A 341,342-nucleotide genomic window follows, 5' to 3' on the forward strand; every position below is an offset into this window, starting at 1 on the left:
ACGGCCGGCGAATCCACGGCCTTGCGTGCCTCCCATATAGGTGCAGCCGGCACAAAAGTGAAAGCCCGTCGTCTCCATCGAAGACGTTGTCCGCAACCGCGCGATTCTCGCCCGACGGCAGGCCGTCCAACGCTATTTTCATTTACCGAATGTGAGGCAACACTTAAAAGAGATATCGCTCAATCGTGGGCTGAACGGATGACAAAAATGTCAAAATCGAAACTGATCGCAATCTCTTCCGCGGCACTGTTCCTGGTTGCCGGCGCTGCCTCTGCCGAAGATCTCGTCTTCAACCTGAAGAACGGCACGAATTCCGTGCTCACCCGCTTCCACACCTCACCGGTCGGCGTCGACAAATGGGAAGAGGATGTGTTCGGACAGGACGTGCTCAATCCCGGTGAAACGATCGAAATCACCATCGCAGACGGCCGCGACGTCTGCGAATACGATATGCGCTTCGAATTCTCTGAAGATTCCGACCTCGACACGACCACCGACACGCAGAACCTCTGCGAACTCGGCGAGTACACGATCCACGAATAGGCCGATCCGGACCGCCATGCCTGGCGACGGAATGAAAAAGGCGGCCCAGGGCCGCCTTTTTTGTCTTACTGCTGCGGCTGTTGCGCGCCGCCCTCGGCGGGAGCGGCAGCACCGATCGTGGCGTCCAGCTTCTTGCCGCTTTCCGTCTGCAGGTCGCGGCTGACGCCGGCGGCCCAGATTTCGGCGGCCTTCATGACTTCGCGCGTCGCGATCGGGCCATCCGACAGGAGCTTCTTGCCGACAGGCGAGGAATAGAAATCAGCGATGGCCTTCAGTTCGTCCTGCGTGAACGTCTTGGCGTAAATCGTGGCCGCTTCCTTTTCGAGATCGGCGCGGCGCGGAGCAAGGGCAATCGCCTGCTCGTCGACGACGGTGTTGATCTCGGCCTCGAAGTTGGGCGACGCCTGCACGAAGGTCGCCTTCACGCGAGCGGCAAGGCTCGGAAGGATGTTGTCGAAACCGCTCGTCGCGCCGATAGCGTCGATGGCGGCGCGGGCGGCCTTGATCTGGTCGTCCGTGACGTCCTGCGCCTTGGCGGCGCCGGCAAGGCTGGCCGAAACGATAAGGGTCACTGCGAGGGTGCGGCCGAAACCAGCAAATTTGGACATGTGGTCTTTGCTCCTGTCTATTCTTTCGCCGTCAGCGTGCGTGCTCCCGCGGGTCCCGCGATGACGGCCAGCGACGCTATATTGATGAAGAGGCCGTGTTCGACGACTCCGGGTATGTCGTTGAGGTTTCTTGCGAGCGCATCTGCATCAGGAATGCGGCCAAAAGATGCGTCGAGAATGTAGTGACCGCCGTCCGTGGTGAAGGTGCCGTCGCCGGACGCGCGAAGATCGATTGCGCCGGAAAGGCCCAGGCGCGTCGCGAGTTTTTCGATGGCGATACGCGTGGCGACGAGGCCGAACGGATTGACCTCGATCGGCAGCTTGAAGGCGCCGAGCGTCTCGACGACCTTGCTTTCGTCGGCAATGACGATCATGCGCCGGGAGGCGCAGGCGACGATCTTCTCGCGCAGCAGCGCGCCGCCGCCGCCCTTGATCAGGCGCAGCCGGCCGTCGACTTCATCGGCGCCGTCGATGGTCAGATCCAGTTCCGGCAGTTCGTCGAGCGACTTCAACGGCACGCCGAGCTCCAGGCAGAGCCGCGCGGTGCGCTCGGATGTGGGAACGCCCTCGACGCGCAGGCCGCCCGCGACCTTCTCGGCCAGCAGCCGCACGAACTCCTCGGCGGTCGACCCCGTGCCGATGCCCAGGCGCATGCCGTCTTCCACATGCGCCAGTGCGGCTTCCGCCGCCTTGATCTTCATTTCACGGGCGTCCATGCCCCCCAACTCCCTGAACGTTGCACGCCGGCGCGCGCGCGGCACCGGAATTCCGGTGAGACACTTACACGCCCCGCCCGGCAAACGAAAGTCAAAAACGCCGCAAGTCCCGGACCGAAAAGGCGATTGCAAAAGCGCCTCCCCTCGCTTACCGGAAAGACCTCGTCCGCTCTGTCCCGCAAGGCTTGCCATGACCTCTTCTCTCGTTGTCTTCGATCTCGACGGTACGCTCATCCACACCGCGCACGACCTCGTGGCGAGCCTCAACCACACGATCGGCCTGAGGGGGCTCGATCCCGTCACCTATGACGACCTGACCCATCTCGTCGGCCATGGCGGCGTGGTGATGATCAAACGCGCCTTCGCGCTTCGCGGACGAGCCGTTTCCGATGACGAGTTGCAGGAGATGCTTGGCGTCTTCGTCGATCATTACGGCAATGCCATGCCGGGCGTCTCCGCGCCCTATCCCGGTCTGGTCGAGGCAATGGATCGCCTGGCGGATGCCGGCCACCGGCTCGCCGTCTGCACGAACAAGATGGAAGGCCTTGCGCGCCGCCTGCTCGACGGCCTCGGCCTCACGGACCGCTTCGCGGCCATCACCGGCGGCGACACGTTTGCCGTGCGCAAGCCGGAAGCCGAGCACCTGCTGGGCACGGTGCGCCAGGCCGGCGGCGATCCGGCGCGCACCGTCATGATCGGCGACAGCCTCAACGACATCCTCGTCGCCCGCAATGCCGGCGTGCCATCCATCGGCGTGCCCTTCGGCTATTCCGATGTGCCGGTGGCCACGCTTGAGCCGACCCATGTCATCGCCCATTTCGACGAGCTGACGCCCGCGCTCGTGGAACAGCTTCTGGCGCGCTGAGCCCGCAGAAGCCATCCAGTTCAACGAAAAAGGCGCCCTTGCGGGCGCCTTTCTGTTTCGATCGAGGCGTGACGCTCAGGCGCCGGCCTGACGCGCCTTCTGCGTCGCCGCGAAGGCCTTGCGCATGTAGTCGTCGCGCCCGTAGACGTCGTCGAAATACTCGACCACGCCGTCCTTGTTCGGCCAGGCGGTGAAGTAGGCGATGTAGATCGGGATGTCCGCCTTGACGTTGAGCGCCTTGTTGCGGCCGGCGGCGATCTCCTTGCCAACCTCTTCCTCGCTCACGCCCAGCACGGCGGCCGCCATCTTGCGGGGCTCGGCAAGGCGCACGCAGCCATGGCTCAACGCACGCATGTCCTTCTTGAAGAAGCTCTTCGACGGTGTGTCGTGCATGTAGATGGCGTGGCTGTTCGGGAACAGGATTTTCAGTTCGCCGAGCGCATTGTCACCGCTCGGCGGCTGGCGAACGGAAATGCCCGACGTCGAGCCGTACCAGTTGACCGATGACGAAGGAACCGCCCGCCCGCCGACGGCCACTTCATAGCCCATGCGGTCGAGATAGTTCGGGTCGTTGCGCAGCTTCGGCAGCATCTCGTTGATGATGATCGACTGCGGCACGCCCCAATAGGGATTGACCTCGACGGTCTGCACCTTGTCTTCGAAGAAGTAGGTCTGGTTCGACTTGGAGCCGACGACCGTGCGCATCGAGAACTTTTCCGAACCGCCTTCGTAGTAATAGACCTGGAAAGCCGGCTGGTTGATGAAGACATGCCGCGCGCCGAGATCGACCGGCAGCCAGCGCGCCTGCTCCAGCGCAACCTCCACCTTGGCGATCTTGTCGGCAACCGAATCACCGCCGGTCAGCAGACGGATGGACGCCTTGCCGACGATGCCGTCGGGCTTGAGGCCATGCTCCTTCTGGAAGGCCTCGACGAGCGACACCAGTTCCGGCGTGTATTCGGGCGTGCCGGCATAGGTGGCGATCGTCACGGAATGGTCGGTCTTCAGCGCGTCGGACCCGTGCTTGACGATGCCCTTCACGATATTGGCGAGTTCCGGATTGCTCTGGCCAGGCTTCAGCAAAGTACCGTCGGCGATGACGACGCGGTCTTCACCGCCCGTCTCGGCCTTGAGACGGGCAAGCTCGTCCTTCAGCGCCTGGAAGTCGGCGCTCTGCGGCGAGCGGCTTTCGAGATATCCCTTGACGTTGCTGCTCATCGAGACGTTCTTCAGCGCCGCGACGAGATTGACGTCCTTGCGCTTGAAGTCGTGATAGCCGGAGATGCGATTGGGATCGATGCGGCCGCGCACGGCGTCCTGCACGTAGCTGGCGACGGCCGAGGACAGCGCGATCTCGAAGGTGGCGAGCTCGGCATAGCGCGCGTTCATGTCGGCGCTGTCGAAAGTCTCGGCCGGGATCTTCACGGCATAATCCCACGGATCGAGCCCGACGGATGCGGCATCCGCCAGCACCGCGATCGCGGCCTTCGCCTTGTCGTTGATGCCGGTGCCGTCGATCCAGACGAATTTGTGGTAATCGCCATAGAAGGTCTCGACAGCCTTCGCGGCATCCGGATTGGTGCGCACGTCGACATTCGCGAAGGCCGCACGGATGCCCGCATCGCCTGCCGGCGCGATATCGGCCGAAATCGAGCTCGTGACGACCGGATCGGCCAGCTTGTCGACGCCGACACGCTTCAGGGCGTCGGCCTTGTAGGTGTAGTAGCGCGGGCCGGTGACGCGCGGCAGCGGCTTGGCTTCCTGCTTCACCTCGGCGGCGGCGCCCGGCAGCGCGGAGGTCGTCTTGACGCCGGGCAATCCGGCGGCCTCGGCCTGCTTCTTTTCCTTGCGCTTCTGCAGCCACTCCATGAATGTCATTGCATTGGCGGGCGCTGCGTGGAGCGTGACGGTGGCACAGGAAAGGGCCAGCGCGGCTGCCAGCACGGCGGTTTTCGTAAGCTTCATGTGTTTTCCATTCCCCGTCTTAAACCGCGCTTCGCGGCCTCTGGTGGCGCCCGAACCAGCAGGCCGGTAAGTTATAGGAAAGGATGGTGAATGAAAAGGAAACGCCCTTACCCCATATGCCCTTACCGCCCTCACAAAACCGTTATGCCGATCGTTTGCGCAGGGAACGGTTGGGACGGCATAAAAATTTGAACCGGCTCGCATTTTTGCGTTCGCAGCCCTGCACGGGACACGGCGGCGCACGGCGGGCAAAAAAAATCGCTGGCGGGTTGTGATGCAAAAGGCACAGCCGAAACGCGCCTCAAGCGGCGCTTCACCGTCGCAACGCGGCCTAATCGATTTTAGCCGAAAGTCTTCCACCGCGGGAGCCGGCCGCCCCTTGCAACTGGGTCGCAGATGGGCCAGAGATTTGCGCGATTTTTTCGCGCCAGCGCGCCCGCCGTTCCCGGCCCGCGCTCGCCCGGCCTGCCGCGCCCCATGCGGCGGCAACGCCGGCGGCAGACCTCATCGCATGGGCTCGGAGAAGCGGGAAGCACTATGACATCGACGCGCACGGAAACGGATACATTCGGCCCCATCGAAGTGGACAACAGCCGCTATTGGGGCGCGCAGGCCCAGCGCTCGCTCGGCAACTTCAAGATCGGCTGGGAAAAGCAGCCGCTCTCCGTCGTTCGTGCGCTCGGCATCGTCAAGCAGGCGGCCGCCCGCGCCAACATGGAGCTGGATCGTCTCGATCCGGCCATCGGCAAGGCAATCGTCGAAGCCGCGCAGGAAGTCATCGACGGCAAGCTCAACGATCACTTCCCGCTCGTCGTCTGGCAGACCGGCTCGGGCACCCAGTCCAACATGAACGCCAATGAGGTCATCTCCAACCGGGCCATCGAAATGCTCGGCGGCGTCATGGGCTCCAAGAAGCCGGTGCACCCCAACGACCACGTCAACATGAGCCAGTCGTCCAACGACACCTATCCGACGGCCATGCACATCGCCTGCGCCGAGCGCATCGTGCACGACCTGCTGCCGGCGCTGAAGCACCTGCATGCGGCGCTGGAAGCCAAGGTCAAGGCGTTCGACCACATCATCAAGATCGGCCGCACGCACACGCAGGACGCCACCCCGCTGACGCTCGGCCAGGAATTCTCCGGCTACGCCGCGCAGGTCGCCTCCTCCATCAAGCGCATCGAACTGACGCTGCCGGGCCTGTGCGAACTCGCCCAGGGCGGCACCGCCGTCGGCACCGGCCTCAACGCGCCGATCGGTTTCGCCGAGAAGGTCGCCGATCATATCGCCGAGATCACCGGCATCGCCTTCAAGACCGCGCCGAACAAGTTCGAGGCGCTCGCCGCCCATGATTCCATGGTCTTCTCGCATGGCGCGATCAATGCGGCCGCCGCCGCGCTCTTCAAGATCGCCAACGACATCCGCTTCCTCGGCTCCGGCCCGCGCTCGGGCCTCGGCGAACTCGCCCTGCCGGAAAACGAGCCCGGCTCGTCGATCATGCCGGGCAAGGTCAACCCCACGCAGTGCGAAGCCCTCACCCAGGTCTGTGCCCAGGTTTTCGGCAACCATGCCTCGCTGACCTTCGCCGGCAGCCAGGGCCATTTCGAGCTGAACGTCTTCAATCCGCTGATGGCCTACAACTTCCTGCAGTCCGTGCAGCTGCTGTCGGATGCGGCGATCTCGTTTACCGACAATTGCGTCGTCGGCATCGAGGCGCGCGAGGACAACATCAAGGCCGCACTCGACCGCTCGCTGATGCTCGTGACCGCGCTCGCCCCGAAGATCGGCTATGATAATGCCGCCAAGATCGCCAAGACGGCCCACAAGAACGGCACCACGCTGCGTGAGGAAGCCGTCGGCGGCGGTTACGTCACCAACGAGGAATTCGACGCGGTCGTTCGCCCCGAAAAGATGATCATGCCCGGCTGACGCCAAACGGCACGCTCCGACAAAAGGCCGCAGATTCAACGATCTGCGGCCTTTTTTTATCTGCCTCCCCGAGCGGAAAACGAAAAACGTTAATCATTCCCAAAGCATTTTCCCTTTATTTTACGGGCCTGTATCAAACCGCTCGGGGGCAGGTGCCATGAACACGGCAGTCGCGCAGAAGGTCCAGGTGCCGGACATCGCGGCGCAGGTCACCTATGCCATGCGCATTATGGGCATCTCGCCCATTCCACGAAATTACGAGCTGTTCTACGAGGCCTATATCGGCTCGAATCCGAAGCTGACCCGCGAACTTGCGGCCCTCGGCAGCAAGGCCACGCAGGAAGAGCTGGACGAGATCGGCGCGCAGTATTTCGGCCATCACCACGGCGTCACCGCCATGGACGGCGTGCATACGCGCATTGTCGGCGAACTCGAAGGGCTGCTCCGCCTGCTCAGGCAGGAGCAGACATCGCTGGAAAGCTACAACCGGCTCCTCGACGAGACGGTCGTGCGCATCACCGGCAAGAACGCCACCAGCATGGACCTCATCAGAAGCGTCATCGGCGTGCTGACCGAGGCGACCGGCGACACCATCAGCCAGGGCAAGGTGATGGTGGAGAATGTCGCGCAGAAATCGCTCGAAATGGAGAGCGTGCGCAAGGAACTCGACGAGTACAAGCGCATCGCCTCCACCGACTCGCTGACCCAGCTCGCCAATCGCCGCGCCTTCGACGACAAGCTGTCCGCCATCTACAACTCCACGATGGCGCACAATGTCACCGGGCTCATCCTCGCCGATATCGATCATTTCAAGAAGATCAACGATACCTACGGCCATCCCGTCGGCGACAAGATCCTCGCCTCCGTCGGCAGCGTGATCCGCGCGAATGTCCGCAAGGACATCCTGGTCGCGCGCACGGGCGGCGAGGAATTCGCCATGATTATCGAGGGCAACAACGAGGAAGAGGTGATCGCGATCGCCGAGCGCGTCCGCGTCGCGCTGGAGCACACGCCCTTCAAGAACTCCAAGACCGGCGTCAATTACGGTCCCATCACCATATCGCTCGGCCTGTGCATGGCCTCATCGGCGGAAGGCCCCGGCGAACTCTATTCGAAGGCCGACATCGCGCTCTATTGCGCCAAGAACGGCGGCCGCAACCGCACGCTCCCCTTCGAGGACGGCATGAAGAAGGATTTCGCCAAGAACTGGCTGATCTACAGGCGATAGCGCCGCCCCCGGTTCGAAACGGCGCCCTTGCGGCGCCGTTTTTACGTTTCGGCAAGGAATTTTTCGGCGCGCCGCATATCCGGCGGAACCGGGACGGAAATCGTGCGTTTGTGTGGCAAGCAAGGAGACAAGCGCCATGCAAACCGGATTTTTCGAAATGACGATGATCGCCGCCCTGATGCTGAGCAGCCTGGTCTGGATACAGCCCTTCTGATCGGCCGCGAATGCGGCTCTGTTCCGCGAGAAACAGCGCGGGCGGTGCCGCGATCCTAGAACAGTCCCATCGAAAAGCCGGCGAGGCCGGATGCTCTTAAAGGGACAGGATCATGAAAACGCTCGCTATCGCCCTCATCGCAGGGCTTGTTTCCACCTCCGGCGCCTTCGCCGCCGGTCAATCCACAGATCCGATCGAGGTATCCTCGCTCTCGTCCGCAACACATAAGGCCGGCTGGCTTCAGGTGCTGTCGAGCGGCAAGCCGATCGCCTCGGACAAGAAGATCGCCGCGGTCTCGCGTGCTCCCATCGCCCGCGAACTCGTCGCTTTCAACGAGAAGGTCGCGCCCGGCACCATCATCGTCGTCAACTCGGAACGTCGCCTCTATCACGTCCTCGGCTCCGGCCTTGCGATGAAATATGCCGTCAGCGTCGGTCGTGCGGGTTTCATCTGGACCGGGACGGAAAAGGTGACGCGCAAGGCCGAATGGCCGACCTGGACACCGCCGCAAGAGATGCGCGACCGTGAAGCCAGGAAGGGCAAGGTCCTGCCCGTCTCGATGAAGGGCGGCCTCGACAATCCGCTCGGCTCGCGCGCCATCTATCTCGGCTCGACCATCTACCGCATCCACGGCACCAACCAGCCGTCATCGCTCGGCAAGGCGCAATCCTCGGGCTGCATCCGCATGGCAAACGAGGATGTCGAGCACCTCTACGCGCAGGTCTCCGCCGGCGCCACCGTCATCGTGCGCGATTGAGCCAAACTCAGCGACAGGCTGAAGCGCCCGCCGCTTTTGCGATGGCGATCAGTTCGGGCCGGTACTCGAAATGCATCGTGTCGTAGTGATACCAGCGGCCACCCCAGATAAAGCCGTGCTGTTCGAAAATCTCCACGATCTCCAGCGGATACTTGTTGGCATATGTCGGCACCCTGCCCGGCTTTCCGCCGGACCAGATCCAGTAATCCGCAAATTTCGTGTTGAGATCGATTGCGGCGCCGAAACTGTGCACCGACATGTTCTTCGCGCCGGAGACCTTGCGCCAGTTGAACACGCCCGCCGAAGGCGACAGATACCGCTTCAGCTCGGGTTTTGCCGCAAGCGCATCGCGCACCTTCTCCAGCGCCGCCGCCGCGCCCTGCCGCTTCGTCACGCGCAACGTCTCGCCGAACCACGCGACCGGCACGAGATCAGCCCCGACCGCCTCGGCCGATGCACCGAAGAGCCGCATCATCAGCGCATCGCTGCGGATGCGGCCGGGATCGAAATCGACCTCCGGCTTCCGCTCGCAGGGCCCGGGCGGATAGATCTGCTGCAGGCTGTCCTCGACATCGCCGGAGGCAAGCATCGTCGGATGATCCTTGACCTTGCCGTCGTCTATCTCGAGCGGCGGGCCGCCGTCCTTGAAGATGAGCGTGTTGCCCTCCACGCCGGAGAGGCTTTCCGGGTAGGCTTCCACCAGAAGCTTGAGACGGGCCGCGATATCCGGTTCAGCCGCCCCCGCCGCCGGGCAGGCGGCAAGGAAAACGGCAGCCACGCCCGCAAGAAGGCGCTTAGTCGACATTGATGTTGATGTAGTCGCCGTGGGCGCCGCGCCAGATCTGGACATTGATGCGCACATCGCCTTCCAGCAGCAGACGCGCGGCACCGCTGTCGATGCGGCCGTGGCTGAGCATGCGCTCGGCCAGTTCCCGGTTGCGTGCCGAGGCGAAGAAGCCGTCCGTCTCATCGCCCGGCTGGCGGATGCCGAAGCGGTGCACGTTCGCCCGGTCCTGGCGGATCACCTGCCAGGGCAGCGTCAGGCGCTCATTGCTGGAATTGTAGAGATCGTCCTGGCCGATATAGGCATTGTAGCTCTCGATCAGTTCATCCGCCCGGGCAACCCCCATCGAGGCCACAAACATGCCGGCAAGTGCTGCCGCAAAAAGTCCTGTCCGCATTTCCAACTCCGGATTTCGGCTAAAGCCATTCACGATCAGGGATAAGACGGTTCTGCATGGCGCCATATTCTCCGGCGCCTACCACATCGTCTTCGCGGCCCTGCCCGGCCATTCGCGATCATAGGCTTCGCCGTCGAACCCCTTCTTGGCGGAAGCAAGCATCTGCCCGACGGTCGGCAGTTGCGCCGTGTCGCGGAATTTGTCGGGGTTCCAGAGGTCGGCCCGCAAAACCGCGCGGGCGCACTGGGAGTAGACCTCCTCGACCGCAATCACCACGACCGAACGCGGATGGCGCCCGTCCATCACGAACCGTTGCGTGATCGCCTCGTCGATGCGCACCACCGCGCGGCCGTTCACGCGCATCGTGGTGTTGGAGCCGGGAATAAGAAACAGCAATGCGACACGCGGATCGCGCACGATGTTGGAGAGCGAATCGATCCGGTTGTTGCCGCGCCAGTCCGGCAGCATCAGCGTGCGGTCGTCCTCGATATGGATGACGGCGTCGGCATCGCCGCGCGGCGAGCAATCGAGCCCTTCCGGCCCGACCGTTGCCAGCGCCATGAACGGCGAGGCCTCGATCATGGTGCGATGTTCCGGCAGGACATGGTCCGTGACCTTGACGAGCGATGACTCGCCCGGCGCTCCATAAAGGGCGTTCAACTGTTCGACTGACGTCACGACGGTCATGTGCTTCTCCATGCTCTGTCCAAACCGGGCGGATCGCACCTTTCCATGACAGTGGCGTGACGAAAAGCCCCTCAGGCGGCTATCCGCTGCCGATCCTCCGCAAAGAAGCCGACAATGCGCTCGATGACGGGCGCGGCCGAAACGATGCGCCGGTGGCCGAAGCCGTTCGCCCATTCCAGCGTGACGTTGGGTCCGGCGGCGGCGTAGCGGCGCGCATGGTGGGCGGGAACCTCCTTGTCGTCTTCGGCATGCAGCACGAGCATGGGCGTGTCCAGCCCGCCCGCCGCGCTTGCCGCATCGAAGGCCGACAGCGGCGCGCCGGCAATGCTTTCGACATGGCTTTCCAGCGCGGTCTGCGCCCGCGGCCCGAGCTTCAGGTAGCGCCCGAGATCCTTGAAAAGCCAGGTCATCTCGCTCGGCGAACCGATGGTCACGAGCCGGCGCGGCCGGTGCGCCGGAACGGCGGGCACGAGGCCGCTCGCCGCGCAGGCAAGGGCCGCACCGCCGAAGGAATGGCCGCAGAAATAGTCGAAGCCGCCGAAGCGCTGCCAGGCCGCATCGATCGCCCGCACCGCCATCGGCAGGGTGAGCGTGCGCCCGCGCGCGGCACCGTGCCCCGGCAGGTCGAGCGCCACGACCTCATGGCCGGCCGCGACCAGTTCCTCCGTCAGCGCGGAAAGATAGGCCGCCCGCGAACCCCATCCATGCACGACCAGAACTCGCCCGGCGAAGGCCACGCATGGCCGGGCGGCGAAACGGTGGGCGACCGCCACACGTCCGTCGAATGCGAGCGTCACGCGCTGTGCCTGCCGCATCCAGCCTTCGGAGCGCGCGAAAAGCTCCTTTTCCTTGGCGGTGCGCGGCCGGCGTCCCGGCGTCGTGGCAAAAATCCGGAAAGCCGCGCGGCCGGCCGCATCGGGTGAGACGGCGGCCACGCCCGACAGTGCGAGCCGGATGACCTTCAAGCCAAAGGATGCCATAGTGGGAAACCATAAAAATGTTCAATGCTGAACAATAAAGTACAACGATGAACGAAAATCAAGCCTTTCCCTGGGATCATCCGCGCTTTCGCAGCTGGATCGGCGTGGCGCGGGCCTGCCAGCTCATGCAGCAGGCGATGACGCGCGCGATCGCGGACCTCGATATCAAGACGCCGCATCTCGACATCCTGATCAACCTCTATCGCTTCGACGGCATCTCGCAGCAGGAGCTTGCCCGCAAGCTCTTGGTCGGCCGTTCGAACATGAGCATGCTTCTGCCGCAGCTTGAAAAGCGCGGCCTCATCGAGCGCCGGCCCGATGCGAAGGACAAGCGCGTCCTGCGTCTTTCGCTGACAGGGAGCGGCCGAGACCTGACGATGCAGGCCATGGCGATCCAGACCGGCCTCATCGAGCGCACCCTGTCCCGCACGCCGGAGGATCGCTGCCTGCAGGTCGCCGACGCCATGGAGGACATCATCCGCATCCTCCAGACGATGGAGCCCGCGGACGATGCCGATGACGGTTAGGCCTGCGTGAGCGCGTCCGCCGGGGTGGATTTCAGCGAGAAGAATTCCCAAAGCGCCACGCCGAAGAGCACGATCCCTGCCGCCATGAACAATTGGTAGGGCTCCACGAACGGCACGATGACGGAAAGCGCTAGGAGCGCGGCGACGCCGACGATGTGCGAGAGCGGCGAGCGCCGGCGGATCGTCGCCTTGAACCAGATATTGCCGAGCAGGAAGACCACGGGTCCGCCGATGATGGCGCTTGCCGTCTTCGCATCGAGGTGGCCCAGCGGATGGGCGAGCGCGAATTCCTCGGCCACCGCCGACAGGATGATCCCCGCGACGATCGGAATATGCGCATAGGTGAAGGCCATGCGGGCGATGCGGCCGGGCGTCGGCGAATGCTCGATCAGATGCGCCGCCTCGCCATGGCCGAACCGGAAGTAGATCCACCACATGGTCGCCGTCGAGACGAAGGCGATGAGCAGCAGGAAGATGGTGAAGCCGTCGAGCAGTTCCATGCCCGCGACCGTGCGCCCCGTGACGAGGATGGTCTCGCCAAGGCAGATGATGACGAAGAGCGCGCAGCGTTCCGCCATGTGCTCGCCGGAGACCTGCCAGTCGCTGACGGACGAGCGGCCAAGTCCCGGCACGGCGAAACCGAGCGCCGGCGACGCATATTCGATGGCAAGCGCAACGAGCCAGAGCGCCAGCCGCGCCTCATGCTCGACGAGGGCGCCGGCAATCCAGAACACCGCCGAGAAGATCGTCCAGACGGTGATGCGTGTGAAGTTCCGGCTGTTCTCCGGCCAATCGCGGCGCATGGCGTGGGCGGTGAAGGCGGAGCGCCCGACCTGCATGGCGACATAGGTCAGCGCGAAGAGCAGCCCGCCGGACCCGAAGGCCGTGGGAATCGCAATGGAAAGCAGAAGCCCCAGGAACATCAGCACGAACAGCAGCAGGCGCACCGGCGACTTGTCCGGATCCAGCCAGTTCGTCGCCCAGGTCGTGTAGATCCACACCCACCAGATCGCCAGCATCAGCAGCGCCGCCTCGACGAGACCGAGCGGTGAATAGTGCGCGGCCAGCGAATGGGAGAGCTGGATAATCGTCAGGACGAAGACGAGATCGAAGAAGAGCTCGGCGAAGGCGACCTTGCCCTCGCTCGCCGTGCCGCGGACACGCAGGCAGGCGGAATGGATGAAACGCTGGTCCTCGCTTGCCGTCATGGCGCGTCCTTCTGATAGAGCTGTTCGAGGCGGCGGTCGGGCACGATCCACAGGAGCGCGACCGCCGCATAGAGCACGTGGGAAATCACGGGTGAGACAAAGGCCAGCACGATGGCGGCAAAATAGAACACGGGCGAAAACCGCCCCTTGAAATCACGCCCCAGCGCGCTGCGTATGCGCGACTTGTCGGGATGGACGGCCACGATCCGTATCTGCAGGATCTCGTAGGCGACGGCCGTCAGAAGCAGGATGACGCCGTAAAGGGCCGTCGGGATCGGCGCCGACGGATTGTTGCCCATCCAGGCCGTGACGAAGGGAATGAGCGACATCCAGAACAACAGGTGCATGTTCGCCCACAGAACACCGCCGCTGGCGTTTCCGCAGACGGTGAGCAGGTGGTGATGATTGTTCCAGTAGATCGCCACATAGACGAAGCTCAGGAGGTAGCCGAGGAATATCGGCACCATCGGCACGAGAGCCGCCAATGTCGGCTCTTTCGGCACGGCCAGCTGAAGAACCATGATGGTGATGATGATGGCGATGACGCCATCGCTGAATGCCTCGAGCCTACCCTTGTTCATGAGCGCCTCATGTCGATTTTAATTAGACATGACGCATATTTTGGTGAGTCGCTAGAGACGTTTTCGAAACGTCAATTTTCCTGTTCTTCCTCGTGGCGATGCCGCTCCTCTTCCGCGGCTGCGCGTGCACGGCCGGTACGCGCCGCGATGATGTCGGCGGGCTGCGCATTGCCGCGAATGAGTTGGCGGCCGGCATAGATGCCGCCGACCGTCTCCATCGCGAAGCGTTCGCGGTCCACGTCGCGAAAGTCTTCCACCACATCCTCGGCGACGTCGTCGTCTTCACCGAGCGCCTTCAGCGTTTCGCGGCTGAAGGCCACCGCCGATTCGAAGGTCTCCCGGATCTGGAAGTCGACGCCGGCATGCACGAGGTCCAGCGCATGGCCGCGGTCGAAGGCGCGCGCCAGGAGCGGCACGAGCGGAAACTCCCCCTTCACCACCTCGGCGATCTTGAGCGCGGCCTCCTTGTCGTCCACGCAGATCAGGATCGCCTTGGCGGTTCCGGCGCCGGCCGCGTGCAGGATATCGATGCGCGCCCCGTCGCCGTAATAGACCTTGAAGCCGAACTCGGAGGCATCGCGCACGAATTCGGCATCCTTGTCGATCAGCGACAGCGTGTAGCCGCGTGCCAGCAGCGGCTGGCTGACGATCTGGCCGAACCGGCCGAAGCCGATGATGAGGACCGTGCCCTCGACATTCTCCGGCAGCGTCAATCCTTCGGTCGACGGCGCCTTTTTCGGCACCAGCCGGTCGTGGGCGATCACCATCAGCGGCGTCAGGATCATCGAGATGATGATCGTCGCCGTCAGGATCGCGTTGGACCGCACGTCGAAAATGCCGGCCGACACGGCCGCCGCATAGAGGACGAAGGCGAATTCGCCGCCCTGCGCCATCAGCACCGCGCGCTCGAGGCTTTCGGCGTGACAGGTGCCGAGCAACCGGGCCACAACGTAGATCAGCAGCATCTTGGCGACCATGTAGCCGACGACGCTGGCCGCGACGAGCTGCCAGTTGGCCGCGATGACAGAGAGATCGATCGCCATGCCGACGCCCAGGAAGAACAGGCCGAGCAGGATGCCGCGGAACGGCTCGATATCGGCCTCCAACTGATGGCGGAAGGCGGATTCGGAGAGCAGCACGCCGGCGAGGAACGCCCCCATGGCCATGGAGAGGCCCGATACCTGCATGGCGAGCGCCGAGCCGAGCACGACGAGCAGCGCCGCAGCGGTCATCACCTCGCGCGCGCCTGACGATGCCAGCACCCGGAACAGCGGATTGAGCAGATAACGCCCCGCCAGCACCAGCGCGACGACGGCGCCGATGGCGATGCCGACGGAAATCCAGCGGTCGGACGCATCGGCCGCCGAAGCCCCCGTGCCCAGGAGGGCGACGATGGCGAGCAGCGGCACGATGGCGAGATCCTCGAAGAGCAGGATGGCGATGATGCGCTGCCCCTTGAGCGTGGACATCGTTCCCCGTTCCTGCAACATCTGCATGACGATGGCAGTCGAGGTCATCACGAAGCCGGTGCCGGCCACGAAGGAGGGAATGAGCGGAAAGCCGAAGGACAGGCCGATACAGGTCAGCGCGGCGATCGCGCCGATCACCTGAATCGCCCCGAGCCCGAAGATATCCTTGCGCATGCCCCACAATCGCGACGGCTGCATCTCCAGGCCGATGATGAAGAGGAACATCACCACGCCGAGTTCGGCGACATGGATGATCGCCTGCGGATCGGCAAAGAAGCCGAAGCCGAACGGTCCGACCACGAGGCCGGCTGCGAGATAGCCGAGCACCGAGCCGAGGCCGATCTTCTTGAAGATGGGAACCGCCGCGACGCCCGCCGCAAGGAGGACGACGACCTGCGTCAGATCGTTTGCATTCGCTTCTGCGGCCAAGGGCATCTCCCGTCCGGGCTGGCTGGACACCGCCCCCGACGGGCTGTCCGGTTATCGCGGCTTTTCCGATATATCGCGGCTCATGCCCTTCTCCGCAAGCTCGCGCTCGTAGTCGGCGAAGAGATCGGCCCCCTTTTCCCCGAGTTCCCGCAGATAGGACCAGGTGTAGATGCCGGTATCGTGACGGTCGTCGAAACCGATGCGCACGGCATAATTGCCCGTCGGCGTCATCGACAGGATGGCGACATTGCGCTTGCCCGGGACCGTCACCTTCTGGCCCGGTCCATGGCCCTGCACCTCGGCCGAGGGCGAAAGCACGCGCAGCAGCTCGGCGGAAAGGTCGAAGCTTGCGCCGTCGTTGAAGGTGACGACAAGGCGCTGGCGGTCCTTGGAGACACGCAGTTCGGTCGGCCAGAGATCGCCCATGTCCATTCCTTTCTTCACGCTTTCGCGAAGGACTATGCCGCAAGCCGGGGATGCGCAAGGCGCAAAATGCTGTCATAATCGCCGCACCGGCTTGACGATGCGGCCGTCGCGCACGACATGACGGTCATGGAGAACGTGTCTTGAATTCGCATATTGGCCCCTGGAACGGCGCCGACCCCGTCGCGCAATCCGCCGCCCCGATGATCGATCCCTTCGGCCGGGCCGTCACCTATCTGCGCGTCTCGGTCACCGACCGCTGCGATTTCCGCTGCACCTATTGCATGGCGGAGAACATGACCTTCCTGCCCAAGAAGGACCTCCTCACGCTGGAAGAGCTGAACCGGCTCTGTTGCGCCTTCATCGCAAAGGGTGTGCGCAAACTGCGGCTGACCGGCGGCGAGCCGCTGGTGCGCAAGAACATCATGCATCTGGTGCGCGAACTCGGCCGCCACGTCCACGCCGGCACCCTCGACGAACTCACGCTGACCACGAACGGCTCGCAACTCGCCAAACATGCGGCGGAGCTTGCCGATTGCGGCGTGCGCCGCATCAATGTCTCGCTCGACACGCTCGATGCGGAGAAATTCAAGACCATCACCCGCTGGGGCGATCTCTCCAAGGTCACGGAGGGCATCGATGCCGCCCAGGCCGCCGGCCTCAAGATCAAGATCAACGCAGTGGCGCTGAACGGCTTCAACGACCGCGAAATCCCCGACCTGATGCGCTGGGCCCATGGTCGCGGCATGGACCTCACCCTCATCGAGACCATGCCGATGGGCGAGATCGAGGAAGACCGCACCGACCGTTACCTGCCCCTGTCGGAGATGCGTGCCCGCCTCGCCGAGGAATTCACGCTTACCGAGAATGCCTACCGCACCGGCGGCCCGGCGCGATACGTGACGGTCGAGGAGACCGGTGGACGTCTCGGCTTCATCACGCCGATGACGCACAATTTCTGCGAAAGCTGCAATCGCGTGCGCCTCACCTGCACCGGCACGCTCTATATGTGCCTCGGCCAGAACGACGCCGCCGACCTGCGCCTGCCGCTGCGCGCCTCCGACGACGACGCCCTGCTCTCGCAGGCCATCGACGAGGCCATCGGGCGCAAGCCCAAAGGCCACGATTTCATCATCGACCGTCGTAACCGCCCCGCCGTCGCCCGCCACATGAGCGTCACCGGCGGCTGAGGCCGTCAGCCGTCGAGGCCCGTCACCGCCACCACGAAATCCGCGATCGTCTTCGTGTCGTCGAGGTCGAAGACCCGCAGCGCCGTATCCGCCACGGCATGGTCGGCCGCGATGGCCACGATATGCGGATCGGTGGGCGCAAGCGGTTCGCGGTTGGCCGATTCCAGCCGCCGCGCCTCGATCTTCGGGATCGGCTCGCGCTTGTAGCCTTCGATCAGCACCAGATCGCACGGCGCCAGCCGGCCGAGGATTTCCTCGAACGAGGGCTCGGGCGTGCCGCGCAACTCGTGCATGATGGCGTAGCGCGTGCCCGAAACGATCGTCACCTCATGCGCGCCCGCCTGCCGGTGCCGGTAGCTGTCGGCGCCCACCTTGTCGATATCGAAGTCGTGATGGGCGTGCTTGATGGTCGAGACCCGGTAGCCGCGCCCGACCAGTTCCGTCACGAGGCGCACCGCAAGCCCCGTCTTGCCGGAGTTCTTCCAGCCGGCAATGCCGAAGATCTTCGGTCGTGTCATCGTTTCAGCACCTCAAGCCAACGTTCCGCCGCGTCGAGATCGTCCGGCGTGTTGATGTTGAAGAAGGGGTCGAGCGGCCCCGCAGGAGTCTCGACCGGTTGGAAGGTCATTTCCCGCGCGTCGTGGCGATCGAGGAAGCTGCGCACCCGCAGGACGGCACCGCTTGCGAGCCATGCGGAGAGGTCGTCGACAACAGCGACGGGCCAGAGCGCGAAGACCGGATGCAGGCCATGCGCCGACCGGGCAACGACGATCCGGTCCGGCGCATCGGCCGCGTCATGCAGGCGCGCGACGAGATCGGCGGGAAAGAACGGGCTGTCCGTCGGCACCGTCGCGACATGGCGGGCGTCCGGATGATGGCGGCGCGCGTAGTCGAGCGCCGCAGCCACACCACCGAGCGGACCGGAGCGCGCGGCATCGAGATCGGGAAAGACCGCCAGCCCCTCGCCTTCCGCGCTCACGACCGGCCCGTTCGCGTTGATGGCGATGGTGGAAACCTGCGGCCGCAGTTGCCGGATCGCGTGATCGAGCAGCGAAATCCCGCCAAGCCGGATGCCGGCCTTGTCCCGCCCCATGCGCGACGACAGGCCGCCGGCAAGCACGATACCGGGTATCATATCCGCCATAGCCCCCGCTCCTCCTTTGCTCCCGTCATGGCGATTCAGGCTTCGATTGCTGCGCGAGCGGCACCTGCTTGCGGATATTCTCGCGCGAGAAGGCATAGAGCCCCGACGCCACGATGATCGCCACGCCGACGGCCATCCAGAAATCCGGGACCTCGCCGAAGGCCAGGAAGCCGATGGTCATCGCCCAGATCAGCGACGTGTAGCGGAACGGCGCGATGAACGAGATTTCCCCGATGCGCATGGCGTTGACGATGGTCTGGTAGCCGACGAGAAGCAGCACGCTTGCCCCCGCCAGGCGTGCGAGCGTCTCCAGCGTCATCGGCTGCCAGCCGCCGAGCGGCACGACCAGCGCGCCGCCGACCAGGGTGATGGCGATCGCGGTCGCCGCACTGATGAAGATCGACGGCACGTCGCTGCTTATCCGGCGGGTGGAAAGATCGCGCGCGGCCGCCCCGATGACCGACGCGACGACATAGATCGCGGCCAGCGAAAATCCTTCCGGCCCCGGCCGGATGACGATCAGCACGCCGACGAAGCCGGCAAGGATCGCCGCCCAGCGCCGCCATCCCACGGTTTCTCCAAGGAAAAGGGCCGCCCCGAGCGTCACCGCAAGCGGCAGCGACTGGAGGATGGCCGACGTGTTGGCAAGCGGCATGGCCCCGAGCGCCGAGACATAGGCGAGCGAAGCGACGATCTCCGCCACCAGACGCAGCAGCACCGCTGGCTGCACGAGCACGCGCCAGGAACAGATCGCTCCCATCCAGGCCGCGATGCCCACAACGAGCACGCTCGTCATCAGCCCGCGTATGAACAGGATCTGCCCCGCATTCATGCTGTGGGTGACGGATTTGACGAGCGCGTCGTTACAGGTGAAGCCGGCCATGGCGACGACCATGAAGAGCGCCCCCCTGGTATTTGCGGTAAGGCTCATGAAGAATGATTCCATGCATATCCGCGTCAGTCATAAGCCGGATACTCGCCGCTTGCATCCCCGATTCCGCTCAATGAAGCATTGCTTTGACCAAAGAACGGGCTTTTGCTGCCGTCTTGGGCACGGAACCGGTACAATTGTCTGGAAAAGCCTGAATTTCAGCCGCTTGCGGGAAGTATTTCATTAAACTTCCGCGCCTATCGTTACCGCACCCCAATGAACGATCGCATGATGCGACGGGTGAAGGCATGCCGGCGGATGAACGACCGGTAATGCCACGGAACGACGGAAGGCAGGCCGCGCCCACGCAAGGGCATGAGTGGCCCTTTCCGTTTTTTGTGATCACCCCCGGGAATGTTGATCGTCATAAACATGCCGGGGAAGCCATGTCCTTCATCGATCGCCTGCTGCAACAGCGCCGCATCGTCACCAAGGTGCTGCTGTTCGTTATCCCTCTCATCGCGCTGATCGCGGGTATCGGCCTCGTGGGATATTTCACTGCGAGCACGCTGAACGGCCACATGACGGTCACGCGCGAGACGATCAACAGCCTGTCGCACTTCCAGAACCTGCGCACCGCCCTGCAGGACTTTTCCGACAGGCCGAGCCAGGCGACGCGCGATGCGCTCGCCGCGCGCATCGACGAGCAGGAGGCCGGCATCCAGGATCTCCAAGCCCTCCTTCCCGACGAAGCGGAGAAGGCCAAGATCGCCTCGGTCGTCGCGCTCGCCACCACCATGCGCGGCCAGACCGAAAACCTCTGGGCCATCGACCAGGAACGCAACGCCGTGACGGCCGACCTCGAGGGCGCGCTGGCAGCGATGACCAAGGACGGCGAGTTCGCCGAAAAGCAGATCGACGTCATCCGCGGCGAATCGGGCGAAAAGGAAGCCTTCGCCAAGGCCCTGCTGTTCGACGCCGCGGCCTATCAGGGCCTTGCCGAACGCATCGGCAAGTTCCGCAAGCCCGTCGCGCTGGCGATGAAGGCCGAGGACAAGGTAAAGGCCGCCGAGACCTACCTGCCGCAGCTCGTCAAGCAGCTGGGCGAGTCCAAGGCGATCGCCTCGGAGAAGGCGCTTGGCCAGATCAAGCCGTTCGAGGCCGAAATCGAGGCCGTGAAGGCGATCCTCGCCGGCAGCGACGATGCCGAAGGCAAGAAGCTGAAATTCGTGCCCGTCCTCGGCAAGCTCGCCAAGTACGAGGCGGACTTCACCAAGGCCGCCGGCGCCAATTCCGACACCGCCGCCAAGCGCTTCGTCGGCATGGATGCCGAAATCGCGACGCTGAAGACGCTGATCTCCCTGATGAACGATACGTTCAAGGCGATCGGCGAGACCCGCCTGCATATCAGCGAACTCCACCGCAAGCTCGATCAGACGAGCCGCGACGCGGTGCTGGCCGACGTGAAGAACGTGTCCGCCAGCGCGGCCGAACTCGCCAAGCTCGGCGCCAAGAACGCCGCCCTGCGCGATCTCTCCCAGAAGCTCGCACCGTCGCTGGAGCGCGTCGAGAAAGGCACGCAGAACCTGATTGCCGTCGGCGAGACCTGGCAGGCCGCCCGCGCCAGCGCCTATGTCTCCGTCGCCGACGCCAGCCAGACGCTCGAGCAGTTCGTCTCCAGCGCGCAGGAAGCCGGCAAGCAGGACAGCCAGCGTTCGGCCAATGTCTCGATCATCGCCATGGTCGCCGGCACGCTCCTGGCCATCATCGGCGGCCTGATGCTCGTGGAAACGCTGCGCGGCCCGCTCAAGCGCGTGACGGAAGCCATGTCGCGCCTCGCCTCCGGCGACCTCGACATCTCCATCGACGGCCGCAACCGCGGCGACGAGATCGGCGACATGGTGCGCTCGGTCGCCGTCTTCCGCGACGCCGCGCTCGAAAACATCCGCCTTGAGCAGGAAGCCGAAGCCCAGCGCCAGCTGACGGCCGAGGAACAGGCCCGCCGCGCCAGCGAGCGTGCCCGCATCGAGGCGGAGCAGACCGAGGCGCTGACGGCGCTTTCCAACGTGCTCGGCCAGCTCGCCGCCGGCAACCTTGAGGAAAGCATGACGGAGGCGCTTGCTGCCGAATATGTCGCCATGGCGCGCACCTACAACAATGCCGTGGAGGCGCTGCGCGTCACGCTGTCGGACGTTCGCGCCACGACGGTGGAGATCAACAGCGGCACCGGCAACCTCGCCACCTCCGCCGACGACCTCGCCCGCCGCACGGAGCAGCAGGCCGCCGCCCTTGAGGAAAGCTCGCGGGCGCTGCGTCAGCTCACCGATATCGTCCGCTCGACGGCCGAAAGCGCGCAGCAGACCGCCGTCTCCGTCGATGAGACCCAGAACTACGCCCGCCGCTCCGGCGACGTCGTGGCCAAGGCCGTCGACGCCATGGACCAGATCAACAAGTCCTCGGAGAAGATCAGCACCATCATCAGCGTCATCGACGAGATCGCCTTCCAGACGAACCTTCTGGCGCTCAATGCCGGCGTCGAGGCGGCCCGCGCCGGCGAGGCCGGCCGCGGTTTCGCGGTCGTGGCGCAGGAGGTGCGTGAACTCGCCCAGCGTTGCGCAGGTGCCGCCCGGGAGATCAAGGGCCTTATCTCCGACAGCTCCGCACAGGTGCGCAACGGCGTGTCCCTCGTCACCGAGACGGGCGAGGCCCTGACCGTCATCAACCAGCACATCTCGTCCATCCACTCGCTGGTGAGCAAGATCGAGCATGCCGCCGCCGCCCAGTACGAGGGCATCAACGAGGTGAACCAGGCCGTGCATCAGGTCGAGCTGATCACGCAGCAGAACGCGACCATGGTCGAGGAGAACACCGCCGAAATCCACGGCCTGCGCCGCCGCGTGCAGATCCTCAACGAGAAGATCGATCACTTCAAGACGCGTGATCTCGACCTGATCCGCGAGGACGGCCTCGGCCGGCATCACGCCGCCTGACGCAACGCGGCCCCGCATGGCCTGAACAACTCGAAGGACCAAAGAAAAACCCGCCGGCTTCCACCGGCGGGTTTTTCGTTTTGCAAAGCGGCGTGAGGCCGGATCAGTTGGCGCTGGCGACCGGGCGGACCAGCGTGGTCACGCGGCGGATGGTCACGCGGCGGTTCTGCTGTTCGGCAGACTGCGTGCGCACCTTCAGGAAGCGCTCGCCGTAACCCTGCGTCTGGAGGTTTTCCGGCGGAATGCCGTAGACCTCGGTGAGCAGGCTGGCGACGGAGTCGGCGCGGCGGTCCGACAGGACGAGGTTCGACTTGTCCGAGCCGACGGCGTCCGTATGGCCTTCGATGAGGAAGGTCTCGCCCGGATCCTTGTCGAGGATCTTCGACATCGCCTCTGCGACCTTGCGCAGCGTGCGTGCCTGCGACATCGGCACTTCCGCGCTGCCGGTGGCAAAGGTCACGGTATCCAGGTCGATACGGCGGACCTTGTCACGCAGGCGGGCAGACTGCTTTACCTCGTTGATCGTGTAGACGCGCTCCACCCGCTCCACCGGCGGCTCGGAGAGGAACTCGTAGTAGTCGCGGTCCGGGTCGCTCGATGTGTCGACGATATAGTCGCGCAGCGGAATGCGCAGGCGCATCGGCGGCAGCTCGTAGCCGACGTCCACGAGGTCGGGGCGCGGTGCATCATCTTCCAGTTCCGGCGCATAGACGAGGATATACTCGCGGCCGTCGCGGCCGATGCGCGAGCGCTGGATGACGTCGCCATAGCGGTTGTAGATCGTGATGATCTGCACGCCGCCGGGACGAACGATCGTTTCGCGCGTGCGGCCCCGGGCGAGCTCGTCGTAATAGACTTCCTCGGAATCCCGGCGCAGGCGCGGACGGTCGTCGCCACGCACGATCAGCTGGTTGCCGACCGACAGAACGGTGCGGTTGTCGATCGTCTCGACCACGTTCACCTGCGTCACGTTGTTGTTCACCGTGTTGTTGTTCACGGTGTTGTTGTTGATGACCGTGTTGTTGATCACGGTGTTGTTGACGATGTTGGTCGTCTCCGGCACCGCGAAGACCGGCGCGGCGTCGACACGCTGGCCCTCTTCCTTGATGGCGGCCTCGATCTTCTGCGGAACGGCCTCGCGGACCTCCTGCGGAATTTCGGCCTGCGCCGAATCGTCGGAAACCGGCAGCGGAACCTCTTCCTGGGCCCGCAGCTCCTCGCGCTGCTTGCGGCGCTCCTCGCGGCTCATGCGGCCACCGGTATTGTCGGCGTCCTTGTCGCTGTCGAGCACGGCAGCACCGTTTTCGACCGGCAGCACGACCGTTTCGTCCGTCTTGCCCGGGTCTTCCGCGATGGCCTGCTTCTCTTCCGTGGAAAGCGTATCGACGACTTCCGGAACGGGCTCTGCGGCGGGCGTCTCACCGGTTTCAGCCGTTGCCGGCTGCTCGGTGCCGCCTTCAGCGGGCTGCTCCGCCGTGCTGCCGTCGGCAGGCTGCTGCTGCTCGTCGGTCACGATAGCCGGCTGCTGCTCGACGGGCTGTTCTTCCGCCGGCTGCTGCTGCTCGGTCTGCTGCTGCTGTTCCTCGGCGGCCTTCCGCTGTTCTTCAGCCTGACGCTGGGCTTCCTCATCGGCGGCCTTCTGCTGCTCGGCGGCCGCACGCTGGGCTTCCTCGTCGGCGGCCTTCTGCTGTTCCTCGGCCTGACGCTGCGCCTCCTCGTCGGCAGCCTTCTGCTGCTCGGCGGCCGCGCGCTGGGCTTCCTCGTCGGCGGCCTTCTGCTGCTCCTCGGCCGCGCGCTGAGCTTCTTCCTCGGCGGCACGCTGCTGTTCCTCGGCCTGGCGCTGAGCTTCTTCCTCAGCGGCCTTCTGCTGTTCCTCGGCCTGGCGCTGAGCTTCTTCCTCAGCGGCCTTCTGCTGTTCCTCAGCCTGGCGCTGGGCTTCCTGCTCGGCAGCCTTCTGCTGCTCCTCCGCCGCACGCTGGGCTTCTTCCTCGGCGGCGCGCTGCTGCTCCTCGGCCTGGCGCTGCGCCTCTTCCTCGGCGGCGCGCTGTTCTTCGGCCTGGCGCTGCTGCAGCAGCTCTTCTTCGGACGGCTGGGCCTGCTCGCCGCTGTCCTGGGCGACTTCGAACGGCTTCATGAGGGCATCGGCGAGTGCCGGCGTCGCGATCAGCGACGCGGAAAGCACCGGGAACGCCACGGTTGCGAAAAGTTTTGAGCGGAAAGTCATCGTTTTGTCCTCACGGTGTCCCGTCTTGTTAGTGTCGGGAGCCTGCCGCCGGCATTCTTTGTTGCCGATCGGCGAGTCGCCCGTCTTCCTCTAAAGGCCTAGTCATGCCTGCCTGAACCGTGGCTGAACGGCCAGCGGTGAGCGACGAGATAGGTCGCGCCGCCGCCAAGACCAGAGGTGCGCGGAAATTGTCGTTGAAAGGGGGCGGAATGACGGCGCAAAAGGAGTTGATTTTTACGCGCAAACAGGCCGATTATCCATCCAAGCGGGCACCCCGCCTGCTTTACATCAAGGCCCGGACAACAAGAAAAACCCGAGAGCCTTCAACAGAGAGGATCAACATGCGTATTTCCAAACGTTTCACGCTCGCAGCCTCGGCTGCGGTCATCGCCCTCTTCGCCTCCTCCGCGATGGCTGAGGGCGAGAAGATCGTGATCGGCACGGAAGGCGCCTACCCGCCCTTCAACAACCTCGAGTCGGACGGCACGCTGACCGGCTTCGACATCGACATCGCCAAGGCGCTCTGCGAGGAAATGAAGGCCGAGTGCACCTTCGTCACGCAGGACTGGGACGGCATCATTCCCGCCCTGATCGCCAAGAAGTTCGACGCCATCGTCGCGTCCATGTCGATCACCGCCGAGCGCAAGCAGCAGGTGGACTTCTCCAAGAAGTACTACAACACGCCGCCGGCCATCGTCGTGCCGAAGGATTCCGACATCAAGGAAGCGACGGCCGAAGCGCTGGCCGGCAAGACGCTCGGCGCCCAGGGTTCCACGACCCATTCCAACTATGCCGAAGCGCATATGAAGGACAGCGAGGTCAAGCTCTACCCGACGGCCGACGAATACAAGCTCGACATCGCCAACGGCCGTATCGACGCCGTCATCGACGACGTGGTGGTGCTGTCGGAATGGCTGAAGACGGCTGACGGCGCCTGCTGCAAGCTGCTCGGCACCCTGCCGCTGGACCCGGTCATCAACGGCGAAGGCGCCGGCATTGCGGTGCGCAAGGGCGATCCGCTCGCCGACAAGTTCACCGCGGCGATCGCGGCCATCCGCAAGAGCGGCAAATACCAGGAAATCAACGCCAAGTACTTCCCGTTCGACGTCTACGGCGACTGAGACCCGGACGTATCGGGTTGATGCCGGTTTTTTCTGACCCCATCACCGGATTGCAGAAGCGGGAGGGCTTGCCCTCCCGCTTCTTTTGCTTGAGAACTTGACGACAAAATGAAAGGCGCGCACAGCGTCTGACAACAAGCGCGAAACGCGCATCGGGGGTTTGGCATGAGCGGGTTCTTTACCGCCATCGTCGAGGCGGTAACCGCAGCACTGGGGATCGTGGATCCGCTCTGCGGGCCGGTCGGCATCTTCACGCTGTTTGCAGGCGACACGCTTCTGGCCTGCGGCGATACCGGTTGGGGCGACGAGATCGCGCTCGGCTTCCTGGTCACGGGCAGCCTGGCGCTCGCGACGCTGCCGGTCGGCCTGCTGTTCGGCTTCTTCATCGCGCTGGCCAAGCAGTCCGAGGAACGGTCGCTGCGCCTGTCGGCCAATATCTACACGACGCTGTTCCGGGGCCTGCCCGAACTGCTGACGCTCTTCATCGTCTATTACGGCCTGCAGATCCTGGTGCAGAATGCCGCGACCGCCATCGGCTACCAGGGCACCGTCGAGATCAACGCCTTCTTCGCCGGCATGATCGCGCTCGGCGTCGTCTTCTCGGCCTATTGTTCCGAAGTGCTGCTGTCGGCCTTCAAGGCCATTCCCCGCGGCCAGTACGAGGCCGGCCATGCGCTCGGCCTGCACCGCGGCCGCACGATGCAGCGCATCATCCTGCCGCAGCTCGTTCGCATCGCCCTGCCGGGCCTCGGCAACCTCTGGATGGCGCTGCTCAAGGATACCGCCTTGGTCTCGGTCATCGGCCTGCCGGATATCCTGCGCCAGACGGGCGTGGCTGCCCGCGTCACCAAGCAGGCCTTCGAATTCTACGCCATCGCCTGTCTGCTGTTCCTCATCCTCGCCTTCCTCTCCTCGCTGATCTTCTCCAGCATCGAGCGCTGGGCCAAGCGTTCGGAGGCGGCACGATGAGCCACGTTTCCACCAGCCTCATTCCGCCGCAGGAGCCACCGCCGGCCCCGCCCCGCCCCTTTACCGCCGGCCGGTTCTTCGGAAACGTCTTCATGGGCGTCTGGCTCGCGCTGACCATCGGCATCTTCCTGATGCTGGTCGAGGGCTGGGATCCGGAAAAGTTCACCCGCTACGGGCCGAACTACCTCTCCGGCCTCGGCGTGACCCTCACGCTCGTCGGCCTCTCGGTCGTGCTGGGCGCCGTCCTGTCGCTGCCGCTTGCCTTTGCCCGCATGTCGAAGAACCCGGTCTTCTCGTGGTTTTCCTACGGCTACGTCTACTTCTTCCGCGGCACGCCGCTGCTGACCCAGCTCTTCCTCATCTATTACGGTCTCGGCAGCTTCTCCGCAGAACTGAAAGCCTGGGGCCTGTGGTGGTTCTTCCGCGATGCGTGGAACTGCGCCCTCCTGACCTTCACGCTCAACACCGCCGCCTACCAGGCCGAAATCCTGCGCGGCGCGATCGAGAGCGTGCCGCGCGGCCAGCACGAGGGTGCCGCGGCCCTCGGCCTGCCGAAGAAGATCGCCTTCTTCAAGGTCATCCTGCCGCAGGCACTGATCGTGGCCCTTCGCCCCTATGGCAACGAGATCATCCTGATGATCAAGGGCTCGGCCATCGTCGCCATCATCACCGTCTTCGACCTGATGGGCGAAACCCGCCGCGCCTTCTCGCGCACCTTCGATTACCAGGCCTATCTGTGGGCAGCGCTGCTCTACCTCATCATCGTGGAGCTGCTGCGCAATGTCTGGGCCTGGCTGGAAGCGCGCCTCACCCGTCACCTGAAACGGTGAGACGGTTGGCAGCACTCGCCTATCGATGCTGCCAACAATTTGAATCCAAAGGATTATTTGTTTTCACGGGCAAAAATCAACACTTGCTTAACCATGGCGGCGCTTCAATCATAAGGACCATCATTCCTGTGAAATGAGAGGTCCCGATGACGAACGACATGGCAATGCAGCTCAAGGGCTACGGCATGACGACGGCCCAGATTCTCTATCGCATGCCCGACCATCCGACATTCCTGCAGACCTATATCTGGCAGCATTACGATCTCGCGCCGGACTTTCCGGAAATGAAGCGCTTCCTGAAGTTCTGGCAGGAGAAACTCGACGGCCCGCTGCACTCGATCCGCTACGTGCACCGCCACCTGATTTCGGCCAGCGAGTGGCGCGCGCTGAAGGGCGAGTTCATCATCAACTGACGTCCTGCGGCCTGCTTGCCAAGCCCGGCGGGCGGGCCTAAGAGACGCGGCATGAAGAAGATCGACGAAGACGCGCTCGCGGAAGCCTATAACCGCGCCCTCTCGCTGGAGAAGTCCGGCGATTTCGATGCCGCCGCCAAGGCCTATGCCGACGTGCTGGCGCTCGATCCGGAGGACCATGGCGGTGCGGCCGTGCGCCTTGCCTCCATGGGCCGCGGCGAGACCCCTGAGAAGGCGCCCGACGCCTATGTGACCACGCTGTTCGACCAGCACGCCGAAGTCTTCGACAACGTGCTCGTCGACCAGCTCGGCTACTGCGTGCCGCTTCTGGTGCGCCAGCGCTTCCAGGCGCTGGAACTCGGCCCGTTCGACCGCGTGCTCGATCTCGGCTGCGGCACGGGCCTTACCGGCGGCGCGCTGCGCGACATGGCCGAGGACATCACCGGCGTCGATCTCTCCGAAAACATGGTCGAGATTGCGCATGAGAAGGATCTCTACGAGACCCTCTATGTCGCCGAGGCGGTCGATTTCCTCGATGACAACGACGACGAGCCCTTCGACCTCATCGCCGCAACCGATGTGCTGCCCTATCTCGGTGCGCTCGAGGCGCTGTTCTTCGGCGCGGCCGAAAATCTCGTGCCCGGCGGCCTGTTTGCCTTCTCATCAGAAACGCTGCCGGACGACAGCTTTGCCGGCCGTCCCTTCATGGTCGGCCCGCACCAGCGTTTCGCGCACGCCGAATCCTATGTCCGTCAGCGGCTCGATGAGACCGGCTTCGACGTCGTGGAGATGTCCGACATCACCGTGCGCATGGAAGAAGGCGAACCGATTGCCGGCCATCTGGTCATTGCCCGGTATCGCGGCTGACGCGAAAGACTTTCGCCCCGGCCCGTGATCCGCTAAACGTCCTGCCAGCGATTGCAGGAGAAGACGGCATGGCAAAGGTTGCGTTCATCGGTCTCGGCGTCATGGGCTATCCCATGGCCGGCCACCTCAAGGTCAAGGGCGGTCACGAGGTCGCGGTCTATAACCGCACCTTCGCCAAGGCGGAAAAATGGGCGGCCGAATTCGGCGGCGCGGCCTTCCGCACCCCGGCCGAGGCCGCGAAGGATGCCGATTTCGTCTTCACCTGCGTCGGCAATGACGACGACCTGCGCGCCGTCACGACCGGCAAGGACGGCGTGTTCGACGGCATGAAGCCCGGCGCCATCCTCATCGACAATACCACCGCGTCCGCCGAAGTCGCCCGCGAACTCGACGCGGCCGCCAGGGAGCGCGGCTTCGCCTTCATCGACGCGCCGGTGTCCGGCGGACAGGCCGGTGCCGAGAACGGCGTGCTCACCGTCATGTGCGGCGGCGACGAGGCGACCTTCGCGACGGCAAAGCCTGTTATCGACGCCTATGCCCGCATGGTCGGCCTGATGGGCCCGGCGGGTGCCGGTCAGCTGACCAAGATGGTCAACCAGATCTGCATCGCCGGCCTCGTGCAGGGCCTCGCCGAAGGCGTGCATTTCGGCAAGAAGGCGGGGCTCGACATGGAAGCCGTCATCGACGTCATCTCCAAGGGGGCTGCCGGCTCCTGGCAGATGGAGAACCGCCACAAGACGATGATCGCAGGCAAGTACGATTTCGGCTTCGCCATCGACTGGATGCGCAAGGACCTTGATATCGTGCTGTCGGAAGCCCGCCGCAACGGCGCCAAACTGCCTGTCACCGCGCTGGTCGACCAGTTCTACGGCGACGTGCAGGAAATGGGCGGCAACCGCTGGGACACGTCCTCGCTGCTTGCCCGGCTGGAGCGCAAGTAGATGATCCTTCGCGCCGCCGCCGTCGCCCTCCTCCTCGTGTCATCCACCGCAAGGGCTGACGCGGACGACGATGCGGCGAGGCAGGCGCTTCTCGCCGGGCTGCACGCGAAGATCGCGAGCTGCTGGGCGGTCCCGCCGGACCTTCCCGACACCGTCAAGCCGGTTCGCGTGAAGTTTTCGCTGACACGGTCGGGCGAACTGGACGGATCACCATCGATAGACGGTCCCGTCGCCGGCGATCCCGCGACGAAGGCTTTCGCCGCAAGTGCCGTTCGTGCAGTCGTCCGCTGCGCCCCGTATGCGGAGTTGGCGGGGCGCGCATCCTATGACGCGTGGAAGACGATCGTCGTCACGTTCAATGCGCCGGAGCTCTGAAGGCGCTCAGTCCTCGCCGCTCTTCTGGTTGTCCACGACCATGTAGTCGAGCGGAAGCTCGGTCGTGTACTTGATCTGCTCCATCGCGAAGGCCGACGACACGTCGCGGATCTCGATACGGGCGATCATGCGCTTGTAGAAGGCGTCATAGGCGGCGATATCGGGCACGACCACGCGCAGGAGGTAGTCCACCTCCCCGCTCATGCGGTAGAATTCGACGACTTCAGGGAACTCGACGATCACCTCGGAGAAGCGCTTCAGCCATTCGGTCGAATGGGAATTGGTGCGGATCGAGACGAAGACCGTGACCTTGGTGTTGATCTTGACCGGATCGAGCAGCGCGACACGCTTGCGGATCACGCCGTCTTCTTCCATCTTCTGGATGCGGCGCCAGCAGGGTGTTGTCGACAAGCCCACCTTCTTTGCGAGATCGGCAACTGCAAGCGTGGAATCCTCCTGCAAGAGGCGAAGGATTTTGCGATCCAGACGGTCCATTGATTTCCCCTACGAAAATTAATTCCCCTGTATACCGATTTTGCGGCGAATAGGAAGAATTATATTTCAGCCGTTAGACGTTTCACCCGGCTTCGCAGTTCCGGCAGAATCTCGGCCTCAAACCACGGATTGCGCTTCAGCCAGCCGGTGTTGCGCCAGGACGGGTGCGGCAGCGGCAGCACGGCCGGCGCTTCATTGCGGCCGAGATGGCGGCGCCAGTCGCGAACCGTATCGGTCATGCTCGCCGCCTTCGCGGCACCCAGATGCCATGCCTGCGCATATTGCCCGATCGCCAGCACCAGCTCGACCTGCGGCATCGTCGCCATGATGCGTGCGCGCCAGAACGGCGCGCATTCACGGCGCGGCGGCAGGTCGCTGCCATGAGCGTCGTAGCCGGGAAAACACAGGCCCATGGGAACGATGGCGAAACGGTTTGGATCGTAGAACGCGGCGCGATCGACGCCGAGCCACGTACGAAGCCTGTCGCCCGATGCATCGTTGAACGGAAGTCCGCTTTCGTGCACTCGCAACCCCGGCGCCTGCCCGGCAATCAGGATACGCGCCGTGGAGGAAATGACGGCCACGGGGCGCGGTTCGTGCGGCAGCACGTCACCCGCCTTCGCCGGCGCCTCGCGACAGAGCCGGCAGGCGGCGATCGCAACGCGCAGGGCAGTCAGATCGTCGTGGTTTGCGGCCTTGTCCATTGCCCGTTCCGTCAATCCAGCCCCAGCAAACCCAGAATGCGCCCCACAAGGCCGGGTTCCGCCGTGTGAACGCCGTCCGGCTGGCGCCCGTTCATCCGCCGCCAGTCCTGCGGCCGATCGAACGTGCTGCCCCACAGTCCCTTGCGCTCGGCCTTGGCCAGCTGCTCTTCGTGCTCGTAGTCGCCATAGGCGACAGCAAGCCCCTCGCGCACCATGCGCTCGCCAAGGTCGATGCCGTTGGCCTCGCAGCGCGACAGCAGCCGGTCGTACTTGTCCTTGCCCTGGACGCGGCATGTCACGGGGCCCGCGCGCATCAGCTCGGCCAGCCGCGAGCGCGCCGCCACGCCGCAGCGCCATTCCTCGTCGTCCCTCTTGCAGATCTGCGACATTTCCGGTGCGTCCATGCCGATGAGCCGGACGCGGCGTCCGTCCAGCGTGATGGAATCGCCGTCCTTCGCCCGCGCCGCGCCGCCGATCGTCTCGACGCTGCCGTCGCTAAGACGCACGATGATCAGCACGATCAGCACCATCATGGCGACCGCCACGCCGACATCGCGCATGCGCCTGGAAAAACTCATGGAACTCATTTCCCGATTTCGAATCTGCCCAAGCGTCATAAGACGAATGGCACCGCATTTCACGTCACGAAAAATGCCGGAATGGTTCGCAAATGGTTTATGCGCGGCAGCATCTTCTTAAGGATTGCCACCTAGACTGCAACGCTGTCCGTAACAGTTGCAGTCATCATGAGTACCGGCGTCAGCACCTCGACCGACAAGATCATTGTCGACAAGTCGCGCAGCCATCGAAACAAGGCTGTTTCGCGGACCGTTCGCGCGACTCGTGATCGCCTGCAGATCGCCACGGGCGTCTCGCCGGGTTTCGAACGCGAGATGATGCAGCTGCATGTCGGCTCGGTGGCGCAGAGCGCGCTCGCCATTCCCGTCGTCGTCATGCTGATTGCCGCCGGCGGCGTCTATCTCACGCAGGAAATCGGCCTCGTTGCCTGGGCGGTGCTGGCGCTCACCATGCATGCCATCGGCATGATCGTCGCGCATCGCGCGCGCGCGCGCGAGATCACGGCCGAGAACGTGCGGCGCTGGCAACGCGGCTTCCTCGTCGCGCAGGTCTTCATGGGGCTCGCCTGGGTCGCCTTCTCGCTGCAGACCTGCGGCAGCTGCACCGGCGTGACCTTCGACTTCTACAAGGGCTCCGCGCTGCTCGTCGCGCTCGCCGTGACGGCGATGAGCACGCTGATGCTGCGCCACGCCATTCTCTGCGCCTTCCTGCCCACCGTGGCCGTGCTCATCGTCCTGGCCGTGCTCGCGCCGGCACCCGGCACCGTCGGCATGGCGGCGATCATCACGGCGGCCATGCTCTTCCTCGTCTTCATGACGCACCGCCTGCGTTACACGAGCGCCCAGCTCCTCTCCTCGCAATCGGAAAAGGACGACCTGATCGCCGAGCTGGAAGTCGCAAAGTCGATGTCCGACGAGGCCCGCCGCCGGGCGGAAGAGGCCAATCTCGCCAAATCGCGTTTCCTCGCCTCCATGTCGCATGAGCTGCGCACGCCGCTCAACGCCATCCTCGGCTTCTCCGAGGTCATGTCGACGGAAGTGCTCGGGCCGCTGAACAACCCGATCTACAAGGAATATACCTCCGACATCCACCGTTCGGGCCAGCATCTCCTCAATCTCATCAACGAAATCCTCGACCTGTCGCGCATCGAGGCCGGCAAATACGATCTGGCGGAAGATTCCGTGCATCTCGTCGATATCGCCGAGGATTGCATCGGCATGGTGCAGCTGCGCGCCCGCGCCAAGAACATCACCATTTCCGAGCAGGTGGAAAGCGGCATGCCGGCGGTCTGGGCGGATGAGAAGGCGCTGCGTCAGGTCATCCTCAATCTGCTCTCCAACGCCGTGAAATTCACGCCCCAGGGCGGCGAGGTCGTCGTCAAGGCCGGCTGGACGGCCGGCGGCGGGCAGTATGTCTCCATCAAGGACAACGGCCCCGGCATTCCCGAAGAGGAAATCCCCGTCGTGCTCTCGGCCTTCGGACAGGGATCGATCGCCATCAAGAGCGCCGAACAGGGCACCGGGCTCGGCCTGCCGATCGTCCAGGCGATCCTCGCCAAGCACAACGGCGAATTCATCCTGAAATCCAAGCTGCGCGAAGGCACCGAAGCCATCGCCATCCTGCCGGCCAAGCGCGTGCTGGAAAGCCTGCCCGCCGTCAGCGAGACCCATGCGGTCGCCCCGCGCCGCAAGAGCTTCGCGTGATCCTCAGATAAGTTTCGATATCACCACATAGCCCGCACAGGCGGCATTGGCGATGATGAGGCAGAAGACGGCGAAGGAACCGAGGTCCTTCGAGTGCTTGCCCATTTCGGAGATTTCCGGCGACACGCGATCGACGATCTCCTCGATTGCGGTGTTCAGCGCCTCGAAAGCGATCATCAGCAGGAAGAGGATGGTCATCGCCACGAATTCGAACAGCGTCGCGCCGACGAAGACGAACAGCACCATGGCGACGACGAAGGCGATCAGCTCGTGGCGGAAGGCGGATTCGCCGAGCAGGCGGCGCGCGCCGTCGGCCGAATAGGTCGCGGCCGCCAGGAGGTGGCTGAAGCCCGTCTTTTTGGTGATTGGTCCCTGACCCATGTGTCATCCCCTGCTGCCGGACCCGTCGAGCGACGCCCCACGGGTCCAATCCACGTCATTTTGGCTTTTGCCGACCATGCCGCTACGAACGGTTGCTGACACCCGCCTGAACGAAGGTCGCCATGCCGGAATGGCACGCCGCCGCCGCCTTGACGATGCCGGCCGCGAGCGCCGCGCCGGTGCCTTCGCCAAGCCGCATGCCGAGCGCCAGAAGCGGCGTCTTGCCGAGCTTCTCGATGGACTTCATGTGCCCCGGCTCGGCCGAGACGTGGCCGATCAGGCAATGGTCGAGCGCGGCCGGGTTCGCAGCGCGCAGGATGGCGCCGGCCGCTGTCGCGACATAGCCGTCGAGGATGACCGGGATCTTCTGCATACGCGCGGCAAGGATGGCGCCCGCCATCGCCGCGATCTCGCGGCCGCCGAGGCGGCGCAGCACCTCCAGCGGATCGTTGAGATGCGCGCGGTGCAGGTCGACCGCCTTCTTGACGGCCGCGACCTTGCGCTGCAGCACCTCGCCCTCGGACCCGGTGCCCGGCCCGACCCACTCCTCTGCCGTGCCACCATAGAGCGCCATGTTGATCGCCGCCGCGATCGTGGTGTTGCCGATGCCCATCTCGCCGATGCACAGGAGATCGGTGCCGCCGGCAACGGCTTCCATGCCGAAGGCCATGGTCGCGGCGCAATCGCGCTCGGAAAGGGCGGCCTCCTCGGTGATGTCGGCGGTCGGATAGTCGAGCGCCAGGTCGAAGACCTTGAGGCCGAGGTCGTGCGTCACGCAGATCTGGTTGATCGCCGCGCCGCCGGCTGCGAAATTCTCCACCATCTGCGCCGTGACCGACGACGGATAGGGCGTGATGCCCTGCTTCGTCACGCCGTGATTGCCGGCGAAGATGGCGACGAGCGGCCGCGTGACGGCAGGCGGACGTCCCGTCCAGGCGGCAAGCCAGAAGGCGATCTCCTCCAGCCGGCCCAGCGCACCCGGCGGCTTGGTCAGCTGCGAATCCCGCGTGCGTGCGGCCACCAGCGCGGCCGAATCGGGACCGGGCAGATTGCGCAGCAATTCACGGAAATCATCGAACGGCAGGCCGCTGGCACTCATCTTGGGGAATTCCTTGCTTTGGGCTTTCAAAGGCGGGGTTTTGGTGTCTCCTAATAGAGGCCGGGCGCGAATCCGACAACCGCATTTGCGGCTGTTGCCATCGCGCTTTCGCCGGGAGGGGCTTTTCCACATGAACATCCGCGACTTCATCGACGACACCGCACGCTCCGTCGCCTTCCTGTCGCGCGTGCCGGTGCCGCAGCGTCATTTCACGGATCATGACGGCCGCCTGTCGCGCGCCGTGCAGGCCTTTCCGCTGGCCGGCGTGCTGATCGTGCTGCCGGCCGCCGCACTCGCGGCCGTCCTTTCGGCCCTGCACGCCCCGCCGCTCCTGCTCGCCTTCGCCGTGCTCGGCCTTCAGGTGCTGGTGACGGGCGCGCTGCATGAGGACGGCCTGTCCGACAGCGCCGACGGCATCGGCGGCGGGCGTGACCGCGACAGTGCGCTCGCCATCATGAAGGACAGCCGCGTCGGCTCCTACGGCGTCGTCGCCCTCGTCCTCTCCTTCGGCCTGCGCGCGGCCGCCATCGCCGCGCTCGCGACCGTCCTCACGCCCTCCGGCCTCGGCATGGCGTTGCTCGCCGTCGCGGCCGCCAGCCGCACCGCCATGGTCTGGCACTGGTCGCTCCTGCCGCCCGCCCGCCGCGATGGCGTCGCCGCTTCGGTCGGCGAGCCGGACCAGGGCGCCACCACGGTCGCGCTCGTCTCCGGCGTCCTGCTTGCGGCACTGCTCCTGCTGCCGCACGGCACCGTCCTGTCCTGGCTTCTGTCGCTTGCCGCCGCAGCGCTCTGCGTCCTCGTCTTCAACCGCATCGCCCTGCGCAAGATCGGCGGCCACACCGGCGATACGATCGGCGCCACCCAACAGCTCGCGGAAATGTCAGTGCTTTTCGCCCTTGCCTTGGCGCTTTGAGCTGCCGATATAGGAGCGGACATATCTGGAGTTTCGATGGAATCGCCCTGCATACTCGTCTGTTCGATCGACATGGTGACCGGCTACTGCTTCGGTTGCGGTCGCACGCGCGAGGAAATCGGCGCCTGGACGCTCTATACGTCCGACGAGCGCCGCGCGATCATGGCCGCCCTTCCGGCGCGGCTTGAGACCGTCGAGCGCAAGCCGCGGCGCGAGACCCGCCGCGCCCGCATGGCAAGGGAGCGTGGCGACGCATGAGATTTTATGTCCTTCTGGCCATTCTCGCTGGCGGCCTTGCGCTTCTGATCCTCAACCATGACAGCGGCCGCACGCTCGGCATCGCCAATGACGATTTCGGTCGCCTCGTGACGCTCTCGGCGATCGGCACGATGATGGCGGCCGGCATTCTGGCCGGGCGTCGCCAATGGGGAGAGAGCCTGCGCCAGGCCGCCATCTGGCTCGTGCTCATTCTGGCGCTCGCGACGGCCTATCTCTACCGCTTCGACCTGCAGGACGTCGGCAACCGTCTGACGGCGGGCCTCATTCCCGGCCGCGCGGTCGTCACGACCAATGCCAGCGGCGAACAGATCCTCGTCATCCAGAAGGGCCTGTCGGGCCATTTCGAAACCGATGTCACCATCGATGGCACGCCGCTGCGCATGATGGTCGATACCGGCGCAAGCTCGGTCGTGCTGTCCTATGCGGATGCCATGCGCCTCGGCATCAACCCGGACAACCTCGTCTTCTCCATCGACGTGTCGACCGCCAACGGCCGCGCGCTCGCCGCCCCCGTCACGCTGCGCCAGGTCGCCATCGGCCCCATCCAGCGCGGCACGATCCGCGGCATGGTCGCCCAGGAAGGCCGTCTGGAACAGAGCCTGCTCGGCATGAGCTTCCTCGAAACGCTGGGTTCCATCGAGATCACCCGCGACGAGCTGCGGCTGAAGGACTGATCTTCAGCCAAGCGACAACGGGGCAGACATCGCCCGCCCCGTTTCCATTTTTGTCAGATCGGCTGCCCGACATCGATGCGGTTGCCGTCCGGATCCTCGAAAACAAAGGCACGCAGGCCGTAGTCCTTGTCCTGGAGGCGCTTGATGATGCGCAGGCCGTGTTCCTGGCAAAGCGCATGCAGTGCGTCCACATCATCCACCATCAGATGCGCCACATTGAAGGCGGGCGCCTTGTGGTTAGGCTGTAGGGTGAGATGTACCTCGCCCGCATCCCGCTTCATGATCATGAAGCCGACGGGATCCCCGTTCTCGAAGACTTTTCTGAAACCGAGGACATTGGTATAGAACGCCTCTGCCCTGGCCATGTCCCTGACCGGCAGCATGGCCGCTATTCGTCCGAACCGGACACCGTGATCGGCGATGTCATTCATCGCAGAACCTCCGCTTGCAACGGTGCGCGTCCCGCCGGACGGTGCCGGCCGAAAGTTTGCCCGTTGTTGTTTGGCTGAGCAGGACGGTGCCTACGGCGCGGACCTTAGCCCGCCCACAGGCGAAAGGAAACAGCTCATTTGCACGTGTGTTTGACCCGCATCAGCATGGGCGCGGCGAGGAGGATCGTTGCTGCCGAAAGCACGGCACCGGTCAGGAAGGTCGCCCCGGAGCCGTGATTGTCCCAGATCCAGCCGGCGGCGACATTGCCGAAGAGCACGACGATGCCGGTCATGAGGTTGAAGACGCCGAAGGCGGTTCCCTTGAGGTGTTTCGGCGCGGTATCGGCGATCAACGTGGCGAGCAGTCCCTGCGACAGCCCCATATGCAGGCCCCACAGCACGATGCCGGCGATGAACAGCGGCACCGTCGCGGCATAGGCAAGCGTTCCATAAGCGAAGACGAGCACGAACAGGCTGGCGACCAGCAGACCCGAGCGTCCGACACGGTCCGACAGGCGGCCGACCGGATAGGCCGTCAGGCCGTAGACCGCGTGCATGATCACCATGGTGAGGGGAATCCAGGCCGGTGCGAAGCCCGCCTCCTGCGACTTGAGAAGCAGGAAGGCCTCGCTGAAACGGGCCAGCGTCAGCAGTGCGGCCGCGCCGATGACCATCCATACCGCCCCGTTCAGCCGCACGATATCGGCAAGGCGCGGCAGCCCGCCGCCCTTTGCCTCGAATGGAGCCTTCGGCTCGCGCACGCCGACGATCAGCAACAGGACGGCCAGAAACGCCGGGATGACGGCGATCCAGTAGATCGTGAGAACGTCGCCGGCAAACAGGATCATAAGTCCGATGGCCACCAGCGGCCCGACGAACCCGCCCACCGTATCCAGTGATTTCCGCAACCCGAAGCTCGCCCCGCGCAGTTCCGGCGGCGTGACATCGGCGATCAGGGCATCGCGCGGCGTGCCGCGAATGCCCTTGCCGACACGGTCGACGGCCTTGGCCGCGACGATCCAGCCCGTGGAGGTGGCGAGCGGAAACAGCAGCTTGGAAACCGCGCCGAGCCCGTAACCGAGAACGGCGAGCGGCTTTCGCTGCGCCATGCGGTCGGCGAGAATGCCGGAGAACAGCTTGGTGACGGTGGCGATCGCGACCGACAGGCCCTCGACGAAGCCGACGAAGACCGCCGAGGCGCCCAGTCCGCTGACGAGGTAGAAGGGCAGCAGCGTCTGCACCATCTCCGAGGAAACATCCATCAGCAGGCTGACGATACCCAAGATCCAGACTGTTCTGGGGATGGCGTTTACCGGTCTGGACGTCATGGGGCGCTCGCGCTGCGGAAAATGCTGGCGAAAGCGATAGGGATGCGCCGCGATCCGGTCAACCGGTCGCGGCGCATTCTGCATGGCTCAGTTCTTCAGCTTGTAGCCCGTCTTGAAGATCCAGGCCGTGATCGAAAGGCACACGATCAGGAATCCCAGCACCGTCACGAGGCTGACGAGCGGGCTGACATCGGCGATCTCGTAGAAGCTCCAGCGGAAGCCGGAGACGAGGTAGAGCACCGGATTGAAGTGGCTGACCGTCTGCCAGAAGGGCGGCAGCATGTCGATCGAATAGAAGCTGCCGCCGAGGAAGACGAGCGGCGGCACGATCAGCATGGGGAAAAGGTTCAGCTGCTCGAAATCCTTCGCCCAGATGCCGATCATGAAGCCGAACAGGCTGAACGTGACCGCCGTCAGCACGAAGAACAGCACCATCATGAACGGATGCCGTATCGAGATATCGACGAAGAACGAGGCGGTGACGAGAATGATCGTACCGACGATCAGCCCCTTCGTCGCCGCGGCGCCGACATAACCGATGACGATCTCGATCATCGAGATCGGCGAGGACAGGATCTCGTAGATCGTGCCGGTGAACTTCGGGAAGTAGATGCCGAAGGAGCCGTTGCCGATGCACTGGTTGAGCAGCGTCAGCATGATGAGGCCGGGCGCGATGAAGGCGCCGTAGGACACGCCCTGCACTTCCTGCATGCGCGAGCCGATCGCCGCGCCGAACACGATGAAGTAGAGCGACGTGGTGATGACGGGCGAGACGATGCTCTGGAGCAGCGTGCGGCGCGTGCGCGCCATCTCGAACGCATAGATGGACTTGATCGCCTCGAAGTTCATTTGCCCTCTCCCACCAGCTCCACGAAGATGTCTTCCAGCGAACTCTGCTCGGTGGAGATGTCCTTGACCCTCAGCCCGCAATGCGAGAGGGCCGACAGCAGCGAGGAAATGCCGGTCCGCTCGCCGGCGGAATCGAATTCATAGACGAGGCGCGTGCCCTCGCCCGCAAGCGTCAGCCCGAACGGCGACAGCGCGTCGGGAATGGCGGTGACCGGTTCGGCGAGCTCCACCGTCATCTGCTTGCGGCCGAGCTTGGCCATCAGCGCCTTCTTCTCCTCCACGAGCAGGATCTGGCCGTGATTGATCACGCCGATGCGGTCGGCGATCTCCTCGGCCTCCTCGATATAGTGCGTCGTCAGGATGATGGTGACGCCGGAGGCGCGCAGCCGTTCGACGAGGTGCCACATGTCCTTGCGCAGGGACACGTCGACGCCGGCGGTGGGCTCGTCGAGGAACAGCACCTTCGGCTCGTAGGACAGCGCCTTGGCGATCAGCACGCGCCGCCGCATGCCGCCCGAGAGGTGGCGCAGCATCGTGTCCTTCTTGTCGTAGAGCGAGAGGTCCTTCAGGATGCGCTCGATCAACGCCGGGTCGGGTTTGCACCCGTGCAGGCCGCGCGAGAAGGCGACCGTGTTCCAGACCGTCTCGAAGGAATCGAGCGTCAGTTCCTGCGGCACCAGGCCGATGATGGAGCGCGTCTGGCGGAAATCGCGCAGGATGTCGTGGCCCCCGACCGTGACGGTGCCGCCGCTCGGCGTGACGATGCCGCAGATGATCGAGATCATCGTCGTCTTGCCCGCGCCGTTCGGCCCGAGCAGCGCGAGGATCTCGCCTTCCTCGATGTCGAGATCGACGCCTTTCAGCGCCTGGAACCCCGAAGCATAGCTCTTGGTGAGATTGCGAATGGAAACGATGGGCGCCATGGGATGGTCCGGAGAAGGGAAAATTCATGCGGAAGGACACCCTATATGGCGTATCCCTTGCCGGTTTTCACCCGGCCTGGCGAAAAAAATCTCTCAGCCGTAGATGCTGTAGAGGAAGCGCAGCGCCACGAGGATGAGGAAGATGCCGAAGCCGATCTCCAACTGCCGCTTGCTCATGGCATGCGCCAGCCGCACGCCCCATGGCGTGACGACGAGCGCGATGGGCACGATCAGCGCGACGGCGATCCAGTTGATGAAGCCGGTCGATCCGGGCGGCAGGCCGGGCTCGCCCCAGCCGGCCCAGATATAGCCGAAGATGCCGGGGATGGAGATGAGCACGCCGACGCCCGAGGAGGTCGCGACCGCCTGATGGATCGGCCGGCCGAAGGAGGTCATGTAGGTGTTGTTGAGCACGCCGCCGCCAATGCCCATCAGGCCCGACAGCGTGCCGATGACGACGCCGGCGATCTGCCGGGAGATGCCGCCGGGCAGCGTGTCGCCGATCCGCCAGGTCTCGCGGTTGAACAGCATGCGCAGCGCAACGAGCAGCGCGATGCCGACGAAGACCAGCCGCAGGCCGGCGCTGGAGATGAAGGCGGCGATGACGGATGCGAGGATCGCGCCGAGCGGCAGCGCCACGATCCAGCTCTTCAGCAGGTCCATGTCGACGGCGCTGCGCTTGCGATGCGCCGTAAACGACCTCAGTGACGTCGGCACGATGATGGCGATCGAGGTCCCGACGGACAGGTGCATGCGCACCGCTTCCGGCACATCGAGATAGCCGAACACCTGATAGAAGACCGGCACCAGGATCGCCCCGCCGCCAATGCCGAAAATGCCGGCGAGCAGGCCGGACACGACGCCCGCCGCGGCAAGCGCCAGCGCGAACAGGGCAAGATCGGCGATGGGGGGCATGCAATTCTCCCGGCGGGATAAAAGGGACGACTCGCGAAACAATCGCGACGGAGATGCGCCAACTGTCATCAAACCGTGACCGATTTCAACCATGGTCTGCACGAGGCCACGGGAACGGTCCGCACCCCGCACCCCCACCGCTCCCACTGTCAGACAGAGGCCTCGCTCCCGACCCTGAGGGAGCTTTCGGCGGTCCGGCCGCCCGCTTCCCCTGTGGAAGCCCGCATGCGCCCTCGCCGCTCCCGGCGCTGGCGATTAAAATGTGACATTCCTTTCAGACCGGCGCCCCGCCGGTCTTTTTTGTGCGTTTCAGGCTTTAGCCCCGCTTCAAAAGCGCTTCTACCCGTACCCGCAGGCAATCCGTCACCGCGCGCACGGCCTGCGGGCGGTCCCACCAGGCGTCCTCGCCGCGGCCCAGATAGGCGTCGCGCGCCTCCAGCAGGGTCTTCGACTCGGGCTCGGGCATTCTTGCCGCCGCCCATGTCGCGGCCTCATCCTTCGACACGAAGTCTCCCCTGGCAGCCGTCCGCCACATGCGTGCCAGCGTCAGCATGCCGTTGCGCTCATCACCCTCAAGACCGGCGACGAGTGACGGCAGCAGGTCGGCCATCGCGCACCGTATCTGATCGGACGGAATGGCAGGGAGAACATCTTCCGGCTGAGAGCCAGCGAGTGCGATCGCCGCCTGCCGTGCCTGCGCCAGCACCAGCGTGATCTCGGGGTCGCAAACCGGCATCGGCAGCTCGCCGTCGTCGAAGGCGTCGCGCAGCCATTCGCCGTAAAGAAATTCGGCCCGGGCCGGATAGGCCGGCACAACGAGATCGGCCCGCTGCAGCACCATCACCTCCAAGCAGCGCGGCCCGCCAACCGGCGCCGGGTAACGGGCGGAAATGCGCAGCAGAGCCGACAGCAGCGCGCCGCGCTGCTGCGTGTCCATGGCGCCGTCCACCACAGTCATCAGGTCGATGTCACTCTGCGGCTGCAAGCCGCCGCTTACCGCCGAGCCGTGCAGATACACCGCCAGCAGTCCGTCGCCGAAGACGCCGCGCAGCGCTTCGATCGCCGTTTCCGCCTGCTGTGCGCCTACAGGCTGCAATGCCTGTAGCCCGATTTGCGCACCCTCAGGTCGAAGTGGAAATGGTCCTTGTGATAGCGGTCGCTGCCGGGTCCGAGCACGGTGGAGAAATACTTGCAGCTGTCGCCGCGCACCGACTTCAGCAGTCCCTTCTCGCGGAAGGCGAAGAAGCCCTTCGGCTCGATGGCGATGGACTTGCCGCTCTTCAGCACGATCCTGCCGACATCGATGGCATTGCCGCGCGCGTGTTCCGACATGGCGGCGCCGCGACGCGAATTCATCGTGCGGCAGGAATAGGACGACATCTGGTGGATCGCCGAGACGCCCGAGAGGTAGCGCATGCGCGCCGACGGCACGAGCTCGGCCTTCACCCACCGCGCGAAGGCTTCGGTGATCTGGCAGTTGACCTGCGCGGCCGGCTTGATCTGGATGCCGCCGGAAAGGCCCGACAGTTCGACCGGCCATTCGATGCCGCAGGAGCGCCCGCGCGAGATGCGCGGCACGTCGCGGAATTTGACGCCGAGCTTCTGGAGGCGCTGCCGGCAGGCCCTTTCGGAGGCCGGCATGCCGCCCATCGTCTCGGGGACCTGCATGGGATTGTTGAGCCGCGGCAGGAAGGCGACCTGTTCGCCCTGTATGGACTGTTGCTGGGACTGGCGCTGGCGCGTCGTCGCCTTGTCGGGCACGCGCAGATAGCCGTCGCTTTCGGCCTCCATGCCGGCGTCCGACATCGGGATCACCTCGGGCTCGCCCATCTGCTGCGGGGTATCCGTGCCGATGCCGCCGACGACGACCTGGCTGGCATTGCCCTCCGCGATCTCGTTGGCCTGCGCCTCGGCGAGCCCCTCGACGCGGCCCACACCCAGCCCCTCGTCCATGCTCACCCCGCCCTCGGGCACGGTCAGCATGCCCGACGAAGCCTGCACCGGCTCGCCGATGCCCATGGCCTCGTCGCTGTCGATCTTCGGCAGATGCCGCGTCTGGCGCGCGGGCGCGGCCATGGCCGTGTCAGGCGTTTCCATGCCGTAGGAAGATGAACCACCGCCGCTGTCGCCGATCTCCGCGGCAGGCGTGATGGCGCCGACGCTGTCGACATCGTCGGGCGGCGTCAGTCCGCCAGAACAGGCGGCGAGAAACGCCGGGATCAGAAGCAGCCCCACCGGCCTGCGGAAACGAGATACGAACGCAATACCCATTGTCACTTCCGCCCGGCGTCCGGCGTCGCAGGATGCGGTCCCGGTTACGCACATTCTTGTCCGGCGATGGTGCAGGCGGCGTTTGTCCACATTCGGACACCGTCCCCGCAAAACCGGCTTGCAAGCCGACGAGCCTGCATTTCCAAGGGATTTTCGCGCAACATGGTAAAGGAAAGCTTGTCGACGCAAGGTTGCGTTGCGCGCGATGTCCGGCAGGCCCGCCCCCTCTTTCGGACACGCGCGCAATGGGTTAGACCGGAAGGCAGACGCAGAGGAGCCCGTATGACCGACACGCAGACCCCGAACGGCCAGCTCACCCTTCGCACGCTCGCCATGCCTGGCGATGCCAACGCGGCCGGCGACATCTTCGGCGGCTGGGTCATGGCGCAGATGGACCTTGCCTGCGGCATCCGCGCCGCCGAGCGCGCCCGCGGCCGCGTCGTCACCGCGGCGGTCAGGGAGATGGCCTTCGAACTGCCGGTCAAGATCGGCGACACGCTCAGCATCTACACGGATATCGCCCGCGTCGGACGCACCTCCATCACCCTGTCGGTCGAAGCCTGGGCGCAGCGTTATCTCACCACGCGGCTGGAAAAGGTGACGGCCGCGACCTTCGTCATGGTCGCGCTCGACAGCCAGGGCCAGCCGACGCCGGTTCCCGGCGACTAAACAAGCCTTGGGAGGGGCAGGATGGACCATAACATGCCGCCGGATCCCACCGTGTTCACGCATGTCCGCGTGGTCATCGGCATGGTCGTCAGTCTCAGCCTCGCGCGCGTCCTGAGCGGCATCGCCATCTTCATTCAGCATCCCGGCAAGACGAAGGTCTATCCGGTCCACCTCGCATGGGCGGGCTTCCTGATCCTCTACCTGCTGCATTTCTGGTGGTGGGAGTTCCGTCTTCAGGTGCTGACGCCCATCGATTTCGGCGTCTACCTCTTCGTCGTCAGCTATTGCTGCCTGTTCTTCATGCTGGCGGTGCTGCTGTTTCCGACGACGCTCGACGACTACAAAGACTACGAGGATTATTTCTTCTCGCGGCGCAAATGGTTCTTCGGCGTGTTCACGATGGTCTTCGCGGTCGATCTGCTCGACACGGCGCTGAAGGGGATCGATTACTTCGAGTCCTTCGGATACGAATATCCCATCCGCAACGTCACTTTCATCACGCTGTGCCTGATCGCGGCCTGGACGGCGAACCGCCGCTTCCATGCCGTCTTCGTCACCGCCGCCATCGCCTATCAGCTGAGCTGGATCTTCCGCGCCTTCGACCTGATCGACTGAGACACCACTTGCTGATTTTGACGGTCTGGCGTTAAGACAATCTTATGGGGCGAGCCGCACCATCCCGGCGCGACGAAGTGCCTGTTGGCCGGGACCGAGAATGACGCATGCGAGCCGGCCGACGCCGATCGACGAACCCACGAGACACCAGATTCTGTCCGCACAGGCCGTGTCCGTGCTGGACGGCATCGTCCTGACCCTGCCGGCCAGTTGCTTCATCGCCGTCACGATCGTCGCCGTCCTGTGGCTCGATGCGCCGAATACGAGCGTGCTCTACTGGCTGGCCGCGATCTTCGCCGTCAACCTCGCCCGCTACATCACGGTACGGGTCGTCAGGCGCCAGAACATCGCGATCGAGAGGCCGAAGCGAGCGCTCAGGATCCTGTCGCTCGGCGCGCTCGCCGGCGGCCTGACATGGGCCCTGACGCCATTTCTCGGCACGGTGATCGGCGAAGGCGGGCTCAACCCCTACGTGGTGTTCATCATCTGCGGCATCTGCGCCGGCGCCATGATGCAGAGTGCGGCCTACAGCCAGACGACGATGATGTTCGCCGTCCCGCCCATCCTCGCGACCTTTGTAACCCTGTTGGCGATCGGCACGCCCTCTTCGCTGGTCATCGCCGCCGATACGGCGCTGTTCGGCCTCGTGATGTTCCGCACGAGCCAGGTCAACGAAAGGGAGTTCGTCCGCAGCCAGATGGACCGCCTGAATGCCATTGCGCTCGCCGCATCGCTGTCGGATGCCAACGCGGAAATCAACCAGTCCAATCAGCAGCTTTCCGCTCTCGTGAACACGGACCCGCTGACGGGCCTCGCCAACCGCACCCTCTTCAACAACCGGCTGCGCGACGCCTTCGCCGCCAGCCGTTCGGCCGATACGCTGGCCCTGCTGACAATCGACCTCGATCGCTTCAAGGCGATCAACGATACGATGGGCCATGGCGTAGGCGATGCGGTCCTCACCGAAATCGCCGGCCGTCTCACCGGCCTGACCGGCGAGAAAGACATGGTGGCGCGGCTCGGCGGCGATGAGTTCGCCGTGATCATAGAAGGCACCGGCGCGGAGGCGCGCGCCCGCCTGATCGGCAAGGAAATCATCCGGATTGCCGGCGAGCCCATCATCGTGGGCGAGCGTTCGGTCACCGTCGGCGCCAGCGCGGGCCTGGCGCTCTATCCCGCCCACGGCGAGAGCGCCGAGGCGCTCTTCGCCAGCGCCGACATCGCGCTTTATGCCGCCAAGGCCGGCGGCCGCCGCAAGCTCAGCCTCTTCAACCCCCTGCTGAAAGCGCGCATCGAACGCCAGCGCCTCATCGAGGCGACGCTGGCCGAAGCCCTTGAGAAGCAGATGTTGCAGGTGTTCTTCCAGCCGCAGGTGGAACTGGACGGCGGCCGCGTGACGGGCTTCGAGGCGCTGTTGCGCTGGCCCCATGACACCCTTGGTGCGGTGAGCCCGCCGGATATCGTGCGCGCCGCGCAGGCCCTGCACATGTCGACGGCCCTCACCGCCTATGTCGCGACGCGCGCCGCGCGCCTGCTCCAGGCATTGCCTGGCTACGGCCTGCCGGATGCCGCCGTCGCCATCAACGTCTCGCCCCGTGAGTTTTCCGGCGACACGCTCTCGCGTCTCCTCATCGACATCACGCAGCAGCACGACGTCCCGCCGTCGCGCATGGAGATCGAGATCACCGAGGAAGCGACGCTCGACACGGAGGCCGCCGGCGCCGAGCTTGCCCGGCTGGAAGCCGCCGGTTTCCGCCTCGCCGTCGACGATTTCGGCATGGGGCATTCTTCCCTCGCCTACATCGTCAGCCTGCATATCGACCGGCTGAAGATCGACCGCAGCTTCGTGCGCGGCATCGAGACGAGCCGGCAGAACCAGACCCTCATCTCCGCCCTCATCGGCATCGGCAAAGCCCTGTCCATCGACATCGTCGTCGAGGGTGTGGAAAACGAAGCCGAGGCGCGCATGCTGCAAAGCCTCGGTTGCCGCCAGGCCCAGGGCTATCACTACGCCCGCCCGATGGAAGCGGCCGACATTCCCGGCTGGCTCGCACAGCACGCCGAACGGTTCGCCCGCCAGCCGGCGACGGACGCAAGCTGACGGCAATGTCGGCGCCTGCTTACCGGCCGCTCCCCACGAGAGGCGCGCACGGCGCCATGGCTCAGCCCCAGGCTTCCGCGAGATAGCGGCGCTCGTCGTCCCTGCGCCACGTTTCGATGCGTGCGGCATAATCCCTGGCTGCGCCATGCAGCGCCAGATCGTCCAGCCTGTCTGCCCGGAACAGCAGGAACGGCGGCTGCCATGGCAGGCCGCAGCGGTGCGCGGTCGCCTCCAGCGGGCGCAGCAGCTCGGCCATGGTGAACCGGTTGGCGCCGGCAGGCGCATAGGCCTCCGGCACATTGCCGGCCGTCGCCGCGACCAGAAGCGGCTTGCCCTCCAGCAACCGCCCCTCGGTCTCGTACGCCATGTAGACCATGCGCGTCAGCACGGCGTCCTGCCAGGCCTTGAGCAGCGGCGGCGTCGAATACCACTGGATGGGGAACTGCAGCACGATCCGGTCGGCGGCAAGCAGCCGGGCAACCTCCCGGTCGGCATCGATCCGCCCATCCGCGTAGACGGCATGCATGTCCACGACCTCGACATCGGGCAGGCGCGCCGCCGCGGTCGCGAGCGCGGCATTGGCGCGGGAACGGCTAAGATCGGGGTGAAAGAGAAGGATCAAGGTCTTGCTCATGGCATCGTCTCCTGTGTTGACAGGCAGACAATGCCGGGACGAATGAAATCACTCCAATGGATGATTTGTATATGCTATTATCGATCTGATGAATTTAAGATCCATTGACCTCAACCTCCTCGTGATCCTCGATGCCCTGCTTGACGAGGCCCACGTGTCGCGCGCCGCCGCCCGGCTGAACCTGTCGCAGCCGGCGACATCGAGCGCGCTCGACCGCTGCCGCCACCTTTTCGGCGATCCCCTGCTGGAACGCGGCAAGGGCGGCATGCGGCTGACCGCGCGGGCGCAGGCGCTGCGCGATCCCTTGAAGAATCTGCTCGCCGGCATCGCCGCCGTGGTCGACGCGCCCGAGGAGCCCCTGGCCGCGATCCGCCAGACCGTGCGCATCATCACGGCCGACCATCCCGGCATCCTCATCGCCGGCCCGCTGCAACGCGCGCTGGCCCGCTCCGCGCCCGGCATCGACCTCGTCATCCAGCCGTGGCAGAGCGCATCGGCGGCGCTCGAATCCCTCGCGCGCGGCACGGGCGACATCGCGATCTCCGTCTTTCCCGCCATCGACGAGACGGCCTTCCATCGCGAGACGCTGCTGCACGAGCACTATGTGGTGGCCATGCGGCGCGACCATCCGGCCGCCGCCGATTTCACGCTGGAGCGCTGGCTCGCCTACCCGCATGTCCTCGTCTCCGGGCGCGGCGATACGCGCAGCGGCCTCGACGACCAGCTCGCCGTGCTGGGCCGGTCGCGCCGCATCGGCATCGTCGTGCCGAGCTTCCTGATGGTCCCGCCGTTGCTGGAGGACAGCGACCTCCTGGCCATGATGCCGGCCCATACGGTGCCCGCCGGCGCCGCCGGCAACTTGCACATCGCCGCGCCGCCGCTGCCGGTGGAGGGCTTTCCGCTCCACCTCGCCTGGCATCGCCGCCGCGACACGGACCGCGCCGTGCGCCACGTCGCGGATATCGTGCGTGCCGTCTTCGCCGGCCATCCGGCCTGACCCGCCGCCGGCGGGAACGGCGCAAATTCGTTTTCCTTTTGTACTCGCCGCCCCTTTCTTTTCGCGATGACTCTCTCCATATTCCCCGCATGGCCAGAACCCCGAAAAAATCCCCGCCCTCGAACCCCGGTTTCGAGGAAGCCCCGCAGTCGCCTTTCGAGGGCGAACCCCTGTCCGGCAGCGTCTCCGACTGGGTGAAGCAGCTCGAGGCGGAAGCCGAGGCGGGCAGCGTCGAAAGCCGCCGCGAGGTGGCGTCGAAGGCCGGCAAGCACCGCAAGTCGGTGGAGAACGCCGCCCGCCGCCACACGGAAAACGTCACCGCCAGCAAGACCTCCCGCGGCGTCTCGATCGGCGGCTCGTCCGACCCCAGGACGCGCGCCGCCGCCGGCCTCAACCCGGTGTCGGGCATGGATGTCTCGCTGGAGGATGCCGCGTCGCTCAATGCCGGCACGGCGGTCACGGCCACGGTGGAGGCGCTGTCGGCGCTCATCGAGAGCGGCAACCCGCTGTTCAAGGACGGCAAGCTGTGGACGCCGCACCGCCCGGCCCGGCCGGCGAAGTCGGAGGGCGGCATCCCGATCCGCATGATCAGCGAATACCAGCCGGCCGGCGACCAGCCGACCGCCATCCGCGACCTCGTGGAGGGCCTGTCCGCGGGCGAGCGCAGCCAGGTGCTGCTCGGCGTCACCGGCTCGGGCAAGACCTTCACCATGGCCAAGGTGATCGAGGAGACGCAGCGCCCCGCCGTCATCCTCGCGCCGAACAAGACACTCGCCGCCCAGCTCTACAGCGAGTTCAAGAACTTCTTCCCGGAAAACGCCGTCGAGTACTTCGTCTCCTACTACGATTATTACCAGCCGGAAGCCTATGTGCCGCGCTCCGACACCTTCATCGAGAAGGAATCGTCGATCAACGAGCAGATCGACCGCATGCGCCACTCCGCCACCCGCTCGCTTCTGGAGCGCGACGACTGCATCATCGTCGCCTCGGTCTCCTGCATCTACGGTATCGGCTCCGTCGAGACCTACACCGCCATGACCTTCCAGATGGAAGTCGGCGAGAGGCTCGACCAGCGCCAGCTGCTCGCCGACCTCGTCGCCCAGCAATACAAGCGCCGCGAGATGGATTTCCAGCGCGGCAGTTTCCGGGTTCGCGGCGACACGATCGAGATCTTCCCCGCCCACCTTGAAGATGCCGCCTGGCGCATCTCGATGTTCGGCGACGAGATCGACGCGATCACCGAGTTCGACCCGCTGACCGGCCAGAAGACCGGCGACCTGAAATCGGTGAAAATCTACGCCAACAGCCACTACGTCACCCCGCGCCCCACGCTGAACGGCGCCATCAAGGCGATCAAGGAGGAGCTGAAGCTGCGCCTCGCCGAGCTGGAAAAGGCAGGCCGCCTCTTGGAAGCGCAGCGCCTGGAGCAGCGCACGCGCTACGATATCGAGATGCTGGAAGCCACCGGCTCCTGCGCCGGCATCGAGAACTATTCGCGCTATCTCACGGGCCGCAAGCCCGGCGAGCCGCCGCCGACCCTGTTCGAATACATTCCCGACAACGCGCTGATCTTCATCGACGAGAGCCATGTCACGATCCCGCAGATCGGCGGCATGTATCGCGGCGACTTCCGCCGCAAGGCGACGCTGGCCGAATACGGCTTCCGCCTGCCCTCCTGCATGGACAACCGCCCGCTGCGCTTCGAGGAATGGGATGCCATGCGGCCGGACACGATCGCCGTCTCGGCCACGCCCGGCGCCTGGGAGATGGAGCAGTCCGGCGGCGTCTTCGCCGAGCAGGTCATCCGCCCGACCGGCCTGATCGACCCGCCCGTCGAGGTGCGCCCGGCGAAAAGCCAGGTGGACGACGTGCTGGGCGAAATCCGCGAGACCACGCAGGCCGGCTATCGCACGCTCGTCACCGTGCTCACCAAGCGCATGGCCGAAGACCTCACCGAATACCTGCACGAACAGGGCATTCGCGTGCGCTATATGCACTCGGACATCGACACGCTGGAGCGCATCGAGATCATCCGCGACCTGCGTCTCGGCGCCTTCGACGTGCTCGTCGGCATCAACCTGCTGCGCGAAGGCCTCGACATTCCCGAATGCGGCTTCGTCGCCATCCTCGATGCCGACAAGGAAGGCTTTTTGCGCTCGGAGACGTCCCTCGTGCAGACCATCGGTCGCGCGGCGCGAAACGTCGATGGCAAAGTCATCCTCTATGCCGACCAGATCACCGGCTCCATGCAGCGCGCCATGGACGAGACGACCCGCCGCCGCGAAAAGCAGGTCGCCTATAACGAGGCGCACGGCATCACCCCGGAATCGGTGAAGGCCAGGATTTCCGACATCCTCGACTCGGTCTACGAGCGCGACCACGTCCGCGCCGACATTTCCGGCGTCGCCGGCAAGGGCTTCGCGGACGGCGGCAACCTCGTGGGCAACAACCTCCAGGCCCATCTCAACGCGCTGGAAAAAGCCATGCGCGACGCCGCCGCCGATCTCGACTTCGAAAAAGCCGCCCGCCTGCGCGACGAGATCAAGCGCCTCAAAGCCGCCGAACTCGCCGTCATGGACGACCCGATGGCGCGGCAGGAGGCGAGAAGCGCCGAAGGCGCGACCGGGAATGCAAAAGGCTCGGCGAAAAGTCAGGAAGGCGGCAAGAGCGGAAAGGCTGGCGCGTCCGGCACCCCGTCGAAATCCGCCTCGGCAAAGGCCGGCGGCGACGCAGGCGCGACCTCCGGCACCACCTCTCCGACGTCATCCTCGGGCTTGACCCGAGGATCCACAGCGGCGGACGCGGACACCGCGAAATCCCTCTTCCAGAAACCCTCGCTCGACGACATGGGCCCGGGCACCGACATCGAACGCCCCCTCTTCCGCAAGCCGAAGCTGGACGAGATGGGCCGCGACGTCGCCACGCCATCAGGCAAGTCGCTGTTCCGCAAGAACAGCCTCGACGAAATGACCGTCGGCCGGACCGAAAAACCCGTCACCGGCGACCTGCCCCAACGCCCGCCGGAAACCCTCTCCACCAAGAAACGCCATTCCCCCCTGCTGGAAGGCCAGCCCGAACGCGCCACCGGCGCCGACGACGCGAAGCCGGTCCGCCGGGGGAAGATCGGCGTCGGAAGCTATGAGGACCCGGCGGAGGCGAAGCGCAAGGGGCGGACAAAGGGGAAGACGGGGCGGCCGGGGCGTTGACACAGCAGTCAACTCAACTTGACAAGAACACAATCTCAGTTAGAAAATCGTAGAAGCTTGACCCTCTAATTGGTACCGGTGAATCCACGGTAGCTCGCTATAATGTCAGTACACATTCCCGCGCGCCGGCCGAATAAGCCGTGCGATCGGCGATGAAAGGTAAAGATCGAGGGTCAAGCATTTTGCTTCCAGAAAATCCCTTCAGCGATCCGATTTTTCGACTAAAAATCGCGCATTCCGTGCAAGATGTCGCATCGGCGTTGGGTTTAGATTCAGCGAAACTCTTCTATGTAATAAGACATTGCGATGATGGGCGTTATTACAAAAAATTCAAAATACCAAAAAAATCAGGTGGATTTCGAGATATATCTCGTCCTATCCGTGGCTTGGCAATGGCGCAAGATCGGCTGGCGACAATTCTAACAGCACATTACAAACCAAAATCTTTTGTAAAGGGCTACGTGAAAGGTGAATCATTTTTATCCAATGCGCAGTACCACGAGAGACAAAAATGGGTGATGAATATAGATATCGAGGATTTTTTTCCGTCTATCGGATTTGCCCGAGTTAGAGGGCTTTTCCTATCCTCATATTTTGGCTTCAACAGCAACGTTTCAACAATACTAGCTAGAATAACGACTTTTAATAATCAGCTCCCCCAAGGAGCATCGACATCACCCATTTTAGCGAACATCTTAGCTAACAACCTAGACAAGGGTATTCTTTCAACGGCGATAAGAGGAAGATTGCGATACTCCCGATATGCCGACGATATTACAATCTCATCGTCCCAGCGACATGTTCCCTCGTTAATCGTGAAAAATTGGGAGCCGGACAAAGGCAAAAGGGAAATTCGCGTTGGAAACGATATCGTTGATGCTTTCAAAAAGGCACACTTCAAGATCAATGAAAAGAAGACGAGAATCCAGTTCACATATGAACGACAGGAGGTAACTGGCCTCGTTGTAAATAAAAAAGCGAACGTTTGGCGAAAAGACGTTTCAAAAATAAGAATGAAATTGCATTCTGCGAAGAAATATGGCGCCGAAAATGCTGCAAAACTCTGGCTTGGGAAAGATAAATCAGGAAAAGATTTTTGGATCCACATTGAAGGATGGCTCGCCTACATCAGACAAGTTCGCGGCGTTGATGATCCAGTTCTTGCTAAACTTTGCAAACAAGCGATCCTGTCCGGATTAAAGGCTTCTAAATGGATACAAAGGTGCTCCGATATGGTGCGTGAATTCGATGTTTTCCTTTCCCACGCCAGTGAAGACAAAGAAAAAGTAAGAATCCTTAAGAACGCGCTAGAGATCAGAGGAATAAAGGTCTTCTTTGACGAGGATAGCATAGAATGGGGAGATTCCATCGTCGAGAAAATAAATCACGGCCTTCTAAAATCATCTTTTTTCATTCCAATTCTTTCCGATAAATTTTCAAAAAAAGGATGGACAAACAAAGAGCTAAACTCAGCAATACATATTAACATAAACCGAAAGGGAAGAATTCTACCGATCGCAATTAACGGATTTTCCATTGCAGAAAACTACCCTCTCCTCAACGAAACACTTTATAAAGTTTGGCCAAATAACGAAATTGAACAAAATATATTCATAGAAGAAGTTTCCGATCAACTTTTGCTTAAGATTCAAAAGACGCACTCGGAATCGGCGGGGCTGGGCTAACGTCAATTTATAAAGAGCGACTGAGTTGCTGTCAGCGAGGGCGCTCTTGTTTGGCGTTATACGGATCCAGATTTAATGATGTTAGGCCGCCATCAATTTTCCCCGCCCTCCGCACCCATGCGATAATCCCCTCATCCCGTCGCGGATACACCGCAAGGCGTTGCGGCGAGGCGGGGTCGGCGCTTGGGGTGTGGGACGGACGTAAGCCTGCATCTTGAGGGTCCGCGGAAAATGGTCTCCCTCCGGCGACACGGGGGAAGCGGCGGAGCGTCGGACCGGCTCCCCCGTTTCAGCCCCGGACGGCGCGTCGGGCGTGCCTGTGCGGCACACAAGGGGAGCGGGGCCGGAGGGTGCGTCGGCATCGTCCGCCGGAGTGATGTCTTGCCGGGAAAGGCGGCGACGCCTTTCCGCCCGGACGGTGCTCGAAGGTGAGCCCTGTCAGGCGCGAAAAACCCCGGCGGGGCCCGCCCCGGAAACCGACGGCAAACGCCGCCGGACCCGTTCCTTGCAGAGAGACCGGAGTCGCGGGCAAAAACCGCCGAACGGGGCGCTGAAAGGTGCCATTCATACTATCTGATGCGGCAGCTTTCAGCGCCCCGTCCGATACCGATGCCCCAAAACCCGGCGTGATCTCACGCGCGGCGATGCGGGCGGCTGCCTGCCTTGCGAAACCCGCCGCCCCGTCCTCTGCCGCCGCCGGCAACGGACTTGGTCCGCCAGCCCGTCGCGGCCCGGCGCCGCGCAGCCCGCGCCCTTCCCAACCGACAGGAGCCCTCATGTTCGACCGCAGCAAGCTTCCCCCGTTATCGCCCTTCCTGCTCGCCCGCATCGCCGAGATGCTGGCGCTGCCCTGGCGCGCCTGCCGCCTGCGCAGCTGCCGTCGCCGCGGGCGGTGCTGCCGGGTCTCGCGCGAAACGCAGCAACCCTTCTGCCTGCGCAACCTCGATGCCGGGCAGCGCGCGCAGTTCGACGCGGTGGCGGAGGAGGTGCGCGACATCGTCGATTACAGCTGGTTCTTCAGCCGGCTCACCTTTGCCTCGCCCTATCGCGACACGCGCGCGCTTCAGGATGCCGGCATGGCGGTGGCGCGCACGGTCCGGTCGGGCGCGTCGTTGCGGGAGTTCCGGGCCTTCGCCGCCATGCGCGCGGCGCAGCCGCCGGCCGAACATGACGGCGAGGAACCGCCGCTGCCGAAGGGCTGGTAGGGAATTGCGGATGACGGCGGCGGCGCGGCCTATTCGGCCGCCTCGCCCTTCACGTCGAGCGCGGCGGTGTCGAGGGCGGCGGCCAGTTCGTAGGAATAGCCCTCCAGCATCGTATAGGCCTGCTCGATCGCCTGGATCTGTCCCTCGGCATTGCGGATGGCCTCGGTGATCGACTGCGAGCGGGCGCGCAGCATGGAGCCGAGGAAATCCGTGCCGCCCTTGCGGCCGAGGCGGTCGATGTGCTGGCGCACCCGGTTGCGGTGGCGTTCGAGCTCCAGGATGTGGAAGCGGCTCTTGACGATGTCGTCGGAGAGTTTCCGGCGCATCGCCGCCAGCGGATCGAAGCTGCCCGGCTCGCGCTCGTCGAGGATGACGTCGTTGACCAGCGGTTCCAGCAGCATCAGGCCCTTGAGGTCGCGCGGGTCGGCGAGCTGCGGGTCGAAGCCGGTGTCGTCGAAGACCTTGCGGCGCACCGGGTCGCGCAGCAGGTCGTAGCAGGCCTGCAGGCGGGCGAACTGGTCGGCATCGCCGCCCGAATCGGGATGCATGCCCTTGGCGGCCTTGCGGTAGGCGGCCTTGACCGCGTTGTCGTCTGCATCGCGCTCCAGTCCGAGCATGGCGTAGGGATCGATCACGCGGGCACCTGTTCGTCTCTCATTGCGTCGTCGGTTCTTTTACGCCGTTTTCCGACCCCGAGGGGACGAAATTGTGGTCATGCCGGGGCCGATGCACAGAAAGCGCTACTCCGCCGCATCCTGCGCAGCACCCCGTGCCGACAGCACCGCCGCGAAGGCATCGGCGATCACCTGCGGCCCCGCCCCCGGCTTGGTGGCGTCGGTGGAGAGGATCTGCCGATAACGGCGCACGCCCGCAAAGCCCTGGAACAGGCCGACCATATGCCGCGTGACATGCGCCACCCGCCCGCCGCGCGCGATCACCTCGCCGGCATAGGCGACCATCGCATCGCGCACCGCCTCCCAGTCCTCGCCCGACAGGTCCTGCGGACCGGAGAAGACACCGGAAAGCTGGCCCTCCGACAGGGGATGCGGGAAAAACCGGTCCACGCCCGTGAGAACACCGCTATCCTGGTAGGCAGCCCGTCCGAGCATGACCCCATCCAGCCCGTCCATCGCCTCGACGGCCTGACTCAAAGTGTGAAGCCCGCCGTTGAGACCGATGAAAAGGTTCGGGTTTTCGGCCTTCAGCCGGTACACGAGGCCGTAGTCGAGCGGCGGGATGTCCCGGTTCTCCTTCGGCGACAGGCCCTGCAGCCAGGCCTTTCGCGCATGGACCCAGACCGCATCCGTGCCGGCCGCCGTCACGCGGGAGACGAGGTCGCGCAGCGCCACCTCCGGGTCCTGGTCGTCGACGCCGATGCGGCATTTGACGGTGACCGGGATCGACACCGCCGCCCGCATCGCCGCCACGCACTCGGCCACCAGATCCGGCTCGCGCATCAGGCAGGCGCCGAAGGTGCCGGATTGCACCCGGTCCGACGGACAGCCGACATTGAGGTTGATTTCGGCATAGCCGAAACCCTCGCCGATCCGCGCGGCCTCCGCAAGCTTTTCCGGGCTGTTGCCGCCCAGCTGCAAGGCCACGGGATGTTCGATCGCGTCGAAGCCGAGCAGCCGCTCGCGATTGCCGCGCAGGATGGCGTCGGCGACGATCATTTCGGTAAACAGCAGCGCGTTGCGGGTGAGTTGGCGCGCGAACACGCGAAAATGCCGGTCGCTCCAGTCGATCATCGGCGCGGTGGCGAAAATCTTCGTCCCCGTCTCCACGGCCCGGCTGTAGAATGTCGCTCTGTTCGTCATGGCCGGGCTCATACTCCATATGATCAGCAAAAACCACCCTCGCCCTTTCCCCCGGTCGCCGGGCCGGTGCTAGACTGTCACCGGAATCAGACCGCCGGAGGAAACCATGCCGCTTTATGCCCTCGACGACCGCGCGCCCACACTCCCCGCCGACGACCGCTACTGGGTGGCGCCGGATGCCAATGTCATCGGCAAGGTCATCCTCGGCGAGGATGTCGGCATCTGGTTCGGCGCCACGCTGCGCGGCGACAACGAGCCGATCATCGTCGGCGCAAGGTCGAATATCCAGGAAGGCGTCGTGGTGCATACCGATCCCGGCAAGCCCGTCATCATCGGCGAGGGCTGCACCATCGGCCACGGCGCCATCATCCATGGCTGCACCATCGGCCACAATTCGCTGGTCGGCATGGGCGCCACGGTGCTGAACGGCGCGGTCATCGGCAACAATTGCCTCGTCGGCGCCAATGCGCTGGTGACGGAAGGCAAGGTCTTTCCGGACAATTCGCTGATCGTCGGCGCCCCCGCCAAGGCCGTGCGCACGCTCGATGCCGAGGCGATCGAAGGCCTGAAACGCTCGGCGGAGGGCTATGTGCGCAACTGGCAGCGCTTCAGGAAGGGCTTGAAACCCGTCGGCTAGGGGATCTACGCGCAACCGGCGCAGGTGCCGCGGATCTCGATCGTCGTCTTGCCGGTCTTGAAGTTGCGGCCCTTGGCAAAGGCTTTCAGCCGGTCCTCGATCACGTGGTCGTGGAACTCCGTCACCTGGCCGCAGGTCTCGCAGATCGTGAAGGCGGTGATGCCGTGGTTGTGACAGCCCTCATGCGGATGGGCGCAGGCCACGAAGGCATTGATGCTCTCCAGCCGGTGCACGAGGCCGAACTCCAGGAGCTTGTCCAGCGCACGATAGACTTGGAGCGGCGCGCGAAACCCGTTGTCGCGCAGCTTGTCGAGGATGGTGTAGGCGCTGAGCGGGCTGTCGGAATGCGACAGCACGTCGAAGACGAGGCCCTGGTTCTTCGTCAATTGTTGCGTGGTCATGCCCGACCTCCCTGATTTGCCGCCGAATGTTCCACGACGCTCGTCCTCGGTTTCGTGATGAGGCTTAGAATGAACAGGCCAAGCGCTGCAACCACGATCGAGGGACCGGAGGGCGTGTCGAACTTCAGCGATCCGAACAATCCGCCAACCACAGCCAGCGCGCCGATCAGCGAGGCAAGCACCGCCATGATCTCCGGGCTGGTGGAAAAGCGCCGCGCCGTCGCCGCGGGGATGATGAGAAGCGAGGTGATCAGCAGGATGCCGACGATCTTCATGGCGATGGCGATGACGAGCGCCATCAAGAGCATGAAGGCCAGGCGCGTCTTCTCCGGCTGCATGCCTTCGGCCTCGGCCAGTTCCGGATTGACCGTCGACGCGATCAGCGGACGCCACATCCACACGATGGCGAAAACGACGAGAATGCCGCCACCCCATACGAGGTCCACATCGGCGCGCGACACGGCGAGGATATCGCCGAACAGGAAGCCGACGAGATCGATGCGCACCCACGTCATGAAGGACACCATGACGAGGCCGATCGCCAGCGTCGCATGGGAGAGGATGCCGAGCAGCGCATCCGTCGAGAGCGTGCCGCGCTTCTGGAGCAGCAGCAGAAGAAGCGAGACGGTCGCCGCGACGACGAAGACGCTGAGGAGCAGGTTGAAGTTCATCAGCAGCGACAGCGCCACGCCGAGCAGCGCCGAATGGGCCATCGTATCGCCGAAATACGCCATGCGCCGCCAGACGACGAAACAGCCGAGCGGGCCCGCGGTGAGCGCCAGGCCGATGCCGGCGACGAGCGCGCGCATGAAGAAATCGTCAAGCATCGCGCTTCTCCTGCTGTCCGGCGCCGTCAGGCACCACGCCGTGGTCGTGGCCGCAGCCGCAATCGGGCCCGTGCGTGTGCACGATGCGCATCGGCCCGGCGCGGCCGGTGGGCACGATCGGCGTATGATGGCCGTCGTTCGGGCGGCAATCGTTTGTGATCGAGCCGTCGGCATGCAGCACGCGGCCGTCGGGCAGATGCGTGTGGTCGTGATCGTGATTGTAGAAGGCCAGCGTCTGCCCGGCGCGCGCGCCGAAAAGACGCTGGTATTCCGCGCTCTGGCTCACCACCTCGGGCGTGCCGCGGCAACAGACATGGCCGTTGAGGCAGATGACGGTGTCGGTCTCGGCCATCACCACATGCAGGTCGTGCGAGATCAGCAGGATGCCGCAGCCGGTCGTGTTGCGGATCGTCTTGATGAGATCGTAAAGCGCGATCTCGCCGGAGAAATCCACGCCCTGCACCGGCTCGTCGAGCACCAGAAGATCGGGCTTGCGGGCAATGGCGCGGGCCAGCAGCGCGCGCTGGAACTCGCCGCCGGAGAGATGCTGCACCTCAGCGCGGGCGAGATGACGGATGCCGGTAGCGTCCAGCGCCGCCTCGATCTCCGCGCCCTTCAGCGGCGAGGTCAGCGTCATCAGCCGTTCCACGGTCAGCGGCATGGTCCAGTCGACGGAGAGTTTTTGCGGGACATAGCCGACCTTGAGGCCCGCCTTGCGCTCCACCCTGCCCTCGTCGGCCTTCAGCACGCCGATGGCCGCCTTGGCGGTGGTGGATTTGCCCGAGCCGTTCGGGCCGATCAGCGTGACGATCTCGTCGGGCGCAATCGAGAATTCCACGCCGCGCACGAGCCAGCGACCTTGGCGGCGCACACCGACGCCGGCAAGCGACACGAGCGGCGAAGCGGTCCTGGTTGGGGTCTGCAGCATCATTTTTTCCAAAAGCCTGTTGCCTCAGCATATGGCACACGTTATAGCATAACGCAATTGATGTAATAACATTACATTTACATTCAAGCGGAGTATCCCATGCAAAAGGCCGTTCGCGCCCTCCTCCTTTCCACCGCCCTTCTCGTTGCCGGCGTCGGTGCCGCGCGCGCCGAGGCGCCCGATGTCGTCGTGTCGATCAAGCCGATCCATTCGCTGGTCGCCGCCATCATGCAGGGCGTCGGCGAGCCGGGCCTCATCGTGGAGGGTGCCGCCTCGCCGCACACCTATTCGTTGAAGCCGTCCAATGCGGCCGCTCTCCAGAACGCCGATGTGGTCTTCTGGGTCGGCCATGGCCTAGAAGCCTTCCTTGAAAAGCCGCTGGAATCGCTCGGCGGCAAGGCGACCGTGGTGGAACTGGACGACGCGCCGGGCCTCGAAAAACTGCCCTTCCGCGAAGGCGGCCCGTTCGAGGCCCATACGCATGAAGGCGAAGGCCATGACCATGCGCATGAGGGCCACGCGCATGAGGGCGAGGAAGGCCATGACCATGAGAAGGAAGGTCACGACCACGGCAAGGAAGCGCATGCCCATGGTGAAGAGGCACACGACCATGGCAAGGAGGCGGACGGCCACGACCATGCCCATGGCGAGGAAGTCGGCCATGAAGGCCACGAGCACGGCGAATTCGACATGCATCTGTGGCTGAGCCCGCAGAATGCGCGCGCCATTGCCGCCGAAGCCGCCAAGGTCCTCGCCGAGAAGGACCCGGCCAATGCCGAGACCTACAGGAAGAACCTCGCCGGTCTCGAAGAAAGGCTCGATGCGCTCGACAAGGAGGTTGCCGAGACGGTCGCGCCCGTGAAGGATAAGCCCTTCATCGTCTTCCACGATGCCTACCAGTATTTCGAACATCACTACGGCATGCACGCCGCCGGCTCCATCACCGTGAGCCCGGAAACCCTGCCCGGTGCGGAACGCCTGACGCAGATCCGCGACAAGGTGAAGACGCTGGGCGCAACCTGCGTCTTCGCCGAGCCGCAGTTCGAGCCGAAGCTGGTCAATGTGGTGATCGAGGGCACGCCTGCGAAATCCGGGGTTCTCGACCCCGAGGCCGCCACGCTTGAGCCCGGCCCGGATCTCTATTTCACCCTGATGAAGAGCATCGCCACGTCGCTGCGCGATTGCCTCGGACAGGCCAGCTGAGGAGCGCTTGCGGCCGGCTCCGGCCTGAGCGCAACGCCCGCTCCATTCTCCACGCCGTCAACAGCATGGCGTGGAGACCTGGGTGGGTCCTATGGGGCCGGGCAGCCGCACTTCGAGAATGCGTGGCGGGATCATCCCGCCATTTTTTGGCCCCGCGAATGTAATACTATAACGTAAGGGTAGATCGCATGGACAACCGCCTCCCCGTTACCGTCCTCTCCGGTTTCCTCGGCGCCGGAAAGACGACGCTCATGAACCACGTGCTCAACAACCGCAGCGGTTTGCGCGTCGCCGTCATCGTCAACGACATGAGCGAGGTGAACATCGACGCCGCACTCATCCGCGATGGCGGGGCGGACCTGTCACGCACCGGCGAGCAGCTGGTGGAAATGACGAATGGCTGCATCTGTTGCACGCTGCGCGACGACCTCCTCAAGGAGGTGCGCCGTCTCGCCGAAATGAAGCGCTTCGACTATCTGCTGATCGAATCCAGCGGCATTTCGGAGCCGCTGCCGGTCGCCACCACCTTCGACTTCCGCGACGAGGACGGCTGGAGCCTGTCGGATGTCGCCCGCCTCGACACGATGGTCACGGTGGTCGATGCCGCCAACCTTCTCAAGGATTACGGCTCGCAGGATTTCCTGGCAGAGCGCGGCGAAACGGCCGGCGAGGACGACAACCGCACGCTGGTGGAACTGCTGGTCGAGCAGATCGAGTTCGCGGACGTGGTCGTGCTCAACAAGACGGGTGCGGCGAGCCCCGCGGACCTGCTCGCCGCCCGCCAGATCATCGGCGGCCTGAACGGCGCGGCCCGCGTCATCGAGACCGATTTCGGCAGGGTCGCGCTGGCGGATATCCTCGGCACCGGCCTGTTCGATTTCCAGAAGGCGAGCGAACATCCGCTGTGGTTCAAGGAGCTGCACGGCTTCAAGGACCACGTTCCCGAAACCGGGGAATACGGCATCCGCTCCTTCGTCTACCGGGCGAAACGCCCGTTTCACCCCGCCCGCTTCAAGGCCTTCCTTGATGAGAGCTGGCCAGGCGTCATCCGCGCCAAGGGCTTCTTCTGGATCGCCACGCGGCCGCATCATGTCGGCGAGATGAGTCAGGCGGGCGCTCTGGTGCGCAGCGGCCGGCTCGGCCTGTGGTGGGCCTCGGTTCCTCAACAGCATTGGCCGCAGGACGAGGCGGCGCGGGAGGCCATCGCCCGCTCTTCCGATCCCGTCTGGGGCGACCGGCGGCAGGAACTCGTCTTCATCGGCGCGGACCCGATGGACGAGCACGACATCCGCCGCCGGCTCGACGCCTGCCTCGTCGCCGAAGAGACGTTCGAACCGGCGCGCTGGGCAAACCTGCCCGACCCCTTCCCGCTCTGGATGCGCCAGGCGGGGTGAGGGATGTAAGGTGCTAGCGAAGCAGCGCGCGCGCCTCCTCGATGCCGAAGGCTTGCGGCTGGGTGCAGGTCGTGACGATATCGACCGCCCGGCCCTCCTCGGCGGAGCGCAGGATCGCCGTCAGCACGTCGATCGTGTGCAGCGAGCGGTCGAGCGAGCAGCGATAGTCGCGGCCCGTCGTCACGGCGTCCATCATGTCGGCAAGGCCGATGCCGCGGTAATTGGCCTGTTTGCCCCAGTCGAACTGGTAGTTCTGGGCCGTCAGAGGATGATCCCAGACCGCGACCGCCTTCGGCTCCTTGTCGTTGCCGGCGACCTCGACGGTGCCGCCGAAGAAATTCGGATCCGGCACGAAGACCGCGCCGTCGGTGCCGTAGAGCTCCATGTTCTGGTGGCGATGCGCCCACACGTCCCAGCTCGCCATCAGCGCGACCTGCGCGCCGCTGACGAATTCGAGCACGGCATGGATGTTCGTCAGCACCGCGACCGGCACGGCCTCGCCGAGCCGCGGGCCATTGGCGATGATGCGCTCCTCGCGCGCCCGGTTGCCGAGCGCCACGACGCGCTTCACCGGGCCGACCAGGTTGACGAGGTTGTTGACGTAATAGGGCCCCATGTCGAGGATCGGCCCGCCGCCCGGCGCGAAGAAGAAGTCCGGGTTCGGATGCCAGCTCTCCATGCCCGGACCCAGCACATGCGCCGTGCCGGACATGATCTTGCCCACCCTGCCGCTGTCGATGAGGTGGCGCACGAACTGGTGCGATCCGCCGAGATAGGTGTCCGGCGCCGAGCCGACCTTCAGGCCGCTGGCATCGGCGATGCGGCGCAGATCCTCGCCCTGTTCGAGCGACAGCACGAAGGGCTTTTCCGAATAGACATGCTTGCCCGCCTCCAGCGCCTGCTTCGACACCGGGTAATGCGCTTCGGGGATGGTGAGGTTCACCACGACATCGACGTCGGGATTGGCCAGCAGCGCGCCGATCTCCTGCGCCGGCACGCCGAATTCCTCCGATCGCGCCGTCGAGGCCGCAGGGTTGATATCGGCGCAGGCGACGAGCTTCAGGTTCCTGAAGGTCGGGATCAGCCTGAAATAGGCGCCCGAGATATTGCCGCAGCCGATGATGCCGACTCCGTATTCCTTGCTCATGATGGCGGTCCTCAGAATGTCTTGACGGTCGCGATCGAGCGGGTGGCAAGCCGGGTGATGTCGCTCGGATTGTCATGCTCGACGATGAAATGTCTGGCCGGCGTGCCCGCGAGCGCCTTGGCGAGATCGCCCCACGGCACCGTGCCATGGCCGACATCCGCCCAGCCGTCCTCGTCGGCGTTCTCGCCCGCCGGCGCGATGTCCTTGACGTGGACGGTGGTGATGCGGCTGCCGTATTTCTGGATCCAGGCGAAGGGGTCGGCCCCGCCGCGGATGATCCACGCGATATCCGCCTCCCAGGTCAGATCCGGGCCGCCGGCGAAAAGATGATCCAGCGGCACGGTGCCGTCGGGCAGCGCGAAGAACTCGAAGTCGTGATTGTGCCAGCCGAACACGAGGCCCGCTTCGCGGATCGGCGCCCCGGCCTTCTGCAACCGCGCGCCCAGCGCATGCCAGCCCGCTGCATCGGTCGGGCGATGCTCCGGCAGCAGATAGGGGCAATAGACCGCCGTGATGCCGAGCGTGCGGCAGATGTCGAGCACACGCTGCGGCTGCGTCTCCAGCGTTTCGAGGCTGAAATGGGCGGTTGGCATGGTGAGGCCGTTGTTATCGAGGTCGGCCTTCACCTGCTGGATCGCCGCGTCGTCGAGCGTATCGTAAAGGGCGCTGTAGCCCTCGACCTCGCTGTAGCCGGCATCCGAGAGGATGCGGAACACTTCGGCGAAGGGCTGGAAATTGCGGGCGCTGTAAAGCTGGAAGCTGACGGTCTGCATGGCGGTTTCCTTGGTTCAGTCTTGGTGGGTCTGGCACGCGTGAAGGTCGAGCCAGTGGAATGTCGGTTCCGCGCCGCGCTCGGACGGCGTGAAGACGAGTGTCTTTTGGGCGCCTGCCGTGAGGTCAAACGCGTTGTCCGACCAGCGGCCGGGCACGTCGGCCTCCAGCATGACGTGAAGCGCCAGGCCGTGTGCCGTGGCGGTGACAGTAAAACGGCCGTCGTCGCGCGGCGCGACGTCGAGCGTCAGGCCGGAGGCCTGGAGATCGAGCGCCTTGTAGGTGCCGGAGACATGGTGCCCCTCGCCCGCCATGCCGTTCGAGGCCTTGAAGGACCAGAACAGCAGCGCATCCTCGGGGAGATCCGCGGAAACGACGGAAAACAGCATTTCCGCCCTGTCCGGCCCGCAAGCGCCCTCGATGCTGCGATAGGGCCGGCGCTCGCCGGATAGCGAGACGAGCCATGTGTCGAGCGTGACGGTGACAGGTTCCGCCGTATCGTTGACCACCGAGAAACCGATCGTTTCGCCGTCCTTCGACGGAATGGCGGCGACGGCGACGGGCTGGAAGAAGCGGCGCACCATGTAGTGCATGGCCTTCCAGCTGCCGCCGTAATCGAGGCTCGACCAGGAGGCGACGGGCCAGGTGTCGTTGAGCTGCCAGTAGAGCGTGCCCATGCAATGGGGCTTCAGCGAGCGCCAGTATTCCACGGCGGTGCGGATCGCGAGGCCCTGCTGGATTTGGCTGAGATAGACGAAGCTCGGAAAGTCCTTCGGGAAACGGAAGTAGCGGAACATCGTGCCGGCGATGCGCTCGTTGCCGCCGGCATTCTTCTGGTGGCTCTCCATCACGGGCGACGCGATGTTCATGTCCTCGGGGTCTGCGAAGCTCTGCATGACCGGCATGGACGTGTAGGACTGGAAGCCGAATTCCGAGCAGAAGCGGGGGCTGACGGTCCGGTAATTGTCGAAGGACTTGTTCTCGTGCCAGACCGACCAGTAGTGCATGTCGCCGGAACCGTCGGCATGCCAGGCATCGGCGAAATCGAGATAGCCCGACGTCGGGCTCGACGGCCACCAGATCGCGCCGGGCGCCGCCTTCTTCATCGCCACTTCGATGGTACGGTTGAGGCGATCGTAGGAGACGAGGTAGCGGTCGCGATCCCGGCGGCTTTCCTCGAACCAGGTGAGCGCGCCAACCAGCTCGTTGTCGCCACACCACAGCACGATGGAGGGATGCGAGGCGAGCCGCCTGACCTGGTAGTCCACCTCCGCCGTCACATTGTCGAGGAAATCGACGGTCGAGGGATAGAGGTTGCAGGCGAACATGAAGTCCTGCCAGACCATCAGGCCGAGCTCGTCGCAGAGATCGTAGAACCAGTCCGGCTCGTAGAAGCCGCCGCCCCAGACACGCAGCATGTTCATGTTGGCGTCGACGGCCGATTGCAGCAGGTCGCGCACGGCGACCGGGTTGATGCGCGAGGGCAAGGCATCTGCGGGAATCCAATTTGCCCCACGGCAGAAGATTTCCCGGTCGTTGACCTTCAGCGCAAAACGGCTGCCCGCCTCGTCCTTGTCCGTGATCAGCTCCACCCGGCGCAGGCCGACGCGGCGCACGACGGTCTCCGTCGGCGTCTCGACGCGCACCGCATAGATCGCCTGCTCGCCGTGGCCGGCCGGCCACCAGAGCGCAGGCTTTTCGATGCTGAACATGTGGGTGAGCTGGGTCTCGCCGGCGGCGACACCGATATCGAGCCGCACGCGCTCCTCGCCGAGCGCGAAATGCACCGGCAGGATGCCCGGCTCCTCGGCGTGGAAGGTCGCGGTGACATAGAGATCGACCGCGCCATCGGCATGATGGAACTGCCGGGTCGTGACATGCTCGATGCGCGCCACCTCAAGCCGGCGCAGCACGATTTCGCCATAGATGCCGAGCGGCGCGATGGCGATGTTCCAGTCCCAGCCGAAATGGCACTGCGGCTTGCGCAGCATGTTGCCGTTCGCGATCGGCGAATTGCTCGTCGACCACGGGATGAAGAACGGCTGTTCGGCTTGCCGCCGCGCGCCGGCTGCGATGCTGGAATGGATCAGCACCTTCAGCGTGTTTTCCCCCGCCTTCAGCGCCTCGGTCACGGCCGGCCGGTAGCGGCGGAAGCAATTGTCGGCATCGAGCATCAGAACGCCGTTGAGATAGACCGACGCCACCGTGTCGATGCTGCCGATATCGAGATACCAGTCACCTTCCAGCGTTTCCGGCGGGAGGTCGAACGTGCGCTCGATCGCCCAGTCCTTCCCGGCCACCCACCGCACGTCGCGCTCGTTGCGGCCGGCATAGGGATCGGGAATGAGGCCGGCGGCGATCAGCGCGCTGTGCACGTCGCCGGGCACGCGCATGGAGGCGGTGTGCATGGCGTCGGTGCTGGTGACGGTCCAGGTGCCGGAAAGGTCGATGGCGGTGATGTCGGATGCTTGGGTCATGGTTGTGTCTCTGACTTGCGATGTGCGGCGCCTCGTAGCGAGTTGCGGCGTCGCTTCTCCCCCTTCTCTCCTACGGGGAGAAGGTGCCGGCAGGCGGATGAGGGGGAGGCCACCAACTGAAAGAGCCGGAATATCGGCGTGTCCCCCCTCATCCGACCCTTCGGGCCACCTTCTCCCCGTGGGGGAGAAGGAAGGACGGCAAGTGCAATCTCCACCATCCTAAATCCGCTCCTCCGTGCCCGCATCGAACAGCGAGGCCAGCCCCATGTCGAAGGAGAGCGACACGGCCGTGCCGGGCGCAAAACGCCTGTTGCCGGCAACGCGGACGGCGAGCGTGTGGCCGGCATGTTCGAGCCACAGCAGGTTGTCGGCGCCCATCGGCTCCTCGATATCGACGCTCGCCTGGTGCGCCTTAGCACCGGCGCCATCCTCGTCGACCTTCACATGCTCCGGGCGCACGCCCAGCACGACCTTGCGGCCGGCCGGAAGCGCTTCGCCGGCGGCATAGCCATCGAGCGGGAAATCCACGCCGTTCGTGCTGAACACCGGCTTTCCACCCTTCTCCACGATCTCGCCGCGCAGGAAATTCATCGACGGCGAGCCGATGAAGCCGGCGACGAACATGTTCTTCGGCGCATTGTAGATCGTGTTGGGATCGGCGAGCTGCTGGATGACGCCGCTCTTCATGATGGCGATGCGGTCGGCGAGCGTCAGCGCCTCGATCTGGTCGTGCGTGACATAGATCATCGTGTTCTTCAGCGACTGGTGCAGCCGCTTGATCTCCACGCGCAGCTCCGACCGCAGCTTGGCATCGAGGTTTGAGAGCGGCTCGTCGAACAGGAAGACATCGACATCGCGCACCAGCGCCCGGCCGATCGCCACGCGCTGGCGCTGTCCGCCCGACAGTTCCGAGGGCTTGCGCTTCAAAAGCGGGCCGATCTGCAGGATTTCGGAGGCGCGGGCGACCCGCTTGTCGATCTCCGCGCGTGGCATGCGGGCGACCTGCAGGCCGAAGGAAAGGTTCTTCTCCACCGTCATCTGCGGATAGAGCGCATAGGACTGGAACACCATGCCGATGCCGCGGTCCTTGGGCTCCTCCCAGGTGACGTTCCTGTCCTTGATGAAGATCTGCCCGCCGGTCGGCTCGAGCAGGCCGGCAATGCAGTTGAGCAGGGTCGACTTGCCGCAGCCGGATGAGCCGAGCAGCACGAGAAACTCGCCCTCGCCGATATCCAGATTGAGGTTTTCCAGCACGTTGACCGCGCCGAAGCTCAACGAAAGGTCCTTGATGGAGACGGATTTCTGCATGGCTTAACCCTTGACTGCGCCGGCGGCGATGCCGCGGACGAACAGGCGTCCCGACACGAAATAGACGATGAGCGGAACAGCCCCGGTGAGCAGTGTCGCGGCCATGTTGACGTTGTATTCCTTCACCCCCTGGACGGAGTTGACGATGTTGTTGAGCTGCACGGTCATCGGGTAATATTCCGGCCGCGTGAACACGACGCCGAACAGGAAGTCGTTCCAGATGCCGGTGATCTGCAGGATCATTGCCACGACGAAAATTGGCAGCGACATGGGCAGCATGATGCGGAAATAGATCTGCCAGAACCCTGCCCCGTCGATGCGCGCCGCCTTGAACAGCTCCTCCGGCAGGGAGGAGAAATAGTTTCGGAAGAGCAGCGTCAGGATCGGCATGCCGAAGATGGTGTGCACGATGACAAGGCCGGTCAGCGTGCCGTAGATGCCCATTTCCCGGAGCACGATGACGATCGGATAGATCATGACCTGATAGGGTATGAAGGCGCCGATGATGAGGATGGTGAAGAACAGGTCCGCCCCCTTGAACTTCCAGTTGGCCAGCGCATAGCCGTTGACGGAGGCGACGAGGATCGAGATCAGCGTCGAGGGCACGGTGATGCGCACCGAATTCCAGAAGCCGCGCGACAGGCCGTCGCAGTTGAGGCCGGTGCAGGCGGTGGCCCAGGCCTTGGCCCAGGGCTCGAAGGTCACCTCCACCGGCGGCGAGAAGATGTTGCCGAGCCGGATTTCCGGCATGCCCTTCAGCGAGGTCACGACCATCACGTAGAGCGGCAGCAGATAGTAGAGCGCCGCCACGAGAAGCGTGCCGTATAGCATGATGTTGCGGCGGGACAGCGTGCGGCGGGGCTTCCTGCCCCAGGGCTCGCTTGGCGGTCCGGCGGTCGCGGCGAGCGCCGCGCCGGGCTTGAGGGAGACGGTCTCAGCCACGCTTGCGTCCTCCGAATTCGAGATAGGCCCAGGGGATGATGATGATCGCGACGGTGACGAGCATCATGGTGGAGGCGGCGAAGCCTTGGCCGAGGTTCTGGGCCTGGAACATGTAGTCGTAGACGTATTTCGCCGGGACCTCCGAGGCGATGCCGGGGCCGCCGCTCGTCTGCGCCACGACAAGGTCGTAGACCTTGACGATGCCGCTCGCGATGATGACCAGCGTCGTGATGAAGACGGGACGCATCATGGGAATGACGATGAAGAGATAGGTCTTCCACATCGGTATGCCGTCGACGCGCGCGGCCTTCCAGATGTCCTCGTCGATGCCGCGAAGCCCGGCGAGCAGCAGGCACATGACGAGCCCCGTGCCCTGCCACAGCCCCGCGATCAACACGCCGTAGATGACGATGTCGGCATTGTAGAGCGGATCGAAGGTGAAGCTTGTCCAGCCCAGCGCGCGCACCACCGACTGCACCCCGAATTCCGGGTTGAGGATCCATTGCCAGACGAGGCCCGTCACGATGAAGGACAGCGCGAAGGGATAGAGGAAGATGGTGCGGAAGGTGTTTTCGAAGCGGATCTTCTGGTCCATCAGCGCCGCCAGCAGGAAGCCGACCACGAGGCTGAAGACCAGCGTGAAGAAGCCGTAGATGGCCAGGTTCTGGATCGAGACGATCCAGCGCGGCGCATCCCACAGGCGCTCGTACTGGTCGAGCCCGACGAACTTGGCCCGCGGCAGGAGCCGGGAATTGGTGAACGAATAGACGACCGTCCAGATCGTGCCGCCGAGAAAGATGACGACGGCGGTGAGCATCATCGGAATGGACGCAATCTTGGAACTGAGATTGCGCAGCAGTCTACTGGGGCGACCGGTGTGTGCCTGGCCCGTCATGGGTCACTCCTCCTTGGTCTCGATCACACGGCAGGCGCAAGCGCTCGCCTTCGGTGTACGGCAGAGCTCCGCCCCTCCTCCGTCATCCTCGGCCTGTGCCGAGGATCTGCCGACGCATCGAAAATCGAGACGCTGGCAGATGCCCGGGACAGGCCAGAGCATGACGGACGGGAGGTTTCCGGGCTTTGCCGACGGCCGGCGGCAAGCGCCGACCGTCCGCTGATCACTCCGCCGAGGCGATGATGCCGGCAAAACGCTTCTGGGCGTCTTCCGGCGTCATCGAGGGATTGGCGAAGAACTCGGAGAAGAGGTCCTCCTTCTGCTTCTGGCTGTCGGCCGAAAGCATCTGGTCCGGCGCCTCGATCACGTTGCCCTTGGCAAGGATTTCGAGGCCCTTCTTCATGCAGTCGTTGGCGGCGGCGAGATCGACGTCGCCGCGCACCGGCAGCGAGCCCTTCTTCAGGTTGAAGGCGACCTGCGTGGCGGGCGCGATGAGCGTCGACGCCAGCACTTCCTGCGCCTTGGACTTTTCCTCGTCTTTGAGCAGCGGGAAGTAGAAGGCGTCGCCGCTGGTCGAGATGATGTCGTTCACGCCCAGCCCCGGAAGGCAGGTATAGTCCTTGCCGGCGACCTGCCCGGCGAGCGCGAATTCGCCCTGCGCCCAGTCGCCCATGATCTGACCGCCGGCCTTGCCGGTGATGACCATGTTGGTGGCCTGGTTCCAGTCCTGCACATTCGTGCCCTTGGACATGCGGCGCGCATCGTCGGCGGCCTTGAACACCTTGGCGATGTCAGGCCCGCCCGCAACCTCGGCGTCGCGGTCCTTGAAGACCTTGTAGAACGTATCCTTGCCGGCAATGGCGACCATCAGCACGTCGAAGGCGCCGGCCGCCTGCCAGGGCTGGCCGCCCACAGCGAGCGGCACGATGCCGGCCTTTTCCAGCGCCGGAGCGGCCGCGACGAACTCGTCCCAGTTCTTGGGCACGGCCACACCCGCCTTCTCGAAGGCGCCGTTGGACAGCCACAGCCACTGCCAGGAGTGGATGTTGACGGGCGCGCAATAGATCTTGCCGTCGATCGTGCAGCTGTCGAGCAGGCTCGCCGGCTTGATGATGTCCTTCCAGTTTTCCCGCGTCGCGACATCCGTGAGGTCGCGCATCAGGCCGGACTCCACCAGTTCCTCGGCCTGGCGGCCGTGGTTGAACTGCGTGGCGCCCATCGGATCGCCACCGGTGATGCGGCTGATCATGATCGGCCGCGCCGTGCCGCCGGCGCCGGCGATCGCGCCGTCCACCCACTTGTTGCCCGTCGCGTCGAATGCCTTCGCCAGTTCGGCGACCGCCGCGGCCTCCCCGCCGGACGTCCACCAATGGGTCACCTCCAGATCGGCCGCATGGGCTGCGGCGAACGGCAGGGCCACGGTCACCGCCAAGGCAGCGGCCATCGAACGAATTTTCATGAGTCTCCTCCCTCACTGAAACGTTGCAGTAAAAAAGTAGACGAACAGGAGCGAACGCGCAACCTGCAAGCGCGACAAAGGGACGTTTTCCTCAAAGCTCCCGATTTGAGAGACGCGCAAAGGATGCTTTCATTCGGCAAAATCCAGCAGAACAATAATCTCAAGTAATTATTTTTATTATTTATTTAAGTTTATTCAGCTGCACTCCGTCACGTGCGATCATCACCGACTTGTGCAATGCGTAAAGGGTCGCCGAGGCATCGGAAAAAGCCGTTTTCGGAATTTTAGGCTCGACAAAATCACTATATCGTTACAGTTTTCCCATGCATCTGCGCGCCCATGTGGCGGTGCCGGGCAGAACATGTATAACCGCTCGCTAATGCGGAGAGGTTGGGGCCGGAATGAAGAACAGGCTGAGCGAGGGCGCACGAGCCGCGCCCGCGGGCACGAATGAGCGGCCGACACTGAAGACGATCGCCTTCATGACGGGCCTCGGCATCACGACCGTCTCGCGCGCACTCAAGGATGCCCCCGACATCGGCACCGAGACGAAGGAGCGCGTGCGCCTCGTCGCCGCCCAGATCGGCTACCAGCCCAACCGCGCGGGCGTGCGCCTGCGCACCGGCAAGACGAATGTCATCAGTCTCATCCTCAGCCTCGAGGAAGAGATCATGGGCCTGACGAGCCCCATGGTGATCGGCATCTCGGAGGTGCTCGCAACGACGCAGTATCACCTCGTCGTCACGCCCTACCGCGCCCAGGGCAATGCGCTCGATCCGGTGCGATACGTGCTGGAAACCGGCGCGGCCGACGGCGTGATCATCTCGCGCACCGAGCCGAAGGATCCGCGCGTGGCGCTGATGATGGAGCGCAATTTTCCCTTCGCCACCCATGGCCGCACGGAGATGGGGCTCACACATCCCTATCACGACTTCGACAACGAGCGCTTCGCCTACGAGGCTGTGCGCAAGCTTGTCGAACAGGGCCGCAAGCGGCTCGTCCTGCTCCAGCCGCCGCCGTACCTGACCTTCTACCTGCACATGCGGGCGGGCTTCGAGCGCGGCATCCGCGACTTCGGCGCGACGGCCGTGCCCTTCAACGAAGTGAACCTCGACAGCAGCCTCGTCGACATACGCCGGGCGGCGGAAAACCTCCTGCGCGCGCCGAATGCCCCCGACGGCATCGTCTCGGGCAGCGGTTCGGGCGCCGTGGCGCTCGTCGCGGCGCTGGAGGCGGACGGGCTGAAACTCGGCGAGCATATCGACCTCGTCTCCAAGGAATCGCAGATGCTGCTGCAATGGCTGCGTCCGGAGGTCATGACCATGCGCGAGGATATTCGCCTCGCCGGACGCGAACTCGCCAAGGCCGTCATCGCCCGCATCGAAGGACGCGCACCGGAAGAGTTGCAGACGCTGAGCTATCCGATCCCGACGGGCGAAACCTGACACGTTCCCGGTGTGATGATAGGGCTGTTGCGGGCTGTCCGTTTTTGCGGCATCGAACAGGTCACGAGAGAAGCGGACTGCGGCGGAGCGACATCGCAATGGACCATGAAAAGCAGAGATTGAACTACGTGTTGTTCCTCGTCGCCGGGGCAGGTCTTGTGAATGTCGCAAGAGCGATGACCCTGTCGTTCCTCGCCATCAAGCTACAGCAGAGTTTTGGCCTCGGGCCTGCCATGATCGGCGTTCTGCTCGGTATCGGCCCCCTGGTGGGCGCGGTCGCCGCGCCGCTTGCGGGCTCGCTGTCCGACAAGGTGGGACGCAAGACCGTCCTGACGCTCACGCTGCTTTCCATGGCGCTTGCCATGGTCGGCATGGGCATTGCCGAAACGGTGCTTGCCTTCTGCCTCGCCCAGATCGTCGCGGCCGTCGCCATCGCGATCAACGAACCGGTCTCACGCGCGCTGATGAGCGATGTATGCCCTGAGCCGATGCGCCTCAAATATTTCTCCTGGCGCTACACCGCTATCAATTTCGGCTTTGCCGTCGGCCCGTTGATCGGGATTGCGGCGGGCGCAGCATCCACGACGCTTTTCATCGTTTCGGGCATCGTCTACGCGCTCTTCGCATTGGCCCTGCATCTCCTGAAGGTTCCGCTCCACCGTCCTGCCGCGGTAACGATCGGCGCGCCCAAAATATCGGTGCTTCAGAGCATCAGGACAGCGATCCGCGATCCCCGTCTGGCCTTCTTCGTCGGCGGCGGCACCCTGCTGGTCGCCGTCCACGGCCAATGGTCGGCGACGCTTGCGCCCTATCTTGCCGGCAACATTGCCGGCGGCGTGGAAATCTTCGCCTATATCGTCTCCATCAACGGCGTGGTCGTGCTGCTCGGAAATCCGTTCGCCCGCCGCTTCATCGAGCGCGCCGGCGCGCTGAACGCACTCGTGATCGGCTGCCTGCTGTTTCTTGCCGGCGAACTCGGTTTCCTGGCATCCGGCGGCCTCTGGGGACTTGCGATCTCGATGGCGGTTTTCACCATCGGCGAAATCCTTGTCGTCCCGTCGGAATACATGCTGGTCGACGGCATCGCGAACGACGATAACCGCGGCAGCTATTTCGGCGCCCATTCCTTCTCGACCGTCGGCAATTTCATCGGGCCGACGCTCGGCGGCCTCATGCTGGGGGCGTTCGGCGGCCCGGGCATGTTCCTGCTTTTTGCCGCCTTTGCGGCCGCCAGCGCCATCCTCTTTGCGATCGGCACCAGAATGCCGCCACCCAGGGCATCGGCGGCACTCACGCCGGCGACCGCATCGGGAGATATGGCCGGCCCTCACCTGCGCGGCCTCTACGCCTGAGGCTTTCACAAATGCCCATAAGCAAAAGGCCCGGTCTCTCGACCGGGCCCTTTGTGTTCTCAGCCGTTCAGGCCGGAGCCCCACGGACCGTGGTGGCTGTCGGCGCCGTCGAGGCGGTCGAAGCCGTGGGCGCCGAAGAAGTCGCGCTGGGCCTGGATAACGTTGGCCGTGCCGCGGCCGCGGCGGTAGCTGTCGAAATAGCCGAGCGCGGAGGCGAGTGCGGGAACCGGCAGGCCGTGCAGCGCAGCGGCCGAAACGACGCGGCGCAGCGCGCCGTCGGTTTCCTTGACCATGGCGGCGAAGGCCGGCGTGACGATGAGGTTTGCCGCATCCGGGGCCTTGGTGAAGGCGCTGGTGATCTCGTCGAGGAACTGCGAGCGGATGATGCAGCCGGCGCGCCAGATCTTGGCGATCGTCGGCATCGGCAGGTTCCAGTTATATTCCTTCGAGGCGGCGGCCATGACGGCGAAGCCCTGCGCATAGGCGCCGATCTTGCCGGCCAGAAGCGCGCTTTCGAGATCCTTGATGAAGGCGGCCTTGTCGGCGACCGAGAGTGCCGGCACATCCGGCAGGCCGAGGATCTTTTCGGCGGCTTCACGCTCTGCCTTGAACGACGAGATGGAGCGGGCGGCAACGGCGGCTTCGATGCCGGTCGCCGGCACACCCATGTTCTGGGCTTCGATGGCGGACCACTTGCCCGTGCCCTTCTGGCCGGCCTTGTCGAGGATCATGTCGACCATCGGGCCACCAGCGATCGGGTCCTTGGCGGCGAGAACCTTTTCGGTGATCTCGATGAGGTAGGATTCCAGGCGGCCCTTGTTCCACTGGCCGAAGACCTCGCCGATCTCGGCGGCGCTCATCTTCAGGCCGTCGCGCAGGATGCCGTAGATTTCGGCGATCATCTGCATGTCGGCATATTCGATGCCGTTGTGGATGGTCTTGACGAAGTGGCCGGCGCCGTTCTCGCCGAGCCAGGCAACACACGGATCGTCGTTGTACTTGGCGGCAATCGAGGTCAGAACCTTCTCGACGCGCTTCCAACTATCTTCCGTGCCGCCGACCATGATGGACGGGCCATGGCGCGCACCCTCCTCGCCGCCGGAAACGCCCATGCCGATGAAGGTGAGGCCGGAATCCTTGAGCGCATCGAAGCGGCGCATCGTGTCGCGGAAATTCGCGTTGCCGGCATCGATCATGATGTCGTTCTTTTCGAGGTAGGGACGCAGCAGATCCATCTGCTGGTCGACCGCCGCACCGGCCTGGATCATGATGATGATCGGACGCGGCGGGCGGATGGCGGCGACGAATTCCTCGATGGTCTCGCAAGGTACGATCTGGCCCTTGAGATCGCCGGCCTCCTCGTAGAACTCCTTCGTGCGCGCAACGGTGCGGTTGAACACCGCGATCTTGTTGCCCTTCTCGGCGATGTTAAGCGCAAGGTTGGACCCCATCACGCCGAGACCGATAAGACCGATTTCCGCCTGTGCCACGATAGTACCTCCGTAGGTATGGCGCGGCGGGGATGAATTTCGGAACCGTGCCGAAAACGCCGCGCGAAAAGAGAGAGTGGAGCATCGCTCCAGCGCGCGTGTTTTGGCATTCAAATCGATTTACGACAAGGGATTGTTTGAATTCCCCGCCATTTTAGAACCCCTCGAAACTACCTGTCCGGCCGGTCGTCGCCATCGTCGAGGACACGCCAGGCGGCACCCTCCACATCGTCGTACTGCCCGCTCTTGAGCGACCAGAGAAAGGCCGCAAGCCCGAGCGCGCCGAGGAAGAGCGCGATGGGGATGAGGAAGATGAGCGTGTTCATGCCGCCTTCACCAGGGTGTTGACCGGACGCGCCGCATCCGCTGCGCGTGTCGCAAAGGCCGGCAGGCGTCCGCGCAGGCGCAGCGAATTGACGACGACCGTAATCGACGATGTGGACATTGCTATGGCCGCAATCAGCGGCGTCGCGTGCCCGAGAATGGCGATGGGAATGGCGACGACATTGTAGCCGATGGCGAGCGCGAAGTTCTGGCGGATCAGGCGTCCGGCCTTTCGCGCGGTCTCGATGGCGAAGGGCACGGCCTCGAGGCTTTCATGCAGGAAGACCAGGTCCGCCGCCTGGCGGCCGACATCGGCAGCACTGGCCGGCGCCATGGAGACATGCGCCGCCGCCAGTGCCGGCGCATCGTTGATGCCGTCGCCCACCATGAGGACACGATGACCGCTTGCGGCACGTTCGGCGACCGCCTCGGTCTTCTCACGCGGCGAAAGACCGGCCTGCCAGCGCTGGATGCCGAGCAGGCCGGCAATGCGCGAGACCGCCGCAGGCCGGTCGCCCGACAGGATCGCCATAGCGATGCCGTCCTCGCGCAGCGCGCCGACCGCCTCGCCGGCCCCGGCGCGCAGGGCGTCCTCGAAGCGGAAGGTCTCCAGCACGACGCCGTCCCGCGACAGCACGACCTCTGAAAGCCCGTGCATCTCCTCGCCGCCAACGGCCCTGCCGGCCGCAAAGGCGCGGCTGCCGAGGCGAAGCAGGCCCTGCGGCGTTTCGGTCTCAAGCCCGCCGCCCGCGATTTCCCGGACCTCGGTGAGGACGGGCATGGGACCGGGCACCGCACCGGCAAGCGCCACGGAAAGCGGATGGCGCGAATGGGCCGCCAGCGCCGCCGCAAGCGCAAGATGGGCGCGATTGACGCTATCCCGGTCGACAAGGCGCGGCTTGCCGAGCGTCAGCGTGCCGGTCTTGTCGAAGACGGCGGTGTCGATCTCGGCCAGGCGCTCCATGGCCGAACCATCCTTCACCATGACGCCGCCGGCAAACAGGCGGCCGGCCGCCACCACCTGCACCACCGGCACCGCAAGCGCGAGCGCGCAGGGGCAGGTGATGATCAGCACCGCTATGGAGACCATGAGGGCATGTTTCCAGTCGCCGTCATAAAGACCCCAGCTGAGGAACGAGCCCAGCGCCATGACATGCACGACGGGCGCATAGATCTGCGACGCACGATCGGCGATGCGGCGATACCGCGCCCTGCCGCCTTCTGCCGCTTCCATCAGGCCGATGACCTCCGACAGGAAGGAATCGCGGGCGGTCGCGACGGCTTCGACCAGAAGCGAGCCGGTGAGGTTCATCGCGCCCGCCTCGAGGCGGGTGCCGGGCCCGGCGGCAAGCGGATCGCTCTCGCCGTTGACGATGGAACGGTCGACATCGCTTGCCCCCGTCAGCACGCGGCAATCGACGGGAATACGCTCGCCCGCGGCGATGGCGAGATGATCGCCGACAGCGATCTCCTCGACCGGCCGATAGTCGCGCGACCCGTCGGGCAGCATCACCATCGCGCCGCGCGGCGAGAGGCGGGCAAGGCCGGTGATGGCCGAGCGGGCGCGATCGCGCATGACATGGTCGAGCGTGCGGCCGATGAGCAGGAAGAACAGCAGGCTGACGGTGGCGTCGAACCAGGCATGCTCGGCGCTGTGCAGCGTCTCCCACAACGAGAAGACATAGGAAAGCGTGATCGCGATGGCGATCGGCACATCCATGTTGGTGCGGCCGTGGCGCAGCGCGTTCCAGGCCGAGCGGTAGAAGAAGCGGCCGGCATAGATCAGCGTCGGGCCGGCGATGAAGGCGGAAATCCAGTGGAACAGGTCGCGCGTCGCGGCCTCGGCGCCCGACCAGACGGAAACCGAAAGCAGCATGATGTTGGTGGCCGCGAAGCCGGAAACGGCGACGGCGCGGATCAGCTGGTTGCGCAGGAGGTCGTCGCCTTCCGCGGCAAGCGAGAAGAGATGCGTCTCGTAGCCCGTGGCGGCGATCGCCGCCGCCATGGCCTGCGGATCGGTCGGCGCGCCGCCCACCTCCTCCTTCCACACCACCGAGACCCGGCGGGTGGAAAGGTTGACGCGCGCCCGCTCGACCTCCGGCAGGGCTTCGAGTGCAGTCTCGATGGTGGTGATGCACGCGCCGCAATGCACGCCGGGAACGCTCAGGTCGCTCTGGCGCAGTCCCGGCCCAACCGGGCGGCTGGCGAGCAGCAGTTCCTCCGACGACGGCAAGGCATGGCGGGCGCGCTCGGCCTCCATCGCGCCTTCCGTTCCGGGTGCGCAGCAGCTCATTGGCGGCCTCCTGCGACGACGGTGCGCAGCGTCTGGTGGAACACCTTCGCACCCTGATGCCGCGTGGCGATATCGATCACCCACTGGCCGGCGGGCACATCGCGCTCGGCAACGAACCGCCCCGCACCCGAGGGCACGAGCGACAGGGTGAAATCCTCCCGCTCGTCCACCGGACGCTTGAAGGTGGCCGAGACCTCGTCGGCGACGACGGGCTGGCCACCGGCATCGACCACATGGTAGACGACGCGGCCGTCCTTGATGACGATATCGCCCTCGATGCCGCTCGCGGCAAGCCGCTTGGCCTCCTCCACCTTGCCGTTGAACTGCTGACTGGCGACATAGGTGTTCGGCACGACCAGCCCGCTCCAGGTCCGCACCGCGTTCCACGCCATGAAGACGTTGACCGCGATGATGGTGCCGAAGAACAGCACCATGACGAGGAGCATATGCCAGCCCGTGAAGACGAAACCGCGTTGTTTGCTTTCGGCGACCATTATCGTGCTCCCGGCATGTTGAATTTGGCGGAATAGGCCCTGCTCTCGTGACCCTGGCGATCTTCCGCCACGATCCGGAAGCCGTCGGCCGCTTCCGCCAGCTTGTCCTTGGGCAGGGTGACGAAGACCCTGAGCGCCGTCACCTTGTCCGGATCGGCCGGCACGTCGACGCTGCGGCCATCCGTGTTGTCATGGCCGGCGATCTTCATGACGGCCCCCGGCATGCCCTCGATCGACACGGTGATGACGCGCGGTTCGGGGATCATGTTGAGCAGCTTCACGGCGTAGCCGTTGCGGATCGAGCCATCCGATTCCACGACGAACTGGGGATTGCGGTCATGGATGACGTTGAGGTCCAGCCGCTCGCGCGCCAGAAGTGCGTAGACCAGCGCAAGCCCCGCCAGCGACCAGACGCCGAAATAGAGCAGCGTGCGCGGACGGAAGATGACCCGCCAGTCGAAATGCCTGACACGATCGTTGAACGTGCCGTCGGCATTGCGGACGCGTGCCGGCGCGATCGGCTGCGTGCCGCCTGCGGTAGCGAGCGCCATGTTCGCCGCATAATCCGACAGGGTGGCATAGGCGATCAGGCCGCGCTCCTTGCCGACCTTGTCCATGACATTGTCGCAGGCATCGATGCAGAGCGCGCAGGTGATACACTCCATCTGCTGGCCGTCGCGGATATCGATGCCCATGGGACAGACCACGACACAGGCGTTGCAATCCACGCAATCGCCGACGCTCTCCCCGGCTGCGATGGCCTTCTTGGCATGGCGGGTGCGCGGCTCGCCGCGCCAGTCGTTATAGGTCACGACCAGCGAGCTTTCATCGAGCATCGCCGCCTGGATGCGCGGCCACGGGCACATATAGGTGCAGACCTGCTCACGCATCAGCCCGCCCAGAACGTATGTCGTCGCCGTCAGGACCGCGACGGTGATATAGGCGACCGGCGGCGCCTGCAGCGTGCCGAAATTGACGAGCAAGGACGGTGCGTCGGCGAAATAGAAGATCCAGGCACCGCCCGTAGCGACGGCAATAACGAGCCAGATGGCATGCTTGCTGACGCGCTTCCAGACCTTGGAGAGCGTCCACGGCCCGGCATCGAGCTTCATGCGCGCATTGCGATCGCCTTCGATGGCGCGCTCCACGACAAGGAAGAGATCGACCCAGACCGTCTGCGGACAGGCATAGCCGCACCAGGCGCGCCCGACCGCCGAGGTCACGAGGAACAGGCCGAAGCCCGCCATGACGAGCAGGCCGGCCACGAAGAAGAATTCCTGCGGCCAGATCTCAATGAAGAAGAAGTAGAAGCGACGGCCGGCGAGATCGATGAGCACCGCCTGATCTGGCGCATAGGGACCGCGATCCCAGCGAATCCACGGCGTCAGGTAATAGATGCCGAGCGTCACGAGCATGATCAGCCACTTGAACTGGCGAAAACGACCCTGGGCGCGCTTGGGAAAAATCTTCCTGCGCTTCTCGTAGAGCGGCTTGCGCACCTTGGCCGAGTTGACGGGCTCGGCCTCGTGGCGCTCGATGGTCGTGTCTGCGGTGTAGACGGTCGTCATGATATGCGGATGTCCCGGAATCTTCTGCCTGTGCCGGGGACAATGACGCCAACGGGGCGCCGCATCGTTGATCTACGTCAAGTTTGGTGGGCGTTACGGCCGCCATGGGCGTGGCGCGTTGCCGCACGAATGCGTCGCACATACCCTATGCCGCTGTCGAAAAGACTGACATGTTCACTTTTCGTTCGACAAATAAGCCTGTTCCAACGTATCCTGCGTCGATGAGGAGAGCGCCCATGACCACCCTGACCGCCCGCATCATCCACCGCAGCATCGATCGCGATTGGCGCGCCGTTTACGCCTTCGCAGCAAAGCCGGAGAACATGCCGCTCTGGGCTTCGGGCCTCGCCTCGGGGCTGACGCGTGACGGTGACGACTGGATCGCCGACGGCGGGCCGATCGGCAATGTGCGTGTCCGGTTCGCGCCGGCCAACGATTTCGGCGTCATCGATCATACCGTCATCCTGCCGGACGGCCGGGTCGTCGAAAACGCCCTGCGCATCGTTCCGAACGGTGATGGCGCGGAGGTGATGTTCACGCTGCTGCGGCAACCGGATATGGATGACGCGGCCTTCGAGTCGGATGCGGCGCATGTGGCCCGCGATCTCGACGCGTTGGCCAAACTGATGGAAGACAGGGAGTTGCCGCGATGAGCAGCAGAGGCGCCGATCGCAAGATCGACTATATCGAGTTCAACGTCGCGGATATCGCCCGCAGCAAGGCCTTCTATGGCAGCGCCTTCGGCTGGACCTTCACGGATTACGGGCCGCAATATTGCGAGTTTCAGGACGGCCGCCTGACCGGCGGCTTTACCACTACGGCCCCGGTTCGCGCTGAGGGTGGCCCGCTGATCATCCTTTTTGCCGACGCGCTTGAAGAGACATTGGCCCGCATCGAGGCGGCAGGCGGAACGGTGGTGCAGCCGATCTTCGACTTTCCCGGTGGACGCCGCTTCCACTTCACCGATCCAGACGGATACGAGCTGGCGGTCTGGTCCGACCGTTGACCGGCTCGACTGGCGTCAATCTGACGGCGTGAAGCATTTTTACCCTTGGAATTCAGGGATTTTCAACGATCGCCTCCTAGTGACGAGTCCAGCGGTTAAATCAGCGTGGGCTCGTCGATGTACGCAATTCTGGGCAGGACCTTACTGGTCGCGGTGCTGTCGACGGTCGCATCGCTCGTGATCAGCTTCGCCTTCGTACCGATGATGGGCGGCCGCGTGGCTGGCGCAGGCCTGATCATGACCATCGTCTGCCCGATCGCCATCTCCATCCCCGCCTCGCTCGTGCACTTCTATCAGGCCGACCGTCTGCGCCGCGCCAATACGGCGCTCGCCGAGGCGCGCGATGCGCTGGAAAAGGCCTATGCCCGCCTGCAATACCAGGCCCGGCGCGATGCCCTGACCGGCCTGCTCAACCGGGCAGCCTTCATGGACGAGATTGCCGCATCCAGCAACGACGGCGCGAATGGCGGCCTGCTCTTTCTCGATGTCGATCATTTCAAGTCGGTCAACGACCGGTTCGGCCATGCGGCGGGCGACGAGGCCCTGCATCTCATCGGCGCCGCCCTCCAGGGCCTGTCTCAGGAGAACGACATCGTCGGCCGCCTCGGCGGCGAGGAGTTCGCGATTTTCCTGCACGGCGCGTCGGCCGAGCGCATGCTCGATCATTCGCAGGCGGTGCGCGAGGCGGTCGCCGCCATCGATCTTCGCCACCCATCCGGCATCCGCATACCCCTCGGCGTCAGCATCGGCGCCTTCCATTGCGCGCCCCGGTTCGATCCGGCCGAGGCGCTCGCCGCCGCCGACCGCAATCTCTACCGGGCGAAATCGGCAGGCCGCAACACGGTCGTCGCATGAAAAAGGCCGCGTTCGACGCGGCCTCTTCCTGTGTCATGTCTGGTCTCGGCGATTATTCGCCGCCGCCCAGCGAGTGGACGAAGATCGCAAGCTGCTTGACCGAAGCATCGCCCAGGCGCGGCAGCCAGCTCGGCATCACGCCATGCTTGGGCGCGCGGACCTGCGTGGCGATGGCCGCCTCGCCCTCGCCCTTCAGCCAGATGGCGTCCGCGAGGTTCGGCGCGCCGAACTCGCGGTTGCCCTTGGCGTCATCGCCGTGGCAGGCGGCGCAGTTGTCGGCGAAGATCTGCCTGCCCGGCTCGACGAAGCTGGCATCCGACGGCGTCCCCGTCAGGCTGACGACATAGGCCGCCACCTGCTTGATCTGCACGGGCTCCAGGATTTCGCCATAGGCCGGCATTTCCGAAATACGGGTCTCGTCGTCGCCGGGGTTGCGGATACCGTGCGCGATGGTCTGGTAGATGTCATCCACCGAGCCGCCCCAGATCCAGTCGTCGTCGTTGAGGTTCGGGAAGCCGGCGCCGCCGGCAGCGCCGGAACCATGGCACTGCGCACAGTTGACCTTGAAGGCCGATGCGCCGCCCGCGATTGCGAACTGCGAAAGCTGCGGATCGGCCATGATCTCCTGAAGCGAGGAATTGGCGATGCGGTCGACGAAGGCGGACTGCGCCTGCTTGGCCTCCGCCAGCTCGGTCGCGATATTGGCGCGGCTCGACCAGCCGAGAACGCCCCTTGTGGCGTCGCTGACCAGCGGCCATGCCGGAAAGGCGATGGTGTAGCCGATCGCCCAGAGGATCGTCGCATAGAACGTCCAGACCCACCAGCGCGGCATCGGGTTGTTCAGTTCGCGGATGCCATCCCATTCGTGGCCGGTGGTTTCGACGCCCGAGATTTCGTCAATATGTTTCTCGGCCATGATCAGTCCTCCTTGAGAGGGATTTCAGCGGCCCGTTCGGCGGCCTTGCGGGCGCCGGGGCGGAGTGTGAAGCCGACGACGGCGAGGAAGAACAGCGTCATGGCGAGCAGGCCCCAGCTGTCGGCGAAGTGGCGCATGGCGGTATAGGTTTCCATGATCCACCTCCTCAGCGGTAACCGCTGGCATCGTCATAGGTGGAGAAGTCCACCAGCGTGCCGAGCATTTGCAGATAGGCGACAAGCGCATCCATTTCGGTGAGCTTCGCGGGATCGCCGTCGAAGTCGCCGAGCTTGGCCTTCGGATAGCGGGCCTCCAGGCCGGACGTGTCCGCGTTCGGATCCGCCTGCGCCTTGATATCGGCTGCCGCGTTCTCGATCATCTCGTCCGTATAGGGCACGCCGACCTTGCGGTTTGCTTCGAGATGCAGGGTGATGTTCTTCACCTCCAGCGGCGTCTCCTTGAGGAAGGCGTAGCTCGGCATCACCGATTCCGGCACGACCGAGCGCGGCTCGATCAGGTGCTGGACATGCCACTCGTTCGAATAGCGGTCGCCGACGCGGGCGAGATCCGGCCCCGTGCGCTTCGAGCCCCACTGGAACGGATGGTCGTACATCGACTCCGCAGCCAGCGAGTAGTGCCCGTAGCGTTCCACCTCGTCGCGGAACGGGCGGATCATCTGGCTGTGACAGACGTAGCAGCCTTCACGGACATAGATGTCGCGGCCCGCCAGTTCGAGCGGCGAATAAGGCCGCATGCCCTCCACCTTCTCGATGGTGTTTTCGAGGTAGAACAGCGGGGCGATCTCGACGATGCCGCCGATGGTGACGACCAGGAGCGAGCCGACGAGGAGAAGCGTCGCGTTGCGTTCGAGGATCGCGTGTTTGTCAAGAATGGACATGGTGTCCCCTCCTATTCGGCCGGCTGGAGCGCAGGTGCGGCACCCGGGATCGGGGCTTCGTCACGCTGGTAGCCGAGGATTGTCATGGTCACGTTGTAGGCCATGATGAGCGCCCCCAAGAGGAACAGCCCGCCGCCGACGGCGCGCAGCACGTAATAGGGGAACATCGCGGCGACGGTTTCGGCGAACGAATAGACCAGGAAGCCCTGCTCGTCGTATTCGCGCCACATCAGGCCCTGCTGGATGCCGGCGACCCACATGACCGCCGCGTAGACGACGATGCCGAGCGTGGCGAGCCAGAAGTGCCAGTTGACCATGCGGATCGAGTAGAGCCGTTCGCGCTTCCACAGCTTCGGAACGAGGAAGTAGACCGCGCCGAAGGTGATGAGGCCGTTCCAGCCGAGCGCGCCCGAATGCACGTGGCCGATGGTCCAGTCCGTGTAGTGGCTGAGCGAGTTGACCGACTTGATCGACATCATCGGGCCTTCGAAGGTCGCCATGCCGTAGAAGGCGACGGCCATGACCATCATGCGCACGATCGGATCGGTGCGGATCTTGTCCCAGGCGCCCGAGAGCGTCATCAGGCCGTTGATCATGCCGCCCCACGAGGGCATCCACAGCATGATCGAGAAGACCATGCCCAGCGTCTGCGCCCAGTCGGGCAGCGCCGTGTAGTGCAGGTGGTGCGGGCCGGCCCAGATATACATGAAGATCAGGGCCCAGAAGTGGATGATCGACAGGCGGTAGGAATAGACCGGACGGTTCACCTGCTTGGGAATGAAGTAGTACATCATGCCCAGGAAACCGGCCGTCAGGAAGAAGCCCACGGCGTTATGGCCATACCACCATTGCGTCAGCGCATCCTGCACGCCCGAGAAGGCCGAGTAGCTCTTGACACCCAGGAACGACACCGGGATCGCCAGGTTGTTGACGATATGCAGCATCGCCACCGTCACGATGAACGACAGGAAGAACCAGTTCGCCACGTAGATATGGGGTTCCTTGCGGGTCATGATCGTGCCGAGGAAGGCGACGAGGTAGGCGACCCAGACGACGGTGAGCCACAGGTCGACATACCATTCCGGCTCGGCATATTCCCTGCCCTGCGTGATGCCGAGCAGATAGCCGGTGGCGGCCATGACGATGAAGAGCTGGTAGCCCCAGAACACGAACCAGCCGAGATTGCCGCCGAAGAGGCGCGCGCGCGAGGTGCGCTGCACCACATAGAACGACGTCGCGATCAGCGCATTGCCGCCAAAGGCGAAGATCACCGCCGAGGTGTGCAGCGGGCGCGTGCGGCCGAAGTTCAGCCAGGGCTCGATGTTGAGATCGGGAAAGGCCAGTTGCAGCGCGACCACGACGCCGACCAGGAAGCCGACGACGCCCCAGAAGACGGTTGCGATGACGCCGTATTTCACGACCTCGTCGAAGTAACTGCCATCGTCGGACGAGGCCGCGACCTTGGCCGGGGCGAAGGAAATGCGCCGGATCATGAAGACCGTGCCCGTCAGGAGCACGAAGAAGAGGACCCACATATGGGCCCCGAAAAGCTTGTCCTGGGCAAACGCCGCGCCGAGCAGCGCGAGGAATGCGCCCACGGCAAGGACGATTGTTTCCGTTGTATATTTCATCGTTGGCATCCCCCAACTCTCGAATGTCCCGCATAAGCCGTTCCCACGCGGAATCGGCCTTTGCGCTCGAATGAGCCTTCGCAGATGCGCACGCCAGCATCCTTGACATGGATCAAGGCGCAGATCGGAAGCCGGGGTCATCAAGGGGACAGGTTGACGCAGCCCGCCATGCGACGCGCAGCATCCAGAAAACGAGGACATATGAGATGACGGACCACACTGGTATTGCCCGGCTGCTTTCGGACCGCCCGATGGATGCCGTTTCGCTCGACTGGTTGAAGAAGGCCCATGATGCGCAGCTCGCGCTGTGCGAAGCGCTGGAAGACATCGCCGACAGCCTGCCGGCCAACATCAACCGGCAAAAATGCATGTACGCCGCCAAATTATTGATTCCGCTGGTCAACGGCGTGCATCGTTACGAGGAGGAAACGCTGTTTCCCCTGCTGGAGAAACAGCGCGCACATGACGGCGAACTGACGGAAGCCATCGCGCGACTGAAGTTCGAGCATGTCGAAGACGAGTGTTTCGCCGAGGAGCTGACCGACACGCTGACGCGGCTCGGCAGCGGTGACGCCGGGGTCAACGCGGAAGCGGCGGGCTACATGCTCCGCGGCTTCTTCGAATCGATCCGGCGCCATATCGCCTTCGAGCAGCAGTTCATGCTGCGCGGGCCGCTCGTTTCATGAGGGGGCTCACGCCGCCATCGGGTCGCGCGACAACTCCTGGCAATCCTGGAGAACGAGGATGGCGCCGATCACGTCGCCGGCCGCCGACAGGCAGGGCGTCATGCGGCAACGGGTGACGGCGCTGCCGCGCCCGCTGGATATGTAATCGTATTCCACCAGCTCGCCGGCAAAACATCGGTCGAGATGCCGCTTCACGCGTGCCTCGAAGCGCTGAAGGCCGATGAATTCCACGATATGCCGACCGACGAGATCGATGGGCTTCTGGCTGAAGCGGCTGGCATTGAGCGCGTTCGAATAGATGTAGCGGTAATCCGTAGTAACGACAGCAACGCGATCGGGCAGGCTGTCGAGGATCGCTTCGTTCAGAAGGCCGTCCTCCGTGACACGCGACACGCCGCTCGGGCGTATGGCATCGATCGCCGGAACGGAGAAGGGACCTGCCGCCTCCTGCGTGCCAAAATACCTGTCGAGCAAAATCTTGAGGCTTTGCGCCTGCCGAAGCACGCAGGCCCTGTCGTCGGCATCCTCCCGCAGAAGATCCAGCGCGAACTGGAACTGGCAGCGAAGGTCGCCGACATTCTGCGCCTCCTGCTGGAGCACGGCGGCGAGCGCCGGCTCTATTTCCCTGTCCAGCATGGAGATGAGCTTCTCATCCCCCGTTCTTACAGCATACTGTAGTTGCGAATACTTAAACCAGAATAACTCTATAAGAGCTTTCAATGCATGCTCCCCAAAATTGCTGACAACTACAGCAATCAGCCATCCATATTATTCATATTATTGAGAACAGGATTCCTCTCCCCCCTGACACCTCCCTGAAACCGCCGTCCAAAGCGCTTACATTAGCAAAATGGTAACAGCGTCGGAAAAGATGTCAAACGACAAATTGAAAGAAAAAGGCTGAAGTACGTACGTAAAAGCAAAGTTCCAATAAAAAATGATAAGCCTTCAAGTAATAAGGCTGTGCTTGATATTCCAGCGATCATGATACCAGAGCCATTGGCCCGGATATTCGCGCACCCACTGCTCCACCTTGTCGTTCAGCATCTGCGCCGTGGCATCGACGTCGACGGCGCCGTTCGGCTTGCGCGGAATGCTCATCGCCGGCTCGATCTCCAGGCGGTAACGATTACCGGGAAGCCGGATGGAGCGGGCCGGATAGACCTCGCAGTCGAACTGGCGGACCAGCTTGGCGAGCAAAGGGTTGGTCTGCACCGGGCGACCGAAGAACCGCGTCGGCAGGCCCCGGGTGAACTTCTGGTCCACGAGCACGCCCACCGGCTGGCCGGCTTCCAGCTTGCGCGCCAGCGTGAAGGACGAACCGGCGTGGGACGGCACCAGACCGCCCATGCGCGCGCGGCGGAATTCAAACACCTTGTCGGCGACGTAGGGGTTGTTCGGCGGCCTGAACAGCACCGTCACGTCAAGCCCGAAGGCCGCGCCCGCGACCGGCAGCAGCTCGAAATTGCCGGTATGGGCGGTGAAGACGATGAACGGGCGCGGATTGTCCCGAAGGTCGACGAAGATCGGAATGCCGGACACTTCGACACGGCCGGGCGTCGAGCGCGCCGGATCGAAATCGAACAGCTTGTCGAGGAAGACATATTCGGCGGCGAGGCGCCCCATATTGCCCCAGGCGTCGAGCGCGATCGCCTGGATATCCTCATCCGTTTTTTCCGGAAAGGCATTGCGCAGATTGGTCAGGGTCAGCCTGTGGCGCTTCGTCCTGGGACCGATCCAGCGCGCGACCCGGTCGGCGAAGTTGATCGCACCATCCGCCGGCAGCAGCTTCAGGAGGTTGAGCAGGCCGAAGGCGAATTGCGCCTCCAGCCATTGCTTCGTGTTCCTGAGCGCCAGAACAAGGCGGGTGATGATCATCTTCACGGCAATCAGTCCAGCTTGAGGACGATCTTGCCGAAGATCTGGCGCGATTCCATGCGCTCCAGCGCCGTCGCGATGCCGTCGAAGGTGACTTCCGTGTCGATGACCGGATGCACGATGCCGCGGGCCATCTTCTGCATGGCGTCCGCCATGTTTTCCATGCGGCAGCCGAAGGAGCCGAGCAGCTTCAATTGCTGCTGGAAGAGCATCATCAGGTTCATGTCGGTCGAAACACCCGACGTGGAGCCGCAGGTGACGAGGCGGCCGCCGCGCTTCATGGAGAGCATCGAGCCGGCCCAGGTATCCTTGCCGACATGTTCGAAGACGACGTCGACGCCCTTTTTCTTCGTCAGCTTGCGCACCACGCCCTCGAAGCGATCCTCGCGGTAATTGATCACGTGATCGGCGCCAAGCGCCTTGGCCTTCTCGATCTTGTCGTTCGAGCCGACGGTGGTGATGACGGTGCAACCGGTCTTCTTGGCGAGCTGGATCGCGGCCGTGCCGATGCCCGAGCCGCCGGCGTGAACGAGGATCGTCTCGCCGGGCTGAAGCTTGGCATTGTCGAACAGCATGTGCTCGACCGTGCCGAAGGTGACGGGCGCAAGCGCTGCCGCAACCGCATCGATGCCGGGCGGTGCCGGCACGAGCAGGCGGGCGGGAAGGTTGACCTTTTCCTGCGCGAAGCCGTCGAGATGGAAGCCATGCACGCCGCCGACATGTTCGCAGAGATTGTCGCGCTTCTCGCGGCAGGGCTTGCAGAGGCCGCAGGTGCGCGCGCCGTAGATGGAGACGAGCTGGCCGGGCAGCACGTTGGAGACGCCCGGACCGAGCGTTTCGACGACGCCGGCGGCTTCCGCGCCGATGACAAGCGGCATCTTGCGCTTGGCGAAGGCCATGCCGCGCCAGCCCCAGACATCGATATGGTTGAGGGCGACGGCCTTGACGCGCAAGGTCACCTCGCCCGGGCCGGGCGCTTCCGGTTCCGGGATGTCGGTGATTTCGAGCTTGCGGTCGTCGAGAAGCTGCAGGGCACGCATAGTCAATTTCCTATCAGGCCGGCTCGGCCGTCATCACGAGGCTGGCGTTCTGGCCGCCGAAGCCGAAGGAGTTGGAGAGAACCGCCGTGACCTGCGCATCGCGCTTCACGTTCGGCACGACGTCCAGCTGGATGGTCGGGTCGGGATTCGTGTAGTTGATGGTGGGCGGAAGCGTCCCGGTCAGCATGGTCTGGATCGAGAAGACGGCCTCGACCGCACCGGCCGCCGTCAGCGTGTGGCCGATCATCGACTTGTTGGACGAAACCGCAATGCCCGCCAGCCGGTCGCCGAAGACGGTCGACATGGAAAGATACTCCATCTTGTCGTTTTCGGGCGTCGACGTGCCATGGGCGTTGATATAGCCGATGCCGCTTTCATCGATGCCGGCATCTTCCAGCGCCGCGCGGATGGTCGCGATGGCGGGGCCGCCGTCGGGCGACGAGCGCGTGCGGTGGAAATGATCGGCCTTCTCGCCGCAACCCTTGAGGATGCCGAGCACCTTGGCGCCGCGGGCAATGGCCGATTCCAGCGATTCCAGCACGAGCGTCGCCGCGCCTTCTGCGATGACGAAACCGTCGCGGTCCTTGCTGAACGGCTTGGAAGCCTTGGTCGGCGGGTCGTTCTGCGTCGACAGCGCGGACAGAAGCGCAAAGCGGATGAGCGCCTCGGCGGTCACCGAGCCATCGGTGCCGACGGTCAGCGCGCGCTCCGTGCGGCCCTGGCGGATCGCCTCGACGCCGAGCTGGATCGCGGTCGCACCCGACGCGCAGGCGGTCGAGAGCGTCACCGGCAGGCCGCGCGTGCCGTAGCGGTCGGACAGGCGTTCGGAGATCGAACCGAAGGACCATGCCTCGTGCAGCGCCGGGCTCGGCTGTTCGCGCAGCACGGACAGGAAGCGGTCATAGGCGTCGCCCGGGCGCTGCGAGGCCGGCGCCCGGTCGGCGAGCGCGAAGCGGTCGCGCCAGTCGGGCTCGATGGGCGGTGCTGCCAGAAAGAGCGGACCACCGAAATCGCCGGAAATGCCGGCCTGCGCCAGCGCCTCGTCGGTCGTCTCCCGGGCATAGGCATAGGAGCGCTCGACCGGGTTTTCGACCGGCACTTCGATGAAATCGACCGTGCCGGAAATGCGGGTGTTGAGCCCGTCCACCGGGAAACGCGTGATGGCGTGGATACCGGAGACGCCGCCGGTCAGCGCGGCCCAGTTGTCCTTGAGGCCCTGCCCGAGCGAGGTGACGACACCCATGCCGGTCACGGCGACGATGGGGCGACCGAGATGATCCCTGTAAGCGGCTTTGGTCATGGCCCTACCCTCACTTCTCTGCGGAAAGGATTGCGACGCCCTCGCCGCGCGAATGACCGACCGTGGTGACGACGGCGGTTGCGGCGGGTGCGCTCATGGCGGTCTCGGCGGCCGTGTCGAAGGGCGCGACCGTGATGCCCGCACCGAGCGTCAGCGCGGCGAGCGCCAAGCCCAGCGGGAACTGCGCCTCGAGCGACTGCCCGATGACGCCGCTATAGCCGCGCACGGCGCTGCCTTCGAAACGGGTGCCGAGCCAGGCCTTCTCACGGGCCGTAACGTCATGCGCACCGGAGGCGCCGGAGAAGACGATAGTCTCCGCACCGGCCTTTGCCCCGTCGGCCAGTTGCTCAAGGCGCGCTTCCAGGCGGCCCGCGTCGCGCGAGCCGCGGTCGCCGCCGATGGCGTCGATGGTCGCATAGATGCGCGCCCCGCGCGCCTGGGCATGCGCGCGCGATTCCAGAATGAGGAAGGCTGCGGCCGAGCCGGTGATGATGCCGCCGCCGGCCGTCTCGTCACGCGACCACAGGGGCGTCCAGCCGCCCGTGGCATGCGCGCCGAGCGCCTCGTAAAGCAGGATGACGTCCTGCCGCTCGGCCACCAGCGCACTGCCGACCAGCGTGTGCGTCGACTGGCCGGACCGGATGCGGTGGAAGGCCGTCTCGACGGCGCTGATGCCGGCCGCTTCCTCGCCCATGAAGGTGCGCGAGGAGCCCGTAACCTTGTGCACGATGGAAATGTTGCCGGCGAGCAGGTTGGAAAGCTGCGCCAGGAAAAGCGTCGGCCGCAGCTCGGTCGTCAGCTTCTCGTTGAGCAGGTGTTCGCGGTCGTTGCGCTTCAGGCCCTCGTCGACGATGAGCGAATCGACCGTGATGTCGCGCTCCCCGCCGCCGGCCGCCACGATCATGTCCATGGTGCCGCAGGCGTCCGCATCGTCCTTGAAACCGGCATCGTCAAGCGCGAGGCCGGCGGCGAAGACGCCGAGGCGCTGCCAGTTTTCCATCTGGCGCTGGTCGCCACGCTTGGGAATCTGCTGGTTCCAGTCGATTTCCGGCATGGGATGCACGGGATAGGGCGAAAAACGCTCCGTCTCGATCTTCAGCCCGGGCGCTGCGGCCGCGCCGAGGATCTGCACATGCGCCTCGGCGCCGACACCGTGACAGGTGACGATACCCACGCCGGTGATGACAACATCGTTGTTCGCCTTGGCCATACTCACTTCCCTTCAGCAGACGCGGCTAGCGCCTCCAACAAACCCACCTCTTCGGCGCGCTTGCGCACGATATCGGCAAGCGGCACCTCGGCAAACGGCATGGTGCGCAGCTTCAGCTGCGTGTCGCATACCTTCTTGCCGGCCGACGAAATCTTCGCCTTCGTCACGGCGTAGCCGGATCCCTCATGCTCCAGCACGACCTCGATGTCGAGCACCGCATCGGGCTCGACGAAGGTGCGCATCTTCGCGCCGTCCACGCTCATCAGAAAGGGCATGGCGGCGAAATCCGATGCGCCCAGCACGAGAAAGCCGGATGCCTGCGCCATGGTCTCGATGAGGAGCACGCCCGGAACGAGCGGCATGCCGGGGAAATGACCTTCAAAGACCGGGCTCTTGGACGGAACGACGGAGCGGGCCTTCAGGGTGCGGCGCGCGGCATCGACGGCTTCCACCCGGTCGATCATCTGGAAATATTCTAGCAGCATCGGATTAGCCTTTGCCGAAAATCGAAAGGCCTGCCGAAGACGGCAGGCCGATAGCCCTCTGCGCCGGGTTCGTCCGGAACATCGCCGCCCGAAAGGCGGCCGGGCGCCGCGTATCAGGCCTTGGCGGCCCGCAGTTCGTCGATCTTCGCGCAGAGGTTCTTCAGGACGAAGTATTCTTCCGTCGCAACCTTGCCTTCATTGACTTCCTGCGTCCACTGTTCCAGCGGGATCTTGATGCCGAATTCCTTGTCGATCGCAAAGACGATGTCGAGGAAATCGAGGCTGTCGATGCCGAGATCGTCGATCGTGTGGCTTTCCGGCGTGATCGTCTCGCGATCGATCTCGCTGGTTTCAGCAATGATGTCGGCAACCTTGTCGAATGTAGCAGTCACGCCCATACCTCATGAATCTATAGTCGCGCGATCCTATATGGAAAACCGACGCGATTGCCAATGGGGTTGATGAGGGACCTGCATTCCCCGCAAGGCTGTGTTGCCGCGGCAACAGCCCTCACACGGCAATGGAGTGCCGGCCCCGGCCGCTGGCAAGATGCGCATCGAAGGTGGCGGCCACCGTGCGGGCAAAAGGCCGGCCGGCCGGCGTCAGCACGAAGCGCTCGCTCTCAAGCGTCGCCAGCCCGTCCCGATCCGTCGCGACGAACCGCCCCGCCTCCCCGCGAATGACGGCGGAAAATGCCGGATGCCGCTTCGCGAGATCGGCCAGCGAAAAGCCGAAATCGCACATGACGCGTTCGATGACCCAGGCGCGGGCGCGATCCTCCTCGGTCAGAGCGTAGCCGCGCACCACCGCAAGGCCGCCCTCCTCAACGCGACGCAGATATTCGCCCGTCGCCGGCATGTTCTGGATATAGCCCTGCGGCAATTGCCCAATGGACGATGCGCCGAGCCCGATCAGGGCATCCGCCCGGTCGTCCGTATAACCCTGGAAATTGCGGCGCAACGTGCCCTCCCGCGCGGACACGGCGAGCCGGTCGGCCGGCAGCGCGAAATGGTCGATACCGATCGCCTCGTAACCGGCCGAAACCAGCATCTCCGCCGCCATCGACATCTGCTCGAAGCGCGCCACGATGCCGGGCAGCGCAGCCTCGGCGATCATCGACTGGTGCTTCTTCATCCAAGGCACATGCGCATAGCCGAACAGCGCGATGCGATCAGGCGCAAGCGAGATGACGGCGCGCACGGTCTCGGCCATCGTCTCCAGCGTCTGGTAAGGCAGCCCGTACAGGACGTCGCAGTTGACGGAGCGCACGCCCCGCGCCCGTGCGGCCTCCACAACGCCCCGCGTCTGCTCGAAGGTCTGGATGCGGTTGATCGCCTTCTGGACCTTGGGGTCGAAATCCTGGATGCCAAGGCTGGCGCGCGTCATGCCGATGGCCGCGAGCGCATCGTGCCTGGCATCGTCGAGATCGTTGGGGTCCATCTCCACCGAGATCTCGGACTCCGGGGAAAAAGCGAAATGATGCGCAAGACAGTCCTTCAGCGCCACGAGGTCATCGGGCCGCAGCATGGTGGGTGAGCCGCCGCCGAAATGCAGCGCCGTCACCGACGCCGCGCGCGAGACCCGCGCGCCGACGGACGCGATCTCCGCATGCAACCCCTTCAGATAGGCCTCCACCGGCTCGTAGCGCAGCGTGTGCTTGGTGTGGCAGGCACAGAACCAGCAGAGCCGGTCGCAATAGGGAATGTGGGCGTAGAGCGACAGCCAATTGGCAGAACCCAGCGCCGCGAGCCACCCGGCATAGGCATCCGGCCCCACGCTCTCGTCGAAATGCGGCGCGGTCGGATAACTCGTGTAGCGGGGAACCGGCGCGGAAAGGCGTTCTACGAGTGCGTCCTGCATGATCATCTCCTTGCTGATCAGCCAAATAAACCCGAAACGCCGCGCGCCATTTGATTTTGATCAAGTGAAAAGCCGATTGGATGGGCTAGGATTTGACAATAGTCAGAAAGCGCTATTTTGCCGCTGCGCGACACTCTTTATGTTGGCGGCACCTTGCGATAGCACGGCAGCGTTGTGCCATCGGGCCAAAGGAAACCGACATGGAAGTTCGTCGCCAAGATATCCACAATTCCGATATCCCGGTGGTCTGCCGCGCCTGCGAGGCACGCCACGGCGGCGTCTGCGGCGTGCTGACGCCCGAGCAGCTCGGCGAACTCAACAAGCACTCCTCCCGCCATCGCCTGGACACGGGCGCCGAAGTGATCGGCCAGGGCGAGACGGTGGTGAACTATTCCAACATCATCCGCGGCGTGGTGAAGCTGACCAAGGTCATGGCCGATGGCCGCCAGCAGATCGTCGGCCTGCAATTCGCACCCGATTTCCTCGGCCGTCCCTTCCTGGAAGAAAGCGCCATCACCGCGGAGGCCGCGACCGAAAGCGAGGTCTGCAACTTCCCGCGCCAGGTGCTCGACCGCCTCGTCAGGCGGACACCGGAGCTGGAGCACAAGCTGCACCGCCAGGCGCTCAAGGAGCTGGACGAGGCCCGCGACTGGATGCTGACGCTCGGCCGCAAGACGGCGCAGGAGAAGGTCGCAAGCTTCCTCCACCTGATCGCCACCCATGTCGACCCGGAAAACATCGAGACCACCGTCTTCGACCTGCCGCTCTCGCGCGCCGACATCGCCGATTTCCTCGGCCTGACCATCGAGACGGTCAGCCGCCAGTTTACCAAGCTGCGCAAGGAAAACGTCATCCGCATCGAAAACAACCGCCATGTCAGCGTGCCCGACATGGACCGCCTCATGCGCTATGCCGGCAATGACTGAGGATACTAGCGCATTATCCGACGCCGAAGCGACTTCGCTTCGGCTGGAAATGCTCTAGCGCGTGATGACGATGCGGGTGTTCGGCAGGCCGTGGCGGTTGGCCAGTTGGTAGAACGTCGCCGCATCGCTCGGCGAAAGCCGCACGCAGCCATGCGACGCCGGGCGACCGAGCCGCCGCGTCTCATAGGTCGCATGCACGGCATAACCGCCCTTGAAGAAGATCGCATAGGGCATCGGCGCGTTGTTGTACTTGCGCGAACGGTGGTTGCGCGACGCCCACTTGGCCGACCAGCTGCCCGTCGGCGTGTTGAAGCCCTTGCGCCCCGTGGAAACACGCCAGCGATGCTTCACGACGCCGTTCTGAGTAACGGTCATGGTCTGCGAAGAAAGATTGACCTGCGCTACCAGATTGGCGGCAAGCACCGTCTCCGCCTGGAACAGCACAAGAAGAAATACGACGGCAGTCGCAAGAAAACTACGCATGATTTCCCTCTCTATCGATTTCTGAAATGCTGAACGCCATGTCTCCCGATGGCACAGAATATAGCCGTTTCATCCTTCCGCAATATTGACGGGGATGGCGAAAACAAAACGAAGTTAAGGTATAAAAATTTAGCGAATACCAGATGCGGGCGCAGGAGATTTACTATCACGCGTTCACAAAACGACGGCGCAGAGTGCCAGAACAAGTATCGTGAAGGACAGTGCAGCGCAGGCTGCCGAGAAGATGCGCAGCGCGAGATCCATATCGGCGGGGGTGGCCGTGGTGCGGCCGCTGGCGTTCATCATGGGTTCGTCGACGCGCTGGCCGCCATAGATGCGGGGGCCGGCGAGACCAATGCCGAGCGCGCCGGCCATGGCCGCTTCCGGCCAGCCGGAATTGGGCGAACGGTGCAGGCCGGCGTCCCGCAGCGCGGTGCCGACGGCGAGCCGCGCAGAGGCCGTGCCCTTTGCGAGCCAGGCGCCGGCGGCGATGAAGAGGACCGACAGCCGCGCCGCCGGCCAGTTGGCGAGATCGTCCAGCCGGGCGGAGGCCCAGCCGAAGTCCAGATATTTCGCGTTCCTGTGGCCGATCATCGAATCGGCGGTGTTCAGCATCTTGTAGGCGAACAGGCCCGGCAGGCCGAACAGCACATACCAGAAGGCCGGTGCGACGACGCCGTCGGAGAAATTCTCCGCAAGGCTTTCGATGCCGGCGCGGCAGACGGCGGGCTCATCGAGCGTTGCCGGATCGCGACCGACGATCATCGACACCGCGCGCCGCCCGCCTTCAAGTCCGCCCTGTTTCAAGCCCTCCGACACGGCGCGGACGTGATCCAGCAGGCTTTTCTGGGCGAGGAAGACCGCGACCACGACGACCTCCGCGAGCACACCGAGCGGCCCGATTGCGGCAAGAAGACGGTGCATCACGAAGCCGAGCAGCACGCTCGCGGCCAGCAGGACGGCGATGCAGGCCGCACCGTTGAAGCGCCGCGTTTCGGCGGACAGGCGCTTGCCGTTGAACAGCCGGTCCATCAGGCCGATGACCTGGCCGAACAGCACGACCGGATGCGGCACGCGCCGCCAGATCGCATCGGGATCGCCGATCAGCCGATCCAGCACGAGCGCGAAAAAGAGGATGAAGAGCGTCTGCGTCATCGGTCAGCCCGCAAAATCACGAAGCGCCGCCGCCAGCCGGGTGTCGGACGTCCCATCCGGCGTGAGACCGAAGCGCAGCCAGCGCGGATGATAGTCGAAGGGACGCACGAGGATATGGTGGCGGCAGAGATGCAGGTGCAGGTCCACGGCCGAGGCGTGTTCGACCAGCGAAAACAGGCCGGTGCCGCCGGCCGACACCAACCCGGCCCCGGCAAGGACACGATCGAGCGCCGCCTTGCGCTGCTGGATGGCATGCCGGATGGGCGTCGTATCGGACGCCATCAGCGTTGCCGCAATGGTCAGCGCCGGGCCTGACACGGCCCAGGGTCCGAGGCCATCGGCCAACGTTTCCAGAACGGCGGACGGGCCGGCGACGAAGCCCAGCCGAAGGCCGGCAAGCCCGAAGAATTTTCCGAAGGAGCGGAAGACGACAAGGCCGGGTCTGTCATCGCCGGCAAGCGGCGTGATGCAGTCGTCCGGGCGCATATCGCCGAAAGCCTCGTCGACCAGAAGAATGCCGCCAGATGCCTCGACCCGGCGATGGAGGTCCAGAAGGGTTTCGCGCGGGAAGAAGCGGCCATCCGGGTTGTTCGGGTTGACGACGACCACGAGGCCGTGTGCTTCCCTCACCGCATCGAGGCCGTCCACCCGGTCGACGGCGATGCCGGCATTGCCCAGCACGCGGGCATATTCGCCATAGGTCGGCGACAGGACGGCGGCGCGCCGGCCCGCCGGCACGAGACGCGGCAGAAGCTGGATGACGGATTGCGTGCCGGGCACGGGCAGCGGCAGGACGTGCGGCGTGCGATAATAGCGGGCGGCGGCGGCGCGGGCGGCGTCCTGCCGATGCCGATCCGGCAGGCGATGCCAGGCGGCGGCGTCGATCTCGGGAACGGCGACGGGATTGGGGTTGATGCCGGTGGAAAGATCGAGCCAGTCCTCCGGCTTGCCGCCGAAGCGCGCGGCCGCCGCGGCAATGCCGCCACCGTGGACAATGGGCGGCGCGGTCATGGCGCCACCGGGGCGAGGTCGATGAGATGCATGTAGGAGCCGCTGATCGTGTCGCGACGAAGGCCGGCCTGGCCAAGATCCTCGCCGACGGCATCGGTGACGGCAAAGAGCCGATCCGCATCGCCCTCGTGCAGCACGGTCGAATAGTGGAACTCATGCGCCGTCATCGGGCCGGCAAAACCGGAACCTGCCAGCGACGTGACACGGCGATAGCCGAGATGGCGGCGACGTTCGGCAAAGCTGGTGACGAGCGGCAGCAGCCCGAGCATGGCGTGCCTGGTGCCATCCGCAGCGACGATCCCCTCTCCCAGAACCATATAGCCTCCGCATTCGCCATAGACACGCGCTCCCCGGCGCGCTGCCGCCTGCATGCCTAGGCGGAATTGGGCGGCATTGGCAAGGGCACCGGCGTGGAGTTCTGGATAGCCGCCGGGAAGATAGACGGCATCGGCGCCTGCGTCGGGCGCCTCATCGGCCAGCGGAGAAAAGAAGGACAGGGCTGCGCCCGCCGCGCGCCATCCCGCCAGCAGATGCTCGTAGGAGAAGGCGAAAGCGCGGTCGCGGGCCACGGCGATATGCGCGCCAAGCGGCGGCAGGCGCGAGACGGCGGGCGCGGCGGGCGGCGCGCGTCGTGTCTCCGCCACGGCGGTGAGGCGCTGGAGATCGCAGCTGCGGCGAACGACCGCGGCCGCATGGGCGATGAAGCCCTCCAGCGCCGCGTGCTCGCCGGCCTGGACGAGGCCGAGATGGCGTTCCGGCAAGGCGAGTGCGGCATCGCGCCCGAGCCCGCCGAAGATCTCGACCCCGCCCGCCTCCAGCGCGTCGCGCAGCATCGCCTCGTGCCTGTCGCTGCCGACCTTGTTGAGGATAACGCCGACGACATGGATATCACGGCGATACCCGCGATAGCCGTGCACCAGTGCGGCCACGGATTGCGACATGCGGCTGCAATCCACGACAAGCACCACCGGCAGATCGAGCATGGCGGCAAGGTCGGCAGGCGTGCCGGTGCCGTCCATGGCGCCGTCGAACAGGCCCATCATCGCCTCGACGAGCAGGAAGCTGCCCTCGCCCGCCTGGAGCGCGGCATTGGCGCGGATGAGGTCCGGCCGCATCGCCCAGGGATCATAGTTGAAGCAGGGCCTTCCGCTGGCGGCAGCGTGAAACGCCGGATCGATATAATCCGGCCCCGCCTTGCCGGAGACGAGGTCGAGCCCGGCATCGGCGAAGGCGCGCGCCAGGCCCAGCGTCACCGTCGTCTTGCCGGAGCCGGAGGCAGGTGCCGCGATGAGCAATCCGCTCATGCCGGGTCCTTGAGCGCGCTCGCCCCGAACGGGTCCGGCGCGAGCCTGCGGCCGGTCGTCAAGGCGCCGAGCCAGTCGAGCGAGGCACGCAGGCGAACGACTTCGCCGACCACGACGATGGCGGGCGGCTCGATGCCGGCCGCCGCCATATCCGCCTCGGCGCGGGCAAGCGACGTCTCCAGCACCATCTGTTCGGCGGTCGCGGCATTGCAGACGAAGGCGACCGGTTCCTCCGGCGCGCGGCCGGCCGCCATGAGATTGGCGGTGATCTGGCCGATATGCTTCATCGCCATATACATGACGATGACGGGCGAGCCCTTGGCGATGCCCTCCCAGTTGATGCGATCGGGAACGACGCCGGAGGAATCATGGCCCGTCAGGAAGGTGACGGCGTGGTTGACCTCGCGGTGCGTGACCGGGATGCCGGCATAGGCAAGCCCGCCGATACCGGCGGTGATGCCCGGCACGATGCGGAACGGGATGCCGTGCTCGATGAGCGTAAGCGCTTCCTCCCCGCCGCGGCCGAAGACGAAGGGATCGCCCCCCTTCAGCCGCAGCACGCGGTTGCCCGCCCGCGCCAGTTCGACCAGCCTGAGCGAGATGTCGCGCTGCTTGTGCGAGGGTTTGCCGCCACGCTTGCCGGCAAATTCCAGCGTTGCGCCCGGCCGCGCAAGCGACAGGCATTCGGCATTGACGAGCGCGTCATGCACGATGACATCGGCCTGCTGCAGCGCGTTGGCGGCATGCAGCGTGAGAAGTCCGGGATCACCCGGCCCCGCACCGACCAGCCAGACGCTGCCTTTCTCGATGACCGGAAGAGCGGAGAACAGGGCGTTCATCACACGCGCTCCCTTGAATCGATATGCGAAGAAGCCGAATCGGTTTGCGAGGAAAGCGCCGCAAACGATTGAGATGATTCGGCGATGGCGACGGTCGCACGGGCGGATTTCGTCTTGCCGCGCACAAGCCGCGCCTTCTCACCCGCCTGCGCCAGGGCGGCGGCCTCCGCCACGCCGTGGCAGCCGGTATGGGCAAAGACGATATCGGACGGATTGGCGAGGCGCGGCGTCTCGGCTTCGAGGCGCGCGGCGGTGAACGTCACGAGCGGGACGCCGTAATGGCGGGCAACGGCCTGCATGGCCGGTTCCCCGGCCCGCACATCCAGCGTGGCGACGAAAGCGATATCGTCCGGGCGATCGACGACGGACAGGGCAAGCGCGACCAGTTCTTCCGGCGCCGTGCCGCGTTCGCAGCCGAGGCCGAGGACAAGCCTTGGTCGTCCGGTGTCTGGGGATGGGGCCGCAGCGCGCATGGCAGTCTCTCGCAAAATTCCACGCGAAAGGGCCCGGCTTCGCCGTCTTCCGACAGTTCCGGCTATGGCCCCGCCTGGGTCGGCCGCACCGGACACCGCTCGGCCCGCCTGGCGGGCACCGTCGCTGCCTCCTTAGTACCGGAGGGGGCAAGGCCGGTCAAACCGGATTGCGGCATGCAAGGCGCGGGTTGCGGCAAAGCGCGGCGGCATAGGCGTCGGCATGCTTTGCTTTTCGGCCCCCAGTCTGACACAAGGTCACGCGACGCCCCCTTTTGCTCCCGAGTCCCGCCGTGGCCGATATCGCCCTCCACCTTCTCTTGTTGCTGTTCCTTGCCGCTTTCTTCGCCGGCTTCATCGATTCCATCGCCGGCGGCGGGGGCATGATCACCATTCCGGCAATGCTGCTGGCCGGCATTCCGCCGCTGGAGACGCTGGGGACGAACAAGCTGCAATCGCTGTTCGGCTCGGGATCAGCCACGATAGCCTATGCGCGCGCCGGCCATGTGCGGCTCAGCGAGCAATTGCCCATGGCGGCGGCGGCGACCATCGGTTCGGTATTCGGTGCGCTGCTGGCCACGGTCGTGCCCGGCGATGTCCTGAAAATCTTCATGCCGTTCCTGCTGGTGGCGATCGCGATCTACTTCGGCCTCAAGCCGAATATCGGCGATCTCGACAAGCACCGCCGCATGAGCGTCTTCCTGTTCACCGTCACCATCGTGCCGCTGGTCGGCTTCTATGACGGCGTGTTCGGCCCGGGCACCGGTTCGTTCTTCATGCTGGCTTTCGTGACGCTGGCCGGCTTCGGCGTGCTGAAGGCGACGGCGCACACAAAGCTTCTGAACTTCGGCTCCAATCTGGGCGGCTTCGTCGTCTTCATTCTCTACGGCGTCGTGCTGTGGAAGGTGGGGCTGACCATGGGTGTCGGCCAGTTCCTCGGCGCACAGGTGGGTTCACGCGTGGCGATGAGAAACGGCGCCCGGATCATCAAGCCGCTCCTCGTCGTCACCTCGATCGCGCTCGCCATCCGCCTGATGGCCGACCCGGCCCATCCGATCCGGGTGTGGCTGGGGTGGTAGCCTCGCCGTCGCCTGCGCGCACAAGACCGGCAGGCAGGCGAATTAAGCGTTGATCGGCCCTCAGTATTCCACGCCCTGCTGCGCCTTGATGCCAGAGCGGAACGGGTGTTTGAGCAGTTCCATCTCGGTCGCGAGATCGGCGATCTCGATCAGCTCTTCCTTGGCGTTGCGGCCCGTCAGCACGACATGGGTCATGTAGGGCTTTTCCGTCCTGAGGAAGTCGATGACCTCGTTGACGTCGATATAGTCGTAGCGCAGCGCGATGTTGATCTCATCGAGCAGCACCATGGAGTTGCGCTCGTCGCGGATCAGCTCCTTGGCCTTCTCCCAGGCCGTCTGCGCCATGGCGACATCGCGCGCACGGTCCTGCGTTTCCCACGTAAAGCCCTCGCCGAGCGTGTAGAACTGGCAGAGATCGGAGAAATGCGCCTCGATCAGGTCGCGCTCTCCGGTCTGCCAGGCGCCCTTGATGAACTGCACGACGGCGCAGGGCTTCTTGTGCGCGATATGGCGGAAGATCATGCCGAAGCCGGCGGTCGACTTGCCCTTGCCCTTGCCGGTATGGACGATGACGAGACCCTTTTCATCGGTCTTCGTCGCCATGATCTTCTCGCGCGCCTGTTTCTTCTTCGCCATCTTTTCAGAGTGGCGGGCGAGCTCGGCCTCGGTCATGCCGGCGGTGTCGTCGTGGTTTTCGGTCATGTCAGTCTTCCCGTTTCGGCAAGTCGTCCTCGCAACGAAGCCAGGAGACACGCTCGTTCCAATACCAGTGCTGGGTGATCTCGACGCCCGTGGCGTCCTCCAGCGCGGCAACATAAAGGTCGATCTCACCCGGCCGGCCTTCGGTTTCGAAGCTCATGGGTGAACCGCATCCATTGCAGAAGCCACGACGGACGCCGGGCGAGGATGCATAATGGCGAAGCGTGTCGCCACGGAATGCCACATCGGCGGTCGTGACGCAGAAAAATGTCGTCACCGGCGAAGAGGTGGCGCGTCGGCAACTCTCGCAGTGACAATGTCCCGTGCGAAGAATATCGCCGGTCACCTCGAACGCCAGAGATCGGCAAAGGCAATGGCCGGTAAGGTTCATCACGATGCCCTCCTCTTCCCAAGCATGTCGAGATCATAACGCGCCGAATTGGAGCGCGGCGTCCACAGGCCCCGATCGATCGCCTCGGCAAAGCGTGCCGCCATTTCGACGAGTGCGGCCGGGTTTTTCTCCATCAGGAAATCGCGCACGCGTTCATCCAGCACATAAGCCCGGTAGGCGGCCTCGAAATGATGGTCCTTGACCGCACCGGTGGTCGCGGCGAAGGCGAACATGAAATCGACCGTCGCGGCGATCTCGAAGGCGCCCTTGTAACCGTGGCGCATCACGCCGTCGATCCATTTCGGATTGACCACACGGGCGCGCACGACGCGGCCGATCTCGTCTTCCAGCGTGCGCACGACGGGCTTTTCCGGGCGCGACAGGTCGTTGTGATAGATGGTCGGTTGTCGGCCGGAAAGATGCTGCGCCGCCGCCGCCATGCCGCCCTCGAACTGGTAGTACTCGTCGCTGTCGAGAAGATCGTGCTCGCGGCTGTCCTGGTTCTGGATGACGGCCTCAAGGCTCTTCATGCGCGCCTCCAGCCGTTCGCGCATCGGCACGCTGTCGCCCTCGCCGTCATAGGCGTGCGCCCCCCATTCGAGCCAGGCCTCGGCGAGGTCGCCGCGGTCGGTCCACAGCCCCTCGTCCATCATGGTTTGCAAGCCTGCGCCGTATCCACCGGATTTCGCACCGAAGATGCGGAAGCCCGCCTGTCTGGCGGCCTCCGCTTCGGAGGCGCCCCGGGCCGCAAGCGCCGCGGCTTCCGCCCGCATACGGGCGGCAATGGGGTTGTCCGCATCATCCTCGTCGAGGGCACCCACCGCCCGCACGGCGCGATCGAAAAGCGCGATCTGTTCGGGGAAGGCATCGCGGAAGAAGCCGGAGATGCGCAAGGTCACGTCGACGCGCGGATGACGCAGCGTCGCCGGTGGAATGATCTCGAAGCCGGTGACGCGGCGCGATGCCATATCCCAGGTCGGCTTCACGCCGATCAACGCCATGGCCTGTGCGATATCGTCGCCGCCGGTACGCATGTTGGAGGTTCCCCAGGCGGTGATGCCGAAGGAGGTCGGCCATTCGCCGTGATCCTGCGCATAGCGGGTGACGAGGAGTTCGGCGGACTTGCGGCCAAGCTCCCAGGCCGCCGGCGTCGGCACCGCGCGGCTGTCGACGGAATAGAAGTTGCGCCCGGTCGGCAGCACATCCGGCCGCCCGCGCGTCGGCGCGCCGGAGGGGCCGGGCTCGATGAAGCGCCCGTCGAGGCCGCGCATGAGCGCCGTGATTTCCGCCGGGCCGCAGGCCGCGACGGCTGGCCGGATGGATGTCTCGATGACGTCGAGCACGGCGCGCGTGGCGAGCCAGCCGGCCGGGCAGCCCAATGTGCCATCCACCAGCCTTGCCGCAAGCAGTTCGATGCGCTCCACCGTATCGCCCTTGCTGCGCCAGGGCGCATCGGATTGCCCGGCAAGGATTTGCGGCCGCGGGCCGGTCCATGGATCGGACGGGATGCAGTCGAGCGGGTCGAAATCCGTCTCGCCCAGGGCGTCGGCTGCGATGGCACGCTGCAAGCTCGCCTCGCCGCCCTCGCCCAGGCCGCGCGGCACCCGGGCCAGCGCAACGGTCAGGTCGGTCAGCAGGCGTCCTTCGGGCGAAACGCCGAAGACATGCAGGCCATCGCGGATCTGCATTTCCTTGAGGTCGCAGAGATAGGCGTCGAGCTTTTGCAGCGCGGCCTCCTCGCCATCCGACTTTGCGATGCCGGCGTCGCTGTCCAGGCCGATATCGCGCACCAGATCGAGGATCTGCTTCGTCAGCAGCCTGATGCGCCGCGGATCGCCACCGGAGGCCTCGTAATATTCGTCGACGAGGGCTTCGAGGTCCTTCAGCGGGCCGTAAGTTTCGGCGCGGGTCAAAGGCGGCGTCAGGTGATCGATGATGACGGCGGCGGAGCGGCGCTTGGCCTGCGTGCCTTCCCCGGGATCGTTGACGATGAAGGGATAGAGATGCGGCACCGGGCCGAGCACGGCCTCGGGGTAACAGGCCTCCGACAGCGCCAGCGCCTTGCCCGGCAGCCATTCGAGATTGCCGTGCTTGCCCATATGCACGATGGCATGCGCGCCGTAATGCAGGCGCAGGAAGGCGTAGAAGGCGAGATAACCATGCGGCGGCACGAGATCCGGCGAATGGTAGGTGTCCTTCGGATCGATATTGTAGCCGCGCGCCGGCTGGATGCCGACCAGCGTCTCGCCGAAACGGGCGAGCGGCAGGGCAAAGACCTCGCCGGTCACGAAGGGATCGTCTTCCGGCGCGCCCCAGCGGCCGGTCATCTCCTGTTGAATCGATGTCGGAAGCGAAGCGAAGAAGACCTTGTAATGAGTGAGCGAAAGGGTTTCGCGGATTTCACGGCCGTCGTTCGCCGCATTGGTGGGGCCCGCCATGAGATGGGCGATCAGCGCATCGCCATCCTCCGGCAGGTCCGCCACCGCGTAACCTTCCGCCGCCATGGCGCGCAGCACTTCCATCGTGCCGGCGGGCGTATCGAGGCCGACGCCGTTGCCGAGGCGGCCATCACGGTTGGGATAGTTCGCCATGACGAGGGCGACCCGGCGTTCGCCCGGCGCGGTGCGCCGAAGCCGCGCCCACCCGGCGGCAAGCTTCGCAACGAAGCGGATGCGGTCCTCGACCGGATCGAGGCTGACGATGTTGGTCTCGACGCGCTCGTCGTAACGCGCGGCCGCCTTGAAGGAGACGGCGCGGGACAGAACGCGACCATCGACTTCCGGCAGCGAGACGTTCATGCCGAGATCGCGCGCCGTGAGCCCCTGCCCCGAGGCGTGCCACGCCTCGCGCGACGAGCCGGAGAAGACGACCTGCAACACCGGCGCGCCGGTCTCGTCGAGCACCGTCGGCTTGCGGCCGGCGCCGGGCGCTGAAACGGCAAAGCTCGTGGCATTCAGCACGGCCTCCGGCCGGATTTCCGCAAAGGCGGCGCGGACGGTTTCGATGGAAACCGGCTCCTTGAGGCTGGAGACGAAGAGCGGCAGGGCGCGGATGCCCTCCGCCGCCAGCGCTTCGATCATCATTTCGACCGGGCGAGTTTCGCCGCTCTGGACATAGGCGCGGTAGAAGGCGATGGCGACGGTCGGACGGCCTGCTCCGCCGATACCCCCCTCCGGCCTGCCGGGGAATTCGCCTTCGGGTTCGCCAATAAGCCGAGGGCTCTCCCCCTTCCCCTTCTCCCCGGCGGGGAGAAGGTCGCGGCAGCGGGATGAGGGGGCGGCACCGACCGTCGCCGGGGTACAAGCCCCCTCATCCGGCCCTTCGGGCCACCTTCTCCCCGTGGGGGAGAAGGAGACGGGAGCCCCCGCAGACTCTTTTTGCCACGCTTCCACATCCACCACGCCGCGCCCCGGCCACCAGATGCCGGCCTTTTCGAGCGGCGTCGCCGGTGCCGGTTTCTCGCCGCCAAACACCACCGCATCGGCATAGGCGAGGAAACGGTCGGCATTTTCCGCCCCACCCTCGTTGAGATAGGCCCAGAGGTTCCGTCGGTCGGCATCCTCGATGCGGTTGAAGGGGATCAGGCCCTCATCGGGACGATCGTCGCCGGGCAGCGCGACGAGCTTGACATCGTTGGCGACAGCCGTCGCCAGCAGGGCTTCCAGCACGTAGCGGAAATAGCTCGCGCCGCCGAGCGCGCGGATGACGATGAGCCGGGCGTGCCGGGCCGTGCGCTCGATATAGGTATCGACCGACATCGGATGCGACAGCGTCGCGAGGCTCGCCAGACGAAGGCGCGTGTCACCGCCCCGCGCACGGTGGGCGGCGGCGATGGAGGCCAGTTCCGTATCGGCAGCGGAGAGGAAGAGGATATCGCCCGGCGTCTGGCCAAGGTCGATCGCCTCCTTGCCATCGGCGATGGTGCCCTTCTGGGCTAGCAGGAGATGCATGCAGCGCCTCCCGTGTGCGGCTGTGCCGTCGTACTGGATCCTCGGGTCAAGCCCGAGGATGGCAAAGGGGAGGACAGATGGCAGAATCCATTTCTCGGCACCGCGCACCCCCCTCTGTCACTTCGTGACATCTCCCCCACTCGGGGGGAGATTGAGCGGCGGCGTCCAGGCAAGACAGCGGGGCAAGCCGTCGCCTCATCCGATCTCCCCCCTTGTGGGGGAGATGGCCGGCAGGCCAGAGGGGGGTGCCGCCGCATGCTCATCCCGATATCACACCGCCGCAGCGATGGCAGCGCGTACGGCGGCCTCATCCATGTCGTGCAGGCCGATGACGACGAGGCGGGTGCCGCGGGTTTCGCCCGGCGCCCAGGCGCGCTCGAAATAGCTGTCGATGCGGCTGCCCACCGCCTGGATGAGCAGGCGCAGCGGCTTGCCGGGCACATCGGCAAATCCCTTGACGCGCAGCACATCGTGCTCGGCGATCACGCCCTTGAGGCGCTCGATGAAGGCGGCAGGCTCGGCAAGCGCCGGCAGTTCGACGACGAAGCTGTCGAATTCGTCGTGGTCGTGTTCCTCGCCGTTCTCGTGTTCCAGTTCATGGTGCGACTTGCGGTTGGCGATGTCGTCTTCCGTGCCGACGCCGAGGCCGAGCAGCACGGCAGCGGCCACGTCCCCGTTCTTCGCCTCGATCATCGAAGGCTTGCGGGCGGTGCGCGAGGCGACTTCGTCGCGCACGGTCTGGATACCGGCGGCGTCGAGCAGATCGGTCTTGTTGAGCACGATGAGGTCGGCGGCGGTCAGCTGGTCCTCGAAGAGCTCTTCCAGCGGGCTTTCGTGGTCGAGATTGTCGTCCTCGACGCGCAGCGCGTCGACCCTGTCATGGTCGTCGGCGAAACGGCCGGCCGCGACGGCGGCGCTGTCGACCACGGTGATGACACCGTCGACCGTCACCTGCGTCTTGATTTCCGGCCAGTTGAAGGCGGCGACGAGCGGCTGCGGCAGGGCAAGGCCGGAGGTCTCGATGACGATATGGTCCGGGCGGTTCTCCCGCTCCAGCAGCTTCGACATGGTGGGGATGAAGTCGTCGGCCACGGTGCAGCAGATGCAGCCGTTGGTGAGTTCGATGATATCGTCCTCGGTGCAGGCTTCCGCGCCGCAGCCCTTCAGCACGTCGCCGTCGACGCCGAGATCGCCGAACTCGTTGATGATGAGCGCGATGCGCTTGCCGCCGGCATTCTGCAGGAGGTTGCGGATCATCGTCGTCTTGCCGGCCCCGAGGAAGCCGGTGATGACGGTGGCGGGGATCTTCTGTTGCAGCATGGCTCAACCCTTCATTTTCAGCGGCAGTCCTGCCGCAACGAAATACACTTCCGGTACGAGCGCCGCCACCTGCTGGTGGAGCCGCCCGGCATGGTCGCGAAAGTCGCGCGCCATGCGGTTTTCAGGCACGATGCCCAGGCCGACCTCGTTCGAAACGAAGACAAGACGGCCCGGCGCCTGTGCGATGGCCGACAGGAGGCCGGCGAATTCCTGCGCGATGTCGCGTTCCTCCAGCATCAGATTGGTGAGCCAGAGGGTCAGGCAATCCACGAGGACCGCACGGTCCGCACGCGCGACATCGGTTATCCGGGCCGCGAGCGCAAGCGGTTCCTCATGCGTTTGCCAGCCGTCGCCGCGGTCTTCCCGGTGCCTGGCGATGCGTTCACGCATCTCGTCATCCCAGGCGCGGCCGGTGGCGATATAATGACGCGAAAGGCCGGTCTCGGCGACCAGCCTTTCGGCAAAAGCGGATTTTCCGGAACGCGCACCGCCCAGAACCAGGACGGCTCCGGGCGATGTCAGCGTCATATCAGGCAGCCTTGGCGATCTTTTCGTTGGCAAAGCCCAGCGAAAGGCCGAGCACGATCCAGAAGAACAGCGTCGTGGCAAGGGCCGCGACGGCGAACTCCGCACCGAGAACGGCCGGAACCGCGCTGGAAATGTCCGACGGCTGCGGCGCGCCATAGACCTGCGGCGCGGCAATCAGCACCACCCCGGCGATCTTGGCCACGATGCCCGGCTTGAGGAACAGCAGGTAGAGCCCCGCCGCCGACAGCACGACCGCTGCAACCCACCAGATCTGACGCTGCGTCAGGTCCGCGGCCGGGAAGCCCGGCAGTTCCGGCGGCAGGCCGATGGCCGGCAGCATATGCACGGCAAGCCAGCCCGCAGCACCCCACAGCGCCCCGTTGGCAACCGTGATCGGATGGCCGGAGACAAGGCTGAAACCGGCAAGCAGCAGCGCGAAGCCTGCTCCCGTCACAAGGTTGGCCAGCAGCGTGCCGGAGAACCGGCTCATGCCGAACATGATGCCACCGTCTTCATGGCCTTCGGCGTCGTGGGCGTAGGCGACAGAGACAGGCGACAGGTAGGCTGCGACGTCGAGGACGACGGCGCCCAAGGACGAATGCTCATGCGTTGCGGCGGCGCCATCGGTGGACGGCGTGCTGCCTTCGGTGGCGGGGGCCGCCTCATCGCCGCCTTCGAATTCTTCGGCGTGAAGAATGAGCGGCACGACGCGGGCCTCCTGGGCGGCCGTCATCAGGACGCCAGAGAAGAGCCCGGCCACCAGGGCGGCCAGGAGATAACGAACGATCATGTCGGAAACTCCTTAGTGGCAGGGAAAGCCGTAGGAGTGACGCGTATCGTGCGCGGTGTCGTGAAGCACGGCCGAATTGGCAAGGCCGGCGCCGAAGACGAGGAACCCGCCGAGCAGCAGCGCGAGAACGCCGGCGACAAGGCGATCGCTCGCGGAAAGCGTGATAGAAGACGTATTGGAAACAGCCATGACAACCTCCGTGCAGGCACCGGGGAAGCCCCTCCCCAGGTCGGGCGATATGCCCTCATTGGCTGGCAGGTCTCCTGGCTCGCAGCGTCCGGCGCATCAGCGCCTTCGGGCCACCCTCACCTTCCCAGGTCTTTTCACATCACGCAGGCGGACGATTCGTAGAAAAAGAGGCGTCCCACCCCGGCTATCGTGATGCCACCCAGTGGCTTTTCCGGTCGGTGCTCCTTTCGCGCGTCAAGGACACGATTGCCCTCTTATCCGCGAAATTCCTCCCTCCGGATGGGCGTCCCTCGCTGCTCTACAGTCGCGGGGTCGGCCGTGATTGCAGCGCCCTGATTGGGTCCGCCGCGTCACATTCCCATTTACTCACCGGTCCGTTTCCGGACCAGAGAACCATCCAATAGTCGGATGATTATGCCGCCGGCCGCCACAAGTCAATCGACAGCCAGCGGCATGGCCTGTGCCGAAAACGCCGGCCGGCCGTCGCAAACTCAATAGCCGGGGATGATCACCACGCCGCCGCGCCGGCGGTAGTAGCCGTCATCGCCGTAATAGGGGCCATCGTAATAGCCGTCGACCGGGCCTTCGAGCACATCGTATTCGCGTTGGTAGCGGCGCTCGCGGCTGGCCTGGCGTGCCTCGGCGAATTGCGCGGCCTGGCGCAGGGCGGCGAACTGCCGGCGTGAAAGATAGCCGTCGGCGCGGTAGCCGGACGCGCCCTGCCATGCGGCGATCGCCGCGCGGGTGCGCGGGCCGAAGACGCCATCGGCGCCATAGGTGCTGTAGCCCAGCGCGCTCAGCCAGCGCTGCGCCTGGACGCGCGTCGAGCGCTCCATATAGGCTTCACGCGGATCGACGACGGGGCGCTCCTCGACCAGGCGCTCGGTTTCCACCTTCTGTGTCGGGGTGGTCGAAAGGGCGGCCATCCGTTCGCGCGCATCCGATGCATAGCGGCCGCGCGGATAGGCATCGAGATAGGCCTGGAAAGCCTGCCGCGAGCCGGCGACCACCGCCTTCTGGAAGGTGTCTTCCTCGCGCTTGGCCGCAGCGAGCCTGTCGGTGTCCGCGCCGTCGCGCGTTGCCGTTGCCGGGCCGCTGGTGGTGGCGCGCTTCTGGGCGGCCTCGGCCTCCTCGGCACGCTTCCTGGCCTCGGCGGCAAGGCGAGAGGCTTCGGCGGCCTTGGCCTCGGCTTCCGCCGCAGCCTTGGCGGCCTCCGCCTTCAGGCGCTCCAACTCGCGCGTCTTTTCCTCGGCCAGCTTGCGGGCGGCTGCCGCCTCTTGCTCCAGCCGGGTCTTTTCGGCAGCCGCGGCTTTTTCCGCTTCCAGCCGCTTGGCCTCTTCCGCACGGGCGGCCGCGGCTTCGGCAGCGCGGGCATTCGCCTCGGCCTCGGCGCGGGCCTTCTGGGCCGCGGCGGCCTCGTCGGCCTTGCGGCGCTCAGCCTCGGCCTGTACGCGCGCCGCCTCGTCCGCCTTGGCCTTTTCGGCTGCAGCGGCGGCTTCCTTCTTCACGCGCTCGGCTTCTGCAGCCTTCTCTGCCGCCAGCCTGCGTTCATCGGCCGCCTTCCTGTCCGCCTCCGCCTTGAGGCGGGCAGCTTCCTCTGCCCGCGCCTTTTCGGCGGCTGCGGCTTCGGCCTTCGCCTTTTCCTCGGCGGCGGCCTTTTCCGACGCAAGCTTGCTGGCCGCGGCAGCGGCCTCCTCGGCCTTCGCCGCTTCGGCTTTCGCCTTTTCGGCCTCGGCGGCCTTGCGGGCGTCCTCCGCCTTGGCCTTCTCCGCATCGGCAACGCGCTTGGCCTCTTCAGCCGCCTTCGCCTCCTCGGCCTTGGCCTTGGCGGCGGCATCGTCGGACGCCGTCGTCGCCGGCTTCGCATTGCCCGCGGCCTTCAATTCGGCAATGCGCAGACGCGCCATCGAGGCGAACGTGCCGTTGGGATACTGTTTCAGGTAGTTTTCAAACTGCGTGACATCACTGCCGGAAGACGCTTTCTGCCAGAAGGCGAATTCTTCCTCCCAGCGCTTGCCGGCATTGGTGGTTTCCTTGGCCGTCTGGGCGAAGGCAGCCACCGGAAAACCGGCGAGCGACAGCCCGATAAGGCCCACCAGAACAGATCGAGCAAGAGGTCCAGAACCCATCAAATCACCCTTTCGGATCGCACAACGGCGTCGGCACCCGCAGAGCGGGCATGATAGTGTCCCTCCTTACACCGAAATCAGGCGCAACTTTGGTGCGGCCGCGACCGGCAGTGGAGAAACCCGATGGCTGAACGTTTCAGGCCGGCAGTTTAATCAGCGGGCGCCCATAAGGCTGTCGAGCCAGCGCGGATCCAGCACGGCCGCAAGCTCGGCCGCCACGCCGTCGAGTGCCGCATCGACGCCGGCCCGGTAATCGAAACCGCCGCCCTCGATGCCGAAATCCGCAAGCAGCCGCGCCCGGTAGGCATCGCTCGAAAGCAGGCCGTGCAGATAGGTTCCCATCACGCGGCCATCTGGCGAGACCGCGCCGTCCGGCCGGCCGTCTATGCTGACGGAGGGACGCAACGCATCCGGCCCCGTGGTGCGGCCGAGGTGGATCTCGTAGCCTTCGAGCGGCACATCATATTGCAGGGAGCGGGCGTCGCTGTTGCGCACGGTCTTCTCCGGCGCCATTTCCGTCTCGACCGCAAGAAGCCCGAGCCCTTCGACCTCCCGCTCGCCGCCTTCGATGCCGAGTGGATCGGTCACGCGGCGGCCGAGCATCTGATACCCGCCGCAAATGCCGATGACGCGGCCGCCGCGGCGCATATGAAGGGAAAGATCCCGGTCCCAGCCTGCGGCGCGGAAATCGCGGAGGTCCGAAATGGTGGATTTCGAGCCCGGAAGGACGACAAGGCCGGCATCGGCCGGCAGCGCCTCCCCCGGCCGGACGAAAACGAGATCGACCTGCGGTTCAGCCTTCAGGGGGTCGAGATCGTCGAAATTGGCGATGCGCGGCAGCACGGGCACGGCGACCTTGAGCGCCCCGCCGCCGCCCTTCGCCAGACGCTCCAGCACGACGGAATCCTCTGCCGGCAGGCGCGCGGCATCCTTCAGCCAGGGCACGACACCGAAACATGGCCAGTCGGTGAAGCGGCCGATTTCGGCGATGCCGCTGTCGAACAGCGTGACATCGCCCCGGAACTTGTTGATCAGATAGCCGGTGACCATGCGCCGGTCCTCGTCCGGCAGAATGGCGTGGGTTCCCACCAGCGAGGCGATGACGCCGCCGCGATCGATATCGCCCACCAGGACGACCGGCACGCCGGCCCGGGTGGCGAACCCCATATTGGCGATGTCGCCGGCCCGCAAGTTGATTTCCGCCGGCGAACCCGCGCCCTCGACGACCACGAGGTCGGCGCCGGCCGATACGGTCTCGAAGCTCTCCATCACCGCGCCCATGAGTTTGGGCTTCAGCGCCTGGTAGTCCCGGCCCTTGGCCTGCCCGAAGACCTTGCCCTGAACGACGATCTGGCTGCCGACATCCGACTGCGGCTTGAGCAGCACCGGGTTCATATGCACGCTGGAGGGCACGCGCGCGGCAAGCGACTGGAGCCACTGCGCGCGGCCGATCTCGCCGCCGTCGGCCGAAACGGCGGCATTGTTGGACATGTTTTGCGGCTTGAACGGGCGCACCGTCAGACCGCGGTTGGCTGCCATGCGGCAGAGGCCCGCCACCAGTACCGTTTTTCCGACATCCGAGCCGGTGCCCTGTAGCATGATCGTTCTTGTCATGGCGCTTTTCCTATCACCGCGTCTCGCCACCGGAAAGCCCTGATTTACCGCAATTTTGCCGCAATCCGGCCCGGCGCTCCGATGTATTTCCGCAACAGCGTGCCATGCAAGATCGGCATAGCTGGGATGCTATTCTTTTTGCGACATTTTGCGCCGTGAACGACGCTGATTTTTCTCTGCGGCGCACCTATATGAGGGACATCAGACAGCCGAGGCGCGTGGCTTCGGATTTTTAGGACAAAGACCATGCTGTTCATCTTCAGCAAGCCGAACTTCGTACAGATCGCCTGGAACGGCGTCGCTCCCCAGAACCAGTCGCGCGTGCGCAATGAGGTCATGGACGCGCCGCTCGGCCCGCTCGGCGTCATCCGCACGCGCAACATCGGCTGATCCTTCGAGCGCGACGTCAGGTCCCGCTCGCATCCAGCGTCGCCTCTCTCCGGGAGGCGACGTTTTTTATTGCCTGCCGGATCGCTAAAACGCAAAAGCCGTGCACCCCTGGCGGAAGTGCACGGCTTGCCAAAATACGCATGGCGGCTTCCGACAAAAACACATCGGAGCCCAGTCACCCCGGTACGCAATACCTTTTCCGGAGCGTTCGGCAGTGTCCCCCGCCGTGAGAAGATCAATAGCGCCACATCGTTACCGGACGGTTATCGAGACCTTAAGCAAAGGTGAATCGCGATTTTTTTATAAAACCGCGAAAAAAGTGACCGCCGGGGCGAAACGGCGTAATCCGGACACGATCTGTCTGCTTCCGGACAGGAAGCGGCGTTCCCGGCGCGGATCGGTCACGAGTATTTGCCCGCACTGGGGCAAACGCCCAATTTTTCGACGGCAAGAACACCTGTTTTTCAGCATTCCGCTCATGGCTCGCGCCCGACGCAGCGCTTGCCTGCCTCTCAGGCGGTTGATTTCTCAATAAGAACCCGTAGGCTTGCCCCGTGACGTACGCAGACGGATCGCCGGTGACAGGGTTACGCCGGGGAACAGAAAAAAGCTCGACGTCCTTGCAGCAGGGGGATTGGCTCGCCTCACCTGGCATCGCATTCCCTCGTCTGCCGAACAATGAGACCGGGCAGTCGGGACAACGCAGTAACCTGCTCTGCCTTCCGGGATGAACGCTGCATCTCAAGACTGGGAGGTCTTAAATCCGATGAAGAAGCTTTTTGCCTCCACTATCCTCGCCGCCGGCCTTTATGGCTTTGCCGGGTCCGCCCAGGCGGCGGAATGCGGCGATGTTTCGATCGCCGAAATGAACTGGGCGTCGGCCGGCGTCGCCGCACAGGTCGACAAGATCATTCTCGAAAACGGCTATGGCTGTAACGTCACCCTGGTGACGGGCGACACCATGCCCACCTTCACCTCCATGAACGAGAAGGGCGAACCTGATGTCGCGCCGGAAATGTGGGTCAACGCCGTGCGCACGCCGCTCGACCAGGCCATCGCCGAGGGACGCCTGATCCAGCTTGCGCCACTCTTGTCGGAAGGCGGCGTGGAAGGCTGGTGGATACCGAAATTCCTCGCCGACGCGCATCCTGATATCAAGACCGTGCAGGATGCGCTCAAGCATCCGGACCTGTTCCCGGCGCCGGAGGATCCGTCGAAGGGCGCGGTGCACAATTGCCCCGCCGGCTGGAACTGCCAGGTATCGACATCCAACCTCTACCGGGCGCTGAACGCGGATGCCGACGGCTTCGAACTGGTCGACACCGGCTCGGCGGCCGGCCTCGACGGCTCGATTGCCAACGCCTTCGAAAAGAAGACCGGCTGGCTCGGCTACTACTGGGCGCCGACCGCCATTCTCGGTCGGTACGAGATGACGCGCCTGTCCTTCGGCGTCGATCACAACAAGGCCGACTGGGATGCCTGCACGGCCGTTCCCGATTGCCCCGACCCCAAGGTGAACTCCTACCCGACCTCCGACGTCTTCACCGTCGTGACGAAAGCCTTCTCCGAAAAGGCGGGCGTCGCCATGGATTACATGAAGACCCGCCAGTGGGATAACGGCACGGTCGGCAAGGTTCTCGCCTGGATGACGGAAAACCAGGGCACGAACGAGGATGCGGCGAAGTACTTCCTCGAAACCTATCCCGATATGTGGACCAAGTGGGTAAGCCCCGAGGTTGCCGAGAAGGTCAAGGCCGCTCTCTGACAGACATCAGGCACCGGCGGCCCCAAGGCTGCCGGTGCCAATGGCTTCGGTGCGGATAGCCATTTGACTGATCTTCACCCAGAAAGTCGCAAACAGTACACTATCGGGCCGCCGCCCGTGCCAATACGGACAAACCGGAACAATAAGAAGAATATCGCTGTACAAGCCGCCCCATTCGCCATGCCGGATACATCCGTCGCATTGCGGGGCACCATCGACCGGTAGGAAGAGGGGAAAAGGATGGCAGGACTATGCGACTCGTTGCCGGTCTTTCTTTGCAAGTTTCCGGCATTCAGCGACGCGAGCATTCGCGCCGTGAGAAAGACTGTCGATGACGGGTTCAAGGGGCTCGTCAGAAGTTACGTCAATGCAATCGATGCGATGGTTCAGCCGTTGCAATGGTTTTTGAACTATCTCGAGCGCCTGTTCGTCACGTCGCCATGGCCGATCATCCTGCTGATCCTGCTGGCCATCGTGTATTTCGCCAGCCGCAACACCAAGATCGTTATCGGAACGGCCGCTTCGATGCTCGTCATCGGCATGCTGGGTCTGTGGAACGACACGATGGTGACGCTCGCCATGGTCACGGTTTGCACGCTCATCGCCATCGTGATCGGCATTCCCATCGGCATTGCGATGGCACGCTCGGACCGGGTTCAGGGTTTCATCAACCCGATCCTCGACGTGATGCAGACGATGCCGAGCTTCGTCTACCTGATCCCCGTCGTCATGATCTTCGGCATCGGCAAGGTGCCGGGTTTGATCGCCGTCGTCATCTATGCCGTCCCGCCGATGATCCGCCTGACCAATCTCGGTATCCGGCTCGTCGACAAGGAAGTGCTGGAAGCGGCCGACGCCTTCGGTTCATCCGCCTGGCAGAAGCTGAAGAACGTGCAGATGCCGCTTGCCCTACCCACCATCATGGCCGGCATCAACCAGACCATCATGATGTCGCTTGCCATGGTCGTCGTCGCCTCCATGGTCGGCGTCGGTGGTCTCGGCAAGAACGTCCTTCAGGCCATCAACAACCAGTTCTTCACGGTGGGGTTCCTCAACGGGTTCGCGCTCGTGGCCATCGCCATCATTTTCGACCGTACAAGCCAGGCCTATGGCAGGCGACTACAGAAGCATTCGGAGGTAATTCATGGTTAGTCATGCAATCGAGGTCCGCAACCTCTACAAGATTTTCGGACCCCGTGGCGGCGATTACGTCGACGCGGTGAAGAACGGCCTGGGCAAGGCCGAGCTGAACCAGCAGTACGGCCATGTGCTCGGTCTTCGCGACATCAATATCTCCATGCCCGCCGGCGGCATCATGGTGGTGATGGGTCTCTCCGGCTCGGGCAAGTCGACGCTGATCCGCCACATCAACCGCCTGATCGATCCAACGGCCGGTGAAGTGCTCTATGACGGTGTCGACGTCTGTCGGATGAGCGAAAACGACCTGCGCGAATTCCGCCGCCACAAGACTGCGATGGTGTTCCAGAAATTCGCGCTCCTGCCGCACCGCACGGTGCTGGAAAACACGGTCTACGGCCTGGAGATCCAGGGCATCGGGCAAGCCGAACGCGAAAAGCGCGCCAAGCAGTGGATCGAGCGCGTCGGCCTTGCCGGCTTCGAGAACCACTACCCGAACCAGCTTTCGGGCGGCATGCAGCAGCGCGTTGGCCTCGCGCGTGCGCTGACCAACGATGCCGACATCCTGCTGATGGACGAAGCCTACTCCGCTCTCGACCCGCTGATCCGCGTCGACATGCAGACAGTGCTTCTGGACCTGCAGAAAGAACTGAAAAAGACCGTCGTCTTCATCACCCACGACCTCGACGAGGCGCTGCGCCTCGGCGACAAGATCGCCATCCTGCGTGACGGCATGGTCGTGCAGCAGGGCACCGGCCAGGAGATCGTGCTCAACCCGGCGGACGAATACATCACGGCCTTCGTGAAGGAAGTGAACCGTGGCCGCGTCGTCAATGTCGAGACGATCATGGCGCCGCTCGCGGGCAATCCCCAGGGCATGCCGATCGCCAAGGGCACCGTGCTGGAAACCGCCGCCCGTGCCATGACGGGCGCCAACCAGACGCAGGCCCATGTCGTGGACGAGGCCGGCCGGCCGATCGGCGCGATCGACATCGGCGCGATCATCTCCTCCATGGTGACGCCGACGAGCCACGAGGCGAAGGCGGCGGCCTGAGCCTGATTACAAGCACCTCAAGAGGGCGCCCCGGGGCGCCCTCTTCCCGTTTTGCGGCGCACTGTCCCAATTAGATGTTTCTCGCGGCCACTCGGCCGGGACCGAAGGGGCATCGACGGCCTCCATGGGGGGCTCTGCCAATCCGCCGTTGCAACCACATAAAGAAATCCTTATATGATGGAGCAAACAGAGGACATGCCATGACCGCCACCAATCCGCTCGCCAGCCTCCTGGCCGAAAAACCCTTCCTGCTTGCCGATGGCGCAACCGGCACGTCGCTGTTCGCCATGGGGCTGGAAGCGGGCGAAGCGCCGGAACTGTGGAACGAGGCCAAGCCCGAGAACATCACGAAGCTGCACCAGGACTTCGTGGATGCGGGCGCCGACATCATCCTCACCAACACCTTCGGGGGCACGCGGCACCGCCTGAAACTGCACCATGCGCAGGATCGTGTGCACGCGCTCAACAAGAAGGCCGCCGAGATCGCCCGCGCGGTCGCCGACAAGGCGCCGCGCACCGTCATCGTCGCCGGTTCCGTCGGGCCGACGGGCGAACTGCTCGTGCCGCTCGGCGCCATGACCTATGACGATGCCGTCGCCGCCTTCGTCGAGCAGATCGAGGGCCTGAAGGCCGGTGGCGCGGATGTCGCCTGGATCGAGACCATGTCGTCGCCGGATGAAATCCGCGCGGCCGCGGAAGCCGCCACCAAGGTCGGCATGCCCTTCGTCTATACCGGCTCCTTCGATACGGCCGGCAAGACGATGATGGGCCTGCATCCGAAGGATATCCACGGCGTGGCCGGCGACATTGGCGCGGGCCCGCTCGCGGTCGGCGCCAATTGCGGCGTCGGCGCCTCCGACATCCTGTCCTCGCTGCTCGACATGACCGGCGCTGCCCCCTCTGCCACGGTCGTCGTGAAGGGCAATTGCGGCATCCCGGAATTCCGCGGCTCGGAAATCTACTATTCCGGCACGCCGCCGCTGATGGCCGAATATGCCCGCCTTGCGCGTGATGCCGGCGCACGCATCATCGGCGGCTGCTGCGGCACGTCCTGCGAGCACCTTGCCGCCATGCGCGTGGCGCTTGACGCGCATGAACCGCGCGAACGCCCGACACTCGAAACGATCGTCGAAAAGATCGGCCCGCTGCGCAACAAGACCGCGAATGAAACCCCCGCGGCGCCCGCCCGCGAACGCGGCGGCCGCCGGCGCGGTTGACCGGTTGTCGGATCGACAATTGCAAGCCGCCCCGGTTAGCGCCGCGGGCGGCTTTTTTGCGCGTGTCCTCAGCATTCCCTGCTAAAGTTGATCCACCGCGCCCACCCCGCACCGGCAGCAGAAAATCATCAATTTCTAATGATGGAAGTTCCGTCATCGTAAGTGATAGATTGATCACACACCCACACCTCCATCTCGCTGGCCGGACCTGCCAAGAATTTCTCCCAGTTGGGTCTATAATTTAGCGTGATACGAATTTTTACGGGCGCCGTTGCGGTAATCCATTCGCTCGATACCGACGCTCCTATGCCGCGAACTGCCCTGCCCGGCAGCGCAACGTGGAAAGTGCCGCTGAATTGGGTCACAGCCACGGGCCGCGTTTTCATATCTAAGATAACGAACGCGTTTGGATTCATTGTCACCCAGAAATCAGCGTATACTTGGCCGATAGAATCCCTCCCAAGTACCTTATCGACAACCAGCAACGCCGGCACGTGGTGCCGGACGCCGCATCGCTTGAAGTCATCAGCGGGCGCAGAAGAGTGCGATCCCAGCAGAACCATCAAAAAAATAGCAGGTGAAAGGAACTCTATTTTTGTGACCAATCCCTGTCTCCATTCGGGCTTTGCCAAGCCTAACCCGCCATGATGCGTGCGCTCAAGCCGCAGACAGGAATTCCCGCCACGCCGCAAAGCCCGCGTCGATGTTCCTGCGCCCGATGCCGACGCGGAAGCGATCCGCCGGCACCGGCAGCAGATCGGAGACATAGAGACTGGACGGCAGGAGAAGCACCCCCTTTTCCTCCACCAGCCGGCGGCAATGCGCCTCCACGCCATCGGCTCCGAGATAGCGGGCGAAAGCGACGCAGCCGCCGTCGGGCGGAGAAAATTCATAGAGATGCGAGTAGTCCGCGAAGAATTGGCCCAGTTTTTCGGTGTTGTCAGCGCACAGGGCGCGGTTGCGGGCCAGGATCGTCTCGCGCGCCTTGAGCGCGATACCGGCCAGCACCTCCGAAGGGCGCGCGTTGCAGATGGAGAGATAGTGCTTCATCTTCTCCATGCGTTCGAGCAGCGCATGGTCACGGCAGGCGATCCAGCCGATGCGCAGGCCCGGCAGGCCATAGGCCTTGGACATGACATTGAGCGAAATGCCCTTGTCGAACAGGTCCGCGGCCTGCGGCAGGCGCTTGGCATCATCGACCTCCAGTCCGCGATAGACCTCGTCGGAGAAGAGATGGATGCCGCGCTCCGCGCAAAGCTCAGCCAGTTCCCGGAAGGTCGCCTGATCGGCAATGGCCCCGGTCGGGTTGTTGGGAAAGTTGACGGCGATTAGCCGGGTTTCCGGGCGAAGCGCGGCCCTCACATCGTCGAGGTCGAGCTGCCAGCGGTTCTCCGCCCGCAGCGCAACGCCCGTCACGCTGCCGGCGATGGTGACAGGCAGCGTCTCCATGGACTGGTAGTTCGGCACGGTGACGATGGCGTGATCATCAGTCCCGAGCAGCGCCAGCATGGCGCAGTAAAGCCCCTCCTCCGCGCCGGCAAAGGTCAGGATGTCAGCGCCCCCAAGCGTCTCGTAGGTCGAGGCGATGATCTCGCGCAGCTCCGGCGCACCCCAGGTCTGCGTATAGCCGAGCGAGACATGCTCCCACGCCTCCAGGTCCTCGGGGCCGGCAAGCGCCAGGAGTTCGGACATGCTCATCGTCTCGGCATCGCTCGCCGTCATGTGGTGGCGAGCCTTGAACTCCCAGCGGGAAAAATGGGTTTCGAGACGGAAATCCGGCAATGGGGTCACGCGGTCAATCCTTGACGTTCTGGCGCCGGGCATCGGCGAGGTAGTTGTAGATCGAGGCGCGCGAGGCGCCGATGAGACTGGCGAGATGATCGACCGCATTGCGGGTCTGGAACAGGCCGCGTTCCTCAAGCGCTGCCACCAGCGCCACGCGCTCGGCCTTCTTCAGGGCCGTCAATGCAAGGCCCTGGTTGCGCAGCCAGTCGTGCAAAGCCGTATTGATCTCCTCGCGCCAATCGCCGGAAAATAGTGACGGTGGACGCGGCGCCACCGTTCCGGTGAAGGCCAACAGCAGCTTCGCCGCGGCATCGAAATGCGAGACATCCATGTTGATGCACAGCAGGCCGAGCGTCTGGCCGAACTCGTCCTTCAGCACAGACGTCACCGATTTCAGGCGCCGGCCGTCGTCACCGGTCTTTTCATAGGGGCCATAGACGCCCGCCTCGCCGGCCTCCTCCAGCTCGCCGTCGACGAGCGATTCCATGCCGGGCTTGCGGCCGGAAAAGGCATTCCAGATGCCGGCGATCCGGCCCGTTTCGAGATCGTGCAGCACGACCTCGGCATGGGGATAGAACAGGGTGGAGATGGCCGCGGCGGTCGTGGCGTGGCGCACCAGCAGCGCGTTGGAATTCGAAGCATCAAACATGGGGGCAAACAATCCGATTATAGACGTTTTGTCAATATTGGATTTTAAGTCCACCTCATTCCCGTCGCTTGCGGCGAGCCTTTGCGCGCCTTATCCAAGATGGTGACGATTCTATGGGGGATGATATGAGTGCAGATCCGGCCGCCTTTCCGGACAGGGATACCGTCGCCGACAAGCTTCTGGCGCTCGGCGACGGCGAGAAGGCCTATCTGAGCCTGCTGATGCAAAACCCGCAGCAGGACGAAAACCTGCTCGAAGGCCTGAGCGTATCTCTCGACCGGGCGTCCACCGCCCGCTTCCTGAATTCCCTGAAGCTGGAAAAGCTTGGCGAATGGCTGGGCGAGACGGCGCCCGCCCGCCTGCAGATCCGCCTCATGGAATGCGCGCGCTCCAGCCAGCACGCCGCACACGCCGCCTTCCGCGCCGGGCTGACCCGGTCCGGCGGGCTTGAAAGGGCCTATCCGAAAGCCTGATCGGTCGCCGCCGCCAGCGGCACGAAGGACTTGCGGACGAGATCCGCCATGCCATCGATGGCCGGCCCGCCACGGCGTGGGTTGCGCTTGAGCACGACGCGCGAGGAATCGACCTGCGGAAAGCCCTCGGCAAGGGTCAATTCGCGCGCGCCTGCGGGAATGTTGCTGCGGGCAAGCGGTGCGATGGCAAGGCCGCTCGACACCGCCGAACGCAGGCCGCTGCTCGTGTCGCTGGTATAGGCGACCCGATAGGGTATGGCATATCGTTCCAGCGAGCGCTCCGCAAACTCCCGGCACCAGACCGAGCGCCGGTAGAGCGCGACCGGCACCGGGCGCTCCAGGTGCAGGTCATGCCCGACCGAGACCGCCCAGACCGTCGGATCGATCGCCAGAAGCTCGCCGGAAATGCCGCCGTCCCATTCGAAGATGACGGCGAGATCGAGTTCATCGGCCTCCAGCGCCTCCATCTGCTGCGCGGTATAGCCGCAAAACACGGTCACCTCGGCGCCGGGATGCACCTGAGCGAAGGCCGCCAGCGCATTGGGCAGGATGGTCTGGTTGTATTCTTCGGGAATACCGACCCGCACCGGCCCGTCGAGCGGCAGCGTGCGCATCGCCGCGGTCGTCTCGTCGACAAGGCCGACGATGCGCTTGGCATAGGGCAGCAACCGCTGTCCTTCCATCGTCAGCCCCACGCCGCGCGGGCCGCGGGCAAACAGTTTCGCCCCGACGGACTCCTCCAGCTTGCGCACCTGCATGCTGACCGCCGACTGCGTGCGCCCGAGCCGTTCGCCCGCATGGGTGACATTGCCCGCCTGCGCGACGGCGACGAAAATCCGGAGCAGATCGCTTTCGAGGGGTGGGTACATTCAGCCATCGCCTTTTCTGATGCCTGCCATCATCGCTATTCGTTTGTGAAATGTCTACGGCTTTGCTTGGCTGTGCGGAGGAAAGAAGGGCGCATGGCATGAATATTCTGGCTACACTGCGGGAATTTTGGAACAACCAGCGGCAGCGAATGGCCGAGCGCGAAGCGTTGCAACACCTTGTCCGGCGCCGGGACCGGCGCCTGTTGCGGGACGCCGGGCTCGAACTCGTGGACGCCACGCCGCCGACCTGCACGCCTCTGCCAACCGAAAAAGAGAGGCGCTGGAGAGCGCCCCTCATGCGGCTGTTGCCTGTCTTGCCGCGCAGATCCAACGCAAAGAATGTCCAGCCGGCGACTGCGCAGGAACCGTGCAGCGCAGAGGCGCCGTCCGCCGCCTGAAACGTGCCCGGCTATCGGAAGGACGACGACCGGGGCAGCGGCGGTTACTTGCCGCCCGCCAGGCCCTCGGCGAGCCGGACGAGCTTCACGAACTCGGCGCGATAGCCGAAGGGATCGTTGCCCTTGGCCGCCTGCGCAAGGCCGAGGATCGAGCCGTAGGCGTAGTCCTGCAGGGCGGAAACACCCTTCAGCTTCTGGCCGAAAGCCGCAACGGCGACGGAAAAGCGGACATCCGCCGAGGCCGCATCGAGATCAGGCACCACATTGCCGTCGGTGACCGGCATCGTGACGAGCTCGCTGGTGTCGCTGTCGGGCTTCTTCCAGCGCATCTTCAGGAACGCGATCTCGCCGCCGTCTGCCGCTGGCGTCGCTACCGCCTGCTCATTGCCGTAGCGCAGGGGATCATTCAGCACGGCGGGGCTTCCCTTCGGCGTCACCTCGTAGATCGCCGTCACCCGATGGCCGGAGCCGATATCGCCGGCATCCACCTTGTCGTTGTTGAAATCCTCGCGGTTGAGAATGCGGGTCTCATAGCCGATGAGGCGATATTCGGCGATGCGCGCCGGGTTGAACTCGATCTGGAACTTCACGTCCTTGGCGATCGGGAAGAGCGAGGACCCCGCCTCCTCCACCAGCGTCTTCTGGGCCTCTGCGAGCGTATCGATATAGGCGGCCGTGCCGTTGCCGTTCTGCGCCAGCGCCTGCATCATGCCGTCATTATAGTTGCCCCGGCCAAAGCCAAGCACCGAGAGGAAGATGCCGCTCTTGCGACGCTCCTCGATGATGCGCTTCAGGTCCTCGTCGCTTGCCGGCCCGACGTTGAAGTCACCGTCCGTCGCCAGCATGACGCGGTTGACGCCGTCCTTCTTGAAGGCCTTCTGCGCCAGCTTGTACGCCATCTCGATGCCTTCGGCGCCGGCCGTCGAGCCGCCGGGCTGGAGCGTATCGATCGCGTCGAGGATCTTCTGTCGCTCCTTCGCCGCCGTCGGTTTCAGCACCACGCCCGCATTGCCGGCATAGGTGACGATGGACACGGTATCGGTATCCTTCAGCTTGCCGACCAGCAGGCGGAAGGCGCTCTTGAGCAGCGGCAGCTTGTCGGCTTCATCCATCGAGCCGGAGACGTCGATGAGAAAGACGAGGTTGGCCGAAGGCTGTTCGGCCGCCACGGTCTCGAAGCCCTTGATGCCGATATGCAGCAGTTCGGTGCCCTTGTTCCAGGGCGTCGGCATGACCGTGACGGTGGCGTTGAACGGCTTTTCCACCGTTTCCGGCCCCTTCCAGTCATAGGGGAAATAGTTGATCAGCTCCTCGACACGCACCGAATCCGGCTCCGGCAGGCTGCCGCCGAGAAGCGCGCTGCGCATATAGGAGTAGGACGCCGTGTCGACATCGGCCGAGAACGTCGAGACCGGATCGGTGGCGACGCTCTTCACCGGGTTCGGATCGGCGGAGGCGAAGCGTTCGCGGTCCTCCTGCGGCATGGGCATGATGCCGGAATCCTGTGTCACCGCGGGCTGCGCCACGCGCCGCGTCAGCGTCCGGTCGACCGAAAGCGATTGCGGCACCACCGCCGTCTCGCCATCCAGGCTTTCGGCAAGCGGCGCGGGTTCGGCGGCGCGGTTGTCGGCCGCGGACTGGCTGGTTCCCTGGGTTGCCGTCGCCTGCGCGGCCCGCTCCCTGTTCAACAGGGCGGCAGCGTCGTCCGCCTGTTCGACGGCCGGCGTTTCCTGTTTCTTGTTTTCGGCCTGTACCTGCGCGGTCTCAGCGCCCGGTTTCTGCGCATCGGTCCGCGTTTTCGCATCGCCAGTCTGCTCGACCTGCAAGGCGATGGTACCGTTGCGCACCAGTTCATACGTCACGAGGCCGGCGACCGGGACGACGAGAAGCGTGGCAAGGGCCGATCCGGCCAGAAGTCTGCGGTTCATGATAGGGCTCCATATCCTGTTGAAGATGGAGCTTCGACGCCCGCCCTCGGCGGAACCTTTGGTGGCGGTCGCATTTTTTTCCGCGTCGTCGAAAGCCTGCATGGCGGCGGCAAGGGCTGCGGCGCGCGACGATGCTCCGGCGGCCGGCGGCTGGCGGCGGGCGAGCTTTTCGAGATCGAGATCGGTCATCGGTCTATCCTTCCGTCACGCGGCATCGCGCAAAAGCACCTTCAGGCGCTTGCGGGCCTCGTGCACATGCCAGGAAATGGTCGTTTCGGCGCAGCCGAGCACGTCGGCTGCCGCCGCATGGCTAAGCCCCTCGCCGTAGATGAGCAGGACGGCATCGCGCTGCCTGTCGGGCAACTGGCGAACGGCCTGCCACAGCTCCTCGCCGTCATCCTCGGCGCGCCCGGCTTCCAGCACCGCCTGCTCGCGCAGATAGGCCGCATCGCGCCATGCGGCGCGCCGGCGCTTGCGCATCTGGTCGCGGGCGGAATTGAGCGTGACCGAATAGAGCCAGGTGCTGAAGCGGCTGGCACCCTTGAAGCCCCTGATCGCGCTGGCGAGGCGTATGCACACCTCCTGCGCCACATCCTCCGCATCCTGCCGGTCGCCGCACCATCGCCAGGCGACGGCATGGATGAAATCATAGCGGCTCTCGATCAGCGCGGCGAATGCCTGCCGGTCCCCCTGAGCCGCCTTTTCGACGAGTTCTGTTTCCACGGGCCCATCCCGATTGCGTGCACTGACCTTTCAGACGTGCATGGCGTGGCAATCCTTTGGATCGAATCCGAAAAAAGCTTACCAGGGCAGCTTTTTCACGACGGCGATGATCGTTCCCATCGCGGCCCGACGGTCGTGCCGGCGGATTTCCGGCGCATAGAGGCTGGAAATACTGCCGTCGAGGAACAGCGCGTTGCGGCAGTGCAGCCGGTCGCGGAACAGCGTCGCGAAATCGTGAAAGCGGACATGGTCTTTCGATATGGCGAAGGCCACGCGCCCGTCGGGCAGGATGCCGACGCCGTTGCGGATCTGCAGGCTCGTCGCATCCGGCAGGAAGCGCGGGTGGATCTTGCCGTCGACCACCAGCATCGGACCCGACTGCGTGGCCTCGCGCGGCGAAAGCCCGGCTTTGGCGAAGGCCTCCGTCTCCATCACGCCGGCCTTGCCGTCTGCCAGCCAGAACACGCCGTTCGGCTTCATGAAGAAGTTGCCGAACGCATCGTCACGGTTGAGCGCGCCGGTCTCCCGGCCATTCTCGACGAGAAGCCCGACCGGGCCGTAATCGGGATGATACATGCCGCCGTTCATGGCAAAGCTCATGTGCTCGCCGTTGCGCAGGAGGTATGTGTTCAGCTGGTCGTAGCTCGCACCTGAACTATCCAGCGTGCGGGCACCGTAGAGCCGGATCGTGTCTTCGGCGGGATCGAAGGTGCAGACCGTATAACGGACGCCGAGATGTTCGACCTCGGCGCATTTTGGCGGTTCGGCCATGGCGACGCTCCGCAGGGCCAGGGTGGCGAGGAAAAAGCACAGGATGGGGAGAAAGCGCATGAACGATGGCTCGGCTTGCAATGCGGCGAATTTAGCAGCGCGCCGTGCAGATGGTCAAAGCGACAGCGCGGCCATGTGGAAACGCAACTGGTCGTCCCCGTAGCGATACGCCGCCCCGACGGGACAGGCGGCACGGGCAAGACAGCCGCCGCGCAGGCAGCCGCCCTGCCCTTGCGGCGTGCGCAGATGGCTGCGGCAGGCCGGCACATCGAATGCGTCCGCGCGCACGGCGGCGGCGGGACAGGTCGTGAGACAGGGACGGTCGCGACAGGCGTCACAGGGATGTTCCACGGGCCGCGCCACCGGCTCGGTCACCGCCGGCACGGCAAAACCGAGCGCACCGCGATAACCGTGCCAGAGGCCATAAACGGGATGGATGAGAATGCCGAGCGGCGAGGCTTTCAGACCCTCCGCGCGCATCGCCCACTGCTGGAACGGCTGCCAGGGCGGATCGGAGGGAAACCACGCCGTTGCACCGGCCATCGCCGCGATGGGACCGATGACATCTTTCGACCAGGTATCGAGCGGGTCGGGCCCGCCGGCATCCGCCCGGCTGCGCCGCCAGCGGGAGAACGCCGGCCAGAGCGAGCTGCCGATATTGCCGATGAGCACGACGCTGGCGGCGGGGCGACTGTTACTCAGCGTCGGCGCGGCCTCGCCGTCCGCAAAATTCACCACACCGCGCAAAAAAAGACCGTGCGGCTGAAGAGCCGCACGGATCGTTTCGAGGTGGTGACCGGAGGCGTTCACCGGGTCACGTCTCCCTTGAGCTCATAATGCGGACGCCAGACTTCCTTCTGGATCATGTCGGCCACCCGCGTCGCTCCGCCTTGCTCCCTGGCGCGGTCGGGACCCTTTCAGGTGAAGGCGTCCGGCATCGAGTCCTTGCGCTCCTTGATGAAGGCGAGAAGCGCGTCGTCGATGGCCGGGTCGAGATGCGGCGCCTCGTAGCTGTCGAGCCAGCTGCGGCACAACGCGTTGGCGCGCTCCTCGATGCGCTTCTGCCCTTCGATCTCCCACTGCTCGAACGAGTTGTTGTCGGCGAGCGGCGAGCGATAGAAGGCGGTCTGGAAGTTGGCCTGGGTATGGGCGCAGCCGAGATAATGGCTGCCCGGACCCACTTCGCGGATGGCGTCGAGCGCCTGCGCATTCTCCGAGAGGTCGATGCCTTCGGCGAATTTCTGCATCATGCCGAGCTGGTCCTGGTCGATCATGAACTTCTCGTAGGACGAAACGAGGCCGCCTTCGAGCCAGCCCGCCGCGTGCAGCACGAAATTCGTGCCGGCCAGCAGCGTCATGTTGAGCGTGTTGGCGGATTCGTGTGCCGCCTGCGCATCCGGAACCTTCGAACCGCAGAGCGAGCCGCCGGTACGGAACGGCAGACCGAGGCGGCGGGCGAGCTGTGCTGCGCCGTAGGAGACCAGCGACGGCTCCGGCGAACCGAAGGTCGGCGCGCCCGACTGCATGGAGATCGACGCGGCGAAGGTGCCGAACAGCACCGGCGCGCCCTTGCGGATGAGCTGGGTGAAGGAGGCGCCGGCGAGAACCTCTGCGAGGATCTGCGTCAGCGTGCCGGCAACGGTCACCGGGCTCATCGCGCCCGACAGGATGAACGGCGAGACGACGCAGGCCTGGTTATGCCGGGCATAGACCTTCAGCGCGCCCACCATGGTCTCGTCGAAGACCATCGGCGAATTGGCGTTGATGAGGTTCATCATGACCGTGTTGTTCTCGACGAATTCGTCGCCGAACACGATCCTGGCCATGGCGATCGAATCTTCCGCGCGTTCCGGCGCGGTGACCGAGCCCATGAACGGCTTGTCGGAATATTTCAGGTGGCTGTAGACCATGTCCAGGTGACGCTTGTTCACCGGAATGTCCACCGGCTCGCAGACCGTGCCGCCCGACGAATGCATGGACGGCGCCATATAGGCGAGCTTCACGAAATTGCGGAAGTCCTCGATCGTCGCATAGCGCCTGACGCCTTCGAGGTCGCGCACGAAGGGCGGGCCGTAGACCGGCACGAAAACGGTGGCCTTGCCGCCGATCTGGACGCTGCGCTCGGGGTTGCGGGCATGCCAGGTGAACTGCGACGGTGCAGTCTTCAAGAGTTCGCGGCACAGTCCCTTGGGAAAATGCACGCGCTCGCCGCGCACGTCAGCGCCGGCGTCCCGCCACAGCTGGAGCGCTTCCGGATCCTCGCGGAACTCGATGCCGATTTCCTCCAGGATGAGGTCCGCATTGGCTTCGATGAGCTGCAGGCCTTCCTCGTCGAGAACCTCGTATTCCCTGATCTTGCGGGTGATATAGGGCAGCGACGGGCCCGGACCGCCACCGGTGCGCGATGCGCGCCGTGCGGCCGCGCCGCGCCCCTCCCGCGAGCGACGCCCGCCACCTTCCTGGGTGCCCTCGCCTGCCACCTGCTCAATGCCCTCGCTCATGATCCGTCTTCCCTTTCTTCCCGCGCCCGAAAGCGCCTCTTTTGCTATGCTAGCAAGCCGCCGGATCGGGGCGGGTCTCAAAGCGCCAAGCAATGGCGCACGCTGGATACCGGCTTTGGCGCGATCATAATGCGGACGCCGCCGGGATCGTAGCGGCATTCTCTTGTTTGCGCTGTCAATTCACCGTTTTGCAGCGTAAGATCGCGGCATGTTTTCGCCGGGTCGCTTTTCACTGTATGCGACGTCGTTTTCGAAATCGGATTGCGACACGAGGACGGATATTTCTAGGGTGAGGAGCCTGCCGACCGCAGCGCCAATGGAGACGAGGAAACACAATGTCTGACGACGAAATCATTCTCGCCGATCTCTCCGACGAAGAGCTTGTGCAGCAGATGCACGACGACCTCTACGACGGCCTGAAGGAGGAAATCGAAGAGGGCACCAACATCCTGCTGGAGCGCGGCTGGGCGCCCTACGACGTGCTCACCCAGGCCCTCGTCGAAGGCATGCGCATCGTCGGCGTCGATTTCCGCGACGGCATTCTCTTCGTGCCGGAAGTTCTCCTGTCGGCAAACGCCATGAAGGCCGGCATGGCGATCCTGCGTCCCCTGCTTGCCGCCACCGGCGCGCCGAAGCAGGGCAAGATGGTGATCGGCACCGTCAAGGGCGACATCCACGACATCGGCAAGAACCTCGTCGGCATGATGATGGAAGGTGCGGGCTTCGACGTGATCGACCTCGGCATCAACAACCCGGTCGAAAACTATCTGGAAGCCATCGAGCGCGAACAGCCCGATATCCTCGGCATGTCTGCGCTTCTGACGACCACCATGCCCTATATGAAGGTCGTCATCGACACGATGAAGGAAAAGGGCCTGCGCGACGATTACGTCGTCCTGGTCGGCGGCGCGCCGCTCAACGAGGAATTCGGCAAGGCCGTCGGTGCGGACGCCTATTGCCGCGATGCGGCCGTTGCCGTGGAAACCGCCAAGGAATTCATGAAGCGCAAGCACAACATGCTTGCCGGCTGACGTGAAATATCAGGCGGCGCCTTGAAAGCGCGCCGCCTGACCACGAGATTTATCGAGCGGCACGCTCGACGCTGCGGCCGGCATCCTGCGTCGCATCAACGGCATTGGCCGTATCCCTGCCCACGCCGCGAATGGTGTTGCCGCAGGCGCTGAGCGCCAGAAGCGCGGCGAGAACGATGCTGATCTTGCTCAGATTTGTCGCAGTCATGGTGGGAGTCCCTCTAAATGGATGTGGTTGACGCAGAACTTCGGCTTGGAAGTCCGGCGTCTAAACGCACGAGACGCGAAAAAGTTCGCGTGATCGCGTGCGGTGCGATCGCGCGCGAGATCATCGCGATCCGCGATGCAAACGGCCTCGATCACATCGACCTCGTCTGCCTGCCCGCCATCTGGCACGCCCATCCCGAAAAGATTGCGCCCGGCGTCGAAAAAGCGGTTCAAGAGGCGCGCGCCGAAGGCTTCTCCCGTGTCTTCGTGGGCTATGCCGATTGCGGCACCGGCGGGCTGCTCGACCGGGTCTGCGAAAAGCTCGGCGTCGAGCGGATCGCCGGACCGCACTGTTACTCCTTCTTCGCCGGCAACGAGGCCTTCGCCGCGAAGGATGACGACGTGACCGCGTTCTTCCTCACCGACTTCCTGGCCCGCCAGTTCCGCGCCTTCGTCATCGAGCCGCTCGGCCTCGACCGGCATCCGCAGCTTAAGGATATGTATTTCGGCAACTACACCAAACTCGTCTATCTCTCACAGGTCGAGGACGAGGCCCTGCAGCAGAAGGCGAAAGAGGCGGCCGGCTATCTCGGGCTCACCTACGAATACCGCTTCACCGGCTACGGCGACCTGACCGGCGCCGTGCTCGGCGCCCGCTAACCAATTCTTAGCCCTGCCCGCAAATCCCGCGCCCTCGGTTACGCCTTTCTAAGAGCGGGATCCGATCATGCCCGCCAGAAATCGGCGAGGTATCGACATGACGCAGCAGGCAATACGGACGGAAGCGGTGGCAGTGCTGATTCAGCCCGGACCCAACCCGGAAATCGTCGTCAATGCCGTCAAGGCGGCCTTCCCTAATCTTGTGGTGATCGAGGAAGAGCCCGAGTCGAAAGCGCTGTTCATCCGCCGCCGCGCAAAAAAACTCGGCTGGATCCAGGCGCTGGGGCAGCTCGCGACCATGGTCGTCTCCAAATACGGCAAGCGCTTCACCAGGAAACGCACCGCCGAAATCCTTAAAACCTTCGGCGCCGACCCGTCGCCCGATCCGGCAATTCGCCGCGTGGCCGTTCCCTCCGCCAACAGCCCGGCGTTCCTGGCCGCGATCGCCGAGATCCGGCCGGCCGCCCTGCTTTTGGTCAGCACGCGCATGCTGAAGGCCGAGACGCTCGCCGCCATACCCTGCCCGGTCTTGAACCTGCATGCGGGCATCAACCCGCAATATCGCGGCCTGCAAGGCGGATACTGGTCGCGCGTGCGGTCGGATGAGGCGAATTTCGGCACGACGATCCATCTCGTGGATGCCGGCGTCGACACCGGCGGCGTGCTCCACCAGATGCGCATCAAACCTTCCAAACGCGACACGATGCACACCTATCCGCTCCTCCAGACGGCCGCCGCCACCGGCCTTGTCGTGCAGGCGCTCGACGAAGCGGTGACGGGTAACCTCAAGCCCTTGAAAATAGCGGCACCATCGCGACAATGGTATCATCCGCCGATCTGGACCTGGCTCTGGAACGGCGTGACCCGCGGCATCTGGTAGGTCCTCCCGGCGAGGTCGAATCCGACGTCGTTTTTGAGCATGAGGCAGTCGTGGCGAGTAGAGCCCGCGACGACGCCAGCACGCATTGTCAGCATAGCAACGGGAGGAAGACGCCGAGCGCTTTCCGCCCGCAGTTGCGGCAGAGGGGGTAGAGCATTTCCGGCTGAAGACGCGCGGCAATGCTCCGGGAGAAATTCGACATGGCAGACCGCATCATCGTCTACTGGCGCGATATCCCCGCCCAGGTCATCATCAAGAGAGGCCGGGCCAGCGCCAAGCGGGAACTCTCGCTGCGCTTCACCGAGGCCATCGACATGTGCGCCATGCGCACCGGCGCGGCGGAAACCGACGATTACCTCGCCGAATGGCGCAAGGCCGCCCCCGAGCCCGTTTCCGACGACCTGGAGGCGGAAGCCGACAAGGCCGTCGCCGAGATCGAGGCCGCCTATGACCGCGAGCGGCTGGTCGCCCTCGTCAAGGCCGGAGGGCGCGACAATGGCTGATCCGAAACTCGGAGAACCGAAGCTCGAAGGCGCGCAGAAGCCCGGCAACGCCGCGCCCGCCAAGAAGGCCGCCACGGGCGCCTTCACGCCATCAGGCGTCTCGCCGAACCGCCGGTCGCGCCACAAATACACGATCCGCCTCTGGGCGGTGCGCCATTCCCGTTTTTTCGAGTGGTTCTACCACCGTTTCGCGGAAGCCTTCCTGCTTCTCCACCCCGTCTGGAAGCTCTTCGGCTACCAGCGCGTCGAGCGACCCATCACCTTCGTCGAAAAGCATGTGAAGGGTTTTCTTTTCGACTGTCGCATGTGCGGCCAGTGCGCGCTGTCGTCCACGGGCATGTCCTGCCCGATGAACTGTCCCAAGCAGTTGCGCAACGGCCCCTGCGGCGGGGTGCGTGCCAATGGCAACTGCGAGGTGGAACCGGACATGCCCTGCGTTTGGGTCCAGGCCTGGAAGGGCTCGCAGAACATGGTGAAGGGAGACGCCATCATGAACGTGCAGAAGCCGGTGAACCAGTCGCTGCGCGAGACCTCGTCCTGGCTGCGCGTGACCGCGGAAGCCGCCGCTGCCCGTGAAGCGGCCGCCGCCGCCGGAAAGGACGCCTGAGCATGGCGCATATCGACGAAAACCCGCTAGGGGCCCACCTGCCGCTCGATCCCCTGCCCGGCCATTCCTCGCTGGGCCGGCTGGAACGGGTGCTCAGGCGCGGTGAATTCGCCGTGACGACGGAACTGAACCCGCCCGACAGCGCCAACCCGGAAGACGTCTACGAACGCGCGGCGATCTTCGACGGCTGGGTCGACGGCATCAATGCGGTCGATGCGTCGGGCGCTAACTGCCACATGTCGTCGTTCGGCATCTGCGCGCTTTTGACCCGCATGGGTTATGCGCCGATCATGCAGATCGCCTGCCGCGACAAGAACCGCATCGCCATACAGGGCGACGTTCTCGGTGCCGCCGCCATGGGCGTGTGCAACATCATGTGCCTGACCGGCGACGGCGTGCAGGCCGGCGACCAGCCCGGCGCAAAGCCCGTCTTCGATCTCGACTGCATGTCGCTGCTCGAAACCGTGCGCGTCATGCGCGACAATTCCAAGTTCCTGTCCGGCCGCAAGCTGACAACGCCGCCGAAGGTGTTCCTCGGCGCCGCGATCAATCCTTTCGCCCCGCCCTACGACTTCCGCCCCTACCGCCTCGCCAAGAAGATCGAGGCCGGCGCGCAGTTCGTGCAGAGCCAGTATTGCTTCGACGTGCCGATGTTCCGCGAATACATGAAGAAGGTGCGCGACCTCGGCCTGCACGAGAAGTGCTACATCCTCGTGGGCGTGGGCCCCATGGCGTCGGCCAAGACCGCCAAGTGGATCCGCTCCAACGTGCCGGGCATCCACATTCCCGATTCCGTCATCAAGCGCCTGGAAGGCGCGGAGGACCAGAAGAAGGAGGGCAAGCAGCTCTGCATCGACATCATCAACGAGGTGAAGGAGATCGAGGGCGTTTCCGGCATTCACGTCATGGCGTACCGGCAGGAAGAATATGTCGCGGAAATGGTGCATGATTCCGGCGTCCTGAAGGGGCGCAAGCCCTGGAAGCGCGAGCCGAACCCTGTCGACCAGCTCGTTGCCGAACGCATCGAGATGGCCCGGGACGGCCATGAGCAGGACCAGCAGAAACTCGCCGGGCAGGCCGCCCAGCAGCCGCTTTGAACGGACGGTAAGCCATGCAGGAGATTGCCCCCTCATCCACCTGCCGGCACCTTTTCCCCGCGAGGGAGAAGGTGGCCCGCAAGGGCCGGATGAGGGGTTCCCGCTTCGTCCGCCGACCAGCATTGTAACACCCGATATCGCGCGCTAGATCACAATCGGCGCCCCGCCTCAGAGGACCTTATATGACACGCACCATCGTCGCCTCGGCCACCCGCGAAATCGTCATCGGTTTCGACCAGCCCTTCTGCGTCATCGGCGAGCGCATCAACCCGACCGGCCGCAAGAAGCTGGCCGCGGAAATGCAGGCCGGCAATTTCGAGACCGTCATCAAGGATGCGCTGGAACAGGTCGCCGCCGGTGCCACGATGCTGGACATCAATGCCGGCGTGACCTCCGTCAATCCTAACGAGACCGAGCCGGGCCTGCTCGTCCAGACGCTGGAGATCGTGCAGGGCCTCGTCGATATCCCGCTTGCCATCGACAGTTCGGTGACGGCAGCCATCGAAGCCGGCCTCAAGGTCGCAAAGGGCCGCCCGCTGGTGAACTCGGTCACGGGTGAGGAGGAAAAGCTCGAGGCGATCCTGCCGCTCGTCAAGAAATACGATGTGCCCGTGGTTGCCATCTCCAACGACGAGACCGGCATCTCCATGGACCCGGACGTGCGCTTCGCCGTCGCCAAGAAGATCGTCGAGCGTGCCATGGACCACGGCATCAAGCCGCACGACATCGTCGTCGACCCGCTCGTCATGCCGATCGGCGCGCTGGGCGATGCCGGCCGCCAGGTCTTCCAGCTGCTTTACCGCCTGCGCAACGAACTGAAGGTCAACACGACCTGCGGCCTCTCCAACATCTCCTTCGGCCTGCCGCACCGTCACGGCATCAATGCCGGCTTCATTCCCATGGTCATCGGCGCAGGCATGACATCCGCCATCATGAACCCCTGCCGCCCACAGGAAATGGAGGCTGTGCGCGCGGCCAACGTGCTGAACGGCACGGACCCCAACTGCACCAACTGGATCATGACCTACCGCGATCACAAGCCCGCCGAGGGCGGTGCCTCGGCCGGCGCTGGCGCCGCAGCTCCTGCGCCTGCCGGCGGCCGCCGCGGTGGTCGTGCAGCCCGCGCCGGTGCGGGCGCGGCGCGCGAATAATGGCCGGCGGGCGCCAGTTCCGCCACGACGCCTTCAGCCTGTGGCTGGAGGCGCCTCTGGTGATCGCCATGCGCTGCCAGGAGATGGGCATGGCGGCGCTGACCGGCTCGACGCAGAACACCGCCGAGATGACCCGGATGGTCACGGAAAAGATGGCTGCCGCGGCGGAAAGCGCCGTGGCGGCCAATTTTGCTCTGGCGAAAGCCATGATGACGGCGGCCTCGCCGGAAAGCACGGTCCGTGCGGTTTCGCAGGCCGCGCTGAAACCCTACGGCAAGCGCGTGCGCAGCAATATGCGCCGCCTTTCCCGCAAGAAGACATGAGGCGGCCCAGCCGGCCGTAGAAAGACCGATCCGATGCGCATTGAAGGGGAAAGCGAGATCAACATGACCGAAGCCTCGGCAAAAGAACCGCTGGTCCTCTTCATGCCCTCGGGCAAGCGCGGCCGCTTCCCGGTCGGCACCCCGGTTCTCGAAGCCGCCCGAAAACTCGGCGTCTACGTCGAGAGCGTGTGCGGCGGGCGCGCGACCTGCGGGCGCTGTCAGATCGAGGTGCAGGAAGGCAATTTCGCCAAGCACAAGATCGTCTCCTCGCTCGACCACATCTCGGAAAAGGGCCCGAAGGAGGAGCGTTACGAAAAGGTCCGCGGCCTGCCCGAAGGACGCCGCCTCTCCTGCTCCGCCCTCATCCTCGGCGACCTCGTCGTGGACGTGCCGCAGGACACCGTCATCAATGCGCAGGTGGTGCGCAAGGCCGCGACCGACCGCGTGATCGAGCGCAACGCCGCCGTCCAGCTCTGCTATGTCGAGGTGGACGAGCCCGACATGCACAAGCCGCTGGGCGATCTCGACCGCCTGAAGGTGATGCTGGAAAAGGACTGGGGCTGGAAAGACCTGCTGATCGCGCCCCATCTCATCCCGCAGGTGCAGTCGATCCTGCGCAAGGGCAGCTGGGGCGTCACCGCCGCCATCCACCGCGATATGGACAGTTCACGCCCGTTTATCGTCGGCCTCTGGCCCGGCCTGAAGAACGAGGCCTATGGCGTGGCCTGCGATATCGGCTCCACGACGATTGCCATGCACCTCGTCTCGCTGCTGTCCGGCCGCATCGTCGCCTCTTCGGGTACGTCGAACCCGCAGATCCGCTTCGGCGAAGACCTGATGAGCCGCGTCTCCTATGTCATGATGAACCCGGACGGCCGGGAAGCCATGACCAAAGCCGTGCGCGAAGCCGTCAATGGCCTGATCGGCAAGGTCTGCGCGGAAGGCGACGTCGACCGGCACGATATTCTCGACATGGTCTTCGTCGCCAACCCGATCATGCACCACCTGTTCCTCGGCATCGACCCGACGGAACTTGGCCAGGCGCCGTTCGCGCTCGCAGTCTCCGGCGCGCTGCAATACTGGGCGCACGAACTGGACATCGACGTGAACCGCGGCGCGCGGCTCTACACGCTGCCCTGCATCGCCGGCCATGTCGGCGCGGATGCGGCGGGGGCGACGCTCGCCGAAGGCCCCTACCGTCAGGATCGCATGATGCTGCTGGTCGATGTCGGCACCAACGCGGAAATCGTGCTCGGCAATCGCCAGCGCGTCGTTGCCGCCTCCTCGCCGACCGGGCCGGCCTTCGAGGGCGCGGAAATCTCCTCCGGCCAGCGCGCAGCACCCGGCGCCATCGAGCGCGTGCGCATCGATCCCGTCACGCTGGAGCCGAAGTTCCGCGTCATCGGCGTGGACAAGTGGTCCGACGAGGAAGGCTTTGCCGAGGGAGCCGAAAAGGTCGGCATAACAGGCATCTGCGGTTCGGCGATCATCGAAGTCGTGGCGGAAATGTATCTCACCGGCCTCATATCCGAGGATGGCGTCGTCGATGGCACCATGGCGGAGAGAAGCCCGCGCATCCTGCAGAACGGCCGCACCTTCTCCTATCTGCTGCATGACGGCGAGCCGCGCATCACGGTGACGCAGAACGACATCCGCGCCATCCAGCTCGCCAAATCGGCGCTCTATGCCGGCATCAAGCTGCTGATGGAAAAGCAGGGCGTCGACCATGTCGATACGATCCGCTTTGCCGGCGCCTTCGGCTCCTTCATCGATCCGAAATACGCGATGGTGCTGGGCCTCATCCCGGATTGCGACCTCAACGAGGTGAAGGCCGTCGGCAATGCGGCAGGCACAGGCGCACTGATGGCGCTGCTCAACCGCGACCACCGCCGCGAGATCGAGCGCGAGGTCAGCCGCATCGAGAAGATCGAGACGGCGCTCGAGCCGCATTTCCAGCAGCTCTTCGTCAACGCCATGGCGATGCCGAACAAGGTCGACCCCTTCCCCGAACTCGCCAAGGTCGTGACGCTGCCCGAACGCAAGGTGCCGTCCGACGAGGGCGGCGGCGAAGGCGGCGGCCGCCGTCGGCGGCGCAACCGCGAATGAAGCGGCCGGTCTTTTCTTCGTCCGAAAGCGGCTCTACGATAGCCTGCCGAAAAGAATGAGAACACCATGACCAGTTCCGCCATCGCCGCCACCGCCCTTTGCGTCGTGCTCGCCTCGCCCGCTTTCGCCGAGACCTATACGGCCGTCAGCAACACAGCCGTCTCCATCACCGGCGATATAGAGCTGGACGAGACCGGCATCACCTTCGAAAACGGCGAACAGCTCACCTTCGAGGAGCAGGTGGCCGACCGGTTCACGGTCGACGGCCAATCGGTGGAGGCCCATGTCTTCAGCCTCGCGGAGGCGCGCGATCCCGTCCTGCTCAACGGCAATACGCTGTGCGGCGCGCCCGTCACCTATGTCGCCTCCTGGGAGACGAGCGAAGGCAGCGGCACCGTTCTCGCGGTCTTCTCGACCCCGCAGCCGCCCGCGAGCGATGCGGACATGTGCGCGTCCTATACCTACGAATAGGCGAAAGCCGGGCTGATCGCCCGGCCCTCCCAAATCAGCAGGCGACTTGCAGCATGTCCATCGGCCGCCGCTCCATGCGGGCGAAGGCGGAGCGGATATAGTCTGCGACCGCCTGCGCGGGCGCTTCCGCTTCCTCGTTGACGACGAGACCGATGAGATAGTGGCCGAGGTCCGGCAGGCCGTCCTTCTCGCCCAGTGCCACCATGTCGTCACCGACCAGGAAGCGCGCGAGCGGTGCGACGGCGAGGTCGGCGCGAATGGCCGCGCGCTGGCCCATGTGGTGGGCGCAGAAATAGGCGACCCGGAAATCGCGCCCCGACTGGCTCAACTCCTCCAGGGCACGCGCGCGCCAGATGCAGCCTTCTTCCCAGACGGAGACGGGAAGCGGATTTTTCAGATAGGCGTTGCCGCAGTTCTTTCCCGCCCAGACCAGCTGTTCCTTCAGCAGGATTTCGCCGGGAACCGGAAGCGTGCCATCGGTCGCGTTGAAGATCGCCAGATCGAGACGCCGCTCGGCGACCGCGCGGCGCAGGGTGCTGCTGGTCTCGATCGATACGTTGACGGCAATCGACGGGTAGGTTTCGGCAAAGCGCCGCAGCACTTCCGGCAGGATCAGCTCGCCCACATCATCAGGCGCGCCAAGGCGCACGACGCCGTTCATTTCGGGCATCATGAAGCGTGAGACCGCTTCATTGCTGAGCGCGATCAGCCGGCGCGCGTAGGACAGGAGCACCTCGCCCTGGTGAGTGAGCACGACCGAACGGGCATCGCGGCGAAACAGCGAGCAGCCCAGCATCTCCTCGAGTTTCTTGATCTGCATGGAGACGGCCGACGGCGTGCGATGCACGGTCTCGGCTGCTGTCGTGAAGTTGCCGGTCTCGGCAATCGCCACGAACGTTCGCAGGATATCCAGCTCGAGCAGCGGCAGCGTCTGACGCATCAACAGGTTCATGGCCAATCTCCATGGATCAGAAAAAATGAAGTGAAAGCTCATTTCATTTCGTTTGATTGAAAACCGAGTGAGGCGGATAGTCAACGGGCAAACAAACGAACATGAGGAAAAAACGCCATGAAAAGCGAAAAATCTCCCATATTCGGCGGCGATATTGCCGTTCGCGCCCGCGGAAATGGCTTCTACTATACCATACGGCGGTTCGTGAGCGAGAAAATCCAGGCCCGCCGCCGGCGTCTCTCCGTCGATCACGCGGCCTGGGAACTGGCCCAGCTGCCGGACTACCTCAAGCGGGATATCCAGTGGCCGCCAGCGTCAGACCATGAAGAACACTGATCAATCGGATCAAATATATTCGTTTGATTGATGCATTGGGTTGCGGCACAGTCTGACCATGGTCGCGACCTTTCGGAACTCCCAAGCACGAAAGGAACCTAACATGACACTCGTACTGGAACATCGGCAGGAACGGCGCGCAACGGGCGCCCGGTTCGGCCACAGCCTTGCTCATCTCGTCCGCGAACTCTTCGGGCGGATCGTCTCCGCATGGGAACGCAGCCGTCAGGAGCGTGAGATGGAAAGCATGCCCTATGACCTGCGCAAGGACATCGGCTTCCGCGCGGCAATCAACACAGCGCCCAAGTCGACACGATGACGGCAGACTGTAACGGCTGTACGCCGCATATCGACCAAGCCTAGGCCGCCGGCTCTGACAGACAACGTCAAGCCGGCGGTTTTGCATCAGGCCCGCAGGATCGGCACCTGGGGCGCCGCGGTTTCCGGCAGCACGCCGGTCAGGCGCGGATCGTCGAAGACCTCGACCTGCCGCTTCACCGGCACGAAACCCGAGCGAATGTAGAAATTCAGCGCCTGCGGCGAATCGAGCGTGCAGGTGTGCACCCAGAAGCGCCCGATCGGTGCGTGCCCCTCCCGCGACCAGGCGCGCGCAATCGCCCGGTTCATCAACCAGCGTCCCGTACCGTTCCCGACCATCGCGGGCGTGAGACCGAAGAAGGCGAGTTCGCAGGCCCCCTCCTCGCGGAAATCCAGTTCCAGCAGGCCCTCCGCGCGGCCATCCTTCATCACCGCATAGACCTCGACGTCGGGATCGGTCAGAATCGCCGCGAGGTCCGATTCCGCCATTCTGAGGCGCGAATCCCAAAGCCAATCGGTGCCGACGCGCGCGTAAAGATCGCGATACCATGCGGTATCAGGCGTCTCGACATGCGCAAGCGTTATGCCGGGTTGTTCAGGGTCAGGCCCTAGTTGCGGCGGCTTGCACATTTCGAGATGCGTCACCACCGCTGCGAGTTTGCCCGCCGGCACATCCGAATATCCATCTGGCAGCATTTGTCGCCTCTCTTTCGATGGCTGCTTTCTCGCTGCGCCGGACAGTCTTGTCAAACAGCGGGCCTTGAAGAAGCACCGCCGTCGCAATCCGGCCATGGCGCAAGCGACGTCGCAAATACGCAACCCATGCACTTTTGTCATAATTTCGCCGGAAGACGCTGACATCTCAGCGATACGGCATACGTCCCGGTCGCAACCATCCTTTTTCCTGTCGCAAAAATACTAGCGCGACGGCCGGCTTGCCTGCGACGATTGCGACATTCCGCCTCACCAGCATGGACACGCCGATGAACAAGCAAGACGTCAAGAAGCGCTCTCTCGTTTTCTTTCTCGTGCCCAACTTCTCCATGCTGCCCTTCTCGGCGGCAATCGAGACGTTGCGCATCGCCAACCGCATGCTCGGATACGAGGCCTATACCTGGCGTCTCGCCTCCACGGACGGGCAGCAGGTGCTGTCCTCCAGCGGCATCGGCATCGAGGTGAACTCCTCGCTTGCCGACGAGCGCAAGCATCTCGGCGGGGAAAACCGCCCCTCCATGGTGCTGGTCTGCTCCGGTATCTATGTCGAGGACTTCTCCAACAAGTCGGTCAATGCCTGGCTGCGCGAGGTCTACAATCGCGGCATCGCCGTGGGCTCGCTCTGTACAGGTGCGCACGTGCTGGCACAGGCCGGTCTCCTCTCTGGCAAGCGCTGCGCCATCCACTGGGAAAACCTGCCGGGCTTTGCCGAGGCATTCCCGCAGGCCGATGTCTATGCCGATCTCTATGAAATCGACGGCAACATCTACACCTGCGCCGGCGGCACGGCCTCGCTCGACATGATGCTCAACCTGATCGACCAGGATTTCGGCGAAAACCTCGTCAACCGCGTCTGCGAACAGGCCCTCACGGACCGCGTGCGCGGCCCGCACGACCGCCAGCGCCTGCCGCTGCGCGCCCGACTGGGCGTGCAGAACGCCAAGGTGCTGTCGATCATCGAACTGATGGAAAAGAACCTCTCCGAGCCGCTCTCGCTCTTGGAGATCGCCGATGGCGCGGACCTGTCGCGCCGCCAGATCGAGCGCCTTTTCCGCCAGGAAATGGGCCGCTCGCCGGCCCGCTACTACCTGGAAATCCGGCTCGACCGTGCCCGCCACCTGCTGGTGCAGTCCTCCATGCCCGTGGTGGAAGTCGCCGTCGCCTGCGGCTTCGTCTCGGCCTCGCACTTCTCCAAGTGCTACCGCGAGCTTTACAACCGCTCGCCCCAGCAGGAGCGCGCCGAACGCAAGCTGACGCTCTCGGCCATCGCACGCTGATCGGACGATCCTGAAATAAAGGAGGTCCCCGTCCCTGCGGCGGGGATCAGCTTGCCAGCGCCTTCATCAGCGACAGTTCGGAGAACACCCGGTTACGGCCGGCATGCTTGGCCATGTAGAGGAACTGGTCGGCGGCATTCAGGTAGTTGTCGAAGGTTTCCCGGTCGGAAATGACCGCGAGGCCGACGGACACGGTAATCGTCAACGGCTCGCCATCGGCATCGATCGGCTGGGCCGCAATTTCCTCACGCAGGCGCTCGCAGTAATCCAGGGCCTCGTCGAGGCCCAGCCCATTGAAGATAAGGCCGAATTCCTCGCCGCCGAGACGAGCCAGCAGATGCCGGTCGCTCACGCGATGCTTCAGCCGCCGCGCGATGGCCTTCAGCACGACGTCGCCGACCTCGTGGCCGTAGGTATCGTTCAGCCGCTTGAAGTGGTCGATGTCGAGAATGGCGATCGACATCAGCTCCCCGCGCCGAAGCGCCTGCTCGACGAGCCGCGGCCCGGCCTCGAAGAAATAGCGGCGGTTATAGATGTCCGTCAGGTAGTCGCGCGCGGCGATGCGGTGCAGCGACTGCACCCGCTTCTGGATCGCCGCGACATGGAAGATGCGGCTGTTGAATTCCTCGATGAGGAAGGGCTTCTGGATATATTCGTCGCCCCCGGCCCGAAGGAAACGGGCGGCAACCATGCGGTCTTCGGACTGGGCAAGCCCCACCACGCGCACCGCATCGTCGCCATGGCGCTTGCGGATCTCGCTGAGCAGATCGAAGCCGCTCATGTCGGAGAGCGCGATATCGCAGACGACCATGTCGATCCCGCCATGAGAATCGAGCGCCTCCAGTGCGGCGGCCCCCGTATCGACGGCAATGATCTGGAAACGCTGCTTGGCGATGAGGCTGACCTGTTTCTCAAGGCTTTCCGGATCGGAATCGACCACGAGCACTTGCGTCTTGCCGCTGGTCAGGATGCGGTCCACCGCAAGCACGAGCTGCTGGATCGCCGCCGGATTGTCCTTCACGACATAATCCAGCACGTTCTTGGCCAGGATCTGGTCGCGGGTTGCATCGCTGAACGAGCCGGTGAAGACGAGCGGGGCGATGCCCTTCGAGATCACGTAGTCGAGCGCTTCGCAATTCGGCGCGTCGGGCAGGTTGAGATCGAGAACGGCAAGGGCGAATTCCGGCGCGTCGCCCTGGAAGATGGTCCGTACCGCCGCCATGCTGGAGCAGTGGGTGACATCCAGGCCAAGCTCCTTTTCGAGCCGGTACTTGAGCGCCGTGGAGAACATGCGCGAATCCTCCACGAGCAGCACCTTCTGGCCGGTATGACGCAGAAATGCCGGTCCTCGCTGCGGATTCGAATCCACGTCCACGCTTCCCCTACCCCGATGACACATTCGTCTGCGGGCATTACAACCCACACGCTTTACCAAGTCGTTAATCCGGCCGGAAATATCTCACGTTACGTGAGGTAAAACGCCGGCAAAAGACAGGCTCAGCCGGCCATCTTGAACTGCGCGCTCCTGATCTGCGCCAGCGTGTCGAGGTTCTGGTTGACGCGGCAGTAGAACTCCTCGTCGATGAAGGGCCGCATGATGAAATCGTTGCCGCCGGCCTTGAGAAACCGCGCGGAAAGCAGCCTGTCCGTCGATGACGAGATGCCGATGATCCGCAGCTGGTGCGAGCCGATGGAGCTGCGGATTCGCCGCGTCAGCTCGAAGCCGTCGATGTCGGGCATGTTGTAATCGGTGATCATCAGCCCGATATCGGGGTTCGCCTTGAGGAGCGCGAGCGCGGCCGCGCCGTTCTCCGCCACACTGACGCGGAAGTTGTACCTTTTGAGCCGCGTCGACAGCAGCGCACGGGCCGTGGCGCTGTCATCGACGATCAGCACGTGGTGACTGTGATTGGTCAGGAAGCGGCAGACGGACTCCGCCAGCATGTCGACGGCGAAGATATTATCCTTCAGGATGTAGTCGACGATCTCCTTGGACAGGAGCTGGTCGCGTGTCGTCTGTTGGAAGGTGCCGGTGAAGACGATGGTGGGTATGGAGAGGTCGACGAGGTAATTCAGCGCCTCGCCATTCTCCGCGCCCGGCAGGTTGATATTGGAGATCGCCAGCGTGATCTTCTCGCTGGACTTGTCATAGGCAAGCTCCAGCTCCTCGAAGCTGCGGCAGATCTCCACGTCGATATCGAACAGCTCCTTGAGCCGTTTCGAGATCATGGATGTGAAGACGTTGGAATCCTCGGCAACGATGATGCGATGATGCGAAAGAGACGCGCCGGAATACTGCATCCCGGAAATGCCGATGAACCCCATGATCTGCCTTCTTACGTAGATTTTCCCCACGTTAAGGCGTAGATGCATCCCTTTGAGAAAGCGTTAAGTTCCCGTCATGGGAAACCACGGTCGTGGCCTATTTGACCAGCGCCTCGCCGCCTTTGATCTCGACCTCTTCTCCGCCGCCGAGTGCGATGCGGTCGCCATTCGGCATGGTGAGGAAACAGCCGGACGGGCAGATGGTTTCCGTCGTGCCCGGCTCCAGCGCGATCTCCGCGCGGCTGCCGTCCTCGACGACCACCAGCACCTGCGTCTCGGCATCCTTGTTCGTCACGGAGGCGGCATTAGCTTGCGCGGTCATTGCGGCCGACACAAGCAACATCATGATCATTCGCTTCATCTTTGCCCGGCGCAACGCGCCGCCCCTCTTCACACGCCCTGAAGAACACTATCGCTCCCCGGCGGGATTTGCATGTGTTTTATGAGGGGACGGCTGAATGCAGCGTGAATGCGGCATTCATGTGCCGCAAATCAGGCATCGGATGGATCCTGCGCGGGCTTGCGGTTGCGCGCGGCGGCCGGTTTCGCCAGCTTGTCCGTCGCCTGTTCGAGAAGCGTCGAAAGAAGGAGAGCCCCCTCCGGCGAGATCTTGACCGGCACCTCCGGGGCGGCGGGGCCGGACATGGCGATGCCATCAGCGCGGAACCGCTCGAGGATGGCGGCACGCAGTTCGGATTTCACGGCCGTACCGTTGAGAATATCGGCAAGGAAGGCGCGGATCTCGAAATCGAGCGTCGCGGCGGAAAAGGCCTGGAAGACGACGACCGGCTCGGGGTTGCGCAACAGCCCCTGCTGGCCGCGCACGACATCGGCAATGACCTCCTGCACCTGGCGGGGATCGTTGCCGGCGTGAACGCTGAGGGCGATATCGATCCGGCCGAGCTTGTTGCGATGCGTCCAGTTGCCGACCTGTCCGTTGATCAGCACCGAATTGGGAACGATCACGGTCTGGCGCTGGAACGTCTCGATCTCCGTGGCGCGCACCGAGATGCGCCGCACGAAGCCCTCCGTCGTTCCCGCCACCACCCAGTCGCCGACCTTGAAGGGGCGTTCGGCCAGCAGGATGAGGCCGGAGACGAAGTTCGACACGATGTTCTGGAGGCCGAAACCGATACCGAGCGAGAGGGCACCGGCGACGAGCGCGAGGCTCGACAGGTTGATGCCCGCCGCCGATATGCCGATGAGCCCGGCAAGCGCCACGCCGGCATAGCCGACCGCGGTGCGCACGGAATTGCGCACACCCGCATCCACCTGGCTTCGCGCCAGCACGTTGCCGTCCACCCACTTCTGGAACCAGCGCGTGACGATGAAGCCGAGCGCGAAGAGCACGATCCCCGCAAGGATACCGACCAGCGAGATCGTGATGCTGCCGATGCGGATTTCCGTGAAGATGCGGTACGCCCAGGACTCGATGTCAGCGATCTGGAAGCCCCACTGCAGAAAGATCATCGGCAGGAAGAGCACGATGATCAGCAGGTAGATGCTCAAGCCGGATACCAGCCCGATCTGGTCGAGCACGATCGGGCTCAGCCCGAAGCGCTCCTCCAGCCGCTTGCCGACCGCCGTCGCACCAAAGGCATTGTTTGCGGATACGGCGCGGCCGGACAGGAAGCCGATATACATGGTCACGAGGATTGCGCCCGTCACGACGATTTGCGCCGCCACGAAGCGCGCCAGGCCGACATAGCCGAGCAGCGATGCCAGGATGAGGCCGAGGCCGGTCAGGACAAGCAGCACGAAGACGGAGCGCGGCCACTGATGACCTTGCGACTCCGGCGCTTCCCCGCGCCGCAGGACGGGTTGGACAAACGCCGTCACGAGAAGCAGCAAGCCGATGATGATGGAGGCGAAGAAGCTCTTGACCACGGTCAGGATGACCGGGGAGCCCAGCGTTTCGCTGATCGTGCCCAGGAAGTAGTCCGCTCCGTTGACAATGACCATGCTGAAGATCAGCAGCCAAAGCAGACGTGCACCATGATCGGATACCCGCACCAGCCGCCAGTTCCCGTCGCCCGGCGACAGCACGGCATTGGCAAGCTGGCCCACGAAAAAGATGCCGACCATGACGGCGAGCGCCACGGCAAGCATTGGAGCGGTGTCAGGCCGCAGGACCTTGAACGCATCCATGAAGAAATAGCTTGTGCCGGCGAAGGCGCCCGCGGCCGCCGTCGGCAGGACCGTGGACCAGAAGGCGACGGAAAGCCGCGTGATGTAGTGCGGCTTTTCCTGCTGGGCGACGCGCGTGATGTAGGGCGAAAACAGCCGGTAACTGCCCGTGAGAAGCACAAGGGCCGCCATCAGCGAGAGCGAAACGGCGGCAAGCAGCTGCAACCGCTTGAACTTCCAGACGAACTGGAGCCAGGCCGTCACCGTCCGCTGCAAGGTGCGCGCCTCCGCATCGATGGCGGTGGCGGCATCGCTGAAGAGGTCGGGCGTTATTTCCGTGCGCTTCAGCAGCGCCTCGCTGAACAGCTGCCGGCGGATTTCGGTAATCCGGTTGGAAAGCTTCGTTGCCTCGATGGAGAGATTTTCGGCCTCGCCGGTCAATGCATTGATCTGGTTGCGTTCGGCCGAGAGCTTCTTGCGCTCCTCCACCACGACGGCCGATTCGGCGGGCTCGCCGTCCGCCGGTGGATCGCCGAGCTCCGTCTGCCGTGCCTTGATGGCGTCGAGCCGCGGGCGCAGCGCCACGGAAATCGCCAGAATGGACCGGTTGAGCGTCTCCGCCTCGACCTTGAGGTCGACAAGGCGGTTATCGTCGGTCTCGTAGGCATCGACCTGCTTGCGGATGTCGTCGAGCTGCTTGCCGGCGGTGGTGAGGCCGGCATTCGCCTGGTCCAGCTGCGTGCCCACATCCGTCGCGACCGTCGGCGCCGTCTGGGCACCGGCGGGGGAAGCGGCCAACAGGAAAACCGCAAGAAGAATGGACAGGAGACGGGAGATCGGCAACGGGCCATCCTCACTGAACGGAAACAGGCGACTTCGCAGACGCGCGAACGAACACCCTTCTAGCCATGAATGCGGCCATTTTAAATGGGGCCGCCCGGCGCCTAGAAGCCCGCGTCCGGCTGGGCGAGATAGATTTCCTCCTGCGGCGTCGAGACGCGGCCGAGATAGGCATTGCGATGGGGAAAGCGGCCGAACTCGGCGATCACGTCGCGATGGCGGATGGCATAATCGAGATACATGGCATCGCCATGCGCCTCGAACAACTGCACCGAGCGGTCCTGATCGGCCAGCGATTCAGAATGTTCGAAGGGCATGTAGAAGAAGTGGCGGCGCCCGTAATCGACCTCTTGGTCCGCCCCGGCATCCAGAGCCAGCCGCGCTTCCCTGAGCGCCAGCCAGTCGGTCGCGAAGGCCATGGGCGATGCGCGATACATGTTGCGCGGAAACTGGTCGAGCACGATGATGGCCGCCAGCCGCGCCTCGGGGCTCGCACGCCATTGCGGCCCGACACCGCGCGATAGCGCCAGATGCGTGGCGGCGAATTGCCCGTGGACCCATGCATCGAGTTCCGGCGTGGAATTCCACCAGTTCTCGGCCGTCAGCGTATCGCACCAATAGGCAACCACCTCTTCCGGTCGCTTGATATCCGTCATGCCTGGTCCTCCATTCGGTTCGGGAGGCAATATGGCGAACGAGGCCCGCGAGGCAAGGGCGTTTGCCGGCATTCGGCACAAAGGCGCTAGGCGATCTGCTGGCGTCGTTGCCGCAGGCCTACAAATGCTCGGAAGCCCCGTGTCATGGGCTGTTCGACCACAAGATAGGTCAGACAGCCCACCGCCACCACCGCAGCCATGGCGAAGGGGCGATAGATCAATTGCTGGGCGACCGGCGACAGCGGGAGGCGCGACAGCACGAGACCGCAGGCCGACAGCACGATCGTGTGGGTCATGTAGATCGAATAGGACGCGTTCCCGAGAAAATGCATGATCCGGCTGTGCCGCAGCGCGCCCGCGCGCTCGAGATACATGCTGCCGCAGACGATCATGGCGGCGGGGATACCCCAGGTGATCACGCGGTCGATATCCTGCACAGATGGCTCGAACACGGCGGACAGCACCAGCCAGGCAACACCGCCCGCAACCAGCAGGGCCGACGGCAGAACGCCGATCTGCCCGGCGGTCCTGTAGCCGGCCGCGATCACGAGGCCGAACAGGAACTCGAGCAGATAAGGCTCCGTGTAGAACGAGAGCGAACCGGTCGGATGCAGGACAGCTCCTATGAGCACAAGTGCGCCGAAGGCAAGAGCGACCGCAACGATCCGCAGGCGCACCGCAAGCAGAAGCACCACGCTGAACAGGAGGTAGAAGAACATCTCGGCATTGATCGTCCAGCCGGGCACGAAAACCGGATAGAGATGCCCTCTCAGATCGGGATGCTCCCAGGGAAGGAACAGCAGCGACGCTGCGACATGCGCACCATCGAAATGCCCGTTGCTGACGGCCCAGGGGAACGCGACCATGATCAGCGTGATGAACAGTGTGATGAGCATATACATCGGCACGATGCGCAACGCCCGCTTCAGCAGGAAATCACCCGGCGTCAGGTTCTTGTCCACCGTCGAAAGCCACATGACCACGCCGGAGATGACGAAGAAAATGTCGACACCAGATCCGAGTGCCTGCGGGGACCATCCGTGATAACCGAGCCGCGCCAGCGGCGCCTGGTAGTGGACCATCACGACCAAAAGCGCGGCGACAGCTCGCAGATACTGAAGAGATCGAAGCTCGTTCGGCATGAAACACAATCCTGACTGTTCATCGGCGCGATGCCGGAACGTCAGATTGTTCGCCTTCACCTTTCATGCAAGCGGAAAGGCACAACCAGAGGGAAATGCCCGGTCGCATGGTAAATTCCGCTGCCGCAGCGAAAATCGGCCCGTGATTCCGTCTTGTTCAGACACACAATTGTCGCAGCGTTAGGAACAGCTTTACCAACCAACTCGGGGACCGTCCTCCCTGCCGCGCGGAGCGAACACGCACAAACGACAAAGGCGCCATAAGGCGCCTCGGACATGATCATTTTCTGAGAAAGCGCGTTGGTAGAAATGCGCTAAGTAATTGATTTGGTGGGTGATCACGGGCTCGAACCGTGGACCCGCTGATTAAGAGTCAGCTGCTCTACCAACTGAGCTAATCACCCACTTGACCGCTCCAGCGGTCTGACGGGGCGTATAAAGACGTTCTCGGACCTTGTCCATACCGCATCGGAAAAAATCTGCGTCCGTGGGCAAATTTCTTCCGCAGCGCAAAAATACCGTCACAAATCCAGCGTTCCCGAGGCGATACGAACGGCCTCGCCGCCGATACGTGCGCCGGCGATCGTTCCGCCGGCCACATCGAGGTGCAGATGAATATGCGAGGGGCGGCCCATCTCGACGCCCTGCTCGATCAGGTAGGGATGATGACCGTCCATCAGCCCGTCGAAGAAGTGGATCGCACCCGACATCGCCGCCACGGCCGCGCCCGTGGCCGGATCCTCCGCAATGCCCATGTCGGGCGCGAACATGCGCGTGTGGAATTTCGCATTGTGGTTCACGCCGCCGCGGCAATAGAGATAGGCGGCAGCAAGCCGCCCTTCCGCGAAGGGGACGCAGCGCTCCCAGAGCGCGGGATCGAACTCCACGGCACCGGCCGCGGCAAGATCGTGCACGGGGATCATGACGAAGGCCACCCCCGCGCTCCAGAGCGACGGCACATGGTTCTCGAAACCGATCTGCCCGGGCTTGAGGCTGAACGCATCGGCAAGCGCCTGCCGGTCGAACGTGGCGTCGAGCTGCGCGGATTTGCGCGGCAGGTCGAATTCGGCGAAGGCCGCTTTCCCGCCGCCGAGCCGCACCGCACAGCGCACCGGCCCGACATTCTCCTCCAGCACGCAGACCTGATCGCGCTGCCCGGCGGCCTCCCCGGCCGATTCCGCGATGGCGATGGCTGCGCCCACCGTCGGATGGCCCGCGAACGGCAGTTCGCGGCCCGGCGTGAAAATGCGCAGCCGCGCCGTATGCGCCGGGTTCTCCGCCGCCTTGACGAACACCGTTTCGGAAAGGTTGAACTCGCCGGCTATGCGCTGCATCGTGCCGTCGTCCAGATCGTCGGCGTCGAAGACGACCGCCAGCGGATTGCCGGCAAGGCGTGTATCGGTGAAGACGTCGTAAAGGGCGTAGCGACGGGACAAGGCATTCTCCCTGTTCATTTTTTGCCTGAACACATGCACCCAAACCTGCCCGAGCTTCCAACCGCGGGCAAGCGGAAATGATGCCGGTGCCTGTCAGACATCCAGCGTCATGACGACGGGGCAATGATCGGACGCCTTCGGACGGTCCCAGCCCACGCGCGGATAACGCTCCACCTCCTGCCCCGGCGGAAACAGCGTGCGGAACGGCTGGCCGGCGCGAATGATCTCCGGCACGCGATGGGCGTTGCGCTCGGCAAGCGATGGCGAAAGCCAGATGTAATCGAGCTGGCAGAGATGGCGCTCCTCCGGCCCCCGGCTGTGATAGAGCGTCCAGCGGTCATCGACGGGACGGCGCAGCATGGGGTTCACCGCAAACCCATCCGCGGTGAACGTGTCGAGCGCGCTCAGCGGTTCCTTTTGCGGGATGAAGCGGTAGCCGCTGCGCCGGTCGCCTTCGATGGCGAGCTTTTCCTGATAATCGTTCATGTCGCCGCAGATGGCGAAGGCCTTGTCGGCGGTTTTCCCGACGCCGAAGCGATTCTCGATGATGCGGCGCACGGCCCGCGCCTCGGCGATCCTGACCGGCATGGTCGATTGCCGGCCATCCATGCCGTCGCGCCCCGGCCCCATCGACTTGAAATGCACGACGTAAAGCGTCAGCGGACGCCCGCCGATGCGCAGGTCCAGTTCCAGGCAATCGCGCTTGAAGACCCTGTCATCGGGATTGAAGCCTGCGGCGGGATCAGCCGTGTGCAGATCGAAATCGCGATAGGTCACGCCGGCATGGCTGCGGATGTCGACGCATTCGATCCGCTGCCCGTCACGCGTCTCCTCGCGCATGAGCACACAGACGTCGATGCCGCGGCTGTCATTGCCCTCTATGAGGTATTTCTGCCGGTAGCCGTTGCCCACCATGCGGAACAGGTAGCCGTATTCGAAAGCCTGCAGCGCCGCCATGTTGTCCATTTCCTGCAGGCACAGGATATCGGCATCCGCATCCGCGATCGCCAGGGCAGAATGCTGGCGCGCATCGTCGGTGAGCGCGATGGTGCGCGCCTCCTCCAGCCGCTGGTATTCGGCCTCGTTACGGATATCGAACAGCCGCAGGACGCGATCCTGCCGGACCTGGTTGCGGAAACCGGTATAATCGAAGCGTGTGAGGAGATTTTCGATATTGAAGGTGGCGAGGCGGAGCGACATGGGGTCCTTTCGGCAATGCCGGCGAAGTGTAACCGCCTGCCCGGCAATGGAAAGCGTCTTTTCGGTCCGTGCACAACCGGTCGGCCCGGAGCCGTGACCGGGCGGCAAAAGGCTAGAGCGTCGTCAGAAGCAGGCTCGTTTCGGATTTCGAAACCCCGTCCATGGCCCGGATGCCGCGCAGCACGCGCTCGAAGGTGACGAGGTTTTCCGCTCGAAGATCCGCGACGAGGTCCCACGCACCGTTGGTGGTATGCAGGGCATGCACCTCCGGGATGCCGCGCAATGCCTTGATGACGGCTAGTGTCTTCTGCCCGGTGATCTCGATCATCGTGACCGCGCGCACGGCGTGCGGATCATCCGCCTCCGAAACCCGCACCGTGAAGCCGGAAATGATGCCCGCACGCGTCAGCCGCTCGATGCGGTTCTGCACCGTACCGCGCGAAACATTGAGCGCCGTCGCCAGCGCCGACAATGACGCACGGCCATCCTTGCGCAACAGCGCGAGAAGCTTTTGATCGATCGTATCCATGGGAAACCTGACGAAATGACAATCTCTCATGACAGAATGCCAGAAATTCGCACAATTCATACAGGGATTTGGCGTTTTGCCTGCCTTCATCCTCGGCTAGCGTTCTCATCATGACAACGCTGACGACAGGCGCTCCGATGATGACAGAAACCGCGGTTCAAACGGCTGCCCGGCGCGCCAGGGCTCTTTCGCTGCAGATGACGCGCTGGCCGAGTGTGACCGGCTCGCCCGACGAGGCAGCGTTTTCAGAGCACCTGCGCGCGCATCTGGCCGAGACACCCTATTTCACGCGCCATCCCAACCGGCTTTTCACCATCGACAGCCATGGCGAACCGATGACCCGCACCCTCGTGGCGCTGGCGTGCGGCACCGGCCGGCGAACCATCGTGCTGGCTGGGCATTTCGATACGGTCTCCATCGCGAACTACGGCGCGCTGGCAGCGCTTGCCTGCGATCCGGAACCCCTCACCCAAGCGCTCATGGCCGAATTGCGTGGCCGCCCACGCAACCGCGCCGAAGAAAAAGCACTCATAGATTTCGAAAGCGGCGACTTTATCGCCGGGCGCGGGCTTCTCGATATGAAGAGCGGCCTTGCCGCCGGCATCGCCGCGCTCGAGCGCTTCGTGGCGATGGAGGCGCCGCAGGGCAATATCCTCTTCGTCGCCACGCCGGACGAGGAAAACCGCTCGCGCGGCATGCGCAGCCTGCGCGACGCCCTGCCCGACATCGCCCGCCGCTTCGACCTCGACATCGTCGCCGGCATCAACCTGGATGCCTCCAGTTGCGAGCACGGTGGCGAAGAGGGCCGCGCGGTCTATCTCGGTTCCATCGGCAAGTTCGCGCCCTTCGCCTTCGTCATCGGCCGCCCGACTCATGCGGGCTATCCCTTCGACGGCACGAGCGCCTCCCGCATCGGCGCGGACATCGTGCGTGCCATGGATACCGTGCCGGAGCTCAGCGACGAGGCCTTCGGCGAGCGCGCGCCGCCGCCGGTCTGCCTTGAAGCGCGCGACGTCAGGGACGGCTACGAGGTGACGACACCGGATCGTGTCTGGCTCTCCTTCAACTGGCTGACCCACCGGCGCCGCGCCGCCGACATCCTCAACGATTTCCGCGTGGTCGTGAGCGGAGCGCTCCAGTCCGCACTTGACACGCAGGATGCGCATCACGCCCGTTTCCAGGGCGGTCCGGTCGCGAAGACGCAAGGCGTGGTGCTGACCTATGCGGAGCTTGTGGCGCGGCTGAAGGGCGATGCGCTCGAACGCCTGGAAGCACTCGACCGTTCACTCTCCGGCGGCAACGATCCCTTGAAGGTGAGCCGCGAGATCGTGGCGGCGACGGCAGCCGAAGCGGGCATCGAGGGCCCCGCTGTCATCATCGGCTTCGGCAGCCTGCATTATCCGCTGGTGCATCTGGAACAGGCGGGAGGCGCCGGCCGCACCATGCGGAGCCGCTTGCAGGCCGTGATGGCGGATACCGCGAAGCGACACGGCACGTCGATCAAGTTCAAGCAGATCTTCGCCGGCATTTCCGACATGAGTTTCTTCGGCCATCGTCCGGACGCCGGCGAAACCGGCATCCTCGCCGCCAACACCCCGTCGGCGGCCTTCACCGACGCAGCCCCCGCCGGATTGCTATCCTTCCCGACCGTGAATATCGGCCCATGGGGGCGGGATTATCACCAGAAATGGGAGCGCGTGCATGCGCCCTATACGTTCGGCGTGCTGCCGGACCTGGTGTTCGAGTCGGCTCTGGCATTGCTGGATTCAGCTCCAGAAACCCACCCATGAAAGCTCGGCTGAGGCTGGCATCCTTCCCTTCTCCCCCGCGGGGAGAAGGAGATAAGAGAGACCCGCATCCCCTCGGCAAATCCGGCACGCTTGCAGGCAGAGCAGCGCGGCGAAGGTCGTGATCACGCCGCCAGGCGTTCCGCGTTCAGCAGGCGGCCGAGGCGGGAGATGCCTTCCTCGATCGTCGCGGCATCGGCGCAGGAGAAGCTGAGACGCAGCGTGTTGGCGCCGCTGCCATCGGCGTGGAACGCCTGACCGGGCACGAAGGCGACCTTTTCGGTCTCGATGGAGCGTGCGAGCAGCGTCGCGCCGTCCATGCCAGCCGGCAGCGTGACCCAGATGAACATGCCGCCTTCCGGCTTGGTCCAGCTCACGCCTTCCGGCATGTATTTCTGGAGTGCGGCCAGCATGGCGTTACGGCGCGCGCTGTAGGCGGTGCGGATCTTCGCGACCTGCGCGTCGAAGCCGCGCTCGGCGACATGGGCGATGGCCATCTGGTTGATCGTCGAGGAATGCAGGTCGGCCGCCTGCTTCATCAGCACCAGCTTGCGGATGACGGGGGCGGCCGCGACGATGTAGCCGACACGCAGGCCCGGCGCGAGCGTCTTGGAAAAGCTGCCGCAATAGATGGTGCGCGTGGCATCGATATCGCCCTTCTCGGCGATTTCCAGCGCCAGGATCGGCGGCACGGCCTCGCCGTCATAGCGCAGCGACTGGTAGGCGGCGTCCTCGATGACGGGGATATCCAGCTCCTCCGCGAGCGACAGCAGCCTTTCACGGCCGGCGCGATCGACGGTCTCGCCCGTGGGATTGGCAAAGTCGGCGGAGAGATAAGCGAACTTGACGCGGCCACCGGCTTCCGCCGCCGTCGCGCGGTAGGCGTCCGGTGTGCGATTGCCTGAAAGGTTCAGCCGGTCATAGGTCGGCTCATAGGCGTTGAAGGCCTGGAGCGCGCCGAGATAGGTCGGCCAGGTGACCAATGCCGTATCCTTCGGCGACAGGAAAAGCTTGCCGAGGTAATCCAGCCCCTGCTGCGAGCCGGAGACGATGAAGACATTCTCGGCCGTGCAGGGAATGCCGATCTTGCCCATTTCGCCGGCGAGCCAGTCACGCAGCGGCTTGTAGCCTTCGCTGACGGAATATTGCAGGCCGGCCGCCGCGTTCTCGCCCGCCAGCACATCCGCATAGGCGGCCGCGAAGGCCTCCTTGGGAAACAAGGCCGGATCCGGAATGCCGCCCGCGAAGGAGATGATGTCGGGACGCTCCAGAAGCTTCAGAAGTTCGCGGATTTCGGACGCCTTCATGCGCGACGCGCGGGTCGCGAAGGCCTGTTCCCATTTGAACATGGTGTTTCCTCGGGCTTGTTGTTTGAACGCACCTCATCATGGCGCCGCATTTATGTCAATAATACTGACCTAATTTTTAGCGCCAAAAGACGTTCAAGGCCCGAAACCATGCCTGGTATCGCCGCCGGCAAGCACCGCCGAATACCGCGGCCCGCGCCTTTAGCGTTCAGGTCGTCCGGTCACCGTAGAGACTGAGCAGAACAAGCATCGCTATACTGCCCAGGATAAAAAGATCGAACCAGGCGAAGTATTGGATAATCGTGGTCATCGCACCATCCTCCTGACAGTCGAACGAAACACAGAGGTATTTTGTTCCTGAAGGAGGGTTTTCGCAAGAATATTACTTGCTGCGATGCAATATATAATTTGCATGCATCGCATTAATTTGATGGCGCTGAAATAAAAGACCGGGCGGAAGACCGCCCGGTCGCTCGCCCGGCGCAGGGTGCCGGACGATTACTTGGCTGGAGCCAAGTGTTTAGTTGACGGCCTTGTCGACCAGCTTGTTCTTGCCGATCCAGGGCATCATGCCGCGCAGCTTGGCGCCGACTTCCTCGATCTGGTGGGCGTCGTTGTTGCGACGGATGCCCTTGAAGCGGGCGCCGCCGGCCTTCCATTCCTGCATCCAGTCCGAGGTGAACTTGCCGGTCTGGATGTCCTTGAGGACGCGCTTCATCTCGGCCTTGGTCTCTTCCGTGATGATGCGCGGGCCCGTGACGTATTCGCCCCACTCGGCCGTGTTCGAGATCGAGTAGTTCATGTTGGCGATGCCGCCTTCATAGATCAGGTCGACGATGAGCTTCACTTCATGCAGGCACTCGAAATAGGCCATTTCCGGCGCATAGCCGCCTTCGACCAGCGTTTCGAAGCCGGCGCGGATGAGCTCGACGAGACCGCCGCACAGAACGACCTGTTCGCCGAAGAGGTCGGTTTCGCACTCTTCCTTGAAGTTGGTCTCGATGATGCCCGAACGGCCGCCGCCGACGCCGCAGGCGTAGGAGAGAGCGAGGTCGAGCGCGTTGCCGGAGGCGTTCTGGTGAACGGCAACGAGGCAGGGAACGCCGCCGCCCTTCTGGTATTCGCCGCGAACCGTGTGGCCCGGGCCCTTCGGCGCGATCATGACGACGTCGAGCGAAGCCTTCGGCTCGATGAGGCCGAAATGCACGTTGAGGCCGTGGGCGAAGGCGATGGCAGCGCCGTCGCGGATGTTGCCGGCGATGTCGGCCTTGTAGATGTCGGCCTGGAGCTCGTCCGGCGTCGCCATCATGAGGAGGTCGGCCCACTTGGCCGCTTCGGCAACGGTCATGACCTTGAAGCCGTCGGCTTCGGCCTTCTTGACGGTCGGCGATCCGGCCTTGAGCGCGATCACGACGTTCTTGGCGCCGGAATCCTTCAGGTTGAGGGCGTGAGCACGGCCCTGCGAGCCGTAGCCGACGATGGCGACGTTCTTCGCCTTGATGAGGTTGAGATCGGCATCACGATCGTAATAGACGCGCATCGATGGTTCCTTCCCTTGCTTGTCTGTTTGAACTGGACCGGCGGTTTCCTGCCGGCTTTACCGTTTCGCGCCATGAAGCGTCAGGAAGGCATCGACCGCCTTCTCCGCGCGTGGCGAGAATTCTTTCCTGAGGGCTGCGGCATCCTCGCCCAGCAACATGCGCAGATGCATGTCGGAGACGATGAGGCCGTAGAGCGTGCCGTATGCCTCGTCCGCCCGGTCGAAAGCAAGCAGCTTCGCCTTGCGTCCGGCTTCCAGCAGCGCTGCGGCGCGCTTGCCGATCTGGCGTCGGCCGCGCTCCTGCAACAGCCGGCCGAGCCCGGCGCCCTCGCGGCTCGCCTGGCCGATGGCAAGCCGGTTCAGCGCCAGCGACACATCGCCCGACAGGACATCGATGAGATCGACGGCGAAGGCGACGAGATGCGCGCGCAGCGTCTCGGCCGTCAGCGCGCCCGCGCTCGCCTCCACCGTGCGCACCTTGCCGGCCTGGTAGGCGATCATCGCCGCGATCAGCCCGTCGCGATCGCCGAACCACTTGTAGAGGCTTTCCTTGGAACAGTTCGCCGCGCGGGCGACACCGGCGGTCGTCAGCGCCCGCTCGCCACCCTCGACAAGCAGGCCGAGCGCACGCTCCAGCACCGCGCCCTGACGTTCCGTCAGTCCCGCGGCGGCTGCACCTGCCCTGCCCTGTTCTGTCGCCTGCACGTCTGTTACCCGCCACATTATGCGTACCGTACGGTACGGTTCGCATCTTCTAGCGATCCGCGCGGCGCCGGTCAATCGCCTTTTGTGCGATAAGGAGATGAGTCACGGATGGATATGGAGAGAGTCGCGTCCCTTCACGCGCTGCGGCACACAAAATACGCCGCAACGCACAACGGCGCGAAAAATATTTTTCCCGCTATCCTGCTGTTTAGAAACAGAACTCCCGGTTATTCACTCGCGGCATCGGCGATGCACAATATTTTTCGCTTCCCAATCGATTTCCGCTTGTTAAGATTTGTGAGGCCTGCGGTGCAGCAGACCGATGCCCATACGTATCGGCCCGCCACGCCTCAGGTGCCCAGTCAGGAGTAAGAAGCAAAACGCCCTTATGCCAAGGAGACAGAGAATGATGAATTTCCTGCCAGACCTGCACGAAGGACATGCTCCCATAACCCTGCAACAACTGTTCGGCGATGCCCTGGAAGCCTTCGATTCCTGGGAAGATGGACGCGCCGAACCCACCGTGATCTACGAGGACCAGCTCCTCCCGATCGGCCTCGTTTTCGAAAACATGCGTGAGTGCACCGATATCCTCCCGCGTACGCTGGTCGATATCGTGACAACGGCCTTCGCCCACGACCCGGCGGCGTCCGACACGGAAATCGTCACGTTCGGCGACGCTGCCCGCCTTGCCGCCGTCAGCGTCGCGCAACGCCGGCTCTATGGCGAAACCGCCATCGCAGCCTTCCTGAACCAGCACCGCACCGACAAGCGGCGCCCCGCCTGATTGTGGCCAGGCCCCGTCAATGGCGGGGCCTGCGTCCTTCGCAAGCGCATTTCCGGCGCCAAACGAATGACGACATGCGCGACGGCGCGTCTTGACCGCTTGCGGCGAAGCACTTATTTCTCCCGCATCGAGATTTGAACGTTGTCTTCTGCTTTTGCCGGCTCTGCCTGCAGCTTCACGAACTTCCCCTTCAAATTCGACCACCCAAGGCCGCCCTCCGGCGGCCGAAGATTGATTTGACGGCTAGGAAAGGTTTCGTCATGGCAACTGGCACTGTAAAGTGGTTCAACACGACCAAGGGCTACGGCTTCATTCAGCAGGACAGTGGTGAACCGGACGTTTTCGTCCACATCTCCGCTGTACAGCGCGCGGGCCTCGTCGCTCTGGACGAAGGTCAGAAGGTCAGCTTCGAGCTGGTCCGCGACCGCAAGTCCGGCAAGATGTCGGCCGATCAGCTCGCCGCAGCCTGATCAGCAATTGAATTGACAGATGGAAAAGGCCGGTCTCGACCGGCCTTTTTCTTTGGCCTACTGCGCGTGGTCGACCGGCAGCCTGACCCCGGATTTCAGCACCTCCATGGAAATGGAGGCAGAGACGTCGAAGAGTTCGACCCGCCGCACGATGCGCTTGTAGACGACGTCATAGTGCTCGACGCGCGGCAGAACGACCTTCAGGATGTAGTCGTAATTGCCCGTCAGCCGGTGCGCCTCGACCACTTCGGGGATATCGGCGATCGCCCGCGAGAACAGCTCGATCCAGTCATCGGCGTGATGCGCCGTCTTGATCAGGGCGAAGACCGTCGTCGGCACCCCCATCTTCTCGCGGTCCAGCAGCGCGACCCGCCCGGCGATATGGCCGCTTTCCTCAAGCCGCTGGATGCGCCGGGCACAGGCCGAGAGCGAAAGGTTCACCTTCTCGGCCAGCACCGCCACGGATGCACCCGCATCCTCCTGAAGCAACGCCAGCAATTTCCGGTCACGATCATCAAGCACGCGCAGATTCCTCGATACTTACGGCCTATGCGCGAATTATTAGCGCATTAAATGCATCAGACAACACGAGACACGCGAGAATTCGGGAAAATCGCCGCAACTTTGCAAACAATCGCCACGGCATCGGCATCATTATAGACGCAACAGGAAAATCATGGGGAAGTGACGATGAAAACGATCGGCCTTATCGGCGGCATGAGCTTCGAAAGCACCGCAGTCTATTACCGCATGATCAACGAGGCCGTCCGCGCGCGGCGCGGCGGTCTGCACTCCGCGGATGTCATCGTGCACTCCGTCGATTTCCAGTCCATCGTCGATTTGCAGAAGGCCGGACGCTGGGACGCCGCCGGCGCGCGCCTCGGTGCAGTGGCCGCGGGGCTGGAGAAGGCAGGCGCCGACTGCGTGCTGATCTGCACGAACACGATGCATCTCGTGGCCGATGCGGTCCAGAGCGCGGTGAAGGCCCCGCTTCTCAACATCATCGACGAGACGGCGCGCAGCATTCTCGCCGCCGGCAAGCGCCGCCCGCTGCTGCTCGCGACCCGCTACACGATGGAGCACGGCTTCTACGCCGACCGCATGAAGATGGCGGGCCTCGACGTCATGGTCCCCGACGCGGCGGGCCGCACGCTGGTCCACGACGTGATCTTCGACGAATTGTGCCAGGGCAAGGTGCTGGAAAGCTCCCATGCGCGCATGATCGCGCTGATCGAGGCAGCCCGTCTTGAGGGCGCAGACTGCGTCATCCTCGGCTGCACGGAAATCTGCATGCTGCTCGATCCCGATGCCCTGCCGCTGCCCGGTTTCGATTCGACGGCCATCCACGCGAAGGCCGCCGTCGATTTCGCGCTTGGCTGTGCCGCCGCCAGCCGGGCGGCCTGACGCCTACGCCTCCCGCAGCGCCGCCTCCAGCCAGCGGCATTCCTGCAAGCCGGCACGGGCGAACGGGTCGGCAAGCGTGCCCGAGACGATGGACGCCAGCAGCTGCGGCGTCGGCGGGATTTTTGCGACGGTCGCGACCAGCCGGTCACGCAACCACGCGATCGCCCGCGAATCCGACTGGTAGAACGGCGTGAAGACATAGGACAGCAGCTGAAAGAGCCGCACGTGATTGCGCCGCGCGGCGGCGTAGGCGGCAAGCGCCTCCTCGACGCTGGCGGCCGATGACAGGGCATGGGCGAGCGCTGCGGCGTCGAGCAGCGCCATGTTCGCGCCCTGCCCGAGCTGCGGGCTGGTCGAATGCGCGCTGTCGCCGATGAAGACGATGCCGTCGGCATGCGGCGGAAGCGCCGTGCGATGGGCATAGCGCGCCAGCGTCAGCTGGTCCCAGTCGGCGATCTGGTCGAGGAACGGCGCCGTTTCCGGCCAGTAATCGGCGATGCCAGCCTTCCAGCGCGCAAGCCCGGCCTTTCTTACGGCATCGGCCTCGGCGATCTTGAGGCTCCAGAAGAAGGCGACCTTGCGGCCTTCCGCCGGATGTGCCCGGCCGACCGGCAGCACGCCGATCATCACCTTCGCCGCATCGTAGCGCTGTGTCAGCGCGCGCGGATCATGATCGATGCCATCGCAGTCGAGCGTCGCCCAGAAGGCGCCCCACGGCAGTTCGCGGATCGCAGGCGCGACGACGGATGCGGCCACGAGCTGCGAACGCGCGCCCGTCGCATCGATCACCAGGTCGTAATCCCCGACAATCTCGCCATCGACATCATGCAGAACCGTGCGCGCCTGCCGCGTCTCGGCCTTGGCGAGCGAAATGCCCGTGCGCACCGCAATCCGCTCCGCCACGACAGCGTCGTGCAGGGTCGTAAACAGCGCGGCGCGATGCACCGCAAGCCCGTAGCGCCCGCCGGAAAGCGCATCGTAACGAACGTCGAGCACGGTGCGGCCGCTGCGCGCATCCGCGCCATGCAGTCGCTCGATCCGGTTGCCGAGGCCGTGGATCGTCGAGGACAGGCCGAGTGCATCGAGCACGGTCAGCCCGGTCGGTTGCATCAACAGGCCCGAACCCACGGGCGACGGCTGCTCGAAACGTTCGATGATCTCGACCCGGTGGCCGGCGCGCGCCAGAAAAAGTGCAGCGGCAAGCCCCGCAGGCCCCGCTCCGGCAATCCCGATATCCAGTCGCTTCATACTTTCCCCGCCGGGCCCTCAGTCCTGTTCAGCGTCGTAGACCGCCCGCGCGGCACGGATCGCGTCGTGATTTTCCGTCGACCAGTGCACCAGGGACCGCAGAAGTGCAAGAAAGGACTGCCCGAGCGGCGTCAGCGCATATTCCACGCTCGGCGGCTGCGTGGGATAGACGGTGCGCGTGATATAGCCGTCGCGCTGGAGATCGCGCAGCGTCTGGGTCAGCATGCGCTGCGAGATGTCGGGAATGAAGCGGCGAAGCTGCGAGAAGCGGCGCGGACCATCGGCAAGGCCGAGGATCATCAGCGACGTCCATTTGCCGCCCACGCTGTCCAGCACGTCCCGCACGGGACAGTCGTTCATCGACATGGCGACGCCGTCGATGAGAATGACGCGCTCGCCCTCGGCGCGGTCGATCATCTTGTTCATGGCCGGTTCCCTCCAGGTAACCACGGCAGAAAAAACTGCCTCCTTTACTTATTCTATCACATGACCAAATTGGAGATAGTCTCAATTTGAGACCTTATTCCATCGGGTCCGAAGGCGCTTTGCCTCCCCCAAGACATCGAGAGAAAGGCAAGTCCATGTCAGACACGATCCTCATCACCGGCGCTTCGGGCCATCTCGGCCGGCTGGTGCTCGACGCGCTCCTGGCCTCCGGCAAGGTAGCCCCCGCAAACATTATCGCGACCAGCCGCGATACGGCCAAGCTGGGTGACTACGCCGCGCGGGGCGTGACCGTCCGCGCCGCCGATTTCGACAATCCGGCCTCGCTCGACGCGGCTTTCGCGGGCGCCGGCAAGGTGCTCATCATCTCCACCGACGCGCTCGACAAGCCGGGCCGCCGCCTCGCCCAGCATGAGGCCGCCGTCGCCGCCGCGAAGAAGGCCGGCGCGAAGCACATCCTCTACACGTCCATGCCGCAGCCGAACGATTCGCTCGTCACCTTTGCGCCCGATCATCTCGGCACCGAAAAGGCCATCAAGGCGACGGGCATCCCCTATACGATCCTGCGCGACGGCTGGTATGCGGAAAATCTTTTCATGTCGCTGCCGCATGCGCTGCAGACCGGTTCCTGGTACACGTCGACCGGCCAGGGCAAGATCGCCCATATCACGCGCGCCGACACCGCCGCGGCCCTCGCCGGCGCAATCCTGAAGGCCGGAACGGAAAGCACGACCTACACGCTGACCGGCCCGAAGAGCCGCACGGCGGAAGAAATCGCCGCGATCGTCTCGGCCGCCACGGGCAAGCCGCTCAATGTCGTTCATGTCACGGATGCGCAGCTTGCCGAAGGCCTGAAGGGCGCCGGGCTTCCCGAAGCCTTCATCCCAACCATCGTCTCCTTCGACGCCAATACGCGCGAAGGCAAGATCGCGATGGTGACGAAGGACGCAGAAACCCTGTCTGGCCGCCCCCTCACCACGCTCGAGGATTTCGTTGCCGCCAACAAGGCAGCCCTCCTCGGCTGATCCATGAGGATGCGGCGTGCCAACAGGCGCGCCGCATCGCCTCAGACGTCCTGCCCGCAGGCGCGGCAGAAGCGGCGCACGGTCTCGGCCATGCCGTATTGCAGTGCATCGGCCGTCAGGCCGTGGCCGATCGAAACCTCGGCGAGACCGGGTATGCGGGCAACCAGCGGCGGCAGGTTGGCGACCGTCAGGTCGTGGCCGGCATTGACGCCGAGGCCCAGATCGAAAGCGATATCGGCGGTCTCGCCGAGCGTTTCCAGAATGCGCTCGCCCTCTGCCGGATTGTCGTAGCAGCCGCCGTAAGGACCGGTATAGAGCTCGATCCGGTCCGCGCCGATCTCCCGTGCAATGGTCAGCGCCTCGCGATCGGGATCACCATCGGCGAAGACCGAGACGCGCAGGCCGAGCTTCTTGAGCCGGTCGACGATATTGCCCAGGAGATTGTGGCTCTTGCGGAAGTCCCAGCCATGATCGGATGTAGCCTGCGAGGGATCATCCGGCACCAGCGTCACCTGTTCAGGACGATGCTCTTCCACGAGCCGCATGAAGTTTTCTTCCGGGAAACCCTCGATGTTGAACTCTGCGCCCGCGCCTGCCTCGTCCACCAAAGCACGGATCGGCGCGAGATCGCTGAAACGCACATGCCGCTGGTCGGGCCGGGGATGGACCGTCAGGCCGCTCGCCCCCGCATCGAGCGCGATCCGCCCGAGATCGGTGACGCTCGGCCAGGGCAGGTCCCGGCGGTTGCGCAGCATGGCGATTGCGTTCAGATTGACCGACAGTTTTGCAGGCATGGCGACATGGACTCCCTTTCGAAAGAAAGGTCTAGCCGGTTGTTTCCACAAGAGCAATCACCCGCAACCGGCCGGCAGCCGGCCGCCGTCAGTCATCTGTATACAGTCTGCTTCGCCCCCTTGCCGCCCCTCGGGAATCACCGCTAAAGTACCCTTAAATTTTAGGGCATGCTGAAGCGGCCGGCGAAACAGGCCCGGCGAAACGGGAAGGACGGCGAAACACCGATGGTCTCCTTTATGGCGACACGATGAGCAGGATCGAAAGGCCGGCGTGCGAGTGCGTTCGGCTGGCGCTTTCGGCCATCATCGCCAGCGAGACGTTCGCCCGCTCGGAGCGCCTGCGCTCGTTCCTCGCCTACATCGTCGAGATGGATCTTTCCGGCAAGGCAAGTCACCTGAAGGGCTACAGCATCGGCGTCGACGTCTTCGGACGCCCGCCCGGCTTCGACGCGGGAAGCGACCCCCTGGTGCGCGTGCAGGCGGGAAAGCTGCGCAAGCTCATCGAGGAATACTACAACAAGGAAGGCGCGGCCGATCCCGTGCGCATTCGGGTGCCGCTCGGCAGCTATGTGCCGGAATACAGCGTCGTCAACGTGGACGCCCCGCCAAAAGCGAACCGCGACATCGAGACGCGCCGGCCCCGCGCTGCGCCCGCCAAGCCCTCGCGCTCCTGGCTTCCCGCGCCCGTCTCATCCCACCTGGCGCTCTTCTCTCTGCTTCCGCTCGTCTTTCTCGCCCCGTCCGTCTATCCGGGCGCGACCAATGCGGCGATCGGCGACGCCCAGTTCGCGCTCTCCGTCCAGAACCGCTTTCCCAGCCAGGCGCTGGCCTTGCCGCGCCTTCGCATTCTCCGCTGCTGGCCGGCCGGCAGCGAATGCCATGTCCTCGCCGATGCCGTCGAAAAGGCTGCGGGCTATCACAGGACCGTGCGTATTGCGGGATCGCACGAGGGCGATCCGGCGCCCCTGTCCTATGCCGTCCGCGTCGAGACCCAGCCGGATGGAAAGGGCGTCTATGTCCGCCTTTTCCACGAAAGCTCCGGTGTCACGGTCGATACGCGGCATTTTTCCCGCGAGCAGCTGGGCAGCGCCGAGGCCGTGGCCTTCGAGGCGGTGAATTTCACGGCGCGCGCCCTCTCCGTGAACGGCCCGCTCTATCGCCACGCCGCGCGCACCGGCATTGCCAGCGGCCTCATGGAATGCCTGATCCACCGGACCGCCTCGCTTTCGGCGGGTATATCCCAGAGCGCAAAATCGACCGTCTGCAGAACGACGCCATCGAACGTGGTTGCCGCGATCACGCCGCAAAACGACGTGCCCTCCGCACAGTGAAGGCCTTGCGGCCTCCGCGCGCAGCCGGTGACGAAACATACATCCCTAGATGTAGTGATAGGCATTCGCATGCGCTGCGGGTATTGTTGTATACAAGCGCGTCGACAGGATTACGTCCGGCTTCTCTGCCCGGTCGCCGATCGCGAGCGCCTTCGCAATCAGGTTCCGGCCATGGCAATGCACACGCGGGCCAAAGGGCGGAGCGCCACAGGACACCAGCGCCACGTCGGCGGGCGGCTTGACCGAAAGCAGGCCCGCACCGGCAATCCGGGGGTAATCGATGACCACTCTTCTTTCATGTGGAAGGCTAGCATGATGGCCAGCGCGTCGAAGAAAACCGAAACGCAGGGCGGCGAGCGCAAATCCATCCGTTTCCTGCCGGTCATGCCGCTGCCGGACAACCTGCCGGAAGGCCGCCTTGCCATCGCCGACATGGCGAATGCCTTTGGCGTGACCCACCGCACGCTGCACTTCTACGAGGAAAAAGGCCTGCTGACCGCCGCCCGCGTCGGCCCCATGCGGGTCTATGGTCAGGGCGAGATCCACCAGATGGCGGTGGTCAATACCTGCCGCGAAACCGGCATGCCCGTCGCCGTCATCCAGGAGCTCCTGGAGCGGCTTTCCGCCGCGCAGACGCAGGAAGAGGCGGACTTCGTCTTCCGGTCCGCGATGCTTGCCCGCAAGCGCGAACTGGCCGCCCAGCAATCGACGATCCGCCGGCAGATGCAGCAGATCAACGAACTGCTCGACTTCACGCCGTCTGCGGAAATCGAAGTGAACGACAATGCGCCGCCGGCGCATCTCACACCCGCGGAACTGCGTTGCCTGGAGCTGATGGCGGAAGGCTATCCGACCAGCCGGATCGCACGTGCCCTGGACATGGAGCCCGGCGAAATCCAGGTCATGGAGAAGACCATCATCGGCAAGTTCGACGGCAACAACCGCTTCCAGGCGATTGCAAAGGCCGTGATGCTCGGCATCGTCGGCCACTAGGGCGGATGAAAGGCGGTCCTATCGAACGATCGTCAGCGTTTCCGCGGCGCGCGTGATGGCGGTGTAGAGCCACCGCTCGCGCGTATCGCGAAACGCGAAGCTCTCATCGAACAAGACGACATTGTTCCACTGCGAACCCTGCGCCTTGTGGACGGTCAGGGCATAGCCGAAATCGAATTCGTCGTAACGCTTGCGCGTCGACCACGGAATTTCCTCGTCAAGGTTCTCGAAGGCCGCCTTCAGAAGCTTGATCTTGGCGGCACCGCGATCCATGTCGTCGTCCTCGGGCCGGATCATCAGGTTGATGCCCGGCTTCACGGTCTCCTTTGATGAACTCATCACCTGCCACAGCGAGCCGTTCAGCAGCCCCTTGGCGGGGTCGTTGCGCAGGCACACCAGCTTGTCGCCGGACTGCGGATAATCCGTGGTGAAGCCCTTGAGTTCGCGGAGCCGCTGGTTGTAACGACGGCGCGTACGGTTGGTGCCGACGAGAACCTGGTCGGCGTCAAGCACGAGCGTCTGATCGACCTCATTGCGGCCGATGACGCGGGCGGCGCCGTAATCGCCATAATCGATATCGCTGCCTTCGCGCACCTGCATGGCAAGCTGGATGATCGGATTGTCGCGCGCCTGACGGTGGATGTCCGTCAACAGGTAATCCGGCTCCTGGTTGGTGAAGTAGCCGCCGCCGCTCACCGGCGGCAACTGGCCGGGATCGCCGAGCACGAGAATCGGCGTGCCGAAGCTCATCAGGTCGCGGCCGAGCGCCTCGTCCACCATGGAGCACTCGTCCACGACCACCAGCGCCGCCTTGGCGACGGGGCTCTGGCGGTTGATCGAAAACATCGGCGAAATGGAGGTCTTGCCAGTCTCCTCGTCGGACACTTCTTCTTCGCCGCGCGGACGATAGATCAGCGAATGGATCGTCTTCGCATTGGAAGCGCCCTTGGAGCGCAGCACCTGCGCGGCCTTGCCGGTGAAGGCGGCGAACAGCACCTCGCCATCGACATTCTCGGCAAAATGGCGTGCGAGCGTCGTCTTGCCGGTGCCGGCATAACCGAAGAGCCGGAACAAGGGCTGGCGCCCATCCTTCAGCCATCGCGAGACGGCCTTCAGCGCTTCATCCTGTTGGGGTGCGAATTCCATGCCGGGACTTGGCAGGATTCGCGGCGGTGAAGCAAGGGGCCCGCCGATCAGTTCACAAGCAGCTGTAAAATGCCCGTCCCTATATTTCGCCCTGTCTTCCCTCGACATCACGCGGTATGGAAGGCCGATCTTCCCGGAGCCGTCACGTGCCTTCCCGAAACCAGAACGACGTCGCCCGCACAGAGACCGGCATCGGCCGTTTGCCGCCATGGCTGCAATGGGGGGTCGTCGCCGGCCTTTCCGTGCTGACGACGGTGCCACTCGAAATCGCCGGCCTGCCGGCCGCCCTGCTCATCGGCCCGATGCTGGCAGGCATTGCGGTCGCGCTTGCCGGCAGCACGATCCGCCTGCCCCGCTTCTTCTTCTTTGTCGTCCAGGTCGTGCTGGCACTGATGATCGCGACCATGGTCTCCAAGGATTTCGTCGGCACCTTCCGCGACAACTGGCTGCTGATACTGCTCGTGGTGACGTCGGTCATCGGCATGAGCACGCTGTCCGGCTGGCTGATCACCCGGACCGGCATCCTGCCCGGCACGACGGCGATCTGGGGCTCCTCGGCCGGCGCGGCCTCCACCATGATGATCATGGCTGAGGCCTATGGCGCAGACGCCCGCCTCGTCGCCTTCATGCAATATCTGCGCGTCGTCTTCGTCGCGAGCTTTGCGACGCTCGTTGCCCATTTCGGCGGCCATGACGGCGCATCCGTACCGCCGCATGCCTGGTTCAAGCCCGTTCCGATGCTGCCGCTCGCGGCCATGATGGCGATCGGCGTCGTCGCGGGCCTGATTGGGCAGAAACTGCGCGTTCCCGCCGGCGCCTTTCTCGTGCCCTTCGCGCTGGCGTCCGTGCTGAATTCCTCGGGCACCGTCACCATCGCGCTGCCGGACTGGCTGCTGGTCATCGCCTTCACCCTGCTCGGCTGGAACATCGGCCTCGGCTTCAGCCGCACGATCCTGGTGCACGCCCGCCGCGCTCTGGTGCCCACGATACTGTCGATCCTCGCGCTGATCGGCTTTTCCGGCCTGCTGGCGGGATCGCTGATCCTGCTGCTCGGCGTCGATCCGCTGACGGCCTATCTGGCGACCAGTCCCGGCGGCCTCGATTCCATCGCCGTCATCGCGGCCTCCAGCAATGTGGACATCGCTTTCGTGATGACGCTCCAGACGGCGCGCCTCATCCTTGTCACCATCATCGGCCCCTGGCTCGCGCGCTTCGTGGCGGATCGCGCCTAGCCGGCGTTGTCGAGAAGAATGGGCATGCCGTGCGGCGTCGCCTCGGCAGCGCGCGCCCAGCGGTCGGAAAGGGCGGATTGCTCCGCCTCGCTCGCCACGCCACGCTCCGACAGGAGCGACGAGAGGGCCGTAACCCAGCAGTCGAAATAGTCGGCGCCGTCAACCGCACGACCAGGCCGGTGCACTTCGCGCGACAGCACCTCGGCCCATTGCGCCCAGGTGAAAACACCCTGTTCATGCAGGCGAACCGTCATGGCGAAGGCCTGCGCCTGCCAGGGCTCGGCAAAGACCGGCTCGCCTTCGGCCGAAACCGGAAGGCCGGGCGAATCGGCAAGCGTCTCACAACGGCTCAAGATAGCTCTCCCAGGCATCGATGGAGACCGTGAGGCCGTCCGCCGCATCCTCGCCCCAGATCTCGCCGCCGTCGAAGACGACGGTATAGACCCATTCAGGATTCTCTCCCCTGCCATGCGCGTTATCGTCGGGAAAGACGAAGGAACCCTGCACCGCCTCGACCACGCCGACCTTGCCACGGGCATAGCGCGGCAGGCGGGTATGCGTCGTCGGATTGAAATTGCGGGTGCGCACGCGTGCGCCGGCCGCAAAGCGGGGCGGCGTCGCCACCGGCCGGTCGCAGGGGCCGCCCTTGGCAAGAACGGCCGGCACCATGTCCGCCGTCAGAACGCGCTTCGGCACAGCACCCTTCTCCAGCATGCGCCCCGTCGACAATTCCTCCGCACTGACAAAGCCGTGACGCGCAAGCAGCGTCTCCAGGGCGCGAATCCAGATTTCGTAGTAGCTCGCCGAAAGATAGGTCGCGGGCGGGATGTTCTCACGCGCGTGACGGCTCTCGTCGATGGTCCAGGCGCCGAAGGCACCGCAGGAGAGTGTCACGCCGAGCGCCCGCTTTTCCCAGTCGCCGTGGAAATAGGGTTCGTTCGGCTCCGGCGCGACCGGGCCGAAGCCATGCTGGCCGCCGAGATCGTGCGGTCCGTTCATGCCTCGGCCTCCGGTTCCAGCGCCAGCCCCGTGCCGATCATGGCATCCCGCGTCACGAGATCGGCGAGCGCTTCCTGGTCCAGTCCGTCCGTTCCGGCCGGCCGCTCGGGCACGACGAGATAACGCAGTTCCGCCGTCGAATCCCACACGCGGATCTTCCTGCCCTCGGGCAAGGTCACGCCGAACTCCGCCAGCACGCCGCGTGGGTCGATCACCGCACGCGACCGGTAGGCGGGCGCCTTGTACCAGACGGGCGGCAGGCCGAGCACCGACCACGGATAACAGGAGCAAAGCGTGCAGACGACGAGATTGTGCGTCTCCGCGTCGTTGAAGACCGCCCGCATATGTTCGCCCTGCCGGCCGGTGTAACCGAGGCTGGCGATGGCCGCGGTCGCATCGTGCTTCAGCCAGTCGGCGAAATCCGGCTCGGCCCAGGCTTTCGCCACGACGCGCGCGCCATTGCGCGGGCCGATCTTCGTTTCATAGGTCTCGACGATCGCATCGATGGCCTTGGGATCGATCAGTCCCTTCTGAGTCAGAATGGTCTCGAGCGCGCGAACGCGGGCTTCCATCGGCGAGAAATGATTGTCGTGATGGTGATGATGGTCGTCGTGGTCGTGATCGTGCGACACGGCAGTTCCTCCGCTTCGAGGCCCACTTCTAGCGCATTTATCGCAGCATCGGCCAGAGGCTCGCCACGAGCAACAACGCCATCGAGATGTTGAACCATTTAAGGCGCACCGGATGGGACAGCCATTGCCGCAGCGCCGAGCCGAAGCCGGCCCAGGTGGAAACGCTCGGGAAATTCACGAGAGCGAAGGCGACGCCGACGATCAGGACGCTCGTCGTATAGTTCGCCGCATTGGTATAGGTCGCCATGGCGGAAACGGCCATCACCCAGGCCTTGGGGTTTACCCACTGAAAGGCGGCCGCTTCCAGCAGGCTCATCGGCCGCGCGCCGGCCTTGCCTTCCCCCAGGGTGCGCGAGGTCGCGATCTTGAAGGCGATCCACAGCAGGTAGGCGCCGCCCGCAAACTTCAGCGCCGTATAGACGAGCGGCACCGTCTCCAGGAGCGCGCCCAACCCGAAGCCAACCGCCAGCAGAAGCGAAAGAAAGCCCAGGCCGATGCCGCACATATGCGGGATCGTGCGCACGAAACCGAAGTTCACACCTGACGCAAAGAGCATCATGTTGTTGGGGCCCGGCGTGATGGACGTGGTAAAGGCGAAGACGAGAAGGGCAAGAAAGATTTCGATCTGCATGGCAGAACTCTGGGTATCCGGATTGTTTTTTGCGATTGATAGTCCATCTCCTTGCAACGACCAGCCAATTCTTGTCATGCAGACAATTGCATGCCACGGCAGATGGAGCGCACGATGAAAGCGGAACTACCGGCAGTGACCCTTCCCGGCGGGCGACAGGTGCCCGCCCTTGGCCTCGGCACATGGCATATGGGCGAAAGCCGCGCATCGGCAGCGCAGGAGGCCGCGAGCCTTCGCGCAGGGCTCGATCTCGGCATGACGGTCATCGACACCGCGGAAATGTATGCCGATGGCGGCGCCGAAACCGTGGTCGGCGACGCCATCCGGGGCCGGCGCGACGAGGTGTTTCTCGTCAGCAAGGTCCTGCCGCACAATGCCAGCCGCGCCGGAACGATCGCCGCCTGCGAAGCGAGCCTGGAGCGGCTCGGCACCGACCACATCGACCTTTACCTGCTGCACTGGCGCGGCCGGTATCCGCTGGCCGACACCGTCGAAGCCTTCGAGCGCCTGAAGGCGGACGGCAAGATCGGCGCCTGGGGCGTATCGAATTTCGACGAGGAGGACATGAAGGAACTGCTCGGCGTGGCCGAACCCGCCCGCCCCATGGCAAATCAGGTGCTCTACAACCTCGCACGCCGCGGCATCGAATACGACCTGCTGCGCTGGAGCCAGGTCCAGGGCATTCCGATCATGGCCTATTCGCCGCTGGATGAGGGCCGCCTGATCGGCCATCCCGTGCTTGACGAGATCGGCCGCATCCACAATGCCGGCGGCGCGCAGATCGCACTCGCCTTCCTGCTGACCAAGGCTGGTGTGATCGCCATTCCGAAATCCGGCTCGCCGGAGCGCGTGCGCGAGAATTTCAAGGCGTCGGAGATCCGGCTCACCTCCGAAGACCTGCGCCTGCTCGACGAAGCCTTCCCTCCGCCGACCCGCAAACGGCCGCTGGAAATGATCTGAAATGAAAAAGGCTTTCCATTTGACCGGAAAGCCTTTCTCGTTTCTTGAAATCCCGGACCTCGCCTGAGCGAAGGGCGGCGGCGATTACATGCCCTGCGAACCGCGGTTCATCGCGGCAATGCCCGTGCGGCACACTTCGATGAGGCCGAGCGGCTTCATGACGGCCACGAACTGGTCGACCTTGGACGACTTGCCGGTGATTTCCAGGATGAAGTGATCGACGGTGGCGTCGACGACCTTGGCGTGGAAGGCATCGGCAAGGCGCAGCGTTTCCGCCCGCATTTCGCCGGAGCCGCCGACCTTCACCAGCGCGACTTCACGCTCGATGGGCCGTTCCTGGCCCATGGCCTTGGCGCGCACGGTCAGGTCGACCACGCGGTGGACGGGCACGATGCGCTCGAGCTGTGACTTGATCTGCTCCAGCACGCCGGGCGTGCCGCGCGTCACGATGGTGATGCGCGACAGATGCGCCTCGTGCTCGGTCTCGGAAACCGTCAGGCTCTCGATGTTGTAGCCGCGGCCCGAAAACAGGCCGATGACGCGCGCAAGCACGCCCGGCTCGTTGTCAACCAGCACGGAGAGCGTGTGGCTCTCCGCGACCTGCGTCTCGGCGGCGATGAAGTAGGCGGAACCGGTGGGCTGTAGGTGTGCGTTCATGGTATCTACCTCTTCATCAAACGAGCTGGCGGCCCTTGGCGTCGATCGCGTTGGCAACCGCCTCGTCCGTGGCTTCGTCGGGCAACAGCATTTCATTATGCGCCTTGCCCGACGGGATCATCGGGAAGCAGTTCGCGAGGTTCGCCACGCGGCAATCGAAGATGACCGGACGCTTCACGTCGATCATTTCCTGGATAGCGGCATCCAGATCGCCGGGCTTGTCGCAGGCAATGCCCACGCCGCCATAGGCTTCCGCCAGCTTGACGAAATCGGGCATCGCCTCCGTATAGGAGTTCGACAGGCGGTTGCCGTGCAGCAGTTGCTGCCACTGGCGCACCATGCCCATATATTGGTTGTTCAGGATGAAGATCTTGACGGGCAGGTTGTACTGGACCGCACAGCTCATTTCCTGAATGCACATCTGGATGGAGGCGTCGCCCGCGATATCGATGACGAGGCTGTCGCGATGCGCGACCTGCACGCCGATCGCCGCCGGGAAGCCATAGCCCATCGTGCCGAGGCCGCCCGAGGTCATCCAGCGGTTGGGCTGCTCGAAGCCGTAGAACTGCGCCGCCCACATCTGGTGCTGGCCAACTTCCGTCGTGATGTAGGTGTCGCGATCCTTGGTCAGCTCGTAGAGACGCTGAATGGCATATTGCGGCATGATCACGTCGTCGCTCGCCTTGTAGGCAAACGAGTTGCGGGCACGCCACTTGGCAATCGACGTCCACCAATCCGCCTGGATGGCCTTGTCATACGTCTTCGAACCGGCGCGCCATTGGCGAACCATGTCCTCCAGAACGGCGCCGACATCGCCCAGGATCGGTACGTCGACACGAACGTTCTTGTTGATCGAGGACGGGTCGATGTCGATATGGATCTTCTTCGAGTTCGGCGAGAACGCGTTGAGACGGCCGGTGATGCGGTCGTCGAAACGCGCGCCGATGCAGACCATGACATCGCAATCATGCATCGCCATGTTCGCCTCGTAGGAGCCGTGCATGCCGAGCATGCCCAGCCAGTTCTTGCCCGATGCCGGATAGGCGCCCAGGCCCATCAGCGTCGACGTGATCGGGAAGCCGGTGATCTCGACCAGTTCGCGCAGCAGGCGCGAGGCTTCCGGACCGGAATTCACGACACCACCGCCGGAATAGATGACGGGGCGACGGGCACCCTTCATCAGGCTGATCGCGGCTTCGATGGCGCGCGCGTCGCCGGAGGTCTTCGGCTGATAGCTTTTCTGGATGGGCGCTGCCGATGGCGGCGTGTAGGTGCCGGTCGCAAACTGCACGTCCTTCGGGATATCGACGACGACGGGGCCCGGACGACCGGACTGCGCGATGCGGAAGGCCTCATGGATGATGCGGGCGAGATCGTTGACGTCCTTGACCAGCCAGTTGTGCTTGGTGCAGGGACGCGTGATGCCGACCGTGTCGCATTCCTGGAAGGCGTCGGATCCGATGAGCGTGGTCGGAACCTGGCCGGTGAGGCAGACGAGCGGGATCGAATCCATCAGCGCGTCCTGCAACGGCGTGACGGCATTGGTCGCGCCGGGACCGGAGGTGACGAGCATGACGCCGACCTTGCCGGTGGAGCGGGCATAACCTTCGGCCATGTGGCCGGCGCCCTGCTCGTGACGCACGAGAATGTGCTCGATGTCGTCCTGCTGGAAGATCTCGTCATAGATCGGCAGGACGGCACCGCCCGGATAGCCGAAGATATGTTCGACGCCGTTGTCTTTCAGGGCCTGCAAGACAATTTCGGCGCCCGTCATCTGGTTTTCTGTTCCGCTCATCGGATGTTTCCGTCCGTTTCTTTCGTATTGTCAGGGTGCTTATAGAATTTTCGGGCATAAAAAAAGGCCCCCTGGAGGAGCCTGCTTACCGCGCATGGGTGCTTTCGCCGGATGGTTACACCATCCTGCCCATGCGCCTTCCCACCACAAGAATGATCGTCGTGAAGTTTTTCATGGTGCGGAGTGTTAACGGCAAATCGAATGCGCGTCAACGCCTTTTGCTCCATCCCGATGGCACGATCAGGGGCAGCCGCGCCGCCGGAGCCGCTGAAACCTGCCACAACCGGAAACGGGTTATTAAGCCGGATTCCCTAAAGTGAAGGATCGGAGGCAAGGAGCGCCGGATTTGCTGAACAACGATTTTCAGACGTCGATCACCGCAGGCGAACAGGAACGCCGCGATGAGATGGCCGCCGGAAACCGAATGCTGGGCCGTGTCGTCGCCTGCAGCGGGTCGCGTGCCACCATCTGCGCCACGGCGGAAGGCGGGGAAACCGCCCTCACCGAGCTCTGGGCCGTCGGCCGCCTCGTCTCGATTTCCGTCGGCCGCAACCGCATCGTCGCCCTCGTCTATTCGATGGCCACCGACCAGCAGAACTGGACCGAAAACCGCGACACGACGTTCCATGTCGAAGTGGAGTTGATGGGCGAGGTGCGCGTGGGCGCCGATGGCCGCGAGGAGTTTTCGGCCGGCATCAGCGACTATCCCTATCTCGGCGCCATCGCGCACAGGATCCGCGCCGCGGATCTGGCAAAGGTCTACGATACCGGCAAGGACGATGTCTGCATCATCGGCAAGCTGACACAGGACGACCAGATCGACGCGACCATCCACGTGCCCTCGATGCTGGAGAAACACTTCGCCATCGTGGGAACGACGGGCGTCGGCAAGTCCACCGCCGTTACCCTCCTGCTTCACAAGGCGATCCAGGCCGATCCGCAGCTGCGCGTGCTCATTCTCGACCCGCACAACGAATTCGCCTCCGCCTTCGGCGACCTTGCCATGGTCATCGATACGGACACGCTCGACCTGCCGTTCTGGCTTTTCCGGCTGGAGGAGTTCGCCGAAGTGATCTTCCGCGGCCGCCCGCCCGTGCCGGAGGAAATGGACATCCTGCGCGACCTGATTCCGGAGGCCAAGCGCGCCTTCCGCGGTTCGCCCGAAAGCGGCCTGATGCGCCGCACCAGCGAAAAAAGCTCGATCACCGCCGATACGCCGGTGCCTTTCCGTGTGGCCGACCTTCTGGCGCTGGTCGACGAACGGATCGGCCGCCTCGAGGGACGGGCGGAAAAGCCGCACCTGCGCTCGCTCAAGAGCAAGATCATGTCGGCGATCAACGATCCGCGCTACCACTTCATGTTCTCCTCGAACACGATCACCGACACCATCCTCGACACCATCGCCCGCATCTTCCGCATTCCAGGCGACGGCCAGCCGGTGACGACCTTCCAGCTCGCCGGCATCCCCTCGGAAGTGGTGAACTCGGTGGCATCGGTTCTTTGCCGCATGGCCTTCGAAATCGGCCTGTGGAGCCACGGCGGCGTGCACATGCTCGTGGTCTGCGAGGAAGCGCACCGTTACGTGCCGGCCGATCCCAATCTCGGCTTCACGCCGACGCGCCAGGCCATTGCCCGCATCGCCAAGGAAGGCCGCAAATACGGCGTCTCGCTCGGCATCATCACGCAGCGCCCGGGCGAACTCGATCCGACCATCCTGTCGCAATGCTCGACGATCTTCGCCATGCGGCTTGCCAACGACCGCGACCAGGACATCATCCGCTCGGCGATCCCCAATTCGTCGTCCTCCACGACGAGCTTCATCTCCTCGATCGGCAATGGCGAGGCGATCGCCTTCGGCGAGGCGGTGGCGGTGCCGATGCGCATGCGCTTCGCCCGCGTCGATACGAACCGGTTGCCCAAGGCCAACGGCACGGGCAACATACATACGGAAGAAACGCCACAAAGCGTCGATCTTCGCTCCATCGTGGCGCGTATGCGGTCGGTCGCAGGTCCTGACATTTCCGGCTTCCAGTCTTCCTATCTTGCGGCGCGCGATACGAGCGCTGTCGCAACAAGCGGATACGAGGACGCGCCCTACGAGGACGAGGAGGACTATATCGATACGCTGCAAGCCGCGGCACAGAAGGCGCCGCAACCGACAGCCCACGAACCCTATCGACCCGACATGCTGCCCGGCGCCGCAAGCGCATACCAGCCCCCGGCAAACGAGCGCTTCGATTCCATTCGCCGCGAGCTTGCGGCAGAGCCGCGCCGCCCGGAAGCCGATCCCTACCGCCAGCCGCCGCGCCCCGCCTTCGGCGAGCAGCAGGAACCGCGCCGCGAAGGCTCCATCCGCGAGCAGCTTTTGAAAAAGCCGCTGAGCAGCCTGATCAGGCGCTAGGGTCGATGCGCTGCCAGCTCTCATCGAGCTGGTTGCGGAACCACGTCATCTGGCGCTTGGCATATTGCCGTGTCGCGGCCGCACCGCGCTCGATGACATCGGCCTCGCTCATCTCGCCCGCCAGCATGGCCGCGATCTGCGGCACGCCGATCGCCTTCATGACCGGCATGGCGGGTGAAAGATCGAGCGCCATCAACGCCTTCACCTCCTCCACCGCACCGGTCTTCAGCATCTCGCCGAAGCGCCGGTTGATGCGGGCGGCAAGGACGGCCCGGTCCGGCAGGACGACGATCTTTCGCGCGCGCGCCGGATCAATCACCGCCGGCCCCGACCCCGCCTGGAATGTGGAGATGGAGCGCCCCGTCGCGTCCAGCACCTCCAGCGCACGGAGGATACGCTGGCCGTCACCGGGCATCAGGCGCGCGGCCGTTTCGGGATCACGCTCGCCGAGTACCCGGTGCAGCGCTTCGGGTCCTTCCGCGGCAAGCCGCGCGCGCAGCCGCTCCCGCACATCGTCAGGGATGTCAGGCATATCCGAGAGACCGCCGGTCAGCGCGCGAAAATAAAGCCCGGTACCGCCGACGAAGACCGGCAGCGTCTGCCGTTCGCGCAGTTCGGCGACAAGAGCGGTCGCCTCGCGCAGCCATTCGCCCGTCGAATAGGCGGCCGCGGCCGGCACGTGACCGTAAAGCCGATGCTCGACGCCCTCCAGATCCTGCGGCTGCGGCCGTGCCGTGAGGATGCCCAGCGTGTCGTAGACCTGCATGCTGTCGGCGTTGACCACGACCCCGCCATGCTCGGCAGCAAGGCGCACCGCAAGCGCGGACTTGCCGCTCGCCGTCGGGCCCGTTATCAGGATCGCGTCCTGCATTCGATCAAGGTTTCTCATCATGGCTTTCGTTGCCACGCTTGTCGCCAATCCGTCAAATCCTGTTCTGACGCCATCGCTTGCCGAGAAGGCCGCGGATGCCGTCAAGGCTTCCGGTCTCTACTGGCTGGCAGACGGCATCGCCTGCGATATCGCCCTGCGCGACGACAGCGACATCGAGGCTGCGAGCGCGACGCTGCGAACGGTCATCGGCGATGCGCCGGTGGACCTCGCCGTGCAGGCGGCGGAAACGCGGCGCAAGAAGCTGCTGATCGCCGACATGGATTCCACCATGATCGGCCAGGAATGCATCGACGAGCTGGCCGCCGAGGTCGGGTTAAAGGAGAAGGTCGCCGCCATCACCGCCCGCGCCATGAATGGCGAGATCGCCTTCGAACCCGCGCTTCGCGAGCGTGTCGCCCTGCTCGAGGGCCTGCCGGTCTCCGTCATCGACGAGGTGATCGAAAAGCGCATCACGCTGACGCCGGGCGGACGCGAGCTGATCGCCACCATGAAGGCGAAGGGCTACTACACCGCCCTCGTCTCCGGCGGTTTCACCGTCTTCACCAGCCGCATCGCCGCCACGCTCGGCTTCCACGAGAACCGCGCCAACATTCTTCTCGACGCGGATGGCAGGCTGACCGGCGAGGTCGCCGAACCCATCCTCGGAAAACAGGCCAAGGTCGACGCCCTCAATGAGATCGCCGCCCGCCTCGGCATTTCTCCCGAAGAGGCGATGGCCGTCGGCGATGGCGCAAACGATCTCGGCATGCTGCACCTCTCGGGCGCGGGCGTCGCGCTGCACGCCAAGCCCGCGGTGGCGGCCGAAGCGAAGATCCGCATCGACCACGGCGACCTCACCGCACTGCTCTACCTGCAGGGCTACCGCAAGAGCGACTTTGTCACGGCGTAGAAAAGCCGCTGAAGCAATGCTCCAGCGACCTGAATCAATCTCTGCATTGACGTCGCCAAGTCCCTGACGGGACTCGCCTTTCAGTCGATGCGCACTGTGATGTAGCGCAGCGCGCCGGTGCGGTCGGCGATCATCAGCAGCGCGTTGCGGCGGTCTTCCGACTTGAGCTTGGCGACGCGGGCCTTGACTTCCTCGGCCGTCGCCACGGCCTCCTGGCCGATCTCGACGATCACGTCGCCCGGCACGATGCCACGCTCGGCGGCCGCCGTGTCGGGGGTCACCTCGGTGATGACAACGCCCTTGACGCTTTCCACGATGTTGAAGGTCTTGCGGGCGGCTTCGTCGAGATCGCCGATGCCCATGCCCAGCACCAGCTCGGCCTTCTGCGGCTCGGCCAGCTCTTCGCCGCCGGTCGTCGTATCCTCTTCGGTCGTGCCTTCGTCCGGCGTTGCCGCATCGTCTTCGGCATCCACCTGCTTTTCGCCGTCTTCGAGACGGCCGAGCGTGACCTTCACGGTCATTTCCTTGCCGTTGCGCAGGAGCACCACGTCGACGGCCTTGCCGACGGGGCTTTCGGCGACGACGCGCGGCAGATCGCGCATTTCATGCACATCCTTCCCGTCGAAACGGATGACGACGTCGCCGGTCTGGATCACGCCGTTGTCGACGGGCCCGCCCTTGATGATGCCGGCAACGAGCGCGCCCTTCGCCTCGCTCATGCCCAGGCTTTCGGCGATGTCATCGGTAACGGGCTGGATGCGCACGCCGAGCCAGCCGCGGCGGGTCTCACCGAACTCGCGAAGCTGCGAGAAGATGTTCTGCGCCAGCTCCGTCGGGACCGAGAAGCCGATACCGATCGAGCCGCCCGACGGCGAGATGATGGCCGTGTTGATGCCGATGACCTCGCCCTTCATGTTGAACAGCGGGCCGCCCGAATTGCCGCGGTTGATGGCCGCGTCCGTCTGGATGAAGTTGTCGTAGGGGCCGGCATTGATGTTGCGGCCCCGCGCGGAAATGATGCCGACCGTCACGGAGCCGCCGAGCCCGAAGGGGTTGCCGATGGCCATGACCCAGTCGCCGATGCGCATGACGCGGGAATCGCCGAACGGAACGGCCTTCAAGGGAGCCTTCGGCTCGACCTTCAGCAGCGCGAGGTCGGTCTTGGGGTCGGTTCCGACGAGCTTGGCCTTCAGCTTGGAGCCGTTGGCGAAATTCACCTCGATATCGTCGGCGCCTTCGATGACGTGATTGTTCGTGGCGATATAGCCGGCCGGGTCGATGACGAAACCGGACCCCAGCGAATTGACCGTCTGCCCCTGGTTGGAGCCCTCGCCGCCATCGCCCTTGAAAAACTCGTCGAAGAAGTCCTGGAAGGGCGAGCCTTCCGGCACCTGCGGCATCGGCGCCTTGTCCTCGTTCTTCACGTTCTGCGAGGTCGAAATGTTGACCACCGCGTCCAGCAGGCCTTCGGCAAGGTCGGCCACCGATTCCGGTCCGGCCTGGCGCGCCTGGGCCATTGCTGGTGCTGCGAGCGGGCCGGCGGCCAGCGAAAAGCTCATCGCAAGCGTGAGCGCCGCATTGGCAACGCTGGACTTCATCTTCAAGGCCATGTTCGGCATCCTCTCGGGTCTGGTCGGCTCTGGCGAGTGTTCGCCGCGGATACGGCAAAAATCAGTCTGCCACGATGATTTGTCTGAACTTTTGCCTGTCTTCACCGCCGCTCGCAAGGGCGGCCTTCAGGCGCTGCGGAGGAACCACACCATCAAAACGCCAAGCGCCACGGCAAACAGCCCCGAAAGCCTGAGCTGGTTTTCCGGGATTTGCGGCAGCAGTTCCGCCATGCGCTTCAAAACCGAAGGGGCCAGTGCGTACACCAGCCCCTCGATGATCAGGAAGAACGCGATCCCCGTCAGGAAATCGGACATGGCGTTCTCAGTTTGCGGTCGACGGCGTCGTGGCCGTGCCGTTCGTCGTGCCCGCACCGGTGCCCGTGGCCGCCGGCCGTGTGCCAGCCGCGTCCTCGAAATAGCGGAAGAATTCCGACTGCGGCGACAGCACGAGCGTCGTATCCGACGAGCTCATCGAATCCCGGTAGGCGCTCATCGACCGGTAGAAGTCGAAGAAGGCCGGATCCTGGGAGAAGGCCTCGCCGAAGACGCGGTTGCGTTCGCCGTCGCCTTCACCGCGCAGGATTTCCGAGTCGCGCTGGGCGGCCGCGATGAACTCGACGACCTGACGATCGGCGATGGCGCGGCGACGCTGGCCGGCTTCGTTACCGCGGGCGCGGATCAGTTCGGCTTCCGCCAGACGCTCGGCCTTCATGCGCTCGTAGGTCTGCTGAGAGACTTCCTGCGTAAGGTCCGTGCGGCGGATGCGGACATCCTCGATGGTGAGGCCGAGGTTGGAGGCGTCGGCGGTCAGTTCGCCACGAACTTCACGCATCATCGACGCGCGCTCTTCGGAAAGAGCCGATTCGAAGCCGCGCAGACCGTAGACGCGGCGCAGAGCCGAATCGAGACGGGTGCTGAGGCGGGCCTCGGCCGATTCCCGGTCACCCGAGACGGCTTCGCGGAAGCGACGGGCATCCGTGATCTTGTAGACCACGAAGGCATCGACCTCGTAGAACTTGCCGCCCGAGACCTGGACACGGATATCGTCGAGATCGAAGCGCAGGGCCTGATCCTGGATATACTGGACGCTGTCGGCATCCATGAAGCCGAAGGGAAGCTTGAAGTACAGGCCCGGCTCGGTCTTCACGTCCTGGATCTGGCCGAAGCGGATGACGATCGCCTGCTGGCGCTCGTTGACGACGAACACCGACGAATAGGCGATGAAGAGAAGAACGCCGAGGGCGATCAAAACGGCTGGCAAACGGTTACCCATTACTGCGAACCTCCTGCCTGCTGACCGGTCGTGCGACCGAGTTCGTTAAGGGGAAGGAAGGGAACGACGCCCTGTCCGCCCTGCTTTTCATCGATGATGACCTTCTTGGAGTTCTTCATCACGCCTTCCATGGTTTCAAGGAAGAGGCGCTTGCGCGTCACGTCGGGCGCGATCTTGTACTGGTCGTAGATGGAGATGAAGCGTGCCGCCTCACCTTCGGCTTCCTTGACGACGCGATCCTTGTAGGCGGCTGCCTCTTCGCGGATCTGCGCGGCCTGACCGCGTGCGGCACCGAGCTTCTGGTTGGCGTACTGGTTGGCTTCTTCCAGGAAACGGTCTTCGTCCTGTTCGGCGCGCTGCACTTCGTCGAAGGCATCGGCCACTTCGCGCGGCGGAGCCGCATCCTCGATGGCGACCGTGTTGATCGAGATGCCGGCGCCATAGGCATCCATGGTCGCCTGGATCGTCGTCTTCACGCCTTCGGCGATGGCCTGACGGTTATCGCGGAAGATGTCCTGCGCCGGACGGCGGCCGACGACTTCGCGCATGGCGCTTTCGGCGACCTGCTGCAGCGTTTCGGCCGGATTTTCAAGATTGAAGAGGTAGGACTGCGGATCCGTGACCGTGTAGAGCACCGAGAACTGCACATTGACGATGTTCTGGTCGCCGGTGAGCATCAGGCCCGAAGCGTCGGAGTTCGACGCGGCCGAACGGCGGCCGATATTGCGCTGCTGTTCGGTGATCTTGACCAGCTCGACCGTCTCGAAGGGCCAGAGATGGAAGTGCAGGCCCGGCATGGAAATTTCCTGCTTGGGCTTGCCGAAACGCAGTTCGACGCCGCGCTCGTCCGGCTGGACGGTATAGATGGAGTTCATCAGCCAGAAGACGCCGACGAGAAGCAGTGCGATGACGACGACACCGCCGTTGAAACCGCCGGGCATGACGGTCTTCAGCTTGTCCTGGCCGCGCCGGATGATGTCCTCGATATCGGGCGGACCACCGTTACCACTGCCGCCACCGCCGCGAGGACGGTTCGGTCCCTGCCCCCATGGCCCCTGATTGTTTCCACCACCGCCGCCGCCACCCCAAGGGCCGCCGCCGCCATTCTGATTGCTCCAGGGCATCAATACCTCTTTCTATAAATCCCCATAGGCGCATGTCGCGGATTGTTTCGCCGCGCAACGCGATGTGAACCCGTTATAGGTATCCCACCGGCACCTTTCAACAAATCCCGCCCGGCTTGGGTGTCCTTGCGGCAAAATAGTTCGTGATCGATGGGTTTTACCGCTTAAACGGCCGATTTCCGGCGCCAGGTGACGAAGCGCATGGCGTGACTGTCCTTCTCACCGCGGGGAATCTCCTCCTCCACGACCTTTTCGAAGGAAGCCGGGTCGATATCGGGGAAGCGCGTGTCGCCTTCCACATCCGCTTCGACATGGGTGACATGCAGGATATCCGCACGGCCGAAGACCTGCGCATAGATCTGCCCGCCGCCGATGACGCAGATCTCGTCCACGCCGAGCGTTTCCGCTTCCCGCCGCGCAGCGGCCAGCGCGTCGTCGAGCGAGGCGACCACCTGCGCGCCCGGCGCGGAAAAGGCCGGATCGCGGGTAATGACGATATTGGGGCGCCCCGGCAGCGGCCGGCCGATGGAATCCCACGTCCGGCGGCCCATGACGACAGGCTTTCCGAGGGTCAGCTGCTTGAAGCGCTTGAGGTCGGACGGCAGCCGCCACGGCAAGTCGCCGTCGCGGCCAATGACACCGTTGCTGGCGACGGCGACCACGAGCACGATCCGGGGTTCATTCATGCAAGACAGACTTTCAAAGAAATCAGACGGCGATGGGCGCCTTGATGGTTGAATCAGCTTCGTAGCCGACCAGCTCGAAGTCCTCGAATTTGAAGGAGAAAAGGTCCTTCACTTCGGGATTGATCTTCATGAAGGGCAAGGGCTTCGGGCGGCGCGTCATCTGGGTGCGCACCTGCTCGAAATGGTTCGAATAGATATGCGCGTCACCCAGCGTGTGCACGAAATCGCCCGGCCGCAGCCCCGTCACCTGCGCGACCATCATGGTCAGCAGCGCGTAGGACGCGATGTTGAAGGGCACGCCGAGGAAGATATCCGCCGAACGCTGGTAGAGCTGGCAGGACAGCCTGCCGTCCGCCACGTAGAACTGGAACAGGCAGTGGCAGGGCGGAAGCGCCATCTCGTCGACCAGCGCCGGATTCCAGGCGGAGACGATGTGGCGGCGCGAATTGGGATTACGCCGGATGCTTTCGACGACGGCGGCGATCTGGTCGAGATGACGGCCGTCATAGGTCGGCCATGAGCGCCACTGATAGCCGTAGACCGGCCCGAGCTCGCCCTTTTCGTCCGCCCACTCGTCCCAGATCGTGACGCCGTTCTCGTGCAGGTAGGCGATATTGGTCTCGCCCTTCAGGAACCACAGGAGTTCATGAATGATCGACCGCAGATGCAGCTTCTTGGTGGTCAGCACCGGGAAGCCTTCCTCGAGATCGAACCGCATCTGGTAGCCGAAAACGCCGCGCGTGCCGGTACCGGTCCGGTCACCCCGGTCGCTGCCGTTTTCCATGACATGCGCGAGAAGGTCGAGATATTGCTGCATGGTCGCCGCCGTTTCCTGATTCAGCGCGCTATATTAAAGCCAGACGCCGCAACGGCCAAACGGCAAATAGGATTTTCCCGGCTTTTGGCTTAAGGCGCCTTATCCTATTCGCGGTTGCAGAAGGCCGGTTCGGAAGCCTTTTGCAATTTCTGAACGAATTTCAGCGATCATGGCCGCTCATCTCACTGGGCGGATCATCCGTGAAACCGAAGGAAAACTACTCAAACCGGTTCCGGCTGATCTACGGCCTTGCATCGCTGGCCGTGGGTGTCACGGCCTGCGGATGGGGCATCACCTTTGCCCTCATGGGCACTTGGCCTCTGGTGGCGTTGGATGTCGCCGTGGTTTGCGTCGCGCTCCTGAGCCTGGCGCTGGCCCGCAGCAACCGGTTTTCGGCCGCGCTTCTGTTTTCCCAGGCGGCCTTTCTGGTGATCATCACCATGTTCTGCCTGGTCTTCGACGTGCCGCGCGCCGCCGCGCCGAGGGTATCCCATCTCTTCCTGCTCGTGCTGGCGCTTTTGGGCTACATCAATTACCGGCGCGAACAATCCCGGCCGCAGCTTGCGATCGTGGCGCTCTGCGTGATCGCCTTTATCGTTTTCGCCAGCAGCACCGCGGCCCCCTCCTTCGCCCGGCCGATACCGGAAGCAATCCAGATCTACGGCTCCTGGGTGAACACCATCGTCGCCGTCGGACTGCTGTGCGTCGGCGTCTATGTCATGCAACTGGAGCTCGCCCGCGACCTCGACAAGGCGCGCGCCATCAAGATGGCACTGCGAAACCGGGAATTCGAGCTGTTCTACCAGCCCCAGGTCGACGAGTCCGGCCGGCTGACGGGGGCCGAAGCCCTGCTGCGCTGGCGACGCGGCGACGGAACCCACGTTCCGCCCGCCGAATTCATCCCCGCCGCAGAACAAGCGGGCCTGATGCCGGCCATCGGCGACTGGGTCCTGGCACAGGCCTGCGAGACGCTCGCGGCATGGCGTCACGACCCGGCGACGAGCGGGCTGAAACTCGCGATCAATGTCAGCGCCGACCACTTCACGAAGCCGGATTTCGTCGACACGGTCCTGGATTGCCTGCGCACGCTGGAGCTCGACCCGGCCCTTCTCAAGCTCGAACTTACCGAAAGCATGATGGCCGGCGATATCGACGCGATCAGCGAAAGGATGCGCGCCCTGCGGGCTGCCGGTCTCTTCATATCGCTCGACGATTTCGGCACGGGCTATTCCTCCCTCAGCCACCTGCGCCGGCTGCCCGTGCAGGAAATCAAGATCGACCGCTCCTTCGTGCAGGATATCGTGGAGAGCCGGCGAAACCGCGTGCTGCTCAAAAGCATATTCGACATGGCGCATGTGCTGGAATTTGCCGTGGTCGCCGAAGGGGTCGAAACGCTGGAGCAACTGGGTCTGCTCCGGTCCTTCGGCTGCACCGCCTTCCAGGGCTATTACTTCGGGCGCCCCGTGCCACGCAGCGAATTCCAGTCACAATGGGCGGAGCTGCCGGTTCCACCGGCTGCGCGGCTCGCCTGAACGCCCGCCCGGTGTCAAATCCCCGCCGGCCCCCCTTTCCTTGGCCGGACAGAATGCCTATATGTGGATTGCTGCTTCGGCAGCTATGGCAATAAACGAGCGGTGTAATAAACCCATTGGACCCGGGGGCGGTACCCGGCGCCTCCACCAAAAACCGGTCAAAGCATGACCGACCGGCTTTTGATGGGGGCGAAATAGGATCGACAAGGGCGTAAAGATCGACTTTTTGCTCGGCATTGTACCACCGTTATCGGGCTAAACTTGTAGTTGCAAACGACAACTATGCGGAAGCTCGTCTCGCTGCCTAATGGCGGTGTGACACTTCACTCAAAGTCCTGACGGGTCGCACCGGCAGGCGGGGTCCGAAGGCACCTGGCAACAGAAGCCTTCACCTTCTCCAATCTCTTGAAATGGTCTATAGCTGTCCCAGATGACTCGCGTCGGAAGGCACGAGATGAAGTGCAATGCCTGAAGACAAAGGCATCAGAAAGAAAGACAGGAACGGATGGCGCAAGACCACATTCGCTACGACATTCTCGCCCAGGACGCTCTGCGCGGCGTCATTCGCAAGGTTTTGTCCGAAGTCGCGGTCACCGGCCACCTGCCGGGCGAGCACCATTTTTTCATCACCTTCCTGACCAATGCGCCCGGCGTGCGCATCTCGCAGCATCTCAAGGCGAAATATGCCGAGCAGATGACCATCGTCGTGCAGCACCAGTTCTGGGACCTGAAGGTCACCGAGAGCCTGTTCGAGATCGGCCTGTCCTTCTCCGACACGCCTGAAAAGCTCGTCATTCCCTTCAACGCCATCCGCGGCTTCTATGACCCCTCGGTCAGCTTCGAGCTGGAGTTCGACGTTCCCGCCGCAGAGGAAGAAGGCGAGGACGATCACTCCGCCGAAATCACCGCCTACCCGGTCGCGGAAAAGACCGAGGAGCCCGTCGAGGAACCCACGCCCCCCACCGGCGGTGGCGGCGACAAGGGCGGCTCCGTGGTCTCGCTCGATTCCTTCCGCAAGAAGAACTGAGCACGGCATGAGCGGCGACGTCGTCAACCTTCGCCAGTTCCGCAAGCAGAAGGCCCGCTCCGAAAAGGAGCGGCAGGCCGAGCAGAACCGGTTGACCTTCGGCCGTACCAAGGCCGAGAAGACGCTGACGGATGCCCTCAACGACAAGGCGAGGCGCACGCTCGACCAGGGCCGCATCGAGCGGCCCGACGAGACGAAAGAGTGATCTTTCAACGGCTTGCCGCCGGAACCGGAATCGATCTGCCAATCTCCCCCAGCCAGACACCACGATCGGTATGATCCGCAAATATTCCACCACGCTGCACGGCCACCGCACGAGCTTCTCGCTCGAGCCGCTTTTCCACGACGAGCTTAAGGCTATCGCCGACGAACGGGAAATGCCCGTCGCCGCGCTGATCCGCGAGATCGACGACGCGCGTGCGGTTGATGACAACCTCTCCTCGGCGCTACGCCTTCATGTGCTGGAATGGCTGAAGACGAAAGTGCGGGACGCCGCGATCAGTTGACACCCGGCAGGCTTTCGAAGTTCAGGTTTCTCCCGCCATCGACCGGCGGCAACTCGCCGCCGCGCTCCACCGCCTCCCCACCCGTGGCCGGCAATCGACGGCGGCGCGCCTCTTCCTCCGCCTTGCGCGCCTCCTGCGCGGCGCGCTGCTCGGCAAGCCTGCGCGCTTCTTCCTGCGCGGCCAGGATACGGCGAGCGTTCTCTTCCTCGTTGCGCCGCACGCGTTCGGCTTCCTCGGCCGCCGCCCGGGTGGACCGTTCCTGCTCCGCACGCTCCTGGGCTTCGACGCGGCGGCGCTGCTCTTCCTCCATCTGCAGGCGCTCGGCCTCGGCACGGGCCGCGCGTTCATCGGCACGTGCGCGATAAAGGGCCGCTTCGCGCCGCAACCTCTGTTTCTCCAGCACATTGGCCTGGAGCGTCTCGACGCGCCGGCGCTCCGTCTCGAAACGCCGCAGGGAGAGATAGTTGGCCAGAGGCTGGACATCCAACGTGACGCCGGGAGCCTCGATGAGACCGCGATAATCGAGCGACACTTCGGGCGCAGCACCCGCCAGCGCATCCTCACCCGCCTTGAAGGTCACGGCGAGCCGGCCGGTCATCGCATCGCCGGCAAGATCGAGATCGGCATCGGCGGAGAGCGCCGCACCGCTGTTTTCGGCTGCGACGCTCTGCGCGCGCAACCTGCCGCTGGCAAGCGCGAGCGGAACACGCACGGCACCAAGGGATGCCTCGCCCTTCAGGATGGCGTCGGCGGCAAAGCCCGCCACCCGCTCCGGCGTGATGTCGCCCTCGATCGCGTCGGCCGCCGCCAGCAGGGCGGGAAAGGCCGACGTGTCCAGGCCGTGCAGCACGAGGTCGGAAATCTTCGCCTCGCCCGAGCCGCTGGCGCCCTCCACCATGCCGCGCACGCTCTTGCCCGAGGCATCGACGGCCAGCGTCACATCCGCCTTGCCGCTCGCGACCGCGCCACCCGGTCGGGCCCAGACCGCCTTGGAGACATCCACCCCGGCAAGGTCCATGCGCGCCTCGAACAGGCCGTTCTCCTCGGCATTCGAGACCTTCACGCGGCCGGAAAGCCTGCCGCCCAGCCACGCGCCGGCCATATCCGTCAGCTCGAATTCGCTGCCCTTCCAGGCGAGGTTCGCCTTGAAACCGTCCACCGCGCCATAGAGGCCCGGCCAGAAGGCGCCGGCCTCCAGCGCCACCGAAACGTCGGCATTATCCAAGAGGGGCTGCGTCAGCGGCGCGCCGTTCAGCCCGCCATCCGCCACATCCGTCACCGGCCCGCCGACCGCCTCGGCGAGGAACGCGAAATCCACCGTGTCGATGCGCAGCGAGCCCGTGCCCTTCAGCGCGGTCGCCGCACGGTCGAAGGTCAGCGCGCCGGAGAAGCCATTGCGATCCGCCTTGCCGGCGATGTCGGTGATCGCGACGCTCTCGGCGCCGGTGTCCAGCTTGGCCTGCAAGGTGAGCGGCAGCCCGGTGCCCGCCTGCGGCACCGCGATGCCGTTCATCATCAGATAGGGCTCGATGTCGTCGCTGGCGACGGAAAGCGTGAGCGCGCCGTTCAGGAAATCATCCGCCGAAAGCGCTGCCGTGCCCGCGGCGGAAACCGTCGTGCCGCCGGCCTTGAACGCTGCGGAAACCGTAGCCGGCCCATCGGCGGGCTGTTTGGCCTCGATCGTGATGGTGCCGTCCGGATCGGCATCGAACGGGAGGGGCACGAGACCCGCCTGGCCAGCCAGAACCACGGTGCGCGGATTGAACAGGCTGCCGTTCAGCTCGAAATCGCGCGCCGCCAGCAGGTCCGCGAGGCTTGCCGCCGAAAGTCTGATATCCACCCGCCCGTCATTGACCGGTCCCGACAGGGTCACGGTCGCAGGGTTCTCGTCCCCGCCGGAGGCGGCGATGCGCATGGCGAGATCGGCGTTGTCGTAATAGCCCGCATTCTCGGCAAAGCGTGACAGCAGCGGATGCGCCGGCAGATGACGCGCCAGCAGGGCCGCGAGCGGCTCCATCGTCTCCACTTTCACGGTCACGTCCAGCCCGGCATCCGGTGCGTCCAGCGATCCGCCCAGCGTGCCTTTCGCCGAAATCGCCGCGCCCGCCAGCGAGGCCACGTTGAAACGGTCGAGCGTCAGCGCGCCATTCCTGGAAGAGAGGACCGCGTTCACACCGGATGCGGTCTCGCCGAACGCAACCAGCCTGTCGGCCTTGAGGTCGAGTGCGATCGCGTTGCTCGCAATGCTGGAAAGCGAGGCATCGCCGGCCACGAGGCCGACAAGCGCCTGAAGCGATTCCAGCCGCACCTCGTTGCCCTGCAATTGCAGCGAAAGCGCCGGCACGGCATCCGCGCGCGATTCACGCTCCATCCGTCCCAGCAGGCTTGCACCGCCGATGGCGATCTCCAGGTTCTCGAAGCGCTGCAACTCGTCGGCAAGGTTCACCCGGGCGGAAAACCCGGCCGTCTTCAGCTTGCGGATCTCAGGGTCGACGGAGCCCGTAAGCCATGTCGCAAGCCCCGACGGCTGGTTGGAGGCGACCAGGAGGTCGCCGATGAAGCCGCGGTTGTCCTTGAGCCTCAGCCGCCCCTTCGCCTCCAGCGTCGTTCGGCCGGGCAAAAGCACAGTCGCCTGGTCGACGAGCCATCCGTCGCCATCGGGCTTCACGTCGAGCCGGATTTCGCGCACCGTCGTATCGCCGATCACCACGGCGGGCAGCAGGAGGCTCGCCCGCCCCGGCACCTGCGGAATGGGAATGTCGGCGGCGATCGAAAGCAGCGCCTGAAGCCGCTGGCGGGCGGAGACCTGCGGATTGCGCCCGGTCTTGCCCGACTCGCCGCTGTTGCCGATGCGGTTCACGTCGATCTGCTGGCCATTGGCGGTGAGCAAAAATTCCGGCGCGCGGCCGGTATCGAGCGTCGCTTCGCCGGTCACCACATAGGGATCGGCCTGCGCGCCGGCCTCGAGGCGGTATTCCGGCACGCGGATGCGCTCGTTGGAAAGCTCGAACTTGCCGCCGACGCGGATCGGATCGACAGGCTTCTCGCCCTTGGCGCGCGGCTTTTCCGACAGGGTAAAGCCGCCCGCATATTGCGGCCGGAAATCGACGAGTTTCAAGGCGCCGTCCAGATCGGCGGTGAAGGACAGCCGGTCGGGTACGATGCGGGTGCGCAGGGAGAGCGCGCCGTCCTCCACCTGCCCGCTCGAAAGCTGGAAGGCGCCGGCTTCGCCATCGAGCGCCCCGCGCCCGTCGATGCGCCACGGCCCGCCGAGCGATTTCGCGGAAATCTGCGCATCGAGACCCGTCACATGGCGGGTGCGGCCGGTCTGCTCGTCGACGAATTCGATTTCGCCGCCGGTGATCGAGACATTTTCCAGAATGACGGTGCGGGCCGGGATATCGGATTTCCGGCCGCGCGCCCAATCCAGCGTGCCGTCCTTGAAAAGCTTGATGCGCGCCTTCGGCTCCTCGATGCGCATGTCGAAAATCAACGCCTCGCCGGACAGGAACGGCGCGAGTTCGGCATCCATCGAGAAGCGCGCGACCTCGACCAGCGGCTGGCCGTCCTCCGGCGAGCCGACCCGCACGTCGTTGAGCGTTACGGAGGGAAACGGGATCAGCCGCGCATCGACGCTGCCGTGCACGGTGACGGGCCGCCCCATGATGCGGCTCGCCTCCCGCTCGAAATCCTGCCGAAAGCTTGTCCAGTCCACGAACAGGGGAGCGAGAAGCGCCACGAAGAGCGCCACGACCACCAAGCCGCCAACGATAAGCCCGATCCTAGAAAGCACGCCGCATGCCTCGAATGTCCTTCAGTCGTTCAGAGGATAACGTCTAAATCGACGGAAGTGACGAAAAAATCTTGCCGGGGTTCATTATGTCGTCGGGGTCGAGCGCCTGCTTGATCTGCTGCATCAGATGCACGGTGCCGCCAAGCTCGTCCGGCAGGAAACGTTGTTTTCCCTGCCCGATCCCATGTTCGCCCGTGCAGGTGCCGTCCATGGCGAGCGCGCGCGCGGCAAGCCGTCCGACAAAAGCCTCGACCTGTTCGATCTGCACGGGATCCTTGTCATCGAAGACGACGCAGACGTGGAAATTGCCGTCGCCGGCATGGCCGACGATCGGCGCGAGCAGGCCGTTCTCCGCAATGTCGAGCTCCGTTTCGGCCACGCAATCGGCCAGGCGCGAGATCGGCACGCAGACATCGGTCGCAATCGCCTCATAGCCGGGACGCAACGCCTTCGACGCCCAATAGACATTGTGCCGCGCCTTCCAGAGCTTCGCCCGCTCGTCGGCATCGGCGCTCCACTGGAATTCGCCACCGCCGCATTCGGCGACGATCGCACCGAATTCCTCCGACTGAAGTCGCACGCTTTCCTCGTTGCCGTGGAACTCCACGAAAAGCGTCGGCTGCTCCGGCAGGGTCAGGCCGGAATAGGCGTTGCAGGCCTTGATCTGCAACGTGTTGAGCAGTTCGATGCGCGCGACGGGGATACCGAGCTGGATCGTCATGATCACCGCATTGCAGGCATCCTTCAGCGTCGGGAAGCCGCAGATGCCGCCGGCGATGACGGCGGGAATGCCCTGCAGGCGCAGCGTGACGGAGGTCAGCACGCCGAGGGTTCCTTCCGCGCCGACGAAAAGCCGGGTCAGGTCGTAACCGGCCGAAGACTTGCGCGCGCGCCGCGCGGTGCGGATCTCCTCGCCCGTCGCCGTCACCACGGTGACCGCCAGGACGTTATCCTTCATCGTGCCGTAGCGCACCGCATTGGTGCCGGAGGCCCGCGTCGAGGCCATGCCGCCGATCGAGGCGTTGGCACCCGGATCGATCGGGAAGAACAGCCCGGTATCGCGCAGGTAGAGGTTCAGCTCCTCACGCGTGATACCCGGCTCGACCGTGCAGTCGAGGTCTTCGGCATTGACCGAAAGCACGCGCTTCATGTTGCTGAAATCGATGGAGATACCGCCCTCGGGCGCGTTCACCTGCCCTTCCAGCGAGGAGCCGGTGCCGAAGGGGATGACCGGCACCTTCAGCGCCGCGCAGATCGCCACGACCGCCTTCACATCCTCGGCATTCTCCACGAAGACGACGCCGTCGGGGAGCTGGGCCGGGATGTAGGTGGTGGTATGCGCATGCTGGGTGCGGATCGCCTCGCCGGTCTGGAAGCGCTGCCCGAACCGCGACGCCAGTTGCGGCAGCGCCGCGGCGATGCCCGTGTCGTTGCGTGTGCCGCGCCTGATATCCGCCAATGCCATGCTGGGTCCTCACATCCGTGAGGCGTTACTGTGCAAATTGGCGCTGCCCTGTCCAGCGCCAATCGCGGCTCATCGGCAGCATTTCGGCGTGCCTATTCCGCCGCCTGCGGCAATGGCGGCTCCTCGCGGCGCTCGATCGTCGCGGCATGCTGCAACTCGGCGGCAAGGCGCCGCTCCTCGTCGGCATGCGGGCTCGTGAACCGCGCGATGACGAGGTAGGCGACCGGCGTCAGATAAAGCGTCACGACGGTTGCAAGGCCAAGACCGCCCACCAGGACCCAGCCGAGCGAGATACGCGCCTCCGCGCCCGCGCCGCTTGCCAGAATGAGCGGCACGGCGCCGACGACGGTGGCGATCATCGTCATCAGGACCGGGCGCAGGCGGATATTCGAGGCATTTTCGATGGCGCTGCGGATATCCTGACCGCGGTCGCGCAGCTGGTTGGCGAACTCCACGATGAGAATGCCGTTCTTCGCCATGATGCCGACAAGCAGCACCAGCCCGATCTGACTGTAGATGTTGAGCGACGTCCCCGTCGCGACCATCGCGAAGACGGCGCAGGCCAGCCCGAGCGGCACCGTGACCATGATGATGATGGCGCTCACGAAACTTTCGAACTGCGCGGCCAGCACCAGGAAGATGATGACGAGCGCGAAGCCGAAGGTGATGATGAGGCCGTTGGAATTTTCCTGAAGCGTCGCCGCTTCCGCCAGCGGCAGCACGCGCGAGCCCTCCGGAAGCAAGGGTTCGGCCATCTCGCGCACCAGCTGGAGCGCCTCGCCGAGCGCCAGGCCGTCCTTCAGGCCTGCCGAAAGCGACACGGCGCGCAGCTGCTGCTCGCGTGACAGCTGCGGCGCGACGGCCTTTTCCTCCAGCGTGGCGATGGACGACATCGGCACGATCTTTCCATCTCCGGTCTTCAGGAAGATGTTTTCCAGGTCCGTCGGATCGTTGATCGGCGTGGTGGTCGAGGAAAGCTTGACCGGATAGGACTGGCCCTCGACATAGACATCCACGACGCTGGTGCCTTCCAGCATGGCCTGCAGGGCCGCGGAAAGACCGGTGATATCGATGCCGAGATCGGCCGCACGCTCGCGGTCGACGGTTACGGAGAGCTGCGCCTGGTTGGCCTCGTAGTTGAGGCGCACATTCTGGAACCGCCCGCTGTCTTCGATCTTGCGCACGAGCTCGGCCGCGGCATTGCCGAGCTTGGTATAATCGTTACCGACGAGCGCGACCTGAAGGCCGTTGCCGGCCCCGCGGATGCCGAGGCTGTTCGGCTGCGTGACGAAGCTTCGCACGGACGGTACCTCGGCGACCGCCGTGTTGATGTCCTGCACGATCTGCTGCTGGCTGCGGTCGCGTTCGCTCCAGGGTGCCAGCGTCAAAACCATGAAGCCGCTGTTGGTGGAGCCGCCCTGCCCGGAAATCGAGAAGATGTTGACGATCTCGCCCTTGTCGTAGAGCGGGCGCAGCTTGCCTTCGATCCGCCGCATCTGGTCCTGCGCATATTCGAGCGAAACGCCCTGCGGCGCATTCACGCGCAGCATCACCATGGACCGGTCCTCTGTCGGCGTGAGTTCCGATTTGATGGTGAAGAACGAGGTTGCGCCTGCGGCCGTGAAAAGCAGCGCGACGACGAAGACGATGACGGGTGCGCCGAGGCAGGCGCTGAGCGTCGAGCGGTAGAAGCGCGAAGCCGCGCCGCCGATGCGCGCGAGCAGGCCCGTATGCCCGTGCGTCATGTCCTTCGTCAGCATGCGGGACGCGAGCATGGGGCAGAGCGTGAGCGCCACGAAGGAGGAGAGCAGGATCGCGAAGGCGAGCACGAAGCCGAATTCGCGGAACAGCCGGCCCGCCTGTCCGGGCAGGAAGGACAGGGGCACGAAGACGGCGGCGAGCGTTGCCGTCGTCGCGATGACGGCGAAGAACACTTCGAGCGTGCCGAGAACGGCAGCTGCGCGCGGCTTCAGGCCTTCGGCGCGGCGGCGCACGATGTTCTCCAGCACCACGATGGCGTCGTCTACCACCAGTCCTGTTGCCAGCACGATGGCGAGCAGCGTCAGGATGTTGACGGAGAACCCGGCCATGTAGATCGCCGCGATGGTGCCGATCAGCGCGATCGGCATGCTGATCGTCGGGATCAGCGTCGCGCGCCAGTCGAGCAGGAAGAGATAGATCACGAGCGTCACGATGAGGACGGCGACCACCAGCGCGATCTCCACCTCATGAATAGCACCGTCGATGAACACCGCGTCGTCGCTCGTGACCTTGAGTTCGGTTCCCGGCGGAAGCACGTCGCCGAGCTGCCCGATCATGGTCTTCACACCCGCGGAAATGTCGAGCGTGTTGGATTGCGCCTGCCGGATGATGCCGAGGCCGATGCCCGCCCGGCCGTTCGAGCGCAACGCAGTGGAGCCATCGTCTGGGCCGAGTGTTACCAGCGCGACATCGCCGAGGCGCACGTGGTTCTTCAGGATGAGGTTTTCGAAATCGGCGGGGGTGGCAAGGTCGGCCGTCGCCCGAACGGTGATGTCCTGGCTCTGGCTCTTCAGCGAACCGGCGGGCACGTCGAAGGCCGCCGTCGCCAGCGCGTTGCGCAGGTCGGCCACGGTCAGCCCGCGTGCGGCAAGCCGCGACTGGTCGACGTCGACCCGGAAGATCTTCTCCTGATCGCCGTAGACCACCACGTCGGCGACACCTTCGACGGAGGCGAGACGGTCGGTGATCTCGTTATCGGCGAGCAGCGTCAGGTTTTCGAGCGACTGCGTATCGGAGGTGAGCGCAAGCCGCATGATCGGCTGGCTGTCGGCATCCGCCTTGACGACGCGCGGTTCCTCGGCGCCATCCGGAAGGTTGTTCGCCACGCGGCCGAGCGCGTCGCGCACGTCGTTCGCCGCCTGGTTGACGTCGGTCGTGTCGGAGAACTGAAGCGTGACGCGGCTGCGGCCGAAGGACGACGTGGAGGAAATGTCCTTGATGCCCTGGACGCGCGAGACCGCGCCCTCGACGATATCGGTCAGCTCACGATCGACCGTTTCGGGCGACGCCCCGTCGAAGTCGGTGGTGACGCTGATGACGGGCTGGTCGACCGACGGAAGCTCGCGGATCTCGACGCCATTGAAGGCGGCGAGCCCCGCGACCACGATCAGCGTATTGAGAACGAGCGCGAAGATCGGGCGGCGGATGAAGAGCGCGGTAAACCCCGCCTTGCCGCCGCCATTCGCCTCCACCGCATCGCCCGACATCACGAACCCTCCGTGCCGGCGGGGGCCTGTCGCTCGGCGGCAGTGCGCACCGCGCCGCCCGGCCTGAGCGTCTGCACGCCTTCGACGACGACGGCATCGCCATCCGCGAGGTCGGCCTTCACGAGCACCTTGTCGGGATTGCGCTGGACGATATGCACGGGCACGCGCTCCACCTTGTCGCCGCTGACGCGCCAGATGAACGACCCGTCCGCGCTCCACTGCACGGAAAGCGGATCGACGCTCGGATAGCGGTCGCCGGCAAAAAGCATCGTCACCTGGAAGGACATGCCCGCGCGCAGCAGATCCTGCGGGTTTTCGATCTGGGCGCGCACGCGCAGCGTGCGGCTTTCCTGGTCGATACGGTTGTCGATCGCCTGAATGGTGCCGGTGAAGGTTTCACCCGGGCGCGCCACGGCGGTGGCCGTAACTTCACCGCCCACGCGGATGTTCGTCGCGAAGCGCTCCGGCACCCAGTAATCGACGAGGATCTTCGAACGGTCGTCGACGCGTGCGATGGCGGACGTGGTCGTGACGTAATCGCCGGGATTGACGGAGATGATGCCGACCGTGCCGGCGAAGGGCGCGGTGATGTCGCGCCGGCTGAGCATGAGTTCGGCGTTGCGCAAGGCCAGCTCCGCGGCCTTCAGCGCCGTTTCGGCGTCCTGGAGATCGGCGGCGCTGGTCGAGGAGCGCAGATTGGTCAGACGGGTTACTTTCTGCTCGGCGCTTTCACGGGCCACACGGGCCTGATCGGCCGCGATCTTCTGCTCGTCATTGTCGAGGCGGGCGATCACCTGCCCCTGCTCCACCCGGCTGCCGGACTGGACGAGAACCTCCGTCAGGTTGCCGGAGGCATAGGGCGTTACCGTCACCGAGCGGATCGCCTCACCGTCACCGATGGCGTTCAGCCGGTCGTTGACGAGCGCCATGGCGACGGGCTTGGTCACCACCAGGGCCGGGCCGCCGCCGAAGCCGCCGCTCCTCCCGCCGCCTTCGCCGCCCGCCTGCCCATTGCCCTCACCGGCCGGCGCAATCGCCGCGACCACCGTCTCCGGCAGGCCGGCGGCCTCCAGAACACCGTTCGCACCCGGCACGAAACGGCCCCACAGCAGCACGCCGGCCGAAATGACGCCGACGCCAAGAAGGAGCTGTTTCCAAACCCGCATGCACTCTCTCTCCGATGACAAGCAAACCGCGACATGTTGCGTCGCGACATAGGGCGAGTATCCCGATTTGGAAATGAACCGGCAATGAAAGAATCCGATCATTACGGAATTGTAAGATTGCCCGGCCGGTTCGTTACAGGACGGTAAGCCGCCGGGGAGAAAAGTTTCCCGTTCGCCGCCTCTTTGAGCATGCCGTAATCTGGATCATGGCACGGCTTGTGATAGCGTCCCTACCGGCCAATTTGTCGTCCGTGGCCGGTACGCATCCTTGGGGACGCACAAACGAGAGGGGAAACTCATGTGTGACGCCTGCGTCATCGAATCCGTCAAGAACCGCATGCTTTCGCGCCGGGGCTTCTTCCGCGCCGCCGCAGCCGGCGCGGCGACCGCCGCCGTAGCCGGCACGGGTGCGCTCAGCCCGGCCCTTGCACAGGCACCGACGAAAGCGACCGATCTTACGCACGAACTCTACGAGGAATTCCCGACCTTTTTCGGCGACCAGCAGTTCTGGCGCGAGCAGAAGTTCAATTACAAGGAACACAAGTTCAATCTGTTCGAACTGCGGGTGAACGAACACACCGGCACCCATATCGATGCCCCCCTGCACTTTTCCGAGGACGGCAAGTCGGTCGCAGAGATTCCGGTTTCCGATCTCGTCGTGCCGCTCGCCGTCATCGATATCCGTAAGAAGGCCGCCGAGAATGCCGATGCGCAGCTGACGCCCGACGATATCAAGGCCTGGATCGCGGCGAATGGCGACCTGCCGGAGAAGGCCTGCGTCGCGCTTCTGTCCGGCTGGGACAAGCATCTCGGCACGGACAAGTTCCGCAACGCCGACAGCGAGGGAAAGATGCACTTCCCCGGCTTCCACGTCGAAGCGGTGCAGTATCTTGCGGAAAATTCGACCGCCGTCGGCATCGCCGTCGACACGCTGTCGCTCGACTACGGCATCTCACCGGATTTTGCCACGCACTATGCCTGGCTCGCCTCCGGTCATTGGGGGCTTGAAGCGGCCGCCAATCTGGATCAGCTTCCCGCCAAGGGCGCCACCCTGATCGTCGGCGCGCCCAAGGTACGCGGCGGCACCGGCGGTCCATCCCGCGTCTTCGCCCTCGCCTGATGTCACGCGGCCGGCGGCACCACCGCCGGCTTCCTCCGGAGAATTGTCATGAGCACCATTACGCCCGCCGAAAACCTCGAAGCCGATCACCGCGTGAAGGCGGTGTTCGATGATATCCGCGCCACGCGCAAATCGGATTTCATCAACAACATGTGGCTTTATCTCGCCTTCGATCCGGCCCTTCTGGAACGGACCTGGGCCGAAGTGAAGACCGTGATGGCGACACCCTCGACACTCGACCCCGTCATCAAGGAAATGCTTTACATCGCCGTTTCGGTGACGAACGGTTGCAGCTACTGCGTCCACTCACACACGGCAGCGGCAAAGGCGAAGGGGATGACGGACGCGCAATATGCCGAGCTGCTCTCCATCATTTCCCTGGCCGGCAAGACAAACCAGCTCGCACTTGGCCTGCAGGTCCCCGTGGACAGCGCTTTCGATGCGGATGCCGCGAAGCCCTGACGGGCCGCGCTTTCCACAATATTCGGAGCGATCTCTTTGCCCGTGGAATAAAAGCAGAACGCAAAACTGGCCTTTCGGTCCCGAATCACTACATTGAGCCGCATGATGAGCGGTTACGACGATATTCCATTCTTCGATGAAGACCCGCAGCTCGGCCCCAATCCGGCCGCACCCGCCCCGAAAGCGGGCGGCGGGTCGGGGCTCGGCATCGCCGCGCGCGCCATGGCGGCGCGCGACGCCAACCGCGCGCCCGATTATCTCTCCGGCCTCAACCCGGAACAGCGTGAAGCCGTCGAGACCCTCGACGGGCCCGTTCTGGTGCTCGCCGGCGCCGGTACCGGCAAGACGCGGGTGCTGACCACTCGCATCGCCCATATCCTCGCCACCGGCCGCGCCTATCCGAGCCAGCTTCTCGCGGTGACCTTCACCAACAAGGCCGCGCGCGAGATGAAGGAACGCATCGGCCTGCTCGTCGGCGGCGCCGTGGAAGGCATGCCGTGGCTCGGCACCTTCCACTCCATCGGCGTGAAGCTGCTGCGCCGCCATGCGGAGCTTGTCGGCCTGCGTTCGGACTTCTCCATTCTCGACACAGACGATGTCGTGAGGCTGATCAAGCAGTTGCTCCAGGCGGAGAACATCGACGACAAGCGCTGGCCGGCCAAGCAGTTCGCCGGCATGATCGATGGCTGGAAGAACAAGGGCCTCGATCCCGCGCAGATCCCGGAAGGCGATGCCCGCGCCTTCGCCAACGGCAAGGGCCGCGAACTCTACACCGCCTACCAGAACCGCCTGAAGACGCTGAACGCCTGCGACTTCGGCGACCTGCTGCTGCACCCGATCCGCATGTTCCGCGCCAATCCGGACGTGCTGGCGGAGTACCACCAGAAATTCCGCTACATCCTCGTCGACGAGTATCAGGACACCAACACGGCGCAATATATGTGGCTGCGCCTGCTCGCCCAGCGCCCGAAGGGCACGCCGCAGAACGTCTGCTGCGTGGGCGACGACGACCAGTCGATCTATGGCTGGCGTGGTGCGGAGGTGGACAACATCCTGCGCTTCGAGAAGGATTTTCCCGGCGCCAAGGTCATCAAGCTGGAGCGCAACTACCGCTCGACCGCCCATATCCTGGGTGCGGCCGGCCACCTCATCGCCCATAACGAGGACCGGCTGGGCAAGACCCTCTTCACCGACAGGCACGACCCCGACGACGACAAGGTGGTGGTCCACGCGGCCTGGGATTCGGAGGAAGAGGCCCGCGCCGTCGGCGAGGAAATCGAGCAGCTCCAGCGCAAGCAGCACAAGCTCAACGACATGGCCATCCTCGTGCGCGCGTCCTTCCAGATGCGCGAATTCGAAGACCGTTTCGTCACGCTCGGCCTCAATTACCGCGTCATCGGCGGCCCGCGCTTCTACGAGCGGCTCGAAATCCGCGATGCGCTGGCCTATTTCCGCGTTGTCAGCCAACCGGCCGACGATCTGGCTTTTGAGCGTATCATTAACACGCCTAAACGTAGCATCGGCGACACGACCAAACGCAAACTGCACGACTATGCACGCGCGCACGACATCCCCATGCTCGCCGCCGCCGCCGACATCATCCAGACCGACGAACTAAAGCCGCCCGCCCGCAAGTCGCTGTTCGACGTCGTCACCGATTTCCGCCGCTGGCAATCGCTGCTGGAGACGATGCCGCACACCGAGCTTGCCGAGCAGATCCTCGACGAGAGCGGCTACACGGCGATGTGGCAGGCCGACAAGTCGGCGGAAGGCCCCGGACGCCTCGACAACCTCAAGGAACTCATCCGCTCGATGGAAGCGTTCGAGTCCATGCGCGGCTTCCTGGATCACGTCTCGCTGGTCATGGATGCCGAGCAGAATGCCGACCTCGACGCCGTCTCGATCATGACCCTGCACTCGGCCAAGGGCCTGGAGTTCGAGACCGTCTTCCTGCCCGGCTGGGAGGAAGGCCTCTTCCCCCACCAGCGCTCGCTCGACGAGGGCGGCCGCTCGGGGCTGGAGGAGGAACGCCGCCTCGCCTATGTCGGCATCACGCGCGCCAAGCGCCGCTGCCACATCTGGTTCGTTTCCAACCGGCGCATCCACGGCCTGTGGCAATCGACGCTGCCGTCCCGCTTTCTGGACGAGCTGCCGGAAACGCATGTGGAAGTAGCGGAGGTCGAGCAGTCCTATGGCGGCTATGGTCGCGGGAGCGGTTATGGCCAATCCCGCTTCGACAAGCAGGAGCCGTTCCAGAACGCCTATTCGACGCCCGGCTGGCGGCGCGCGCAGGCAAACCGCACCGACGCGACGCGCGACAACTGGGGCTCGCGCTCGGGCCATGCGGTGGAACGCGTCGGCTATGGTGAAAGCGGTCCGCGCGGCCGCACGATCGAAGGAGAGCTCATCGCCAAGTCAGCGACAAGCGAACCCTCGAAATTCGCCATCGGCGACCGCGTGTTCCACCTCAAATTCGGCAACGGCAATGTCGCGTCGATCGAAGGCAACAAGCTGACCATCGATTTCGACCGCGCCGGCCAGAAACGCGTGCTGGACGGTTTCGTCCAGAAGGCCTGACGGAGCGGAGCCGACACCGGCCCCGCCTGCCTTGCTAGGGATCAGGATGCCTTGCGCATCGTCCCGAGGCGCGCCGCACGCTCCTCCGGCGTCCAGATATCGCCGCCATCGCGACGACGGGCGCGGCGGTTGAGCTGGAAGCGGTTGACGAGGTCGCTCAGCTTGACCGCGCCTTCGGCCAGCGTCTGGCTTGTGGCGGTCGTGTGTTCCACCATGGCGGCGTTTTCCTGCGTGATGCGGTCGACATCGGAGACGGCGGCGCTGATCTCCTCGAGACCGGATGCCTGCTCCGCGGCCGAGGTCGCGATGGCATCGACATTCTCGTTGATCTTCTGCACGAAGCTGCCGATTTCCTGCAGCGCCCGGCCGGTTTCGCCGACGAGGCGCACGCCATCCTGCACTTCCGCCCCTGAATTGGTGATCAGCGTCTTGATCTCGCGCGCGGCCTTGGCGGAGCGCTGTGCAAGCTCGCGAACCTCCTGCGCGACGACGGCAAAGCCCCTGCCCGCGTCTCCCGCACGCGCCGCTTCCACACCTGCATTGAGTGCCAGCAGATTGGTCTGGAAGGCGATCTCGTCGATGACGCCGATAATCTGGCCGATCTCGCTGGAGGCGGCCTCGATGCGCTGCATCGCGCTGACGGTATCGTTCACCACCTGCGCCGAACTGCTGGCGGATACGCGCGCATCCTGCACGAGCTTGCGCGTCTCGCGCGTGCGCTCGGTGGAGGAACGCACGGCGATGGTCGCCTGCGTCAGGGCGGCGGCCGTCTCTTCCAGCGCAACGGCCTGTTTGCGCGTGCGCTCGGAAAGCTCCTCGGCAGCCTTGCGCATGTCCTGGCCGCTGCGGTTCTGCACATAGGTCTGGTCGAGGACGAGCGAAAGCGTCTCCTGGAAGGCCGCGATCGAATTGTTGAAGTCGCGCCGCAACGGTTCGAATTCACTGACGAAAGCGTCGTCGATGGTAACGCGGATGTTGCATTCGGCCAGCCGCCCGAGCCCCGCGCCGATCTCCGAGATTGCCCGCACGCGTTCCGTCACGTCGGTCGCGAACTTCACGACCTTGAAGACCTTTCCGTCGGCATCCAGGATCGGATTGTAGGAGGCCTGGATGTGCACGCTGCTGCCATCCTTGGCAATGCGGGTGAACTGGTCCGAAGCGAACTGGCCCTCGGCAAGCCGCTCCCAGAACCGCGCATAATCGGGACTGTCGACATAATCGCGCGTGCAGAACATGGAGTGATGGCGGCCAACGATTTCCGAGAGGCTGTAGCCGAGCGTCGAGAGGAAATTGGCGTTCGCCGTAAGGATGTCGCCCCTGGGCGTGAATTCGATGACGGCCTGCGCGCGGCCGAGCGCGGCAAGCTTGCCCTCGTCCTCAAGCGCCTTGCGCTTCAGGACCGTGATATCGGTCGCGAACTTCACCACCTTGTAGGGTTTGCCGCCGCGAAACACCGGATTGTAGGACGCCTCGATCCAGATTTCATGGCCGCCCTTGGCGATACGCCTGTACTGGCCCCGGTCGAAATTGCCTTTCGCCAGATTGGCCCAGAAGGCGGCGTAAGCTGCCGACGCCGCCTCGTCGGGCGCGACGAAAATGCGATGGTTCTTGCCGACGATCTCCGGCAGCGTATAGCCGACGGCCTCAAGGAAATTCTCGTTGGCGTGGAGGATGCGGCCTGTCAGGTCGAACTCGATGATCGCCTGCGAGCGGTTCACCGCCGCCAGAACGGCGCGTGCATTCATTCCGAAATCAAAAGCAGCCACGTAGCACCCCAAACGAAACGCGAAACGCCGCGGTCCAATCCGCGGCTGACCAGAAATCGCCTAAAATTCTTAGCGTTTGCTAAACCACGGCGGCCGGAGAACTGACATTTGATAAAAAAACCGCCGTGTTGGACGACGGGACGTAGCGCAAATACCAAGACCGGCGCCATGGCGCCGGTCTTGGTAGAAGGAAACGGGATGGTTCAGGCGCCCGCCTTGCGATAGAGCGCCGCCAGCTGGTTGCGTGAGGACGGCAGCTCCGGCACCACGACCAGCATGGTGACGTGGCCACGCTTGAAGGCGTTCAGGAAGGGCTCGTAGTTCTGGAAGGCCACGCAGCCATGCGATCCCTTCTGCCCGCGCAGCAGGTTGGTGTGGGTGAGCAGGCCCGTGCGGTTCTTCGGATCGCGGCCATCGACCGACAGCATGCGGATCGCCTCGACGCCGTGGAAGCGGCTTTCGCGCATCCGCAGGCGATAGATGCCGGCCGGCGTCGGGCCGTTCATCTTGACATGCTCGTAGCGCGGGTTGTCACGCATCTTGCCGATGCCAGAATGGGCGCGCAGCTTCGTGCCGTCGGGCATGTGGACCGTGGCGTTGGAGACATCGTAGATCGCGACCCGCGTACCCTTGCCCGGCCAGCCGGAACCGCTGCCCTTGCCCTTGAAGAGATCGCCGAACAGCGAGCGCTCCGGCTTGGCGAAGGCGACATCCTCGTCCTTGTCCTTCGCCTCGTCGCGCTTGGTGCGGGCGACCGGCTTTTCCTCGACGGCCGGCTTGCGCTCGATCGTCACCGTCTCCAGCGCCGGCCGTGCCTCGGGCAGCGGGATCGACGCCAGGAAATCCTCGTCTTCGTCCTCGGCTTCCGGCTTCGCCATGACGAGGCCGAACGGCTGGATGTTCTTGCGCGAAGAATCGTCCGGCAGGAGCGCCGTCACCAGCGCCGGCTGGCCCGTGATCGCCTTCTCCTGCTCGACCGAGCGTTCGGCGCGGGCAAAGGCCGCCTCGATCATCATGGCCTTCTGCTTCTCGCGCTTGACGGCGGAGGCGAGCTGGACGGAAATCTTGCGCTGATGCGCAGCCTGAATGGCCTCGGCCGTCAGCTGCTTCTGGCGGATATCGCTTTCCGACGGCGGCGAGAGGCGCGAGAATTTGGCGATCTTCAGATTGCGCTCGGCCTGCATCTTTTCGGCCGAAACAGGTTGGCCGGGAAGCGAGAGGGCAAGGTGCTTCTTGCTCTGCGAAAGCGACGACGCCGCTTCCTGCATGGCCCCGAGCGTCGAGACGACGGCCCAGGCGGATCCGGCAATGACGCCGCAGGCAAGCAATGCGCTGACAAGAATACCTCCGGGGCGACCCCGACGGGATTTCGACGCGGAACGCGCGGAACTGTACACAGACGCCATGATACTCGTTACCCGATACTCGTTACTCGGCGCGGCCGCGGACGACATCCTGCGGAAGCCATTACGCTTGCGGCGGGTGGGGCGATGCGCCTCCGGTTCCTGCCGAACGGGTAAAGAATGACGAAATATGGTAAGCAATTCCTTTACGGCGCCCCATGTTTTTGCAGGAATAGGCCCTGTGGGCGCTCATCGCCCGGCAAGGCTCCCTGTCATGGAAATGCGGCGCTCGCGTGTCCGCGCTGCCCGGCTCCCTAGAACTGGGGATGCAGGCCGAGCCAATCCGTCGCCTTCTCATAGCGCGCGGCCATGGAAAGCACGTCCCGATCCGCCCTGGCGCGGCCGATGATCTGGATGCCGGCGGGCAAGCCGTTCGCGCCGAAACCGGCCGGCATGGCCGCGACCGGAAGACCCGCCAGCGTCGGGCCGATGACCACCTCCATCCAGCGGTGATAGGTGTCCATCGAACGCCCGTCGATGCTCTTCGGCCAGTCCAGTGCGGCATCGAACGGGAAGACCTGCGCCGATGGCAGGACCAGGAAATCGTAGCGTTCGAAAAGGCCGGCGACGTAGCGATACCATTCGCTGCGCCCGAGCGAGGCCGCGTAAACGTCCCCCGCCGACAGTCGCTGGCCGTTCTCCACCTCCCAGATCATCTCCGGCTTCATGCGCGCGCGGCGCGCGGGGTCGGCATAATCCGCCGCCTGCCCGTTCGAGACGAGGAAATGGCGCAACGTGCGCCAGGTCTGCCAGAGCGCCGCCATGTCGAAGCCCGGCGCGACATCCTCGACCGCGCAGCCGAGCCGCCGGAACACGTCGAGCGAACTGCGGCACAGTTCCAGCACGCCGGGCTCGAACGGCAGGGAACCGCCGAAATCGCCGAGCCAGCCGACGCGGGCGCCAGAGAAGTCCCGCTGCATATCCGGGGAAAGGTCCTCATCGGCAAGCGACAGCGGATCGCGCGCATCGTATCCGGCCTGCGTGGCCAGAAGCGCAGCCACATCGGCGACGGTGCGCCCCATGGGCCCGTTCACCGCAAGCTGGCCGAGAAAGAGTTCCGTGCCCAGCGACGGCACGCGGCCGAAGGACGGGCGAAAGCCGACCACATTGTTGAAGGCGGCCGGATTGCGCAGCGAACCCATCATGTCGCTGCCGTCGGCGACCGGCAGAAGATGCGCAGCAAGTGCCGCACCGGCGCCGCCGGACGATCCGCCCGCACTCTTCGTCGTGTCGTAGGGATTGCGGGTCACGCCGAAAACCGGATTGTAGCTGTGCGAGCCCAGGCCCATTTCCGGCGCGTTCGTCTTGCCGATGATGATGGCGCCGGCGGCGCGGATGCGCTCGACCTGGATATCGTCGTAGTCGGGCACGAAATCCGCGTAGTTGGCAGAGCCGAATGAGCAGACAATGCCCTTGGCCTCCGCGAGGTCCTTCACGGCGAAGGGAATGCCGTGCAGCCAGCCGCGATAATCGCCGGCAGCAAGGGCCCGGTCGGCCGCCTCGGCCTCCGCCAGCAGCGTTTCGGCCGACCGCAGGCTCACGATGGCGTTGATGCGGGGATTGATGGCCTTAATCCGCGACAGGTAGGCCGTCATGACGCTTCGGCAATCGAGCCGCCGTTCGGCGATGGCGGTGGAAAGAGCGAGGGCGGAAAGGTCTGTGATGTCCTGCAAGGTCTGCTCCGGCGATCTGGTCGAGCAAGAGCTAGCAGGTGGAAAATCGGAGCGCCAGCCCGGGCATGAACGCTGCGGCGGACGGGCGAGAAGGACGCGGCGGATTTACATCGAAAACCGCGTGTCGGTGACAGGGCGCAGCCCGCGTCCAGGACGACGAACTGCTGGCCGCCATCATGGCGGTTGCATCAACTACGCCCGCGGCTTGCGAAAGGTCAATCCGCCGTCATGCCGGCGATACCGAAGGGTTACCGAGCGGTTAAGGCCTGTCCCATTGACCGGCGGGCGCTTGATCCGGCCGCGGTCCCTGCGGCGTCAGGTGTCGCGGGAAGACCGCCGCAACGAATGCGGTGGCCGCTTCCAGCGCCTTTTCGCGCGTCGTGCCGTCGCCCATCAAGAGGCGCAGCCACAGCCCTTCCAGCATGGCGCAGAGCGACAGCGCGACCGGCTCCGGCTGGTAATCGTAACCACCCTCCGCCTTAAGTTCGGTGCAAAGAGCGATGACCGTCTCGCGATATTTGACGTCCCGTGCGCCGCAGAGGGCCTGGTAGGTCGGGCGCGACTTGGCCTCTCCCCAGAAGGCACCCCACGCGGCGATCTTGCGTTTCGTGCAAATCTTTCTGCTGAAATCCGCATGAACGAGCGCCCAAAGCCGGCCGGCGACGCTGGGTCCCGCCTTCTCCAGAGCCGCCTGCCAGTTGTCGCTGTACTCCTCCGACAGGAACTGCAGCGTGGCGACGAGCAGGTTTTCCTTGCTCTCGAAATGGAAGTTGACGATGCCCCGGGAAAGTCCGGCCCCAACGGCGACATCCGCCAGCGTCGTGTCGGAATAACCACGCTTGGCCAGCGAATCGATGGTCGCCTCGATGAGCTGCTGGCGCCGCGTCTCCCTGGAGGCCTTGCGACCGCGCTTCTCGCCGTCGATCGAGCCCTGTTCGCCCCCGCCTGCCCGCATCTTCGCCGTCACCTTGCCTCCCGGATCATCAAGCATACTGGTCATGGGCGCCCACAGGGCCGCCATGCCGTGATGCAGCAGAGCGGGACAATGCTCGCCGCTGTCAAGAACCTTTTGACGACGCGGACAGGCGGGTTCGGATCAAAAAGGAGCGGCGTCGATGCCGCTCAGCCTGACGGCGCGGGCTGGGCATAGCTGGCGAAAAGCCGGCGCAGCGCCTCCTTGCCCTCCCCGGCAAGATCGAAGCGGCGGCCGAACAGCAGCCATTCCGAACAGAGGCCCTTGATCACCCAGCGCAGCATCGATGCCGCCGAGCGGGGCGTCCAGCTGCCGCCGAGCTTGCCCTGGCCATCAGCCTTCGCAAATGCTGCCTCCAGCACCTGCATATGCTCGTCGTCGATATCGTTCTGGCGCTCGGCTATCGCGGCGAATTCGCCGCTGTGGTCGCAGCGCAGGAGAATCGAGAGAATGCGCTGGCGGTGTTCGTCAGAAGCCAGCAGCTCGAGCCACTCCCGGCCCACGCGCTCCAGCACGCCGAAGACATCGGCATTCTGAGCTTCCAGCTCGCGTGCGATCAGCTCTTCCTGCGGCATGGGCAGGGAATTGTAGAGTTCCAGCACCAGATCCGCCCGGTTGGCGAAGTGCCAGTAGATGGCGCCGCGGGTCACCCCCGCGGCGCGCGCCACGTCCTCCATGGAGGCGTGCGCAACACCCTTTTCGTAGAAGACCTTCTCGGCCGCGAGCAAAATCTGCTCGCGGGTTTCCTTGGCCCTGGCCTTGGTCCGGCGCATGCGGCTTACTCGGCCGGGTTGGTCGCCGCCGGAGCCGGCTCCTCCTTCTTTCTTCCGTATCCGAACAGCTTCATCACGAAGACGAAGAAGATCGGCACGAAGAAGATGGCAAGCACCGTCGCGGTGATCATGCCGCCCATCACGCCGGTACCGATGGCGCGCTGGCTGCCCGAGCTCGCACCGGTGGCGATCGCGAGCGGCAGAACGCCGAGCGTGAAAGCGAGCGAGGTCATCAGGATCGGCCGGAAGCGCAGGTGGCAGGCCTCGATGGTCGCATCGATCAGCGACCTGCCGTCCTCCATAAGCTCCTTGGCGAACTCGATGATCAGGATCGCGTTCTTCGCCGAAAGGCCGATGATGGCGATCAGGCCGACCTTGAAGTACACGTCGTTCGACATGTCGCGCAGCGTGACCGCGATGACCGCGCCGATGACGCCGAGCGGCACGACGAGGATGACCGCGAACGGGATCGACCAGCTTTCATAGAGCGCCGCAAGGCACAGGAAGACCAGGAGGATCGAGAGGCCGACAAGGATCGGCGCCTGCGAGCCGGACTGGATTTCCTGCAACGACTGTCCGGTCCACTCATAGCCGAAGCCCGGCGGAAGCTGGGCGGCAAGCCGCTGCATTTCCGCGATGGCATCGCCCGAGGAGAAGCCCGGCTTGGTGTCGCCGCTGAAACGGATCGACGGATAGCCGTTGTAACCCACCGTCTGCGTGGGAGCTCTTACCCACTCGGCGGTCGCGAAGGCCGAGATCGGCACCATGCCGCCGCTCGCGTTGCGGACATTGAGGTTCAGGAGGTCGGCGACCTGCATGCGCTCGTTCTGGTCTGCCTGCACCGTCACGCGCTGCATGCGGCCGGCATTCGGGAAGTCGTTCACATAGGTGGAGCCGAGGTTGGTCGAGATCGTCGAGTTGATATCGGCGAAGGTCACACCGAAGGTGTTGGCCTTCTCGCGATCGATCATGACATTGACCTGCGCGGCGTCGGGCATGCCTTCGACGCGAACGCCGGCCACGACATTGCTCTGCGCGGCGAGGCCGAGCAGCTGCTGGCTCGCGGCCGAGAGGGCTTCCTGACCAAGGCCGCCACGGTCCTGGAGGCGGAAGGAGAAACCGCCCGTCGTGCCGAGACCCTGGATCGGCGGCGGCGACAGCGCGAAGCTGATCGCATCCTTGATCTGGCTCATCGCCATGCTGGCACGCCCGGCGATCGCCTGCGCGGCATCTTCAGGCCCGCGTTCGCTCCAGTCCTTCAGCGTCACGAAGGCAAGGCCGGCATTCTGGCCCGCACCGAAGAACGAGAAGCCGTTGATGCCGACGATCTTGTCGACCGCAGCCTCCTGCCCGAAGATCTTCTCGGTCTGGCTGAGCACTTCATCCGTGCGGTGGCCGGTCGCTTCCGAGGGAAGCTGCATCATGACGATGACGAAGCCCTGGTCCTCATCCGGCAGGAACGAGGACGGCAGTTTCATGAACATGTAGCCGAGGCCCGCGAGGATCGCGAGGTAGATGATCATGAACCGGCCGGCGCGACGAACCAGCCAGCTGACGCTGCCGCTATAGCCCTTCGACGTGCGGTCGAAGCCGCGGTTGAACCAGCCGAAGAAGCCGCCCTTGGCGTGATGATGGCCCTTCGGCACCTGCTTCAGGAAGCTGCCGGCAAGCGCAGGCGTCAGCGAGAGCGCCAGGAAGGCCGAGAACAGGATCGACACGACCATGGTCAGCGAGAACTGCTGGTAGATGACGCCCACCGCACCGGGGAAGAAGCCCATCGGAATGAATACCGAAGCGAGCACCAGCGTGATGCCGATGACGGCGCCGGTGATCTGCTTCATCGCCTTGCGGGTCGCCTCCTTCGGCGGCAGCCCCTCTTCCGACATGATGCGCTCGACGTTTTCGACGACGATGATGGCATCGTCGACGAGGATGCCGATCGCCAGCACCATGGCGAACATGGTCAGCACGTTGATCGAGAAGCCCATGGCGAGCATGACGGCGCAGGTGCCGAGCAGCGCAACGGGAACGACGAGTGTGGGAATGATCGTGTAGCGGATGTTCTGCAGGAACAGGAACATCACGAGGAATACGAGACCCACGGCCTCCAGCAGCGTGTGCAGCACCTTCTCGATCGACACCTTCACGAAGGGCGAGGTGTCATAGGGGATCGAATATTCGAGGCCAGGCGGGAAGAACTTCGACAGTTCGTCCATGCGCGCCTTGATCGCTGCCGATGTCGCCATGGCGTTGCCGCTCGGCGAAAGCTGCACGCCGATGGCGGCGGAAGGCTGGCCGTTGAGGCGCGTGGAGAACGAGTAGGTCTCGCCCCCCACTTCCACGCGCGCAACGTCGCGCAGACGCACGGCCGAACCGTCCGCATTGGCGCGCAGCACGATGGCGCCGAACTCTTCCGGCGTCGTCAGCTGACCGCGGATGTTGACGGGAGCCGCGATCTGCTGCGTGATCGGATTGGGCTGCGCGCCGATCGAACCCGCTGCGATCTGCGCGTTCTGCGCCTGGACAGCCGCCGTGATGTCGGCTGCCGTCAGGTTGAGGCCGAGCATCTTGGCGGGATCCAGCCAGATACGCATGGAACGCTGCGTGGAAAACAGCTGTGCACGGCCGACGCCGGGCACGCGCTGCACTTCCGAGAGGATGTTGCGGTTGAGATAGTCTCCGAGACCGATCGCGTCCATCGAGCCGTCGGTGGAGGTCAGCGACACGATAAGCAGGAAGCCCGAACCGGCTTCCTCGACCTGCACGCCCTGGCGGCGGACCGAATCGGGAAGACGCGGCTCGACGCGGCTGACGCGGTTCTGCACGTCAACCGAGGCCTGCGACGGATCGGTGCCCGGCGCGAAGGTGATGTTGATTTCGGCCGAACCCGAAGCGCTCGAGGTCGATTCGAAATAAAGCATGCCGTCCACGCCGTTCAGCTCATCCTCGATGAGCTTGGTGACGCTCTGGTAGGTGTCCTGGGACGACGCGCCGGCGTAGGAGGTGGAAACCGAAATCTGCGGCGGAGCGACATCCGGATACTGCGAGATCGGCAGCAACGGGATGGAGATGGCGCCGGCGATCATGATGAAGATCGCGACCACCCAGGCGAAAATCGGCCTGTCGATGAAAAAACTGGGCATCGTTGCGGTCCTTACTTCGCCTGTTCGGTCGTGTCGGCGCCTGCGCCTTCCGCCTTGCCGGCTTCATCCGTCTGCGCGTCGGCCGGCTTGGCATCGCCGTTTTCGGTCGCGGAGCCTTCGGCATCCATCTTCTCGGCGTCCTTGGCCACGGCGTTCGGATCCCACGGGGACGGAACGACCTCGCCGCCGGGCTGAACCTTCTGGAAGCCCTCCACGATGATGGTTTCGCCGTTCTTCAGGCCATCGGTGATGACCCAGCGCGTTCCGGCGGCACGGCCGACGCGGACCGGACGGACACCCGTCTTGTTGTCGGCACTGACGACATAGACGAGCGCACTGCCGGAACCGTCACGCTGAACGGCCTGCTGCGGCACCAGGACAGCGCCCTTTTCGACGCCCTGCTCGATCTGGACGCGGACATACATGCCCGGCAGAAGATCGCCGTCCGGATTGGGAAATTCGCCACGCAGCGTCACCTGGCCGGTCGTCTCGTCGACGGCCGCTTCGGAGAACAGAAGCTTGCCGGGGTGCGGATACGGCGACCCGTCATCGAGGATAAGCTTGACGGCGGCCGAATTGTTGTCAGCCATCAGGTCGCCATCCTCCAGCGCCTTGCGCAGGCGGATAAGGTCCGTGGCGGACTGGGTGAAGTCGGCATAGACCGGATCGAGCTGCTGGATGGTCGCGAGGTTTTCCGTGCCGTTGGCCGAAACCAGCGCGCCCTCGGTAATCAAGGCGCGACCGATGCGGCCACTGATCGGTGCCTTCACCTCGGTGTATTCGAGGTTCAGCTTGGCGGTGGCGAGGCCAGCCTGGGCGCTCGCGACGTCCGCATCGGCCTGGGCCAGCCGGGCAACGGCGTCATCGTAGTTCTGCGCGGAGGCGACGTTCGACTTCCTCAGTTGCTCCTGCCGTGCCGTGTCGTTCTTCGCCTGGGCCTGGACGGCCTGGGCGCGCCGCAGCGTGGCTTCGGCGCTATCGACCTGCAGCTTGAACTGCGCCGGATCGATCCGGTAGAGCACATCACCTTCCTTGACCTGCGAGCCCTGTTCGAAAACACGCTCGATGATGATGCCGGAAGCACGCGGGCGGACTTCCGCCGTGCGGGTCGCGGCGATGCGGCCGGGCAGCTCGTTGGTGATCGGCACGTCCTCGGCCTTCACGGTAATGACGGAGACCGCCGGCGGCGGAAAGGCGGCGCCGGCCTGCGGCGCCTGCTCTTCCTGACATCCTGCGAGAATCAAAACGGCGCCAAGGGTCGCAATCGAAATCGGTCTCGTGAAACGCATCGGTTCTTCCATAGAAGGCGCCGTCTAGGCGGCTGGGTGCTGAAAACGAACAGATGCGGTGGCCGAGAGGACCACCGCATCGCAACATACAAACACGGCTGTATGTTAATTCCTGCCTTTTGACAATCCGGCACGCATGCCGGACGCACCGCGATCTGCTGTGATCACGGATTTGTGATGAGGGGCCTCAACGTATCGCCTGCCCCACCGCATCGAAACGATGCGTCTGATCTGCCGATGGCGTTGCGAAAACCACATCGCCGACGGCGTGATGATGCTCGCCGAACAGGCGCACCGTCAAGGTGCCGATGGCCTCGGATTCGAGATAGACGATCGTGTCCGCACCGAGATGCTCGACATGCACGACCTTGCCCTGCCACGTCCCGGCATCGCGCGACAAAGCGACATGCTCGGGCCGCACCCCGATCGTCTTCGCATCGCTCACGCCCAGCCGGCCGGCGTCGATGAAGTTCATGCCAGGCGAACCGATGAAGCCGGCAACGAACAGGTTGGCCGGGCGGTTGTAAAGTTCCATCGGCGAGCCGACCTGCTGGATGACGCCGGCGTCGAGCACCACGATCTTGTCGGCGAGCGTCATCGCCTCGACCTGATCGTGCGTCACGTAGATCATCGTCGCCTTCAGCTCGCGATGAAGCCTTGCGATCTCCAGGCGCGTGTTGACGCGCAGCGCCGCATCGAGGTTGGAGAGCGGCTCGTCGAACAGGAACAGTTTCGGTTCCCGCACGATGGCGCGGCCGATGGCCACGCGCTGACGCTGCCCGCCCGACAGTTCGGCGGGACGGCGGGTGAGATACTTTTCAAGCGACAGCATCGCCGATGCCTTGGCCACGCGCCTGTCGATCTCGTCCTTCGGCGTGCCGGCCTGCTTGAGGCCGAGCCCCATATTGTCCTTGACGTTCAGATGCGGATAGAGCGCGTAGGACTGGAACACCATGGCGATGCCGCGCTTGGCCGGCGGCACCGTCGCCACCTCCTGGTCATCGATGGTGATGGAGCCCGATGTCGCATCCTCGAGACCGGCGATGATGCGCAGCAGCGTGGACTTGCCGCAGCCCGACGGGCCGACGAAGATGACGAACTCGCCATCCTTCACATCGAGATCGATGCCCTTGAGCACGTCGACCGGGCCGAAGGACTTGCGGACGGATTTGAGTTGAAGAGAGCCCACGCGATATCCTCTAGAGCTTGACCGGCTGGCCGGTTCTGACACTTTCATCCGCCGCAAGGCAGATTTTCAGCGATTGCACGGCATCGTCCATGTGCCGCGTGAGATCGATGTCCTCGCGGATGGCCTTCAGCACATAGGCCTGTTCGCGGTCGCAGAGCTCCTGATGGCCGGGTTCGCCCGCCATCGTCATGTCTTCGTCCGGCGACAGGAACTTGCCGTCCGGCCCGGTCGCTGCATTGTGCACGCGGATCACGGCGGTCTTGGTGTGCGTGTCGATATCGTCGGACTTGGCGTTCGGGTCCATGACGATGGAGACCGAGCCGTTCGGCGACATGACGTCCTTCACGAAGAACGCCGTCTCCGAGATCATCGGGCCCCAGCCCGCCTCGTACCACCCGAGCGAACCGTCGTCGAACAGCACCTGCAGGTGGCCGTAATTGTACATGTCGGCCGCGATCTCGTTCGACAGGCGCAGCCCCATGCCGCGCACCTCGACGGGCTTGGCATCCGTGATCTGGCACATCACGTCGACATAATGCACGCCGCAATCGACGATCGGCGGCGTCGTGTTCATCAGCGCCTTGTGGGTCGCCCAGGTCGCGCCGCTCGACTGCTGGTTCAGGTTCATGCGGAAGACATAGGGGCCGCCGAGCTTGCGCGCCTCGTCGATCAGCCGCACCCAGGACGGATGGTGGCGGAGAATATAGCCGACGACGAGCTTTCGACCATTGGCCTTGGCGCAGGCCACGACGCGTTCGGCATCGGCGACCGTGGTCGCCAGCGGCTTTTCCACGAAGACATGGGCGCCTGCTTCCATCGCCGCCACCGCGTAGTCGGCATGGCTGTCGGAATAGGTGCTGATCGAGCAGAGCTCCGGCTTGAATTCGTGGAGGGCATCGAGGAACGACGGATGGATCTCGTAGCCTTCCAGCCCCGCCGGCACCGGCACCTTCGAGCGGTTGACCAGCCCGACGAGTTCGAAACCGGGGTTTTCGTGATAGGCGAGCGCATGGCTCCGGCCCATGTTGCCGAGGCCGGCGGAAAGGACACGGATGGGGGTCATGGCAGAACTCACTTTACAGCTCCCGACGTGATGCCGCGGATCAATTGCCGCGAGAAGACAAGGTAGAGGACGAGGACCGGAAGGATGGCGAGCGACAGCGCCGCCAGAACCGCGTTCCAGTTGGTGACGAACTGTCCGATGAAGAGCTGCGAGCCCAGCGTGACCGTCTTGGTCGCCTCGCTCGGCGCGAGAATCAGCGGGAACCACAGGTCGTTCCAGATCGGGATCATCGTGAACACGGCGACCGTCGCCATGGCCGGCCGCACCAGCGGCAGCACGAGGCGGAAGAAGATCGCGTATTCCGAGAGACCGTCGATGCGCCCGGCGTTCTTGAGATCGTCGGAGACGGTGCGCATGAACTCGGACAGGATGAAGACGGCGAGCGGTATGCCCTGCGCGGTATAGACGAGGATCAGCGCCGTCAGCGTGTTGACGAGCCCGGTCGCGACCATGCCCTGGAGGATGGCCACCGTGCCCAGCCGGATCGGGATCATGATGCCGAGCGCGAGATAGAGCCCCATCAGCGTATTGCCGCGAAAGCGGTATTCGGAAAGCGCGAAGGCGGCCATGGCACCGAACAGCAGAACCAGCGCGATGGCGGCCACCGTCACGATGAAGCTGTTCTGGAAGTAGGACGCGAAATCCCCCTGCCCCAGAACCGTCGTGTACCCCACGAGATCGAAGGTCTCGGTCGTGGGAAGCTGCATCGGATTGCGGAAGATGGCGTTGCGGCTCTTCATCGAGTTGATGAGCGTCAGGAACACCGGGAAGACCGCGATGAGCGTATAGCCGATGAGCGCGAGGTGAACGAGGGTCGTGCGGCTGAGCGAAGCGCGTGCCTTGGACATGTCAGGCCCTCCCGATCAGAACTGGTAGCGGCGCATGCGCCGCTGGATGACGAAGAGGTAAAGCGAGACGCCGGCGAGGATGATCAGGAACATGACCGTCGCGATCGTCGCGCCCATCGAGCGGTCGCCGAGCTGGAGCTGGAAACCGAAGAAGGTGCGGTAGAGCAGCGTGCCGAGGATGTCGGTCGACTTGTCGGGGCCGGCGAGCGCCCCCTGCACGGTGTAGACCAGGTCGAAGGCGTTGAAATTGCCGACGAAGGTCAGGATGGAGATGATGCCGATGGCCGGCAGGATCAGCGGCAGCTTGATCTTCCAGAACTGGCTCCAGCCCGTCACGCCGTCGCATTCCGCAGCCTCGATCACCTCTTCGGGAATGTTGAGGAGTGCGGCATAGATCAGCATCATCGGGATGCCGACATACTGCCAGACGGAGATGAGCGAGACGGCGATCAGCGCCGTATCCGGCTTGCCGAGCCAGGGCGAGAAGAACGACTTCAGGCCGACGAGGTCCATCAGATAGGGCGACACGCCCCAGATCGGCGACAGGATCAGCTTCCAGATGAAACCGACGATCACGAAGGAAAGCAGCGTCGGCAGGAAGATGGCCGTGCGGTAGAAGGCGGCGAAACGCAGCTTGGGGATCGACAGCATGGCGGCGAGCGCGACACCGATCGGGTTCTGCACCAGCATGTGGATGATGAAGAAGATGACGTTGTTCTTCAGCGCGTTCCAGAAATCCGCCGCCCAGCGCGCATCGCCGAACAGGACCTTGAAGTTGGCGAGCCCGACAAAGGCCGGCTCCCCGTCCACCGTGTTGAACAGCGAAAGGCGCAGCGTCTCGATCAGGGGCAGGATCATCACCGCGGAATAGACCAGGAAGGCCGGCAGCAGGAAGACGGCGATATGCCAGCGCCTCGGACGCCGGATCGGCGCCATCGTGTCGCGGGAAGAAGTTGCGTCGCTCATGAAAGCCTGCCCCATCCGGTTGTTCTTCGTTGAATGCCCGCAGGAACGGACGCCATGCACGGACGGCTATGCCGCACAGGGCCAAGGTCAGCATACACATTTGGCTTGAGGCTGCCGCCCCGATTTTGCGCGGAGGCATTACGTCCGCCTGCGGCTGGGCGGGCGCGATGTCCCGGCTCCTGCCTGCGGACTTCCTCCCCTCGCAAACGAGGAGAGGAAGACCAGCTTCAAGACTTGGCCCCTCTCCCCGCCTGCGGGAAGAGGCTCAGGGCGGGAGCGACCCCTGCCCTTCGGCAAGCCGTCTTACTTCGCGGGCTTGTACCAGCTGTCGAGGCCCTTCTGGAGCTTTTCCGCAGCGACTTCCGGCGTGTCCGTGCCGTTGATCACGTTGGCGGATTCCGTCCAGGTCTCGTTTTCAAGGTTCGGCGTGCCGCGCGACAGGATCTGGTAGGTCGAGCGGATCGTCGGCTTGCACTTCTCGCGCCAGGAAACGAATTCCTGCGCCAGCGGGTCGTTCATCTTCACCGCCGTCGAATTCAGGCTGAAGAAGCCCGGCAGCGAGTTGGCGTAGATGTCGGCGAATTCAGGCGAGGCGACGAAGGTCAGGAATTTCTTCGCGGCTTCCGCATTCGGGCTCTTGGCGTTGAGGCCGATGCCGATGTCGTTATGGTCGGAGATGTAGCAGGTATCGCCTTCGTTCTTCACCGGCGGCGGGAACGCGCCCATCTTGAACTGGGCCTGCGTGTTGAAGAGGCCGATTTCCCACGAGCCGGCCGGATAGATCGCCGCGCGGCCGAGCGTGAAGAGGTTCTGGCTGTCGGGATAGGTCTGCGCCTCGAAGCCGTCGCCGAGATAATCCTTCCACTTGGCGAGAACGCGGAACGGCTCGACCCACGGTTCGTCGGTCAGCTTCTCAGTGCCGGCGATCAGCGCCTTGCGGCCTTCCTCGCCCTTCCAGTAGGTCGGGCCGATGTTCTGGTAGCCCATGGTTGCGGCTTCCCAGAGGTCCTTCGTGCCCATGGCCATCGGCGTATAGTTGCCGTTTTCCTTGATCTTGTCGAGGACCGCGAAGAACTCGGCTTCCGTCTTCGGCACTTCTACGCCGACTTCCGCGAAGGCGTCTGCATTGTAGATGAAGCCATGGATGACCGATGCCATCGGCACGCAGAAGGTCGTCGCGCCGTCGTCCGTCGTCCAGGCGGACTTGGCGACGTCAGAGAAGTTCTCCATGCCCGGCAGATCGTTCAGGCCGACGAGGTGCTTCTTGTTGAAGAGTTCGAGCGAGGCGTCGAACGGACGGCAGGTGATGAGATCGCCTGCCGAGCCGGCATCGAGCTTGGCGTTGAGCGCCGCATTGTACTCCGTCGGGGCCGACGGCGAGAACACGACCTTGATGCCCGGGTTCTTCGCTTCGAAGGCAGGGATGATCTTCTCCTGCCAGATCGACAGGTCGTCGTTACGCCAGCTTTCCACCGTCAGCGTCACGTCCTGCGCCTGCGCAAGCCCGGCCGTGCCGAGCATGCTGGAGGCCAGAAGCAGGCCCTTGATTGCGTTGCGTGTCATGTCATTCTCCCCTTTTATGCGCCGTAGCGCGCTTTGAGATTCTGTTGTTCAACGGCCTCAAGGGCCCGGCGGAGGCTTTGCCCCGAATGGTCGAGCGCCAGCTGCGCGGCAGCCTTGTCCTCCACGCCCCTGGCCAGCAGCACTGCGGCCTTGACCGACCCGTCGGACAAGGTGAGCAGGCGCTCGGCCTCGTCGAGACCGACACCCGAAATGTCGGAAACGATGCGGCAGGCGCGGCCGCGCAACTTGATATTGTCGGCCTTGAGATTGACCATATGGCCATCGTGAACGTGGCCGAGATGAATACCGAGAAGCGTCGAGAAGAGGTTGAAAGCGATCTTCTGCGCGGTGCCCGCACCCATGCGCGTCGAACCGGAAATCACCTCCGGCGGCGTCGGCAGCAGGATCGACACATCCGCCTCGTCGAACAGCACGGCACCCGGATTGTTGGCGATCGCAATGACTTTGGCGCCCTTCTCCTTCGCATAGGCGATCAGGGAAAGCGCGTAGGGCGTGCTGCCGCTTGCGGAAACGGCGATCACGCAGTCACCGGCCCGAAGCCCCGCTTCCTTCGCATCGGAGACGGCAAGCGCCCGGTCGTCCTCGAAGCCGCCGGCCAGATCCACCAGGCTCGCGGCACCGCCGGCAAGCAGGATGACGATGTGTTCGCGCGCAATACCGTAGGTGCCGGGAAGCTCCAGCGCGTCGGCCATGGCCATCAGGCCGGAACTGCCCGCACCCGCATAGACAAGACGCCCGCCGGCAAGCAGGGCATCGGCGGCAAGGCGTGACGCGGCGGCGATATCGGCAAGCGCGGGGTCCACGGCTGCGACGGCCGCCTTCTGCGCATCGGCGAGCACGCCAAGAACATCCAGCGGCTGGCGCGCGTCCAGCCCCTCCGCCTGTTCATGCCTGCCTTCCGTTCTGCGCTCGGCCATGCTTGTTCTCCCTTGGCCAAATTAATGCCAAAAAAATACCACTTGTCCATAGAGAATTAACTTTTGAGACCAATTTTTTGGCTGCACTCATTTTTATCCATCAAAAACAGTAAATTAGGAGAAAGTCACACTTCGATACCACCATACCCCTTGGTTATTGGTATTTTTTTGGTATCGTCATCTCCGGAGGTGGCCATGACCCATTACATTCTCGGCATCGATGGCGGAGGCACCAGCTGCCGCGCAGCCGTCGCCACACCTGATGGCATGGTTCTGGGGCGCGGCAAGAGCGGCGCGGCCAACATCCTCACCGATCCCAACAATGCGATCATCTCGATCACCGAGGCGGCAAAGGCCGCCTACCGCGATGCAGGGCTCGACGAGGCCGGCATCAACAGCGCCTCCGCCTTTCTCGGCCTTGCCGGCACGAATGTCGGCGACCTTACCCGCTACGTGCACGACCGCTTGCCCTTCCGGCATACCGACATCGACTCGGACGGCCTGGTCGCCCTGCAAGGCGCGATCGGCGACGAGGACGGCGCGGTGGCGATCCTCGGCACCGGCTCCATCTTTATGGGCCGCAAGGACGGCACGGTGCGTTACATCGGCGGCTGGGGCTTTACGGTCGGCGATCTCGGCGGCGGCGCGCGGCTCGGCCATGCCCTCCTGCAGGAAGCGCTGCTCGCCCATGACGGCGTGCATCCGCGCTCGACCGTGACCGACGCCGTTCTGGACGAATTCAAGGGCGATCCGCGCAGCATCGTCGAGTTCGCCCGCCTGTCAAAGCCCGGCGATTTCGGCCGTTTCGCGCCGCTGATTTTCGACCATGCCCGCCGCGGCGACCGCCAGGCGCTGGCGATCGTCGAGGCGGCCGCCGCGTCCGTCAACGAGGCCCTCGACGCCATCATGAAGCTCGCCGGCGCACCGCGCCTGTGCCTGCTCGGCGGGCTTGCGCCGCTTTATCCCGAATGGCTCTCGCACGGGCACCGCGCGATCCTGATGGAGGCCGAGGCCGATGCCCTGACGGGCGCGGTGGCGCTCGCCGCCAAGGGCTACCGGGAGCGTACGGGAGCGGCTGCATGACGACGCCGCTGTCCGCCATCCTGCCGCCCAACAGCCTGCAATCGGGCGTGCCCGGCCCGCTCTATGTGAAGCTGCGTCAGACGCTGGAAGAGGCGATCACCTCCGGCCGGCTGAACTACGGCGACGCCCTGCCCGCCGAGCGCGATCTGGCCGACCATGCCAATGTCAGCCGCGTGACCGTGCGCAAGGCGGTGGATGATCTCGTCAAGGACGGGCTTCTGGTGCGCCGCCACGGCTCCGGCACCTTCGTCGCCAAGCCGGTCTCGAAGGTGCAGCAGTCCCTCTCGCGCCTCACCTCCTTCACCGAGGACATGGCGCGGCGCGGCCTCACCACCCGCGCCGAATGGCTGGACCGAGGCCTCTTCCACCCCTCGCCCGACGAGATGATGATGCTCGGCCTGCCGGCTGACGCCCTCGTCGCGCGACTGGGCCGCCTGCGCATCGCCGACAGCATGCCGCTCGCCATCGAACGCGCCTGCATTTCCGCGGAGTTCCTGCCGGAACCGTTGCAGGTGCAGGATTCGCTTTACGCGGCGCTGGAAAAGCGCGGCTGCCGGCCGGTGCGCGCCGTCCAGCGCATCTCCGCCTACAACATGAAGGATCCCGATGCGTCCATCCTCGGCGTGCCGCCCGGGTCTGCGGGGCTCTCCATCGAGCGTGTTTCCTATCTTCGCACCGGCCGGGTGGTCGAGTTCACCCGCTCCATCTATCGCGGCGACGCCTATGACTTCGTCGCCGAGCTCACGCTGTCCGACACGTGAGCCCTACCTGAAAGAGACGTCCATGCAGACCAATATGCGCAAAGAAATCAACGAAATCCCCGAGGCCGCGGCCCGCGTGCTGACACAATCGGCCGGCGCGATCAAAGCGGCCGGCCTGGCTTTGCGCGAACGCGACCCGCAGTTTTTCGTGACCGTCGCCCGCGGCTCGTCCGACCACGCCGCCCTCTTCCTGAAATATGCCATCGAGCTGACGGCCGGCCGCCCCGTCGCCTCGCTCGGCCCCTCGCTCGCCTCGATCTACGGTGCACGCCTGAAACTGGCCGGCGGCGCGGCCATCGCCATTTCCCAGTCTGGCAAGAGCCCCGATATCGTCGCCATGGCCGATGGCGCCACGAAGGGCGGTGCGGTCTCCATCGCGCTCACCAACACCCTGCCCTCGCCGCTCGCTGAAGCCTGTACGCACTCGCTCGATCTGTCGGCCGGTCCCGAACTCTCCGTCGCCGCGACGAAGTCCTATGTGAACTCCATCGTCGCGGGCCTCGCCGTGCTCGCCGAATGGACGGGCGACACCGCGCTCGGCCGGGCCGTTCAGGACCTGCCGGAGCATTTCGCCAGGGCCGTGGCGCTGGACTGGTCCGGCCTGGCCGGCGACCTCAAGGACGCCCAGTCGCTCTACGTTCTCGGCCGCGGCCCCGGCCTGGCGATAGCCAGCGAGGCCGCGCTGAAGTTCAAGGAAACGTCGGGCATGCATGCCGAAGCCTATTCCTCGGCAGAGGTGGTGCATGGGCCGGTGGCACTTGTCGGCCCCTCGTTTCCCGTCATCGCGCTCGCCGCGCGCGACGCTGCGGAAGCCTCCGTCACCGGCATGGCCGATGGCCTCGCCGAGCGGGGCGCCTATGCCTGCGTGACCTCGGACACCGCGAAGGCGGCGCGAATGCTGCCCTTTGTCGCCACCGGCCATCCGATCACCGATGCGCTGGCGCTGATCGTGCCCTTCTACGGCTTCGTGGAGGCCTGGTCGCGCGGCAAGGGCCTCGACCCCGACAAGCCGGTCAACCTCAAGAAAGTGACGGAAACCCGATGACAGCGCTCACCGCCATTACCGGCGCCCGCATTTTCGATGGCGATCTCTGGCATGAGCACAGCGCGCTTTTGATCTCGGACGGCAGGATCGCCGCCATCGCGTCGTACCGCGATGTGCCGGCCGAAGCCCGCATCGTACCGATGGACGGGCTTTCGCTCGTTCCCGGCTTCGTCGATCTGCAGGTCAATGGCGGCGGCGGCGTGCTGCTCAACGAGCGTCCCGATGTCGAGGGCATCCGCACCATCTGCGCGGCGCACGCCCGTTTCGGCACCACGGCCCTCCTGCCGACGCTGATCACCGACAGCGTCGCCGTCACGACGGCCGCGATCGACGCCGGCCTTGCGGCGCGGGCCGCAGCAGTGCCCGGCTTTCTCGGCCTTCACCTGGAGGGCCCGCATCTCTCCATCGCGCGCAAGGGCGCACATGACCCGGCCTTCATCCGGCCCATGGAACAGGAAGACCTTGCGCGCACCATCGCGGCCCGCACGGGTCTCGATGCCCTGCTGATGACGCTCGCGCCCGAGAACGCCACCAACGAGCAGATCGCCGCCCTGCACGCAGCCGGCGTCACCGTCAGCCTCGGCCATTCCGATTGCGGCTACGCCACCGCGGCCGCCGCCGTCACGGCCGGCGCGCAGATGACGACGCACCTTTTCAACGCCATGAGCCAGCTCGGCAACCGCGAGCCGGGCATGGTGGGTGCGGCTCTCGATCTCGGCCATATCAATGCCGGTCTCATCGCGGATGGATACCATGTGCATCCCGTATCGATCGGCGCGGCACTGCGCGCCAAGCGCGGCCCCGGCCGCATCTTCCTGGTCACCGACGCCATGTCGCCGCTCGGCACGGATATGACGAGCTTCTTCCTCAACGGCCGCGAGATCTTCCGCGAAGGCGGACGCCTGACGCTCGCCGACGGCACGCTGGCCGGGGCCGATATCGACATGGCATCCTGCATCCGCTTCATGCACGATACGGTCGGCATCGATCTGGAGGAAGCGCTGCGCATGGCCTCGCTCTATCCCGCCGAAGCCATCGGCATGACGGGACGCAAGGGGCGGCTGACCCATGGTCACGACGCCGATTTCGCCGTCATCGATGATGGCGTAAACGTGGTCTCGACCTGGATCGGCGGCACGCCGGTCTTTGCCGCCTGACCTTCGGCCGGTCCTTGCGGGCCTCGGCGGAATCGGCTCTACCGGCGCGACAAGCATAGGAGCGGCGCATGCAACTGATCTTCGACGGCCATAATGACGTTCTGCTGCGGCTGTGGGAGAACGCGAAAGCGGGCGCCGATCCGGTTGCCGAATTCGTGCAGGGAACGAAACTCGGCCATATCGATGGCCCGCGTGCGCGCAAGGGCGGCCTTGCCGGTGGTCTCTGCGCCATCTTCATCCCGCCCAACGAGGATTACCCGCCGCGCGAGCTCGATGCGAACGGCCACTACAATATCCGCATGGTCGGCCCGCTGAACCAGCCGGAGGCGCTGAACACGGCGCTGTCGATGGCGGCCATCGCCTTCCGGCTGGAGGGCGCCGACGCACTTGCCATCTGCCGCTCCACCGCCGACATCCGCGCTGCCATGGCCGCCGGCCGCTTCGCCGCCGTGCTCCACATCGAAGGCTGCGAGCCGATCGCCGAGGACCTGTCGACGCTGGAAACGCTCTACGCCGCCGGCCTGCGCTCGCTCGGTCCCGTCTGGAGCCGGCACAACCGCTTCGGCCATGGCGTGCCCTTCGCCTTCCCCTCCTCGCCGGATACCGCCCCCGGACTGACGCATGCAGGCATCGAGCTGGTGAAGGCGTGCGACCGCATGGGCATCATGATCGACCTTGCCCACATCACGGAAAAAGGCTTCTGGGACGTCGAGCGCGTCAGCACGCAGCCGCTGGTGGCGACCCATTCCAACGCCCATGCCCTCACGCCGATCTCGCGCAATCTGACGGACCGCCAGCTCGACGCGATCCGCGAACGCAAGGGCATCGCCGGGCTCAACTACGCCACCACCATGCTGCGGCCCGATGGTCTCGAAAACCCCGACACCCCGCTGTCCGACATGGTGCGGCATATCGACTACATGGTCGAGCGCATGGGCATCGACTGCGTGGCGCTCGGTTCGGATTTCGACGGCGCGACCATTCCTTCCGCCATCGGCGACGCTGCCGGAAACCAGGCGCTCGTCCAGGCCCTGCGATCGGCAGGCTACGGTGAAGACGACCTGGCGAAACTGTGCCGCGAAAACTGGCTGCGGCTTCTCAAAACCGTCTGGCATGAAGCCTGAGCAATTGCGGAGAACCGTCATGTCCAAGCCTCTCATCGAACTGTGCGTCGAAGGCATAGACGGCTTCCTTGCCGCCCAGGCCGCCGGCGCGGACCGCGTGGAACTCTGCGCCAGTCTGCTGGAAGGCGGCCTGACGCCGAGCCTTGCCACCATCCGCGCCGCCGTGAAGGCCGGGCATATCCCGGTCCACGTCATCATCCGCCCGCGCGGCGGCGATTTCCTCTATTCCGAGGCCGAGTTCGCCAGCATGCTGGAGGACGTGACGGCGCTTCGCACCGAAGGCGTATCGGGCGTCGTCATCGGTTGCCTGACGCCGGATGGGCGGATCGACGAGGCACGCACCAAGGCATTGGTCGAGGCTGCACGCCCCATGTCCGTCACCTGTCACCGCGCCTTCGACATGACGGCCGATGCCGGTGAAGCGCTGGAAGCGCTCGTGCGCTGCGGCGTCGACCGCGTTCTGACGTCGGGACAGCGCGATACCGCCGTAGAAGGCATTGCCATCCTGAAGCAAGCGGCAGAACAGGCGGCAGGCCGGATCGTCATCATGGGCTGCGGCGGGCTGGACGCCGCAAACATTCGCGCCGTGCGGGACGCGACGGGCCTCACCGAGCTGCATTTCGCCGCCCTCACAACGGTTCCAAGCGGCATGGTCTTCCGAAATCCGCATGTCGGCATGGGCGGCACCGAGAAGGATCGTGAGTATCAGCTGACGATCACCGACGAGAGCGCCGTGCGCGAAACCATCGCCGCTGCAAAATCCTGACCGCGCCACTTGCGCGCGGCGGGCAGCTATCCTTACGTGTCAGCGAAACAATGGAGACCGCCATGCCCCTGTCATCCGCCCTGCCGCGCCTGCACACCGTCCTCGCCGCCAGCCTCCTGACGCTCGCCGCCCTGCCCGCGGCGGCAGAAACCGTCGGCAAGGTCGGCGTCGACTGGATCGGCAACGATATCTACATCGATGCGGTGAGCGATCCGAAGATTTCCGGCGTCACCTGCCATGTCACCTATTTCGACCGCAGCGTCATCGACCGGCTGAAGAATGGGAACTGGTTCGAGGATCCGTCCAACAACGCGATCGCCTGCCGCCAGACGGGCCCGGTCACGATCGGCGACATCGACCTGTCGCGCGGCGGCGAGGAAGTGTTCAAATCCGGCCTGTCGCTGATCTGGAAATCGCTGATCGTCACACGCGTCTATGACAAGAAGAACGACACGCTGATCTATCTCGCCCATTCCCGCGAACTGACGGATGGATCGGCGAAGATGTCGATATCGACCGTGCCGCTCTACGGTGAGAACGTCACCTGGACGAACGGCAAGCCGTAAAAAAACCCCGGCACCTTGCAGTGACCGGGGCTTTTTCTTAACGGTGGAAGCCGCTTACTTGACGTAAACGATCTTGCCGCCATTGGCTGCGGTCGTTACGTCGATCACGTTCTCAAGCTGAACGTTCTTCGAGACGAGGACGTCCGTCAGGGCCGTATCGGTGCGCAGTTCGTCCTGCGTCTTGGCGACAGCAGCGGCGTCCTGGGCCTTGGCGTTCAGGCGATCGTATTCACCCTTGGACGAGCTGTCGTTTTCCAGCGAGGACAGCGTCACGACGGACACGTTGTCGGCGGAGATCGAGCCGGTCGTCATGGTCTCGGTCGTCGTGGCGGACTGGGCATGCGCGATGCCGGCAACCGGCGAAACGGCGAGAAGCGAAGCAAGGGCGATGGTTACGGTCTTGTTCATTTTCATTCTCCACTGTTGGATTGAAATGCAGGGGGAGAATGGGAACATGCCGCGATTGTTCCTGCCGGGTTTCGCGAAAATCCCGACATGAACGATAATTCATGTTTCGGGCGGCGCGCAGTACACGCGACACCGGGCGCAAAATCAGCGTGTTGCCCGTCGCCTCAGGCGGCCTGGGCGAGTTCGTCCGCGATGACAGTATCGAGGTTGAGGAAGCAGACCATCGACTTTTCCAGGGCAACGATGCCGCGGCAGAAGGCACGCTGTGCCTCGGGAATGATTTCCGGCGCCGGCTGGAGCTCCTCGCTCTTGATGGTCATCATGTCGGATACCTGCTCGACGAGCAGGCCGACCAGCTTGCCGGCGATATCGGTGACGATGATCGCCGAGCGCTCGGAGGGCTCCGTCATCTTCATGCCGAGGCGGCAGGCCATGTCGATCACGGGAATGACGGCGCCGCGCAGGTTGATGAGGCCCAGAACGTAGGGCGGCGTATGCGGCATCGGGGTCACCGGAGCCCAGCCGCGGATTTCGCGGATGGCCATGATGTCGATGCAGAATTCCTGCTCGCCCAGATGGAACGAGACGATTTCGAGATAGGCGCCGGACTGCTTGATGGCATTGGACATGGATGGACCTCTTTCCAGAGACAAGGAAACGGTTTGAATTGCGCAGCTCGCCGTCTCCGGCGCACGGCGGACCTCATGTCCGGCGGATTTGCCGCCCTTTGCGCGTTGCTCGAAAGTGGCAAAGAGAGATTAAACAAAGACTAAAGGAACGTCGCCTGAAACGGTATTTCCGGCTGTGGAGACCGGCGTGCGCACGGTGCGTGGTTGGAAAATGCCCTCTTTTGGCCTATACTGCGCCCATGAAGGATACCGCGCGCAGATATACGCTCCTTCCCGCCGTGCTGATCGCGCTGGGGCTCAGCATCATGGCGGCAACGGCGGCGTTCGCGGGCTGGCTCGAGCACGGGCCGGCGATTCTGCTCAGCCTTGCCGAATCCGGCATGGCCTGGTGCTTCTGATCACGATTGCGCGAGCCGCACCCGGTGTCTCCCCTTGCGTCAAATGGCGCGTTTGCGCGACCCCGCGCTAGGGATTAAGAAGCGCGGGAACACGCGCCGACACCGCCTCTCGAAGGATTGCCATGAAAACCCTGCGTCTCGTACTCTGGATCGCCGTCGCGCTCGTCGCCGGCCTGCTCGGCTGGCTGACGCTGGAGATGACGCGGGCCAAGGACCAGATCGCCGGCGAACCCTTTGGCGTTCCCTTCCAGCTTGTCGCGCAGGACGGCACGCCGATCACCGAAAAGGCCTTTACCGGCAAGCCGACGGCGCTGTTCTTCGGCTTCACCCATTGCCCGGAAGTCTGCCCGACGACGCTGTTCGAACTGAACGGCTGGCTCGGCAAGGTCGATCCGGATGGCTCGAAGCTCCAGGCCTATTTCGTGACGATCGATCCCGAACGCGATACGCCCGAGCTGATCGGCCAGTATGTCGGCAACGTCTCGAAGCGCATCACGGGCATTTCCGGCGAACCGTCGAAGGTGCTGGACATGGCCAAGGGCTTCCGCGTCTACTACCGCAAGGTGCCGCTCGACGAGGCCAAGCCCGACAGCGACTACACCATGGATCACACGGCCTCGGTCTTCCTGCTCGACGCAAAAGGCCGGTTCGTCGGCACCATCGCCTATGGCGAGAATGCCGAGACCGCCGAGCAGAAGCTGGCCAACCTCATCACGCGATGACCATTCGGCCTTTGCCCTGGACTTTCGGACATGCTAGGCGGTCCGCAAACAACAGGGACCACGAGCCGTGAGCGAAATCCGCCTCTACATTTCCACCACCGAAAAGCAGGCGGAGCACGCGCTCGCGCTGATGAGCGATGCCTTCGAGGAAGAGGGCTTCGCCATCGCGACGATGGAGATCGACGAGAAGAACGACATCTGGGAAGCGTCCGTCTACGTCTTCCGGCCCGACGAGGCCGAGGTGTACGACCGGTTCGCCGCCCTGCTCGCCGCCGACTTCCCCGGAATTCGGATCCAACGCGAGGAGCTGCCCGATATCGACTGGATCGCCAAGTCGCTGGAAGGTCTGAAGCCGGTTCGCGCCGGACGCTTCGTCGTGCATGGCTCGCATGACCGCGGCACGGCGCGTATCGGCGAAATCGCCATCGAGATCGATGCCGGCCAGGCTTTCGGCACCGGACATCACGGAACGACGGCCGGCTGCCTGGAGGTGATCCACAAGGTCATGCGTGCACGTACGGTCAGGCGCGTGCTGGACCTCGGCACCGGCAGCGGCGTGCTCGCCATCGCCGCCCGCAAGCTCGCTCCCGTCACGGTGCTGGCCACCGATATCGACCCGATCGCCACCCGTGTTGCGCGCGAAAACGTTCGCCTCAACGGCATCGCCTCGGGCATCGCGCTGGAAACGGCACCCGGCTTCCATTCCACCGCCTTCGGCCGCCACGGTCCCTTCGACCTCATCATCGCCAATATCCTCGCCCGGCCGCTGATGCGCATGGCCCCGCAGCTTGCCGCCCAGCTCGCACCGGGCGGCGACGTCATCCTGTCGGGCATCCTCGCCTCGCAGCGCTGGAAGGTGCTGGCGGCCTATAACAGCCTCGGCCTGCGCCATGTGCGCACGATATGGCGCGAAGGCTGGGTCACCATCCATCTCGACAACCGGCGCTGAACGGTATTGCGGGCGGGGATTTCCCCGCCCTTTAAGTTTTTGATGAGCAGGCAAAAGAAAAGGCGGTGCCAGAGGCACCGCCTATTGGACCGGCGAACCGGCCAGACCGCGAGCTTGAGGAGGAGGAGCGCTCAAGCGGTCCTACGTGTTCCGAACGCCTTCCCGGAGGAGGGAGGAGGAGTGACCAGAAAGACGCCTGATCGAAACACCTAGCTTTGTGCCTTTCGGCATTTATTCCGCGATACGAAGCGTGGGAGGAGGAGTTCACTTCGTTTCGCTTGAAGCGCGTTTTGTGTTCGCTTCGTTGGCGCCGCTTATAGACGATTCCGAAAAACTGGACAGCGCTAATGGGGCATGGGTGCCATGCACGCAGCGCATAGTTACGCGCTCTCCCGTGCGAAACCACCGCCCCGCCTTTGACGCCACCCGGCGATGGGATAGATTGCCGGTCACGATTCAACGCCTCATCGGAAGCCCCATGTTCCAGAGTTTCGACGTCACCTCCACGCCCCAGTTCGGCCGCGCGCGCGTGGACGCGCTGCGCGCCACCTTCGATGCGCTCGGCATCGACGGCTTCCTCGTGCCGCGCGCCGATGAATATCAGGGTGAGTACGTTCCGGCCTCCGCCGAGCGGCTTTCCTGGCTGACGGGGTTCACCGGCTCCGCCGGCATCGCGCTTGTCCTGCGCGACAAGGCGATCGTCTTCGTGGACGGGCGCTATGTCACGCAACTTGCCGAACAGGTCGACGGCGCCGTCTTCACCGGCGGCGATCTTGTCGGGGAACCGCCGCATCTATGGCTGCGCAACCACGGGCCGAAGGGCTTCCGTCTCGGGATCGATCCGTGGCTTCACACCGGCGCCGAGGTGCGCCGCCTGGAGAAGGTCCTTGCAGAGCTTGGCGGCCAGCTCGTGTTCCTGCCCTACAATCCTCTCGACCGGGCCTGGACCGGCCGCCCCGCCGAGCCGCTCGGCCGCGTGGTCATCCAGGACATCGACCATGCTGGAGAACTCGCGAAGGACAAGCTGGTGACGATGGCCGCGGCCACGGCGAAGGCCGGAGCGGACGTGCTTGCCGTCACCGACCCCTCCTCCATCGCCTGGATCTTCAACATCCGCGGCAGCGATGTGCCGCATACGCCGCACCCGCTCGCCCGCGCGATCATTCCCGCCGAAGGCCGCCCGCAGCTCTTCCTCGACAAACGCAAGACGGGCATCGAGCCGGAGGCCTACCTGACGCAGCTGGCGGATCTCCTGCCGCCCTCGCAGTTCGACGGCGAGATCGCGAAGCTCGCGGCGGCTGGCAAGCGCATCCTGATCGATCCCGACCAGGCGCCTTTCGCGCTGGCGGAGATCGTGCGCAGCAAGGGGGGAACGCTGGTCGAAGCCGCGGATCCCGCCCGCCTGCCCCGCGCCTGCAAGAACGCCGTCGAGCTTCAGGGCTCCGCCCGCGCGCACCTTCAGGACGGCGCGGCCATGGTGGAGTTCCTTGCCTGGCTCGACAGCACCGCCCCCGGCTCGCAGACGGAAATCAGCGTGACGAAACGGCTGGAAGAGGCGCGCCGCACGGTGGGCGAGCGCCACCAGAACCCGCTGAAGGATGTGTCCTTCGACACCATTGCCGGCGCGGGCGCCCATGCCGCGATCATGCACTATCGGGTGACCACCGACAGCGACACGGCAATCGAGGCCGGAACGATGTTCCTGATCGATTCGGGCGCGCAATATGTCAACGGCACGACGGATATCACCCGCACCGTCGCCATCGGCGACGTGCCGGAGGAGCAGAAACGCTTCTTCACCCTGGTATTGAAGGGCATGATCGCCATCAGCCTCGCCCGCTTTCCCAAGGGCACGCGCGGCTGCGATCTCGATCCGCTCGCCCGTATCGCCTTGTGGAAGGCAGGCGCGGATTTCGCCCACGGCACCGGCCACGGCGTCGGCTCCTACCTCTCGGTGCACGAAGGTCCGCAGCGCATTTCGCGGCTTGCGACGCAGGAGCTGCTGCCCGGCATGATCCTGTCGAACGAGCCGGGCTACTATCGTCCCGGCGCCTTCGGCATCCGCATCGAGAACCTCGTGCATGTCCTGCCCGCCGCGCCCGTCGCGGGCGGCGATATCGACATGCTCGGGTTCGAGACGCTGACCTTCTGCCCGATCGACAACAGGCTCGTTCTCGCGCAACTCCTGACGGACGAGGAACTGGACTGGCTCAACGCCTATCATGACCAGACGCGGGAAAAGATCGCGCCGCTCCTCACGGACGACGCGACGAAAGCCTGGCTCGAAAAGGCGACGGCCCCGATCAGACGATGAGGTGACGGATCACCATGACCACGATCCAGCACACGGCGAGCATCGGCAGCAGCGACAGGCGAAGGCCGACGAGGAAAGCGATCGCCATGGTCAGGCTGACGTCCCACCCGCCGGTAATGGCGGCCGGCGCGACCAGCGTGGTCAGGACCGCGGCCGGCACGGCGTTGAGCGCCGCTTCCGCGCGCGGCGGAATGCGTTTCATGCGCGTGATGAAGACATAGCCGCCGACGCGCGTGAGATAGGTCGCGATGGCGCCCGCGGCGATGATAAGCAGCGTCTGGGTGTGAAACGGGCTTTCCATGTCACGCCTCCCCTTCGACGACGTCGCCGGACGGCGCTTCGGCGTTATCGAGCGGCAGGAGCGCGGCCACGATGATGCCCGCCAGAGCGCCGAGGCTGACATGCCAGGGCGAACCGACGAAGTGCAGGGCGAGGATGGAGCCCGCCCCGGAGGCCAGCACCACGGGCAGCCAGTTCGCCCGGCTGCGGAAACCCAGCACCAGCCCCATGAAATAGACCGGCAGCAGAACATCGATGCCGATGGCCTTGGGATCGCCGATCAGGTTGCCGAGGAAAGCTCCCAGAATGGTCAGGAACAGCCACGGGACGTAGACGCTGAGGCCCAGCACCATCAGCCAGAGATAGCTGACGCGGATGCCCCTGTCCGCCCGCCGCTCGGTTTCGGCGAATTGCGGATCGGTCAGCAGGAAGAGCGATGTCGCCTTTTCCCAGAAGGTCAGGTGGCGGATATGGGGGGCGATGGCGGCGGAATAGAGCACGTGCCGGAAATTCACGGCGAAGATCGACAGCACGACGAGCCAGGGCGCGACATGATGGTTGAACAGCTCCACGCCAACCAGCTGGCTGGCGCCGGCATAGAGCGTCGCGCTCATCAAGGTCGCCTCGGCTATGCTCAGGCCATTGTCGACGGCGACCGCGCCGAACAGCACGGCGAACGGGGCGGCCGCGATGGCAACCGCGCTGCCGCGACGGAGGGCGTCGCGGAATTCTTCTTTCGTTTCGGGAGTCATGAGTCCGCTCTCTTGGGAATCTGCAAGCCATAGAGCAGCGAAGCCCCGCTCACAAACCAATATGGCTGATGATCCGTTCAACGGGATTGATCGTTCAACGGCGATGCACGAACGCCGTTGAACGATAGTCGAGCCGAAAAAGACCGGCGGTCAGCCCTTCTTGAGCTGGAACGTATGCTCCGGACCGGGGAAGCTTCGGGCCTTCACCTCTTGCGCATAGGTCGCGAAGGCCTCGCTCATCAGCGGCGCAAGATTGGCGAAATGCTTGACGAAGCGCGGCTTGAAATCGGTGAAGATGCCGAGCACGTCATCGACCACCAGGACCTGGCCGTCGCAGGCCGGCGATGCGCCGATGCCGATGGTCGGCACCTTGACCGCGCCGGTGATCTCGCGCGCCAGCGGCTCGACCGTGCCCTCGATGACGATGGCGAACGCGCCGGCATCATCGATGGCGGCCGCATCCTTGCGGATCTTCTCGACTTCCTTGTCGTTGCGGCCAAGCGAACGGTAACCGCCGGTCGTGTTGATAAGTTGCGGCATCAGGCCGACATGGCCGAGCACCGGAATGCCGCGCTGGGTGAGGAAATGCACCGTCTCGGCCATCTCCGCACCGCCTTCGAGCTTGATCGCGGAACAGCCGGTTTCCTTGAGAACACGGGCGGCCGTGGCAAAGGCCTGTTCCTTCGACTGCTGGTAGGAGCCGAACGGCAGGTCGACCACGACACAGGCGTTCGACGAACCGCGCATGACGGCCTGGCCATGGGCGATCATCATCTCCAGGGTCACGCCGACGGTGGAATCGAGCCCGTACAGCACCATGCCGAGGCTGTCGCCCACCAGCATGAAGTCGACGTGCTGGTCCATGAGCTTGGCGACCGGCGTCGTATAGGCGGTCAGGCTGACGATGGGGCGCTCACCCTTCAGGGCCTTGATGTCGGCGGGGGCCAAACGGCGCTTGGCGGTGTGTACGCTCATGTCACGCTACCTTCTTTGCATGTTCAGGCATTGCATTTTTCGGGCCGAGGACCCGGTTATCGAGAAGCTTCGTGCTGCCGAAGCGAACGAAAAGCAGCAGCAGAACGGGCTTTTCGCCGATGGTCGCGACGTCGGCCAGTGTCTGGGGGTCGCGAACCGCGACGACTTCCGGCTCCGCCAGCGCCTCGCCTTGGATGAAGGCGCGCACCGCCGCCTCGAGCTTTCGCGCATCCGTCTCTCCGGCGGCAACCAGCCGCTCGGCCTCGTCCAGCGCCCGCGGCACGATGGCCGCGGCGGCACGCTCCTGCGGCGAAAGATAGACATTGCGCGAGGAACAGGCGAGCCCGTCGGCCTCACGCACCGTCGGCACGCCGATCACCTCGACCGGCTGGGCGAGATCGGCCACCATGCGGCGGATGATCGTGAGCTGCTGGAAATCCTTCTCGCCGAAATAGGCACGGTCCGGCCCTGCAATGTTGAAAAGCTTGGTGACGACGGTGGCAACGCCCGCGAAATGCCCGGGACGAACGGAGCCTTCCAGCTCGGCGCCGAGCTTCGGCACGTCGACCACCGTCTCCATCGGCTGCGGATACATGTCCTTGACGCCGGGCGCAAAGAGATAATGTACACCCTCCGCCTCGAGCATGGCCTGGTCGCGCGCGAGATCGCGCGGATAGCGCGACAGATCCTCGTTGGCGCCGAACTGCAGGGGATTGACGAAGATGGTGGCGACGACGATGTCGTTGTCGGCGCGCGCGCGCCGGACCAGTTCCATGTGGCCGACATGAAGATAGCCCATCGTCGGGACGAGGCCGATGGTCCGGCCGTCCAGCCGGTGCGGCGCAAGAGCCGCCCGCAATTCCGCGATGGTGGTAAAGGTCTGCATCGCCGGTTCCTCCTTGCTCTCACCCTCTCCCGCGGGCGATCCCAGGTGCATTCTCTCTGGAGCGCTTCCGGGGCGGCATTTTCTATCTTGTGCAGCGCAAAAAGACAATCGGCAAACGGATTTGGCACGCTTTGCCCGCCTGACGGGCAGCTTTGCGTTTTGCGCACTGTACATTTCGCCCTTTGACCAGTAGAGAGCGCGTCAACATGCTCGTCACCCGCGGGCTTGAGAGTGCGGTGCAAGATCGCCGCTAAACCCGAATTCCGGAAGACCCCACATGACGAGTTTCGACAGCCTCGCTCCGGCGATGGCAAAGGCGTTGGAAAAACGCGGCTATACCACTTTGACGCCGGTGCAGATCGCCGTCTCCGATCCCAAGATCGGCGATGCCGATGCGCTGGTGTCCGCCCAGACCGGCTCCGGCAAGACCGTTGCCTTCGGCCTTGCGATCGCGCCCACGCTGCTTGAAGGCGAAGAGCGCTTCGCCCGCGCGGCAAGCCCGCTGGCGCTTGTCATCGCGCCGACGCGCGAGCTTGCCATGCAGGTCAAGCGCGAGCTGGAATGGCTCTACGAACTGACCGGCGCGGTCATCGCCTCCTGCGTCGGCGGCATGGACGTGCGCAACGAGCGGCGCGCGCTGGAGCGCGGCGCCCATATCATCGTCGGCACGCCCGGCCGCCTGCGCGACCACATCACGCGCGGCAACCTCGATCTCTCCGCCATCCGCGCCGTCGTGCTGGACGAAGCCGACGAGATGCTCGACCTCGGCTTCCGCGAAGACCTCGAATTCATTCTCGAAGCTGCACCGGAAGAACGCCGCACGCTGATGTTCTCCGCGACGGTCTCGAAGGAGATCGCAGCGCTCGCGAAAAACTACCAGCGCGATGCCATGCGCATCTCGACGGCCGCCGAACGCGAGCAGCATGTCGATATCGAATACCGTGCCCTGCTCTGCGTGCCCGCCGATCGCGAGAACGCCATCATCAACACGCTGCGCTTCTACGATGCCCAGAACGCCATCGTGTTCTGCTCGACGCGCGCGGCCGTGAACCACCTGACGGCCCGCTTCAACAATCGCGGCTTCTCGGTCGTCGCGCTCTCGGGCGAACTCAGCCAGAACGAGCGCACGCACGCGCTGCAGGCGATGCGCGACGGACGCGCCCGCGTCTGCATCGCGACCGACGTCGCCGCCCGCGGCATCGACCTGCCGAACCTCGAACTGGTCGTGCATGCCGATCTGCCGACCAACCCGGAAACGCTGCTGCACCGGTCCGGCCGTACCGGACGCGCAGGGCGCAAGGGCGTGAGCGCGCTCATCGTGCCGCTCAGCGCCCGCCGCAAGGCCGAGCGCCTGTTGCAGGCTGCCAACCTCAAGGCCGACTGGGCCACCCCGCCCTCGGCCGAGGAGATCCTGCGCCGCGACGACGAGCGCCTGCTTGCCGACACGACGCTGACCGATACGATCGGTGACGACGAGATCGAGACCATCGATGCGCTCGTCGGCAAGTTCGATGCCCGCCAGCTCGCCGCCGCCGTCGCGCGCTACTTCAAGGCCGGCCGCTCTGCGCCGGAGGATCTGGTCGAAGTCTCGCTCGAGCAGCGCAAGCCGCGCGAGCGCAGCAACGATGCGATCCCGGCCGAGACCAAACGCCCGCGCGACAGTTTCGCCCGCAGCACCTGGATCTCCGTCTCCGTCGGCCGCAAGCAGCGCGCCGAGCCGCGCTGGCTCATCCCGATGCTGTGCCGCAACGGCACCCTCACCAAAAACGAGATCGGCGCCATCAAGATGCAGCCGGAGGAGACGTACATCGAGCTTTCCGCCGATGCCTCCGACGCCTTCCTCGGCGCGCTCGGCCCCGACAAGATGCTGGAACGCGGTGTCCGCGTGACCGTTCTTGACGGCATGCCCGACCTCACGCCGCAATACTACGAGCGCACGCCGGGCGAGAAGACGCAACGCTACGACAAGCCGTTCCGCGGCGAGCGTCGCGCCGACTGGAAGCCGCGCGGCGAATTCGAGAAAAAGCCTGGCTTCGGCAAGAAGAAGGACTTCGACAAGAAGCCCGATTCCGGCAAGGCCGAGGGTGCGAGCGCGAAGCCCCACTGGAAGGACCGCGACGACAACGCCGCCAAGAAACCAGGCAAGCCTTTCGGCGGACCGAAGCCCTTCAAGGGCAAGCGCGACGAGAAATTCGCCAAGCCCGAAGGCGGCCCCAAGAAGCCGAAGTTCAAGAAGACGGATCGCAGCTAGAACCTTCGTGGTGCGGAACATTCGGGTCCGCACCACGTTACCGTCGCACTTCTGTGGGGGGAAGCGCGATGGCAGACCGGACGGCATCCGCCGAAGACGATCAAAGCGAATTCAGCCGGTTCATAACGGGCCTCGGCCGTGGGGTCGCAGGCGCGCTGTTCTTCGCACTGCCCATGCTGATGACCATGGAAATGTGGTATCTCGGCTTCTACATGGCACGCGAGCGACTGCTGCTGCTCTTCATCCTCAACATTCCGCTTCTCGTCGTTCTGGCGCACCGCATCGGCTTTGAGAAAACCGTGAGCTGGCGCGATGCCGCGCGCGACGCGGTCGTCGCCTACGGTATCGGCATCCTGACCAGCATCATCGTGCTCGCCGCGCTCGGCCTTCTGCGCGGGGACATGTCGGCAAGCGAACTCATCGGCAAGATTGCCCTGCAATCGGTCCCCGCCAGCATCGGCGCCATGCTCGGACGCAGCCAGCTCGGCGACGAGGACGACGACACGGAGGAAAAGGCAACGCCCTATCACAGCGAGCTCTTCCTGATGGGCGTGGGCGCGCTCTTCCTGTCGCTCAACATCGCGCCGACCGACGAGATGATGGTGCTGGCCTACAAGATGACCATCTGGCACGCTCTCATCGTCTCGCTCCTCTCCATCGCGCTGATGCACGGCCTGGTCTATGCCGTATCCTTCATCGGCGGGCACGAGCTTTCGCCCGAAACGCCATGGTGGCACGCCTTCGTGCGCTTCACCCTGCCCGGCTATGTCGTCGCATTGGCGGTCAGCGTGCTGGCGCTCTGGATATTCGAGCGCCTCGGCGACAGTTCGGCAATCGAGATCATGGTATCCGTGATCGTGCTCGGCTTTCCATCCGCGCTCGGCGCTGCCGGCGCACGGTTGATTCTGTGAGAATGCCATGACGAAACAGGAAAACCGCCGTCAGCGCGAACGACAGGATCCACACTGGATCGAGTGGCTGACCGGCGTCGTCTCCGCGCTCCTCGTGGCCGCCATGCTCGGCTGGCTGGGCTGGGAGGCGATCATGCGCCCGACGACGCCCCCCGATCTTTCCATCCACGTCGTGTCGACGGAACGGGCCGCCAGCGGCTACCGCGTGGCCTTCGACATCGCCAATACCGGCACGACGACAGCCGCGGCCGTCACCGTGATCGGTCGGCTCATCCAGGACGGGCGCGTGATCGAGGAGAATCCCGTCGTTTTCGACTATGTCGCGGCGCAGTCGAAGACCGAGGGGGCCATCTTCTTCCGCAACAATCCGGCCGCGGGCGAAATTTCGATTCAACCGGCGGGTTATACCAGCCCTTAAAAAACGACGGCAAGCCTTGGAATAGATTCGCGAAAAGCGGAACCAATCCCTTTGGCGCGTATTGAACCAGACAATTGCCGGGGTCCGAGATCAGCGAGACCTGGCCAATCGCCAAGGTCTGACTCATGCAGCTTTCGCTTGCCATCCTCTTGACGACGCAGGTCTTCCTTCCGGCCTTTTTCCTGATCTGGCTCTGGTGGCCACGCCCACCCGACCAGCTGGCGTGGTTCATGCGCGTGTTCTACGGCGCATGCTACCTTGTCTTCATCACGGTTCTGGGGCGCTGGGATTTTCTCAGCGTTACGCTCACCGTCATCCTGCCGGCCGTCTTCGCCCTTGCGGCCTTCCTGTCGTTCATGCGCGTTCGCAACCGTCCGTGGAACACCGCCGCCTCCCCCGTGCGCGTACACGGTTTCACCGCCGCCATGAGCGTCTTCTTCCTGGCGCTCGCGATGCGCGGCCTGTCCGGCTACGGCTACCACGAAACCGCCGTCGACCTCGCGTTTCCCTTCGATCGCGGCGAATACTATATCGGCCAGGGCGGCAGCACGACGTCGATCAACAACCATCATAACGACAAGAGCCAGCGCTTCGCGCTCGACATCGTCGCGCTGAACAGGCTCGGCGCGCGTGCCGATGGCCTCATGCCGCGCGCGCTTGCCGATTACGTGATTTTCGGCAGGACGGTGAAAAGCCCGTGCAGTGGCATCGCCATTTCCACGCATGACGGCGTCGCGGACAATGCGATCGGGGAAACGAACGCTAAGGAGCCGGCCGGCAACCATGTCATCCTCGCCTGCGGCTCGGTGCGCGTCCTGCTGGCCCATCTGGAACCCCGGTCGATCGCCGTCAGCGCGGGAGAACAGGTAGCCGTCGGCCAGACGGTCGGTCAGGTCGGCAATTCCGGCAATTCGTCGGAGCCGCATCTGCACATGCACGCCTATCTCGGCGGCACCGTCGACTATAACGAGGGCGAAGGCGTGCCGATGACGTTCGGCGACCGTTTCCTGGTCCGCGGTTCGATCGTCACCGTGCCCTGACGGTCACGACTTGATGCGTTCGAACCAACCGTCCTCGTCGATCACCTCGATGTCGAATTCGCGCGCCTTGTCGAGCTTGGAGCCCGCTCCCGGCCCGGCCACGACGAGATCGGTCTTCTTGGAAACGGAACCGGCGACCTTCGCGCCCAGACGCTCCGCCATGGCCTTGGCTTCGTCCCGCGTCATCTTTTCCAGCGAACCGGTGAAGACGACGGTCTTGCCCGCAACCGGACTGGAGGAGACGACCACGGCTTCCGCCGCCTCGGGCGTGACTTCCTTCAGCAGCCGGTCGAGCACATCGAGATTGCGCGGCTCCTTGTAGAACTCGACGATGGCGCGCGCGACGACCTCGCCGATGCCCTCGATATTGTTGAGGTCGTTCCATGCATCGCCGGACAGGCTTTCGGCCTCCTTCATCGCCGTCGCAAAGGCATCGTAGGTGCCGTAGGCGCGCGCCAGCAGCTTGGCGTTGGTTTCCCCCACATGGCGGATGCCGAGCGCATAGATGAAGCGGTTGACCGCGATGGACCGGCGGGCGTCGATCGCATCGAAAAGCTTGCGCACGCTGACCTTGCCGAAGCCGTCGATATTCTCCAGCTTGGCGAGAGGCGACGCCTCCTGCCGTTGCCGGAGGGTGAAGATATCGGGTGCCGTGCGGATGCGCAGGGCCTCATCCTCCGCCTCGAAGAAGAAGTCGATCTGCTTGGCGCCCAGCCCTTCGATATCGAAGGCATTGCGCGACACGAAATGCTTGAGGTGCTCCACGGCCTGCGCCCGGCAGACGAAACCACCCGTGCAACGCGTCACCGAATCGAGCCGCCCGGTCTTCTCGTGACGTTCGCGCACGGCATGGCTGCCACAGACCGGGCACGTCTTGGGAAAGACATAGGACGCCGCATCCGATGGACGCTTTTCCATCACCACGTCGAGCACCTGCGGGATCACGTCGCCGGCACGCTGCACGATGACGGTATCGCCGATGCGGATATCGTGCCCCTCGGGGCGGATGCGTTCGCCGCTGTTGCCGATGCCCTCGATATAATCCGCATTGTGCAGGGTCGCGTTGGTGACGACCACGCCGCCGACCGTGACCGGCGTCAGGCGCGCGACGGGTGTGAGCGCGCCGGTTCGGCCCACCTGGATGTCGATCTTCTCGACGATCGTGAAGGCCTGCTCGGCCGGGAACTTGTGTGCCGTCGCCCAGCGCGGCGAGCGGGACCGGAAGCCCAGCCGCTCCTGCAGCGCCAGTTCGTCGACCTTGTAGACGACGCCGTCGATATCGTAATCGAGATCCGGCCGGGCAAGGCCGATTTCCCGATAGTGGGCGATGATATCCTCCACCCGGGTCAGGCGCTGCGTCATCGGGTTGACCGGGAAGCCCCACGATTTCAGCACGCCGATCATGCCGAACTGTGTATCGGCCGGAATCGACGACATCTCGCCCCAGGCATAGGCGAAGAAGCGCAGCTTTCGGCTTGCCGTCACGCTCGCGTCGAGCTGGCGCAGCGACCCCGCCGCGGTGTTGCGCGGATTGACATAGGTCTGCCTGCCCTCGGCCGCCATCTTCTCGTTGAGCGCCAGGAAGTCGCTCTTGGCCATGTAGACCTCGCCGCGCACCTCCACGACATCGGGCGCGCCGGCAGGCAGGCGGTTCGGTATCTCGCCGATGGTCAACACGTTGGCCGTCACGTTCTCGCCCGTCGTTCCGTCGCCACGCGTCGCCGCCGATACCAGGCGACCGTTCTCGTAGCGGATGGACATCGACAGGCCGTCGATCTTCGGTTCGGCGGTGAAGGCGATCGTCTCGTCGGGCAGACGCCCCAGGAAACGATAGACGCTGTTGACGAAATCCCGCACGTCCTCGTCGGAGAACGCGTTGTCAAGCGACAGCATCGGACGCGAATGGGTGATCGGGGCGAAGGTAGGAAGCGGCGCCGCGCCGACGCGGCGCGACGGGCTGTCATCGCGCACCAAGGCCGGGAAGCGCGCCTCGATCGCCTCGTTGCGGCGCTTCAGCGCGTCATAGTCCGCGTCCGAGATCGCCGGCGCATCCTGCCCGTGATAGAGCTCGTCGTTGCGCGCGATCTCCGCCGCAAGATTGGCCAATTCGGCCGCGGCCTCTTCTTCGGTCAGTGTCTCGACAGGGATTTTCGCGTTGGCCATGACATGCTCCGGATTCTGCCACCGGTTTTAGAGCAAAGTTGGCGAAAGAAAAGGTGGGAGTGCGGGTGGGATCGCCCCTCAGCCGCCACCGGAAAGCAGACGGGCCGCGGCGGCCCGCGCCTCTTCGGTCACGGATGCGCCAGCCAGCATGCGGGCGATCTCTTCGGTCCGCGCGCCGTCGTCCATGCGGGCGACGCGGGTGGCGACCGTTTCGCTGCCTTCGACCGGCCCCTTGGAGATGAGAAGGTGCGTTGCCGCGCGCGCTGCCACCTGCGGGGCATGCGTGACGGACAGGACCTGAACCGTCGAGGACAACCGCTTCAGCCGCTGGCCGATGGCATCGGCCACCGCTCCGCCCACACCGGTGTCGATTTCGTCGAAGACGAGGGTCGGGGCAGAGCCGCGGTCGGCCAGCGCCACCTTGAGCGCCAAAAGGAAACGCGAGAGTTCGCCGCCCGACGCCACCTTCATGATCGGGCCTGGCCGCGTGCCCGGATTGGTCTGCACGTGGAATTCGACCGTATCGATCCCCTCCTCCGCGCCGCCTTCGGGGTCGGTGGTGATTTCGACGGTGAAACGTGCCCGCTCGAGCTTCAGGGCCGGCAGTTCCGCCATCACGGCCGCGGCAAGCGCCTCAGCGGCGCGATGGCGCTTTTCCGAAAGCGAGCGCGCGGTGATCTCGAACGCCGCCCGCGCCTCCGTGAGCCGCGATTCGAGCTGTACCAGCTTCTCCTCGCCGGCATCGAGATCGGCGAGATCCGCGATCATCTTCGCCGCCAGCGCCGGCAGTCCCGTAACGGGCACCGAATATTTGCGGGCGGCCGCGCGCAGCGCAAAAAGGCGCTCCTCCGTCCGCTCCAGTTCCTTCGGATCGTATTCCGTCTTGCGCAACGCGGCCTCGACGGCCATCTGCGCATCGGACAGGTGGTTCAGCGCCTGGTCGAGCAGTTCGACGGTTTCCTCCAGCAGACCGGGCGCCTCATGGCTCTTGCGCTCCAGCCGCCGCACCATGGAGGCAATCAACGGCACGGGCGATGCATTGCCGTTGAGGAAGTCGCTCGCCTCGCTGATATCGCCGGCAATACGCTCGGCCTTCATCATGCGGGACCGCACCTCGGCCAGCGCGTCCTCCTCGCCATCCTGCGGCGACAGCGCCTCGAGCTCCTCGACGGAGGACCGCAGGTAATCGGCCTCGCGGGCGGCGGCCTCCACCTTGTCGCGATGGCGTCGCAGGGTGCGCTCGGCATCCTTCCATTGATGATAAAGCCTGCCGACATCGGCGGCCGCATCGTTGAGACCGCCGAAGGCATCGAGCAGCAGGCGATGTGCATCCGTATCGACCAGCGCGCGATCGTCATGCTGGCCGTGGATCTCGACAAGGCGCTGCCCCGCCTGCCGCATGAGCTGCACGGAGACGGGCTGGTCGTTGACGAAGGCCTTGGTGCGCCCGTCGGCCGACTGCTGGCGGCGGAAGATGAGGTCGCCGTCGTCGTCGATGCCGTTTTCACGCAGCAGCGCGCGCGCGGCATGATCAAGCGGCACGTCGAAAACCGCCGTCACCTGGCCGCGCTCGGTTCCGTGGCGCACCAGCGAACCGTCGCCGCGCCCGCCGAGCGCCAGCGAAAGACTGTCGAGAAGAATGGATTTACCGGCACCCGTTTCGCCGGTCAGCACGGACAGGCCCGGCTCGAACGCAAGATCGAGCCGTTCGATCAGGACGATATCGCGGATCGATAGCTGCGCCAGCATACCGTGTCAGATCTCTTTGTTATCGCGATTCCGGACGCAGAACTGTCGCACACTTTCCGCTCAACCGGGCCGGCGTCAAGCCCCGATCAGCTTCTTGCCCGCGCGCGAGATCCACGAGCCGGAATTTTCGCGCGGCTCCAGGCCCTTGGTCTGCAAGAGCTTGTAGCTGTCGGAATACCACTGGCTGTCCGGATAGTTGTGGCCGAGAACGGCGGCCGCCGTCTGCGCCTCGCTGTCGACGCCCATCGCGTAATAGGTCTCGACGAGACGAGCGAGCGCTTCCTCGATCTGGTTGGTCATCGGGTACTTCTCGACGACGACGCGGAAGCGGCTGGCCGCCGCGATATATTCCTTGCGCTCGAGATAGTAGCGGCCGATCTGCATTTCCTTGCCGGCGAGCTGGTCGCGGGCGAAACGGATCTTCGCCTGGGCGTCCTCGACATATTCCGACTTCGGATAGTTGTCGACGACGGCCTGCATGGCCTCGATCGTCTGCTGCGAGGCGCGCTGGTCCTGCGTCACGCTCGGGATCTGCTTCCAGTAGGCGAGACCGACGATATACTGCGCATAGGCGGCGTCCTCGGACCCCGGATAGAGGCTCAGATACCGCTTGCCCGCCTTGATGGCTTCTTCATTGCGGCCCTGACGGTAATTCGTGAAGGCCAGCATGACGAGCGACTTGCGGGCCTCGTCGGAGAACGGGTTCTGGCGGTCGACGGCCTCGAACTTGCGGGCAGCCTCGCCCACCTTGCCGGCGTTCATGTTCGCCAGGCCTTGGTTGTAGAGCGTCTGGGACGATTCGGTTTCGCCCGTCAGTTTGGTGATGTCGATGTCCGGGTCCGACTGGCAGGCGGAAAGAACGACAGACGCCGCCGTAGCGAAAAGCGTAAGATAGACAATACGTGCCGTCTTCTTCACACCAACAGATCCTGCAACAACCATGAGACAATCCCAGTTCAACGGCACCAAATGCGGGCGGGCCGCACATGCGCCCCGCGTTGTATCTCCAAAAGCGTGAAGATCGCAACGCCATGCCGGCGCATTAACGCATTTTTATGGCAGTCGTGACGGGAGAAAAGCTTAATTGCGCCCCGGCCTCACAAAGCCCAGGGCGCAAATTCCGGCGCATTGACCGCAACCAGCTCACGCTGGCCGGGACGCGAACGCGACCCGGCATCTTCGACCACCTCATAGGCCGTCGGATCGCTGAGCAGCGCCTTGAGTGCGTAGGCGTTCATCTTGTGGCCGCCGCGATAGGAACGGTAGCGGCCGATGAAGGGTGCGCCGGCCAGCGCCAGGTCGCCAACGGCGTCCAGCGTCTTGTGACGCACGAACTCGTCCTTGGCGTAGCGCAGGCCTTCGACATTGATCACGGTGTTGTCGTCGGAGATGACGACGGAGTTTTCCAGCGACGAGCCGAGCGCATGGCCGGAGGCCCACAGACGCTCGACATCGCGCATGAAGCCGAAGGTCCGGGCACGGGAAAGCTCGTTGCGGAAGGTCGAGGGCGTCATGTCGCCCTTCCAGGCCTGACGGCCGATCAGCGGGCAATCGAAATCGATCTCGACTTCGAATCGCATGCCGTCATAGGGCGAGAACTCGGCCCAGGACGCACCGGCATCGACGCGAACCGGCTTGATGACACGGATATAGCGGCGCTTGACCGAAAGCGGCACGATGCCGACCTGATCGATGGCATCGATGAAGGGAGCCGAGCTGCCGTCCATGATCGGCATTTCCGAGCCGTGCACTTCGACGAGCAGGTTGTCGAGACCGAGCGCGTAAAGCGCGGCCATGACATGCTCGACCGTGGCGATGGAGGTCGCGGCGGAAAAGCCGAGAACGGTGCAAAGATCCGTGTTGCCGACCTGCGAGGAGACGGCGCGGTATTCGCTGACGGTGCCGTCATCGTGCAGGCGCTGGAAGAGGATGCCGCTGTCGGCCTCCGACGGGTTCAGGGTGATCGACACGGCCGCGCCGGAATGCACGCCCGTTCCGGAAATCGTCACCGGGGCCGCAATCGTCGTCTGGAAACCGAGCATCGTCATGTGCATTCGCCTCGTCTTAGTCTCGGCGCATTCATCGCCGACATTTCAATTCGCGGGCCGAACAGTACCGCGGCTGAACGCCTTGCGTTCGCCGACAAGCCTGCCGGAACGTTTGAAGGTTTCGTAGCGCGCGGCCATGCCGTGGCGTGATTCCTGCTGCCCCTTTGCCCAGCCTGAATTTAGTCGGCCGGTCGCCATCATACAAATCACTGTTTCTTTCGGTTTGTTACGCAAAATCCGCATCGCAAGTCCTTGAAAGAACTAAGGAAACAAAAATGCCCGGATCGATGATCCGGGCATCTGTGACAAAGCCGTTGCGCCTCAGTTCGACTGGCGGCGCAGGAAGGCCGGGATTTCCAGCTGATCGTCCTCGTGCAGGGCACGCGGCTGCGGGTTGGCGCGGCCGTGGTCATCGAGCTGGCCGCGACGCGGCGCATACAGGCTTGCCTCCGCCGACAGCGGGCGGCGCTGCTGCTGCTGGGCGACGGGAGCAGGCTCCTGGGCCGGGTGGGCTTCCTCATGACGGCCGAGCGACGAGGTCAGCCGCTTGAGCAGGCCCATCGGGCCGCGCTCTTCGTGATGGGCGGCCGGCTGCTGGGCAGCGCGGTGATCCATCTCGGCCTGCACGACCGGCGGGAAGTCCTCGATCTTCGGCATGCGCATGGACTGCGGCTCCTGACGAATGATCGGGGCGGCATGCTCGACGCGCTGCTGCATCACCGGAGCCTGCTGCATGACGGGCGCCTGCTGCTGCACCGGTGCAACGCGCTGGACGGCCGGGGCTTCCGCCGGAGCCGCGAAGATGCGGTTTTGCAGGCGAGGCTCTTCCTGATGCACGGCAGCCTGCTGGACCGGGGCCGGACGCGTCATCGGGATGGACAGCTCGCGATCGAGGCTTTCTTCCGAGGCGCGGATGGCTTCGGCGATCGGGTCGACGGCGGGCTGCTGGGTGACCGGCTGCTGCTGCAGCACGGGCTGCGGCTGGCTGACCGGCTGGGGTGCTGCGGCGACGGGCTGCGGCTGGATGGCGGCGGACGGGCGAACTACCGGCTTGCTGAGGTTGCGAAAGTCAGCATTCCGTGCAGCCACCTCCGAGGCCGCGCGATCGATACCGGTTGCAACAACGGAAACGCGGATCAGGCCTTCGAGCTCTTCGTCGAAGGTAGCGCCGAGTATGATGTTTGCGTCCGGATCGACTTCCTCGCGGATACGGGTTGCCGCTTCGTCGACTTCGAAGAGGGTCAGGTCACGGCCGCCGGTGATGGAGATCAGCAGGCCCTGGGCGCCCTTCATCGAGGTTTCGTCGAGCAGCGGGTTGGCGATCGCGGCTTCGGCGGCGGCCATTGCGCGGCCCTCGCCGGAGGCTTCGCCCGTGCCCATCATGGCGCGGCCCATCTCGCGCATCACCGAGCGGACGTCGGCGAAGTCGAGGTTGATGAGGCCTTCCTTGACCATCAGGTCGGTGATGCAGGCAACGCCGGAATAGAGAACCTGGTCGGCCATCGCGAAGGCGTCGGCAAAGGTCGTCTTGTCGTTGGCGATGCGGAACAGGTTCTGGTTCGGGATGACGATCAGCGTGTCGACCGACTTTTGCAATTCCTGGATGCCTTCTTCGGCCAGACGCATGCGGCGGCCGCCTTCGAAGTGGAACGGCTTGGTGACGACGCCGACGGTCAGGATGCCCTTGTTGCGGGCGGCCTGTGCGACGACGGGCGCCGCACCCGTGCCCGTGCCGCCGCCCATGCCGGCGGTGACGAAGCACATGTGGGTGCCGTTCAGGTGATCGATGATCTCGTCGATGCACTCTTCGGCGGCTGCGCGGCCGACTTCCGGCTGCGAGCCGGCGCCGAGGCCTTCCGTGACGGCGACACCCATCTGGATGATCCGCGAAGCCTTGGTCATGGTCAGCGCCTGGGCGTCGGTGTTGGCAACGACGAAGTCGACGCCTTCCAGGCCCGCGGTGATCATGTTGTTGACGGCGTTGCCGCCACCGCCACCGACGCCGAAGACGGTGATGCGGGGCTTCAGCTCGGTGATGTCAGGCTTCTGGAGCTTGATAGTCATTGCAGTGTTCCTTTCGTTTCCGGCCGCTTCGCCCAGCCGGTCTATTCCCAAAACTCAGTTGTCGGTCTTTCCCGGCACTCGCTACGCCGCCGGCAAACCCGTCAGAAACTTTCCTTCAGCCACTGTCCCATGCGGGCGATGCGGCCATTACCCCCCGTCAGCTGCGAGAGCATGCCGCCCTGCACAGCGTGTTCTTCCAGTTCCGCGACCTGCGGGTAGATCATCAGACCCACCGCCGTCGAAAAGGCCGGTCCCTTGGCTGCCGTCGGCAGGCCGGAGACACCGAGCGGACGGCCGATGCGCACGTTGCGGGCCAGGATGCGGCGCGCCGCTTCGGGCAGGCCCGTCAGCTGGCTTGCGCCGCCCGTCAGCACGATCCGCTTGCCGACGATCGGCGAGAAGCCCGAGCGCTGGATGCGGTCGCGGATGAGTTCGAGCGTCTCCTCGATCCGGGCGCGCACGATCCGCGAAATCAACGACTTCGGCACATGGGTCGGCTGGTCGCGGTCGTCCTCGCCGATCGGCGGAACGGTGATGATGTCACGCTCGTCGCCGGCATTCGGCAGGGCCGAGCCATGCACGACCTTCAGGCGCTCCGCATCCTCGATACGGGTCGAAAGGCCCCGTGCGAGATCGGTGGTGACGTGGTGGCCGCCGAGCGAGACCGCGTCGGAATGGACGAGCTTGCCTTCGGCAAAGACCGAGATCGTCGTCGTGCCGCCGCCCATGTCGATGCAGGCGCAGCCGAGTTCGACTTCGTCGTCGACAAGCGCCGAAAGGCCGCTCGCATAGGGCGTCGCCACCATGCCCTCGACGGAAAGGTGGGCGCGGTTGACGCAGAGTTCGAGGTTCTTCAGCGCCGAACGCTCGGCCGTCAGAACATGCATGTCGACGCCCAGAACGTCGCCGAACATGGAGAGCGGATCGCGGATGCCGCGCTCGCCGTCCAGCGAGAAGCCGGTCGGCAGCGAATGGAGGATGGCGCGGTCCTGGCGCAGCGACTGGTGGCCGGCAACGGCAAGCACCTTGCGCAGGTCGTTGGCGTCGACTTCCTGGCCGCCGAGGTCGATGGTCGCGGTGTAGACGTCGCTCTGCAGGCGGCCGGCGGACACGTTGACGATCAGGCTCTCGATGGTGAGGCCGGCCATCCGCTCGGCCGCGTCGACGGCAAGGCGGACCACGCTTTCAGCCGCATCCAGATCGCCGATCACGCCGTTCTTCACGCCGCGCGACTTCTGGTGGCCGATGCCGATGATTTCGACATTGTGGGTGCGGCGCGGCAGGATCTCGCTCTCGGCGCGCGGCGTCAGCCGGCCGATCATGCAGACCACCTTGGTGGAGCCGATATCGAGGACCGAAACGACGTGAGCCCGCTTCGAGGAAAGCGGCTTCAAGCGCGGCAGGCCGAAATGGGACGAACCGAAAATGCTCATGTGCGCTTCGCTGCCTTCTTCAGGTCCTTTGTCCTCTGCTCGACCATCTTGTTACGACGTTCGAGCGCCCCTTCCGTCAGACGCACCGTCGTGCGGTCCTCAAGCCTCAGATCGACAGCCGCGATATCGCGTTCCAGGATGCTTTCCTCCGCTTCCAGCGTGGCGAGCGTATCCATGGCGCGGGGCACGTTGTGCTCCGGCAGCTTCACGACGATGCCGTTGTCGAGACGCAGGTCCCAGCGGCGGCCGGCGACGCGGATGTAGGCCTTCACGCGCGACTTGATCTCCGGCCAGTTGTCGAACTCGTCGGAAAAGCCGGCGGCGGCCGTCTCGGCATCGCGGCCGACGAACAGCGGCAGCGTGGAAAACTTGTTGTCGCGAAGCGGCGCGATCACGCTGCCGTTCTTCTCGATCAGCGACAGATCGCTGCCATGCTGCCAGATGCCGAAAGCCTCGCGCTCCTTCAGCGTGATCTCGATCGTGCCCGGATACACCTTGCGGACCGCGACGTCCTCGACCCAGGGCAGTTCGCTGAGCTTCTTGCGCGCATCCTTGACGTCGAGCGCGACGAGCGAGGTCGTGCCGTCCAGCCCGAGGCGCTCCAGGATATCGATTTCCGAGGTCTCGCGATTGCCGGAAACCTTCACGTCCTCGATGGCAAAGCCGATCGCCGTCGTCGAGGCCTGGGCGAAATCCTGCGAGTGACCGCCGAGCGACATGCCGTAGAAGCCGGTCGCGCCGAGAAACAGTGCGGTGGCGATGCTGCCGGTGTGGCGGGGAATATGGATGCGGCCAGCCGCAAGGCTGACGAGGAAACGCACGATACGGCGCAGCGGGCGTGGCAGCACACGACCGCCTTCCGTTTCCGGAAGACCGACGGGGCGCACCCTGCTCTTCTTGGCGCTCAACGCAAACACGACGCGTCCTCCACCATCCAACTCAAGAATTCACCAAAAGAGTGGCCGGCATGGACGGCCATTTCAGGCACCAGGGAGGTGGGGGTCATGCCGGGCTGGGTGTTGATCTCCAGCCAGATAAGCTCGCCATTCTCTGAAAAACGGTCGTCGTAGCGGAAGTCGGAACGGCTGACGCCACGGCACCCGATCGCTTGATGCGCCTTGAGTGCGAGTGTTTGTACTTTTTGGTAAATATTCGGTGAAATCTGCGCCGGAATGATGTGTTTCGAGCCACCTTTCACGTATTTCGAATCATAGTCGTAGAAGGCGTGGCCCTGCGGCACCACTTCCGTGACCCCGAGCGCGACATCGCCCATGACACCGCAGGTCAGCTCACGACCGTAGACATAGCGCTCGACCATGACTGCATCGCCATAGCGCCATTCTTCCGAGGTGATGATCTGCGGCGGATGCGACTGGTCTTCCTTGACCATGACGACGCCGAAGGACGAGCCCTCGCGCACGGGCTTCACCACATAGGGCGGCGTCAGCGGATGCGCGGAGGTGAAATCGAAACGGTTCATCAGCCGCTGCTCGGCGACCGGAATGCCGGCGGCCTTGGCGACGATCTTGGCTTGCGCCTTGTCCATGGCGAGCGCGGAGGCAAGCACGCCGGAATGGGTATAGGGGATCTGCAGGAACTCGAGCAGACCCTGGATGGTGCCGTCCTCTCCGAACGGCCCGTGCAGCGCGTTGAAGGCGACATCCGGCTTCAGCTCGGCAAGAACGGTTGCGACGTCGTGACCGACATCGACGCGCGTGACCTTGTAGCCCTCGGCCTCAAGCGCGTCGGCGCAGGCGTTGCCCGACGAAAGGCTCACCGGCCGTTCCGACGAAAAACCACCCATCAGCATCGCGACATGCTTTACGCTCATAGAACCCCCAACTGAATTCCGCATTCTGCTCCGCGCTGCTTGCGTGGACCTGATTTCGTCAGGGTCCGCTTCGGCGAGTCGCGTGAGGACCACTAGAGCGCCATTAAGGTTAATGAAGCGTTTACTTTCGTTAACCGGACGCACCGTGGATCAAATTTTCCTGTCCCGAATCAAGCCACGCTACGATTCTCTCTCAAGAATCAGAGCCTTGCTCACCATGCAAGAAAAACCGCACGACAGAGTGCCCGCGGCTTCGGGTGTGAGCATGACGTCATCGGGCCCAACGCCTTGGTAAATGCGGGCATCGCGGCGAAGGAAAGAAAAGTATGATTCTTTGATGCCGGACGCATTTTTATTGTTTCATCGGCCGGCCACGTGGCGTAGGAACGCCCCGCTGCCTCCCACGACGGCAAGAAAAAACATTAAAAAGGCACCCCCAATGAGTGAAACACTCCACACAGGGTCGCCGACCGCAACGCAGTCCAACCGCGCCGGCCTCAATTCTCCAGCGCGTGTTCTATTTGCAAGCCTGGTCGGAACGACCATCGAATTCTTCGATTTCTACGTTTACGCCACCGCCGCAGTTCTGGTCTTCCCGACGCTGTTCTTCCCGAACAGCGATCCGACGACGGCCCTTCTGGCGTCCTTTGCGACCTTCTCGATCGCCTTCTTCGCCCGCCCCTTCGGCGCCATCGTCTTCGGACACTACGGCGACCGCATCGGCCGCAAGACCACGCTCGTCGCCGCCCTTCTGACGATGGGCGTATCGACCGTTATCATCGGCCTCCTGCCGACCTACGAGACGATCGGCGTGCTGGCCCCGCTGTTGCTGGCATTGTGCCGGTTCGGCCAGGGCTTCGGGCTTGGCGGCGAATGGGGCGGCGCGGTGCTGCTCGCGACCGAAAACGCCCCTCCGGGCAAGCGCAGCTGGTACGGCATGTTCCCGCAGCTCGGCGCGCCCATCGGGCTCTTCCTGTCGTCGGGCGTGTTCTGGCTGCTGCTGCATTTCATGTCGCAGGAAGCGTTGCTCGCCTGGGGCTGGCGCATCCCGTTCGTCGCGTCGATCCTGCTGATCGTCGTCGGCCTTTGGGTTCGCCTGTCGATCACGGAAACGCCTGCCTTCCAGAAGGCGATCGACAAGCAGGAACGCGTCGAAGTTCCCGTCATGGAACTCTTCCGCAACCACAAGCGCAGCCTCGTGCTCGGCACCTTCGTGGCGCTGGCCACCTTCGTGCTGTTCTATATCGGCTCGGCTTACCTGCTGTCCTACAACGTCAAGGTCCTGAACATCCCGTTCCTCGAGGCGCTTGAGGTGCAGATCCTGGGCTCCGTGCTCTTCGGCCTGTTCATTCCGGTCGCCGGCAAGCTGGCGGAACGGTTCGGCCGCCGCGAGGTGCTCATCCTCACGACCATCCTGATCGGCGTCTTCTCGTTCTTCCTGCCGGGCCTGATGACCAGCGGCGAACAGGGCATCTTCATCTTCGTGATCTTCGCGATGGCGCTGATGGGCATGACCTACGGCCTGATCGGCACGGCGCTTGCCGCACCCTTCCCCACCAAGGTGCGCTATACGGGCTCGTCGATCACGTTCAATTTCGCAGGCATCTTCGGCGCATCGCTCGCGCCCTACATCGCCACCTGGCTCCAGGCCAATTACGGCATGACCCATGTCGGCTACTATCTCGGCATTTCCGCCGCGATCACGCTGGCCTGCATCCTGCTCTCGGGCAAGGAAGAAGTCTGACCCGACCCTCTCGCAGGGCCTGAATCGAAAACCCGCCGCGTCGAACGCGGCGGGTTTCTTATGTCTGCGGATCAATCGGTCTCGCCGACGACCTTCCAGATCACCGCACCGATGACCGCGCCGAGGATCGGCGCCACCCAGAACAGCCAGAGCTGCGACAGCGCCGCCGTCTCGGCAAAGAGCGCGACACCCGTGGAACGCGCCGGGTTGACCGAGGTGTTGGTGACCGGAATGGAAACGAGGTGGATCAGCGTCAGGCCGAGACCGATGGCAATCGGCGCAAAGCCTACCGGGGCACGGCCGTGGGTCGAGCCGAGGATGATGAGGAGGAAGAACGCCGTCAGCACCACCTCGATGACCAGCGCCGCCGTCAGCGAATAGCCGCCGGGCGACAGCTCGCCGTAACCGTTCGATGCAAAACCACCCGCCGTGAAGCCGGCCTTGCCTGACGCCACGAGGTAGAGCACCGCCGCAGCCGCCACCGCACCCACGACCTGCGCCACGATGTAGGGCACGAGGCTCGATACCGGGAACTTGCCGGCGACCGTGAGCCCCACGGAGACGGCCGGATTGAAATGCCCGCCGGAAATGCCCCCGACGGTATAGGCCATGGTCAGCACCGTCAGGCCGAAGGCGAAGGCCACGCCGAGCAGGCCGATGCCCACCTCCGGGAAAGCGGCAGCCAGCACCGCGCTGCCGCAACCGCCGAAGACGAGCCAGAACGTGCCGAGAAACTCGGCTGAAAGCTTCTTGAACATGAGGACCCCCTGTCCCATTTCCGAAAATCCGGAATCACTCCGCGCGATCACCACGCAGGGCTAAAGATCTCGGAAATTGCGCATGAACGCAAGCTGAACGGGTAAAATGCGACACACGCGATCACTATATGCGCGCAATCCGTTCAGGAAGAGGGTTTCAGGCCGTGGCGCGGCCGAGGAATTCCTTCACCTCGTAACCGGGCATGAAGTTGCCGAGGCGCTTGATTTCCCATTGCAGCATGACGCCGGAATGCTCCAACACGCGGCTGCGCACGGTCTCGCCGAGATATTCCAGCTCGTAGCCCGTCGCCTGCCCGGTATTGATCATGAAGTTGCAGTGCATCGGCGACATCTGCGCGCCACCGATCATCAGGCCACGGCATCCCGCCTCGTCGATCAGCTTCCAGGCCGAATGGCCTTCGGGGTTCTTGAAGGTGGAGCCGCCGGTCTTCTCGCGAATCGGCTGGACGGTCTCGCGGTGCTGGCGCACGGCGTCCATCTTCGCGCGGATCTCGTCCTTTTCGCCCGCCTGCCCCTGGAAGACGGCATGGGTGAAGATGAGATCACCAGATGCGGACGACTTGCGGTAGCTGTAGCCCATGTCGGCGTTGGACAGCACGTGCTGGTTGCCCTTGCGGTCGACGGCGTGAACCTCGACGACGAGATCCTTGGTCTCCCCGCCATTGGCGCCCGCATTCATGCGCAGCGCGCCGCCGATGGAGCCTGGAATGCCATAGTAGAATTCGAAACCCGCGATGTTGTGGTCGAGCGCCATGGCCGCGATGTTCTTGTCCGGGCAGATGGCACCGGCCTTGATGCGGTTTTCGCCGGCCAGCTCGACATCGCCGAAGCCCTTGGCCGAAAGGCGGATCACGACGCCGGGAATGCCGCCGTCACGCACCAGGAGGTTGGAGCCGACGCCCGTCACCGTCAGCGGCACCTCTTCCGGAAGCAGCCTGAGGAAGGTGACGAGATCCTCGACATCGTGCGGATGGAACATCAGCTCGGCAAGGCCGCCGGCGCGGAACCAGGTGACACGCTCCATCGGTGCATCCGGTGTCAGGCGTCCGCGCACCTCCTTGATGCCTTCACCCAACGACGCCAGAAGTTTCGCACCATCAACCCGCTTCATGCCACCTCACCCGAAATGCCTGCCAATTCCCGCGGCAACGCCTGCGCCCAATGCGTGATGCTGCCAGCCCCCAAGAGAACCACGAAATCGCCGGGCTTTGCAATGCCGGCCACGATACCGGCCAGCGCATCCGGCGAAGCCAGCACGCGCGCATCGCGATGCCCGCCCGACTTGATGCGGGAAACCAGTTCTTCCGCCGTCACGCCCTCGATAGGGTCTTCCCCCGCCGCATAGATCGGCGCGATCATCACGCTGTCGGCGTCGTTGAAGCAGCCTGCGAACTCTTCGAAGAGGCTCGCAACACGGCTGTAGCGGTGCGGCTGGTGCACGGCGATGATTCGGCCCGCGCAGGCCTCGCGCGCGGCGCGCAGCACGGCCTTGATCTCGACGGGGTGGTGGCCGTAGTCGTCATAAACGTTTACGCCGTTCCAGCTGCCCGTGAAGGTGAAGCGGCGCTTCACCCCGCCGAAGCCGGCAAGCCCCTTGGCGATCAGCTCCGGCGAGATGCCGAGACGCTGCGCGACCGCAATCGCCGCCGTCGCATTCGAAACATTGTGCCGGCCCGGCATCGGCAGACGCAGGTCCTTCAGCGAAATGACCTGGCCGGTGCGGCGGCGGCGGATCTCCACGTCGAAGACCGAGGTCGCACCGTCCATGCGGATATTGCCGAAACGCACATCCGCCTGCGGGTTTTCGCCATAGGTAATGACCTTGCGGTCCTCGATGCGGCTGACCATGGCCTGCACTTCGGGATGATCCAGGCACATCACGCCGAAGCCATAGAACGGCACGTTTTCGACGAACTGGCGGAACGCGGCGCGAACCGCGTCGAAATTGCCGTAGTGGTCGAGATGTTCGGGGTCGATATTGGTGACGATGGCGATATCGGCCGGAAGCTTCAGGAAGGTGCCGTCCGATTCGTCGGCCTCCACCACCATCCACTCGCCCTCGCCCAAGCGGGCATTGGTGCCATAGGCGTTGATGATGCCGCCATTGATGACGGTCGGGTCGAGGCCGCCGGCCTCCAGCAGCGTCGCGACCATCGAGGTCGTCGTCGTCTTGCCGTGCGTGCCGCCGATGGCGATGGCATTGCGGAAGCGCATCAGCTCGGCCAGCATTTCGGCCCGGCGCACGACGGGCAGCAGCTTTTCGCGCGCCGCGATCAATTCCGGATTGCTTTTCTTGATGGCGGTGGAGACGACGACCACTTCCGCCTCACCGAGATTTTCCGCCTTGTGGCCGACGAAGACCTCGATGCCCTTCTCACGCAGGCGCTGCACGTTTGCGCTGTCTGCCTGGTCTGAGCCCTGCACCTTGTGGCCGAGATTGTGCAGCACCTCGGCGATGCCGCTCATGCCGATGCCGCCAATGCCGATGAAATGAACGAGCCCTATGCTCTGCGGCATCTTCATGGCCGTTCTCCCTTGAATTGTGCAATCGTCTTGCCGCCCGCAATAGCCTCTACCATGGAAGCGAGCAAGCGCGTGGCGTCCGGTTTTCCTGCATTTCTGGCGCTCGCGGCCATGGTGGCCATCTTCGCCGGATCATGCATGGCGCCCGAGACGATCCGCGCCAGGCGCTCCGTCGAAAGCTCCGCCTGCGGGATCACCTTGGCCCCGCCGGCACCCGCCAGGGCCGCGGCGTTGGCGGCCTGGTCGTGATCGAGCGCATAGGGATAGGGCACGAGGATGGACGGACGGCCGACCACCGAAAGCTCCGAGACCGTGGAGGCGCCGGACCGGCTGATGACGAGATGGGCGGCACCGATGCGCGCCGCCATGTCGTTGAAGAAGGGCGAGACATCGGCGGGAATGCCGAGATCGGCATAGCTGCGCACCACCTCGTCCTTGTCCTCAGTGCGCGCCTGCTGCGTGATCTTCAGCCGCGCGCGGTCCTGCGGCTCCAGCGCCGCGATGGCCGAGGGAATGGCCTTGGAGAAGAACTGCGCGCCCTGGCTTCCGCCGAACACGACGAGCCGGAATTCGCCGTCCGTCGAGGGCGTATAGGGAACCGCGGCAGCCTCCAGCACGGCCGGGCGTACCGGATTGCCCGTCGTCACGGTCTTTGCCGCATAGGGGCCGCCCGTCTCCGGCAGGAAGCCGCCTGCAATGGCGCGCACGCGGTTGGCGAGCGCCTTGTTGGCGCGGCCCATCACGGCATTCTGCTCGTGGATCATCGAGGGGATGCCCATCCCGGTCGCTGCCAGAAGCGGCGGCACGGTGGGGTAACCGCCGAAGCCGACGACGACCTTCGGCTTCAGTCGCGCCAGAAGCCGGCGCGCGGCGCGCATGCCCTTCCACAGCGTGAACAGCGACTTGGCGACGCTGACCGGGTTCTTCGAGCCGATCGTCGCCGATGGCACGATGTGGATTTCGTCGGCGGGGAATTTGCCGGCAAAGCGCTCGGCGCGGCTGTCGGTCACGAGATGAACCGACCAGCCGCCGGCCTTCAGTTCATGGGCCAGCGCTTCTGCGGGAAAAAGATGGCCGCCGGTACCACCGGCGGCGAGAAGAACGATGCCTTTGCTCATGCCTGTTCCTTATTCGGCCGCCGCCACGATACCCCCGCGGAAGAGGCTGCGCTCGGACGCGCGCTTTTCCGGGCGGTGGCGGGTCAGCGCCAGGATGAAGCCGGCCGTCACGCAGATCGCCACCATGGACGAACCGCCATAGGAGATCAGCGGCAGGGTCATGCCCTTGGCCGGCATGAGTTCGAGATTGACGCCGATGTTGATCATCGACTGGATGCCCATCTGCAGCACGAGGCCGGCGACGGCGAAGCGCGTGAAATCGTTGCGCTCCTTGAAGGCATGATTGAGGCCGCGCATCACCACGAAGGCGAAGATCAGCACGATGACCATGCAGAAGATGATGCCGAACTCCTCGGCCGCGACCGAGAAGATGAAGTCGGTATGGCTGTCGGGGATGATGCGCTTGACGGTGCCCTCGCCCGGCCCCTGGCCGAACCAGTTGCCGCGGATGATGGCCTCGCGCGCCGTATCCATCTGAAACGTATCGCCCTCGCCCGTCCAGAACTTGTCGATACGCGCGGCCACGTGCGGCAGGAGCGTATAGGCCGTGAGAAGGCCGCCGACGGCAGCACCGCCGAGAATGATGATCCACAGCCACGGCATGCCGGCCATGAAAAACATGCCGCCCCAGACCGCCGCCGTCAGCACCGTCTGGCCGAGGTCCGGCTGGGCGATAAGCAGCGCCGCCACGATGCCGAAGAGGATGATGGCGAAGAGATTGCCGGGAATTTCCGGCTGGCGTGCGTGCTCGGAAAAAAGCCAGGCGCAGATGACGACGAAGGCCGGCTTCATGAATTCCGACGGCTGCACGGACAGGCTGCCGATGGCGAGCCAGCGCCGCGATCCCTTGACCTCGACGCCGAAGAACAGCGCCAGCACCATGGCGGCGAGCGAGGCGACGAGAAGGATCATCGCCGCGCGCCGCACCTGGCGCGGCGAGAGGAAGGAAATGCCGAACATCACGACGATCGACGGCAGCAGGAAGAAGGCGTGTCGCTTGACGAAGTGGAAACTGTCGAGGCCGATGCGTTCGGCAACCGCGGGGCTCGCCGCGAAGGACAGCATGAACCCGAGCCCCATCAGAAGGATGAAGGCCGCGAGGAAGAACCGGTCTATCGTCCAGAACCAGTCCGCCAATGCACCACGTTCGGCGCGACTTACCATGATCAAATCCCCTCGTTGAAGGATTTCGGGTCCGCAGCCCTCTCCTCCCTCATCCCCGGGTTCGACCCCGGAGATGACGGAAGAGAGGTGGTGCCCGACATCGTCGTTAAACCTCGACCAGCATGGATACGCCCGGCAGCGCCGCGACGTGCTTCACGAAGGCATCGCCTCTGACTTCAAAGTTCTTGTACTGGTCGAAGCTTGCGCAAGCCGGGGACAGCAGAACGGCAACGGGGCCGCCTGCATCCTGCCCGGCATCGGCAGCCGCGTCCGCGACGGCACGCTCCAGCGTGCCGGCAATCTCGAAGGGAACCCGGTCGCCGAGCGTCGCCGCAAAGGCTGGCGCCGCCTCGCCGATCAGGTAGGCCTTGGCGATGCGCGGAAAGAAGCCGCCGAGGGTGGTGATGCCCCCCTCCTTCGGCACGCCGCCGGCAATCCAGTAGATGCGCTCGAAGCTCGACAGCGCGGGGGCGGCGGCATCCGCATTGGTCGCCTTGGAATCGTTGACGAAGAGCACGTCACCCTTGCGGCCGACCGGCTGCATGCGATGCTTCAGCCCCGGAAAGGTCGTGAGCCCCGCACGGATCTCGTCTTCGCTCACGCCGACGGCAAGGCACGCCGCGATCGCCGCTGCCGCGTTCTGCGCGTTGTGGCTGCCGCGCAGGGTCTGTATGGCGGAGAGGTCGGTGATCTCCCGCGTCGCCCCGCCCTGCGCCGCAATCAGCCGCGCACCATCGGCATAGATGCCGTCGGCCAGCACATTGCGCCGGGAAATGCGCACGACCTTCGTGCCGGTCCGCTCGATACGGTCGGCAATCATGGCGCAATGACTGTCGTCGACACCGACAACGGCCGTCCGGCTGCCGGCGACCAGCCGTTCCTTGACCTCGGCATAGTGCTGCATGGAGCCGTGCCGGTCGAGATGATCGGGCGTCAGGTTGAGCAGGATGCCGGCGGAAGGATCGAGCGTCGGCGCAAGGTCGATCTGGTAGGACGAGCACTCGACCACGAAGAAGCGCCCGGCCTTCGGCGGATCGAGCGTCAGCACGGCCGTTCCGATATTGCCGCCGAGCTGCGTGTCGCGGCCGCTTGATTTCAGGATATGCGCGATCAGCGCCGTGGTGGTGGATTTGCCGTTCGTGCCCGTGATCGCGATGAACGGGCAATCGGGCGCATGGGCGCGGCGCTCGCGCGCGAAAAGCTCGACGTCGCCGACGATCTCCGCTCCTGCCGCGCGCGCCAGATCGGCGCTCCAATGCGGCTTGGGGTGGGTCAGCGGCACGCCGGGCGACAGCACCAGCGCGTCGACGCGTGTCCAGTCGAGCGTGCGCAAGTCGCCGGTCCCGATGCCAGCTGTCGCAGCGTTCTCGACGCTGGCCGGATTGTCGTCCCAGGCCACGACGTCGGCCCCGCCGGCGGCGAGCGCCATGGCCGTCGCAAGGCCCGAGCCGCCGAGCCCGAAGAGCGCGACCGTCTTTCCCTTGAAGGTGGTGACCGGGATCATCGGCTCTTACCGCAACTTCAGTGTCGAGAGGCCGACAAGGGCCAGCACGACCGCGATGATCCAGAAGCGCACCACGACCTGGCTTTCGGTCCAGCCCTTCTTTTCGAAATGGTGGTGGATCGGCGCCATGAGGAACACGCGCTTGCCGGTCAGCTTGAACGAAGCGACCTGGATGATGACCGACAGCGTTTCCATGACGAACAGGCCGCCGATGATGGCCATGACGATCTCATGCTTGGTGGCGACGGCGACGGTGCCGATCAGGCCGCCCAGCGCCAGCGAGCCGGTGTCGCCCATGAAGATGGCGGCCGGCGGCGCGTTGAACCACAGGAAGCCGAGACCCGCGCCGATGACCGCACCGAGCACGACGGCGAGTTCCCCCGTGCCGGGCACGAAATGGATTTGCAGATAGTTCGCAAACACCGCGTTGCCGGCCAGATAGGCGATGACGCCGAAGGACGCCGCCGAGATCATCACCGGAACGGTCGCAAGACCATCGAGGCCGTCCGTCAGGTTGACCGCGTTGCCGGCCGCGACGATGACGAAGCCGCCGAACAGCACGAAGAAGATGCCGAGATTGACCAGCATGTCCTTGAAGAACGGGAAGGTGATGGACGAGCCGAAGGTGGAGCCGGCGGTTCCCGCCGACAGCGTGGCGCGCATCATGAAATAGGTGGCGATGCCGGCGATCAGGAATTCCAGGCCGAGGCGCGCCTTGCCGGAAAAGCCCTTGTCCGTCTGCTTGGTGACCTTCAGATAGTCGTCATAGAAGCCGATGGCGCCGAAGCCGAGCGTGACGAGCAGCGTCGCGACGACATAGACGTTGGAAAGGTCGGCCCAGAGCAGCGCGCTGCCGACGATCCCGGCAAGGATCATCAGGCCGCCCATGGTGGGCGTGCCGGCCTTCTTGAAATGCGTCTGCGGCCCGTCCGCGCGGATCGGCTGGCCCTTGCCCTGGCGGATGCGCAGGGAGGAAATGATCATCGGCCCGAACAGGAAGACGATGGTGGCGGAGGTGAACAGCGCGGCGCCGGTCCGGAACGTGATGTACCGGAACAGGTTGAACACCGGTACGGTGTTCGCCAGCTCGACGAGCCAAAGGAGCATTGTCACCCTTTCCCCAACAGGTTCCCCGATCGATCCGCGGCGTGACCGACCGCGCAGGAGAAGCAGATTCCATAAAAGAAGGTCCGGCAGGCGAAAGCCCGGCCGAACCTCACATCAACTTTGGCGTTCCCTCTCGGAGAATGCCGGATATTTGTCAAGCAGCGCCGCAACGATGCGGCTGAAGCCGGTCCCCTTCGACGACTTCACGACGAGAACGTCGCCCGGCTGCACGCTGTCCACCGCATGCAGCGCAAGCGCATCCGCAGTCTCACGGTATTCGATCTCGATGCCCTCGGGCAGCGCATCGCGCAGCGCCGCCATATCAGGGCCGCCCAGCCAGACCGTCCCTATTCCCGATTCGAGCAGCGGCGCGGCCAGCCCGGCATGAACGGCCTGCGAATGTTCGCCCATTTCCAGCATGTCGCCGAGCACGGCAATGCGCCGGCCGCCGCCATAGGGTTCGGTATCGCGCAGCAAGGCGATGGCAGCCCCCATGGACGCCGGATTGGCATTGTAGCTTTCGTCGATCAGCGTGAACCACCCGCCGTCCTTGGCGAGCTGGTAGCGCCGGCCGCGGCCCTTTTCGGGCTGCATCGTCGCAAGCCCGGCCATCGCCTTCTCGATATCGCCGCCGGCAAGATGCACGGCGCCGAGCACGGCAACGGCGTTCTCGGCAATGTGCCGGCCGGGCGCGCCCATCGGCACTTCCAGCGTCTGGCCGCCGACGGCAGCCCGCAACAGGCCGCCCTCCGGGCCGCTGATGAAATCGAGCAGCCGGAACTCGGCATCGGCGGCCGCGCCGAAGCTGTGAATATGCGCGACGCCAACGGCGCGCGCCGCCTTTTCCAGAAAGCCGAACTGCGCGTTGTCGCGGTTGAGAATCGCGTGCCCGCCGGGCACCACCCCTTCGAATATTTCCGCCTTTGCCGCTGCGATCTCCTCAAGGTTGCGGAAATTGCCGAGATGGGCCGGCGCGATGGTGGTGATGACGGCGATATGCGGGCGCACCATCGAGACGAGCGGGCGGATTTCGTTGGCATGGTTCATGCCGACTTCGAAAATGCCGTAATCGGTGTTCTCGGGCATGCGGGCAAGCGTCAGCGGCACGCCCCAGTGATTGTTGAAGGAGGCGACGGAAGCATGCACGCTGCCGGAGGGGGAAAGCGCCTGGCGCAGCATTTCCTTCGTCGTCGTCTTGCCGACGGAACCGGTGACGGCGATGATCCGTGCGGCCGTGCGGTCACGTGCGGCACAGCCGAGATCGACCAGCGCCTGAAGCACATCCTGCACCACGATCATGGGGGTGACGAGACGCCCGAGCGCAGGCAGCTTGCCTTCGCTGACCACGAGCAGGGACGCGCCGTTGGCGACGGCGAAGCTTGCATAATCATGCCCGTCGACGCGGTCGCCCTTGATGGCGAAGAAGGCCTCGCCCTGGGCAATGGCCCGGCTGTCGATGGAAATGCCGGTGACACCTTGCGGCAGGTTGCCCACAGGCCTGCCATGCATGGCCGCGATCAGATCGGGAGTGGTCCAGAGCCAGTTCACCGGGAGAGGCCCTCCAGCGCCTTGCGCAGTTCCGCATGGTCGGAGAAGGGAAGCGTGACGGCGCCCACGGTCTGCCCTTCCTCATGTCCCTTGCCGGCCACGATCAGCGTGTCGCCCGGCTGCAGCATGCCGACGGCGCTGCGGATCGCCTCCGCGCGGTCGGCGATCTCCGTCGCGCCCTTCGCCGCCGCCATGATCTCGGAGCGGATAACGGCCGGAACCTCGGAACGCGGATTGTCGTCGGTGACAATCACCACATCGGCAAGCCGCGTCGCGATCTCGCCCATGATCGGGCGCTTGCCCTTGTCGCGGTCGCCGCCGCAGCCGAACACCACGACGACGCGGCCGGTGGTGAACGGACGCACGGAGGTCAGCACATTCTCCAGCGCATCCGGTTTGTGGGCATAGTCGACATAGGCGAGCGCGCCGTTCTTCGCATGGCCAACCAGTTCGAGTCGGCCGGCAGCGCCGACCAGCTTCTCAAGCGCGGCCATCGCGGTGGCGGCCGGCACACCCGTCGACATGGCGAGACCGGCCGCGACCAGCGCATTCGCCACCTGGAAATCACCCGCCAGCGGGATGTGAACCTCGTGGATCTCGTCGCCGGCATGGATTTCGGCGGTCTGCTTGTGGCGGAAATGCTCGACGCGCTTGAGCGTCAGGAAATCTCCCTTGCGGCCGACGGTGCGCACGTCGAGGCCGGCCTTGCGCGCCGCGTCGATCGCCACGCCCGACCACTCGTCATCGGCATAGATCACCGCAGGCTGGCCCGTCTTCAAAAGCGCATCGAACAGCCGCATCTTGGAGGCCATGTAGTGCTCGACCGTCGGATGGTAGTCCATGTGGTCGCGGCCGAGATTGGTGAAGCCGCCGGCGGCAAGCGTCACGCCATCGAGGCGCGACTGGTCGAGGCCGTGGCTGGAGGCTTCCATCGCCGCATGGGTCACGCCGGCATCGGCAAGTTCGGCGAGCAGCTTGTGCAGCGAGACCGGATCGGGCGTCGTCAGCGAACCGTAATCGTTGCGGCCGGGCGCCACGACACCGGTCGTGCCGATCATCGCGGCGGCATGGCCGGCATGCGCCCAGATCTGACGCGTGAAGGAGGCGACCGAGGTCTTGCCCGCCGTGCCGGTCACCGCAACCATGGTTTCCGGCTGTCGGCCGTAGAAGCGCGCGGCGGCCAGCGCCAGGAAACGGCGCGGAACGGCGACCGGAAAGACGGGGACCGGGACATCGGCGGTTGTGCCCTCGGCGACGACCACGGCGGCGGCGCCGCGCGCGACGGCATCGGCAATGAAGCGGCTGCCATCGGCCTTGCTGCCGGAAAGCGCAACGAAGAGATCGCCGGGCTTCACCGTTCGACTGTCGCTGGTAATGCCGCTTACATCAGTCGCGGCGGCGGTGCCCAGGGTGTCGATGTCGGTTCCGGCGAGGTCACTGATCTTCATTGTCCGCTCTGCAATCTTCGTTGGCGCCGGTCCGTCTCGAATCGGCGCCTCGTCTTCCCGATTCAATAAGACACAAGCAAGGCAGACCCGTCCTCACCAAATTTCGGCTTTACACCGAGAAGAGCGGCGGAACGGCGAATGATCTCGCCCACCATCGGCGCGGCGTTGAGGCCGGCGGTGCGGCCACCGCCCTCGCCCGTCTGCGGCGCGTCGATGAAGGTCAGCACGACATATTTCGGATCGTCGATCGGGAAGCCGGACAGGAAGGCGTTGAAGTTCTGCGTGTTGGAATAACGCCCGTTCACCACCTTGTTGGCCGTGCCCGTCTTGCCGCCGACATTGAAGCCCGGCACGAGCGACCGGCGGCCCGAGCCGTCATTGGCATTGAGCTTGAAGAGGTAGCGCATGCTGTCCACGGTCTTCTGCGAAATGACCGCCTTGGCGATCTCATCCGCTTCCTCGCGGGTGCGCGGCAGGAAGGTCGGATTGATGAGCCTGCCGCCGTTGATGAGCGCGGCACCGGCCACCGCCGTCTGCAGCGGCGTTGTTGAAACGCCGTGGCCGAAGGAGATGGTGATCGAGTTGATCTTCTTCCATTCGCGCGGCTGGCTCGGCGTCTTGACCTCGGGCAGTTCCGTTTCCATGCGCGTCAGAAGCCCGAGCCGGGTCAGGAATTCCTTGTGCGCCTCGATGCCGACGACATCGGCCATCTTGGCCGTACCGATATTCGAGGAATACTGGAAGATTTCCGGAACCGAGAGCACCCGGTGCTTGCCGTGGAAGTCCTTGATGGTGAAGCCGCCGATACGGATTGGCGCACGCGCGTCAAAACTGTCGGTGATCTTCACCTTGCCGGAATCGAGCGCCATCGCCGTGGTGAAGGACTTGAAGGTGGAGCCCATCTCGAACGTGCCGTTCGACATGCGGTTCATCCAGCCTTCCTTGGCGCCTTCGGCCGGATTGTTGGGGTCGTAATCGGGATAGGAGGCCATGGCGAGGACTTCGCCGGTGTTCACGTCGAGAACGACGGCCCCGGCGGCGAGCGCCTTGTACTTCTCCATGCCATCCTTGACCACGTCGCGCACGATGGCCTGCACGCGCAGGTCGATGGACAGGCGCACCGGCTCCAGCTTGGCGTCGCTCGTCATGCCGATGGCGGCAAGATCGGCCAGCCCCTGGCTGTCGATGTAGCGCTCCATGCCGGCAATGCCGCGGTTGTCGATATTGACGTGGCCGACGATATGCGAGGCCGTGGCACCGCCCGGATAGAAGCGGCGCTTCTCCGGCCGGAAGCCGACGCCGGGAATGCCGAGCGCGAGAATACGGCTCTGCTGCTTGGGCGTGAGCTGGCGCTTCAGCCACTGGAAGCGGGATTTCGAGGTGAGCTTGCGGTAGATGCCGCGCCGGTCGAGATCGGGCAGGACCGTCGCGAGCATTTCGACGGCCTCGTCGGCATCGACGATCTTGTGCGGCTCGGCATAGAGCGAGACGGTGCGGATGTCGGTCGCGAGGATTTCGCCGTTGCGGTCGACGATGTCGGGGCGCGACGCCATCAGGTGGTCGGCAGGCCCGATGCTGGAGGTCGTTTCAGACGAGGCCATGCCGTATTGCACGAGACGGCCGCCGATGGCCGCATAGGCCACGCCAAAGCAGCAGATGATGACCGCGACGCGGCTGCGGGCCTGCGATCCCGTACGCTTGCGCGTGCCCTCGAAGGCCGACCCACCCGTGCGGTTGTTGTTGCCGCCGGCATTGAAGTGCGCCTTGCTCTTGACGTCCATGATGCGGGAGAGAAACGACATCAGCGTGCCACCGATCCGGTTTGGATTGTGTCCGTAGCGGAACCATTCTTGTTGGACTTCGCCACCTTGTCGTCCTTCTCCGGCTCGAGCGCCGGCAGCTCGGCGGTCGGCATGGGCAGTTCGTTCGGCTGGGCAAGCTGGGTCGATTCCGTCGGCACGAGCTTGAGATCGGCCTCGAAGGCCTTCACGAGCCGCGTCAGCCGGTTCGGCTGGGTCAGCAGCGCCCAGTCGGCCTTCAGAAGGTCGATCGTGTCTTCCTCGAGCTTGATCTCGGCATCGAGCTTACGCACCTCCTCGCGCTTGTTCTCGGCCTGATGCTTGATCGAGTAGGTGACGGTGGCTGCGGCGGTCATCACCGCGATCATCACGACATCGAGGGTACGGAACATGGCTCAGCTTCCCATCTTTTCGAGGGCGGCAAGGTTTGGCAGGTTGAAGATGGACAGGTCATCTGTCCCGGCAGGGGCGCTGGTGCGCTCGCCCGCTCTCAGTTTCGCGGACCGGGCGCGCGGATTGACCACGCTTTCCTCGTCGCTGGCGGCGACCATAGGGCGCCCGACTGGCGTGAAGGTTGCGGCGCGGTCGTGGACCTCGGGCAGATGCCGCGAGCCCGCCGCCTTGCCGGCGCGATCCTGGAAGAACTTCTTGACGATCCGGTCTTCCAGCGAATGGAAGCTGACGATGACCAGCCGCCCGCCCGGCTTCAGCGCGCGCTCGGCCGCCAGCAACGCCTGGGCGAGCTCGCCCAGTTCGTCATTGACGAAGACGCGCAGCGCCTGGAAAACGCGCGTGGCGGGATGGATCTTGTCCTTGGCCTTGCGCGGCGTGGTCAGTTCGATGAGGTTGGCGAGCTGGCGCGTCGTCGTGAAGGGCTCCTTGGCCCGTTCCCGCTCGATGGCGCGGGCGATGCGCCCCGCCTGCTTCTCCTCGCCGAGAAAACCAAAGATGCGGATGAGGTCCGAGACCTTCGCGCGGTTGACGACATCGGCCGCCGAGACGCCCGAGGCGGACATGCGCATGTCGAGCGGGCCGTTCTTCTGGAAGGAGAAACCGCGCTCGGCTTCGTCGATCTGCATGGAGGAAACGCCGATATCCAGCACGATGCCGTCGAGGCCGCCCGCGGGCGCATGCTCGGCAAGTTCGGAAAAGCGCGAATGGATGAGCGTGAGGCGCCCGCCGGATGCCTTGACCAGCTCCTGCCCGCCTGCAATCGCATTCGGATCACGGTCGAGGCCGATGACGTTGGCGCCCTCGGCGAGAATGGCCGACGTATAGCCGCCCGCTCCGAACGTGCCGTCGAGGATCGTCTGGCCGGGCTTCGGCGCCAGCGCCTGGATCACTTCGGAAAGAAGAACCGGGATGTGACGGACCGGTCCGCCATCGGCCTCGAAAGAGCCTCCGCCAAGATCCGCCGCCATCCCGTCTCTCCGTCTTACCCCGAGCCCAGACCTCGCATTCTGAACTCTTCCCGGGCCGCCGCCTGCGTGGCTTGAAATGCCTGCGGTGCCCAGAGCTGAAAATGATCCGCCCGACCGACAAAGGTCACGTCCGTGGTGATCCCCGTATAGTCGCGGATGAAATCCGTGACCGGCAGGCGCCCCTCCGAATCGAGCTTCATGAAGACCCCGCCCCCGTGAATGAGGAGCGACATCTGATTGGCCAACGGCGAAAACGCATCCTCGCTGACGATCTGGCGCTCGAAACGATCGAGCAGATCCAGCCCGCCGACGCTGATCGCCGGAAACAGGAAATCCTGGAAGCAATACAGATCCCGGATGTCTCGCTGCGACAGAACGGAACGAAAGGCCGAAGGCACGGAAACCCGCCCCTTGGCATCGATCTTGTTTGTCGCATTCGACAGGAACCGGTTCATGACGCGATACAGCCGCTTCCAAAGCCGGGACGCTGTGCATGCCCCCCGGCACTACCGACACAAAACAACGCCCATGCACCAACCCTGATGCAACGCTTGCGCGCCGCACCGTCCCCGGCCGGTTTGCCACTAGACTTTGCGATGATCGGACGCTCATGCGTCCTCGTGCAGTGTGATTTTGGGATACCATGGGACCATATGGGCGTCAATGGGAAGAGAACCTCACTTCCCCTCTTTGGACCGTCGGATGCATGCCGGTGCGTGCCTTGGCACCAGCCGGGAAACCTCGCTCTTGCGGACAATTTTTCGCACGTAAAAACAGTTTGTTAACCTTAGAGAGGAAGGGTTAACATGACGTTAAAAAGCGTGACTCGGAACAAAACAGGAAACGGCCCGGAGGCATTTGAAAGAGCGCGGATTTTCGTAGGTTCGCTCCAGCTCACGCCGGACGGCCCGCCCCACAACATCACGAATTATTACAATCCGAACATTTCGTCCGACGTGGGAGATACGGCGGCGCAACGGAAGACAAACCAACTGCGAATCACAACCGTGAATGGATTTGCGGGACGATCCCATTCGGGACGCCCGCCCATCATCACCTCAGGGGAAAATTTGCCAGTTGGCCTGTAAGCCGGGTTCTGTAAGGCTCCGGATTTCGCCGGAACGTGGCAGCCATTCATCTGGGACCGGACTTGCGCCCGGCCTCTTGCAACCCACCCGGATGACCGGCCCGGAAACAGGCTGGAGCACTTGCGCGCTCCGCGTCATCCCTATTCGGTTTTGCTCCCGGTGGGGTTTACCGTGCCGTCCATGTCGCCATGCACGCGGTGGGCTCTTACCCCACCCTTTCACCCTTACCTTCCAAGGAAGGCGGTTTGCTTTCTGTGGCACTTTCCCTGGGGTCGCCCCCGCCGGACGTTATCCGGCACCGTGTTTCCGTGGAGCCCGGACTTTCCTCACCCTGCGGCCTTTCGGCCCCTGCAAGGCGCGGCTGCCCGGCCAACTGGCAGGCGCTGACTAGCCCATGCCGGCATGAAACACCAGAGGCACCGTGCGATTCCGATGCAGGCACGCACCGGTTTTCTTGTTAGCGGAAATGGACGGCGAAGTCGGTCTGGTAGTCCGGCTCGTCCAGGCGCCCGCGCAACAGCATGTCGGCGCCGATGCGGCCGATTTCGTCGGAACTCTTCGCCGCCGCCCCGTTGCCGCCGGTCAGAAGCGCGATGCGCTCGCCCCCGACGAAACCGGCATAGGGGTAGCCGTGCGCCGTAAAGGTGGTGACGCAGGGTGCGGAAACCATGCGCACCGGCTCCAGATCCGGGATGAACCGCATCAACAGCGCCTTGAGGTGCTGGCTGGCCTCACGATTCCCCTCGCCGCGGAACCAGTCCACGATGGCGTCCTGCTCCTCCACCTCGATATCGGTCGGGTCGCCGCCGATCTTCAGATAGCTGTTGCCATCGGGATAGGTGATGGGCGGCAGGAAATAGAAGTGTTCGGACGGGTCGCCGCTCTCGTCGATCCATGACGGCATGTTGCGATAGGTCTGCGCCTGCTCTGGCGTCAGTTGCGCCAGGACGACGGTCCGGGCCCGCACGACGAGGTCGGGTCGATCAGGCAGAAGCCCCGGAGCACGCGAGAAGCCGCCGGCGGCGGCAAGCACCCGGTCGCCGGTCACCGCGCCGCCGGATTTCAGGCTGACCGACGCACGGTCGCCGACGTCGGTTACGGCGACGGCATCATCCTCGATGCAAACCCCGCCGGCCTTTTCGAAGCATGCGACCTGGGCGGCGACAAGCTTGCGCGGATCGATATGCCCCGCGCCCGTCGGTTCGAAAACGCCGACCGATGTTTCCGGCAGCGCGAACCACGGAAAGCGGACACGCAACGCGTCGCGGTCCAGCGAGGGAGCCTCCAGCGCATAGCGCCGGGCGACATCCTCCACGGACCGGACGAAGCTGCCGCCGGATGCGCCTGTCATCAGGCAGCCGACTTCGCTGTAGAAGCCGATGCCGCTCTCCGCCTCGATATCCCGGTACCGGGCGATCGACCGTCGGGCGAGCAAAGCCCAGTCCGGATCGCTGTCGATGGTGCGGGTGATGCGGCCGCTGTCGTAGTGGCTGGCGAAGACGCCGTCATGCTTTTGCCAGTCGGCCGGCTCGCCGCGCCCGACGAGCGCGACCGTGGCCCCCGTCCTGGCGAGGTGCCGCGCCGCGGCTGCCCCCATCATGCCTTTTCCCACCACCACGAAATCGAAATGCCGAACCATGTGCTGCCCTACTCTTTGCCAGAGGCATAGCATGACGGCGCGCCGATTCCAGCAAGGAGAGAAAGGACTTTTCCACCCATCAGTCGATGTAGCTCTGCACCTTGCCGCAATAGCGCTTGGAGACGGGGTTCATGCGCTTGGCGCCGTGGCCGGCATTGTATTTCAGGATCGTGCCGCAGACCGTGCCGCCGCCCAGTTCATGAGCCATGGCAAGGTACTTCATGCCGAACTTGATGTTCGTTTCCGGGTCGTAGAGCCCCTTGGCGCCGCCGCGATAGCCCATCATGCGCGCCGTGGCCGGCTTGATCTGCATGAGGCCGATCTCGCCGGCGCTGCCGCGCGCCCGCGGGTTGAAGTTGCTCTCGACGCGAACAACGGCATGGGCAAGATCGACAGGCACGCCATAGGTCTTCGCGTAGGTCTGGATCAGCCCGGAATAGCCCGCCGTCTTGACGCCGGCGACCAGCGGGTTCTCCGCCTTGGGATAGCCTGCGGTGCTGCGATAGGTCTTCAGCGTACCGACGACGACGTCGCCCTTGCCCGCGCCGGCCCTTTGCTTGTTGCGCTTGCCGGAAACCTTCCGCGTCTTCTTGGCGGTGTCGGCTCGCTTGGCGGTGTCGGCCCGCTCGTTCTTCGCCTTCTTGACCGTGTCGGCCTTGTCTTTCGCGGAGGTCTGGAAAGCGGGTTCGTTGCCGCCCGTCGGAAAGCCGCCCGGCCCCGCATGCGCCATCCCGGCGGAAAAAACGGACGCAAAAAGGCAGGCCGCGCTGAAGGCAGCAGAAAGTCTTCTCATCGAGTTATCGTCTCCAAAAGGCGCAAAGGCAGAGCCTTGGACGCGCGGCGATCAGGCCGCGCATCCCGCGCAAACGTCTTGATCCTTGTTGATAGCGATCAGGCCCTGACCGCATGTTGCGCTGCAACGAACGCAAGCGGAAAGAACATCCCCAATCGGGTCAGGATGTGGCGAAACGGTAAACTTCCGTTACATTCTGTAATATTAGGAGAGAGGGATATGGCTTCAGGCGCCCAGACGCGGAAGCGCGGAGAGCAGCCTGTGGAGCGTATCGATGGTCGAGAAATCGGCAATTCCGTCGACCCGCGCGGGCCGGAAATGCCGCTGGAAAGCCGCCACCGCGCCCTCGGTCTTTTCCGAGTAAATCCCATCGATTTCAACGGCATAGCCATAGAGCGACAGCATGGTCTGCAAGGCCTCGACGGGCTGGCCCGCATCCCCCTTCTGGAAGAAGCGGCCGCCGGCGATCGGAGATGGCTCGACCCAGTGCCCGACCCCGCCCGCGTGAAGCCGCTGCCAGGGGAAGTTTTCACCCGGATCCACCTTGCGGATGGGGGCCACATCGCTGTGCGCGAGCACCCGTTCGGGGGCGATATCCCACCTTCGGCCACAATCGAGACACAGTTCCACGACCGCGTCGATCTGCTTTTCGGGAAAATCCGGCAGGCCGCCGGGATGGCCGGCATTGACGATCTCGATGCCGATGGAGGCCGAATTGATATCGACCTCGCCCTTCCAGAAGCTCTTGCCGGCATGCCAGGCGCGATCGGCCTCGCGCACGAGCTGTTCGATGCGCCCGTCCTCATGCACGAAGTAGTGGCAGGATACCTGGCTTTCGGGCGCACGCAGCCACTTCAGCGCGCCTTCCGCCGTTTCCATGCCCGTATAATGCAGGAGGATGATGTCAGGGGTGCGCCCGCCCGCCCGCTCGCCGAAGTTCGGCGACGGCGCGGGGGCCGCGCCGGCATAGTCACATGTGAATGCGCTCATGCAGCGCAGCGTTCCTTCTCGATCGCCTCATAGGCAGCGTTGAGCGCGGCCATGCGGTCGTTCGCAATCTGATGGAACTCGGCCGGCACGCCACGCGCCACCAGCCTATCAGGATGGTTCTCCGAAGCAAGCACGCGGTAGCGCTTGCGAATATCGGCGAAATCGTCGCTCGGCTTGACGCCCAGCACCTTGTAGGGGTCGCGGCCGCTGACATGGACATGACGCGCCGTGATCTGCTCGAAGCGATCCTCGGCCATGCCGAAGATATCGGCGACGCGCTGCAGGAAGGCCATCTCGTTCTCATGGATGAGACCATCGGCCTTCGCGATATGGAAGAGACCGTCGATGATGTCCTCGAGGATGGGGCAATTGTTCTCGCAGGAGACGCAAAGCGCCTTCATCTTCTCGGCATAGGCTTCGTAGCCCGCGACATCCTGGCGCGCGAGGTTGTAGAGGCGCGCAACATTGGCCGCCTGATTGTCAGGATATTTGAAGATATCCTTGAACGCATCGACCTCGGCGGTCGTGACGACGCCATCGGCCTTCGCCATCTTGGCCGAAAGCGCGATCATCGCGACGGAGAAGGCAACCTGCCGGCGCGTTTCCGGGTCGCCCTCGAAGAGGGTACGCACGGCCTCGACCACGCCCGTCAGCACATTGCTGGCGGCATCCGAGACCATGCCGACGAGGCGATCCCACACGGCACTGATGAAGCAACTTGGCGAATTCTGGAACATAAGGTGATCTTGATCAGACAATTGCAGGGAAAGCAAGGCAGGAACGGCAGGATAAATAAATTTTGATGACCCTCATTAAGTGGGTCATCCGAATTTTATGGACGCCGAGCCGACGCCTGTGGACGATGAAGACAATCCGTCATGGAGTGCGGATAAGTTCGCCGCGCCGTTTCCCTTGAAGGGGATTCTGCGCTACGAGCAACGCCAACCCACCAGACGTGCAGAAGCCGAGGAGGAATCATGGCCAAGCAGAAAGTCGCAATGCTGACCGCGGGCGGGCTCGCGCCCTGCCTGTCGTCCGCCGTCGGCGGCCTCATCGAACGCTACAGCGACGTGGCGCCGGATATCGAGCTCATCGCCTACCGCTCCGGTTACCAGGGCCTGCTGCTCGCCGATCGCATCGAGATCACGCCGCAGATGCGCGAGAAGGCCCCTCTCCTGCACCGCTACGGCGGCTCGCCGATCGGCAACAGCCGCGTGAAGCTGACCAACACCGCCGACTGCGTGAAGCGCGGCCTCGTCAGGGAAGGCGAAAATCCGCTGCGCGTTGCCGCCGAACGGCTCGCCAAGGACGGCGTCACCATTCTCCACACGATCGGCGGTGACGACACCAACACGACGGCGGCGGACCTCGCCGCCTATCTCGGCGCCAACGGTTACAATCTCACCGTGGTCGGCCTGCCGAAGACCGTCGACAACGATGTCGTTCCGATCCGCCAGTCGCTCGGCGCCTGGACGGCGGCCGAAGTCGGCGCCGGCTTCTTCGACAATGTCAGCAACGAGCAGAGCGCGGCGCCGAAGACGCTCGTGGTGCACGAAGTGATGGGTCGCCACAGCGGCTGGCTCACCGCCGCGACCGCACGCGCCTATATCCAGAAGACCAGCGCCAACGAATATGTCGACGGCTTCATGATGAATACGCAGATGAAGAACATCGACGGCCTCTACCTGCCGGAAATGGACTTCAACCTGGCCGCTGAGGCCGAGCGCCTGAAATCGATCATGGAGCGCACCGGCTTCGTCACGCTCTTCGTGTCGGAAGGCGCCTGCCTCGACGCCATCGTCGCCGAACGGGAAGCCGCCGGCGAGACCGTCAAGCGTGACGCCTTCGGCCATGTGAAGATCGACACGATCAATGTCGGCAACTGGTTCTCCAAGCAGTTCGCAGCGCTCCTGGGCGCCGAGCGCTCCATGGTGCAGAAGTCGGGCTATTATGCCCGCTCGGCACCGGCCAACCGCGACGATCTTCGCCTGATCCAGAGCATGACCGACCTTGCCGTCGAGAGCGCGCTGAACAAGGTCTCGGGCGTCACCGGCCATGACGAGGGCCAGGGCGGGCGGCTGCGCACCATCGAGTTCCCGCGCATCAAGGGCGGCAAGCACTTCGACACCTCTGCCAAGTGGTTCGGCGAGGTGATGGACGTGATCGGCCAGAAGTGGAAGCCCGCCGCCTAAAACCCGCTTGACGTCCCGAACGGGCGATGGCTTGCTCCCCGGATCGAGATCGATCCGGGGAGTTTTTCATGTCTTTCGAACATTGGCTGGCCTTCGCGGCCGCATCCGCCGTCATGCTGGCCATTCCCGGCCCGACGATCCTGCTGGTCATTTCCTACGCGCTGGGACATGGACGCCGCACTGCGGGCGCCACTGTCGCAGGCGTGGCCCTTGGCGACTTTACCGCCATGACCGCCTCCATGCTCGGTCTCGGCGCGCTGCTTGCCACCTCCGCGGCGATCTTCACCGTGCTCAAATGGATCGGTGCCGCCTATCTTGTCTGGCTCGGCATCAAGTTGTGGCGCGCACCGGTCGCAGCGGGCGCGGATGCCGCAGCACCCGCAGACGAAAAGCCGTTGCGCGTCTTCGCGCACACCTATGTCGTTACCGCGCTCAACCCCAAGAGCATCGTGTTCTTCGTCGCCTTTCTCCCGCAGTTCCTCGATCTTTCCCGGCCCGTCCTGCCGCAGATGGTGATCTTCGAAATCACCTTCCTCGTGCTGGCGACACTCAACGCCTTCACCTATGCGCTGGTGGCTGCGGCCGCCCGCAAAACCATCCGGAAACCCTCCGTCCAGAAGGTCGTCAACCGCACGGGCGGGACGCTGCTCATCGGCGCCGGACTGCTGACGGCAGGCCTCAAGCGGACGTCCGCCTAGGGCTGTTCCGGTCGGGCGGGTTGCCGCATCGCGCCTGATCGGTTAAGAGCGTCTGACGGCCACGGCCGATTGATTTGCAAAAGCAGGGGCGTTCCGGCGCCCCGCATCCCGGCAAACCGAGTACGACGATCATGGCTGATACCCCCGTTTTCCGTTCGGCGCGCATCCCTGCGCTCGCCTGTGCAGGCCTCCTCGTGACGCTCGCCGGCTGCGCCAGCGTCGCCGAAGATGCGACCTCGGCGAAGACCGTGACGCCGACAGCCACGACGACGGAACTTGCCGCCACCGACGGCGCGACGACGGAAGTGGCCTACGCCGTCCTGCCCGTCGCCAAGCCCGGCACGGAAAACACCGCCATGGCGCTGCCGACCCCGATCGCCGTGGCAGGCGTAACGGAAAATGCCCCCGTCTCCGCCCTGACGGAGACGAAAGCGGTAACCGGTGCCGCCGCCGCGACGGCCGCGCTTGCCGGCCAGACGAATGGCGGCGTGATCGCCGTCGCCGACATGCCGCAGGCGACGGATACGGTCATCGGCGTCTCCGTCATGGAACCCGGTTTCGACACGGGTGAGCCGGAAGGCCTGGAACAGCTTGTCGCGACGCACAAGATCGTGCCGCTGGCCAAGCCGACGATCAGCAACGCGGTGCTGACCACGCAGACCGGCCTCGTCGTGCCGCGCGCCGAACAGCCCTTCAGGAAGTCCGGCACGCCGATCGACGACATCATCACCAAATATGCCACCCTCTACGGCATCCCGGAATCGCTCCTGCATCGTGTCGTCAGGCGCGAAAGCACCTACAATCCCAGAGCCTATAACCGCGGCCACTACGGCCTGATGCAGATCAAGTATGCGACGGCCAGGAGCATGGGCTACGAAGGCCCGGCCGAGGGCCTGTTCGACGCCGAAACCAACATCAAATATGCCGGCAAGTACCTTCGCGGCGCCTGGCTGGTCGCCGACGACAAGAATGACGGCGCCGTGCGCCTCTATGCGGCCGGCTACTACTATCACGCCAAGCGCAAGGGCCTGCTTGACGAGACCGGCCTGCGCTAAGCAGCGGCCCTAGAGCATTTCCAGCCGAAGCACGTTCGCTTCGGCGTCGGACAATGCGAAAAAACAAAAAGCTAGAGCGCCGGCTTCAGCCAGAACGTCATGGGCTTTTCGGTCTCCTCGGCCTCGCCGATATCCTGCCAAGACAGCATGGTGCGCAGATCCGCGCGCTTCTCATAGCCACGCTTGCCCCAGAATGCATCGAGCGGCACATAGCCGGCCGGGCGCAGCGGATGATCGGCCGGGCGCTCGACGGCGCAGAAGGCACACCAGTCGAACCGCCCCAGACGCCGCGCATAGGCTTCGCGCTCCTCGAAGAAACGCACGCCGAGCCCCCTGCCCCGATAGCGGTCCAGCAGCACGGATTCACCGAAATAGAACACCGTCTGCGGATCGATGCCCGCATCGATGAACGGCGCCTTGAATTCACCGGACGCATCCGTCATCGGCACGCCCGTCGAAGCGCCCACGATACGGTCCCCGTCGAGCGCCAGCACGAACAGGCTTTCCGGCGATTTCGCATAGGTCGCAAGGTAGGACGCCTCGTAGTCCTCGCTGCCCTCGTAGAGATAGGGAAAGGCGCGGAACACGGCGATGCGCAGGCGGGCAAGGTCGGCGATGTGGGGCGTCACGGCATCGCCATGGACAATCTTGATCTGCATGATACGCGAATGTTCCCAGAGGCTTGAACAGTGCTATAAGTCGGGCGGCTTCGGCCAGGAGATAAAGATATGAGGGATGACATGCCAGCAAAAGAGACAATCCGCGCCTATTACGACGCTTTCAACAGGCAGGACATGGAGGCCTTCTTCGACCTCCTGCATGATGAGGTTGTCCACGATATCAACCAGGGCGGACGTCAGGTCGGCAAGGACGCCTTCCGCGATTTCATGGCGCACATGAACCGCAGCTATCGTGAAACGCTGACCGACATCGTCATCATGTCGAACGAGGACGGCACGCGCGGTGCGGCCGAATTCGTCGTCAACGGCCAGTATCTTGCAACGGACGAGGGCCTGCCGGAAGCCACCGGCCAGACCTATGTGCTGCCCGCCGGCGCCTTCTTCGAGATCCGCGACGGCAAGGTCGCGCGCATCACCAACACCTACAACCTCAACGACTGGATCGCTCAGGTCGGCGGCTGATCCGCCTTAGCGCCCGACGCATCCAGCACATCGAGGATGCGCCTGACCAGCGGCTGGGGCCGATAGCCGAGTTTCGACGGCGTCAGACCCAGCCGGATCACCGCAAGGCCGCGGGCCGGCACGATGGCGGCCGACTGGCCGTCATGCCCAAGCATCCAGAACGAGCCCGGCGGGAGGCCGTATTCCGCGTCGGTCTTTTCGCCCGGCCCCTTCGTCCAGGTCTGCATATGGCTGTAGGCGCCCCGTGAGGCCTCCGTCGGCGTGGCCATGGCGGTCACGAATCCGGCGGGCAGCAGGCGGCTGTCCTTCCAGACCCCGTCGTTCAGCAGCAGAAGCGAGAAGCGCGCCCAGTCGCGCGCCGTGGCGTACATGTAGGACGAGCCGACGAAGATGCCCGTCTCGTCCGGCTCCAGAACCGCGCTCGCCATGCCGAGCGGCGCAAACAGCGCCCGCGACGGAAAGGACAGCGCCTGCGCCCGTCCGCCGGCCGCACTCATCCACAGACGCGACAGCAGCATCGACGTGCCGCTGGAATAGTTGAAGACCTCGCCCGGATTGGCCTGCATCGGCAGCGAGATGACGTAACGCGTCATGTCGGGCTCGAGGAAGAGCATGCGCGTGACATCGGTGACGGAGCCGTAGCTCTCATTGAAGGCAAGCCCGCTTTCCATCGCGAGCAGCTGGGCGATCGTGATGGCGGAGCGCGCATCGCCCTGCCATTCCGGAAACAGGCCTGATATCCGCGGAGACAGCGCGCCCGCCTGCATCAGACGGCCGAGGAGCGCGGCATTGACCGACTTCGCCATGGACCAGCCGAGCAGCGGCGTTTGTGCCGAAAAGCCCGGGCCATAGGTCTCGGCCACGATCCGGCCGTCATGCACGACGATGACCGCCCGCATGCCGGGCCCTGTCAGTTCCGGATCGGCAAGCAGGGCGGCAATGCGCCCGTCCTGCGCCACGCCCTCGCCTTCCGGCCAAGCAATGGCCGGATCGCCCACGGGAATGGAGGCAAGAGCCACATCGGAGACGGCCTGGCGCGCCGCCTGAAAGTCGCCGTCCGGCACGCCCGTGCAGCCGAAGCCCGCATGCCATGCGGCATAGCCGGGTGCGAAAAGGCCGAGAAGCCGGGTCGTCACGGTCTTTTCCTGGAGATCGACGTCCTGCCGCATGAGCTTGAGCAGCGGATGGCCCGGCGCCTGCACGTCCTCGTTCAACACAGCGACCGGGTCGCGGCCGGCGATGAACGCGTTGGAGCAGACGATCTTGGCGGCATAGCCAGAGCCGACGCTGAGCAGTGCCGGCGGCGAAACGATGAGCCAACTCGCCGCGACCGCCATGAACAATGCGAGCGCGGAGATCGTCCAGGCCAGACGCCTGTAGAATCGTCTCATGCAGCCTCTCCTTTCATTGCGGACACAATCAGGATTTGACCGTCATGGAAAGACCTTTCGAAGACGTGACAGTCAGGCCGAAAGCCGGCTTTTCGGCCTCGCAAGGATTGCAGGTACCTCCGATGCGGGCACCGGCGCCGAGATCAGATAGCCTTGCGCCTCGGAAGCACCACGCTGGCGGATGAAGTCGAGCTGCTCCTCCGACTCGATACCCTTCACCGTCGTCGTCACCTGAAAGGCCTGTCCGAGCTTGAGAATGATGTCGACGAGGTCGGCCTCGCGCTTGTTCTCCATCATCGCGCGGGCGAAGGAGCGGTCGACGGTCAACTGGTCGATCGGGAATGTGCGCAGGTTGTTGATCGATGAGAAGCCGAGGCCGAAATCATCGAGCGCGACGCGAACGCCGTGGGCACGCAGCGCGCGAAGCCCCTCGCGGACGGCCATGTCATCGGTCGAAAACACCGATTCCGTCACCTCCACGGTGAGGCGGCCGGGTGCAAGTCCGGTCTCGGCCAGGCAATGCATGACATGATCCACAAACGCCCTGTCGCGGAACTGGGCGCTCGCCACATTGACCACGACACCCGTGGGGGCCGGCCATCCGCTGGCCTGACGGCAGGCTTCGCGCATCACCCAGTTTCCCAGGGGCAGGATGAGGCCTGTCTTCTCCGCGGCGGGGATGAAGGCGTCGGGGACGGTGATCCCCTTCTGCGGGTGCCGCCAGCGCAGCAGCGCCTCGAAGGCGCGGACCGAACCGCTTTCGACGCCGACGATCGGCTGGTATTCGAGGAAGAATTCCTCCGCATCGATTGCCCGGGCGAGATCGCGTTCGATGGCGGCACCCGCCGCGATGTCGGCGGCAAGTGCCGCATCGAAGAAGCGGTAGCTGTTTCCCGGTATGGCCTTGGCCTGGTAGAGCGCGGCGTCCGCTCGTTTCAGCAATTCCGCTGCCGTGCTGCTCCCATCGGCGATCAACGCGACCCCGATACTGCAGCCGCTCGTCACGCGCTTCCCCTTCAGGTCCATCGGCATATCGAAAAGGCGGCAGATGGTGCGGCAGACGTCCTCGATCTTGCCCTGCGAAGGACTACCCGGGATCGTCACGACGAATTCGTCGCCGCCCAGCCGATACACCCGCGCAGCCGGGGAGAGCACGTGCGTCAGCCGGCCGGCAATTGTCGCCAGGAGAAGATCGCCCGCATCGTGACCGAGACTGTCGTTGACGAATTTGAAGCGGTCGAGATCGAGAAGCAGCAGCGCAGCGTGCGCGCCCTTTCCGCTCGCCTCAACGAGGGCCAGGATATCGCGTTCGAGACAGGATCGGTTCGAAAGCCCCGTGAGGCGATCGTGATGGGCCTCATGCGCCAACAGCCGCTCCGTCTGGCGCCGCTGGTTGAGCTCGCGCATCAGCTGCGCCTTGGATCGGCCGATCTGGTAGAATCCCACCCCGAAAAAGACGGGCATCAGCGCCAGCGCCGTCGCGGTCGGCGCCGAAAGGTTGAAGAGGCTTTCCTGCGTCTCGGTTCGGGTGACGTGATCCGCCACCAGGCAGATTGTTGGCAGGAAGGCACCTAAGATCGATCCGGCCAGCGCATAGCGCCGCTCGATCCCTGGCGACAAGGTTTTGAACATCATGCACCCTAAACCGTTGTTATCATGACAACAGACGCGCCCAGCCACATCGAGGCGCATGACGGTTCTAGCCGACAAAGGATGACAGAGTGTTAAGAGTGTATTGGCGTCCGCACCACAAGAATTCACGGGGAGAATTTTTCTCGGAACCAAGCCGGCCGTGAGGCGTTTGGGGGGTGTTGTCATTCGCGTGCGGGGCTTCGCGCGACCATAGAGTGGGAAGGACCCTTACATGAAATCCATGATCCTCGGTGCCGCAGGCATCATCGTTACCGCTGGCGCCCTGCCGGCCTTTGCCGCTGATATGGCGGTCGCCGAACCGCCTGTGGAAACGCCGATCACGGAAGTCGCCGGCGTCTACGATTGGGGCGGCTTTTACGTCGGTGTGAACACCGGCTACGGCTGGACCGGAGCCGATTACTCCTCGGCCGCGACAGGCGCGTCCCTGTTCGACCATGACCTCAACGGTTGGGCCGTCGGCGCCTATGCCGGCTATAACTTCTTCAACAACGGCTTCGTCTACGGTGTCGAAGCCGACGTGAAGCATGATTTCAACGACGACCGCTTCGACGTTGGCGGCGATACGTTCAAGACAGAGACCCTCTGGGGCGGTTCGGTCCGGGCGCGTCTCGGTTACGCCATCGACCGTACGTTGATCTACGGCACGGGCGGTTACGCCTTCACCAACGCCGCCCTGGAAAACGAGACGACCGGCGTTCGGGAAAAGGACACGCTCCATGGCTGGACGATCGGTGCCGGTGTCGAACAGGCCTTCACCGATTCCGTGGTCGGCCGTGTTGAATATCGCTACAGCGACTACGGCAAGTCCGACGTCTTCGACGCGGCGGGCGTGCGCGGCGACTTCAAGACGCACTCCGTCATGGTGGGTGTCAGCATGAAGTTCTGAGGTTGAAGCCGGGGCGACCCGTCGCCCCGGCTTAACGTTCCGCTAACCGTAATTTTACCAGGATATGCGATAGGTCGTTGACCCGTCTCGCGCGCTGCTCTTTACGCTCCGCCCCTTTCGAGGCAGGATCGGTAAACGCGCAACCACGGGACACTCATGCGTCGGTTCATTCTGGCCCTCCTGCCGCTCGCCCTTCTCGCCACAGCCTGCTCCACCACCGACTACGATCTCGGGGTCACCGCGTCCGTTCCACCGCGCTTCGAGGACAAGGATCCGCAGGATTTTGGCGCGCGCAACCCGCATCGCCATGAAGTCCACGGCATCGACGTTTCCAAGTGGAACGGCGATATCGACTGGCGCGCCGCCAAGGCCGGCGGTGTCTCCTTCGCCTTCCTGAAGGCCACCGAAGGCACCGATCGTCTCGACAGCCGCTTCGCCGAGTACTGGCGCGGCGCAAAGGCCGCGGGCGTCGCCCACGCGCCCTACCATTTCTACTATTTCTGCTCGACGGCGGATGCGCAGGCGGATTGGTTCATCGCCAATGTGCCGAAGGAGGCCGTGCACCTTCCGCCGGTGCTGGACGCCGAGTGGAACGCCGCCTCACCGACCTGCAAGCTGCGGCCGCCGGCAGACGAGGTGCGCACGGTGCTGAAACGCTTCATGGATCGTCTCGAAGCCCACTACGGCAAGCGGCCGATCATCTATACGACCGTGGATTTCCACCGCGACAATCTCGTCGGCCATTTCGAAGGCTATCACTTCTGGCTGCGCTCCGTCGCCAACCACCCGGAAAACATCTACCCCGCGCGCAAATGGGCCTTCTGGCAATATACCTCGACCGGCGTCGTGCCCGGCATTTCCGGCAACACCGATATCAACGTCTTCGCCGGTTCCGCGAAGAACTGGAACAAGTGGGTCGCCTCCGTTTCCCGCTGAGCGCGCAACACGCACAATGGAAATCGCGGCAAGCCTGCGGGCTTGCCTTTTTCTTCTTGCTTCCGTCACATTCATCTGAGACAGCCGGCCCTATGTTACAGCCCTATGTTTGAGAAGGGCAGCGCACTCAAGGAGCACCAGATGCGGCAGAACCTGAAGACGACACTCGCGGCGAGCCTGACGGCCTTCCTGCTGGCCGGAGGCGCGCAGGCCCAGACGGCAGCGGCCTGCGGCGGCGATCTCGGCGCCTTCCTGGAGGGCGTGAAGGCCGAAGCGCTCACGCGCGGTGTCTCCGCCGACGTGGCCGACCGCGCGCTTGCCGGCGCCGCCATCGACCAGAAGGTCCTGTCGCGCGACCGCGCGCAGGGCGTCTTCCGCCAGACCTTCCTGGAGTTCTCCAAGCGCACGGTCAGCCAGTCGCGCCTCGATATCGGCCGCAAGAAGCTGAACGACCTTGCGGCCGTGTTCGGCCGCGCCGAGCAGGAATTCGGCGTGCCCGGCCCCGTCATCGCCGCCTTCTGGGCCATGGAAACGGACTTCGGCGCGGTGCAGGGCGATTTCAACACCCGCAACGCACTGGTCACGCTCTCGCATGACTGCCGCCGCCCCGAACTCTTCCGCCCGCAGCTCATCGCCGCCATCGAGATGGTCGGCCACGGCGACCTCGACCCGAACGGCACGACGGGTGCCTGGGCCGGCGAGATCGGCCAGGTGCAGATGCTGCCGAAGGATATCATCGAGTTCGGGGTGGACGGCGACGGCGACAACCACGTCAATGTCAAGCAGAGCGCGCCCGACGCCATCCTGACGGCGGCAAAGTTCATCCAGCATCTCGGCTTCGTGAAGGGGCAGCCCTGGATTCAGGAAGTATCCGTTCCCGATGTCCTGCCCTTCGAGAAGACCGGCCTTCAGCCGGGCATGAAGGCGTCGGACTGGTTCGCCCTCGGCGTGAAGCCGCGCGACGGCGATACCGCCTTCGGCAATCTCGAAGCCTCGCTCGTGCTGCCGCAGGGCCGCAAGGGACCCGCCTTCATCACCTATCCCAACTTCAACATCTACCTCGCCTGGAACCAGTCCTTCATCTACACGACGTCGGCGGCCTATTTCGCCACGCGCCTGGCCGGTGCCCCGCCCTATGAGCGAGGCACGCCCGAGGAAGGCCTGTCCGAAGACGCCATGAAGGAGCTTCAGACGAAGCTCCAGGCCCATGGCCACGATGTCGGCAAGATCGACGGCATTCTCGGCTCCGGCACGCGCGCGGCGATCCAGAAGGAACAGCTGCGCCTCGGCATGCCCGCCGATGGCTGGGCGACGCCCGCGCTGCTGGCCGCACTCTGACGAAATCGGGTGGCGCAGCGCCATCCCTTGCGCTAGGACTTGCAAGACCTGAGCGGCGCTGCCGGCCCATCCCGGCAGCGCCGCTTCGTTCTCGTCCCGGCACCTGGAACAATCGATGGCACAGCAGGCATCAACGGCTTCGACACGCATGTCTGCGGCCACCTGGGGGCTCCTGAGCCTGCTCGGCCTCATCTGGGGCGGCTCGTTCTTCTTCGCGCGCGTCGCGGTGCCCTACGTGCCGCCGGCCACGCTGGTCCTGCTGCGCGTGGCCATCGCCGCCGTCGCCCTGCACATCTACATCGCCGGCCGCTTTTCGATCTACGCCACGCTGCGCGCCCGCTGGCGCTCGTTCCTGCTGCTCGGCCTCATCAACAACGCCGTGCCGCACATGTTGATCTTTCTCGGCCAGACGCAGATCGGCGCCGGCCTCGCCTCCATCCTCAACGCGACGACGCCGATCTTCACCGTGCTGATTGCCAACCGGATGACCGCGGACGAAAAGCTGTCGCCGGCAAAGATCGCCGGGTGCCTGATCGGCCTTGCCGGCACCGCCGTCCTCATCGGCCCGCGTGCGCTCGCACCGTTCACCGGCGACAGCGGCCCGCCGCTCTGGGCCGTCGTCCTGCCCGTGCTCGCCGCCGTGTCCTACGGTTTCGCCGCGACCTACGGCAAGCGTTTCCGCGGCACCGCCCCGCCGGTCATCGCGGCCGGGCAGCTGACGGCCTCCACATTGCTCATGCTGCCGGTCTCGCTCGCCCTCGACGCCCCCTGGCAGCTTCCCCTGCCCCCAACCGGCGCCATCCTCGCCGTTCTGGCGCTGGCGCTCCTTTCCACGGCCTATGGCTACATCCTGTTCTTCCGAATCATGGCGGCGGCCGGCGCGACCAACACCTCTCTCGTCACCCTGCTCGTGCCGCCCAGCGCCATCCTGCTCGGCGCCGTCTTCCTGGGCGAACGGCTGACGCCGCTCGGAATGCTGGGAATGGCGCTGGTCCTGCTCGGCCTCGTGGTTCTCGACGGCCGCCTGCTCGCCCGGTTTCCAAAACGTTAATACCCCCGGGGAACAAAGGGCTTTCAGCACCGTTTTTGCGAAATACGCAGCCCTTCGACGCCACGGTTGCGCCACACTGGTAAATGAACATTGCCGGCATTCGTCATTTGGTAGGGATTGTGAATTTTTTGTGGCGAGTGCTTTTGCGCATAAATTACAATATGTTAGGCCTGTGAATAACCGACTGCCGCAGGACCGATGTTGCATCGCAGCAACAAAACACCTTTTCAATCCGGTTTTTTCGGTCGTAATATCGAACCGTTAACGCAAGGAGGTCGCCATGGGACTCACACATTCCTTGAATGTTCTGATGATCAGTGCAGCATTCCTCTTCGTCGCAACGATGATCTTCATCTGAGGCGATCAAGCGCAACCAGAGCGGCAGGCGACAACAAGAAATCCCTGCCGGAACCTTTTGAAAAAATGCATGGCCCGGAGACGGTGCCATGCATTTTTCGTTTCGGGGAATGAGGCGGCGCTTGCTCAGGCCGCGGCGCCGGCAGCCGGACGGCGGTCGACCTTCGCAAGGCCCACGCCGTCGCAGACCGCGGAGACGAGATTGGCGCGGTTCATCGTGTAGAAATGGAACTCGTCGATGCCCCGCGAAATGAGATCCTCAAGCTGGCGCACGGCAAGTTCGACGGCGACGGCCGTGCGCTCCTGCGGCTTGTCGTCGACAGGCGACAGGCGCTCGGCAAGCCAGGCCGGCACCGTGGCGCCGCACATGCCTGCGAATTTCTGGACCTGCGCCAGATTGTGCACCGGCAGCAGGCCCGGCACGACTGGAATGGTGATGCCCGCCCGGCGCACGCGCTCCAGGTAGTGCTCGAACTGGTCGTTGTCGAAGAAGAACTGCGTCAGCGCGCGCGTGGCGCCCGCATCGACCTTGCGCTTGAGCATGTCGATATCGGCCGCGACATCGGCACTTTGCGGATGCTTTTCCGGATAGGCGGAGACGGAGACTTCGAAATCGGCAAGGCCGCGCAGGCCGGCGACCAGTTCCGCCGCATTGGCATAGCCGCCCGGATGCGGCTGGTAGGCCGTGCCCACGCCGCCCGGCGGATCGCCGCGCAGCGCCACGAAATGCTTGACGCCGATGGCCTGGAACTCCGCAACGACGGCGTTGACCTCTTCCTTCGTCGCGCCGACGCAGGTGAGATGCGAGGCCGCGGGCAGCCCCATCCCGAGCAGATGGCGCACCGTCGCCAGCGTCGGCACCTTGGTGGAGCCGCCGGCACCATAGGTCACCGACAGGAAGGCCGGTTCATAGGCCGAAAGCTGCGTGGCCGTTTCCCAGAGCTGCTTTTCCGCGTCCGCCGTCTTGGGCGGGAAGAACTCGAAAGACAGGCGGATGTCGCTGCGGGACGGCCCGCGGGAGGCATTGTCGGTCGCCTTGGTCATGTCAACTCCTTCTGCGGATGGCGATCTTGCCGGCCGCCGGTTCACGCCGGTCGCGGGCAAGCCATATGGTCACGGTCAGCGCATCGGCGGCCGAATGCGCGGGCTTCAGATCGACGATCTCCTCGACGGCGAGCCCTGCCTTCTCAAGCCAGTCGGCAAGGATCTGGTGCGAGAAACCGAGGCGAATATGGGCATGGTCGTTCCGAAGGTGCTCCAGCCCGTGCGGCGCGAGATCAATGATGGCGAGGCGGCCACCGGGTGCGAGCATGCGCGCCGCTTCCGCGATCGCCGCCTCCGGCTCCTCGAGGAAGTGCAGCACCTGATGGATCGTCACCACATCGAACTCGTCGCGCTCGAGCGGCAGGTTGAAGATATCGCCGTGGCGGATGGACGCCTTGGTGATGCCCGCGCGGTCGAGATTGGCCCGCGCCACCGCCAGCATGTCACGGCTGGCATCCACACCGACGCCGCGCTGGTAGAGCCCTTCGAACAGCTGGAGAATGCGGCCCGTGCCGGTGCCGAGGTCGAGGAAGGCATCGACCGGCTCGGTGCCGATCATCGCGGCAAGCTTCGCCTCCACCTCCGCGTCGCTGACATGGAGGCGACGCATCGCGTCCCAGTCGGCCGCGTTGCGGCTGAAATAGGCCTGCGCCTTGTCGGCCCGCACCTTCTTCAGCACCCGCAGCCGCTCGTCGTCGCGCGCCAGAACCGCGTCCGCCCCATCGGCCGTCTCAAGCAGCTGGCGCGCCAGCGCCACGGCCGCGCCGCCCTGGCTGAGCCGGAAGAAGGCCCATGCCCCCTCCTGATAGCGATCGACAAGCCCGGCTTCGGCGAGAAGCTTCAGGTGACGCGAGATGCGCGGCTGGGACTGGCCGAGAATGTCGGTGAGATCCGTCACGGTCAGGTCGCCATGGGAAAGCAGCGCAAGCAGACGAAGGCGCGTCGGCTCGCCGGCGGCCTTCAGGATCTCCACGATGTCATCAAGTCCGAGTTTCTGCGCGTCGCCCATGGCTTTTCCAATCAAGACATAAAGATATGTTTATGTGATTAACCCGCTGCTTGCAAGAGCCAATCGACAGGAACCTGTCCCGCGCAACCCCGCCCCGCCGTTGATCATCGCAGGACTGGCGGCAAGCCGCCGGGATACCGATCTTCCCATTATCGGCGGCAAAGAAAAACCCCGGCGAACCGGGGTTTTTCAAACGTGGCGGCAGCAGGCTCAGCGCGTCAGGCGCTTGTAGGCCTGGCTGCCCGGATTGAGCGCATCGGGACCGAGGCGGCGGACCTTGTCCTGCTCGTAGTCCTCGAAGTTGCCTTCGAACCACTCGACATGGCCATCCCCTTCGAAGGCGAGGATATGCGTTGCGAGACGGTCGAGGAACATGCGGTCGTGGCTGATGATGATCGCGCAGCCGGCGAAGCTTTCGAGCGCGCTTTCCAGCGCACCCAGCGTTTCCGTATCGAGGTCGTTGGTCGGTTCGTCGAGCAGCAGCACGTTGCCGCCGGCCTTCAGCATCTTGGCGAGGTGTACGCGGTTGCGCTGGCCGCCCGAGAGATTGCCGACCTTCTGCTGCTGGTCACCGCCCTTGAAGTTGAAGGCGCCGCAATAGGCGCGGCTGTTCATGTCGAACTTGCCGAGCTTGATGACTTCCGCCCCGCCGGAGATTTCCTCCCAGACGGTCTTGTTCGGGTCGAGCGTGTCGCGGCTCTGGTCGACATAGCCGAGATGGACGGTGTCGCCGATGCGGATGGACCCCGCATCCGGCTGCTCCTGGCCGGTGATCATCTTGAAAAGCGTCGACTTGCCCGCGCCGTTCGGCCCGATGATGCCGACGATGCCGCCCGGCGGCAGCTTGATCGACAGGTCGTTGATCAGCGTGCGGCCTTCGAAGCCCTTCTTGATGCCTTCCAGCTCGACGACGACGTTGCCGAGGCGCTCGGAGACCGGAATGATGATCTGCGCGTCGCCGGGCCGGATGTTCTCAGCGGCATCGACCAGCTGCTCATAGGCCTTGATACGGGCCTTGGACTTGGCCTGGCGGGCCTTCGGGCTGGAGGCGATCCACTCCTGTTCGCGCGACAGCGCCTTCTGGCGGCCGGCTTCTTCACGCGACTCCTGCTGCATGCGCTTGGCCTTGGCCTGCAGGTAGGCGGAATAGTTGCCCTCGTAGGGAATGCCGCGGCCGCGGTCGAGCTCCAGGATCCAGCCCGTGACGTTGTCGAGGAAGTAGCGGTCGTGGGTGATCATCATCACGGCGCCGGGATAGTCGCGCAGGTGCTTTTCCAGCCACGCGATGGTTTCGGCGTCGAGGTGGTTGGTCGGTTCGTCGAGCAGGAGCAGGTCCGGCTGCGACAGAAGCAGGCGGCAGAGCGCGATGCGGCGGCGTTCACCACCCGACAGCACCGTGACATCGGCATCCTTCGGCGGGCAGCGCAGGGCCTCCATCGCCATCTCGACCTGCTGCTCCAGGTCCCAGAGGTTCTGGCTGTCGATGATGTCCTGCAGCTTGGCGCCCTCGTCCGCCGTCTCGTCGGAATAGTTCATCATCAGTTCGTTGTAGCGGTCGAGCACGGCCTGCTTGTCGGCCACGCCTTCCATCACGTTTTCGAAGGCGGTCTTGGCCGGGTCGAGCTGCGGCTCCTGCTCGAGGTAACCGACGGTCGCGCCCTCGGCGAGCCAGGCTTCGCCGGTATATTCCTTGTCCTTGCCGGCGATGATGCGCAGAACGGTCGACTTACCCGCACCGTTGGGACCGAGGATACCGATCTTGGCATCCGGGTAGAAGGACAGGTTGACGTTCTCGAGGATCTTCTTGGCGCCGTAGGCCTTGTTGAGCCCCGACATGTGATAGATGAATTGACGTGCCATGCAAACGCGCTCCGGGTCGGACAAATTTGCCCGCTATGTAGGCGAATTATCCGCCCGCGGCAATCTCTTGAAGCCAGCGCATACAGGCCCATGCGATCGGCCGGCGTCTATTGCAGGGCCGCCCTGTCGGCCGTCGCCGCGCCCGTCCAACCCTCCGTGCACCGCGACGTCGTGGGCTTGGCGTCTGCGATCAGCGCTGGAAGCGCCCCCTCGCCGGCCGCGATGCCGATGGTCAGGCCGGTGACCACGGTGCGGTTGCCGGTCTTGCGGCAGGTCAGGCGCACACGTTCGCCGGCGCCTGAGCCGAAGGCGGCATCGAAGGCCTTGCGCACCTCCGCCAGCGTGACCGTGCCGCCGGCCTTGCCGGCAAAGACCGCCAGCACCGGTGATGCGTTGAGCTGGTCGAGCAGGTCCAGCGACCGGGCATAATAGGCTTCCGCCGATACCGCGACGCAGCTGCCGCTCTTCAGCCAAAGCCTGCGGTCGAAACCGGATCGCACGGCCGGCATGGCGGCCGTGAGGCGGTCTCTGGTCGCCGACGCGAGCGTGACCTCGGGCAGATCGGTCCATGTCCCCTTTTTTGCCTTCTGCGCCAGCCCGGCCTCGACGCCGCAATAGCTCTTGCGCGGCTGGAAACGGCCGACCAGCGAGAAGCGTTGCGCCGCTCCAGTGGAAGCCGAAAACCCGATGCAGCCCTTGCTCTTCGGCCGCGCCGCGCAATAGCCGGCCTGCCAGCCGACGGACAGGACCTCTCGCGTGCCGCCCTTTGCGGGCGCGGATTGCGCCCATGCGGCGGCCGGCGCGAAAACCAGAAGGCAGGCGATGAACAGGGATAATGCGGCCTGAACAGGCAAGGCGACGATCGTCTTCATGACGGGCTCCCCTTATGAGAACAAAACAAGATCATATGCAACCAAAAATCATGAAAATGCAACCCCAGAGAATGAAAATCGCGATAAACGCGAGCATCGGCGAAAATACACGTCGCATCCCATTGTCTTTCCTGCGCAAATCACGTTGACCTCTAGACAAACGGGAGGAATGGCCGTGTTTTCCGAAGTCCAGACGCTCAACAGCCCGAGCGGTGCGACGCTTGCGCTTCGCCATGCGCCGGCGCGCGGCAAGCCGCGCGGCATCCTGCTCCTGAGCCACGGCCTTGCCGAACACAGCGCCCGCTATGACGCCTTCGCGACGCGCATGGCGGACGAGGCATTCCATGTCTATGCACACGATCATCGCGGCCACGGCCATACGACGGCGCGCGATGCGCCGCGCGGCCAGTTCGCGCCGAAGAACGGCGTCGACCGCGTGCTGGAGGATATGCGCGCGGTCCGCGACCTGGCCATCGGCCGGCATCCGGGCCTGCCCGTCGTGCTGTTCGGCCACTCCATGGGCGGCCTGCTGGCGCTCGCCTATGCCGAGGCGCGTCCCGGCGATATCGATGCGCTGGCCGTGTGGAATTCCAACCTGGAGCCGGGGCTGGCCGGGCGGGTCGCCCAGGTCGTGCTGGCCGCGGAGCGCATGCTGAAGGGGTCCGATGTGCCGAGCGGCGTCCTGCCCCGCCTCACCTTCGGCGCCTGGGGCAAGCGCATCGCCGGCGCGCGCACGCCCTTCGACTGGCTGTCGCACGATGCCGCCGCGGTGGATGCCTATATCGCCGATCCGCTCTGCGGCTTCGATGTGAATGTCTCGATGTGGCTCGACATTTTCGCCGTCACCTTCGCCGATGCGTCCGCCGAAGGGCTCGGCCGCCTGCCGAAATCCCTGCCGATCCACCTGGTCGGCGGCGGTGAGGATCCGGCGACGGAGAACGGCAAGGCGACGCGCGCCTTCGCAGCGCGACTTGAAAAATCGCGGCTTGAGGACGTGACGACAACAGTCTATCCCGGCATGCGCCACGAGACGCTGAACGAGATTGCGCTCCTGCGCGACCCGGCCGTGGACGCCTTTGCCGGCTGGTGCCGGCGCGTGGCGGAGACCAAGCGCCGGAGCCCCGAAGCCGCATGAGCACGTCTGCTGTAATGCCGTTGCGCAACGAGGTCAGCCTCGGCCTCTTCCTCATGGTTCTCTCGGTGCTGGTGTCCCCTGTCATCGATATCTTCGCCAAGCTCGCCGTCACCGCCGTGCCGGCCACCGAGATCACCTTCGTGCGCCTGCTCTTCCAGATGGTGGTGCTGGCACCGATCTGCCTGATGCGCGGCACCCTGCTGGATGTGACCTGGCGCAAGATGGGCCTGCATGCGGCCCGCGGCCTGCTCATGGCGATCACCATGATCAGCTTCGTCACGGCGCTCGCCGTCATGGAGGTGGCGGATGCCATTGCCATCTTCTTCGTCGAGCCGATCATCCTGACGATCCTCGGGTCGATCGTGCTGAAGGAAACCATCGGCTGGCGGCGCTACACGGCCTGCGCCGTCGGCTTCTTCGGCTCGCTGCTCGTCATCCGGCCCAGCCTGCAGGAGGTGGGCCTCATCGCGCTGATGCCTGTCGTCGCGGCGTTCTCGCTGGCCCTTTTCTTTCTGCTGACACGGCTCGTTGCCCAGAAGGAGGATCCCTGGTCCATGCAGTTCTATGCCGGCTTCTGGGGTGCGCTGTTCGCCGGCCTGCTGCTTGCCGTCGGCAACAGCCTCGGCATCGGCATTCTGACCCCGGTCATGCCGGACCTCAAGAACACGCTTTACATTGCCGGCGCCGCCATCGCCGCCACCATTGCCGGCGTGCTCGGGGTCTATGCCTACCGCTCCGCGCCGGCCTCGACGCTCGCGCCGCTGCAATATCTGGAGATCGTCTCGGCGACAGTGCTCGGCTGGTGGGTGTTCGATCATCTGCCTGATGCCATCAAGTGGCTCGGCATCGCCATCATCATCGGCTCGGGCCTCTATGTCATCTGGCGCGAGCGGCAGGTCGGCAAGACCGCCACCATCCCGACGGTCAACACGCCGATCTGACGAAAGTAAAATGCGGCGCGCGCGGCAGGCATCAAGTCAGTCTGAGCCGTCATCACCTGCCATCTCCCCGCCGCTATGCGGCCCGCGGGCTTTTTGTTATCCAGGGGAAAACAGGCGAAAAGCCCGATGGGTGCATGCATGCGGCCATCGCGGAGGAGTGCACCATGGACAAGTCGAACCTGCCGCTTGCCGGCATCAGGGTCATCGAACTGGCGCGGGTCCTTGCCGGCCCCTGGGCCGGGCAGATGCTGGCGGATCTGGGCGCCGATGTCATCAAGATCGAGAACCCGGATGGCGGCGACGACACCCGCGCCTGGGGCCCGCCCTTCGTGATGGGCAGGGACGGCGAAAACCTCTCGGCCGCCTATTACCACGCCACCAACCGCGGCAAGCGTTCCATCGCCGTCGACCTGAAGACCGAGCAAGGCCGCGACACCGTCCACCGTCTCATCGCCACGGCGGATGTGGTGATCGAAAACTTCAAGGTGGGCGGCCTCGTTAAATACGGGCTCGACCATGCGAGCCTCGCCAAACGGCACCCGAAGCTCATCTACTGCTCGATCACCGGCTTCGGGCAGGACGGCCCCTATGCCGCACGCGCCGGCTACGATTACATCGTGCAGGGCATGTCGGGCTTCATGTCCGTCACCGGCGCGCCGGACGGCGAGCCGATGAAGGCGGGCGTCGCCATCGCCGATATCTTCACCGGCATCTATGCCGTCACCGCCATCCAGGCCGCCCTCATCCATGTGATGAAGACGGGCAAGGGCCAGCACATCGACATGGCGCTGCTCGACGTGCAGTCCGCCGTGATGGCGAACCAGAACATGAATTTCCTGGCCTCCGGCACGGCGCCGACGCGGCTCGGCAACGCCCATCCCAATATCTCGCCCTACGAGGTCGTGCCGGCATCGGACGGCCATGTCATTCTGGCCGTGGGCAATGACGGGCAGTTCCGCAAGCTCTGCGGCATCCTGAAGCTCGAAGGCATGGCGGACGACGCGCGCTTCGCCACCAACCGCGCGCGTGTCGCAAACCGCGACGAGGTCCGCCGCCGCGTCACCGCCGCGACGGCGACCATCGCCAAGGCCGAGCTCCTGGCCGCCTGCGAGCGGGACGGCGTGCCCGCCGGGCCGATCAATTCGATTGCCGAGACCTTCGACGATCCGCAGGTCAAGGCGCGCGGCCTGCGTGTCGACCTGCCGGATGCGGACGGCAACGTCATTCCCGGCGTGCGCACGCCCATCGTCTTTTCCGGCACGCCGCTCGTCTACGACAGGCCGAGCCCGCGGCTCGGCGAGCACACCGAGGCCGTGCTGGCCGAACTTGGCATCCTCGAAACGGGAAAGAAAAACGCATGAAGACCGGTGGCCAGCTGATCGTCGATGCCCTCGTTGCCAATGGCGTGAAACGCGTTGCCTGTGTTCCGGGCGAAAGCTATCTCGCCGTGCTCGATGCGCTGCATGATACCGATATCGATGTGCTCGTCTGCCGCCAGGAGGGCGGCGCGGCGATGATGGCCGATTGCTGGGGCCGGCTTACCGGCGAGCCCGGCATCTGCATGGTCACGCGCGGACCGGGCGCCACCAATGCCTCTGCCGGCCTGCACATCGCCCGGCAGGATTCCATCCCGATGATCCTGTTCATCGGCCAGGTGCAGCGCGACGCGCGCGAACGAGAGGCCTTTCAGGAGGTGGAATACCGCCGCGCCTTTACCGAGGTGGCGAAATGGGTGGCCGAGATCGATGATGCCCGCCGCATCCCGGAATTCGTGACCCGCGCCTTCGCCGTCGCGACCTCCGGCCGCCCCGGCCCCGTCGTGCTCGCCCTGCCGGAGGACATGCTGAGGGACGCGGTCGAGGCCGTGGAAGCGAAGCCCTATATGCCGGTCGAAGCCCATCCCGGCCCAAGCCAGATGGCCGAACTCGCCGCCCTGCTCGAAAAAGCCGAACGCCCGCTCGTCATTCTCGGTGGCACGCGCTGGTCGCAGGAGAGCGTCGCGGATGTCGCCGCCTTCGCCGAGCGCTGGTCGCTGCCGGTCTCCTGCTCGTTCCGCCGGCAGATGCTGTTCGATCACCTGCACCCCAACTATGCCGGCGATTCCGGCATCGGCATCAACCCGGCGCTGGGCAAGGAGATCCGCGAAGCCGACCTCGTCCTGCTTCTCGGCGGCCGTTACTCCGAAATGCCCTCATCCACCTACAGCCTGCTGCAAAGCCCCTATCCGCAGCAGACGCTGGTGCATGTCTATCCCGATCCGTCCGAACTCGGCCGTGTCTATCGGCCGGACCTCGCCATCTGCGCCGCGCCCGACGATTTCGTCGCCGCGCTGGACGGTCTCGCTCCGAAAGCCGTCCCGGGCTGGGCGGCCCGCACCGCAGCGATGCATGAGGCCTATCTGAAGTGGTCGACGCCGCCGATGACGGGCCCGGGCGACGTTCAGATGGGCCCGATCATGGCGTGGATCGAGGAAAACACGCCGGAGGACACCATCTTCACCAATGGCGCGGGCAACTACGCGACCTGGGTGCATCGGTTCCACCGCTTCCGCCGCTTCGCCACGCAGGCCGCGCCGACCTCCGGCTCGATGGGCTACGGCCTGCCGGCCGCCGTCGCCGCCAAGCAGCTCTTTCCCGGGCGCGAGGTCGTCTGCTTTGCCGGTGATGGCTGCTTCATGATGCACGGCCAGGAATTCGCGACCGCCGTGCGCTATGGCCTGCCGATCATCACCGTCGTCGTCAACAACGGCATCTACGGCACGATCCGCATGCATCAGGAGCGGGAATATCCCGGCCGCGTCAGCGCCACCGACCTCACCAACCCGGACTTCGCGGCACTCGCCATCGCCTATGGCGGCCATGGCGAGACGGTGGAGAAAACGGAAGACTTCGCGCCGGCCTTCCTGCGCGCCCGCGCCAGCGGCAAGCCGGCGATCATCGAGGTGAAGCTCGACCCGGAAGCGATCACGCCGCTGCGCACGCTCTCGGATATCCGGGGCGGGAAGTAGACTGGAGCGGGCGTAAAAGACCCCTCGTACCGCGCCCTCAGCCGCGAATGTGCTGGGTCTGTTCGTAGGTCTTCGTCGAGCGCATGCCCGAGCGGCAATAGCCGAGCATGGGGCGCGGCAGCTCGTCGAGCGCATCGACCATGCCCTGCACCGCTTCCACCGTCACGCCCATCGGGCCGACCGGCACATGGGCCGTCTCGATGCCGAGTTCGCTCGCGCGCGCGGCAATCGCCGAGAATTCCGGCTGGCCGGGTTCCTCGTGATCGGGGCGGTGGCAGACGATGGACTTGAAACCCATGGCGGCGATCGCGTCGAGGTCCTCGACCGTGATCTGGCCGGAAACAGAATATTCGTCGTTGATCTCGCGGATATCCATGGACGTGTCCTTTCCCAAAAAGATGCGATCACCGTTTAAGCCCGTGCCGCGGGAGCGTCAATCGCGCGTGCTATCGCACCTCGAAGGAGAGCGCATAGCCGACGCTTTCGCCCGGCGCGAAATCCGGCGCCTCACCGCTGGCGATCAGTTCCTCGCGTGCGGCCAGGCGATGGGATACCGGCTCGATGCCGAGCACGGCGCAGCCGGCCGACTGGTTGCGCCACACCTGCAGCCAAGGAAGCGTATCGGTCCGGAAGCGGATATGCACGCTGCGTCCGCTGAGCGCGGCGATCGGCCCGACCGATATCTCGGCCCAGCCGTGCACGGCCGTCTCCGCCGCCGGCACGCAGAATATCCGCATGTCGCCGTCCTCGAAGCGCCAGGGAACGCTGCCGCCGGGCAGCATCGCGCCGGTCAGCCGCGTATCCCCATCGAACAGGCCCGTGCCGAAATTGATGTGGTACATGGCAAACGGCGGCCAGGACGTTTCACCGGTATTGGTCACGAGATCGTCGAGCGTGATGTGGCCGGTAAGCCTGTCGGCCCGCCAGCGGCGCGAAAGCGCCGCCGTCCCGCCATGCGCCAGCGCGACATCGACATGCCCCTCGCAGACCACTTCGCCCTCATCCGCCTCGATCTGGATATCGCGAGCGGGGTGGGAAGAGAGCGACCCGTGCAACGGATAGCGGCGGCCGTCCGTCGCCCCCTCGACCGGCACGGGGTGGCGGATATGATCGGGCCCGCAGGTGAACAAAAAGCCCGGTAGCGCCTTATCAATACGAGAATCGCCGTCGGACGGTATGGCCGTACCGGGGGTAATGTCCACGCCATGGAAAACGGCGGCGCCGACATCGAGTGCAGACTGCGGCGTCAGCTCGAGATGAAAGGCCTTGCCTTCCGTCGAGGCGGTCAGGGCGAAAGTCATGATTGGCTCCGGCCGGTATTGAGGAGAACGGGATGCTATTGCCAACAGTCACACAACGCCACCGGCAGCACGGACCGGCCCGCAGATTTCTGGCGGCTCGCTGCCCTGGTAACAACTATTTGCATGCTGCGTTGACGTTACGTTCACCATCAATTTAGATTTTCCATATTAAGGTCTGAATTCAAGTGTTCCGTCCGCGCGATATATGCAGTCTGGCAGGTTGAGACCGTGAAATCGATACTGAAATCAAGCATTTCGCTTATTGCTGCGATCTCCGTGCTCGGAATCGCCACCCTGCCCGCCGCCGCGCAGCAGCACCAGCTTTCGCGCGATACGGTTCTCGTTTCGCCCGATGGCGACATTCTCGACTACGTTCCCAACGATGGCAGCGTGCGCTGGACGCGCGACAATCGCGGCCGCTCGGTGCTGGTCGATTCGTGGGGCGAGGTCATCGCCACCGCCATGCCGGCCGACAGCTACTTCGCCCGCGGCGACGACTATCGCCCCCGTCGCGACCGCTATCGCCCGGTGCGCGGCTATGACGAAACGAACCCGGAATATTTTCCGCCGGCACCCGGCTCGGACTATGGCGACGACGTGACGACGGGCTCCGTACCGGAAATGCGTGAGGCGCTGCCGGGCGATATCGAGCGCCAGCAATTGCCCGACGCCGATTTCGGCGGCTCGCAGGCCATGCCCGAATTCAACGACAACGACGACATGGCCGCCCTGCCGGCCGATCCGAACCAGGAGTTCGTGCCCGGCCCGAAATTCGCGCCCGCCACCGCGCTTGGCAAGATGTCGTCCAACGAGGTCACGGCGCTCCAGGTCTTCCTCGACCGCGAGGGCTTCTCGCCCGGCGTCATCGACGGCAAGAAGGGCTCGAACGTCACCAAGGCCATCGAAGCCTGGCAGAACGCGACGGGCGACACGCTCGACCCCAACAATACAGAGGACATTCTGGAACGCCTGCGCCTGTCCGGCGGCATGGCCTTCACCACCTACGAGATCACCGCCGCCGATGCGGCCGGTCCCTACGTGGCGTCGATCCCGGAAGACTACGCCCACAAGGCGGCCCTCCCGCACCTGTCCTTCACCTCGACCACGGAAATGCTGGCCGAGAAGTTCCATATGGACGAGGCCTACCTGAAGGAGATCAATCCGGGTGTGGATTTCACCATTCCCGGCACGATCGTCAAGGTCGTGGACATCGGCAAGCCGAAGACCGGCAAGGTGGCCAAGATCCTCGCCGACAAGGGCCGCAAGCAGGTGCTGGCCTATGATGCCAATGGCACGCTGATCGCCGCCTATCCGGCGAGCATCGGTTCGGCCGATACGCCCTCGCCGTCCGGCACGGTTACGGTCGAGCGCATCGCGCTCAATCCGGGCTACACCTACAATCCGAAGATCAACTTCAAGCAGGGCAGCAACGACAAGGTGCTTACCCTCCAGCCCGGTCCGAACGGCCCGGTGGGAACGGTATGGATCGCGCTGTCCAAGCCGACCTACGGCATTCACGGCACGCCGGAACCGTCAAAGATCGGCAAGACCCAGAGCCACGGCTGTATCCGCCTGACCAACTGGGACGCCACCGAGCTCGCCAAGATGACGAGCGCCGGCGTCACGGTCGAATTCGTCGACTGACGGATCAGAAAGAGACGAGGACGAGCCGGCCACTTGGCCGGCTTTTTCGTTCAAAGCACGATGGGGAAACCAAAAACCCGCCATCACCTGACCTGAAATCGCCCGATTTCACCCCGAGAGAGCGCTTAGATCGTCCGAAACGGACGAAAGCCCTTCTTCGGTGATCCATGTATGCAAAACTCCGTCCGGCCCTGATCAGCCTCGCGCTTGCCGCCACGCTCCCCCTCCCGGCCGCCGCCGCCGATCTCATGACCTTCTGGGATGCTCCGCGAAAGGGCGGCAACAGCTTCAATACGGCCGCCCCGGACGCGGCTTATTTCAAGGCGCTGGCCGCCACCGGTGCGACCTGGGTGCGCCTCACCTTCAGCAAGTGGAAAGGCGAAGGCCGCGACTTCCTGCTCGGCGACGCCGACCGTTACACCGGCCTTCCGCACGCCGACCTCGCCGAGCTCCTCACCACCCTCGATGCCGCGCATGCTGCCGGGTTGAAGGTCGTGGTGACGCCGCTCAGCCTTCCCGGTGCGCGCTGGAAGCAGCAGAACGACGGGAAATTCGATGACCGGCTCTGGTCGGATCCCGCCTTTGCCGACCAGGCCGTCGCCTTCTGGCGCGACCTTGCGCAAGCCTTGAAGGATCACCCCGCCATCGCCGCCTACAATCTCCTCAACGAACCGGCGCCGGAAAAGACGACCGGTCTCGTTGAAAACGGCACGATGGAAGACATTCTTGCCTGGCAGGCCAAGCACGCGAACACGCCGCGCGACCTGCCGAAACTCTACGCCCGGCTGATCGAGGCGATCCGCGCCGTCGACCCCGTCACCCCGGTCATGGTGGACAGCGGCTATTACGCCGGTCCACGGTCCCTCGCAGCATGGCCCACGCCACTGGGCGACGACAAGGTGCTCTATGCCTTCCACATGTACGAGCCCTATGACGCGACCAGCGCGCCCAACATGACGCGCGACACCCCGTTTTCCTATCCCGGTGTCGAGGCGACCTATGCCGGCGGCAAACAGAAATGGGATCGCGATGCCATCGCCCGCCACATCGGCGCGGCCTTCGACTGGGCGCAATCCCAAGGGCTGCCGGCGACCCGCATCGTCGCCGCGGAGTTCGGCTGCATGCGCCTGTGGGCGGATTGCGGCACCTATCTCACCGACGTGATGGATGCCGTCGAGGCACGCGGCGGCCACTGGGCCTTCTATTCCTTCCGCGAAGACGAATGGGACGGCATGGATTACGAACTGCCGCCCAAGGTGAAGCCCGGCCAGTTCTACTGGCTGTCCGGCCAGGGCAAGGCAGAGACGCTGCCGCGGAACGGCAAGCTGATGGACCTTCTGAAGACGCGCATGCAGAAATGAAAAAGGCCGGGTCTTTGCCCGGCCTTTCATTGAAGGGTGTGGTTCACGCCGCCCTTGTATAGCCCGAGCCCTGCGCCGGCCGTGCGGTGCCATCGGTGCGGAAGGTGGAGAGCTGTGCGGCGATGGAGGCCGCCTCCTGCGTCAGCGCCTGGCTGGCGGCATTGGCCTGCTCGACCATGGCGGCATTCTGCTGGGTGATCTGGTCCATCGCATTGACCGCCTGGTTGACGGCCTGGAGCCCGGTTGCCTGCTCGGCGGTGCTGGCGCGGATGGTGTTGAACACCGAACTCACCTCCACGACCTGCGAGACGATCTGGCGCAGCGACTGGGCCACTTCGTTGACCGAGCGCACACCGCCTTCGACCTGTCCATGCGACTTGGCGATGAGATCCTGGATGTCCTTTGCCGCCTCGGCGCAGCGCTGTGCGAGTGCGCGCACTTCCGAAGCCACCACCGCGAAGCCGCGACCCGCCTCGCCCGCGCGCGCGGCCTCGATACCGGCATTGAGCGCCAGCAGATTGGTCTGGAAGGCGATCTCGTCGATCACCTCGATGATGTTGGCGATGGCGGCGGACGACGCCTGGATTTCGCCCATGGCGGAGATCGCCTCTTCCACCACCTCGCCGCTGCGCTGCGCGTTGTCGCGCGCGGCCATGACCAGCGCATTGGCCTCGTTGGCGCTCTGCGCGGTCTGGCGGACGGTGGTCGTGACCTGCTCGACGGCAGCCGCCGTCTCCTCCAGATTGGCGGCCTGCCGCTCGGTGCGCTTGGCAAGATCGTCGGACGCAGACGCGATTTCGCGCGCGCTCAGATGGATCGATCCCGCGCCGACGCCGATATTGCCGATGGCCTGCGACAGGGCCGAAATGGCGTGATTGAAGTCCTCGCGCAGCGCGCCATAGGCTTCCGGCAGCGGACCGGTGATGCGCGCGGTCAGGTCGCCGTCCGAAATGCGCTTCAGTGCCGCGCCGAAGGCATCGCTGACGAGCTGGCGCTCTTCGGCGAGAACCTGCGCCTGCACCGCCTGCTGCTTGGCGACGTCGGACGTATCCATATAGACCGAGATGGACAGGTCCATGTCGAGGAAGATCGCCTTGATGAGGCTGCTGATCCGGGCGGCAAATTCGTCAGGCGCGATGTCCGCCCGCGCGAAAAGCCCCTTCTTCGGCCAGAGCGAACGAACCGACTCCGTCAGCAGATGCTCGATGATCAGCGCGTAGCCGCCGATATACCAGCGCGGCTCGAGCCCGATGCGCGCATGGACATGCCCGATCGTCGTGACCTTGGTGGCGTAATCGGCGGTGAAATCGCCGGCGGCGATATTGGCCCAGTGCCCGAGCTGCGCATTCTTCGCGCGGTTCATGTGGGCGTCGTTCGAAAAGAGGTGGTTCACCTCCGGGCTGTTGCGCACGACGGAATAGAACTTGTCCAGTGCCGGGCCGAGCTCCTTCTCGATGAAGGGCTTCAGGCTGCGCAGCCGTTCCAGCGCGGCAGCGTCCAGGCCGAGGTAATCGAGACGGCGGGCAATATCGTGATTGGGTCCGGCAGCGGGCGATAAGGACTTCATTCTGAAAACAACCCCGGAGAAAATGGAGAATGTGAAAGCGGCACGGTTCCATCGGGACGGCAGGCCTCACGGCATGCGCGCGTCCGCGACCCATCATGGGTCTTTCAGAAGGCACAAGGCCTTCCGTGGATGGCTTTCTGATGCGCCACTCTTAGATATGCATGGTAAATTGTTGATTACCGCGCGACCCGATTATCCGTATGATCCGGCTGCACAAATCGTCGCAGCCGGTCCTGCAATTCCATCAAGATTTCCGGTCACGCCGCCAGCCGGGACAGAGCGCCTGCCCTGCGACGGCGCGCCGGAACGAGCCGAAGCACCTCCAGCGCGAGAAGCCTTGCATTCTCGCGCGCCTTGTCAAGATTGCTCACCTTTGCCGGGTCCATCGTGGCGAGCGTGCCGCCGCAATCGAAGATGTCGCGGAACGCCGTGCGCTCGGCAATCGGCGTATCCAGCACATGCACGCCCTTGGCCGACAACAGCGCCTTGATGGCGGTCATGGCGCGGGTGGTCACCAGTGCGTTCATGCGCGTCAGGACCACGGAATGGGCGATGCGGATGCCCGCCTTCTCGGCAAGCTGGCCCAGCAGGTCGAGGATATGCGCGGCGCCACGCGCATCCATCGCACAGCCCTGCACGGGGATCATTACATGGTCGGACAGGCCGATGGCGGTGGCCACGAGCGCATCGCGCGCACCGGCGAGGTCGATGATGAAATAGTCCGTCGTCTCCCGGTTCTCGCGGATGTGGCCCTGAAGGGATGCCATCGACACCTCGGAGATCACGTCGATGTTGCGCTGGCGGCCGGTCACATCGTGCCAATGGCTGATCCAGCGCTGCGGATCGGCATCGAGGATGGTGACGCGGTATCCCTGGTTTGCAAGCTCGGTCGCGAGGATCAGCGCTGCGGTGGTCTTGCCCGCGCCGCCCTTGGCATTGGCGAATGTGATGACTGGCATGGCGTTCCTCTTACGATGCGGGCGAGCGGCGTCATCGCTCTCTTCAGGGCGCCGGAAGGAAATGGCGTCGGTTGATCGAATCTTTCAAAACAGGGTTAACGAAATGCAAATATCCGCCCCGCCAGGAATTGGCAGACGGCCGAAAACCCGGCCGGAAAAACGAAGAAGCCCGGAAAACCAAGGCTTTCCGGGCTTCTATCAAATCTCACGGGTGAGAAGTCAGATGCACTCGATAAAGAGCCGCTTGGCAGCCTCGAGCGTGAGTTCCACCGGGTTGCCGCCCGCGGTGGGATCGACGATCGCCATCTCCGCCATTTCGTCGATACGGTCCGTGCCGACGCCGAGCGCCGAGAGCTTGTCGGGAACGCCGAGCTCCTCGCGCAGCCGGAGCACGTAGTCGAAGAAACCGTCGAAGCCGCCGGCAATGCCGAGATAGGCGGCGGCGCTGGCGATCTTCGCCTCGATGGCCGGGCGGTTGAAGGTCAGGACCGGCGGCATCACGACGGCATTCGTCATGCCATGATGCGTGTTGTAGATCGCGCCGACCGGATGCGACAGCGAGTGGATCGCGCCGAGCCCCTTCTGGAAGGCGACCGCACCCATGGCGGCGGCCGACATCATATGGGCGCGCGCCTCGATATCGGTTCCGTCCTTGTAGGCGCGCGGCAGGTATTCCTTGACGAGACGCATGCCCTCCAGCGCGATGCCCTGGCTCATCGGGTGGTAGAACGGCGAGCTGTAGGCTTCCAGGCAATGGGCGAAGGCATCCATGCCGGTGCCGGCGGTGATGACCTTCGGCATGCCGACAGTCAGTTCCGGGTCGCAGATCGTCACGGACGGCAGGAACTTCGGGTGGAAGATCACCTTCTTGGTATGCGTCTCGGAATTGGTGATGACAGAGGCGCGGCCGACTTCCGAGCCGGTGCCGGCCGTCGTCGGCACGGCGACGATCGGCGCGATGCCGTCGGAATTGGCGCGCGTCCACCAGTCGCCGATATCCTCGAAGTCCCAGACGGGCCGCGTCTGGCCGGCCATGAAGGCGACGGCCTTGCCGAGGTCGAGGCCGGAGCCGCCGCCGAAGGCGACGACCCCGTCATGGCCGCCGTCCTTGAACGCCTTGACGCCGGCTTCGAGGTTCTTGTCGTTCGGGTTCGGATCGACCTCCGCGAACATCGCCCGGCCGAGGCCTGCGGCATCGAGAATGTCGAGCGCGCCCTGGGTGATCGCCATGGTCGAAAGACCGCGGTCGGTGATCAGCAGCGGTTTCTTCATGCCGACGGCCTTGCAATGGTCGGCCAGTTCCTTGATGCGCCCTGCCCCGAACTTGATGGCTGTCGGGTAGCTCCAGTTTGCGGTGATGGTCATGCTGTTCAAGCTTTCCTGAAATGGTAGGATTTCGGGCGGGTCAGGTTGTGGAAGCCGATGACGGAGAGCGAGCCGCCGCGGCCCGTTTCCTTCACGCCCGTCCAGCACAGCGCCGGATCGAGATAATCGGCGCGGTTCTGGAACACCGTGCCGGTCTCCAGGTCGCGGGCGATGGCGGCGGCGCGCTCGCTGTCCTTCGTCCACAGCGAGACGGTGAGGCCGTATTTGCAGTCGTTCATCAGGGCGAGCGCTTCGGCGTCGCTCTTCACCTTCATGATGCCGACGGCCGGGCCGAACGTCTCTTCCGTCATGAATTCCATGGAGTGATCGACATCGACGAGGATCTGCGGGGCGACATAGGCGCCGCCGTCATCGGCCGGAAACAGCTTGGGATCGACCAGCGCCTTGGCGCCCCTGGAGACGGCGTCGGCGATCTGCGAACGCACGGTCGCGGCAAAGCGCTTGTGCGCCATCGGGCCGAGCGTCGTTTCCGGGTCCAAGGGGTTGCCGAGCTTGTAGTTGGAAACCCAGGCCACCGACTTCTCGACGAATTCGTCGTAGAGTGCCTCGTTCACATAGATGCGCTCGATGCCGCAGCAGCACTGCCCCGAATTGTAGGTCGCACCGTCCATCAGCGTATCGACGGCGGCGTCGAGATCAGCGTCCTCCATCACATAGCCCGGATCCTTGCCGCCGAGTTCGAGACCGACAGGCGTGAAGGTGCCGGCGGCGGCGCGCTCGATGGCGCGACCACCTTCGACGGAGCCCGTGAAGTTCACGAAGTCGAAGGCGTTGCCGGATATCAGCGCCGAGGTCGTGTCATGGTCGAGGAACACGTTCTGGAAGACATCTTCCGGCACACCGGCCTCGTTGAAGGCGCGCACGAGGCGCTCGCCGACCAGCAGCGTCTGGGCGGCATGCTTGATGATGACGACATTGCCGGCCATCAGCGCCGGCGCGATCGTGTTGATCGCCGTCATGTAGGGATAGTTCCACGGCGCGATGACGAAGACGATGCCGTGCGGCTCGCGCTCGATGCGGCGCTCGAAGCGCTCGGAATTCTCGATGACGATCGGCGCCAGCGACGAGCCGGCGATCTCGGCCACATAGTTGGAGCGCTCGTTGAAACCCTTGAACTCGCCGCCGTAACGGACCGGGCGGCCCATCTGCCAGGCGATCTCAGGCACGATCTCGTCGGCCATCTCGTTGACGCGGGCAACGCCCTTCAGCACGAGCTGAATACGTTCGTCGAGCGGGCGCTTCGCCCAGGCCTTCTGCGCCTTCTTCGCGCGGGCCACGGCCGCCTGTGCGCTTGCCAGCGGCATCGCCTCACGCTCGGCGTAAACCGAGCCGTCCACGGGGGATATGCATTTGATCACAGTCATGATCGATTTCCTGTTTCAGATATGAACTTTCCGCCGGACAATAGCCGATCCAGCCACGCGGCAAATATCCCTGAAGGGCTATGCGCCGGGGCCGGTTCGGCCTTGACTGGCTTGAGCCTTACGCCCTCTCGAAGCCGCGCGCCACCTCCCAGTCGGTGATGCGGCGATCGTACTCCTCCTGCTCCCATTCGGCCGCGCGGACATAGTGGTCGATGACCTCGTCGCCGAAAGCCTCGCGCAGCATGTTCGAGCCCTTCAGCACCGCGGTGGCCGCGCGCAGGGTCTTGGGGATCTCGCGAATGTCCTTGCCGCCATAGGCGTCGCCCTCGAAAGGCGCCTCCAGTTCCAGCTTCTGCTCGATGCCGGCAATGCCGGCGGCGAGCAGCGCTGCCATCGCCAGATAGGGATTGAGGTCGGAACCGCCGACGCGGCACTCGATGCGGATGGCCTTCGTGCCCTCGCCGCACAGGCGATAGCCCGCCGTGCGGTTGTCCTTGCTCCAGATCGCCTTGGTCGGCGCGAAGGTGCCGGCGACGAAGCGCTTGTAGGAATTGATATAGGGCGCGAGGAAATAGGTGATCTCGCTGGCATGGGCGAGCAGCCCGGCGACATAGTTCCGCATGAGGTCAGACATGCCGTATTTGGCTTGCCCGTCGAAGAACTTCGCCTCCTTGCCGTCGAGGCTCCACAGCGACTGGTGGATATGTGAGGAGGAGCCGGCGGCGTTGTAGTTCCACTTGGCCAGGAACGTCACGGCCTTGCCGCGCTGCCAGGCGATTTCCTTGGTGGCGTTCTTGATGATCGAATGCCGGTCGGCCATCGTAAGCGCCTCGGCATAGCGCACGTTGATCTCCTCCTGACCGGCCGAGGCCTCGCCCTTGGAGTTCTCCACCGGAATGCCCGCACCCTGCAGGCCGTTGCGCAGCGCGCGCATCACATCCTCTTCCTTGGTGGTCTGGAAGATGTGGTAGTCCTCGTTGTAGCCGCTGACCGGCAGCAGATCGCGATAGCCGCTCTCGCGGGCATGGTCATAGGTCTGGTCGAACAGGAAGAATTCGAGCTCGCTTGCCATGAAGGCCTTGAGGCCCATCGCCTCCAGCCGCTTCACCTGCTTCTTGAGGATGGCGCGCGGCGAATGCGGCACTTCTTCATGGGTGTGGTGGTCGAGCACGTCGCACAGCACCATTGCCGTGCCCTCCAGCCAGGGCAGCTTGCGCAGCGTCGCAAGGTCCGGCTTCATCGTATAGTCGCCGTAACCCGCTTCCCAGCTGGTGGATTTGTAGCCCGAGACGGTTTCCATCTCCATGTCGGTCGCCAGCAGGTAGTTGCAGCTGTGCGTCTCCTCGTAAGCGCTGTCGACGAAGTACTGCGCGTGGAACCGCTTGCCCATCAGGCGCCCCTGCATGTCGACAAGGCAGGCGAGCACGGTGTCGATACGGCCCTCGGCCACATCCTTCTTGAGATCATCGAACGTGTAGGTCGTCGTCATGGGGCGGTCCTGCGGGGTTATGTCATGGTGATGAACCGGGCCTTGGCAGGCCCGGTTCGACAGCGTTGATATCATCAGCCGTTGACGTAGGGCGGGCCGGCCTTGTTGATGATGGCGTTGTATTCCTCGAAGATCTTGACGACCTTGGCGGCCGTCTCGCCCTGTTCGGCGATTTCCTTCCAGAACACCTTCGCCGCGTCTTCGACGGCCTTCCACTCCGCGGCCGGGATGCTGGTGAGCTTGAGCTTGGTGCCCTCGGCACGCAGCTTCGCCTCGCCACCCCAGTACCACTGGTCGCGGTAGTTGTTGCCAGCCTCGATGGCCGTCATGACCAGCTTCTTCAGGTGGTCGGGCAGTTCCGCCCACTTCTTCTCGTTGACGAAGAACGAGCCGATCCACGCACCAGAGATGTTGTTCGTCAGGAAGTGGTCGGTCACGTCGGCCCAGCCGACCGTGTAGTCCTCGGTGATGCCCGACCAGGCCATGCCGTCGAGTTCGCCCGTCTGCACGGCGACCTGCGCATCCTCATAGGGAATGGTGACAGGCACGACGCCGAACTGCGTCAGGAAGCGGCCCGCGGTCGGGAAGGTGTAGAGACGCAGCCCCTCGAGATCCTTGAGCGAGGTGATCGCCTTCTTGGTGTTGAAGTGGCACGGGTCCTGGCCCGACGACGACAGCCAGACGACGCCGCCGACCTTTTCGTAGGACGACTTCCAGATATCGGCGAGGCCGTACTGCTTGAACAGCACGGGCACGTCGAGGATCTGCTTGGTGGCGAGCGGGAAGTAGCCGCCGAAGGTGGCGACATCCGCCGGCGATGCCATCGAATCGTCGTCGGAATGCACCGCGTCGATCGTACCGGCCTGGAGCGCGCGGAAAAGCTCGCCCGTCGGCACGATCTGGTCGGCGAAGTACAGTTCGATCTCCAGCTCGCCCTGCGCCGTCGCATTGATGGCGTCGATGATCGGCTTGGTGACGTGTTCGCCGAGTGCGGCGCCCGCATAGGTCTGGAAACGCCACTTGATGGCCGTCTGGGCCTTCACGACCGCAGGTGCCGCGAGCGTTGCGGCGCCGGCCGCACCGATGGTGGCCGCGCCGGCACGCGTCAGAAATTGCCGTCTGTTTGTCATAGCTCTATCCCTCTGGTTCTACATCTTGGTTTTGCCGGAAACGGCCGTTCATTCCGGTCGGAAAATCATCGTTCTTCTATCGGCCTCGTCCAAAGTCCATCGAATGCCCGGCGGCTCCTACCGCCGGAAATCCGGTTATTTGCTGTAATAGTTGTTCGGCAGCCACGTCGCGATCTCGGGGAAGACACCGATGATGATCAGGCTAGCGACCATGATGCCGACAAAAGGCCAGATCGATTTGTAGATGTCCCGCATGCCGATCTCGGGCGGCGCCATCGCCCGCATCATGAACAGGTTGTAGCCGAAGGGCGGGGTGATGTAGGCGATCTGGCAGGTGATCGTGTAGAGCACGCCATACCAGACGAGATCGAAGCCCAGCTTCTGCACCAGCGGGATGTAGAGCGGCGCGACGATGACGAGCATCGCCGTATCGTCCAGAAACATCCCCATGATCAGGAACGAAAGCTGCATCAGCACCAGCACCTGCCAGGGCTCCAAGCCGAGATCGCCGAGGAAGAAGCGCTCGATCGACTTCACCGCGCCCAGACCGTCGAACACGGCGCCGAAGCAGAGCGAAGCGATCAGGATCCACATGAACATGCAGGTGATGCCGAGCGTCTTCTGCAGCACGTCGTTCCACAGCCGGGCGCTGAGACGCCCGCGCCACCAGGCGACGAGCGCCGAGCAGATCGCGCCGACCGCCGAGCTTTCGACAAGGCTCGCGATCCCGCTGAGGAACAGCCACATCATGAGCACGAATATGCCGAGCGGTACGATGCCCGCCGAGAGCAGCCGCACCTTCTCGCGGAACGGCACATTGCGCTCCGAGAGCGGCAACGCCGGACCGAGCGCCGGGTTCACGCGGCAGCGCACATAGACGTAGATCGCCATCAGCGCCGCCATCATCAGACCGGGCAGAAGGCCGGCAAGCCAGAGCTGGCCGACCGGAACACGGGCGATCATGCCGTAGAGCACCAGCACCACGCTTGGCGGCAGCAGGATGCCCAACGTCGAGCCGCCCTGCACCACGCCCGTCATCATGACCTTGTCATAACCGCGACGCAGCAGTTCCGGCAGCGCGATGGTCGCGCCGATCGCCATGCCGGCGACGGAAAGGCCGTTCATGGCGGAGATGATGACCATGAGCCCGACGGTTCCGAGCGCCAGACCGCCATTGATCGGCCCCATCCAGACATGAATGGCCTTGTACATGTCCTCGGCGATGCCCGATTCCGAGAGCATGTAGCCCATGAACACGAACATCGGCACCGTGAGCATCGGATACCATTTGACGAGCTTCATGGCGGACGAGAAGCCCATCTCGGAGCCGCCCTCACCCCACAGCAGGAAGGCGGCCACGACGCCGACGAAGCCGATCACGGCGAAGACGCGCTGCCCGGTGAGCAGCAGCACCATCATGCCGGCGAACATCGTGATTGCGATGAATTCATAGCTCATGCGATGGGCCTTCCCCGCAATTCGGCGATATCCTTGAAGAGCGAGGAGAGCGACTGCGCGAGCATCATGAACACCCCGAAGGTCATGACGATCTTGATCGGCGCCATGTAGGGCGCCCAGGCGGTGAAGCTCTTTTCGTTGAACTGAATGGCGTAGGTTGTGCTGGAGATGCCGCCATAGAGCATGAAGCCGAGGAAGACGATCAGCGCAACCGAGGTCACGATGTCGAAGATCGCCCGCTTGCGGGCCGACCAGGTGCCGTAGAACAGGTCCATGCGGACGTGGTCGCCGGTCTGCATGGCAAAGGCACCGCCCAGCATGTAATAGGCGGCCATGGTGAACTGCGCGGATTCGAGCGTCCAGTTCGCCGGCAGGCGGAAGGCCTTGGACAGCGACGAGTACAGGAGGATCGCAAACATCGCGAAGATCAGATACATCGCGAAAATGCCGACACGCCGGTTGAACGTGTCGACGAAGCGCACATAGCTCTTGATGACATCAGGCATGGTTTCCGCCTCCGTCGGCAGCAACGGCATTTTCAGCCGGCCCATTCCTCAAATGCGAAAACGCAAGCATTCGCCTCGCCTCTCCAGTTCGTGTTCAGTTCCGTTTCCACGGGCCGTTCGTTCCCCGGTCTTTTTTTATTCTATTGCCGACAGGGCCGCGCCGAGCAGTCCCGCAAGATAGCCGGCCACGACCTTCTGGCCGGCTTCATTCTGAATGAGGTCGTTGCGGACCTCGATCATCACGTTGGGCAGGCCCTTGGACAGGCCGTGCTCGCGAAGCGTATGCGTCACGCCGTCCTCGGGGCCGTAAGGCTCGTTGCGGCGGATGGTATAGGGGCCGTCCGTGCCAGCGGCCGCCAGCATGGCATCGGCAAGGCGCGTATCGGCGTCGTGCAGGATGCCGATCTCGACATCGCGCGGCTTGCCGAAATAGACCGGCGTGAAACTGTGCATCGTCACGATGACGGGCGGCCTGCCCTCTGCGATCCGCGTCTCCACGAGGCCGCGCAGCCGGTCGCGGAAGGGAATGTAGAGCGCCCGCGTGCGGGCATCGCGCGCCGCCTGGTCGAGTCCGGCATTGCCCGGCACATCGAAGACCTCGCTCTTTGCCGGCATGGCCGCCGGCGATTCCGGCGGGCGATTGCAATCGTAGGCGAGACGAGAGAAGCGCTGGAACAGCAGCGTGGCGTCGAGTTGCTCCGCCATCAGCCGCGAAACGGCGAGGGCGCCCGGATCCCAGGCGATATGGCTGGCAAGCGCCTCGGCGGAAAGGCCGAGCGTGCCGAGCGAGGCCGGCAATTGGCGCGATGCATGCTCGCACACCAGGATCACCGGGCCCTGCGCAACAGCATTCTCCAGGGCGACAGGGTCGCCCTCCTCTCCAGTCAGAATTCCCATAGCCTGATCCCCTCGACCGGCTTTTTTCGTTGCTGAAAAGAATTCTTCACTAGACAGCCGCTGTCAACCGCCGCGTGAAGAAATCTCTTCAAAAAAACATTTGACTCGCATTGTGACAGGGCGTTTTATCGTCGAAACCCCGGCGGAGACCGGGGCTGCAGGGGAAAAATTTGACACTCAATCAAGCATCCATGACGGTGTCGGATGTGATCTCTGCCCACTTCGATGCGCTGACGCGCGCCGAACGGCAGCTCGCCACATCATTGCTCGACAACTACCCGGTCTCCGGGCTGGGCAGCATCACCACGGTGGCGGACAATGCCGGCGTCTCGACGCCCACCGTCGCACGCATGGTGCAGAAGCTGGGCTTTCGCGGCTTCCCGGATTTTCAGGCGCGCCTGCACCACGAGCTGGAGGCGACGCTCTCCAACCCCATCACCAAGCATGACCGCTGGGCCGCCAATGCGCCCGGCACGCATATCCTCAACCGCTTCGCCGATGCGATCATGAACAACATGCGCCAGACGCTCTCGCAGGTGGAGACCGCCGACTTCGACAGCGCGAGCGCCCTTCTGGCCGACCGCCAGCGCAGCATCTACATCATCGGCGGGCGCATCACGAAGGCGCTGGCCGACTATCTCTTCACACATCTTCAGGTCATCCGCCCGAACGTCACGCAGATCGCCGCCAACCCCGCGTCCTGGCCGCACTACGTTCTGAACATGAAGGCCGGCGACGTGCTGGTGATCTTCGATATCCGCCGTTACGAGCAGGAGATGGAGACGCTGGGCCGCGTGGCACGCGAGCGCGGCGTCGAGATCGTGCTCTTCACCGATCAATGGGCGTCACCCGTGGCCAAGGCCGCCGCGAAGGTATTCCGCGTGCATATCGAGGCACCCTCGGCCTGGGATTCCTCCGTCGTCACGCTCTTCATCGTCGAGTCGCTGATCGAGGCCGTCCAGAGTTCGGGCTGGGAGGAAACCAGCGACCGAATGAAGACGCTGGAGGGCCTGTTCGAGGCCAGCCGGCTTTTTCGCAAGCCCCGGCCGGAGCTGCCGGACAAACCACGATAAACAAAAGAAAAAAGCGATACGGAACTGTCACATAAGGTTCACGCGCCACCAGTATCAGCTTCGCCGAAGTTGACTGACACACAAAAGGAGAACACCCGTGATGTCATCTACGAAACGTCTGCTCTCGCTCTCCACAGCGCTTGCGATCGCCCTTCCCTCGCTCGCCCTTGCCGAGCCGAGCGCCGAGCTCATCGAAGCCGCCAAGAAGGAAGGCATGCTGACCACCATCGCCCTGCCGCACGACTGGTGCGGTTACGGTGACGTCATCGCCTCCTTCAAGGCGAAGTATCCGGAAATCCAGGTCAACGAACTGAACCCGGATGCCGGTTCGGCCGACGAAGTCGAAGCCATCAAGGCCAACAAGGACAACAAGGGCCCGCAGTCGCCCGACGTGATCGACGTCGGTCTCGCCTTCGGCCCGCAGGCCAAGGCCGAAGGCCTGCTGCAGCCCTACAAGGTCTCGACCTGGGACGAAATCCCCGACACGATCAAGGACGCCGAAGGCTACTGGTACGGTGACTATTACGGCGTGATGTCGTTCCTGGTGAACAAGGATCTCGTTCCCAACACGCCGAAGGACTGGGCCGACCTCCTGAAGCCGGAATATGCCGGTCAGGTCGCTCTCGCCGGCGACCCGCGCGCCTCCAACCAGGCCATCCTGGGCGTTCTCGCCGCCGGTCTCGCCAAGGACGCGAAGTCCGGCAAGGAAGCCGGTGAGGCAGGTCTCGCCTACTTTGCGGAGCTGAACAAGGCGGGCAACTTCGTCCCCGTCATCGGCAAGTCCGGCACGCTGGCGCAGGGCTCGACCCCGATCGTCATCGCATGGGACTACAACGCGCTGGGCTGGGCCAAGACGCTGAACGGCAACCCGCCGACCGAGGTCGTGGTTCCGGAAAAGGGTGTTCTCGCCGGCGTCTACGTCCAGGCGATTTCGGCTTATGCCCCGCACCCGAACGCGGCCAAGCTGTGGATGGAACACCTCTATTCCGACGAAGGTCAGCTCGGCTGGCTGAAGGGCTATTGCCATCCGGCGCGCTTCAACGCCATGGTCAAGGCCGGCAAGGTTCCGCAGGACCTGATCGACGCCCTGCCGCCGGCAGCATCCTATGAAAAGGCCTACTTCCCGACGCTCGAGGAAGTGGACGCCAACAAGGCTGCCGTCACCGGCGCGTGGGACAGCGTCGTCGGCGCGAACGTGCAATAAGCAACACGCTCCGTCGCCCCGGCTGTTCGGCCGGGGCGACGACTGCGGTCCGCCCGTGCGGCACCCCCTTCGAGGTCATCGTGATGTCATCAGACAGTTCAGCCCCCCGACAGCCGACGCGCGAACCGTTCCGCCTCCCGCTGCACTGGCTGGGCGCGTTGCCGTTCGCGATCTTCGTCCTGCTGTTCCTGATCATGCCGACGATGCGCATCGTCATCGGCGCCTTCCAGACGCCGGAAGGCAGCTTCACGCTGGACAATATCCGCGGCCTGTTCACCACCTCGATCATGTCGGCCTACTGGATCTCGATCAAGATCAGCATCGCCTCGGCCCTGCTCGGTTGCCTGATCGGCTTTTCGGTCGCGGCCGCCGCCGTGCTCGGCGGTTTGCCGAAATGGATCCGCAGCCCGCTTCTCACCTTTTCCGGCGTGGCCTCCAACTTCGCGGGCGTGCCGCTCGCCTTCGCGTTTCTCGCGACACTCGGCCCCGTCGGTCTCATCACGGTGTTCCTGCAGACCCAGTTCGGCATCAACCTGCGCGCGCTCGGCTTCAATCTCCTGTCCTTCTGGGGCCTGACGATCACCTATCTGTTCTTCCAGATCCCGCTGATGATCCTCATCATCACGCCGGCGCTCGACGGCTTGAAGCGCGAGTGGCGTGAGGCGGCGCAGATCCTCGGCGCCACCAACACGCAATACTGGCGCATGGTCGCCTTCCCGATCCTGCTGCCGTCGTTCCTGGGAACGCTGGCACTGCTGTTCGCCAATGCCTTCGGGGCCGTGGCCACGGCCATCGCGCTCACCGGTTCCTCGCTGTCCATCGTGCCGATCCTGCTTTTCGCGCAGATCCGCGGCGACGTGCTCGGCAACCCGCATCTCGGCTATGCCCTCGCCTTCGGCATGATCGTCGTGACCGGCGTCGCCAACACCATCTACATATGGCTGCGTGCGCGCAGCGAAAGGTGGCTGAAATGAAGAAGTTCTGGGCCTGGGGCGCCCTTATCTTCGGTCTGCTCTATTTCATCCTGCCGCTGATCGGCATGACCAACTTCTCCCTGAAGATGCGCCGCGGCGTCTATTCGCTCGATGCCTATGCCGTCGTGCTGGGCGATCCGCGCTTCCAGGAGACCTTCACCTATTCCATCCTGATGGCGCTCGCGACCATCGTCTTCGGCGTCGTGCTGGTGGTGCCGACGGCCTATTGGGTCCGCCTCAAGCTGCCCGGCCTTCGGCCCTATATCGAGTTCGTCACGCTGCTGCCGCTGGTCATTCCGGCCATCGTCATCGTCTTCGGCTATATCAGGCTCTACAACACATCGAGCTGGCTGCCGCTGACGGGATCGATCACAGGCACCAACATCCTCCTGATGTTCGGCTATGCCACGCTGGCGCTGCCCTACATGTATCGCTCCGTCGATACGGGCCTGCGCGCCATCGACATCGCCACGCTGACGGAGGCCGCCCAGAGCCTCGGTGCCGGCTGGACGACGATCCTCGCCAAGATCATCCTGCCGAATGTGCTGGTCGCGGTTCTCTCCGGCGCCTTCCTGACCTTCGCCATCGTCATCGGCGAGTTCACCATGGCCGCCCTTTTGAATCGCCCGGCCTTCGGCCCGTACATGCAGCTGCTCGGCGCCAACCGCGCCTATGAGCCCGCGGCACTCGCGGTCATGTCCTTCGTCCTCACCTGGGGCTGCCTCGGCCTGATCCAGCTTGTCTCCCGTTTCCAGAAGGGCGCGCAAAGCCCCGCCTAAGGACCCTTTATGAGCTTCCTGACCCTCACCAGCCTCCAGAAGTCCTTCGGCCCCGTTCAGGTCGTCAAGGATTTCAACATGTCCATCGAGAAGGGCGAGTTCATCTCGTTCCTCGGTCCGTCCGGCTGCGGCAAGACCACGGTGCTGCGCATGATCGCCGGCTTCGAGACGCCCTCCGGCGGCACCATCACCATCAACGGCAAGAGCCAGGCAAACCTGCGCCCCAACCAGCGCAACATCGGCATGGTCTTCCAGGCCTATGCGCTCTTCCCGAACATGAACGTCGCCGAAAACGTCGCCTTCGGCCTCAAGGTCGCCGGTCGTCCCAAGGCGGAGATCGACCAGCGCGTCAAGGAAATGCTCGGCCTCATCAAGCTCGACCACCTCGCCGACCGCTACCCCTACCAGATGTCGGGCGGCCAGCAGCAGCGCGTGGCGCTCGCCCGCGCGCTCGCACCGAAGCCGCAGGTCCTTCTGCTCGACGAGCCGCTGTCGGCCCTCGACGCCAAGATCCGCGTATCGCTGCGCGAAGAGATCCGCATGATCCAGCAGCAGCTGGGCATCACCACCGTCTTCGTCACGCACGACCAGGAAGAGGCGCTGTCAATCTCCGACCGCATCGTTGTCATGAACGCCGGCCGCGCCGACCAGATCGGCGCGCCCGCAGACATCTACAACCGCCCCGCCACGCGCTTCGTCGCCAACTTCGTCGGCACGCTGAACCTCATCGAGGCGAAGGTCGTCGATCCCGCCTCCAACCGCGTGTCGATCGGCGACCAGGGCGTCACCCTGCGAGAACCGCTCGGCGACGTGAAGGCGGGTGACACGATCTCGCTGGCGCTGCGCCCCGAGGCCGGATCGATCGCGCCGGATGCCAAGGGCGATACCGCGCTGTCCGGCGAGGTGGTCTCCACCAACTTCCTCGGCTCGGTCATCCGCACCCGCATGAAGGTCGGCGAAAGCATCATCTCCTTCGACATGTTCAACAGCCCGGGCCTCGTGCCCCCGGTGGTGGGCGAGACGGTCACGCTGCGCTTCGTGGCAAGCGACCTGCTCATTATCCGCGACTAGCCGTTCATTCCAGCCTTCCGGCGAAGGTTGGAAAATTCTGTCGTGAAAGTCGCTCTTTGCGTCGCCCGCGGATTTGATCCGCGGGCGTTTGCCCGTTATGGTCCTGATGTTCTCAGGGCGGGGTGAAACTCCCCACCGGCGGTATCCGGAGCGATCCGGGAGCCCGCGAGCGCCTTCCGGTGGAAGGGTCAGCAGATCCGGTGCGATGCCGGAGCCGACGGTCACAGTCCGGATGAAAGAGGGCAAGCAGGACCACCGCCGCGCTGGCGGACAACCTGCATGTTCGCCCAAGGGGACCGTTGAAAAATGGCTCAACCCTTGAAAGGCCTAGACATGAATGCGAATGCCACCCCCTCCTCCCGTATCGCCGTCATCCGCGCCCGCTGGCATGCCGGCATCGTCGATCAGGCGGTCGATTCTTTCGTCGCCGAATGGAAAGCGCTTGGCGGCCGCGCCGAGGATGTCGACGTGATCGACGTGCCGGGCGCGCTTGAAATTCCGCTCCATGCCCAGCTGCTCGCCCGCACCGGCAAATATGCCGCCATTCTCGGCGTCGCGCTCGTCGTCGACGGCGGCATCTACCGCCACGATTTCGTCGCCGGCACCGTGGTGGATGCCATCGTGCGCGTCGGCCTCGATACCAATGTGCCGGTTCTCTCCGCCGTGCTGACGCCGCACAACTTCCAGGAATCGGAAGCGCATATCGCCTTCTTCCGCGATCATTTCGTCATCAAGGGCAAGGAAGCCGCCAACGCCGCGCGCCAGATCATCGACGCCCGCGCGCAGGCCGCTCTCGCCGCCGTCGCTTGAATCGACGCATCAACGACCGGAATCGTCCTGCCAGCGCATGGCGATAACGCGTTGAAATGACAAGAGCAGACCCGGCGTCGGCCGGGTTTGCGATGGTCCCCGAACGCCGCGCGCTGCCGTGCCGGACGATCCCGCCGGCATGCTCGCTGCACCGCACAAGTCCCAATGTGGGGTGCGCGATTTACGGATAAATCACCTCTCCCGGCTTACCATGCGCACGACCGCCTGTTGCGCGGGCTCGTTTCCGGCGGCCACCGGCATGCCCGTCCTTCCGGCCCGTGGCAGCGAGGCCGACTTAACGGCAGGGGAACAGCGCGATGTCGAAGCGGTTCAGCAAACATGACGCGATGGAGGCCGGCGCGCTGACGGACACCTTCATGCGCCTCAAGCGCGGCTCGATCACCCGGCGCCATTTCCTTGAAATCACCGGCCTTGGCCTTGCCGCCGCCGTTCTTGCCCGCCAGCCGGGGTTCTCATCGGCCGCCCATGCGAGCGACGATCTTGGATCGAGCATGTCGATCGCGACATGGCCGAACTATCACGACCCGGCGACGTTCGAGGCCTTCACCGCTGCCACGGGCGTCGCGGTAGAGGTGAACATCTTCGGTTCGAACGAGGAGATGCTGGAGGCGCTTCGAGCCGACAGCGCCCGATGGGACCTGTTCGTGCCGACCAACTACACGATCTCCACCTATGCCCGCCTCGGCCTGATCGAACCGCTCGACCTGCCCCGCCTGCCGAATTTCGATGCAGGCACCCAGAATGCCCGCTTCACCAGCCAGGGCACCGCCGAGGGCAAGGTCTATGCGCTGCCGAAGAACTGGGGCACGACCGGCATCGCCTACAACACGGACAAGGTGAAGGTCACGAGCTGGAAGGAGTTCTTCGCGGCCGCCATGGACGAGGCGGACGGCCGCGCGATCGTGCACGACTACCAGCTCACCGCCATCGGCAACGCCCTCGTCTCGCTCGGCTTCTCCTTCAACTCGGTGAAGCCCGGGGAACTTGCCAAGGCGGAGGAACTGCTGCTTGAGGTCAAGCCGCATCTCTATACCGTCACCAGCGACTATCAGCCCCCCATGCGCGGCACCGATGCCTGGATGATCATGTGCTGGACCAGTGACGGCGCGCAGCTCAATCGCGACGTGCCCGAAATCGCCTTCACCCTCGGTTCGGACGGTGGCGAGATCTGGTCGGATTTCTACGCCATTCCGAAAAATGCACCCAACAAGCCGGCCGGCTACGCGCTGTTGAACTTCCTGATGGACCCGCAGAATGCGGTGCGCGAGCACATCGCCAACGGCACCCCGGCCACCGACAGCCGCGTCGTCGCCCTGCTGCCGGCCGAAATCACCGGCAACAGGATCGTCTATCCGGACGAGGCCGCCCTCACGCCGCTCGAATTCGGCGCCGCCGTCACGCTCACCGATCCGGCCCGCGCCGAGATCATGGCGCGGTTCAAGGCCGCCTGAGCGGCAACCGGCCTCAGACCGAGCCCAGCGGCCCCTGATGCACGACGATGCGCGCGTGATAGGGCACGCGCTTGTAGAGATCGATCACGTCCTGGTTGACCAGCCGCACGCAACCCGACGAGGTCGCCTTGCCGATCGATTTCCATTCCGGCGAGCCGTGCAGGCGGTAGAGCGTGTCCTTCCCGTCCTGGAAGATATAGAGCGCCCGCGCGCCGAGCGGGTTCTTGATACCGGGATCCATGCCGCCGTTCTCGACGGAATACCGGGCAAGGCTCGGCGTGCGCGCGATCATGTCGGCCGGCACCTTCCAGCGCGGCCAGGGCTGGCGCCAATGGATGATGCCCTCGCCCTCCCAGGCAAAGCCGTCGCGGCCGATGCCGACGCCGTAACGCATCGCCGTGCCGCCGGGCTCGACCAGGTAGAGGAAGCGGCCGGGCGTATCCACGACCACGGTGCCCGGTGCTTCGCCGGTCGGATCCTTCACGCGCTGGCGATAGTATTTCGGGTCGATCTCCTTGTAGGGGATCGCGGGAATGAGATGCCCGCCATCCTCGACGGCCGCATAGCGCGCGGCAAGCTCCTCGTCCGTCGCCGGGACGATCGGGTAGCTGACCTTCTGCGGAACGGGCACGTTCTTCACGCCGCCTTGCGTGGTTGCGCACCCCGCCAGCGTCGCTGCAGCCCCCATGAGGAAGGCCCTGCGCGAGAAGACACCGATCTCAGACATTTCTGGAAACAACTCCTGCAAATCCCGTATGGATGCAGGATCGCTAGCCAACGGCGATGCCGGCGGCAAGCGATTGGAAGATCACATCTTCGGGATGCACAGCGTTACCGTCGCCGCCGTTGCCGTGACGACACGGCAGCGGCCGCAAAACGCTCAGGTCGACTGGCCGGCAAGCCAGTTGTGCCAGTCGTTCTCGCTGCCGACGAAGACGTTGAGATCGATCTTGCCGCTCACCCCGTGCGACAGGCCCGAGCCGGAGTACTGCCAGAACAGCCAGCGGCGGTTCGGGTAACGAACCGACGGATGGGCGGCGACCGAGCGCAGCCAGAACGGATATTCCTTCAGCTCGCCCGACAGGTTGTCGGCGTAGAAGTCCGGCGCGGTATAGATGATCGGCCGCTTGCCGTAATGCCGCTCCAGCCGCTCGGCGAAGACGCGGATCTTCTCGACATACTGCGCGCGCGTCAGGCGGCGCTTGCACTTCGATTCACCGTTGTATTCGGCATCGATGACGGGCGGCAGCGCGTCCGGGTCCTTCGGCACGTTGCGGATGAACCAGTCCGCCTGCTCGCTGGCCACGCGGCACCAGTAGAAGAAGTGATAGGCGCCGCGGCGGATGCCCGCCTCCTTGGCGGCGCGCCAGTTGTGACGGAACATCGGGTCGGTGTGGTCACCGCCGTCGGTGGCCTTGATGAAGGCGAAGTTGGCGCCCTGCGTGCGCAGCTTCACCCAGTCGATATCGCCCTGCCAGCGCGAAACGTCGACACCATGGACCTGGTAGTGCTTGGGCGCGCGCTTGCCGAAATTGATCGGCTTGGCGTCCCGGAACTGCTGGCTGTAGATGCGCGAGCGCTTGCCCAACGTCCCGATGGACGGCATCTCGGCCGTTACCGCGCCCTCTTCGGGACGCGCGGTGGGACGCACCGCTTTCTCGGCAACGGCTTCGAAGGCATGGGTTTCCGGCACTGGCCCGGCCCATGCGAGCATTTCGCTGGCACCTTCGGCCTTCACCTTGCCCTGGCCGACCGCCACTTCCGGCACAGGCCCGGTCGCCTTGACCGAACTCGTCGTCTCGCGCGACGGCTTGATGGACAGGACCGTTTCGGGACCTGCGCTCGACGCGCAGCCCGCCAGGGTAACACAGCCAAGGAGGGCCGCCGTAAGGATCGAAAGACGCATAGGCACTCGCACGCAAAACTAACCGGAGCCCGCCCTCTCGCTGCAGGGACGGAATTACTAACGGAAGATTACCGCGAAATGTTAAATGCAACGTTTACAGCTGACTGAGACATTTCAGTCACTTAAGGCGGAATGCCTCGCCTTTTCTGACAATTGTTATTAATCCCTCGAAACAGCCTGAAGGCCGCGAAGCAGACATGCCAAATCATCCCGGCGCGATATGGCCGATGCCCTTCCGCTTGATCTCGTCGAACGACTCGTCATAGCCCGCATCTGCGTAGCGGATCACGCCGAGCGACGTGTCGTTGGTCAGGGCGTGTTCGAGGCGTTCGGCCCCGCCGTCCGTTCCGTCCGCCACCAGCGTCACGCCGCAGCTCGTCATATAGCCGGCATAGCCTCCACCGCCGGAATGCACGACGACGAGATCGGCCATGGACGAGCAGAGCAGCATGGCATCGAGCAACGGCCAGTCGGCGATGGCGTCGGAGCCGTCCTTCATGCGTTCCGTCATGATGTTGGGATGCGCCATGGCGCCGGCATCGAGATGGTCGCGCGAAAAGGCGATCGGCCCCTTCAGCTCGCCCGCGGCGACCAGCGTGTTGACCGCCAAGGCCAGAGCGGTGCGCTCGCCGTGCCCCAGCCAGGCGATGCGCGCCGGCAGACCTTCGAAGGGGATATTCTCGCGCGCAAGGCGGATCCAGTTGGTGACGATCGAATTGTCCGGGAACATCTCCAGCACGAGATCGTCGATACGCGCGATATCGCTCTCCTCGCCCGAGAGCGCCATCCAGCGGAACGGACCGATGGCGCGCGCAAACAGCGGACGCAGATAGGCTTCCGTGAAGATCGGGATGTCGAAGGCATCGGCCACACCGCCTTCCCGCGCCTGCGTGCGGATGAGGTTGCCGTTGTCGAAGACCTCCGAGCCCCTTTTCTGGAATTCCAGCATGGCCGAGACATGCTCGACGATCGAGGCCCGGCTTGCCACCATCAGCTGCCCCTGCCCGTCGTCGCGCAGGCCCTTCACCTGGTCGAGGCTCATGCCCTTCGGCACATAACCGTAGACGAGGTCATGCGCCGAGGTCTGGTCGGTAACGATGTCGGGCACGATGCCGCGCCGCGCGATTTCGGGGTAGACCTCCGCCGCATTGCCGACGAGGCCGATGGAGGTGGCGCGCTTTTCCTTCACCGCCGCATCGATCATGGCGAGCGCCGTATCGAGATCCGGCGCGATATGTTCGAGATAGCCGACCGCCTTGCGTGCCGCCGCCCGTGCCGGGTCGATGTCGACGCAGAGGATGGCGGCCCCGGCCATGCGGCCGGCAAGCGGCTGCGCACCGCCCATGCCGCCAAGCCCGGCCGTCAGGATGAAACGGCCGGCAAGACTGCCGCCGAAGCGCTTTTCGGCAATGCGCATGAAGATTTCATAGGTGCCCTGGATGACGCCCTGGCTGCCGATATACTGCCAGGCGCCGGCCGTCAGCCCACCCCAGCAGATCAGCCCCTTGCGCTGGAGCTCGTAGAACACTTCCGCCTTCGCCCACTGCCCGACGATGTTGCAGTTCGCCATGATGACGAGCGGCGCCTTGGCATGGGTCTTGAGCAGTCCGACCGGCTTGCCGGACTGGATGACCAGCGTCTGGTCCTCCTCCATCTCGCTCAGCGCCTTGACGATGGCTCTGTGCGCCGCCCAGTTGCGCGCCGCCTTGCCGAGCGCGGCATAGACGATGAGATTGTCCGGGTCCTCGCCGACCGACAGCACGTTTTCGAGCAGCCGCAGCAACCCCTCCTGCCGCCAGCCCTTGGCGCGCAGCACGGGGCCCGACGGGATGGGGTAGTTCGGGTGGCGTGGATTCGGCTTCGGCATGGGTGTCTCCTCATATGTTCGTGCGGAGGCTTACCCCCTCTTCTCTCAAACCACCGTCTCCAGCGCATACCGCGCCAGCTCGATCCCCATCGCCTTCTCCACCGAGGGATAGACCGTGGGATCCAGCACGCTCGATGCGAGCGGGATGATCGACTTCGGCACATGCAGCACGAAGACCGTCATGCCGACCTCGAGCTGCCCGACGCTCAGCGGCTCTCCTTCGGGCGACAGCGTGGTGATGACATCGGGGAAGGTCGCAAGCCGTGTCCCGTCGGCGGATTCCACCGCCATGTATTCGTTCATCACATGCAGCACGGAAGCCGTGTCGCCCTTGCCGAGCGTCACCGTGCCGATGTCGAAGGCCTCCTTCGTGTAGACCACGGATTTGTCGGTGATCGTGCCCTCGGTCAGGATCGCGCCGCCCGTCGTCTTCACGATGGCGTCGATGATCGCCGCCCCGCCCCGGCCTTCCGCCGCCAGGATCGCCTCGCCCAGTTTCAGCGCGAGCGAGATGCCGCCGAGCGCCGCGTTCCTGCGGACATAGGACGCCCGCAGCGGGTTGCGGCACGAGGCGATGAAGCCGCCCGACATGTCGGAGGCCGTGCGCAGGATCGGCGAGACCTTCGCGGTGGCGCCGCGCACGACGAGTTCGATATAGCGGTTCTCGTCACGATTGCCGCCAACGGCGGTCTGGATCATCTGCTCGGGCGAGCCGGCCATGCCGATCGAGCCCATGTCGCCGGTCGGATGCGCGCGCATGTCGCCCACGGCATCCAGCACCTTCGTGCCGAGGATGGCAGACGGCAGCCAGCCGTTCAGCGTCGATGACTTGCCGTTCTGCCCCACCATCAGCGCAGCGACCTTCTCGCCGAGCGCGTCCTGAAGCAGCTCCACCGCCTTGACGTAATCGACGCCGCGCATTTCCCACGGCGTGGTCGAGGCCGGCGCGCCGATGGCCGCGGCCGTCGCCACCCAGTCATCGTCGGAGAGTTCGTCGATGGACACCAGTTCCGGCTTGCCGATGGAAACCGCAGCATGGCCCAGCATGCGCCCATGGTCGGCCCAGCCGCCACCGCCGGCGGCATAGACCGAGCCGCCCCGGACAGCCGCCTCGACGTCTTTTTCCTTTAAAATCCGGCCCATTAGGCGTTCTCCTGAATCAGTTTCTCATCCAGCTGAATCACTGCGTTAAAAAGCACCGCCGCGCCGAGCGCGATGTCGTCGATCTCGGCGAATTCCTCCGGCGCGTGGCTGCGCCCGCCGAGGCACGGCACGAAGATCATCGCGGCCCGCGTCACCTTCGCCATGAAGGCCGTGTCGTGTCCCGCGCCGGAGGCCATGCGGCGATGCCCGGCACCGACCGCCTCGCAGGCGGCGTCCAGCACATCGAGCAGCAGCGGGTCGCCGGGTGTCGGCATGTTGTCGGAGAGACGCCGCGGCGCAGCGATGACCGTGCCCGTCTCCCGCGCGATCTGTTCGGCGAGCTGGTCCACGGAGGCGGCGAACACATCCATGGTCGTACGCTCTTCGGCGCGCGCGTCGATCAGCAGGCGCGCCCGCGACGGCACGACATTGGCGGCATTCGGCTCGATGGAAAATTCGCCTACGGTCGCGGTGAAATGGCTTGGCCCTTCGGAGAACGATCTGGCCAGCGCCTCGATGCCCGTCACGAGCCGGGCGGCCGCCGCCAGCGCATCCGCCCGCGCGCCCATCGGCGTCGTGCCGGCATGGTCGGCGCGGCCTTCGACGATGACCTCGATGCGCGTGATCCCGGCAATCGCCGTCACCACGCCGATGTCGAGCTTTTCCCTCTCCAGCACCGGGCCCTGCTCGATATGCAGCTCAAGGAAGGCCGCGATGTCCCGGCGCGCTTCCGCGGTAATGCGCGTGGGATCGCCACCGACATCGCGGATGCCCTGCGCCAGTGTCAGCCCGCCGGTCTCGCGCTCCAGCCAGTCCTCCGGCAGCACGCCGGCCATGCCGCGGCTGCCGATACAGGAAACGCCGAAAACGGAGACTTCCTCGGCAAGGAAATCCACCACCTCCAGGTCGTGGTCGAGTTCGATGCCCTGATCGGCCAGCGCGCGCGCCACTTCCAGCGCCACCGCGACGCCGGCGATGCCGTCATAGCGTCCGCCATCCGGCACCGTGTCGGAATGCGAGCCGAGCATGATGGTGCCGCGACCGGGCGCGCGGCCCGGCCGGCGGCCGACGAGATTGCCCGCCGCGTCGATCCGCGTTTCGAGCCCCGCGGCGCGGAACGCGCCTTCGAGAAAATCCCGCCCTGCCGGGAACAGAGCGGTAAAGGCACGCCGCGTATAGGGCCGTCCCGGATCGGTGAGCCGGGCAAGCCCGTCGATCACATCAGCGATGCGCGCGGGATCGACCGGCAGATTGGTTGAACGGGCCATCGTCAGCTTCCCGTGGAAACGAGCGTCGGCAGCGGCCGAACGAAAGCGCCGGTGCCGGGTTCGGCGAGCACCTTCGTGCCGTCGAAGGCGAGTTTCCCGCGCAGATAGGTGCCCGAGACCCGCCACGGCAGGCGGATGCCGTTATAGGGCGACCACCCCACGACATTGTTGCCGCTCGCGGCCGCATCATAGGTATAGGGCTCCGGCGTCAGCACCGTGATGTCGGCGTCCTTGCCGGCTTCCAGCGCCCCCTTTGCATGGTCGAGGCGGAAGTGCCGGGCCGGGTTCAGCGCCATCAGTTCGGCGGCGCGCGTCAGCGGTATGCCGCGCTCCAGCGCGCCCTTGACGAAGAGCGGCACCATGACCTCCAGCCCCGGCACGCCGGAGGCATTGGCCAGCATGTCCGGGTTGGTCTTGCGGTCCTCCGACCAGCTGACATGATCCGTCGACACCAGCGTGACATTGCCTTCCGCGACATGCCTCCAGAGCTTTTCCACCTCGGCGCGCGGGCGGATCGGCGGGTTGATCTTCGCCTTGCCGCCGAGCCGGGCCACGTCGTTCTCTTCATCGAGCGTCAGATAGTGGATGCAGCACTCGATGGTCGCGCGAAAACCCTGCGCACGATAGGCGCTAGCGATCTCGTAACCGCGGCCGAGCGAGCAATGCACGACATGCGCCGGGCACCCGGTCTGCGCGCCCGTCTCGTAGATCTGGTTGGAGGCGAGCAGTTCCGTCAGCGGCGGACGCGACAGGCCATGCGCACGGTAATCCGTGATGCCCGCCGCCTTGACCTTCGCGATGGCCGCCCGCACCGCCTCGTCGTCCTCGTTGTGTACGCCGGCCGTCAGTCCCGTCGGAGCGATGGCGCGGAAGCAGTCTTCGAGCAGCGCGGCGGGAATGCGCGGAAAACGCTTCGGATCCGTGCCGAAGGTCGAGAACTTGAAGGCCGCGACACCCGCCTCGACCATCTCTTCAATGCGGGCCGGCCCCTCCTCGGGATCGACGGTGCCATAGAGCGCGAAATCGACGCGCGCCTGCGGCGATGCATGATCGACCTTGATCTTCACCGCTTCGGCCGAGCAGACGAGGTTGCCCTCGTCATAGGGCATGTCGACGATGGTGGTGACGCCGCCGGCCGCCGCCGAACGCGTCGACCAGATGAAATCCTCCTGGTCTTTCTGCGAGAGCGAATGGACCTGCGCATCGATGGCGCCGGGCAGGATCAGCGCGCCCGAGAGGTCGTGCCGCTCTTTCGCCGCCGGCATGGCGCCCTGTCCCACATGCACCACCTTGCCGTCGCGGACCGCGACATGGCCGCCGTCGACGATGCGGTCCGCCAGGACGACGGTGCCTTTCACAACGAGATCGAAATCGGCCATGTCGTGTCTCCGTCAGGCTTTGAGGGCGAAGAAGGTGTCGAAATCCGCCATGGGTGCCATGTCCAGGAAGGCGGAAAGCGCATCCGGGCAGGCGAGATCGCGGTCGAGCGCCTCGATCTCGGCGGAAAGCGGCCGGTCCTTGCGGTAGAACGGGCTGATGGCGCGTGTGCGCTGATAGGCGATGGCGGCCACGCCCTCGACATTGTCGCCCGCAAGATCCACCGCCTGTGCCGACAGCATGGCTTCGAGCGCGGCAAGCTGGCGAAGGTCGCGCACCTGGCTTTCCATGCGCTCGACGATCAGCGGCAGGAAGGTCGCCTCCTCCTCCAGCCCGCCCGCCACGACGATGGATTGCGCGGAGATCGGCACCGCCAGCGACTGGATGCGCATGTAGAGCTCGACGGCGAGCTTCAGCAGCGGCCCGAAGCCCGTCGCCGCCTCGCCGGGCGCCACGAGATTGACCGGCAGGTTGCGGCGCACGCCGTTGGCGAGCAGCACGCAGCGGTTCAGCACGTTGCGGGCAAGATGCGCAAAACCCGTCTGCGCCGCTTCCACATAGAGCGTGGTGGAGAGCGGCAGCGAGCCGCCCGATGCCATGATCACGCCGTCGATGACGACGGGGTTGTCATCCGACTGGGCGGTCGCCTCGACGATGCGCTCGGCGGCGTTCATCAGCGTATCGAGGCAGGCGCCGAAGACCTGCGCGGTCATGCGCAGGCTGAGCGGATCGTGGATCGCCGATGGCTTCGGCCAGTGGCCGGAGGCGGCCTGCGCCTCGAACCAGCGGCCGGCCATCGCCTCGCCATGGGCCGAAAGGCGCGCGGCGACCCGCCACGGATCGGCGGATGCGCCGAGCGCCAGCGACGAGAGAACGCCTGTCACCATGAGGTTGCGGATCGCCTTGGCCGCCTCGCGCACCACGTCGGCGGCGGCGGCATGCGAGATGGCGTTGACACTCAGCGCCGCCAGCGCATCGCGCGGCTGCATGTGATGGGGCTTCAATCCGGCCCGTTTCAGCGCCTCGGAGGCCGGCAGGCGCTCGCCGCGATACCAGGCCTCGCCCTCGCCCGTCAGCACGGCGGCGATCTGGCCCATCAGGCCGATATCGGCGCAGCCCATGGACCCGTGCCGGCGCACCACCGGCACGACATCCTTTTCGAGCAGCGCCAGGAACGCGTCGATCAGCTCCGGGCTGCACCCGGAATAGCCGCCGAGCGCCGTGTTCACCCGGATCGCCATCGCCTTGCGCACGATCGGCAGCGTGAAGGGCTCGCCCGTGCCGAAATGATGCGCCCTGACGAGGCTGTTGTTGAACTCGACGAGGTCGTCCGCCGTCCACAGCTTGTCCTTCATCGAGCCGACGCCGGTATTGGCGCCGTAGATCGGCAGGCCGGTGGCGAGCCGGTCGGTCACGACATGCCGCGCGGTCGCGACCCGGCCCATGCCCATCTCGCAAGCCACCGATGGCCGGGCCGCCCGGCCGATCGCCTCCAACGTGGCGAAATCGAGCGGCTGGCCGGTGAGATAGAGCGTATCGGCGGAAGCGAGCATGTCCCCAAGCCTGTATCGAAAGCAGCGTCGGAAAAGCCGCACGGCCTTTCCTGGAATGGCAGAAAACTACGCGAGGGATGTTAAGCGCAACAGGGCGCAAACAGATATCCCAAAATCCGCACGGTCTATGATATAAACCGAACATCATCCTGCAAAGGAAGCGCCCCGTGGATCTGGCCACCCTCAGCCTCGTGCATGACATACTGGAACAGCGTGGCATCCGCAGGGCAGCCGCCCGCGCCGGCCGTCCGGCCTCCAGCGCGAGCGCCGCGCTGCGCCGCGTCGAGGCAGCGCTCTCGGTGCCGCTGGTGCGTCGCGACGGGCAGGCGCTGGTGCCGACGCTGGAGGCGGAGAACCGCCTGCCGCATTTTGCCGAGATCGCCCGCGCCGCCGCAGAACTTTTGTCCCTCGGGCAGGGAACTCCGGGCCGGCACGCCATTCCGCTGGCGTCGCTCACCCGCTTCGCCGCCGCGGCCAAGGCCGGCAGCATCAATGCCGCCGCCAGAAGCCACGGCCTCGGCCAGCCGCAGCTCACCCGCCAGCTCGCGCATCTGGAAAAGGCCGTCGGCTGCACGCTGCTCGACCGTTCGGCCAAGGGCATCGGCTGCACGCCCGAGGGCCTTGAAGCGCTTGCGCTTGCCGAGCGCATCACGGCCGCCTGGGAAACGCTGGCCGCCGCATCGACGGAACGCTTCCGGCGCAGCGCCGCCACCTGGCGGCTCGGCGCCATCATCCCCTTCGGCCATGAAAGCGAAATCGCCGGCATGCTGGCGCGGCTGGCGGTCGAGTGGCGCGCCGCCCGCCCGCGCCAGCCGCTCTTCCTGTCCTCGACGACGGCCGACGAACTCATTTCCGGCCTCAAGAACCGCCGTTTCGACCTGGTCCTGCTCGATACCGACCGCTATCCGGCGGAGTTCGACGGCTGCCTGATCGACCAGTCGCCGCTCGCCCTCGCCGCCCCTCGCGATCTGAGGGAACACGACGGCCAGGATCTCGCGGCCCTTCTGCGGCGCCATCCGATTGCCGTGCCGAGCCCGCGCAGCGGCCTGCGCCAGATGACGGATCATTTTCTGGAGGCCACGCTCACGCCGGCCGAGCGGGCGCGCCTGACGCTGGTGGAGGTGGATTCCATTCCCGTCATCATCAACCTCGTCTTGAAACACGGCCACCTGTCGATCCTGCCGGAAAACTCGCTGGCCAATATCCGTCCGCCGCCGGTGCTGCTGCCGCTTGGCCCGGCCTACCGCCAATCGCTCAGTCTCGTCTGGCCGCGCGACACGCTGTCCCGCCAGGCGGCGGAAACGGTGATCCCCATCCTGTCGCGGCGCGCCCCTTAAACCTTCACGCCCGCCCGCAACCGCCGCCGCGTCTCCGTCGGGCTTTCGTGATAGTGCGCGCGGTAGCTGCGCGAGAAGGCGGAGGACGAGTTGAACCCGGTGAGCGCCGCGATATCGGCGAACTCCGCCTTGGTCTCGATGACCTTGCGCCGGGCCGCGTTGAGCCGCAGCGCCAGATAGTGCTGGTGCGGCGCCACGCCCATCGATTCCTGAAACAGGTCCTGCAGGTGCCGCGCGCTGATGCCGACGCGCCTGGCCAGCCGCGCCAGCGTCAGCGGCGCATCCACCGTCTCCTCCATCAGCCGCACGGCCTGGCTGACGCGCTGGTCGGCGACCCGCATGTTGCCGAGCGCCGGCACCTGCAAGAGGCCGCCCGTGCGCTCATGCTCGTAGATGAAGAGCCGCGAGACCTCCAGCGCCAGCGAATAGCCCTGCCGTCGGCGGATGATCTCCAGCATCAGGTCGAGCGTCGGCAGCGAGCCGCCGGAGGTGATGCGCTTGCCGTCGATGACATAGCGCTCCCGCATCACGGCGATCTGCGGATAGCGCGAGGCGAATTCCTCCATGTCCTCCCAGTGAACGGTTACGGAAGAGCCGTCGAGCAGGCTCGCCTCCGCCAGAAGCCAGCTGCCCGATTCGATGCCCGCCATCATCGTCCTGTAGCGCGCGGTCTGTGAAAGCTGGCGTCGCAACAGGGGCGTCGCACTCATCTGCCATTGATAGCTCGACAGCACGAAGAGCGGCGCCGTCTCCCTTTCCGGCCGGAACACGCCGTCGACGGGAACGGGAATGCGGCTGCGCGTCTCGATGGGCTGGCCATCCGGCGAGAACATCCGCCAGCGGTAAAGCGCCTGGCCGGAAATGCGGTTGGCCGCGCGCAGGGGTTCGATGACCGAGGCGACGAGGATGAGGTTCGTCTCGGGCAGGATGAGAAGATCGATGTCGAGCGTATCGGAGGAGAGGTCGAGCATGGCGCAAGCATGCAAATGCGCCTCCTAAATTGTCAAGGATGGATCTGAAAAGTGAAAGCATTGCGCCTTCTCTTGGCTCGTAATGGCCTTAACGAGAATACTGGGAGAACAAGAATGCCTCTTGCGATGAACCGCGACGTCTTCATTACCTGCGCCGTCACCGGCTCCGGCGATACCGCCGGCAAGTCGCCGCACGTGCCGCGCTCACCCAAGCAGATCGCCGAATCCGCGATCGATGCCGCCAAGGCGGGCGCCGCCGTCGTGCACTGCCATGTGCGTGACCCTGAAACCGGCGCGCCCAGCCGCCGCAACGATCTCTACCGCGAAGTGACCGAGCGCATCCGCGATGCCGAGGTCGACGTGGTGCTGAACCTCACCGCCGGCATGGGCGGCGACATGATCTTCGGCGGCACCGAGCAGCCCCTGCCGCTCAACCCCGCCGGCACCGACATGGTGGGGGCCACCGAGCGCGTGTCCCACGTCGCCGAATGCCTGCCGGAAATCTGCACGCTCGATTGCGGCACCATGAACTTCTCGCTCGGCGACTACGTGATGACCAACACGCCGTCGATGCTGCGCGCCATGGGCAAGATGATGACCGATCTCGGTGTGCGGCCGGAAATCGAAGCCTTCGACACCGGCCATCTCTGGTTCGCCAAGCAGCTCGTCGAGGAAGGCGTCATCGAGGATCCGGTCCTCATCCAGCTCTGCATGGGCATTCCGTGGGGCGCGCCTGACGATCTCAACACCTTCATGGCGATGGTCAACAACGTGCCGTCCAACTGGACCTTCTCGGCCTTCTCCATCGGCCGCAACGCCATGGCCTATCCGGCCGCGGCCGTGCTTGCCGGCGGCAATGTCCGCGTCGGCCTGGAAGACAACCTCTACGTCGCCAAGGGCCAGCTCGCCACCAATGCACAGCTCGTCGAAAAGGCCGTCACCATCGTCGAAAGCATGGGTGCGCGCATTATCGGCCCGGCCGAAGTGCGCGAGAAGCTGAAACTGACGAAGCGCGCGCCGCGCGGTTGACGGGAACGGCAGCGCCAGCCCCCTCATCCGCCCTTCGGGCACCATCTCCCCGAGGGGAGAAGGGAGGGAGGATACGGCGTTGCCACATCCCCTTCTCCCCGCCGGGGAGAAGGTGCCGGCAGGCGGATGAGGGGGTAGCCACCCCGCAGACAAACACGAGGGAACGACAGCATGAGCACCATCCACAAGGCCGCCTGCATCGGCGGCGGCGTCATCGGCGGGGCCTGGGTCGCGCGTTTCGCGCTGGCCGGCATCGACGTGAAGATTTTCGATCCGCACCCGGAAGCCGAACGCATCATCGGCGAAGTCATGGCCAATGCCGAGCGCGCCTATGGCATGCTCACCATGGCGCCGCTGCCGCCGAAGGGAAAGGTCACCTTCGCCAGGAGCATTGAAGAAGCCGTCGAAGGCGCTGACTGGATTCAGGAAAGCGTGCCCGAGCGCCTGGAGCTGAAGCGCGGCGTGCTGAACCAGATCGATGCGACCGCCGACCCCAAGGCGCTGATCGGCTCCTCCACGTCGGGCCTCATGCCGACCGACCTGCAGCGCGACATGAAGCATCCCGAGCGCCTGTTCGTGGCGCATCCCTACAACCCCGTCTATCTCCTGCCGCTCGCCGAACTCGTCGGCGGCCAGAAGACATCGCGCGCGGTGCTGGAAGACGCCAAGGCCAAGCTCGCGCCGATCGGCATGAAGGGCGTCATCATCAACAAGGAGATCGAGGCCTTCGTCGGCGACCGTCTGCTGGAAGCCGTCTGGCGCGAGGGCCTCTGGCTCATCAAGGACGACATCTGCGACACCGAGACGCTCGACGACGTGATCCGCTACTCGTTCGGCATGCGCTGGGCGCAGATGGGCATGTTCGAGACCTATCGCATCGCCGGCGGCGAAGCCGGCATGCGCCACTTCCTCGCCCAGTTCGGTCCCTGCCTGTCCTGGCCGTGGACGAAGCTCACCGATGTCGTCGACCTCAACGACGAACTGGTCGAGAAGATCGCCAACCAGTCGGACGCCCAGTCCGGCGCGCGCGGCATCCGTGAGCTGGAACGCATCCGCGACCAGAACCTCGTCGGCATCATGCATGCGCTGAAGGCCGGCGACGACGGCAAGGGCTGGGGTTCGGGCAAGCTGCTCGCCGAATTCGAGGCGCATCTGTGGGCCAAGGCCGGCAAGGCCAAGGTCGAGGTCTCCGCAGCCGAACCGCTGCGCCTGCTCGACACCAAGGTCAACGCCGCCTGGGTCGATTACAACGGCCACATGACCGAGCATCGCTATCTCCAGCTGTTCGGCGACACCTCGGATGCGTTGCTTCGTCTCATCGGCGTGGACTTCGATTATGTCGAGGCCGGCCACAGCTACTACACGGTGGAAACCCACATCCGCCATCTCGGCGAAGGCAAGCTCGGCCAGGCGCTCTATACGACGCTCCAGCTTCTCGCGTCCGACGCCAAGCGCCTGCACTTCTTCACCCGCATCCATGACGCGGCGACCGGCGACGTCATCGCCACCGCCGAGCAGATGATGGTCCATGTCGACTCGAAGGCCGGCAAGAGCGTCGAGGCGCCGGCCGAGGTGCTGGCGAAGATCAAGCCGATCGCCGACGCCCACGCGACGCTCCCGGTGCCGGAAGGTGCCGGCCGGAGTGTCGGGCAGAAAAAATGAACGATGCCGGCCGCCCCCTCATCAGCCCTTCGGGCACCTTCTCCCCGTCGGGGAGAAGGAGGGGAAATACAGTCCCGCGACATCTCCTTCTCCCCAACGGGGAGAAGGTGCCGGCAGACGGATGAGGGGGCTGCGACCGGGCAGACAAAAACATTCTCTGAGGGGAGAACACAGCCATGAACTTCGCACTCACCGACGAACAGCAGATGATCGTGGACACGGTCCGCCTGTTTGTGGAAACGGAAATCTATCCGTATGAAAACGAGGTCGAGCGTACCGGCCATGTCCCGCCGGAGCTCGGCCGGGAGATCGCACGCAAGTGCAAGGAAATCGGCTTCTTCGGCTGCAACTTCCCCGAAGAGGTCGGCGGCGCGGGTCTCGATCATACGTCCTTCACGCTGGTCGAGCGCGAGCTTGGCCGCGGCTCCATGGCGCTCACCGTCTTCTTCGGCCGCCCCTCCGGCATCCTGATGGCCTGCGAAGGCGAGCAGCGCGAGAAATACCTGCTGCCGGCCGTCAGCGGCGAGAAGTTCGACGCACTCGCCATGACCGAGCCCGATGCTGGCTCGGATGTGCGCGGCATGAAGTGCTTCGCCCGCAAGGACGGCGACGACTGGGTCGTCAACGGCACCAAGCACTTCATCAGCCATGCCAACATCGCCGATTTCGTCATCGTCTTCATCGCGACGGGCGAAGAGGACACGCCGCGCGGCAAGAAGAAGCTGATCACGTGCTTCCTCGTCGACCGCGGCACGCCGGGCTTCGAGATCCGCGACGGTTACAATTCGGTCTCGCACCGCGGCTACAAGAACTGCATCCTGAATTTCGACGAATGCCGCCTGCCCTCCTCCCAGATCCTCGGCGAGGTACACAAGGGCTTCGACATCGCCAACGACTGGCTCTACGCGACGCGCCTGACGGTCGCCGCGACCTCCGTCGGCCGCGCCCGCCGCGCCTTCGACTACGCGCTCAACTATGCCGCCGAGCGCAAGCAGTTCGGCAAGCCGATCGGCGCGAACCAGGGCGTGTCCTTCAAGCTCGCCGACATGATCACCGAAATCGACGCCGCCGACCTGCTGACGCTCAGCGCCGCCTGGCGGCTCGACCAGGGCCTGCCGTCGAACCGCGAGATCGCCTCGGCCAAGGTCTATGCCACCGAAATGCTCGCCCGCGTCACCGACGAGGCGATCCAGATCTTCGGCGGCATGGGCCTGATGGACGACCTGCCGCTCGCCCGCTTCTGGCGCGATGCGCGCGTGGAACGCATCTGGGACGGCACCTCGGAAATCCAGCGCCACATCATCAGCCGCGACCTGCTGCGGCCACTGGGAGCGTAGCCACAGATGACCCGTTCCCTCGACCGTCTGATCCGGCCCAAATCCATCGCCGTCTTCGGCGGCAAGGAGGCGCGGCGGGTCATCTTCCAGTGCGACAAGATGGGCTTTTCCGGCGAGATCTGGCCGGTGCACCCGCGCGAGGACGAGATCCTCGGCCGTAAATGCTACCGCTCGGTCGCCGAGTTGCCCGGCGCGCCGGATGCGTCCTTCGTCGGCGTCAACCGCGAGCTGACCATCGGCATCATCCGTGACCTCGCCGCGCGCGGTGCCGGCGGCGCGGTCTGCTACGCCTCCGGTTTCCGCGAGGCCGTCAGCGAACTCGCCGATGGCGACGACCTGCAGAAGGCGCTGGTGGACGCAGCCGGCGACATGCCGATCCTCGGGCCGAACTGCTACGGCTTCATCAACATGCTCGACGGCGCCCTGCTCTGGCCGGATCAGCACGGCATGCTGCGCATCGAAAAGGGCGTGGCCGTCCTCACCCAGTCCTCCAACATCGCCTGCAACATTTCGATGCAGCAGCGCGGCCTGCCGCTCGCCTATATCCTGACGGCCGGCAACCAGGCGCAGACCGGCCTCGCCGATCTCGCCTGCGCCGTGCTGGAAGACCCGCGCGTCACCGCCGTCGGCCTGCATATCGAAGGCTTCGACAGCCTCGAGTCCCTGGAGCGCCTCGCCGTCCGCTCCCGCGAGTTGAAGAAGCCCGTCGTGACGCTGAAGGTCGGCAAGTCGGAGCAGGCGCAGCTTGCGACCGTCTCGCACACCGCATCGCTGGCCGGCAACGACGCCGTTTCCTCCGCCCTGCTCGCCCGCCTCGGCATCGGCCGGGTCGAGACGCTGCCGGAGCTTCTGGAAACGCTGAAGCTGCTGCACGTCGCCGGCCCCCTTCCCAACCACGACATCTCCTCCATGTCCTGCTCGGGCGGCGAGGCCTCGCTGATGGCGGATGCCGGAGTAAAGCGCAAGGTGAACTACCGCGCGCTCAGGGATTTCCAGCGCCAGCCGCTGCGCGAGACGCTCGGCCAGATGGTGACGATCTCCAACCCGCTCGACTACCACACCTTCGTCTGGGGCAACCGCGAGAAGCAGACAGCCGCCTTCACCACCATGATGCAGGGCGGCTACGCCCTGAACCTCGTCGTGCTCGATTTCCCTCGCCTCGATCGCTGCGATGCCGAGGACTGGACGACCACCTGCCACGCCGTCATCGATGCATCGAAGGCGACGGGGGCCAATGCCGGCATCGTCGCCTCCATGGGCGAGAACATGCCGGAGGCGACCGCCGAAATGCTGATGCGGAACGGCGTCGTTCCCTTCTACGGCATCGAGGAGGCGCTTGCCGCCGCCGATGCCGCCGCCGGTATCGGCGAGGCCTGGTCCAGGCCGCAATCGGCCCCGCTGCTCAAGAGCGCCGCCGGGGAAGGCGAAGCCATCACGCTCACCGAACACGAGGCCAAACAGGCGCTCGCCGCCCATGGCCTGACCGTACCGAAGGGCCTGACCGCCCAAACGCCGCAAGCCGCCGCCGACGCGGCCGAAAGGCTCGGCTTTCCCGTCGTGCTCAAGGGGCTCGGCGTGGCGCACAAGACGGAGGCCGGCGCGGTGAAGCTCAACCTGCAAAGCGGCGAGGCCGTCATGCAGGCTGCGGAAGCCATGGCCGGCGTCGCCTCCGGTTTCCTGGTGGAAAAGATGGTCGGCAAGCCGGTCGCCGAACTCATCATCGGCGCCATGCGCGATCCCGTCGCGGGGCCGGTCCTCACCATCGGGGCCGGCGGCATCCTCGTCGAACTCATCGAGGATTCGGCCATCCTGACCCTGCCGACCGACGAGAAGGCGATCCGGGAATCCATCGATCGCCTCAAGATTGCAAGACTGTTGAACGGCTATCGCGGCGGACCGAAGGGGGATTTCGACGCCCTCGTGGCCGCCGTCGCATCAGCGGCATCCTATGTCGTTTCAAACGCTTCAATAATCGAAGAACTGGACGTTAATCCCATAATGGTGCTGCCTGCCGGCGACGGTGTCGTCGCAGCCGACGCACTGATCCGTCTGAGGGAGAACCCATGACCGGACCGATACTGCAACGCCGCGAAGGCGGCATCCTGGAAGTGACCATCGATCGCCCCAAAGCGAACGCCATCGACCTTGCGACCAGCCGCATCATGGGCGAAATCTTCGCGAATTTCCGCGATGACGACAGCCTGCGCGTCGCCATCATCACCGGTGCGGGAGAGAAATTCTTCTGTCCGGGATGGGATTTGAAGGCCGCCGCCGCCGGCGATGCCGTCGATGGCGATTACGGCATCGGCGGATTCGGCGGCATGCAGGAGCTGCGCGACCTCAACAAGCCGATCATCTGCGCGGTGAACGGCATCTGCTGTGGCGGCGGGCTGGAAATCGCACTTTCCACAGATTTGATCCTCGCCGCCGAGCATGCCACCTTCGCGCTGCCGGAAATCCGCTCCGGAACGGTAGCCGATGCCGCCTCCATCAAGCTGCCCAAGCGCATCCCCTACCACATCGCCATGGACATGCTCCTGACCGGTCGCTGGCTCGATGTGCAGGAAGCGCACCGGTGGGGGTTCGTCAACGAGGTGCTGCCCGCCGACACGCTGATGGACCGGGCCTGGGAGCTCGCCCGCCTGCTCGAAAGCGGCCCGCCGCTCGTCTACGCCGCCATCAAGGAAGTGGTGCGCGCCGCCGAGGGTGAAACCTTCCAGACGACGATGAACAGGATCACCCGTCGGCAGTTCAAGACGGTCGATATTCTCTATTCCAGCGAGGACCAGCTCGAGGGCGCGCGCGCCTTTGCCGAGAAACGCGACCCCGTCTGGAAGGGACGATGAGAAAACCGGTGGCCGGCCCTGATCGGGGCGGCCACGTTCATAAGCATAAACACTTGAAAAGAATTAAGAAATTTTTCATGCCCACCATGCATCAGGCATCGAAATTCGCAGAAGGAGGATCCGCTTCGCGGTAACGACGACAGGTTTTCGCAAAACCGGTGAATGCGCCGGCACCGGGATAAAAACCGGCCTGCACGGTTGATTTAAAAGCCAAAAACAGAAATTCTGCCAATCACAACGACAAATGCTCGCCCGCACGAGCACAGCAAAGGGAACAGGGGAATGACTGATTACACCAAATACCTCACGAGCCAGGTCACGCTCGGCAAGATGAACCGCCGCGAGTTCCTCGGCCGCACCGCAGCCTTCGGCATCACGCTTGCCGCCGCCGGCACGATGTTCGACACCGCAGCCCGCGCGCAGGAGCCCAAGCGCGGCGGCAACCTGAAGCTCGGCCTGGAAGGCGCTGCCGCCACCGACTCGAAGGATCCCGCCAAGGCGCTGTCGCAGTTCATGTTCGTCGTCGGTCGCAACTGGGGCGACATGCTCGTCGAATCCGAGCCGCTGACCGGCCAGCCCGTTCCGGCCCTTGCCGAATCCTGGGAGCCGTCCGCCGACGCCGCCACCTGGACCTTCACCATCCGCAAGGGCGTGAAGTTCCACGACGGCAAGGAACTGACCGTCGACGACGTCATCAAGACCCTGCAGCGCCACACCGATGAGAAATCGGAGTCGGGCGCGCTCGGCGTCATGAAGTCGATCAAGGAAATCAAGGCCGACGGCGACAAGCTCGTGCTCGTGCTGTCGGAAGGCAATGCCGACCTGCCGCTGCTTCTGACCGATTACCACCTGATCATCCAGCCGAATGGCGGCCTGGACGATCCGAACGCCATGATCGGCACCGGCCCCTACAAGGTCGTGAACTTCGAGGCGGGCGTGCGCGCCACCTTCGAGCGCAACAAGGATGACTGGCGCCAGGACCGCGGCTATGTCGACACGGTCGAAATGATCGCGATGAACGACGCTACCGCCCGTATCGCCGCGCTGTCCTCCGGCCAGGTCCACTACATCAACCGCGTCAGCCCGAAGACCGTGGACCTCCTGAAGCGCGCGCCGACGGTGGATATCCTCTCCACCTCCGGCCGCGGCCACTACGTGTTCATCATGCATTGCAACACGGCGCCGTTCGACAACAACGACCTGCGCATGGCCCTGAAATACGCGATGGATCGCGAGACCATGCTGGAGAAGGTGCTCGGCGGCTACGGCAAGGTCGGCAACGACTTCCCGATCAACGAGACCTACGCCCTCTTCCCCGAAGGCATCGAACAGCGCGCCTACGATCCGGACAAGGCCGCCTTCCACTACAAGAAGTCGGGTCACAGCGGCTCCGTCCTGCTGCGCACCTCCGACGTCGCCTTCCCCGGCGCCGTCGATGCGGCCGTCCTCTACCAGGAGAGCGCCAAGAAGGCCGGCATCGATATCGAGGTGAAGCGCGAGCCGGGCGACGGCTACTGGTCGAACGTCTGGAACGTCCAGCCCTTCTCGACCTCCTACTGGGGCGGCCGCCCGACCCAGGACCAGATGTACTCCACCGCCTATCTCTCGACGGCCGACTGGAACGACACGCGCTTCCAGCGCGAAGACTTCGACAAGTTGCTGCTTGAGGCGCGTTCGGAACTCGACGAGGCCAAGCGCAAGGAGATGTACCGCACCATGGCCATGATGGTGCGTGACGAAGGCGGCCTGATCCTGCCGATGTTCAACGACTTCGTGAACGCGTCCAGCAAGAGCGTGAAGGGCTACGTGCACGACATCGGCAACGACATGTCGAACGGCTATGTCGCCACCCGCGTGTGGCTCGAAGCCTGATGAGCGGCGGCGGACCGGCGCACGGTCCGGAACTGACGGCAACGGCGGCTGCGGGCGATAGCCCGCAGTCTGCCGGCGCTGCCGGGTCGGTTGCGTCCTCTGGAACCCCTTTTGTCGAAGCCAGGCCTTCCATCTGGGCGAAATTCGCCAAGAGCAGCCCGCTCGCGGCCCTGATCACGCAACGCCTCGCGCTCAGCGTGGCCTTGCTCTTCGCCGTGTCCCTGATGATCTTCGGGGGCGTGGAAGCCTTGCCGGGCGATTTCGCCACGACCTATCTCGGCCAGTCCGCCACGCCGCAGGCGGTGGAGAACATCCGCAAGGAACTCGGCCTCGACCAGTCCGCCACCACGCGCTACTTCCAGTGGCTCGGCGGCGCGCTGCAGGGCGATTTCGGCACATCCTGGGCCTCGCGTAACTCCGTGAGCGAGCAGATCGGCAAGCGCCTCGGCAACTCCCTCTTCCTCGCCTTCTTCGCGGCCATCATATCGGTGCCGCTTGCCGTGGGGCTCGGCATGCTGGCGGTGCAATACCGAAACCGCCTGCCCGACAAGATCATCAACGTCGTGTCGCTGGCGGCGATCTCGCTGCCGGAGTTTTTCGTCGGCTACCTGCTGATCCTGTTCTTCGCCGTGCAGATGGGGGTCGCGACCTTCCCTGCGACGGTCTATGAATCCATGACCTTCGGCCAGCGGCTGTCGGCCATTGCCCTGCCCACGGCGACGCTCGTGCTCGTGGTCCTCGCCCACATGATGCGCATGACACGCGCGGCGATCCTCAACGTGATGTCCTCGGCCTATGTCGAGACGGCGGAGCTCAAGGGCCTGTCCAGCCTGCGCATCATCGCAAAGCATGCCGCGCCCAACGCAGTCGCCCCCGTCATCAACGTCATCGCGCTCAACCTCGCCTATCTCGTGGTGGGCGTCGTCGTGGTGGAGGTGGTGTTCGTCTATCCCGGCATGGGCCAGTACATGGTCGACGCCGTGACGGTGCGCGACATGCCCGTGGTCCAGGCCTGCGGCCTGATCTTCGCCGCCTTCTACATCTTCCTCAACATGTTCGCCGATATCCTTGCGATCATCGCGAACCCCAGATTGAGGCATCCGCGATGAGACTGAGCTCCATTCCCGTCAGCGCGTGGATCGGCATCCTGGGCATTGCGCTTGCCCTGTTCTGCGCCATCTTCGCCCCCCTCATCGCGCCCTACAGCGAAAGCCAGATCGTCGGTTCCGTCTGGGAGCCGATGGGCGGCCAGTACCTGCTCGGCACCGACAACCTCGGACGCGATCTCTTCTCGCGCCTGATCTTCGGCGCCCGCACCACCATCTTCGTGGCGCTGGCGGCGACCGTGCTTTCCTTCTCGCTCGGCATGCTGCTGTCGTTCATCGCGGCGGTGACGGGCGGGTTCATCGACCAGATATTCTCGCGCTTCAACGACCTGATGATGGCGATCCCCACGCTGATCTTCGCCCTCGTCGTTCTGGCCGTCCTGCCACAGCAGCTCTGGATCCTCATCCTCGTCATGGCGATCCTGGATTCCACCCGCGTCTACCGCATCGGCCGGGCCGTGGCGCTCGACGTCGCCGTCATGGAATTCGTCGAGGCCGCGCGGCTGCGCGGTGAAGGCACGGGCTGGATCATCTTCAAGGAAATCCTGCCCAACACGCTGTCGCCGCTGCTTGCGGAGTTCGGCCTGCGCTTCGCCTTCTCGATCCTGTTCCTGTCCACGCTCTCCTTCCTCGGCCTCGGCATCCAGCCGCCGGCCGCCGACTGGGGCGGCATGGTCAAGGACAACAAGGACGGCATCATCTTCGGCATTTCCGCCGCCCTCATTCCGGGCGGGGCGATTGCGGCATTGGCCATCTGCGTCAACCTCGTCGTCGACTGGCTGATGAAACGAACCTCCAGCCTCAAGGGAGGGCGCGGCGATGCCTGATCTTCTGTCCGTCCGAAACCTCAAGATCGAGGCCACCAGCTACCCGCCCGGCGAAGCGCCGCGGACCGTCACCCTTGTCGAAGGCGTCAACTTCGACGTCCAGAAAGGCAAGGTCCTCGGCCTCATCGGCGAATCCGGCGCCGGCAAGTCGACGATCGGGCTCACCGCGCTCGCCTATGGCCGCGGCGGGGTGCGCATCACCGGCGGCGAGGTCAAGCTGAACGGCGAAGACCTCCTCAGACTCTCGCCGTCGGGCATCCGCAAGGTGCGCGGCGCCAAGGTCTGCTACGTCGCGCAGTCGGCGGCCGCGGCCTTCAACCCTGCCCACCGGCTCGGCGAGCAGGTCATCGAGGCCTCGCTGAAACACGGCATCATGAGTCGTGCGGAAGCGGAAAAGCGGGCGCTCTACCTGTTCAAGGTGCTCGGCCTGCCGAACCCGGAAACCTTCGGCCAGCGCTATCCGCACCAGGTCTCCGGGGGCCAGCTGCAGCGCGCCATGACCGCCATGGCGCTCTGCCCCAATCCCGAGCTCATCGTCTTCGACGAGCCGACCACCGCGCTGGACGTCACGACGCAGATCGATGTGCTGGCCGCCATCAAGCACGCCATCGAGGAGACCAACACCGCCGCCCTCTACATCACCCACGACCTTGCCGTCGTCGCCCAGATCACGGACGACATCCTCGTGCTCCGGCATGGCAAGATGGTGGAATACGGCTCGGTGAAGGACATCATCGAGGCGCCGAAGGAGGAGTATACCCGCGCACTCGTCAATGTGCGCGGCACCGCCCGCGATGAGGCGCCCGACCAGACGAACACGCTGCTGAAGGTGGAAAACATCACCGCCGGCTATTCCAACGGCTTCAAGGTGCTGCAGAACGTCTCGCTGCACCTGCCGAAGGGCCAGACGCTGGCGGTGGTGGGTGAATCCGGTTCGGGCAAGTCCACGCTCGCCCGCGTCATCACCGGCCTTCTGCCGCCGCAGGACGGCACGATCAGCTTCGACGGCACCGTGCTGCCCAAGGCGCTGAAGGGCCGGACGAACGACCAGCTGCGCCGCATCCAGATGATCTACCAGATGGCCGATACCGCGATGAACCCGCGCCAGACGGTGCGCGACATCATCGGCCGCCCCCTCACCTTCTATTACGGTCTGCGCGGCGCGAAGAAGACCGAGCGGGTGAAGGAACTGCTGGAACAGATCGAGATGGGCGGCCGCTTCGCCGACCGCTACCCGGCCGAACTGTCCGGCGGCCAGAAGCAGCGCGTCGCCATCGCCCGCGCACTTGCCGCACAGCCCGAGCTCATCCTCTGCGACGAGCCGACCTCGGCCCTCGACCCGCTGGTGGCCGAGGGCATCCTGAAGCTGCTTTTGAAGCTTCAGGACGAGACGCATGTGTCCTACATGTTCATCACCCACGACATCGCGATCGTTCGCGCGATCGCCGACAGCGTGGCCGTCATGCACCGGGGCAAGCTCGTGCGCTTCGGCCCGAAATCGAAGGTGCTGGCACCGCCCTTCGACGACTACACCGACCTTCTCCTCAAATCCGTCCCCGAAATGGAGATCGGCTGGCTGGAAAAGGTGCTGTCGACACGGCGCATGGAAAGCGCCGGCAACTGATCAAACGGGCGGCCTTCGGGCCGCCCGTTTCCGTTTCAGGACCGCCGAGGCCTGATGCCCTCAATTCTGCGAGCAGGAGACGTCGCCGAGGCGGCTGGTCTGTCCGCCTTCGGCCATCACGGTCTCCTCGCCGCTTGCGGTGCAGTTGCCCTTTTCGCCGGCGCCGGAGCGGAATTTCACCATGGGCTGCCCCTCGATCATGATGCTGGGCACGATTTCGTAAAGCTCCGGCGGGCAGTTCACCACGTCCGACAGCCGCAGCGCCGGTGCGCCGCCGATGAACACGCTCTTGGAGCCGGACATGGCGCAGGACGGGATGGGCGCCGCGTCCTTGGCGAAGGATGGCTGGGCGAGCGCCGAAAGCCCGAGAACCACGCCGAGACCGGCAAACCGCAATAGAATCATCCTGCTTCTCCCTTTTCACGCGGCCGGCGGGACAGCGCCCGCAGGGCGGCAAGCGCCTGTTCGGCCTGCCGCTCGGGCACGAATATATGGTCGTGATGGTAGCCCGCAACCACATTCGCGCTGATACCCTCGGCCGTGAGCGCCGTGGCGAAGGCGGCGGTGAGGCCGACGGCCGCAAGCGAGGAATGCACGGTCAGCGTGATCATGCGCATGGGCGGGCTGACAGCGAGATCGGCCGCCGCCTCCGCCGGCAGGATCAGCGTCACGCCCTCCTGCTCGCGGAACATGCCGAGCGGCGCACGTCCGAGATAATCAGCGAGTTCACCCGCCGGCACGCTGGCATAGACGAAACGGCCCTCGACAAGAACCGGCTCCATCGTTTCGATCAGCGCGGCAAGATCGCTGACGCCGCTCACGGCCGGGCCATCCGCCGCACGGCATCGCACAGCGCCGCAAAGCCGGCCTTTGCGCCCTCGCTCATGAAGCGGGCGCGCAGCCAGGCATGGATCATCTGCTTTTCCTCGCGGAATTCCACGGGCACGCCGGCCAGCGCAAGACGCGCCGCATAGGCACGCGCATCGTCGCGCAGCGGATCGAAATAAGCGCCGGTGATGAACGTGGCCGGCAGGCCGGAAAGGTCCTGCGCCTGCAAGGGGAAAGCGTGCGGCGCATCGTCCGGCGCCTTGTAGATACCGCGGTAATAGGCGACATCGGCCGTCGTCAGCCCCGGCGCCTCGGCCATCTCGACATAGGAGCCGGAGACGAGATCGCCGCCGAGGCCCGGATAGACCAGCGCCTGCCCGACGATGCCCTTCAGCCCCTCGTCGCGCGCCTTCATGACGATGCCGGCCGCCAGATTGCCGCCCGCGCTGTCGCCGATGACGACGATGCCGCCCGGCCTCAAAAGCAGATCGACAAGCACCGCCCAGCAATCCTCGAAGGCGGCGGGCCAGACATGCTCGGGCGAAAGACGGTAGTCGATGGCGAGAAGTTCCGCCCCGGCCGCCTCCGCTATCTCCGCGCAGATCGCATCATGGCTGTCGAGCGAGCCCACGACGAAGCCGCCGCCATGGATGTAGAACAGCCGCGTGTCGGTGGTGACCGCCGCCGGCCGGTAGCGGCGCACGGGAATGCGGCCGGCCACCATGCCATCCTGCTTGACCATGCCCGCGGGCGCCGGCGCATCGAAGGCGGCGCAGAGCGCATCGTACCAGGCGCGCTGCTGGACGATATCCGCGTCCACGGCATCGGGCGGATAGAAATCCTCGCAGCGCTTGTGAAAGGCGAGGATGCCTTCCTCGCTCGGCATGGGGCGTTCGCTCATCCCGGCCCCGCTCAGCTTTTCTGCAGGGCAAGGTTAAGCCCGAGCCCGACGAGGATGGTTCCGCCGGCGCGCTGCAGCCCCTTCTGCACCCGTGCCGAGCCCTTCAGCCGCGTGGCGAGCGCGCCCGCCAGCAGCACGCAGACCACATCGGCGGAGGTGAACATCAGGTTGACCACGGCGCCGAGGATGAAAAGCTGCATCCACACGGGCAAAGCGGCCGCGGGATCGACGAACTGCGGCAGGAACGCCAGGAAGAACAGCGCGGTCTTGGGGTTCAGCACCTCGACGGAGACGCTTTCGGCAAAGGCGCGCCAGCCGCGCCTGCGCATGTCCTCGTCCGAAACCTCCGGTTGCGCCTCCGACCGCGCGCGGAACATGCGGATGCCGAGCCAGACGAGATAGAGCGCGCCGAGAAGCTTGACCGCCAGATAAAGCGACGGCACCGCATGGAAGAGCGCCGAAAGGCCGGCCGCGGCGGCGATGACATGCGCATAGCCGCCAAGGTGGATGCCGAGGGTGGCCATCAGCCCCGACCAGCGGCCGCGCGCGATGGTCTGCGCCGTCGCATAGAGCATGGCCGGGCCCGGCACATAGGCGAAGACCGCCGTGGTCAGGAAAAACGCTAGCAATGTCTCGAAGGGCGGCATGGTCTCTCCTGTCGCAGTCTCTTTTCAAAGCTTATCGCAGGAAAGGGTGCAGGGGAATGCATCGGGCGCAACGGCGATGTGTACAATGACGAGGCGCCTTGCGCCGCCGATGCCGGCCGTATTAACTCGCGGCCATGGCTTTCACCTTCCGGCAATTGCAGTACTTCGTCGCCGTCGCGGAACAGGGCTCGGTAACGCGCGCGGCGCAGAACCTGTCGATCTCGCAATCCTCGATCACCGAGGCGATCAAGGAGCTCGAATCGGATCTCGGCGTGGAGCTTTTCGACCGTCATCCGCGCGGGCTGACCACGACGCATAACGGCCACCAGTTCCTGCGCCACGCCACGAAGATCCTCGCCGACGTTTCGGATGCGCGCCGCTCCTTCTCCGACAACCGCACGCCCGAGCGGGGCAAGCTCAATCTCGGCGTGACCTCGCTCGTCGCCGGCTACGTGCTCTCCGATCTGCTCTCGCGCTACCGCCGCGCCTTTCCCGGCATCGAGGTGAGCGCCATCGAGGACAACGGCTCCTATCTCGAACATCTCCTGGTGGGCGGCGAGCTGGACGTGGCGGTGATGGTCATCTCCAACCTGCGCGACCGCATGGCCTTGCAGGCCGAGATCATCGAGACATCGCCCTATCGGCTGTGGCTGCCGATCGGCCATCCGCTCGTTTCGGCCGACATCATCTCCGTCAGCGATATTTCCAGGGAACCGCTGATCATGCTGACGGTGGATGAAATCGAGGAGAATACCGGCAAGCTTCTCTCCGCACTCGGCGCGCGCCCGCATGTCGCCTTCCGCACACGCTCGGTGGAGGCGGTGCGCAGCCTCGTGGCGACGGGCGCCGGCATCGCGCTGCTGCCCGACCTCGTCTATCGCCCCTGGTCGCTGGAAGGCGACCGCATCGAAAGCCGCGACGTCTCCGGCGCCCTGCCCGTCGTGCAGATCGGCATGGTCTGGCGCAAGGGCTCCGGCATGCCGCAGGCCGCGCGCGACTTCGTCGGGCTGGCCGAGGCGCTCAGAAGCGGGCGCGGACGATAGCGGCCTTCACGGCATGCGGTCACGGACCCGCATGCGGGCGCACCGGGTGTCGAAAGATATCGGACGGGGCGCCGGAAGCTGCCTCGACTGAGAATGAATAGGTGACACCTTCCGGCGCCCCGTTCGGCGGTTTTTGCCCGCGACTCCGGTCTCTCTGCAAGGATCGAAAAGGCGGTGTCCTTCGCCGGTTTCCGGAATGGCCAGTGCCGTTTGACAACCGGAGCACACGCCTTGGCGCTCCGTGGAAGGTGTCTCCACCTCCCGGCCTTTCTCCATGCCGGCGGACGATGCCGACGCATCCGCCAATGCCGATCCCCTTGTGTGCCGCACAGGCACGCCCGGCGCGCCGTTCGGGGCATGAAACGACAGGATCGGTCCGACATCCCGCCGCTTCCCCCGTGTCGCCGGAGGGAGACCATTTTCCGCAGGCCCGGTGCATGAGGTTTCGCGTCATCCCCCCACGCCCCGCGCCGA

General features: G+C 64.6%; 316 protein-coding genes, 1 tRNA gene, 2 other RNA genes and 2 riboswitches. Of the genes, 123 read left to right on the top strand and 196 right to left on the bottom strand.

The features are described from left to right. The first annotated feature begins 207 nt into the window (after positions 1–207). Complete coding sequence (locus tag B5M41_RS07330; protein ID WP_134649980.1) at positions 208–543, top strand: hypothetical protein; 336 nt, start codon at positions 208–210, stop codon at positions 541–543. A 65-nt stretch (positions 544–608) separates the two neighbouring features. On the opposite strand, the gene B5M41_RS07335 is transcribed toward B5M41_RS07330, so the two are convergent. Together B5M41_RS07335 and rpiA are read right to left on the bottom strand one after the other, a co-directional pair. Beyond that, positions 609–1,151, bottom strand: coding sequence for a DUF2059 domain-containing protein (locus B5M41_RS07335; protein WP_134649981.1), 543 nt, complete (start codon positions 1,149–1,151; stop codon positions 609–611). 17 nt (positions 1,152–1,168) lie between these two features. Then, entirely contained in the window at positions 1,169–1,867 is a 699-nt protein-coding gene (rpiA, locus tag B5M41_RS07340) for a ribose-5-phosphate isomerase RpiA (protein WP_134649982.1), read from the bottom strand. A 190-nt stretch (positions 1,868–2,057) separates the two neighbouring features. Here rpiA and B5M41_RS07345 point away from each other — a divergent pair, with 190 nt between their 5' ends. Then, the gene (locus B5M41_RS07345) at positions 2,058–2,732 is read left to right on the top strand and encodes an HAD family hydrolase (protein WP_134649983.1); all 675 of its coding nucleotides are present in this window, start codon (positions 2,058–2,060) and stop codon (positions 2,730–2,732) included. A gap of 75 nt (positions 2,733–2,807) precedes the next feature. Here B5M41_RS07345 and B5M41_RS07350 read toward each other — a convergent pair whose 3' ends face one another. Next, a complete protein-coding gene (locus tag B5M41_RS07350; protein WP_134649984.1) occupies positions 2,808–4,697 on the bottom strand; it encodes a L,D-transpeptidase family protein in 1,890 nt (629 codons plus the stop codon). A 477-nt stretch (positions 4,698–5,174) separates the two neighbouring features. Between B5M41_RS07350 and fumC the strand changes: the two genes are divergently transcribed. The 3 genes from fumC to B5M41_RS07365 all read left to right on the top strand — a co-directional run bounded on the left by fumC (position 5,175) and on the right by B5M41_RS07365 (position 8,825). After that, entirely contained in the window at positions 5,175–6,626 is a 1,452-nt protein-coding gene (gene fumC / locus B5M41_RS07355; RefSeq protein ID WP_329959090.1) for a class II fumarate hydratase, read from the top strand. A gap of 157 nt (positions 6,627–6,783) precedes the next feature. Beyond that, a complete protein-coding gene (locus tag B5M41_RS07360; RefSeq protein ID WP_134649986.1) occupies positions 6,784–7,854 on the top strand; it encodes a GGDEF domain-containing protein in 1,071 nt (356 codons plus the stop codon). A 326-nt stretch (positions 7,855–8,180) separates the two neighbouring features. Then, positions 8,181–8,825 (top strand): L,D-transpeptidase, encoded by a 645-nt coding sequence (locus tag B5M41_RS07365; RefSeq protein WP_134649987.1) that lies wholly within the window; start codon positions 8,181–8,183, stop codon positions 8,823–8,825. Positions 8,826–8,832: 7 nt separating this feature from the next. Here B5M41_RS07365 and B5M41_RS07370 read toward each other — a convergent pair whose 3' ends face one another. From B5M41_RS07370 to B5M41_RS07385, 4 genes are all read right to left on the bottom strand, one after another. Further along, entirely contained in the window at positions 8,833–9,630 is a 798-nt protein-coding gene (locus B5M41_RS07370; protein WP_134649988.1) for a M15 family metallopeptidase, read from the bottom strand. Continuing rightward, complete coding sequence (locus B5M41_RS07375; protein ID WP_134649989.1) at positions 9,620–10,006, bottom strand: hypothetical protein; 387 nt, start codon at positions 10,004–10,006, stop codon at positions 9,620–9,622. The genes B5M41_RS07370 and B5M41_RS07375 overlap by 11 nt, the downstream gene beginning before the upstream one ends. 78 nt (positions 10,007–10,084) lie before the next feature. Further along, positions 10,085–10,693 carry a pyridoxamine 5'-phosphate oxidase family protein gene (locus B5M41_RS07380; protein WP_134649990.1) on the bottom strand — a complete coding sequence of 203 codons (609 nt, stop codon included), beginning with the start codon at positions 10,691–10,693 and terminating at the stop codon, positions 10,085–10,087. Positions 10,694–10,764: 71 nt separating this feature from the next. Further along, the gene (locus tag B5M41_RS07385; protein ID WP_134649991.1) at positions 10,765–11,673 is read right to left on the bottom strand and encodes an alpha/beta hydrolase; all 909 of its coding nucleotides are present in this window, start codon (positions 11,671–11,673) and stop codon (positions 10,765–10,767) included. Between the two features lie 47 nt (positions 11,674–11,720). Between B5M41_RS07385 and B5M41_RS07390 the strand changes: the two genes are divergently transcribed. After that, complete coding sequence (locus tag B5M41_RS07390; RefSeq protein WP_134649992.1) at positions 11,721–12,200, top strand: MarR family winged helix-turn-helix transcriptional regulator; 480 nt, start codon at positions 11,721–11,723, stop codon at positions 12,198–12,200. Here the strand turns inward: B5M41_RS07390 and B5M41_RS07395 are convergent. The 4 genes from B5M41_RS07395 to B5M41_RS07410 all read right to left on the bottom strand — a co-directional run bounded on the left by B5M41_RS07395 (position 12,197) and on the right by B5M41_RS07410 (position 16,313). Then, the gene (locus B5M41_RS07395; protein ID WP_134649993.1) at positions 12,197–13,408 is read right to left on the bottom strand and encodes a low temperature requirement protein A; all 1,212 of its coding nucleotides are present in this window, start codon (positions 13,406–13,408) and stop codon (positions 12,197–12,199) included. The two genes, B5M41_RS07390 and B5M41_RS07395, sit on opposite strands and share 4 nt — an antisense overlap. Then, positions 13,405–13,989 carry a TMEM175 family protein gene (locus B5M41_RS07400; RefSeq protein ID WP_134649994.1) on the bottom strand — a complete coding sequence of 195 codons (585 nt, stop codon included), beginning with the start codon at positions 13,987–13,989 and terminating at the stop codon, positions 13,405–13,407. The genes B5M41_RS07395 and B5M41_RS07400 overlap by 4 nt, the downstream gene beginning before the upstream one ends. A 71-nt stretch (positions 13,990–14,060) precedes the next feature. Continuing rightward, entirely contained in the window at positions 14,061–15,893 is a 1,833-nt protein-coding gene (locus tag B5M41_RS07405) for a monovalent cation:proton antiporter-2 (CPA2) family protein (protein ID WP_413713161.1), read from the bottom strand. A gap of 45 nt (positions 15,894–15,938) precedes the next feature. After that, complete coding sequence (locus tag B5M41_RS07410) at positions 15,939–16,313, bottom strand: gamma-butyrobetaine hydroxylase family protein (protein ID WP_134649996.1); 375 nt, start codon at positions 16,311–16,313, stop codon at positions 15,939–15,941. 200 nt (positions 16,314–16,513) lie between these two features. Between B5M41_RS07410 and moaA the strand changes: the two genes are divergently transcribed. Then, a complete protein-coding gene (gene moaA / locus B5M41_RS07415) occupies positions 16,514–17,500 on the top strand; it encodes a GTP 3',8-cyclase MoaA (RefSeq protein WP_230640028.1) in 987 nt (328 codons plus the stop codon). Between the two features lie 5 nt (positions 17,501–17,505). On the opposite strand, the gene mobB is transcribed toward moaA, so the two are convergent. Genes mobB through B5M41_RS07430 form a run of 3 tightly spaced genes read right to left on the bottom strand, consistent with a single transcriptional unit; the run spans position 17,506 to position 19,575 of the window. After that, entirely contained in the window at positions 17,506–18,018 is a 513-nt protein-coding gene (gene mobB, locus B5M41_RS07420) for a molybdopterin-guanine dinucleotide biosynthesis protein B (RefSeq protein WP_134649998.1), read from the bottom strand. Beyond that, complete coding sequence (gene mobA / locus B5M41_RS07425) at positions 18,015–18,644, bottom strand: molybdenum cofactor guanylyltransferase MobA (RefSeq protein ID WP_134649999.1); 630 nt, start codon at positions 18,642–18,644, stop codon at positions 18,015–18,017. The genes mobB and mobA overlap by 4 nt, the downstream gene beginning before the upstream one ends. Before the next feature lie 25 nt (positions 18,645–18,669). Further along, complete coding sequence (locus B5M41_RS07430; protein WP_134650000.1) at positions 18,670–19,575, bottom strand: DMT family transporter; 906 nt, start codon at positions 19,573–19,575, stop codon at positions 18,670–18,672. A gap of 386 nt (positions 19,576–19,961) precedes the next feature. On the opposite strand from B5M41_RS07430, the gene B5M41_RS07435 reads away from it, so the two are divergent. Further along, positions 19,962–22,505, top strand: a complete 2,544-nt coding sequence (locus tag B5M41_RS07435; RefSeq protein ID WP_134650001.1) for a methyl-accepting chemotaxis protein — start codon at positions 19,962–19,964, stop codon at positions 22,503–22,505. Between the two features lie 103 nt (positions 22,506–22,608). Here B5M41_RS07435 and B5M41_RS07440 read toward each other — a convergent pair whose 3' ends face one another. Next, positions 22,609–24,729 carry an OmpA family protein gene (locus tag B5M41_RS07440; RefSeq protein ID WP_134650002.1) on the bottom strand — a complete coding sequence of 707 codons (2,121 nt, stop codon included), beginning with the start codon at positions 24,727–24,729 and terminating at the stop codon, positions 22,609–22,611. Between the two features lie 341 nt (positions 24,730–25,070). On the opposite strand from B5M41_RS07440, the gene B5M41_RS07445 reads away from it, so the two are divergent. From B5M41_RS07445 to B5M41_RS07475, 7 genes are all read left to right on the top strand, one after another. Further along, positions 25,071–25,850, top strand: a complete 780-nt coding sequence (locus tag B5M41_RS07445) for an ABC transporter substrate-binding protein (protein WP_134650003.1) — start codon at positions 25,071–25,073, stop codon at positions 25,848–25,850. Positions 25,851–26,015: 165 nt separating this feature from the next. Then, on the top strand, positions 26,016–26,819 hold the full coding sequence (locus B5M41_RS07450; protein WP_134650004.1) for an ABC transporter permease: 804 nt from the start codon (positions 26,016–26,018) through the stop codon (positions 26,817–26,819). After that, complete coding sequence (locus B5M41_RS07455) at positions 26,816–27,649, top strand: ABC transporter permease (protein ID WP_134650005.1); 834 nt, start codon at positions 26,816–26,818, stop codon at positions 27,647–27,649. Before B5M41_RS07450 ends, B5M41_RS07455 begins: the two co-directional genes overlap by 4 nt. Positions 27,650–27,795: 146 nt before the next feature. Continuing rightward, positions 27,796–28,062, top strand: a complete 267-nt coding sequence (locus tag B5M41_RS07460; protein WP_134650006.1) for an usg protein — start codon at positions 27,796–27,798, stop codon at positions 28,060–28,062. 51 nt (positions 28,063–28,113) lie between these two features. Beyond that, complete coding sequence (locus B5M41_RS07465) at positions 28,114–28,929, top strand: class I SAM-dependent DNA methyltransferase (RefSeq protein ID WP_134650007.1); 816 nt, start codon at positions 28,114–28,116, stop codon at positions 28,927–28,929. Positions 28,930–28,997: 68 nt separating this feature from the next. After that, the gene (locus tag B5M41_RS07470; protein WP_134650008.1) at positions 28,998–29,870 is read left to right on the top strand and encodes an NAD(P)-dependent oxidoreductase; all 873 of its coding nucleotides are present in this window, start codon (positions 28,998–29,000) and stop codon (positions 29,868–29,870) included. After that, positions 29,871–30,245: a hypothetical protein gene (locus tag B5M41_RS07475; protein WP_134650009.1), complete on the top strand. Its 375-nt coding sequence runs from the start codon at positions 29,871–29,873 to the stop codon at positions 30,243–30,245. It begins immediately after the preceding gene. 6 nt (positions 30,246–30,251) lie between these two features. Here B5M41_RS07475 and B5M41_RS07480 read toward each other — a convergent pair whose 3' ends face one another. From B5M41_RS07480 to B5M41_RS07490, 3 genes are read right to left on the bottom strand one after another with little or no spacing between them, the layout of a single operon-like run. Further along, positions 30,252–30,740: an Lrp/AsnC family transcriptional regulator gene (locus B5M41_RS07480; protein ID WP_134650010.1), complete on the bottom strand. Its 489-nt coding sequence runs from the start codon at positions 30,738–30,740 to the stop codon at positions 30,252–30,254. A 59-nt stretch (positions 30,741–30,799) separates the two neighbouring features. Beyond that, positions 30,800–31,444, bottom strand: coding sequence for a uracil-DNA glycosylase family protein (locus tag B5M41_RS07485; protein ID WP_134650011.1), 645 nt, complete (start codon positions 31,442–31,444; stop codon positions 30,800–30,802). Between the two features lie 11 nt (positions 31,445–31,455). Continuing rightward, complete coding sequence (locus tag B5M41_RS07490; RefSeq protein ID WP_167719173.1) at positions 31,456–32,022, bottom strand: thermonuclease family protein; 567 nt, start codon at positions 32,020–32,022, stop codon at positions 31,456–31,458. 168 nt (positions 32,023–32,190) lie between these two features. Between B5M41_RS07490 and B5M41_RS07495 the strand changes: the two genes are divergently transcribed. Next, complete coding sequence (locus B5M41_RS07495) at positions 32,191–33,726, top strand: sensor histidine kinase (protein ID WP_134650013.1); 1,536 nt, start codon at positions 32,191–32,193, stop codon at positions 33,724–33,726. Between the two features lie 3 nt (positions 33,727–33,729). On the opposite strand, the gene B5M41_RS07500 is transcribed toward B5M41_RS07495, so the two are convergent. After that, the gene (locus B5M41_RS07500) at positions 33,730–34,107 is read right to left on the bottom strand and encodes a diacylglycerol kinase (RefSeq protein ID WP_134650014.1); all 378 of its coding nucleotides are present in this window, start codon (positions 34,105–34,107) and stop codon (positions 33,730–33,732) included. A gap of 82 nt (positions 34,108–34,189) precedes the next feature. After that, the gene (cobT, locus tag B5M41_RS07505) at positions 34,190–35,206 is read right to left on the bottom strand and encodes a nicotinate-nucleotide--dimethylbenzimidazole phosphoribosyltransferase (RefSeq protein ID WP_134650015.1); all 1,017 of its coding nucleotides are present in this window, start codon (positions 35,204–35,206) and stop codon (positions 34,190–34,192) included. 130 nt (positions 35,207–35,336) lie between these two features. Between cobT and B5M41_RS07510 the strand changes: the two genes are divergently transcribed. Genes B5M41_RS07510 through B5M41_RS07520 form a run of 3 tightly spaced genes read left to right on the top strand, consistent with a single transcriptional unit; the run spans position 35,337 to position 37,072 of the window. Next, positions 35,337–36,119, top strand: coding sequence for an adenosylcobinamide-GDP ribazoletransferase (locus B5M41_RS07510; protein ID WP_134650016.1), 783 nt, complete (start codon positions 35,337–35,339; stop codon positions 36,117–36,119). Between the two features lie 36 nt (positions 36,120–36,155). Continuing rightward, entirely contained in the window at positions 36,156–36,377 is a 222-nt protein-coding gene (locus tag B5M41_RS07515; RefSeq protein ID WP_134650017.1) for a DUF1289 domain-containing protein, read from the top strand. Further along, positions 36,374–37,072, top strand: a complete 699-nt coding sequence (locus B5M41_RS07520) for a retropepsin-like aspartic protease family protein (RefSeq protein ID WP_134650018.1) — start codon at positions 36,374–36,376, stop codon at positions 37,070–37,072. The genes B5M41_RS07515 and B5M41_RS07520 overlap by 4 nt, the downstream gene beginning before the upstream one ends. Positions 37,073–37,125: 53 nt before the next feature. Here the strand turns inward: B5M41_RS07520 and B5M41_RS07525 are convergent, their stop codons facing one another. From B5M41_RS07525 to B5M41_RS07555, 7 genes are all read right to left on the bottom strand, one after another. Then, on the bottom strand, positions 37,126–37,503 hold the full coding sequence (locus B5M41_RS07525) for a VOC family protein (RefSeq protein WP_134650019.1): 378 nt from the start codon (positions 37,501–37,503) through the stop codon (positions 37,126–37,128). Positions 37,504–37,637: 134 nt separating this feature from the next. Next, complete coding sequence (locus B5M41_RS07530; protein WP_134650020.1) at positions 37,638–38,831, bottom strand: MFS transporter; 1,194 nt, start codon at positions 38,829–38,831, stop codon at positions 37,638–37,640. Positions 38,832–38,918: 87 nt separating this feature from the next. After that, entirely contained in the window at positions 38,919–39,680 is a 762-nt protein-coding gene (locus B5M41_RS07535) for an ABC transporter permease (protein WP_134650021.1), read from the bottom strand. Continuing rightward, positions 39,677–40,603, bottom strand: coding sequence for an ABC transporter ATP-binding protein (locus B5M41_RS07540; protein ID WP_134650022.1), 927 nt, complete (start codon positions 40,601–40,603; stop codon positions 39,677–39,679). The genes B5M41_RS07535 and B5M41_RS07540 overlap by 4 nt, the downstream gene beginning before the upstream one ends. A gap of 93 nt (positions 40,604–40,696) precedes the next feature. Further along, positions 40,697–41,518, bottom strand: coding sequence for a sulfite exporter TauE/SafE family protein (locus B5M41_RS07545; RefSeq protein WP_134650023.1), 822 nt, complete (start codon positions 41,516–41,518; stop codon positions 40,697–40,699). A 316-nt stretch (positions 41,519–41,834) separates the two neighbouring features. Then, positions 41,835–42,614: an aminoglycoside adenylyltransferase domain-containing protein gene (locus B5M41_RS07550; protein WP_209020874.1), complete on the bottom strand. Its 780-nt coding sequence runs from the start codon at positions 42,612–42,614 to the stop codon at positions 41,835–41,837. Then, positions 42,602–43,789, bottom strand: coding sequence for an extensin-like domain-containing protein (locus tag B5M41_RS07555; protein ID WP_209020875.1), 1,188 nt, complete (start codon positions 43,787–43,789; stop codon positions 42,602–42,604). Before B5M41_RS07555 ends, B5M41_RS07550 begins: the two co-directional genes overlap by 13 nt. A 282-nt stretch (positions 43,790–44,071) precedes the next feature. Between B5M41_RS07555 and B5M41_RS07560 the strand changes: the two genes are divergently transcribed. The 3 genes from B5M41_RS07560 (at position 44,072) to B5M41_RS07570 (ending at position 47,174) form a co-directional block, all read left to right on the top strand. Further along, on the top strand, positions 44,072–44,458 hold the full coding sequence (locus B5M41_RS07560) for an acyl-CoA thioesterase (protein ID WP_134650024.1): 387 nt from the start codon (positions 44,072–44,074) through the stop codon (positions 44,456–44,458). Positions 44,459–44,479: 21 nt separating this feature from the next. Continuing rightward, positions 44,480–45,073, top strand: a complete 594-nt coding sequence (locus tag B5M41_RS07565) for a hypothetical protein (protein WP_134650025.1) — start codon at positions 44,480–44,482, stop codon at positions 45,071–45,073. Positions 45,074–45,173: 100 nt separating this feature from the next. Continuing rightward, positions 45,174–47,174 (top strand): putative bifunctional diguanylate cyclase/phosphodiesterase, encoded by a 2,001-nt coding sequence (locus B5M41_RS07570; protein WP_134650026.1) that lies wholly within the window; start codon positions 45,174–45,176, stop codon positions 47,172–47,174. 61 nt (positions 47,175–47,235) lie between these two features. On the opposite strand, the gene B5M41_RS07575 is transcribed toward B5M41_RS07570, so the two are convergent. Continuing rightward, entirely contained in the window at positions 47,236–47,808 is a 573-nt protein-coding gene (locus B5M41_RS07575) for an NAD(P)H-dependent oxidoreductase (RefSeq protein WP_134650027.1), read from the bottom strand. A gap of 88 nt (positions 47,809–47,896) precedes the next feature. On the opposite strand from B5M41_RS07575, the gene B5M41_RS07580 reads away from it, so the two are divergent. The 4 genes from B5M41_RS07580 to B5M41_RS07595 all read left to right on the top strand — a co-directional run bounded on the left by B5M41_RS07580 (position 47,897) and on the right by B5M41_RS07595 (position 54,901). After that, the gene (locus B5M41_RS07580) at positions 47,897–48,805 is read left to right on the top strand and encodes a LysR family transcriptional regulator (protein ID WP_134650028.1); all 909 of its coding nucleotides are present in this window, start codon (positions 47,897–47,899) and stop codon (positions 48,803–48,805) included. Positions 48,806–48,894: 89 nt separating this feature from the next. Next, complete coding sequence (gene uvrB, locus B5M41_RS07585; RefSeq protein ID WP_134650029.1) at positions 48,895–52,011, top strand: excinuclease ABC subunit UvrB; 3,117 nt, start codon at positions 48,895–48,897, stop codon at positions 52,009–52,011. A 152-nt stretch (positions 52,012–52,163) separates the two neighbouring features. Continuing rightward, entirely contained in the window at positions 52,164–53,696 is a 1,533-nt protein-coding gene (locus B5M41_RS07590) for a TIR domain-containing anti-phage reverse transcriptase (RefSeq protein WP_134650030.1), read from the top strand. A gap of 776 nt (positions 53,697–54,472) precedes the next feature. Further along, on the top strand, positions 54,473–54,901 hold the full coding sequence (locus B5M41_RS07595; RefSeq protein WP_134650031.1) for a hypothetical protein: 429 nt from the start codon (positions 54,473–54,475) through the stop codon (positions 54,899–54,901). 29 nt (positions 54,902–54,930) lie between these two features. Here the strand turns inward: B5M41_RS07595 and B5M41_RS07600 are convergent, their stop codons facing one another. Then, complete coding sequence (locus B5M41_RS07600; protein ID WP_134650074.1) at positions 54,931–55,518, bottom strand: J domain-containing protein; 588 nt, start codon at positions 55,516–55,518, stop codon at positions 54,931–54,933. Between the two features lie 123 nt (positions 55,519–55,641). After that, the gene (gene dusA / locus B5M41_RS07605; protein WP_134650032.1) at positions 55,642–56,718 is read right to left on the bottom strand and encodes a tRNA dihydrouridine(20/20a) synthase DusA; all 1,077 of its coding nucleotides are present in this window, start codon (positions 56,716–56,718) and stop codon (positions 55,642–55,644) included. 106 nt (positions 56,719–56,824) lie between these two features. Here dusA and B5M41_RS07610 point away from each other — a divergent pair, with 106 nt between their 5' ends. Continuing rightward, positions 56,825–57,355: a gamma carbonic anhydrase family protein gene (locus tag B5M41_RS07610; protein WP_134650033.1), complete on the top strand. Its 531-nt coding sequence runs from the start codon at positions 56,825–56,827 to the stop codon at positions 57,353–57,355. Positions 57,356–57,360: 5 nt separating this feature from the next. On the opposite strand, the gene B5M41_RS07615 is transcribed toward B5M41_RS07610, so the two are convergent. Genes B5M41_RS07615 through B5M41_RS07625 form a run of 3 tightly spaced genes read right to left on the bottom strand, consistent with a single transcriptional unit; the run spans position 57,361 to position 59,511 of the window. After that, positions 57,361–57,756 (bottom strand): Fur family transcriptional regulator, encoded by a 396-nt coding sequence (locus B5M41_RS07615; protein WP_134650034.1) that lies wholly within the window; start codon positions 57,754–57,756, stop codon positions 57,361–57,363. After that, positions 57,753–58,583, bottom strand: a complete 831-nt coding sequence (locus B5M41_RS07620) for a metal ABC transporter permease (RefSeq protein ID WP_134650035.1) — start codon at positions 58,581–58,583, stop codon at positions 57,753–57,755. Before B5M41_RS07620 ends, B5M41_RS07615 begins: the two co-directional genes overlap by 4 nt. Further along, positions 58,576–59,511: an ATP-binding cassette domain-containing protein gene (locus B5M41_RS07625; protein WP_134650036.1), complete on the bottom strand. Its 936-nt coding sequence runs from the start codon at positions 59,509–59,511 to the stop codon at positions 58,576–58,578. Before B5M41_RS07625 ends, B5M41_RS07620 begins: the two co-directional genes overlap by 8 nt. Before the next feature lie 99 nt (positions 59,512–59,610). On the opposite strand from B5M41_RS07625, the gene B5M41_RS07630 reads away from it, so the two are divergent. After that, positions 59,611–60,714 (top strand): metal ABC transporter solute-binding protein, Zn/Mn family, encoded by a 1,104-nt coding sequence (locus B5M41_RS07630; RefSeq protein WP_134650037.1) that lies wholly within the window; start codon positions 59,611–59,613, stop codon positions 60,712–60,714. A gap of 188 nt (positions 60,715–60,902) precedes the next feature. Further along, the gene (gene zigA / locus B5M41_RS07635; RefSeq protein ID WP_134650038.1) at positions 60,903–62,108 is read left to right on the top strand and encodes a zinc metallochaperone GTPase ZigA; all 1,206 of its coding nucleotides are present in this window, start codon (positions 60,903–60,905) and stop codon (positions 62,106–62,108) included. 13 nt (positions 62,109–62,121) lie between these two features. Here the strand turns inward: zigA and B5M41_RS07640 are convergent, their stop codons facing one another. The 7 genes from B5M41_RS07640 to B5M41_RS07670 all read right to left on the bottom strand — a co-directional run bounded on the left by B5M41_RS07640 (position 62,122) and on the right by B5M41_RS07670 (position 71,107). Next, positions 62,122–63,255: a Gfo/Idh/MocA family protein gene (locus tag B5M41_RS07640; RefSeq protein ID WP_134650039.1), complete on the bottom strand. Its 1,134-nt coding sequence runs from the start codon at positions 63,253–63,255 to the stop codon at positions 62,122–62,124. Between the two features lie 11 nt (positions 63,256–63,266). Continuing rightward, the gene (locus B5M41_RS07645) at positions 63,267–64,028 is read right to left on the bottom strand and encodes a sugar phosphate isomerase/epimerase family protein (protein WP_134650040.1); all 762 of its coding nucleotides are present in this window, start codon (positions 64,026–64,028) and stop codon (positions 63,267–63,269) included. Between the two features lie 15 nt (positions 64,029–64,043). After that, a complete protein-coding gene (locus tag B5M41_RS07650; RefSeq protein WP_167719175.1) occupies positions 64,044–66,503 on the bottom strand; it encodes a beta-mannosidase in 2,460 nt (819 codons plus the stop codon). A 219-nt stretch (positions 66,504–66,722) separates the two neighbouring features. Continuing rightward, on the bottom strand, positions 66,723–67,811 hold the full coding sequence (locus B5M41_RS07655; RefSeq protein ID WP_134650041.1) for an ABC transporter ATP-binding protein: 1,089 nt from the start codon (positions 67,809–67,811) through the stop codon (positions 66,723–66,725). Positions 67,812–67,814: 3 nt separating this feature from the next. Next, a complete protein-coding gene (locus B5M41_RS07660) occupies positions 67,815–68,777 on the bottom strand; it encodes a carbohydrate ABC transporter permease (RefSeq protein WP_370359625.1) in 963 nt (320 codons plus the stop codon). Further along, positions 68,746–69,648, bottom strand: coding sequence for a carbohydrate ABC transporter permease (locus tag B5M41_RS07665; protein WP_134650042.1), 903 nt, complete (start codon positions 69,646–69,648; stop codon positions 68,746–68,748). Before B5M41_RS07665 ends, B5M41_RS07660 begins: the two co-directional genes overlap by 32 nt. 223 nt (positions 69,649–69,871) lie before the next feature. Further along, positions 69,872–71,107: an ABC transporter substrate-binding protein gene (locus B5M41_RS07670; RefSeq protein WP_134650043.1), complete on the bottom strand. Its 1,236-nt coding sequence runs from the start codon at positions 71,105–71,107 to the stop codon at positions 69,872–69,874. Positions 71,108–71,508: 401 nt separating this feature from the next. Here B5M41_RS07670 and B5M41_RS07675 point away from each other — a divergent pair, with 401 nt between their 5' ends. Together B5M41_RS07675 and B5M41_RS07680 are read left to right on the top strand one after the other, a co-directional pair. Further along, positions 71,509–72,552 (top strand): LacI family transcriptional regulator, encoded by a 1,044-nt coding sequence (locus tag B5M41_RS07675; RefSeq protein WP_134650044.1) that lies wholly within the window; start codon positions 71,509–71,511, stop codon positions 72,550–72,552. 98 nt (positions 72,553–72,650) lie between these two features. Then, positions 72,651–73,904, top strand: coding sequence for an MFS transporter (locus B5M41_RS07680; protein ID WP_134650045.1), 1,254 nt, complete (start codon positions 72,651–72,653; stop codon positions 73,902–73,904). A 59-nt stretch (positions 73,905–73,963) separates the two neighbouring features. On the opposite strand, the gene gndA is transcribed toward B5M41_RS07680, so the two are convergent. From gndA to ccoG, 5 genes are all read right to left on the bottom strand, one after another. Beyond that, entirely contained in the window at positions 73,964–75,394 is a 1,431-nt protein-coding gene (gndA, locus tag B5M41_RS07685) for an NADP-dependent phosphogluconate dehydrogenase (protein ID WP_134650046.1), read from the bottom strand. 170 nt (positions 75,395–75,564) lie between these two features. Beyond that, positions 75,565–75,720 (bottom strand): cbb3-type cytochrome oxidase assembly protein CcoS, encoded by a 156-nt coding sequence (ccoS, locus tag B5M41_RS07690; protein ID WP_134650047.1) that lies wholly within the window; start codon positions 75,718–75,720, stop codon positions 75,565–75,567. Further along, positions 75,717–78,011, bottom strand: coding sequence for a cation-translocating P-type ATPase (locus tag B5M41_RS07695; protein WP_134650048.1), 2,295 nt, complete (start codon positions 78,009–78,011; stop codon positions 75,717–75,719). Before B5M41_RS07695 ends, ccoS begins: the two co-directional genes overlap by 4 nt. Continuing rightward, a complete protein-coding gene (locus tag B5M41_RS07700; RefSeq protein WP_134650049.1) occupies positions 78,008–78,505 on the bottom strand; it encodes a FixH family protein in 498 nt (165 codons plus the stop codon). The genes B5M41_RS07695 and B5M41_RS07700 overlap by 4 nt, the downstream gene beginning before the upstream one ends. Further along, a complete protein-coding gene (gene ccoG / locus B5M41_RS07705) occupies positions 78,505–80,073 on the bottom strand; it encodes a cytochrome c oxidase accessory protein CcoG (protein ID WP_134650050.1) in 1,569 nt (522 codons plus the stop codon). Before ccoG ends, B5M41_RS07700 begins: the two co-directional genes overlap by 1 nt. Before the next feature lie 236 nt (positions 80,074–80,309). Here ccoG and B5M41_RS07710 point away from each other — a divergent pair, with 236 nt between their 5' ends. The 3 genes from B5M41_RS07710 (at position 80,310) to B5M41_RS07720 (ending at position 81,934) form a co-directional block, all read left to right on the top strand. After that, a complete protein-coding gene (locus tag B5M41_RS07710; RefSeq protein WP_134650051.1) occupies positions 80,310–80,726 on the top strand; it encodes an SRPBCC family protein in 417 nt (138 codons plus the stop codon). Then, positions 80,723–81,079 carry a VOC family protein gene (locus tag B5M41_RS07715; protein WP_134650052.1) on the top strand — a complete coding sequence of 119 codons (357 nt, stop codon included), beginning with the start codon at positions 80,723–80,725 and terminating at the stop codon, positions 81,077–81,079. The genes B5M41_RS07710 and B5M41_RS07715 overlap by 4 nt, the downstream gene beginning before the upstream one ends. A 117-nt stretch (positions 81,080–81,196) precedes the next feature. After that, positions 81,197–81,934: a GGDEF domain-containing protein gene (locus B5M41_RS07720; protein WP_134650053.1), complete on the top strand. Its 738-nt coding sequence runs from the start codon at positions 81,197–81,199 to the stop codon at positions 81,932–81,934. Between the two features lie 52 nt (positions 81,935–81,986). Here the strand turns inward: B5M41_RS07720 and ccoP are convergent, their stop codons facing one another. From ccoP to ccoN, 4 genes are read right to left on the bottom strand one after another with little or no spacing between them, the layout of a single operon-like run. Further along, positions 81,987–82,850 (bottom strand): cytochrome-c oxidase, cbb3-type subunit III, encoded by an 864-nt coding sequence (ccoP, locus tag B5M41_RS07725; RefSeq protein ID WP_134650054.1) that lies wholly within the window; start codon positions 82,848–82,850, stop codon positions 81,987–81,989. A 2-nt stretch (positions 82,851–82,852) separates the two neighbouring features. Continuing rightward, positions 82,853–83,005 (bottom strand): cbb3-type cytochrome c oxidase subunit 3, encoded by a 153-nt coding sequence (locus B5M41_RS07730; protein WP_134650055.1) that lies wholly within the window; start codon positions 83,003–83,005, stop codon positions 82,853–82,855. 11 nt (positions 83,006–83,016) lie between these two features. After that, positions 83,017–83,748: a cytochrome-c oxidase, cbb3-type subunit II gene (gene ccoO, locus B5M41_RS07735; protein ID WP_134650056.1), complete on the bottom strand. Its 732-nt coding sequence runs from the start codon at positions 83,746–83,748 to the stop codon at positions 83,017–83,019. An 11-nt stretch (positions 83,749–83,759) separates the two neighbouring features. Beyond that, positions 83,760–85,379 (bottom strand): cytochrome-c oxidase, cbb3-type subunit I, encoded by a 1,620-nt coding sequence (gene ccoN, locus B5M41_RS07740; RefSeq protein WP_134650057.1) that lies wholly within the window; start codon positions 85,377–85,379, stop codon positions 83,760–83,762. Positions 85,380–85,585: 206 nt separating this feature from the next. Between ccoN and B5M41_RS07745 the strand changes: the two genes are divergently transcribed. Next, complete coding sequence (locus tag B5M41_RS07745; protein WP_134650058.1) at positions 85,586–86,065, top strand: hemerythrin domain-containing protein; 480 nt, start codon at positions 85,586–85,588, stop codon at positions 86,063–86,065. Between the two features lie 6 nt (positions 86,066–86,071). Here the strand turns inward: B5M41_RS07745 and B5M41_RS07750 are convergent, their stop codons facing one another. The 8 genes from B5M41_RS07750 to hemN all read right to left on the bottom strand — a co-directional run bounded on the left by B5M41_RS07750 (position 86,072) and on the right by hemN (position 93,838). Beyond that, positions 86,072–86,701 (bottom strand): PAS domain-containing protein, encoded by a 630-nt coding sequence (locus B5M41_RS07750; RefSeq protein WP_230640018.1) that lies wholly within the window; start codon positions 86,699–86,701, stop codon positions 86,072–86,074. A 312-nt stretch (positions 86,702–87,013) separates the two neighbouring features. After that, a complete protein-coding gene (locus B5M41_RS07755) occupies positions 87,014–87,943 on the bottom strand; it encodes a lipid A biosynthesis lauroyl acyltransferase (protein ID WP_134650075.1) in 930 nt (309 codons plus the stop codon). An 11-nt stretch (positions 87,944–87,954) separates the two neighbouring features. Beyond that, the gene (locus B5M41_RS07760) at positions 87,955–88,983 is read right to left on the bottom strand and encodes a zinc-binding dehydrogenase (protein WP_134650060.1); all 1,029 of its coding nucleotides are present in this window, start codon (positions 88,981–88,983) and stop codon (positions 87,955–87,957) included. A 13-nt stretch (positions 88,984–88,996) separates the two neighbouring features. Continuing rightward, a complete protein-coding gene (locus tag B5M41_RS07765) occupies positions 88,997–90,283 on the bottom strand; it encodes a beta-ketoacyl-ACP synthase (RefSeq protein WP_134650061.1) in 1,287 nt (428 codons plus the stop codon). A 10-nt stretch (positions 90,284–90,293) separates the two neighbouring features. Continuing rightward, on the bottom strand, positions 90,294–91,493 hold the full coding sequence (locus B5M41_RS07770) for a beta-ketoacyl-ACP synthase (protein WP_134650062.1): 1,200 nt from the start codon (positions 91,491–91,493) through the stop codon (positions 90,294–90,296). A 2-nt stretch (positions 91,494–91,495) separates the two neighbouring features. Further along, on the bottom strand, positions 91,496–91,978 hold the full coding sequence (locus tag B5M41_RS07775; RefSeq protein WP_134650063.1) for a 3-hydroxyacyl-ACP dehydratase FabZ family protein: 483 nt from the start codon (positions 91,976–91,978) through the stop codon (positions 91,496–91,498). A gap of 113 nt (positions 91,979–92,091) precedes the next feature. After that, positions 92,092–92,376, bottom strand: a complete 285-nt coding sequence (locus tag B5M41_RS07780) for an acyl carrier protein (protein WP_134650064.1) — start codon at positions 92,374–92,376, stop codon at positions 92,092–92,094. A gap of 112 nt (positions 92,377–92,488) precedes the next feature. After that, a complete protein-coding gene (gene hemN / locus B5M41_RS07785; protein ID WP_134650065.1) occupies positions 92,489–93,838 on the bottom strand; it encodes an oxygen-independent coproporphyrinogen III oxidase in 1,350 nt (449 codons plus the stop codon). Positions 93,839–94,038: 200 nt separating this feature from the next. Here hemN and B5M41_RS07790 point away from each other — a divergent pair, with 200 nt between their 5' ends. After that, positions 94,039–94,764 (top strand): Crp/Fnr family transcriptional regulator, encoded by a 726-nt coding sequence (locus B5M41_RS07790; protein ID WP_134650066.1) that lies wholly within the window; start codon positions 94,039–94,041, stop codon positions 94,762–94,764. 54 nt (positions 94,765–94,818) lie between these two features. On the opposite strand, the gene B5M41_RS07795 is transcribed toward B5M41_RS07790, so the two are convergent. The 6 genes from B5M41_RS07795 to B5M41_RS07820 form a co-directional block, all read right to left on the bottom strand. Further along, positions 94,819–95,247, bottom strand: a complete 429-nt coding sequence (locus tag B5M41_RS07795) for a L,D-transpeptidase (protein WP_134650067.1) — start codon at positions 95,245–95,247, stop codon at positions 94,819–94,821. A gap of 174 nt (positions 95,248–95,421) precedes the next feature. After that, positions 95,422–96,402: an adenosylcobinamide-phosphate synthase CbiB gene (gene cbiB, locus B5M41_RS07800; RefSeq protein ID WP_134650068.1), complete on the bottom strand. Its 981-nt coding sequence runs from the start codon at positions 96,400–96,402 to the stop codon at positions 95,422–95,424. A gap of 3 nt (positions 96,403–96,405) precedes the next feature. Continuing rightward, the gene (cobD, locus tag B5M41_RS07805) at positions 96,406–97,413 is read right to left on the bottom strand and encodes a threonine-phosphate decarboxylase CobD (protein WP_134650069.1); all 1,008 of its coding nucleotides are present in this window, start codon (positions 97,411–97,413) and stop codon (positions 96,406–96,408) included. Next, positions 97,410–98,717 (bottom strand): cobyrinate a,c-diamide synthase, encoded by a 1,308-nt coding sequence (locus tag B5M41_RS07810; RefSeq protein ID WP_134650070.1) that lies wholly within the window; start codon positions 98,715–98,717, stop codon positions 97,410–97,412. The genes cobD and B5M41_RS07810 overlap by 4 nt, the downstream gene beginning before the upstream one ends. Beyond that, on the bottom strand, positions 98,714–99,556 hold the full coding sequence (gene cobA / locus B5M41_RS07815) for a uroporphyrinogen-III C-methyltransferase (RefSeq protein ID WP_230640019.1): 843 nt from the start codon (positions 99,554–99,556) through the stop codon (positions 98,714–98,716). The genes B5M41_RS07810 and cobA overlap by 4 nt, the downstream gene beginning before the upstream one ends. Continuing rightward, positions 99,556–100,029 carry a cobalamin biosynthesis protein gene (locus B5M41_RS07820; RefSeq protein WP_134649438.1) on the bottom strand — a complete coding sequence of 158 codons (474 nt, stop codon included), beginning with the start codon at positions 100,027–100,029 and terminating at the stop codon, positions 99,556–99,558. The genes cobA and B5M41_RS07820 overlap by 1 nt, the downstream gene beginning before the upstream one ends. Before the next feature lie 290 nt (positions 100,030–100,319). On the opposite strand from B5M41_RS07820, the gene B5M41_RS07825 reads away from it, so the two are divergent. Next, complete coding sequence (locus tag B5M41_RS07825; protein ID WP_134649439.1) at positions 100,320–101,105, top strand: TSUP family transporter; 786 nt, start codon at positions 100,320–100,322, stop codon at positions 101,103–101,105. Between the two features lie 60 nt (positions 101,106–101,165). Here B5M41_RS07825 and cobO read toward each other — a convergent pair whose 3' ends face one another. The 9 genes from cobO to B5M41_RS07870 all read right to left on the bottom strand — a co-directional run bounded on the left by cobO (position 101,166) and on the right by B5M41_RS07870 (position 112,715). After that, entirely contained in the window at positions 101,166–101,807 is a 642-nt protein-coding gene (gene cobO / locus B5M41_RS07830; RefSeq protein WP_134649440.1) for a cob(I)yrinic acid a,c-diamide adenosyltransferase, read from the bottom strand. A 1-nt stretch (position 101,808) separates the two neighbouring features. Next, positions 101,809–102,195 (bottom strand): GFA family protein, encoded by a 387-nt coding sequence (locus B5M41_RS07835; protein WP_134710995.1) that lies wholly within the window; start codon positions 102,193–102,195, stop codon positions 101,809–101,811. After that, complete coding sequence (gene cobN, locus B5M41_RS07840) at positions 102,195–106,145, bottom strand: cobaltochelatase subunit CobN (protein WP_134649442.1); 3,951 nt, start codon at positions 106,143–106,145, stop codon at positions 102,195–102,197. Before cobN ends, B5M41_RS07835 begins: the two co-directional genes overlap by 1 nt. 270 nt (positions 106,146–106,415) lie before the next feature. Beyond that, a complete protein-coding gene (gene cobW, locus B5M41_RS07845) occupies positions 106,416–107,465 on the bottom strand; it encodes a cobalamin biosynthesis protein CobW (RefSeq protein WP_134649443.1) in 1,050 nt (349 codons plus the stop codon). Between the two features lie 3 nt (positions 107,466–107,468). After that, positions 107,469–107,993 (bottom strand): bifunctional adenosylcobinamide kinase/adenosylcobinamide-phosphate guanylyltransferase, encoded by a 525-nt coding sequence (gene cobU / locus B5M41_RS07850; protein WP_134649444.1) that lies wholly within the window; start codon positions 107,991–107,993, stop codon positions 107,469–107,471. A gap of 1 nt (position 107,994) precedes the next feature. Next, positions 107,995–108,783, bottom strand: coding sequence for a CbtA family protein (locus B5M41_RS07855; RefSeq protein ID WP_134649445.1), 789 nt, complete (start codon positions 108,781–108,783; stop codon positions 107,995–107,997). A gap of 12 nt (positions 108,784–108,795) precedes the next feature. After that, positions 108,796–108,972, bottom strand: coding sequence for a CbtB domain-containing protein (locus tag B5M41_RS07860; RefSeq protein WP_134649446.1), 177 nt, complete (start codon positions 108,970–108,972; stop codon positions 108,796–108,798). A 47-nt stretch (positions 108,973–109,019) separates the two neighbouring features. Then, positions 109,020–109,385, bottom strand: a riboswitch (cobalamin riboswitch). Between the two features lie 78 nt (positions 109,386–109,463). Beyond that, on the bottom strand, positions 109,464–111,101 hold the full coding sequence (locus B5M41_RS07865; protein ID WP_134649447.1) for a peptidoglycan-binding domain-containing protein: 1,638 nt from the start codon (positions 111,099–111,101) through the stop codon (positions 109,464–109,466). Positions 111,102–111,254: 153 nt separating this feature from the next. Next, positions 111,255–112,715, bottom strand: a complete 1,461-nt coding sequence (locus B5M41_RS07870) for a cobyric acid synthase (RefSeq protein ID WP_134649448.1) — start codon at positions 112,713–112,715, stop codon at positions 111,255–111,257. Positions 112,716–112,961: 246 nt separating this feature from the next. Here B5M41_RS07870 and B5M41_RS07875 point away from each other — a divergent pair, with 246 nt between their 5' ends. From B5M41_RS07875 to bmt, 5 genes are all read left to right on the top strand, one after another. Next, positions 112,962–113,105 carry a hypothetical protein gene (locus B5M41_RS07875; protein WP_134649449.1) on the top strand — a complete coding sequence of 48 codons (144 nt, stop codon included), beginning with the start codon at positions 112,962–112,964 and terminating at the stop codon, positions 113,103–113,105. 766 nt (positions 113,106–113,871) lie between these two features. Further along, positions 113,872–114,870, top strand: coding sequence for an ABC transporter substrate-binding protein (locus B5M41_RS07880; protein WP_134649451.1), 999 nt, complete (start codon positions 113,872–113,874; stop codon positions 114,868–114,870). Positions 114,871–115,110: 240 nt separating this feature from the next. Continuing rightward, positions 115,111–116,022 carry an ABC transporter permease gene (locus tag B5M41_RS07885; RefSeq protein WP_134649452.1) on the top strand — a complete coding sequence of 304 codons (912 nt, stop codon included), beginning with the start codon at positions 115,111–115,113 and terminating at the stop codon, positions 116,020–116,022. Further along, positions 116,015–117,061, top strand: a complete 1,047-nt coding sequence (locus B5M41_RS07890) for a quaternary amine ABC transporter ATP-binding protein (protein WP_134649453.1) — start codon at positions 116,015–116,017, stop codon at positions 117,059–117,061. The genes B5M41_RS07885 and B5M41_RS07890 overlap by 8 nt, the downstream gene beginning before the upstream one ends. Positions 117,062–117,261: 200 nt before the next feature. Then, entirely contained in the window at positions 117,262–118,278 is a 1,017-nt protein-coding gene (bmt, locus tag B5M41_RS07895) for a betaine--homocysteine S-methyltransferase (RefSeq protein WP_134649454.1), read from the top strand. A gap of 128 nt (positions 118,279–118,406) precedes the next feature. On the opposite strand, the gene B5M41_RS07900 is transcribed toward bmt, so the two are convergent. Genes B5M41_RS07900 through B5M41_RS07910 form a run of 3 tightly spaced genes read right to left on the bottom strand, consistent with a single transcriptional unit; the run spans position 118,407 to position 120,712 of the window. Next, positions 118,407–118,910, bottom strand: a complete 504-nt coding sequence (locus B5M41_RS07900; RefSeq protein WP_134649455.1) for a hypothetical protein — start codon at positions 118,908–118,910, stop codon at positions 118,407–118,409. Positions 118,911–118,935: 25 nt separating this feature from the next. Continuing rightward, complete coding sequence (locus tag B5M41_RS07905) at positions 118,936–120,069, bottom strand: aminotransferase class I/II-fold pyridoxal phosphate-dependent enzyme (RefSeq protein WP_134649456.1); 1,134 nt, start codon at positions 120,067–120,069, stop codon at positions 118,936–118,938. 4 nt (positions 120,070–120,073) lie between these two features. After that, the gene (locus tag B5M41_RS07910; protein ID WP_134649457.1) at positions 120,074–120,712 is read right to left on the bottom strand and encodes a helix-turn-helix transcriptional regulator; all 639 of its coding nucleotides are present in this window, start codon (positions 120,710–120,712) and stop codon (positions 120,074–120,076) included. Positions 120,713–120,837: 125 nt separating this feature from the next. Between B5M41_RS07910 and B5M41_RS07915 the strand changes: the two genes are divergently transcribed. Then, positions 120,838–121,185, top strand: a complete 348-nt coding sequence (locus B5M41_RS07915; RefSeq protein WP_134649458.1) for a hypothetical protein — start codon at positions 120,838–120,840, stop codon at positions 121,183–121,185. Here the strand turns inward: B5M41_RS07915 and B5M41_RS07920 are convergent. The 6 genes from B5M41_RS07920 to B5M41_RS07945 form a co-directional block, all read right to left on the bottom strand. Then, the gene (locus B5M41_RS07920; RefSeq protein ID WP_134649459.1) at positions 121,170–122,054 is read right to left on the bottom strand and encodes a LysR family transcriptional regulator; all 885 of its coding nucleotides are present in this window, start codon (positions 122,052–122,054) and stop codon (positions 121,170–121,172) included. The two genes, B5M41_RS07915 and B5M41_RS07920, sit on opposite strands and share 16 nt — an antisense overlap. A 442-nt stretch (positions 122,055–122,496) precedes the next feature. Then, positions 122,497–124,569, bottom strand: coding sequence for a vWA domain-containing protein (locus B5M41_RS07925; protein ID WP_134649460.1), 2,073 nt, complete (start codon positions 124,567–124,569; stop codon positions 122,497–122,499). Positions 124,570–124,584: 15 nt separating this feature from the next. After that, positions 124,585–125,103, bottom strand: coding sequence for an RNA polymerase sigma factor (locus B5M41_RS07930; RefSeq protein WP_134649461.1), 519 nt, complete (start codon positions 125,101–125,103; stop codon positions 124,585–124,587). Positions 125,104–125,181: 78 nt separating this feature from the next. After that, on the bottom strand, positions 125,182–125,874 hold the full coding sequence (locus B5M41_RS07935; protein WP_230640020.1) for a phosphodiester glycosidase family protein: 693 nt from the start codon (positions 125,872–125,874) through the stop codon (positions 125,182–125,184). 114 nt (positions 125,875–125,988) lie between these two features. Beyond that, positions 125,989–126,684: a 4Fe-4S dicluster domain-containing protein gene (locus B5M41_RS07940; RefSeq protein ID WP_134649463.1), complete on the bottom strand. Its 696-nt coding sequence runs from the start codon at positions 126,682–126,684 to the stop codon at positions 125,989–125,991. A gap of 107 nt (positions 126,685–126,791) precedes the next feature. Beyond that, positions 126,792–128,375 carry a trimethylamine methyltransferase family protein gene (locus B5M41_RS07945; RefSeq protein WP_134649464.1) on the bottom strand — a complete coding sequence of 528 codons (1,584 nt, stop codon included), beginning with the start codon at positions 128,373–128,375 and terminating at the stop codon, positions 126,792–126,794. A gap of 335 nt (positions 128,376–128,710) precedes the next feature. On the opposite strand from B5M41_RS07945, the gene B5M41_RS07950 reads away from it, so the two are divergent. Further along, complete coding sequence (locus B5M41_RS07950; protein WP_064330367.1) at positions 128,711–129,406, top strand: corrinoid protein; 696 nt, start codon at positions 128,711–128,713, stop codon at positions 129,404–129,406. A 49-nt stretch (positions 129,407–129,455) separates the two neighbouring features. On the opposite strand, the gene B5M41_RS07955 is transcribed toward B5M41_RS07950, so the two are convergent. After that, positions 129,456–129,614, bottom strand: coding sequence for an entericidin domain-containing protein (locus B5M41_RS07955; RefSeq protein ID WP_134649465.1), 159 nt, complete (start codon positions 129,612–129,614; stop codon positions 129,456–129,458). A 17-nt stretch (positions 129,615–129,631) separates the two neighbouring features. Between B5M41_RS07955 and B5M41_RS07960 the strand changes: the two genes are divergently transcribed. The 9 genes from B5M41_RS07960 (at position 129,632) to B5M41_RS08000 (ending at position 137,411) form a co-directional block, all read left to right on the top strand. After that, on the top strand, positions 129,632–130,273 hold the full coding sequence (locus tag B5M41_RS07960) for a DUF1638 domain-containing protein (protein WP_134649466.1): 642 nt from the start codon (positions 129,632–129,634) through the stop codon (positions 130,271–130,273). 67 nt (positions 130,274–130,340) lie between these two features. Further along, entirely contained in the window at positions 130,341–131,153 is an 813-nt protein-coding gene (locus tag B5M41_RS07965) for a formyl transferase (protein WP_134649467.1), read from the top strand. 200 nt (positions 131,154–131,353) lie between these two features. After that, a complete protein-coding gene (locus B5M41_RS07970) occupies positions 131,354–131,656 on the top strand; it encodes a virulence factor (RefSeq protein ID WP_134649468.1) in 303 nt (100 codons plus the stop codon). Beyond that, positions 131,649–132,263 (top strand): methylenetetrahydrofolate reductase C-terminal domain-containing protein, encoded by a 615-nt coding sequence (locus B5M41_RS07975; RefSeq protein ID WP_134649469.1) that lies wholly within the window; start codon positions 131,649–131,651, stop codon positions 132,261–132,263. Before B5M41_RS07970 ends, B5M41_RS07975 begins: the two co-directional genes overlap by 8 nt. A 2-nt stretch (positions 132,264–132,265) precedes the next feature. Further along, positions 132,266–133,360 carry a methylenetetrahydrofolate reductase gene (locus B5M41_RS07980; RefSeq protein ID WP_134649470.1) on the top strand — a complete coding sequence of 365 codons (1,095 nt, stop codon included), beginning with the start codon at positions 132,266–132,268 and terminating at the stop codon, positions 133,358–133,360. Between the two features lie 182 nt (positions 133,361–133,542). Continuing rightward, positions 133,543–134,511 carry a methyltetrahydrofolate cobalamin methyltransferase gene (locus tag B5M41_RS07985; protein ID WP_134649471.1) on the top strand — a complete coding sequence of 323 codons (969 nt, stop codon included), beginning with the start codon at positions 133,543–133,545 and terminating at the stop codon, positions 134,509–134,511. Continuing rightward, on the top strand, positions 134,511–134,834 hold the full coding sequence (locus tag B5M41_RS07990) for a hypothetical protein (RefSeq protein WP_134649472.1): 324 nt from the start codon (positions 134,511–134,513) through the stop codon (positions 134,832–134,834). The genes B5M41_RS07985 and B5M41_RS07990 overlap by 1 nt, the downstream gene beginning before the upstream one ends. A 33-nt stretch (positions 134,835–134,867) precedes the next feature. Further along, positions 134,868–136,940, top strand: coding sequence for an ASKHA domain-containing protein (locus B5M41_RS07995; protein WP_134649473.1), 2,073 nt, complete (start codon positions 134,868–134,870; stop codon positions 136,938–136,940). Positions 136,941–137,006: 66 nt separating this feature from the next. Then, positions 137,007–137,411, top strand: a complete 405-nt coding sequence (locus B5M41_RS08000; RefSeq protein WP_134649474.1) for a hypothetical protein — start codon at positions 137,007–137,009, stop codon at positions 137,409–137,411. Between the two features lie 34 nt (positions 137,412–137,445). Here B5M41_RS08000 and B5M41_RS08005 read toward each other — a convergent pair whose 3' ends face one another. Then, complete coding sequence (locus tag B5M41_RS08005; RefSeq protein WP_134649475.1) at positions 137,446–138,363, bottom strand: LysR family transcriptional regulator; 918 nt, start codon at positions 138,361–138,363, stop codon at positions 137,446–137,448. 117 nt (positions 138,364–138,480) lie between these two features. On the opposite strand from B5M41_RS08005, the gene B5M41_RS08010 reads away from it, so the two are divergent. Next, positions 138,481–138,699: a hypothetical protein gene (locus B5M41_RS08010; RefSeq protein ID WP_134649476.1), complete on the top strand. Its 219-nt coding sequence runs from the start codon at positions 138,481–138,483 to the stop codon at positions 138,697–138,699. Positions 138,700–138,802: 103 nt separating this feature from the next. After that, on the top strand, positions 138,803–139,018 hold the full coding sequence (locus B5M41_RS08015; protein WP_134649477.1) for a hypothetical protein: 216 nt from the start codon (positions 138,803–138,805) through the stop codon (positions 139,016–139,018). An 86-nt stretch (positions 139,019–139,104) separates the two neighbouring features. On the opposite strand, the gene B5M41_RS08020 is transcribed toward B5M41_RS08015, so the two are convergent. Further along, the gene (locus B5M41_RS08020; protein ID WP_134649478.1) at positions 139,105–139,713 is read right to left on the bottom strand and encodes a GNAT family N-acetyltransferase; all 609 of its coding nucleotides are present in this window, start codon (positions 139,711–139,713) and stop codon (positions 139,105–139,107) included. A 287-nt stretch (positions 139,714–140,000) separates the two neighbouring features. Between B5M41_RS08020 and B5M41_RS08025 the strand changes: the two genes are divergently transcribed. Next, positions 140,001–141,008: a GlxA family transcriptional regulator gene (locus B5M41_RS08025; protein ID WP_134649479.1), complete on the top strand. Its 1,008-nt coding sequence runs from the start codon at positions 140,001–140,003 to the stop codon at positions 141,006–141,008. 46 nt (positions 141,009–141,054) lie between these two features. Here B5M41_RS08025 and B5M41_RS08030 read toward each other — a convergent pair whose 3' ends face one another. The 10 genes from B5M41_RS08030 to B5M41_RS08075 form a co-directional block, all read right to left on the bottom strand. Then, a complete protein-coding gene (locus tag B5M41_RS08030; protein ID WP_230640021.1) occupies positions 141,055–142,377 on the bottom strand; it encodes a GGDEF domain-containing response regulator in 1,323 nt (440 codons plus the stop codon). A gap of 128 nt (positions 142,378–142,505) precedes the next feature. Next, positions 142,506–143,333, bottom strand: a complete 828-nt coding sequence (locus B5M41_RS08035; protein ID WP_134649481.1) for a response regulator — start codon at positions 143,331–143,333, stop codon at positions 142,506–142,508. 97 nt (positions 143,334–143,430) lie between these two features. Continuing rightward, positions 143,431–143,685, bottom strand: a complete 255-nt coding sequence (locus B5M41_RS08040) for a hypothetical protein (RefSeq protein ID WP_329959088.1) — start codon at positions 143,683–143,685, stop codon at positions 143,431–143,433. A 140-nt stretch (positions 143,686–143,825) separates the two neighbouring features. Further along, positions 143,826–146,303: a mechanosensitive ion channel family protein gene (locus B5M41_RS08045; RefSeq protein WP_230640022.1), complete on the bottom strand. Its 2,478-nt coding sequence runs from the start codon at positions 146,301–146,303 to the stop codon at positions 143,826–143,828. Between the two features lie 101 nt (positions 146,304–146,404). After that, complete coding sequence (locus B5M41_RS08050; RefSeq protein WP_134649483.1) at positions 146,405–146,956, bottom strand: DUF924 family protein; 552 nt, start codon at positions 146,954–146,956, stop codon at positions 146,405–146,407. A gap of 86 nt (positions 146,957–147,042) precedes the next feature. Then, positions 147,043–148,098 carry an acyltransferase family protein gene (locus B5M41_RS08055; protein ID WP_134649484.1) on the bottom strand — a complete coding sequence of 352 codons (1,056 nt, stop codon included), beginning with the start codon at positions 148,096–148,098 and terminating at the stop codon, positions 147,043–147,045. A gap of 328 nt (positions 148,099–148,426) precedes the next feature. Then, a tRNA-Lys gene (locus tag B5M41_RS08060) sits at positions 148,427–148,502 on the bottom strand. A gap of 117 nt (positions 148,503–148,619) precedes the next feature. Further along, complete coding sequence (locus tag B5M41_RS08065; protein ID WP_134649485.1) at positions 148,620–149,534, bottom strand: PhzF family phenazine biosynthesis protein; 915 nt, start codon at positions 149,532–149,534, stop codon at positions 148,620–148,622. A 93-nt stretch (positions 149,535–149,627) separates the two neighbouring features. Further along, positions 149,628–150,734, bottom strand: a complete 1,107-nt coding sequence (locus tag B5M41_RS08070; RefSeq protein ID WP_134649486.1) for an endonuclease/exonuclease/phosphatase family protein — start codon at positions 150,732–150,734, stop codon at positions 149,628–149,630. A gap of 112 nt (positions 150,735–150,846) precedes the next feature. Beyond that, positions 150,847–151,263 carry an Lrp/AsnC family transcriptional regulator gene (locus B5M41_RS08075; RefSeq protein WP_134649487.1) on the bottom strand — a complete coding sequence of 139 codons (417 nt, stop codon included), beginning with the start codon at positions 151,261–151,263 and terminating at the stop codon, positions 150,847–150,849. Between the two features lie 137 nt (positions 151,264–151,400). On the opposite strand from B5M41_RS08075, the gene B5M41_RS08080 reads away from it, so the two are divergent. Then, positions 151,401–153,053 (top strand): M20/M25/M40 family metallo-hydrolase, encoded by a 1,653-nt coding sequence (locus tag B5M41_RS08080; protein ID WP_230640023.1) that lies wholly within the window; start codon positions 151,401–151,403, stop codon positions 153,051–153,053. 122 nt (positions 153,054–153,175) lie between these two features. Here B5M41_RS08080 and B5M41_RS08085 read toward each other — a convergent pair whose 3' ends face one another. From B5M41_RS08085 to B5M41_RS08095, 3 genes are all read right to left on the bottom strand, one after another. Then, entirely contained in the window at positions 153,176–154,399 is a 1,224-nt protein-coding gene (locus B5M41_RS08085) for an aminotransferase-like domain-containing protein (RefSeq protein ID WP_134649488.1), read from the bottom strand. Positions 154,400–154,877: 478 nt separating this feature from the next. Then, positions 154,878–155,897 (bottom strand): ketol-acid reductoisomerase, encoded by a 1,020-nt coding sequence (ilvC, locus tag B5M41_RS08090; protein WP_134649489.1) that lies wholly within the window; start codon positions 155,895–155,897, stop codon positions 154,878–154,880. A 57-nt stretch (positions 155,898–155,954) separates the two neighbouring features. Next, on the bottom strand, positions 155,955–156,602 hold the full coding sequence (locus B5M41_RS08095) for a TetR/AcrR family transcriptional regulator (protein ID WP_230640024.1): 648 nt from the start codon (positions 156,600–156,602) through the stop codon (positions 155,955–155,957). A gap of 406 nt (positions 156,603–157,008) precedes the next feature. Here B5M41_RS08095 and B5M41_RS08100 point away from each other — a divergent pair, with 406 nt between their 5' ends. Continuing rightward, the gene (locus B5M41_RS08100) at positions 157,009–157,389 is read left to right on the top strand and encodes a BRA0787 family protein (protein ID WP_134649491.1); all 381 of its coding nucleotides are present in this window, start codon (positions 157,009–157,011) and stop codon (positions 157,387–157,389) included. A gap of 260 nt (positions 157,390–157,649) precedes the next feature. After that, a complete protein-coding gene (locus B5M41_RS08105; protein WP_134649492.1) occupies positions 157,650–157,859 on the top strand; it encodes a cold-shock protein in 210 nt (69 codons plus the stop codon). Positions 157,860–157,916: 57 nt separating this feature from the next. Here B5M41_RS08105 and B5M41_RS08110 read toward each other — a convergent pair whose 3' ends face one another. Then, complete coding sequence (locus B5M41_RS08110; RefSeq protein ID WP_134649493.1) at positions 157,917–158,381, bottom strand: Lrp/AsnC family transcriptional regulator; 465 nt, start codon at positions 158,379–158,381, stop codon at positions 157,917–157,919. A 168-nt stretch (positions 158,382–158,549) separates the two neighbouring features. Between B5M41_RS08110 and B5M41_RS08115 the strand changes: the two genes are divergently transcribed. After that, positions 158,550–159,263 (top strand): aspartate/glutamate racemase family protein, encoded by a 714-nt coding sequence (locus B5M41_RS08115; protein WP_160869394.1) that lies wholly within the window; start codon positions 158,550–158,552, stop codon positions 159,261–159,263. A 3-nt stretch (positions 159,264–159,266) separates the two neighbouring features. On the opposite strand, the gene B5M41_RS08120 is transcribed toward B5M41_RS08115, so the two are convergent. Together B5M41_RS08120 and B5M41_RS08125 are read right to left on the bottom strand one after the other, a co-directional pair. Beyond that, the gene (locus tag B5M41_RS08120; RefSeq protein ID WP_134649495.1) at positions 159,267–160,511 is read right to left on the bottom strand and encodes an FAD-dependent oxidoreductase; all 1,245 of its coding nucleotides are present in this window, start codon (positions 160,509–160,511) and stop codon (positions 159,267–159,269) included. 18 nt (positions 160,512–160,529) lie between these two features. After that, complete coding sequence (locus tag B5M41_RS08125) at positions 160,530–160,937, bottom strand: winged helix-turn-helix transcriptional regulator (protein ID WP_134649496.1); 408 nt, start codon at positions 160,935–160,937, stop codon at positions 160,530–160,532. 155 nt (positions 160,938–161,092) lie between these two features. Here B5M41_RS08125 and B5M41_RS08130 point away from each other — a divergent pair, with 155 nt between their 5' ends. Next, positions 161,093–161,980 (top strand): SDR family oxidoreductase, encoded by an 888-nt coding sequence (locus tag B5M41_RS08130; RefSeq protein WP_134649497.1) that lies wholly within the window; start codon positions 161,093–161,095, stop codon positions 161,978–161,980. Positions 161,981–162,021: 41 nt separating this feature from the next. On the opposite strand, the gene B5M41_RS08135 is transcribed toward B5M41_RS08130, so the two are convergent. Then, positions 162,022–162,774: a pyridoxine 5'-phosphate synthase gene (locus B5M41_RS08135; protein WP_134649498.1), complete on the bottom strand. Its 753-nt coding sequence runs from the start codon at positions 162,772–162,774 to the stop codon at positions 162,022–162,024. Between the two features lie 248 nt (positions 162,775–163,022). On the opposite strand from B5M41_RS08135, the gene B5M41_RS08140 reads away from it, so the two are divergent. Further along, positions 163,023–164,105, top strand: coding sequence for a hypothetical protein (locus tag B5M41_RS08140; RefSeq protein ID WP_134649499.1), 1,083 nt, complete (start codon positions 163,023–163,025; stop codon positions 164,103–164,105). Between the two features lie 45 nt (positions 164,106–164,150). On the opposite strand, the gene B5M41_RS08145 is transcribed toward B5M41_RS08140, so the two are convergent. Continuing rightward, a complete protein-coding gene (locus tag B5M41_RS08145) occupies positions 164,151–164,393 on the bottom strand; it encodes a hypothetical protein (RefSeq protein ID WP_134649500.1) in 243 nt (80 codons plus the stop codon). A 27-nt stretch (positions 164,394–164,420) separates the two neighbouring features. Here B5M41_RS08145 and B5M41_RS08150 point away from each other — a divergent pair, with 27 nt between their 5' ends. Next, positions 164,421–165,098 (top strand): MerR family transcriptional regulator, encoded by a 678-nt coding sequence (locus B5M41_RS08150; RefSeq protein ID WP_134649595.1) that lies wholly within the window; start codon positions 164,421–164,423, stop codon positions 165,096–165,098. 18 nt (positions 165,099–165,116) lie between these two features. Here B5M41_RS08150 and B5M41_RS08155 read toward each other — a convergent pair whose 3' ends face one another. Continuing rightward, the gene (locus B5M41_RS08155) at positions 165,117–166,244 is read right to left on the bottom strand and encodes an ATP-dependent DNA helicase (RefSeq protein ID WP_134649501.1); all 1,128 of its coding nucleotides are present in this window, start codon (positions 166,242–166,244) and stop codon (positions 165,117–165,119) included. A 146-nt stretch (positions 166,245–166,390) separates the two neighbouring features. Here B5M41_RS08155 and B5M41_RS08160 point away from each other — a divergent pair, with 146 nt between their 5' ends. Further along, positions 166,391–167,476: an AbrB family transcriptional regulator gene (locus B5M41_RS08160; protein ID WP_230640025.1), complete on the top strand. Its 1,086-nt coding sequence runs from the start codon at positions 166,391–166,393 to the stop codon at positions 167,474–167,476. Here the strand turns inward: B5M41_RS08160 and B5M41_RS08165 are convergent. From B5M41_RS08165 to B5M41_RS08180, 4 genes are all read right to left on the bottom strand, one after another. Then, positions 167,473–167,829 (bottom strand): nitrile hydratase accessory protein, encoded by a 357-nt coding sequence (locus B5M41_RS08165; protein WP_167719110.1) that lies wholly within the window; start codon positions 167,827–167,829, stop codon positions 167,473–167,475. The genes B5M41_RS08160 and B5M41_RS08165 overlap by 4 nt on opposite strands. After that, on the bottom strand, positions 167,816–168,475 hold the full coding sequence (gene nthB / locus B5M41_RS08170; RefSeq protein WP_134649504.1) for a nitrile hydratase subunit beta: 660 nt from the start codon (positions 168,473–168,475) through the stop codon (positions 167,816–167,818). The genes B5M41_RS08165 and nthB overlap by 14 nt, the downstream gene beginning before the upstream one ends. Then, the gene (gene nthA, locus B5M41_RS08175) at positions 168,472–169,047 is read right to left on the bottom strand and encodes a nitrile hydratase subunit alpha (protein WP_134649596.1); all 576 of its coding nucleotides are present in this window, start codon (positions 169,045–169,047) and stop codon (positions 168,472–168,474) included. The genes nthB and nthA overlap by 4 nt, the downstream gene beginning before the upstream one ends. A gap of 97 nt (positions 169,048–169,144) precedes the next feature. Beyond that, positions 169,145–169,738, bottom strand: a complete 594-nt coding sequence (locus tag B5M41_RS08180) for a LysE family translocator (RefSeq protein ID WP_134649505.1) — start codon at positions 169,736–169,738, stop codon at positions 169,145–169,147. Between the two features lie 114 nt (positions 169,739–169,852). Here B5M41_RS08180 and B5M41_RS08185 point away from each other — a divergent pair, with 114 nt between their 5' ends. Beyond that, positions 169,853–170,698: an aldo/keto reductase gene (locus B5M41_RS08185; RefSeq protein WP_134649506.1), complete on the top strand. Its 846-nt coding sequence runs from the start codon at positions 169,853–169,855 to the stop codon at positions 170,696–170,698. An 84-nt stretch (positions 170,699–170,782) separates the two neighbouring features. Here B5M41_RS08185 and ilvN read toward each other — a convergent pair whose 3' ends face one another. After that, a complete protein-coding gene (gene ilvN, locus B5M41_RS08190) occupies positions 170,783–171,355 on the bottom strand; it encodes an acetolactate synthase small subunit (protein ID WP_134649507.1) in 573 nt (190 codons plus the stop codon). A 16-nt stretch (positions 171,356–171,371) separates the two neighbouring features. After that, entirely contained in the window at positions 171,372–173,150 is a 1,779-nt protein-coding gene (locus tag B5M41_RS08195) for an acetolactate synthase 3 large subunit (RefSeq protein WP_134649508.1), read from the bottom strand. 406 nt (positions 173,151–173,556) lie between these two features. On the opposite strand from B5M41_RS08195, the gene B5M41_RS08200 reads away from it, so the two are divergent. Then, positions 173,557–175,551 (top strand): ATP-binding protein, encoded by a 1,995-nt coding sequence (locus B5M41_RS08200; protein WP_413713162.1) that lies wholly within the window; start codon positions 173,557–173,559, stop codon positions 175,549–175,551. Here B5M41_RS08200 and miaA read toward each other — a convergent pair. Further along, a complete protein-coding gene (gene miaA / locus B5M41_RS08205) occupies positions 175,541–176,443 on the bottom strand; it encodes a tRNA (adenosine(37)-N6)-dimethylallyltransferase MiaA (protein ID WP_134649510.1) in 903 nt (300 codons plus the stop codon). The two genes, B5M41_RS08200 and miaA, sit on opposite strands and share 11 nt — an antisense overlap. Here miaA and serB point away from each other — a divergent pair. Further along, the gene (gene serB / locus B5M41_RS08210; protein WP_134649511.1) at positions 176,442–177,332 is read left to right on the top strand and encodes a phosphoserine phosphatase SerB; all 891 of its coding nucleotides are present in this window, start codon (positions 176,442–176,444) and stop codon (positions 177,330–177,332) included. The genes miaA and serB overlap by 2 nt on opposite strands. A gap of 80 nt (positions 177,333–177,412) precedes the next feature. Here the strand turns inward: serB and B5M41_RS08215 are convergent, their stop codons facing one another. The 6 genes from B5M41_RS08215 to B5M41_RS08240 form a co-directional block, all read right to left on the bottom strand. Further along, on the bottom strand, positions 177,413–178,891 hold the full coding sequence (locus B5M41_RS08215) for a DegQ family serine endoprotease (protein WP_413713163.1): 1,479 nt from the start codon (positions 178,889–178,891) through the stop codon (positions 177,413–177,415). A 177-nt stretch (positions 178,892–179,068) separates the two neighbouring features. Then, entirely contained in the window at positions 179,069–179,257 is a 189-nt protein-coding gene (locus tag B5M41_RS08220) for a DUF2065 domain-containing protein (RefSeq protein ID WP_134649513.1), read from the bottom strand. Positions 179,258–179,264: 7 nt separating this feature from the next. Further along, positions 179,265–180,215: a protease modulator HflC gene (gene hflC / locus B5M41_RS08225; protein ID WP_134649514.1), complete on the bottom strand. Its 951-nt coding sequence runs from the start codon at positions 180,213–180,215 to the stop codon at positions 179,265–179,267. Further along, positions 180,215–181,339 (bottom strand): FtsH protease activity modulator HflK, encoded by a 1,125-nt coding sequence (hflK, locus tag B5M41_RS08230; protein WP_134649515.1) that lies wholly within the window; start codon positions 181,337–181,339, stop codon positions 180,215–180,217. The genes hflC and hflK overlap by 1 nt, the downstream gene beginning before the upstream one ends. A gap of 164 nt (positions 181,340–181,503) precedes the next feature. After that, on the bottom strand, positions 181,504–182,025 hold the full coding sequence (locus B5M41_RS08235) for a dihydrofolate reductase (RefSeq protein WP_134649516.1): 522 nt from the start codon (positions 182,023–182,025) through the stop codon (positions 181,504–181,506). Between the two features lie 22 nt (positions 182,026–182,047). Continuing rightward, entirely contained in the window at positions 182,048–182,842 is a 795-nt protein-coding gene (locus tag B5M41_RS08240; protein ID WP_134649517.1) for a thymidylate synthase, read from the bottom strand. A gap of 200 nt (positions 182,843–183,042) precedes the next feature. Between B5M41_RS08240 and B5M41_RS27010 the strand changes: the two genes are divergently transcribed. From B5M41_RS27010 to B5M41_RS08265, 5 genes are all read left to right on the top strand, one after another. Continuing rightward, positions 183,043–184,374 carry a putative bifunctional diguanylate cyclase/phosphodiesterase gene (locus tag B5M41_RS27010; protein WP_134649518.1) on the top strand — a complete coding sequence of 444 codons (1,332 nt, stop codon included), beginning with the start codon at positions 183,043–183,045 and terminating at the stop codon, positions 184,372–184,374. 31 nt (positions 184,375–184,405) lie between these two features. Then, positions 184,406–184,767: a transfer-messenger RNA gene (gene ssrA, locus B5M41_RS08250) on the top strand. Positions 184,768–184,879: 112 nt separating this feature from the next. Continuing rightward, on the top strand, positions 184,880–185,401 hold the full coding sequence (locus tag B5M41_RS08255) for an SspB family protein (RefSeq protein ID WP_134649519.1): 522 nt from the start codon (positions 184,880–184,882) through the stop codon (positions 185,399–185,401). Positions 185,402–185,408: 7 nt separating this feature from the next. Then, a complete protein-coding gene (locus tag B5M41_RS08260) occupies positions 185,409–185,606 on the top strand; it encodes a DUF4169 family protein (RefSeq protein ID WP_134649520.1) in 198 nt (65 codons plus the stop codon). A 70-nt stretch (positions 185,607–185,676) separates the two neighbouring features. After that, positions 185,677–185,907, top strand: a complete 231-nt coding sequence (locus B5M41_RS08265; RefSeq protein WP_134649521.1) for a ribbon-helix-helix domain-containing protein — start codon at positions 185,677–185,679, stop codon at positions 185,905–185,907. On the opposite strand, the gene B5M41_RS27015 is transcribed toward B5M41_RS08265, so the two are convergent. The 4 genes from B5M41_RS27015 to B5M41_RS08285 form a co-directional block, all read right to left on the bottom strand. Then, on the bottom strand, positions 185,900–189,700 hold the full coding sequence (locus B5M41_RS27015) for an AsmA family protein (protein ID WP_134649522.1): 3,801 nt from the start codon (positions 189,698–189,700) through the stop codon (positions 185,900–185,902). The genes B5M41_RS08265 and B5M41_RS27015 overlap by 8 nt on opposite strands. Before the next feature lie 43 nt (positions 189,701–189,743). Continuing rightward, complete coding sequence (locus B5M41_RS08275; protein ID WP_134649523.1) at positions 189,744–191,165, bottom strand: FAD-binding oxidoreductase; 1,422 nt, start codon at positions 191,163–191,165, stop codon at positions 189,744–189,746. 92 nt (positions 191,166–191,257) lie between these two features. Continuing rightward, the gene (locus B5M41_RS08280) at positions 191,258–194,413 is read right to left on the bottom strand and encodes an efflux RND transporter permease subunit (RefSeq protein ID WP_134649524.1); all 3,156 of its coding nucleotides are present in this window, start codon (positions 194,411–194,413) and stop codon (positions 191,258–191,260) included. Next, positions 194,413–195,579 carry an efflux RND transporter periplasmic adaptor subunit gene (locus tag B5M41_RS08285; protein WP_134649525.1) on the bottom strand — a complete coding sequence of 389 codons (1,167 nt, stop codon included), beginning with the start codon at positions 195,577–195,579 and terminating at the stop codon, positions 194,413–194,415. Before B5M41_RS08285 ends, B5M41_RS08280 begins: the two co-directional genes overlap by 1 nt. Before the next feature lie 298 nt (positions 195,580–195,877). Between B5M41_RS08285 and B5M41_RS08290 the strand changes: the two genes are divergently transcribed. The 3 genes from B5M41_RS08290 to B5M41_RS08300 all read left to right on the top strand — a co-directional run bounded on the left by B5M41_RS08290 (position 195,878) and on the right by B5M41_RS08300 (position 199,738). After that, the gene (locus tag B5M41_RS08290; RefSeq protein WP_134649526.1) at positions 195,878–196,699 is read left to right on the top strand and encodes a cyclase family protein; all 822 of its coding nucleotides are present in this window, start codon (positions 195,878–195,880) and stop codon (positions 196,697–196,699) included. 48 nt (positions 196,700–196,747) lie between these two features. Further along, on the top strand, positions 196,748–197,161 hold the full coding sequence (locus tag B5M41_RS08295; protein ID WP_134649527.1) for a carboxymuconolactone decarboxylase family protein: 414 nt from the start codon (positions 196,748–196,750) through the stop codon (positions 197,159–197,161). A gap of 102 nt (positions 197,162–197,263) precedes the next feature. Beyond that, positions 197,264–199,738: an ATP-dependent helicase gene (locus tag B5M41_RS08300; RefSeq protein WP_134649598.1), complete on the top strand. Its 2,475-nt coding sequence runs from the start codon at positions 197,264–197,266 to the stop codon at positions 199,736–199,738. Positions 199,739–199,779: 41 nt separating this feature from the next. On the opposite strand, the gene B5M41_RS08305 is transcribed toward B5M41_RS08300, so the two are convergent. From B5M41_RS08305 to B5M41_RS08365, 13 genes are all read right to left on the bottom strand, one after another. Then, a complete protein-coding gene (locus B5M41_RS08305) occupies positions 199,780–201,483 on the bottom strand; it encodes a methyl-accepting chemotaxis protein (RefSeq protein WP_134649528.1) in 1,704 nt (567 codons plus the stop codon). 224 nt (positions 201,484–201,707) lie between these two features. Continuing rightward, a complete protein-coding gene (locus B5M41_RS08310; protein ID WP_160869440.1) occupies positions 201,708–202,910 on the bottom strand; it encodes a DUF2778 domain-containing protein in 1,203 nt (400 codons plus the stop codon). Between the two features lie 251 nt (positions 202,911–203,161). Next, complete coding sequence (locus B5M41_RS08315) at positions 203,162–204,580, bottom strand: amidase (protein ID WP_134649530.1); 1,419 nt, start codon at positions 204,578–204,580, stop codon at positions 203,162–203,164. Between the two features lie 259 nt (positions 204,581–204,839). Beyond that, entirely contained in the window at positions 204,840–205,535 is a 696-nt protein-coding gene (locus B5M41_RS08320) for a TetR family transcriptional regulator C-terminal domain-containing protein (RefSeq protein WP_134649599.1), read from the bottom strand. Between the two features lie 167 nt (positions 205,536–205,702). Further along, positions 205,703–206,326 carry a TetR family transcriptional regulator gene (locus B5M41_RS08325; protein WP_134649531.1) on the bottom strand — a complete coding sequence of 208 codons (624 nt, stop codon included), beginning with the start codon at positions 206,324–206,326 and terminating at the stop codon, positions 205,703–205,705. Positions 206,327–206,331: 5 nt separating this feature from the next. Then, a complete protein-coding gene (locus B5M41_RS08330; protein WP_134649532.1) occupies positions 206,332–209,469 on the bottom strand; it encodes an efflux RND transporter permease subunit in 3,138 nt (1,045 codons plus the stop codon). A gap of 11 nt (positions 209,470–209,480) precedes the next feature. Next, positions 209,481–210,770 carry an efflux RND transporter periplasmic adaptor subunit gene (locus tag B5M41_RS08335; RefSeq protein ID WP_134649533.1) on the bottom strand — a complete coding sequence of 430 codons (1,290 nt, stop codon included), beginning with the start codon at positions 210,768–210,770 and terminating at the stop codon, positions 209,481–209,483. Between the two features lie 175 nt (positions 210,771–210,945). After that, positions 210,946–211,947, bottom strand: a complete 1,002-nt coding sequence (locus tag B5M41_RS08340; RefSeq protein WP_134649534.1) for an ABC transporter ATP-binding protein — start codon at positions 211,945–211,947, stop codon at positions 210,946–210,948. Positions 211,948–211,957: 10 nt separating this feature from the next. After that, on the bottom strand, positions 211,958–213,010 hold the full coding sequence (locus B5M41_RS08345) for a Gfo/Idh/MocA family protein (RefSeq protein ID WP_202402112.1): 1,053 nt from the start codon (positions 213,008–213,010) through the stop codon (positions 211,958–211,960). Between the two features lie 8 nt (positions 213,011–213,018). Then, positions 213,019–213,858 (bottom strand): carbohydrate ABC transporter permease, encoded by an 840-nt coding sequence (locus B5M41_RS08350; RefSeq protein ID WP_134649536.1) that lies wholly within the window; start codon positions 213,856–213,858, stop codon positions 213,019–213,021. A 15-nt stretch (positions 213,859–213,873) separates the two neighbouring features. Next, a complete protein-coding gene (locus tag B5M41_RS08355; RefSeq protein WP_134649537.1) occupies positions 213,874–214,824 on the bottom strand; it encodes a carbohydrate ABC transporter permease in 951 nt (316 codons plus the stop codon). 303 nt (positions 214,825–215,127) lie between these two features. Then, positions 215,128–216,387: an ABC transporter substrate-binding protein gene (locus tag B5M41_RS08360; RefSeq protein ID WP_134649538.1), complete on the bottom strand. Its 1,260-nt coding sequence runs from the start codon at positions 216,385–216,387 to the stop codon at positions 215,128–215,130. 14 nt (positions 216,388–216,401) lie between these two features. Then, a complete protein-coding gene (locus tag B5M41_RS08365) occupies positions 216,402–217,325 on the bottom strand; it encodes an N-acetylmuramic acid 6-phosphate etherase (RefSeq protein ID WP_134649539.1) in 924 nt (307 codons plus the stop codon). A 195-nt stretch (positions 217,326–217,520) separates the two neighbouring features. On the opposite strand from B5M41_RS08365, the gene B5M41_RS08370 reads away from it, so the two are divergent. From B5M41_RS08370 to B5M41_RS08400, 7 genes are all read left to right on the top strand, one after another. Continuing rightward, on the top strand, positions 217,521–218,408 hold the full coding sequence (locus B5M41_RS08370; RefSeq protein WP_134649540.1) for a glucosamine kinase nucleotide-binding domain-containing protein: 888 nt from the start codon (positions 217,521–217,523) through the stop codon (positions 218,406–218,408). Beyond that, positions 218,405–219,169 (top strand): GntR family transcriptional regulator, encoded by a 765-nt coding sequence (locus B5M41_RS08375; protein WP_134649541.1) that lies wholly within the window; start codon positions 218,405–218,407, stop codon positions 219,167–219,169. The genes B5M41_RS08370 and B5M41_RS08375 overlap by 4 nt, the downstream gene beginning before the upstream one ends. A 22-nt stretch (positions 219,170–219,191) precedes the next feature. Further along, positions 219,192–220,214 carry an SIS domain-containing protein gene (locus B5M41_RS08380; RefSeq protein WP_134649542.1) on the top strand — a complete coding sequence of 341 codons (1,023 nt, stop codon included), beginning with the start codon at positions 219,192–219,194 and terminating at the stop codon, positions 220,212–220,214. Next, entirely contained in the window at positions 220,211–221,371 is a 1,161-nt protein-coding gene (gene nagA, locus B5M41_RS08385; RefSeq protein ID WP_134649543.1) for an N-acetylglucosamine-6-phosphate deacetylase, read from the top strand. The genes B5M41_RS08380 and nagA overlap by 4 nt, the downstream gene beginning before the upstream one ends. 68 nt (positions 221,372–221,439) lie before the next feature. Beyond that, positions 221,440–222,495: a dipeptidase gene (locus B5M41_RS08390; RefSeq protein ID WP_134649544.1), complete on the top strand. Its 1,056-nt coding sequence runs from the start codon at positions 221,440–221,442 to the stop codon at positions 222,493–222,495. A 19-nt stretch (positions 222,496–222,514) separates the two neighbouring features. Continuing rightward, the gene (locus B5M41_RS08395) at positions 222,515–223,261 is read left to right on the top strand and encodes a copper homeostasis protein CutC (protein WP_230640026.1); all 747 of its coding nucleotides are present in this window, start codon (positions 222,515–222,517) and stop codon (positions 223,259–223,261) included. A gap of 62 nt (positions 223,262–223,323) precedes the next feature. Continuing rightward, the gene (locus tag B5M41_RS08400; protein ID WP_134649546.1) at positions 223,324–223,827 is read left to right on the top strand and encodes a CreA family protein; all 504 of its coding nucleotides are present in this window, start codon (positions 223,324–223,326) and stop codon (positions 223,825–223,827) included. Positions 223,828–223,881: 54 nt separating this feature from the next. On the opposite strand, the gene B5M41_RS08405 is transcribed toward B5M41_RS08400, so the two are convergent. Then, on the bottom strand, positions 223,882–224,235 hold the full coding sequence (locus B5M41_RS08405) for a hypothetical protein (RefSeq protein ID WP_134649547.1): 354 nt from the start codon (positions 224,233–224,235) through the stop codon (positions 223,882–223,884). A gap of 164 nt (positions 224,236–224,399) precedes the next feature. Further along, the gene (locus B5M41_RS08410; protein WP_134649548.1) at positions 224,400–224,864 is read right to left on the bottom strand and encodes a chemotaxis protein CheW; all 465 of its coding nucleotides are present in this window, start codon (positions 224,862–224,864) and stop codon (positions 224,400–224,402) included. A 221-nt stretch (positions 224,865–225,085) separates the two neighbouring features. Between B5M41_RS08410 and B5M41_RS08415 the strand changes: the two genes are divergently transcribed. The 4 genes from B5M41_RS08415 to B5M41_RS08430 all read left to right on the top strand — a co-directional run bounded on the left by B5M41_RS08415 (position 225,086) and on the right by B5M41_RS08430 (position 229,247). Then, positions 225,086–225,262, top strand: a complete 177-nt coding sequence (locus B5M41_RS08415) for a hypothetical protein (protein ID WP_167719105.1) — start codon at positions 225,086–225,088, stop codon at positions 225,260–225,262. A gap of 122 nt (positions 225,263–225,384) precedes the next feature. Further along, the gene (locus B5M41_RS08420) at positions 225,385–225,984 is read left to right on the top strand and encodes an SCO family protein (RefSeq protein WP_134649549.1); all 600 of its coding nucleotides are present in this window, start codon (positions 225,385–225,387) and stop codon (positions 225,982–225,984) included. A 67-nt stretch (positions 225,985–226,051) separates the two neighbouring features. Then, complete coding sequence (locus B5M41_RS08425) at positions 226,052–226,933, top strand: 50S ribosomal protein L11 methyltransferase (RefSeq protein ID WP_134649550.1); 882 nt, start codon at positions 226,052–226,054, stop codon at positions 226,931–226,933. A gap of 478 nt (positions 226,934–227,411) precedes the next feature. Further along, the gene (locus B5M41_RS08430; RefSeq protein WP_134649551.1) at positions 227,412–229,247 is read left to right on the top strand and encodes an aminopeptidase P family protein; all 1,836 of its coding nucleotides are present in this window, start codon (positions 227,412–227,414) and stop codon (positions 229,245–229,247) included. On the opposite strand, the gene B5M41_RS08435 is transcribed toward B5M41_RS08430, so the two are convergent. From B5M41_RS08435 to panC, 4 genes are all read right to left on the bottom strand, one after another. Then, entirely contained in the window at positions 229,237–229,548 is a 312-nt protein-coding gene (locus B5M41_RS08435; RefSeq protein ID WP_134649552.1) for an AzlD family protein, read from the bottom strand. The genes B5M41_RS08430 and B5M41_RS08435 overlap by 11 nt on opposite strands. A gap of 1 nt (position 229,549) precedes the next feature. Continuing rightward, positions 229,550–230,278, bottom strand: a complete 729-nt coding sequence (locus tag B5M41_RS08440) for an AzlC family ABC transporter permease (RefSeq protein ID WP_134649553.1) — start codon at positions 230,276–230,278, stop codon at positions 229,550–229,552. Between the two features lie 150 nt (positions 230,279–230,428). After that, on the bottom strand, positions 230,429–231,253 hold the full coding sequence (panB, locus tag B5M41_RS08445) for a 3-methyl-2-oxobutanoate hydroxymethyltransferase (RefSeq protein WP_134649554.1): 825 nt from the start codon (positions 231,251–231,253) through the stop codon (positions 230,429–230,431). A 1-nt stretch (position 231,254) separates the two neighbouring features. Further along, complete coding sequence (gene panC / locus B5M41_RS08450; RefSeq protein WP_134649555.1) at positions 231,255–232,139, bottom strand: pantoate--beta-alanine ligase; 885 nt, start codon at positions 232,137–232,139, stop codon at positions 231,255–231,257. 277 nt (positions 232,140–232,416) lie between these two features. Here panC and B5M41_RS08455 point away from each other — a divergent pair, with 277 nt between their 5' ends. From B5M41_RS08455 to B5M41_RS08470, 4 genes are all read left to right on the top strand, one after another. Further along, positions 232,417–234,390, top strand: coding sequence for a DEAD/DEAH box helicase (locus B5M41_RS08455; protein ID WP_134649556.1), 1,974 nt, complete (start codon positions 232,417–232,419; stop codon positions 234,388–234,390). Positions 234,391–234,458: 68 nt separating this feature from the next. Continuing rightward, positions 234,459–235,301, top strand: a complete 843-nt coding sequence (locus B5M41_RS08460; RefSeq protein WP_134649557.1) for a TIGR02587 family membrane protein — start codon at positions 234,459–234,461, stop codon at positions 235,299–235,301. A 7-nt stretch (positions 235,302–235,308) separates the two neighbouring features. Continuing rightward, complete coding sequence (locus B5M41_RS08465; RefSeq protein WP_134649558.1) at positions 235,309–235,719, top strand: TIGR02588 family protein; 411 nt, start codon at positions 235,309–235,311, stop codon at positions 235,717–235,719. A 125-nt stretch (positions 235,720–235,844) separates the two neighbouring features. Next, positions 235,845–236,759, top strand: a complete 915-nt coding sequence (locus tag B5M41_RS08470; protein WP_134649559.1) for a M23 family metallopeptidase — start codon at positions 235,845–235,847, stop codon at positions 236,757–236,759. A 3-nt stretch (positions 236,760–236,762) separates the two neighbouring features. On the opposite strand, the gene ligA is transcribed toward B5M41_RS08470, so the two are convergent. The 9 genes from ligA to B5M41_RS08515 form a co-directional block, all read right to left on the bottom strand. Then, the gene (gene ligA / locus B5M41_RS08475) at positions 236,763–238,922 is read right to left on the bottom strand and encodes an NAD-dependent DNA ligase LigA (RefSeq protein ID WP_134649560.1); all 2,160 of its coding nucleotides are present in this window, start codon (positions 238,920–238,922) and stop codon (positions 236,763–236,765) included. 78 nt (positions 238,923–239,000) lie between these two features. Next, on the bottom strand, positions 239,001–240,671 hold the full coding sequence (recN, locus tag B5M41_RS08480; RefSeq protein ID WP_134649561.1) for a DNA repair protein RecN: 1,671 nt from the start codon (positions 240,669–240,671) through the stop codon (positions 239,001–239,003). Positions 240,672–240,746: 75 nt separating this feature from the next. Then, entirely contained in the window at positions 240,747–241,613 is an 867-nt protein-coding gene (locus tag B5M41_RS08485) for an outer membrane protein assembly factor BamD (RefSeq protein ID WP_134649562.1), read from the bottom strand. 155 nt (positions 241,614–241,768) lie between these two features. Further along, positions 241,769–242,725 carry a UDP-3-O-acyl-N-acetylglucosamine deacetylase gene (gene lpxC / locus B5M41_RS08490; RefSeq protein WP_134649563.1) on the bottom strand — a complete coding sequence of 319 codons (957 nt, stop codon included), beginning with the start codon at positions 242,723–242,725 and terminating at the stop codon, positions 241,769–241,771. A 39-nt stretch (positions 242,726–242,764) separates the two neighbouring features. Continuing rightward, the gene (locus tag B5M41_RS08495; RefSeq protein WP_134649564.1) at positions 242,765–242,962 is read right to left on the bottom strand and encodes a hypothetical protein; all 198 of its coding nucleotides are present in this window, start codon (positions 242,960–242,962) and stop codon (positions 242,765–242,767) included. A gap of 78 nt (positions 242,963–243,040) precedes the next feature. Then, the gene (gene ftsZ, locus B5M41_RS08500; RefSeq protein ID WP_134649565.1) at positions 243,041–244,783 is read right to left on the bottom strand and encodes a cell division protein FtsZ; all 1,743 of its coding nucleotides are present in this window, start codon (positions 244,781–244,783) and stop codon (positions 243,041–243,043) included. Between the two features lie 101 nt (positions 244,784–244,884). Further along, positions 244,885–246,216 (bottom strand): cell division protein FtsA, encoded by a 1,332-nt coding sequence (gene ftsA, locus B5M41_RS08505; protein WP_134649566.1) that lies wholly within the window; start codon positions 246,214–246,216, stop codon positions 244,885–244,887. Beyond that, positions 246,213–247,133, bottom strand: a complete 921-nt coding sequence (locus B5M41_RS08510; protein ID WP_134649567.1) for a cell division protein FtsQ/DivIB — start codon at positions 247,131–247,133, stop codon at positions 246,213–246,215. The genes ftsA and B5M41_RS08510 overlap by 4 nt, the downstream gene beginning before the upstream one ends. Then, on the bottom strand, positions 247,121–248,047 hold the full coding sequence (locus B5M41_RS08515; protein WP_134649568.1) for a D-alanine--D-alanine ligase: 927 nt from the start codon (positions 248,045–248,047) through the stop codon (positions 247,121–247,123). The genes B5M41_RS08510 and B5M41_RS08515 overlap by 13 nt, the downstream gene beginning before the upstream one ends. Before the next feature lie 439 nt (positions 248,048–248,486). Between B5M41_RS08515 and B5M41_RS08520 the strand changes: the two genes are divergently transcribed. Further along, positions 248,487–249,791: an MFS transporter gene (locus B5M41_RS08520; RefSeq protein ID WP_134649569.1), complete on the top strand. Its 1,305-nt coding sequence runs from the start codon at positions 248,487–248,489 to the stop codon at positions 249,789–249,791. A gap of 71 nt (positions 249,792–249,862) precedes the next feature. On the opposite strand, the gene aqpZ is transcribed toward B5M41_RS08520, so the two are convergent. From aqpZ to B5M41_RS08610, 18 genes are all read right to left on the bottom strand, one after another. Beyond that, positions 249,863–250,549, bottom strand: coding sequence for an aquaporin Z (gene aqpZ / locus B5M41_RS08525; RefSeq protein WP_134649570.1), 687 nt, complete (start codon positions 250,547–250,549; stop codon positions 249,863–249,865). Positions 250,550–250,706: 157 nt separating this feature from the next. Next, complete coding sequence (gene murB, locus B5M41_RS08530; RefSeq protein WP_134649571.1) at positions 250,707–251,681, bottom strand: UDP-N-acetylmuramate dehydrogenase; 975 nt, start codon at positions 251,679–251,681, stop codon at positions 250,707–250,709. Then, positions 251,678–253,093 carry a UDP-N-acetylmuramate--L-alanine ligase gene (gene murC / locus B5M41_RS08535; protein ID WP_134649572.1) on the bottom strand — a complete coding sequence of 472 codons (1,416 nt, stop codon included), beginning with the start codon at positions 253,091–253,093 and terminating at the stop codon, positions 251,678–251,680. Before murC ends, murB begins: the two co-directional genes overlap by 4 nt. Further along, positions 253,090–254,211, bottom strand: coding sequence for an undecaprenyldiphospho-muramoylpentapeptide beta-N-acetylglucosaminyltransferase (murG, locus tag B5M41_RS08540; RefSeq protein WP_134649573.1), 1,122 nt, complete (start codon positions 254,209–254,211; stop codon positions 253,090–253,092). Before murG ends, murC begins: the two co-directional genes overlap by 4 nt. Positions 254,212–254,220: 9 nt before the next feature. Continuing rightward, on the bottom strand, positions 254,221–255,375 hold the full coding sequence (ftsW, locus tag B5M41_RS08545) for a putative lipid II flippase FtsW (RefSeq protein WP_134649574.1): 1,155 nt from the start codon (positions 255,373–255,375) through the stop codon (positions 254,221–254,223). A gap of 106 nt (positions 255,376–255,481) precedes the next feature. Further along, complete coding sequence (murD, locus tag B5M41_RS08550; protein ID WP_134649575.1) at positions 255,482–256,879, bottom strand: UDP-N-acetylmuramoyl-L-alanine--D-glutamate ligase; 1,398 nt, start codon at positions 256,877–256,879, stop codon at positions 255,482–255,484. A 6-nt stretch (positions 256,880–256,885) separates the two neighbouring features. Next, positions 256,886–257,986 carry a phospho-N-acetylmuramoyl-pentapeptide-transferase gene (gene mraY / locus B5M41_RS08555; RefSeq protein WP_134649576.1) on the bottom strand — a complete coding sequence of 367 codons (1,101 nt, stop codon included), beginning with the start codon at positions 257,984–257,986 and terminating at the stop codon, positions 256,886–256,888. A 114-nt stretch (positions 257,987–258,100) separates the two neighbouring features. Next, positions 258,101–259,534: a UDP-N-acetylmuramoylalanyl-D-glutamyl-2,6-diaminopimelate--D-alanyl-D-alanine ligase gene (locus B5M41_RS08560; RefSeq protein ID WP_134649577.1), complete on the bottom strand. Its 1,434-nt coding sequence runs from the start codon at positions 259,532–259,534 to the stop codon at positions 258,101–258,103. Then, a complete protein-coding gene (locus tag B5M41_RS08565) occupies positions 259,531–260,982 on the bottom strand; it encodes a UDP-N-acetylmuramoyl-L-alanyl-D-glutamate--2,6-diaminopimelate ligase (RefSeq protein ID WP_134649578.1) in 1,452 nt (483 codons plus the stop codon). Before B5M41_RS08565 ends, B5M41_RS08560 begins: the two co-directional genes overlap by 4 nt. A gap of 62 nt (positions 260,983–261,044) precedes the next feature. Then, positions 261,045–262,784, bottom strand: a complete 1,740-nt coding sequence (locus B5M41_RS08570) for a peptidoglycan D,D-transpeptidase FtsI family protein (protein WP_134649579.1) — start codon at positions 262,782–262,784, stop codon at positions 261,045–261,047. Then, positions 262,784–263,173: a cell division protein FtsL gene (gene ftsL, locus B5M41_RS08575; RefSeq protein WP_134649580.1), complete on the bottom strand. Its 390-nt coding sequence runs from the start codon at positions 263,171–263,173 to the stop codon at positions 262,784–262,786. Before ftsL ends, B5M41_RS08570 begins: the two co-directional genes overlap by 1 nt. A gap of 3 nt (positions 263,174–263,176) precedes the next feature. Then, complete coding sequence (rsmH, locus tag B5M41_RS08580; RefSeq protein ID WP_134649581.1) at positions 263,177–264,202, bottom strand: 16S rRNA (cytosine(1402)-N(4))-methyltransferase RsmH; 1,026 nt, start codon at positions 264,200–264,202, stop codon at positions 263,177–263,179. Between the two features lie 14 nt (positions 264,203–264,216). Further along, positions 264,217–264,657, bottom strand: coding sequence for a division/cell wall cluster transcriptional repressor MraZ (gene mraZ, locus B5M41_RS08585; RefSeq protein ID WP_134649582.1), 441 nt, complete (start codon positions 264,655–264,657; stop codon positions 264,217–264,219). A 614-nt stretch (positions 264,658–265,271) separates the two neighbouring features. Further along, positions 265,272–265,667, bottom strand: an RNA gene (gene rnpB, locus B5M41_RS08590) — RNase P RNA component class A. An 80-nt stretch (positions 265,668–265,747) separates the two neighbouring features. Continuing rightward, positions 265,748–266,929, bottom strand: coding sequence for an NAD(P)/FAD-dependent oxidoreductase (locus B5M41_RS08595; RefSeq protein ID WP_134649583.1), 1,182 nt, complete (start codon positions 266,927–266,929; stop codon positions 265,748–265,750). Positions 266,930–267,008: 79 nt separating this feature from the next. Then, on the bottom strand, positions 267,009–267,659 hold the full coding sequence (locus B5M41_RS27020) for a lytic transglycosylase domain-containing protein (protein ID WP_413713164.1): 651 nt from the start codon (positions 267,657–267,659) through the stop codon (positions 267,009–267,011). A gap of 288 nt (positions 267,660–267,947) precedes the next feature. Beyond that, positions 267,948–268,712, bottom strand: coding sequence for an N-acetylmuramoyl-L-alanine amidase (locus B5M41_RS08605; RefSeq protein WP_134649584.1), 765 nt, complete (start codon positions 268,710–268,712; stop codon positions 267,948–267,950). Continuing rightward, a complete protein-coding gene (locus tag B5M41_RS08610) occupies positions 268,709–269,449 on the bottom strand; it encodes a J domain-containing protein (RefSeq protein ID WP_134649585.1) in 741 nt (246 codons plus the stop codon). Before B5M41_RS08610 ends, B5M41_RS08605 begins: the two co-directional genes overlap by 4 nt. Positions 269,450–269,689: 240 nt before the next feature. Here B5M41_RS08610 and B5M41_RS08615 point away from each other — a divergent pair, with 240 nt between their 5' ends. The 3 genes from B5M41_RS08615 to B5M41_RS08625 all read left to right on the top strand — a co-directional run bounded on the left by B5M41_RS08615 (position 269,690) and on the right by B5M41_RS08625 (position 272,657). Next, positions 269,690–270,904, top strand: a complete 1,215-nt coding sequence (locus tag B5M41_RS08615) for a pyrophosphate--fructose-6-phosphate 1-phosphotransferase (protein WP_134649586.1) — start codon at positions 269,690–269,692, stop codon at positions 270,902–270,904. 68 nt (positions 270,905–270,972) lie between these two features. Continuing rightward, positions 270,973–271,602, top strand: coding sequence for a LysE family translocator (locus B5M41_RS08620; protein WP_134649587.1), 630 nt, complete (start codon positions 270,973–270,975; stop codon positions 271,600–271,602). Positions 271,603–271,733: 131 nt separating this feature from the next. Continuing rightward, a complete protein-coding gene (locus tag B5M41_RS08625; RefSeq protein WP_134649588.1) occupies positions 271,734–272,657 on the top strand; it encodes a lytic transglycosylase domain-containing protein in 924 nt (307 codons plus the stop codon). 71 nt (positions 272,658–272,728) lie between these two features. On the opposite strand, the gene B5M41_RS08630 is transcribed toward B5M41_RS08625, so the two are convergent. Beyond that, on the bottom strand, positions 272,729–273,316 hold the full coding sequence (locus B5M41_RS08630; protein WP_134649589.1) for a GNAT family N-acetyltransferase: 588 nt from the start codon (positions 273,314–273,316) through the stop codon (positions 272,729–272,731). Between the two features lie 81 nt (positions 273,317–273,397). Here B5M41_RS08630 and B5M41_RS08635 point away from each other — a divergent pair, with 81 nt between their 5' ends. Then, positions 273,398–273,799: a ketosteroid isomerase-related protein gene (locus B5M41_RS08635; protein WP_134649590.1), complete on the top strand. Its 402-nt coding sequence runs from the start codon at positions 273,398–273,400 to the stop codon at positions 273,797–273,799. Here B5M41_RS08635 and B5M41_RS08640 read toward each other — a convergent pair. After that, positions 273,784–275,190 (bottom strand): serine hydrolase domain-containing protein, encoded by a 1,407-nt coding sequence (locus tag B5M41_RS08640; RefSeq protein ID WP_134649591.1) that lies wholly within the window; start codon positions 275,188–275,190, stop codon positions 273,784–273,786. The genes B5M41_RS08635 and B5M41_RS08640 overlap by 16 nt on opposite strands. 72 nt (positions 275,191–275,262) lie before the next feature. Further along, positions 275,263–276,822, bottom strand: a complete 1,560-nt coding sequence (locus B5M41_RS08645; RefSeq protein ID WP_167719113.1) for a putative bifunctional diguanylate cyclase/phosphodiesterase — start codon at positions 276,820–276,822, stop codon at positions 275,263–275,265. Between the two features lie 232 nt (positions 276,823–277,054). Between B5M41_RS08645 and B5M41_RS08650 the strand changes: the two genes are divergently transcribed. From B5M41_RS08650 to B5M41_RS08665, 4 genes are all read left to right on the top strand, one after another. Then, positions 277,055–277,729: an outer membrane protein gene (locus B5M41_RS08650; protein ID WP_160869519.1), complete on the top strand. Its 675-nt coding sequence runs from the start codon at positions 277,055–277,057 to the stop codon at positions 277,727–277,729. Between the two features lie 156 nt (positions 277,730–277,885). Further along, a complete protein-coding gene (locus B5M41_RS08655) occupies positions 277,886–278,665 on the top strand; it encodes a glycoside hydrolase family 25 protein (RefSeq protein ID WP_134651137.1) in 780 nt (259 codons plus the stop codon). A 141-nt stretch (positions 278,666–278,806) separates the two neighbouring features. After that, positions 278,807–280,003, top strand: coding sequence for a lytic murein transglycosylase (locus tag B5M41_RS08660; protein ID WP_134651139.1), 1,197 nt, complete (start codon positions 278,807–278,809; stop codon positions 280,001–280,003). 115 nt (positions 280,004–280,118) lie between these two features. Then, on the top strand, positions 280,119–281,054 hold the full coding sequence (locus B5M41_RS08665) for a DMT family transporter (protein WP_134651141.1): 936 nt from the start codon (positions 280,119–280,121) through the stop codon (positions 281,052–281,054). Positions 281,055–281,537: 483 nt separating this feature from the next. Here the strand turns inward: B5M41_RS08665 and metF are convergent, their stop codons facing one another. From metF to B5M41_RS08685, 4 genes are all read right to left on the bottom strand, one after another. Next, positions 281,538–282,455 (bottom strand): methylenetetrahydrofolate reductase [NAD(P)H], encoded by a 918-nt coding sequence (gene metF, locus B5M41_RS08670; protein ID WP_134651143.1) that lies wholly within the window; start codon positions 282,453–282,455, stop codon positions 281,538–281,540. A 1-nt stretch (position 282,456) separates the two neighbouring features. After that, entirely contained in the window at positions 282,457–283,464 is a 1,008-nt protein-coding gene (locus tag B5M41_RS08675) for an ArsR/SmtB family transcription factor (protein WP_134651145.1), read from the bottom strand. 210 nt (positions 283,465–283,674) lie between these two features. Then, positions 283,675–285,324 carry an energy-dependent translational throttle protein EttA gene (gene ettA / locus B5M41_RS08680; RefSeq protein WP_134651147.1) on the bottom strand — a complete coding sequence of 550 codons (1,650 nt, stop codon included), beginning with the start codon at positions 285,322–285,324 and terminating at the stop codon, positions 283,675–283,677. A 107-nt stretch (positions 285,325–285,431) separates the two neighbouring features. Next, complete coding sequence (locus tag B5M41_RS08685) at positions 285,432–286,196, bottom strand: ribonuclease (protein ID WP_134651149.1); 765 nt, start codon at positions 286,194–286,196, stop codon at positions 285,432–285,434. A 175-nt stretch (positions 286,197–286,371) separates the two neighbouring features. Here B5M41_RS08685 and B5M41_RS08690 point away from each other — a divergent pair, with 175 nt between their 5' ends. The 4 genes from B5M41_RS08690 to B5M41_RS08705 all read left to right on the top strand — a co-directional run bounded on the left by B5M41_RS08690 (position 286,372) and on the right by B5M41_RS08705 (position 291,279). Continuing rightward, on the top strand, positions 286,372–287,331 hold the full coding sequence (locus B5M41_RS08690; RefSeq protein WP_134651151.1) for an alpha/beta hydrolase: 960 nt from the start codon (positions 286,372–286,374) through the stop codon (positions 287,329–287,331). Beyond that, positions 287,328–288,272 (top strand): DMT family transporter, encoded by a 945-nt coding sequence (locus tag B5M41_RS08695; RefSeq protein ID WP_134651153.1) that lies wholly within the window; start codon positions 287,328–287,330, stop codon positions 288,270–288,272. Before B5M41_RS08690 ends, B5M41_RS08695 begins: the two co-directional genes overlap by 4 nt. A gap of 164 nt (positions 288,273–288,436) precedes the next feature. After that, the gene (gene caiB / locus B5M41_RS08700; RefSeq protein ID WP_134651155.1) at positions 288,437–289,633 is read left to right on the top strand and encodes a succinate--glutarate CoA-transferase; all 1,197 of its coding nucleotides are present in this window, start codon (positions 288,437–288,439) and stop codon (positions 289,631–289,633) included. Beyond that, the gene (locus B5M41_RS08705) at positions 289,630–291,279 is read left to right on the top strand and encodes a thiamine pyrophosphate-binding protein (protein WP_134651157.1); all 1,650 of its coding nucleotides are present in this window, start codon (positions 289,630–289,632) and stop codon (positions 291,277–291,279) included. Before caiB ends, B5M41_RS08705 begins: the two co-directional genes overlap by 4 nt. A 37-nt stretch (positions 291,280–291,316) precedes the next feature. Here the strand turns inward: B5M41_RS08705 and B5M41_RS08710 are convergent, their stop codons facing one another. Together B5M41_RS08710 and B5M41_RS08715 are read right to left on the bottom strand one after the other, a co-directional pair. Further along, complete coding sequence (locus B5M41_RS08710; RefSeq protein ID WP_134651159.1) at positions 291,317–291,655, bottom strand: protein tyrosine phosphatase family protein; 339 nt, start codon at positions 291,653–291,655, stop codon at positions 291,317–291,319. Between the two features lie 70 nt (positions 291,656–291,725). Continuing rightward, a complete protein-coding gene (locus B5M41_RS08715; RefSeq protein ID WP_134651161.1) occupies positions 291,726–292,580 on the bottom strand; it encodes a DUF4432 family protein in 855 nt (284 codons plus the stop codon). Positions 292,581–292,808: 228 nt separating this feature from the next. Between B5M41_RS08715 and B5M41_RS08720 the strand changes: the two genes are divergently transcribed. Together B5M41_RS08720 and B5M41_RS08725 are read left to right on the top strand one after the other, a co-directional pair. Further along, positions 292,809–294,224 (top strand): L,D-transpeptidase family protein, encoded by a 1,416-nt coding sequence (locus B5M41_RS08720; RefSeq protein WP_134651163.1) that lies wholly within the window; start codon positions 292,809–292,811, stop codon positions 294,222–294,224. Between the two features lie 167 nt (positions 294,225–294,391). Beyond that, positions 294,392–295,585 carry a glycoside hydrolase family 5 protein gene (locus B5M41_RS08725; RefSeq protein WP_134651165.1) on the top strand — a complete coding sequence of 398 codons (1,194 nt, stop codon included), beginning with the start codon at positions 294,392–294,394 and terminating at the stop codon, positions 295,583–295,585. 43 nt (positions 295,586–295,628) lie between these two features. On the opposite strand, the gene B5M41_RS08730 is transcribed toward B5M41_RS08725, so the two are convergent. The 9 genes from B5M41_RS08730 to B5M41_RS08770 form a co-directional block, all read right to left on the bottom strand. After that, positions 295,629–297,152, bottom strand: coding sequence for a globin-coupled sensor protein (locus B5M41_RS08730; protein ID WP_134651167.1), 1,524 nt, complete (start codon positions 297,150–297,152; stop codon positions 295,629–295,631). A gap of 257 nt (positions 297,153–297,409) precedes the next feature. Continuing rightward, positions 297,410–298,111: a ParA family protein gene (locus tag B5M41_RS08735; RefSeq protein WP_134651169.1), complete on the bottom strand. Its 702-nt coding sequence runs from the start codon at positions 298,109–298,111 to the stop codon at positions 297,410–297,412. 219 nt (positions 298,112–298,330) lie between these two features. Further along, positions 298,331–299,476 (bottom strand): iron-containing alcohol dehydrogenase, encoded by a 1,146-nt coding sequence (locus B5M41_RS08740; protein WP_134651171.1) that lies wholly within the window; start codon positions 299,474–299,476, stop codon positions 298,331–298,333. Positions 299,477–299,481: 5 nt separating this feature from the next. Then, positions 299,482–300,861, bottom strand: coding sequence for an aldehyde dehydrogenase family protein (locus B5M41_RS08745; RefSeq protein WP_134651173.1), 1,380 nt, complete (start codon positions 300,859–300,861; stop codon positions 299,482–299,484). A gap of 118 nt (positions 300,862–300,979) precedes the next feature. Then, the gene (locus B5M41_RS08750; RefSeq protein WP_134651175.1) at positions 300,980–302,350 is read right to left on the bottom strand and encodes a glutamine synthetase family protein; all 1,371 of its coding nucleotides are present in this window, start codon (positions 302,348–302,350) and stop codon (positions 300,980–300,982) included. Between the two features lie 74 nt (positions 302,351–302,424). Then, complete coding sequence (locus B5M41_RS08755; RefSeq protein WP_134651177.1) at positions 302,425–303,480, bottom strand: TRAP transporter substrate-binding protein; 1,056 nt, start codon at positions 303,478–303,480, stop codon at positions 302,425–302,427. Positions 303,481–303,615: 135 nt separating this feature from the next. Continuing rightward, positions 303,616–304,938 (bottom strand): TRAP transporter large permease, encoded by a 1,323-nt coding sequence (locus tag B5M41_RS08760; protein ID WP_134651179.1) that lies wholly within the window; start codon positions 304,936–304,938, stop codon positions 303,616–303,618. Next, on the bottom strand, positions 304,935–305,444 hold the full coding sequence (locus B5M41_RS08765; RefSeq protein WP_134651181.1) for a TRAP transporter small permease subunit: 510 nt from the start codon (positions 305,442–305,444) through the stop codon (positions 304,935–304,937). Before B5M41_RS08765 ends, B5M41_RS08760 begins: the two co-directional genes overlap by 4 nt. Before the next feature lie 135 nt (positions 305,445–305,579). Further along, a complete protein-coding gene (locus B5M41_RS08770) occupies positions 305,580–306,341 on the bottom strand; it encodes an N-formylglutamate amidohydrolase (protein WP_134651183.1) in 762 nt (253 codons plus the stop codon). Between the two features lie 191 nt (positions 306,342–306,532). On the opposite strand from B5M41_RS08770, the gene B5M41_RS08775 reads away from it, so the two are divergent. From B5M41_RS08775 to B5M41_RS08805, 7 genes are all read left to right on the top strand, one after another. Continuing rightward, on the top strand, positions 306,533–307,414 hold the full coding sequence (locus B5M41_RS08775; protein ID WP_167719353.1) for a MurR/RpiR family transcriptional regulator: 882 nt from the start codon (positions 306,533–306,535) through the stop codon (positions 307,412–307,414). Positions 307,415–307,514: 100 nt separating this feature from the next. Beyond that, positions 307,515–308,618 (top strand): ABC transporter substrate-binding protein, encoded by a 1,104-nt coding sequence (locus B5M41_RS08780; protein ID WP_268998297.1) that lies wholly within the window; start codon positions 307,515–307,517, stop codon positions 308,616–308,618. A gap of 83 nt (positions 308,619–308,701) precedes the next feature. Continuing rightward, positions 308,702–309,592 (top strand): ABC transporter permease, encoded by an 891-nt coding sequence (locus tag B5M41_RS08785; RefSeq protein WP_134651189.1) that lies wholly within the window; start codon positions 308,702–308,704, stop codon positions 309,590–309,592. Further along, positions 309,589–310,371, top strand: coding sequence for an ABC transporter permease (locus B5M41_RS08790; RefSeq protein WP_134651191.1), 783 nt, complete (start codon positions 309,589–309,591; stop codon positions 310,369–310,371). The genes B5M41_RS08785 and B5M41_RS08790 overlap by 4 nt, the downstream gene beginning before the upstream one ends. A 9-nt stretch (positions 310,372–310,380) precedes the next feature. Next, positions 310,381–311,442 carry an ABC transporter ATP-binding protein gene (locus tag B5M41_RS08795; protein ID WP_134651193.1) on the top strand — a complete coding sequence of 354 codons (1,062 nt, stop codon included), beginning with the start codon at positions 310,381–310,383 and terminating at the stop codon, positions 311,440–311,442. Between the two features lie 104 nt (positions 311,443–311,546). Further along, positions 311,547–311,690, top strand: a riboswitch (FMN riboswitch). An 85-nt stretch (positions 311,691–311,775) separates the two neighbouring features. Further along, a complete protein-coding gene (locus B5M41_RS08800) occupies positions 311,776–312,252 on the top strand; it encodes a 6,7-dimethyl-8-ribityllumazine synthase (RefSeq protein WP_134651195.1) in 477 nt (158 codons plus the stop codon). Positions 312,253–312,569: 317 nt separating this feature from the next. Beyond that, positions 312,570–313,724 carry an ABC transporter substrate-binding protein gene (locus B5M41_RS08805; protein ID WP_134651197.1) on the top strand — a complete coding sequence of 385 codons (1,155 nt, stop codon included), beginning with the start codon at positions 312,570–312,572 and terminating at the stop codon, positions 313,722–313,724. A 13-nt stretch (positions 313,725–313,737) separates the two neighbouring features. Here B5M41_RS08805 and B5M41_RS08810 read toward each other — a convergent pair whose 3' ends face one another. The 7 genes from B5M41_RS08810 to B5M41_RS08840 all read right to left on the bottom strand — a co-directional run bounded on the left by B5M41_RS08810 (position 313,738) and on the right by B5M41_RS08840 (position 322,838). Further along, positions 313,738–314,451 carry a L,D-transpeptidase gene (locus tag B5M41_RS08810; protein WP_134651199.1) on the bottom strand — a complete coding sequence of 238 codons (714 nt, stop codon included), beginning with the start codon at positions 314,449–314,451 and terminating at the stop codon, positions 313,738–313,740. A 153-nt stretch (positions 314,452–314,604) separates the two neighbouring features. Further along, positions 314,605–315,630, bottom strand: a complete 1,026-nt coding sequence (locus tag B5M41_RS08815) for a glycoside hydrolase family 25 protein (RefSeq protein ID WP_134651201.1) — start codon at positions 315,628–315,630, stop codon at positions 314,605–314,607. Positions 315,631–315,835: 205 nt separating this feature from the next. After that, positions 315,836–317,497 (bottom strand): urocanate hydratase, encoded by a 1,662-nt coding sequence (locus B5M41_RS08820; RefSeq protein ID WP_134651203.1) that lies wholly within the window; start codon positions 317,495–317,497, stop codon positions 315,836–315,838. A gap of 45 nt (positions 317,498–317,542) precedes the next feature. Then, positions 317,543–318,640 carry a DUF917 domain-containing protein gene (locus tag B5M41_RS08825; protein ID WP_134651205.1) on the bottom strand — a complete coding sequence of 366 codons (1,098 nt, stop codon included), beginning with the start codon at positions 318,638–318,640 and terminating at the stop codon, positions 317,543–317,545. Beyond that, positions 318,640–319,908, bottom strand: coding sequence for a Zn-dependent hydrolase (locus B5M41_RS08830; protein WP_134651207.1), 1,269 nt, complete (start codon positions 319,906–319,908; stop codon positions 318,640–318,642). Before B5M41_RS08830 ends, B5M41_RS08825 begins: the two co-directional genes overlap by 1 nt. A 2-nt stretch (positions 319,909–319,910) precedes the next feature. Beyond that, positions 319,911–321,287, bottom strand: coding sequence for a dihydroorotase (locus B5M41_RS08835; RefSeq protein WP_134651209.1), 1,377 nt, complete (start codon positions 321,285–321,287; stop codon positions 319,911–319,913). 12 nt (positions 321,288–321,299) lie between these two features. Then, the gene (locus B5M41_RS08840; protein ID WP_134651211.1) at positions 321,300–322,838 is read right to left on the bottom strand and encodes an aromatic amino acid lyase; all 1,539 of its coding nucleotides are present in this window, start codon (positions 322,836–322,838) and stop codon (positions 321,300–321,302) included. Between the two features lie 167 nt (positions 322,839–323,005). Between B5M41_RS08840 and B5M41_RS08845 the strand changes: the two genes are divergently transcribed. Beyond that, positions 323,006–324,175: a LysR family transcriptional regulator gene (locus B5M41_RS08845; RefSeq protein ID WP_134651213.1), complete on the top strand. Its 1,170-nt coding sequence runs from the start codon at positions 323,006–323,008 to the stop codon at positions 324,173–324,175. Here B5M41_RS08845 and B5M41_RS08850 read toward each other — a convergent pair. Further along, a complete protein-coding gene (locus tag B5M41_RS08850) occupies positions 324,172–325,146 on the bottom strand; it encodes a GlxA family transcriptional regulator (RefSeq protein ID WP_134651243.1) in 975 nt (324 codons plus the stop codon). The two genes, B5M41_RS08845 and B5M41_RS08850, sit on opposite strands and share 4 nt — an antisense overlap. A gap of 114 nt (positions 325,147–325,260) precedes the next feature. On the opposite strand from B5M41_RS08850, the gene B5M41_RS08855 reads away from it, so the two are divergent. The 9 genes from B5M41_RS08855 (at position 325,261) to B5M41_RS08895 (ending at position 337,449) form a co-directional block, all read left to right on the top strand. Further along, positions 325,261–326,175, top strand: coding sequence for a beta-keto acid cleavage family enzyme (locus tag B5M41_RS08855; RefSeq protein WP_134651215.1), 915 nt, complete (start codon positions 325,261–325,263; stop codon positions 326,173–326,175). Positions 326,176–326,346: 171 nt separating this feature from the next. Next, positions 326,347–327,837 carry a carnitine 3-dehydrogenase gene (locus B5M41_RS08860; protein ID WP_134651219.1) on the top strand — a complete coding sequence of 497 codons (1,491 nt, stop codon included), beginning with the start codon at positions 326,347–326,349 and terminating at the stop codon, positions 327,835–327,837. A 176-nt stretch (positions 327,838–328,013) separates the two neighbouring features. After that, on the top strand, positions 328,014–329,174 hold the full coding sequence (locus B5M41_RS08865; RefSeq protein ID WP_134651221.1) for an acyl-CoA dehydrogenase family protein: 1,161 nt from the start codon (positions 328,014–328,016) through the stop codon (positions 329,172–329,174). Between the two features lie 6 nt (positions 329,175–329,180). Continuing rightward, positions 329,181–331,241: an acetate--CoA ligase family protein gene (locus B5M41_RS08870; protein ID WP_134651223.1), complete on the top strand. Its 2,061-nt coding sequence runs from the start codon at positions 329,181–329,183 to the stop codon at positions 331,239–331,241. Beyond that, complete coding sequence (locus B5M41_RS08875; protein WP_134651225.1) at positions 331,238–332,020, top strand: carnitinyl-CoA dehydratase; 783 nt, start codon at positions 331,238–331,240, stop codon at positions 332,018–332,020. Before B5M41_RS08870 ends, B5M41_RS08875 begins: the two co-directional genes overlap by 4 nt. A gap of 282 nt (positions 332,021–332,302) precedes the next feature. Continuing rightward, positions 332,303–333,892 (top strand): ABC transporter substrate-binding protein, encoded by a 1,590-nt coding sequence (locus B5M41_RS08880; protein WP_134651227.1) that lies wholly within the window; start codon positions 332,303–332,305, stop codon positions 333,890–333,892. Next, positions 333,892–335,001 carry an ABC transporter permease gene (locus B5M41_RS08885; RefSeq protein WP_134651229.1) on the top strand — a complete coding sequence of 370 codons (1,110 nt, stop codon included), beginning with the start codon at positions 333,892–333,894 and terminating at the stop codon, positions 334,999–335,001. The genes B5M41_RS08880 and B5M41_RS08885 overlap by 1 nt, the downstream gene beginning before the upstream one ends. Next, on the top strand, positions 334,998–335,825 hold the full coding sequence (locus tag B5M41_RS08890) for an ABC transporter permease (protein WP_134651230.1): 828 nt from the start codon (positions 334,998–335,000) through the stop codon (positions 335,823–335,825). Before B5M41_RS08885 ends, B5M41_RS08890 begins: the two co-directional genes overlap by 4 nt. Further along, positions 335,818–337,449, top strand: coding sequence for an ABC transporter ATP-binding protein (locus B5M41_RS08895; RefSeq protein ID WP_134651232.1), 1,632 nt, complete (start codon positions 335,818–335,820; stop codon positions 337,447–337,449). The genes B5M41_RS08890 and B5M41_RS08895 overlap by 8 nt, the downstream gene beginning before the upstream one ends. Positions 337,450–337,509: 60 nt before the next feature. Here the strand turns inward: B5M41_RS08895 and B5M41_RS08900 are convergent, their stop codons facing one another. Genes B5M41_RS08900 through B5M41_RS08915 form a run of 4 tightly spaced genes read right to left on the bottom strand, consistent with a single transcriptional unit; the run spans position 337,510 to position 339,825 of the window. Then, positions 337,510–337,854 (bottom strand): PAAR domain-containing protein, encoded by a 345-nt coding sequence (locus B5M41_RS08900; RefSeq protein WP_134651234.1) that lies wholly within the window; start codon positions 337,852–337,854, stop codon positions 337,510–337,512. Further along, on the bottom strand, positions 337,851–338,270 hold the full coding sequence (locus B5M41_RS08905; protein ID WP_134651236.1) for an ACT domain-containing protein: 420 nt from the start codon (positions 338,268–338,270) through the stop codon (positions 337,851–337,853). Before B5M41_RS08905 ends, B5M41_RS08900 begins: the two co-directional genes overlap by 4 nt. Next, on the bottom strand, positions 338,267–339,178 hold the full coding sequence (locus B5M41_RS08910; RefSeq protein ID WP_134651238.1) for an alpha/beta hydrolase: 912 nt from the start codon (positions 339,176–339,178) through the stop codon (positions 338,267–338,269). The genes B5M41_RS08905 and B5M41_RS08910 overlap by 4 nt, the downstream gene beginning before the upstream one ends. A gap of 11 nt (positions 339,179–339,189) precedes the next feature. Beyond that, complete coding sequence (locus tag B5M41_RS08915) at positions 339,190–339,825, bottom strand: LysE family translocator (protein WP_134651240.1); 636 nt, start codon at positions 339,823–339,825, stop codon at positions 339,190–339,192. A gap of 134 nt (positions 339,826–339,959) precedes the next feature. On the opposite strand from B5M41_RS08915, the gene B5M41_RS08920 reads away from it, so the two are divergent. Next, the gene (locus B5M41_RS08920; protein WP_134651242.1) at positions 339,960–340,868 is read left to right on the top strand and encodes a LysR family transcriptional regulator; all 909 of its coding nucleotides are present in this window, start codon (positions 339,960–339,962) and stop codon (positions 340,866–340,868) included. The last annotated feature ends 474 nt before the right edge of the window (positions 340,869–341,342 follow it).

Origin of the sequence: Shinella sumterensis (assembly GCF_004514425.2) — a bacterium.
Taxonomy (GTDB): domain Bacteria; phylum Pseudomonadota; class Alphaproteobacteria; order Rhizobiales; family Rhizobiaceae; genus Shinella; species Shinella sumterensis.

Excerpts from the sequence above, each read along its gene's own strand:
- B5M41_RS08265 (WP_134649521.1), top strand. The coding sequence starts at position 185,677 with ATGATCCGCAAATATTCCACCACGCTGCACGGCCACCGCACGAGCTTC.
- B5M41_RS08880 (WP_134651227.1), top strand. The coding sequence starts at position 332,303 with ATGACTGATTACACCAAATACCTCACGAGCCAGGTCACGCTCGGCAAG.
- cobT (WP_134650015.1), bottom strand. The coding sequence starts at position 35,206 with ATGAGTGCCAGCGGCCTGCCGTTCGATGATTTCCGTGAATTGCTGCGC.
- B5M41_RS07570 (WP_134650026.1), top strand. The coding sequence starts at position 45,174 with ATGACGCATGCGAGCCGGCCGACGCCGATCGACGAACCCACGAGACAC.
- B5M41_RS08725 (WP_134651165.1), top strand. The coding sequence starts at position 294,392 with ATGTATGCAAAACTCCGTCCGGCCCTGATCAGCCTCGCGCTTGCCGCC.
- B5M41_RS08715 (WP_134651161.1), bottom strand. The coding sequence starts at position 292,580 with ATGACTTTCGCCCTGACCGCCTCGACGGAAGGCAAGGCCTTTCATCTC.
- B5M41_RS27020 (WP_413713164.1), bottom strand. The coding sequence starts at position 267,659 with ATGGCGCATGCGGGGCCGGGCGGCTTTCCGACGGGCGGCAACGAACCC.
- B5M41_RS08105 (WP_134649492.1), top strand. The coding sequence starts at position 157,650 with ATGGCAACTGGCACTGTAAAGTGGTTCAACACGACCAAGGGCTACGGC.
- B5M41_RS08765 (WP_134651181.1), bottom strand. The coding sequence starts at position 305,444 with ATGCCTGATGTCATCAAGAGCTATGTGCGCTTCGTCGACACGTTCAAC.
- B5M41_RS08895 (WP_134651232.1), top strand. The coding sequence starts at position 335,818 with ATGCCTGATCTTCTGTCCGTCCGAAACCTCAAGATCGAGGCCACCAGC.
- B5M41_RS07360 (WP_134649986.1), top strand. The coding sequence starts at position 6,784 with ATGAACACGGCAGTCGCGCAGAAGGTCCAGGTGCCGGACATCGCGGCG.
- B5M41_RS07370 (WP_134649988.1), bottom strand. The coding sequence starts at position 9,630 with ATGTCGACTAAGCGCCTTCTTGCGGGCGTGGCTGCCGTTTTCCTTGCC.
- B5M41_RS07650 (WP_167719175.1), bottom strand. The coding sequence starts at position 66,503 with ATGACCCAAGCATCCGACATCACCGCCATCGACCTTTCCGGCACCTGG.
- B5M41_RS08200 (WP_413713162.1), top strand. The coding sequence starts at position 173,557 with ATGGCCGCCGGAAACCGAATGCTGGGCCGTGTCGTCGCCTGCAGCGGG.
- B5M41_RS07620 (WP_134650035.1), bottom strand. The coding sequence starts at position 58,583 with ATGCTTGACGATTTCTTCATGCGCGCGCTCGTCGCCGGCATCGGCCTG.
- ettA (WP_134651147.1), bottom strand. The coding sequence starts at position 285,324 with ATGGCACGTCAATTCATCTATCACATGTCGGGGCTCAACAAGGCCTAC.
- panB (WP_134649554.1), bottom strand. The coding sequence starts at position 231,253 with ATGAGCGTACACACCGCCAAGCGCCGTTTGGCCCCCGCCGACATCAAG.
- B5M41_RS07600 (WP_134650074.1), bottom strand. The coding sequence starts at position 55,518 with ATGCTCGGACTGGAGCGCGATGCAGACGACAACGCGGTCAAGGCCGCC.
- B5M41_RS08360 (WP_134649538.1), bottom strand. The coding sequence starts at position 216,387 with ATGACACGCAACGCAATCAAGGGCCTGCTTCTGGCCTCCAGCATGCTC.
- B5M41_RS08130 (WP_134649497.1), top strand. The coding sequence starts at position 161,093 with ATGTCAGACACGATCCTCATCACCGGCGCTTCGGGCCATCTCGGCCGG.
- B5M41_RS07820 (WP_134649438.1), bottom strand. The coding sequence starts at position 100,029 with ATGCGCGCTGCGGCCCCATCCCCAGACACCGGACGACCAAGGCTTGTC.
- B5M41_RS07670 (WP_134650043.1), bottom strand. The coding sequence starts at position 71,107 with ATGAAAATTCGTTCGATGGCCGCTGCCTTGGCGGTGACCGTGGCCCTG.
- hflK (WP_134649515.1), bottom strand. The coding sequence starts at position 181,339 with ATGCCCTGGAGCAATCAGAATGGCGGCGGCGGCCCTTGGGGTGGCGGC.
- B5M41_RS07400 (WP_134649994.1), bottom strand. The coding sequence starts at position 13,989 with ATGAACAAGGGTAGGCTCGAGGCATTCAGCGATGGCGTCATCGCCATC.
- B5M41_RS07430 (WP_134650000.1), bottom strand. The coding sequence starts at position 19,575 with ATGAGCCTTACCGCAAATACCAGGGGGGCGCTCTTCATGGTCGTCGCC.
- B5M41_RS08280 (WP_134649524.1), bottom strand. The coding sequence starts at position 194,413 with ATGTCGGGCGATGCGGTGGAGGCGAATGGCGGCGGCAAGGCGGGGTTT.
- B5M41_RS07965 (WP_134649467.1), top strand. The coding sequence starts at position 130,341 with ATGCCCGCCAGAAATCGGCGAGGTATCGACATGACGCAGCAGGCAATA.
- B5M41_RS07945 (WP_134649464.1), bottom strand. The coding sequence starts at position 128,375 with ATGAGCGAGGGCATTGAGCAGGTGGCAGGCGAGGGCACCCAGGAAGGT.
- B5M41_RS07835 (WP_134710995.1), bottom strand. The coding sequence starts at position 102,195 with ATGAACCTTACCGGCCATTGCCTTTGCCGATCTCTGGCGTTCGAGGTG.
- B5M41_RS08735 (WP_134651169.1), bottom strand. The coding sequence starts at position 298,111 with ATGCCAGTCATCACATTCGCCAATGCCAAGGGCGGCGCGGGCAAGACC.
- B5M41_RS08620 (WP_134649587.1), top strand. The coding sequence starts at position 270,973 with ATGTCTTTCGAACATTGGCTGGCCTTCGCGGCCGCATCCGCCGTCATG.
- rsmH (WP_134649581.1), bottom strand. The coding sequence starts at position 264,202 with ATGGCGGCGGATCTTGGCGGAGGCTCTTTCGAGGCCGATGGCGGACCG.
- zigA (WP_134650038.1), top strand. The coding sequence starts at position 60,903 with ATGGACAACCGCCTCCCCGTTACCGTCCTCTCCGGTTTCCTCGGCGCC.
- ccoP (WP_134650054.1), bottom strand. The coding sequence starts at position 82,850 with ATGGCCGAGAAACATATTGACGAAATCTCGGGCGTCGAAACCACCGGC.
- B5M41_RS08625 (WP_134649588.1), top strand. The coding sequence starts at position 271,734 with ATGGCTGATACCCCCGTTTTCCGTTCGGCGCGCATCCCTGCGCTCGCC.
- B5M41_RS07780 (WP_134650064.1), bottom strand. The coding sequence starts at position 92,376 with ATGGGCGTGACTGCTACATTCGACAAGGTTGCCGACATCATTGCTGAA.
- B5M41_RS07485 (WP_134650011.1), bottom strand. The coding sequence starts at position 31,444 with ATGGACAAGGCCGCAAACCACGACGATCTGACTGCCCTGCGCGTTGCG.
- B5M41_RS07590 (WP_134650030.1), top strand. The coding sequence starts at position 52,164 with ATGAAAGGTAAAGATCGAGGGTCAAGCATTTTGCTTCCAGAAAATCCC.
- B5M41_RS07395 (WP_134649993.1), bottom strand. The coding sequence starts at position 13,408 with ATGACGGCAAGCGAGGACCAGCGTTTCATCCATTCCGCCTGCCTGCGT.
- B5M41_RS08835 (WP_134651209.1), bottom strand. The coding sequence starts at position 321,287 with ATGGCCGATTTCGATCTCGTTGTGAAAGGCACCGTCGTCCTGGCGGAC.
- B5M41_RS07460 (WP_134650006.1), top strand. The coding sequence starts at position 27,796 with ATGACGAACGACATGGCAATGCAGCTCAAGGGCTACGGCATGACGACG.
- B5M41_RS08820 (WP_134651203.1), bottom strand. The coding sequence starts at position 317,497 with ATGCCGAAGCCGAATCCACGCCACCCGAACTACCCCATCCCGTCGGGC.
- B5M41_RS08320 (WP_134649599.1), bottom strand. The coding sequence starts at position 205,535 with ATGCGGGCAGGCGGGGGCGAACAGGGCTCGATCGACGGCGAGAAGCGC.
- B5M41_RS08330 (WP_134649532.1), bottom strand. The coding sequence starts at position 209,469 with ATGCCCAGTTTTTTCATCGACAGGCCGATTTTCGCCTGGGTGGTCGCG.
- B5M41_RS07950 (WP_064330367.1), top strand. The coding sequence starts at position 128,711 with ATGTCTGACGACGAAATCATTCTCGCCGATCTCTCCGACGAAGAGCTT.
- B5M41_RS07630 (WP_134650037.1), top strand. The coding sequence starts at position 59,611 with ATGCAAAAGGCCGTTCGCGCCCTCCTCCTTTCCACCGCCCTTCTCGTT.
- cobD (WP_134650069.1), bottom strand. The coding sequence starts at position 97,413 with ATGACCGCGCCGCCCATTGTCCACGGTGGCGGCATTGCCGCGGCGGCC.
- B5M41_RS08710 (WP_134651159.1), bottom strand. The coding sequence starts at position 291,655 with ATGGATATCCGCGAGATCAACGACGAATATTCTGTTTCCGGCCAGATC.
- B5M41_RS08255 (WP_134649519.1), top strand. The coding sequence starts at position 184,880 with ATGGCGCAAGACCACATTCGCTACGACATTCTCGCCCAGGACGCTCTG.
- B5M41_RS07925 (WP_134649460.1), bottom strand. The coding sequence starts at position 124,569 with ATGACCGATCTCGATCTCGAAAAGCTCGCCCGCCGCCAGCCGCCGGCC.
- cbiB (WP_134650068.1), bottom strand. The coding sequence starts at position 96,402 with ATGACGCAGACGCTCTTCATCCTCTTTTTCGCGCTCGTGCTGGATCGG.
- B5M41_RS07655 (WP_134650041.1), bottom strand. The coding sequence starts at position 67,811 with ATGCAGAAATCCGTCTCCATCAAGGACCTTTCGTTGAGCTTCGGCGCG.
- B5M41_RS08135 (WP_134649498.1), bottom strand. The coding sequence starts at position 162,774 with ATGCCTGCAAAACTGTCGGTCAATCTGAACGCAATCGCCATGCTGCGC.
- B5M41_RS08615 (WP_134649586.1), top strand. The coding sequence starts at position 269,690 with ATGGCCAAGCAGAAAGTCGCAATGCTGACCGCGGGCGGGCTCGCGCCC.
- B5M41_RS08810 (WP_134651199.1), bottom strand. The coding sequence starts at position 314,451 with ATGTCTGAGATCGGTGTCTTCTCGCGCAGGGCCTTCCTCATGGGGGCT.
- B5M41_RS07350 (WP_134649984.1), bottom strand. The coding sequence starts at position 4,697 with ATGAAGCTTACGAAAACCGCCGTGCTGGCAGCCGCGCTGGCCCTTTCC.
- B5M41_RS07500 (WP_134650014.1), bottom strand. The coding sequence starts at position 34,107 with ATGGGTCAGGGACCAATCACCAAAAAGACGGGCTTCAGCCACCTCCTG.
- B5M41_RS07565 (WP_134650025.1), top strand. The coding sequence starts at position 44,480 with ATGGACCATAACATGCCGCCGGATCCCACCGTGTTCACGCATGTCCGC.
- metF (WP_134651143.1), bottom strand. The coding sequence starts at position 282,455 with ATGACCAAGGCGACCGACAATGCCTCCCGCGGGCCGTCCCGCAGCGAC.
- B5M41_RS08215 (WP_413713163.1), bottom strand. The coding sequence starts at position 178,891 with ATGAGCTTTTCGCTGGCCGCCGGCCCGCTCGCAGCACCAGCAATGGCC.
- B5M41_RS08570 (WP_134649579.1), bottom strand. The coding sequence starts at position 262,784 with ATGTCGTTTCTCTCCCGCATCATGGACGTCAAGAGCAAGGCGCACTTC.
- B5M41_RS07555 (WP_209020875.1), bottom strand. The coding sequence starts at position 43,789 with ATGGGTATTGCGTTCGTATCTCGTTTCCGCAGGCCGGTGGGGCTGCTT.
- B5M41_RS07575 (WP_134650027.1), bottom strand. The coding sequence starts at position 47,808 with ATGAGCAAGACCTTGATCCTTCTCTTTCACCCCGATCTTAGCCGTTCC.
- B5M41_RS07580 (WP_134650028.1), top strand. The coding sequence starts at position 47,897 with ATGAATTTAAGATCCATTGACCTCAACCTCCTCGTGATCCTCGATGCC.
- B5M41_RS08235 (WP_134649516.1), bottom strand. The coding sequence starts at position 182,025 with ATGAATGAACCCCGGATCGTGCTCGTGGTCGCCGTCGCCAGCAACGGT.
- B5M41_RS08890 (WP_134651230.1), top strand. The coding sequence starts at position 334,998 with ATGAGACTGAGCTCCATTCCCGTCAGCGCGTGGATCGGCATCCTGGGC.
- B5M41_RS08515 (WP_134649568.1), bottom strand. The coding sequence starts at position 248,047 with ATGAGCGTAAAGCATGTCGCGATGCTGATGGGTGGTTTTTCGTCGGAA.
- B5M41_RS08085 (WP_134649488.1), bottom strand. The coding sequence starts at position 154,399 with ATGTTCAAATGGGAACAGGCCTTCGCGACCCGCGCGTCGCGCATGAAG.
- B5M41_RS07330 (WP_134649980.1), top strand. The coding sequence starts at position 208 with ATGTCAAAATCGAAACTGATCGCAATCTCTTCCGCGGCACTGTTCCTG.
- B5M41_RS08020 (WP_134649478.1), bottom strand. The coding sequence starts at position 139,713 with ATGCTGCCAGATGGATATTCGGATGTGCCGGCGGGCAAACTCGCAGCG.
- B5M41_RS08365 (WP_134649539.1), bottom strand. The coding sequence starts at position 217,325 with ATGGCCGAGCGCAGAACGGAAGGCAGGCATGAACAGGCGGAGGGGCTG.
- B5M41_RS08390 (WP_134649544.1), top strand. The coding sequence starts at position 221,440 with ATGCAACTGATCTTCGACGGCCATAATGACGTTCTGCTGCGGCTGTGG.
- B5M41_RS07680 (WP_134650045.1), top strand. The coding sequence starts at position 72,651 with ATGGACCATGAAAAGCAGAGATTGAACTACGTGTTGTTCCTCGTCGCC.
- murD (WP_134649575.1), bottom strand. The coding sequence starts at position 256,879 with ATGATCCCGGTCACCACCTTCAAGGGAAAGACGGTCGCGCTCTTCGGG.
- B5M41_RS08355 (WP_134649537.1), bottom strand. The coding sequence starts at position 214,824 with ATGAGCGACGCAACTTCTTCCCGCGACACGATGGCGCCGATCCGGCGT.
- nagA (WP_134649543.1), top strand. The coding sequence starts at position 220,211 with ATGACAGCGCTCACCGCCATTACCGGCGCCCGCATTTTCGATGGCGAT.
- B5M41_RS07790 (WP_134650066.1), top strand. The coding sequence starts at position 94,039 with ATGGAAGTTCGTCGCCAAGATATCCACAATTCCGATATCCCGGTGGTC.
- murC (WP_134649572.1), bottom strand. The coding sequence starts at position 253,093 with ATGAAGATGCCGCAGAGCATAGGGCTCGTTCATTTCATCGGCATTGGC.
- B5M41_RS08405 (WP_134649547.1), bottom strand. The coding sequence starts at position 224,235 with ATGAACAAGACCGTAACCATCGCCCTTGCTTCGCTTCTCGCCGTTTCG.
- B5M41_RS07435 (WP_134650001.1), top strand. The coding sequence starts at position 19,962 with ATGTCCTTCATCGATCGCCTGCTGCAACAGCGCCGCATCGTCACCAAG.
- B5M41_RS07935 (WP_230640020.1), bottom strand. The coding sequence starts at position 125,874 with ATGGCCGAACCGCCAAAATGCGCCGAGGTCGAACATCTCGGCGTCCGT.
- ccoS (WP_134650047.1), bottom strand. The coding sequence starts at position 75,720 with ATGAACACGCTCATCTTCCTCATCCCCATCGCGCTCTTCCTCGGCGCG.
- B5M41_RS07975 (WP_134649469.1), top strand. The coding sequence starts at position 131,649 with ATGGCTGATCCGAAACTCGGAGAACCGAAGCTCGAAGGCGCGCAGAAG.
- B5M41_RS07980 (WP_134649470.1), top strand. The coding sequence starts at position 132,266 with ATGGCGCATATCGACGAAAACCCGCTAGGGGCCCACCTGCCGCTCGAT.
- B5M41_RS08070 (WP_134649486.1), bottom strand. The coding sequence starts at position 150,734 with ATGTCGCTCCGCCTCGCCACCTTCAATATCGAAAATCTCCTCACACGC.
- B5M41_RS08840 (WP_134651211.1), bottom strand. The coding sequence starts at position 322,838 with ATGCTCGCTTCCGCCGATACGCTCTATCTCACCGGCCAGCCGCTCGAT.
- B5M41_RS08745 (WP_134651173.1), bottom strand. The coding sequence starts at position 300,861 with ATGACTGTGATCAAATGCATATCCCCCGTGGACGGCTCGGTTTACGCC.
- ccoO (WP_134650056.1), bottom strand. The coding sequence starts at position 83,748 with ATGTCCATTCTTGACAAACACGCGATCCTCGAACGCAACGCGACGCTT.
- B5M41_RS07545 (WP_134650023.1), bottom strand. The coding sequence starts at position 41,518 with ATGCCCCCCATCGCCGATCTTGCCCTGTTCGCGCTGGCGCTTGCCGCG.
- B5M41_RS07640 (WP_134650039.1), bottom strand. The coding sequence starts at position 63,255 with ATGAGCAAGGAATACGGAGTCGGCATCATCGGCTGCGGCAATATCTCG.
- B5M41_RS07365 (WP_134649987.1), top strand. The coding sequence starts at position 8,181 with ATGAAAACGCTCGCTATCGCCCTCATCGCAGGGCTTGTTTCCACCTCC.
- B5M41_RS08915 (WP_134651240.1), bottom strand. The coding sequence starts at position 339,825 with ATGCCGCCCTTCGAGACATTGCTAGCGTTTTTCCTGACCACGGCGGTC.
- B5M41_RS08100 (WP_134649491.1), top strand. The coding sequence starts at position 157,009 with ATGATGAATTTCCTGCCAGACCTGCACGAAGGACATGCTCCCATAACC.
- B5M41_RS08465 (WP_134649558.1), top strand. The coding sequence starts at position 235,309 with ATGACGAAACAGGAAAACCGCCGTCAGCGCGAACGACAGGATCCACAC.
- B5M41_RS07875 (WP_134649449.1), top strand. The coding sequence starts at position 112,962 with ATGCTGTTCATCTTCAGCAAGCCGAACTTCGTACAGATCGCCTGGAAC.
- B5M41_RS08640 (WP_134649591.1), bottom strand. The coding sequence starts at position 275,190 with ATGAGACGATTCTACAGGCGTCTGGCCTGGACGATCTCCGCGCTCGCA.
- B5M41_RS07445 (WP_134650003.1), top strand. The coding sequence starts at position 25,071 with ATGCGTATTTCCAAACGTTTCACGCTCGCAGCCTCGGCTGCGGTCATC.
- B5M41_RS08180 (WP_134649505.1), bottom strand. The coding sequence starts at position 169,738 with ATGCAGATCGAAATCTTTCTTGCCCTTCTCGTCTTCGCCTTTACCACG.
- B5M41_RS08885 (WP_134651229.1), top strand. The coding sequence starts at position 333,892 with ATGAGCGGCGGCGGACCGGCGCACGGTCCGGAACTGACGGCAACGGCG.
- B5M41_RS07525 (WP_134650019.1), bottom strand. The coding sequence starts at position 37,503 with ATGAATGACATCGCCGATCACGGTGTCCGGTTCGGACGAATAGCGGCC.
- B5M41_RS07465 (WP_134650007.1), top strand. The coding sequence starts at position 28,114 with ATGAAGAAGATCGACGAAGACGCGCTCGCGGAAGCCTATAACCGCGCC.
- B5M41_RS08850 (WP_134651243.1), bottom strand. The coding sequence starts at position 325,146 with ATGCTCGACCTCTCCTCCGATACGCTCGACATCGATCTTCTCATCCTG.
- B5M41_RS08395 (WP_230640026.1), top strand. The coding sequence starts at position 222,515 with ATGTCCAAGCCTCTCATCGAACTGTGCGTCGAAGGCATAGACGGCTTC.
- B5M41_RS08195 (WP_134649508.1), bottom strand. The coding sequence starts at position 173,150 with ATGAGCGGAACAGAAAACCAGATGACGGGCGCCGAAATTGTCTTGCAG.
- B5M41_RS07385 (WP_134649991.1), bottom strand. The coding sequence starts at position 11,673 with ATGGCATCCTTTGGCTTGAAGGTCATCCGGCTCGCACTGTCGGGCGTG.
- B5M41_RS07675 (WP_134650044.1), top strand. The coding sequence starts at position 71,509 with ATGAAGAACAGGCTGAGCGAGGGCGCACGAGCCGCGCCCGCGGGCACG.
- B5M41_RS07920 (WP_134649459.1), bottom strand. The coding sequence starts at position 122,054 with ATGTACCCACCCCTCGAAAGCGATCTGCTCCGGATTTTCGTCGCCGTC.
- B5M41_RS08305 (WP_134649528.1), bottom strand. The coding sequence starts at position 201,483 with ATGAATGCACGCGCCGTTCTGGCGGCGGTGAACCGCTCGCAGGCGATC.
- B5M41_RS07530 (WP_134650020.1), bottom strand. The coding sequence starts at position 38,831 with ATGACGTCCAGACCGGTAAACGCCATCCCCAGAACAGTCTGGATCTTG.
- recN (WP_134649561.1), bottom strand. The coding sequence starts at position 240,671 with ATGCTGGCGCAGCTATCGATCCGCGATATCGTCCTGATCGAACGGCTC.
- B5M41_RS07510 (WP_134650016.1), top strand. The coding sequence starts at position 35,337 with ATGAACATCCGCGACTTCATCGACGACACCGCACGCTCCGTCGCCTTC.
- mraY (WP_134649576.1), bottom strand. The coding sequence starts at position 257,986 with ATGCTCCTTTGGCTCGTCGAGCTGGCGAACACCGTACCGGTGTTCAAC.
- B5M41_RS08015 (WP_134649477.1), top strand. The coding sequence starts at position 138,803 with ATGACACTCGTACTGGAACATCGGCAGGAACGGCGCGCAACGGGCGCC.
- B5M41_RS07770 (WP_134650062.1), bottom strand. The coding sequence starts at position 91,493 with ATGGCCAAGGCGAACAACGATGTTGTCATCACCGGCGTGGGTATCGTC.
- ftsA (WP_134649566.1), bottom strand. The coding sequence starts at position 246,216 with ATGAGCATTTTCGGTTCGTCCCATTTCGGCCTGCCGCGCTTGAAGCCG.
- ccoN (WP_134650057.1), bottom strand. The coding sequence starts at position 85,379 with ATGAAATATACAACGGAAACAATCGTCCTTGCCGTGGGCGCATTCCTC.
- B5M41_RS08860 (WP_134651219.1), top strand. The coding sequence starts at position 326,347 with ATGAGCACCATCCACAAGGCCGCCTGCATCGGCGGCGGCGTCATCGGC.
- hemN (WP_134650065.1), bottom strand. The coding sequence starts at position 93,838 with ATGCAGGACGCACTCGTAGAACGCCTTTCCGCGCCGGTTCCCCGCTAC.
- B5M41_RS07625 (WP_134650036.1), bottom strand. The coding sequence starts at position 59,511 with ATGCTGCAGACCCCAACCAGGACCGCTTCGCCGCTCGTGTCGCTTGCC.
- B5M41_RS08645 (WP_167719113.1), bottom strand. The coding sequence starts at position 276,822 with ATGTTCAAAACCTTGTCGCCAGGGATCGAGCGGCGCTATGCGCTGGCC.
- B5M41_RS08900 (WP_134651234.1), bottom strand. The coding sequence starts at position 337,854 with ATGATTCTATTGCGGTTTGCCGGTCTCGGCGTGGTTCTCGGGCTTTCG.
- B5M41_RS07720 (WP_134650053.1), top strand. The coding sequence starts at position 81,197 with ATGTACGCAATTCTGGGCAGGACCTTACTGGTCGCGGTGCTGTCGACG.
- B5M41_RS08485 (WP_134649562.1), bottom strand. The coding sequence starts at position 241,613 with ATGGTTGTTGCAGGATCTGTTGGTGTGAAGAAGACGGCACGTATTGTC.
- B5M41_RS07335 (WP_134649981.1), bottom strand. The coding sequence starts at position 1,151 with ATGTCCAAATTTGCTGGTTTCGGCCGCACCCTCGCAGTGACCCTTATC.
- B5M41_RS07760 (WP_134650060.1), bottom strand. The coding sequence starts at position 88,983 with ATGCGTGCCCTGCAGCTTCTCGACGACCGCAAGCTCGAAATCACCGAC.
- B5M41_RS08595 (WP_134649583.1), bottom strand. The coding sequence starts at position 266,929 with ATGGTTCGGCATTTCGATTTCGTGGTGGTGGGAAAAGGCATGATGGGG.
- B5M41_RS07700 (WP_134650049.1), bottom strand. The coding sequence starts at position 78,505 with ATGGTCGCCGAAAGCAAACAACGCGGTTTCGTCTTCACGGGCTGGCAT.
- B5M41_RS08000 (WP_134649474.1), top strand. The coding sequence starts at position 137,007 with ATGACCAGTTCCGCCATCGCCGCCACCGCCCTTTGCGTCGTGCTCGCC.
- B5M41_RS08770 (WP_134651183.1), bottom strand. The coding sequence starts at position 306,341 with ATGGGAATTCTGACTGGAGAGGAGGGCGACCCTGTCGCCCTGGAGAAT.
- B5M41_RS08455 (WP_134649556.1), top strand. The coding sequence starts at position 232,417 with ATGACGAGTTTCGACAGCCTCGCTCCGGCGATGGCAAAGGCGTTGGAA.
- B5M41_RS07855 (WP_134649445.1), bottom strand. The coding sequence starts at position 108,783 with ATGATCGTTCGTTATCTCCTGGCCGCCCTGGTGGCCGGGCTCTTCTCT.
- B5M41_RS07495 (WP_134650013.1), top strand. The coding sequence starts at position 32,191 with ATGAGTACCGGCGTCAGCACCTCGACCGACAAGATCATTGTCGACAAG.
- B5M41_RS08675 (WP_134651145.1), bottom strand. The coding sequence starts at position 283,464 with ATGGGCGACGCGCAGAAACTCGGACTTGATGACATCGTGGAGATCCTG.
- B5M41_RS08040 (WP_329959088.1), bottom strand. The coding sequence starts at position 143,685 with ATGATCATGATGTTGCTTGTGTCGGCCGCAATGACCGCGCAAGCTAAT.
- B5M41_RS08335 (WP_134649533.1), bottom strand. The coding sequence starts at position 210,770 with ATGGAAGAACCGATGCGTTTCACGAGACCGATTTCGATTGCGACCCTT.
- cobO (WP_134649440.1), bottom strand. The coding sequence starts at position 101,807 with ATGACCGAAAACCACGACGACACCGCCGGCATGACCGAGGCCGAGCTC.
- B5M41_RS08050 (WP_134649483.1), bottom strand. The coding sequence starts at position 146,956 with ATGACGGATATCAAGCGACCGGAAGAGGTGGTTGCCTATTGGTGCGAT.
- B5M41_RS08565 (WP_134649578.1), bottom strand. The coding sequence starts at position 260,982 with ATGAAGATCAGTGACCTCGCCGGAACCGACATCGACACCCTGGGCACC.
- ftsW (WP_134649574.1), bottom strand. The coding sequence starts at position 255,375 with ATGGTAAGTCGCGCCGAACGTGGTGCATTGGCGGACTGGTTCTGGACG.
- B5M41_RS08875 (WP_134651225.1), top strand. The coding sequence starts at position 331,238 with ATGACCGGACCGATACTGCAACGCCGCGAAGGCGGCATCCTGGAAGTG.
- B5M41_RS07995 (WP_134649473.1), top strand. The coding sequence starts at position 134,868 with ATGCGCATTGAAGGGGAAAGCGAGATCAACATGACCGAAGCCTCGGCA.
- mraZ (WP_134649582.1), bottom strand. The coding sequence starts at position 264,657 with ATGAACCGGTTCCTGTCGAATGCGACAAACAAGATCGATGCCAAGGGG.
- B5M41_RS07960 (WP_134649466.1), top strand. The coding sequence starts at position 129,632 with ATGGATGTGGTTGACGCAGAACTTCGGCTTGGAAGTCCGGCGTCTAAA.
- B5M41_RS08410 (WP_134649548.1), bottom strand. The coding sequence starts at position 224,864 with ATGTCCAATGCCATCAAGCAGTCCGGCGCCTATCTCGAAATCGTCTCG.
- ccoG (WP_134650050.1), bottom strand. The coding sequence starts at position 80,073 with ATGACGACCGTCTACACCGCAGACACGACCATCGAGCGCCACGAGGCC.
- B5M41_RS07405 (WP_413713161.1), bottom strand. The coding sequence starts at position 15,893 with ATGCCCTTGGCCGCAGAAGCGAATGCAAACGATCTGACGCAGGTCGTC.
- B5M41_RS07440 (WP_134650002.1), bottom strand. The coding sequence starts at position 24,729 with ATGACTTTCCGCTCAAAACTTTTCGCAACCGTGGCGTTCCCGGTGCTT.
- cobN (WP_134649442.1), bottom strand. The coding sequence starts at position 106,145 with ATGCATCTCCTGCTAGCCCAGAAGGGCACCATCGCCGATGGCAAGGAG.
- cobU (WP_134649444.1), bottom strand. The coding sequence starts at position 107,993 with ATGACGCTGACATCGCCCGGAGCCGTCCTGGTTCTGGGCGGTGCGCGT.
- B5M41_RS08035 (WP_134649481.1), bottom strand. The coding sequence starts at position 143,333 with ATGGGGTTCATCGGCATTTCCGGGATGCAGTATTCCGGCGCGTCTCTT.
- B5M41_RS08665 (WP_134651141.1), top strand. The coding sequence starts at position 280,119 with ATGGCACAGCAGGCATCAACGGCTTCGACACGCATGTCTGCGGCCACC.
- B5M41_RS08220 (WP_134649513.1), bottom strand. The coding sequence starts at position 179,257 with ATGTCCGATTTCCTGACGGGGATCGCGTTCTTCCTGATCATCGAGGGG.
- B5M41_RS07475 (WP_134650009.1), top strand. The coding sequence starts at position 29,871 with ATGATCCTTCGCGCCGCCGCCGTCGCCCTCCTCCTCGTGTCATCCACC.
- B5M41_RS07375 (WP_134649989.1), bottom strand. The coding sequence starts at position 10,006 with ATGCGGACAGGACTTTTTGCGGCAGCACTTGCCGGCATGTTTGTGGCC.
- B5M41_RS08760 (WP_134651179.1), bottom strand. The coding sequence starts at position 304,938 with ATGAGCTATGAATTCATCGCAATCACGATGTTCGCCGGCATGATGGTG.
- moaA (WP_230640028.1), top strand. The coding sequence starts at position 16,514 with ATGATCGATCCCTTCGGCCGGGCCGTCACCTATCTGCGCGTCTCGGTC.
- B5M41_RS08140 (WP_134649499.1), top strand. The coding sequence starts at position 163,023 with ATGAGCAGGATCGAAAGGCCGGCGTGCGAGTGCGTTCGGCTGGCGCTT.
- B5M41_RS08275 (WP_134649523.1), bottom strand. The coding sequence starts at position 191,165 with ATGGCATTGGCGGATATCAGGCGCGGCACACGCAACGACACGGGCATC.
- mobA (WP_134649999.1), bottom strand. The coding sequence starts at position 18,644 with ATGGCGGATATGATACCCGGTATCGTGCTTGCCGGCGGCCTGTCGTCG.
- B5M41_RS07645 (WP_134650040.1), bottom strand. The coding sequence starts at position 64,028 with ATGCAGACCGTCAGCTTCCAGCTTTACAGCGCCCGCAATTTCCAGCCC.
- miaA (WP_134649510.1), bottom strand. The coding sequence starts at position 176,443 with ATGATGAGAAACCTTGATCGAATGCAGGACGCGATCCTGATAACGGGC.
- B5M41_RS08520 (WP_134649569.1), top strand. The coding sequence starts at position 248,487 with ATGAGTGAAACACTCCACACAGGGTCGCCGACCGCAACGCAGTCCAAC.
- B5M41_RS07710 (WP_134650051.1), top strand. The coding sequence starts at position 80,310 with ATGACCACCCTGACCGCCCGCATCATCCACCGCAGCATCGATCGCGAT.
- B5M41_RS07390 (WP_134649992.1), top strand. The coding sequence starts at position 11,721 with ATGAACGAAAATCAAGCCTTTCCCTGGGATCATCCGCGCTTTCGCAGC.
- B5M41_RS08290 (WP_134649526.1), top strand. The coding sequence starts at position 195,878 with ATGTGTGACGCCTGCGTCATCGAATCCGTCAAGAACCGCATGCTTTCG.
- B5M41_RS07990 (WP_134649472.1), top strand. The coding sequence starts at position 134,511 with ATGGCCGGCGGGCGCCAGTTCCGCCACGACGCCTTCAGCCTGTGGCTG.
- B5M41_RS08125 (WP_134649496.1), bottom strand. The coding sequence starts at position 160,937 with ATGAACAAGATGATCGACCGCGCCGAGGGCGAGCGCGTCATTCTCATC.
- aqpZ (WP_134649570.1), bottom strand. The coding sequence starts at position 250,549 with ATGTTCAAGAAGCTTTCAGCCGAGTTTCTCGGCACGTTCTGGCTCGTC.
- B5M41_RS08750 (WP_134651175.1), bottom strand. The coding sequence starts at position 302,350 with ATGACGACGACCTACACGTTCGATGATCTCAAGAAGGATGTGGCCGAG.
- B5M41_RS07615 (WP_134650034.1), bottom strand. The coding sequence starts at position 57,756 with ATGACCACGCAACAATTGACGAAGAACCAGGGCCTCGTCTTCGACGTG.
- bmt (WP_134649454.1), top strand. The coding sequence starts at position 117,262 with ATGACCGCCACCAATCCGCTCGCCAGCCTCCTGGCCGAAAAACCCTTC.
- cobW (WP_134649443.1), bottom strand. The coding sequence starts at position 107,465 with ATGCTGCAACAGAAGATCCCCGCCACCGTCATCACCGGCTTCCTCGGG.
- B5M41_RS07470 (WP_134650008.1), top strand. The coding sequence starts at position 28,998 with ATGGCAAAGGTTGCGTTCATCGGTCTCGGCGTCATGGGCTATCCCATG.
- B5M41_RS08420 (WP_134649549.1), top strand. The coding sequence starts at position 225,385 with ATGAAAACCCTGCGTCTCGTACTCTGGATCGCCGTCGCGCTCGTCGCC.
- B5M41_RS07865 (WP_134649447.1), bottom strand. The coding sequence starts at position 111,101 with ATGGGTTCTGGACCTCTTGCTCGATCTGTTCTGGTGGGCCTTATCGGG.
- hflC (WP_134649514.1), bottom strand. The coding sequence starts at position 180,215 with ATGGGTAACCGTTTGCCAGCCGTTTTGATCGCCCTCGGCGTTCTTCTC.
- B5M41_RS08400 (WP_134649546.1), top strand. The coding sequence starts at position 223,324 with ATGCCCCTGTCATCCGCCCTGCCGCGCCTGCACACCGTCCTCGCCGCC.
- B5M41_RS08825 (WP_134651205.1), bottom strand. The coding sequence starts at position 318,640 with ATGGGCCGGATTTTAAAGGAAAAAGACGTCGAGGCGGCTGTCCGGGGC.
- B5M41_RS07535 (WP_134650021.1), bottom strand. The coding sequence starts at position 39,680 with ATGAACTTCGAGGCGATCAAGTCCATCTATGCGTTCGAGATGGCGCGC.
- B5M41_RS08730 (WP_134651167.1), bottom strand. The coding sequence starts at position 297,152 with ATGAAGTCCTTATCGCCCGCTGCCGGACCCAATCACGATATTGCCCGC.
- B5M41_RS08260 (WP_134649520.1), top strand. The coding sequence starts at position 185,409 with ATGAGCGGCGACGTCGTCAACCTTCGCCAGTTCCGCAAGCAGAAGGCC.
- B5M41_RS08430 (WP_134649551.1), top strand. The coding sequence starts at position 227,412 with ATGTTCCAGAGTTTCGACGTCACCTCCACGCCCCAGTTCGGCCGCGCG.
- B5M41_RS07515 (WP_134650017.1), top strand. The coding sequence starts at position 36,156 with ATGGAATCGCCCTGCATACTCGTCTGTTCGATCGACATGGTGACCGGC.
- B5M41_RS08285 (WP_134649525.1), bottom strand. The coding sequence starts at position 195,579 with ATGCGGGTTTGGAAACAGCTCCTTCTTGGCGTCGGCGTCATTTCGGCC.
- B5M41_RS07410 (WP_134649996.1), bottom strand. The coding sequence starts at position 16,313 with ATGGGCGATCTCTGGCCGACCGAACTGCGTGTCTCCAAGGACCGCCAG.
- B5M41_RS07490 (WP_167719173.1), bottom strand. The coding sequence starts at position 32,022 with ATGAGTTTTTCCAGGCGCATGCGCGATGTCGGCGTGGCGGTCGCCATG.
- B5M41_RS08115 (WP_160869394.1), top strand. The coding sequence starts at position 158,550 with ATGAAAACGATCGGCCTTATCGGCGGCATGAGCTTCGAAAGCACCGCA.
- B5M41_RS07810 (WP_134650070.1), bottom strand. The coding sequence starts at position 98,717 with ATGAGCGGATTGCTCATCGCGGCACCTGCCTCCGGCTCCGGCAAGACG.
- B5M41_RS08635 (WP_134649590.1), top strand. The coding sequence starts at position 273,398 with ATGCCAGCAAAAGAGACAATCCGCGCCTATTACGACGCTTTCAACAGG.
- uvrB (WP_134650029.1), top strand. The coding sequence starts at position 48,895 with ATGGCCAGAACCCCGAAAAAATCCCCGCCCTCGAACCCCGGTTTCGAG.
- B5M41_RS08470 (WP_134649559.1), top strand. The coding sequence starts at position 235,845 with ATGCAGCTTTCGCTTGCCATCCTCTTGACGACGCAGGTCTTCCTTCCG.
- B5M41_RS08005 (WP_134649475.1), bottom strand. The coding sequence starts at position 138,363 with ATGAACCTGTTGATGCGTCAGACGCTGCCGCTGCTCGAGCTGGATATC.
- mobB (WP_134649998.1), bottom strand. The coding sequence starts at position 18,018 with ATGACACGACCGAAGATCTTCGGCATTGCCGGCTGGAAGAACTCCGGC.
- B5M41_RS07880 (WP_134649451.1), top strand. The coding sequence starts at position 113,872 with ATGAAGAAGCTTTTTGCCTCCACTATCCTCGCCGCCGGCCTTTATGGC.
- ilvC (WP_134649489.1), bottom strand. The coding sequence starts at position 155,897 with ATGCGCGTCTATTACGATCGTGATGCCGATCTCAACCTCATCAAGGCG.
- B5M41_RS08705 (WP_134651157.1), top strand. The coding sequence starts at position 289,630 with ATGAAGACCGGTGGCCAGCTGATCGTCGATGCCCTCGTTGCCAATGGC.
- B5M41_RS08910 (WP_134651238.1), bottom strand. The coding sequence starts at position 339,178 with ATGAGCGAACGCCCCATGCCGAGCGAGGAAGGCATCCTCGCCTTTCAC.
- B5M41_RS08740 (WP_134651171.1), bottom strand. The coding sequence starts at position 299,476 with ATGACCATCACCGCAAACTGGAGCTACCCGACAGCCATCAAGTTCGGG.
- B5M41_RS07715 (WP_134650052.1), top strand. The coding sequence starts at position 80,723 with ATGAGCAGCAGAGGCGCCGATCGCAAGATCGACTATATCGAGTTCAAC.
- B5M41_RS07480 (WP_134650010.1), bottom strand. The coding sequence starts at position 30,740 with ATGGACCGTCTGGATCGCAAAATCCTTCGCCTCTTGCAGGAGGATTCC.
- B5M41_RS08120 (WP_134649495.1), bottom strand. The coding sequence starts at position 160,511 with ATGAAGCGACTGGATATCGGGATTGCCGGAGCGGGGCCTGCGGGGCTT.
- B5M41_RS08025 (WP_134649479.1), top strand. The coding sequence starts at position 140,001 with ATGAACAAGCAAGACGTCAAGAAGCGCTCTCTCGTTTTCTTTCTCGTG.
- B5M41_RS08150 (WP_134649595.1), top strand. The coding sequence starts at position 164,421 with ATGGCCAGCGCGTCGAAGAAAACCGAAACGCAGGGCGGCGAGCGCAAA.
- B5M41_RS08630 (WP_134649589.1), bottom strand. The coding sequence starts at position 273,316 with ATGCAGATCAAGATTGTCCATGGCGATGCCGTGACGCCCCACATCGCC.
- ligA (WP_134649560.1), bottom strand. The coding sequence starts at position 238,922 with ATGGCCAACGCGAAAATCCCTGTCGAGACACTGACCGAAGAAGAGGCC.
- B5M41_RS08380 (WP_134649542.1), top strand. The coding sequence starts at position 219,192 with ATGCAGACCAATATGCGCAAAGAAATCAACGAAATCCCCGAGGCCGCG.
- B5M41_RS08790 (WP_134651191.1), top strand. The coding sequence starts at position 309,589 with ATGAAGAAGTTCTGGGCCTGGGGCGCCCTTATCTTCGGTCTGCTCTAT.
- B5M41_RS08375 (WP_134649541.1), top strand. The coding sequence starts at position 218,405 with ATGACGACGCCGCTGTCCGCCATCCTGCCGCCCAACAGCCTGCAATCG.
- B5M41_RS08695 (WP_134651153.1), top strand. The coding sequence starts at position 287,328 with ATGAGCACGTCTGCTGTAATGCCGTTGCGCAACGAGGTCAGCCTCGGC.
- B5M41_RS08325 (WP_134649531.1), bottom strand. The coding sequence starts at position 206,326 with ATGCGCCGGACCAAGGCCAGGGCCAAGGAAACCCGCGAGCAGATTTTG.
- B5M41_RS07755 (WP_134650075.1), bottom strand. The coding sequence starts at position 87,943 with ATGATCATCACCCGCCTTGTTCTGGCGCTCAGGAACACGAAGCAATGG.
- B5M41_RS07915 (WP_134649458.1), top strand. The coding sequence starts at position 120,838 with ATGAGTGCAGATCCGGCCGCCTTTCCGGACAGGGATACCGTCGCCGAC.
- B5M41_RS08075 (WP_134649487.1), bottom strand. The coding sequence starts at position 151,263 with ATGGATACGATCGATCAAAAGCTTCTCGCGCTGTTGCGCAAGGATGGC.
- B5M41_RS08870 (WP_134651223.1), top strand. The coding sequence starts at position 329,181 with ATGACCCGTTCCCTCGACCGTCTGATCCGGCCCAAATCCATCGCCGTC.
- murG (WP_134649573.1), bottom strand. The coding sequence starts at position 254,211 with ATGAGCAAAGGCATCGTTCTTCTCGCCGCCGGTGGTACCGGCGGCCAT.
- dusA (WP_134650032.1), bottom strand. The coding sequence starts at position 56,718 with ATGACGAACAGAGCGACATTCTACAGCCGGGCCGTGGAGACGGGGACG.
- B5M41_RS08345 (WP_202402112.1), bottom strand. The coding sequence starts at position 213,010 with ATGACCCCCATCCGTGTCCTTTCCGCCGGCCTCGGCAACATGGGCCGG.
- B5M41_RS07730 (WP_134650055.1), bottom strand. The coding sequence starts at position 83,005 with ATGGAAACCTATACCGCCATGCGCCACTTCGCCGACAGCTGGGGCCTG.
- B5M41_RS08185 (WP_134649506.1), top strand. The coding sequence starts at position 169,853 with ATGAAAGCGGAACTACCGGCAGTGACCCTTCCCGGCGGGCGACAGGTG.
- B5M41_RS08495 (WP_134649564.1), bottom strand. The coding sequence starts at position 242,962 with ATGCGGATTTTGCGTAACAAACCGAAAGAAACAGTGATTTGTATGATG.
- B5M41_RS08650 (WP_160869519.1), top strand. The coding sequence starts at position 277,055 with ATGAAATCCATGATCCTCGGTGCCGCAGGCATCATCGTTACCGCTGGC.
- caiB (WP_134651155.1), top strand. The coding sequence starts at position 288,437 with ATGGACAAGTCGAACCTGCCGCTTGCCGGCATCAGGGTCATCGAACTG.
- B5M41_RS08855 (WP_134651215.1), top strand. The coding sequence starts at position 325,261 with ATGCCTCTTGCGATGAACCGCGACGTCTTCATTACCTGCGCCGTCACC.
- B5M41_RS08010 (WP_134649476.1), top strand. The coding sequence starts at position 138,481 with ATGAAAAGCGAAAAATCTCCCATATTCGGCGGCGATATTGCCGTTCGC.
- B5M41_RS07450 (WP_134650004.1), top strand. The coding sequence starts at position 26,016 with ATGAGCGGGTTCTTTACCGCCATCGTCGAGGCGGTAACCGCAGCACTG.
- B5M41_RS08350 (WP_134649536.1), bottom strand. The coding sequence starts at position 213,858 with ATGTCCAAGGCACGCGCTTCGCTCAGCCGCACGACCCTCGTTCACCTC.
- B5M41_RS08300 (WP_134649598.1), top strand. The coding sequence starts at position 197,264 with ATGATGAGCGGTTACGACGATATTCCATTCTTCGATGAAGACCCGCAG.
- serB (WP_134649511.1), top strand. The coding sequence starts at position 176,442 with ATGGCTTTCGTTGCCACGCTTGTCGCCAATCCGTCAAATCCTGTTCTG.
- B5M41_RS07765 (WP_134650061.1), bottom strand. The coding sequence starts at position 90,283 with ATGACCAAAGCCGCTTACAGGGATCATCTCGGTCGCCCCATCGTCGCC.
- B5M41_RS08795 (WP_134651193.1), top strand. The coding sequence starts at position 310,381 with ATGAGCTTCCTGACCCTCACCAGCCTCCAGAAGTCCTTCGGCCCCGTT.
- B5M41_RS08310 (WP_160869440.1), bottom strand. The coding sequence starts at position 202,910 with ATGGCGTCTGTGTACAGTTCCGCGCGTTCCGCGTCGAAATCCCGTCGG.
- B5M41_RS07695 (WP_134650048.1), bottom strand. The coding sequence starts at position 78,011 with ATGAGCTGCTGCGCACCCGGAACGGAAGGCGCGATGGAGGCCGAGCGC.
- B5M41_RS07520 (WP_134650018.1), top strand. The coding sequence starts at position 36,374 with ATGAGATTTTATGTCCTTCTGGCCATTCTCGCTGGCGGCCTTGCGCTT.
- B5M41_RS08460 (WP_134649557.1), top strand. The coding sequence starts at position 234,459 with ATGGCAGACCGGACGGCATCCGCCGAAGACGATCAAAGCGAATTCAGC.
- B5M41_RS08785 (WP_134651189.1), top strand. The coding sequence starts at position 308,702 with ATGTCATCAGACAGTTCAGCCCCCCGACAGCCGACGCGCGAACCGTTC.
- B5M41_RS07345 (WP_134649983.1), top strand. The coding sequence starts at position 2,058 with ATGACCTCTTCTCTCGTTGTCTTCGATCTCGACGGTACGCTCATCCAC.
- rpiA (WP_134649982.1), bottom strand. The coding sequence starts at position 1,867 with ATGGACGCCCGTGAAATGAAGATCAAGGCGGCGGAAGCCGCACTGGCG.
- lpxC (WP_134649563.1), bottom strand. The coding sequence starts at position 242,725 with ATGCACATGACGATGCTCGGTTTCCAGACGACGATTGCGGCCCCGGTG.
- B5M41_RS08920 (WP_134651242.1), top strand. The coding sequence starts at position 339,960 with ATGGCTTTCACCTTCCGGCAATTGCAGTACTTCGTCGCCGTCGCGGAA.
- B5M41_RS08295 (WP_134649527.1), top strand. The coding sequence starts at position 196,748 with ATGAGCACCATTACGCCCGCCGAAAACCTCGAAGCCGATCACCGCGTG.
- B5M41_RS08775 (WP_167719353.1), top strand. The coding sequence starts at position 306,533 with ATGACGGTGTCGGATGTGATCTCTGCCCACTTCGATGCGCTGACGCGC.
- B5M41_RS07745 (WP_134650058.1), top strand. The coding sequence starts at position 85,586 with ATGACGGACCACACTGGTATTGCCCGGCTGCTTTCGGACCGCCCGATG.
- panC (WP_134649555.1), bottom strand. The coding sequence starts at position 232,139 with ATGCAGACCTTTACCACCATCGCGGAATTGCGGGCGGCTCTTGCGCCG.
- B5M41_RS08370 (WP_134649540.1), top strand. The coding sequence starts at position 217,521 with ATGACCCATTACATTCTCGGCATCGATGGCGGAGGCACCAGCTGCCGC.
- ftsZ (WP_134649565.1), bottom strand. The coding sequence starts at position 244,783 with ATGACTATCAAGCTCCAGAAGCCTGACATCACCGAGCTGAAGCCCCGC.
- B5M41_RS07455 (WP_134650005.1), top strand. The coding sequence starts at position 26,816 with ATGAGCCACGTTTCCACCAGCCTCATTCCGCCGCAGGAGCCACCGCCG.
- B5M41_RS08865 (WP_134651221.1), top strand. The coding sequence starts at position 328,014 with ATGAACTTCGCACTCACCGACGAACAGCAGATGATCGTGGACACGGTC.
- B5M41_RS07595 (WP_134650031.1), top strand. The coding sequence starts at position 54,473 with ATGTTCGACCGCAGCAAGCTTCCCCCGTTATCGCCCTTCCTGCTCGCC.
- B5M41_RS08805 (WP_134651197.1), top strand. The coding sequence starts at position 312,570 with ATGTCGAAGCGGTTCAGCAAACATGACGCGATGGAGGCCGGCGCGCTG.
- B5M41_RS08815 (WP_134651201.1), bottom strand. The coding sequence starts at position 315,630 with ATGCGTCTTTCGATCCTTACGGCGGCCCTCCTTGGCTGTGTTACCCTG.
- B5M41_RS08440 (WP_134649553.1), bottom strand. The coding sequence starts at position 230,278 with ATGACTCCCGAAACGAAAGAAGAATTCCGCGACGCCCTCCGTCGCGGC.
- B5M41_RS07910 (WP_134649457.1), bottom strand. The coding sequence starts at position 120,712 with ATGTTTGATGCTTCGAATTCCAACGCGCTGCTGGTGCGCCACGCCACG.
- nthA (WP_134649596.1), bottom strand. The coding sequence starts at position 169,047 with ATGGAAGCCCGCGTTCGCGCGCTCGAGACCATTCTGACTCAGAAGGGA.
- B5M41_RS08655 (WP_134651137.1), top strand. The coding sequence starts at position 277,886 with ATGCGTCGGTTCATTCTGGCCCTCCTGCCGCTCGCCCTTCTCGCCACA.
- B5M41_RS07970 (WP_134649468.1), top strand. The coding sequence starts at position 131,354 with ATGGCAGACCGCATCATCGTCTACTGGCGCGATATCCCCGCCCAGGTC.
- cobA (WP_230640019.1), bottom strand. The coding sequence starts at position 99,556 with ATGAACGCCCTGTTCTCCGCTCTTCCGGTCATCGAGAAAGGCAGCGTC.
- B5M41_RS07870 (WP_134649448.1), bottom strand. The coding sequence starts at position 112,715 with ATGACAAGAACGATCATGCTACAGGGCACCGGCTCGGATGTCGGAAAA.
- B5M41_RS08830 (WP_134651207.1), bottom strand. The coding sequence starts at position 319,908 with ATGGCCCGTTCAACCAATCTGCCGGTCGATCCCGCGCGCATCGCTGAT.
- B5M41_RS08055 (WP_134649484.1), bottom strand. The coding sequence starts at position 148,098 with ATGCCGAACGAGCTTCGATCTCTTCAGTATCTGCGAGCTGTCGCCGCG.
- B5M41_RS08610 (WP_134649585.1), bottom strand. The coding sequence starts at position 269,449 with ATGTTCCAGAATTCGCCAAGTTGCTTCATCAGTGCCGTGTGGGATCGC.
- B5M41_RS07610 (WP_134650033.1), top strand. The coding sequence starts at position 56,825 with ATGCCGCTTTATGCCCTCGACGACCGCGCGCCCACACTCCCCGCCGAC.
- B5M41_RS07750 (WP_230640018.1), bottom strand. The coding sequence starts at position 86,701 with ATGCTGGACAGGGAAATAGAGCCGGCGCTCGCCGCCGTGCTCCAGCAG.
- B5M41_RS08800 (WP_134651195.1), top strand. The coding sequence starts at position 311,776 with ATGAATGCGAATGCCACCCCCTCCTCCCGTATCGCCGTCATCCGCGCC.
- B5M41_RS08240 (WP_134649517.1), bottom strand. The coding sequence starts at position 182,842 with ATGCAGCAATATCTCGACCTTCTCGCGCATGTCATGGAAAACGGCAGC.
- ilvN (WP_134649507.1), bottom strand. The coding sequence starts at position 171,355 with ATGAACGCACACCTACAGCCCACCGGTTCCGCCTACTTCATCGCCGCC.
- B5M41_RS08435 (WP_134649552.1), bottom strand. The coding sequence starts at position 229,548 with ATGGAAAGCCCGTTTCACACCCAGACGCTGCTTATCATCGCCGCGGGC.
- B5M41_RS07795 (WP_134650067.1), bottom strand. The coding sequence starts at position 95,247 with ATGCGTAGTTTTCTTGCGACTGCCGTCGTATTTCTTCTTGTGCTGTTC.
- murB (WP_134649571.1), bottom strand. The coding sequence starts at position 251,681 with ATGAAGCGGGTTGATGGTGCGAAACTTCTGGCGTCGTTGGGTGAAGGC.
- B5M41_RS08605 (WP_134649584.1), bottom strand. The coding sequence starts at position 268,712 with ATGAGCGCATTCACATGTGACTATGCCGGCGCGGCCCCCGCGCCGTCG.
- B5M41_RS07985 (WP_134649471.1), top strand. The coding sequence starts at position 133,543 with ATGACACGCACCATCGTCGCCTCGGCCACCCGCGAAATCGTCATCGGT.
- B5M41_RS07560 (WP_134650024.1), top strand. The coding sequence starts at position 44,072 with ATGACCGACACGCAGACCCCGAACGGCCAGCTCACCCTTCGCACGCTC.
- B5M41_RS07665 (WP_134650042.1), bottom strand. The coding sequence starts at position 69,648 with ATGACGGGCCAGGCACACACCGGTCGCCCCAGTAGACTGCTGCGCAAT.
- B5M41_RS08660 (WP_134651139.1), top strand. The coding sequence starts at position 278,807 with ATGCGGCAGAACCTGAAGACGACACTCGCGGCGAGCCTGACGGCCTTC.
- B5M41_RS08685 (WP_134651149.1), bottom strand. The coding sequence starts at position 286,196 with ATGAAGACGATCGTCGCCTTGCCTGTTCAGGCCGCATTATCCCTGTTC.
- B5M41_RS07885 (WP_134649452.1), top strand. The coding sequence starts at position 115,111 with ATGGCAGGACTATGCGACTCGTTGCCGGTCTTTCTTTGCAAGTTTCCG.
- B5M41_RS07890 (WP_134649453.1), top strand. The coding sequence starts at position 116,015 with ATGGTTAGTCATGCAATCGAGGTCCGCAACCTCTACAAGATTTTCGGA.
- nthB (WP_134649504.1), bottom strand. The coding sequence starts at position 168,475 with ATGAACGGACCGCACGATCTCGGCGGCCAGCATGGCTTCGGCCCGGTC.
- B5M41_RS08755 (WP_134651177.1), bottom strand. The coding sequence starts at position 303,480 with ATGACAAACAGACGGCAATTTCTGACGCGTGCCGGCGCGGCCACCATC.
- B5M41_RS07860 (WP_134649446.1), bottom strand. The coding sequence starts at position 108,972 with ATGGCTGTTTCCAATACGTCTTCTATCACGCTTTCCGCGAGCGATCGC.
- B5M41_RS07380 (WP_134649990.1), bottom strand. The coding sequence starts at position 10,693 with ATGACCGTCGTGACGTCAGTCGAACAGTTGAACGCCCTTTATGGAGCG.
- B5M41_RS07540 (WP_134650022.1), bottom strand. The coding sequence starts at position 40,603 with ATGGCGCCCATCGTTTCCATTCGCAATCTCACCAAGAGCTATGCTTCG.
- ftsL (WP_134649580.1), bottom strand. The coding sequence starts at position 263,173 with ATGTTCCGTACCCTCGATGTCGTGATGATCGCGGTGATGACCGCCGCA.
- B5M41_RS08155 (WP_134649501.1), bottom strand. The coding sequence starts at position 166,244 with ATGGAATTCGCACCCCAACAGGATGAAGCGCTGAAGGCCGTCTCGCGA.
- B5M41_RS07955 (WP_134649465.1), bottom strand. The coding sequence starts at position 129,614 with ATGACTGCGACAAATCTGAGCAAGATCAGCATCGTTCTCGCCGCGCTT.
- B5M41_RS07775 (WP_134650063.1), bottom strand. The coding sequence starts at position 91,978 with ATGCTGCTAGAATATTTCCAGATGATCGACCGGGTGGAAGCCGTCGAT.
- B5M41_RS08080 (WP_230640023.1), top strand. The coding sequence starts at position 151,401 with ATGATGACAGAAACCGCGGTTCAAACGGCTGCCCGGCGCGCCAGGGCT.
- B5M41_RS08780 (WP_268998297.1), top strand. The coding sequence starts at position 307,515 with ATGTCATCTACGAAACGTCTGCTCTCGCTCTCCACAGCGCTTGCGATC.
- fumC (WP_329959090.1), top strand. The coding sequence starts at position 5,175 with ATGCGGCGGCAACGCCGGCGGCAGACCTCATCGCATGGGCTCGGAGAA.